This is a genomic window from Thalassovita litoralis (assembly GCF_900182725.1).
GTDB classification, from domain to species: Bacteria; Pseudomonadota; Alphaproteobacteria; order Rhodobacterales; family Rhodobacteraceae; genus Thalassobius; species Thalassobius litoralis.
In genome coordinates, this window is sequence record NZ_FXTO01000001.1 from 1 (window position 1) to 461,373 (window position 461,373).

Genomic DNA, 461,373 nt, shown 5'->3' on the forward strand with positions numbered 1-461,373 from the left:
CCGCCTCGCCGTCCGTCCGACCCACCGTCAAGCGCCTCAGCGCCGCCGGTGAAGGGGGTTCTAAGCATAACTCCCACTACCCGCAAGCAGTTTTTTCAAGATTTTCGATTTTCTTTGAAAATTCTTTATTTGTATTGAAAATCAATACCTTACGAATCTTCACATCGAGATACCTACGCGATACTGCATCTGCAATGCTGCAAAACAGCATTAAGAGAGCCAGCACCCTGAGTTATCCCCAGACTTACCCACAAGATGTAGCGCAAATCACCGGAATCCACCGCGACTCGCCCCGCTGACACTATGGCGTGGAACGGTCAGGCCGAGCGCTTTCGGGCTACGATCCCCGGCAAGCGCAGCCCCAAAAGCAGCACACACCCCGCCGCATACACCAGCGGCTCAATCTGAATCCCCTTGCGTAGCATCACGAAATGCACCGCCGCCAAGAACACAGCCGGATAGGTCAAGCGATGCAATTTACGCCAATTCGGCCCCAACCGCCGAACAGACCGATTGTTCGATGTGGCCGCCAACGGCAACAGCAGCGCCAGCGCGATCATGCCCACCGTGATATAGGGCCGCTTCACAATATCCGCCCAGACACGGGACAACGCCTGCACATCCAACGCAGCCCAAACCAAGACATGACACAAGACAAAGAAAACCGCCGTCAGTCCGATAGCCCGGCGAAATCGCAACAGGTTCAGCCCGGCAAGCCGCCGCAACGGCGTAACCGCCAGCCCCGCAATCAACAGGATCAGCGCCGCCTGCCCATAGTGGTGTTCCAACGCTTTGACCGGGTCCACACCCAACTGGCCAGTGGCACCCTGCCAGAACAGGATTGTCGCCCATGCCAGCCCGCCAAGATACACGATCCATGTCGGCACATGGCGCAACGCCTGATTAATCCCTGGTATCATCGTCAGAAATTCTTCTTCAGGTTCATGCCCGCGTATAGCCCGGCCACTTGATCCGCATATCCGTTGAACATCAGCGTATCCTGCCGACTGGCAAACAAACCGCCGCCGATCCGTCGTTCCGTTGCCTGCGACCAGCGGGGATGGCTGACCTGCGGGTTCACGTTACTGTAGAACCCATATTCCCGCGCATTTGCCTTGTTCCAGCTTGTCGGAGGCTGTTTATCCGTCAGCGTGATCCGAACCACGGACTTGATGGATTTAAATCCATATTTCCACGGCACCACCAAGCGCAGCGGGGCGCCGTTCTGATTGGGCAGCGGTTTGCCATAAATCCCGGTGGCCATGATCGTCAGGGGATGCGTCGCCTCGTCCAGACGCAACCCTTCGACATAGGGCCAATCCAGAACAGGGTATTTCAGCCCCGGCATTTCTTCGGGGCGGTATAGGGTTTCAAAGGCCACATATTTCGCCCCCGATTGCGCCCCGGCCGAATTCAGCAAGTCCGCCAGTTCGAATCCATTCCACGGCACCACCATCGACCACGCTTCGACACAGCGGAACCGATATATCCGCTCTTCGATCGTCATCTTCGACAGGATATCTTCCAGCGCATAGGCACCGGGCCGGTCGACCAGCCCATCAATCGTGACCGACCACGGGGCTGTCGTCAGCCGCTTGGAATTCTGCTTTGGGTCATCCTTGCCCGTGCCGAACTCGTAATAGTTATTGTAACTGGTGATGTCCTCCCAGCTATTCGGGCTTAGCGCTTCGGCATGGGCAGTTTTGGGCAGGGCAACGCCCGCCAGACCGGCCCCAGCCAAACCCGCCATGATTTGACGACGGTTCATATAAATCTTCTCGGGCGTGACGTCCCGCGCGGCCACATCGGATTTCCAGCGATTTGCCATGTGTTCCCCTCTCTTATTGATGAACACAAAGATAAGGCGCACCGGGCCAAACGGCCAAACCACTTCCTCTCACGATGGCGTGGCCGGATTGTAACGTTTGTGGATTTGGGTTGGCCCAGCGGCTTCGCTGTTCCACGCTGGCATCAGCCCTATATCTTTTGATGTAGGTCAAAGAGAGACACAAAGGTAAGTGCGAAATAACACTTTCACCCAAATCCCGATCCGCCGGGATGCGCAGAAACACGGAGGAGGCAATTAAATGAAAGCACTGGTTCTGGCCGCAGGCCTGACAATGGCCGCAAGCGCGGCACTGTCAGACGGCATCGTGACCTACACCACAGATGAATCGTTCGACGATGTGGTGTTCGGGTTGGAAAACGCCATTCTGGATCAGGGGCTGGTGGTCGATGGCACCTCGCATGTCGGTGAAATGCTGGAACGCACCAAGGCAGATGTGGGGTCGGACATAACCGTATTCCTAAAGGCTGACGTTTATTCCTTCTGCTCTGCCAAACTGTCGCGCAAGGTGATGGAAGTCGACCCGATGAATATCCGCTTTTGCCCCTATGATATTTTCGTGGCCCAACTGCCGGATAGCCCCGATCAAACCATCATCGGCTATCGTGAATTTCCCGAAGGCGAAATGAAAGAGGTGCAGGCCCTGTTGGACACCATCGCACGGTCTGCAATCGGAATGGACTGATCCCCGTTTGCCCCCTGAAATGAAAAGGCCCGCCAGTTATCCCGGCGGGCCTTTGTTGTATCAGTGGACCACGGCGTCCTGCGGCGGGGTCTGATTGGAATTCCCAATCCGGTCCCCGATAATCAGCCCCTCGGCCCCTGCGGATACCGGAATGGCATCGCCATCCTTCACCTCTCCGCCCAGCAGCAGTTCGGCCAGCGGATCCTGCAAGGCGCGTTGGATCACCCGTTTCAGCGGACGCGCACCGAACACCGGATCATATCCTTCGTCGGCCAGCCATTTCTTTGCATCCGTATCCAGTTGCAGCGCGATTTTGCGCTGCGCCAGACGTTTGCCCAAACGGGCAAGCTGAATATCCACGATCCCGTCCATATCCTTGCGTCCCAGACGATCGAAAATGATGATCTCGTCCAGACGGTTCAGGAACTCGGGCCGGAAATGTGCGCGCACCGCATCCATCACATCGCGTTTCGCATCCGCGCTGTCGGCCCCGTCGGGCAACTGGCTTAGCGCCTGCGCCCCAAGGTTCGACGTCAGGATGATCAGCGTCTGCTTGAAGTCCACGGTCCGGCCCTGACCATCGGTCAGCACACCGTCATCCAGCACTTGCAGCAGCACGTTGAACACGTCCGGGTGGGCTTTTTCCACCTCGTCGAACAGCACCACCTGATAAGGACGCCGCCGCACCGCTTCGGTCAGAACCCCGCCTTCGTCATATCCAACATATCCCGGAGGCGCACCGATCAGGCGGCTGACCGAATGTTTCTCCATGAACTCGGACATATCAATGCGCACCATCGCGTTGTCGTCGTCGAACAGGAATTCGGCCACGGCCTTGGTCAGTTCGGTTTTCCCCACGCCGGTCGGGCCAAGGAACAGGAACGACCCCAGCGGACGATTTTCATCGTTCAACCCGGCCCGCGCCCGGCGCACGGCATTTGCCACCGCCTTCACTGCCAGGTTCTGACCGATCACCCGCTTGTGCAGGCCGTCTTCCATCGCCAGCAGCTTTTCACGCTCGCCTTCCAGCATCTTCGCGGTCGGGATGCCCGTCCAGCGTTCGACAACCTGGGCAATCTGTTCCGGGCGCACGGCTTCTTCGACCATGACGCCATTATCTTCGGCGGCTTCGGCCTCGGCCAGTTGCTTTTCAAGCTGCGGGATCACGCCATAGGACAGCTCCCCGGCCTTGGCCAGATTGCCCTCGCGTTTAGCGATTTCCAAATCGGCGCGGGCCTTGTCCAACTGTTCTTTCAGATCACGCGCCCCGGCCAGCTTGTCCCGCTCTGCCTGCCATTTGGCTGTCAGCTCGGCGCTGCGGTCTTGCAGGTCGGCCAATTCCTTTTCCAGATTGGCCAGACGATCCTTGGATGCAGCATCGTCTTCCAACTTCAACGCCTCAACCTCGATCTGCATTTGCAGGATATTGCGGTCCAGTTGGTCCAGTTCTTCGGGCTTGCTGTCCACTTCCATCCGCAACCGGCTGGCCGCTTCGTCCACAAGGTCAATCGCCTTATCCGGCAGGAAACGGTCCGTGATATAGCGGTGCGACAGCGTTGCCGCCGCCACAAGGGCCGAGTCGCTGATCCGTACCCCGTGGTGCAGTTCGTACTTTTCCTTGATCCCGCGCAGGATGCTGATCGTGTCTTCGACCGTGGGTTCCTCGACCACGACAGGCTGGAACCGACGGGCCAGCGCCGCGTCTTTTTCAACATACTTGCGGTATTCATCCAGCGTGGTCGCACCGATACAGTGCAGTTCCCCCCGCGCCAGCGCCGGTTTGATCAGGTTCGCGGCATCCATCGCACCATCGGTTTTACCCGCGCCCACCAGCGTGTGCATCTCATCAATAAACAGGATGATTTCGCCCGCAGCGGCCTCGATCTCTTTCAGAATGGCTTTCAGCCGCTCCTCGAACTCGCCCCGATATTTCGCGCCAGCAATCAGCGCGCCCATGTCCAGCGCCAACAGTTTTTTATTGCGCAGGGATTCAGGCACATCACCGTTGATAATGCGCAGGGCCATGCCCTCGGCAATCGCGGTTTTACCCACGCCGGGTTCCCCGATCAGAACCGGGTTGTTCTTGGTCCGGCGGCTTAGCACCTGCATGGAACGGCGGATTTCTTCGTCCCGGCCAATGATCGGGTCGATTTTGCCCTGTTCTGCGGCCTCTGTCAGGTCGCGGGCGTATTTCTTCAGCGCGTCATAACCTTCTTCGGCGGATGCACTGTCAGCAGTCCGCCCCTTGCGGATGTCATTGATCGCAGCGTTCAGCTTTTGTGGCGTCACCGCCCCGGCATCCAAAGCGTCCTTGGCCTTGGATTTCACCATAGCCAGCGCCAACAGGATACGTTCGACCGGAACAAAACTGTCCCCGGCTTTTTTGGCAACCTGCTCTGCCTCGTCCAGCACCTTAGCGGCAGCGGTATCCAGATACACCTGCCCCGCATCGCCCGACACCTTGGGCAGCTTGTCGACGGCAGCATTCACCGCCTCGATCACGGCGGCGGCATTCCCACCGGCGCGATTGATCAGGTTTGCCGACAAACCCTGATCGTCATCCATCAATGCTTTTAGAATGTGTTCGGGCAACAGCCGTTGGTGGCCTTCCCGCATAGCAATCGTTTGGGCAGCCTGAATAAAGCCGCGCGACCGCTCCGTGAACTTGTTCAAGTCCATCGCTCTCTCCTTTGCTAAGCGCCCTGTTTGCCGGATGCCCACCTGTGCGGCACATCCCTTTTCGGGCCTCGGGATATAGGTGGCAATCACTCCGCCCCTGTTCAAGCCCCCGTGATGCTTTTCGTAACCGCGCACAGCTTGACGGACCGGGCCGATCCCGCGAAAAGGGCGCAACCTTATATATAGGAGTCCCCCATGTCCGATGACCGCCTGATTGTTGCCCTTGATGTGCCGAATGTTCTGGATGGCCTTGAACTGGCCAAAACGCTTGGTGATGCGGTGTCCTTCTACAAAATCGGTCTGGGAATGCTGACCGGCGGCGGACTGGCCCTGGCGAATGAACTGAAACAGGAATACGGCAAACGTATCTTTCTGGACATGAAGTTCTTTGACATCGGCGCGACCGTAGAAGCCGCCGTGCGCGGTGTGGCGCAATACGATCTGGATTTTCTGACCGTCCACGGCGACCCCCATGTTGTCCGCGCCGCGAAAGAAGGTGCCGCAGGCAAAGACCTGAAAATTCTGGCCGTCACGATCCTGACGTCGCTGGACCGGGCCGATCTGGATGCCAGCCTAATCAAATCCGGCGATGTCAAAGATCTGGTACTGGAACGCGCCGCCAATGCGCTCGAAGCCGGGGCCGATGGCGTGATCGCCAGCCCGCAAGAAGCCGCGCTGATCCGTGCCCTTCCGCAGGCCGAAGGCCGCCTGATCGTCACCCCCGGCGTGCGCCCCGCAGGTGCAGCACTTGGCGATCAGAAACGCGTTGCCACTCCGGCGCAGGCGCTAACCGATGGGGCCGATCATATCGTGGTGGGCCGTCCGATCTGGGCGCAGCCCGATCCCCGCGCCGCCGCGCTGGCGATTTTGGACAAAATCAAATCCATCTGACACAACAAGGCCCGGACCATTCCGGGCCTTCGCTTTTCCGCTTAGCGCACCACGGCCTGATCCCGTAGGAATATCCCGACCCTATCGGCAAAATGCGGAATGCGGCGCGGGTGCTGCCGGTACACCTCGGGCGGCATCAATTCCCAATACTGCCCTTCGTTACCGAACCGAATATCCGCCTCGCGCCCTGCCTCCAGCATCGCCGCAAAAAACCAAACCGGCTCGCCCGTGCTGGCCGGAAAGACGCGTTTCCAAATCAGGTCGCGCGGATGCAGCAACAGCCCCAGTTCCTCGTGTGTTTCACGTAACACGCAGGTTTCAGGGCTTTCCACCCCTTCCCGCCCGCCGCCCGGCAGGTCCAAATGCCCCGCCCAGACCAATCCGGGCTTTTCATCCCGCATGATCACCGCCAGTTCACCACCAATAAACAGCGCCAGTTTGGCACCCCGAAAATCTGTATCTTCACTCATGCCCGTTATATAATCATGCGCAGACGACTTGCCCATGACAGTCACGAAACTCTGATCGAATGCCCGCCCTGTGCCGTTCCTGCCTGACCGTGTTTGAAAGCGGCAACCGCTGCCCGTCCTGCCGTGGGCCGCGGATCGTTTCGCATCCTGAACTGCTGACGCTGTCCATCGCCCATATGGATTGCGATGCCTTCTATGCCTCGGTTGAAAAGCGCGAAAACCCCGATTTAGCGGACAAACCAGTGATTATCGGCGGTGGGCGGCGTGGCGTGGTGTCCACCGCCTGCTATGTGGCCCGCATCCGGGGGGTGCGTTCCGCCATGCCGATGTTTCAGGCGCTGAAACTATGCCCGGACGCGGTGGTGATCCCGCCCCGCATGGCGCTATATGTTGAAGTCAGCCGCGCCATCCGCGCGATGATGGAGGAACTAACCCCCGCCATCCAACCCCTGTCATTGGACGAAGCATTTCTGGACCTGTCCGGCACCGAACGCCTGCATGGCGCCCCGCCCGCCGTGATGCTAGCCCGCCTGACCAAACGCATGCGGGATGAACTGGGCGTTACCGGGTCCATCGGGCTAAGCCACAATAAGTTTCTGGCCAAGATCGCATCAGATCTGGATAAACCAAACGGGTTTTCCGTCATCGGTCAGGCCGAAACCACCGATTTCCTAAAGGATAAACCCGTGCGCATGATCTGGGGCGTTGGCACCGCCACACAAGCGGCGCTGGAAAAGGCCGGGATTCGCACCTTTACCGATCTGCTACGCTGGGACAAAAATGATCTGCGCATGCGGTTCGGCGCAATGGGGGATCGCCTGTGGCATCTGGCACGAGGGCAGGACAATCGCCCGGTCACGCCGCACGAACCGATCAAATCCATTTCCAATGAAACCACGTTCAACGAAGATACCAGCAACCCCGATATTCTGGACGGCCACCTGTGGCGGCTGGCTGAAAACGTCGCGGACCGCGCCAAGGCACGCGGGTTGGCCGGGCGCGTCATTACCCTGAAACTGAAAAAATCCGATCACCGCATTCTGACCCGCCGCCAAAGCCAGCGCGAACCCGCGCAACTGGCGGACCGGATTTATCGGGTGGCACGGGCGCTATACGATCAGGTGCCGGGCGAAGGTCCGTATCGGCTGATCGGGGTGGGTATTTCCGACCTGTGTCCAGAACACGAAGCCGGACATTCCGGCGACCTGCTGGACCCGCTGGCCGAAACCCGCAGCCGCGCGGAACGCGCCACGGACGAGATTCGCAAACGCTTTGGCAAGGATGCCATCACCAAGGGCCGCTCCCTGCGGTGATTCATTCAGCCGCTAATTGCTGCTGCCCCTCGCCATAGGCGGCGATTTTACCGATGATCCGCGCCATCGCCTCTTGCATGGCGCGAAAGTTATTGTTCGGTCGAATTAACGGCTCGTTCATGTAAAGCGAACGGTCGATTTCCACCTGAATCGTGTGTTGCCTGCGGGATGGGCGGCCATAATGCTGTGTCGTATAAGCCCCGGCAAAGGGAACATTTCGCACCACGCTCAGCCCTTCGTCCAAAAAGGCGCGTTCAACCACATCCATCACAGCGGCGCTGGCCGATGCACCGAATCTGTCCCCCAGAACCACCTCGGGCCGACGCATCCCCGACCGGGCCAAATTATCCAGCGCTTCATGTGGCATGGAATGACAATCAATCAGAATCGCCTGCCCGAACAGCTCGTGCGATTCGTTCAGAAGCGACTGCAATTTTTCATGATAGGGGTGCCAATAGGTATCAATCCGCGCCTGCACCTCCTCCATTGTCAGCTTTCCGCTGTAAATACAGCGCGAATTCGCCACCACACGCGGCACCACCCCCAACCCTGACACGATTCGCGGATTGTAGGTCACGCTGCGCATTCCCTGAATCAGCGCCGGGTCCAATTCATCCGGGCTGCGGTTCATATCCACATAGGCGCGGGGGGCGGTCGCTTCGATAAACGGCGCACCAGAATCGGATGCGCCTGCGAACAATCGGTCCACAAACGCATCTTCGGATGACCGAATCGCATGATCGTCCAGAACTGACTGCTGCAAAAAGCTTTTCGGATAGTCCCGGCTGCTATGCGGGGACGCAAAAATCACGCTGCTTGTGCGCGATTGTGGCATCAATACTCTATACGCAGCCTTGGGCATGTACTCTCCTGTCCTAAGAAATATCATAGACTGAATAATCTTGTGACCAAAAGCCCTTGATCACCCCTGCGACTCCTTTTATAGAGCGCAGACCGGCGCGGATTTCCGCGCCCCTTTCTTTAGGGGTTCGGGCCGTTTCGGGACAAATACGGGCGATTAGCTCAGCGGTAGAGCACTTCGTTGACATCGAAGGGGTCACAAGTTCGATCCTTGTATCGCCCACCATTAACCTCGCCTTTTAGGCGACCCGCAAACCCAGGCGCAAGGCGCCGCGAATGAAGGAGAAGGCCATGAAGGTCAAAAACTCGCTCCGCTCGCTCAAGCAGCGTCACCGCGACTGCCGTGTCGTGCGCCGTAAAGGCCGCGTCTACGTCATCAACAAGACGCAGCGCCGTTTCAAAGCCCGTCAAGGCTAAGAACGGTTAGAGTTCAAGCAAAAGACCGCCCCACGCATTTGCCGGGGCGGTCTTTTTCTTTGTGGTGTTGGCAAAATTTGACCCCAGTCAACAATGTGACATCCTAAATGTGTCATATGGCACGGGAATCGGAACCCGTTCCCAACCCCAAAGGCACCACATGTCCGCAAAACCAAAACCCGCCACTGTCACGCCTTTGCCTATTGCCGCGAAACCCACGCAGCCACCGGCCCCGCGCCCCGCTGCCCCCCAGCACAAATACGAGACATTTGACAAAGCCTTGCGCGCATCAATGGCGCGTATGACCTCGGGGCTGTCGCCCTATGCCGCCGCTGCCGCATGGGCGGACTGGATGGCCCATCTGGCCACCGCCCCCGGACGGCAAATAGAACTGATGGAACAAGCCGGGCAAAACGCGCTGAAACTGACCACTTACCTGACACGGCAGTTCCGCGAAGACGCAGAAGCCCCGTTCAATCCCAAACCCGAAGATCACCGTTTCACCCACGAAGGCTGGACCAAGCCGCCCTTTAACATGATGCAGCAGGGGTTTCTGGCCGTACAGGATTGGTGGGATCACGCCACCTGCTGCATTCCCGGCGCCCTGCCCCAAAACACTGACCGCGTGGATTTCATGGTGCGGCAACTGCTGGACATGATCGCCCCGTCCAACCTGCCACAGCTAAACCCTGAAATTTTGGCGCAGGCCCGTGACACCAAAGGCCAATCGCTGATCGCTGGGCTAAACCTGCTGATGCGGGACATCGAGGACGCCGCCACCGACCGGCCCCACGCCGATTCCGGCGATTTCATCGTGGGCGAAACGCTGGCCTGCACCCCCGGTCAGGTCGTGTTCCGCAACGAAATCATGGAGTTGATCCAATACAGCCCGCAAACCGAAACCGTGCAGGCTGAACCGATCCTGATCGTGCCTGCATGGATCATGAAATACTATATCCTTGACCTTAGCCCACATAATTCGCTGATCAATTATCTTGTCGGTCAGGGCTTTACCGTTTTTGCGATTTCTTGGGTCAATCCAGGCGCGGAATTGCGCGATACCACGCTGGACGATTATCGCACCAAGGGCGTGATGGCTGCTGTCGACGCCGTTGCAACGATTGTGCCGGATCAAAAAATCCACGCCTGCGGCTATTGTCTGGGGGGCACGATCCTGTCCATTACCGCCGCCACAATGGCGCGGGACGGCGATTCCCGTCTTGGTTCTGTCACGCTGCTGGCTGCGCAGACAGATTTCACCGAGGCCGGGGAATTGCTGCTGTTTCTGGATGAAAGTCAGGTCGCCTATCTGGACGATATGATGTGGGATCAGGGCTATCTGGATCAGCGGCAGATGAGCGGTGCTTTTCAGGCGCTCCGCGCCGAGGATCTGATCTGGACCCGCGCCGTGCGCCGCTATCTGATGGGATTGGATGACAAGGCCGCAGATATTTCTGTTTGGAATCAGGATGCCACCCGAATGCCCTATAAAATGCATTCGCAATATCTGCGCAGCCTGTTCATGGAAAACCGCCTGAGCGCCGGGCGCTATGCCGTGGATGGCCGCGTTATCGCGCTCAAGGATATCAAGGTGCCGTTCTTTGTCGTTGGCACCGAAAAAGACCACATCGCACCGTGGCATTCAGTTTACAAAACCGCACTGTTCACGGATGGCGATCTGACCTTTGTGCTGACCAAAGGCGGCCACAACGGCGGCATCGTCAGCGAACCGGGGCACCCCCACCGCCATTACCGCATCGGCCACCGCACGGCCGGGGCGCTGTATACCGATCCTGATACATGGCTGGCCAGCCATGACAAACAGGACGGTTCATGGTGGCCGCAATGGCGGGATTGGCTGATGCAGTCCCAATCCGGCACCACGCCTGTGCAACCACCGCGCATTGGCGCACCGGGCCAAAGACTAGCACCACTTTGCCCGGCACCGGGCACATATGTGTTCCAGAAATAACACCTGAAACAGGCCCGGATCGCATAAACCGATCCGGGCCTGTCTTATTTACTCAGCGCCCGGTTCTGCTCATCAGGCGCACCATCGTGGTTTGTGACACATATCCCGTCACCGGCAATTGGCTGGCTCGCTGGAACTGTCGAATCGCACGGCGGGTCTGCTTGTCGAATTCCCCATCCGCCGGACCCGGATCGAACCCGACATTTTTCAACGTCTTTTCAACCAGCAGTCTGGCAATCGCGTTACCAGCAACCAATGCCTCTTCGGCTTTGTCCTGTTCGGTTTGGTCGCGGTTGCTACGCTCTGCCTCCAGTTCCTCGATCCGATCCCGCGCGGTAGCGGAAAAATCGCTGTTGGGATAATCTGACAGATATTGCCGATACGCCTCGATCGTGTCAGCGGTTCGCGCCTGATCCCATGCAACACGCATCTGGTAATCCGCCTCGCGGCGACGACGCAGGTCGATCTCGTCCAAGCGGGAGCGCGCCTCATCGGCATACAGCCCATCGGGGAAACGTCGCAAATAGGTCCGCAACCCCTCCTCGCTGCCCGGACTGCCGGTCGAGAGCCAGAACTCACGATCCCGGCGTTCCTCCTCGGCCCGGCGCTGTCGTTCTTCCTCTTCCAATTCCCGCGCCCGGCGATCCGCGTCCCGGCGCAATGTGGTCAATTGTTCCGCATTCACGAACCCGGTTTCGATCCAGCCTTTGCTGCTTTGATAGGCTGTAATCGCCGCACGGGTGCCACGCCCGAACACGCCGTCAATGCCGCGCGTATCGAAGCCCAACAAGCTCAACTGCCGTTGAATTTCACGCCGCGCCTCTCGCGACAGGTTCAAGGCCGCCTCGGCGGCTTCGGCTTCGCGGTTCGGCCGCTGCAAGATGTCTTCGATCAGGCGCCGCGCTTCGGATACATGCGTCCCCCGCGGGAAACGGGTCATATAGGCGCGATATGCCTCTATCGTGGCTATATCGCGCACCGCATCCCAATACGCGCCATCCTGATCGACCGAACCAACGCCAGTACCGCCCAACGGCTGCATATCCGGCAGATACCCCGACAGCGAAACCCCCGTTCCCTGTTGCCGCGCCAACTGCCCCAGCGGCATTCCAGCCCCAAGCACCCGATCCCGCAGCACCACCAGCGCCCGATCTGCCGGGCCACGCATCGCCGTTACACCCTGCGGCAAGGTCACATCCACGGCGTCCCCCTGCATCCCCGCGCCCACCTGTGTCGCAGGTCGCAAGGCCGGGGTCATCACCACCAGCGCCTTGCCCGGATGGGCGGCCAGCAGTTGCAGCACAGCATTCACCGACACCCCGTACTGGCCCACATTCAGCGCCGTTACATTGTTGGCATCACGCCCCAACAGCCAGCTTTCGCCGGGGCCTTTGGCCATGCGCCCCGACAGCACCACAACGACCCGATCCACATCAGACCGCGCCAACGCCTGTCGAAAATCTTCGGCGGTCTGGCTCATGCTGCGGGCGATCCAATCCTGTCCGCCATACACCTGAAACCCGGCCCGGCGCAGCGCATCGGAATAATCCCGATATTGCGCCGCATCCGGCGCATTCTGCATCTGGTCATAGCTGCGATTGGTTAAAATCAATGCCAGATCTTCGGCCCAAGACGGCAAGGCCGTGGTCGCCCAAAGCGCCACGGCCCCAAAAATCAAACGATGCGCTTTCATGGCAGACCTCCCTTTGGTTCTGCCAGTCAGCTTAATCGTAAGTGCGTTGATCTTCGATAACTTTCCCGTCATTCGGCAAAGAACCGGGTGCCAGAACTTCGATCTTGCCCTTCAATTTCAACACGTCAGCAACGGATGCGGCATAGGACGCGGCATCGCCGCCCTGTGCCTCGATCTGCACGGTCATCGTATCCATTTCGCCTTCGCGGCCTGCGATCACGCGGGCTTTGACGATCTCGGAATGCTTAGCGACCAGCGTAGCCACCTGTTCGGGGCGCACGAACATGCCCTTGATCTTGGTGGTCTGATCCGCGCGGCCCATCCAGCCCTTGATCCGGGTATTGGTCCGCCCACAAGGGCTGGTCCCTTCCAGAACGGCGCTCAGGTCGCCAGTTGCAAACCGGATCAGCGGGTAATCGGGGTTCAGCGTGGTCACGACCACTTCGCCCACCTGACCGGGGGCAACAGGGTCGCCGGTGCCGGGGGTTACGATTTCCACGATGACATGTTCATCCACGATCATGCCTTCCATCGCGTCAGTTTCATACGCAATGTTGCCCAGATCGGCAGTGGCATAGGATTGCAGACAGGAAATGCCGCGATCCTTGTATTCCTGACGCAAGGACGGGAACAACGCGCCGCCACCGACTGCGGCCTTGGTGATCCCCAGCTTCAGGCCCATTTCTTCGGCCTTGTCCAGAATCACCTTCAGGTAATCGGGTGTCCCGGCATAGGCAGTCACGCCAATATCTGCTGCCGCGCGGGCCTGCAATTCGGTCTGCCCGGTCCCAGCGGGCAATACGGCAGCACCAACGGCGCGCGCCCCGGATTCAAAAATCATCCCCGCAGGTGTCAGATGATAGCCAAAACAGTTCTGCACGATATCGCCCTTGCCAATCCCGGCGGCGTGCAGGAACCGGCCCATCCGCCACCAATCATGTTCCGTGCCGCCCGGTTCGTAGATCGGGCCGGGGGATTGGAAAATATGCGCGAATCCGCTGACGCCCCGCGTTGTCAGCCCGCCAAAGGGGGCGCTGGCGGCTTGGGCCTTGCCCAGATCGGATTTGCGCAAAACCGGCAGTTTCGCCAGATCGGCAATCCCGGTGATCGCCGTTGCCTCGACCCCGGCCAGACTGTCACCATATCCGGGCAGCACCTGTGCGCGGGCAATCTGCCGGGGCAGGTCGCTGGCGATGGCCGCGGCACGGGCATCGGCGCTGCGGGTTTCCAGATCGTCAAAATAACGGGTCATCCTACTGGTCTCCTTGCCGGGCAGGTCAGGCGGGCATCCGGCGGTAGTTCTGGGAAAAAGGGCGGCAAATAACGCCGCCCGGTTGAAATAGGCGCTGGATCAGCTCAGCCAACGCTTGCGGCGGCGATAGGACCGCACATCGCGGAAGCTTTTGCGCCCATCGTCGGACATACCCAGATAGAATTCCTTCACATCCGGGTTTTCCCGCAATTCCTTGGCGGGGCCATCCATCACAACACGGCCCGATTCCAGAATATAGCCGTAATGCGCGAACCGCAGCGCCACGTTGGTATTCTGTTCCGCCAACAGGAAAGTCGCGCCTTCCTTTTCGTTCAGATCCCGCACGATGTTAAAGATTTCTTCAACCAATTGCGGGGCCAGCCCCATCGAAGGTTCATCCAGCAGGATACATTCGGGCCGCGACATGATCGCCCGCCCAATCGCAACCATCTGCTGTTCGCCGCCCGATGTATAACCGGCCTGACTGCGGCGGCGTTCTTTCAGACGTGGGAAATAGTCGTAAACCATGTTCAGATCGGCATCAATGTCACCACGCGATGCGCCGCACGTATACGATCCGGTCAACAGGTTTTCTTCAACGGTCAGGTGTTCAAAACAGTGACGGCCTTCCATCACCTGAATCACGCCCTTTTTCACCAGCTCTGCCGGGTTCAGGTCCTGTACGCGTTCGCCGCGATAGATGATGTTGCCCTTTGTCACCTCGCCGCGTTCGGAATGCAGCAAGTTTGAAATCGCCTTGAGCGTGGTCGTCTTGCCCGCGCCGTTACCCCCCAGCAGGGCGGTAATCCCGCCTTTGGGGACTTTCAGGCTGACACCTTTCAGCACAAGGATCACGTGGTTGTAGATCACCTCGATGTTGTTGACCTCCAGAAGGGTCTCATCGGTGGGTCCAGCGTCCAGCATCTGCGTCTACTTTCTGATAATCGTTCGGGTAGGCCCCGGCCACGCACAAGGCGCAGCCGGGACGGTGATCAAGGACTTAGTTACAGCCCGGCGTGATGCCATTTTCCTTGGCATACGCTTCCGAGTCGCCAGCGATCAGCGGGTTCAGAACCTCTTGATCCGACTGCATGTACTCGGTGATCATGTTCCATTTGCCAGCTTTTGCATCCCACTGGGTCACAGCACCAAAGCCGTCACCACCGTGGTTGGCGCAGGACACCTTGAACGACGGGCCGAAGTTCGGCAGACCCAGAGCGGTCATTTTGTCTTCGGTCATTTCAAGGTTTTCCATCCCGTCACGCATTTGCTGCGGGGTGATGGTGGCAGTGCCGTGCATCGCCTGTGCGGTCTTGGCGGCTTCTGCGGCCAGCATTGCGGCGTACAGACCACGGTTATACAGAACCGTACCCAGTTGATCGCCCGCGCCTGCGGCTTTGCCTGCGTCAACGACATATTTCTTGATGTCGTCATACAGCGGGTAATCCGAACCCACGTTGTGGAAGGTCAGCGCCTTGTAGCCGTTGGCACCTTCACCGGCGGGCAGCACGTCGTTTTCCGAACCCGACCACCAGATACCGATGAAATTTTCCATCGGGTAACGGATGTTTACAGCTTCCTGAATGGCAACCTGGTTCATCACGCCCCAGCCCCACATGATCACATAATCCGGGCGTTCGCGGCGGATTTGCAGCCACTGGGATTTCTGTTCCTGACCGGGGTGGTCAACAGCCAGTTGGGTCAGAGTGTAGCCGTGCTTTTTCGACAGTTCTTCCAGCGTGCGGATCGGTTCCTTACCGTAGGCCGAGTTGTGGTAAACCAGCGCGATTTTCTTGCCCTTCAGATCACCGCCATTGAGGTCCAGCAGGTGCTTGATCGCAACCGAAGCGCCATCCCAGTAGTTTGCGGGATAGTTGAAGATGTTGTTGAACACAGCGCCGTTCTTGGCCGAGGTCCGACCATAGCCCATCGAGTGAACCGGAATACCGTCTGCGGTGGCTTTGGGGATCAGCTGATAGGTGATACCAGTCGACAGCGGTTGATACACCAGCGCGCCCGAACCTTTGGTGGATTCATAGCATTCCACGCCTTTTTCGGTGTTATAGCCGGTTTCGCATTCCACCAGATTGATCTTTTCACCGCCGATGCCGCCATCGCGTTCGTTCAGCAGGGTGAAATAATCCTGATAGCCATCCGCAAAGGGGATGCCGTTCGCGGCATAGGGACCAGTCCGGTAGCTCAGCGCGGAAAAGGTCAGGTCAGCCATTGCCGGGGCTGCGGCCACAATGGCAGCAACAGCGGCAGAGATCAGTTTCAGTTTCATCGGTTTAATTCCTCCCTTTGGTCATATCCGATGGTTTCGGTTTACCGGGGGTTTTGCCCCCCGGTGTTTGGCTGGCCCCGCCTTAGTGCGGGAAGGGCCAAAGCCGTAGTTTTTCCTTGGCGACGCGCCACAGTTGCGCCAGCCCATGTGGTTCGGCGATCAGGAACGTGATGATCAGACCACCCACAATCATGAATTCCAGATGCGCGGCCAGATCGGTGGGCCAGCCCAGACCGGACACCAGTACGTTCTTCAGCAGCACCGGCAACAGCACCAGGAACGCTGCCCCGGCGAAAGAGCCAAAGATCGACCCCAGACCGCCGATGATGATCATGAACAGCACCAGGAACGATTTGTTGATGCCGAAAGCCTCCCCAACTTCGACAGCGCCCAGATACACCGAGAAGAACAGCGCCCCGGAAATCCCGATAAAGAACGAGCTGACAGCAAAGGCGCTCAGCTTCGACCGCAGCGGGTCCACGCCGATGATTTCAGCCGCAATATCCATGTCACGAATGGCCATCCATTTACGGCCAACGGTGCCACGGGTCAGGTTGCGGGCGATCACGGCACACAGCACCACGAACACCAGACAGAACAGATAGGTCGCCCATGCGCTTGTATGCGGGCCGGTCACGGCATAGCCGAACACTGTGCGTTCCGGAGAACTGATCTGTCCCGAAGCCGAGTAGTTGTAGAACCACGGCACTTTGTTGAACAGCCACACCAGAAAGAACTGCGCCGCCAACGTGGCCACCGCCAGATAGAACCCTTTGATCCGAAGCGAGGGCAGGCCGAACAGCACACCAACCACTGCGGTCACGCCACCGGCCAACAGCACATGGAAGAAGATATTCACTTCGGGGAACGCAGTCATCAGCTTGTAGCAGGCATAAGCGCCCACAGCCATGAAGCCCCCGGTCCCCAGCGACACCTGCCCGCAATAGCCCACCAGAATGTTCAGCCCGATTGCCGCGATCGAATAGATCAGGAACGGCATGAATACGGCGTTCACCCAGTAGTCATTGATTACAAACGGCACGACCAAAAAGGCGAACAGCAGAACGAAATAGTAGCGATAGCGATCAAACTTGATCGGAAAGGTTTGGTTGTCATCGACATAGGACGTTTTGAAATCGCCCGCTTCACGATAGAACATATTCCTTACCCCTGTTGCTGGGCGTGGGTATGTCCCAACGCCGAATTATTGATTTTGTGACCCTGCGACAGCTTCAGATAGGCCACCACGCCGGACAAGAAGCCCAAACCAGCCAGAACACAGGCGGTCAGAATTTGCCGTTGGCTTAGCTCTGTTGCGGTCAGGGCGATGTACCCAAAGGCCCAGAACCCCGACCATGCGATAACATTGATAACAGCGATCAGTTTACGCATAGATCAGACCCTTTCGATGATCTTGTCACCGAACAGACCTTGCGGACGGAACACCAGAAAGATCAGCGCCAGCACATAAGCGAACCAGTTTTCAGTCGCGCCGCCCACCATCGGGCCAACGATGAATTCAAACATCTTTTCGCCCACGCCGATGATCAGACCGCCCACAATCGCACCGGGGATCGAGGTAAACCCGCCCAGCATCAGAACCGGCAGCGCCTTCAGCGCGATCAGCGACAGCGAAAACTGCACGCCCGATTTTGCGCCCCACATGATGCCCGCAACCAGCGCCACGAACCCCGCGACCGACCACACCATCACCCAGATGAAGTTCAGCGAAATCCCCACCGACAGCGCGGCCTGGTGATCGTCCGCCACAGCGCGCATGGCGCGGCCTTGCTTGGTGTATTGGCTGAACAGCACCAGCACGATCACCAGAATGGCGGCAATCACGGTGGCTACGATGTCCAGTTGATCCAGAAAGAACCCATAGAAGTTTTCATTCCCGAACCCCAGCCATTGGGTGTTTTCTTCGATCCAGAAGCTACCGCCCTGCGGCAGGCCAACATCCAGTTTCTTGATGTCAGACCCCCACATGATGTCGCCAAAGCCTTCCATGAAATAGGCCAGGCCGATGGTTGCCATGAACAGAATGATAGGTTCCTGGTTGACCAGATGGCGGAAAATGAACTGCTGCACGGCCCAAGCCAGAACAACCATCACCCCCATCGTCAGAATGATTGCCAGAACGGCGGGGACATTCCAGCCAAAGTGGTGAATATCCGTTCCCAGCACCGCGTTGATCAGGTGGCTGAACGGAACCTGCCCGTCCATGATCCCCACCAGCGTCAGCGCCGCGAACAGCGCCATAACGCCTTGAGCGTAGTTAAAGATGCCCGACGCCTTGTAGATCAGAACGAAGCCAAGCGCGACAAGAGCATACAAAACCCCCGCCATCAGGCCGTTCAGAAAGACCTCGGTCCCAAAGAGTAGTTGATCAGGCATTGGTTTTGCCTCCGGTCTGATTGATCTGGAAAGTGGCGAAATCAGTCATGAGCAACCCCCAGATAAGCGTCGATCACGTCTTGATTGTTGCGCACCTCATCAGGCGGGCCGTCCCCGATCTTTTTACCATAGTCCATAACCACCACGCGGTCGGACAGGTCCATCACCACGCCCATATCGTGTTCGATCAGGGCAATCGTGGTGCCGAATTCGTCATTCACATCCAGAATAAAGCGGCTCATGTCCTCTTTTTCTTCGACGTTCATGCCCGCCATCGGTTCATCCAGCAGCAGCAGCTTGGGTTCCGCCGCCAGTGCGCGGGCCAGTTCCACCCGTTTTTTCAGACCATAGGGCAGACGCGCCACCGGGGTTTTGCGGATGGACTGGATTTCCAGAAAGTCGATGATCTTTTCAACGACTTCGCGGTTTTCCACTTCTTCCTTTTCCGCCTTCCCCTTCCAGATTGCCTGCTGGAACATGTTGGTTTTCATGTTGTTCAAGCGTCCGGTCATCACGTTGTCCAGCACAGACATGCCTTCGAACAGCGCAATGTTCTGGAAGGTCCGGGCAATCCCCTGTTGTGCAACCTCATAGGGTTTCATCGGCGGGCGTTTTGCGCCACGGAACCAGACTTCGCCTTCTTGCGGGACATAGAACCCCGAGATCACGTTCAGCATCGAGGACTTCCCGGCGCCGTTCGGGCCGATGATGGCGCGAATTTCGCCTTCCTTGATGTCGAAACTGATATCCGTGATCGCCTTCACACCGCCAAACCGCAGCGTGATATTCTTCATCTCCATCAGAGTGCCGCCGATTTTGCGACCGTCTGCGGTGACGTAGCCTTCTTCTTTTTGAACGGTCATTCCGCAGCCACCTTCTGAGTTTTCACCGGCTGAATCGCCGCATCAATCAGTTTCAGCGTCGCGCTGATCGAGCCTTTGCGACCGTCCTCATAGGTGACTTCGGTCGTGGTAAAGATCTCGTCCTTGCCCGCATAAAGCGCCTGAATCAGGTCGTCGAATTTTTCTTCCACGATCCGGCGGCGTACTTTGCGGGTGCGGGTCATTTCACCGTCATCCGCATCCAGTTCCTTGTGCAGCACAAGGAAACGATGCACCTGACAGCCCGAAAGCATCTCATCCTCGGCAACCGAGCGGTTCACCTCCTCGACGTGATCTTTGATCGCTTCCAGCACACGCGGATGCCCGGCTAGTTCCTGATAGGACGAATAAGCGATGTTGTTCCGCTCGGCCCAGTTGCCCACGGCGCTCATGTCGATGTTGATAAAGGCCATGCACTTGTCGCGGCCATTGCCGAACAGTACCGCTTCGAGAATATTCGGGAAAAACTTCAGTTTGTTTTCCACATATTTCGGCGCGAACAGGCTGCCATCGGCCATTTTGCCAACGTCTTTGGCGCGGTCGATGATACGCAGATGCCCGGTATCCGGTTCGATGAACCCCGCGTCGCCGGTGGCGACCCAGCCTTCGGCGTCCTTGGTCGATGCCGTGCTTTCCGGGTTCTTGTAATAATACTCGAACACGCCCGGACTGCGATAATGCACCTCGCCATTGTCGTCGATCCGCAGTTCCACACCCGGCGACGGTACGCCAACGGTGTCATTGCGCACTTCGCCATCAGGCTGTTGGGTGATGAACACGGTCGCTTCGGTCTGGCCGTACAACTGTTTCAGGTTGATCCCCAGCGAACGGTAAAACTCGAAAATCTCGGGGCCGATAGCTTCGCCAGCGGTATAGCCCACGCGCACGCGGCTCATCCCCATGGTATTTTTCAGCGGGCCATAGATGAACAGATCACCCAAGGCATAGCTGATCCGATCCCCAAGGCTGACCGGCTTGCCGTCCAGAATTTTCGGCCCGACACGTTTCGCAACAGCCATGTACTTGTCGAACAGGGCTTTTTTGAACTTACCCGCGTCTTCCATGCGGATCATCACATTGGTCAACTGGGTTTCAAACACCCGCGGCGGCGCGAAATAATAGGTCGGCCCGATTTCCCGCAGATCCGCGTTCATGGTTTCCGGGCTTTCGGGGCAGTTCACGCAGAACGCACACCAATAGGCCTGCCCGACCGAGAAGATGAAATCCCCCACCCATGCCATCGGCAGGTAGGCAAGGATTTCTTCGTTTCCACCCAGATGATCGAACTCGGACGAATTCTTCGCGCTTTCGATCACGTTGCGGTTCGACAAAACCACGCCTTTGGGTTTGCCCGTCGTCCCCGAGGTATACAGCATCACACATGTGCTGTCGTAATCCAGCTTTGCGCTACGGCGCTGCAATTCAGGGGTAAATTCATCGCGGGCCGCATGACCCTGTTCCTGAATATGGCTGAATTCGTGCAGACGGGAATGATCGTATTTCCGCATCCCGCGCGGGTCCAGATAGATCATGTGTTCAAACTGATGCAGGCGGTCCTGCACGTCGATCACCTTGTCGACCTGTTCCTGATCTTCCGCGATCACGAACCGCGCGCCGCAATGGTCCAGCACATAGGCCATCTCTTCGGCGGCACTGTCCTGATACAGTGGCACGGGCACAGCGCCTACGGCCTGTGCGGCCACCATCGACCAATAGAAATACGGACGGTTGCGCCCGATAATGGCGATAAAATCGCCCTCGTTGACGCCAAGATTGATCAGGCCCAACGCAAGGTTCGTGATTTGAACCTCGGTGTCCTTCCACGTCCAGCTTTGCCAGATGCCAAACTCTTTTTCCCGATATGCGGGCCGCGACCCGAATTCGGTGGCGTTACGGTGCAAAAGCGCCGGGATGGACTGTAGTCCACCGGCCGCCTGTGACGACTGTGCCAATTCTGTTCCTCCCAAATGGCCGTAATTGGTGGCCTGCGACCGCCTGCGGGGGCGATTCTCCTCTCCGCTAGGGTGCGCAGATATGTTTCAGGGTCAACTTTTTCGTGAACATTTCCCAATTCTAACGAATTGTAACAACGCACATTTCCTGCGTATCCCCCCGCTGCACTGCGGCAACATCGCCCGTGCCACACGCTTTCTTTTTGTGCCCTGATGGTGCTAACTCTCTGAAATCCGTGGGGTCCAAGCAGGAGAAAACCCATGAGCCGTGAAACCGACGCCCTGACAATGGCCGGTCTGAACCTGATTCAGCAGGCGCTTTCGATTTATGACAGCAATCTGAATCTGGTGGTTTGTAACCGCCGTTTCCGTGAAATGTTCGACCTGCCAGATACGCTTGTGACGCCCGGCGCCCGGTTTGAAGACACCATTCGCTTCATGGCGGAACGCGGGGAATACGGAAGAATGGAGGACGTTGAAACCGGCGTTACCCTGCGTGTGGCGCAGGCCCGCACCTTTACCCCGCATTATCTGGAACGCATTCGCCCCAACGGGCAACGTATATCGGTCGAGGGAAATCCCCTGCCCCAAGGCGGCTGGGTTGCCGTGTACACCGACATCACCCGCACCAAACAGCAAGAGGAACTGCTGCGCGCCCGATCCGAGGAATTGACGGACAAGGTACTGGCCTATGCCGAAGAGCTGGCCACCACCAACCGCAAGCTGGAATCCACCATCGCGGCGCTGGAAGAAACCAAGCGCATCCTGACGGAAACAGAGGCCCGCACCCGTCTGACAACGGAAATGATGCCTGCCCATATCGCTCATGTCGGGCCGGATCGGTGTTATACTTTTTCCAACCGGCGCCTGTCATCCGTCATGCCCGGCCGCCCCGCCGATATTCTGGGCCAACCGATTGATCAGGTACTTGGCCCCGCGTTCAAAGCCATTGAACCGCATCTGGAACAGGCGTTTGCCGGGCAGCCTTCGGCCTTTGAATTCACGGACGAGGACAGTTCCCGTCGCATCCGCGCCGCCTTTACCCCCGATCTGGCCAAGGATGGCAGCGTGGCCGGGGTCTATATCATGTCGATGGACATCACCGAAGAAACACAGGCCCGCGCCGCCTTGCAACAGACCCGCCGCCGGGAAATGGCCGCACAACTGACCAGCGGGATGGCGCATGATTTTTCAAATCTTCTGACCATCATTCTGGGCAGCCAATCGCGCCTGCAAAAAATCGACCTGCCCGATGCCGCCCGTGAACTGGTCAACGCCACCCTGTCCGCAGCCCATCGGGGCGGATCGCTGCTGAACCGGCTGGCGGACATCACGGGCGCACGGGACTGGAATCCGCAACCCGCCAGCCTGTCCGCCCTACTGAACGATTTGAAAACGCTGGCGTTCCCTGCCCTGCCGGAAACCATCCGGTTGAACATTAACAACCTGATGAAAGAAGACATGCTGATACTGGACACCGGCATGTTACAGGATTCACTGCTGAACCTGATCCTGAATGCCCGCGATGCCTGTGAAGGCACTGGAAAAATCACCATCACAGCATCCCCAATTCAGGGGCTTTGGCTGGAAATCACGGTACGCGACAGCGGCCCCGGATTTTCCGATTCCGCATTGGATCACGCGCTGGAACCCTTTTTTACCACAAAGGGCGGCGAAGGGTCAGGGCTGGGGCTGGCAATGGTTTATGACTACACCAAGCTGGCCGGGGGGCGTGTCCGGCTAAGCAATGCCGAAGATGGCGGCGGGCAGGTCACGCTGCGCCTGCCGCTGCGCCGCCCTGCGCAAATGGCCGCCGAACCCGGTTTGGTCCTGCTGGTCGAAGACAGCCCGGACCTGCGCATTCGCATCCGTGAAATGCTGACCGATATGGGCGAAACCGTCATCGAAGCCGCCAGCGCCGAAGAAGCCTTGGTTCTGTGTTCCGAGCTGCCAGAGATTTCGCGCATCCTGTCGGACATTTCGCTTGCAGGTGATATGACCGGCGTGGATTTCCTGCGTACCCTTCCAAACGGGCACCCGCCCTGCTACCTGATGACCTCGCTGCCACCTGAACACGCGCTGCACCGGGCGGGGGCCGAACTGGCCCCGGTTCTGCGCAAACCGTTTTCAACCGCGCAGCTTTCTGCCCTGTTTCTGATGACGGCCCCGATACAATGACCCAAGCCCCCCTTGTCACCATTCTGGACGATGAACCGGCCATCCGCACCATGCTGGCCGACGCATTGGAAGAAGCCGGATTTCGCACTCTGGGCTTTGCCCGTGCCACGGAATTTGAAGCCGCCCTGAAAACCGCCACCCCCGATGTTTGTCTGGTGGATCTGTCGCTGCCAGACCGGGACGGGCTGACGCTGGTGCATCGGTTGGCGCTGGAACAGGGGGCGACCGTCATCATCATTTCAGGCCGCGCACAGGTGCAGGACCGCGTGACCGGGCTGGAACTGGGGGCGGATGATTACATCATCAAACCCTTTGACCCGGCCGAGGTCGTGGCCCGTATCCGCGCCCGCCTGCGCCGCGAAAAGCCCACCACCCAAACCGGCAACACCGCCCGGTTCAACGGCTGGACCGCGCATTTCGACAGTTACATGCTGGAAGACGAAACCGGCACCCCCACCCCGTTTTCCCATGCCGAGGGCGAGGTGCTGCGCCTGTTTCTGGAACGCCCCAAACGGCTGATTTCCCGCGCTGTGATGCAGGAAACACTGGGCGGTGCAGCAGGTGACAGCTTTGACCGGGCTATGGATGTGCGGATTTCACGCCTGCGCACAAAGCTGAAAGAAGACCCCAAAAACCCCCGCCTGATCAAAACGATCTATGGCGCGGGCTATATTTTTCTGGGTGATGTGAACTGGACCTGACCCAGCAGTTTCACGTTTAGACTCAGCGTTTTGAACCCTCTTGCGCTGATTCGGGGGCCGCGTTACGATTCGGCTATGCTAAGCTGCCTGATGTATCGCACCTGCCCCAAAACCGGCCTTGCGCGTTATTACCGCGTGGAGCTGACCTATAACCTGTTCGAGGAGGTGTCGGTATTGCGTGAATGGGGCCTGAAGGGCGGGCGCGGCGCATCCCGGATCGACATTTACGGCAGCTTGCGCGGGGCATCCGAAGCAGCGGATAAAATCCGCAACCGCACCCTGAAACGCGGCTACCTTCGCGCTGCGGCCTGACGGCACGGGGACCACAGCCCCACGCACCGTTCGCCAGCCTTAGCCCAACGCCGCCACCGCCCGCGCCAAAACCTGCAACCCCGTCACCAGATCGCGTTCATCGGTGTCTTCGGCAAAATCGTGGCTGATCCCGTTGATGGACGGCACGAACAACATCGCCGCAGGCATGTGCCGCGCCACATTCGCCGCGTCATGCAACGCGCCGGACTGCATCTTGCGCCAGCGCCCCGGCGCCTCGGCCTCGGCTGCTTCTGCCAGCGCCGTTTGCAATCGGGCATCCATCAAAACCGGCTCTAGCCCCAGCATCTGACCATAGCTCAGTTCCATCCCCATTTCCTCGGCCACCTCGGCGGCGGTGTCGCGGATAATGCGGTCCATCCGTGCCAGACGATCACTATTGCCATCTCGCCATTGCATCGAAAACACCGCCCGCCCCGGCACGACCGAATGCGCGTTGGGATGCAGGCTGACATGCCCGATTGTCCATACGGTTTGCGGCGTCACCACGTTTCGCATCCGCTGATTCAGCCGCGTGTTGAAAATACTTAGCGCCTGAAACGCGTCCTGCCGCCGGTGCATCGGCGTGGTGCCTGCGTGGTTCTGCTGCCCGTCAAAGGTGATCCGCATATCACGGATACCCACGATATCCGTCACCACCCCCACGGCCTCGTTCGCTTCGTCCAGCCAGGGGCCTTGTTCGATGTGGCATTCGATGAACCCGGTGAAGCGTTTCGGGTCCACGAAATCGTGGGTCAGATGCGCCATACTGGCCCGCGCTTCGGCAAAGGTGATGCCGTCACGGTCCTGCAATTCATCCGCCATTTCCAGCGATAGCACCCCGCCCCAGATCGAACTGCCGGTGGTCACGCCAAACCGGCCTTCTTCGTCCTGAAAATTCACCACGGACACGGGCGGGCCACCAACCTCTTGCGCAGCGCGAGCGATTTCCAACCCCATGATCACCCCCAAGGCCCCGTCCAGCCAGCCGCCTTCGGGTTGGGTATCCGTATGCGACCCCAACAGGATCGACGGCCCGTCCACCAGCCCCCACAGCGACCCCACCGCATCGAAATGCGGCACCAGCCCCGCGTCTTCCATCCGGCCCGCCAGCCATTGTCGGGCGGCAATGTCATCCTTGGAATAGGCCGGACGCACCACGCCCTTCCCCTGCCCGGCGGCCCCGAACTGACGCAGGTTGTGCAAATCCTGCAAAAAGCGGGTCGGGTTGATCTTCATGGTGGCCTCCGTTTCGTTTTCCTTACCCAATACCAGCAGCGCGGCAGGCGCAAGCATCCATGAACGCCGTGGAATACCGGGCTTTTCACAGGTTGCACCCGCCCCCGGCATTGCCTACCCCTGTGAGCGAACAACCAAGAGGCCCCCATGTCTACCATCACACTTGTTCGCCACGGTCAGGCCAACACCACCGCCCAGGACGAAGACAGCTATGACAACCTGTCCGATCTGGGTCAGCAACAGGCCCATTGGCTGGGCGACCATCTGGATGCCACCGGCGAACATTTTGAACGGGTCTTTTGCGGCACGCTGCGCCGCCATGTGCAAACCGCCCAGGGAATGCGCGCAGAAACCCGCGCCGACATCGTGCAGGATGCCCGCCTGAATGAAATGGAATTTTTCACATTGGCCAACCTGCTGCGCGACCAGCAAAACGTGGCAATGCCTGCCTCGCGCGAGGAATTCGTGACCTATATGCCGATGCTTCTGGGCAAATGGCAGGCGGGCGAGATCGACAACGCGCCTGAAACCTTTCAGCATTTCGAATCCCGCGTGGCCGCCGCCATCGACGACATCAACGCCGGGCGCGGCCCCGCGCTGGTCGTGACCTCGGGCGGGTTGATCGGGATGGTCGTTCGGCAGGCAATGGGGCTGGATTTGACCACGTTTTCACGCACCTGCATTGCTATCATGAACACCTCGGTGCATCGTCTACATCGCGTGGGCGGGACGCTGGCTGTCACACAGTTCAACGCCGTTCCGCATCTGGACCACCCCGAACGCCAATTCGCCCAGACCCATCTGTAACCCGGCCCCGTGCCGCACCGACCGCCAGACAAAGGACAAGACCATGACACATCTGTGGGTCCGCGCCGAACAACGCCAAAACGAAGACCGGGTGGGCCTGACCCCCGAAGGCTGCGCCAAACTGATCGCCGCAGGCATCCGCGTCACTGTCGAAGACAGCAGCACCCGTGCCATCCCATTACAGGGTTACATTGATGCCGGGGCCGAAATCGCACCGGAAAACAGTTGGCCCACCGCCCCACATGACGCCATCATCTTTGGCCTAAAAGAACTGCCCGAAGATGGCACACCCCTACCGCATCGCCACATCATGTTCGGTCACGCCTTCAAGGGGCAGCATTCCGGCAAAGCCCTGCTGCAACGGTTCAAAACCGGCGGCGGCACGCTGTACGATCTGGAATATCTGGTCGATGAAAGCGGGCGCCGCGTTGCTGCCTTTGGCTATTGGGCGGGCTATGCCGGGGCCGCTGTCACGCTGAAAACATGGGCGGCGCAACAGCGCGGCGACCTTTGCGGCCCTGTCGGGGTCTATCCCAACAAGGACGCCCTGAATGCCGAACTGAAGGCCGAACTGGACGCGCTGACCACCCCGCGCCCGCGTGCCATTGTGATTGGCGCGCTGGGGCGCGTCGGCACCGGCGCGGCGGACCTGTGTCAGGCGATGGGAGTACATGTGACCAAGTGGGACATGGCCGAAACCGCGCGGGGCGGGCCGTTCCCGGAAATTCTGGAGCATGACATTTTCCTGAACTGTATCTTCGCCCGCCCCGGCACCCCGGTTTTCGTCCCGAAAAAATCGCTGACAGCCCCCCGCAAACTGACTGCCATCGGCGATGTCGCCTGTGACCCCGACAGCGATTACAATCCGGTCCCGGTTTATGACCGCGCGACCACATGGGACGCCCCCGCCCTGCGGGTGGCGGACGATCCCGTGATGGATGTCATGGCGATTGATAACCTGCCCTCAATGCTACCCGTCGAAAGCTCTGACGATTATGCCGCGCAATTGTTACCTTCGCTGATGACACTGACCCAGATTGAAACCGGGGTCTGGGGCCGCGCCAAGGCGACCTTTCAGGACCATGTGGCAAAGGTCTGATCATGGCGATCTATGTCGGCTATCTGGCGGCACTTCTGGGGATGATCTGCTGGATTCCTCAGGCGTTTCAGGTCTGGCGTACACGGGATACGAAATCCCTGTCCCTGTCTGCCAACCTGTTATTTCTGATCACGGTCAGCCTGTGGCTGATCTATGGCTTGATGATTACCGATTGGCCGATCATTCTGGCCAATATCGTATCGGTCACGGCGATGATTGCCATCGTCGCGGCCAAACTGAAATACAAATGACGGAGTAACCCCATGACGATCCACTGGTGCGGCACCGGCCTGTCCGCAATTCCCGGCCTGCGCAGACTGCTGGAAGCAGGACAACCTGTCACCGTCTGGAACCGGACCATCGCCAAAGCCGAACAGGCCGTGGGCGATCTGACCAAGGACATTCGCGCCTTTGACATGCCCGCCATCGCGGCGGTTCTGGAACCCGGCGATGTGGTCGTATCCATGCTACCCGGTGACTGGCATGTTCCGCTGGCCAAACTGTGCCTTGAAAAGGGGGCCAATTTCGTATCCTCGTCCTACATCGCGCCGGAAATGCGCGATCTGGACGATGCCGCCCGTGAAAAGGGCCTGCGCTTCGTGAACGAGGTGGGGCTGGACCCCGGCATTGATCACCTGATGGCCCATGCGTTAGTGGCGGATTACCGGGCGTCGGATGCCTATGATGCGGGAAACCAAATCTCCTTTACCTCTTATTGCGGCGGGGTGCCGAAACACGCCAACCCGTTCCGCTATAAATTCAGCTGGTCGCCGCTGGGTGTGCTAAAGGCGCTGCGCTCCCCGTCCCGCTCGATCCGGGATTTTGCGGAATTGCGGGTGAACCGCCCGTGGGATGCGATCAGCAGCTACACCGCCCCCCTGCCCCAGCCCGAAGCGTTCGAGGTGTACCCGAACCGCGATTCAATTCCCTTCATTGCGGATTACAAATTCGATGCGGATTGGCCCGTCAAAGAATTCGTGCGCGGCACCCTGCGCCTGAATGGCTGGGCTGACGCTTGGGACAGCGTATTCCGCGAAATCGAAACGCTGGAAGGGGCCGCAGGCGATGCCCGTCTACAGGAAATGTCGGCCCAGTTCTGGGACGAAAATGCCTATGACGAAGGCGAACCGGATCGCGTAGTGCTGTGCGTCGGGCTGAAGGCCGAAAAAGACGGGCAGGACGTGTGGCATAAAACCTATGTCATGGACGCCTGGGGCGATGAACGCGGCACGGCAATGGCGCGTCTGGTGTCCATCCCGGTATCATTGGCGGTCGAGGCCGTGCTGAACCGCGCCGTTCCAGTCGGCGTAACCGCCGCCCCGTCCGATCCAAAGCTGGTCAGCGAATGGATGGGCGAGATTGGCAAACTGGCGCAGCATCTGGACATCGTGACCGCCGCCTGATCTGCAAATAGAAACGCCCGCCAAATCTGGCGGGCGTTTTCCGGTTTGTTGCGACCTTAGCGGTAGGTGTAACCACCAGCCGCAGAAGATACCGCACCGCCAAAGTCATAGCTGACCACAGTACCATCCTGCGCCTGCCCCAGTTCCGAGGGGTGCAGTTGGTCGTCAGCTTCCTGAACCACTTTCTGACCAACCGTGACGCGCAGATACCCATCTTGCAGCAGCCCAGCATTACGCGGCCCCAGCACCGACGCTGCCGGAACGTTCCGCGTCATCAGCGTGTCATTGGCAAAGGTGCTGTCGGCGGTCGCAGCCGATGCAAAACCAAGTGCGGCAACGGTCGAAATCAAGACGTATTTCATGGGGTTTCCTTTCCATTTCAATCAGGATCGTCGTTCGATCTGGACCTCAGATGGCCCCGCAAGGGACGGCCTTCAACTGTAACAACCGTATGAAATCCGTGCATAAATTCAGGACAAATCTGCATATCTGCACGACACAACTGCGTGAACACGCATCCCCCGTAAAACAAGGGGAAAGCCCCCGGATGACGCCCCAAAACCTTATCGTGTTCACGAAACTTCACAGCGCACGACGGGCATATGCCTCCCCTTGAAACGAAAAAAGCGGGCCAACTGGCCCGCCCAAATCCGGCAATCGCACGACGCTTCAGCCGCCCCGGATCAAATCATCCTCTTCATCCGCCGCAGACAGGCCCAGTTCATCCAATCCCGATTCCAAATGATCGGACAGGTGCGGCGTCCCAATCAGGTAATCAGGTGTCGGAACGGTGGCTTCGGCAATTGCGGTTTCGCGGGCTTCCTGAAATTCATCCGCATCGAAACTGCCGCGCCCGATCCACATCAAGGCCACCAGATCAACCTGTTCGTCTTCGCTCAGGCGTTCCAGAAACGCCCTCAACTCCCCCTCGGCCCGGCCCAGTTCCCGTGCCATCAGGATCACATTGGCCACTTTGGTCAACGAAATCTCAAGCATTCTGAAGTCCTCCTGTCAGCGCATCTTCGCACGACAAATTCGCTTCCGACAAGCGCGAAGTCCTTGATCTGGGGCAAATGCCTTGCGGTTTAGCTTCCCTTGGGTCTGTCGATACGCACCACCGGGCTTTCAGGCTCGGGGGCCAGTTCCTCGAAATCGAAATTGTCCAGCCGCCGGGCGCGGCGTCCGGCTTTGTCGGCGCTGATCTTGATTTCGGCAATATCCTTGGCCGCCTGCCCGAAATGGCGGTCCAGATTTTCCACCCGCGTCCCCAGCCGGTCCACATCCGCGAACAGCAATCCCAATTCGCGCCGGATCGCCCCCGCCTGTTCCCGCATCCGCGCATCCTTTAGGATTGCGCGCATGGTATTCAGCGTGGCCATACAGGTCGTGGGCGACACGATCCAAACCCGCGCGGCGAAGCCTTCGCGCACCAGTTCGGGGAACCGCGCGTGCAATTCGGCATAGACCGCCTCGGACGGCAGGAACATCAATGCCCCGTCAGCGGTTTCGCCCTCGATCAGATATTTTTCTGAAATCGCCTTGATATGTCCGCGCACCGCCTGCCGCATCAGCGTGGCCGCGCGGTTGAATTGTTCCTGCGTTTCGGCCCGCACCAGCGCCTCATAGGCCTCTAACGGGAATTTGCTGTCGATCACGATCGGCCCCGGCGGATTGGGCAGATGGATCAGACAATCCGCCCGCTTCCCATTGGAAAGCGTCGCCTGCCAAGTATAGCTATCCGATGGCAGCGCCTTTCCCACGATGTCGCGCAATTGGATTTCCCCGAATGCGCCGCGCGTCTGCTTGTTGGACAGAATATCCTGAAGGCTCAGCACATCACCGGACAGTTTGGTGATATTTTCCTGTGCCTTGTCGATGGCTTGCAACCGCTGTTGCAATTCCCCCAGCGAATGCGCGGTGCGGCGGGCGCTGCCTTGCAGGTTTTCGTTCATATGCTGGCTGACCTGCGCCAGCCGCTTTTCCATCAGTTGCAGCATATTCGCCTGCGATGCGGCCTGTGCCTCGGACACATGGGTTAACCCGCCCGCCAATTGCTGCTGCCCATCAGACAGCGATTGCACCCGCTGCCCCAACATCTGAATCTGCTGCGAAATCGGGGCCGCCATCTGCGCCGACCGGCCTGCCGCACGCACCGCCATGATCAACAGGACCACGATCAGCAGCGCCACAACTGCCGCCAGCAAAAGCCCGATCACCACCGGATCGTTCAGATCCACGTTCACCCCGTTTACCGTCAGCATTCCTCAAGTCCGCCCGAAAAGTCGTTCAATATCAGAAAGTTTCAGCTCGACATAGGTCGGGCGGCCGTGATTGCACTGCCCGGAATGGGGCGTTGCTTCCATCTCGCGCAGCAGGGCGTTCATTTCCTCGGCCCGCATCCGGCGGCCCGACCGGATCGACCCGTGACAGGCCACGCGGGACAGGATCGCTTCGATCCGGGATTGCACGGTCTGGCTGTCGCCCAGATCGGCCAGTTCGTCCAGCACATCCAGAACCAGCGCACGAGCGTTGATTTCCCCCAAAATCGCCGGGGTTTCACGCACCGCCAAAGCCCCCCCGCCAAAGGGTTCGATCACCAGCCCCAGCCGATGCAAGTCATCGGCAATATCCATGATCCGGGCGCAATCGCCTTCGGATAGTTCGACAATCTCGGGGATCAGCAACGCCTGCGCAGCAACGCCATTCTGCGCCATTTGCGCCTTTAGCTTTTCATAGACCAGCCGCTCATGCGCAGCGTGCTGGTCCACGATCACCATGCCCGTTTCCGTTTGGGCGATGATATAGTTTTCATGCACCTGCGCCCGTGCCGCGCCCAACGGCAGGCGTTCTTGTGGTATGTCTTGCGGGTCCGGGTCCACCACCCGTTCCACGCGGGCGCTGTAACTATTCCCCAGATCGGCAAAGCCCGGCATGGGCGCTGGCGCAGGGGCCTGCGCCTGATAACTGCGGCTGATCGCACCGGCAGAGGGGCGGTCCATCTGATACACTCGTGCAGGTCCGGCAGGTGCCGGTTCAGGGCGGAACGCCCCCAAAGTCGCCCCTGCCACGGTCGAGGACGCCCGATGCCCCGCATCCGCCAGCGCATGACGCAACGCCGAAACGATCAGACCCCGCACCACGCCGGGATCACGGAACCGAACCTCGGATTTCGCGGGGTGTACGTTCACATCCACCAAATGCGGATCACATTCCACGAACAGCGCCGCAGCGGGATGACGATCCCGGCTTAGGAAATCATGAAACGCCCCGCGCAATGCCCCCACCAACAGCTTGTCCCGCACCGGGCGGCCATTGACGAACAGATATTGTGCAATCGCCGATCCCCGCGAATAGGTGGGCAGGGCGGCATAGCCCGTTAACAGAAAGCCTTCGCGCTCGGCATTGATTTTCAGCGCGTTTTCCGCAAATTCCGCCCCCAGCACGCGGGCTAAACGCCCGTGCAGCGCATCGAATAAATCGCCGGTTTCGGGATCGGCGCGGAACGTCACCCGGCCTTCGCCACCGCCAGACACATCGCGCAACGTGAATCCCACAAAAGGTTCCGCCATCGCCAGACGTTTGATCGTGTCGCTGATGGCCTGCATTTCGGCCCGGTCCGTGCGCAGGAATTTCAGCCGCGCCGGGGTGGCAAAAAATAGATCGCGTAATTCCACCACGGTGCCGCCCGTCAGCGCCGCTGGTTTCACCGGCCCCATTTGCCCGCCGGAAACCGCAATCTGTGCAGCGTCCTGCCCGGATACGCGGCTGGTGATGGTTAACCGCCCCACCGCCCCCAACGAGGGCAGCGCCTCGCCCCGGAAGCCGAAGCTGTGAATATCCAGCAAATCCGACCCGTCGATTTTCGAGGTCGCATGACGCGACAACGCCAGCGGCAACTGATCCGCCCGGATACCGCATCCGTCATCCGCCACGCGGATCAGGGTCTTTCCCCCGTCGGCAATCGCAATATCAATGCGGTTGGCGCCAGCATCCAGCGCGTTTTCGACCAGTTCCTTGACGGCGGATGCAGGGCGTTCAACCACTTCACCCGCGGCGATACGGTTGATTGCGGCGTCATCCAACTGCCGGATAACGGGGGGGGCTGTGGATATCTTGGGGTTTGGCTGCGACATACCGCAATCACTAGCATAGCCCGCGCCGATTCTGCCAACGGGTTTTCGGCAGCACACCCCCACCCAGCCAACGCAAAACGCCCCCAATCAGGGGGCGTTCAGGAACAGCATATCGGATGCAGGTACCTTAGCTTTTGATCGCGTTCCGATACCATGCAACGATTTTGGCCCGTTCTTCGGGTTCAATGAACGACAGGTTCGCCGGGGGCATGGCATGGCTGATCCCCGCCTGAAGATAGATTTCACGCGCATGGCGGGCGATTTGGGATTCGGTTTCCAGCCGGATGCCCTTGGGCGCATGGCGCAGCCCGTCCCAACCCGGCTCAGCGGCATGACACATCGAACAGCGCCCCATCACGATGTCATAGGCATCCTCGAACCCTTCGGCCTGCGCGAACCGCAATTCAGCGCCTCGTGCCTCCTCGGGTTCTTCGGCCTGCCACATCGGGGCCAGCGACAGCGCCATTACGGCAATGAACAGCGCAGCGGTGGCCGCCCATGTCCACCACGGCATCCCCTTGCGGGCGTGCATCGAGTTAAAGAAATGCCGGATCGTCACCCCCATCAGAAACACCAGCGCCGCAATAATCCAGTTGTATTCGGTCGCAAAGGCCAGCGGATAATGGTTGGACAGCATCATGAAAATCACCGGCAGCGTCAGATAGTTGTTATGCGTGCTGCGCTGCTTGGCGATTTTACCGTATTGCGGATCGGGTTTACGGCCATTGATCAGATCATCGACCACGATTTTCTGGTTCGGGATGATGATAAAAAACACGTTGGCCGACATGATTGTGGCCGTAAACGCCCCCAGATGCAGCAACGCCGCCCGCCCGGAAAACACCGAGGTGTAGAAATAGCTCATCCCGACCAGCACCACGAAAAGCGCAATCATCAGGCCAGTTTGGTTGGCGTTCACGAACAGCTTGCACAGGGTATTATAAACGATCCAGCCAAACGCCAGCGAGGCCACGGAAATCGCAATCGCCTGCCATGGCGTCAGGTCCATCACCGCCGGATCGACCAGATAAAATTCGGCACCCATGTAATAAACCACGGCCAGAAGCGCGAAACCGGACAGCCATGTGGAATAGCTTTCCCATTTAAACCAAACCAGCCCGTCAGGCATGTTTGCCGGGGCCACGAGATATTTCTGGATGTGATAGAACCCGCCACCGTGAACCTGCCATTCTTCGCCATCCGCGCCGGTGGTCAGGTTGCGATCCCGGTGCAGCCCCAGATCCAGCGCGATGAAATAAAATGACGACCCGATCCATGCAATCGCGGTGACAACGTGCAGCCAGCGCACGGCAAATTGCAGCCATTCGGTGATGGCAATCCAGTCCAGCATGGGCCTCTCCTGTTTTTGCGTTTTTCGCAGACTATCGCAGCAGTGACTTGTTTGTTAATTCTTCTAATCACAGGAACAGTTTCAAGAGATCGTTGATAATGTCCTATGTGAATAACATTCGCATGTTCGTCCGCGTCTATGAATTGGGCAACATGAGCGCCGCCGCACGCGATCAACGGGTTTCCCCGGCGGTTGCCTCGTCACGCATTGCCGAACTGGAACGCTATCTGGGGGTGCGGCTGTTCAATCGCACCACCCGCGCGCTCAGCCCCACCGAACATGGCGAATTGTTCTATGACGGGGCGTGTCGCATTCTGTTGGCCATAGACGAGGCCGAAGCCGCCGTGATGGAGGCCACACGATCCCCCAAAGGCACCCTGTTCGTATCGGCCCCGCTGGGCGTCGGGCGGCGTTTCATTGCCCCTGCCGTTCCCGCCTTCAAACACCAATACCCCGAAATCGACATTCGCCTGCGCCTGTCCGACCGGGTGATTGATGTCACCGGCGAAGGGCTGGATCTGGCCTTTCATCTGGGGCCGCTGGGGGATAGCGATCTGAAAATCCGGGTCATCGCGGATTGCCCGCGCGTATTGTGCGCCGCCCCATCCTATATTGCGCGGCGCGGTATGCCTGCCGATGGGCAGGCGCTGATTGATGACCGCCACGATTGCCTGAACCTGCGCTTTCCGGGAGCCAAGGAATTTCAATGGACGCTGCAAACCGATCGTGGCCCGCGCCGTTTTGAAATCCGGGGGCCGTTTGAATCGGATGACGGCGACGTGCTGACCGCTTGGGCGCTGGACGGTGCCGGGATTGTGCTGAAACCCGTTTTCGAGGTGGCTGAACATCTGGCGCGGGGTGATCTGGTCCCCGTCGCCACGGCCACCCCACCGCTGCCCACGCAATTGGCTTCGCTGTCCCCCAGCCGCAAATTCCGCGACCCCAAAGTGCGGCTTTTTGCCGATTTCATCGCCGGGCGCTGCAAGGACGCACTAAGCGCCTTACATTCCGGTTACACAATGCGTTCAGACTGAACGCGCCTTACCCAATCAGGAGACCCCGAACATGAAAACCGAAACAGTTGACGGCGCGGTGCTAGAGACATGGACCGTGGACGAGGTTCAATCGGCCTTTGATCGCAACGAAATCGTGCTGATCGACGTGCGCACCCCGCAGGAATACATGTTTGAACATATCGACGGTGCCCTGTTGATGCCGATGGCCTTTTTCAAGGCGGGCAAACTGCCCGGCCAAAGCGAAAAGCGCATTGTATTCCATTGCGGTTCGGGCGTGCGCTCGGAACGGGTGGCCCGCGCAGCAATGGACGCAGGCATTGGCCTGATCGCCCATATGGAAGGCGGAATGGCGGGCTGGAAGGCCGCCCAAAAGCCATACATCGGCACCAATATGGCAACCGGCGCCCCGCAAAAAGTGGAAGCCGCCTGATTGTCCAGTATGGGGCCGCACCGTCCGGGTGCGGCCCCACCTTGGTCAACGCAGGAAAAACAGCACCGACATCCCCAGCCCGACAGCCGTCACGAAATGCCGCAACAAATCGGTGCGGGTGATCTTGCGGCTTTGATGCGCTCCGACATAGCCCCCCAGCGCGGCGCTGGCGGCCATGATCGCGGCTTGTTCCCACGCAATCAGCCCCGCCATGATGAAGGTCAGCGCAGAAACCAGCGATAACATGGCGGACAGAACATTTTTCAACCCGTTCATGCCATGCAGGTTCCGGTAGCCCAGCAACCCGAACGCCGCCAACAGCATAATCCCCAAACCGCCGTTGAAATAACCGCCATAAACGAACACCGCCAGAAGCACCGCCGCCGATACCAACGGTCCCGCAGTCTGCTCCTGTTGCTGCCGCAGGCGGCTTAACAGCCACGGCCCCAGCGCAAACATCCCCGTCGCCAACAACAACAACCACGGCACGATCCACAGAAACATATCCGAAGGCGTCACGATCAGCAAAATCGCCCCCGCGATACTGCCCAGTGCCGCCAGTATCAAAATGGCCCGCAAACGCAGACGCCCCTCAGCCTCCATGTCATGGCGAAAGGCCCACGCACTGCTGATATATCCGGGCAACGCGGTCAGTGTCGCCGTCGCGTTGGCACTTACCGGCGGCACCCCGACATAGATCAGCGCAGGCAGGCTTAGGAATGTGCCGCCCCCGGCGACAGCATTCAGCACCCCCGCCGCAAATCCCGCAACAGCCAGCAACATGATTTCAAACATTACGCCCCCTCCTTTGAGTATTCTGCGCACAAAGGCTGTTGCAGGATCGTCAATTGGTCTGCAAATTGGTCTAAAATCATCAGGATCACGATGCCCCGCCCCTCTGACGATTCCCTATTGGCCCGGTTGCGGCAGGTGCTTGCCACACAGGCCCCCAACATCGGCGACCGCCTGCCTGCCGAACGCGATCTGGCCGCGCAACTGGGCTGTAGCCGCGAAGCCCTGCGCAAACGGCTGACCCTGCTGGAAACAGAAGGCCAGATTTGGCGTCATGTCGGTCAAGGCACGTTTCGCGGCCCACGCCCCCGCAATCTGCCGGTCCGGGATACACTGCAGGTCGAAGGGGCCGCGCCCCCCGATCTGATGCGGGCGCGGTTTCTTTTGGAACCGATCATCGCAGCAGAAGCTGCCCGATCCGCCACCGCCACAGACGTGACGCTGCTACGGGTTCGGGTACAGGCTGGCCGCATCGCGCAAGACACCCAAGCCTGTGAAACCGCCGATGATGCCTTTCACCGGGCGCTGGCCCAAGTGTCCGGTAATCCGGTGCTGATTGGCGTGCTGGCCTACCTGTCAGACGCCCGACGCCGCGCAGCGTGGCAGCACGAATGGGGCCGTACCTATCGGCGGATTGGGGTGAATGAATTCCGGCACCTTCACAGCGATCAACATAGCCGGATCGTCGATGCCGTGGCACGGTCTGATCCCGACGCCGCCGCTTTGGCCATGACCCAACACCTGAATACAATCGGGTTAGCAATGGCCGGGCATGATCCCTCACATGTGCCATAATCCAACCGTTTTTCCCCATATTATTTTTTGTGCTGCGCTTGCAAAAAAACCGCGAAACGCGCGACGGAACAGCAATGGCCGGTCGTAAAATATATGTCTCCTGCCTCGAAGGGGGTCGGACAACTGGAGAGTGCCAGGTTAGTGCGTAAGGTCCGGCTTTCTTGAGCGCAGGGGACCGGGCGTGGGTTTCACCCCGCCCGTCACATTTCCCGGTTTGACCAAAGGTTACACTATGTCCACGTCTACTTTGCGCAAATATGCCACCCCACTGACCATCGGCAGCTTCATCCTGATGGCTGTGACCGGAACGCTGATGTTTTTCCATCTGAACACCACCTTCAACAAGGTCGCGCACGAATATCTGGGCATAGTGATGATCGCGGCGGTGGTGCTGCATCTGGTTCTGAACTGGCGGGCGTTCACCACCTATTTCAAACGCCCGCTGGCGATGTGCATCATGGGCATTTTCATTCTGGCACTGGGCCTGTCATTCATTCCGTCGTCGCAAAAGGGCGGGCGCCCGGAATTCGGGGCCGTGCGTATGGTCATCTCTGCGCCGGTGTCTACGCTGGCCCCGATGCTGGGGACAGATACGCAGGGCGTGATCGACCGTCTGGCCGCGCAGGATGTAGCCGCGACCCCCGATCAAAGCCTTAGCGATCTGACCGGCGGGGAAATGGGCAAGGCCGCCGCCTTGCTGGTCGCCCTAAAACAATAAGACCCACTACGCGCATGAAAACGCCCGCCAGCTCTCAGCTTGCGGGCGTTTTGCCATAGCGAAGCCCCCAAGACAGGGCGCTAACCGGATCAATGCAACGCGCAGCTTTCTTAGCTCTGCGCCAGTTGTTCCAGCAGATCCTTGTTGCGACAATAATCCGGGGTCGTATCAGAATGGGGATGTTCTGCCATCCACCCGGTACATTCGCCGTCATGTTTGCAATGACTGCACCGCATCACCGCCTCGCGGTAGGTGGCCGTCATGTTGGGATCCTGAGTGATCTTCTCGGCGAAATCCACACCCAGCGTTTCGGCCATCTTGCCCATCACGCCTGCGCGCTGGTCGATCTTGTTAAAAAGGCCCATTGGGCAACTCCTTCTGATGTCGGTCTTTTTTGTCTGATCAATGCCTTTGGCGCAGACTGTTCAACACGCCACTATTGGCGCAAATTTCAGGGGCTTCGGCCGCGCCGGGAACCGTATGCGCCAGCCAGTTTTCACATTCGGCGGTAAACGGGCATTTCCGGCAATCCGTCACCATCCGCGCATAACGCTGTGGGGACAGGCGGCCATCGCTCATGGCTTCGGACAGGCTGACGCCCAAGGACCGTGCGACTGAACGCGTCAGCCAGAAATGCCGCGCGGGATCGCCTAAGGACACGAAGATTCCCATATTCCGCCTCCTTTTCCTTACACCGCCTGAAGCGCCGCAAACCGATCACAATTCGGACAGCTTGCCGGTGCATCGCTGGCCTTGGGATTAGTGTGCAGCCATCGCTGACATCCTTCGGACCAATCACATTCCCGGCAGGTCTGAACCAAATTGGCCCAATCCGATTGCGCCAACCGCCCCGAGGCGTGCGCCCCAACGACATCGGCGCCAGTCGCCTTTGCCATTTGTTTCACCAACCAATAATGCTGTTTACGATCTCCTAAGGGTTTCACGAAACAGGCCCTCCGATTAGTTAACATTGTCCATTATTTGCGATCATACCATGATGCGCCTTGACCAAGATCAAATCGAAACCTGACCGCGCAAGTCGTCAAAAAGGCGGGTATTGCGGCAATAGCCCGGCGGATGGTCCGCCGTCCCTTGCTGCGCGTTCAACCAATGCTGGCAGGTGTCAGGGTCCACGCAAGAGGTGCAGCGCAGCACCGCATCGGCCAGTTCCTCGGGGTCCAGATGCCCCATCATCGTCTGCTCTTCCAGATCGACCCCCAGCGCGTCAGCCATATGGCTGATCAAAACGATGTGTTGTTTGATCTTTTCCCGGCTTTGCATGATCGGTTCCCCCTGTCGCAGGCATAAACAGCAATCGGGCAAAGGCTACGCCACATTGAGCGTTTGACATTGACTCAGGTCAATCTGCTGTAAAACCGGGGCAATTCGGCGCGATTACCCGGCGGCCAGCGCATCCAGATAGGCCCGCACACAGGTTTGCACATGGCGGAACCGATCACCGCCCAGATGTTTGCCGCCATACCAACGGGTCACAACCACGATATGATCTGTCAGCCCTTCGCGTTCCAGCATCCGCAGGATCACCATCCCCGCCCCAGATTCCCCGTCATCGTTTTTGACGGGCGTTCCGTCGCTATACAGCACGGCCCATGTGTTATGCGTCGCCTTGGCATAGCGTTTATTACGCTTCAGTTGTTTCAAAAACGCATCAACCTGTTCCGGACTGCTGACAGGTTCACCGGAAACAGCGTATCGCGATCCGCGATCACTCACGACATTTTCCAACTGAAGCATCAAAAGTCCGGGCAGTTTGGGCCACAAAAGCGGCGGTTCAGCGTCCACCCTAGGCATACGCGGCCCTGCCCGAAGGGTCAAACCCGCTGCTATCCGCCCACGGCCTGCCGGATCGCCTGCACCCGCTGCGCATTCGGCGGGTGGGTTCCCAAAAACTGATTCCCCGGATCGGGCATACGCGTAAAATAAACCACCCCGCGCAAGGGATCGAACCCGGCCTTGCGGGCAATCCGTGCGCCCAACTGATCGGCCTCGATTTCGTAATCCTTGGCATAGACGCGCGCGCCCACTGCGGCCCCCACATCCTGCATCTGACGAATTTCCGGCACAGAGGCCCCCGCCGCAGTCGCCAATTCGGTGAACAATTCCGCCCCGATGACCGCATCGACCTGCTGGCGCTCTATATGGCCCAAAATATGATGCGCAGCTTCATGCCCCATCACCAAAGCCAATTCATCGGCATTACCCACCTCTGCGATCAGGGAAACCGTAAACACCAGCACAGGCCGCCCACTGGGGCCTTCAAACTGAAACGCGTTCGGCGGCTGACGCATCCGGTCATCCACCGCGACCAGATAATCACAGTTTCGGGCCGGGGACTGTCGGCGGCATTCCGCTTCGGCCACGGGTTCCACGGCATCGACAACCTGTACAAACCGTTCCACGGCCTGCCGCGCCTGTTGCTGTGCCTCGGCGCGTTCGGCGGGTGCCAGCATAACCGGGGCCATGACCTCGGCACAGCCAGCAAGCCACAGTGCCATGCCCAATAACAGCAAAACCCTCATTTCACGCGGCCTTTCGTTTTCACCCTTTTGCGCTGCCCTGTCGCGTGGCACCATCACACAGGATATTCGCAGGCCGGGGAGAAAAGACAAATGTTTTCAATCGAACATGAATTCGACGCCACAGTGATCACTCTGATCGACGAAGGCGCCACCCATCTGCAAGAGGACATCACAATCAACGCCTTCGAAGATTGCATTGTTCTGGAACAGATGGACCCGCGTACCGAACGCGTAAACCAGATCACCCTGTCGATTTCACAGCTCAACGATCTGGCCGCTGCGCTGAATCTGCCCGAAGGGGTGTATCAGCGAGTTCGCACCGGACAAGACGGTTAGTCGACCCGAAACACCTTATCCCGACTGGTTTGGCCCCGTATCAGTTCCAGCCGCGATTTCGCAACGCCCACCGCCTTTGCCAGCAGTTTTTGAACTGCGGCCGTGGCTTTGCCATCTTCCGGCACCGTAGTAACATAAACACGGATTGCGCCATCCTCGTCTACAACAACCGCATTACGCGACGCTTTGGGGGTCACACGCACAGCAATTTCTGTTCCCGGTTCCGCCAAGCGGCTCAGATCGGTCTTCATGCTGCCCCCTTTTTCATCTTGCCCCAAATACTCTGGCCGAAGGCCTCCAACGGGGCCACCCTGCGCGGGCCTTCCGGGCCTTGCGCATTTACATCCCCCACAAGGCACTGAATAGTTAGCCGGAAAATGCGAGGGAGACCAGAATGACGACAGGGTTTTATTGGGACGAAAAATGTTTCTGGCACGCTGGCGGAAACTATGCGCTGACATTGCCGCTGGGCGATTTTGTGCAACCACTGGCCGCAGGCGGGTTGCCAGAAAGCCCGGAAACCAAGCGCCGCCTGAAAAACCTGATGGAAGTATCCGGCATCACCGAAGATCTGGCGATGCGCCACGCCCCCGCCGCCGCATGGGAAGATATGGCACGGGTCCATCCCGAAACCTACCTGTCCGCGTTCAAGGAAATGTCGGATGCGGGCGGCGGCGAACTGGGGCTACGCACCCCCTTTGCCAAGGGCGGGTTCGAGATTGCGGCCCTGTCTGCCGGGCTGGCCAAAGGGGCGTTATTTGCCGTGTTGCAGGGCGAATTGGACAATGCCTATGCCCTGTCGCGCCCGCCGGGGCATCATTGCCTGCCGGACTGGCCGAACGGGTTTTGCCTACTGAACAACATCGCCATCGCTATTGAGGCCGCCAAAGCCGCCGGATTGGCGCAGCGCTTTGCCGTGGTGGATTGGGACGTGCATCACGGCAACGGGACCGAGGGCATTTTCTATGATCGGGACGATGTGCTGACGATCAGCCTGCACGAGGCATTCAACTATCCGCTGGACAGTGGTGAAACCAGCGACCGGGGCAATGGTGCGGGCGCGGGTTACAACATGAATATCCCGCTGCCATCGGGCGTGGGACATGTCGGGTATCTGGAAGCAATGGACCGGCTGGTTCTGCCCGCGCTGCACCAGTTCAAGCCCGATGTCATCATCATCGCCTGTGGCTTTGACGCGGGTATTTTCGACCCGATCGCGCATCAGCTTTGTACTGCGGAAACCTATCGGTTGATGACACGGCAGGTCAAACAGGCAGCACAGGATCTGTGTGGCGGGAAACTGGTCATGGTTCACGAAGGCGGCTATTCCGAAGCCTATGTGCCATTTTGCGGCCATGCGGTGATGGAAGAACTGTCCGGCAGCACCAAAACCGCACCGGATCCAATGGCCCCCACAGTCGCCAAACGTCAGCCAAACGACCGCATGAACGCGGTGTTCAGCCAGCTTATTTCTGAAATGGTTGGGGAATTCGGGCTGGCGGGTTGACCCGGTGGCTCACAGCCCCGACATAAGGCCTGACCAAGGAAAAGAACACCTATGCCCGAAAAGAACCCCGCCGCGCTGGATTTTCTGCTGAACCGGCGTTCGCGTCCGCAAAAGACGCTAACCACCCCCGTGCCATCGCGGGACGATCTGTTGCCGATCCTGACCGCCGCAGCGCGCACGCCCGATCACGGCAAGCTGGAACCCTGGCGGTTCATCGTGTTGGAAAAACCTGCACTGACCCGGCTGGCAGCGGTTGCCCGCGACCGCGCTGCCGCATTGGGGCTGGATGACGAGAAAACCACCAAGGGCGCGGCCCAGTTCGACACCGGCGCATTGGCCGTGGCCGTGGTGGAAATCCAAAAAGACAGCGACAAAGTGCCGGGACTGGAAATGACCTATTCCGCCGGGGCGGCCTGTCTGGCGTTGCTGAACGCGGCGCTGGCGTCGGGTTGGGGGGCAAACTGGCTGAGCGGTTGGCCATCGCATGACCGCGGCTTTATGGCCGATGGGCTGGGTCTGGCCGATAACGAACGCATCGCGGGCTTTATCCATATCGGAACCGAAACTTCGGCCCCGCCGGATCGGCCCCGACCGGACTTGAACGCAATCGTGACATGGCAATCGGAATGATCTTTAGCGCGTTTCTGAAAACCCTGTCACAGATCGGGGATCGGCGCTTCCGCAAGGTGCTGTTTCTGGGCATCGCCCTGACAGTGGCCTTGCTGGTTGCGGTTTTCGCCGCCTTCTTGTGGTTCTTGCAGATCACCGTGGGGGATCAGGCGGTTATCCCGCTGGTAGGCGAAGTGACCTGGCTGGATGATCTGCTGTCATGGTCCAGCGTCTTTGTGATGATCGTGCTGTCGGTGTTCCTGATGGTGCCAGTGGCATCGGCCATCACCTCTATGTTTCTGGACGAGGTGGCGCAGGCCGTCGAAGACCGCCACTATCCCCACCTGCCCCCGGCCACTAAGGTGCCATTCGGCGAAGCGGTGAAAGATACCATCAACTTTCTGGGTATTCTGCTTGGGGCGAATATTCTGGCGATTATCCTGTATGCCATGTTCCCGCCCGCAGCGCTGTTTATCTTCTGGGGGATGAACGGCTATCTGCTGGGGATGGAATATTTCACGCTGGCCGCAATCCGCCGCGTCGGGCGCGAAGGCGCCAAAGACCTGCGCCGCCGCTACCGTGGCACGATCTGGCTGGCGGGAACCCTGATGGCGATGCCGCTGTCGCTGCCGCTGGTGAACCTTGTGATCCCAATCCTTGGGGCGGCAACATTTACCCATATCTATCATGGCCTGACCGGCGGACGCCGGTAACACCGCCGCAGATTTGAAAACAAAAAAGGGCAGCCCCAAAGCTGCCCTTTTGTACATGTCGCAGGCGCGATTACCGCCCCTGTTCCGTCAACGGCGCTGGCCCCATGCGGTTGAACCAATCAATGTCCCGCACCGAAATCCATCCCGACAGGATGATCCCCGAAATGATACACCACAGCACCACCGAAACGATGGTGGTGATAACCGCCTTTTTCTTTAGCTGGTGATCCTCGGGCGCACCGGCATGGGTGCCGGGGACAACCGTGCCCACATCGCCCTGTGTTTTCAGGCGGATCGGGATGGCGATTAGGAAAGACATGAACCAGATCACCGCAAACAGCACAATGGCCGAGGTAATGGTCATCAGACCTGCTCCAGTTCCACCAGCGTGCCGTTCATATCCTTGGGATGCAGGAACAGAACCGGCTTACCATGTGCGCCGATCTTCGGTTCTCCATTGCCCAGAACACGCAGGCCGCTGGCTTTCAGATGGTCGCGGGCGGCGATGATGTCGTCCACCTCGTAGCAGACATGGTGGATGCCGCCAGCGGGGTTCTTTTCCAGAAAACCCGCGATGGGGGAATTTTCGCCCAGCGGGTACAGCAATTCGATTTTGGTGTTCGGCAATTCGATAAACACCACGGTAACGCCGTGATCGGGTTCATCCTGCGGGGCGTTTACCTTCGCGCCCAATGCGGTGCGATACTGTTCGGATGCAGCTTCCAGATCGGGAACGGCGATAGCAACGTGGTTCAGGCGGCCAATCATGGCGGTCTCCTCTGACTCGGATATTTGCGCTGTTATGAATGTCACCCGCGATCAGCGCAAGCGACAGGGGGTCACATTCGACACAGCGTTAACCGGGGATTCACCGATCTTACCCCATCCTGCACCGGATCATCACGCAGGAGGAACCCCGTATGGACGACGCCCCGCTTTTTCAAAATGCCCGATACCCTACCCCCACCCGTCCGCTTTTGGGGCTGACTGTTTTGGTCGTCGAGGACAGCCGTTTCGCCAGCGAAGCGGTGCGCCTGCTGTCATTGCGATCCGGCGCCCGCATCCGCCGCGCCGACACGATCGAGGCTGCGGAACGGCATTTACAGATTTACCGCCCTTCGGTTTTGATCGTGGATATTGGCCTGCCCGATGGCGATGGCACCGATCTGATCCACACCGCCCACATGATGCGCCCCCGTATTCCCGTCATTCTGGGGACCAGCGGTGATGACATGGCCGGGGATGCCTGCCGCGCGGCAGGGGCGGACGGATTTTTGCCCAAACCCGCCAACGCACTGGCACAGTTTCAGGAACTGATCCTATCGCACCTGCCCGAAGATCAGCGCCCAATGGGGCCGCGTATTGTGAATGATACGATTGTCCACCCGGATCGGGCGGCATTCCGCGATGATCTGGCCCATGCCACGGATTTGCTATGTGATGGGCTGGACGATGAAATGCTGGACTATGTGGCGCAATTCGTCACCGGACTGGCGCACAGCGCCGGGGACACGCCGCTGCGCACCGCAGGCGAAGCACTGACCATCGCGCGTATGCGCGGCCAATCCTGTCAATCCGCCGTGGCCCAACTGGCGGGGTTGATGCAGGCCCGCCTGTCCGCGCCCATCGCCGTGTAGCCACACACTAGAAAACGCCGCGCATTCGGACGCGGCGTTTTCTGATATATCCAACAAATGCGCGACCTATCCGGCCAGCAACGGATCAGATGCCACACGGGCCAATCGGGTCAGATCGGACAGGCTTTCTTTTTGCCGCCCATCGGCCCCGAAATTTTCAGGCGACAACCAAACCGCATAAGCCTCTTTCAGCGCGGGCCAATCCTGGTCCGTTGCCGCAAACCACGCCGTATCCCGGTTATGCCCCTTCACCACCGCCGCCTGACGGAACACCCCTTCGTAGCTTAGCCCCAACCGCTGCGCCGCCCGGCGTGACAGTTTGTTCAGCGCGTCGCATTTCCATTCAAAGCGCCGGTAGCCCTGTGCAAAGCTCCAGTCCATCATCAGATAAAACGCTTCGGTCGCGGCGCAGGTGTGCTGCAGTATCGGTGACAGATTGATATGGCCCAGCTCGATCGTTCCCGCCGCCGGGGTGATCCGCAGGAAACTGGCGACACCGCCGTAACTGCGTTTTTCCTTGTCATAGATCGCATAAAACAACGGGTCCGCGCCTGCGGCGGCCTCTCTCATCCAGCGATGATATTGCGCAGCAGACGAAAACGGCCCGTAAGGCAAATAATCCCACAGCCAGTCATGCCCTTCGACCGCGCGGAACAGCAGCGCAGCGTGGGTATCGGCATCCAACTTTTCCAGCCGGGCATAGCGCCCTTCTAATCCCTGCCCATCCGGGGCGGGGGGCGGCGTCCATCCGGGAACCGGCGCACCGATTGGTCTGCTCTCACTCATTGCGGTTCTCCTGCACTTACAGGGCCAAGGCTAGTGCAGGCGATGCCCCGACAAAAGCCCGGATTTCTACGGAAACCGGGCAGCAGCCGCGCAAACGGACACACCCAAGCATCAAAGGATCAGGTTCGGGCGCGGCCCTAACTCCATCCCCGGAAAAATCGCCCGTTCCAATAGCGCCTTATCCAATCCGAAAAGGCCGCGCATCACCCATCCGACATAGGCACGGACATCGCGGGTCGGCAACAAATCACGCCCTTTGTACAAATCCCCCTGCGCCAGTCCCGGCCAATCGCCATAGACCTGCCCGCCCCGTAATGCCCCACCGGCCAGCACCATTGCGCCCCCGGTGCCATGATCGGTTCCCTTGGTGCCGTTTTCCCGCACGGTGCGGCCAAATTCCGTCACGGCCAACACCGCCGTCTTTGCCCATACATCGCCCAGCGTGGCCTGCAACACCAGCAGCGCATCCGACAGTTGTGCCAACGCACGCGGCAGCGCCGCCCCCTGCCCCCGATGCGTATCCCACCCCCCTATGGAAAAGGCCGCAATCCGGCTGTCCCCCCGCAGCTTTTCCCCGGTAAAGGCGGCGACCTGCCGAATGCCCCCACCTTTGGGGTTCAACCCGGCCATGCCATCCATCATCCCCATGTCAGCCGGGGTCGCGTTCAGCCCGGCGTCCTTGTCACCGCCCAGCAACAAAGCCGCCTCGGCAAAGGCGTCGGAAAACGCGGGGTCATCATGCAGCACCAGTTCAGCCAGTCTACGCCCCTGTGGGGAAAGGGCCAGTTCGACATCCGGGGACCAGTTTGCCACCGGGGCCGCGCCATCCAGCAGCAGCATATTTTCATGCCCAATCGCATAGGCCAGATCGGGCCGCAGCCCCGGCACCGTCTGCAACATCCGGTTCAGCCAGCCATCCCGCCCGGTGGCCGCCCCCAATGCCGGGGTTCCCGCCTCTAACAGATCCTGCCCATCAAAATGGCTGCGTTTGTCCCGATACGGGGTGGATACCGCATGGACGAACCCCAATTCCCCGGCGCGCCACATCGGCATCAATGCCTCTAAACCCGGATGAAGGGCGAAGAAGCCGTTCAAATCCTGTCCGCCCCCAGCTTCCCCACCCTTTAGCGTAGGGCGCGCGCTGGCATAGTTTGCATCCCCATACGGCTGCACCACATCCAACCCGTCCATCGCGCCGCGCAAGATAATGACCACCAGCCGATTATCCCACGGCGCAGCAGCAAAGCTAACCGGGGTCATCAACGGGCTGGCCGCCGCCGAACACCCTATTGCCAAGGATCGGGTCAGCAGCTTGCGGCGGGTCCAGTTTGCAGTCTGGTTCATCACAACGCTTCCTTCCTATCGGCGCTGAAAAGCAGGGGAAATCAACACCAGCGCGATGCCTTCGTGTCGGCTTTCGGCAGCGCGGGCGGCGAATTGTACCGCCTCGGGGACATTTCCCCCAATCGCCTGTTCGACAAACATGCGCGGATCGGGCAGGTCTGGCACCAACACCTGCGGCACCCGTAGCGCCCATTCCATGCGCGTGGCCACGCCTTGAGGGGTAATCCACATTTCATCCTGTTCCGGCCATCCATCTGGGCCTTGCGGCTCCTCCCACGGCTGCCCCATTCGGCGCAGGGGACGGATGAAGTGCTTTTTAATCCGCTGTTCCACATCGTTCGGACGGCCCCGAAACGGGTTTGGCGGCGCATTCAGCGCCCGCAAAGCAGAGGACATGAAGTCAAATGGCAGCTTCACATTGCGCCGCTCTGTCCGCCAGGCCTCGGAATGTCCCAGCATGGCGGCATATACCGCCAGCAGATCACCGCCCGTATCCAGCCACGCGGTTTCCATCGCACGGGTCAGCCCCGGATCAGGGACATCCCCCAGAAAATGTACAGCCAACTTGCCAGACAAATGCCGCGCCGTTGCCGGGTGGCGGGCCAGATCATCCATCACCGCACGAATATCCGCGAATTGTGCCGGATCACCACCATAGCTGCGCCCCAGAACGGTTTCCGCCCCCGGTTCGGCCCATTCAGGTCGAAACACCCGCGCATGATCCGAACCGATTCCCAGCCCTGTCAGCAATTCCGCCAGTTCCCGCACATCCCGCTGCGAATACGGGGCCTCCACGCCCAGCGTATGAAGTTCCATCACCTCGCGCGCCAGATTCTCGTTCAATCCACGATTAGGCGGCATTTTTTCCCGCGCAGGGGCGTTAGGCCCTACGGAAAACTGCTGATCCAGATAATTCACCATCGCCGGGCTGGTCACAGCGGCCAGCAACAAATCGCTGAACTGCCCCGTCAGATAGGGGCGAATGAAACTGTCAGTGGTGGGGCTTGCCACGCGGCGCATCACGCCGCCTTTGCCTATGACGGTGAAATGATCCGCCCAAAACGCGGCCAACCGCTCACGAAACCCATCCGCCGTAGTGCTGCGCCGGGCCAAAGTCTGCATCATCCACACCGATTGAGCGCGCCGCGCCTCTTGCTTCACGTGGTTATAGGCTTTCCGCAATTCTTCGACATTCTGCGCGCCCCGGTTCCGGCGAAATATCTTTCCCTTTTCCTGCGCCTCGGTCATCCGCTGGCGGAACTGATCATAGCTTTCGATCTGAAACTGATCCGCCGCGTGATCCGGCCCGGTCAACCACGCCAGCATGTCCTGTACCGAACGCGGCGCGTCCGCCACCGGCGACAGCCCCGTGCCAAAACGGGTTTCCGCAATCACTGGATCAAAGGACATGTCCGGCCTCTCTTTCGCCCCCAAAACATTTCGAGGAAACGCTTCATGCGGATAAGATAGGGCATATTCCACCCGGTTTCATCTGCGTTCAGGAACCACAAACACAAAACGGCAAAAGGGCGCCCGATTGGACGCCCTTTTAAACATGCTTAGCCCTGTTTGGCTCAATCCTGCGGGATGATCCGCAGCGACAGTTCCATCAACTGATCGCTGGAGGCCTCGGACGGGGCGTTCATCATCAGATCCTCGGCGCGCTGGTTCATCGGGAACATGATGACCTCGCGGATGTTCGACGTGCCAGCCAGCAACATCACGATCCGGTCGATACCAGCCGCGCAACCACCGTGCGGCGGGGCACCATACTGGAACGCCTGATACAGCGCACCGAAACGGTTCTTCACCTCGGCTTCGTCATAGCCCGCGATTTCAAAGGCTTTCAGCATCACCTCGGGCTTGTGGTTACGGATCGCGCCGGACACCAGCTCATAGCCGTTACAGGCCAGATCGTACTGATAGCCCAGCACTTCCAGCGGATCGCCATTCAGCGCCTCCAGCCCACCCTGCGGCATCGAGAACGGGTTGTGTTCAAAATCAATCTCGCCGCTTTCCTCGTCCTGTTCATAGATCGGGAAATCGACGATCCAGGCGAATGCGAAACGGTCCTGATCGGTCAAGCCCAGTTCCTCGCCGATCACATCACGCGCCTTGCCTGCAACCTTCTCAAAGGCTTTCGGCTTACCGCCAAGGAAGAACGCAGCATCGCCCACGCCCAGCCCCAATTGCTGACGGATCGCTTCGGTCCGTTCCGGGCCGATGTTTTTCGCCAGCGGACCAGCGGCTTCCATACCCTGCCCCTGATCACGCCAGAAGATATAGCCCATACCCGGCAGGCCCTCTTTCTGGGCAAAGGCGTTCATGCGGTCGCAGAATTTGCGGCTACCGCCCGTCGGTGCGGGAATGGCGCGGATTTCTGTGCCTTCCTGTTCCAGCAGCTTGGCAAAGATCGCAAAACCGGACCCGGCAAAATGTTCGCTGACCACCTGCATCTTGATCGGGTTGCGCAGGTCGGGCTTGTCGGTGCCATACCACAGCGCCGCGTCTTTATAGGAAATCTGCGGCCACTCGGCGGGATTGTCCACCTTTTTGCCGCCGCCGAATTCCTCGAACACACCGGCCAGAACGGGGCTGATCGTGTCGAAAACGTCCTGTTGTTCAACAAAGGACATTTCTAGGTCAAGCTGATAGAAATCGGTGGGCGAACGGTCCGCGCGCGGGTCTTCATCACGGAAACACGGCGCAATCTGGAAATACTTGTCGAAGCCCGACATCATGATCAACTGCTTGAACTGCTGCGGGGCCTGCGGCAGCGCATAGAACTTGCCCGGATGCAGACGCGACGGCACCAGAAAATCACGCGCGCCTTCGGGGCTGGATGCGGTGATGATCGGGGTCTGGTATTCGCGGAACCCTTTATCCCACATGCGGCGGCGCATCGAGGCCACAACATCCGACCGCAGCGTCATGCTGCGCTGCATGTTTTCGCGGCGCAGGTCCAGATAGCGATACCGCAGGCGGGTTTCCTCGGGGTATTCCTGATCGCCGAACACCATCAGCGGCAATTCCTTGGCCGCGCCCAGCACCTCGATCCCGCGCACGAAAACTTCGATCTCGCCGGTCGGCAGTTTGGGGTTCACCAGATCGTCAGCGCGGGCCTTCACCTCGCCATCGATGCGGATACACCATTCGCTGCGCACTTTCTCGACCTCGGCAAAGGCGGCCGAGTCGGGATCGCACAACACCTGCGTCACGCCGTAATGGTCGCGCAGGTCGATAAACAGGATGCCGCCGTGGTCGCGCACCCGATGGACCCAGCCCGACAGGCGGACGGTCTGGCCGACATTGTCCTTGTTCAGGTCTGCGCAGGTGTGGCTGCGATATGCGTGCATGATATGCTCCCTTTCACGGGCCGGAGGTTCAGCCGGAATTTCAGATTTGCGCCGATACACCTTGCCGCGCCCCGAAAGTCAAGGTGAACCCATCGAATGCCCCTAAAACACCGCTGATTTTGCCCTGACAGCAAGAGCAGAACCGCGCTTTTCATCTTGCTCCAAATACTCGCGCCGCAGGCATCCGGGCCTTCGGCTGGCGTGATCGTCGGTGTCTGACGCAACAGCCAAACCCAGAACTGATGTGGAACTGGTCCGCAAGGGGTTGCGCATGGCCGATCCATGACTATAACCCACGACAATTTGCGCGGGGTGAGTCACACCCCTGCCCGATGCTGCCCAACGCCCAGACACAGAGGTCCGCCATGCCTAAAAGAACCGATATCTCCTCCATCATGATCATCGGCGCGGGGCCAATTGTCATTGGGCAAGCCTGCGAATTCGACTATTCCGGCGCACAAGCCTGTAAGGCGCTGCGCGAGGAAGGGTATCGGGTTATTCTGGTCAACTCGAATCCGGCCACGATCATGACCGATCCGGGACTGGCCGATGCCACCTATATCGAACCGATCACCCCCGAAACCGTAGCCAAGATCATCGAAAAAGAACGCCCCGATGCGCTGCTGCCCACGATGGGCGGCCAGACCGGGCTGAACACCTCGCTGGCGCTGGCCGATATGGGCGTGCTGGAAAAATTCGGCGTGGAACTGATCGGTGCGAACCGCGAAGCCATTGAAATGGCCGAAGACCGGAAACTGTTCCGCGAAGCGATGGATCGCATCGGGCTGGAAAACCCCAAGGCCACCATCGTGTCCTCGCCCAAGGTTGATGGCAAATACGACATCAAGGCCGGTGTCGCGCTGGCAATGGACGCGCTGGAAGAAATCGGCCTGCCCGCCATTATCCGCCCTGCCTTTACGCTGGGTGGCACCGGCGGCGGCGTCGCCTATAACCGGGACGATTACGAACATTTCTGCCGCTCCGGTCTGGAAGCCTCGCCGGTCAGCCAGATTTTGGTGGATGAATCGCTGCTGGGCTGGAAAGAATATGAAATGGAGGTTGTCCGCGACAAAGCCGACAATGCCATTATCGTCTGCTCTATCGAAAACGTGGACCCGATGGGCGTTCACACCGGCGATTCCATCACCGTTGCCCCCGCGCTGACCCTGACCGACAAAGAATACCAGATCATGCGGAACGGCTCGATCGCTGTGCTGCGTGAAATCGGTGTGGAAACCGGCGGGTCCAACGTGCAATGGGCCATCAACCCCGCCGATGGCCGTATGGTCGTGATCGAAATGAACCCCCGCGTTTCGCGGTCGTCGGCGCTGGCGTCGAAAGCCACGGGTTTCCCGATTGCGAAAATCGCGGCCAAACTGGCGGTCGGCTATACGCTGGACGAGCTGGACAACGACATCACCAAAGTCACGCCCGCATCGTTCGAGCCGACCATTGACTATGTCGTCACCAAGATCCCGAAATTCGCGTTCGAAAAATTCCCCGGCTCTGAACCCTACCTGACCACCGCCATGAAATCCGTGGGCGAGGCAATGGCCATTGGCCGGACCATCCATGAATCGCTGCAAAAGGCACTCGCGTCGATGGAATCGGGCCTGACTGGGTTCGACGAGGTGGACATCCCCGGCGCACCGGATAAGGCGGCGGTGATCAAGGCGATCTCGAAAACCACGCCGGACCGGATGCGCACCATCGCGCAGGCCATGCGCCACGGCCTGACGGATGACGAAATCCACGCCACCACCATGTTCGACCCGTGGTTCCTGGCCCGTATCCGGGAAATCGTCGACGCCGAAGAAGACATTCGCAAAAACGGCCTGCCCGTCACCGAGGACGGATTGCGCAAGCTGAAAATGATGGGCTTCACCGATGCCCGTCTGGGCAAGCTGACAGGCCGGACCGAAGCAAACGTGCGCCGCGCCCGTCAGAATTTGGGTGTCACCGCCGTGTTCAAACGCATCGACACCTGCGCCGCCGAATTCGAGGCGCAAACCCCCTATATGTATTCCACCTACGAAGCCCCGATGATGGGCGAGGTCGAATGCGAGGCCCGCCCCAGCGACAAGAAGAAAGTCGTCATTCTGGGCGGTGGTCCAAACCGGATCGGTCAGGGGATCGAATTTGACTATTGCTGCTGTCACGCCTGTTTCGCGCTGACCGACGCTGGTTATGAAACCATCATGGTCAACTGCAACCCCGAAACCGTGTCGACCGACTACGACACCTCGGACCGTCTGTATTTTGAACCGCTGACCTTTGAACACGTCATGGAAATCCTGCGCGTGGAAAAAGAAAACGGCACCTTGCATGGCGTGATCGTACAATTCGGCGGCCAGACCCCGCTGAAGCTGGCGAATGCCCTGTTCGAGGAAGGCATCCCGATCCTTGGCACCACCCCGGACGCAATTGATTTGGCCGAAGACCGCGAGCGTTTCCAGCAGCTTGTCAACAAGCTAGAACTGAAGCAGCCGCATAATGGCATCGCATCCACCGACGCACAGGCCTTGGCGATTGCCGAAGACATCGGGTTCCCGCTGGTGATCCGTCCGTCCTATGTTCTGGGCGGTCGCGCAATGGAAATCGTACGCGACATGGCGCAACTGGAACGCTACATCGCCGAAGCGGTGGTCGTATCCGGTGACAGCCCGGTTCTGCTGGACAGCTATCTGTCCGGTGCAATCGAATGTGATGTGGACGCGCTGTCGGATGGCAAAACCGTTCATGTTGCCGGGATCATGCAGCACATCGAAGAAGCGGGCGTTCACTCGGGTGACTCGGCCTGTTCGCTGCCGCCCTATTCGCTGCCGCAGGACATCATTGACGAAATCAAACGCCAGACCGAAGCCTTGGCGCTTGCGCTGGGTGTTGTGGGCCTGATGAACGTGCAATTCGCGGTCAAAGATGGCGATATTTACCTGATCGAGGTAAACCCCCGCGCATCCCGCACCGTGCCTTTTGTCGCCAAAGCCACCGACAGCGCCATTGCGTCCATCGCGGCGCGCCTGATGGCGGGTGAACCGATGGAAAACTTCCCCTTCCGCGGCGAATATCCCAAAGGCGCAAAACCCGGCACGCAGCCGATGGCAGACCCGATGACGCTGGCCGATCCGAATATGCCTTGGTTCTCGGTCAAAGAAGCGGTTCTGCCCTTCGCCCGTTTCCCCGGCGTCGATACGATCCTTGGCCCGGAAATGCGCTCCACCGGCGAGGTCATGGGCTGGGATGTTTCCTTCCCGATGGCTTTCCTGAAAGCGCAGCTTGGCGCCGGAACCCATCTGCCGACCGAAGGCAAAGTGTTCCTGTCGATCAAGGACGCCGACAAGACCGCCGCGATGGCCGAAGCCGCGCAAACCCTGATCGAACTGGGCTTTGAACTGGTGGCGACCCGTGGCACGGCAACTTGGTTGAAAGAGAACGATCTGGCCTGTGAATTGGTAAACAAGGTCTACGAAGGCCGCCCGAATATCGTGGACATGTTGAAAGATGGCGCAATCAAGCTGGTCCTGAACACCACCGAAGGCGCGCAATCGGTACAGGACAGCCGCGCCATCCGTTCGGTCGCGCTGTATGACAAGATCCCGTATTTCACCACCGCAGCGGGCGCACAGGCCGCCGCGCAAGCGATGAAAGCCCGCGCTCAGGGCGATTTCGGGGTCATGGCGCTGCAAGGCTAATCGCCAAGTGATAAAAAATCCCGGCCAGTCCATGCCTGTGCGCTTGGGCTGGCCGTTTTCATTTTTGGCGAATGCCCTTGGGTGCGAACGCGTACAGAATCGGAACAGCTTTGCCCGCCTTACCGCGAATCATGGGGCAGGCCGAAAAGCATTTAAATTCACTTAAAAAGTGATCCAATAATCAAACATCTCCTAAAAATTGCAATTCCGACTTCACAAACCACCCAATCGGCATTTTTCCGCAACGCAGCGAAGCTTCTCTTCCGCAGGCAAAAAGATAGATTATAGTCTGTTTTCAATCATTTAGGATGCAGGCAAACACCCACACCACCACAGACTGTAAGTATTAACAGGCTCCGAATGCGATGCTTGTCACACATTTGACACGACAAACGATCAAAAGATGAACTATACTTTTGTATATGGGGCCGTACATCGACGTCAGATCCCCAACCGACGTCGATGGGGAGGGTTAAATTTAACCCGCTCTGGCCCCTGACAGGTGAAGTAACGTTGTCCTATGTCCCATACTATATGGGCAACGCTGAATTTCATAAGTCATTTCAGACCAGAACGGGGTCCTCCGCTATGCGGGGGCCCCTTATTTCTTGGAGGGCGTGGTCTGTGCTGACAGGCTTTGCATACGGGTTCCCGCCCCATCCATTTCGATCAGGAAATCAATCGTATCGGGATCGAACTGCGGATCAGGCAGCAACCCGGTACACATCGCCAAAGCTGCAATTTCCGCCCTATTTCTCAGTTCAGCCTTGACCATCAGGCTGTGCATCCTCTGGCGCAGGGCAGAAATGGAAATGCCCAACTCAGCCGCAATCTGTTTGTCCTGCAACCCACGCCCGACCATCTGCAACAATTCGCGCTGCTTCTCGGTGATCTCGTTCCGTTCGTAAAATTCGTCGGTGAAATGGGTCATATAACGTTGATGCGCCACCATTGCGGCGACATTCAGCGTCCAGCCATGTTCTTGTAAAATAGCCATCATATCGGCCCGTGAATGATCCCCCGAAAAGGTGATCAAGGCCGCCTGTGGGGGCGCATGAAGCCGCAACGGCACCGATAAACCCGCCCGAATTCCGCGCTCGGCAGCCATGCGCAGCACATCACGCCGCCGCTGGGGCAGATCATGATAGTCCTCGATAAACTCTTCCCCGATAACGATCGGCGTCAAATGATGCAGGGCATGGCTGCGAAAGTAAGACCACTTCTGAATATCGGGTTCTTTATTCAGTTCATTCAACCAAGTGGAATCGTATGACGTGCGAATAAACTGTGTCCGCCGCCAGTCCGAATAGCTGCTGGCCGCGATGAAGTCGATAAAGGGCAGCCCAACGCTGCGCCCCAATTCGACCAGCCGTTCCCACACTTGAACCGACCGCTCTGTTGTCTCCATATCCAGCAGAAAGCGGTGCAGCAATTTGGGCGTATAGGTTTCTGCCCCCAGCAAGTTCCTGTCTGAACGCTGTTGGGGCATGGGGTCAGGTCGCTTCTTCTTCCAGGTGCAATTTCATTTCGATCAGCACCTTCTGTAATTCCAGCGTTTCCTTCAGCAAGCGCTTGGCCTCGTTGATGGTTATAATACCGTCCTGAATTGACTGGTTATATTCCGCCATCAACATCGCAAAGCGGTGGCTTAACGCGATCACATCCGTATTAACCCCGCCCTTTTCGCCGGGATCATTCCGCCCCTCGTTATAGGACAAGGAAATCCCTTTCAGATCGGCCAGCGCGCTGGTCACGTGCGGAAAGGACGCCACCTTTTCCAAGGCCGCCACAGCATCCAGCGGCATGAAGCGATCCGCATGTTCCGGGTTATCCGAATAGTAGCGCCCCAATGTGGCCTTGGACTTGCCTGTGATCTCACATGCCGCCTCGATCCCGACATCTTTCACCAATGCTTCGGTGTGTTTCTTCAGATATCCGGCGATACCAGCCATTCAACGTCCTTTGCCAACACCCCCGTTCGGGGGGAAAACCCTCTACCCTTTCCCATTACCCACTTTGCCGCCCTATGTCATTGAATAACAAGCGTCCAACAAGTTTCCCGGACGTCACAGTGATTGGAAAGATACAAGTTGCCGGGGATTTTACCGGTGTGTGCAAGTTCCCGCCTTTGTGTGCAGGCAGGAACCAGCCGGGCAACCGGCGAAACTGGCGGGCCTGCCTTTGGCGTGGTACCGATCATCCCCAGGGCTTCGGCCCGTCAGTCCTGCGTGTCGGGCAGGTCCGCCAGACCTACATTTTGCTGACCTCAGATCACGCTTGAAACTGCGCTGGGACAAGGCCAAAACCCACGCATGGCCAAGCTCTATTTCAACTACTCCACCATGAATGCCGGAAAATCGACGGTGCTGTTACAGGCGTCGCATAACTACCGGGAACGCGGGATGGATACCTATCTGCTGACCGCGCAATTCGACAACCGCGCGGGCGACGGACGCATTGCATCGCGCATCGGCATCGGATCGGACGCGGATACATTTGCCCCCGGCGAGGATCTGTTCAGCAAAATTTCCGCCCGTCTGTCACAGGGGCCGGTTGCCTGCATCTTCATGGATGAAGCGCAGTTTTTGGACAAGGAACAGGTTTGGCAACTGGTCCGTGTCGTCGACGACCTGAAAGTGCCCGTCATGTGCTATGGCTTGCGCGTGGATTTTCAGGGTGAGCTCTTTCCCGGTTCTGCCGCCTTGCTGGCTTTGGCCGATGAAATGCGCGAGGTTCGCACGATCTGCCATTGCGGGAAAAAGGCCACGATGGTGGTACGCATGGGACCAGACGGCAAAGCCCTGCGCGAAGGGGCGCAGGTTCAGATTGGTGGGAATGAAACCTATGTCAGCCTGTGCAGACGCCACTGGCGCGAAGCGGTCGGGGACCGCGCTGCACCTTCTGCTTAACCCCAAATATGTTGCCCCCTGCTGCAATCCGCACCAAGGGGCATAGACCGATCAAGCCGCCTTCTGGGCCTGTATCGCAGCCAACAGCGTTTCGCGGCGCTTGCCTGCGGCTTCTGCGTGACGTTCCCGAACATGCCCGTAACCACGGATGTGTTCGGGAAGCTCCAGTAGCTCTGTCAACTTGCCTGCTTTTTCTGCGGACCAGTTGGTCAGGGCAAAGTCGATATCGGCCTCGTAATCCGTCAGCAATTGCCGCGCCAGTTTCGCCTCGTCCGTATTGCGGAACGGGTCCAGCGCCGTGCCGCGCAGGAACCGCAGCCGGTTCAGCACGCCAAAGAACCGCATCGCCGTTTTGCCACGCACCGCGCCTTTGACCATTTTGCCGGTTTTTTCATCCCGCCCGCCATAGGGCCACGCCCCGAAATAGAAGGTCAGGTCCAGATTGCCCTCGAACGCGTCATACAGCGATTTCTGGAAGGCGGGTTTGGAATACAGCCGCGCCACTTCCCATTCGTCCTTGACCGCCATCAGCTTGTACAGCCCCCGTGCCACGGCCTTGGCCGCTGCGTCAGGCAGGCCCGCGCGCTGCACCTGTGCCATCCGGTCGGCGTAGCGCCGGGTCAGGGCAGGTTTGCCGTAGGCCGTCAATTCCGTGGTCCGCTGGTCTATGATCTGAGCCAGACCTTGTTCCCGGTGCTGATCCAGCAAGACCGGCGCATTGCCGCCCATCATCCGCAGCGCCGCATCCGGGTCAGCATAGGCCAGCCGCCCCAGATCAAACGCCGTGCGGTTGCGGGCCACCGCCACACCGTTCAGTTCAATCGCGCGATGGATCGCTTCCAGTGACAGGGGGATGCCGCCCTGCTGCCATGCCGCGCCCATCAAAACCATGTTCGCAAACACCCGGTCGCCCATCACACGTTCGGCCAGCGTTTGGGCGTCCAGCCCCCGCGCCTTGTCACCCAATACGCGGGTCAGGCGCTGCAATTGTTCATCACCGTTCAGTTGCCAATCGGGGTTGGCCGAAAATTCTGATGTCGGCACAATCGTCATATCCGTGACCGCCACGGATTTGCCGGGGATCAGTTTCGAAAGGGCTTCGTCCCCTGCGGCCACCACCAGATCACAACCGATCAGCGCGTCAGCTTCGCCTGCGGCAATCCGGGTGGCCCGCATCTGTTCGGGGCTGGCGGCCAGCTTGATATGCGAATGCACCGCACCGTATTTCTGGGCCAGCCCGGTGATATCAAGGTTCGAGGCATAATACCCATCCGCATGGGCTGCCACGGCCAGCGTTTGGCCCACGGTCACAACCCCGGCCCCACCGATACCGGACACCAGAATGGACCAAGACCCATCGACCGGCGCCAGTTGGGGCATCGACAGGTGATCCACATCCACCCGTGCATCAGCCACCTGCACCTTGCGCGGTTGTGCGCCTGTAACGGTCACAAAGGACGGGCAGAACCCTTCGACACAGGAAAAATCCTTGTTGCAGGACGATTGGTTGATCACACGCTTACGGCCAAAATCCGTTTCCAGCGGTTCAATCGCCATACAGCCCGACACGGTGGAACAATCGCCACAGCCCTCGCAGACCTCGGGGTTGATGAAGGCGCGCTTATCCGGGTCCGCCCATTTGCCGCGCTTGCGCAGACGGCGGCGCTCGGTCGCACAGGGCTGATCATAGATGATCACCGTCACGCCGGGCAGTTGGCGCAGTTCCTTCTGAATCAGTTCCATTTCCGTGCGCGGATGGATCGTGACGCCAAACCCGAAATCCTTACCTTCGTATTTTTCCGGCTCATCCGCGACCAGCGCGATGCGTTCAATCCCTTCGGCCTTTAGCTGTTCCACCATCATCGGCGGCGAGATTTCACCGTCATGCGGTTGCCCACCTGTCATGGATACGAACCCGTTGTGCAGCAGTTTATAGGTCATCGTTGCCTTAGCAGCCACAGCCGCGCGGATCGCCATCAACCCGGAATGGAAATAGGTGCCATCCCCCATATTCGCAAAAACATGCTGTTCGTTGGTAAAGGGGAACTGGCCCAGCCACATCGCCCCTTCGCCGCCCATATGACTGACCGAATTGGTTTTCATCGGATCGCGCATCATTGCCATCGTGTGACACCCGATCCCGGCCAATGCCCGGCTACCATCCACCACCTGCGTTGAACGCCCATGCGGACAGCCCGCACAGAACGACGGCGGGCGGATGACACCACCGCCCAATGCGGGCGGCTGGTCAGACTGGTTCGGCATCGACAGGCCACAATCCGGGTCCGTTTCACGGGCCACGCGGACCAGAACGCTGCTGACCATATTCGGCGTGATTTCCCCAAAGCCGGGGAAGGCGCAATCGCCCGCATTGGCCGCAAAGGCCTGCCCGTCAAAGGTTTTCCCAACGATCCGGGGCGTGTGATCCGATCCGTACAGAATGGCGCGGATTTGATCTTCCAGCAGGGGGCGTTTTTCCTCGACCACCAGAATGACATCCAGCCCCTTGGCAAAGTCGCGGATCGCCACATCGTCCAGCGGCCAGACCATCCCCACCTTCAGGCGGCGTACCGGCATATCGCCAATCCGGCCATCCCGATAGCCCAGCCCGGCCAGCGATTGATTCAGATCCTGCCATGCCTTGCCTGCGGCCACGATCCCGATCCGGGCATTATCCGGGCCATCCATCTGGTTCAGCCCGTTGGCGCGGGCATAGGCCAGCACCTTCCTTAGCTTCAGATCCCACAGCACGCGTTCCTGTTCCATGATCGGAACAAAGGGCTTAATCGCGGTGTCCGGTCCCTTATCCTCGCGCAGGGTGATAACGGGGCTATCGGGGGCGACGTAAACGGACCCGCCGCCTTCCACCACATCTGTCACCAGCTTCATCCCGACAATGGTAGAGCTGTAGCGACTAAGGGCGATCCCGTGCAGGCCGTAATCCAGCACGTCCTGCGCATTAGCCGGGGCCAGCAGCGGCATCCCCAAAGAGGCAAAGTTCAGGTCGGAATAACACGCAAGGGTCGAAGATTTCGCCCCGTGGTCATCCCCCACCAACAAAAGGGTGCCGCCCTTGGCATTGGTTCCCGCCAGATTGGCGTGGCGCAGCGGGTCCATCGACCGATCCATCCCCGGTGCCTTGCCGTACCAGATGGAAAACACGCCTTCGACCGTCGCACCGGGGAATTTGCCCACCAGTTGCGATCCCCATGTGGCGGTTGCGGCCAGATCCTCGTTCACGCCGGGCTGGAAATGAATGTTGTGGGCTTTCAGTTCCTTTTCCGCCTGCCACAGGGACATGTCATATGTCCCCATAGGCGACCCGCGATACCCCGAGATATAGCCCCCCGTATTCAGCCCCGCCGCCGCGTCCCGCTTGCGCTGTTGGATCGGCAAACGCACCAGCGCCTGCATTCCGGTCATATAGACCCAGCCTTCGTCTTGGCTCAGGCGGTCCGCCAAAGTCATCTCTAGCCGCTTGGTCAACTGGTTCATTCCCTTGCTCCTCTGTCGCCCGCACATGGCCCCGATCCGAAACCAGCCGCCACGTCGTTCATTCCCAACCGCAACTGTTCCTGAAACCCGGCGGGAAAACCAGATCACTGACAGCAAAAAATTCTGAAAATTAATCAACGGCAAAACACCGTCTTACGTTGGAACAGGCGACGTCTTTTGATACAATTTCAACTTAAAGGCACCTATACCCCCCCCAAAGGGGCAGGCTATCGCGTCACACCTTGGGCCGAAGCCATCACACAAGGACGAAACCCGCGTTTCTGATGGTGCCTGACAGATACAGCCGCTAGACCTTTGGCCCCCAATGGTCCAATACATTGCAAACCACATCTGGTATCCAGTCTGATATGCGCCCTGACGATCTGAAAATCATTCAATCCTCTTTGCTGTTTTCCGGCCTGCCCGGAAACCTGCAAGAAGACATCGCCCGCTCTGCCAATTCGCGGGAATATGATCGTGGCGCGACCATATTCTTGCAGGGCGAACAAGCCAGCGCGATCTATATCGTCGCCGAAGGCTGGGTAAAACTGTACCGCATTACCCCCAACGGGTCCGAAGCTGTCGTGGGGGTTTTTACACGGGGCCGTAGCTTTGGCGAGGCCGTCGCCTTTCGCCATGATATTTATCCCGTGTCAGCCGAGGCCGCCACGCAGTGCCGCCTGATCCGCATTCAAACCGAAGATTTCCTGCGTGGCATTCGGGAAAACCCGGAAATCGCGGTATCGGTTCTGTCCGCGACCTATGCACATTTGCACAATCTGGTGGCCCAGGTCGAAGCCCTGAAAGCCCGGACCGGGGCGCAGCGCGTTGCAGAATTCCTGCTGGAACTGACCACCTGCGAAACCGGCCCCTGCGAAGTCGTCTTGCCCTATGACAAGGTATTGATTGCGGGCCGTTTGGGGATGAAACCCGAAAGCCTGAGCCGCGCCTTTGCCAAGCTGAAGGACCAAGGAGTCAAAATCGCTCAAAACCGCGCGGAGATTGACGATATTGGCTTGCTTCGTGATTACGCCGAAGAAGACCCCGCAAATTCATGGGCCAGATAATCAGGGAAGCGGACTGACGCCGATCACCGGCTGATGCAGGTGCCACAAAGCCGCCCATGCCAACACCACGATCAAGGACCGGATAACTGGCGGAAACCCTTGTGGTTTCCATCGCCCTGTTAACAGCGCCGCCCCCGGAACCAAAGACGTATGGGCAATCCCCGCCTTCCACTCGGTTTCCCCCATCACCTTGCGCCGCCTGCGTTCGACAATCAGCATTCCCATCACGGAAAACCCGGCAAAGGTGCCAAACAGGATCACATGCGCCAGATCCCCGTTCGCCCACAGATGCACACCAGACCACAGCAACAACGCCCATAACAACGGTTGACGGGTCAGCCCCACAATTCCCGGATGCTGTGGGTCAAACCCGCCTGAACGCCCCTCGAAAGCAAAAGGATTGGGGGCCGCCACGCCGAATGTGGCTAGGGCAATCACCAACGGCATCACCAGATTAACGGCCCATCGGGCGGTTTGGGTTTGGTCCCACAGCGCCACGAAAGGCGCACGCCCTGCGGCCCAGATCACCCAAAACAGCAACAATGTAGATAAGACGCTGAACAGGATCGTATAGCCACGCGCACCCAAAAGCCGCACCAGCCCGTCCTTTACGCCGATAGCGGCGGGAATGCGGTGCGATCCCATGAACAGCGCCATCGCGATTGCGAATTCGATCCAGCCCATTTCTGCCCCCGTCTTAGCCTGCCGCTGCCAGCCCCATCATGCCCAGCATATACAGCCCCAGCACAAGGGCAAAGCCCCGGCTCCAGCTTGGGGCCTGCGCCAGCCCCAGATAGCGGCGCAGGATGATCTGCGCCTTGATCCACGCCAATGCCAGAATGGCCAACGCCGCCCAACCGCCTGCCACGCCAGACCATGCCAAAACGGTGCTGCCCAACGACAGCGCGATCAGAAACAGCCATGCTTGCGTAATGGTCATGCTTACCCCAGCAAATACAGGATCGGGAACAGGATCACCCAAACCAGATCGACCATATGCCAAAAGGCCGTGCCTACCTCGGTATTGCGGGGGGTGGGGGCCAAGGCCACCAGCCCAAGGATGACAATCCCCGCCACCACATGAACCGCGTGGAACCCGGTCAGCAAATAGTAAAAGGTAAAAAACGAATGCGTTTCAAAGCTGATCCCCTGCGCCGCCTTATCCGCGTATTCGATGGCCTTAATCCACAGGAACACCACCCCCAGCAACGCCGCCCCGGCCAGAAACAGCCGCGTGCGGGCGGCGCGCCCGGCCTCGGCCGCCTGCACGGCCAGCGCCGCCAGCCACCCCGAGGTGACAAGCACCACCGTATTGATCCCCGCCGCCGCCCGGTGCAGGTGCGATTGCGCCTCGGCAAACCCTGCCACATCGGTCAGGCGCACCCCCATAAAAGCGGCCAGCCCCGCGCCGAACACCAGCAATTCGGACACGATCAGCAACCACATCATCAGATCACCCGGCAGGGCGTCCAACCCGGTCGCGGTGTCATCCTGCACCGTCATCCGCCAACCCCCACCAATTCGCGGTAGATACGGGGTAAGGCCGGAACCAGCTTGTCCGGGTCGGGGATCAACGCAAAGCCGCCCTGCCCGAAAATCCGTGGGAACCATGACTTGCCGTTGCGGTCCACCGTGATGCCGAACACCGCATGACCGGCGCGGCGGGCTTCTTGGACGGCCATGCGGCTGTCTTCGATCCCGTGGCGGCCTTCGTAATGGTCCAGATCGTTGGGCTTCCCATCGGTGATGACCAGCAGCAACCGCCGTTTACGCGCCTGCCGGGACAGATCGGCGGACACATGGCGCATCGCCGCCCCCAGCCGGGTATAGAACCCCGGACGCAAGGAACCGATCCGCGCCTCGATCCCCGCAGACATGGGTTCTGCAAAACCTTTGACCGACTGCACATAGACACGCTGCCGCTTGAGCGATGAAAACGCGTTGATCGCAAATTCATCCCCACAGGCATCCAGCCCCCACGCAAAGGCCGCCAAGGCCTCGCGTTCAATGTCAATCACCGAACGGCCTTCGTGACCGTGACCGGGAATGGCGGCTTCGGTGGATCGGGACACATCCAACAGAATGGACACGGCCAGATCACGTTTTTCAGACCGGGTTTGCCGCCAGATACGATCGGTTCCCTGTCCTGTCGCCAGAAATTCAACCCGCGCACGGACAGCGCGTTCCGTGTCCAGCTCGTCCCCGTCCGGGTGGCCCGGCGTGGCTATGCGCCCCGGTCGCAGGGCCTCGAACTGACGACGCACAGAACGGATACGCGCCACCGCACGCGGATCGTCCCGAAAGGCAGGCCCGTCTGTAGCTGGCTGCACCGTCGAGGACAGGACGCGAACATGCGACGGCAGATAGCTGGCTGTACGGACATCCCATTCGGGATAGGTGTGAACATCGGACAGGGCCTCTCGGTCCACGTCCTCGGGGGCTAAATCAAGGTGCAGTTTCAGCTTGGTCGCCGGGGCCTTGGAAATCTGCCCCAGCCCGATTTCGTCCTGATCGTCGGCAGCCTTGCGGGCGCTGTCGTCATCGTCATCTTCGACGCGACGGTTCAGGTTCACGAACTCGGCCCAGCTTAGGATCGCCTCGAACTTATGCAGGATAAAGCTGTCGTTGCGTTCGATCTGGTCCGATTTGCGCCGCCGTGCGCGGCGGGCGGGGCCATCGCTGCTTTCTTCGGGGCTGCCTTCGGTTTCTGCTGTTTCCACCGTGGTCGTTTCGGACCGCCCGGTTTCCCGCAGGTCGGGCCACAACGCAACAGGCCGGAACGGGCAATAGCCACGAGGGGCTTTGAAACCCGCCACCTGCCCGCTGCGCACCGCTGCAAACATCTGTTGGGCCATGTCGCCCTGCGGGGCATCCCCGCCCAGCAACGCCAAAATCACCTGCTCCAGCGCCGCTTCGACCGTGGGCAGGGCCGGGGTGCGGCGCAACAGGCGCGTGGCCTCGGACAGATCACGATAGAGCGCGGCAAACCCCGGTGCTTCGTCCAACGCGGCCTGAACCATGCGCTGCGCATCGGCCAGCGCCTTCAGATCGGCCTGCAAGGCATCTTCGGGGATGTCCCCCACGGGCTGCGCCTGCGCAACGGCAGCCGCCAGCCACAGATACAGCGCAGCGTTTGCTTCACGGGCAGGGAACACCGCCAGACTTTCGGGCAGGCGCAGCACGCCCCCGTCATAGCTGGCGCGCGGCACGGTTTCGCGCCATGTTCCCAGCTTGCGCCGCAAGGATAAACGATGGGGGCTAAGCTCGTCCGCGACGGGCTTGATTTCCGCCGACGGATTACCGCCCAGCCCCCGAAATAAGACTGCCAGCCGCCCGCCGACCTGAGACAGGTCGACACGGGCTCCTTCGTAGACGCTTGGCGCGTCCAGACGGCTGGCAAAATTGTGCCACAGTTTCCCGACGGTTTCTTCGGGTTCCCACGGCTCAATGTCGATCTTAACCACCACGCGCCTCACCCAAAAATTGCGGTAGTCAGATCGAGGAGCCCGCGTTTCACATCCGCATCATCGCTAAGCGGTTCGATCATCGCGGCAAGGATCGCGCGATCGACCGGCATTCCCTGCCGGATCAGCGTTGCGGCATAAATCACAAGGCGGGTCGAAACCCCTTCTTCCAAATCCTGTCCCTTCAGGTCGCGCAGCTTGTTCGCCAAACGGACCAGCGGCTTTACCCGATCTTCGGACAGGCCGGATTCCCGCGCGACCACGGTAATTTCAAACTCTTGCGAGGGGAAATCGAACTCCAGCGCCACGAAACGCTGCCGGGTCGACGGTTTCAGAGTTTTCAGGATGTTCTGGTAGCCGGGGTTATAAGAGGCCACCAACATAAAGCCCGGTGCGGCTTCCAGTTCTTCGCCGGTGCGGTCGATGGGCAGAAAGCGCCGGTCATCGGTCAGCGGGTGCAGGACCACGGTCACGTCTTTGCGGGCCTCAACCACCTCATCCAGATAACAGATTGCGCCTTCGCGCACCGCGCGGGTCAATGGGCCATCCACCCAGATCGTTTCCCCGCCTTTCAACAGATAGCGCCCGATCAGGTCCGCCGCCGACAGGTCATCATGGCAGGCCACGGTATACAGCGGACGCCCCAGCCGCGCGGCCATATGCGCCACAAACCGGGTTTTACCGCAGCCTGTCGGACCTTTCAGCAGGACCGGCAGATCGTTTTCGCTGGCCGCAGTAAAGATATCGCATTCATCGCCCTGCGGCAGATAGAAGGGGGCGTCAGCCGCCCCCTTCAGGGTGATATTTCCATCCATCGGTTTCACTCCGCCGGTGTCCGTGCTGCGGCACCGGGTTCAATCACCTCGCGGCGCGGGGCCAGCACGGCATAGATGAACAGGACAGCGCCCAGAACCACAGCCAGACCCGAGCCAAAGCGCATGACGTAGAAGATCCAAAGCTGATCCTGCACATCCATGTACATTTCACCGTTCACCCGTTGCAGGTGCGTCTGAACCGTCCCGGCAAAAGTCAGGGTAAAGGTCATGAAAGTCATCCCGCCCGACATCAGCCAGAAAGACGCCATGTTCAGCACTTGGTTATACGGATCGCGGCCTTTCAGAACCGGCATTGCATAGCTGATGATTGCAAGGTTCAGCGATACATAGGCCCCAAAGAACGCCAGGTGACCGTGTGCAGCGGTGATCTGCGTGCCGTGGGTATAGTAGTTCACCCCATGCAGCGTATGCAGGAAGCCCCAGACGCCCGCGCCAAAGAACGCCAGCGTGGCACACCCCAGCGCCCACAGCAGGGCCGCCTTGTTCGGGTGGTCGCGGCGGCCTTTCCAGACCATGACGAACGCAAAGGCCATCATCGCAAAGAACGGGATCACTTCGAGGCTGGAGAAAATCGAACCGATCCACTGCCAGTAGCCCGGCGTACCGATCCAGTAGTAATGGTGCCCGGTCCCAAGGATGCCCGAGAACAGCGCCAGCGCGGCAATGACATACAGCCATTTTTCCACAACCTCGCGGTCCACGCCCGTCAGTTTCAGCATCAGGAAGGCAAGGATCGACGCCATCACCAGTTCCCAAGTACCTTCCACCCACAGGTGAACAACGTACCACCAGTACATTTTGTCCAGACCCAGGTTATCAGGGTTCACAAAGGCGAACAGGAACAGCAGCGCCAGCCCCCACAGGCCCAGAAGCAGGATGTTGGTGATTGCAGTCTTTTTACCCTTCAGCACCGTCATCGAGATGTTGAACAGGAAGATCAGCGCAGCAACAACAATCCCGGCCTTGACCCATTTGGGTTGTTCAAGGAATTCGCGGCCTTCTTTACCCAGCAGGAAGTTGCCCTCGAACAGGTTAAAGAAATAGGTCAGCACAACGCCCGCCGTACCCAGTACGAAAATGGCCAGTTGCAGATAGGCCAGCGTGGGCGAATGAATCTCGCGTTCGGATTCTTCCGGCACCAGATAGTAGGCCGCGCCAAAGAAACCCAGCAGCAGCCACACGATCAGCGAATTGGTGTGCAGCATCCGGCCAATGTTGAACGGCAGAATTTCAGACAGGAAATTCCCATCTACATAAATCCAGCCAAGGATCAGCCCCATCGTCACCTGTACGGCAAACAGCGCCATAGCGACGACGAAATAGGCGTAAGCGATTTTTTGAGTTTGGTATTTCATCTCACTGTCTCCTTAGCCCGCATCGTTCGGGGGCCAGTCCTGTGCGCGGATCGCATCCGTCCACAGCAAGAAATCCGCCAGTCCGCGGTATTCTTCTTCGGTCAGGTCGAACCGGGGCATCTGACGGCGGCCTTCGATGCCCGTCGGCATGGATTGCATCCAGTTTTTCAGGGCGTCATAGCCCTCGTCCGAGGTTTCAACCCCCCAGCGGGTCATCACGTTTGCCAGTTCCGGGGCGAAATAAGCGCCTTCGCCCAGAATGGTGTGACAGTTGATGCAGGCGTGTTTTTCCCAGACGTGTTTGCCCAGTTTCACGCTTTCCGTCAGCCCAGCGACATCGGTGGATTGTGTAACGATATATCGGTGTGAATGGGCGGTTAAGCCCACGAAGATGAGTATGAAGAACAGGGAACCGCCATAAAAGATATTGCGGGCCATGCTCTTGGTCATGACTTCGCGCATTGCGCTGATCCTTCCCTAGAGTTGTCTGTGCGCTGATTGTCCCGGCTGCGCCCGAGTCGTTCCTTAACGAAAGTCAATCCTGCGTGAATTTCCCCGCTGGTTAGATCAGGGTTTCCAGACGGGCCTGTGGGAACTGTGCCAATGCCGTGTCAATCTGCGGGCGCGTCATCAAGCAGAACGCTGTAGACAGCGCATCCGCGACCGCTGCGCTGTCAGCAGACACCGCCACTGTTTGCCACAACGGTTTGCGCCCATCAGGATGCAGGATATGCGGCACAGCCTGCGGCCCCACCCGCGTTGCCGCTGGCGATGACGTGGCCAGCGCCCGATCCCGCAACCCGACATGTTGCAGCACGCCCCCATCCGGTCCCGCGATCTGCACCGGCCAGTTTTTCTGACCGTCTGGCGCACCAAGGGCCTGGACCTCTCCCATATCAATCAGGACATTGCCAAATCCACGCGCCCGCAGCAGGGCCGCCACCCGATCCGCCGCATATCCCTGCGCGATACCATTGAAGGTTAGCGCCATACCACGCGGCAGGCGCAGGCCATCCGCGTTGTGTTGCAGGTGCTGCCACCCTGTTTGTGCATCCTTCGGGTCCGTGCCTTCAGCGTGGGCCTGCCACAACGCCTGAACCGTGGGGTCGAACGCGCCTTTGGTTGCGCGGTACACCTGATCCGACAGCGTCACCAACTGGCGCATATCCGCACCGGGGTTCACCAATACCCCGGTCGTATTCAAACGTAGCACTTCAGACGCGCGATACAGGGATACTTGCCGCTCAATCGCCTCCAACTGTCGGGTGACCGCCCGCCACAGGGTTTGCGCCGCCGCAAAGGACGCCCCGGACAAACGGATTTCCAGATCCGCCCCAAAGGCCCGCCCCTGCCAATGTTGGATACTGCCCGCATGGGCCGGGGCTGCCAGCATCGCGGCGGATAATGTCAGAAAGCGGCGGCGCGTCAGGGTCATGTCCGGGCCTCCTGTCGGTCAGCTGGGGTGGGGCGTTGACGTTCGCCCCAAAACACCGGCCACAAGGCCGCGACATACAACGTAAAGGCAAAAATCCACAGCCCCCCCGAAATCAGGATGCCGGGAAAATAAAGCTCGGGGAACGCCGAGGCCACAAACCGCAGCACCGTTGCCGCCGGGATCACCGCATAAGCCAGCGCCACCGGGGTCGGCGCCACCAAAGCCCGCCCCGAATGCCCCAACGCCGCGCGTGACATCACCGACATGGTCATTCCGCCCACACCGCCGATACCCAACACATGCAGGGCGGCAATCTCTGATCCATAGCCCAGCAAAGCCGCACCAAACAGCAGCAGCCCCAGCGCATTCAGCCCATAGGACAAATGCAACGTCCACAGGATCGGCTGGCGCACCGTCCATCCCCCGCGCCACAGCGCCAACCGGGCCAGCCCAGCCCCGCCAGCCAGTAACGCAGCTATTGCCGCCACGGGTTCAAGGCCAAAAATCAGACTGAGCGGCACCAGCAATGCCCCGGCAATCGACACAACAGCCAAGGGCATCGGGGTTGCAGGCAACCCATCTTCCCGGCCCGTGCGGATCATGGCGTTACGGGTAAAGGCCGGGGTAACGCGCCCCCCCAGAATGGTAATCAATGCCACGATGGACAACAGCCCCACACGCAGCCCCGCAGCGGCACTGTCATCGGTCCAGCCCATCCATTCCAGATGCACCAGCAGATTGCCAACCCAGATCAATCCAATCACCGCCACGATAATGAACTGACGCGGCTTGAACCGTTTCAGCAGCAGTGCCGCAACAGACCCGCCCACCACCGGCAAAAATGCCAGATCGGCCAAGGCCACCACGGGCGCGGGTAAACTGCCGGACCACCAGATCGCCACCCGCCCCGCCAACCACAGGGCCGACGCAATCGCAAAGAACGGAACCGGCGCGGTGCGGGTGTTCGTCCAGTTGGGCGCAGCGGTCAGCAGGAAGCCCGCGATCGCCGCCGATCCATAGCCAAAGATCATTTCGTGCGCGTGCCACAGGTGCGGCGCGGGGGCAAAAGGCAGATCGTTCACCATGCCCCCGGCGGCATGGATGGCCAGATAGCCTTCCCATACCAGCATGGCCAAAACCGCGAACAGGCCCGCGGCCAGAAAAAACACCCGGTATCCCCCGGTAAACAGGACGGGAAAGCGGCTCATTATTCGGCTCCTTTCGCGGTACGCGCCCGGCGTTTCAGGATCGGGCATTGGGTGCCATCGTTCATGATGACCTGACAGCGCAGGCACAGGACGCATTCGTTGGGGTTGATCCGACCGACGGAATCAATGGCCCCCACGGTGCATTTCGTTTCACACATCCGGCATTCCCGTCCGCATTGCGGGCGGCGGTGCAGCCAGTCGAAGATTTTCAGCTTGGACGGTATCGCCAGACCGGCCCCCAGCGGGCACAGGTAACGGCAATAAAAGCGTTCGATAAACAGCCCTGCAAACAGCAACAGCAGCACGAACAAAACAAAGGGCCACGCCCGCATCATCCGCATGGAAATCGCGGTTTTGAAAGGCTCGACCTCGGCCAGAACCAGCGCATCGTGCATCGAATAGAACGACAGCGCCATAATCGCCATAAAGGCCGAATATTTCAGAATCCACATCCGCTCATGCAGCGCCTGCGGCACCGCGATCTGACGGATGCCCAGCGCCTGTGCGGCATCGTTCAGCAATTCCTGCAACGCCCCGAACGGACACAGCCAACCGCAATAGACACCCCGCCCCCAGAACAGCACGCCCAGCGCCACAAAGGACCACAGCATGAAAATGCCCGGCTCGATCAAAAAGGTTTCCCAGCGGAATCCCGACAGCAGCGAATGCGCAAAGGCCACCACCTGCACGATGGACAATTGACCATTCAGCCCCCAGCCCAGCACCAACAGCGTGACAGACAAAAATCCGATCCGTCCATAGCGCCACAGTTTCGGGCGGCGGGTAATCCATTCCTGCGCCAGAAAGATCACGAACAACACCGCCAGCATCGTTCCGATAATGCCAACCTTCAGGTGGCTACGCTGCCAGACAGATACCCAAAGCGGCGCATCCTCGGGCGGCGGGGCGGTTCGGAACGCCTGCGGCAAGGTATAATCTGCGGCGACAATCGCTGTCAGGTCCGGCCCGTTTGCTGCGGGACGGGTGGCTGTGACCTCGACCCGGAAAGGCTGCAACGGGTCAATCTGCCCCGGCACATGAAACAAGCTGATTTCCTTGACCTCGGGCGCACCGTCGATCCGCAGGCGTTTGACCATGTGATAGCTATCCGCCGCAGGAACCAGCCGGGTTTCGCCCTGGACAATGGCCAGCCGGTCAAATTCCCCCGAACGTTTCCAGTTTGTCCCGCGATGGGAATACAACCCCGAAGAAATCACCACCAAAGCGGTATCATCCGGCCCCAGATTACCGATTGCGCGAGTAAATTCCTGTTGCCCCAACAGGTTTTGCCCAACGGTGGGCGGGTCCACCAGACCGGCCCACAGATGCAGAAAATCACCCGGCCCAGCCGTAAGCGGCACCTTGGCCCCCGCGAATGCCGTGGCCGCTTGATCCATCGTCAGGACCGCTTCAGCCAACCCGCCCATTTCCATCACCTGCGCCCAATCAGCAGGGATATGCTGTAAGCGATCAATCCCCGCCCCCGACGCGATCAGCCCACGCCCGGCGGCCAAGGTGCGCGCTGTGCGCAAAATGCCATCCCGAATAACCCCCGTTGATACGGTGGCGCGGCTTATGACGGGCGGCAGGGTATCTGCCCGCTCGGAAAATGCGGCGCGCAGGTCATGCCCGGCGAAACCGCTGACATAGGCGGCGATGTCCTTGTCCGATATTCCCAACGTCAGCACAGGTTCGTTGTGGCGCACCAACAAAGCCCCTGCGACCACAGCATCGGGGGTGACGGCAACCAGCACTTCCAGCGGACGCCCGGAATAACCAACCGAGGCCGCAATTTCCCAGGTTGAACCGATATACCCAACCACATCGCCAGCCTGACGCACCGTCCAGCCCGGCACGCCCTGTTCCACGCGGTTCAGCACCACGGCATCAGAAACCGACAGCAAGTTTTGGGCCTGCGCAGCGGTTGGAACGGTCGGGCCTTCCCCCTCGTGCGACGCAAGAAGACCCTGCGCGGTCAACTCATCGCCAAGGCAGATCAGACAAAATGACAGTAAAAGCAGTAGTCGCGACATCGCCAAATCCCGGTCATCCGTGATGCAACAACACTCCTTCAGTTTCGCTAGGGCCTCCTTAACGAAAGTCAAGGAACACAAACGCGTGAGATGACAGACTCATAGGTGCCTCACTAGGGAACGGAGACATACCCATGACGATCCGATTCACTCAGGCACGTCGCGTCCTGATGTCCAGCGCAGCAATGGCTTTGACCATGCTGGCGGCCCCCGCGATGGCCGAGAAACCGAAAACCCACGCGGATGGACCTGCGGCGGCTTACCAGCCGTCCATGACGACGCTGGCTGAAATCAATGTTGAAATTCCGGGCCGCAAGGAAGGCGACCCGGTGATGACGCAGGAAGAGTTCCAGCAAGGGACCAAAATCTACTTTGAACGCTGCGCAGGTTGCCACGGCGTTCTGCGCAAAGGGGCCACCGGGAAACCGCTGACCACCGACATCACCCGCGAAAACGGGTATGAGTATCTGCACAGCTTCATCACCTACGGGTCGCCCGCCGGGATGCCGAACTGGGGAACCTCGGGTGAACTGAGCGAAGAACAGATCGACCTGATGGCGCGCTATCTGCTGCTGGAACCGCCGGCACCGCCAGAATTCGGTATGCCCGAAATGCGCAATAGCTGGAAAGTTCTGGTCAAGCCCGAAGATCGCCCGACCCAGAAAATGAACGACATCGACATCGAAAACCTGATGTCTGTCACCCTGCGCGATGCGGGTGAAATCGCCCTGATCGACGGCAACACCTATGAGGTGCGCGCCATCATCAAGACCGGCTACGCTGTACACATCAGCCGTATTTCGGCCTCGGGTCGTTACCTGTTCGTGATTGGCCGCGATGCCAAGGTCAACATGATCGACATGTGGATGGAAACCCCTGCGACCGTGGCCGAAATCAAGGTCGGCATGGAAGCGCGTTCCGTCGAAACGTCGAAAATGGAAGGCTGGGAAGACAAATACGCGATTGCCGGGTCTTACTGGCCGCCGCAATACGTCATCATGGATGGCGACACGCTGGAACCGAAAAAAATCGTGTCCACCCGTGGCAATATCTATGACGAACAGACCTATCACCCCGAACCGCGCGTGGCAGCGATTTTGGCCAGCCACTACCGGCCGGAATTCATCGTGAACGTCAAGGAAACCGGGAAAATTCTGCTGGTCGACTACACCGACCTGAAGAACCTGAAAACCACCGAGATCGAAGCCGAACGCTTCCTTCACGATGGCGGTCTGGACAGCACCCACCGCTATTTCATCACCGCCGCCAACGCGCGGAACAAACTGGTGGTGATCGACACCAAAGAGGGCAAGCTGACCGCGATCACCGACACCGGCGGGGCCACCCCCCACCCGGGCCGTGGCGCGAACTTCACGCACCCCGATCTTGGGCCAGTCTGGGCGACCTCGCACTTGGGTGATGAATCCGTTGCGCTGATCGGTACTGACCCCGAAGGCCATGCCGACAACGCTTGGAAAATCGTTCAAAGCTTCGAGGCACTGGGCGGCGGGTCGCTGTTCATCAAGACACACCCGGAATCGAACCACCTGTATGTCGATGCACCGCTGAACCCGGATGCCGAAACCTCGTCTTCGGTTGCCGTGTTCAAGATCAGCGACATGAAAGCTGGCGAAGCCCCGGAATACACCGTTCTGCCGATTGGCGAATGGGCCGGGATCGCCGACGGTCAACCGCGCGTGGTGCAGCCCGAATTCAACAAACAGGGCACCGAAGTGTGGTTCTCGGTCTGGAACTCGAAAGACAAAGAATCGGCCATTGTTGTCGTCGACGACAAAACGCTGGAGCTGAAAAAGGTCATCAAGGACAAGCGCCTGATCACCCCGACCGGCAAGTTCAACGTCTTTAACACGCGGGGCGACATCTACTGATGCCGCACCTTGGGAAGGGGGACTCCTGCCCCCTTCCCGCCTTTCTGATCCAGCCAGTGAAAGCCAGAGCAATGAAAGATCTGACCAAGGGCAAAGTCTTCCTCATCGGTGCCGGTCCCGGCGACCCCGAGCTTCTGACGCTCAAGGCGCTGCGCGTATTGCAAACCGCCGATGTGGTGGTCTTTGATCGGCTTGTGTCGCCTGAAATCATGGCGCTGGTGCCCGAAGCCACGCGCCGGATTGACGTGGGTAAAATGCCCAAGTTTCACAAAGTACCGCAGGAACAGATCAATGACATTCTGATCAGTGAAGCCCTGAAAGGACGCGCTGTCGCCCGCCTGAAAGGTGGCGATCCGCTGATCTTTGGGCGCGGCAGCGAAGAAGCCGCCGACCTGATGGACGCGGGTGTTTCGGTCGAATATGTCCCCGGCATCACATCTGCCCAAGGGGCGGCCTGTTCGACTGGCGTACCGCTTACCCACCGCGGGCTGGCAACAGGTGTGCGCTATGTCACCGGACACCGCGCAAAAGACGCCACTTTGGATTTGGACTGGGCCAGCCTTGCCAGCGCGGAAACCACGCTGGTCGTTTATATGGGCGCGATGAACATGCCCGAAATCGCCACGCAACTGATGGCGCACGGGCTGCCCGACACCATGCCAGTGATGGCAATCGCTTCGGCCACCACCCCCCGCGAAGCCCGCCTGATTTCAACGCTGGATGCAATTGCCACCGATCTGCAATCCAACACGTTGGAAGCACCCGTGCTGTTTGTGATTGGGCATGTGGTTTCACTATATCCGCAAACCGCCGCCGAAATTGCCGAAACACACAGGTTCGCGGCCTATGCGTGATATCCTTGCGCCCCTGATCCTTGCTGCGCTTTGCCTGCCCCAACCGGCAACGGCAGAGATCGGCAAGGATCGCGCAACGGAACTGGAACATATGGTCATTCAGGATTGCGGCTCGTGCCACGGGCTGACAATGCGCGGCGGATTGGGCAGCCCCCTGACGCCCGCCGCCTTGGACGGTGCCGATCCTGATGCTTTGGCCTCGATCATTCTGGATGGGGTGCCGGACACCGCCATGCCCCCGTGGCGTCCCCTTCTGACCGAAGAAGAGGCGCTGTGGATCGCGATTTATTTGCTGAATAGGGAACAGGACTAATGAAACGATTTCTGGCCGCCGCTGCCCTTGCTTTGTTGCCCGGTTTCGGGTTTTCGGAAACGCCCTGCTGTGCCACGGGTGATCTGGGGCTGATTATCGAACGCGCTACCGGGTCGCTTCTGGTGGTGGACCGTTCGGACCGCGCAGCCATTGGCCGGGTCGAAGGGCTGGGGGATCTGTCCCATGCGTCGATGACCTACAGCCCCGATGAACGCTTTGCCTATGTGTTCGGGCGCGATGGCGGCCTGACCAAGGTGGATATGCTGACGCATGAAATCGTGGCACGGACCATTCAGGCGGGCAATTCCATCGGCGGCGCGATTTCTGACGATGGCAAACTGGTGGCCGTTTCCAACTATACTCCCGGCGGGGTCAAAGTATTCGATGCCGACACGCTGGCGCTGGTCGCGGATATTCCCGCACCGGGCAAAACAATCGGGCTGGCCGATTTACCCGGTCGCCGCTTTATCTGGGCCGTCTGGGATTCGGGCGAGGCCTATCTGGGTGACTTTTCCGGCGCGGAACCCGTGATTACCAATCTGGGCCACATTGGCAAAAACCCGTTTGACGCCGTGGTGACGGATGACGCCCATACCTATCTGATCGGGTTGTTCGGTGAAAAAGGCGTCACCGCAATCGACCTGTGGGATGACACGCCCAAACCCACCCGGTTCCTGAACGACTATGGCAAAGACAAAGAGGATATGCCGGTCTACAAAATGCCCCACCTGCAAGGCTGGGCTTTTACCGAAGGGCAGTTTGTTCTGCCTGCCGTGGGCCAGTACGATCTGCTATGGGTCAACCGTGAAACCCTGGAACAGGTGGCAACCACCCCGGTTCATGGGCAGCCCGTTTTCATTATCGCGCAACCTGCCTCGCCCTATGTTTGGGTGAACTTCGCCACCCCGCGCAACGGCGTTGTGCAAGTCGTGGATTCGCGCACGCATCAGGTGGTCAAAACGCTGGAACCCGGCAAGGCGGTTCTGCATATGGAATTCGCCCCGCGCGGGGCCGAGGTTTGGGTTTCCGTCCGTGATGAAAACAAGATCGTGATCTACGACACCCGCACCTTTGAAAAGAAAGCGGAAATCGCGGCACAGGCACCTTCGGGCATCTTTTTTACGGCCCGCGCGCATCAGCCGGGGCTATAAATCATGCTGTCCGGCCTGCATCATCTTGACCGTCGCCTGTTAGACGATTTTCAGCGGGATTTCCCGCTGATCCCCCACCCTTTTGCGCAGATCGCAACGCAGATCGGCACAACCGAAACCGAGGTTCTGACACGCCTTCAGGCGCTACAGGCAGCGGGCCGGATTGCCCGCGTTGGTGGCACCGTGCGCCCAAACACCGCCGGAGCATCGACCTTGGCGGCGATGTCCATCCCCGAGGACCGTCTGGAACAGGTTGCCGCCCGCGTTGGGCAGGAAAGCGGGGTAAATCATTCCTATCTGCGGGAAAATGACTGGAACCTTTGGTTCGTCAACACCGCCCCCGATCAGACCGCACTGGAAGCATCGCTTCAGGCGATCCGCGACGATACCGGGCTGGCGGTGCTGGACCTGCGGCTTGTCCGCCCGTTCAACATCGACCTCGGGTTTTCACTGTCCGGGGATCACAAAGTCCCCCGCCGCCGTACCGCGCCGGATATGTCCACCCTACAGGAACAGGACCGCCCGATCCTTCATGCACTGGCCCAAGGGTTGCCGCTGACCCCTACCCCGTTTGCCGATCTGGCAACCGATTTGGATATGCCGGAAACCGCCGTTCTGGCGCGTATCCGGGCGCTATCGGATGGCGGTATCCTGACCCGGATTGGCGTGATCGTTCGCCACCGTGCCGTAGGCTGGTCCGCGAATGCGATGGTTGTCTGGCAGGTCCCCGAAGACCGCCTGATCCCCGCAGGCGAGGCATTGGCCGCCCATCCGGGAATCACGCTATGCTATCAGCGACGCACCGTACCGGGGGTTTGGGATTATAACCTGTATTCCATGATCCACGCCCGCAGCCGTCAGGAAGCACAGGACACTCTGGCAGCCGCCGCATCCCTGCCGGAACTGGTGGGCGTTCCACATCAACCCCTGTTTTCGGTCCATTGCTACAAACAAACGGGCGCTGAATTGCACCGTTCAAACAGAAAGGTCGCCTGACATGCGCCGCCAACCGCTTGCCCCCGATACGCTGGATGCCACCGACCGCGCCCTGCTGAATCGGTTGCAGGATGGGTTTCCGCTGACGTCGCACCCGTTTGCGGAAATTGGCGCTGAAATGGACCTGGCCGAAGATGACGTCATCAACCGCGTGTCCCGTCTGCGGGAACTGGGCGCGATCACACGATTTGGCCCGTTTCTGGATGCTGCCGCGATGGGCGGCGCATTTTGCCTGTGCGCCATCGCCGTTCCATCGGATCGTTTCGACGAAGTCATGACTTTGGTCAATGCACACCCCGAGGTGGCGCATAATTATGAACGTGTCCACCGCCTGAACATGTGGTTCGTGCTGGCCTGCGATCAGCCCAGCCAGATCAACAAGGTGGCGGACCGGATCGAGGCAGAAACCGGGCTGACCGTCCTGCGCTTTCCGAAACTCAAGGAATTCTTTATCGGCTTCAGAGTCACAGCATGAGCATCGACGCAACAGATCGGAAAATACTGGCCGCAACGCAAGCGGGACTGCCCTTGGTCGCCGCCCCCTATGCCGAGGTTGCTGGCTGGTTGGGTCTGGACGAAGCCGAAGTGATCAGCCGGTTAGACGCCATGCTATCCCGTGGCGTGATCCGCCGCATTGCGGTTGCGCCCAATCACTACGCCTTGGGGGTTGTTGCCAACGGCATGAGCGTCTGGGACGTGGACGACACCCACGCCGAGACGCTGGGCGCACAGGTTGGGGCGCTGGATTTTGTCAGTCATTGCTATCTGCGTCCCCGCGCCCTGCCCGACTGGCCTTATAACCTGTTTGCCATGCTACATGGCACTGATCGCAACGCGGTGGAAACCCACCGCACCGCCGTGCGTGACCTGCTGGGCGATGCCTGCCGGTCCGATGATATCTTGTATTCTTCCCGCATTCTGAAAAAAACCGGAATGCGCCTGTCCGAAGGAGCCTGACCCATGTTCCGCCTGACCCAATATATGAAAGAGCTGGTCCACCCCACCCCGATCCGCGCCCGACGCGGCAGCGGCCCGGTAAAGCCCGTGGTGATCTGGAACCTGACCCGGCGTTGCAATCTGAAATGCCGCCATTGCTATACCACGTCCGCCGATGTGGATTTTCCGGGGGAACTGAGCCACGAACAGGCAATGGGCGTTCTGGACGATCTGAACGGGTTCGGCATTCCCGCGCTGATCCTGTCGGGGGGCGAACCGCTGTCCCGTTTCGATTTCTTCGATCTGGCCGAACGCGCCCGCGCATTGAATTTTCGCTATCTGGCGCTGTCCACCAACGGCACGAAGCTGGTGGGTGACAACGTAGCCCGCGTGGCCGATCTGAATTTCGACTATGTGGGCATTTCGATCGACGGGCTAAAAGATTTCAACGACTGGTTCCGCGGGCAGGAAGGGGCCTTTGCCGAAGCCATGCAAGGCGTCCGCGAATGCAAAAAACGCGGCATCAAGGTTGGCCTGCGGTTCACCCTGACCGAACAAAACGCACATATGCTAGAGGATATGCTGGACCTGTGCGACGCCGAAGGCGTGGACAAGTTTTACCTGTCGCATCTGGTTTATGCGGGCCGGGGGGATAAAAACCGGGGCGACGACACCCACCATCTTCGAACCCGCAAGGCGATGGATATCCTGATTGATCGTGCATGGATTGCCGTGGCCGAAAACGAACCGCTGGAAATCGTCACCGGCAACAATGATGCCGATGCCGTCTATTTCCTGAAATGGGTGCGCAAGAATTTCGACGCAGATAAAGCCGCCCATGTCGAACGCCATCTGGAAGCATGGGGCGGCAATTCATCCGGGTTGGGTGTGGCGAATATCGGCCCGCTGGGAACCGTCCACCCGGATACCTATTGGTCGTCCTATACCGTCGGCAACGTCAAACAGACACCGTTCACGGACCTGTGGACCGGGGATGACCCGATGCTGGCCACCCTACGCCAACGCCCCCGCCCGCTGAAGGGACGCTGCGGCGACTGCGCTTTCAAACATGTCTGCGGCGGCAATACCCGCATTCGTGCGCTGCAAATTTCCGGCGATCCGTGGGCCGAAGATCCCGCCTGCTACTTCTCGAATGCTGAAATCGGGCTGGAAGATGCCGACCGCCTGACCGTGACCCCATTCCGAGGCAAAAGCCATGACCCCGCGCATCGTTTTTTCTGATCCGACATTCGCGCCTGTGATCGAGGCAAGGCCGGGGCGCTGCCCCGGACCCCGGAGTATTTTTGGCAAGATGAAATGGCTGGCGCCGGTCTTAGGGGCGGCGATAATTGCCGGATCATCCGTGCAGGCCGATCCTGATGGCCAAGAAATCTACATCGACCTTTGCGCGTCCTGCCACAGCGAAACCCGGCTGGGCGGCATTGGCCCGGCCCTGATCCCCGAGGCACTGGGGCGCTTGCGCGGGCAATCGTTAAGCGGGATCATCGCCAATGGCCGGGTCGCCACGCAAATGCCCGCCTTTGGGGCCACCCTGTCCGCCGCCGAGGTCGAGGCTGTTGCCCTCTTTATTTCCAGCCCCCTGCCGAACATCCCGCAATGGACCGCCGAGGAAATCACCGCGACCCGCGTTATGGCCGAGGACTACTTGCCCGCGCCTGCCCCGGTCTTTGATGCCGATCCGATGAATATCACGTTGGTCGTGGAAACTGGCGACCACCATATCAGCGTTCTGAATGGCGATACGTTCGAGGTTCTGGATCGTTTCCCCACCCCATTCGCCGTACATGGCGGGCCAAAGTTCAGCCCCGACGGGCGCTACGTATTTGTCATGTCGCGGGATGGCTGGGTGCAGAAATATGACATCTGGTCCCTGAAAGAAGTGGGGCGCATCCGCGCCGGGATCAACAGCCGCAACATCGCCATGAGCGCAGACGGCAAATGGCTGGCCGTTGCCAATTATCTGCCCCACAGCCTGACGATCCTGTCGACTGACGATCTGAGCGTTGCCGCAATTCGGGACATCACCGCGCGGGATGGCACATCCAGCCGCGTATCTGCGGTGTATCAGGCCCCCCAGCGCGAAAGCTTCATTCTGGCCCTGAAAGACGCGCCGGAGATCTGGGAAATCGGCACCACCGAAGATGCCGGGCCATTTCACGAAGGGTTTGTTCACAGGCACGAATCCGGGATGAAAGAGGCATTGGCCGAAGAACACGGCCTGTTCGCCCGCCGCCGGATCATGATTAACGAACCGCTGGACGATTTCTTCTTCACCTCGGATTACCGCAACCTGATCGGGGCCAGCCGCACCGGGGATAAGGGCGTGGTGGTCAATCTGGACGTAGGGCGCGAGGTCGCGGAACTGCCCCTGCCGGGGATGCCCCATCTGGGGTCTGGCATTTCGTGGCAACGGCGCGGACATACCGTCATGGCGACCCCGCACCTGAAAGAAGGCAAGCTAAGCGTCATCGACACGCGCGACTGGTCTATCGTCAAGGTAATCGACACGCTGGGACCGGGCTTTTTCCTGCGCAGTCACGAAAATACGCCCTATGTCTGGGCCGATGTGTTCTTTGGTCCCAACAAGGACAAGATGCACATCATCGACAAGGACACGCTGGAGATCGTAAAAACGCTGGACCCGGCACCGGGGAAAACCGTGGCCCATATCGAATTCACCAAGACCGGCAAATATGCGCTGGTGTCCATATGGGAAGACGACGGGGCCGTGATCGTCTATGACGCCGAAACGCTGGAGGAGGTTCGCCGCCTGCCAATGCGCAAACCTTCGGGGAAATATAATGTCTGGAACAAAATCACATTCTCGGACGGCACCAGCCACTAAGCGCGCACCGCTGAAATTGCAGCTTTTGCTGTATCCGTTTTCAGCGGCGGCGGTGGCGATCAACCTGTTCCTGCTTTTCCTGATGTTACAGGCCGTAGGGGTGCCAGCAATGCCGCCGCATATCGCCCTGTTGCTGGCAATTCCGCTGGGGGTTCCCGCGAATTGGCTGGCAACCCGCTGGGTACAAGGCCTGATCGACGAGGCCGAAGGCCGGTAAACCCTGCGGCTAGAGGCTGTGTATCTGGCGGTCCCGCAGAATGTCCCAATACAGGATGACCGCCGCGGCAACCGGAACCACCGCGCCCATCATCAACACCCACAGCATTGCGGCCGCCCCATAATGCTGAATCAGCAGCGCCCCCAACAGTGGCGCCACCGCCGACGCAACCAACACCGGCCCCGCCAGTCGCCCCATGATCAGCGCGTAATCCTCGGGCGCAAAGATCGACAAGGGCAAAGCCCCCCGCGCAATCGACCACAATCCGTTCCCCGCGCCATAGGCCACCAAAGCGGCACTGGCTGGAATTTCCAGCACCAACCCCAGAAACCCCAGCAAAACCAGCCCGGTCGAGGCCATCATCGTCCAAATCGGGTGATGCCTGCCCCGCCCCATCATTTCCAAAACACGCGCCCCGACCTGCGCGGGGCCGATCAGCGTTCCCAATGCGACGGCAGCCGCCAGCGCATAGCCCTGTGCCGTCATGATCGTGATCAGATGCACCGACCAGATCGACGACACCATCGCCAGCATTGCCCCTGCAATGGCCAGACACCAAAACCGCAGCCCATATTGGGATGCTGGCACAGGCAGGGCCGGGTCCGGTGTGGCCACCGTCAAAACAGGCGGAACACGCGGCAACACGATCCAGCACAGCGGCAGACAAACACCCAGATTTAGCGCAGCATAGGCGAAACATGTTCCTCGCCAGCCCACCAGTTCCACCAGAAAGGCCGAAACGGGCCAACACACCGTACTGGCAAACCCACCCCACAGGGTCAGCGTCGTGATCGCAGACCGCGCCTCGCGGCCATAGATACGCCCCAACGTGGAAAACGCCGCATCATACAGCGCCCCGGCCATACCCAGCCCGATCACGGCCCATGCAACCAGATAGACCGGCAGCGACCGGGACAGCCCCAGCAAGACCAGACCAGCGGCAATCAACGTGATGCCCCCCGCCAGAACCCGCCGCCCGCCATCACGCTGGATCAGTCGCCCAACCCAACCCGATGCAAGCCCCGACGCCAGCAACGCCAACGACACCCCTGCTGTCACCGCGCCAGCACCCCATCCGGTTTCCAACCGGATCGGTTCCGCCAAAACGGCCAGCAGATAAAAACTGCTGCCCCACGTCAGGATCATCACGATCCCAAGCGCAGAAATCACTTGTGACCGCTGTGACAGGATCATTGCAGACCTACGGTTTTGCCTGTCATTCAGCCACGCAATCGGCGAAATATTGGGCTTCGCCATGTTCCCCGATCTCTTGGACCAGACCGTGAATATCGGTTTCAAACCCCGGACATTCACGGGCAAATTCACGGTTAAACCGCAGGTATTCCACGATCTTGGCGTTAAAGACCTCTCCGGGGATCAGCAACGGAATACCCGGCGGATAGGGCGTGACCAAGCTGGTCGTAATCCGCCCTTCCAGATCATCAATCGGCACCCGTTCCGTTTTGCGCCGCGCGATATGGGAATACGCGTCGCTGGGCGTCATCGCGGGGTGGTGATCGGACAGATAGATTTCCGTCGACAGGCGCGCGACATCGTATTTCGCATACATCATATGCACATGCTGGCACAGATCGCGCAGGCCCATCCGTTCATATCGGGACTGTTTCGCGCTGAATTCCGGCATCACCCGCCACAGCGGTTGGTTTTTGTCGTAATCGTCCTTGAACTGCTGCAAGGCCGCCAACAGCGTATTCCACCGCCCCTTGGTGATCCCGATGGTGAACATGATGAAGAAGCTGTAAAGCCCGGTTTTTTCCACCACGACACCGTGTTCCGTCAGGTATTTCGACACGATCGAGGCAGGAATCCCCGTTTCTTCAAAACGACCGTCTATATTCAGGCCGGGCGTGATGATCGTGGCCTTGATCGGGTCCAGCATGTTGAACCCGCGCGCCATGTCGCCAAAGCCATGCCAAGCGTCCTCGCCCGAGCTTTCGACACCGTCGCGATCGGTCTTTTTCAGTTCCCAATCCTTAGCGCGGCCAATGCCTTCTTCCGCCAGCTCATCCGGTCCCCAGACCTGGAACCACCAGTCGTTGCCAAACTCTTCGTCCACCTTGCGCATGGCACGGCGGAAATCCAATGCCTCCATCAGGCTTTCTTCGACCAGTGCCGTACCGCCCGGCGGTTCCATCATGGCCGCCGCCACATCACAGCTTGCGATGATCGAATATTGCGGGCTGGTCGAGGTGTGCATCAGATACGCCTCGTTGAACAGGTGTCGGTCCAGTTTGGTTTCTTGCGAATCCTGCACCAACACATGACTGGCCTGACTGATCCCGGCCAGCAGTTTGTGAACCGATTGCGTGGCATAAGTCACCGAATGCTGCGTCCGCCCGCGTTTCCGCCCCATCGAGTGATAGGTGCCATAGAACGGGTGGAACGCCGCGTGGGGCAGCCATGCCTCGTCGAAATGCAGATTTTCGACATAGCCATCCAACAGGCATTTGATCTCTTCCGTATTGTACAGCACCCCGTCATATGTCGACTGGGTCAGCGTCATGATGCGCGGCTTAACGGTTTCGGGGTCCACCCCCTCTAGCAGCGGGTTAGCCTTGATCTTGGTCTTGATCATCTCCGGCTCAAACTCGGACCGCTGGATCGGACCGATAATACCCCAATGGTTGCGTGTCGGCTTCAAAAACACCGGAATCGCGCCGGTCATGATGATCGAATGCAAGATTGACTTGTGGCAATTGCGGTCCACCACAACGACATCCCCCGGCGCAACCGTGTGATGCCAGACCATCTTGTTACTGGTCGAGGTGCCATTGGTCACAAAGAAACAGTGATCCGCATTGAAAATCCGCGCCGCGTTGCGTTCGGACGCCCCGATGGCGCCGTTATGGTCCAGCAATTGCCCCAGTTCTTCGACGGCGTTACACACATCCGCCCGCAGCATATTTTCCCCATAGAACTGGTGATACATCTGGCCGATGGGCGATTTCAGGAACGCCACCCCACCAGAATGCCCCGGACAATGCCACGAATATGATCCGTCCTCGGCGTAATCCAGCAGCTCTTTGAAAAACGGCGGCTGGATACCCTCCAGATAGCTTTTCGCCTCGCGGATGATGTGCTTGGCCACAAAGTCCGGTGTATCCTCGAACATGTGGATAAAGCCGTGCAATTCCCGCAAGATGTCATTGGGCAGGTGGCGGCTGGTCTTGGTTTCCCCATAGACATAGATCGGCACATCGGCGTTTTTCCAACGCACTTCTTCGATGAAATTACGCAGATTCACCACTGCCGGGTCCAGATCGGGGCCGGGGCTGAATTCTTCGTCATCAATCGACAGCACAAAGGCCGAGGCCCGGCTTTGTTGCTGCGCGAATTGCGACAGGTCGCCATAGCTGGTGACGCCCAGCACCTCGAACCCCTCCCGCTCTATCGCGCCAGCCAAGGCACGAATCCCCAACCCCGAGGTATTCTCGGACCGGAAATCTTCGTCGATGATTACGATGGGGAACCGAAATTTCATGAATCTCTCCTAATGGCGGCGCAGACGACCTTGCCTATTCTTACGTACCCATCGCCCCCGTCAAGGCCCGGCAAACACACAAGCAACGCCGCGCCAAACCAAGCGCAACATCAAGTGCCCAAGCCAAACCAGACCGGATATAGAGCCAATTTTTGAAGGAAGTGTGACCACTTTTAAGAATAGTGGAATGGTAGCGGAGGAGGGACTTGAACCCCCGACACGCGGATTATGATTCCGCTGCTCTAACCAACTGAGCTACTCCGCCGAAGTGGGAGCGAATTACGAAAGCAGGGCGGCGGCGTCAAGGGAGAAATCGCAGGAAATTGCGGATTTTTCCGAATGGCGCCGAAACCGCTCAGACCGATACGGCCTGAACCAGTTCGTCCCGTGTCAATTCTGCTTTGGTTCCCTGTTTCAGCACCGCCCCCCGGCGCATCACCACGAATTTGTCCGCCAGACCATAGGCAAAGTCGAAATACTGTTCGACCAGCACAATCGCCATATTCCCCTGATCGCGCAGGTATTCGATCACCCGGCCAATCTGCTGAATGATATTGGGCTGGATGCCCTCGGTCGGTTCGTCCAGAAGCAGCAGCTTGGGTTTGGTGATCATGGCCCGCGCAATCGCAAGCTGCTGTTGCTGCCCGCCGGATAGATCGCCGCCGCGCCGGTGCAGGAAATCCTTCAGGATCGGGAACAGCTCGAACACCTCGTCTGGGATGAAATGTTCGGATCGCGGCAGACAGGCAAAGCCGGTTTCCAGATTTTCACGCACGGTCAGCAGCGGAAAAATATCGCGCCCCTGCGGCACATATCCCACCCCCTTGCGGGCAAGCGCATGGGCAGGCAAGCGCCCGATCTGTTCGCCATCCAGTTCGATCCCCCCGCCCGATCGCGGATGGGTGCCGGAAATCGCCTTTAGCAGGCTGGTTTTGCCCACGCCATTCGTTCCCATCACACAGGTGACTTCGCCCACCTGCGCATCCATGCTGATACCGTTCAGAATTTGCGAACTGCCATAATGCAGGGTCAGATTATCAGTTTTCAGCATTGCTTAGCGCCCCAGATATACATCAATCACATCCTGATTGGCCGTCACATGGTCCAATGATCCTTCGGCCAGAACGCTGCCTTCGTGCAACACCGTGACCTTGCAGTTCAGGCGGCGGACGAATTCCATGTCATGTTCCACCACCACCACCGCACGGGTTTTCGCCGCTTCGACCAGAATATCGGTGGTGTGTTCGCGTTCCGCCAGGGTCATCCCAGCAGCGGGTTCATCCACCAGCAACAGACGCGGTTCCTGCGCCAGCAGCATCCCGATTTCCAGCCATTGCTTTTGGCCGTGCGACAGCTCCCCGGCTTTGCGATGAATCTCATCCGACAGGCCGATTTCGCTGGCCAGTTCCTCGGCCTTGCCCAAATCCCTGAATTTCGGCTTGAACATCAACACCCGCCACGGCGAGCGATCATTTTTCAGCGCCATCAGCAGGTTGTCGAATACGGTTTGGTCCTCGAACACGGTCGGGCGCTGGAATTTGCGGCCCACACCCGCGCGGGCAATCTGCGCCTCGCTCATCTTTAGCAGGGACACGGATTTTTCACCCCAGATCACCCGGCCCTGATCGGGGCGGGTCTTTCCGGTGATGATGTCCATGAACGTAGTCTTGCCCGCCCCGTTCGGGCCAATGATGGCCCGCATCTCGGCATTGCCGATCTGAAAGGACAGATTGTTGATCGCCTTGAACCCGTCAAAGCTGACGGACACGCCGGACACTTCCAGAAGGGTGGTCATTCCTGTGCCTCCTTTTCCTGCAATGCGCCCTGACCGGGGCCAAGCGCCTGCCCGTGGCGGCGCGGCGCAACGATCCCCTGCGCCAGATCGAACAGTCCCCCGATGCCCTTGGGCGCGAATAGCGTGACCAGAACGAAGCTGCCCCCCAGCAACACCTGCCACCAATCCACCCATTTGATCGTATAGAACCCCAGCGGCACATCAGGCGCCTGCCCGCCGGTGAACCATGTCGACACCAGCGACACCAGCGCCGCGCCGATCACCGCGCCATACAACCGCCCGCGCCCGCCAATCGCCACCCACACCGCCAGATAGATCGAGGCAATCGGCGCGATTTCCGCCGGATTGATAATGCCCGCCTGCGGGTAATAGAGCGCCCCGGCCACCCCTGCGATCATCGCCGTCAGCACGAAAATGAACAGCTTGTAACCTTCGACCGAATAGCCAAGGAACCTGACCCGCTGTTCATCGTCCCGAATACCACGAATGACCGAACCGAACTTGCCCGACACCACCCACGCCGCCAGAACATAGCCCAGCCCCAGCGCCAGCGCCGATACCCAGAAGAACCAGATCGACACCACGCTTTGCGGCACTTCGTCCAGCCCCGGCAGGTTTTGCAACCCCGACAACCCGTTGTTGCCGCGCAAACCGCTATCATTTTGGAACAGGTACAGCGACAACGCCAGCGTCATCGCCTGCGTCAGGATTGACAGGTAAACCCCCGTCACCCGGCTGCGGAAGGCCAGCCAGCCGAACACCAGCGCCAGCAGACCGGGCACCAGAACCACCAGCGCCAACTGGATCGGCAGGCTGTCGGCAAAGGCCCAGACCAGCGGGAAATCACTGCTGCCGACCACGCCGAATATCTGCGTGCCGATGGCGTCCACCACCTCTTGCGGTGTTGGCGGGATCTGGGCCTGCGCCAACGAGGTTTCGACAATGCCCCGTGTGCGTTCATACATCAGCCACATCCCCACCATGTAGCCACCCAGCCCGAAGAACGCGAAATGCCCCAGCGAAAGGATGCCGCAATAGCCCCACACCAAATCCATCGCGATGGCGATCAGACACAGGCACAGCGTCTTGCCCAGCGTTTTCACGAAAGAGGTGGAAATCAGCGCCGCGCCTGTGGCTTCGGACAGCAACGTGACGGACAGGGTGAATAACGCCAGCACGCCCAGAAAAATCAACACCGAAGGGTTCCGCATAAGGAAGGTGTTTTTCATGTCAATCTCCTGCTGCGCGGCCCTTGAGGGCGATAATCCCACGGGGGCGGAACTGGATGAAAATAATGATGAAGATGATCATATAGGTTTGGGCCGCCAGCGTGTTCGACGGGTTCAGCCATTCGATGCCTTTTTGCAGGAATCCAATCATCGCGGCCCCGGCCAGCGTACCCCAGATATTGCCAACCCCACCCACAACCACGGTCATAAAGGACTGCACGATGTAATCACTGCCCAGTTCCGACGTGACCTTGGCAAACAGGCCGATGGCGACCCCGGCAATCCCGGCAATCCCAGACCCCAGCCCAAAGGTCAGCATGTTCACCCGGTCCTTGTTGATGCCCATGCTGGACGCCATGCGCGGGTTTTGCGTGACGGCGCGGGTTTCCAGACCCAGCCGCGTGCGTTTCATGATAAACAAAAAGACCCCCAGAAAGATCAGCGCCAGCACGAAAATCGCAATGCGGATATAGCTGATCCCGACCACGTCATTCAGCACCCATGCCCCATCCAGCCACGCGGGCGATGTCAGCGGCCGCGCCTGTGTGCCAAAGATGTTCTTGGCAATCTGTTGCAGGGCGATGGAAATCCCAAAGGTGGCCAGCAGCGTTTCCAGCGGTCGGTTGTACAGCCAGCGGATCACCAGCCGCTCCATCGCGACACCAGCGACGAAGGTCACGGCAAAAGCCATCGGGATCGCCACGATGATCGACAGGGTGTAATCGGGGATGATCTGCTGCACGACATAGCCGGTATAGGCGCCCATCATGATGAATTCGCCGTGAGCCATGTTGATCACCCCCATGACGCCGAACGTGATCGCCAGCCCGATCGCCGCCAGAAAATAAATCGAGGCCAGCGACAGCGCATCCAGCCCCAGATCCAGCGCCTGATTCAAGCCAACGCGCAACTGGATCGCGCGCAGCGCCTCTTGCGCGGCATCGGTCACGGCTTTGGCGGGTTCGTCATAGACATCGGCAAAGCTGTGGGATGCCAGTGCAGCATCCACATCGGCATCTGTCACGCTTGGGGGGGCTTTGCCCGCATCGGCCAGCGCAGCATAGGCGCGGGTGCGGGCCGCATCGGTGTTCAACTGTGCCAGCGGAACACCCCCCACCGCACCATCCGCAACATGCGCGGCCAGTGTATTGCGAATTTCAGCGGGTGACACACGCGGCATCGCCAGCCCCGCCGACACCAGCATGTCATAGGCCGCGTCCCTCGACAGCGCCTCGCTGCCCGGTTTCAGCACTGCGGCAATGTTCAGCGCCTTGTCTGGCTCGCCCGCGAACACACGGCGCTGGGTGGACAGCAGCGGGTTCAACGTCGCGCGGACATCTACGCCCAGATCAGTGCGGAACCCGTTAATCGCCACGATCCGCGACGACAGTTCCGGGTCAAAGGCAATGGTCAGCAACCGTTCCAAACGCCGCTTTTTGGCCTGAAGCGCAGCATCCGGTTCATTTGTAACGGCCTTGCGCAGCGGGGCCAGATGATCCGCCGCTGGGGCGCGTTCAATCGCCACCACAGCATCCCAGCGCCGGGCTGGATCCGGGTCTGACAGTTGGAACTGCACCAGCGCCGTGCCGATCAGCGCCCGGATGCCGCTGTTGGGTTTCAACTGGTCCAGATCGCCCTTGTCGGCCTGTCCCACGCTGTCGCCGGTATCGAAATCAATCAGATCATAGGCGCCGTTCCCCGCACTTCTGCCCAGAAAAAACAACCCATCGGATTTGCGCTGCCACATGTCCTTGGCCTGCCACGTTTCCAGCAAGGTCTGCGCCTGCGGCAAGCCGCTGTTGGCCAGCGCATCAATCGCGGGCTGGATCGTCTTGCGCGAGCTTTTCTCGATCAAGGCGCGGTGGGATTGCAGGATGTCCTGCACAGGACCAGCCGCCGCGCCCATCGGCAGGGCAAGCAGGGCCAGTGCAAGCAGGAAAGAAAGGAAATGCCGCATATGGGGAACCGGGATGTTGGATACGTCAGAGGGAGAGAGGCGCGCCCGCCTCTCTCGTCAGGCAGTCAGATCAGTAGTTCGATTTGATCTGCACACAGGTGTTGGTGTCGGTGTTGTACATACCGCAGCCAAGGCTTTCCCAATCCGATTTCAGCACAGCCGATTCCGGCAGGAAATCCGTCCACGCATCACCGGGAACTTCGGTGGTCTGGCTGATGATGTCGAACTGACCATCGGCCTGAATTTCCCCGATCAGCACCGGCTTGGTCAGGTGGTGGTTCGGCAGCATTTTCGCGGTGCCGCCGGTCAGATTTGGCACTTCGATGCCGTACATCTTGGCGCGCACAGCATCCACATCGGTGGTGCCAGCCGCTTCGACCGCTTTGACATACATGTTGAAGCCGATCACATGCGCTTCCATCGGGTCGTTGGTCACGCGGGCGTCACCCATGCGGGCTTTCCACGCTTTCACGAACTCGGCGTTGGTTTCCGATTCCGCCGACTGGAAATAATTCCACGCCGCCAGATGCCCCACCAAATTCGAAGTATCCAGTCCCGCCAGTTCTTCTTCCCCGACCGAGAAGGCCACCACGGGAATATCATCCGCCGACACACCCGCCGCGGCCAGTTCTTTGTAGAACCCGATATTGGCATCGCCGTTGATGGTGCTGATCACGCCCACCTTTTTACCATCCGCGCCCAGTGCCACCACGTCAGCCACGATCTTCGACCAGTCCGAATGCCCGAACGGGGTGTAGTTCACGAAAATGTCGTCCTTGGCGATCCCCTTGGACACCAGATAGCTTTCCAGAATGTTGTTCGTGGTGCGCGGGTACACATAATCCGTTCCCAGCAACGCGAATTTTTCGACCCCCAGTTCCTCCAGAAAATAATCCGTGGCCGGGATTGCCTGCTGGTTCGGGGCCGCGCCGGTGTAGAACACGTTTTTCGACGATTCCTCGCCCTCGTACTGCACCGGATAGAACATCAGCCCGTTCAGTTCTTCGATCACCGGCAGAACCGATTTGCGCGAAACGCTGGTCCAGCAGCCAAAGATCACATCCACGTCCTGCACTGTCAGCAACTCGCGCGCTTTTTCCGCGAACAGCGGCCAGTCCGAGGCCGGGTCAACGACCACCGCTTCCAGTTTCTTGCCCAGTACGCCGCCCTTGGCGTTCTGTTCGTCTATCAGCATCAGCATCGTGTCTTTCAGGGTGGTTTCCGAAATCGCCATCGTGCCGGACAGCGAATGCAGTACGCCCACCTTGATCGTGTCTTCGGCGGCAAAGGCCGGGGCAGTCAGGCTTAGCGACAGCGCGCCCGCCAGAGTGGCTTTGATAAAGTTCATTGTCATCCTCCTGACGCGGTTGCAGGCGTGGCCTTGCAACAGGCGGGGCAAATGCCTACCTGATCCGCGCAACATTGTTTTCGTTGCATCCGTGTGGCGGCTGGCGTGATTTTCTAGGTCTGGCCGGTCGTCCACACACCCCGGCGGTTGGTTGGCTGTCGTTTGGTGCAGACAACGCCACTTGGGCAGCTTCAGCAAAGTCAGGTTCGTGCTGCACCTGCAAACATCCCGTCCAAAGCTGATCCCCACTTCCCTCACTTTGCCCAATTCAAAGGCGAAACTGGCGTGATCTGATTATTTTTCATGCACTCAAGGCGCGAATCCCGTATCGAAGCCCGCTTTTTGAGCATCAAACTTCCTCGTGCTGCCTCTCTGTGCGACTCGTTGCACAACGAATGGAGGGGCCAATTACCGACCTGACACACATAAAGCCCGCCGCTTTGGCCTTTGGGCAGCCCCGTGCGCAGGGCCGCGCCCTGATCCGTGCAAAAGCACGCGATGGGCAATCGGTGCTGTCGGACCTGAAAACCTCGGGCTGTCTGAAAACCCTGTTTCCGCGCGGCGAACGCGACCGCCTGACCGGCGTTTTTCTGAATACTGCCGGGGGGATAACAGGTGGGGACAGTCTGCACTTCCATGCGACGGCCCGTGACGGTGCACGCCTGTGCCTGACCACGCAAGCCGCCGAACGCATCTATCGCGCCCAGCCGGGGGAAATCGGCCACGTTGAAAATCATCTGACGATCGAAACCGGGGCGCGGCTGGATTGGTTGCCACAGGAAACCATCCTGTTTGACCACGGCGCACTGGACCGCACCCTGTCTGTCGATATGGCGGCTGACGCCTGTTTTCTGGCGGTTGAATCGTTGATTCTGGGGCGCAGTGCGATGGGCGAAACTCTGACCCAAACGCATCTGACCGACCGGATTCGCATTCGGCGCGGTGGTCATCTGGTCTTTGCCGACACCCTGCGCCTGACCACGCAAACCCTGCCCCGCCTGACCGCCCCGGCCATGCTGGGCGACAACCGCGCGCTGGCCTCGGTCCTGTTTGTCGCGCCGAATGCTGACGCCCATCTAAGCGCCCTGCGTGATCTGATGCCCGCCACTGGTGGCGTATCCCTGATCCGCCCCGGCGTGTTGTTTGCCCGCCTTCTGGCAATTGACAGCTTTGCCCTGCGTCAATCGCTGATCCCCGTTCTGACCCATCTGAACGGCGCTAATCTTCCCCGAACATGGATGATCTGACATGAACCTGACCCCACGCGAAAAAGACAAACTGCTGATCGCCATGGCGGCCGAGGTCGCCCGCAAGCGGCTGGCCCGTGGCGTGAAACTAAACCACCCCGAAGCCATCGCCCTGATCACCGATACCGTTGTCGAAGGTGCCCGCGACGGGCGCAGCGTAGCCGACATGATGGAAGCCGGGGCGCAGGTGATCACCCGCGAACAGTGCATGGAAGGCATCCCCGAGATGATCCACGAAGTTCAGGTCGAAGCCACCTTTCCCGACGGCACCAAACTTGTGACCGTCCACAACCCGATCCGCTGAAAGGACCATATCATGAAATACTTTATCACTGTTCTTCTGGCCCTGACTGCTGCCCCCGCTTTGGCCCATGACGGGATGCACCTGCATCCCCATGCGGATCATTCCAGTTGGCTGCCCCTGATCGCCGGGTCTGTTGCGGTGGGATTGGTCGCGTTGCTGGCATGGGGCCGCAAATGATCCCCGGCGAATTGTTTCCCGCCGCTGGCACCCTGACGTTGAACGAGGGGCGTGACGCCATCACCCTGATGGTCGCCAATACCGGCGACCGTCCGGTTCAGGTGGGTTCGCACTATCATTTCTTTGAAACCAACCCTGCGCTGGATTTTGACCGCCCCGCCGCGCGCGGAATGCGGCTGGACATCGCCGCAGGCACCGCCGTGCGGTTTGAACCCGGCCAACGCCGAGAGGTCACGCTGGTCCCGATTTCAGGGGCGCGGGTAGTCTATGGCTTCAATCAGGCCGTCATGGGGGCGCTGTGATCTTTTATTTCGATCATCCCCAAGGCGTCCGCCCCGGCGCGTCCCCGCCCCACCTTCGGGTCGGGCGCGAACCGTATTTGAAACATTGAGTAAATAGAAAGCAGTCCCATGCCCACCCAAATCTCTCGTGCTGACTATGCCGCAATGTATGGCCCCACCACCGGCGACCGGCTGCGGCTGGCCGATACCGATCTGATCATTCAGGTCGAACGCGACCTGACCACCTATGGCGAGGAGGTGAAGTTCGGCGGAGGCAAGGTGATCCGCGACGGGATGGGCCAATCGCAGGCGACCCGCGCCGCTGGGGCCGTGGATACCGTGATCACCAACGCGCTGATCGTGGATCATACCGGCATCTACAAGGCTGACGTAGGGCTAAAGAATGGGCGCATTCACACCATTGGCAAGGCGGGCAACCCCGACACCCAGCCCGGCGTGGACATCATCGTTGGACCGGGAACCGAGGTGATCGCGGGCGAGGGGCGCATTCTGACCGCAGGCGGGTTTGACAGCCATATCCACTATATCTGTCCGCAACAGATACAGGACGCGCTGCATTCTGGCCTGACCACCATGTTGGGCGGTGGCACCGGCCCGGCGCATGGCACGCTGGCCACCACCTGCACCCCCGGACCGTGGCACATTGGGCGGATGCTGCAATCCGCCGATGCGTTTCCGATGAATCTGGCCTTTGCGGGGAAGGGCAACGCCAGCCTGCCCGCCGCGCTGGAAGAACAAGTTCGCGCCGGGGCCTGCGCCCTGAAGCTGCACGAGGATTGGGGAACAACCCCCGCCACGATTGATTGCTGCCTTGGCGTGGCCGATGCGATGGATGTGCAGGTGATGATCCACACAGACACGCTGAACGAATCCGGGTTTGTCGAACATACGGTAAAGGCCATGAAGGGCCGCACCATCCACGCGTTTCATACCGAAGGCGCAGGCGGCGGCCACGCCCCGGACATTATCAAAATTTGCGGCGAAAGCTTTGTTTTACCCTCCTCGACCAACCCGACACGGCCCTTCACCGTCAACACGGTAGACGAACATCTGGACATGCTGATGGTCTGTCACCATCTGGACAAATCCATCCCCGAAGACGTGGCATTCGCCGAAAGCCGCATCCGCCGGGAAACCATCGCGGCCGAGGATATCCTGCATGACATGGGTGCCTTTTCCATCATTGCCTCCGACAGTCAGGCGATGGGCCGCGTGGGCGAGGTGCTGATCCGCACATGGCAGACCGCCGACAAAATGAAAAAGCAACGCGGCCGCCTGCCCGAAGAAACCGGCGAGAACGATAATTTCCGCGTCCGCCGCTATATTGCGAAATACACGATCAACCCGGCCATCGCCCACGGTATCGCGCATGAAATCGGCAGCATCGACCCCGGCAAACGCGCCGATCTGGTGCTATGGAACCCGGCCTTTTTCGGGGTGAAGCCGGAAATGGTGCTGATGTCCGGCATGATCGTCATGGCACAAATGGGCGATCCCAATGCGTCAATCCCAACGCCGCAGCCCGTTTACAGCCGTCCGATGTTCGGTGCCTATGGCCGCGCGGTCGAACATTCTGCCGTCACCTTCGTGTCCGAAGCGGCGCAGGCGGACGGCATCCGCGAAAAACTGGGACTGGCAAAGCAAACCGTCGCCGTGCGCAACACCCGCGACATCGGCAAGGCCGACCTGAAACTGAACAACGCCCTGCCCCATATCGAGGTCCACCCCGAAACCTACGAGGTCCGCGCGGATGGCGAATTACTGACCTGTCAGCCCGCCGAAACCCTGCCGATGGCGCAACGCTATTTCATGTTCTAATGGCTGTGCTGCGTTGCCCCCTGTTTTACGCGTTGGATCGGCCAGCCGGGGCGCATCCCCGGCAGGGTGGTCCCATCGCGCGACGGCAGCGCCGCGCGCAACGCCGCTTCGCGGGCTGTCAGCCGCGCAATTTCCGCCCGTACTTTCATCAGTTCCTCTGCAATGCTCAACATCTGCCCCCTTACTGTGAATCATTCCGGTCAGGGGCAGGATCACGCCAAATATTTAAGAAAGCCTGAAGGACAAACCATGCCCCTTCCCACCGCCCACACCATCGCCCGCGCCGGAACCTGGACCGGCACCGCGCTGACCGTCACGCTGACCTATGACGACAGATTCCTGCGCCGCAAACGGCTGATTGCGGATGATGGCACCGCCTTTTTGGTTGACCTAGAACACACCGAAAACCTGAACGAAGGGGATGCGTTTATCTCTGGGCCACAGGGGGAACATAAAATCGCCGTGCGCCCGGCACCTGAAAATCTGCTACAGGTCACAGGGGTCGATCTGCCCCGGCTGGCATGGCATATCGGCAACCGCCACACCCCCTGTCAAATTGAACCGGGGCGTCTGCTGATCCAGCGCGATCATGTGATTATGGCGATGCTATCCCATCTGGGCGCGACCGTGACCGACGTTCACGAACCCTTCACCCCCGAAGGCGGCGCATATGGCCACGGTCGCACCCACGCGCATGAGCACGGCAAAACCTTGCATTCGCATTCGCATGACCATGCGCACGATCACGGCCACCATCATCATGATCACTAACAGCGCCCTTCTGACCTTGGCACAATGGCTGTCGCCTGCCTATCCGGTGGGCGCGTTCAGCTATAGTCACGGGTTGGAATGGGCCATCGAAGCACAACAGGTCACAAATGCCACCACGTTCCGCGATTGGCTTCGGGACATTCTGATCCACGGCACCGGGCGCAACGACGCGATCTTGCTCTGCCACGCGTACAGGGCCAACACACCCGATGACATTGACGAACTGGCCCGCGCGTTTGCCCCATCGGCAGAGCGGCTATTGGAAACAGAACAGCAAGGCGCGGCCTTTTGCCGGACCACTGCGGCGATCTGGGGCAATAGCCTGCCCGCGCTGACTTATCCCGTTGCGCTGGGATATGCGGCGGCCCGCCACGGCATTCCGCTGCCTCAAACAGTGGCGATGTATCTGCACGCCTTTGCCAGCAACCTCACGTCAGCCGCGATCCGTCTGGTGCCGCTGGGCCAGACCGAAGGCCAAACTGTGCTGACCGCGCTGGCCCCGCTGTGTGAAACGCTGGCACAGGACGCACCCCATCTGCCGCTGGATGCGCTTGGCGGCGCGGTCATGCTGGCCGATGTCGCATCCATGAAACACGAAACCCAATACACAAGGCTTTTTCGCTCATGACTTCTCCTCATGGTCCCCTTCGTATCGGCATCGGCGGCCCGGTGGGCGCCGGGAAAACCACGCTAACCGCCAACCTGTGCAAGGCGCTGTCACAGAAATATTCTATCGGCGCGATCACCAATGACATCTACACCCAAGAGGACGCCGAAGCCCTGATGCGGATGCAGGTGCTGCCACAAGACCGGATCATCGGCGTCGAAACCGGCGGCTGCCCGCATACTGCGATCCGCGAGGACGCCTCGATCAACCTTGCGGCGGTGGATGAAATGCGCAAACGCCACCCTGATCTGGAAATCGTCCTGATCGAATCCGGCGGCGATAACCTGTCAGCCACGTTCAGCCCGGAATTGGCGGATGTGACGCTGTATGTAATCGACGTTGCCGCAGGCGAAGAAATCCCCCGCAAGGGCGGCCCGGCGATCACCAAATCCGATCTGTTAATCATCAACAAAACCGATCTGGCCCCCTATGTCGGCGCGTCACTAGACGTCATGGACCGCGACGCCACGAAAATGCGGGCGGGGCGGCCCTTTGTTTTTGCGGCCCTGCGCCACGGCACCGGCGTTGATGACATCATCACCCATATCGAAGACATCGGCGGGTTGGTCCCGGTCGCCTGACTGGAAAAGCCTGAAATTTAACCCCTTTTCGCGGCGCGATGTACCAACCTATCCCGCCGCGAAAATTTCCGGTGAACCGGCGCGGCACCCGGTCCATACTGGGAACCAGACCACAGCAACGGGCATCCAATGGCCATTATCGCAAGCATCCACCACCTGACCCATTACAAATACGACCGCCCCGTGACGCTGGGCCCGCAGATCATCCGCCTGCGCCCGGCCCCGCATGGGCGAACGCGGGTCATTTCCCATTCGCTGAAGGTGGGGCCGCAACCGCATTTCGTGAACCACCAGCAAGACCCCTATGGCAACTGGATGGCCCGGTTCGTATTTCCCGAACCCGTGACGGAATTCAAAATCGAGGTCGACCTGACCGCCGATATGTCGGTCTATAACCCCTTCGATTTCTTTGTCGAAGAAAGCGCCGAACATTGGCCGTTTGAATACCCGTTGGATTTCGATCAGGATTTGACGATCTATCTGAAACCCGAACACACGGGGCAGCATTTCGATCAATTCATGCAGACCGTCCCACGCACGAAGCGGCAGATCGTCGATAAACTGGTCGAACTGAACCAGATGGTCGCCAATCGTGTCGATTACACGATCCGCATGGAACCGGGGGTGCAAACCCCGGATGAAACGCTGGAAAAAGGCAGCGGATCATGCCGCGATTCCAGTTGGCTTCTGGTGCAGGTGTTGCGCCATCTGGGGATCGCGGCGCGGTTTGTTTCCGGCTATCTGATCCAGCTGAAACCCGACCTGAAGGCGCTGGATGGCCCTTCGGGGACCGAGGTGGATTTCACCGACCTGCACGCTTGGGTCGAGGCATATATTCCCGGCGCGGGGTGGATCGGGCTGGACCCGACCAGCGGGCTTTTGGCGGGCGAAAGCCACATTCCGCTGGCCGCCACACCGCATTATCGCAACGCCGCCCCGATCGCGGGCATGGCCAGCTTTGCCGAGGTGGATTTCAATTTTGACATGCAGGTGAAACGTGTGGCCGAACACCCGCGCATCACCAAACCGTTTTCAGACGACGCATGGGATGACCTGCTGAAGCTGGGCCAAAAGGTCGACGACAGCTTGACCGAAGGCGATGTACGCCTGACGATGGGCGGGGAACCCACCTTTGTTTCCATCGACGATTTTGAAAGCGACGAATGGAATACTGCCGCCGTCGGCCCGCAAAAACGCGGGTTGGCCGATACGTTGATCCGCCGCTTGCGGGACCGCTTCGCCCCCGGTGGCTTCCTGCATTATGGGCAGGGCAAATGGTATCCGGGCGAAAGCCTGCCGCGCTGGACCTTCTCGCTATACTGGCGCAAGGACGGGATGCCGGTTTGGAAAAATCCCGATCTGATCGCACGCGAAACCGTGGATCACAAAGCCAGCGCATCAGAAGCCGGGCGCTTCCTGAAAACCTTTGCCGAAAAGCTGGGTGTCGATCCCGAATGCGCCCAGCCCGCCTATGAAGACCCCGGCGAATGGATCCTGCAAGAGGCGCAACTGCCGCCAAACGTGACGCCCGAAAATTCCAAACTGAAAGACCCCGAGGCGCGCGCCCGCTTTGCCCGCGTGTTTTCGCGTGGGTTAACCGAACCTGCGGGCTATATTTTGCCAGTTCAACGCTGGCAAACGCGGGCGTCCTCGCGGTGGTTATCCGAGGTCTGGAAGGCGCGGCGCGGCCATCTGTTCCTGATCCCCGGTGACAGCCCTGTCGGCTTCCGTTTACCTTTGGGGGCATTGCCGTTCATTCCGGCGTCGCAATACCCATACGTCTATGCGCCCGACCCGTCATTGCCGGTTGCTGCACTGCCAGATTTCCATGCGGCCCTGTCCGAAAAGCGGCGCAAAGCAGTGCAAGCGGAAATCGACCGCATTGCCGCCGAAGAGGCCGAAATCGCCCGCATGACCCCGGATGTGTCCAGCGACCATATCCAGCCCGAAACCATGACCGCGCAGGACGACACCGAACGTCAGCAGATAAACCAGCAAGGTGTCGACCCGGCCGACAGCCGCGTCCGCACGGCCATCGCCGTCGAACCCCGCGACGGGCGGTTATGCGTCTTTATGCCCCCCACCGAAACGCTGGAGGATTATCTGGAACTGCTGGCCACTGCCGAAGCAGCCGCCGAAGAAACCCGCCTGCCCGTCCATATCGAAGGGTACGCCCCACCCCATGACAGCCGCCTGAACGTGATACGCGTGGCCCCCGACCCCGGCGTGATCGAAGTGAACATTCATCCCGCAAGCAATTGGGACGATTGCGTTGCCACCACACAGGCCATCTATGAAGAAGCCCGCCAATCCCGGTTGGGCGCGGATAAGTTCATGATCGACGGGCGGCACACCGGCACAGGTGGCGGCAATCATGTGGTTGTGGGCGGCGATACACCGGGGGATTCCCCGTTCCTGCGGCGGCCTGATCTGCTGCGCTCTTTGATCCTGTACTGGCAGCGGCACCCGTGCTTGTCCTACCTGTTTTCGGGTCTGTTCATCGGCCCCACCAGCCAAGCCCCCCGCATTGACGAGGCCCGGCACGACAGCCTGTACGAGTTGGAAATCGCCCTGTCGCAAATCCCGAATCCGGGCGAAGGCACGACCCCGCCACCGTGGCTGGTGGACCGACTGTTGCGCAACATCCTGATTGATGTGACCGGCAACACCCACCGGGCGGAAATCTGTATCGACAAGCTGTATTCGCCAGACGGTCCCACCGGGCGGTTGGGGCTGGTGGAATTCCGCGGCTTCGAGATGCCACCGGATGCCCGCATGTCGCTGGCCCAGCAATTGCTGATCCGCGCCATCATCGCCCGCATGTGGAAATCCCCGCTGCACGGCAAACCCGTGCGCTGGGGGACTGTACTGCACGACCGCTATATGCTGCCACATTTCCTGTGGCAGGATCTGCTGGATGTGCTGCGCGATCTGGGCGACCACGGGTTTGACATGAACCCCGACTGGTTCAAGGCGCAGGCCGAATTCCGGTTCCCGTTCTGCGGCGCAGTCACCTACGAAGGCACGACGCTGGAAATCAAACAGGCGCTGGAACCGTGGCATGTGCTGGGCGAAACCGGGGCCATCGGCGGCACTGTGCGCTATACCGACAGTTCGGTGGAACGGCTTCAGGCCAAGCTGATCACCCCGAACCCGGACCGCTATATCGTCACCTGCAACCAACGCCGCGTTCCGCTGACCGCAACAGAGGAAGCGGGAACATTCGTGGGTGGGGTGCGGTTCAAGGCATGGCAACCCGCATCGGCCCTGCATCCGATTTTGCCAGTCAATGCGCCGCTGACCTTTGATATTTTCGATACATGGTCAAATCGGGCCATTGGTGGGTGTATCTACCATGTCGCCCACCCCGGCGGGCGGAATTACGACACCTTCCCAGTGAACGGAAACGAGGCCGAGGCCCGCAGGCTTGCACGGTTCCAGCCGAACGGGCATACATCGGGTTCGTATATTCCACCCATCGAAACGCCGCACCCCGAGTTCCCGTTAACCTTGGATTTGCGGCGCCCCACAGGGGTTTGACCCATGTCTGACGCATCCGCCGCGCCGGAACAATTGCCCGGCGCGGATATCCTCAGCGATTACACCGTACCCCCCGGCACGGCGGATGAGCTGTTCGATGCGGAAAACCGGATGCGCCCGGTTTGGGAACCGTTTCTATCCCGGCTGGCCGATCTGACACCGGATGAAATCAGCGAACGGATCGCGCGCGGGGATCAATATCTGCGTGACGCCGGGGTGTATTTCCGGCGCTATTCCGATCAGACCCCGGCAGAACGAGATTGGCCGCTTAGCCATATCCCCGTGCTATTCCCGGAACAGGAATGGGACCAGATCGCCGCCGCCCTGACCCAGCGGGCGGATATTCTGGAACGGATCGTGGCCGACATCTATGGCGATCAAACCCTGATCCGGGATGGCTATCTGCCTGCCAGCCTGTTGGCGGACAACCCCGAATGGCTGCGCCCGATGATGGGGGTGCGGCCCACCTCGGGGCATTTTCTGCATCATCTGGCGTTTGAAATCGGGCGCAACCCGGACGGAAGCTGGTTTGTCCTGGGCGACCGCACACAGGCCCCATCCGGCGCCGGATTCGCGCTGGAAAACCGACGCGCCACCAGCCGCGTGTTCCCCGGCCTGTTCGCCAATATCAACATTCACCGACTGGCCGGATTTTTCCGGGCGTTTCAGACGGCATTGGGGGCCGGTGGGCCACAGGGGCGGGACATTCCCGCAATCCTGACCCCCGGCCCCGGCACCGACACCTATTTTGAACATGTCTATATCGCCCGCTATCTGGGCCTGATGCTGCTGGAGGGCGAAGATCTGACCGTGGAAAACGGTCGTGCGATGGTGCGCACGGTGGACGGGTTGAAACCTGTCAGCCTGCTATGGCGGCGCATGGATGCACGTTTTGCCGATCCACTGGAACTGGACGAAGCATCACGGATCGGCACCCCCGGCCTGATCGGGGCAATCCGGGCGGGGCATTTGCGTATGGTGAACGCACTGGGGTCCGGGGTGCTGGAAACCCGCGCCCTGATGGCCTTTGTTCCACGCATCGCCGAAGCGGCGTTTGGCACGCCGCTGATGATGCCCAATATCGCAACATGGTGGTGCGGCACCGCCCCGGAACGTGACTATGTCATTCGCAACGCTGACCGCATGACCATTGGCCCGGCACTGACGACAAACCTGCCGTTTGACGCCAGCACAGTCTACGCCATTGCCGGAAAACTGGGCGATCCGGCGCAGGGTCTGCTGCCGGATTGGATCACCCGGAATGGCCCCCAACTGGTTGCCCAAGAGGCCGTAACGCTGTCCACCACGCCGGTCTATGACCAAGGCAAGCTGTACCCTCGTCCGATGACTGTCCGCGTGTTCATGGCCCGCACAGACCAAGGATGGTCCATCATGCCCGGCGGCTATGCCCGGATCGGGATGTCGGGTGAAAGCACCGCCCTGTCCATGCAGCGGGGCGGATTGGTGTCAGATGTATGGGTGGTCGCGGATGCCCCCGTTGCCAATGAAACCCTGACCCCGACAGAAACCCAGCAACGCCTGCCGGAAAACCCGCTACCCAGCCGCGCGGCGGATAACCTGTATTGGCTGGGCCGTTATGTGGAACGTACCGAAAACAAGATCCGCCTGCTACGGGCTTATCATTTGCGACTGGAAGAAACCGGCACCCCCGAAGATGCCCGCGTTTCCCATATCGCCGCTTATCTGCAAAGCTTTGGCGCGGATGTCGATCCCGCGACCCCGATCCCACCACGGCTGATGCTATTGATCGACACCGCGACAGGCTGCGCCTCGAAGGTGCGGGATCGGTTTTCGGTTGATGGATGGATTGCGCTGCGTGATTTGCGGCGGACCCTGACCACGCTGGAAAAAACCACCAAACCGGGGCAGGATTGCGCCAAGGCGATGGATGTGTTGCTGCGGATGTTGTCTGGCTTTGCCGGTCTGGTACAGGACAACATGTATCGCTCCTCTGGCTGGCGGTTTCTGGAATTCGGGCGGGCGCTGGAACGGGCCAGCAGCACGGCAAACATGTTGCGCAGCTTTACCAGCCCTGACGCCCCCGAGGGCAGCCTGGACATCGCGATTGAACTGGGCGACAGCGTGATCACGCACCAGCGTCACTATCTGGGCGACCCAACCCGGCAAAGCGTGGTGGATTTGCTGGCGCTGGACATCCACAATCCACGGTCAATTCTGTTCCAGTTGGATACGATACGCAATTTGCTGGACGGTCTGCCCCATCCCGACGCGCCCAACCAGATGCCCCCCCTTCAAAAAGAGGCCTTGCGCCTGCACACGGAACTGGCGGTCGCCACGCCCAACCACATGACACCCGATGCCCTGCACAGTCTGGAAAGGGCGCTTTTCGCGCTGTCTGTCGACCTTGGCGCGACCTATTTCAGGTAGACCCCGCGATGCTGTATGATTTGTCCCTGACCCTTGAAAACAACTATGCCAGCAGCACGGATAACGCCCGAAACGTGATCCGCATTTTGCCACCGACCTTGCCGGGACAGCAGCAATTGATCAGTGGTCAGATCGACATCAGCCCATCCCCGGATGAACGCATTGATCGCACTGATTTTTTTGGGAACTTCGTCACAGAAGTTGCGTTTCGCCACCCCCTGACGGCCCTGACCGTAACACTAAAGGCACGGGTCGCACGGGGGGCGCGGGCCTTGGTGATGGATTTATCGCCCCCCCTGAACGGACTGCGGCAAGAGCTGCAAAGCTCGACCGATCTGACCCCGGCATCGCCGCTGCATTACCTGACCGCATCACCCCGCGTCACGCTGGATCGGCCCTTTCGTGATTTTGCCGACGACACAGTGACAGCCACGATGACGGCCCTTCAGGCGGTGCAGGCCGTAGGGCTGCGCCTGCATCGGGAAATGACCTTTGACGCGACGGCCACAGACGTGGACACCCCCCCGGCGCAGGCGTTCAAAAACCGGCATGGGGTCTGTCAGGATTTCAGCCACATCATGATTGCCTGCCTGCGTAGCATGGGGATACCCGCCGGTTACGTCAGCGGCTTCCTGCGCACCACCCCCCCCGAAGGACAAGAGCGACTGGAAGGCGCAGACGCCATGCACGCATGGGTCCGGGCATGGTGCGGCAAAGAGGTGGGATGGGTGGAATACGACCCAACAAATGACCTGCTGGTGGGCGAAGATCATATCGTCGTGGGCTACGGACGGGATTATTCAGATGTGGCCCCGCTCAAAGGGGTGCTTCGCACATCGGGGGGGCAGACGGGAACGCATCGGGTGGATGTCATCCCGGTGAAAGAGCCGAGGGACGAACCGATGCCTCCCGACTGCACGTCAGATATATAAGCCCCCCGACGCTGCCCATATCATCGGGGCGGACATCCCCACAAAAGAAAAGCGCGCCCCGAAGGACGCGCAGGAGGGAGGAGGATGCATGATTGGTAACTTACCAGTCGTTCGGCCCCTTATCCGCGAATTTGTGAACAAGGAAGTCGATGAAAGCCCGAACTTTGGGCTGCGTGAAACGGCCCGGAGGATAGACCGCATAGATACCTTGCGTTTCCGTGGGCAGATCGGGAATGGCATCCAGAACCTGCCCCTTGGCCATCGCATCGGCGTAAAGGAACGAATGAAGATAGGCGATACCCAGCCCCGAAACGGCGGCGTTCAGCAGCGATTGCCCGTCATTCACGCTTAGCCAGCCAGCGGTGCGCACCTGCCGTTTTTCGCCCGATGGCGCGGTCAGTTTCCACATATTGCCCGCCGATTGGTTGGAATAATGCAGCAGCTTGTGGTCATTCAGATCGTCGATCTTCTGCGGGCGGCCATAGCGTTCAAAATAGGCCGGGCTGGCGATCATACGTTTGGTGGTTTCCGTCAGCTTGCGGGCGCGCAGGGTGCTGTCTTCCAGCTCGCCAATGCGGATGGCCATATCGAAGCCTTCGCTGATCAGTTCCACATAACGGTTATTCAGCACCATATTCACCGTAATATCCGGGAATTCAGCCAAAAACTCACCCAGAACCGGGCTAAGATGATTAACGCCGAAATCGGTGGCAACACTGATCCGCAACAGACCCGACGGGGCCGATTGCATGGATGTCACCAGCGCGTCAGCCTCGCCCGCGTCATTCAGAACACGGCGGGCGCGGTCGTAATAGGCCAGCCCGATTTCCGTAGGCGACACCCGCCGCGTGGTGCGATTCAACAGGCGGGCGCCCAGCCGCGCTTCCAGACTGGAAACATGCTTGGACACCGCAGATTTAGAGATACCCATCTTTTTGGCGGCATCGGTAAATCCACCCTGATCCACTACTGTGGCGAATGCTTCCATTTCGGTCAGGCGGTCCATGTTTGATACCCTTCAGTCGTCTTTTTCGTCAGGGTCAGGTATGCAAGCCAATTGGGGCGCGACTGGGGCAGAGGGCGGACAATATCGGGGTTTTATCCGGGATCGTTTGCGGCACAGAAACAGGGAAACAATCACACCGGAATGGGATCAGCGCGGAAACACCAGCTCGGCCAGCGTGATCCAGACCGGCAATGTCACCGTCGCCAGCAGCGTGGTTTGCGCCACCAGCGTCGCGGATAATTCCCGGTCCGCGCCAAACCCCGCCGCCAGAACATGCGCGGCGGATGCCGTGGGCAGGGCCGAAAACAGGATCAGCGTTGCCGCTATGGCGGGGTCCGCGTGAAACAGCAGGCAGGCGGCAAATGTTGCCGCGGGGGTTACGATCAGTTTGGTGGCAACGATGATGCCGCTGAACCTGTCCAGCCGCGCCAATGCCCCCCAGTTCATTGTGGCCCCCACGGAAATCAGCGCCACGGGAATCGCCGCACGGGACAGCATTTCCAGCGGGGCCATCACCGGGCCGGGTATCGTGATCCCCGACAGCCCCACAAGAACACCCGAAGACGAGGCCAAAAGAAACGGGTTGGTTGCCACCTTTTTCATTGTCTGGCGCAGGTCGCCACTGCCACGGGACAGGGCCGTTACAGCAAACACATTGGCCATCGGGATCGCCATGCCCACGGTTACGGCCAGAATGCCCACGGGCTTGCCAGACAGCGTTTCAATCGCCACAAACCCCAGCGCCGTATTGAACCGCCACGCGGTTTGCCATGCCCCGGCAAAATCGGTGAACCGGACAGGGCCGAAGCGCCGCGCCAGATACCCAACAGACAGCGACACCAGCAAAATCCCCCACGCCGCCGGGCCGATGCGCAGGATGTCCGCCACAGCAATCGGGCGGCTGGAGGCAGCAACAAAAATCAGCGTCGGGAACAGGATTTCAAAATTCAGCCGATCCAGCCCTTGCCACGCGCCCGCAGACAGCCTGTTGCGGATCAACCCGCCCAGACAGACCATCAAAAAGCTGGGCAGCAAACCCAGAAGGATCGTCAGAAAGACCATGATATTCCCCTTGCGCAGGCTTTCTTAGGCCCGCGCAAAGGGAAGGTACAAGCGAATTACAACCCCGCCGCCAACCGGGTGCCTTGATTGATGGCGCGTTTGGCATCCAGTTCCGCCGCCACATCCGCGCCGCCGATAACGTGGCAGGATATGCCTGCGGCCTGCAAGTCATCGGCCAGCGTCCGTTCGGGCAATTGACCGGCACACAGGATCACGGTGTCCACCTCGATCAGGGTTGGATTTTCACGTGCTTCGCCAAAGGTGATGTGCAGGCCTTGGTCGTCGATCTTTTCGTAATTCACGCCGCCGATCATTTTCACGTCTTTCATTTTCAGCGCGGCACGGTGAATCCAGCCTGTCGTTTTACCCAACCCTTTGCCCAGTGCGCGGGCTTTGCGTTGCAACAACGTGACCTCCCGCACGGGCGGTTCGGGTTGCGGGCCTTCGGGGGCCAGACCGCCGCGCACGGCTTCGGGATCGGCCACGCCCCATTCGCGCAGCCATTCCGGCAGGTCCAGCGTCGGGCTGTTCCCCGTCACCAGATATTCGGCAACATCAAACCCGATCCCGCCCGCACCAATCACGGCAACCCGCTGACCCACGGGTTTCTGATCGCGCAGCACGTCAATATAGCTCAGAACATTGTCACGATCCTGACCGGGAATACCGGGATCGCGGGGGGTGACGCCGGTGGCGATGATCACATGATCAAACCCTTTCAGCATGTCCACCGTGGCATCCGTCGCCAGTTTAACCGTGATGTCCATGGACGCGACCATGCGTTCGTACCAATCCACCAGCCCGTGAAATTCCTCTTTCCCCGGAATTTGCCGGGCCATGTTCAATTGCCCGCCAATCCGGTCCGCACGATCAAACAGGGTGACGGCAAAGCCACGCTCTGCCGCTGTCAGCGCCGCCGACAGACCCGCAGGCCCAGCCCCCACGACAGCCACAGATTCTGATGCCGCCGCCGGGGTGATCGCCAGTTCCGTTTCATGGCAGGCCAGCGGGTTCACAAGGCACGAGGTCAGCTTGCCGCCGAATGTGTGATCCAGACAGGCCTGATTACAGCCAATACAGGGCGCAATCAGCCCGGCCTGTCCGCGTTCCGCTTTGACCACGAAATCGGGATCAGCCAGAAAGGGCCGCGCCATAGACACCATATCGGCGCAGCCTTCGGCCAGAACCTGTTCGGCCACATCCGGCATATTGATCCGGTTCGAGGTCACAACCGGAATCCCCACCTTGCCCATCAGCTTCTTTGTCACCCATGCAAAGGCGCGGCGCGGCACAGATGTGGCGATAGTCGGCACCCGTGCTTCGTGCCAGCCGATGCCGGTATTGATGATCGTCGCACCGGCTTTTTCCACCTCTTGCGCCAGTTGCACCACTTCGTCAAAGGTGGACCCGTTCGGCACCAGATCAATCATCGACAAACGGTAGATGATGATGAAATCCGTCCCCACGGCCTGCCGGGTCCGGCGGACCACCTCTAGCGGCAGGCGCATCCGGTTTTCATAGGAACCACCCCAGCGATCCGTGCGTTTGTTGGTATGGGTCACAAGGAACTGGTTCAGGAAATACCCTTCGGACCCCATGATTTCCACACCATCATATCCGGCCTTTTGCGCCAGAACGGCAGCGTTCACGATGTCCCCAATTTGCTTTTCAATGCCGTCTTCATCCAGTTCCGCCGGGGCAAAGGGGGAAATGGGCGATTTCACCGGCGATGGGGCCACGCATTTGGGATTATAGGCATAGCGCCCGGCGTGCAGGATTTGCATGGCGATCTTACCGCCCGCGTCATGCACGGCCTTGGTGATGACGGTGTGATTGGCAACGTCCTGATCGTTCATCATACCGGACGCGCCGGGCAGAACGCCGCCTTCGAAATTGGGCGCAATGCCGCCCGTCACCATCAATGCCACCCCCCCACGGGCGCGGGCCGCGTAAAATTCGGCCACGCGGGGCCAGTCTTTGGTTTCTTCCAGCCCCGTGTGCATAGACCCCATAAGGGTACGGTTCTTCAGGGTGGTATGGCCCAGATCCAACGGGGCCAACAGGTGCGTATATGATGTCATTGCGTGCCTCCCAGCTTTGCACCATCTGGGCAAAGCGGCTGGGTTTTGTCACGCTCAACGCAGCGTCAGGCTGCGAAACAACGCCCCTGAAGCATCATGAATTTTCCACGCAATAGCGCCGGAACGCGCGTTTCAGCATATCCAGTTCTTCGCGCAGCAGCGTCACTTCGGCCCGGATGTCATCGGACAGGGCTTCGCCAGCCAGAATGGCGAAACTATCCAGCGCCTCGCCCGTGCGTTTGTCCCGGATCAGGAAGGTTTGCACACCATCCGACAACGCCTGAACCGGCACCGGAACGCGCACGACCCAATGGCCGTTTTCCCGGTCTTCCGTCATTTCCAGCCCCAAAACGGGTTCGTTCAGATGGGTGACTTCCAGTTCTGGCTGAAGATTATCCATCGAGGCCGACGTCAGGAACCCTTCCCATACGCCTTCGAACAGGCGGGTTTTGGTCAGTTTCAGGTCGCTCATCTACGGCTCCTACAATTCGGCGCGGGGGCGGCGGCTAAAGGTCAGATCGCGGATCGTGACCTGATTCATTTCCGGCCCTTCAAAAATCAGATCAATCCACGCCTTTTCGATCCGCTTTTCATTCAGGCGGGAATAGGCCAGATCGAATTCCACGGTCACTTCATCCTCGTGCAGCGGAAGTTCACGCACCAGTTGTTCGGTATTGGGACCGTGGCGAATGTTCAGCCGGGCAAAGATTTCCAGCGGCTTTTCCATTTCCACAATCGTATCCATACGGATCAGGTGACGTTTTTGCAGCCCATCCACAGCCGCCTGAGGCAGATCAACCACCAAGGACAGGAAGGAACCGTCGAATTTGAACACATCCAGCCGCAGCCCATAAGGGGCCAGATCGGATTCGCGGCTGTTGCGCAACTGGCGCAGGGTCAGTTCGGAAAAGCGGCAATCGTGGAACAGCGTCACCTCCTCCCCCAACGTGCTGCCGTTTTGAACCGACGACATGCCCGGCACTGGCAAGGGACCGCGCCACAGTTCCGGCCGCCAGGACCAATCCGATCCGTGTGGTTTACGGAATGCGGTATTGCCAATCAGCGGCAAGGCCAGCCTGTTGTCAGCTTCATGAATCAGCGCGTCCAGATGCAGGCGTAAATCCCGCGCCATGCTGCGTTGCTGCCGCAGGCGTGACAGGCTGGCATTGCCCGCCTCGCGCGCCAGCTTCGCCCAGCGGCTAACGACGCGGCGATGGACGATAGAATTCACAAGGCGACGGTTGATCAAAGGCATCAGGCGCAGTCCGGGCAAAGAATACCCCATCCTAATATGCGGAAAAGGATTAATTAAATAGCCGCTGGAACAGGTTTTTACGATTTTTCGGGGATGCAGCAGGCGTATCCGCTGCTGGACGGGGGGCAGCCACCGCAACGGTTGAGACACGGGCGGCCCTATTTGCGCTGGCGGTGCGGGTAGCAGTGGCCAGCGATTGCAGCAACGATTTACCCCCAGCGTCCGCAATATCGCCATTGCCATAGACAGCCAGCGCCAGAACTGCACCGTTCACGGCCATCGCACCGCGCCAATGCCGGGGGTCGCTGCCTTCGGGGACACGTTTGGCATCGGACACCCGGATCAGGCTAAGCCCATCCGATTGGCCGCGGTCCAGAATTTCACCTTCGCCCAACGCACGGGTAATCGCAGTGGCATCCGCGCCCTGCCCGTCCTGCGGCAGCAATGCCGAAACGGTCAGGATAGCAGGCGGCACCATCGTGCCGCTGGGCAACCCCATCAAGCCATCGCAGCCCGCCATCAAAACGAAACCCGCCTTCGCGTGATCGCGTGTGCTGGCATCATCGACGCAGTAACCTTCGGGCGCTTGCACCACCACAGCACCGCCCAGCAAGACGGCTTGCCGGTTTGGCATCCGGTCTTGCGTCTGGCCACCATCCGCAGGCAGGCATCCCGCCAGCGCCATCAGCGCCGCGCCGCACAGGACCAGCTTTTGTCTGGAACCCGGAATCTTCCCCATCCCCCAATCACTTGCCCGTAAAACCCGGACCAAACCACGTGTTACCGGATCGGGATAACGAAGCCCGCAGGGCCAGACAAGCCCGCGCCGGAACAAAGCAGTGTGACGGCGACGTGATCTGACAGGGGCCATCCCCCCTGTTGCCCCGCCGCAAAGCAGGGTAAAGCTGTTCTCGCGCCCGGTTCGGGTGCCTGATACCACGGACGGCCAGACCATGCCCCCAGCCTACGCCCCGCACGAACGGTTCATCCGCCCAGCCCGCCCGACGGCGGAATTATGGCGTCTGGCGCTGGGAATCGTGATGGGCACGGTCATTTTCGCCGGGCTGCAATGGGCGCTGTTGGCGCTGATGTTCGTGCTGCTTAGTCCCGATCAGATGATGACGCTGCAAACCGAAATCGCGCTGGGACATACCCAGATGGGCGCAGTAATGATGCTGGCCAGTTTCGGGTTGATGCTGATTGCCGTGGCTGCCGTGGTGAACCAATTGCACCGCCGCCCGGTATACAGCCTGTTTGGCAACAGGCGGCTGGTGATCTGGCAATTCGGGCTGTCGCTGGCGGCGCTGGCACTGTTGAATCTGGTGATCTGGATTTTATCCCCCTCCGAATTCCTGACGGCCCCACAGCCGGGTGTCCCGCTGACGGATTGGCTGCGCATCCTGCCGCTGGCCCTGCCTGCGCTGTTGATTCAGGTCAGCGCCGAAGAAGTGCTGTTTCGCGGCTATCTGCAACAACAACTGGCGGCGCGGTTCCAATCTCCGCTGATCTGGATGGTGGTCCCGTCTGTTTTGTTTGGTCTGCTGCATTACCGCCCGGATCTGGGCGGCACCGAATGGCTGCTGATCGGCTGGGCCGTGGTTTTCGGCCTGCTGGCCGCCGACCTGACCGCCCGCAGCGGAACGCTGGGTCCGGCAATTGCCCTACATCTGGCCACCAATGCCAGCGCAATCCTGTTTGTTTCCGCCGATGACATGCTGTCGGGGCTGGCGCTGTACCGGCTGCCGAACGCCTTGAACGACCCCGCGTTGTTGTGGCCCTATTTGTTGATCGACCTTGGGGTGATGCTGACCTCTTGGTTGGCGGTGCGACTGGCGCTGAAATGCTGAACCGCCTGCGCTATGCCCCGCATGATGGTTATGCCGCACCAGCGCGGCCCACAGCGGAACTGCCCCGTCTGGTTCTGGGCGTGATCCTGATCGAAGCGATGTATGCCACACTGCTGCATTTGCTGGATGCCGCGCTGACCCCACTGCCGCTGGATTGGACCGAAGGCTATTATTACGGCACCACGCGGCTGGGCCTGATCGCGCAATTGATCAGCTTCGGGCTGCTGGCCGGGGCGGTGATCCTGACCGCCCGCCTGCTGCATCAACGCGGCCCGCACAGCCTGCTGGGTGGGGGCTGGGGCATTCCGCAGCTTTGGATCACGCTAAAGGCCGTGCTGGGTGTGTTCCTGCTGATCGAACTGATCCCCCCCTATTGGAATGCAGACGGGATGGAAATGAACTCTCCCGTGACATGGCTGCTGCTGTTGCCGGTGTCGCTGTTTGCATTGCTGATGCAAACCGGGGCCGAGGAAATATTCTATCGTGGCTATATCCAGCAACAACTGGCCGCACGGTTCCGATCGCCGTGGATCTGGATGGTGGGGCCGAACCTGTTATTCGCCGCCGCACATTTCGACGACACCCAACCGCTGACCGATGCCATGCAATATGTCATCTGGGCCTTTTGCTTCGGGCTGGCGACATCTGATCTGACAGCGCGCACCGGATCGTTGGGCGCGGCTGTGGGGTTCCATCTGGCCAATAACGTCTATGCCTTTTTGCTGTTTGGGGACATGGACCAGCCCGATAGCGGGCTGGCACTGCTGCTGTTCCCTGCCCCAGAAACCGTGCTGCCCGATCCGACAACACCGCTATTCAGCCTTAGCTTTGGGGTGGAACTGGTGATTGTCGGCCTGATGTGGCTGGCAGCACGGGTTGCGCTGCGCCGCTGATTGCATTTCCCTTGCGTCCGCCTTATCTGACGGGGCAACACTTCTTAACAGGGGCCGTTCCGTATGAACTGGATCAACAACTACGTCCGCCCGCGCATTAACTCGATTTTCTCGCGCCGCGAGGTGCCGGAAAACCTTTGGACGAAATGCGACGAATGCGGAACGATGCTGTTCCACCGCGAACTGTCGGACAACCTGAATGTCTGCACCAACTGCGGGCATCACATGGCGATTTCCCCCCGCGAACGGTTCAAGGCGCTGTTCGACGGCGGCGTTTTCAACGAAATCAAAGTCCCCGAACCCGTCACTGACCCGCTGCATTTCCGCGATCAGAAAAAATACCCTGACCGGATGAAAGCCGCCCAGAAATCCACCGGCGAGCACGAGGCCATGCTGGTTGCGACTGGCGAAATCGGTCGCACGCCCATCGTGGCCGCAGCGCAGGATTTCAGCTTTATGGGCGGGTCGATGGGCATGTATGTCGGCAATGCCATCGTTGCCGCCGCAGAACGCGCGGTCGAACTGAACCGCCCGCTGGTGCTGTTTTCCGCCGCAGGGGGCGCCCGGATGCAAGAAGGCATCCTGTCCCTGATGCAAATGCCCCGCACCACTGTCGCCGTGCAAATGCTGAAAGAAGCGGGCCTGCCCTATATCGTTGTGCTGACCCACCCCACCACCGGCGGCGTCACCGCATCCTATGCGATGCTGGGCGATGTGCAGATCGCGGAACCCAACGCGCTGATCTGTTTTGCCGGGCCGCGCGTGATTGAACAAACGATCCGCGAAAAGCTGCCCGAAGGGTTCCAACGCGCCGAATACCTGCTGGATCACGGGATGCTGGACCGCGTAACCCCGCGCCCGCAAATGCGGGACGAACTGATTTCGATCACCCGGATGTTGCTGGGCCTGCCACAAGCAATTGCCGGTGAGCTACCCGAACCAAGTCCCGAAACCACCCCAGAAACGAAAGCGGCCCAACCCGCCAAGGATGACGCCAAGAAATGACGGCCCAAGGTTCGGACCTTATCCTTGAACGTATGATGGCGCTTCACCCAAAGGTGATAGACCTGACACTGGACCGGATGTGGCGGCTGCTGCACGCGCTGGACGATCCACAAGACCGCCTGCCGCCAGTGATCCATATCGCCGGAACGAATGGCAAAGGATCGACCCAAGCCATGATCCGCGCCGGGCTGGAAAGCGCCCAGAAAACGGTTCACGCCTATACCTCGCCACATCTGGCGCGGTTTCATGAGCGCATCAGGCTGGCCGGGGATTTGATTTCCGAAACTGCGCTGACGCAGATTTTGGACGAATGCTATGCCACCAACGAAGGTGGCAATATCACCTATTTTGAAATCACCACGGCGGCAGCTTTGCTGGCCTTTGCCCGCACCCCGGCGGATTACACCTTGTTAGAGGTGGGGCTGGGCGGGCGGCTGGATGCCACCAATGTGATCGCGCAACCGGCGCTGACGATCATCACCCCCGTTTCCATAGATCACGAGGCATTCCTGGGCGACACGCTGGCCAAGATTGCGGGCGAAAAGGCCGGGATCATCAAACGCGGCGTTCCCTGCATTGTCGGCCCCCAACCAGACGAGGCGCTGGAGGTGATCGAAGCCACCGCCGAACGGCTGGGCGCACCACTGATCGCCCACGGGCAACACTGGCACGTTTGGGAAGAACGCGGGCGGTTGATCTATCAGGATGAAACCGGCCTACTGGACCTGCCGCTGCCCAACCTGCCCGGCGCACATCAGTTGCAAAATGCCGGGGCAGCGCTGGCCGCCCTACGCCATCTGGGGTGCAGCGATACCGCCGCCGAAGCCGCCGTGACCAAGGCCCATTGGCCCGCCCGGATGCAACGCCTGCGCCAAGGCCCGCTGATTGATGCCGCCCCACAGGCCGATCTGTGGCTGGACGGCGGCCACAACCCCGCTGCGGGTCTGGCGCTGGCCGCCCATCTGGCCAGCCTGCCCAAGCGCCCCACCTATCTGATCTGCGGGATGCTGAACACCAAGGACATCACGGGCTACCTGTCCCCGATGGCCCCGCATGTCACGCGCCTGACTGCTGTCTCGATCCCCGGCGAAACCAATACCCTGCCCGCCGACACCACGGCCCAAGCCGCGCAAAAGTCAGGAATGCAGGCCGATACCGCCGCATCGGTGCTGGACGCCGTGCGCCAAATTGCGGCCAGCGACCCCCACGCGCGTATCCTGATTTGTGGCTCTCTTTATCTGGCTGGTGCCATTCTACGCGAAAATAGCTGAAAACACCGCCATCCCGCGCGGTTCGAATCAGATACGGTTGACTGATTCTCTATGATTCGCCTATGGTGTAGGCAGGTTTTCCCCGGTGGTTCACACCATCGGTCCGCCATGCCCTGTGATCGGGGTCGGCACACTCAGTTTGACAGGCAGGCAAAAGAGGGGTCGATTCAACGACCCCCTTTTTTTGGTCGCGGCGTTCCCCTCTGCACTCCGCAACCTGTTTCTTTCTGATCCCAAATACTCACTTGCCCACGTCAAACGGCCCGAAGCGCCCTGTGTGGCGCAACAACGCGCCTAATCGGATTAGCCCTCTGCCGCCCAATCTTCGGATTGCATTTCACGCAGGCGGCTGGCGGTGCGTTCAAATTCAAACACGCCTTCGCCTTCGATATACAGGCTTTCGGGTTCATCCGCGGCGGAACAGATCAGCCGCACCTTGGCTTCGTACAGCGCATCAATCAGGGTCACGAACCGCTTTGCTTCGTTGAAATTGCTGCGTCCCAACCGGGGCACGTTTTCCAGCACCAACACCTTCACCGCTTCGGCAATCGCCAGATAATCCCCCGGCCCCAGCATCTTGCCGCACAGATCGTAAAACGACGCCCGCGCCACCCCGTTGCGGAAGGCGGGCAATTCCACATCGCGGCCCTTGACCTTTAGCACCAGCGGCTCTGCTTCGCCGCCGGACAGATGTTCCCAAACCTCGCGCAGCTTTTGGCGGCTGTCATCGTTGATCGGTGCGAAATACACTGGCGCACCCTTTAGCCGGTCCTGCCGGTAATCGCGCGGGCTGATCATTTCCCAGACCACCATCCGGTCCTTGATGATGTCGATAAAGGGCAGGAAAAGTTGCCGGTTCAGCCCGTTTTTATACAGGTCATCCGGCACCCGGTTCGAGGTCGTGACAACCACCACCCCCTTTTCAAACAAGATCTGGAACAGCCGCCCCACGATCATTGCATCGGTAATGTCGGTGATCTGCATTTCGTCAAAGGCCAGCAGCTTCACCTTGGATGCAACATCATTGGCAACCGGGGCCAGCGCGTCCTCGATCCCCTGTTTGCGAGACTCGTGCATCGCGGCATGGATTTCCTGCATGAAGGCATGGAAATGCACCCGGCGGGCAGGCACGTCCAGATGTTCCACGAACAAATCCATCAGCATGGATTTCCCACGCCCCACACCGCCCCACAGATACAGCCCCTTTGGCGGGGGCGGCGCCTTGCGGAACAAGCCCTTTTTCACCGGCTTTGCCAGTTCTTCACGGATGCGGTCAAATTCGGGCAGGACGGCTTCTTGCGCGTCGTCGGCATGAAGCTCCTGCGTTGCCACACGTTGGCGGTATGTATCCTGAATGCGGGTCATGCCCCCGCATAGCGCGGCCCGCGACCTTAGAAAAGACCCAGCCCGCACCCCAGAACGAAATGTGATGCACATGCGTACAATTCCTGAATTGACGCGCCCCTGAATTGTCTTACATTCCGCCCGGCGTAACAGGAGTTTTCCCATGCAAGCCCGTGCCCCGCTTTTTAACCCAGTACTGATTGTTGGCTGCCTGATCATTCTGGTTGGCTTTTCCGTCCGGGCCAGTTTCGGTGTGTTCCAGATTCCGATCGCGCAGGAATTCAACTGGCCGCGTGCGGAATTTTCGCTGGCCATTGCGATTCAGAATTTAGCCTGGGGGATCGGCCAGCCGATTTTTGGGGCGCTGGCAGAAAAGATCGGGGATCGCAAGGCTATCGTGATGGGCGCGATCACCTATGCGGCGGGTCTGGTCCTGTCGTCCTTTGCTGTCACGCCCGAAGCGCATCAGCTTTATGAAATCCTTGTGGGTTTTGGCATTGCCGGAACCGGGTTTGGCGTCATTCTGGCCGTGGTGGGCCGCGCCGCATCGGATGAAAACCGTTCGATGTCTTTGGCGATCACCACCGCAGCCGGATCCGCCGGTCAGGTCTTCGGCGCGCCGGTGGCGGAATGGATGCTGGGCTTTTTGTCGTGGCAAGAGGTGTTCATGCTGTTCGCCGCCGCGCTGATCCTGATGCTCGCCTTCCTGCCGCTGATGCGCAGCCCCACCGGCCCCGCCAGCAAGGCCGAGCTGGAAGAAAGCATGGGTGCCATTCTGGGCAAGGCATTCCGCGACCCGTCCTATACCTTCATCTTTCTGGGGTTCTTTTCCTGTGGCTACCAACTGGCCTTTGTCACCGCGCATTTCCCGGCCTTCGTGACGGAAATGTGCGGCCCGATTGCGGCTGACGGGGTGCTGTCATCGCTTGGGATCGGATCTACATCGGCGCTGGGGGCGGCTGCGATTTCGCTGATCGGTCTGGCCAATATCGGTGGTTCGCTCATGGCCGGATGGCTGGGCAATCGGTTTTCCAAAAAATACCTGCTGGCCGGGATTTATGGGCTGCGCACGATTATTGCCGCCGCTTTCATCCTGACGCCAATGACCCCTGCCACCGTCATTCTGTTTTCCGTGACGATGGGGGCGCTGTGGCTGGCAACGGTTCCGCTGACCAGCGGGCTGATCGCGCATATCTATGGGCTGCGCTATATGGGAACGCTGTACGGGATCGTTTTCTTTTCGCACCAGTTGGGCAGCTTCTTGGGCGTCTGGCTGGGCGGGCGGATGTATGACGCCTATGGCGATTACACGATGGTGTGGTGGATCGGCGTGGGCGTCGGTGCATTCTCGGCGCTGATCAACCTGCCAATCCGGGAAAACCGGACCGCGCCGCAAACGGCCTAAGCCCCCTGCTGGCAAAGCCGCGCAATTACTGCGCGGCTTTCCACTGATCCAGAATATAGCGGCTGGTCATCAAATCCAGATGCGCCCCGCCACCGTTTTTGAACAGCGTTATGTCATCCGGGCTGTTGCGGGTGAATTTATCCAGCGTGTAATAATCCGACACCAGATCATCCCGCGTAATCACCCCCGATTGCAGCGGAATTTCAATTTCCCCGATATGGCCAATCGTGGTGTCGAAACTATCCACGAACACCCGCGCCCGCGTCAAAGCGGCATCGTCCGCTTCGCGCATATCCGGGCGATAAGCCCCAATCAGGTCGATATGCTGGCCCGGTTGCAGCCACTCGCCCTTGATATTCGGCTGGGTGCTCATGGTGGCACTGGTCACGATGTCCGCCGCCCGCACTGCGGTTTCCAGATCATCGGCCACCTGCATCCCCGGAAACTCTGCCGCCATGAGTTCGGCATTCGTCCGCGTGCGGTTCCAGACGGTAAATTCCGCATTCGGGAAAACCGCGCCATAGGCCTGCCGCAAGGACCGCCCCACGGTTCCCGCCCCAACGATAAGAATTTTACGGCTATCAGGCCGGGCCAGACGTGTCGCCGCCAACAGGCTGTCCCCGGCGGTTTTCCATTTCGTCACCAGATGGAAATCCACCAGCGCCTCTAACATGCCGTCCGTGTGGGCATACAGCGACACACCGCCATTCACCATCGGCTTACCCGCCGCCGGATTGCCGGGAAACACTGTGGCCGATTTCACCGCCAGCCCCAACCCGTCAATCCATGCCGCCCGGTTCAGCAACGTATCTTTGCCCCGGTACAGGAACGTATCCGCGATTTCCGCCTTGGGCCGTTGGTGGCCAGCGGCAAGGGCAGCCACAAACCCCATCCAATCCAGCAGCTTTTCGCCTTCGTCAAAAGAAATCATTGGAATAGTCACTGTGTTTCCTCCTTGGTCAGCAATCCGTGCCGGATCAGGCAATCGGCCCAGCCTGCGGGACCGTCGAACAGATGGGTCTGCCAGCCACGCGCCGCGGCGGCTTCGATATTTTCGGGGCGGTCATCGGTGAACAGCAACCCCTGTGGGTCAAAACCGCTGTCTTGCTCCAGCGCCGCATAAATACCCGCGTCGGGTTTGATCAGTCGCAACTGACCCGACACATAGCGCCGGTCGAACAAATCCAGAAACGGATAAGCCGCGCGGGCAATTTCAAAGGTTTCAACCCCGAAATTCGTCAGCCCCAGCAGCGGCACGCCCTTGGCCTTCAGCGCGGTCAGAATCCGTACCGAACGCGGGATGGCGGGGCTGGCCATGTCAATCCAACGATCATGCCACAGCATGATATCAGCCGCGAAATCAGGATGGGCGCGGGCTGCTGCCTGCCATGTGCCCAAAAACGGCTGACCACGATCCACATCCAGATTAAATTCGTGCAGATCGACCGCCGCGAACAACGCCTTGCGCCGTTCAACCCCAATGGCGCTGTCGTAAAACCGCTCTGGCTCCCATTCGATCAGCACGCGGCCAATATCCCAGACAACTGCCTGAATCATGTCTTTGCCTTTCGCAAGACCCGTTCCAGCGCATCCAGAAACCGGGACCGATCCGCCTTGGAAAATCCCTTGCCGCCGCCCTGCCGGAACGGATCGGCAGCCCGCAGGTCATACATCAGATCCCGCATGGCCAGCGCATTGCCGATATTGGCTTGGGTCAGCGCCTCTCCGTCATGTTTCAGCACCAGCGCCCCGGCTTCGACGCATTTGGCCGCCAGCGGGATGTCGGCGGTAATCACCACATCCCCAACCCCGGCCCGTTCCGCGATCCACATATCGGCCACATCGGGACCTTCGGGAACGATCACGGTTTCCACCAGCGGATTGGCCGATGGCCGCAGCCCGCCATTGCACACCATTTTCAACGGCACACGATGGCGGGTCGCAACGCGCTCGGCCTCGGCCTTGACCGGGCAGGCATCGGCATCCACATACAGCGTGGTCACGAATACAGCGCCTCGGCATGGAAGGCGACGTGATCCTCCATGAAGGTCGAGACAAAGAAATAGCTGTGATCATAGCCCTTTTGCAGGCGCAAATTAGCGGGCAGGCGGCGGGTCATCACGGCCTCGGCCAAGGTTTCAGGCATCAGATAATCCAGAAACTGATCGTTGCTGCCCGTATCCACCAGCAGCGGAATATCCAGCCCCTCGGCCCGCATCATCAGGGTGGCATCATGCGGCACCCACATGTCTTCGTTCTGCCCCAGATAGGCGCCCAGTTGCTTGCGTCCCCAATCCCCGGCAGTGGGATGGCAGATCGGCGCAAAGGCAGACACAGACCGGAACCGCCCCGGCAGCCCCATCGCCAGCGTCAGCGCCCCATGCCCGCCCATCGAATGACCGGTGATGGATTGGCGATCTTCGTCCACGTTGAAATTCCCGGTGATAAGGCGCGGCAATTCTTCGGCCACATAATCCCACATCTGGTAATGCGCGGCCCACGGGGCTTGGGTGGCGTTCACATAGAACCCCGCGCCTTTGCCCAGATCGTAATTCGGATCATCCGCCACATCTTCGCCACGGGGCGAGGTGTCCGGAAACACCAGCGCGATCCCTTGTTCTGCGGCCCACGCCTGCGCCCCGGCCTTGACCATCGCGTTTTCATGGGTGCAGGTCAGCCCCGACAAATACCACAGCACCGGAACCGGGCCTTGTTCGGCTTCTTCGGGCAGGAACAACCCAAAGGTCATATCGCAATTGGTCACATGGGACGGATGCCGATACACCCCTTGTACGCCCCCGAAACAACGGTTTTCTGAAATCACGTCCATCGCGCCCTCCTGACTGGTTTGGCTTATGGCTAACCCAGTCCCCCGGCACGGGCAAGGATCACGGGACGTAGACCCAGGCGATTACTGCGGAAATCGTGAAAATGCTTAATGCCGTGGAAATCAGGATCGAGGCAGACACCCGATGCGGCGCAACCCCATAGTGTTGCGCCAGAATATAGACATTCCCCGCCACCGGCAGCGCTGCCGCCGCGATCATCACGCTCGCCGCGTAGGGTTCCACCGGAAACAGCAGCAATGCCGCCACGGCCACGGCACCGGGATGCAGCACCAGCTTGGCAAAGGACAGCCAGCCCGCCACCGCCAACCGTTCCGCCGATTTGGATGCCAGCGACGCCCCGATGGCAAACAACGCCCCCGGCGTGGCCGCAGCCCCCAGAATGCTGACAAATTCATTCAGCGGCGCCGGGATCGGAATGCGCAGCGCCGACCACGCCAACCCAACGGTGATGGACACGATCATCGGGTTTTTCAGCAGCCCCACCCCCACCGTGCGCAGGATCGCAGGCGACACGCGCCCATCCCGGCTCCCCGTGATCAGGATCACGATCAGACTGCCGAACACGATCAGGTCCACCGCCAGCACCAGCATAACCGGCCCAATGGCCGCCTCGCCCATCAGCAGCACCAGCATCGGAACGCCCAGAAACCCGACATTGCCGATCACAGCGCATTGCGCCTCGACTGCGGCTTCTTCGACCCCACGATGGCGGATCAGCGCCACCACGGTTGCCAGCACATAAATCACCGCCGTGCCGCTTAGATACGCCAGCACAAAGGACAGATCGAACACTTCTCCCAACGACAGGTTGGCGGAAAACCGGAAAAGCATCGCCGACAAGGCAAAGTAGAACACGAACTTGGTCAGCCAAGCCGTCGCCTCATCCGTAAAGAACCGCGTTCTGCCCGCGCCATAGCCCAGCCCGATCAGGGCAAAGAATGGCAAAGTCTTGAAAAATATCTCGATCATGCGTCCTGCCTATCAGCACGGTTTTCCCCGTCAATCAGATTACGACAGACTTAGGCTTCCTTGTGGGCAATGCCTCGTTTCATCTTGCAAAAAATACTCATCACACATCAGACAGGCCCGCCCGACGCAGATCGGACGCACAGCATCAGGTTCTTTCTTGGTACAAATATCCAATTCCGACCGGGCCACGAAATGCCCCGGTCGAAACAGAAACGCCTTAGCCCACCACGTTGAAATCCGGGCCATAGGGGTAGCCGGTGATATTTTCCGCCCCGGTTTCGGTGATCACCAGAATATCGTGTTCCCGATACCCACCCGCGCCGGGCTGCCCCTCTGCGATGGTCAGCATCGGTTCCATCGAAATCACCATGCCCGGTTCCAGCACCGTGTCGATATCCTCGCGCAGTTCCAGCCCCGCCTCGCGGCCATAGTAATGCGACAGCACCCCGAAGGAATGACCATAGCCAAAGGTCCGGTATTGCAGCAGATCGCGTTCCGCAAAGAAGTCGTTGATCTTCAGCGTGACATCGGCGCAGCTTACGCCGGGTTTCAGCAGGCTCATCCCGTATTCATGGGCTGCCACATTCGCCTGCCAGATCGCCAGCGACTCTGCGTCGACCTCTTGCACGAACATTGTGCGTTCCAGTGCGGTGTAATAGCCGCTGATCATCGGAAAGGTGTTCAGCGACAGGATATCGCCCCGTTCCAGAACCCGAGCCGTAACCGGGTTATGCGCCCCGTCCGTGTTCAGCCCCGACTGGAACCAAACCCAGGTGTCACGGTATTCCGCATCGGGGAAGGCGCGGGCGATTTCCGCCTCCATCGCGTCGCGGCCTGCCATTGCCACGTCGATTTCGCGCGCGCCCAGCTTTGCCGCGTCGCGGATCGCATAGCCGCCCACATCGGCCACCCGCGCACCTTCACGGATCAGCGCGATTTCCGCCGGGGATTTGTGCATACGCTGGCGCATGGTCGCATCGAACATATCCACCATACGGGACGGCGACAAAAAGCTTTCCAGCTTGGCCTTTTGCATCAGGGTCAGGTGATCGCCTTCGTAGCCGATCACCCGGCCTTCGCCGGAAACGGACCGAACCGCCCGCCAGAAATTATCCCGCTGCCAGTCGGTATAGGTGATATTGTCCCCATGACAGCGCCGCCACGGCTGCCCCGCGTCAATCCCGGCGCTGATGGTGACATCTGCACTGGCCGTCACCACCAGCCCATAGGGCCGCCCGAAAGAGCAATATAAAAACCCGCTGTAATACGCGATATTGTGCATCGAGGTCAGCACCACCGCGTCAACCCCGGCTTGCGCCATGCTGGCCCGCAAACCAGCCAGCCGCGCCTCATATTCCGCGGATGAAAACGGCAGCTTTGCCTTTTCCCCATTATGGAACCGATACATTTCAGGACGTGAAGTCATTTCGACCCTCCTAAGTGTTAGAAAGGTCCCGGCGTTCAGGACGGAAAGGGGCGCATGATGTCCCGCCTGTTGCGGATCATGTGGCGACGCCATCGCCCCGCCCCTGTGCCACCTTGCCCATACCGCGCAATCTGGCAAGATGGTTTGTGACAGCAAACAGGGAAATCCGACATCATGACCAGCACCCCAACCCCCGGCGCCCGCAATCTGATCACCGATGTAGCAGGGTTCCGCGTTGGCAACGCGCAGGACGACCATATTAAAACGGGCGTTACCGTGTTGCTGGCCGATCAGCCCTTTACTGCCGGTGTGCATGTGATGGGCGGCGCTCCCGGCACCCGCGAAACCGATCTGCTGGCCCCGGACAAAACGGTGGAACAGGTGGATGCGCTGGTATTGTCCGGCGGTTCGGCCTTTGGACTGGATGCGGCTTCGGGTGTAGCGGACGCGCTGCGCCAACAGGGCCGGGGTTTTGCCGTGGGCGATCAACTGGTGCCGATCGTGCCGGGCGCGATCCTGTTTGATCTGATCAATGGCGGGGATAAGAACTGGCCTGAAAACCCCTATAAACGACTGGGGTCCGAGGCGTTACGCAATGCCGCCACCGCATTCGATCTGGGCAGCATCGGGGCAGGCACCGGGGCAACCACCGCGAACTGGAAAGGCGGGTTGGGGTCTGCCTCGATCACCTTGCCATCCGGGCATACGGTTGGGGCGCTGGTGGCGGTGAATGCGCTGGGGTCCGCAACCGTGGGCGAAAGCGCCCATTTCTGGGCCGCACCCTTTGAGCAAAACGACGAATTCGGCAATCGCGGCATCGCCCAGCATTACCCGGACACCCATATTCCACCGACCAAACTGGCCGCCCATGCCAATACCACCATCGGCATCATCGCCACCGATGCGCAGCTAACGCAGGCGCAATGCACCCGGCTGGCGACGGCGGCGCATGATGGCTATGCCCGTGGACTGTTCCCGTCCCATACCCCGATGGATGGCGATCTGATCTTTGCCGCGTCATCCGGGGCAAAACTGCTGAACCATCCGCCCAGCGATACGCTGTATCTGGGCCATGCGGCGGCGACGGTCATGGCGCGGGCCATTGCCCGCGCGATTTTCCACGCCACCCCAGCCCCCGGCGATGCGCAACCCAGCTATCGCCAGCATCACGGCTAAGCTAAGGCTTATAACCCCGCCAGCAGGTGCCGCATCATGCGGCTGTCTGCATCGGTCAGCCCATCAATCACATCAAAGTGATGCCGCCCCGGATCAACCACACAGGCGCAGCCCCAGCTTTCGGCTAGGGCTGTGGCCTGTTCCAGAAACACCGGGCGTTCCTCGGCCCCGACCCAGACTTCGACCGCGATACCGGGTAAGGGGGCCATCAAAACCGGGCTTTCGGCCTCGGCCCCGGCCATGTCCAGCCGGAACGCATCATTCATGGATGTACGCAACATCGGGCGCAGATCGGCCACCGGCGAAATCGGCATGACCCGTGCCACACGGTTCGCCACGGGATCGGGCAACATACCCGGCACGCACATCCGCGCCACCAGATGCCCGCCTGCCGAATGCCCCGCCAACAGGATCGGCCCTGCCACCATATCCGCCGCCACCGGGATCATATGGGCGATCTGACGGGTAATATCGGCAATCCCCACATCGGGACACAGATCATAGGACGGCATTGCCACCGCCCACCCCTGTTCCAGCGCACCAATCGCCAGATGCGACCAATAGGATTTATCGAACCGCAGCCAATAGCCCCCATGCACAAAGACAAACAGCCCCTTTGCCGTTCCTTCGGGGCGGAACAGATCGAACCGTTGGCGCGGGCTATCGCCATAGGGAATATCCAGATCGGCCAACCCTTGTTCCAGCAGCCCTTCTCTTAGCCCGGCGGCCTGCGCGGCCCAGCGGTCAGGATAGGCATCCGACCCCGGAATATAAGCAGCATTGGCATAGGCGTCGTCCAGATTTTCTTGACTCATTTCATTAACACGTTAAGTTTCTGTTTGATCAAACTCTCTGGACAAGCCTAACGCCAAGTGTTTTCCCTGTGCCAGAACAAAAATTTAAAAAGGGGAGCCTCATGCTGGATACCAAAACCGATCTGCGCTCATTGCTGAAAGACCCGACCCTGCTGGCCGAACAGGCCTATGCCGGGGGTGAATGGGTTGATGGCGAAGGCGGCGCAACCTTTGCCGTGACCAACCCGGCGCGGGGGGATGTCATTGCCAATGTCGCGGACATGTCGCGCGCTCAGGTGGCCCACGCCATCGCCACCGCCGAAAAAGCGCAAAAAGAATGGGCACAATGGACCGGCAAGGAACGGGCCGCCGTGCTGCGTAAATGGTTCGATCTGATGATGGAAAATCAGGACGATCTGGGCATCATCCTGACCGCCGAACAGGGCAAACCCCTGCCCGAAGCCAAGGGCGAAATCGCCTATGGTGCGGCCTTCATCGAATTCTTCGGCGAAGAAGCCAAACGCATCTACGGCGAAACCATCCCCGGCCACCAGCGTGACAAGCGCATCACCGTGATCAAACAGCCGATTGGCGTGGCCGCGTCGATCACGCCCTGGAACTTCCCCAACGCGATGATCACCCGCAAAGCAGGCCCGGCATTGGCCGCTGGCTGTGCATTCGTGGCCCGTCCTGCGGCAGAAACCCCGCTGTCGGCAACGGTTCTGGCCGTGCTGGCCGAACGCGCGGGCATCCCCAAGGGCGTGTTCAATGTCGTCACCTCCTCGCGCAGCAGCGAAATCGGCAAGGAATTCTGCGAAAACCCCGCCGTGCGCAAGCTGACCTTCACCGGCTCGACCGAGGTGGGGCGCATCCTGCTGCGTCAGGCCGCCGATCAGGTGATGAAATGTTCGATGGAATTGGGCGGCAACGCGCCGTTCATTGTGTTCGATGATGCCGATCTGGACGCCGCCGTTCAGGGCGCAATCATGTGCAAATTCCGCAACAACGGCCAAACCTGCGTCTGTGCCAACCGGATTTACGTGCAGGAAGGGGTCTATGACGCCTTTGCCGCCAAGCTGAAAGCCGCCGTCGAACAAATGAAGGTGGGCGATGGTCTGGAAGACGGCACCGATCTGGGGCCGCTGATCAACACCGACGCGATTGCCAAGGTGCAGGAACATGTGGCCGACGCCACCGCCAAAGGGGCCAAGGTCATTCTGGGGGGCGGCGACCCACTGCAAGGCCCCGGCAACTTCCTGCCGCCGACCATCGTCACCGGGGCCACGCAGGACATGCAGTTTGCTACGGACGAAACCTTTGGCCCGCTGGCCCCGCTGTTTAGCTTCAAGGACGAAGACGACGTCATCGCGATGGCGAATGACACGATTTTCGGTCTGGCCTCGTATTTCTATGCCAAGGATCTGAGCCGCGTTTACAAAGTGGCCGAGGCGCTGGAATACGGCATCGTCGGCGTGAACACCGGCATCATTTCCACCGAGGTCGCCCCCTTTGGCGGCGTCAAACAATCCGGTCTGGGCCGCGAAGGCAGCCACCACGGGATCGAGGATTATCTGGAAATGAAATATATCTGCATGGCCGTCTGAGCCATCACAGGGCATCAAAAAACGCCCCGGTTCTGGCCGGGGCGTTTTGCATTTCACGGGGGGCGTTGCGCCGTTCAGCCCGGAACCAAGGCCGCCGTCAACACACGACCCAGCCGCGCGATCCCTTCGTCAATCGCCTGCTGCGACGGGCTGGAAAAATTCAGCCGCAGCGTATTCGCCCCGGACCCGTCCGCGAAAAACGCACCGCCCGGCACGAATGCCACCTTTTCCGTTTTCAGTGCTTGCTCCAACAGCTTTGCGCCATCCATCCCCTTGGGCAGCGTCACCCAAACGAACATCCCGCCTTCGGGTTTTGTCCATTCCACACCTGCGGGCATATGGGTTTCCAGCGCCGCCAGCATCCGGTCCCGGCGGGAACGGTACAGCCCCCGCAGCTTTTCCAGATGCTCGTCAAAATCACCATTCGCCACCTCGGCAATCGCCATCTGGTTCAGCGTCGCGGTGTGCAAATCGCCCGCCTGTTTCAGCAGAACCATCTGGTTCACCACCGATTTCGCGGCACAAACCCACCCGATCCGCAGGCCCGGCGACAGGGTTTTGGAAAACGACCCGCAATAGATGGTACGGCACGCGTTGATGTCGCCCTTGCGGGCCACCTCCAGCGCCAGAATGGGCGGGATTGATGCACCGTCATACCGCAGCGATTGATAGGCCGCGTCCTCGATCACCGCGCAATCCAGCCCTTCGGCCAGATCCAGCACCTGTTCGCGTTCTGTCTGGCTGAGCGTCACGCCGGTGGGGTTGGCGAAATCCACGGATAGATAGGCAAATTTCACCCGTCCCGGTGCAGCGGCGGCAGCGTAATCCTGCACCGATCTGTTTCCGCCCGGCTGCAACCTGTCATATCGCGGTTCATAGGCGTTGAACGCGCCCAACGCACCCAGATAGGTCGGCCAGCCCACCAGCGCCGTATCGCCCGGCGACAGGAACAGTTTCCCCAGATAGTCCAGCGCTTGCTGCGACCCGCTGGTGATCAGGATATTTCCCGCCTCGCACGGCACGCCCAGTTTGGCCATTTCCCCAACGATCCACTGACGCAGCGGCAAATACCCTTCGGACGCGGAATATTGCAGCGACAACGCATGATTGCCGCCGCCCAGTGCCTTGGCCATCGCGGCCTGAAACGCATCCACCGGAAACAGCGCAGGATCGGGAATCCCACCGGCAAAGGAAATAATATCCGGCTGATCCAGCAGTTTCAGCAGTTCCCGAATTTCCGAGGCTTTCATCCCCGAAATGCGCGAGGCGAAAAGATTTGGCAAGCTCATGAGGCCGACTCCGTAATTATGTTGCGACCATCACCGGAGTCGCGCAATAAGTCAATGTGTCTGACATAAATTGTGATCTGGCACCGACCTGTTCCCCAACCCCAAAAGAAAACCCGCCCTGTCACAACGGACAAGGCGGGCGCGCATGAAAGGAAGCGGGGGATTACGCGGATGATATTCCCGCGTAACCCGGATCGGTCAGTTGACTGCCTTGGCGTCAACCACGTCCTTTTGGACGCTCTGGCCATTGGCAATTTCAATCCGGCGGGGTTTCAACGTTTCAGGCATTTCCCGGATCAGATCAATATGCAGCATCCCGTCCGCATGGGTCGCGCCGGTGACTTTCACATGATCGGCCAGCGTAAACCGACGTTCAAAGGCGCGGGTGGCAATGCCACGATGCAGATAGGTGCGCGCGTTATCGTCTTCGGCTTTCTTTGCCGATACGACCAGCGCGTTTTCTTTCACTTCGACGGACAGATCGTCAGCCGAAAACCCGGCCACAGCGATCGAAATGCGATAGGCGTTTTCGTCGGTCTTTTCGATATTATACGGCGGATAGCTGGGTTGTGCGACGTCGCTGGCAAAAGCGCGATCCATCAGATCGGCAAGCTGGTCAAAGCCAACGGTGGCACGGTACAGGGGGGCAAGATCAAAGCTGCGCATGGGTAATCCTCCTTCATGAGCGATACCAGATATGGGTGCCTTCCCATTCGGAACAGGCGGTTCTGGGGAACCCGATTGCGGCGTTCCCATATCGCTCAGGTGGGGATGATTTCGGCCCGTTTCAAGGGCCGCGCCATGCGATCAGGGGCGGACGAACTTGGCCCCGCCCGCGTTGCGCGTACTGACCGAGGTTGCCCCCTTGATCCGCGGCATGAAATCCTGCGTCACGCCCACGCCGCTTTGTAACTGCGTTTTCAGCAGTTCCACCGCGCCGTCCAGTTGCGCCCCCAGCGCCACCTGATCTCCATCCAACTGCGCCTTGGCCGAAATGATGGACACAATTTCCGCCTGCCCATCCTGTATGCGAAACACCGGCGCGCCAGACGATCCGAAATTCACGTCACAGCTCATGACCACCACGCCCTTTTGCCGGTGCATCACGGAACAGGCTTCCTGAAACGATGGCGCTTCGGCCCGATCCAGCGCATAGGACACCACGCCCACCTGTTCCCCTGAACGGACGTCCACCCCGGTTTCAAACGGGATAACCGTGGTGTTCTGAATCGGCCGCAACAGTTCCAGCAGCGCCAAATCATTGCGCACCCGGTCCGCAGAAATTGTCCCGTCATAGCGATAGGACGGATGGATCACGACCCGCTTCACCCGGCGATAGGCTTCGGCCCGACCGTTGCGCAGCCCCGCCAGAAATTCGATCTTGCCGAAATCCACGCGGGTCTTTGTGGCCGGATCAAACAGGCAATGCGCCGCTGTCAAAACCAAATTCGGCGCAATCAGCGACCCGGTGCAAAACCCGGTGCCCCCCAATTCCAGCCGCCCCACCGCTTCCCAGCCTTTGGAGTCGTCCCCCGTGTTCAAACGGCGTAGGGGTGCATCATCGGCCCAAACCGTTGATACACTGGACAAAACCAATAGCGCCGCCACGAATGCCCGAAACATCCTGCCTCCGAAACCTGTTTACGCGACAGTAGTCATACCGGGGGGATTTGGCAAAATTGGGGCAAAGTCAGCGCAAGATCGGCACCCCATCATCCCGCCGCGCCTGTCCGTTCAGCGCAGGCGGCACCGGCCCGCCCGTCGCCCAATCCAGCAATTCGACCGTATGCACCACCGGCACCTGTGTCCCGGAACCGATCTGCACCATGCAACCGATGTTACCCGCCGCAATGATATCCGGTTTCACCGCCTCCAGCGTGCGCACCTTGCGTTCTTTCAGCTTGGCGGAAATCTCGGGCTGCATCAGGTTATAGGTGCCTGCACTGCCACAGCACAAATGGCTGTCCGCCGGTTCTGCCACTTTGAACCCAGCCCGTTTCAACAGATCCTTGGGAAAGGTTTTCACCTTCTGCCCGTGTTGCAATGAACAGGCCGCATGATAGCCCACGGTCAGCTTCTTATCCTCGCCCTGTGGCAGGTCCAGCTTCATCAGCAGTTCCGACACATCCATCGCAATCGACGACACCCGCGCCGCATCCGCCGCCAGCGCATCGTTGCGGAACATATGCCCGTAATCTTTCACGGTGGTGCCGCAACCGCTGGTGTTGATCACAATGGCATCCAACCCTGCGCCATCCATTTCCGACACCCAAGCGCGGATATTCTTTGCCGCAGCCGCATGGGATTCATCCTCGCGGCCCATGTGATGCGTCAACGCCCCACAGCATCCCGCGCCCTTAGCGATCACCACCTCGCAACCCAGCCGTTTCAACAGGCGGATCGTGGCATCGTTGATGTCGGTATTCAGCGCCCGCTGCGCACAGCCCGTCATCAGCGCCACACGCATCTTTTTCACGCCTTCCGGCGCAAAACTTTGCGGGTCGTCATTACGGCTGACCGGGGGAATATGCTTCGGTGCCATTTTCAGCATCGCCTTCAGCCGCGCGTCCGGCATCAGAAACGCAAAAGGCCGCCCGATTTTCGCCCCCAGCAACGCCAACCGGAACCGCCCCGGATAGGGCAAAATCCGCGCCAGCACCCAGCGCAAGGCCCGGTCGCTGAACGGGCGTTTATAGTTCTTTTCGATATAAGCGCGGGCATGATCCACCAGATGCATGTAATGCACACCGCTGGGGCAGGTCGTCATACAGGCCAGACAAGACAGGCAGCGGTCAATATGCTTGACCGTCTTTTCATCCGGCACACGCTCGTTTTCCAGCATGTCCTTGATCAGGTAAATCCGCCCCCGCGGGCTGTCCAGCTCATCCCCCAATACCTGATAGGTGGGACAGGTCGCGGTACAAAATCCACAATGCACACAGGCCCGCAGAATTTCATTGGCCCGCTGAATGCCGGGATCTTTCAACTGGTCTTCGGTAAATGTCGTCTGCATCAGCCCATCAGCCCCGGATTAAGAATACCACGCGGATCGAATTTTGCCCGCAGCCCGACGGACAGCGCCGCCAAGGGCGCGGGTTCGGGCTGAAATACAGGCACGGCGCGGCGCAATGCCTCGTTCCCCCGGATCAGCGTTGCATGGCCCCCCAGCGTCGCCATTTGCCCCCGGATCAACGCAGCCCCGGCATCCCCTGCTGCATCCACCAGCAGCCAAATCAACCCGCCGCCCCAATCGAATATCGCCTTGTGATCCAACCCTTGCGCCTTCAGCGCCGCGCTCAGCACCGGCCCGTCCGACGGTTTGACAGACAGTCGCCACACCGCCCCCGGCACCCCGGCAAAGGGAAGCACATCCCGCACCTCTTGCCACAGGGCCGCGCTTTCAGCACCTTCAACCACGTCAAACCCCGGCAACCGCGCCTGCAACTGTGCCACGCGATAGGCCACCGATCCGGCCAGCCCTTCGATCCGCACCTGTGTCCGCGCCGCACCCGCAGCCCCGTCCCCCAGATGCGCCGCACCGCTGACATCAAAGGGCGACCCCAATGCCGCGCTCAGCGCCGCCACACCATCGGCATCGCTGCGCCCCCGCGCGACCAGCGTCGCCTCGGCCTGTGGTATCGCCAAAACCTTAAAGCTCACCTCGGTCAGAACGCCCAATGTCCCCCAGCTTCCGGCCATCAGCTTCACCAGATCATAGCCAGTGACATTCTTCATCACCCGCCCGCCGTTTTTCAGCACACGCCCGGCCCCGTCGATAAACCGCACCCCCAAAAGGAAATCCCGGCACGCCCCGCCTTGTACCCGGCGCGGCCCGCTGACATTGGCCGCCACCATCCCGCCCAGCGTCGGCGTACCCACCGTTCCCAGCAACGCGCGGTGATCCATCGGCTCGAACGGCAGGCGCTGCCCCTCGTCGGCCAGAACCGCCTCAACCTCGGCCACCGGCGTGCCCGCCTGTGCCACCAGCGTCAGCGCACCGGGTTCATGCAGTACCACACCGGACAGGCCGGACATATCCAACACCTGCCCCGTGACAGGCGCCCCAATCGTGCGCGTGCCCCCCCCTTGCACCCGCAACGGCCCATTGGCCCCTGCCACCATCGCGGCCAGTTCTGCCTCTGTCTCGGGTCTCATATCGTCTTCTTTCTGGTTCAAAATACTCTGGGGGTGAATGCGCATCGCGCAGAGGGGGCAACGCCCCCTTAGCCCGCCCGCCGCAGGCGTGATACCTCTAGCGGGAACACTTTCGCCGGGTTCAGCAGCCACTTGGGATCGAACACATCCTTCACCGCCATCTGAATATCCATATCCTCGGGCGCGAACTGATCCACCATCAGATCCCGCTTTTCGATCCCCACGCCATGTTCGCCGGTCAGACAGCCCCCCACCTCGACACACAGGCGCAAGATGTCAGCCCCGAATGCCTCGCACCGTTCCAGATCGCCGGGTTTGTTGGCATTGAACAGGATCAGCGGGTGCATATTACCATCCCCGGCATGGAACACGTTGCCCACGCCCAGCCCGTATTCCTGGCTCATCTCCCCGATGCGGCGCAGCACATAGGGCAGTTGCGACACCGGGATGGTTCCGTCCAGACACATATAATCGTTGATCTGCCCCATCGCGCCAAAGGCGGATTTGCGGCCCAGCCAGATTTTCGCGCTTTCCTCGGCACTGGTGCTTTCGCGCAGTTCCACCGGATTGTGGGATCGGGCGATTTCCAAAATCAGGTCCAACTGCTCCTTGATCTCGGCATCCGATCCCTCAACCTCGACGATCAGCAAGGCCTCGCAATCGGGATATCCCGCCCCGGCAAAGGCTTCGGTCGCGCGGATACAGGGGCGGTCCATGAATTCGATGGCAACCGGCAACACACCCGCCTTGATGATGTCGGACACGCATTGGCCCGCCACCTCGTTACTGTCGAACCCCATCAACACGGGCCGCGCCCCTTCGGGTTTGTGCAGGATGCGCAGGGTGGCTTCGGTCACAACCCCCAACTGCCCCTCGGACCCACAGATCACGCCCAGCAGGTCCAGCCCCCCGGCATCCAGGTGTGCGCCGCCGATTTCCAGCACCGTGCCGTCCATCGTCACCAGCGTCACCCCCAGCAGGTTATTCGTCGTCACGCCATATTTCAGGCAATGCGCCCCGCCGGAATTCATCGCGATATTCCCAGCAATCGCACAGGCCAATTGCGAGGACGGATCGGGCGCATAGAAAAAATCGTCCTGCTCGACCGCGCCGGTCACGCTCAGGTTCGTGCGGCCGGTCTGTACCCGGATGAATCGGTTTTCATAATCGGTTTCCAGAACCGCATTCATCCGCGCCACGCCCAAGATCACCGAATCCGCCGTAGGCAACGCCCCGCCTGCCAGCGACGTTCCTGATCCGCGCGGCACCACAGGCACGCCCATGTCGTGGCAAATTCGCAGCACCGCCGCCACTTCGACGGTCGAGGACGGCAATACCGCGCACAGTGGCGGACAGCGATAGGCCGTCAGCGCATCGCATTCATAGGCGCGGGTTTCTGCTTCCTCGTGGATCACGGCATCGGTCGGCAGCACCTCTTGCAAGCGCTTCACCAGTTGCGGCTTTTTCGCCATCACCTGCGGGTCGGGTTTGGGCATTTCCACGGGGCATACTCCTAAAATTGGTAAAATAATATAACCAAAACCACCGTATGCGCAATTCTTTTTGCCGCGGGCTCATGCGGCATCTTGCGCTTTGCCCCGGACAAAGGCCAGTAAGAGGGCATGGAATGGGTCAAGATCATACATATTCTCTGCGTGATGGGCTGGATGACCAGCATCTTCGCAGTGCCGCGCGCGCTGATCTATTGGAAGCGCGAATATGACCGCTTGGGCGAATTCGGGCCGCTGGGCGACCTGACGGTTCGTTTATATCGGTTTTCCGCCGGTCTGGCCGTGATCGCCATCGCCACTGGGCTGTGGCTGGCGCATGATCTGGGCTGGCCCGCATGGGTTCACCTGAAACTGACGCTGGTCGCGCTGCTGGCGGGGCATTACATCTGGACCGGCAAGCTGGTCATACGCGCCAAACGGGGCGAATTCCGCGATTCGGAACTGTTCTTGCGGATTTTCAACGAAATCAGCGTCTTCGTCGCCATTGCCATTCTGTGGGCCGTGGTCGCCAAACCGTTCTGACGCATGAGCTGGGCCGAACGCCTGACCCTGTTCACCGCGCTGGATTATGTCGCGCTGGCGGGCCTGTTGATTGCATGGCTGGGTATTGGCTGGCTGATCGAACACCCCAGCGCCCGCCGCCCGTCCGTGTCGCGCCTGATGGCCGAATATCGCCGCGAGTGGATGCGCCAGATGGTCACGCGCGAACCGCGCATTTTTGACGCCCAAACCCTTTCGACCCTGCGACAAAGCACATCTTTCTTTGCCTCTGCCGCGATGCTGGCCATCGGTGGGGTGCTGGCGGCGATTGGCAATGCCGAACAGCTGGTCGGCGTGGCACAGGATCTGTCCATTTCCCGTGATCCGAAATTCGTATGGGAAATGAAGCTGCTGGTCATCATGTTCTTTCTGACCAACGCATTTTTGAAATTCGTGTGGTCGCATCGGCTGTTTGGATATTGCGCCGTGCTGATGGGGGCCGTCCCCAATAACCCGGCAGACCCGGTTGCCCTGCCCCGCGCGGCCAAGGCCGGGGAACTGAACATCACCGCCGCCCGCAGCTATAACCAAGGGCTGCGATCCGTCTATTTCGCGCTTGGCTCAACGGCGTGGCTCTTGGGACCATCGGCATTGCTGGCGGCTGTCGCTGTCACGGTCTGGGTATTGTGGCGCCGCGAATTTGCGTCGCGCTCGCGTCAATTCCTGATTGGGAACGCGGATGGGATGGGCCACACGGGAACGTCATCCAACAAGCATTCTAAACCGTGATACGGTAACTTTATGACTCGCACCCTGATTTTTCTTCTTGGCATTCTGGCCGCAACCCCCATCTTTGCCGATCCCCCACAGGTGGAAAACGTCACGACCGAACGGGCCGGTATGGGCTGGCGCATTAATGTCACCCTGTCGCACCCAGACAGGGGATGGAACCATTTTGCCGATGGCTGGGAAGTACTGGATGCTGATGGCCGCAGGCTGGGTTATCGGGAACTGATGCACCCCCATGATCACGAACAACCCTTTACCCGGTCGCTGTTCAACGTGATGATCCCCGATGGCACGCGCACGTTTTTTATCCGCGCCCATTGTTCCCAAAGCGGTTGGGCTGAAACGCTGACCAAGGTCGCGCTGCGCCACTGACCTGTGCCTTATCGGCGGCCTTCGCGCAGCCAACCGATCAGCGTCAACCCCAGCACCAGAACCAGCACCAACCACGCAGGCAACAGCGGCACCTGCGTCACCGCCAGCGTTTCATAGGCCTCGCGCGGGGTCAGCCCGATCCAGCCCCGCCCCGCCGCCGGACGCCCGGCCCGCACATCGCGGATGCTTGGCAACCCATCGCTAAGCCGTAGCACACCGCCCCGCAGCGCATCCACCGCCGGTTCCATCACATCGCCACTGGCAATGGTTGCCTCGAACTCCTTAGGGGCGGACGGGCCAAGACCGATCACCGCATCTTTGTCGCCATTTGCCAGCGTATACAGGCCAATTTCCGGGCCTTCATACTCCGCCTCGAACCGGCCCGGTGAAACTTCGGTCATGGGCAGAACCACCTGTTCACCCGATGGCGTGGTCACGGTCACGGCTCCGACATCCCCCGTCAGCGACCGGCGCACGATCTTCATCCGCTGCCCCACGGGTTCGGCCCACAGCGCCTCTTCTTCCAGCTCGGGTTCTTTCATCATCCAATGGGCCAGACGGCGCAGCAGTTCCAACTGCGGGCCGCCACCTTCGAAACCGCGATCCCACAGCCACGCTTGATCCGAGGCCAGCAACGCCACGCGCCCTTCGCCCACCCGATCCAGAATCAGCAGCGGCTTATCTTCGTACCCGGACATAACCACATTGCCCGCGCTTGGCTCTACCTCGACCTGCCGCAACCAGCGGCCCCAATCACCACCACCCTGCGGGGCCAACCCTGCTGTGACCGGATGGCGCTGCCCCAGGTCCGTCACCGCCGGGCGATACCCCTGTTCGATCACCCGCGCCGATGGCCGCGCCGGAACAATTGCAGACAGCGGGGAACGGTAAATGGAATCCGCGCTAGCAAAATCCGGCCCCGCCGCGATCAGCACCGCGCCACCCTTTTGGACGTAGTTCACCACGTTATCCAAGTAGATCGAGGGCAAAATCCCCCGCCGTTTGTACCGATCAAAAATGATCAGGTCGAAATCGTCGATCTTTTCCAGAAACAGTTCCCGTGTTGGAAAGGCGATCAGCGACAATTCCGCCACCGGCACCCCGTCCTGTTTTTCCGGCGGGCGCAAAATCGTGAAATGCACCAGATCAACGGAACTGTCGGATTTCAGCAGGTTGCGCCATGTCCGCCCCCCCGGATGCGGCTCGCCACTGACCAGCAGCACCCGCAACCGATCCCGCACGCCATTGATCTGCACCACGGCGCTGTTATTGCGATCCGTCAATTCGCCCTCTGCCAAGGGCAGCGAAAACCGGATCACGTTCATCCCGCCATGATCCAGCGTCAGCGGCAATTCGATGGGCCGCCCGACAGGCACCGAAAACGGCCCCATTTCCCGCCCATCCACAGAAACCTCCATCAAGGTTTCCGACACGCCGGGCGGAAAGGCACCCATATCTTCGATCCGCAGTTTCAGCGTGATCGGTTCGCCCAGAATGGCAAAGGCCGGGGCATTTTCCACGATCAGGCGGCGGTCCCAATCCTGTGGCTGGCCCGACAACAGCACATGCAGCGGCGCGGGCAGATCGGGGGCGCGATCCAGATCATGCACCTGCCCATCGGTCAGCGCCACGATCCCGGCAATCCGTCCATTGGGTTCTTCGGCCAATGCCTCGGCCAGTTTGCTGAACAACAAGGTGCCACTGTCGTCGGGACCGTCGCCCACCGCGATCCGGCGCACCTCGGTCCCCGGACGGGCGCGCAATTGCGCCTCCAGCGTATCGGCGGCTGTCGCCACCTGCGCGGGCCGATCTGCCAACCGCTGACTGGCCGATCCATCCACCAGCATCAGCACGATATCAGACAACGCCCCGCGTTCTTCGGTCCGCAGGGATGGGCCGGACAGGGCCGCCAGCACCACCAGCCCGGCCAGACCGCGCCAGACCCAGCCCGCCAAACCGCGCCACAGCGCCAGCCCGGCCATCACCAGAACCAGCCCGGCCAATACCCCCCAGACAACCCAGGGCAAAAGCGGATCAAAGATAACCGAACTCATTGTCCCAACCTGTCCAGCAGCGCAGGCACATGGACCTGATCGGATTTGTAATTGCCGGTCAGCACATGCATCACCAGATTCACCCCAAAGCGATAGGCCAGTTCCCGCTGCCGTTCCCCGGTATAGCCACGCCCCACAGGATACAGCGGATTGCCCCGTTCATCCGTGGCCCATGCCGCCGCCCAGTCATTGCCGCCAATCACCACCGGCGTCACCCCGTCATTCAGATTGCGGAATGGCATCCCATCCACCTTTTCCGCACCGGGCGGTGCCGCTTCGACCCAGACATCGCGGCTGTTGAACCGCCCCGGAAAATCCTGCAACAGGTAAAACGCCCGCGTCACCACATGATCCTGCGGCACGGGTTCCAACGGCGGAATATCCAGCGGGGCCGCCAGTTGCCGCAGTTTCCGCCCATTCGGGCTGGAAGCACCATACCGGGCAATATCAGCGTCCCGCGTGTCAAACAGGATCATCCCCCCCGACCGTAAATAGCGGTTCAAACGGGCATAGGCCGCATCCGACGGCATCGTCTGTGCCGCCGTAATCGGCCAGTAAATCACCGGAAAGAACCCCAATTCATCCCTTTCCAAATCCACGCCGATCGGGGCATCGGGTTCAACCGTCGTGCGAAAAAACAGCACATCCGAAAGCCCCATCAAACCCGCCTGTGAAATCCGGTCCTGTTCGGCGTCACCCGTTTTCACATAGGCCAGCACCACCTCGTGCGTGGCTGTGATTGCGCGGGTATCATCCACGGGCCGATCCTGCGCATATGCCGGATGCGGCTGCGCGGGGATCAGCAGCGCCATCAGAACCAGTGCCGCCGCCCGCGCCCCGATCAACCGCCCCGACAGCGCCAGCGATGCCAGCACATCCGCCAACAGCAGCACAATCGCAGCGGCCAACAGATAGCCTCCCAACGGCATTTCATCTGCGCGGGCCATACCTGTCACCGGAATCCGCGCAGGCCAGTCAAAGGCCCGCAATTCCCGGTCCGCCGCCATCGCGTTCACCGCCAGCCTGCGATCATCGTTCTGATAAACACCGGGGCGCAGATCCGGCCCCAGCCGTGCCTGCGCCAATTCCGCGCCATCCACCCCCGGCAGATTGCCCGCATCGGCCACACGCCCGAACCCGTCCATCACCTGCAAGGGTTTCCAAACCGTTCCGGCCAGATCACCCACTTCGGGCTGCGCCATCGCAGAGGAGACAGAAAGCCGTTCCAACATCTGAACGAACAGGCCGGACAGGGGCAGGCTGCTCCATTCCGCGTTGGCGGTGACGTGGAACAGCACCGCTTGGCCCTGTCCGACTTTCTTGCGCGTCACCAGCGGCGTGCCATCGCTAAGCTGCGCGATCACCCGATCCGCCAATGTGGGATCAGGCTGCGCCATCACCTGCGCCGACACCTGCACGTCCGCCGGGATGGGCAGGCCATAAAACGGGCTGTTTTCAGCAAAAGGCGCCAGCGTCTTGGGTTCGCCCCAACTCATTGCGCCGCCCACTGTGCGCCCGCCTGTGCGCAACCGCACCGGCATCAACGGGTCTTCGTTATCCCGGCTCACCTTGCTGGCGGCCAGTCGCGGCCCAGCGAAACGCACCAGAATGCCGCCCTGTTCAACCCAATCCAGAACGGCCTGTTCCTCGCCCTCGGCTAGGGTGGCGACATCGGCCAGAACGATCACATCGGGATTGGCCGGGATCACATCCATCAACGGCCCGGTCAGCAAATCAGCCGACGGACCCAAGGCCTGCGTCAGGTAATGCAGCGGGGCCAACAGCTCCAACCCTTCGCGGTCGTCCCGCCCCGCAATCAGTGCCACTTCGCGGCGGCGCAAGCTGTCATCGGTCAGCGCCACCGCCCCGGCAGAGCGCACGCCTTCCAGTTCAAACCGCGTGACACGGGCGCGCATTTCCGCAGGCAGGATCAGCGTTCCGCTGGCCTGTTCGGCCCCATCCTCGAACCGCAGCGGCAACCGCGCCAGCACCCGCTGCACCCCATTCGGATCGCGCCCATGCGCCGCAACCGTCACGTCCCGCGCCGGGCCGGGAGCAGACCGCAGCGCCGTCAGCGCAATACCGCCATCCGCGAATTGCGCCGGGCGCAGGCCAATCACCGCCCGCCAGCTTTCATAGACACTGACCGGCCCGTGATCCTCTAGCGCGGCCAAAACATCCGCCTGCCCCGGCCACGCCACGCCATCAGACAGCCACAGCGTTTCAAACGTGTCCCCGCCCAGCGCCGCAATCGCCCGTTCCGCATCGGGTTCCCACGGCAGCGGTCCCATCCCGGTCAGCCGCCCGCGCCATGCCTGTGCAGTCTGGAACTGCACCGGCTGCGGATCGCTCAGCCGCAGCACCGCCACAGGCCGCCCGCTGCGCCCGGCATCCATCAGCAATTGCGCCGCCTGTTCAGACCGCAAGGCCCAGTCCTGCGCCCCGGTCCAGCCGCCATCCATCACGATCAGCATCGGGCCAGTTCCGGCCCCACGATCCGTTTCAGGGTTCAGCACTGGCCCTGCCAATCCCACAATCACCGCCGCTGCCGCCAGCATCCGCAGCAACAGCAACCACCACGGAGTTCGATCCGTGACCGTATCGTCGTCCTTTAGCCCCAACAGCAGCGCCACACCCGGAAAGCGCCGCCGGATCGGTGCAGGCGGCACCGCCCGCAAAATCAGCCATAGCACCGGCAACACGGCCAATGCCCACAATAGCCACGGCGCGGCAAATCCGATCGGCCCCAGCATCATGCCCCTGTCCCCCGGTTCAAGGCCTGCCACAACCACAACAACGCCACCTGTGCGCTGTCATTGGTGTGGTGGGTCTGAAACTGCCAGCCCGTTGCCCGGCACAGGTTGGCCAGCTCATCCTTGCGCACGGCCAACCGACGCAGATACCGATCCCGCAGATCTCCCGCTTTCAGGGTTTCATGCACCACCGTGCCGCCCATGCTTTCAAAAATCGTGCGTCCCGTAAATGGAAACGCTTCTTCGGACGGGTCCAACACCTGCAACAACACGCCCCGCACCCCACGATCCGCCGCCTTGGTCAGCGCCGCTGTCACCGCTGACAGATCGCCCATGAAATCGGACATGAATACCGCCCGCGCATGAGGGATCATCGCACGGGATTCGGGTTCGGCGTAATCTTCGGGGGCGTCTATGCTGAAAAATTCGGCCAGACGCAGAATTTGGTTATTCCCCCGGCGCGGCGGCAGGCTGGTGCCGGTCAACCCCACCCGTTCGCCCCCACGCACCAGCAGGATTGCCACCGCCAGCGCCAAAACACGGGCGCGATCCACTTTTTCCGGCAGGGTTTGCCCAGACGCAAACCGCATCGAAGCGGACTGATCCACCCATAGCATCACGCTTTGGGCAATCTGCCATTCGCGTTCACGCACATATTGCGCATCCCCCCGCGCGGACCGGCGCCAGTCGATCATGCGACGGCTATCGCCCGGCTGCACCGGACGGTATTGCCAAAAATCATCGCCCAGCCCTGCACGGCGGCGGCCATGTTCCCCCAACAGAACAGTCCCCGCCAAATGTTCGGCCCGTGCCAGAAGCGGCGGCAAATGCGCCGCCTGTTCTTCGGCCCGAACACGCAAGGGGGACGGATCGCTCACGCTGCCACCTCGATCCGGGTGACGCGGGCGGCGGTGGTGTCGATCAGATCAGACAGGCTGTCGCCCCGCGCCCGCGCGGCAAAGTTCAGCGCCATCCGGTGACTTAGCACCGGGCGGGCCATCGCCACCACATCTTCGACCGAGGGGGCAAGCCGCCCCTGCAACATCGCCCGCGCCCGCACCGTTAGCATCAACGCCTGTGCCGCTCGTGGCCCCGGTCCCCAGGCCACGGTTTGTTTCACCCGTTCATCGGCGCTGTCATCCTGCGGGCGGAACGCGCGCACCAGATCCAAAATCGCCTCGACCACGCTATCGCCCACGGGCATCCGCCGCAGCAAGGTTTGCGCGGCCAGCAATTCAGCGGCGGTGAATACCTCGTGCGCTTCGTCCTCGCTCACGCCGGTGGTGGCCAACAGAATGTCCCTCTCGGTCTGTCGGTCAGGATAGGCCACGTCGATCTGCACCAGAAAACGGTCCAACTGCGCTTCGGGCAGGGGATAGGTGCCTTCCTGTTCAATCGGGTTCTGTGTTGCCAACACATGAAACGGCACGCCCAACACCCGGTCTTCGCCTGCAACAGTCACGCGCTTTTCCTGCATCGCCTGCAACAGTGCCGATTGGGTGCGCGGGCTGGCGCGGTTGATTTCATCCGCCATCAGCAATTGGCAAAACACCGGCCCCGGCACGAACCGGAACGCCCGCCGCCCGTCCGCATCGGCATCCAGCACCTCGGACCCCAGAATATCCGCTGGCATCAGGTCCGGCGTAAACTGGATGCGGTTGCCATGCAGGCCCATCACGGTGCTTAACGTATCCACCAGCCGGGTTTTACCCAACCCCGGCAAACCGATCAGCAACCCATGTCCACCGCACAGCAGTGCCGACAGGGTCAGGTCCACCACCTGCGCCTGACCGATAAACCTGCGCATGATCGAGGCTTTCGCCTCGGCCAGCTTTTCCTCGACGCTTTCGATCCGGGAAACCAGATCGTCCTGATCGGTCATGGTCAAACTCCTGCTCAAACACTATCTTATGTCAGAGTGTATCGCGCCCGACGCAAATGGCAAAAACAATGAGCGGACAAATGATTGTGAAACCCTCGGCAGATGGCATTGCCGCTGCGGCCCGCGCCGCAGCCAAAGGCAAAGGCCTACCGCCTGTGCATAAATGGAACCCGCCCTTTTGTGGTGATCTGGATATCCGCATCGCGCGGGATGGCATGTGGTATTATCTGGGAACGCCCTTTGGCAGACCCGAACTGGTGCGGCTATTTTCCACGATCCTGCGCAAGGACGGGGATGAATATTTCCTTGTCACCCCGGTGGAAAAAGTCCGCATTCAGGTCGAAGACGCCCCATTTTTGGCGGTCGATTTCGACGTGACCGGCACCGGCCCGGATCAATCCCTGACGTTTCACACCTCTGTCGGGGATCAAACCACCGCCGGGACAAACGCCCCGATCCGCGTGGTGCGTGATCCCGAAACCGGCGAACCGTCGCCCTATGTGCTGGTGCGCGCGAATCTTGAAGCACTGATTGACCGCAAAAGTTTCTATCGGCTGGTCGAGATCGGCGCCCACCATGACGTAGACGGCCAAAGCTGGTTTGGCTTGTGGTCTGGCGGGCAGTTCTTTCCGATCATCCCCTCTGCCGAATTGCCGTAACACCGCCGCCGCCACCCCATCGCCCCCAAGGGCAACAGGGGTGGGCGGGCGTTGCCCTTGGAGCGTTCCACGACCACAGAACCAATATGCCGAAATTCGCCGCCAATCTGACCCTGCTGTTCACCGAATACCCGCTAACGGACCGTTTCGACGCCGCCCGCCGCGCCGGGTTCGGCGGTGTGGAATTGCTGATCCCCTATGACACCCCAGCCCCCGAGCTGGCCCGCGCCCTGCGCGACAGTGGGCTGTCTATGGTGCTGATCAACACCCCCGCCCCGGACTGGGCTGCCGGGGATCGCGGATTGGCCGCCCTACCGGGGCGCGAGGCTGCCTTTCGGGACAGTTTTGAACTGTCGCTGGACTATGCCGCGCATCTGTCCCCCGATCACATTCATATCATGGCCGGGTTGGCCAGCGGAGCAGAGGCCCACGCCACATATCTGCGCAACCTGTCGTGGGCGACCACCCGCGCCCCGCAACAATCCCTGACGATCGAGCCGATCAACTCAATCGACATGCCGGGCTTTTTCCTGAACGATTTTGATCAGGCCGCTGATATTCTGGACCAGTTCAAAGCCCCGAACCTGTCGCTGCAATTCGATGCCTATCACGCCCACCGCATCACGGGCGACATGCCCGCAACATGGGCCAGACATCGCCACCGCACCCGCCACATACAGATTGCCGGAACCGAAGGCCGCCATGAACCCACCGGCGGGGCCATCGACTACCCCACCTTTTTCGCGCTGCTGGACGCGCAGGGCTACACCGGACACGTCAGCGCCGAATACCTGCCCGCCGCCAAAACCGAAGACGGGCTTGGCTGGCTCTGGCCGTATTCCGCGCCTGCAATGCCTTAGGAAAGCGTTACGTTCCGCACCAGACCTTCTTGTGCGGTCGAGGCCACCAACCGCCCGTCCTGCGTGAAAATCTGCCCACGGTTGAACCCGCGCGCACCGCCCGCCCACGGGCTGTCCATCGAGTACAAAAGCCATTCATCCATGCGGAAATCATCATGGAACCAAACCGCATGGTCCAGACTGGCGAATTGCATATCGCGGTCGGAAAACCCTTTGCCAAAGGGCAGCATACACGTTCCCAGAAGCCCGAAATCCGAAGTATAGGCCAGCGCGGCGCGGTGCATTTCCAGGTCATCCCCCAGATTACCGCGTACCCGCATCCACATCGCCTGTGCCGGTTCACGCGGTTCGCGCGAAAACGGCGGACGCACCGAAACCGGACGCATTTCAATCGGGCGCGGCGTCCGCAGCCATTGCAGGAATTCCTCGGGCAGTTCATCCGCCCGCTCCTCGCCCAGTTGTTCTTCGTTCATCAGCCCCTCGGGGCCGGGAACATCGGGCATTTGGTATTGATGCGACAGGCCCGGTTCGGTCACATGGAACGACGCGGCAAGGTTCAGGATCGGCTTGCCCGCCTGCACGGCCACCACGCGCCGGGTGGCAAAACTGCGCCCGTCCCGGTCCCGTTCGACCTGAAACAACACGGGCTGCGTGGCATCACCGGGCCGCATGAAATAGGCGTGCAAAGAATGCACCGGACGTTCCGGCCCCACGGTGCGGATGGCCGACATCAACGCCTGCCCCACCACCTGACCGCCAAACGACCGCCCACGCCCCTGCGGCGTTGCAATCCCGCGGAAATAATCCTGCTCGACCTGTTCCAGATCCAGCACATCATGCAGCCATTGGCCCAAGGCCGTGTCGTCTGTTTCGCTCATCCTACGTCCCACATTTTGTCCTCGCCCGCCTAATCAGGGGCAATCGCGCCCGAAGTGCAAGCGAAAACAGGGGAATATCGCAGCGTCGCAACCGCGTTTCGCAACATCACGGCTTGGGTTTTGCCCCAAACGCTTTAATGCCCGACCACGCGCAGATCGGCACAAACGGCGCCCGGCTCTTCCAGTTCCAGCACCGAATGCGCAATACCGAAACGGTCGCGCAGATGTCCCTTGACCACCTGTTTCACCTGTTCGGCCCTGCCGGAGCCATCCAGCACAACATGGGCTTCCAGCGCAGTTTCGTGTTCCTGCATCCGCCACAGGTGGACGTGGTGAACGCTGTCCACACCGTCCAGCCCGCGCAATGCCTCTAGCACCTCGTCCAGATCGGTATCTTCGGGGCTGCCCAGCATCAGGATACGGATCACCGGAACGATCCCTTGCCATGAATGCCACAGGATATACCCCGAAATCATCAGCGTCACGATCGGGTCCACCAGACGCCAGTCATACAGCAGGATCAGGCTACCCCCGACAATCACCGCCACAGACCCCAAAGCATCCGCCACGTTATGCAAAAACGCTGCCCGCATATTGGCGCTGTCTTTGCTAAGCTGCATGACCAGAAGCGCGGTTATCGTATCAATCACCAGCGCCACACCCGCCACGATGACAACGATCCAGCCTTCTACCTCTTGGGGATTGAACAGGCGTTGTACACCTTCGGCGGCGAGATAAAACGCTACCACGATCAGCGTGGTATAATTGATCAATGCCGCCACCACCTCGGCCCGGCCATAGCCAAAGGTCATGGACGCGTCCGCAGGCCGCTTGCCAATCCGCCGCGCGACAAAGGCAATGACCAGCGACAGCGCGTCAGACAGGTTGTGAATCGCATCTGCGATCAGCGCCAAAGACCCCGAAAAGACCCCCGCCACGATCTGCGCAAAGGTCAACAGGATATTCACCGCCACCGCTGCCGCCACGCGCTTATCGCCGGAATCCAGATCCGGGGGATGGTGATGATGCCCATGATGATGGTCGTGATGATCGTGTGCCATGATGCCCCCTTAGCGGCTGCGGGTCAGTTCAAGGAAAACATCCTGCAAATCGGCTTCTTCCGTCTTTACATCACGAATGCGGATACCTGCATTGCGCACGACCTCCAACACCTGCTCGGCACTGGTTTCCTTGGCGTGATAGCTCAGCGCCAGCGACCCGTCCGGGCGAGTTGACACCTCGATCCCTGCCGCCTGCGGCAAAACCGATCCGGGTGTTTCAGGCTGGATCACCATCGTTTTGGCGTCAATCCGCCCCAACAGGTTCGCCGTGGAATCCCGCGCGACCACTTCGCCCTGATTGATGATGGCGATCTCGTCGCACATTTCCTCGGCTTCTTCCAGATAGTGAGTGGTCAGGATGATCGTCATGCCCTGCTGGTTCAGCATCCGCACGTTTTCCCACAACATCTGGCGCAATTCGATATCCACCCCCGCCGTGGGTTCATCCAGCACCAGAACATGCGGATGATGCACCAGCGCCTTGCCCAGCAATAACCGCCGCCGCATCCCGCCAGACAGGGTGCGAGCATAAGCGTCGGCCTTATCCTCCAGCCCGACCAGACGCAGGATTTCATCACTGCGCCGCTGTGATTTCGGCACGCCATACAGGCCCGCCTGCACCTCCAGCGCGCCGCGCGGGCTGAAAAACGGGTCCAGATTCAATTCCTGCGGCATGACGCCAATGGACGCCCGCGCCTGACGCGGATTTACATCCTGATCGAAGCCCCAGATCGTGACCTTCCCGGCGGTTTTCACCACCAGCCCGGCCAGAATGTTGATTAGCGTGGATTTCCCCGCCCCGTTCGGCCCCAAAAGGCCGAAAACCGACCCGCGCGGAATATCCAGATCAATGCCTTTCAGCGCCTCTTTGCGCGGTTGGCCCTTTGATCCGCCATAAACCTTGCGCAAACCCCGGATTTCGATTGCATTGCCGCTCATGGCCCACTTGCCCCTGCCCGTTTCATCGCTCATAACAGACCTAGTTCTTTTGCAGCCAAAAGGAAACGGCCCGGATGACGACGCAAGCGCCCGAAACCAAGATTGTCGAAAAATCCAAAATCGCCTGTGACGGCGGCGAAGGTGCGTTGGGTCATCCCCGCGTCTGGCTGCACATCTCCGAAGAAGACGGCTATGTCGAATGCCCGTATTGCGACGCGAAATATGTGCTGAAAGGCCGCGAAGCCGCCTGAACGGGATAGGACGGCACCTGTTGCATGTGCCGGAATTGAGTATTTTTTATCAGAAAGAAGCAGCAGGGCGGGACCAAGATACTGGCCGCGCCCTATTTGGCATGGCACAAACGCCATAGATCACGGGATAGAAAAGGGAAGTGTCATGCAATTCGGAAAAGGATGCCACCTGCACCTGATTGACGGCTCGGCCTTTATTTTCCGGGCCTATCACGCCCTGCCGCCGCTGACACGGAAATCCGACGGGCTGCCGATTGGCGCCGTCAGTGGTTTCTGCAACATGCTGTATAAATATGTCGAGGCCAATACAGGCCCGGATGCGCCCACTCATGTCGCCGTGATTTTCGACAAGGGCAGCCACACCTTTCGCAATGACCTGTATGACCTGTACAAGGCCAACCGCGAAGCCATGCCCGAAGACCTGCGCCCGCAAATCCCCCTGACGCGCGAGGCGACCATTGCCTTTAACATCGCGTGCAAGGAACTGGCAGGGTACGAGGCCGATGACATCATCGCCACCCTGTCCGTACAGGCCCGCGATGCAGGAGGGCGCGTCACGATCATTTCATCCGACAAGGATCTGATGCAGCTTGTCGGCGATGGCGTGGAAATGCTGGACGCCATGAAAAACAAGCGGATTGACCGCGACGGTGTGATCGAAAAATTCGGCGTTGGCCCCGAACGGGTGGTGGACGTGCAGGCGCTGGCCGGGGATTCTGTGGATAACGTGCCCGGCGCGCCCGGTATCGGCATCAAAACCGCTGCCCTGCTGATCAACGAATATGGCTCGCTCGAGGAACTTCTGGATCGCGCCGGGGAAATCAAGCAACCCAAGCGCCGCCAGACGTTGATTGAAAAACGCGACCAGATCGAACTGTCCAAGAAACTGGTGCAACTGGACTGCAACACGCCGCTGGATTTCACGCTGGACGATCTGGAGGTCCGCGACCCCGATCCCGAAACCCTGCTGGAGTTCCTGTCGGGAATGGAATTCCGCACCCTAACCAAACGGATTTCCGATCAACTGGGCGTTGACGCCCCCGCGATCAAAGACACGGACCCGCGCGGGGCGGAACCCGAAGCCGCCGATGCGCCTGCCGATCTGCCCTTTGCCCCCGAAACCTACGCGTGCATCCGCGATGCACAGGCCTTGGAGCCGTGGATCGCCCGCGCCCGCGAACGCGGCTATGTGGCAGTGGATACCGAAACCACCGGATTGGATGAAATGCGCGTGGATCTGGTGGGGATTTCCCTGTGCATTGATTCGGGCAAGGCCTGCTATATCCCGCTGGGTCACAAGGATGGCTCGGACGATCTGTTCGGCAGCGACAATCTGGCCGAAGGACAAATGCCGCTGGAACAGGCGCTGGACATGCTGCGCCCCCTGCTGGCCGATCCATCCGTGATGAAAATCGGCCAGAACATGAAATACGATGCCAAGATTTTCGCGCGCTATGGCGTGACCGTCACGCCCTATGACGACACGATGCTGATGTCCTATGCGATGAATGCGGGGCTGCACGGGCATGGCATGGATGCGCTGGCCGAACGCTATCTGTCGCACGCGCCGATCCCGATCAAATCGCTGCTGGGGAGCGGGAAATCCGCGATCACCTTTGACCGGGTGCCGATTGACGATGCCGTGAAATACGCCGCCGAAGACGCGGACATTACCCTGCGCCTGTGGGAGCTGTTCAAGCCGCAACTGCACCAGACCCGCGTGACCACTGTTTATGAAACGCTGGAACGCCCCCTGTCGCCGGTTCTGGCCCGGATGGAAATGCACGGTATCAAGGTGGACCGCGATACCCTGTCGCGCATGTCCAACGCCTTCGCTCAGAAAATGGCTGGATACGAATCCGAACTGTTTGAACTGGCCGGGCATGAATTCAACGTGCAATCCCCCGCGCAGGTTGGCGCCATTCTGTTCGAGGAAATGGGGCTGGACGGCGGCAAAAAAACCAAAACCGGCCAATGGTCCACCCCCGCCGATGTGCTGGAGGATCTGGCGACAGAGCATGATTTCGCCGCCCGCGTGCTGGATTACCGCCAGTTGCAAAAACTGAAATCCACCTACACGGATGCGCTTCAGGACCATATCAATCCCGATACGGGCCGGGTGCATACATCCTATGTACAGACCGGGGCGAATACGGGGCGGCTGGCCTCGACCGACCCGAACCTGCAAAACATCCCCGTCCGCAGCGAGGAAGGTCGCCGCATCCGCGAGGCATTCGTGGCAGAGGAAGGCAAGGTGCTGCTGTCGCTGGACTATAGCCAGATCGAACTGCGCATCCTGGCGGAAATGGCCGATATTCCGGCGCTGAAACAGGCGTTCAAGGACGGGCTGGACATCCACGCCATGACCGCCAGCGAAATGTTCGATGTGCCGCTGGATCAAATGACCCCGGACATCCGCCGCCGCGCCAAGGCAATCAACTTCGGCGTGATCTACGGCATTTCCGGCTTCGGTCTGGCCCGCAACCTGCGCATCCCGCGGGCCGAGGCACAGGGCTTTATCGACCGTTATTTTGAACGCTTCCCCGGTATCCGCAGCTACATGGACGCAACCACGCAGTTCGCCAAAGATCATGGCTATGTGCAAACCATGTTTGGCCGGAAAATCCACACGCCGGAAATCAACGCCAAAGGCCCCGGCGCGGGCTTTGCCAAACGCGCGGCCATCAACGCCCCGATCCAAGGCACCGCCGCCGATGTGATCCGCCGCGCCATGATCCGCATGGAAGACGCCATTGCCGGTCTGCCCGCGAAAATGCTGCTACAAGTCCACGATGAATTGCTGTTCGAGGTCGACGCCGACCGCGCCGATGACGTGATTGCCCGCGCCCGCGACGTGATGGAAACCGCCGCCGCCCCTGCGTTACACCTGAGCGTTCCGCTAACCGTGGACGCAGGCCAAGGCCAGAACTGGGCCGAAGCGCATTAACCCAAATGCCGCGCCGGGACGCCCGGTTCAGCATTGAGTATTTGGCATCAGAAAGAAGCAACAGGCTTCGCCCCGTTCCCCCGCCGTTTCCGGGTTGGGAACGGGGCGGCTTCTTCCTGATACGGTCATCGGCTCTCCAGCCTGTACCGCATTCCGATCGTGTCACGACGGGATGAACAAAACCTTATCGCTTCTTTCTGATCAAAAATACTCAGACCGTGACAGGCGAAACAGGCGCTCAGGTGCCGGGATCGCGCAGCATCCGGCCCAGCAATCGACCACCCAGAATATGCACATGCAGATGCGGCACATCCTGAATCGCCGCCTCGCCGGAATTAGCCACCATACGGTAGCCGCCCCCACCCATGCCGGGCTGAACCTCTGTCATCGCGCAGATTTCGCCCACCATGCGGGTGAAATCCACGATCTCGTCCTCGGACGCCTCCAGTGCGAAATGGTCATAGGTCACATACGGCCCTTTTGGGATCACCAACACATGCACCGGCGCTTGTGGGGCAATGTCATGAAAAGCCAGCGCATGAGTGCTTTCCCTGACCTTCTTGCAAGGAATTTCCCCCCGCAAAATCCGCGCGAAAACATTCTGGTCGTCGTAGCGATACGCCATCATTTCATTCCTTAGTCCGAAAACAGATAGTCGATCCCGCAAATTTCTTCGGCCTGATCCTGCGGGATCGACAGGAACCGGGCCAACGCAACAGCATTTTCAGCAGACCCCGCACCATCGCGGATGCGGTTGTAATTTTCGAACTCCGAATCCCGGATCACGTCCCCTTCGTACACGATATCCTGCCGAATGGTGGGCAACAGACGTTCCCAGGTTTCATCCGAGGTGTGTTCCCCCGCCAACCCGATCCGCATCGCGTGGCCCACAAGGAAATCATCGTCGTACTGGCACTCGACCTCCAGCAACCGCGTGACAGACCGATCTCCGACAAAATCGCGGATCAGGTCGATATTGCCCGGATCGACACAGATGATCAGCCGGTCAGTGGCGAAGTAATCGAACAGCATCCGCATCAGCGCCCGCTGGTGGCGCATCCGTTTCGGCAGACTGGCCTGAATCCCCCCCAGATCGGGCAGCGGCGTGTCCTCCTCGTTGAACAGGTATTCGATTGTCGGGATGTCCGTTTTTTGCTTGATGAAGGCCAGCAACCGTTTTGCGACATGCCATTTCTTGCAGATCACAATCAGCAATTCACGTTCACGCCCCAGCGTGCTTTCGGTTTCCCAGAACCGCATCCCGAACCGCCGCCCGATCCGGCCCCGCCCTGTCAGAAAGCTGTACAGGCTGCGCCCTTCGTTGGACACTTTGAACTGCACCCCCTGCGCCGCGTACAAATCCCCCAGCCGCGCCTTCAGTTCTTGGGCTTCGGGGCTGATTTTACGGGCGAACAGGAAATCCTGACTCAGCAACAAATCATAATGATCATTGTAGAATGTCACCGGCATTCCGTAGTCAGAAAACATCAGAAAGGTCAGCGTCCGGCTGCGGATTTCCGTTTCCGGCACCAAGTGGCGCACTAACGTCTGGAAAAATGTTTCATCGGGAATCCATGTCCTGCGGAAAAACCGCATCACATCGCGGCGCTGGCGCGTGAAATCCAATATCCATTCAATCGTGCGACGACGCAGGCACCACCACTGGCTGCCGATCATGATTTGCAAATCTTCGGGGATGGCGCGTTTCAGACCCAGTTTGCGCTGTGCCTGCAACATGCCATAGAACAGCCGCTTGTGGTTTCGTTCGTTCAGGTAGTGGCGATAAACCAGCCGGTCCTCTTTCATGCCGGTCTTGATCCAGTCGCTTTCAAAGAAATCAAAGCTTTCGATGTAGTCGCAGGATTCGGCATCCAGAAATTCATGCGCGTATTCTGCGGATTTGATCGCCATACAATCGCCCGACACCATCATGAAATGTGTGGCGCGAGGAAAGGCCTGAACCGCGCTTTCCACCGCGTTCAGGGTGGCCTGTACCAAGCTCCATTCCCCCCAGCCGCATTTGATCCGCCTATGTGCGAATGTGACGGCAGAATTGTCCTTGAGCGCTGCGCGGATTTTTTCATAATCTGCGGACGAGGCATTTCCATCGAAATGAATCGACATGTAATCGCCCGCAGCGGTCAGCCGCTGGGCCTGCTGAATAATAGCGTCCGGGTCTTTGTGACACAAAAGGATAAAGGCAATCGTCGCCATGAAACAGGCCAATGCTCCGGGTCAGTCGTAACAGGGGCATACTAGGCCGCATTTGCGAAAGGGGAAACAGGGCAGTCCGTTTTTTAAATCAACCCAAGGATGATTTTGGTCGCCCGAAAGTTGACCAGAGCGCAACAGGCTTTTAACACCGTATCAAGACATATAATACAGGCACGTAGTATGTTAATAGCCTGATATTGGAGGCAGTTTCTATGGGTTTTCCTGGCACCTGGATGACAGAAAGCGAAAGCGTCATCTATCGCGTCGTACCAAAATGCGCCTGTTCGACGATCGGACAGATCATGTATTATTCCGATCATGGCACGTTCTATGATGGCGACATTCACGATGCGCAGGACGGCATGCACAAATGGGCGTTCGAGGCCAGCCAGCCCTTGATCCAGAAAGCTGTGACCGATCACGGGGCTTATGCCTTTACCTGCGTGCGCAACCCTTACAGCCGTGTGCTATCGTCCTTTTTCGACAAAATCTGCGGCATTCAGCGGAACGGAAAACGCTATCGCGGCAATATGGTGCCGCTGCTGATTCAAAAATATGGGATCGAGGTGGGCGGCCCCGACGGCAAGGACGAATTTGACCAAATCCGCAGTTTCCGCCGCTTTCTGCTATTCGTGCGCGATACCATCCGGTTTGGCAAACCGATGGGACCGGACATTCATTGGTCATCGGTGTCGGGACATGTATCGACCTATATCGCCAACGGCGGGACATACGATCACATCGTTTGGACAGAAAAATTCAATGACGGGATGCAGGTCGTGCTGGATCATATCGACACCCGGCATCCGGTTGTGTTGTCCGACATTCCCCGCTTCAATGAATCCGAAGGCCACGGCCCCAAGCGCCTACACCCGGTAGAAGCGTATTTCGACGATCTGTCGATGCATCTGGTCTATGAGATCTACAAATCGGATTTCGATCTGTTCGGCTATGACTTTGAAAATCCGGCCAACAAATTGCCGATCCGGGACATTGATCTGGCCGAGGTCCACGCCAAATTGGGTGACTAACCCCAGACCACGGGGCAAAGGGGGCCAGCCCCTCTTGGCTGCGCCAATTCACCCCGGAGTATTTTTCAATCAGAAAGAAGCAGATTGGTTTCTTTCTGATGGCAAATACTCTGGGGTTTGGGGCAGCGCCCCAAGAAACCGGCAAGCGCAATATTTCAGTTTCTTGGGCACACGGTAAATCAGCCCTTCTGCGCCACGTTCACAGGTTGAGCGCGGGAATTCCAAGTGCGTGACACTTCGCCTTCCATCACCATTGCCTCGCCCATCGGCATGTCATAGCCCCGATCCACAACCCGTTTCATTTCACGCATGATCACCGGGTCATGGGCGGCAAAGCTTTCGGCCAGTTCCATCGCCAGCGGCATCAGGTCGGCCTGCGGCACCACGCGATTGACCAGCCCCCAATCCAGAGCGGTCTGGGCATCAATGCGTTTGCAGCCGAAATGCATTTCCTTGGCCCGTGACGGGCCAACGATCCGTGACAAACGTTGCGACAAACCCCATCCCGGCATCACCCCTACCGCTGCGTGGGTATCCCCAAAACTGGCGTTTTCCGAAGCGATCAAGACATCGCAGGCCATTGCCAGTTCCAGCCCGCCGGTAATAGCAAACCCGTTCACCGCTGCGATGATCGGGCAACGGCAATCCATCAGCGCGTTGGCCGGGTTATCGGCAACCTCTGCGGTACTGGCACCGCGCAATTTGCTGGGATCGCTGGAAATCTCTTTCAGATCCAGCCCGGCGGAAAAGGCCCGGTCCCCCGCCCCGGTCAACACAATGACGCGCACGCTGTCATCTGCCTCGGCGGTGCGCAGGGCGGCGGCCAGTTCGGCCCGCAGTTGCACAGACAACGCATTCATCGCCTGCGGGCGATTCAGCGTGATAACCATCACCCCCCCGGTTTGTTCGCACAAAACGGTGGCTTCTTCTGAATTGGACATGATTTTAACTCCCTCCTCCAATAGCTGTAGTGAACCGCTACGTGACGTCACTGTCAATTTCTTGCGTTGTTCCGGGGCGGGGGCGATCAGTACGGTTAAATCGGGAAAGAGGAGGACTAAGACATGACAAAGACACATCCGTTTGACCTAAGCGGTCGCGTGGTCGTCGTGACCGGGGGAAACGGCGGTTTGGGGCTGGGCATGGCCGATACGCTGGCCGAGCTGGGGGCCAAGGTGGCGATCTGGGGCCGCAATCCAGATAAAAACGCCACGGCACTGGACCGGATCAACCGCCACGGCGGCGATCATATCGCGCTGGCCTGTGACGTCTGCAACTGGGATCAGATCGACGCGGCAATGGCGCAAACGCTGGACCATTATGGCCGGGTCGACGGCATGTTCGCCAATGCCGGCGTGGGCGGCGGGCCGAAGCCCTTTACCGAGCGCAGCGTGCAGGAATGGCGCGACTTGATGGCCGCCAATCTGGATGGGGTCGTGCGCAGCTTTCAGGTGGCGGCGAAGCACATGATCGAACGCGGCGCGAATGGCGATGCCTTTGGGCGGCTGGTCTGCACGTCCTCGGTTGCGTCCATCGACGGGGCGGCCTTCAACGAACATTACGGCGCATCCAAGGGCGCATTAAATTCGCTGGTTCGCGCCACGGCGGTCGAATTGGCACGGCATGGCATCACCGTGAACGCGATCCTGCCCGGCTATGCGGAATCCGACATGACGGCGGGATTGATGGATAACGAAAAATTCGTCCGCAACGTTATGCCCCGTATCCCCGTTCGCCGCTTTGGCACACCGCAGGATTTTGGCGGCATCGCCAGCTACCTGATGAGCGACCTGTCCGCCTATCACACCGGGCAATGTTTCGTCATCGACGGTGGGTATACGATATTCTGACACCCAACAAAAAACGGCGGGCCGCACAGCCCGCCGTTTTCTTTGTCAAATCTGCTTCGATCAATAGATCACAACGGACCGGATGGATTCCCCGGCGTGCATCAGATCGAACGCCTTGTTGATGTCTTCCAGCGGCATGGTGTGGGTGATCATGGGGTCGATCTCGATCTTGCCATCCATGTACCAGTCCACGAATTTCGGCACGTCGGTGCGCCCTTTGGCGCCACCGAATGCCGTACCTTTCCAGACCCGGCCAGTGACCAGTTGGAACGGACGGGTGGAAATTTCCGCACCCGCAGGGGCCACGCCGATCACCACCGACACGCCCCAGCCACGGTGCGAACATTCCAGCGCGTCGCGCATCACTTTTACGTTGCCGGTGGCATCGAACGAGTAATCCACCCCGCCGATCTGATCCGCGCCGCGTTTGGTCAGGTTCACGATTTCTTCGACCACGGTGCCGTCGATTTTGGACGGGTTCACGAAATGGGTCATGCCGAATTTGCGGGCCATTTCGGCCTTGTCGTCGTTCAGGTCCACACCGATGATCATATCGGCACCAGCCATGCGCAGGCCCTGAATGACGTTCAGGCCGATACCGCCCAGACCGAACACCGCAGCGGTTGATCCGATTTCCACGCCCGCCGTGTTGATCACCGCGCCGATCCCGGTGGTGACGCCACAGCCAATGTAGCAAATCTTGTCAAAGGGCGCGTCGTCCCGCACCTTTGCCAGCGCGATTTCGGGCATTACCGTGTGATTGGCAAAGGTCGAACAGCCCATGTAGTGATAGATCGGGGTGCCATCCAGCATTTTGAACCGGGTGGTGCCATCGGGCATCAAGCCCTGCCCTTGCGTGTTGCGGATCGCGGTACACAGGTTGGTTTTGCCCGACAGGCAAGATGGGCATTCACGGCATTCCGGGGTGTATAGCGGAATAACGTGATCGCCGGGTTTCAGCGTGGTCACGCCTTCGCCCACTTCGATCACGACGCCCGCGCCTTCGTGGCCCAGAATGCTGGGAAAAAGCCCCTCGGGGTCGGCACCCGACAGGGTGAATTCATCCGTGTGGCAAATGCCGGTGGCTTTGATTTCAATCAGAACTTCGCCCGCCTTGGGGCCTTCCAGTTCGACTTCCATGATTTGCAGCGGCTTGCCCGCTTCAACGGCGACGGCGGCTTTGGTGCGCATTCCTTATCCTTCCCCGGCTTCTGGCCCCGCATTCAACACAAGGCATTCAGCGCGTTCAATATACATGCAACATGACAGACAGAGCGGCCAAACCGCCGCCCCTTGGTTATTTGTCCATACGATACATTTCGTGGCAAGTACCACAGGTTTGTCCGAAAGACTTGGGCGCAGTTTGCCCCCTGTCAAAGGGCAGACATCTACAGAAACGACACGTTGCGCCACTCCTGCGGCCTATGGGGTGGAATTGCGTTGTTTTCACGATCCCGTGAACGCCCGCCGTTACAGCGCCCGCAATCCACCCAAGGCAAAATCCGTTGCCAAATCGGCATAGGCCGCGCGGTCCATATCCCGCCCCGGACGGTGCCACATATAGAACCAGTTCAGGACGGCAAAAACTGACATCGTGGCTGCCCGCAATCGCGCGCCATCCTGTGCCAGATCGGGCTGCACCAGCAAAACGGCATCCGACATGATCTGCACCAACCGTTTTTGCGTTTCGATCAACGGTTTTTGTCGATCCGCAGGCAAGACGCCCAACGCGTCGATCTGCAACTTATGTTCGGCATCGGCATCTTCGTATTGTGTCAGGATCGCCCGGATCAGTCCCCTGATACCCGCATTTCTGGACGTTTCGACCACATCCAGCAACGCACCCAGATGATCGTCCAGAATGTCGAACAGCAAATCCTCTTTCGAGGACCAGTAGTGATAGATCAGCGCCTTTGACACCCCACAGGATTTTGCCGCCCCTGTCATCGACGCCCGGTCAAACCCATGCGCAGCAAAATAGGTGGCGGCCCCTTTGCGCAGGGCCGCCCGTTTTTCATCGTGATCGCGTGCCAGTCCGCGGGCCATTACTTCTCCTTCGGGCGGTTATCCACGATCCGCACGGCCTTGCCTTCGGATCGGGCCACCTTGCCCGTCCCGGCGACATTCACCCTCACGCTGATGCCCACGTTGGATTTCACCTTGCCCGACAGATCACGGGCCGCCGCCTCTGTCATATCGACAGAAACACCCTCGGCCAACTCTACATGTACGGTCATAACGTCCATCCGGTCAGGCCGGGACAGTTCGATCTGGAAATGCGGCGCAAGGCTGGGGATTTCCATCAACTGTTCTTCAATCTGGGTCGGGAACACGTTCACCCCGCGCAGAATAATCATGTCATCGCTGCGGCCCGTGATCTTTTCCATCCGCCGCATACTGCGCGCCGTTCCCGGCAGCAGGCGGGTCAGGTCGCGGGTGCGATAGCGGATGATCGGGAACCCTTCCTTGGTCAAAGAGGTAAAGACCAGTTCGCCCAATTCGCCATCGGGCAGCACTTCGCCCGTCACCGGATCAATCACCTCTGGGTAAAAATGGTCTTCCCAGATGTGCAGGCCATCCTTGGTTTCCACGCATTCATTGGCCACGCCGGGGCCGATCACTTCGGACAGGCCGTAAATATCAACCGCGTGCATATCGAAAGCATCTTCGATTTCCTTGCGCATGGCGTTGGTCCAAGGCTCGGCCCCGAAAATCCCCACCTTCAACGGCGATTTGCGCGGGTCCAGCCCTTGTTTGGCGTATTCATCCAGAATGGACAGCGCATAGGACGGCGTCACGGTAATCCCATCCGCGCCGAAATCCTCGATCAGGCGTACCTGCCGTTGTGTCATGCCACCGGATACCGGCACCACCGTCAGGCCCAGCTTTTCCGCCCCGCCATGCACACCCAGACCGCCCGTGAACAACCCATAACCATAGGCATTGTGCAACACATCACCGGGTCGCAAACCGGACGCCCGCATACACCGCGCAACCACATCGGCCCACATATCCAGATCGTTTTTCGTATAGCCCACCACCGTCGGCTGCCCGGTCGTCCCCGAGGACGCATGAAGCCGTGCGATCCGTTCACGCGGCACAGCAAACAGGCCAAAGGGGTAATTATCCCGCAAATCCTGTTTGACCGTGAACGGGAATTTTGCCAGATCCGCCAGCGATGTCAGGTCATCCGGGTGAACACCTGCCTCGTCAAATTTCCGTTTGTAGAACGGCACATTGTCATAGGCATGTTTCAGCGACCATTTCATCCGCTGCAATTGCAGCGATGAAATCTCGTCGCGGCTGGCAATCTCGATCGGGTCCAGATCGCCGGGTCTGGGTGACAGGTCTTTCATTGGGTTCCTCCCGTTAATCCTTGCACAAAGGGACGCGGCTCAGGCGTCACCCTCGTCGAAATGCTGGCCCTTGATCTGGCGTGACAGGCCACGGAACAGCGCAACCTTGCGCCCGTCTTCGCCCAGAACCACCACGTCATAGACACCAGACCGCCCGGTCAGCGACATTTCCTCGGCCACGGCGGTCAGCAGCTCGCCCTTTTTGCCGGGGGCCAGAAAGGTGATGGTGTTTTCCTGCGCCACCACCAGATTGTTATGGCTGTTGCAGGCATAGGCGAACGCGGTGTCCGCCAGCGTAAAGATATACCCACCGTGGCACATGGCATGGCCATTCAGCATGTCATCACGCACCGGCATTGTCATTTCCGCCTGACCGGGGGCAATTCTGGTCAAAACCATGCCCGCCGCCTGTGCGGCCACATCCTTGGCCCACATCGTTGCGGCGCTGCGCTCTGCGCGTTCCTGTGGTGTCATTTGGCCCTTCCTCCCTGTCGCCTGCAAAAGCTTGCACAAAACCGACCACACGGTCAATAGTATTGAAACGGGAAATATTTTGCCCCATACTTCGCCCAACCTTTGGAGGAGAGCCAATGCTGAAACCTGAAAGCTTCGTTGCCGGTGCATGGATCGCGCCGGGCGCTACCGCGACCCCTGTGATTGGTCCCGTCACCGACACCGAAATCGCACTGGTCGGGGGCGCGGCGCTGGATACCGATGCCATGCTGGCCCATGCCCGCAAAGTCGGCGGCCCCGCCCTGCGCGCCATGACATTCCATGACCGTGCCAAGATCCTGAAGAAACTGGCGCTTTACATCGACAGCCGCAAGGAAGAGCTTTACGCCATCAACGGCCTGACTGGGGCCACCCGCCGCGATGGGGCCGTTGACATCGAAGGCGGCATTGGCACCATGTTCGTCTATGCCGCCAAGGGCCGCCGCGAAATGCCTGATGCGCAGGTCTATGTCGATGGTGACATTGAACAGCTGGGCCGGTCCGGTGCCTTCCTTGGGCAACATATTGCAACGCCACTACAGGGCGTGGCCGTACATATTAACGCCTTCAACTTCCCGGTCTGGGGCATGTTGGAAAAACTGGCCCCCACACTGCTGGCCGGAGTTCCCGCCATCGTCAAACCCGCCACCCAGACCTGTTACCTGACCGAGGCATGTTTCCGCATGATCGTCGACTCGGGCCTGCTGCCCGATGGCGCGGTGCAACTGATCATTGGCCGCACCGGCGATTTGCTGGATAAAATGGGGCCGCAGGATGTGGTCAGCTTCACCGGGTCCGCCGACACCGCGCAAATGCTGCGTACCACCCCGGCACTGATCCGCAATTCCACCCGGTTTCTGGCGGAACAAGACAGCCTAAACGCTGCCATCCTTGGTCCCGATGCCGACGCTGACAGCCCAGAATTCGCACTGTTTTTAAAAGAGGCCGTGGCCGAAATCACCACCAAAGCGGGGCAAAAATGCACGGCCATGCGCCGCCTGCTGGTCCCGGCCCATCTGGCCGATACTGTGGCCGCCGCCCTGTCTGACCGTCTGGGCCAGATCACGGTGGGCCACCCCGATGCCGATGGTGTCCGCATGGGGGCGCTGGCCTCTTTGGCGCAAAAATCCGACGTGCTGGCAAAGATCGCCCAAATCGGAACCGAGGCGAAAATGATCTGCGGCTCTCTGGACGGGTTTGCCCCGGTTGATGCGGATGCCGATGCGGCCTTTATCCCGCCCACCCTGTTCCAATGCGATGACCCGGACGCGGCACAGATCATCCACTCGGTCGAAGCCTTCGGCCCGGTTTCCACCATCCTGCCCTATCATGATGTGGCCCACGCCGCCGAACTGGCCAATCGCGGCGAAGGTTCGCTTGTCGCCTCGGTCTTTACCCATGACCCGGCTGTGGCCCGCGACATCACCCTGTCATCGGCGGCGTGGCATGGGCGTCTGTACATCAACAACCGCGATACAGGACGCGATGCCACCGGCCACGGTTCCCCCATGCCCCACATGATCCACGGCGGCCCCGGTCGCGCAGGTGGCGGCGAGGAACTGGGCGGTGTGCGCGGTGTCATGCACTACATGCAGCGCACCGCCATTCAGGGCACACCGGAAATCCTGTCCGCCATCACCGGCCAATGGATCAAGGGCGCGCCCATCAGCGAAAACCCGACCCACCCGTTCCAGCGCACCTTCACCGAAATCGCAATTGGCGAAACCATCCACACCGCCCCGCGCACCGTGTCGATGGAGGACATCGAACATTTCGCCCATTTCACCGGCGACACGTTCTATGCCCACATGGATGAAGAGGCCGCAAAGCGGAACCCCTTCTTCCCCGGTCGCGTGGCGCATGGCTACCTGCTGCTGTCCTTTGCCGCCGGGCTGTTCGTAGAACCGAACGAAGGCCCGGTTTTGGCCAACACCGGCCTGAATGGCCTGTCCTTCCAGAAACCCGTCAGCGCAGGTGACAGCATAAAGGTCATCCTGACCTGCAAACGCAAAACCAAACGCACCGACACCTATGGCGAAGTCGCGTGGAACGTCATTCTGACCAATCAGGACGATGAACAGGTTGCGGAATATGAGCTGCTGACGATGGTGGCCTATACCCGCTAAGGCTTCTTTCTGATCGCAAATACTCCTGCCGGAGGCATCCAAGCTTGCCTCTGGCACCCACTTCCCCACGGGCAAAAGCCCGTGTATCAACCGGGTTATGGACCCGTTACAGCCCCTTATCACCGCCCTTCATGACGAAGGCCGCCTGCGCGTCTGGTCGCTGGTTATCACCGTTTTCGGTGACAGCGTACAATATCGCGGCGGGCGGATCTCCAATGTCCGGCTTCAGGCGCTTCTGGGGCGGCTGGGCGTGGAACCCGGCACCATCCGCACCGCCCTGTCCCGGCTAGGCCGCGATGGCTGGCTGACCTCGGAACGCGAGGGGCGTAACAGCTTTTATCAACTGACCCCCGAAGGGCAGGCGCGGTTCACCGATGCCACCAGCCGCATTTATGCGCCACCCCGTCTGGCCCCTGTCGCCGAATGGACATTGGCATTCGGCCCCGGCCTGTCGGGTATTCCGATCGGTCCCGGCATGGTGCTGCGCCCCGCCGATCAGACCGACAAAACCAAACCCGATGCGGCTGTCACCGGCACCCTGTCCGCCTTATCGCCCCACCTGCGGGACACGTTACTGTCCCCGGCCCACCGCGCCGCGCTGACCGCGCTATTTCATGACATCGACGCGCTGAAACCCGCGCAACTGGACCCGCTGGACGCTGCCGCCGCCCGTACCCTGCTGATTCACCGCTGGCGGCGCATCGTGTTGCGCCACCCGGAACCGCCCACCGAATTGCTGCCCCCTGCCCTTGGCAAGCGCAACCCCCGCGCGCTGGTCGCCGCCACCTATGCCGCCCTGTCCCCCGCGACTGAGGCATGGCTGGACAGCCCCCTGAACGACATCGCACCGATGCCCAAAGCCCACGCACTTTTCGCCACGCGCTTTGCCCCAACCACACAGCACGCTTGATTTACACGGCGATTGGCGCAAATCTGACGGTATGAATATGCAAACCCCTACCCCCCTTTCCCGGCCGGGCGTGCCTGAACAGGTCGCTTTTGATCGCAAGGAACTGGGGGTAATCCTTGGGCTGTACGGGCGGATGGTGGCCGCCGGGGAATGGCGTGATTACGGCATATCTCATCTGCGCGATTACGCGGTGTTCGCCGTTTTCCGCCGCACCGCCGAAAACCCGCTTTACCGGATTGAAAAACACCCCAAGCTGCGCAACCGACAAGGCATGTATGCCGTGTTCGGCATAGACGGGCAGGTGTTGAAACGCGGCCATGACCTGCGCACCGTGCTGCGGGTGTTAGAGCGTAAACTGATCCGTCCGGTTGACTAACCGGGGCCAGAACGCCCCTTGCCAGTGTCAGCCCTTACCGCGCGTTTTCGTGTCACCCAGTCGGGCATTTTTTTCGATGAATTCGATGATTTTACCCGCAATGTCGATGCCCGTGGCTTTTTCCACCCCTTCCAACCCTGGCGAGGAGTTCACCTCCATCACCACAGGACCATGATTGGAGCGCAGCATATCCACGCCGCAGACATTCAGACCCAGCGTTTTAGCCGCGCGAACAGCGGTCGAGCGTTCCTCGGGGCTGATTTTCACCGGCTGAGCGGAACCGCCCCGGTGCAGGTTTGAACGGAACTCGCCCTCGGCCCCGTTGCGCTGCATGGCCGCGACGACCTTGCCGCCAATCACCAGCGCGCGAATATCGGTGCCGCCAGCTTCCTTGATGAATTCCTGCACCAGAATGTTCACGTCAGCCCCGCGAAACGCCTCGATCACGGATTTGGCAGAACGGTCGGTGTCGGCCAGAACCACGCCGATGCCTTGGGTGCCTTCCAGCAGCTTGATCACCACCGGCGCACCGCCTGCCATTTTCACCACTTGTTCCGTCTGTTTCGGATCATGGGCAAAGGTCGTCACCGGCAGCCCGATCCCGGCGCGGGCCAGCAATTGCATCGACCGCAGCTTATCTCGCGACCGCCCGATGGCGACGGATTCGTTCAGCGGATAGACTCCCATCATTTCAAACTGCCGCAGCACCGCCAGCCCGTAGAACGTGATGGATGCCCCAATCCGGGGGATGACCGCATCGTAATCCGGCAATTTCCGCGATTCATACCAGATTTCCGGCCTGCGTGATGCAATGTTCATCGTACACCGCAAGGTGTTGATCATATCCAGACTATGACCGCGCTCCTCGGCCGCCTGTTTCAGGCGTTGGTGCGAATACAGGCTGGGGCTACGGGTCAGCATCGCAAGTTTCATTCGGATGAACCTTTCAGAAAGGGCCGGAACAGGGCGTTTGCCATCATTCACACGGCGCGTATGTCAATCGGATGACCAGCCAAAAAGGACCGGCCTGCATCCACCAAAATCCCGTGCCGCCGGATTGCAGTACGGCCCAAAATCAACGGCAGGCTCATGTTGGACCGATCCGCCAGCGATACTTCGACCCGCCAGCGGCGGCGGCCCAGATGCAGGGTGGTTTCAATAATCAGCCGCTCTTCGGGGATGCCGGATGTGTTCTTGATGTCCCGTGCCTCGATCAGTGGCGCTTCGACATCACGGGCTTTCACGCCGGAACAGTGCGGAATGTGAAACCGCACCCACCGGCCCCCGTCCCGGTCGATATGCCGGATGCGTGTCGCATGTAAGGCAGAGGTCCGCGCGCCTGTGTCAATCTTGGCCTGCATCAACGGAATGCCCAGATCCGGCAGGGCCACGCGTTCCCGCCAGCCAATCACCAGAGGCGGACGTTTAACCGGCTGCTTTTGCATAGCGGTGATCCTTTGGACGACAAACAAGATGGGATAGGGCAGGCGATTCGCCCCATCAGGACGGATTGCGCCAGTCTTTAGCTGCCCGTAGCGCCGGAATGCGGACTTGTCTATCTGCAAAAGAAAACCCCCGCAGAAATCTGCGGGGGCAAAAGATATAGGTTTTCAAAACCAATCAGGCGGAATATTTCGCCGTGCGCAGATAGGGCAATTTCACGTCGATTTCGCCGAACTTTTCGCGGGCCTGATCGTCGTTCAGCGACAGGGCCACAATCACGTCTTGCCCTGCGGTCCAGTTGGCCGGGGTGGCGATGGGGGTGCCAAAGGTGGCTTGCAGACCGTCCAGCGCGCGCAGCACTTCGGCAAAGTTGCGGCCCACCGACATCGGATAGGTCATGATCAGTTGTACTTTTTTATCCGGCGAAATGATGAACACCGAACGAACCGAAGCCGAATCGGCAGCGGTGCGGCCATCGGGCAGATAAGCCTCGGCGGGCAGCATATCGAACGCTTTGGACACGGCCAGATCTTCGTCTGCGATGATCGGGAAACCAGCCGGAGCGCCCGAGAACCCTTCGATATCTGCTTTCCATTGTTTGTGTTCGTCCACACCGTCCACGGACAGGCCGATCACCTTGGTGTTGCGCTTTTCCCATTCAGCGGCCAGTTGCGCCACGGCACCGAATTCGGTGGTACAAACCGGGGTGAAATCCTTGGGGTGCGAAAACAGGATCGCCCAGCTATCGCCGATCCAGTCATGAAAGGTGATGGTCCCCTGGTCGGTTTCCGCAGTGAAATTCGGCACAATGTCGTTGATACGCAGTCCCATTCGCTTTTCCTCTGTAAAATGGTCAGGATTACATTCTGAAGTTTAGATACGTTCTAATCCTACTGATTACATCCTCTAATTGGCACAGATTTTACGAAAGTGACAGTGTGTCGCGGTGCCCTGCTTCACCGCACGCCACGGCAATTTGATCAAATTATTTACACGAACCAAGAGTAACCCTTGCAGCGGATTTAAACCCCTGACAAACTGCGCCGCAACGCTGCACCGATAAATTCCGCATAACGGAAACGATGCGCAGGACGGGAAACGCTTTTGGAGGTCTGACAATGATCGAGAAACGTCAATTCTATATCAACGGCGAATGGGTGAACCCCGTTGAGCCACGCGATCACGAAGTGATCGACCCTTCCACCGAAGACGCTTGCGCTATCATTTCGCTGGGCAGTCAGGCAGACGCGGACAAGGCCGTGGCCGCCGCCAAGGCCGCTTTCCCGGCATGGATGGCCACCCCGCCCGAAGACCGCATTGCGCTGGTTGAAAAGCTGCTGGAGGTCTACAAACGCCGCAGCGGTGAAATGGGTGCCGCGATTTCGCTGGAAATGGGTGCGCCCATCGACATGGCGAATACAGCGCAGGTTGGCGCTGGGATCTGGCACATCAGCAATTTCCTGAAAGCGGCGAAGGCATTCAAATTCATCCGCCCGCTGAATGACAAATCCCCCGAGGATCGGATCATCTATGAACCGATCGGCGTTTGCGCACTGATCACGCCTTGGAACTGGCCGATGAATCAGGTCACGCTGAAGGTGGTGGCCGCCGCCATCGCAGGCTGCACCATGGTTCTGAAACCGTCCGAAGAAAGCCCGCTGGACGCGCTTCTGTTCGCTGAAATGATGGACGAGGCCGGGTTCCCCAAAGGCGTCTTTAACCTTGTGAACGGTGATGGCGTGGGCGTTGGCAGCGCACTGTCAGGCCACAAAGATGTGGACATGGTCAGCTTCACCGGCTCGACCCGCGCGGGGATCGCGATTTCGCAAAACGCGGCGCTGACCCTGAAACGCGTGCATCTGGAACTGGGCGGCAAGGGTGCCAACATCATCTTCAACGATGCAGATGAAAAGGCCGTGAAACGCGGCGTGCTGCATATGATGAATAACACCGGCCAGTCCTGCAACGCACCCAGCCGGATGCTGGTGCAAAAAGGCATCTACGAACAGGCAGTCGAAACCGCCGCCGAAGTGGCCAGTGCCGTCACCGTTGGCCCCGCCAGCGAATCCGGCAAACACATCGGCCCGGTGGTGAACGAAGCCCAGTGGAACAAGATTCAAGGCCTGATCCAAAAGGGCATCGACGAAGGCGCGCGGCTGGTTGCTGGCGGTCTGGGTCGCCCAGACGGGTTGAACAAAGGCTTCTTTGTCCGCCCCACCGTGTTCGCCGATGTGAACAACGAAATGACCATCGCCCGCGAAGAAATCTTTGGGCCGGTCCTGTCGATCATCCCGTTTGAAACCGAAGAAGAAGCGGTGCAAATCGCCAATGACACGGTTTATGGTCTAACCAACTATGTTCAGACCACCGATGGCACGCGCGCTAATCGTCTGGCGCAACAACTGCGGTCGGGCATGGTGGAAATGAACGGCAAATCCCGCAGCGCAGGTGCGCCGTTCGGTGGCATGAAGCAATCCGGCAATGGCCGCGAAGGCGGCGTTTGGGGCATCGAAGACTTCCTGGAGGTCAAATCGGTCGCAGGCTGGGCCGCAGAATAAGCCCAATCCCATTGCAAGACAGGTTAATCCGGGGCTATCACGGCCCCGGATTTCTTTTTCTGGGGGCCGCGTGGCAACATACCGATCAATCCAGCGTTTCGTACCGGACACGGTGCTGAAACGTGATGTGTTTTCGGAAACCATCATGGGCCATCTGGCCGATGATCCCGAAACAAAGGTGGTGTTGCGCCGTCTGGATGGTGTGCCTGCGTGGGCGCGTCCACTGTCACAATGGCTGGCCCGCAAAGAAGCCCGTGGCCTGCAAGCTGTTCAGGGCATCGAAGGTGTCCCCGTATTGCTGGAGGCGGACAAGGGCGGCATCCTGCGCGTCTGGTCCGAAGGCACCCCGCTGCATCTGGCTAAGCCGTCCGATCCGGCATGGTTCCGCGATGCCCGCCGCCTGCTGCGCGACATGCGGCGCCGGGGCGTGTGCCACAATGACATCGCCAAACCGCAAAACTGGCTGATGACACCGGATGGACGGGCGGCCGTGATTGATTTCCAACTTGCGTCTGTCCACCGGCGCAAGGGCAAACTGTTCCGCATCGCCGCCCGCGAAGACCTGCGCCACATGCTGAAGCAAAAGCGCAGCTTTGCCCGCGACCTGCTGACTCCGGCGGAAAAAAACATACTGGCACGAAAATCCCTGCCCTCGCGGATTTGGATGGCCACCGGCAAAAAGCTGTATAATTTCGTCACCCGGCGTCTGATGAACTGGTCCGATGGTGAAGGCACCGAAAACCGCATCGCCGAGGACGGCCCTGCCATCCGCGACGCCCTGCTGGCACAGGGGGCGCGGGATGTGGCCTTTGCCGCCTATGCCCTGCCCGCCGGGGGCGTCGGGCTTTATGCCTTTGTCGAGACTGTTTCAGACCCTGACATTGCCGAAAATGGCCCGAAACCGAACCTTCTACAGGTCGTCGCCGCGCTGCCACGCGATGCAGACGGCATGGTGCGCACGGACCTTCTGGACCTGATTGCCACCAACCGGCTGGACGAGCTGGACCAATTGCGCGGTGATGATCCGGCGCTGGCGCAGGTGTTGCACCCTATCGTAGCCGGACGGCTGAACCTAACAGATCGGTCGATGAAATAGCCTAGAACGGGGTCTTGGCGCGGAACCTCATGCCTTCGCCGCTGTCGGGATGATTGATCCGCAACTCTTCGGAATGCAGCATCAGCCGGGGAAATTCCGCAGCGGCCCCGGTGGCATATAGCGGGTCGCCCAAAATCGGATGCCCCAGCGCCAGCATATGCACCCGCAACTGATGGCTGCGCCCGGTCCGGGGCATCAGTCGCACCCGCGTTTCGCTGTCGTCCCCCCGCAACACCCGCCAATCGGTAATCGCGGGTTTACCGTTTTCATGATCGACCATCTGGCGCGGACGGTTCGGCCAATCCACGATCAGCGGCAGGTCTACCGTGCCTGTTTTCGGCTCTAACCTGCCCCAAACCCGCGCGACATAGGTTTTCTTTGTACTGCGTTTCTCAAACTGCATGGACAGGTTGCGCTGCGCGTGGGGCGTCAGGGCAAACACCATCACCCCCGATGTGTCCCGGTCCAGCCGATGCACCAAAAGCACCTCGGGGAACACGGCCTGAATGCGCGACAGCAGGCAATCGGCCAGATGCTCCCCACGCCCCGGCACGGATAGCAATCCAGCCGGTTTATTCACAGCAATGATCTGGTGATCCTGATGCAGAATCTCCAGCGGGTCGGTCGGGGGGGTATAATCACTGCTCAGCGTCATGGCTGCTGATTACGCCCGCGCCCGGCGCTGCGCAACCCAGCGTCATGCTTGCCCAGTTCCCACCACTGGGACAGGCTGCGGGACAGGAGGATCACAAAATGCACCCCACAATCCAACGTATGACCGAAATCGTCGCTTCGGGCGAAGATGAAAAGATAGCTGAAATTCTGGCCCCGGACGTGAAATTCCTGCCGCCAACCTATTGGAAAACATGGACCGGACGCGATGCCGTGGCGGCGGTTTTGGGCCATGTCGGACAGGTGTTTTCCGATTTCCGCTATCGCCGCATCATCGGCGACGGCAACGATTGGGCGCTGGAATTTCAATGCAAGATCGGCGACCGCGATGCCGTGGGGGTGGATTTGATCACCTTGGGCGAAAACGGCCTGATCGACACGTTCGAAGTGGTGATGCGCCCGCATTCGTCCGTCGGCGCGCTACGCGAAGCGATGAACGCCCGCGTTGCCACCGATGCGCGGTTCCTGAAATTCCGCGAAGCACTAAGCTAAAGCTAATGCTGCGCCCCGATTATGGGACGCAGCCACCTGTTGCGCCTGTTCAATAGCCCAATGCGCAACCATCCTTGCGCGGGTCAGACGCGCCCTCTAGCACGCCATCCGCGTGAATGCGGATGGTTTGCGCACCGCCAATCGGACCGTCCGGGATCACGACATTGTGGCCCTTATCGGCCAATGCCTGCCGTACCGCATCGGAATACCCCCGTTCGACCCGCAATTCCCCTGCATCAGCAAAACAGCGCGGGGCGTCGATGGCTGTTTGCGGATCCATTCCGAAATCCACGATATTAGACACAAACCGCGCGTGACCATTGGGCTGATACGCCCCGCCCATCACACCGAACGGCATGGTGACGCGCCCATCCTGTTTCAGCAAACCGGGAATGATCGTGTGCATCGGGCGTTTTCCGCCCCTCATTTCATTGGCATGCCCCTGTTGCAGGCTGAACCCCGCCCCGCGATTCTGGAGCAGCAGGCCAAATTTGGACGTTGCAATGCCAGACCCAAAGCCGTGGAAGATAGAATAAATCAGCGACACCGCCATGCGATCCTTATCCACCACGGTGATATAGATCGTGTCCTTATGCACCGCCTCGGAAACAGGTGCCGCCGCAGCCATAGCGCGGTTCGGATCAATCAGCGCCGCAAGTTTTTGCGCAGTTTCCGGGGCCAGCATGTGATCCAGCCGCGTGGTATAATCGGCATCCGCAATGAAACGGTTTCGGGCATCATAAGCCAGCTTTGCCGCCTCTGCCTCGATATGGGCGCGTTCGGCCCCGAACGGGTCCATCGCGGCAATGTCGAACTGCGCCAGAATATTCAGCATCAGGATCGCAGTCGCGCCCTGACCGTTCGGCGGATGCTCGAACAGGTCCATATGCTTATAGGGGCCACTGACTGGCACGGTCGGACTACAGGCGGTGGCGGCAAAATCCTCCGCCGTGTGAACCCCGCCCAATGCCGTCAGGGCGTTCACCATATCCTCGGCGACTTCGCCTTCGTAAAAACCACTGCGCCCGTCCTTGGCAATCCGGCGCAGGACTTCGGCCTGACCGGGGGCGCGGAACATCTGCCCGACACGAGGCACAGCGCCATTGATCAGATAATGATGACGCCCCTGTTCATTCAGGCATTTCGCCGCTGTCGGCCAGTCAAACGCCACGCGCGGCGCAACCGGAACACCGTTTTCCGCATAGTGAATCGCTGGGGCCAAAAGCGCATCCAATCCCAGTTTTCCGTGCGTTTCAGACAGGTGGCAAAACGCATCGACGGCACCGGGGATCGTTACCGCATCGGGGCCTGTCAGTGGCACCGTTTGCAGCCCGCGCGCGCGCAGATCGGCAGCATCAGCCGCCGCCGGGGCGCGGCCCGACCCGTTCAGGGCCATCACCTCCTCGGACCCGGCAGGCGAATACAGCACGAAACAGTCGCCGCCGATGCCCGTCATCTGCGGTTCGCAGATCCCCAGCAGAACAGCCCCGGCAATTGCCGCATCCATCGCATTGCCGCCCTGTTTCAGTATATCCAAGGCCGCCTGTGCCGCCAGCGGGTGTGACGTGGCACAGACACCATTCGTTGCAAAAACCGCGGATCGCCCCGGTTGATGAAAATCGCGCATTGGAAATCTCCCCTCATTTCACGGCAAACCATGACCGGGGTATTTGCCAAAGTCCATGCCTGACAGGTCTTTGCCTGCCTTAGGGTTTATCATGTGCTGGGAAAATGGCCTCGGTGCCGCGCACTGGGTGGGGGCTGTAAAACACGCGGCACCGAGGGAAGCTCTTGCAGCTACATGTAATGGTATGGCGGCGATTTCGGGCGGGGATATGGGCGGAATGAGGCAATTCTGCGGCTTTTGCATTTTTCACCCGTTCCCCCCGCGCAGCACAGCAAAGCACAGGCAATTTGTCCCCCCAACCCGCTGATAGTGCAGATAACAGGTCATTTTCTGAATCAGCATCCAGCCAAACCCGCCTTCTGGCAGGTCATTCAACGGAACGTCTGTGTCCGGCCCGGTGCGTTGGGCAAAAACATGCGCCGGAACCGGCCCGCCCTGATCCAGAATGGTCATATCAATCTGATCTGACCCGACCCGGCACCGCAGTTCGATCCGCCCCGCCCCGGTATTGCAATAGGCATGTTCCACCACGTTATTCAGCGCCTCTGCCAATACGATTTCAGCCTGACCCGCATCACAATCCGACACGCCCGCCTGCTGCCAGAACTGGCGCACCCGGCTTAGCGCGCGGCGCACGGCTTGTTCGCTTGCATCGAATTGGAATTCTATCGCCTGTGGCGGTGTCATTACGCGGCCCGATCTGGCTATTGCTGTCTGCTCAGGCTCTGTCAGCATGAAGATCAATAACCCCGTCAACCGTATCATGAATGGTAAACACCATATCCATACGCGTCAGACGAAAAACCTTGGCGACATTGGGCATTAGTCCGGCCAGATGCAATTGCCGATCCTTCCCCAGTTGTTTCATGGCCGCGACGATCGCGCCCAATCCGCTGGAATCAATAAAAGATACAGCCCCAAGATCCAGCACAACCGGCCCGGCGCGGCCTTCGGTCAGATTGCGCATCCTGTCCTTAAAGGCGATGGCCACAGCGGCATCAATCCGGTTTTCATCAACCAGAACGATCTGATACCCGCCGCGGTCTGTACTGGACATCTGCATAGAAACTCCTTTCAATTCAGCCAACAGCCGCAAACTATGGGCAATTCGTTACCAATCGGTATGCACGCCCCGGATCAGGAGGAAACCGGATGAAATCAGTCGTTATCGCAGGCGCATCGCGCACCCCTATGGGGGGCTTTCAGGGCGTGTTTGACGGGGTCGAAGCCGCAACGCTGGGCGGTGCAGCAATCCGCGCGGCGCTGGCCGATGCCAAAACCACAACCGTGGACGAGGTCTTGATGGGCTGCGTCCTGCCCGCCGGTCAGGGGCAGGCGCCCGCACGACAGGCGCTATTTGCTGGCGGCTTAGGCGAGGACGTCCCGGCCACCACGTTGAACAAAATGTGCGGATCGGGGATGAAGGCCGCAATGGTGGCCTTTGATCAGATCGCATTGGGACATGCCGAAACGATGATCGCGGGCGGCATGGAAAGCATGACCAACGCCCCGTATTTGCTGCCCAAAATGCGCGGCGGCGCACGGGTCGGCCACCAGCAGGTGCAGGACCACATGTTCCTTGACGGGCTGGAGGACGCCTATGACAAGGGCCGCCTGATGGGCACCTTTGCCGAGGACTGCGCCGAAGCGTTCCAGTTCACCCGCGAAGCACAGGACCAATACGCGCTGGGATCGCTGTCCAACGCGCTGGAAGCCGAGCGCAGTGGGGCATTTGACGGGGAAATCTGCGCCGTAACCCTGCACGCCCGCACGGGCGAAGAAGTCATCACCCGCGACGAACAGCCCGCCAAGGCCCGCCCCGAAAAAATTCCGATGCTGAAGCCCGCTTTCCGCAAGGGCGGCACGGTGACGGCGGCCAATTCCTCGTCTATCTCGGACGGGGCGGCGGCGCTGGTTCTGGCCTCGCAGGATGCGGCAGAGGCCAAAGGATTGAACATCCGCGCCCGCATTCTGGGCCATGCCAGCCACGCACAGGCCCCGTCGCAATTCCCCACCGCCCCCGTCCCTGCCGCCCGCAAGCTGCTGGATCGTTTGGGCTGGTCGGTCAGTGACGTCGACCTGTGGGAAGTGAACGAGGCCTTTGCCGTGGTTCCGATGGCCTTTATGTCTGAAATGGGTATCCCCCGCGACATCATGAACGTGAATGGCGGGGCCTGTGCACTGGGGCATCCCATTGGCGCATCCGGCGCACGAATCATGGTTACGCTGTTGAACGCATTGGAAAAACGGGGGCTGAAACGCGGTATCGCTGCCATTTGCATCGGCGGCGGCGAAGGTACGGCCATCGCCATCGAACGGGTTTAATCCCATCCCCCCGATCTGAGACAGGATCGGGGGTTTTTATTTGCCTTCTCAGTATATCCTTGATTGCATCTCCATAGCCCAAAAGGGGGGGTATCATGTCAAAACTGGGTTTAATCTGGGGGCTGGTCCGTGTGTTTCTGCCCGAACCGCTGGTGCGGTGGATTTATGCCGGGCACCTGACGACCATCGCAGGACGCAGGATAGACCCCAAAGCGCAAGCCGCAACCGATCTGGTCAACCTTCTGCGTGATCCGAACCAACCGCCGAGTGTCGAACTCAGCCGTGCGCAAATTCAAACCCTTGCCGCAAAATTTGAACGGCCCTGCCCTGCATCCGTGCAAAAAACCGACATCACCCTACCCGGTGCAGCTGGCGACCGCCCCGCGCGCCTTTATGTTCCCGCCGGTCGCGATTCGAATGCCGCACAGCCCACATTGTTGTATCTGCATGGCGGCGGCTGGGTCCAAGGCGGGATAGACACCCATGACGGGTTATGCGGTGCATTATGCGAACAGGCAGGCATCCGGGTCATTTCATTTGATTACCGGCTGGCCCCGGAACACCCCTTTCCGGCTGCGCCGAACGATGTATTGGCCTGCTATCGCGGATTGCTGGCAGACGCGGCCAATCTGCATATCCGCCCCGATCAACTGGCCGTGGGTGGCGACAGCGCAGGCGGCAACCTAACCGCCTGTCTGATGCACGATCTGATCGAGGCAAAGCTGCCCCTGCCTGCCGCACAAGTGCTGATCTACCCCGGTGTGGACGGGCGGCTGACCTCGCAATCCATGCGGGATTTACGCGATCAACCCCTGCTGCCCGTCAGTCGGATTGATTGGTATCTGTCGCTGTATCTACCCACCGGGCAAGACCGCAACGATCCACGCGTTTCCCCGCTGCTGTCCCAAAATCTGGCAAGCCAGCCGCCTGCGCTGATCATCGGTGGCGGGCATGATCCGCTATGGGATGATGCCCTGTCCTATGCCCAAGCCCTGCAAGACGCCGGGGTACAAACCGACCTGCTGACCTATCCGGGGCAGGTTCATGCCTTCGTATCCCTGACCAAGGTCATCCCTCAAGGCCGCGACGCAATTCAGAAAACCGCGCGTTGGCTGAAAGCTGCATTGGGTTGACCACACCGGCATTCCCCTGTTTCCTGATCATAGGAGAGAGGAATAAACCATGCTGACCGGAAGCTGCGCTTGCGGGGCTGTGCATTTTGCCACACGCACCCCGCCCCGAAACCCGTCCGTGTGCCATTGCACCCAATGCCGCAAGATGTCGGGACATCAATGGGCTTCGGCGCAGGTGCCGGAACCAGAATTAACCATCACCGGCCCCGTCAGTTGGATCGCCCTGACACATCACGCCAAACGGGGCATTTGCGCGACCTGCGGCGCATTCCTGTTTTGGCAGGGCAATGGCGAAACCGAAATCAGCTTTGCCTTGGGTGCTGTCGATGGTCCGACCGGGCTACAGTTGGAAAAACACATTTTTACGGCGGACCAGGGCGATTACTACAGCATCGCGGACGGTCTGCCCCAGCACCCCTGACGGGACCATAACCGCCACCCCCGCAATCGCACGGTCTTTCACCATACCTTTCACCGGGTTAACAGGAACCGGATCAAAAGGAATCACCCACATGCCCACCCCGCAGCCCGAAAACACCGACAACCCGCGCGGGCTGGCTTTTGCCATCGCGGCCTATCTGATGTGGGGGTTTATGCCGCTTTACATGAAAGCCGTCGCCCATATCCCTGCCGCTGAAATCGTGGCCCATCGGGTGATCTGGGCGATACCTGTGGCTGGGGCGCTGTTGCTGTGGTTGCGGCGCACCCGCGATTTGGTCACGGCGTTGAAATCCCCCAAGACACTGGCAATGGGCTGCGTGACTGCCGCGCTGATTTCCGTCAACTGGGGCATTTATGTCTGGTCCATCGCCACCAACCGTGCGCTGGATGCGGCGCTGGGATATTATATCAACCCGCTGTTCAGTGTGTTGCTGGGGGCAATCCTGCTGCGGGAAAAGCTGGGGCGTGCGCAAATAGCTGCGGTGGTTCTGGCTGCGGGCGCGGTGCTTGTGCTGTGGTATGATGCTGGTTCCCTGCCGTGGCCTGCGATTGGTATGACCGTCAGTTGGGGCTTTTACGCTTTTTTCAAAAAATGGCTCCCCATCGGCCCGAACCAAGGTTTCCTGTTGGAGGTGCTGATCCTGCTGCCCCCGGCGTTGGGGTATCTGGCCTATCTTGCGACGACCGGACAGGGCCATTTCACCGACAGCCCCGGCAATACATGGCTGCTGATCGGGACAGGCGTTATCACCGCGGTGCCGTTGATCACCTATGCCAACGGGGCCAAACTGCTGCGTCTGTCAACGATTGGCATCCTGCAATATATCGCGCCAACGCTGATCTTTCTGGTGGCCGTTTTCGTATTCGACGAACCCTTCGGTCAGGCGCGCATGATCGCCTTCCCGATGATCTGGGCAGCACTTGTGATCTATTCCGTTGCCCTGTGGCGACAGCTACGGCGCCCTAAGCCCTGATCAGGCGGCCAAAATCGCAGGACATTCACCGCAGGAATGCGGATGAACGCGGCACGCTTTAGTTCAACTGAAATTGTAGCGGGTAATGCCCGTCTTCAAAGGGGCCGAACAGGTCTGGAATATCCGGGTGGCTGACGGGTTCCCCCGAATAATCGGCCACAAGGTTCTGTTCCGATACATAAGCCACGTAATAGCTTTGCTCGTTTTCCGCCAGCAGGTGATAAAATGGCTGCTCTCTGGATGGGCGGCTTTCTTCGGGGATGGAGTGATACCATTCCTCGGTATTATTGAAGCGCGGGTCAACGTCAAAGACCACCCCCCGAAAAGGATGCTTCTTGTGCCGGACAACCTGGCCCAGATGATATTTCGCACGCGTCTTCAGCATAATAGTTACAACCCCTTAACGGCAGAAATAGACGCAAACACCCCATCTTGTCCATGAAATCACCGGAAAACATGGGAAACAGTCTGTGAACCTTGGATTTACAGTGCATTTGGCAAAAATCCCGATCTTTCCGTCCGGCAGCCCCAAACTAAAGGAATTGTCATTTCCTCTGGCCGCAAATTTCGCTAAAATGGCACAAAACAAAGAAAGCGAGAGGCAGATGAGCAGAACTCTTCGCGCATTGATCATGTTTGTGCTGCTGGCATCCTGTGGTGGCGGCGATTTCAGTGCGCCCCGAAATCTGGACAACGCATGCTCCATCCTGAGCCAACGACCGAAATACGGCAAAGCCTTCCGTGCCACTGAACGCCGTTGGGGGGTTCCGGTACATGTGCAGATGGCCACGATTTATCAGGAAAGCAAGTTCATCGGAAACGCCCGCACACCATATCGGTTTGTGCTGGGGGTCATCCCGATGGGGCGGCAAAGTTCGGCCTATGGTTACGCACAAGCGATTGATGGCACTTGGGAAGATTACCAACGCGCAACCGGAAGCTGGGGCGCCCGCCGCGACCGTATTCGCGATGCGACAGATTTCATGGGTTGGTATATGAATCAGACCCGTGACAAGACCGGGGTCGAACTCAGCAACGCGCAGCATCAATATCTGGCGTATCACGAAGGGCATACAGGCTATTTGCGGAAAAACTATACCCGCAAAAGCTGGCTGATGCGTATTTCTGCCGAGGTGGACGCCCGCGCCGATATGTATGAACGCCAACTTGCCACATGTCCCCGTCGGCTGCGCTAAAAAGCCCGGCAATCATCTGATTGAATATCGGCGCTGCAACTTCAGCAGCGCCGATTACTTACTTTCCGCCCGGCTGCAAGCGTTCCGAAGTAGCGCGAATATCGAACAGTGAATCGCTCAGCTTTGTCTCGAACTGCATTTGCCCCAGAATCACAGTCGTGGCGCTGCCGGACTGATCGTTGATCACCCATTGCCGCAACTGCACGGGGTTATCAGTGAACACCAGTTGGATATTGCCGTACTCCGGGCTGTCCGGGTCCATCGCAGTCACCGTGGTGGCGGTGCCATCATACACCTTGCCTGCCACCATTTTCGATCCAGCCAGATCCACATCCCGGCGCAGCACGATATTCAGCGGCGTTTGTTTCAACGGATAAGTTTCAGGCCCGGTGTTGCTTTTGGGGTCAAAGATCGCAACCGCCCCCTGCCCCGCCATAACCAACGCCGGATTGGGTGGCCCATATTCAAACCGCGCCCGCCCCGGTCGTTTCAACCAGATTTTCCCGGTCGACATCGAACCATCGTCGTTGATCTGGGTGAAATCGCCCTGCGCCGTGGCAAAGCTGTTCAGATAATCGGAAATCTGGCGCAGGCTGAGTTCCTCAGCCGCGACCGGAACCGCCAGCGCCATGCAAACGGGCGCAAGGATAAAGCGAAGCATTTTCATAGCCCATAAATAACCCTGCAAGGGGCGGGTTACACCTGAATTCCGCCTCACATCTGCGCGAGGGGCGAACTGGTTCCCGTTATTGTTCGGGAACCAGAATTTCGCGTTTGCCGACATGGTTAGCCGGGGACACAATCCCCTGTTCTTCCATCTGCTCGACCAGCCTTGCGGCCTTGTTATAGCCAATGGCCAATTTCCGCTGGATGTAAGAGGTCGAGCATTTACGATCCTTGATCACAATCGCCACCGCCGTATCGTACAGCGCGTCCTCGCCATCCGTGTTGCCGCCAGTATTCAGGCCCAGCACCGCGTCGATGTTGTCGGCTTTATCCTCATCGGGGCCTTCGACCACACCGCCCACATATTCGGGCGGGCCAAAAGATTTCAGATGGGTCACGATTTCCTCGACTTCCTCATCTGAAACAAAGGGGCCATGACAGCGGGTAATCCGGGCGCCGCCAGCCATATACAGCATATCGCCCATACCCAGCAGTTGTTCGGCACCCATTTCACCCAGAATGGTGCGGCTGTCGATTTTCGATGTCACCTGAAACGAAATCCGGGTGGGGAAGTTCGCCTTGATCGTGCCGGTGATCACGTCAACCGAAGGCCGCTGCGTGGCCATGATCAGGTGAATCCCCGACGCCCGCGCCATCTGCGCAAGGCGCTGAATGCAGGCTTCGATCTCTTTACCCGCGACCATCATCAGGTCGGCCATTTCGTCGACGATAACCACGATATAGGGCATCTTCACCGGGGTGATTTCCTCGGTCTCGAAAATGGGATCGCCGGTTTCATCGTCAAACCCGGTCTGCACCGTCCGGCTAAAGGTTTCGCCCTTGGACAGGGCATCCTCGACCCGGCTGTTATAGCCATCAATGTTGCGGACGCCCATTTTGGACATCTTGCGATAGCGATCTTCCATTTCGCCCACGACCCATTTCAGGGCCACAACCGCCTTTTTGGGATCGGTCACAACAGGCGACAGAAGATGGGGAATGCCATCATATACGGACAATTCCAGCATCTTCGGGTCGATCATGATCAGGCGGCATTCATCCGGGGTCAGCCGGTACAAAAGCGACAGAATCATCGTGTTGATTGCCACGGATTTCCCCGAACCCGTGGTCCCCGCAATCAGAAGGTGGGGCATCTTTGCAAGGTTCGCCACAATGGGTTCGCCGCCAATATCCTTGCCCAAGGCCAGCGGCAGTTTCATGTTGGCATCGCCAAAGGACCGCGCGGCCAAGATTTCGCGCAGCACCACCTTTTCGCGGTTTTCGTTCGGCAATTCGATCCCGATCACGCTGCGGCCCGGCACGGTGGACACACGGGCAGACAGTGCAGACATGGACCGTGCGATGTCATCGGCCAGACCGATCACACGGCTGGCCTTCAGGCCCGGTGCCGGTTCCAGTTCGTACATAGTGACAACGGGACCAGGGCGGACGCTGACGATTTCACCCTTCACGCCATAATCATCCAGCACGTTTTCCAGCATCCGGGCGTTTTCTTCCAATGCCTCATCACTCAGATGATGGCGTTGGATATTGGCCGGGTTCGCCAACAGATTAAGCGGCGGTAATTCATAAACGTGCGCGCTCTCCTCGAACGCCAGCGACGGCTGGGCCTCGGTCCGGGCGCGGGTCGAAGGCTGGATCGGTTTCCGGTTCAGTGGCTGCACAACCACCTTGCGCGGGGCCTGTACCGGAATGGCGGGCTGCATCTGCGGCTTTGGCGCGGGGGCCGGGGTGGCGACCTGTGCAACCGGCTTCGGGGCGGCATAGGTTTCAGACGGCACCGCATCATAGGACATATCAAAAATATTCTCGTCCTGATCCTCTGCCAGCGTGTCTGTCAGACTGTTGGGATCATTCCAGAAATCCGGGTTCACATCCGCATAATCCTGCGTGAACTCAGTCTCGAAATGCGCTTCGGGCGCTTCATATGCTGCGGGTTGCGCATATTGTTCCGGCTCTGGCATCGGATCGAAATGGTTCACAGACGCAACGCGCCCGATTTCCACAGGATCAGACGCGGGGCGGATTGCCGTAATCGGCGGCTCAGCCGGAAGGGTCGCACGCGATGCCGTCAGCGGCGGCTCGGGTGGCAAACCTTTTTGCGGCTGCGGCGCGGCAGGGCGGTGTGACGGATCGAACACCAGCGCAGCAGGGCCACGACCACGGCCCTTGGTCAGCGGGGCGGCCACTTCGGGCGCGGCGACGGTACGGTTGCGGATCACATCGGCAATCTTGGCCTTGATACGATCCCCGCCGGGCGCATCATTACAATCCTCCGCCAGTTCAGGCTCTATCAATTCCGGCTCTGGCATTGGATCAGGGCGGCGGATCAAACCCGGCACCCGTTTCAGAAGACCGGGTTTCGGCGCAGGTTCGGCAACAGGGGCGACTGCGGGCGCCGGAACAGGATCTTGCGTCCAATCGTCTTCGGCAAAGACGTTGGCTTCATAGGGCTCCACCCATTCTTCTTGCACGTCCGGCGCATAGTTTTCATAGCTGGCCGCCGTGGCCTGACGCTCTAACCGCGCAGCGCGGCGTTCCCGCTGACGCGCCTGCATCCCCTGAGCCGCCGTAACGGCCCCCGAAGCGCCTCGCCCCAGCAACGTCAGCGACAGCGCATAAACCATCACCACGCCCACCACCATGAAACGGAACAGACGACGCAATTCGTTCATCGAAAAGCCCAGAACATAGGTTCCCATCGCCAGCAGTCCCAACGCAAAAAGCAGCGTCATCAGCTTGATCCCGAAGGCCATGCTGACCGGCAAAATACCCAGCAACACGCCCAAAACAGTATCGCCAAAATGCCCGCCAAGCCCGAATCCCTGCCCCCAATCCGGCCCCGGCACCAAGGTTGAAGCATAGACAGAAATCACAGCCATCCAGATCGGGGTCAGCAGCGCACGGGACAGCGCACGATCTTCGCCCTGATGGAACCCAAAACGGAATCCCCAGACCAGCAGCGAAATCGCCAGCCCCCACGATCCCATCCCCAGAATCATAAACAAAGGCGCTGCAAACGAGGCACCCAAACGCCCAAGCGCATTCTGCACCGGCGCATCGGTGGCCAGCATGAACGACGGATCGTCGGCGCTATATGATGCCATCATCGCCACGGCCGCCAGCCCCACAACAGCCAGCGCGATACCGATCAGTTCCTTGCCGCGTTTTTCGATCGCTGCCTGCATGTCACTGTCGAACAGCGGGTCCCGTCCCCTTGTCTGAAATGCCATTCCTGCCTCGTTCTATTATGATTCTTTGTATTTTTGTTATTCAGCGGTAGATGCAGTCGCGCAGGCGGATCAGCCCTTGCCGCATCTCCTCGGTCGGGGCCACCATTGCGACCCTGATATATCCCTTGCCGGGGTTATCCCCGTTCACATCTTTGCTCAGATACGCGCCCGGCAGCACCCGCACCCCGGTTTCGCGCCACGCTTTCAGCGCCGCTTCTTCGCCATCGTCGACAGGCAGCCACAAAAAGAACCCGGCTTCGGGCGCTTTGTAGCCCTGAATGCTGGCGAACACCTCGTCCGCGGCCACATATTTTTCGCCGTACAGGCGGCGGTTTTCGATGACATGGGCCTCGTCCTCCCACACCATTTGGGAAACATGCTGAATCGGCAACGGTAGCGGTGCCCCTGCATAGGCCCGCAACTGGCGCACATGCTTCAGGGTTTCGACCCCGCCAGCCACAAACCCAGACCGCAACCCCGGCAGGTTTGACCGTTTCGACAGCGAATGAAAAATCACCACCCGTTCCGGATCAGCGCCCAATTCCTGCGCGACCTGCATAGCCCCCACAGGTGCATCCTGCCGATAGATTTCCGAATAACATTCGTCCGCGAAAATCTGGAAATCATATTGTTCCGCCAAACGGATCAGCGCCGCCCAATAGTCGCGGCTGGCAACGGACCCCTGCGGATTGGCAGGCGAACAGATATAGGCCGCGGCGACACGGTTCAGCACCTCGGGCGGCAGGGCAGTATAATCCGGCAGATACCCGTTTGCGCGGGTGGCCGAAACGAACACAGGTTCAGCCCGGACGGAAATCGCCCCAATCATATAGACCTGATAAAACGGGTTCGGGATCAGCACCACGGGGCGCTTTCCGGCTTTTTCCTCGGGGATCAGGGCCATCGCTGCGTTATATAGCCCTTCGCGTGTCCCATTCAGCGGCATGATTTGGGTGTCCGGGTCCACCGTCACACCATACCGGCGGTCCAGAAACCCGGCAATTGCCCCGCGCAATCCGGGCGTTCCGTCATTCGGCGGATACTGCCCAAAGCCTGCGATATTATCGGCCATGATCTGCCCCACCCAATCGGGAAAGGCATGTTTTGGCTCTCCGATTGTCATGTGCATGACGGGACCACCCGCTTCGTGCGCGTCCAACAGGGCGCGCAAACGCGGGAAAGCATAAGCCGGTAGGTTGGCAAACCGCTCGGGAAACATATCACACTGCCTCAAATGTTTCGGGATCATAGCGCCCCGTTTGCGGTCAGAGTACCGAACGGCGCGCCTTTCGTCCAGATAAAGCAGTGTAACGTGTTTGTCCTGTGTCGTTTTTGACAGCCTGTCCCCAGCGATCACCCCGCCCGTAGCGCAGTTTCCGCCGCCGCTGCGATCCGCAAAAGCCGTTCTTCCTGCATTGGCAGCCCATTAAAGGTGATCCCGCAAGACGGCGTTCCCGTCGGCATCGCAATCCCACATCCACCCATCAGATTGCCCACACGGGTATTCTGCAAGGCCAGCAGATTTTCCGAAACATAGTAATCGTCGTCATTCATCAGCCGATCAGCATTCGGCGGCAGAATCGGAGAGGTCGGACACAGCACCGCATCAAACCGCGCGACACGGGCGTTCCATTCGGCCCGGCATTCCTCCAGCTCTTGCCAGGCCTGCACATAATCCGGTGCGCTGAACTTTGCCCCGCCCCGGAACCTGTCCAGAATGCGATCAAACATCAGATGGGGATTTGCCTCGATCACATCGCGCCACAGGCCATAGGCTTCGGTCGGATACAGCGGCCCAGCCAGATCCATCGCGCGGGCCACTTCGGGGGCGTCTATGTCTTCGATCACGGCCCCGGCATCGCGCAGTTTGTCCAGGGCGCTTAGATATGCCGCCAATGGTTCGGGGCGCAGATGATCCATCACCACCGTTTGCAGTGCCGCAAAACGCCGCCCCTTCAGTGTCGCCCCACGCAGATCGGCAGCGGTCCCACCTTCCAGAACCCCCAACATCAAAGCTGCATCTTCAACGGTACGGCACAGCGGGCCAATCGTATCGAATTTCAGGCAAAGCGGCACCACGCCATCCAGCGGTATACGGCCCGACGTGGTTTTCAGCCCCACCAGATCGTTCCATGCCGATGGGATACGCACAGACCCGCCGGTATCCGACCCAATGCCACACGCCGCCAAACCAAACGCCACCGATGCAGCCGCCCCCGAGGACGACCCCCCCGGAACCGCATCGTGATCATTCACACAGGGCGGCGTCGCTGTCACCGGATTCAGCCCCAACCCGGAAAAGGCCAGTTCGCTCATGTGGGTTTTGCCCAGACACACCAACCCCTGTGCTGTCGCATTGCGCAACACCCATGCATCACGGTCCGGCACGCGGTCCTTTAGCAGGGCCGACCCGGCTTCGGTTGCAACACCAGCCGAATCAAACAGGTCTTTCCAACTGATCGGCACCCCATCCAGCAGGGACAACCGATGCCCGGCTTTGGCACGCTCGGCGGCGGCCTTTGCCTCGGCCCGTGCGCGATCTGCGGTCACACGGGCATAAATACGATCCCGAAACGGATTGGCGTCTATCGCTTCCAGATAGGTTTCTGTCAGCGCAACGGGATCAATCGCCCCTTCGCCAATGCCACGCCCCAGATCACCCGCGCTTTTCCATAGCCAGTCCTGCATACCCATCGCTCCTGTCAGATTTTTCTGAACGGTAGCGGCAGTGCGGCACATGGACAATCCCGCATCCACCACCATATTTGCCGCATGAGTAATGAAAGCGATATCCTGATCGTCGGCGGCGGGCTGAATGGCCCCGCGCTGGCGCTGGCCTTGGCGCAGGCAGGGCTACGTTCAACCGTGATCGACGCGTTGCCGCGCGGCGTTCAGACCGACGATAACTTTGACGGACGCGGTTACGCGCTGGCGCTGGCGTCTAAGCGGCTATTGGCGGGTATTGGTGTCTGGTCCGAAGTGGCCCCACAATCGCAGCCCATGCTGGACATCAAAGTGACCGATGGCCGCGCGGGCGAAGGGCCGCTTTCCCCTTTCTTTCTGCATTTCGACCATACCGAAATCGAAGAAGGCCCGATGGGCTTCATGCTGGAGGACCGCTTTCTGCGCCGCGCCCTGTCCGACGCAATGGACAAAACCCCGCTGATTACAGTGCTGGACGGTGAAACCGTCACAGCACAGGCTGCGGATGCAACAGGGGTGACGCTAACGCTGGCCTCTGGGAAAACGCTGCGGGGGAAATTGTTGGTCGGGGCCGATGGCCGCCGGTCCGGCACAGCAGAACGCGCCGGGATCAAACGGTCTGGTTGGGATTACGGCCAAACCGCGCTGGTCTGCGCCATTGAACACGACTTGCCCCACCACGGTATTGCGCATCAGTTCTTCATGCCCCCCGGCCCGTTGGCGATTCTGCCGCTGCCCGGCAATATGTCCTCGGTCGTGTGGTCCGAAACCCACGAAAACGCGGCGGCCTTTCAGGCACTATCGGACGAAGACTATATGCAAGTCCTGCGCCCCCGGTTTGGCGATTTTCTGGGGCAAATCCGGTTGGTCGGCAAACGCTTCACCTATCCGTTGAACCTGACCGTCGCCAACAGCTTTGTCGGGGATCGTCTGGCCCTGATCGGCGATGCCGCCCACGGGATGCACCCCATCGCAGGCCAGGGGCTGAATGCCGGTCTGCGCGATGTGGGCGCATTGGCGCATGTACTGACCCACGCCAAACGCCGGGGCGAAGATATTGCCGCGCCACTGGTGCTGGATCGCTATCAGGAATGGCGTCGGTTTGACACAGCAACACTGGCGCTGACCACGGACCTGACGAACAAGCTATTTTCCAACGACAACCCGCTGCTGCGACTGGGCCGGGATATCGGCATGGGTGTCGTGAGTGCCCTGCCGGGGCTGCGCCGGACGTTCATCCGCGAAGCGGCTGGGCTGAATGGTGAACTGCCCGATTTGATGCGCTAAACGTCACCCAGCGCTACTCTGGCAAGCAAGGTTCTGCCGGGTTCTTTCTTGGCTAAAATATCCCCGCCGGAGGCATCCGTCAGCGCGGCAAGCATCGCCTTTATACGGTAGCATCACCTCTCTACCCTTCCGAAGAGCCTGCGTGCGCGTCAGCGCCCCCCCCAAAAAAACAAAAAAGCCCCGCCAATCTGGCGGGGCTTTCTGTATCATAAAGGCGCTATATCAGGCCTTTTTCGCGGCTTTCTTGACCGGCGCCCAGATGCGTTTGTTGGTCAGGTACAGCAGCACCGACAACAGCGTCAGGAACAGCACAGCTACAAAACCAGCCTGCTGACGTGCCATCATCTTCGGCTCTGCCGTCCACATCAGGAAAGCAGCCACATCCTCGGCCTCGTGGTGCAGTTCGTTCGAATGTTCGTCTGCGAATTCCACATCTTCACCGGACAACGGCGGGGCCATTGCAATCCAACCACCGGGGAACGCGGTGTTTTCATAGAAAGTGGTGCCTGCTTCCTCTTTCTCCTCGCCGGTGTAGCCGGTCAGGATCGAGACGATGTATTCGGGACCACCGATACCGTTGAACAGCTGGCTCATACCCGTGCCATACGGGCCGTGGAAGCCCGAACGAGCCTTCGCCATCAGGGACAGGTCAGGTGCCTTAGGGTCGCCGCCAACAGGGAACTTGTCAGCAGGGGTCCGCGGACGCGTATCATCCAGCTCTGGGTCGAAAATATCCAGTTGGGCTGCATAGGCACGCACCTGATCCTCGGGCAATTGCGGGCCACCTTCATCGGCCAGCGTCCGGATCGGAACGAACTTCAGACCATGACACGCCGAGCAAACTTCGGTGTACACCTGAAGGCCGCGCTGAAGCTGCATCTGGTCGTATTTACCGAACGGCCCTTCAAAGGAGAAGTCGACGTCATGAACGTGGCCGTTTGCTCCGGCCGCCAGCGCGCCACCTGCCGAAAGGGTCAGGGCGGCAACTGCGGAGATCGCGAGTTTCTTAAGCATTATCCCGTTTCCTTACTTATTCGGCAGGTTTGCCGTAATGGTTGTTGAAGTCTTCCTCGATCGTGGCCGGCGCAGCGGTCGGCTTTTCGATCACACCCAGCAGCGGCAGGATGACCAGGAAGTACGCGAACCAATAGGTGGCGCCGATCAGCGAGATGGTCGAGTACGGCGGTTCCGCAGGCATTGCACCGGCCCACATCAGGACCATGAAATCAACGGCCAGCAGCCAGAACCACCATTTGAACATCGGACGATAGCGACCCGAACGCACACGCGAGGTATCCAGCCACGGCACCAGCGCCATGACAGCGATTGCACCGAACATTGCCAACACGCCGAAGAATTTAGCGTCGATAATGCCGCCGGTGATCCAGCTTGCGAACATCACAACCCAAACGTCAGCGGTGAAGGCACGCAGGATCGCGTAGAACGGCAGGAAGTACCATTCAGGAACGATGTGTGCAGGCGTCGCCAGCGGGTTTGCCTCGATATAGTTATCGGGGTGGCCCAGATAGTTCGGCATGAAGCCGACGATGGCAAAGAAGACCAGCAGCACAACGGCCAGCGCGAACACGTCTTTGATCACGAAGTAGGGCCAGAACGGAACGGTGTCTTTTTCTGCTTCGGCTTTCGACCCGCGGCGCACGTCAACACCCGTGGGGTTGTTGTTGCCGGTGGTGTGGAAGGCCCAGATGTGAACCGCGACCAGCGCAGCAATCACGAAAGGCAGCAGATAGTGCAGCGAGAAGAAGCGGTTCAGCGTGGCGTTGTCCACAGCCGGTCCGCCCAGCAGCCATGTCTGGATCGGTTCACCGACGAACGGGATCGCGCCAAACAGGCCGGTGATCACGGTCGCACCCCAGAAGGACATCTGCCCCCAAGGCAGAACGTAACCCATGAATGCGGTGCCCATCATGCACAGGTAGATCAGCATACCGATGATCCATGTGATTTCACGCGGGGCCTTGTACGACCCGTAGTACAGACCACGGAAGATGTGCAGGTAGACAGCAACAAAGAACAGCGAAGCGCCGTTTGCGTGCAGATACCGCAGCATATGGCCGCCGTTCACGTCGCGCATGATGTGTTCAACCGACGCAAAGGCCAGCGAAACATGCGGGGTGTAGTGCATCACAAGAACGATGCCGGTGACGATCTGCAAAGCAAGGCAGAAAGTCAGAATGATGCCCCAGATCCACATCCAGTTCAGGTTCTTGGGCGTGGGGATCATGATGGTGTCATAGAGAAGGCCCACGATGGGAAGGCGCGAATGCAGCCACTTCTCGGCGCCCGTTTTGGGCTCGTAATGATCGTGCGGAATGCCGGACATGTGCGCGTTTCCTTATCCCAGTTTGATCGTGGTTTCGTCTTCGAACGCCGCGACGGGAATGTCGAGGTTCCGAGGGGCGGGGCCTTTGCGGATGCGACCGGCTTCGTCGTAGTGAGAGCCGTGGCAGGGGCAGAACCACCCGCCGAAATCACCCGCGCCGTTGCCGATTGGCACACAGCCCAAGTGTGTACACACACCGATCATCACCAGCCATTCGCCAGCTTCGTCCAGCGTGCGGTTTTCATCCGATGCGTCGGCATCCGGCTTGTTCGCATTTTCCGATTTCGGGTCGATCAGGTCGCCGATGGCGACGGAACGGCCCGCTGTGATTTCTTCCTCGGTCCGGCGACGAATGAAGACCGGCTTGCCCAGCCATTTCACGGTCAGCTGCGTGCCGACCTCGACGCCCGAAACGTCAACGCGAATCGAGGACAACGCCTGCACATCCGCGGAGGGGTTCATCTGATTAACAAGCGGCCAAACTGCGGCACCCGTCGCCACGGCACCTGCGCCGGCGGTGGCGTAATACAGGAAATCCCTGCGGGTGCCTTCGTGATCTTCTGCGTGGGACACGAGGTTTTCTCCATTCTTCGGCCGAAACCGGCCTATACGATGTGGGGCCACGGGTTGCGCAGCCTTTCCGTGGCGCTATTTAGCCGGGGATTTCCGCCCAGTCCAGCAGACAATGCCGCGCAGGGGTGGCGGAAAAGCAACAGGTGCGAATCTGTCGCGCTTGTTCTGGTGTTTTTCGGGCCGTAAACTCGGTACACATTCACGTTTTGAAAAGTGTGACGCGTTCGCGACTCGCTTTTCGCGTATCGCACCGCAAACGGACAGAACCATGTTCAAGAAACTAATCCTCGCACTGGCAGCCTCCACCGCATTGGCTGCCCCGGCTGCCGCCGAAATCGAAATCAACCTGTATATGGGGACAGAAGCCCCCGACAGCAGCCGCATCAGCGGCACAGATGTTACCGCAGGCGCATTCGACACCACAATCGACTGGGAAGGCAAATCTGACGCGATGCCCCCCTATTATGGTGCCCGCGCAACGTGGTGGACCAATTCAAATATCGGTTGGGCTTTTGAATTCAGCCATAACAAGGCCTACGCCCCCGCTGCACAAATGGCCGCAGTCGGCTTTGACCGGATGGAATTCACCGATGGCCACAACATCCTGACGCTGAACGTCATGAAACGTTGGCCCGGCGCATGGGGCAACAAGGTCACGCCCTATATCGGTGCGGGTTATGGTGCCGCGATTCCCCATGTCGATATCCGCCCTGTGGGTGGCGCACATACCTTTGGCTATCAGGTCACTGGCCCCGCCTATCGCCTGCTGGCCGGTGCCAGCTACAAAATCAACGACCGTTGGTCGGTTTACGGTGAATATCAGTTCACCCATTCCGACAACAAAGTTGATCTGGAAGGCAGCGGAACCTTGGAAACCAAGATCACCTCGAATGCCTTCAACTTCGGTGTTGGTATCCACTTCTGATTCGGCAACACCAATGCCGTCCTCAAAAGGGCCAGATCGGAACCCCCGGTCTGGCCCTTTAATTTTGCCCTTCCCCCTCGCTCAGGCGGGGGCGGTCGCTTTCATACTCTCACGCTCGGAAAATACGGCATACCAATCGTCCAGCGCCCCACGGCCCGCACGCCAATTGCGGGCATCATGCCGGAAATCCAGATACCCCAGCGCACAGGCCACGGCGATTTGCCCCATGTTCAGCGGCCCATTCAGGGAATCCATCCAGCGGGTTTCCAAGGCATCCAACGCGCCTGAAACCTTGCCCCATTGCGCTTCGACCCAATCCTCGCTGACCAAATGATCCGGGCGCACCCGTCTTTCGTAGACCATCAGCACAGCCGCATCCATGATCCCGTCAGCCGTCGCTTCCAGTGTCAGAATCTCCCACAGGGTATCGTCCGGGTACAGCCCGCCCTTGCCGCGATCATCCAGATAGCGGCAAATCACCCGGCTATCATACAGCGCCGGACCGTCATCGCGAATCAGGGCTGGTATCTTGCCCATCGGGTTTGCTGCGCGCACCTCGGGCGGGGTGGAAACCGGCGTCGTCATCACCGGCATCAATTCTACCTGATCAACCTGCCCGGTTTCATACATCAGCGCCATCACCTTACGCACAAAGGGCGAGGCCGAGGCGTATACGAGTTTCATGGAAAACCTCCCTATTGCTCCGCCACAAAGCTTAGGAGTGGCGCGTCCGCCTGTCCATCTTTGGTTCTTAATCCTGCATCGGGGGTGTGCGCATCAGATCGGCCAATGCGGTCAGCTCTGCACCGATCCCACCCACAGCCACGGCTTCAGCCGCTGCCAGCCGCGCGGATTCGGGTTTGTTTTGCGCCAGCTTCCATGTTCCCTGCACATCGCTGATCGTCAAAACGCACGGCACGATCTGGCGCATCATACGCTCCAGCAGATCATCCGGCATCTTACCCATCTTCCAGATCGGTTTGGGGGCCAGTTGTTCCTCGAACCTGTCAGACAGTTTGTCTAACACCTCGCGCATCCTGTCCTGCGGCAGCAATTCGGCCATGCCGCTTAGATGAACGGCAACGTAATTCCATGTCGGCACCTGATCTTCGGCCTGATACCAATCCGGCGAGATATAGGAATCCGGTCCAGACACCGCCAGTTTGACTGGCGCAGCCACCCGCAAACGCCGGGCAACTGGATTGCTTCGGACCAGATGGAACAGCGCCCTATCCCCCTCCAGAACAAAGGGGACATGGCTGATCAGGGGCATTCCATCCTCGTCCGCAACGGCCAGCACGCCAAAGCCACGGTTTGCCGCAAAGCGCAGGTTTTGATCTTCGGAAATGTAACGGAATGCGGGGTTCGGGTGCATGGTGATCCTTTCGCGGTTCCCCGCAGATTACACCAGCAAATGCGCCCCGTCCCGCCCGGAAATTACGGCATCCACAATCGCACCTTCGGTTTGATCCGTGCCGAACTGCACCTCGGTGAACTGTTCCGTCCGCCCCATACGCGGATTTTCCATCAAAATCCGGTGGCCCTGCCCCACTTGCCCTGCAAGATGCAGATCAACCCGCCGCGCCCCCGCATCCCGCAGGGCGGCTGCCCGCACCTTGATTGCCCGGCCATCCACCTGCGGCATCCGCGCGGCAGGGGTGCCGGGGCGGGGGCTGTAGGGGAACACATGCAGCCATGTCAGTGGGCATTCTTCGACCAGTTTCAGCGAGTTTTCAAAATGCGCGTCCGTTTCCGTTGGGAATCCGGCAATAATATCCGCGCCAAAGGTCATGTTCGGGCGCAGCTTTAGCGCCTCCTCGCAGAACCGAATCGCATCGTCGCGCAGATGGCGGCGCTTCATCCGCTTCAGGATCAGATTATCGCCGTGCTGAAGCGACAAATGCAAATGCGGCATCAGGCGTGGTTCGGTGGCAATCGCCTGCATCAGGTTTTCGTCCACCTCGATCGAATCGATCGACGAAATCCGCAACCGCGGCAAATCCGGCACCAGCTTCAGGATGCGCATCACCAGATCGCCCAGCTTTGGTTCCCCCGGCAGGTCCGCCCCCCACGAGGTCAGATCAACCCCCGTCAGCACGACCTCGTTAAACCCCTTATCGACCAGCCGCTTGATCTGATCCACCACCACACCGGCAGGCACAGACCGCGAATTGCCCCGGCCATAGGGAATGATGCAGAAGGTACAGCGGTGATCGCATCCATTCTGCACCTGAACATAGGCGCGGCTGCGCGTTCCGAATCCATCAATCAGATGCCCAGCGGTTTCAGTGACCGACATGATGTCATCCACCTGAACACGTTCGGTATCCCCAATGAAATTCGGCCCCATCGCAGCCCATGTTTCCGGCTGCATCTTTTCGGAATTGCCGATCACCACATCCACCTCGGCCATCGCGGCAAAGGTTTCCGGTTCAGTCTGCGCGGCGCAGCCGGTGACAATCAGCTTTGCCGTCGGGTTTTCACGCCGCAGCTTACGAATCTCTTGCCGGGCTTTGCGCACAGCCTCGGAGGTGACAGCGCAGGTATTCACCACCACCGCGCCTTCGATCCCGGCCTGCGCCGCCAGATCGCGCATCGCCTCGGTCTCATATGCGTTCAGACGACAGCCCAGAGTCGCAAAAATCGGTGGTTTCGTTGTCATAGCTGCGCCAGAAATTGCGGGGTCAGTTCCGCCGTAAAGACATGCATGGTTTCCCCGGTCATCCACACGCCATCGTCCCGCCAGTCAACCCACAGCGTTCCACCATCCAGATCAATCCGCACCTTGCGCCCTGTCAGCCCGCGCCGCGCCGCCGCCACCGCCGTCGCACAAGAGGACGAGCCAGACGCCAGCGTGATGCCAACACCGCGTTCCCACACCCGCATCCGCAAATGATCCGGGCCAACAAGCTGGGCAAACTGCACATTGGTCCGTTGCGGGTAAAGCGGGTGATGCTCGATCTCTGCGCCCCGTGCGGCCAGATCCACCGCCCCGACATCCCCCACGAAAAAGGTACAATGCGGATTGCCCATGCCGGTCGCCACAGGCGCCCCGTCAATCGGCAGCTCCAGTGTATCCATTTCATATGCCAGCGGAATTTCATCCCATCGCAATTGCGGCTGCCCCATATTGACCGAGGTCAGCCCGTTCCCCGCATCCACCGCATACAGATCCCCCCGATCCGTGGTCAGATGCAGCCGGTCCTTGCCTGTCTCCTCGAACAGATAGCGGGCAATGCAGCGTGTCGCGTTCCCGCAGGCCGCCGATGTCGACCCATCCGCGTTATAGAACACCAAATGCGCGTCCCCGGTTCCGTTTTCGATCACGGCCAACTGGTCATAACCCACGCCCTTGTGCCGGTCCGCGATGGCGATCACCAGGGCCGAGGGCAGCGGAACAGGATTCGCGCGAGCGTCCACGACCACAAAGTCATTTCCCAACCCGTGCATTTTCATAAACGGCAAAGATGTCTGCGCAATATTTTCCATCGCGCCGATATACGCCCGTTCCGGGGCCGTTTCCAGCCTTTGACCCCAAGTTTATTGGGCTTTACGCCACGCCGCCAACGCCCACCACATGCCATCCTGACAGGCCGTGATGAAAAGAATTTGAAAAACTTTGAAATTCTCTGCTTTTTTGGGTTGACCCTACCCCCGACTATTTCTAGAAGCGCCCCCACAGTGGGCCGTTAGCTCAGTTGGTAGAGCAACTGACTTTTAATCAGTGGGTCGCAGGTTCGAATCCTGCACGGCTCACCACTGAAATCAATGACTTAGACGATTTTCAATCAAAGCCACGTTTCGCGTGGCTACCACCGGGCTACCACCGATTAAGATTTCGCGGTGAATCGGGCGGATAGAGGCGCTGGGCGAAAGGCGTGATCCGGTGGGCGTGTTGGCATCATTCGTGATGTGGCCGCGCCTCAGGCTATCCGGGGCGGCGCTGGGTCTGGGGTGGTCATACATAGAATCTATCCCACCGCGCGCCCTCGGGGCGCAGACGGGGCACCCGTCGCGCAAAATTTGCCATTTTGGGCATTTCCTCGAATTGCGGGGGCGGAGGCGGGCAAAACCCCAAAAACAGCTATGCTTAAAACGCAGGTCATTAAATTTTGCTGTAACTCTGTAACTTTGTTACCAATATATGTAAGTTATTGTTATTACTTACTTATTTACCTCTATTTTGGTAACAGAAAAAGTTACAGAAAAATCGGGCTGTTACACGTAAGTCTTTGATATTATTTAATTCGCACATTTTTTACGCAGAAAATGCAGATCGATAATACCCCAGTTTTTGTGCATTTTCGCACCCAAAGCCAAGAAAAACGGGGCTTGGGCGGCAGTGTGTCAGTTGATCGGCAACCGCGATATTCTCATGGGGCAAGCCCTATGTTTGGTTCATTCTTGCACAGCCTAAACCAACGCCCCTTAGTTTAGGCTTCGCGTTTTGTTAAGTGATTGAAAACCCACACCCTCTGGCGCACCGTATACATTCTAAACCACCAAAGGACCCGCGATTTGTTTAACGCTTGATCAAAGCGCGGCAGCGCGGACGCGCATATGAGAAGGTGGCCAAGCGCCCAAGCCGAACAACGCCATTATGATCACGCTCAGCAATTCATGGGTGTGTGATCATAATGCGGGCGACAAATGCCCATACAAAATGGGGCGTGGGGAAATGAAAAGCCCCGCGCTGGGCGGGGCTGTTGGTGCATCTGGCGGGCCGGAAACGATGGTTTCGTGGCCTTCATATGGCACCCTCAACCAAGGTGCAGGCTTCCACCCAGAAAGACCCGGCTGGGGTTAGTAGCCGGGTCTTTGCGTTGATGTTTGATCTGATTCCCAAGCTATGCAGTGAAGGTGGGAACCCCGGTTTTGCCTGACGCGGCTTTCCATATTGCGCCAATCAGCTTGTTAGGTATGGTCTCACATTGGCTTTGATATTCCTCGTGATCGGGGCGCAATACAGGGCCAGCCTCAGCCCAGAGAACATGGGCTAGCGCGGCAATACCCGCTGTGCTGGCCGGAACTATTTCCAACATTCTTTCCAAGGCTGCGTCTTTGCGATCCCACAGAGATTGCATTGGCTCACCGTCCCAATCATCAAAATCAGCAAGGCGTAGCCATTCCGCGCTGGCGTGATGCCACTCGTGATAAAGCGGCATGATCGGGTCAACGGGTTCTGCCGACACCGGAAAGGCCAGCGCTACGCCAGAGGCGGGCAAGGCGGTTAGAAGGGTGCGGCGGGACAGGGGGCTTGCGGTGTTGCGGGGGCGTTCGTTTGTCATGCTGCCACCCCGTTCGCTGCGTGATTAGCGGCCCGCAATTCACCCCGAAGCATATCAAGGCGGTGCCAGTCCGAACCGGAAAGCCGATCCTTGCATTCAAGCGCCTGAATGTCCGAGCGGACTTCTGTAGCGGGGCGGGCGTTGGCATGGGCCTTGCGCTGGGCGGCACGATACGCGGCACGGCGTTTCAATTCCGCCCACGCATCAGACAGGGCTTCGGGGAACAGGCTGCGCAGGCGGGACGCGGGCAGGCGCAACACCCACAGTTGCTTGCGGGCAAGCTGCCAAGCAAAGCGGAACAGTTCGGCGCGGTCTATGGTCATGTCTGTTGTCCTTTTGGGTATCTTTGTTATACCTAGGGTATATAAAGCAACGCATAGGGCGTTACAATACCTGAGGTATAACAAAGTATCCAATGGGTCTTAAAACTGTCGAACAATTGAGACAGGCAAGGGCGGCGCTGGGCTGGACCCAAGCCAAGGTTGCCGAAGCGGCAGGGGTATCCTTGCCAACAATCAAACGCCTTGAGAATGGAGCGGGCAATTTAGCAATCAGACTGGAAACCCTTACGAACCTTGAAACCGCGCTCAAATCTCAAGGCATCCAATTCCTTGAAAGCGGTGACGTAGCCACGGGGCCGGGGGTAGCGCTGAGGGTGCAGGAATGACGGAACGGGACGCGCTGGCGATTCACAACGAACGAATGAAGCTGTTGGCGGGCTTTGTGAACGCTATCGGGCTGGGGCTTATCGGCTTTGCCATTTTGCGCCCGCTGACCGACAATATCGTAAACGGGGCTTCATGGGCGTTCTGGGGCTGGGCTATCGTCGGACTCGCAATGCACGGGCTTTCGCACTATATTATGGGCAATATCAGAAAGCAGGTGATGCAATGACGGCTTTTGACATACTTGTTCCCCTTGTGGCGATTGTCTTCGCGTTGGGGGCCGCATGGGTGGCACGTCAGGCAACAAAGCGCTTTGACGAAAAGCACGGCCACCACCACCCGGCAGAGTGATACGGCGCGGCCATTGGGCTTTGAGCGCTTCCCGAAAGAGACATAGAGGCAAAGGGGTGGCTAGTCCGCCCCTTTGTTTTGCGCCCCTACCCGTCCAATCCCTTGGCCGCTTCGCGCTGGGCATCCGCGCGGCTCAACCCCCCGTCATATTCTTGGATAGCGGCCCGTTTCTGTATCAGGTCACGGGCCAGCAATTTCGGAACGGGTTTCCCCAGATAGGTCACACAATCACCGCCTGAGGCGCTGGGCGGCGCTGTGGGGACATCTGGTGGCGCTGGTGGGGCGAAGGGGTTGGGCTGGGCGAACAACGCGCCCAGCGCGTCCCAATCGGACTTAGGCGGCGGTTGCAGCGGAACCGGATGGTGGGTCGGTTTGAATTTTACATCAGGCGATTTCGTTCAGCCCACATTTTATTCAAGCGGGATTGGTGCCTCAGGGGTGTTGGGGTTTGTTAGGTATCTGGCCGTGAAATCAGCTTGTATGTCGGGATGTTTGAGCCATTCCATTCGTCCAAGCGTTTTCCGCAAACGCTACAGTCAAAATGATCCTTATCGCGCACAGGCAACTTCATATTGCCTTTCTCGTACACGGCTCCGCAATCGCATGTCACTTTATTTGTCATGCCCCTAAGATAGGTATTGCCTGCGCTGAAGGCAAATGGAACCCCACTTGAAACCGTGTTCGGTTTACCTGTCCAGCCCCTTGGCCGCTTCGCGCTGGGCATCCGCGCGGCTCAAACCCCCGTCATATTCTTGGATAGCAGCCCGTTCCTGTATCAGGTCACGGGCCAGCCATTTCGGAACGGGTTTCCCCAGATAGGTCACGCATTCACCGCCTGAGGCGCTGGGCGGCGCTGTGGGGGCATCTGGTGGCGCAGGTGGGGCGAAGGGGTTGGGCTGGGCGAACAACGCGCCCAGCGCGTCCCAATCGGACTTAGGCGGCATCTTGGCCCCCGCCCACCGTGTCCAGAATGTCCCGGTTGATCTGATACAGGCGGTGTTTGCCGCCCCCGCTGGACACATGGAAGACCTTGTTGGGCTTGCCGCTGTGATCGACAATGACGCCTTCCGCCTGCAACTCAGCGATGACACTACGGAAATCCAAGCCCGCCAAGATTTCCTTGAGCGGTTCCACCATGAAAAAGTAGGTGCTTTCGGTTTCGCCAATGTCCGGGTCGCCCTCGATCTTTACGAAGCCCATCCGATTCGTAATCACCATCCGGTCGGAACTTGACTTGGCCCAGCGCTGGAAACGGCTGGACCCGTGTAATTGTAAGGTTTCGGCAATGCGGCGGCGGGCCTCTGCAACCTCAGAGGACCCCACGCCGCCGCGTTCTGCCAGCCAATCCGCAAAGCAGCGCTGGGCGGCACTCAGGGCCGCGCCCGCAGGCCATCCCGTCAGGTTCAGCGCCGTAGCAATCTCCCCAGCCGCCGCCACAAGGGCGAACCGATCCGCCACCCTGCGCACCTGTCCATCAGCCCCCGGCGGCAAGCTGCCCTCCACAAACCCTTTGCGAAGCCCGGTCAGGCGTTCGCGGTATTCTGCCAAGTCATTCACCAAAGCGGCCACAAAGGCCCGCCCAGCGCTTCCATAGCAGATGTTTGCCGCCTTCTTCAGGCGCTGGGCAAAACTGGCAGGATCAACTGCGCCGTGGGTATCCTCGAAAATACCCATGCCCGCGCCTGCATCGGCCCGCAGATCAATCACGCGCACTTCCATACCCGCAGCAATGCGGCCCCCGCCTTCCTTGATCTTATCAGCCAGGGCGATTTCACCATTCGATAGGAACAGCACCCGCCATTCCAACACCTTGCGGGCCTGCCCTTCGCGCCCAGCGCGGATTTTACCTTTGCCGTTTGCCAGCATGTAGGCGGCTGAGCCAGCGGCCTTAGCATCCACCTGTGACAGTTCATCCAGACACAGCAGGCTATCGCAGGACATGCCCGCCACGCTTTCCAGCGCGTTATCCGTGGCCCGCCACTGGCGCACAAAGCCGCGCGTGCCGCCGCCGCCCCAGACCGATCCGGCCACCGTCAGGGCCGTGGACTTACCCGAGGATGACGCCCCCCGAAAATGAAAGCCGCCACCCTCATCGCCCGCCAGCGCCAGCAGTGGGGCGGCAAACCCAGCAGCGATTGCCAGAACCAAACGGGAATTGCCCAGCGCCGGGGCGGCAACTTCGGTCTGCCAGTCTTGCAAGGTGCCAGACACGCTAAACGCATGGTCCGGCTTCTCAGCCGTTTGCAATATGACCTGTTCGCCGCCTTCTTTGGATCCGATAGGACCGTCTGGAAGTACAAAAGCTTCGCCGTGCCAACCGACACGGGACACGCAGCGGGCGCGGTCTTCGGGGTCCGAGGTAATCAGGTATTCCAGCAGCCAAGCCTTGGCGTCCCGGCGGGGTTCCAATTCAAACCCGAGCCGGAATAGTTCACTGCGCAGCGGATCACCGGACCCGGCCAGCAAGGCGGAAGGCATAGCCCAAGTATGTGTTACGCCATCCCGATCGACAACGCTTAGCAAGCGGCCCCAATCTTCACCCTCATCATTTCGGGTCAGGGCCATCACGTGCAATTCACTGCCGAAGCGCACCCAGCTTTTCTTGACGCCGCCAGCATCATCTTCGCGCTCTACCTGACGATATACCCCAGTTTCATCTACTTTGAACGGAAACGGGCGCTTGGTCTTCCGGCGCTGGGCGTTTCCGTTCGGCCCAGCGCCACCAGTGGCTTTATTCTTGGCGCTTTCCACAGCGCCGCTAACCGCCTGTTCGATTTTTTTCTTACTCATGAGCCGCACCCCGCAGCACGTCATTGAAATCCGCGCCTTCGGATTGAGGAGCAATCACGGAAACCGCGCGGCCCTCAGCCTCAAACCGCGCTGCCGCATCCTCAGCCGCCGCCAATCCTGCCGGGTCATTGTCAGCCGCGATAACAATCACCTCAGCCACCGGGGGCGGGGGCAGGATCAGCCCCTTTAGCCCGCTTGTGCTGAGGGTGGCCCAGACCGTCAGGCGGGACGCAACACCGATGCTGAGGGCTGTTTCAATGCCCTCGGCTAGAGCGATCACAGGCCGATCCGGCCCAAACCGCACGGCCCCGCCACCACACGCGCCCAGCATCATCTTTGCGCCGCCCTGCAAGTTTGCCTTGCCGGAACCATCGGGCCGTAGATAGGTGCGATGTAAGCCCATTGCTTGACCGTGGGGGCCGCGCAGGCGGGCCACCATTGCCGGGTGATATTCGCCCGTTCCTGAGTGCTTAAGGTTCGGATGGAAGCGCAGGGTGTTGCGCAGCTTGCGGCCCTGCACCTTGATACCCCGGCCTTCCAGATAGGTTTCCGCCGGGGTTCCGGTGATTGGCACCGCCCGCGAAAACAGATCGTCACAATAGCGCTGGGTTTTGGCGCGTTTCTGGCGGCGGGTTTCCCGGTCATGTTCGATTTCCGCCGGGGTGCGTTGCAGGTGGACGCCGTGGCCCTGTACGATATTCCGCGCCCGCAATTCCGTGAAGATGTCAGAGGCGGGACACCCAGCCTTGTGACAGGTCAGCAGGGTGCGGCCCCCGGAATCTTTGACAGACAATCCCCTTTGATCCCGCCGCCCTTCGGCTTGGCATATCGGGCAGGGGGTCAGGCCGTAGTTACCACGCCATTCACCGCCCAGCGCTTGCACAATGTCCTTTGCCTCACTCATCACGCGGCCCCCCGAGAGGTAGGCCCGTGGCCTTCTCATATTCGCAGATAAGCCCTTCGGAACGTGCCTTTGCGGCGAACAGGCGAATTATAGAGTGTAGCGCCAACCCAAAGTCAGAAATTGCGGTTTCTCGACCGCACATCTTATCATATTCCGCAAAAATCTCAGGTTGGGTGAGGGCGTATATCAGGCTGGCAATTTGTTCTAAATCATCAGCCCACATGTCCTTTTCAGTCTTCATTGCCCCACCTCCTGCGAAGTGGCCCCATGAGGGGCAGGCGCTGGGCAAGTGCTCAACGTGTCCAGAATATCCCGGTTGATCTGATACAGGAGGTGTTTGCCGCCCCCGCTGGACACATGGAACACCTTGTTCGGCTTGCCGCCGTGATCGACAATGACGCCTTCCGCCTGCAACTCAGTGACCACACTACGGAAATCCAAGCCTGCCAAGATTTCCTTGAGCGGTTCCACCATGAAAAAGTAGGTGCTTTCGGTTTCGCCAATGTCCGGGTCGCCCTCGATCTTTACGAAGCCCATCCGGTTCGTAATCACCATCCGATCAGAACTGGACTTGGCCCAGCGCTGGAAACGGCTGGACCCGTGTAGCTGCAAGGTTTCGGCAATGCGCCGCTTGGCCTCTGCAACCTCACTGGACCCCACGCCGCCGCGTTCTGCCAGCGCTTCAAGCTGCGCTTCCAGATCGTCAACACGTTCTTGCAATTCGGCTATAGCCTGCATGGCATCGCCCGCCGCCGTGGCTGCATCTTCGATATGGGCGCGGAGCGATTGGCCGTCCCATCCTTCTGCACCGCGCATCATTGCCCCACCTCCTGCGAAGTGGAAGCCACCTTGCGGGCTTCAATCCATTCGCGCAAATCGCCCACGCGATAACGGACGGCGCGGCCAAGCTTGACCATCGGCGGGCCGTCACCGCGCACCGCTGCCACCTCAAGGAAACGCTGGGTCAGCCCGAAGTGGATATGAACCTCAGGCCGCGAAAGCAGTCTGTCATTGGGTAAATTCTCTTGCATTGGTGTTGCTCCTGTTTGCTTGGAAACAGCACCAATTGCGCCTATCCAGCGCTGTTTAGGCAATTCATCTAAAAGGCCCAATAATCCCCAACAAAAGCTATACTGGCCTAAACGTATTCTGGGCGGGGCTATGGGGCATCTGGTGGCGCTGGTGGGGCGGAACGGGTTGGGCTGGGCGAACAACGCGCCCAGCGCGTCCAGATCGAACCTATGAAGCGGGGCGACGAAACCGTATCGGTTTACCTGTCCAGCCCTTTGACCGCTTCACGCTGGGCATCTGCGCGGCTCAAATCCCCGTCATATTCTTGGATAGCGTCCCGTTCCTGTATCAGGTCACGGGCCAGCCACTCCGGAACGTCGGAGGCAGGAATTTCAGGAACTCTCCCCCGAACCGCCGCTTGGGCGGCCTCTTGAGAATTCGCCACAATCGACCTTCGCTTTTGATACTGCGACAAGCTGTTGAATTTATCTGCACTAACGATTTCATATTTCATCAGCACCCCCCTAATCGCTGCCTCAAGCACAAATTCTTTGTCACAGGCGCTGGCATCGTGGCGCAGACGGGCAACTTCACATGCAGCTTCCGTGCGTCCATCTTGCCAGCGTTGACGCGGTGGAGCACCCCGTTGGGGAGGCGTACAAAATTCGCATACAGTCAGAAAAAACATTTCCTCATCATGGTTTTTAGGATCACTCACAAGCTGAGGCTCAGGCCCCAGAAGGCGGGAACATTCAGAGTGAAATATTTTCAACAGCAGGCCGGGCAATGGGTCGCTGGCCGCCCTCAATACAATTGGGGTTTCCTGATCCCATTCAATCGGCAGGCCGGGTTTCACAAAGCCAATCAGAGTTTTGAAGTTTAGGTAGTGGTCCCAGCGAAACCAGAAATCTAGCCCGCGCAATTCATCAAGTGGATAGCTTATAGGCGCAACATCAGGATTAAGCCTGCCTGTAAGGTACTTGATTTCACCCAAATGGTGGTAGCTTTCACTGTTGTTCGCCCAGCGCCTTAAACACTCACCAAGTATAGCCACACCATCCTTGTCAAACTCTATCCATCGGCGGGATGTCGAACCAGCACTCATATTCGCCCTCGCGTGGCGGTCGCACAGTGTCATGTGGGCGGCGGGCCGGGTGCGAAATCCGGCATTCAGCCGCTAAGCCTAGCCGCCCGCTGCGACTATACGCCCAGCGCTGGGCGCGAAGCAAGCACACAACATCTTGTGTTTTGAGTTATGCAAAAAACAGCGATTTTTCGGGTTTTTTGGCAGGTTTTGGCGGATTTTCAGGGGCGGCAAAATCAAGGGTGATATTGCTCTGGGGCTGCACTGAATTGCACAGAGGCGCAAATGCAGGCCGAAAAACGTAACAGCCCGAAATTTCTGTTACTCGTTACGTTCCATTTTGTAACCAGAATTATGATTTAAAATCAGTAACTTGCGGCGAAAAGTAACAGAGTTACAAAGTTACAGGAATTTTGGGTATATATAGAGGTGTGAAAGGAACTAAATGTGCCATCAAACGGCACCATATATTGTGTCCTGCATCCTACCTGTTTTTGCGCAAAGTCACCACCTCAGCGCCGCTTTCCGGCCCGCGCATCGCGTCCGAAATCCGGCCTGCGATCTGGTCAGCAGCGGCCCGTTGCGGATCGTCTGAAAGGTGTGCATAGCGCTGCGTGGTTTTGGTTTCCCGGTGGCCCAGTAGCGCCCCAATCATCGGCAAAGAAAACCCGCCAGCTACCGCGATGGAAGCGAAGGCATGGCGCAGGTCATGCAAGCGCAGACCTTCCAGCCCAGCAGCTTGCCGAATTACGCCCCACGGCCCTTTGATATTCACAAGCGGAACCTCTGGGTCAGAACCATTCCCGCCCCGGATCACATATCCCTTGCCGTCCTCGGGGCATTCAGCAGCCGCCAGAATCTCAAGCGCCGGGGCAGGAAGCTGGATCACCTTCTTACCTGTCTTGGAGTCCGGCAGGCTCGCACGGCCATTGCCTGCGTCGATGTATTCCCACCGAAGCCCAAGGATTTCCCCGACCCGTGCACCCGTGAAAATCAGCAGGCGGATTGCGCGGATTGCCTGATGGTTCACCTGCGCCAGACGTTCCTTGCCATCAGCCGCAGCTATGCGCAGCGGTTCCCGTTCGGCCTGCGCCAATATATCGCCCAGCCGTTGGAACTCAGCCCCGGTCAAAAAGCGTTCGCGTGACTGTTCTTTGAAGCGTTCAACATTCTTGCACGGGTTTGAGCCATCCGGGCGCATCCCCCAGACCTCTGCAAGCCCAAAGGCTTTGGAGAGAACCGCAAGCGCCCGATTGGCTTGGTATGGTGTTTTCGCGTTCGCATTGTGAAATCGCGCCACATCGCCAACGGTCACATCTGCAACCTTAATCTTGCCCAGCGCTGGGCGAATGACATTGTTCACCAACAAAGCCGCATTCTTGGCCGTGCTGCCCTTGTTCTTTTTCCCCACGTGGTCAGACAAATACAGGTCTAGCAAATCACCAACCGTAGGCGCGTTGCGTAAGTCAGCTTTTGCGCCCGCCGGATCACCCCCGGCGGCTACGTCAGACGCCCAGCGCCGCGCAGCTTCTCGGGCTTGATCTGGGGTCAGTGTTCCATGAGCGCCGATCACCGCCCAGCGCACCCGGCCCGAACGCCCACCGCCAACGCGGTATTTCAAAACGTAGGTTTTGCGCCCGGAAGGGGCCACGCGAACGCCAAAGCCTGAAATCTCAGCATCCCACACTACAAAGCGATTATCGCGGGGTTTGAGCGCATCCACGGCCCGCTTTGTCAGCTTCACCTTGTCAGTCATAACTTCCCCCATCTTGGCTACCACCGGGCTACCACCGATTGCCGTTTGGCTACCACCGGGCTACCACGCGGGATGCAACCCGGTGCAACCCCATGCAACTCAAATAGCCATTTCACGCTTTAAAAACAAGGTTATATGCAAGCCCATGCAACTCAGTGCAACACCAAGGAAATAGTGAACCCACAGACTTTTAATCAGTGGGTCGCAGGTTCGAATCCTGCACGGCTCACCACTTTATCCTTGAAGTTCAATGGATTACGCACCGCGCCTTCGGGCGCGGTTCGCGTTTGTGCATTTGCCGGAAGCAATACGGAAGCAATGTGACAAGGAAAAATCGGCGGTGGGCATGATGCAAACGCACCACACCCGAATCGACGCATGGTTTTAGCAGCGGCAGTTCAGGCCCAAGTTGTCGTTGCTGCCGCATAGACGGGTATTGCTCGGTCTGGTCAAACCCGCACGGGCGCGAATGCGACGCCAAGGCTTTTGCAGGTTCACCAAGGGCTGGCCCGCAACGTCGCCAAGGATCACGTAGGGGTTCCCCTCTTCGCGGGGCAGGTCCAGCAGAATGTCATAGGCTTCACGGGGCAGAGGAATGCGGCGACGCCCGGTCTTACTGTCGGGTAATTCCAAATGGTGGCTTGTCACATAGCCCCAGCGCAGCGTCAGAATCTCGTTGAGGCGGCATCCCGTGTAAATCAGCAAGAGGATAGCGGAAACCACGTAAAGGCTCTCTGTACCCTCTTCCAGCGATTCTGCGAGGACTTCGCCAAGGCGGATTTGCTCGTCGTTCGAGAGATAGCGTTTCTTCTCTTCCTCGCGGAACTTCTTGATACGGCGCGCCGGGTTCGATCCGGCCTGACGCAATCCCCAATCCTCCGCCAAGTTGAACAACTTCGACAACATGCTAGCCGCACGGTTGGCTTGATAGGGCGTGCTGCGTAACCCGTGGTGAAACGCCACCACATCGGCGCGGGTCACTTCTGCAATCGCGATAGGGCCGAGCTTGGGCCGGATGAAACGGCGAATGATGCTCTGGTAGTCTTTCGCAGTGGTCGGCTTGCAATGTTGATCGACATATTCTTCCAAGAACCGATCACAGAGGCCCCCGACCGTAGGGGCGTGGCGCTTGGCTTGTCTTTGGGCCGAGGGATCGTCACCGCGCGCGACGGAGGCGAGAAGCTGCTTTGCCTCGCGTCGGGCTTCGTCGGTGGTGAGGACGCCATGTTGACCGATGGTAACGCGCCGTGTGCGCCGCCCGGCCCGATACTGCACGAGGTAGGTCTTCTTGCCGGAAGGATAGATTCGCACGCCAAAGCCGCGCACTTCACGATCCCAAATGAGATAGTCCTTCCCTTCGATTTCAAACCCCTCGACGGACCTCTTGGTCAGCTTGAACATTTCCAGAACACCCCTTGCTTCCGTTTTGCTTCCGGAAGCTATACGGAAGCAAATTGCAGTGACTTATGGCGTAACTGATGAAACGCGGGCGCGCATGAATGCAAGACAAATAATTGATTACAATGTATTTTTCGTAATACAGAGAAATTTGGCGAAATGTGTAAAAATCGACCTGACCGTTCTTTTAATCAGTGGGTCGCAGGTTCGAATCCTGCACGGCTCACCACTGTTTCTCTAAAGAGATCAAGATGATGAAGGCCGCCCGACAGGGCGGCCATCGTCTTACTTGATGACTTCCCCAATTCCAATTCACGTCTTGCTTCAGGTATGCGGATGCAGCAGCAACCGCCCGGCACAACCACTATCGTGCAAATCACGCGTAGCCAGTTTCGCCGTTTCATGAATGACATATCAGTGCCGCGGGCAGCCCCGGCATTAGTAGCATAATCCTGCATCGCCTTTGAACAGCGTGACTACCAGACCGCAGCCCTGCCCAATGCCAATTGGAGGCGCATGGATTTTCCCGCGCCCCAACACAGCCATTTCCGCCGCTTTCAAAACCCCGAAAATTCTGCCTGAAAACAACAAAGGCGCCCGAAGGCGCCTTGTTTTATTGGTCGGAGTGAGAGGATTCGAACCTCCGGCCCCTGCCTCCCGAAGACAGTGCTCTACCAGGCTGAGCTACACTCCGACACTGAGGACGCCGATTATACTTCGCGCCGGGTATTTGCAAGGGGATAAAATGGATTTTCCCCGGAAACCCGGCACTTGTTTCCCCGACAGCAAGCGCGCATCTTTCGCGGCGGAGGGATCATGACCACGACAACCGATCTTCTGGCCGCTCTTGGCGGCATTGGCATGTTTCTGTTGGGGATGGAAACCATGACGGCGGCGCTGCGGGCGCTGGCCGGTGGGCAATTGCGCAATCTGCTGGCGCGCGTCACCACCTCGTCCCTGCGCGGGGTGCTGACCGGGGCGGGGGTTACGGCGGTGATACAATCCTCTAGTGCGACCACGGTGATGACCGTGGGGTTTGTCGGGGCCGGGTTATTAAGCCTGCATCAGGCCGTGGGTATCCTGCTGGGCGCAAATATCGGCACCACGGCAACCGGCTGGCTGGTGACGCTGCTGGGGTTCAAGCTGGCCTTGGGCAAAGTCGCCATGATGGCGCTGTTGCCTGCGGCTTTGGCGATGCTGTTAGGACAAGGCACAATCGAACGGGTTGGGCGGTTGCTGGCCGGGTTGTGCCTGCTGCTGATTGGCTTGGAAATGATGCAGGACGGGGTTGGCAACGCCACCGACCTGTTGACCCCGGATATGATCCCGTCGGGCGGCATCTGGGGGAATGTCCTGCTGATCGGAATCGGACTGGCAGTAACCGTGGTGATCCAATCCTCCAGCGCGGCGGTGGCACTGGCGTTGGTTTTTCTGTCGTCGGGGACGATCAGCGTGATGCAGGCCGCGATGATGGTGGTGGGGATGAATATCGGCACCACATTCACGGCCATTCTGGCATCCCTGGGCGGGTCGCGTGTAATGCGGCAGGCGGCGGTGGCAAATCTGGTGTTCAACTTGGGGACTGCTGCGCTGGCGGTTCCGTTGTTGCTGTTTGTGAAAAGTGGCTTGGAACAAATCAGCCTTAGCGCCGGGCCATTAACGGCGCTTTTGCTTTTTCACACCGGGTTCAACATATTTGGGACGGCGCTGTTTTTGCCGATCACACGCCAATTGGTGACATTGGTACGCCGTTGGGTGCCAGACCCGGATGGCGCAGACAGCTTGCGGCCTGATCCTGCGCTGCTCAAAGACAGGGCAATGGCGCTGATGGCGGCACATCAATCCGCCCGACAGATTGCCGAGCATTTGTTTACCGCGTTAGGCAAGGCGTTGGATGATGCACCGGATTATCGCCCAATCTCTACGCTGGCGTTCTCTCTGCCACCGGCCTTGGATGATTTGGGCGATTTTCTGGCCCGCCTTCCGGGCGCAAAAGATGATAAAGCTGACGCTTATTCAGCGCTACTGCATGAAACCGATCACCTGCGGCGCTTGGTCATCCGGGCGCAACAGACATCAGCCATGCCCATTTTGCTGTCTGACAAAGTTTTACGGCGCCCCACGCGATTGCTGGCCGCGCTATTATGCCAAGCCGGGCAGGATGGGTTGAAATCGCTGGACCCGGCGCGCCTGAATCGGCTGGAACGCCTGCTGGAAACGCGCACGAACCGGCACCGGCGCGCAATGCTGCTGGGCGAACATGTGGGTTTGTATTCAGTTCGGGATGTTTTCCAGCACACGGATGCAATGCGGTGGCTGCAACGGGTGCTGCATCATACGCAGCGGATCGGGGATTACGACCGGATAGCCGACCCCGCAAAGCGGGACCGGGCCGCGAAGCCCGATCCCAACGTGTGATTACAGGCTGGCGTCAGCGCTGCGACGATTGCATCGCCCATTTCCGAGGTCGAAACCGGCTGCACGCCTTCTTCGCCCAACAGGTCGGCGGTGCGAACACCATCGGCCAGCACTTTTTCCACGGCCTTTTCCAGACGATCCGCTTCGGCACCCTGATCAAAGGAATAGCGCAGCGCCATTGCAAAGCTCAGCACACAAGCAATCGGGTTTGCCTTGCCCTGACCGGCAATATCCGGGGCGGAACCGTGTACCGGCTCGTACAGGGCTTTGGGGCGACCATTGGACATCGGTGCGCCCAAGCTGGCCGAGGGCAGCATCCCCAGCGATCCGGTCAGCATCGCAGCCGCATCCGACAGCAGGTCGCCAAACAGGTTATCGGTCACGATCACATCAAACTGTTTGGGCCAGCGGCAAAGCTGCATCGCGCCCGCGTCAGCATACATGTGCGACAGTTCCACGTCCGCGTATTCTTCGTCATGCACCTTTTGGACGACTTCGCGCCACAGGATGCCCGATTCCATCACATTGGCCTTCTCCATCGAGCAGACCTTGTTGCCGCGACGACGGGCCAGTTCAAAGGCCGAGCGCGCAACACGTTCGATTTCCGATTCCGTGTAACGCTGGGTGTTGATGCCCACGCGTTCGTTACCTTCTTCGAAAATACCGCGCGGTTCACCGAAATAGATGCCCGAGGTCAGTTCGCGCACGATCATGATATCCAGACCGGCCACCACGTCCTTTTTCAGCGACGAGAAGTCAGCCAGTGCATCAAAGCACTGTGCCGGACGCAAGTTGGCGTACAGGTCCATTTCCTTGCGCAGGCGCAGCAGGCCGCGTTCGGGTTTTACGCTGAAATCCAGATTGTCGTAGGCCGGGCCGCCCACAGCACCCAGCAGAACCGCATCCACCGATTGCGCCTGTTCCATCGTTTCATCGGTCAGCGGGGTGCCATGCGCATCATAGCTGCACCCACCAACCAGCCCCTCGCTGACATCAAAGGTCAGATCGCGCTTTGCACCGTACCAGTCGATGATTTTGCGCACTTCGGCCATGACTTCGGGGCCGATCCCGTCACCGGGCAGAATAAGAAGCGAAGGGTTGGTCATGATGGCTGTCCTTACGTGAAAAAACGTTGACCAATCGCCTATCGTCTGACGCGCGAAGGGTCAAGAAATGAAGGGGGCCAGCCATTGTTCCAGCGCCGTCCAAACCAGCGCCACACGCGGGGTATGCCGGGTTGCGGATGGGGCTGCCAGCCACACTGGCAGCGGCGGTATGTCAAATCCCAAATCCAGCGTCCGGATCATCGGATCGCGCCGGATCAGCATTTCCTGCATGAATCCAATCCCACATCCCGCCCGCACCAGTTCAAGGTAGGTTGGCTGATCGTCGCATCGCGTTGCAAACCATTCCGGGCTGGCGGTCACGCCCAACGCCTGCATACCCTGCAATATCAGATCACTTTGATCGTACCCCACCAGCGCGTGATCCCTCAGATCATCCACAGATTGCGGCACGCCATGCCGATCCAGATAGGACTGCGCGGCGCACACAGCAATCCTGATCCCGCCCAGATGGCGCGTGACAATATCCAACTGCTGGGGCCGGTACATGCGCACGGCGATGTCCGCCTCTCGGAACAGCAGGTTATCGGTGCTGTCGGTGGCAACCAGTTCAATCGCAATCGTCGGATAATCCTGCCGAAGTGCGGCAATCACAGACGGCAGGATATACTGTGCCACGACCTGACTGGCCGTGATCCGCACAGTCCCCGACAGGTCTGCATCCCGCCCCGCCACTGTCAGGTCAATGTCACGCATCGCGGCCTGCATCTTACGCGCGTGTGGTAGAATGGCCTGCCCATGCGCTGACAACGCCAAACCGCGGGCATGACGTGTAAACAGGCTGGCATTCAGGTTTTGCTCTAACTGGCGAATCTGACGCCCCAGCGTGGGCTGGCTTTGCCCGGTCCGGCGTGCCGCAGCAGACAATGACCCACAATCAGCCACAGCCAGAAATGCCTGTATCAATGCCCAGTCAGAAGCAAAAGACTTATCCATTCAAAAATGAATACATAATACTTATTTTTAGGCAATATCCATTCATATCAGTCAGTCATAGCTTGTACCTCACAACACAGGTGAAGGAGGTGGTTATGCCGAAAACAGTTTTGATTCTTGGGGCATCAGGCCGGTTCGGGCGCAACTGTGCCGATGCTTTCGCGGCCTCTGGCTGGCAGGTGCGTCGGTTTGATCGAGCGCGGGACAATTTGATGCAAAAAGCACAAGACGCAGATGTGATCGTGGCCGGGTGGAACCCGGCATATCCCGACTGGGCCGATCAGGTTCCCAAGCTACACGATCAGATCATTCAGGCCGCGCTGACTGCTGATGCCACGGTAATCCTGCCCGGTAATGTTTATGTCTTTGGGGCGGATACCCCCGCACCGTGGGGCGCAGATACCCCACATCAGGCGCATAACCCGCTGGGCATGATCCGCCGCAGGATGGAAGCCGCCTATCGCAAGGCCGGAGTGAAAACCATCCTTCTGCGGGCTGGGGATTATCTGGATACCACCCCGTCAGGCAACTGGTTCGACATGATGATGGCAAAAACCCTGCCCAAAGGGGCGCTGACCTATCCCGGCAATCCCGATCTGGATCATGCTTGGGCTTTTCTGCCAGATCTGGCCCGCGCCGCTGTTGCGCTGTCAGAACAGCGGGATCAGCTTCGCCGGTACGAGGACATTCCATTCCCCGGCTATACGTTGTCCGGGCGGCAAATAACCACGCTGTTGACCGAAACGCTGCAACGCCCGGTGAAAATCCGCAAAATGGCGTGGTTGCCCCTGCATTTTCTGCGGCCCTTCATGCGACTAATTCCGCCCCTGTTCGAGATGCGATACCTATGGAACACCCCGCACAGCCTGACCGGCACACGTTTCAATGAACTGTTGCCCGACTTTCACCCAACCCCACCAAAGCAGGCATTGGCGGCGGCGGTTGCGCATTTGCACCTAACATAAGATCAACCCAGACCAGCCGGTGACGGCTGGCCTGTTCGGCGCGGGGCGTATCGGCCACCCCCGCCCCGGTCACAGCCAAATCACGCGATGGCAGCGCATAATCCACCCGCATCCACCCCAGTCCCAAATCTTGCCAATCCACCGTGGGCCGGTCCGGCAGCGGGTCTGTCAGACGCGGGTGGGTCAACAAGGCACGAATCGCAGCCTTGCGCCCGTCGCCCTTGGCGGGGTCGTTGTTCGCATCCCCCAACAGAACCAGCGGACCCGCCATTTGGGCGATCTTATGCGCCCAGAATAGCAACTGATCCTGATTGCGCAGACCATTCCGATCTTCCGGCCCGTCAAAAACCGGCGGCGCGGCGTGAAACGCCAGTACGGTCAACGGCCCTGCTCCCGTGCGAACCCGCACCCGCCACGCCCCGACAGCGGCCAGACGCAGCCCTGCCACATCACCCCATGCCTGTGTGATCGCAGCCGGGTCCGTCCACGCCATATCCCGCCATAAAAGCGGCGAATAATCCTCTGTTTCCTCGAACGGGTAGCGGGACAGCAAAAGCATCCCCCCTTGCCCGGCAAAACGGCCAAAACCCTGCGCATCGGCTGGTCCCCAACGGCGTCCGTCGGCATTCAAATCATACCCGGTGGGCAACCCGGCATTCGGCGCAAAGGCAAGCATATGCGGAAAGACATGCCCGGCATCCGCAATCAGGGCGCTCAGCGCTTTGGCCGTGGCAAGCCGTCTGTCGTAATCAATGTTTTGCAGCAGCAGAATATCGGGATGCGCTGCGGCAATCACTTGCGCCACGGCCAACGCCTGCGAATCGCCCCGCCGGATGTCACGCAGCAACAAACCGGGACCATCACGCGATAATTCAGTATTGTATGTCGCCACCCGGATCGACCCCGCCCAAACAGGTAGGGCCGCGAACACAAGGACAATCAGGTAGCCTGCAAGCCCTGTTCCTCTGCCTCGGCATAGGCGCGGCGGCGTTTTTCTTCGATCATGTCCGCCACACGCCCAATGGCGATGCCGCGCATGATCATAGAGGCGGGAACCAAGGCCCATGCTGTCATTGTCCAAATCAGCGTTTGCGAATGGGCCAATGAAATCGGATCAACCAGCGTCGATGCCAGTTTGACAATGGCCGGGATCAAGAATGGCAGCAAAAACCCTAATGCAATGTTAACGCGTGCGTCCCGATACAGGCGCGACAGCACATCCCCCCTTGTCGGATCGAACACTGGCAAATTGATCCAGACATTGAACGCCCCGTTCCGGGCAGGCCATCCCAGAAAACGCACATACAAGATAAAGATGAACATCATCACCAAAGACACAAAATAGGCCAATCCAGCGGCACTGCGCACGTCTGAAATCAGTTCCTTGGGGGCATTGACCGGCATCATCAGCACAATCAGACGAACCGGCGAATACGGGAAATCAATCGTATTCCCCAACAGTCGCCCGATTGCAGTCAGACCTTGGCTCAGCTCTGTCGGATGAATCTTGCCACGGGCGATGATCGTCAGGACCATAACCAACAAAAACACAGCCCCGAACCGCAGCCGATTAAATGGCGGCGCATAGCGGAACTCAACCATCGATGGGAATTCGCTGTTGTATTCCAAGAAGGTAAGGATCGCAGCCGCCGATGTCAGGATCATCAGCAGCGCCAACGAATCCGACAGCGTTCCGGGCAGGAACACCGATGGCAAAGCCACCAGAACAGCCACAAGGAACGCGCGAAACACCGCGCCTACAAATCGTTCGATCACTGTCTCGATCCCTTCAAACTGGCCGGTCGCGATACGATGCCGCGCCCTGTGTCCAACTTGATCCCGCTCTTTATGGCGGTATGCCTCAATATTGCCCAAATGTTGCCTTCTTTCGAATCCTGAGACAAGCGATAGAGCAGTAAAAACCAACGATTGAGGCTAAAACGTGGCAAATGTGGTGCGAGTTTGCATCAAGCCCGCGAAGCGCCGCCACAAGGTTTTCGACACACCGCAAGATATTGCGATCTGCCATACCCCCTATACCAGAGCCGCTTTTGCTAATTCATCAGTTTCAGCAACGCCGACAAAGGGTTAGCGCTGTTTTCCAACCCTAAAAACGCAAAAGGCCGCCCAAAAGGCGGCCCCTGCCATAGCAATGGACAAACCCGGATCAGGCCCGGATCAGACCCAGGGACGTTCTGCCGCCATACGATTTTCAAAGGTCGCAATCGACGCCGCTTTTTCCATCGTCAGGCCGATGTCATCCAGACCGTTCAGAAGGCAATGTTTCTTGAACGCGTCGACGTCAAACTTGATCACCTCACCATCCGAAGCGGTGATTTCCTGCGCGTCCAGATCAACGGTCACACGGGCGTTTTCACCCTTTTCCGCGTCCTTCATCAACAGGTCGACCTGTTCTTGCGGCAGCACAATCGGCAACATCCCGTTCTTAAAACAGTTGTTAAAGAAGATGTCCGCGAAAGAGGTCGAGATCACGACCTTGATGCCGAAATCAGCCAGCGCCCAAGGGGCATGTTCACGGGACGACCCGCAACCGAAGTTATCCCCAGCAACCAGAATTTCCGACTTGCGATACGCCGGTTTATTCAGCACGAAATCGGGGTTTTCGCTGCCATCGGTGTTATAGCGCATCTCGTCAAAGGCGTGAACGCCCAGACCCGTCCGCTTGATGGTTTTCAAAAACCCCTTGGGGATGATCATATCGGTGTCGATATTCACCAAAGGCATGGGCGCAGCGATGCCGGTAAACTTGGTAAACTTTTCCATTTTAGTCTCTCCTATCGCACAACACTTGTAGCTTTCGGGGCCTTCGGCGGACAAAGCACCGTATCTGAATGTGGTACAAACACAGCTTTGCGCCAGACAAGCGTTAATAACGATCTTTTACCTTTCGTTCATCAGAACGGGCATAGGGTGGGCAAAACGCCCACCCGTCCCGATCACATCAGATCACGCACGTCGGTCAGATGACCCGTGATCGCGGCAGCGGCGGCCATTGCGGGGCTAACCAAATGGGTCCGCCCCTTGTAGCCCTGACGCCCTTCGAAGTTGCGGTTCGAGGTCGAAGCGCAACGCTCCCCCTCGGACAACTGGTCGGGGTTCATCGCCAGACACATCGAACAGCCCGCCATGCGCCATTCAAACCCAGCCTCTTTGAAGATATCGGCCAAGCCTTCTTCTTCGGCCTGCGCACGGACCAGACCGGACCCCGGCACGACCATTGCACGCATACCGTCCTTGATCTTCTTGCCTTTCAGGATTTCGGCAGCAGCGCGAAGATCCTCAATCCGGCCATTGGTGCAAGACCCGATGAACACGGTGTCAATCTGGATGTCTGTCAGTTTCTGACCTGCGGTCAGACCCATGTATTCGATCGCGCGCTTGGCGGCTTCGACCTTGCCGCCCTTGAACGATTCCGGTGCCGGAACGACGCCCGAAATCGGCAGCACGTCCTCGGGCGAGGTGCCCCAGGTCACAACAGGTTCGATTTCTTCACCCTTCAGGGTCACGACCTTATCGAAATGCGCGCCTTCGTCGGTGAACAGGGTTTTCCACCACTCCATCGCCTGTTCCCATTGACCGGCTTTCGGCGCGTGGGGGCGGCCCTTGATATATTCAAAGGTGGTTTCGTCCGGTGCAATCAGGCCAGCGCGGGCGCCGCCTTCGATGGCCATGTTACAAACGGTCATGCGGCCTTCCATCGACAGATCGCGGATCGCTTCGCCGCAATATTCGATGACATAGCCGGTGCCGCCACCCGTGCCGGTTTCACCGATCACGGCCAGCGTGATGTCCTTGGCAGTCACGCCCGGCTTCAGCTTGCCGGTGATTTCCACCTTCATGTTCTTGGATTTCTTCTGGATCAGCGTTTGGGTCGCCAGAACGTGTTCCACTTCGGACGTGCCGATACCGTGGGCCAGCGCACCGAATGCGCCGTGGGTTGCTGTATGGCTGTCACCACAAACAACGGTCATGCCCGGCAGGGTCCAGCCCTGTTCGGGGCCAACGATGTGAACGATGCCCTGACGCACATCGGACACCGGGTAATAATGCACGCCGAATTCGCGGGCGTTCTTATCCAGCGCCTCGACCTGAATGCGGGATTCCTCGGTCATCTGGCTGGGGTCTTCACGGCCTGCGGTGGTCGGCACGTTATGGTCCGGCACGGCGATGGTTTTTTCCGGCGAATGCACCTTGCGGCCCGCCATGCGCAGCCCCTCAAAGGCCTGCGGGCTGGTCACTTCGTGAACCAGATGGCGGTCGATATACAGAAGGCAGGTGCCGTCTTCGGATTCGTGGGCAACGTGTGCGTCCCAGATTTTATCATAGAGTGTCTTCGGGGCGGTCATGGTCCTCTCCCGTGGATTGTCTGCATTAAGGTAGATTCAGGGTGTGACAGGGATGGGCGCGCCTTATAGGCGGGCCAGTACGGTGTGCGATGCGCCGTAGAACCGCCAAGGCAGCCGCGCGCGATCATCCATGTCGAAAATCCGTGTCATACTTAGCCAGATACTCTTTCGTTGGGATTCTATCAAGAGGGCGTGAAACCCCCACCGCCGCTTGCCCCCACACAGCCCGTCATGCCAAGCTGAACGAAAGAGGAGACACCATTGGACCCATCGACCCTGCCCGCCCTGCTGCAAACCCTGCTGAACGAAGGACAGGATTTACTGAATCAGGCGCTGCGGAAATGGAACGCCTATCAGTTACTGATCGCATTGGGGCTTTGGGGGATTGCCCATCTGGCCGCGTATCTGCTGGCGCCACGGTTTCAGGACTGGATGCGCCACCGCGAAGGCTGGCCCATGTGGCGGATGCGGTTTCTGGTCCTGATCCACCGCCGGATGCGGCTGATCCTGTTTGTGGCCCTGATCTGGCCAACAATCTGGATCATGCGCGAAATGACATGGCCATCGCGGTCCTATCTGCTGGGAATCATCGGCCAGTTAGCGTTTGCGTGGCTGGTGATCGCAATTGTCACCCGTTTGATCACGAACACCGCGCTGCGGCAAACCGTGCGCTATGCCGGGTGGATTTGGGTCACACTGTCGATCCTGAACCTGACCGGCGATACGCAGGCGCTGCTGGACAGCTTCGCACTGCATATCGGGGACACGCGGATTTCGCTGTGGCTGACGGTGCAGGCGGTGGCATGGGTTGCCGTCCTGATGACAGGGGCGCGTTTCCTGTCAGGGTCGGCGTCATCCACGATTCGGAAGAATCAGGACATCAGCCCATCGATGCAAGTTCTGGCGATCAAGTTCCTTCAGGTGATGCTATACGGCGCGGCCTTCTTTATCGGGCTGCGCACGGTAGGCGTGGATCTGACGGGGCTGGCGGTATTATCCGGGGCCATCGGCGTGGGGCTGGGTTTTGGCCTGCAAAAGGTGGTGTCTAATCTGGTTTCGGGCATCATCATCCTGCTGGATAAATCCATCAAACCGGGGGATGTGATCAGCTTGGGCGATACGTTCGGCTGGATCAATTCGCTGGGTGCCCGTTATGTCAGCGTGGTCACACGGGACGGCAAGGAATACCTGATCCCGAACGAAGACCTGATCACCGGGCAGGTGGTCAACTGGTCCCATTCCAACGATTTCGTGCGGCTGGATATCTATTTCGGCACCGCCTATCACGACGATCCCCATAAGGTCCGCGCCATCGCAATCGACGCCGCGAAAAACGTCGAAAGGGTGCTTAGCTTCAAACCGCCCGTCTGCCATATCGTGGGGTTTGGTGACAGTAGCGTTGACTATATCTTGCGGTTTTGGATTCAAGACCCAACCGCAGGTCTGACCAATATTCGCGGCAACGTCTATCTGGCCCTATGGGATGCGTTCCGGGAAAACGACATCTCGATTCCGTTCCCGCAACGCGAAGTCAAAATGCTGCCCGGCTCGGAACTAAAAACCCAAACCGATTGAGCGCCTCGCGGCGCACAGGATACCTCGTCACCGGCCTTTGGCCGCTTCCTCGTGTCTTGGGGCGTTGCCCCAAACCCCAGAGTACTGACCATCAGAAAGAAACCAATTCTCTTCTTTCTGATCTGAAATACTCGGGGGTGAGGGCGCAGCCCGAGGGGGCAAAGCCCCCTGCCCTGCAATCCGCGCAACCAACGGCAAAGCGCAAGGCATCACGCTCACCGCAAGACGCACCATGCCACAGGACGACGGATAGGCACTTGAACCATGCGTTGAGATTTTACATATGCGGTGCTAGCCTGAACACGTCCAGCGCCGGGACATTGGCGGCGCAAGAACCTTAGGAGGACAATGTCCTGTCTTTACCTTCCAGCGCGGCGGATGCCGCGGAAACGGGGGCTGTGATGACCGCAACCCCCAAAGACGTCACCAGCGAAGAGCTTCTGGCGCGTATTCTTGCATCCCTTAATGACGACAAGGCCGAAGACATCGTGCAGATAGACCTGCGCGGGAAATCGTCCATTGGCGACTTCATGGTGGTCTGCTCGGGGCGGTCGTCCCGGCAAGTGGCGGCAATCTCGGAAAAGCTGGTCGAGCGCCTGAAACAGGATTGCGGTCGTCAGTCCCGTGTCGAAGGCAAGGAAACCGGCGATTGGGTATTGATCGACACCGGCGACGTGATCGTTCATGTATTCCGCCCCGAAGTGCGCGAATTCTATCAGATTGAAAAGATGTGGCTGCCTGCGGGGGCCACGCCCGCCAGCGTCTGATGCGCGTTCATATCTGCGCCGTGGGCCGGTTGCGTGCTGGCCCTGAAAAGGCACTGATTGACGATTATGTGACGCGGTTCGACCGAACGGGCCGCGCACTGGGCCTTGGGCCGCTTTCCCTGCACGAGGTTGAGGACAAGAAAGGCGGCGGCATGAGCGCCGAGGCCGCCTTGCTGGACCGCGCCCTGCCCAAGGGGGCGGTTGTTTGCGTCATGGACGAACGCGGCTCTGTTATGACTTCGCCACAGTTCGCGGACAAAATCGCGGGCTGGCGCGATGCCGGGCGGGGCGATCTGGCCTTTGTCATCGGTGGGGCCGATGGGATTGATCCCGCATTACGGGCGCAAGCAGATTTCGCGCTGTCCTTCGGTCAGATGGTCTGGCCGCATATGTTGGCGCGTGCGATGCTGACCGAACAATTGTACCGTGCCGCCTCAATTCTGGCGGGATCGCCGTATCACCGGGTTTAAGCCCTGCCTTTTGGCCGGAAAAATGCCCTGTGGCGGTTTGGGTGGTTCACCCCGCTGAACGAAGCCGTTAGAAGCAGCTCAAATTTCAGGAGCATTTGAGACATGACCACGCCAAAACCTGTTGTTCTGTGCATTCTGGATGGCTGGGGCCTGAGCGCCGACACCAAAGCCAACGCGCCCTATCTGGCGGCGACCCCCACCTTTGACCGGCTGATGTCGGACTGTCCCAATAATACGCTGATCACGCATGGGCGCGATGTGGGCCTGCCCACCGGGCAGATGGGCAATTCCGAAGTGGGTCACACCAATATCGGCGCAGGCCGGGTGGTGGCGATGGATCTGGGCCAGATTGATTTGGCCATCGAAGAAGGCACTTTTCAGCAAAATGCCGCGCTTTTGGCATTCATCGACCGCCTGAAAGCCACGGGTGGCACGGCGCATCTGATGGGTTTGGTATCGGATGGCGGGGTGCATGGGCATCTGACCCATATCATTGCTGCAATCCGGGCGATTGCAGCCGCAGGCGTGCCGGTGGTGTTGCACGCCATCACCGATGGACGGGATGTGGCACCGAAATCGGCCTTTACCTATGTCCGCGAACTGACCGAGGCATTGCCCGAAGGTGCAACCGTTGGCACCGTCACCGGGCGATATTACGCGATGGACCGGGACAACCGTTGGGAACGTGTCCGCGAGGCCTATGACGCGATGATCCATGCCAAGGGAAACAAGGCCATCAGTGCGCACAAGGCAGTGGACAGCGCCTATCAGCGCGAAGAAACCGACGAATTTATCAGCGCCACGGTGATTGGCGATTATGCCGGGGCGCGGAATGGCGATGGATTTTTCTGCCTGAATTTCCGGGCGGACCGGGCGCGTGAAATTCTGCGGGCGATTGGCGAGCCGGGGTTTGACGCGTTTGACACCGGGGTTCGGCCTGAATGGGCAGCCTTGCTGGGGATGGTAGAATATTCCGAAGGGCATAACGCCTATATGAAAACGGTGTTCCCGCCCCGCGACATTCGCAACACGCTGGGCGAATGGGTGGCCAAGCAGGGTAAGACCCAGTTCCATCTGGCCGAAACCGAAAAATACCCGCACGTCACCTTTTTCCTGAATGGCGGCAAGGAAGACCCCGAAGTGGGCGAAGATCGCTATATGGCGGCGTCGCCCAAGGTGGCGACCTATGACCTGCAACCGGAAATGAGCGCGGGCGAGGTGACAGACGCCTTTGTGAAGGCGATCGAGGACGGATATGACCTGATCGTGACCAACTATGCCAACCCGGACATGGTAGGCCATACTGGCGATCTGAAAGCGGCGATGAAAGCGTGCGAAGCAGTGGATCAGGGTTTGACGCGGGTTGTCGCCGCGCTGGAGAGGGTGGGCGGGGCGATGATCGTCACCGCAGACCACGGCAATTGCGAAACTATGGTGGACCCGGTAACGGGCGGACCACACACGGCGCACACCACAAACCCGGTGCCGGTTATTCTGGTGGGTGGCCCTGTGGGGGCGCAGCTTCGCAGCGGCGGGCGGTTGGCCGATCTGGCCCCGACCCTGTTGCAACTGATGAACCTGCCGCAACCCGACGAAATGACCGGGCAAAGCCTGCTGGAATGATCAGGGGGCTGGCTGCATCTTTGGCGTTGTGCCTGTGGCCGCTGATGCTGGCGGCGCAGCCCGTTGACCCTGCGCAGGCGGCGCGGGCAGCGGCCAAAGCGTTAGAGGCGGCGGCGGTTGATCTGTCCAAGGCGGACAGCGCCCGAGACCGGGTGAAGGCGCTGACCATTACGCTAAAGGCCTATGAGGATGGGCTGGAGGCCATGCGCGACGGATTGCGCCGCGTCGCCCTGCGCGAGGCACGACTGACGCAGGATTTACACTCGCGCGAAGCCGAAGTGGCCCGCCTGCTGGGCGTCTTGCAAAGCATCGGCGCGGCGCCTGCCCCGGTGGCAATGCTGCACCCGGATGGCCCGACAGGCACGGCACGGGCCGGAATGCTGCTGGCGGACGTCACCCCGGCGCTGAACACCAAAGCCGCCGAATTGCGGGTAAAGCTGGAAGAGGTGAAAACCCTGCGCACGCTTCAGGAAAGCGCCGCCGACACGCTGCGCCGGGGGCTGGACGGGGTGCAAAAAGCGCGCGCCGACCTAAGTCAGGCATTGGCCGACCGCACGAACCTGCCGAAACGATTCACCGAAGACCCGGTGAAAACCGCGATCCTGATTTCCTCGACCGAGACACTGGAAGGGTTCGCCAGCGGGTTGTACGACATCACCGAGGACGAAGCCGCAGGCAGCCTGCCCGATATTTCCCACCGCAAGGGCGAATTGCCATTGCCGGTGCAGGGGCGTGTTCTGTTGCGGGCGGATGAAAGCGATGCGGCGGGCATTGCGCGGCCCGGCGTCGTGCTGGCGACCCGACCCCGTGCATTGGTGACGACACCCACCGCCGCAACGATCCGCTATCTTGGGCCGCTGCTGGATTACGGCAACGTGATGATCCTTGAACCGCAGGCCGGGTTATTGTTCGTGTTGGCTGGATTAGACACGGTATATGGCCACGCCGGAGAGGTCCTGCCATCGGGCAGCCCGGTGGGGTTGATGGGCGGCGCAGATGCCGGACCGGGAACAATTCTGTCACAGGCGGGTGATGGGGCTGGAACTCAGGCCTCGGAAACGCTTTACATAGAGGTCAGACAGGACAACGCCACCGTAGACCCGGCGGTGTGGTTCAAAATGAAAAAGGAAGAGTGATCCATGAAGAAATTCGTCATGGCTGCGATCAGCGGGACACTGGCGGGTGTGTTGGTGACAACGCAGGTGGCCGGGCCGCTGCTGGCGCAGGAAAGCACACAGAAGAGCAACGTCTATGAGCAGCTTGATCTGTTTGGCGATATCTTCGAACGGATCCGCGCCCAATATGTCGAGGACGTGGACGACAAAAAACTGATCGAGGCCGCAATCAACGGAATGCTGACCTCGCTGGACCCGCATAGCAGCTATTTGCCGCCGCAGGATGCCGCAGACATGCGGATGCAAACGCGGGGCGAATTTGGCGGTCTGGGAATCGAAGTCACGCAAGAAGAAGGTTTCGTCAAGGTTGTGTCCCCGATGGACGGCACCCCGGCGCAGGCCGCTGGCGTGGAAGCGGGCGATTTCATCACCCATGTGAACGGCGAAAGCCTGCTGGGCCTGACGCTGGATCAGGCGGTGGATATGATGCGCGGCCCGGTGGGTAGCGAAATCATCATCACCATCGTCCGCGAAGGCGAGAGCGAGCCGTTCGATGTGTCGATCATTCGTGACACGATCAAGCTGACCGCCGCGCGGACCCGCCGCGAGGGTGACTCTGTCGTGGTTCGGATCACCACCTTTAACGACCAAACCTATGCCAATGTCGAAGACGGCCTGAAAAAGGCAATCGAGGATGCTGGCGGTCTGGACAAGATCAACGGTATCGTCGTGGATCTGCGCAACAACCCCGGCGGTCTGCTGACGCAGGCGATCCGGGTATCAGACGCGTTCCTGGACTCGGGCGAGATCGTTTCGACCCGTGGGCGCAACCCGGACGATGGCGAACGGTTCAATGCGACCCCCGGCGATCTGATCGAAGGCAAGCCTATGGTCGTTCTGATCAATGGCGGCTCGGCCTCGGCTTCTGAAATCGTGTCGGGGGCGTTGAAGGATCACCATCGCGCCATCGTGGTTGGCACCAAAAGCTTTGGCAAAGGATCTGTTCAAACGGTGATGCCATTGCGGGGCGACGGGGCGATGCGCCTGACCACTGCGCGCTATTACACGCCATCGGGACGGTCGATTCAAAATCTGGGCGTATCGCCTGACATCGTGGTGGAACAACCACGCCGCACCCCCACCACCGAGGAGGACGAGGCCAAGTCATCGGCACGCCGCACCCGGTCCGAGGCGGACCTGCGCGGAACGCTGGCCAACGACAGCCTAACCGAGGACGAAATCAAGCAAATCGAGGAAGACCGCGCCAAGGCTGAAGCAGCCGCAAAGCTGCGCGAGGAAGATTTCCAACTGGCTTATGCGCTGGACCTGCTAAAAGGCCTGTCTGCCGTCACACAGAAATAACACGGGGATTATCCCAAATAACAATCGGGGGCCGCAGGCGGGAAACCGCTGCGGCCCCTTTGCTTTGCGGTCCCAAAATGCGGCATTCTTGCGCTTGCACAAGGCGGCTTCTCGGGGCAATCTAAATGTCAGACATTTGAATCGGGTAAACAAAACCCACCCCGGAGGAGAAGACCATGACCGCTCACCCCATCAGCCGCTACCCTGTGCCGGACGTGAATGACCTGCCTGACGATCTGAAGCAAATGATGCTGGGCGTGCAGGAAAAGGCCGGGTTCATCCCCAACGTCTTTCTGACACTGGCCCACCGCCCCGAAGAATTGCGCGCCTTCATCGCCTATCACGATGCGCTGATGGAAAAGGACAGCGGCCTGACCAAGGCGGACCGCGAAATGATCGTGGTTGTGACGTCATCGGACAACAACTGTCAGTATTGCGTCGTGGCGCATGGCGCGATCCTGCGCATCCGCGCCAAGCATTCCACCATCGCAGATCAGGTGGCCGCCAACTATCGCAAGGCGGATATTACCCCCCGGCAAATGGCCATGCTGGATTTCGCCCTGAAGGTTTCGCAGGATGCCAAATCCATCTGTGACGCTGATTTTGAAATCCTGCGCAGCCACGGTTTCAACGACGAAGACATCTGGGATATCGCGGGTGTTACCGCCTTTTTCGGCCTGTCCAATCGCATGGCGAATTTCACCTCGATGCGGCCGAACGACGAATTTTACATGATGGGGCGTAAGTAACCACGGAACGCATTGGGATGTGGACCTTGCCCGGCCCACATCCTAATGTCGCGCAGAACGGAACAAGGGCAATACCAATGACACCCGAGGAAATCGCGAAACTTCCCTATCGCCGCAACGTGGGCGTCATGTTGATGAACGCCGATGGGCATGTCTTTGTGGGCCAGCGTTTGGATAATCCCGGCCCAGCGTGGCAAATGCCCCAAGGCGGGATCGACAAGGGCGAAACCCCACAAGATGCCGCCCTGCGCGAGCTGGAAGAGGAAACCGGCGTTCCCGCCCATCTGGTGACAGTGGCGGCGGAAACGGCGGATTGGCTGCCCTATGATCTGCCGCACGATCTGGTGCCGCGCATCTGGAAAGGCCGCTATCGCGGGCAGGAACAAAAATGGTTCCTGCTGCGGTTCACCGGCACGGATGCGGATGTGAATATCCAAACCGATCACCCCGAATTTTCCGAATGGCGCTGGCTGCCCCCTGCGGATCTGGTGGACAATATCGTGCCGTTCAAACGCGAAGTATATCAGCGGGTGCTAAGCGCCTTTGCCCAACATCTGTAGGGCACGCTTCGTCCACCTGTGACGGAAAGCCGTCGGCGCGGTCAATGTCAGGCTGCTGCGCAATCTGATAGGGCCGCGACCCATCCGGGCGGATCAGCCGAATGCGTGGGTCCATCAGGCACAGGCTATGGGTCCATGCGGATTCAGCGGCAAAATCATGCGGCACCTGCCCTGCCTGCCGCCCCCCGGATAACGAGCGGCTGGCGAAGAAATCGAACCCATAAAGCAACAGGCTGGCATGGGGCATCGCAGCCAGCAACGCCATGACCATGATCCCGGTCGAAGGCCGTGCGCCCAACGTAGCGGACAGCCCCCCGGACAATTCCGGTGGGGTCAGAAAAAACCGGGAATCACGGGCCAGCGCATAGGACAGATTTTTGCGTTTCGGGGTCATCCATAACAACCGCGACGGGGCCGTTCGCGCCAGCGTGGCCGCATCGGGGCGGATCGACATGGCCAGCCAATCGGTACGCGTGCCATGTGTAAACGGCGCAAGCATCGGCGCCCGGTTCAGCCGCACGATCAGATCGGCGCTTTCAATCTCGGCACCGTGATCCGCCAGCGACAGGGACCGGGCATTGCCAACCAGCGCCACGTTTTTCCCGCGTATATCATCGTTCAACCGGGCCAGCGGCGCGGAAAACGCGGCCAGCATGGCTTCGTTCCGGCGCAGTTTCGCGATCAGGAAACTCAGACGATCAAGGGACATTTCCGGGTCAGCCGTTGCCAGATAAAGACGCGGCAGACCTGCACCCGGCAGGCAACAATGAGATGACGACAGCGCGAATTTTTCGTGTCAGGAAGTCCCGCGCAAAGCCGCAAATTCACGCGCCAAAACATCGGCATCGTATTCGGTAGCGATCCAGTCCGTGATGCTGATCGGGCTTTGGGCGTTGCGGGCGGCATACATATCCAGCATGTGATCCAGCACCCCGGCCTTGGACGATTTGACATGCAGATGCCGCAAACCCAATTGTTTGCGGGCCTGTTCCAGCGGCTGCCCCATTTGCGTCATCAGATACAGGACCGAGGCCAGACCAGCCCGATCCGCCCCGGATTTGCAATGCATCAGAAACGGGCGTTCCAACGTGGGAAACAGCGCGATCAGACGCAGCATTTCATCCCGCTCACATGGTTTTTTGGCGTGCAGACTGACAGGGATCAGGGTGATTCCGTGGCGTTTGCAGGCTTCTTCCTCGAACAGGTAATGGGCGCGTTGAGCGGTGCCGCGCAGAGTAACAATGGTTTTGATTCCATCACGGGCATAGCGGGCCACACGGGCCGGTCCCGGTTGGTTGGACCGGAACACCCCCGGCGCGATTTGCGCCTGATTGGTCCACAAATGGCGCAACAGCGCGTGGTCGAACAATTCAAAATGCACCGAGGACAGCAACCGCTGACCGGGCGTATCAATACGATCCCCAAAAGAGGTGCGGAACCGTCGTTCCCAATCTGCGATGCGTTGCGTCAGCTTCATCCTGCGCCCGTTCGTTGGTTGCCTGCCGCGGTGATGCGGCGGGCAACCTGTGCTGTCAACCGTTGGCGCGGGGCAAAATCTGTTCGGCGGGGCGGATCATGCCGGTTTCGATGCCACGCCAGTTACGGATGACCGCATTCATCCGTTTACGGGTTGCCGGGTGTTCCGCATCCAGCAGGCCATGCCTGACCAGCAGCGCCGCAATCGCGCATTCCGCGCCGCGCGTCGTACCGTCCGCCACTTTTAGCGCAATACCCCAGCCTTTTTCAGGGATAATGGCGATAAAGAATGCCTCGGCCCCGGTTTTCAGGGCAACACGTCCGTCCATCGCCCGCATCAGTTCAGTACAAGCGCGGCCTTCACCGGCGACCAATTCGGGATAGGCCACCATTGCATCCCGCAGGCGGGCGGCGGCACTGGCACGAACGCCCTGCCCCTCTTTGGCATTGGCATAAAAGGCCATCGCGCGGGCCATACCCAGCAGCGAGGTGGCAAAATTCGGGGCAGAACAGCCATCAATCCCAAAACCGGGGCTGGCTTCCTGTGTCAAATCCTCGAACCCGTCCAAGACGGCCCTTTGAATGGGGTGGTCGGTTTGCACATATTCGGGATCACCGCCGATATGTTTGTTCAAGGTCAGAAACCCCGAATGTTTGCCCGAACAGTTGTTGTGATACTGGCAAGGCGCATCATGGGCGCAGATCAGCGCATCGCGGGCTTCCTTGTCACCGGGTTCCTGCGGGCCACAGCGGAAATCATCGTCCGTCATGCCGATATGATCCAGCCACGCCCGAACCCGATCCGTATGGATGGCCGCCCCATTATGCGACGCACAGGCCAGCGCCAGTTGTTCCTGCCCCAACCCAAAGGCATCAGCGGCACCACTTTCGATCAACGGCAAAGCCTGAAGCATTTTGGATGAGCTGCGCGGCAGCACAGTCACACTGGGATCGCCCCATGCTTCAACGATCTGGCCGGTGCCGTCCACGATGACCGCATGACCCAAATGGACGCTTTCCAAAAACGGACCACGCCAGATTTCAGCAAGGGGAACAGGCTGCACCATGATCGTTTCCTTCTACTTTCGAGTTCAACTCTGTGCGAAATTCCGCCAATGGCTCTTTCGTCGATGGCGAATTTCGGGCTAATATTGCATTGTCGAGACGAAAATGACGCGTCAGCCAAGAATGTCCATAACAGAAAGCGGCGCGTCGGACAGCATATTGAGGCAATTCACAGCTTGGAGGCTGGAAGAATGGGATCACCTTTTGTTGGCGCATTGGCCGGGGCTGTAATGGCACTGGCGGCAACAGGTGTTTGGGCGCAAGAGTCGAGCGATAACCAAGTGGCCGCGAAAACCGACTGGAGCGTTTTTGAAGACAAAGACCCCAAGGAATGCTGGGCGGTATCGTCGCCCAAGGAAACCGTGAACACCAAGGACGGGCGCGTGGTCGCCGTGCGCCGGGGGGATATTTTGCTGATGGCATTCTATCGCCCGGCAGCCGGGGTAAAGGGGCAACTGACCTTTACCGGCGGCTATCCCTTCGCGCCCAGCGTGCCGGTCACGCTGGATGTGGATGGCGACGTGTTTGAACTGTTCAGCGAAGGGGAATGGGCCTGGCCCGCCTCGGCCGGGGATGATGCCAAAATCATCGCATCCCTGAAACGTGGCACCAAGGCGGTTTTGACCGCCCGTTCGGCACGCGGAACGCAGACCAAGGACACCTTCAGCCTGCTGGGTTTCACCGCGGCTGTGGAAGAGGCGGAAAAGCGCTGTAACTGATCCGATTTCGGTTCGGTGTAGATGCGGCCCCCGCTGTGGGGCCGTTTTTGCATTTGCAACTTATCTTTTGGCTTTCGCCGAAGAATCCTATATGTGGCCTGTTCATCCCGAAAAAGGACATGTGCGATGTCGGCCTCGACCCCGATTACCCAAGACGTAATGACCATTCCCCGCAAGCTGCCCGAAGGGCCAGTGAATCTTGTGGGGTTGACGCGCGACCAGTTGCGGCAGGCGTTGCTGGACATGGGAACACCTGAAAAGCAGGTGAAGATGCGGGTCAATCAGGTCTGGCAATGGATTTACCAGTGGGGCGTGCGCGATTTCGACGCGATGACTAATCTGGCAAAAACCTATCGGGCGCAACTGGCCGAACATTTCGTGGTCGACATCCCGGAAATGGTTTCAAAGCAGGTATCGGCGGACGGGACACGGAAATACCTGGTGCGGATTGCAGGGGGGCACGAGGTTGAGGTCGTGTATATCCCCGAAACCGATCGCGGAACGCTGTGTGTCAGTTCACAGGTGGGTTGCACCCTGACCTGTTCGTTCTGCCATACCGGCACGCAAAAGCTGGTGCGCAACCTGACCGCCGGGGAAATCGTGGGGCAGATCATGATGGCCCGCGACGATCTGGACGAATGGCCCGAACCGGGCGTGGGAACGGGCGACGCAGGTCCGCGCCTGCTGTCCAACGTGGTGCTGATGGGCATGGGCGAACCGCTGTATAATTTCGACAACGTGCGCAATGCGATGAAAATCGCTATGGATGGCGAAGGCATTTCCCTGTCGCGCCGCCGCATCACCCTGTCCACCAGCGGCGTTGTGCCGGAAATCGCCAAATGCGCCGAAGAAATCGGCTGTATGCTGGCGGTATCGTTCCACGCCACCACGGACGAGGTGCGCGATAAACTGGTGCCGATCAACAAACGCTGGAATATCAAGGAACTGCTGGACGCACTGCGGGCCTATCCGAAACTGTCCAACAGCGAACGGATCACGTTTGAATATGTGATGCTGAAAGACGTGAATGACAGCGACGACGATGCCCGCCGTCTGGTGAAACTGATTCAGGGCATTCCGGCCAAGATCAACCTGATCCCGTTCAACGAATGGCCCGGCAGCCCCTATCAGCGGTCGGACTGGGCGCGGATCGAAAAATTCGCCGACATCATTTACAAGGCCGGATATGCCAGCCCGATCCGCACCCCGCGCGGCGAAGATATCATGGCCGCCTGTGGTCAGTTGAAATCGGCCACCGAACGCGCCCGCAAATCCCGCGCCCAGATCGAGGCCGAGGCGGGGCTGTCGCAACAATAACCGTCTTTGGCGGCGACTGTTTCAAATTTCACATAAATGCCCCATTTCGGGGCATTTTGCGCCCGAATCCAGCAACAGACTGTTTCCAGTAACAAGTTCCACTGGAGACAGAACAATGCAGAAAATCGAAACGATCACCCCCGCCATCAGCAACAGCGTGCTGGAATTGGTCCGTCAGGAACGGATGAAATCGGTATCCGTGCGCGAATGGAAATTCCGGCTGATGGGCTACGGCTATCGCGTGATGGACACCGACCACGGCGAAGTGATTGCCAACCTGCGCAAACAGGAAATCTGCGCGGTTCCGGCGGACCTGCTGCACTGAACTGAACACATCACGGTCCCGCGCGGAATCAAGGCCCAAGGCCGCCGCGCGACCCCGTTCCCAGCGGTCAGCGACCGGGAATAACGTCGCGTTTCTGACCAGCGCCTTCCCAGTTGTGCAATGCCTCGAACGCCTCCTCGGCGGTTTCGACATAACGGAACAGGTCCAGATCTTCGGGGCTGATGGTTCCGGCATCGGCCAATGCCTGCCAGTTGATGATGTTGCACCAGAAATCACAGCCAAACAGCAGGAACGGCACCCGCTTCATGCGTCCGGTCTGGATCAGGGTCAGCGCCTCGAACATCTCATCCAAAGTACCGAACCCACCGGGGAACACACAGATCGCATTCGCCCGCATCAGGAAATGCATTTTGCGGATCGCGAAATAGTGGAAATTGAAACACAGGTCCGGCGTCACATGGGCGTTGGGGGCTTGTTCGTGTGGCAGCACGATATTCAACCCGATGGAAATCCCCCCGGCCTGCGCCGCACCTTGGTTCCCGGCCTCCATCACACCGGGGCCGCCGCCGGTGCAAATGATGTTATCATGCTTGCCCGTGGACAAAGATTCCTGCGTGACCATATAGGCGAATTTGCGGGCTTCTTCGTGATATTTGGACAACCCCGCCAACGTTTCGGTTTTCGCCGTATGCTTTTGATCCGGCGCAGGAACACGCGCACCGCCGAACAGGACCACGGTGCTTTCAACCCCGTATTCATCCAGCATCAGTTGCGGTTTCAGCAGTTCCAGTTGCAGCCGCACCGGGCGCAATTCATCGCGGCACATGAAATCGAAATCATCGAACGCCAGCCTGTAGGAAGGCGCGCGCGTCTGCGCGGTGTCCGGCACCTCTCGGGCGGTGGTGCGGTCGATATGAGCATCGCGGAACGGGCTGGTGCGGTCGTCTTTCATCTGGGTTTCCCTGCTTGCGCCTGTCCCTCAGACCTATAGGTTTGGCCCGGACTTTGCCAGTCACGGTTTGGACAGAAGGGGCCTGCGATGGAATGGAAACCGGCAATTGAAACGGCGATGCAACGCATCCGCCCGCATGTCACCCGCACCCCGGTGTTGGCATTCAACGGCTTTGGACTGGGTTATCCGATCCAGATGAAACTGGAACAGATGCAGCATACCGGCAGTTTCAAGGCACGGGGCGCGTTCAACACGCTGCTAAAAGGTGACGTACCGGCGGCCGGTTTGGTGGCGGCATCCGGCGGCAATCACGGTGCGGCGGTGGCCTATGCGGCGGCGCAACTGGGGCATAAGGCGCGGATTTATGTACCGGAAATTGCCGGGCCATCGAAAATTGCGCTGATCCGCGATCAGGGGGCTGATCTGGTGGTGGTGCCGGGGGCCTATGCCAATGCGTTGGAGCAGGCACAGGCCTACGAACGGGACACTGGCGCGATGCAAATCCACGCCTATGACGCCCCCGGCACGCTGGAAGGCCAAGGCACCGTGATGCTGGAATGGGAAGAACAAGGACTGGATGCCGATACGGTGCTGATCGCCGTGGGTGGCGGCGGTTTGATCGGCGGGGCGCTGGCTTGGCTGAACGGACGGCGCAAGGTGGTGGCGGTAGAACCCGAACAGGCAGCGACCCTGCATAACGCGCTGGCGCATGGCCCGGATACCGCAACCGACGTGTCGGGCGTCGCCGCAAATGCGCTGGGGGCGCGGGTGATTGGGCGGATGTGTTACGATCTGGCGCAATCGGTGGGCGTGCAGTCCGTGCTGGTGCCGGATCAGGCCATTGTTACGGCGCAACGCGCCTTGTGGCGCGAGGCCCGGCAATTGGTGGAACCGGCAGGTGCGGCAGCCCTGTCGGCGCTGATCAGCGGGGCGTATCGGCCCGAACCCGGCGAACGCGTGGCAGTGCTGGTGTGCGGTGCCAATATCGCACCCGATCCATTTACCGGATAACGGAACCAGCAAGACAAACGGTGTACCCGTGCATACCCACAGGCGCATTGCGCGGGGGGGCGCGGGGCCTTATAGGCTATGCCAAGTTTGAATTGCCTATTAAGGGAGAGACCCATGTCGAACGCCCAGTTGGAAGCTGCGATCGAAGCCGCGTGGGACGCGCGCGATACCATTACCCCCGCCACCACCGGCGAAACCCGCGATGCCATCGAAGCCACGCTGAACGCGCTGGATTCGGGATCGTTGCGCGTGGCGGAAAAGCAGGCGGACGGCAACTGGCATGTGAACCAGTGGGCGAAAAAGGCCGTGTTGCTGGGCTTCCGGCTGAAGGACATGGAAATCCAATCGGGCGGCCCGCAAGGCGGCGGCTGGTGGGACAAGGTGGACAGCAAGTTCCTGAACTGGGACGAAGCACAGTGGAAATCCGCCGGGTTCCGCGCCGTGCCGAACTGCATTGTTCGCAAATCCGCCTTTATCGCGCCGGGCGTGGTGCTGATGCCGTCCTTTGTGAACCTTGGTGCCTATGTGGACAGCGGCACGATGGTGGACACCTGGGCCACGGTGGGTAGCTGCGCCCAGATCGGTAAAAACGTCCACCTGTCGGGTGGCGTTGGCATTGGCGGCGTGCTGGAACCGATGCAGGCCGGACCGACCATCATCGAAGATAACTGCTTTATCGGGGCACGCTCCGAGGTGGTCGAAGGCGTGATCGTCCGCGAAGGGTCCGTGCTGGGCATGGGCGTGTATATCGGCCAGTCGACCAAGATCGTGGACCGCGAAACCGGCGAAGTGATGTACGGCGAAGTCCCCGCCGGATCGGTTGTGGTATCCGGGTCGATGCCCTCGAAAAACGGTGTGCATCTGTATTGCGCCGTAATCGTGAAACGGGTGGACGCGAAAACGCGCTCGAAAACCTCGATCAACGATTTGCTGCGCGACTGATCCGATTGGTCATGACTGATGATGAAACGCGCCCTAATCGGGGCGCGTTTTTTATTGCGGTTTCACGCGCTGCGCAAAAGCACACGTGTTTCATAAGGGCGCAATGACAAGCGCGCAGCCGGACCATAGCCAACCCCGGATATATCGACCAGCCCCGGCATCAACCGCAGGATTTCACAACGCGTATCTGGATCGAAACTGCCCAGCGTTTCGTTCCCCGGATGATAGCTTTCACTGAACAATCCATTCGCGGTAACGATTTCATGCTGATCAAACAGCAAATGAACATAGGTCACGGGCCGACCATCCTGTCGCCGGGAAACCCCCGGACGCCCCAGCAAATCCTGCGCTTTAATCAGAAGTTCCGTTTCCCCAAACAACAAAGCGGCCCGCGGCCCATGCCACAGAATGCGGTGGTTTGGTGAAAACTCGACATTCCCATGCGGACCCAAAACCCCCGCCGCGAAACGCACGGGCGCATCCACACCAGCAGCAAAGCGTTTACTGGTGCCAATCCAGCGCAGGGGTTGTAGCCCGTTATCACGGGTCCGCACCAGATCACCGGGGCGCAAGGTTTCCACCGGCACCGCCCCGCGCGGCGTATCAATCAGCGTGCCAGCGGTAAAACAGGGCGTCGTTTGCAGCGCCACATAGCCAATATCGGTATTTCCGTCGACGTCTGTTACCTCGTAGGTAAAGGTTGTAGTCCCGATGTCGCTATCTGCCAAAAGCGTAATCGTACCATCGGCATTCAGGGTAATCACTTCCCCGGTCGCAAGCGTGACAGTATCGCCTGCTATCACTGGTTGCCCATTGATCATGGTAATTGTCAGCGATGGCCCAATGACCGATACATCATTTCCCAGAAGATCGAATTCCCCGGCTCCATCCATGGTGATCGTCAGTTCATCATCCCCGGCAATCATCGCGCATTGCACCGAATCTCCGGCGATCATCAGGTTGCTATCATAAAATTCATCACCAGCATCCGCGATGCCGATACGAATGGTATTCACCTCACCAGCAATAACGGGGGCGTCCAGAGACAGGGTGATCGTGAACCCATCCATTTCCGTATTCGCCACTTCGGAATCAGCGGGGTTATCGACATACAGGTTTTCGTTTGAACTATCGTTGATGTTGTCGATGGTAATATCACCTTCGCCCACCCGAAGTTCGGCCTGCACCCCATTCACCCAAATCCCGACGACATCGTTGAACCCTGATCCGACATATTCCAGATATTCCTCGGACGAGAAGGTGATCTGCATCGTCAGCATCGTGCCATCAGGGATGAACGATGCCTCAAATACTGCGGCGTCGAAGGTAGAGGTTCCCGCGATCCCGCTTAGCCCAATATCACCTACAGTATTCATCACACCCGATGTATCCGCAGATATATTGGCGTCACCCGTGCTGTTGGTGATGGATGTGGCGTATCCCGTGGACAGAATAACCCCGGTGTCAGACGGCGTAACACCGGGCGCCACGCTATCGCCATTGCTAAAAATCCCCGAAGAATCTGCCGCGCCGGTATAGCTGGCTGAAACGATCTGCACGCCCGTGCCAAACATTTCTTCGGCCATATCCATCGCCGTGGCAGTGGTATCAATCGGCAATTCTGCGGCTGTGGTCACGCTTGTCCCCTTCCTTACTCTTTGCGCAGGGGATAATGGCAAAGGGTTCACGAACCCTTTCAGCCCAACGGTATTTCCCAACAATTCAAGGCAAATACGAAACGTCTGCTTGACCGGACAGAAGCGGGCGCGTAAGGCGCACAGCATGAGCAAGGAAGCAAAAGTATCGCGCCAGAAGGTTTATACCTTGCTGGTTCAGGTCGGCCGCAAAGACGGCGACGGGCTGCCCAAAGGATCATCCGGGGCGGCGCTGATGTGCTATGCCAGCGGCGTGGACGAGGCAGAAGCGGTGCGCGAAACCGTGGCAATCCTGAAACAGGCCGATCTGGCCCCGCTGGATGTGACCGGCTACGGCACGCTGGACGAACGGCTGGACCAAGGTCATGACGTGGACGAGGACGAACGCACGCTGATGCAGCGGGCGCTGGATGAAAATTCTGTCATCGTGGCCCAGATGACCCCGTTTTTCGGCGATGATGGCGGCGACACGCCGAAACATTAAACCCGGTTCGGATCAGACAACCACATCCATGCGCTGTTGCTGCCCGACATCGAAAACCCGTTTGTAGCGGTCGATTTCGTCTTGTGGCCCCATCGCCTTGTTCGGGTTATCGGACAGTTTCACAGTGGGTCGGCCATTGGCGCTGACGGCCTTGCAAACCAGTGAAAACGGCGCAAGCGCATCATCAGGCGTCAGGCCGCGGAAATCATTCGTCAGCAACGTTCCCCACCCAAAGGACGGACGGCAACGCCCTGCGAACTGCGCCTGTAATTCAGCGATTTTATCCACGTCCAGCCCGTCCGAGAAGATGATCATCTTGCGCGTCGGGTCTTCGCCACGGTCCTGCCACCAACGGATTGCAGCCTCGGCCCCGGCAGCGGGATCGCCGCTATCAATACGGATACCCGTCCAGCCAGCCAGCCAATCGGGCGCGTGCTTCAGGAACCCTTCGGTGCCATAGGTATCAGGCAAAATGATCCGCAGGTTGCCAGAGTGTTCTTCATGCCAATCGGCCAAGACCTGATAGGGGGCCTGCGCCAATTCAGCATCGGTTTCGGCTAACGCAGCATAAACCATTGGCAATTCATGCGCATTGGTGCCGATGGCTTCGATATCGCGCTTCATGGCGATCAGGCAATTCGAGGTGCCAACGAATTTTTCCCCCAGACCTTCGATCATGGCCTGCACACACCAATCCTGCCACAAATAGGAATGCCGCCGCCGGGTGCCGAAATCGGCGATCCGCAGGTTATCAATCTGGCGCAGGGCTTCGACTTTTTGCCACAGCTTTGTCATGGCGCGGGCATACAAAACCTGTAGCTCAAATTTTGCCATATGATTCAGCACTGCCCGCCCCCGCAGTTCCATCAGAACCGCCAGCGCGGGAACTTCCCACATCATCACCTCGGGCCAGCTTCCCTCAAAGGTCAGTTCGTATTGCCCATCGCGTTTTTCCAGATGGTAATCGGGCAGGCGCAACCCCTCGAACCACTCCATGAAATCCGGGCGAAACATCTGGCGCTTACCATAAAAGGTGTTGCCGCGCAGCCAGGTGCTTTCGCCGCGCGTCAGCGACAGGGACCGGATATGATCCAGTTGTTCACGCAATTCGCCTTCGTCGATCAGATCGGCCAACCTGATGGATTTGCTGCGGTTGATCAGGCTGAACGTAACCTGCGTATCCGGCTTATTCCGGAAAACAGACTGACACATCAGCAACTTATAGAAATCCGTGTCAATCAGGGACCGAACAATCGGGTCAATCCGCCACTTGTGGTTCCAGACTCGGGTCGCGATGTCCACGGGTGTATTCCTTTCGTGCTGCCTGTCGTTGATACGTCAGCGCCTCGGTTGCTCCAAGCCCTAGAGGCCGGAAATCTGCACCCCGGCCTGTTGCATCCCCTGAACCGCTGCGGCCAGCGATCCGTCCAGATCAATAGCCCGGCACAGATCGGCCCGGACCTGCACCTGAAACCCCAGCTTTGCCGCATCCACCGCCGAATAATTCACGCAAAAATCCGTGGCCAGCCCCACCATCACCAGACGGTCAACGCCACGGCTGCGCAAATACCCCTCTAACCCGGTTGGGGTGGTGTGATCGTTTTCAAAAAAGGCTGAATAGCTGTCGATCCCACGGCGGAACCCCTTGCGGATGATCAGTTCCGCCCGGTCCACGGCCAGATCAGGATGAAACCCCGCCCCATCCGTGCCCTGAATGCAATGATCCGGCCACAACACCTGTGGGCCATAGGGCATGTCGATCAGCGAAAACGGCGCGGCCCCGTCATGCTGCGACGCAAAGGATGAATGATTTGCCGGGTGCCAATCCTGCGTCAGCACCACGGCATCCGCCTGCGCCATCAGCGCATTGATCCCCGGCACGATCTGATCGCCCCCGGCCACGGCAAGCGCCCCGCCGGGGCAGAAATCAGTTTGGACATCAATCACGATCAGGGCTTCGGACATGGTAATTCTCCTTTACTCAAAGGGGTAGGGCGCGCTTCCGTCCACGTCAATGATCGCACTTGCGACATCGCCCGCACATGCGTAAATCGCGTTATATGTATATCGTCTGCGCTCTGTATCACTTCACCCCGTTCCCGGATCACGCTGCATTGCGCGACCCGCTGCTGAGCCTTGCCAAATCCAACGGCGTGACCGGCACACTGCTATTGGCCAAGGAAGGGATCAATGGCACCATCGCGGGATCGCGTCAGGGGATTGATGCGATGCTGGCCCATATCCGCGCCCTGCCCGGCTGTGCCGATCTGGACTGGAAAGAAAGCACCGCCGCCGATCAGCCCTTTGCCCGGATGAAGGTAAAGCTGAAAAAGGAAATCGTGACGCTGGGCCAGCCCGACGTGGACCCCCGCGCCAAAGTGGGCCATTACGTAGAGCCGCAGGATTGGAACGATCTGATCCGCAGCCCCGATGTGGCGCTGATCGACACCCGCAACGAATATGAAATTGCTATCGGCACATTCGAAGGCGCGATTGATCCCGAAACCACCAGCTTTCGTGAATTCCCCGCATGGTGGGAAGCCAACAAAGAGCGGTTCCACAATAAACGTATCGCCATGTTCTGCACCGGCGGCATCCGTTGTGAAAAATCCACCAACTACCTGTTGGGGCTGGGGGTCGAAGATGTGTACCACCTCAAGGGCGGTATCCTGAAATATCTGGAAGAGGTGCCGCAGGATGACAGCACTTGGCAGGGCGAATGCTTTGTCTTTGACGGGCGTGTATCGGTGGGGCACGGCCTGACCGAAGGCCCCCATATCCTGTGCCACGCCTGCCGCCGCCCGATCCTGCCGGAAGACACCAAACGCCCCGAATACGAAAAGGGCGTATCCTGCCATCATTGCATTACGGAAACCACGGATCAGGACAAAGCGCGCTTTCGCGAACGCGAAAAACAAATCGCATTGGCCAAAACCCGTGGCGAAACCCATCTGGGTGGGGAAACCGGCGTCTAATCCCCCGGCATAAGGGTCATGCGCCGCCCTGCTGGCTCTTTCTTGGTAAAAATATCCACTGCGGGCGCTGTCCACGCAGAAAACGCCGATGGGGTGCGTTAATCCCCGCTGATCCGGCCGCGCAACGCCTTGACCTCGCCGCGCTGTTTCTTGGCTTCGATCCGGCGGCGCTGGCTGGCCTTGGTGGGTTTGGTCGGGATGCGGCGCTTGGGTTTGTGGGTCGCCTGTTCGATCAGCTCGGCCAATCGCTGCCGCACGATTTCCCGGTTGCGAGACTGGCTGCGGGTTTCATCGCATTGCAGGATAATCGCGCCCTCTTTGGTCCAGCGGCGACCGGCCAGACGTTTCAGCCGGGCCTTTACCGGACCGGACAACGATGGGCTGCGCTCCGCCTCGAACCGCAATTCAACGGCGGTGCTGACCTTGTTCACGTTCTGCCCGCCGGGGCCAGAGGCGCGAATGAACTGCTCGGTCAATTCCCAGTCCTGAATGGTGATGTCGTCGGTGATACGCATGGCGGTTGTCTTTGGTCGGCTGGCCCTGTTTGGCACGATACCCCGAACACATCGGGGGCAAAATCCAAAAGGGCCGCCCTTTCGGTGCGGCCCTCAGAGATTTAAGGAGGTGGCCCGGTTAGATGGTCACCAATCAAGAGTTTTCCTGCCCAAGGGCTGCCTCAGGCGGTTATCCTCCGGACTGTCCCAACACCATTCTCCATGATCCCATTAGACACTAGAGCACCTCCTTTCTGATGTTTCGATAGCATCAGGTTTGCACAGAAATGCCGAATGTCAAAACAAAATCATGTGGTGCGCGGGATAAGTGCCCCCACGATGATGCGGAACGGCAAAAGTGCCACCAAAGCGAGCGAAAGTTTCACCAGCCAGTCCGCAAAGCCAAGCGAAACCCAAAGCGGCACCATCGGGCCAGCGCCCAGCAGCGGCAGCGCCTCGGTTGCCCAGGACACATCGTTGGACGGCTCCAGCCCGGTCAGCACGGCAGAAAAAGCGATGGTGAAAAAGATCGCTGTATCCAGCGAGGACCCAACCAAGGTAGAGGCCAGCGGCGCACGCCACCATGATCCATCACGCAGGCGGTCGAACACGGCGATGTCCACCAGTTGCGCGGTCAGGAACGCCAAACCAGAGCCAAGCGCGATGCGCAGCGTGACTGCCGGATAGGTGTAACCGTCGCCTTGCAGCATGATTTGCGTGCCGATCAGCGAACAGATGACGCCAACGACAAAACCAGCCACAACCACCTTGCGGGCGGGGCCAGCGCCATAGACGCGGTTCATCACATCCGTGACCAAAAAGGCGAAGGGATAGGTAAATGCCCCCCATGTCAGCCATTGGCCGAACAGGAACTGGACAAGGATATTAGAGGCCACCACAACAGCGGCCATGGCAATAATGCCGGGTATATGAGTGCGGTTCATTTCTCTTGATCCGTTTTTACATGGTAGCGGCGACATGGTTCCCGACCATCGGGAACGGGCGGCGTTTAGTCCTTTGCGCCCTTGTTGGCAAGGATTTTCGGCACCACGTATTCGACAACCTGATTGGGCAGAACCGGCAGGAAATTGTCGTCAGACACCATCGTCAGCCGGATCGCGCCCTGCCCATCGCGCCAAACGGACAGCCCCTCCAGATTACCGTGACGCCCCTGACGGGTGGTCAGGATGATCAGCGGATCATACAGCGCATCGGGTCCGATAGCATAGGATCGGATGCGACTGGCAAAGCCTAAGCCCTTGAAATGGCGTTCCAGAATATATAGCCGCCGATCGGGACCAACATCCGCCCCAACCGGCAGGAAGCCCCGATTTCGGGCATAACCCGGCAAGGCGGTCCAACCCTGCGCATCCAGCCGATAAACCGGCGTTGGCTGACGCCGCCGCCAGATCCGTTCCGGCAGGGCGTAGAGCGTCCCGGCGGCGTCAATCGCCAATGCCTCCATCCCGCCATTGCTGGGAAAAGAAACAAACAGGTCCGAGGTAAAGCGACGTTGGGCAACGGGTTTCCCCGCCGCATAGCTCAGGATTCTGTTCTGCCCCTCGAAGCTGACGTAAAGCGTACCATCCGGGGCCAGCGCCGCGCCTTCGGCATCGTTGCCTTTGCCGCGCACCGGGGTGCCGCCTGTCGTCAGCAATGGGCGCACCGGGTCTGTTTGCACACCCGCCAGATGCCCGTCAGCACGCAACAACCGCCCGCGCAGAACATACCCACGATCTGAAATCGCCAAAAAGACAGCGCCATTTTCCGAAACCTCGACCCCGGAAAAGCCCCCTGAATTGCTGCGGTTGGCAGGCAGATCAATCGCCCGGTCAAACTGCGCCGGGCCGATTTCATCCAATGGCGCAAACTGTAACCACGCGCCCCCTGCCAGCGCCGCTATTGCGATTGCAAAACGTTGACGCATTGGCCCGGCAGGTCGTTCATTGTCAGCTCGCGGCGCGGTTTCGGCTTGGGCGCGTTTGGATCACGCGGTTTGGGGTGCAGGATGTCATAGACCCATTGTTCCGCATCCGCACAACCATCACCGGGCGGCGGCGCGGGCTGGTTCGTGCAAGTACTGGCCCCAGCCGGACAATTCAGCCGAACATGGAAATGGTAATGATGCCCCCACCAAGGGCGGACCTTGCGCAGCCAGGACCGATCCCCGGTTTCATCCTTGCACATCTGCACCTTTGCGCCGGGAAAGATAAAGATGCGGGACACGCGGGGGTCTTGGGCAGCGGCTTTGATCAGGTCGTGATGCTGGTGGGTCCAGCCATCGTTCACATAAGCCCCATTCGAGCGGCGCAGGGATATGGATGACAGGCTTTCACGTTCCGCGCGGGACAGGTTCAGCCGTTTGGGTGGCAACAGCCAGATATCCGCATCCATACCGATCTGGTGGCTGGCATGTCCGGTCAGCATCGGGCCACCGCGCGGTTGGCTAAGATCACCAACATACAGACCCTTCCACCCTGGCAGGCGGGCAGCCTTGGCAGACAGGTCTGTGACGAAATCCACTGTTTCCGGGTAGGCCCAGTTGCGGTTGCGGCCCAGCCGCATCGCCTGCCATGTAGGGCCGGTTTCCGGCAGTTGCATACCACCTGCCATGCACCCCTTGGCATAGCTGCCAAAAGGTTCCGCTGGTTGTGCGGACCCGCGATCCTGCGCCCCGAACAGGGACTTGGCCGTAACCCCGCGCATCGCTTTGGGAATTTCCTGTTGCGACGACAGCCGCAATTCCTTGGTCGCTGTGGGGGCGGAATCCCCCCCACAAGCAGCCAGCAAGGCAGTAACGAAAATCAGGCAGAACTGTCGGACCATTGCGCGCGGTTCCCTTCGGGTTTGACCCAGCGTAGCAGGATCAGCCCAATAAGGAAAAGCACGATAAGCGGGGTTACGCCCAACTGTTGGCTTTGTGTCACCGCTGTCATCACCCCGATGGACAGGGGGGCGATAAATGATGTCGCCTTGCCCGCCAGCGCATAAAGACCAAAGGCTTCGGTCATTTTTTCGGGGTTGGCCTGACGCACCATCATTGTCCGGCTGGCGGATTGAATGACACCCCCCGCCGCACCGATCAGCGCCCCAAGGATATAGAACGTAATATCCGGCAGCCGAGATTCAGGACCGACCGGGATGCCATACACGCTGTCACGAGCCACGAACACGATAGAAACCGCGACAAAGGCCAATACCAGAATGCAGATGGTAATCACCGGCTTGGGGCCGAATTTTTCATCGGCACGCCCGCCTAACCATGCAAAAATCGCCCCCGAAATGATAGCCAATATGCCGAAAATCCCGGTGTCAACGACGCTCCACCCCAGAACACCGGCGGCGTAGATGCCACCGAACACATACATCCCATTCAGCGCATCGCGATAAAACATCGACGATGCCAGATAGGCGAACAAAGACGGCGTTTTCGGCAGGTTTTTTAGGGTCTTTCCCACCTCTTTCAGGGCTTTGGAAACGGCCCCTTTGGGTGGTTTTGCCGGTTTCGGATCACGCACCCACAGAAAGAAGGGGATCATGAAAACGGCATACCAGATCGCAGTCAACGGCCCCACGAAACGCGTGCCTTCGCGGGCGGCAGGGTCCAGCCCCAGCGCCGGGGATAACCCGACAAAGGTTTTCCCGGTGGTCGCGCTTTCGGCAAAAAACACCAGCATGATCACCAGCGCGAACAACCCACCAACATAGCCAAAGGCCCAGCCATTGCCGGAAATGCGGCCGATCTCTTCCTCGGTCCCCAGATCGGGCAGCATCGAATTGGTGAAAATCGTGGCAAATTCCATCCCGATCATGCCGATGGCGAACAGCAGCAAGGTCAGGGTCAGGTTGAAATGCCCCGGCGCGGCCCACCACAGGCCAAAAGCCCCAACGACATACAGCCCCGAAAACAGCCAAATCCAGCGCAGGCGATTGCCCGAAGTATCCGCCATTGCGCCCAGAATGGGGGCCAGAATGGCAATCACGAACCCGGCGGCCCCGATCCCGAAGCCCCATGCCGATTGCGCCGCCGTGCCATCGCCCAGCAATTCCTTGATATAAGGAGCAAAGATAAAAGTGATCAGCAGTGTGTTATAGGGCTGGCTTGCCCAGTCAAAGAAAAACCAACCCCAAATGCGCTTGCGCATGTTCTGCCTCGTCCAGTACTCATCCCGTTAAGGTGGTTATGACAGGCGAATTGTAACGCTGGCAAGTCAATCCTGCATTGGGGGCCACGGGCGCATGTCTTCACCCTCGATCCATTTGGCGATCCATGCGGGTGTTTCCACCTGCGGCACCTGCCCCATAATATCCAGCACCACGGTATCCGGCGCGACAATCCCGGATTTTCCGGTAACAGCAGTGCGATAGACAATATGGTTGGCGCATTCGCCATCCTTTTTCCACATCGACTGTTCGATATATATAAACCGATTGTCCCAGCACACCGCACGGGACCGCATTTCGATCACTTCAAACACCCGAATGCGACGGCGATACCGCACACAAGCCCCCGCCATCGTCATGCCCCAGCCATTGCGCTTCATCGCGGCCAACAGTCCCGCGCGTTTGGCCAAAATCATGCGGCCCAGATCATACAATGTCAGCGTGCGCCCATTGTTCAGTTCCATCCACAAATCAATATCCCACGGCATACACATATGATGGGACACATGGGTGCCGTTGAAGGGCAGTTTCGGGGCATTGCGGAATTTGGTGAATTCTTTGACGAACCGGGCGATTGGGTACATAAAAAGCTCCTTTCCTATTCGGATGTCGCCCCGGTTAAAAACCGTCAAGGTAAACCACACGTCAAACGCTTGCCCTTTTGGGTTCAGGTGCTTACCTGTGAGGCGATCAAAGGAAAGGCCTTGCTTATGTTGTCGCTGTTTCAAATCCTGATGATGGTGCTGGATGTCGTGTGGTACATCATTCTGGCGCATGTCATCATGAGCTGGTTGATCAATTTTCAGGTGTTGAATCTGCGGCAACAGTTCGTGGCCCAAATCTGGTACGGCCTGAACCGCATTCTGGAACCGCTTTATGGCCCGATCCGCCGTATCCTGCCGCCGATGGGTGGCATGGATCTGGCCCCGCTGGTGGTGATGCTGGGCGTCTTTGCGCTGCGGATCATTCTGGTGAATAATATGGCGATGTTCTATTGATCCTGCCCTTGCCCCACTAGCATTGGTGTGGGAAAACCTCTGACAAAGCAAATGTAGCCAAGCAGAGGCAAATGACAGGCGCCCAGCACTATCTGAAAGAGGTCTTTGGCTTCGATGCCTTCCGTGATGGACAGGCCGAGGTGGTGCAGGCCGTGGCCGAGGGCCAGAACGTGCTGGCCATCATGCCAACGGGCGGCGGCAAATCGCTGTGCTATCAACTGCCCGCGCTGATGCGGGATGGGGTGACGGTGGTGATTTCGCCGCTGATTGCCCTGATGCGCGATCAGGTCCGGGCGCTGCGCGAAGCCGGGGTCGAAGCCGGGGCGCTGACCAGCGGCAACACCCCCGAAGAAACCGAAGCCGTATGGGACGCGCTAGAGGCCGGGCGGCTGAAGATGCTGTATATCGCGCCGGAACGGTTATCCGCCGGGTCCGCGCTGGGAATGTTACGGCGGATCGGCGTCAGCATGATCGCCGTGGACGAGGCCCATTGCGTCAGCCAGTGGGGCCATGATTTCCGGCCCGATTATCTGCGGATCGGGGAATTGCGGCGGGCGCTAAACGTGCCTTTGGCGGCGTTTACCGCAACAGCAGATGCCGAAACCCGCGCTGAAATCGTGGAACGCCTGTTTGACGGGCAAGCACCGCAAACCTTTTTGCGGGGGTTTGATCGGCCCAATATCCATCTGGCCTTTGCCGCGAAAAACGCCCCCCGGCAGCAGATTTTGAACTTTGCCGCCGCCCGCAAGGGGCAATCCGGGATCGTGTATTGCGGCACCCGGTCGAAAACCGAAACGCTGGCGCGGGCGCTGCGCGAGGCGGGGCATTCCGCCTGTCATTACCACGGTGGCATGGACCCGGATGACCGCCGCCACACCGAAACCCGGTTCCAGCAAGAGGACGGGCTGATCGTTGTTGCCACGGTTGCCTTTGGCATGGGGGTGGATAAGCCCGATATTCGTTGGGTGGCCCATGCCGATCTGCCCAAATCCATCGAAGCCTATTATCAGGAAATCGGTCGCGCTGGCCGCGATGGTGCGCCCGCCGAAACACTGACGCTGTTCGGACCCGACGACATCCGCCTGCGCCGCGCCCAGATTGACGAAGGATTGGCCCCGCCTGAACGCCGGATTGCCGATCACGCCCGCCTGAATGCGCTGCTGGGGCTGGCCGAGGCGCTGAAATGCCGCCGGGCCACTTTGCTGCGGTATTTCGGGGAAACCGATGTAACCTGTGGCAACTGTGATCTGTGCGACACCCCGCCCGAGGTTTTCGACGGCACTCAGCCCGTGCGCATGGCGTTGTCTGCGATCCTGCGGACCGACGAATGGTATGGGTCAGGCCATCTGATCGACATTTTACTGGGCAACCTGACGGACCGTATCCGCGAAAAGGGGCATGATACGCTGCCCACCTTTGGCGTTGGGCGCGAGTATGATAAACGTCAATGGCAAGCGATTTTCCGGCAGATGATGGGGCATGACCTGATCCGCCCCAACCCTGATCGGCTTGGTGCGCTGACCATGACAGAAACCGCCCGCCCGATCCTGCGCGGCGAGGAAGAGATTGACCTGCGGCGCGACACCATCCGCGATGCCCCCCGCCGCCCGGCGGTGAAGGCGCTGGTTTCCGACGAAGATGCACCGCTGCTATCGGCGCTAAAAGCCAAACGCCGGGCGCTGGCCGAGGCCGCGAATGTCCCCGCCTATGTGATTTTCAACGACCGCACGCTGATTGAAATGGCGGAAAACCGTCCCGCCACGCTGGACCAGATGGCCGGGATCAGCGGCGTGGGTGCGAAGAAGCTGGAACGCTACGGCGATACATTTCTGGCGGTGATCACTGGCGCGGCCGAGGCCGTTCACCCGATGCGCCGGAAACTAGCCGGGCGCGATGCGGGCGGGGTTTATGATCGCTTGCTAGAGGTGCAGGCCGAATTGTCCCGCGGTCAGGACGGGGTGGAAAAACCGCTGTCGTGTTCCGCGTCGCTACTGGCGAAAGTCGCGCAAATTCGGCCACAGGATCAGGGCGCGATGGCCCGGTTGCTGGGCGACCGGCGGGCGGATCGGTTTGGCGCGGCCTTTCTGGACGTTCTGCGCGAAGCGGGTTAGAAGCATTCTAAACCATAATGTCAGGAGCTGCCCCGATGCTGATCGTCGTTTCCCCGGCCAAGAAGATGGATATGAAACCCGTTGACGGGATCACCCCAACCCAACCGGATTTCGCGGATCGGGCGGCGGAATTGGCGGGCGTGGCGCGGGATTTGTCAGTGGGCGATTTGCAAAAGCTGATGCACATCAGCGAAAATCTGGCGAAGCTGAATTATGACCGTTTCCGTGATTTCGGGGACATGGAAAAAAAGCCCGCCGCGCTGGCCTTTGCCGGGGATACCTATGTCGGGCTAGAGGCGGGAACGCTGGAACCCGAGGAAATGGAATGGGCGCAGCGCCATTTCCGTATCCTGTCCGGGTTGTATGGCCTGCTGCGTCCGCTGGATGAAATTCAGCCCTATCGGCTGGAAATGGGCAGCCGCCTGAAAACACCGCGCGGCAAATCGCTGTATGACTATTGGGGCAGCGATATTGCCAAGGCGCTGAATGCGCAGGGGGACGCGATTGGGGCGAATGTTCTGGTGAATTGCGCCAGTCAGGAATATTTCGGGGCCGTCGATCTGGCCGCGCTGAACCTACGCGTCATCACCCCGGTTTTCATGGAAGAAAAAGCCGGGGAACCGAAAATCGTCAGCTTCTACGCTAAACGGGCGCGGGGGGCGATGGCGCGGTATATCATCCAACGCCGCCTGACTGACCCCGCCAGCCTGACCGAGTTTGACACAGGCGGGTATCGATTCAGCGCCGATCTGTCCGAAGCGGATAAGCTGGTCTTTGTCCGGCCTGCTCAGGTCGCTAACGCGGCCTGATCTTCCGGCGGGAGGTGCGGCGCAAGCGCGCCATCAGGGCGATGATCTGTCAGGGCTTGTAAAATCTCTGCCTTGCGTAGGGGTTTCGTCAGGTAAAAATCCAGCCCCGCCTGCAAGATACCTTCGCTGTCACCATCCATCGCATGTGCTGTCATGGCAAAGATCGGGACATGGTGGCCCGTGGTTTTTTCAAGCTGCCGAATGGCGCGGGTTGCTTCCTTACCATCCATGCCCGGCATGGAAATATCCATGAACACCAGATCGGGGGCAAAATCGCGGTAAAGCGTCACCGCCTCTTCCCCGTTTTCGGCGAACCGCAGGTCAATCTGTGCATCCTTGACCATTTTGCTGAAAACCAGCCGGTTGGTCCGGTTATCTTCGGCGGCCAGAACGCGCATCAAACGGTCATCGGGCAAAACCGTGGGGGTTAGTTCGGCTTCCGGGGCGTCGATATCCGCCCCCAGCGCCTGCAACCGGGCGAAAAGTTCACGCCGGGGGGTGGGTTTTTGCAGGATAGCTTGCAGATATTGTTTACCTGCTTCCATTTCCGCATAGGTGGAATTGGAACTGAACAGCAGGATTGGCACGTCTGATCCGGTTTCACGAATGGCGCAGGCCAGTTCAATCCCATCCATGCCCGGCATGTTATGGTCCGTCAGCACAACGTCAAACGTATCGTCCAATACGCTCAGCGCCTCGGCTCCGCTGGCACAGCATTGGGTTTCAATGCCCAGAATTTCCATCTGTTTTGCCAGAATTTCCCGGTTCACCGACAGGTCATCCACGATCAACGCTTTTTTCAACCGTTCCGGCAGGATCGGGGCGACATCGGAAATCGTTTCCGTTGCGGGCAGGGTGATACGGAACCCAAAGCTGGAACCGACCCCATATTCGGAATCGACCCAGATATTCCCATCCATCAGATTAATCAGGCGCTGGGTGATCGCCAGCCCCAACCCAGTGCCTTCAAATTTGCGGTTTCGTTCATCTTCAACCTGATTGAATTCACCAAAAATATGATCGACCTTGTCCGCAGGAATGCCAATGCCCGTGTCTTCGATCGTGACATGGATATGGGTGTCAGGGCTGTCACCCGGCTGCACCCCGACGACACGCACCAGAACGTGACCCTCTTGGGTGAACTTCACCGCGTTGCCCAAAAGATTGGTCAGCACTTGGCGAATACGGCCCGGATCGCCCACAAACATCGTGGGCAGGAACAGATCATAGTCCACAAGCAGGTCGATTTTTTTATCCCGCGCCAACGGTTGCAACAGCATCACGATTTCATGGATACAGCGTTCCAGATCAAACGGTTCGGGGTGCAGGACCAGCTTTTTCGCCTCGATCTTGGAATAATCCAGCACATCGTTGATGATGACCAGCAGCGCCTCGCCCGAGTTTTTGATGGTGTTGACGAAAAGCTGCTGTTCGCGTGACAGCGGCGTATCGGCCAACAGTTCAGCCATGCCCACCACGCCATTCATCGGGGTGCGGATTTCGTGGCTCATATTCGCCAAAAAGGCAGATTTAGCGCGGCTTGCAGCTTCGGCTTTGGCGCGGGCTTCTTTCAATTCCTTTTCGTAGCGAACGGTTTCCGTGATATCCAGCGCCAGACTGACCACATCACCCCCATGCCCCCGCTGGTCGATCAGCTTGATATAGGTATTGTTCCACAACCGGATCACCACCGCAGGCGGCGACGGCGTTTCCCAGCGTTTCTGCATCATCGCCCGCCAGTTCGCGGGATCGTATTCACCGATATTGATGATCCCCTCCTCGGTCATCAATTGCAGGATACGCGTATAATGAACGCCGGGGGCCACCTCCTCCAGCCCGTCAAAAACAGACAGGTATGCGCGATTGGCAGCAATCATACGGCTGTCCACGTCGAAAAAGGCAAAACCGTCCTGAATGGTTTCGATGGAATGCCACAAACGGCGTTCGGCGATTTCCACCTTCTGATGCGCCACGTTCAGGTCCGATTTGACCTGTTGATTTTCATTGCGGATCGTTTCCACCTGCGCACGGGTGGAAACGATTTCTTCGGACAAGGCACGCGCATGACGCCCCAGCTTTTGATTGGCCGCGAACAGTTCTGCCTGTTTCAGTTCCAGCAACCGTTCAGCGGCCAGTCTGGCGCGTCTTTCTTCGGCCAGCTTTTGCGCAAGGCTCATGGTTCAACCCCAGAGATTCAGAATCGCTTTGCCTCAGATTTGGCGGCAGAGCGTGAACATACGCTTAAAAAACGTGATCGCGCCGTGACGGCTGAATCATTGATTTCACGCGCCCCCCCATGCCACCATCCCCCCATTGTTGAAGGAGAAAATTCATGCGCCGCATTTTTCTGGCCGCTTTGACGGCATTGATTGGCATCGCCCCGGCCTTTGCTGCGGATGAAATGCCGGACAAACGCCTGATTGTCACAAGCAACGTGGATTTCTACGGCGCTGATCTGAATTCGTTGTTCGACACGACCTATCAGGCCTGTGTGAATCTGTGCCTGTCGAACGATCAGTGCCGGGCCTTTACGTTCAACAACCGTTCCAAATCCTGTTTTGCAAAATCCTCGGTCAGCGAAAAGAAACCCTATGATGGCGCATGGTCCGCCGAGGTGGTGCCAGTTTCCGATACGGCCAAGAAACTGGCCGCAAAACGGGCGAAGGATCTGGGGTTCTTCAATGATTATGACATCAAGACCGCCCGCGATCAGGCGCAACAGATCGGCGGCACGCATCCCTCGGGGCAATATACGCCGGACATGTTGATCGACGCCGCCGCATCCAGCAGGGCCGCGCAGGATTGGCTAAACGCGATGCGTTGGACCGGCGCGGCGGTATCCCATCTGGACCGCAGCGATTTGTGGGCGGAATATGCCCGGCTGAATCTGCTGATTGACACAAAAAACAGCTCTGAGCGGCGCAAATACACAGCACGCGCGCGACTGGCATCCATCAACGCCTATCTGCGGGCTGACAGCGTGGCGCAACAGGTCAGTGCCTTGCAGGTGATGGCCGATGCGCTGGAACGCTATGGCGCGGGGCGCGATATGGTGCGTGCGTTGCGATTGGCCGAAGGGCTGCAACCGAACCGACAGGATATTCAGGACGCGCTCGATGCCGCGATTGCCAAATACGGGTTCCGCATCACCGAACATCAGGTAGAAAACGATCTGGCCACGCCGCGCATCTGTGCGGAATTTTCCGAAGATCTGGTCAAAACCGGCGTGGATTACAGCACCTATGTGCGCCTGCCTGCCGCCGATATGGCCGTGCAGGCCAGCGGCACCCGGCTGTGCCTCGAAGGGGTGGAACATGGCAGCCGTTACCGCGTGACCTTCCGCGAGGGACTGCCAGCGCAAAGCGGTGAAAAGCTGATCAAGGATGTAGAGCTGAACCTGTACGTCCGGGATCGCACGCCATCGGTAAAATTCCCCGGTCGCGGCTATGTTCTGCCGCGTAGTGATGACGCGGGCCTGCCGATTGAAACGGTGAACCTGTCCTCGGTCGATCTGAAACTACGCCGCGTCAGCGACCGCAACTTGCTGCGCGCCATTCAGGACAGCTATTTCGGGCGCCCGCTGAGCAGTTGGGAAGAACGCAATTTTTCCGAAGAAATCGCCGAAGATGTATGGCAAGGCACTGGTCAGGTACAGCAAGAGCTGAACCGCGACATGACCACCCGCCTGCCGATGGGTGACATCATTCGCGACCTGCCCGCCGGGATTTACGCACTGTCCGCCGCCGTGCCGGGGGCCGATCCCTATGACAATCCGGGGGCAACACAATGGTTCGTGCTGTCTGATCTGGGTATCAGCAGCCTGTCCGGTGTGGACGGGTTGCATGTGTTTGTCCGGTCGCTGCAATCCGCTGCGGCCAAGGATGGGGTACAGGTGTCGCTGCTGTCCGCAGCCAACCGGGTGTTGGGCACCGTCCAAACCGATGCAGATGGCCACGCTGTATTCGCCGGGGGGCTGACCCGTGGCACGGGCGGGGCCGCACCCGCGCTGTTGGTGGTGGAACAGGGTGATCAGGACATTGCCTTTTTGTCCCTGAAAGACCCGGCTTTTGATTTGTCGGATCGTGGGGTCGAAGGGCGTGAACCCAGCCCGCCGATTGACGTTTTCCTAACCACGGATCGCGGGGCATACCGGGCGGGCGAAACCGTCTATGCCACGGCGCTGGCGCGTGATGGCGTGGCCAAGGCATTGCCGGGCCTGCCGCTGACCGCAATCCTGACCCGCCCCGATGGGGTGGAATATGCCCGCCACCTGTCTGCTCAGGATACCGTTGGGGGCCATGTGTTCCAAATGCCATTAGGCAGCACCGTCCCACGCGGCACATGGAAGCTGGAAGTAAAGGCCGATATCGAAGCCGCTCCGCTGACCACCGCCAAGTTTCTGGTCGAGGATTTCCTGCCCGAGCGGATTGATTTTGACCTGACCCTGCCCGAGGGCACACTGCGCCTGTCGGATGCACCAGATATTCAGGTATCGGCCCGCTATCTGTTCGGTGCCCCCGGCGCGGGGCTAAAGGCCGAAGGGCTGATCACCCTGTCAGAAACCGATACGCTGGACGGGTTCCCCGGCTACCAATTCGGGCGCTATGACACGCGGTTCAGCCCGCGCACGGAATATTCCGACGGTGGCACCACAGACGCGCAGGGCAATACCACGATCCCGATTGCGGTAGGCGATATAACCGGGGCAGACGGCCCCCTGACCGCCCGCATCACCGTGAACATGTACGAAGGATCGGGCCGCCCGGTGCAGCGCAACATCACCCGCACCGTTGCCCCGGACAAACCGCTGATCGGGATCAAGCCGTTGTTTGATGGCGTGATCCCCGAAGGCACCGAAGCTACGCTTCAGGTATTGGCGCTGTCCCCCGCCCTGACCCCAACCGCGATGAATGTCCGCTGGACCGTGAACCGGGTGGAACGCCGTTACCAGTGGTATCAGCAATATGGCAACTGGGACTGGGAACCGATCACGACCCGCAAACGCATTGCCAGCGGCGATGCAACGCTGGGCGCGGAACCGCTGCCGCTAAGCGCCGATGTGGATTGGGGGAACTATGAACTGGTGGTCGAAAGTCTGGACGATCCCAGCGTTTCGGCGTCGGCCAGTTTTTATGCCGGTTGGTATGCCCCTGCCGATGTGACCACCACACCCGACACTCTGGAATTGTCACTGGACCGGCCCGATTACCGTTCGGGCGATACGGCGCAACTGCGGCTGGTGCCACGCTATGCCGGAACCGCGCTAATCACCGTATTGTCCAACCGCGTGATCGCCATGAAAACCGTCGAGGTCAGCGAAGGTGAAAACCTGATCCCGCTGGCGGTAACGGATGAATGGGGGGCGGGGGCTTATGTTACCGCATCTGTCATTCGGCCAATGGATGTGGCGGCGGGGCATAACCCGGCGCGGTCGATGGGACTGTCCTATGCCAAGATCGACCCGGCGGAAAAGCAACTGAACGTCAGCTTTGACGCCCCGGCGGAATCCGATCCGCGCGGCACATTGTCGGCTGCGGTACAGGTGGATGGCATTGCGCCGGGCGAAACCGCTTATGTCACCGTGGCGGCTGTGGATCTGGGCATTCTGAACCTGACCGGGTTCCAATCGCCCGCCCCGTCAGACCACTATTTCGGGCAGCGCCGTCTGGGCGTGGAAATCCGCGATGTTTATGGTCGCCTGATTGATGGCATGAATGGCGCGATGGGACAGGTGCGATCCGGTGGCGACGGATCGTCGGGCGCACGGTTCCAATCGCCCCCCCCGACCGAAGAATTGGTGGCCTTCTTTTCCGGACCTGTGCAAGTCGGCCCGGATGGCCGCGCCAACGTGGTCTTTGAGATGCCCGCCTTTAACGGCACCGTCCGCCTGATGGCCGTAGCATGGAGCAATACCGCCGTCGGACAGGCCGAAGCAGATGTTCTGGTGCGTGATCCGGTTGTGGTTACGGCCAGTCTGCCGCGTTTCCTGTCGCCCGACGACACATCCCGCCTGCTGCTGGAAGTGGTCCACGCCACCGGCCCGGCGGGCCGCATGGGGCTGGATGTTTCGGCTGATGGTGTCACCCTGACAGGGATGGTGCCATCGGGGCTGGATCTGGCGGACAAGGGCAAACAGGTACTAAGCCTGCCCATCACTGCGGGCGCTGTGGGTGATCACACGATCCGCATCGCACTGACCACCCCCGCCGGACGACAGTTGGTCAAAGACCTGATCGTGCCAGTGCGCCAGAACGATCCCGCGATTTCCACCACGCGGCGGTTCGATCTGGCCGCTGGGGATACGTTTACGCTGGATGATAACGTATTCGCCGAATTGCGGGCAGGCACCGGGCAGGCCACCTTTACCGCCGGTCCGCTGGCGGCGCTGAACACACCGGCCCTGCTGGCGGCGTTGAACCGCTATCCCTATGGCTGCACCGAACAAGTCACCAGTCAGGCGATGCCGCTGCTGTATCTGTCCTCGGTCGCGCAGGCGATGGGGCTGGGGAACCGGATCGACATCGACAAACGCGTTGATCAGGCGATCGAACGGGTGCTGACCCGACAATCCTCGGGCGGTGGGTTTGGTCTGTGGTCAGCGGATTCGGGTGATTTATGGCTGGATGCCTATGTGTCGGACTTCCTGTCCCGCGCCCGCGCCGAAGGGCATCCTGTGCCTGATCTGGCTTTCCGTCTGGCGATGGATAACCTGCGGAACCGGATTAACTATGCCTCGGATTTCGATAGCGGCGGACAGGAACTGGCCTATGCGCTGATGGTGCTGGCCCGCGAAGGCGCCGCCTCCATGAGCGATCTGCGCTATTATGCGGATGTGAAGGGCGACGCCTTTGCCACGCCGATGGCAGCGGCACAACTGGGCGCGGCGCTGGCGTTTTATGGCGATCAGACCCGCGCGGATGCGATGTTTACCCGCGCGGCCCGGATGATACAGCCGGATGAACAAACCCCGGTCTGGCGGGCGGATTACGGCACCCACCTGCGTGACGCCGCCGCCGTTCTGTCACTGGCGGTCGAGGCTGGCAGCACCGCCGTAAACCCCGCCGCGCTGGCCGGGCGGATCGGCAGCGCCGGGCGCAACCTGTCCACACAGGAAAGCGTCTGGGCGCTGATGGCCGCTCATGCGATGGTTCAGGACCCCGGTGTGTCCGGGCTGGAAATTGACGGCGAACCCGCCACCGGCCCATTGGTCCGCATGTTTGACGCACAGGTGGGCCAACCCGTTGCCGTGCGCAATACCCGCGCCACCCCGGTTCAGATCACCCTGACCACCACCGGCGTTCCCGACACCCCGACACAGGCGGGCGGGTATGGCTATGCGATCAAGCGGGATTACTATACCCCCGATGGCACGCCGCGCACACTGGATCAGGTGAAAACCGGCGACCGGATCGTGGTTGTTCTGACCGTCACCCCTTTTGAAAAGGCGGGGGCGCGGCTGATGGTCAATGACCCGCTGCCAGCGGGGCTGGAGATTGACAACCCGAACCTGCTACGGTCCGGCGATATTCGGGAAATGGCGTGGCTGGACCCGGCCTATACCGAAACCGCTGAATTCCGGGCGGATCGGTTTATGGCTGCGGTGAACTGGACCTCGGACAAGCCATTCCAACTGGCCTATATCGTGCGGGCGATTTCACCGGGGCAGTTCCACCACCCGGCGGCCACGGTCGAAGATATGTACCGCCCACAATATGCGGCCAATACCGCAGCCGGTCAGGTGGTCATCGCGGAATGAGGCGCTTTGCCCCCTTTGTCATCGTCGCGGTCCTTTTGGTGGGGGCCGCGGCACGGGATGCGCTGGACGATTGGGTGAACCGCACCGATCTGCCCGTTACCGCCGTGGCGCATTCCGCCGAAATCCGGGATCGGAACGGAACACTGCTGCGGGCCTATACGGTGGCGGATGGGTTGTGGCGCTTGCCTGTCACGATGGATCAGGTCGACCCGCAATTCCTGCGGATGCTGGTCGCATACGAGGACGGACGGTTTTATGACCATCCCGGCGTGGATGGCTGGGCCGTAGCGCGGGCGGCGGGGCAGGCAATCCTGAACGGGCGTATCGTTTCGGGGGGATCGACCCTGACGATGCAGGTGGCCCGCCTGCTGGAAAACGGTCCCACTGGGGCATGGTCCGGCAAGCTGCGGCAGCTTCGGCTGGCGCTGGCGCTGGAACGGCGCTTCAGCAAAACCGACATCCTGAACCTGTACCTGTCCCTTGCCCCCTATGGCGGCAATATCGAAGGCATCCGCGCCGCCACGCTAACGTGGTTTGGCAAGGAACCCGCCCGCCTGACCCCGGCGCAATCCGCGCTGTTGGTTGCCTTGCCACAATCCCCCGAAGCCCGCCGCCCGGATCGGCCCGGCAACACGGCGCTTGCCGCGCGGGATCGGGTGCTGGACCGGATGCACCGCGCCGGGGTTTTGACCGATGAAGCCCTGCACACGGCCCGGATGGCCCCCGTGCCGACAGTACGCCGCCCCTTTCCTGCGCTGGCCCCGCATCTGTCAGACCGCGTATTGGCCGACGCCCCGGATCGACAACGCCATGACGTGACACTGGACGCCACGCTTCAGGCGAAACTGGAAAGGCTGGCCAGCGATGCGTTGCGCGGGAAGCAGGCTGAATTATCCATTGGTATTCTGGCGGCTGAAATAGCGACAGGCGATATTCTGGCCTCGGTCGGATCGGGGGGATATGCGCCCGGACAGGGGCAGGGTTTCGTGGATATGACGCGGGCGCTGCGGTCCCCTGGATCGACGCTGAAACCGCTGGTGTATGCGATGGCCTTCGATCAGGGTTTGGCCCATCCTGAAACGCTGATTGACGACCGTCCCGTTAGCTTTGGGGCCTATGCCCCGCAGAATTTCGACGGGCATTTCCGGGGGGAAATCAAGGTTGCCGACGCCCTGCGCCAATCGCTGAACATTCCTGTGGTGCTGCTGACAGACCAGATCGGCCCCTTGCGCCTGATGGCAGCACTGCGACGGTCGGGGGCATCCCCTGCTCTGCCCGGTGGCAAACCGGGGCTGGCGGTGGCCTTGGGCGGTGTTGGTGTCACGCTTGCCGATCTGGTGCAGCTTTATGCTGGTCTGGCAAATAACGGACAGGCCGTCACGCTGCACGCACAGGGCGGCCCTGTTCCCGGCCCGCGAATCGTCAGCCGGTCAGCGGCGTGGCAAGTAGGGCATATCCTGTCTGGCATGACCCCACCGCCCGGCGCCCCGGCGAACCGACTGGCCTATAAAACCGGAACGTCCTATGGGCACCGCGATGCCTGGGCGATTGGGTTTGACGGCAAACATGTGATTGGCGTCTGGATTGGCCGCCCCGATGGCACCCCGGTTCCCGGCGCATTCGGGGGTGATATTGCCGCCCCTGTCCTGTTTGACGCATTCCAGCGGTTGAAACCGCAATTGGATGCGCTGGCCCCGCCGCCGCCTGAAACCTTGCTGGTCAGCGCCGCGCTGCTGCCGCAACCGCTGAAACGGTTCCGGGGGCGGAACGCGGTATTCGCACAGGAACCAGATGCCCCAAAACTGGCCTTTCCCCCCGATGGGGCGCGGCTGCCGTTGAATGATACCGGGCTGGTCGTCAAACTGCGCGATGGTATTCCGCCCTTTACCGTTCTGGCAGATGGCAAGCCCCTGCTGACCGGCAACCGTACCCGAGAGGTCGCCCTGTATGGGATCGGCAAGGGGTTTGTCACCCTGTCCGTGATTGACGCAAAAGGCCGGTCCGACAGGGTGAATATCCGGGTCGATTAAACGGAAAAAGGGCGGGGAAATCCCCGCCCTTTCCGCATATATTACCGTATGGATCAGATACGTTCGATCGCTAGCGCGATACCCTGACCGCCACCGATGCACATGGTGATCAGCGCCTTGGACCCGCCAATCCGTTCCAGTTCGTACAAGGCTTTGACAGTGACCAAAGACCCGGTTGCGCCAATCGGGTGCCCAAGGGCGATTGCGCCGCCGTTCGGGTTTACCTTGGCCACATCCAGACCCAGACCGTTGTTCACGGCAATCGCCTGCGCGGCGAAGGCTTCGTTGGATTCGATCACGTCGAAATCGCTGATGCTCAGGCCGGTTTTCGCCAGCAGTTTTTCCACTGCGGGAACCGGACCAATGCCCATGACCTCGGGGCGGACACCGGCATGGGCGTAGCCCAGAATACGCGCCTTGGGTTTCAGGCCCGCTTTTTCAGCGGCATCGGCTCGCGCCAGAACAATAGCCGACGCCCCGTCATTCAGACCCGAGGCATTCCCTGCCGTCACCAAACCGTCCTTGCGGAAGGCGGGGCGCAGTTTTGCCAGACCTTCGGCTGTGGTGGGCTTGGGGTGTTCGTCCGTGTCAAAGGCAACCATGTCGCGCTTGACCTTCACCTGCACGGGAACGATCTGCGATTTGAAATGCCCGGCGGCAATGGCGGCGGCGGCGCGGTTCTGGCTTTCCAGCGCAAAGGCATCCATCTGGTCGCGGGTCACGTTATGTTCACAGGCCACGTTTTCAGCGGTGACGCCCATGTGACCAGTGCCAAACGGGCAGTGCAGCGCGCCCAGCATCATGTCGATGGTGTTCACGTCGCCCATTTTCTGACCCCAACGCTGGGCCGGAACGATATAGGGGGCGCGGCTCATGCTTTCGGCACCACCGGCAACGGCGAAATCCGCATCACCCAGCATCAGCGATTGTGCCGCCGAAACGATGGCCTGCGCACCGGACCCGCACAGGCGGTTCACGTTCATGGCAGGGGTGCTGTCGGGGATGCCTGCCTCGATGGCGGCAACGCGGGACACATACATGTCACGGGGCTCGGTGTTGATCACATGGCCAAACACCACATGACCAATCTGGCCCGGTTCGACCCCGGCGCGGGACAGCGCCTCTTTGGTGACGATGGCGCCCAGTTCAGTCGGAGCAACGCCAGCCAGCGCCCCCCCGAAGGTTCCGATTGCGGTGCGCACACCGTCCAGAATTACGATATCTGACATAAGTCCTCTCCCTCAGTTAGCGGATTTGCGCGAAGCCTAACCGATGCTGCACTGCAACAACAGAAAAACGTATCGTCACATCGTCTGGCGATCTATTGGTTCCAGCGGCATCCGCCCAAAGGCATCCAGCGTCCAGACCCCGCCATTTTCAAAAACCGCCGCCGTAATCGGGCGATCATAGCCCGCCCCACTGTCCAGATTAACCCGGTTGCCGCGATGTTCAGCGATTTCAACCGCGGAATGACCATGCACCACCAGCCACGGGTACGGGCGCGGGTCTTCCAGAAATTCGCCCCTGATCCACATCATATCATCGCGGTTTTGTTGCTCCAGCGGCAGGCCGGGGCGGATACCCGCGTGAACGAACAACAGATCCCCCAACAGCAGATGGCTGGGCAGCTCGCGCAGAAATTCCACATGTTCGGGTGGCACCGCACGGCGGGCATCGTCCCACAGCGCAGCAGGATCACGATCCAGCCCCCCGATCCCGTAAGACGCCAGCGTGGGCAAGCCACCAATGCGCGGCCCGTGCCACGGAACCCCGGATTTCACGCGCGGGTCATGCACCGCCCCGCTGTCCATGAACCCAACAAACAAATCGTCGTGGTTGCCGGTCAGAACGGTCCAATCCCGGCCTTGTGCCTGACCTTCGATCAGGCATTCAATCACCTGACGGCTGCCTGTCCCACGATCCACCAAATCGCCCAGAAATACGATCTTCGCATCTGTGCCGCCGTCTTTTTCGATCTGCCGAAGCGCCCTTTGCAACATGTCGAACTGGCCGTGAATATCGCCAACGGCGTAAACGGGTGGGGTGGTCATCGGGCGCTCCTTTCCGGGTTTGGCCGCACCCTAGGAGCAGGCGTGACGGATTGTCCATCCCATGTCCGGCATTTCGAATGCCCCACAGGACGCGATCGGTTTTACCCCCAAACAGATTTTCCGAAATTAAAGGGGTCAACAAACACAGATCAATTGATACATTTCGAATATCAAATTTTTAATGAAGCTTCGTCCAACGAAGCCCCGCTTGGTTCGTAACGATTGCAAAGCAGTTTTATCAATCCCCCGTCAGTCGATGGCTGGCGGGACGGTTACACCAACAAGGAGAATAATAAATGAAGGGTATTGCGTTTTACTTCATGGTATTGGCGGTTGTTTCCGTTGTGTTGGGTATGGTCTGGGGTATCCAGATGTCCGCCACCCAAAACCACAGCCTGTCCCCGGCACATGCGCACCTGAACCTGATCGGCTGGGTGTCTATGGCGCTGTTTGCGATTTACTATCATCTGGTCCCCAGCGCGGCCCAAGGTATGTTGCCCAAGCTTCACCTGCTGGTCGCGGTTGTGGGGCTGGGAACAATCGTTCCCGGCATCGTCATGGCCCTGACACAACAGGGCGAGACCCTGGCCAAGATCGGCTCAATCCTGACGCTGGTTTCGATGCTGATGTTTCTGGCGGTTGTTGTCACCAGCCGGGGCCGCGCCTGACACCCGATCAAACGAAAACCCCGCCCGGCAAAACCGGACGGGGTGAAATTCAATCAGATCGAAGGGATCAAACCGCGTCGAATTCCAGCGGTTTGATCTGCTTGAACAGACCAGTGGCCGCCAGTTCCGCCTGAACGTTTTGGTCAAGCGAGCCATCCAGATACAGGATAGCAATCGCTTCACCGCCCGCTTTGGCCCGGCCCAGCGTGAAGTTGGCGATGTTCACGCCATGTTTGCCCAGCACGCCGCCCAGCGTCCCGATGATACCCGGCACGTCTTCGTTCGTGGTGTACAGCATGTGTTCGCCCACTTCGGCGTCAATGTTGATGCCCTTGATCTGGATGAAGCGCGGCTTACCATCGCTGAACACGGTGCCAGCAATGGAACGTTCACGTTTGTCGGTCACAACGGTGACTTTGACATACCCCTCGAACGCGCCCGATTTGTCCTGATTGGTGGTGCTGATCTGGATGCCGCGCTCTTTGGCGACAACCGGGGCCGACACCATGTTCACGTCGGGGTTGGATTTCTTCATGATCCCCGCCACGACCGAACAGTTCAGCGCGGGCAGGTTCATGTCAGCAACAATACCGTCATACAGGATGTTGATGGCTTTGATCGGCTCATCCGTCAACTGACCGATGAAGCTGCCCAGATTGCCCGCCAGTTTCACCCACGGCCCCATGACCTTGGCTTCTTCGGCAGTCATCGACGGCAGGTTCAGCGCGTTTTCAACGGCACCGTCCAGCAGATAGTTCGACATCTGTTCAGCCACTTGCAGGGCCACGTTTTCCTGCGCTTCGGTGGTCGACGCGCCCAAGTGCGGGGTGCAAACCACGTTCGGCAGGTTGAACAGGACGTTTTCGGTGGCGGGTTCCACAGCGAACACATCGAACGCCGCACCGGCGACGTGGCCGGATTTCAGCAGTTCTGCCAAGGCTTCTTCGTCCACCAGACCACCACGGGCGCAGTTGATGATGCGAACACCCTTCTTGGTTTTCAGCAGGTTTTCTTTCGACAGAATGTTGCGGGTGCCATCGGTCAGCGGCACGTGCAGGGTGATGAAATCAGAACGCTTCAGCAGATCGTCCAGTTCTACCTTTTCCACGCCCATCTTGTCGGCCTTTTCTTCCGACAGGAAGGGGTCAAACGCGATGACCTTCATTTTCAGACCCTTGGCGCGGTCGCAAACGATACCGCCAATGTTCCCGGCACCGATCACGCCCAGCGTTTTCGCGGTCAGCTCAACGCCCATGAACTTGGACTTTTCCCACTTGCCCGCATGGGTCGAAGCCGATGCTTCGGGGATCTGGCGGGCCACGGCGAACATCATCGCAATCGCATGTTCTGCGGTGGTGATCATGTTGCCAAACGGTGTGTTCATGACGATCACACCTTTTTTCGACGCGGCTTCCTTGTCCACGTTGTCGGTGCCGATCCCGGCGCGGCCCACCACTTTCAGGCGGGTGGCTTTTTCCAGCAGGCTGGGGGTCACTTTGGTGGCGGAACGGATCGCCAGACCATCATATTCACCGATTGCTTCGGCCAGTGCATCTTTGTCTTTGCCCAGCTCGGGGCGGAAATCCACCTCGATCCCGCGGTCGCGGAAAATCTGAACGGCGGTTTCGGACAGTTTGTCAGAGACGAGAACTTTGGGAGCCATGATTTTGGTCCTTCAAGAATAAAGAGAGGGAAGGAAGGTGCGCCACAACGCGCACCTTTCGCTGTCATTTCCGGGGGAACGGGTGCGCGTTACCACGCACCGCGCGGGCCTTAGGCTTGTTCTTCCAAACAGGCCTCGAACGCCCATTTCAGCCACAGGGTCAGCATTTCCACATCGGCTGCTTCGATGGTGGCACCGCACCACACGCGCAGACCCGCAGGGGCATCACGATAGGCACCGATGTCATATGCAGCGTTGTAGTTTTCCAGCTTCTTCGCCACAGCCTTGGCAAAGGCGGCACCGTCCTTGATCCGGTCGTCCGTGAATTTCAGACAAACCGAAGTATTCGAACGGGTCGCGTCATCTTCGGCCAGATTTGCGATCCAGTCGTGACGGTCGCAGAAATCCCACAGCACCTTGGCGTTGGTGGTCGAGCGTTTGATCAGCGCGTCCAGACCGCCGATTTCGCGCGCCCAGTCCAGCGCAATCAGGTAATCTTCGACCGCCAGCATTGACGGGGTGTTGATGGTTTCACCCTTGAAGATACCGTCGATCAGCTTGCCGCCTTTGGTCATGCGGAAGATTTTCGGCAGCGGCCATGCCGGGGTGTAGCTTTCCAGCCGTTCCACCGCGCGGGGCGACAGGATGATCATGCCGTGAGCCGCTTCGCCACCCATCACCTTCTGCCAAGAGAACGTGGTGACATCCAGTTTATCCCACGGCAGGTCCATCGCAAACGCGGCGCTGGTGGCGTCGCAAATGGTCAGACCTTCGCGGTCCGCCGGGATCGCATCGCCATTGGCAACGCGCACGCCCGAGGTGGTGCCGTTCCAGGTGAACACGACATCATTATTAAAATCGACAGTGGCGAAATCAACGATCTGACCATAGTCAGCGGTTTTCACCGTAGCGTCGATTTTAAGCTGTTTCACAACATCCGTGACCCAGCCAGAGCCAAAGGATTCCCAAGCCAGCATTTCAACGCCACGGGCGCCCAGCATCGACCACAGGGCCATTTCAACCGCGCCAGTATCGGACGCAGGAACGATCCCGATCTTGTAATCGGCGGGAATGCCCAGAATTTCACGCGTGCCTTCGATGGCCGCTTTCAGCTTTTCCTTGCCCACGGCGGCGCGATGCGACCGGCCCAATGCGGCGTCGGACAGTTTGTCCATCGAAAAAGTGGGGATTTTGGCACAGGGGCCAGAAGAAAACCGCGGATTTGCCGGCCGCGATGCCGGATGTGCAATAGCCATGTAGCTACCCTTCCAGATAAGCGCCTCTCGTTGGGGAGAGGTGTCCCACTGACGCAATTAGTGCGCTTCGAATGCTTTCACAACGGTAAAAATGACGCTATAGCGCCGCTTGAGCGCATATTTGCGACCCCTAACAGCTACGATCGGAAACTTTTCCTATGTCCGCGCCTTCTTCCCCTGCTTTTGTCGCCACCCTTTTGACCAACCCCAAGACCCCAAAACTGGATGCTGCGCTGCTTGATTCGCTGCGCAATGCGTGGGGCGGTGGGGATGTGCAGTGGCTGGCTGCGGATGAAGCGGCTGAATTCACGCTGTCCGTGCTGCCGAAAAACCGCTGGGCCGTCTGGGAAGATGTGCAAAAGCTGGGCGTCGATCTGGTGATTCAGCCCACTGCAGGCCGCCGGAAAAAGATGCTGCTGGCCGATATGGACAGCACTATGATCCAGCAGGAATGTATTGACGAACTGGCAGACGAGGCAGGCGTGGGCGCACGCGTTGCCGACATCACCGCCCGCGCCATGAATGGCGAACTGGATTTCGAAGGCGCGTTGCTGGAACGGGTTGGCCTGCTCAAAGGGCTGGACGAAGCGATCATCGCCAAGGTTCTGGCCGAGCGGATCACTTTCATGCCCGGCGGGCGTGAACTGGTGGCGACAATGCGGGCGGGCGGCGGCTATGCCGCGCTGGTGTCCGGCGGATTCACAGCATTTACAGCCAAGGTGGCGGCGGAACTGGGTTTTGATGAAAACCACGCCAACACATTGTTGATCGAAGATAGCAAACTGTCCGGCGATGTGGGCCGTCCGATTCTGGGCCGTCAAGCCAAGGTAGACGCGCTGGAACGCATCACCGCAAAGCTGGGCATCGCGGAAACGGATGTGATTGCCGTGGGCGATGGCGCGAATGATCTGGGGATGCTGGGCCGGGCGGGAACGGGTGTGGCGCTACATGCCAAACCATCGGTCGCCGCCCAATGCGATGTGCGGATCAACCACGGCGATCTGACCGCGCTGTTGTATGTGCAGGGCTATGCCAAGTCCGAGTTCGTCACAGGATAATCTGACCGTGGTGCGGATTGCTCCGGCTGGATTTGAGTATTTTTGGCAAGATGAAACAGGCGGTTTCGCCAAATCGTGACGGGCGATCCTTGGGGAAAGGCCCGTCACAGCGTTAATGGATCAGGCAGCCAGCGCGGCGCGGGTTTTTCCAATCATAAGGGCCGCTTGCGCCGCTTCGCGGCCTTTTTCCACGAAATGCACCCGGTAAATCGCATTATGGTGCGGCGTGTCCTGATAGTGATGCGGCGTCAGGGATACCGACAGGACCGGAATACCGCTGTCCAGACCGGCCCGCATCAGCCCATCCACCACCGCTTGCGCCACGAAATCATGACGATAGATGCCGCCATCCACCACCAGCGCCGCCGCAGCCACGGCGGCGTAACGCCCGGATTGGGCCAGATCGCGGGCCAACAGGGGCATTTCAAATGCGCCCGGCACATCGTAGACATCCACCTGATCGCGCGGGATCAATTCACAAAATCCAGATAGCGCCTGATCGACGATATCTGAATGCCAATTCGCCTTGATAAAGGCATAGCGGGTGTGTGTCATCGGGGTCTCCTTTCCTTGTCCGACACGTCACCCAGAGCGTGCAAACGACAAGAAAAGGGGCGCGGATTGCGCACCTTCCCGGTCGTTCTCTTCCATCCGGACTATGACCGTCGGCTCTGGAGTTGCACCAGATCTGCTGACCCCCGGATTGGCCGGGGCGCTCGCGGGCTTGGGGCGCGTGGCCCCTTACCGCCGGTGGGGAATTTCACCCCGCCCTGAGAACACGCCGACAGTAGGCGCGAAGTATCGGGCGTGGCAATCCCTTATCGGGCCATTATCGCCCCTGATCGCGCAGACGTTGCAGCAATCGCAGCGATGGGTAGCCATCAGGGGCCAAGCCCTGCGCCCGCTGATAATCGCGCACGGCATCAATCGTTAGCGGCCCGATCCGGCCATCCACGCCTTTGGTGTCAAACCCCCGGCGGGTCAGCAGGCGTTGCATTTCCTTGCGTTCGGAAAACGTCAGCGCCCGGTCGCCGCGCGGCCAGTTGGCCTGAATTTTCGGGCCACCTTTCAATCGGTCGCTCAGGTGGCCAACCCCGATCACATAGGCATCCGCCGTATTGTAGCGCTCAATGACCGAGAAGTTTTTGAAGATCAGGAACGCCGCCCCCTGCGCCCCCGCAGGCAACAGCAAGGATGCGCTGCCATAGTTCCGCACCGCACGACCGTTCATATCCGTCACGCCCAGACGCGCCCATTCGGACGGCATTTTCTGAATCTTCCGGTTCGCCAGCGCATAGTTGAATTGGCGCGGCAGCTTCACCTCGACCCCCCAGGGCTGACCTTTGACCCAGCCATGCCGGGCCAGATACGCAGCGGTCGAGGCCAGCGCGTCAGATGGATCATCCGACCAGATATCGCGCCGCCCGTCGCCGGTGAAATCCACGGCAAACGACAGGTACGATGTTGGGATAAATTGCGTATGCCCCATCGCCCCGGCCCATGATCCGGTCATATTGCGCGGGGTCGTGTCACCGTTTTCCAGAATTTTCAGCGCAGCAATCAGTTGTTGTTCAAAGAATTTTCCCCGCCGCCCATCATAGGCCAGCGTTGCCATCGCTTCGATCACATCGGTTTTGCCGCGATAGGTGCCATAGGCGCTTTCCAGCCCCCAGACTGCGGCAACCACCTCTTTGTCCACGCCGTATTTTGCTTCGATCGCGCGCAGGGTGCGGCCATGATCGCGCAGCGCCTGTTTACCGTTGCTTACGCGTGTATCCGAGGCGGCACTGTCCAGATACTCCCACAGCGTCTTGGTGAATTCGGATTGGTTGCGGTCGCGCTGGATCACATCGGCATCATAGCGCACCCCGTCAAAGGCACGGTCAAAGGTCCGGTTGGAAATCCCCGCCGCATTGGCGCGGGCGCGGAACCGTTTAATCCAACGCTGGAACCCCAGATTCGACGAAGAAACGCGCGGTTCTTCCGGCTGGATTGCCGCCTCGCCCCGCGCCTCGATCCGGGCGGGGCGAGGATGAGGGCGCAAGGATCGCCCAACGGCGTGCCGGGTTGGGGTGGAAGACACGGCAGACCCCGAAGCAGGCCGCCCCACAGGCCGCAGGGATTCCCCCACAGCGCGGGCAAAAGCCCCCGCAGGTTCGATCATCAGCAGCGCCATAGCTGCCAAAATTATGGATAGTCGCATTGCCCGGCCTCTTTGATTTTTATGACCTTGGGCACGATGCTATCGCGAAATCGGGCACCGCGAAAGCACCCAAATCAGAAGATCGGAAAATCCGCGCGGTTCCGCCGGATCGCCCCCTACCCGCGCCGTGTGCGTTCGACCTTGCGCTTTGTCTTGGCCGCTTTTGCCTTGGCCTTTGCCAGTTTACGCTTAGGTGGCTTACCCCGTCCCCGGCCCCCCGATGGCCCGCGCGGCATGTCCTTGCCATCCAGACTGATCAGTTCCAGCGCAATGCCGCCCGTAACCGGCAAGGCCTCGGTCAGCTTGACCGTCACGCGCTGCCCGATGCCAATGGTCAGCCCCGTATCGGCCCCCATCAGCGTGTTGCTATCGCGGTCATAATGGAAATATTCGCGCCCCAGCGACCGGATCGGGATCAACCCATCCGCGCCGGTTTCATCCATCCGCACGAATACCCCGAATTTCGCCACGCCGCTGATCCGGCCGGTAAATTCATTCCCCACCCGTTCGGACAGGAACGCCGCCAGATATCGGTCCGTTGTGTCGCGTTCGGCCATCATGGACCGGCGTTCGGTTTCGGAAATATGGGTCGCGGTGTTTTCCAGCCGCTCGATATCCTCGGCGCTCAGCCCGTCCTCGCCCCATTGATGAGAGGAGATCAGCGCCCGATGCACAATCAGGTCCGAATAGCGCCGGATGGGCGAGGTGAAATGCGCATAGTTTTGCAGCGCCAGCCCGAAATGCCCGAAATTCATCGGGCTGTAATAGGCCTGCGTCATCGCCCGCAGCGTGGATATGTTGATCAGTTCGTCCTGATCCGTGCCTTCGGCAGCATTCAACAAGGCATTCAGATGCCGGGTTTGCAACACCTGCCCCTTGGCCAGCCGCAACCCCGCCGATTGCGCGGTTTCGCGCAGCGCCTCCAGCTTTTCGGGGCTGGGTTCTTCGTGGACGCGAAACAGCAATGGGGACCGTTTGGAAACCAAGGTTTCCGCCGCCGCCACATTCGCCAGAATCATGAATTCTTCGATCAGCTTATGCGCGTCCAGCCGATCGCGGAAATTGACGGATTGCACCTGCCCCACATCATCCAGAACGATCTTGCGTTCCGGCAGGTCCAGATCCAGTGGCTGACGTTCGGCCCGCGCCTTTACCAGCGCGGCATAGGCGTCATACAGCGGATGAATCACATCCTGCATCAAAGGTTCGCATTTTTCGTTGATGTCGCCATCACGCGCGGCCTGCACCTCTTCGTAGTTCAGCGACGCAACAGACCGCATCAGCCCCCGCTGGAACCGATGCCCGATTTTACGGCCCTTGGCATCAATCTGCATCCGCACGGCGATACAGGCGCGCGGCACACCTTCGTGCAGGGAACACAAATCACCAGACAGCCGATCCGGCAGCATCGGCACCACCCGATCCGGGAAATAGCTGGAATTGCCACGTTTCTTTGCCTCGCGGTCCAGCGCAGAACCAGAGGGGACGTAATGAGCCACATCCGCAATGGCGACCCAGATAACATGGCCGCCTTCGTTTTTGGGATCGTCGTCTTCATGCGCCCAACAGGCGTCATCGTGATCACGGGCATCCGCCGGGTCGATCGTGACCAGCGGCATATCGCGCATATCCACCCGGCCTTTCAGACCGGCAGGTTTCATACGGTCGGCTTCTTCGATCACCGCATCGGGGAAATCATCGGGAATGCCATGCTGGTGAATGGCAATCAGCGACACCGCTTTGGGTGCGGTGGGATCGCCCAGTCGATTGACAATGCGTGCCCGCGGCAGCCCCATGCGGCCACGCGGACCGCTTTGTTCCGCCTCGACCAGCTCGCCGTCTTTTGCGCCGCCCGTAGCACCATCGGGAACCAGCCATTCCTTGCCGTCGCCCTTGTCGATGGGCAGGATGCGCCCACCTTCGGCGCCTTTGCGGAAAACTCCCAGCACCTTATGCGGATTATGCCCGATGCGACGGATCAGCCGAGCGGTGTAATGGTGATCTGCGGCCTTGACCTCTTGTACGCGGGCCAAAATCCGATCACCCACACCCAGCGCGGGATCACTGTCGCGCGGGATCACCAGAACCGTGGGTTCCACGCCTTCGCCCTGCCATTCCATCGGCTGCGCAAACAGATCCCCATCCGGGCCAATCTCTCGGATGCGCAACACACTGACCGGCGGCAGGCGATCCGGGTCACGATAGGTCTTCCTGCGCTTTTCAAGATGGCCTTCGGCTTCCAGCTCTTTCAGCAGGCGCTTCAGATCAATCCGCGCAGCACCTTTGATGCCAAAAGCCTTGGCAATATCACGTTTCGCGGTAAGGGTCGGGTTATCTTCGATCCACTGAAGGATGTCGGATTTCGAAGGCAATTGGCTCATATCACTGCCGTATCACAGGTCTGATACGCCGTCATGACGAAATCGCAGTATGGCTTGGCGAAAGGCGTGGGATCAGTGACGCGGGTTTCCCCCGCGGGCAATGGCCAGATGATGCGCCTGATGATGCATCCCCGTAGCCATGATGCCGAAGAACCCCAGCGCCTTGATCTTTACCTCGTCCCCTTTGACATCCAGCACTGCGCCATTGGGCTGCACCGCAGCCCGCATATACAGCCCGTCAACGCCATCCATCACCGCCGCATGAGCCAGCACCATCCGCTGAATCGACGCACTAACCGCCTCTTGCTCGGACGACACTAGGAACGTCATTCCGCCCTTGATCGGCTGGTTTTTGACAACCGCCCGCAGCGTGACATTATCCATATCCACCAGATGCTGCCGCAGGGCATCAATATCAACCTTGGACCAATCGGTATCGGGGTCCGCCTGCAATAGCCCGACAATTTCCTGAATGGCGGCAAAGGCGGATTGCCCGGTTTCCTGCGCCTGTTGCTGGGTCTGCTGCTGTGCTGCGTCATGCATCGTATGATTGCCATGCGCGGCATGATCCATCTGCTGCCCGGCCACCGGCCCGGCCAGAACCAGCGCCAACCCAATAAATCCTATACGCATTTTACCCCCCAATTGTACGATTTGCCCCATCTTGCCCGGCCTCTGTACCCCGGCCAAGTTGCTTTTGCGTCAACACGTTCTTTCTTGGGGTAAATATCCCGGGGGTCCGGGGGCAGCGCCCCCGGTCTACCCTCATAAATCCGCCGCCCGATCCACATCAGCCAGCACATCCACGAACGCCACCGAACAGCCCCCCAAACTGGCGACACTGTCGGCCAAGGCGGTTTCCGTGGACCAGCGCACGCCCTGAAACAGCCCCGCCGGAACCGCCCCCACGCGTTTCAGCCCGACCAACCAATAGCCCCCATCGGGGGCGGGGCCAAAAACCGCCTGATGATTGCCCAGCGCCCGAAAGGCCCGCGCGACATGAGCGCGGGTTACGCCGGGAATGTCGCCGCCGATGATACAGACCGGGCCGGGTGGCATGGACCGCAACAAACGCCCCATTCTGTCACCCAGATCACCCGCGCCTTGTGGCACCCGGATAAACCGGATGGGCCATGCGTGGCTGGTCATAGCGCGATCAGGGGCCACAGCCAGCACCACGCGCCAGCGCGGGTCTTCGATCCGGCGCAGCAGGCGCGCGACCTGATGCCGGAACCACCATGCCGCAGGCACCATGCCGATGTCCCGCCCCAGCCGGGTTTTCACCCGACCGGCGCGTGGCTCTTTCAGCATGATCACCAGCGTCGGTGTCACAGGGTCAGTTCCATTTCGTGATGGGGAATGCCCGCATCGTCATATTCGGGACCGCACACCACGAAACCCAGTTTTTCATAGAACCCGGTTGCGTAAACCTGTGCGCCCAGACGGATTGCCGTGATACCGGGACGGGCGGACAGGCGGGCGATGCCGTCGCGCACCAGATCAGCCCCCAGCCCGGTGCCGCGCTGGGGCTTGGCAACGCAAATGCGCCCAATGCGCCCCACTGGCCCGTTCTGCAACAGCCGCGCGGTGCCAACAGGAACCCCATCCAGCGTGGCCAGAACATGCACGGCAACACTGTCCAGATCGTCCCATTCGTCAGCCTCGGATATGCCCTGTTCTTCGATGAACACGGCGCGGCGCAGGGCGTGAACCTGTTCCAGCGTGTCCACCGCAGTAATGACAAGCGTCATGCGAAGTAATCCCGCAAAATCCGGCTGTAGATGGATTTCAGTTGGTGAATCTGATCAATCGGCACGTTTTCATCAACCTGGTGCATGGTTTTGCCAACCAGCCCGAATTCCACCACCGGGCAATGATGCTGCACAAACCGCGCGTCCGAGGTGCCGCCGCTGGTGGACAGAACCGGCGTTACCCCTGTCTCAGCCTGCACTGCCGCCGACACCAGATCAGACAGCGCCCCCGGCGGGGTCAGGAAGCTTTCGCCGGTTACTTTGATCGTCATATCAACGGTCACGCCAAATTCAGTGGCGATCTTATCCGCCTCGGCCCGCAACCAATCCGTCAGGCTGGCGCTGGAATGGGCATCGTTGAACCGGATATTAACCGCAGCCTTGCATTGCGCCGGGATCACGTTGGTGGCGGGGTTTCCAGTGTCAAACGTCACGACCGCTAGCGTCGAAGGGTCGAAATGATCCGTCCCTCGATCCAGTTCATGACTGGACATCCGATCCACCAGACGCGCCAGCGCCGGGATCGGGTTATTCGCGCGATGCGGATAGGCGGAATGCCCCTGAACCCCTTTGACCGTGAAAAACGCGGTCATTGATCCACGCCGCCCGATTTTCATCATCTCGCCCATTTCATTGGGACAGGTGGGTTCGCCCACAAGGCAGACGCTCATCGCTTCGCCCTGTTCGTTCATCCAGTCCAACAAGGCGGTGGTGCCATCCACGGCTTCGGCTTCTTCGTCGCCGGTGATGGCCAGCACCACCGCACCGTCCGGCGGGGTTTGTGTCACGAAATCCACAGCCGCCGCAGCAAAGGCCGCAACACCGGATTTCATATCAGTGGCCCCACGTCCCCACAGGATGCCGTCCTTTATTTCCGCGCCGAACGGGTCCACCGTCCACGCCGCTTCGTCACCGACCGGCACCACATCGGTATGGCCGTTGAACCCAAAGATCCGCGCCGCGCCTTTGGCGCCCCAACGGGCATACAGGTTCGATACCTTGCCCCGGTCCACACGGGTGCAATCGAACCCCGCGCTTTCCAGCAAGTCCTGAAGCAGCACCAAAGCACCGCCTTCGACCGGCGTAACCGAGGGGCAGCGGATCAACCGGGCTGTCAGCTCGGCGGCATCAATCGGGGTTTTAAAAGTATTGGCCATCGTGGTTCCTTTGGTTCGTTGCACAAGGGCTATCGCGGATCGCAGCATTTCGCAAACCCCCTGCGGGGTGCAGCCCGCAAGAGGGATTCACCCCCCGCCCGCATTGTGTTAGAAGGGTCGAAACAAGCGGGCAAACCGCAACCGGGACACCGGACCCCAGAGGCAAAGCAGGACCACCCCATGAGCTGGATCGGCCTGACGGATAAAAATACCGCGCTGTTTCATATGGCGGGGCTGGATAGTAGCGCCGCGCCACACCGCGCCTGTGCGCCTGCACAGCTATTGCCGCGCGGTACGCTGATGCTGGAAACCGGCATTCCCGCGCATGATCGCCCGCAAACGCTACTGCGATTTCACCATCTGCACCCGTGGGAACGTGGGCTAAGCCTGCAATCGTTGCCGGATGGGGCGATGGTTTTGGTGATCACACAGGGCGATACGGTATCCCATACAGTCCTGCATCACGGCCTGATCGGTCAGGGGCATCGGCTGCGCGTGACCTATGTCTGGGATGCCCCAGCACGGGCCGGACATTTATCCATCAAGGCGATTGGCACAGGGCAGCACTATCTCAAAGCGGTCCATATGCCAGTACCGCTTAGTCTGGGGGATCTTCAGGCGGTATTCCAGTCATCACGAAACGTCGAAAATTGGGGGGCGCTAGACCCCGAGGTAACGTTTCTGGCACTATCCGACCGCCCCCAACCTGTTGGCCCCATGCCCACGCTGGCCCCGGACCTGCCGATCCTGACCTCGCAAGGCTACCGCCCATTGGATCACGTAGAACGTGGCGATCTGATCGTGACCCCGACAAGGGAACAGGTGCCTGTTCTGGCAAACCTGCGCTTTCGCGCCCCGGCGCGGGGCAGCTTCCGGCCGGTCCGCCTGCGCGCGCCTTATTTCGGGTTGCAGCGCAATATCACCGTGGCCCCGGATCAGCGGCTTTGCGCATCCGGTTCTGATGTCGAATTTCTGTTTGGCAGCCCTTGTGTACTGGTCCCGGCCCGGCATCTGGTGAATGGCGTATCGGCAAGCTATGCCGATAGCGGGCCGCTGGCGACATGGCATCAACTGTTACTGCCCGGATCGCACGCGATGATCGGGGCGGGCGCAAAACTGCAATCGCTGTATCTGGGCCGGATGCGCCGCCACGCGCCCAAAGTAGCGGTCAGCCTGTTGGCGGGCTATGACAGATCACGCCTGCCGGAACATGCCAGCCCCCCCTATCCGGTGCTTCGCCCGTTCGAGGCTGTGACTCTGGTGCAGCATCGCGCAGCGTAATCCCTGTATTTTTTGGTATTTCTTGACCGTTGCCGTGCTTCTGCCCTATGCGGTGCGAAAGTTGGGGATACTGCATTCATGTCGCGCATAATACTGGCGCTGGTGACAATCATTGCATTGTGGCCGGTCAAATCTATGTCTCAGGATCTGGTCGTGGGGACCGTAACCCGACCACCGTTCTCGATGTCGCTGGCCGGGGCCGATCTGGGGTTTTCCATAGACCTGTGGGATGCGCTGGCCAAGACGATGAACCACAGCTACCGCATTGAACGCTTCGACAGTTTTGCCGGAATGCTGGGGGCTGTGGAAAACGGGCAGGTCGATCTGGCGATTGCGAATATTTCCATCACCGCCGCCCGCGAAGAGGTGCTGGATTTCAGCCAGCCCATTTTTTCCGCCGGGTTGCAGATCATGACCCCCGTGGACAATGACGGGCCGTCTATTTTCGCCACACTGATCAACAAAGAACTGGTGCTGTCCGTGTTGCTGGCCTTTGCCGCGCTGTTGGGGGTCGGAATGCTGATGTGGTGGCTAGAGCGCCGCCATCAGGATTATTTCGACCGCCCGGCCAAACAGGCTATTTTCCCGGCCTTCTGGTGGGCGCTGAATCTGGTGGTCAATGGCGGGTTCGAGGAGCGCGTGCCCCGCACCATCCTGGGCCGCCTGATGGGGGTGGCGCTGGTCATCATATCGCTGTTTTTCGTGTCGGTCTTCGTGGCCTATGTCACATCCGTCATGACGATCGAGGCGATCACATCCAACGTCAATTCCGTGAACGATCTGTATGGCAGACGGGTGGGTACGGTTGCCGGGTCTACCGCTGCGGGCTTCATGGATAACCGCGATCTGGATTACCGGGAATTTGCAGGTCTGGATCAGATGATAACCAGTTTTGAAAATGGCAATCTGGATGCGGTGGTCTTTGACGCGCCTATTCTGGCCTATTACGTCAAGACTCGTGCCGATGGGCAGGCACAAATGAACGGGCCGATTTTTCTGCGGGAAAACTATGGGATTGCGTCCCCCACCGGCAGCCCCCTGACCGAGGAAATCAACCGCGCCCTGCTGGGGCTGCGGGAAAACGGCAAGTATCAGGAAATCTATGAAAGCTGGTTCGGGCTGGAACCGCAGTGATGTGAAAGCGGGCGACTGTCGCCCGCTTTCGGTATCATATGTTACAGACCTTGGGCCGCCGCCTTGATGATGTTGCGGGCGATGATGATCTGCTGAATCTGGCTGGTGCCTTCGTAGATGCGCAGCAAGCGGGCATCGCGGTACAGCCGTTCGATGGGATATTCCGCCATATAGCCCGCGCCGCCATGCACCTGCACCGCACGATCCGCCACACGGCCCGCCATTTCGGTGCAGAAGTATTTCGCGCAGGACGCTTCCAACGCCGCCGCGCCGGTGGCGTCATATTTGCGGGCGGTTTCGCGGACCAACGCGCGACCGGCGGCCAATTCGGCCTGACTGTCGGCCAGCAACCCCTGCACAAGCTGGTGATCACAGATCGGCACACCGAACTGTTTGCGTTCCATCGCATAGCCCAAGGCTTCGTCCAGCATCCGCTGTGCGGTGCCAACCGCCATCGAGGACACGTGAATCCGCCCGCGATCCAACACTTTCATCGCGGTGCGGAATCCCCGGTTCAGGTTCTGCGGGCCGCCGACGATGAATTCTTCGGGGATGCGCACATCTTCCAGAATGACGTCCGAGGTTTTGGTGCCCTTCTGACCCATCTTCTTATCCGGGGTGGCGATGGTGATGCCGGGGGTGTCCGCTGGCAACAAGAAGGCCGAAACCCCACCCGCGCCCGGATCGTCGGGGTTGGTGCGGGCGAACAGGGTAAACACATTCGCGCGGATGGCGTTGGTGATATACCGCTTTGTGCCATTGATCACAAAATCCGACCCATCGCGCCGCGCCGAGGTCCGGATATGCGACGCATCCGAACCGTTATCGGGTTCGGTCAGCGCGAAAGAGGCAATCAGATCACCAGACGCCAAACCGGGCAGATATTGCTGTTTCTGGGCCTCAGTGCCTTCCATCACGATGCCTTGCGCGCCGATGCCAACATTCGTCCCCACCAAGGAACGGAAAGACATGGCGGCATAGCACAGCGATTCCACGACCTGCGATTCCTGAAGGGTCGTCAGCGCCAGACCGCCGTATTCTTCGGGGATCGACAGGCCAAACAGCCCCAGATCACGCATTTCCTGCACGATGTCTTCGGGGATGTCATCCAGTTGTTCAACCTGCGTTTCCGCCGGGATCAGCCGTTCGCGCGCGAAACGACGCACGGTATCCAGCACTTGTTCAAATGTCTGATCGTCCATTCCGATCGCCATGACGTTCTCCCTTATATAGTCAAGTAGCTAACTGTTCATATGCTATCTAAATGTCTGCCCGCACAAAGTACAGCAGAAACACTGGACGCCGGGCCGCCTGCGCTGTTTGATTGGAAATCGCTATCATTCTGCGTGAGATCGAAAGGCAATCATGATCGGAAAGCTGGAAATGCTGATCGCGCTGGCAAAAGAGCGCCATTTTGGACGCGCTGCGGAAACGCTTGGGATCACGCAACCCACGCTGTCCACCGGCATCAAACAGCTAGAGGAACATCTGGGCGTCAAACTGGTGCTGCGGGGATCACGATTCGGCGGACTGACCCCCGAAGGTGAACGGGCGCTGGAACTGGCGCGGGGGATCGTGCGGGAAACCCGGCGCTTGCAGGATGAAATGCGGTTTTCCCGCAAGGGACTGTCTGGACAAATTCGGTTGGCAGTCATCCCGACAGCGCTGACATGGGCATCGGGGCTGGCGACACGTTTCAATGCGGCGCACCCAAATGTGGGTTTTTTAATCCTGTCCCGGACCTCTGCCGAAGTGTTGGAAATGATCGGCAATCTGGAGGTGGACGCAGGCATTTCCTATCTGGACAACGAACCGCTGGGTCGCATGGCGGTTCAGCCATTGTACCGCGAAAAATACACGCTGGTCTGCCACAAAAACCACGCATTAGCCGGGCGGGACAGCGTCCATTGGCGCGATCTGGCCGGGTTGAACCTGTGCCTGCTGTCACCGGACATGCAAAACCGCCGGATCATCAACCGCAACTTTCACGACGCGGGACTAACCCCAAACGCTATGATCGAGTCGAACTCGACAGTGGTGTTGGTGTCCAATGTCGTCAGCGGCGATTGGGTCACTGTTTTGCCAACCGATCTGGCGCGGTTCTTATCCACCGGGCATCCGCTGCGCATGGTGCCACTGGACGGCGGCGTGACCGCGCATTCGGTTGGATTGCTGGCCCCGCATCAGGAACCGCAGACCCCGGTTTTGGCCGCGCTGTATCAGGCGGCACGAGGGCTGGCCGAATGATTGATATTCTCTATCGCCTAACGGTTTTACGATATTGATTGAAAATCAATCGGGGCTTAGCTGGGGGCAGACTCTGTCCACCCGAGGCCACGAATGACACAGACCACGCCAGCGCCAAGCCAAGACGATATTCTTGCGCTGATCGGCAGCCAGCTTCACCTGGAAGGGCCATTGCTGCCCATCTTGCACCTGATCCAACAAAGCTATGGCCATGTGCCGCAAATAGCGGTGCCGTTGATTGCGGACGCGCTGAATATCGGCAAGGCCGAAGTGCACGGGGTTTTGTCCTTCTATCACGATTTTCGTGACATCCCCGCCGGGCGGCATGTGGTGAAAATCTGCCGTGCCGAGGCCTGTCAGGCGATGGGCGGCACGGCGGTAGCGGACCATGCCTTGCAACGGCTGGGCGTAGAATGGCACGGCACCACCGCAAATGGCGCGGTCACGGTGGAACCTGTGTACTGTCTGGGCCTCTGCGCCTGTGCGCCTGCCGCAATGGTAGACGGGCGCGTGGTGGGCCGGGTGGATACCGCCCGGATGGATGACCTTCTATCGGGAGTGGGCGCATGAAGATTTACGTTCCCGGTGACAGCGCGGCCAAGGCGGTTGGCGCGGATGCGGTGGCAGCAGCCCTAACTGCCGAAGCGAAACAGCGCGGGCTGGATGTACAGATCATCCGCAACGGATCGCGCGGCATGATCTGGCTGGAACCGCTGGTCGAGGTGGATCGCGGCAAGGGGCGCGTGGGATATGGCACCGTCAGCACGGCGGATGTTCCAGCGCTGCTGGATGGAACATTGGCCGATCTGGGTCCGGTCGAGGACATCCCGTTTTTCGCACGGCAAACGCGGCTGACCTTTGCCCGCTGCGGCGTGATCGACCCACTGTCATTAACCGATTTCGAGGCACATGGCGGGTTGGTCGGATTGCGCCGCGCACTGACGATGGACGCGGCGGCACTGGTAGACGGGGTGAAAGCATCCGGCCTGCGGGGCCGTGGTGGGGCCGGTTTCCCCACCGGGATCAAATGGGACACCGTGCGGCAGGCACAAGCCGATCAGAAATACATCGTCTGCAACGCGGACGAAGGCGACAGCGGCACCTTTGCCGACCGCATGATCATGGAAGGCGACCCCTTTACCCTGATCGAAGGAATGGCGATTGCCGGGCTGGCCGTGGGCGCAACACGCGGGTTCGTCTATATCCGCAGCGAATACCCGGACGCGATTCATGTGATGGAAAGCGCCGTGCGCATTGCGCGGGATGCCGGGGTTCTGGGGCAGGATGTGCTGGGATCGGGCCGCGCGTTCGACATGGAAACTCGCGTGGGTGCCGGGGCCTATGTCTGCGGCGAGGAAACCAGTTTGCTGAATTCGCTGGAAGGCAAGCGCGGGATCGTGCGGGCCAAGCCGCCCCTGCCCGCGCTGGAAGGTTTCATGGGCAAGCCCACCGTGGTGAACAACGTGCTGTCGCTGGCGACGGTTCCGGTGATCTTTGAAAAAGGGGCGGAACATTACGCGGGCTTTGGATTGGGTCGTTCGCGTGGTACAATGCCAATCCAACTGGCCGGAAATATCCGGCAGGGTGGGCTGTTTGAAACCGCGTTCGGGATGCCTTTGGGCGAACTGGTGAATGACATCGGCGGCGGCACTGCATCGGGGCGGCCTGTGAAGGCCGTGCAGGTGGGTGGACCGCTGGGGGCTTATATGCCGGTCAGCAAATTCGACACGCCATTCGGATACGAGGATTTCGACAGTCAGGGCGGCCTGATCGGCCATGCCGGTGTGGTGGTGTTCGACGACAGCGCGGACATGCTGAAAATGGCGCGGTTCGCAATGGAGTTTTGCGCAGTAGAAAGCTGCGGCAAATGCACCCCCTGCCGGATCGGCGCGGTGCGCGGCGTGGAAACGCTGGACCGGATCGGCGCAGGCGATGCGGCAGCGGTCGAGGTACTGACCGACCTGTGCGAGGTGATGAAAGAGGGATCATTATGCGCCTTGGGCGGCTTCACGCCCTATCCGGTGATGTCGGCGTTAACGGAATTCCCCGAGGATTTCCCCGTGGCACGAGAGGCGGCAGAATGATGGGTTGCGCATTTGGATACAGCGGCGGCGAGGGGCCAGCCCCTCGCGCTCCCCGGAGTATTTTTGGCAAGATGAAAGGGGTTTGGGCATGAAGGATTTTATCATTCCCTGGGATGACCGCGACATGGGCACCCCTGCGAAAACCGGCGCGGCGGTCACGCTGACGATTGACGGGTTTGACATTACAGTCCCCGAAGGCACCAGCGTCATGCGGGCCGCGGCGGAAGCAGGCATTTCCGTACCCAAGCTGTGCGCAACCGACAGCGTGGAGGCATTTGGCTCCTGCCGCTTGTGCGTTGTGGAAATCGAAGGGCGGCGTGGCACGCCTGCGTCCTGTACAACCCCGGTGGCACCGGGAATGGTGGTGCATACCCAATCCAGCAAGGTGCGCAAAATCCGCAAGGGCGTGATGGAGCTGTATATCAGCGATCACCCGCTGGATTGCCTGACCTGTGCGGCCAATGGCGATTGCGAATTACAGGACATGGCCGGGGCGGTGGGGCTGCGGGACGTCCGGTACGAACCGGGCCGCAACCATTTTGAACAGCGTGCCGTGGTGGGGGATAATCCTGAATACATCCCGGCAGATTGCTCCAACCCGTATTTCACCTATGACCCACAGAAATGTATCGTCTGTTCGCGCTGCGTCCGTGCCTGCGAAGAGGTGCAGGGAACTTTTGCCCTGACGATCGAAGGGCGCGGGTTTGACAGCCGCGTGAAGGCGGGGATGGCGGGGGATGATTTCCTGTCTTCGGATTGCGTCAGTTGTGGTGCCTGTGTGCAGGCCTGCCCGACCGCCACCTTGCAGGAAAAATCCGTGATCGAACTGGGGACACCAGACCGATCCGTGGTCACGACCTGCGCTTATTGCGGGGTTGGCTGTTCGTTCAAGGCCGAAATGCAGGGCGATCAACTGGTGCGGATGGTGCCGCATAAACAAGGCAAGGCCAACCGGGGCCATTCCTGCGTGAAGGGACGGTTCGCGTGGGGCTATGCCACCCACAAAGAACGCATCCTGCACCCGATGATCCGCGACAGCATCGAAGAGCCGTGGCGCGAAGTATCGTGGGACGAGGCAATCGGATTTGCCGCCAATCGTATGCGCGGGCTACAGGAAAAATACGGGCGGCGCTCGGTCGGGGTGATTACGTCCAGCCGATGCACGAACGAGGAAACCTTCCTTGTGCAAAAACTGACCCGCGCGGTGTTTGGCAACAACAACACCGACACCTGCGCCCGCGTGTGCCATTCGCCCACCGGATACGGGTTGGGGCAGACATTTGGCACCAGCGCCGGAACGCAGGATTTCGACAGCGTGGAACATACTGATGTGGTGATCATCATCGGGGCCAACCCCACCGATGGGCATCCGGTTTTCGCCAGCCGCCTGAAAAAGCGCCTGCGGGCAGGGGCCAAGCTGATCGTGATCGACCCGCGCCGCACCAACATGGTGAAATCGGCGCACATCAAGGCCGCGCATCATCTGGCGTTGCGTCCCGGCACCAACGTGGCGGTTGTGACCGCGCTGGCCCATGTCATCGTGACCGAGGGGCTGGCGGACGAGCAATATATCCGCGAACGCTGTGACTGGGATGAATTCCGCGAATACGCCGAATTCGTCAGCGACCCGCGCCACGCCCCCGAGGCCGTGGAGGAACTGACCGGGGTTCCTGCGGCAGAGCTGCGGGCGGCGGCCCGGCTATTCGCCACTGGTGGCAACGGTGCAATCTATTACGGGCTGGGCGTGACCGAACATTCCCAAGGGTCTACCACGGTAATCGGCATTGCCAATCTGGCGATGATGACGGGCAACGTGGGCCGCACGGGTGTGGGCGTGAACCCGCTGCGCGGGCAGAACAACGTGCAGGGGTCGTGTGACATGGGCAGTTTCCCGCATGAATTGCCGGGGTATCGCCATGTCAAACTGCCCGAAGTCCGCGCGATTTTTGAAAACGCGTGGGGCGTGGCAATTGACCCGGAACCGGGCCTGCGGATTCCCAACATGCTGGATGCTGCCGTGGATGGCAGCTTCAAGGGGCTGTATTGTCAGGGCGAGGACATCCTGCAATCGGACCCGGACACCAAACATGTTGCCGCTGGTCTGGCCGCGATGGAATGCGTGATCGTGCATGACCTGTTCCTGAACGAAACCGCCAACTACGCGCATGTGTTCCTGCCCGGCAGCACGTTCTTGGAAAAGAACGGCACCTTCACCAACGCCGAGCGCCGCATCAACATGGTGCGCAAGGTGATGGCCCCCATGAATGGCTACGAGGATTGGGAAGTCACCCAAATGCTGGCCAATGCGATGGGCGCGGGGTGGACCTATACCCACCCGTCGCAAATCATGGCGGAAATCGCGGCAACTACGCCGTCCTTTGCCGGTGTGACCTATGACAAGATCGAGGCAATGGGCAGCGTGCAATGGCCCTGCAACGACGCCAACCCTGACGGCACGCCGCTGATGCATGTGGATGGGTTCGTGCGCGGCAAGGGGCGGTTTATCGTCACCGAATATGTGCCAACGCTGGAAAAAACCGGGCCACGGTTCCCGCTGTTGCTGACAACCGGGCGTATCCTGTCACAGTATAACGTCGGGGCGCAGACACGGCGCACGGCGAATGTGGTCTGGCACGATCAGGACGTGCTGGAAATCCACCCGCATGACGCGGAAACCCGTGGTGTGAAGGATGGGGATTTCATCAAACTAGCCTCGCGGTCGGGGGAAATCACCCTGCGAGCGCAGATCACGGACCGGGTGTCCCCCGGCGTGGTTTACACGACCTTCCACCACCCGGATACGCAGGCCAATGTCGTAACCACCGATTTCAGCGACTGGGCCACGAATTGCCCGGAATACAAGGTCACGGCGGTGCAGGTCAGCCCGTCAAACGGACCAACCGACTGGCAAGAGGAATACGCCGAACAGGCGGCCCGCTCGCGTCGGATTCAGGCTGCGGAATGACACGCGCCGCCACATCCCTGCCCGGTCTGTCCGTCCATCTCGACGGGCAGCGCCGGATCCTGCGCACACTGCCAGAGGAGGTGCCGGTTGCGCTGGTGTTTAACGGGGAAACGCAGGCGGTGATGATGGCCAGCCCGCAAGAACTGAGGGATTTTGCCACGGGTTTTGCCTTGGGCGAGGGGATCATCACCCACCCTGACCAGATCGAAAGGCTAGAGATCGTCACGCATGACGCAGGGATCGAGGCGCGGATGGAGCTGAACAGCGCCGCCAGCCGCACCCTGACGCAGCGCCGCCGCGCGATGACCGGGCCGGTGGGGTGCGGGTTGTGCGGGATCGACAGTCTGGAACAGGCGGTGCGCCCCCTGCCCCGCGTGACCGCCGACCTGCGCCTGACCCGCACCGAGGTGGCCCATGCAGGCGATGCCCTGCGCGCCCACCAACCCCTGCATGACCAGACCCATGCCGTTCACGCGGCGGGGTTCCTGATGCCCGGTCAGGGGATCGTTCTGACGCGCGAGGATGTGGGCCGCCACAATGCACTGGATAAGCTGATCGGAGCCTTACACCACGCCGGGATCACTCCAGCGCAAGGCGCCTTTGTCATGACCAGCCGCATCTCGGTAGAATTGGTGCAGAAATCCGCACTGGCAGGCTGTCCAGTCCTGATCGCGGTATCCGCCCCCACCGTCCTTGCCCTGCGCAGCGCCGAAGCGGCGGGCATCACGCTGGTCGCGTTTGCCCGCAGGGGCGGGTTCGATCTTTATTCCCATCCCGACCGTATCGAAACCGGAGCTTCCGATGTCGCCTGAAAAAATGATCATGATGGCCAACCAGATCGCCACATTTTTCCATTCACAGCCGGGGGCGGATCAGGCCCAGCGTGTAGCGGATCACCTGAACGATTTCTGGGATCCCCGGATGCGCCGCCAATTGGCCCGTCTGATGGAAGACGGCAGCACAGGTTTCGATCCGTTGGTGACAGCAGCCTTTCCGTTGGTACGGGTGCCGGTCGAGTAAAATTGCCCGGCCCGGTTTTCCTGCGTGATCAGGACCGTTCTTTGACTGCGTCCCAGGTCAAACCGAATTTCCCAAGGTATTTCTTCAGCCGATCAGCGTCATTCGTGCTGGTTCGCTTTGCCCGAGATGCCGCAAACAAGCTGCGCCCGGCAGCGCTGAGGCTGGGGGATACCCGGCAAACGCGGATGACTTCGGCCAACTGAACCTGATCGAACAGATCAAGGTCCGCCGATGCGTCCCCAAGCACCTTGGCGACCAATCGAAAGTCATCTTCTGACCGTGCGCTTTGCCAATTGTCGCGCAAACGGTCAATTTCTTCGTCCACCATCGTGCGCGTGATCCGTCCGCGCGGCGCAAGGGTGCAAAGACGCCTGATAGAACCGCCCAAATCCCGAAAATTGCCAAGCCACAGCGTCGCCGGGTCCGTGGCAAAGCGCAGGTATTGCTCTCGGGCGTCCGTGTTAAAACCAGTCTGCACACCCAGTTCACGTTCCGCCTGCGCCAGTTCAAAGGCGATATTCGGCGCAAGGTCGCCTGAACGGTTGCGCAAGGGCGGCAAGGTAAAACTCCACATGCTCAGGCACGCCAACAGATCGGGACGAAAGCATCCTTCGGCGCTCAGCCGACGCAGATCGCGCCCTGCCCCCGCGATAACGTGAAAGCGGCAGGATACCTGATGGTCCGACCCAACCGGATAGAATGTGCCGCTCTCGATCGCGTGCAGCAGGACCGCTTGCACGTTCAGATCCAACGAGTCGATTTCATCCAGAAACAAGGTGCCGCCGTCCGCTTCGCGCAGCAATCCGCTGCGCTCGGTCCCCGCAACCCCGGTGTGACTGCGCCGCTGACCAAAAAGCGTAGACAGCGCATCCGGCCCATTCAACGTGGCACAGTTCACATGCACCATCCGCCCCTTCACGCGGCGCCGGTCCAGTTTGAGGTTATGAATCCGCCCTGCCAGTTCGGTCTTGCCTGTTCCTGTCTCTCCCAAAAGCAGGATCGGCGCATCAGACTTGCTGGCCACCAGTTCGATCTGATCAATCAGCCCGTTATAAGCCGGGTTGCGTGTTTCGATACCACCGCGCAGTTGATCGGAATATTCGCGCGAAAGCTGATCAAACCGCTGTTGCAGGGCGTTATAGCGCGACAGGTCCAAGTCGATGACATCAAACTTGCCTTTTCCGCCCTCTTCCTTTGGCGGCCCCGTCTGAATCAGGCGGGCAGGCACATGGCGGCTTTCGGTCAGCAGGAACCAACAAATCTGCGCCACATGAGTGCCGGTGGTCAGGTGAACGTGATATCGCTCTCTGTCCTCATCGAAACCATAGCCACGCGCAAAATCGAACAGCTTGCCGTAGACCTCTTGAAAATCCCACGGATCGTCAAGGTCCAGACGCCGCAACAGAACTTCTGTATCTGGTGACGTGTCACGCAGCTCCGCAGCCACACCATGCGCCAAACGGGCGAATTTGTGATCATAAAGCAGCTCCAGCCGGGCAACATCAAACCCATCCTGCTGCAAAAGCTCGCGGGTTGGCTTCCACCTGCGTTTTTTGCCCACGTCAAGTTGCGTTCCAAGAAAGCCGATAACCACATTTTTCAATGCACTATCCAAACATATAAATCACGATATTTTTGGATCATATCTCTTTGCATCAAAACTTGAAATCACGAAGTTTCAAAAGCAAATTCAACGCCTTAATCCCATCACGCATTTTCGACGGCCTTTCGACTGCGGCATGACATAACAAACGCACCAGAAAGCAGGAAAAGAGCAATGGCAGATAAATCCGCGTTTGCATCCGCAAAAGACCACTTCGCCAAGCCGGACACACTACCCGCAGCAGGCACTCAGATTGTCGTGACCGGCGCGCATCTCAAGGACTGGGGACACCGCCCCGGCAAACAATTCCGGCATCTGTTGGACCGCGCCAATACGTTGCACGCCGCAGGCCATACACTGACGGAAATCCGCACCGTTCTGGAAGGCGAGTTTCCCCCTGCACCGGCCCAGCTTGCGCTGCACGCACCGGGCACAGTGGAATTCCACGAAAACATCCAGATCGGCGACCCCGACGAGGCCCACAATGTCAACATGGTACGCGAAACCATGACCGCGCTGATGCGGACCCCAACCATCGAAGCCGGGGCCATCATGCCCGATGCCTGCCCCTCTGGCCCGGTCGGGACGATCCCGGTGGGGGGCGTGGCAGCAGCCCGCAACGCAATCCATCCCGGAATGCATTCGGCTGATATCTGCTGTTCGGTTATGATCACCGACCTTGGTTTTGTTGATCCAAAGAAAGTGCTGGATGCAGCGCAAAGCATCACACATTTCGGCCCCGGCGGACAGCGAAACGGTCAGCGGTTTACCATGTCGTTAAAACTACTGGACGCATTCCGCGAAAACCCGTTCCTGAACACCCAGAAAAGCCTCCAATTGGCGCAGGAACACATGGGAACACAAGGCGATGGCAACCATTTCCTGTTCGTCGGACGCTCGCGCAAAACGGGGCGGACAGCGATAGTCACGCACCACGGCTCGCGCGGGCCGGGGGCTGTGCTGTACAAGAACGGCATGACAGTGGCAGAGCGGTTCCGCAAAGAGCTGTCGCCAAAAACGCTGAAGCAGAATGCTTGGATTCCAGCCGATACCGACGAAGGTCAAGCCTATTGGCAGGCGTTGCAACTGATCCGTGAATGGACCAAGGACAATCATACGGCCATTCATCAAGCCACGGTGGAGGCCATGAACGCAGAGGTAGGCGACCGCTACTGGAACGAGCATAATTTTGTGTTCAAGCGTGGTGATCTATATTTGCACGGCAAGGGCGCCACGCCAGCCTGGGCAGATTACGCTGCGGATGCAACCGGGCTGACGCTCATTCCCCTGAACATGTCGGAACCCGTGCTAGTGACCCGAGGCAAGGATGCTGCACATGGTCTTGGCTTCAGCCCGCATGGCGCAGGGCGCAACTTCTCGCGTTCCGAACACAAGCGCCGCATGGGCGATGTGACGCCTGAACAGATGCTCAAGGCAGAAACAGAAGGGCTGGATGTGCGCTTTTATGCAGGCGGCATCGACACCACCGAACTCCCCTCGAGCTACAAAAGGGCGGCTAACGTCGTCCGCCAGATCGAAACCTACGGCCTTGCAGAAATCGAGGACTACATCGACCCCTACGGCTGCATCATGGCCGGCGACATCCCACCGTTCTGGAAGAACAAGAAAAAGACCAGACAGGCCTGAACGGCCCGCCTGTCCAACGGAAACCTTTGATCGAAAGCACACCGACCGAAAATTAGCCCCCAACGAACAGAAGACCGTTCACGACACGACAACGGACACGCTCTCGAACCGTTTGGAAAAAATGCTAACGCACACATACTTAAGAAGGTTCTGGTGACCCCGGCAGGATTCGAACCTGCAACCTGCCCCTTAGGAGGGGGCTGCTCTATCCAGTTGAGCCACGGGGCCACGCGCAAGTGTCTTAGCCCGATGCAATCCCTTGAACAAGGGCTGGGGTTCGCGCTAACACTTGGGAACTGGTATTTTTCAGGACCCGCAATTTGAGCCGCAAAGACCACCGCCCCTTAACCCTGCGCGATGTTTCCGAAGCCTCGGGCGTTTCGGAAATGACCGTCAGCCGTGTGCTGCGCAATCGCAGCGATGTCAGTCAGGCAACACGGGAAAAGGTGCTACGTGCAGCCAAGCAACTGGGCTATGTTCCCAATAAGATCGCAGGCGCATTGGCCAGCCAGCGGGTGAATTTGGTGGCGGTCATCATCCCGTCCATGTCGAACATGGTATTTCCCGAAGTGATGGCAGGCATCAGCCGCACATTGGAAGATACCGGCCTGCAACCTGTTGTCGGCGTCACCAATTACAATCCCGAAAAAGAAGAAAAGGTGCTGTACGAGATGCTCTCGTGGCGACCATCGGGGGTGATTATCGCGGGGCTGGAACATTCCGATGCCGCGCGGGCCATGCTGCGGGCTGCGGGTATCCCCGTGGTCGAGATCATGGACGTGGATGGCGACCCCGTGGACACTTGCGTAGGCATTTCACACCGCCGGGCCGGGCGCGAGATTGGCAAGGCCATCGTCGCCGCCGGATATAAACGGATCGGCTTTTTGGGAACCAAAATGCCGATGGACCACAGGGCACGAAAGCGGTTCGAGGGGCTGACGCAAGCCTTGGCCAAAGGTGGGATCGAAGTCGCGGATCAGGCTTTCTATTCGGGTGGATCGGCCTTGGCCAAAGGCCGCGAAATGACCGAAGCCCTGCTCAACCGCACCCCTGATCTGGATTTTCTGTATTACTCCAACGACATGATCGGGGCCGGTGGGCTGCTGTACCTGCTGGAAAAAGGCTATGATATTCCCGGTCAGTTCGGCCTTGCGGGCTTCAATGGCGTCGAATTGCTTCAGGGTTTACCACGCAAACTGGCCACGATGGATGCCTGCCGCGCTGAAATCGGCTGCAAGGCTGCGGAAATCATCCTGACGCGCATATCCAACCCGGATGCAGATTTACCTGATCGCGTGGAACTGACCCCGACCCTTTCGCGCGGTGACACATTGCGGGACGGCTGATGGTCGTTCCCGTCCTGTCCAACACCCCGGCCCGGCGCCTGTTTTTACAAAAACACCTTTTGTCAGGGTTGGAACCGGGGACCGGACGGGGGGATGACCTTCTTTCGGTTATTCAACGGTTGGGGTTCGTACAAATCGACAGCATCAACACCGTCGCGCGGGCGCATGACCTGATCCTGTTTTCCCGCAGGCCCAGCTATCGGCCCCGCGCATTGGAATTGCTGCTGGAACGGGATCGCACGGTGTTTGAACATTGGACACATGACGCCGCCCTTATTCCTGTCGCCTTTCGCCCCTACTGGACGCTGAAATGCACCCATGATGCTGCCCGGCTGCGTGATCAGTGGAAACGATGGCAGCAGCATGAATTTGAACACCTGCTGGATCAGGTCATAACCCGCGTTACGGACGAAGGCCCGCTATGTTCCGCCGATCTGGATGATGGATCACGCCGCAAATCCGAAGGCTGGTGGGATTGGCACCCCGGCAAAACCGCGCTGGAATATCTGTGGCGCAGCGGGCGGCTGGCGGTGGATCGGCGCGTGTCCTTTCAGAAATACTATGACCTGAGCGAACGCATCCTGCCGAAAACCGCCCTGACGCCCCCTGATGCGGATATTATCGACTGGGCCTGTTCCAACGCGCTGGACAGATTAGGCTTTGCCACACCGGGCGAATTGGCCGCGTTCTGGGATATGATCCCTCCCGCCACGGCAAAAACATGGGTGGACCGCGCCTTGCGCGGCGGCACGCTGACCCCCGTAGACATCGAAGGGCATGATGGCCGCCTGCGCCGCGCCTTTGCCCGCCCCGACATTCTGCAAACCGCACAGGATGCCCCCGCCCCACCGGGTAAACTCCGCATCCTCAGCCCGTTTGACCCGGCCCTACGGGATCGGGCGCGAGCGGAACGGCTGTTCGGCTTTCACTACCGGATCGAAATTTTCGTCCCCGCCGCGAAACGCCGTTATGGCTATTACGTCTTTCCCCTACTGGAAGGCGACAGGCTGGTGGGCCGGATCGACATGAAGACCGACCGTGCCAATGCCACGCTGAACGTAACCCGGCTATGGCCCGAGCCTGCCAGCCCCTTTGGCAAGGGACGGATAGCGCGGCTGATCGCAGAACTGGACCGCGTTGCCCGCTTTGCGGGCTGCACAACCATCCAGTTCGCACCGGATTGGCACCACTCCTGAACCCGGTTCTTTCTTGGTCAAAATATCCTCGGGGGGAGCCTGCAAAGGCGGGGGGCAGACAGCCCCCCTTCCCGCTCGCCGCAGGCGCATCAGATCATCTTGATCACGTCCTTATCGACCGCCAGCATATAGCCTTTGCGGGCGATGTTCTTTACCAACAGTTCGGAAATCATCTGGTTGCCTAATGTATCGCGCAACCGTTTGATCCGGGTCGCCCCGGCAGCTTCGTCGCAATCGGCAGCGGACCGGCCAGACACCATCGCTTCGATCTCGGCCCCCGATAGCACATCTTCGTCCATCCGCGCTTCGGCCAGAACGGACAGGGTTTCCATCGCCGCGGCGGTCAGTTTGAACCCCATATTATTCAGATAGACCGTATTTTCATCGCGTGAAATCAGCAGGGACGACACCTGAATCCCGGCGTGTTCAATCTGCGCGATCCGGCGGTTCAGCGTCACCAGCATCACCAGAAACACCAGCGCCGCCACCAACATGGCCGTTGCAAAAATCAGCAACACAAAAATCACCATGCGGTAGCTGGCCAGCGTGTCGGAAAACGCGGTGCCGGATTGGGCCAGAATTTCCAGCAGCTTGATTTCGGCCTGCCCGGTCAGCAGATCGTTTTCAATGAATATCCGTTCCACCCGCGCGTTGAACGCATTGGCATCTGGCAAGGTGACAAACAGCACAACCGCTGCCGCCAGCAAAATACCGACAATGGCGACGATTCCCACCGTCACGATCCGCCCGCCAGATCGGCGCATCTCAGAAGCGGAGGAAATACCGTCCTGCACTGTCTTTCCTTTCTTTCAGCCCGTCCTTGCCGAAAACCGACAGCACATTTAGCAAAACCCATCCTTCGCGCGACAGGCGCGCCGCCACCTCGGACCGGGCCGAGGATGTATCGCACCCCCCGTTCAACTGCATCACACCGTAATGCAGGCGCAGAGGATTATCCTGCTTGGCCTTGTAATCGGCATAGCATTTTTCACTGGCCGCAGCCGGAACAGCAAGGGCCAGAAGGGACGCAGACAGCGTTATGGCAAGGATCTGTTTCATGCCGCTCAGAATGCGCAGAAGCCCCGCGTTATTCAATAACCAAAAGGGGTTGCGCGGATCGTTATCTAATAACAAGGGGGTGTTATTGAGCGACTTTGCCGGGTGGGGTCAGGGTGATCCTACACCGCCCGGCCAACATGGTGCGGGTCCACAGAATCGCAACTCTTGTAAAAGGAGGACACACCATGTCCCGCAAATTTATCGCTTCTGTTCTGGCTGCATCGCTGGCAATCACCTCGGTTTCCGCCATGCCCGCACGGGCGGACGGGGATGATCTGGTAAAATTCCTGGCTGGCGCAACAGCGCTGGTGATCATCGGCAACGCATTGGACAACGACAAGAATCGCAGCCGCCGGGACGACCGCCGCTATGATGATCGGCACGGGCGCCACGATGACCGCAGCGGACGCGTTAGCCGCGATCATGATGACCGCTATCGCCACGGCTATGGCCGGGATGAAAGACCGAATGTCTATTTCGACCGTCGTCACGACGACCGCGCCACCCGCGATGCCGACAAACGGTTCCGTCGCAATGTCCTGCCCAGCCAGTGCAAAGACAGCTTTTGGACCCCGGAAGGAAAGCGCAGCTACATGGAAGGCCGCTGTCTGAACCGGAATTACAGCTACTCTGGCGAACTGCCGAAGCAATGCCGCATTACCGTGCTGGACAAGAACCACAAGAAAGCAGGCTATTCGATCAGCTGTCTGCAAAATCGTGGCTATCGCGTCGCAGGACGCTAACCGCTTGCCTTGTTCCGCCGGTTCAGGTTGAACCAAGGGCATGAGCAAACCGGATTTTACACTAGAGCAGTCCATTCACGCGCAGGGTTTTCTGCGCGTGGCTGGCGTTGATGAAGTGGGGCGCGGGCCTCTGGCAGGCCCAGTAACCGCTGCGGCTGTGATTCTGAATCCCGCCCATATCCCCGAAGGTCTGAACGATTCCAAGAAGCTGACCCCAAAGCGCCGTGCGGCCCTGCTGGATGCGTTACTGGAAACCGCCGAAGTATCGGTCGCCCATGCCTCGGTCGAAGAAATCGACACCCACAACATCTTGCGTGCCAGCCATATCGCGATGCTGCGCGCCATTGAAGGGCTGCCAACGCCGCCGGATTATGCGCTGATTGACGGTAGCATGATTCCCAATGGCATGACGATTCCGGCGCAGGCCGTGGTGAAGGGCGATGCCCTGTCTTTATCCATTGCCGCCGCGTCTATTGCGGCCAAAATCACCCGTGATCTGCTTATGGTGGAGTTAGCGCAACAGTTTCCCGGATATGGATGGGACCGAAACGCCGGTTATCCATCGAAACAACACCGCGAGGCGCTTCAAAATTTGGGGGTTACCCCACATCATAGACGTTCGTTCAAACCAGTACACAATATCTTGTATCAAGATTAAATTGTAACCCACTGATTCAAAAAAGAATTTGACGCGAAGCGGGGTTTGACTCATCTTTGTCGGCAACCAAAGAGCGCAACAATGCGCCGTGGACCTGAGGCAGAGAATGACAATGACCAATCGCAAGGGCGCTTCGGCGCTCCCTTTGAACACGATTCTGGCTGGCGACTGTATCGAGATAATGAACAGTCTGCCCGAGAATTCGATCGACCTGATTTTCGCAGACCCGCCCTATAACCTGCAATTGAAGGGTGAATTGCATCGCCCCGACAATTCGCGCGTGGATGCGGTTGACGATCATTGGGATCAGTTTTCTTCTTTCGCGGCCTATGACAGATTTACCCAAGACTGGCTGGCCGCGGCGCGCCGATTGCTCAAGCCCAATGGGGCAATTTGGGTGATCGGCAGCTATCACAACATCTTTCGGGTGGGCGCGTCCCTTCAGAACCAAGGGTTCTGGATTCTGAACGATGTGATCTGGCGCAAATCGAACCCGATGCCAAATTTCCGTGGCAAGCGGTTCACCAACGCGCATGAAACGATGATCTGGGCCTCGAAATCCGAAGGCGCGAAATACACGTTCAATTATGAGGCGCTAAAAGCCCTGAACGAAGGCATTCAGATGCGTTCGGATTGGGTACTGCCGATCTGCAACGGTGGCGAACGTCTGAAAGACGATAACGGCGACAAGGCCCACCCGACCCAGAAACCCGAAAGCCTGCTGCATCGCGTGCTGGTCGGATCGACCAATCCGGGTGATGTGGTACTGGACCCGTTCTTTGGCACTGGCACCACCGGGGCCGTGGCCAAGATGCTGGGCCGTGATTTCATCGGGATCGAACGCGAAGCGGCATATCGTAAAGTCGCGCAAAAGCGGCTGGATGGCGTGCGTAAATTCGACCGCGAAGCGTTGCAGGTCAGCGCCTCGAAACGGGCAGAACCGCGTATTCCGTTCGGGCAACTGGTGGAACGCGGGATGTTGCGACCGGGCGAAGAACTGTATTCCATGAATGGCCGGTTCAAGGCCAAGGTCCGCGCCGACGGCACGTTGGTGGGCAATGACGTAAAAGGGTCCATCCATCAGGTTGGCGCCGCAATGGAAGGCGCACCCAGCTGCAATGGCTGGACCTACTGGGCCTATAAACAGGGCGACCAGATGGTTCCGATTGACCTGCTGCGCCAAAAGATCCGGGCCGAACTGGCCAACTGATCGGTTTCAAGAAAAATCAAGAACACCGCCGGTGCCTGTGATCTGACACATGGCACCACACCTGCCCCGCCTGCCTTGTGCATTGGCGGGGTTTTTTTATGGGTAGACGCGCCACACAGCGTAGTTATGTTATAGTATAACCAATTCTGACAGAAGCGGATCGCATGACTGAGCGCCGAAATCTGGGGCAAACCACCCTACCCCGCCGTCGGCGGGCTGATCCGATGCGTAGCTATGATGCCCTGCCCGCCCCATTGCGGCAGTGGTTGGCGAATGCGGCGCTGGCATGGTCGCCCGCATCCTGCCTACGTGTCTGGCGCAAAGCGCGGACCAAAGGGGCCACCCCCCAAGAGGCATTGGCCCTACTGGACCGCGTAGAACAAGCAACGCTGGCGCGGGATCGCGTTACAGCCGGGGCAGCGGATTCGTACCCCGCGTATAGGGCTGCCAATCCGTGACCTGCGGATAATAATGCCGCCGCCATTCCCGCACACGCGGGTTCATCCGCCGCCGCCACAACGGCGGGATCGTCGCAATCGCCGCCATCAACGGATAGCCAAAGGGCAATTGCGGGGCCTGATCCTGCCCATAGGTTTGCAGCAGGGGAAACCGCCGGTCAGGTTTGTAATGGTGGTCTGAATGGCGTTGCAAATTGATCAGCAGCCAATTCGTTGCAGTATGCGAGGCATTCCAACTGTGATGGGGTTTGACATGTTCGTATTTGCCATCCCCCAAATGTTCACGGGTCAGCCCGTAATGTTCGACATAATTGGTCAGCTCCAACTGCCAGACCGCGCTAAAGGCCTGCACCACAAACAGCCCCAATCCCAGCCACCCGCCCAGCAGAAACGCCAGCGCCATAGCAGACAGTTGCAGCACGCCATAGCGCCAGAACGGGTTGCGCAGGCTTGTCACCGGCAAATCCCGGCGGGCCAGCATGGCTTTTTCGGCATTCCACGCCGAACGGGGACATTCATGCAGCACCCGGAAAAAGAAGCGGTGGAAATTTTCATTATACCGCGCCGTAACTGCATCGCGCGGCGTGCCGACATGGCGATGATGCACCAGCAAATGTTCCGTGCGGAAATGCGAATACAGCACCGTCGCCAGCAGCAAATCCCCCAACCAGCGTTCTAGCTTGTTTTTTTGGTGCAGCAATTCATGGCTGTAAACGATGCCAATGGTGCCCGTCAGCACCCCCACCCCAAAAAACAGCGCAATCAGTTCCAGCGTCCCCAGATGCTCGGTATGGGTCACATACCAGATCAGCCCGAACAGGGTTATCGCCTGCACCGGAAACCAGATCATCGTAATCAGACGATACCAAAAAAGCTGTGCATCATCCGTTTGTGGGTCCGGGTTTTCAAGGTTCAACCCCAGCGCCGCATCCAGCCCGGTGAAAATCCACCAGCCCGTCAACGGCAGCAACAGCACCGTCCAGCCGCCATAAATCGCACCAATCCACGCCAAAGGCACCAGCCCCAATGACATCCAGAATGGCGCAGCGCGGCGGAACGAGGCGATAGGGACAACAGACATAAGAAGGTTCCGGTTATCTGAGCGCGTTCACGGGGTATTGTCGAACTCGGGCCGGGCAAGGTCAAACGCCTTTCGCATCACCGTTGGCAAATCGGACGGGCGAAATGTCGCGTGGGGCAGGAATGCGCCCTGTTGTGGCTGGGCCTGTGCGCCAACGGTGGCAATCATCACGGTCAGACGCAAATGGAAATGGGTAAAGGTATGCAACGCCTGCGCCGGAAGTTCCCGCCAATCAGCATCCAGCGGTGGGGCGGGCTGCGGAGCGTCGTTCCAATCCGATCCGGGCCAGCCCAGCATTCCCCCCAACAGCCCCTTGTCCGGGCGGCGTTCCAGTAAAAACGCCCCGTCATCGCGCCGCGCCACATAGACGATCCCATGCCGGGTGGGCTTGGGCTTTTTCGGTTCTTTCTTCGGCAAGGTGGCGGCGGTCCCTGCGGTTCGCGCAACGCATGGATCACGCCAAGGGCAAATGCCACAGGCCGGGCTGCGTGGGGTGCAGATCGTGGCCCCCAGATCCATCACCGCCTGCGCATAATCGCCGGGCCGGTTCTGCGGGGTCAGCGCGGCGGCCAATGCGGTCAGTTCCGGCTTGGCGCGGGGCAAGGGCGTGTGAACATCGTAAAGCCGCGCCATGACCCGTTCCACATTGCCATCCACCACGGTTTCAGGCTGGTTAAACGCGATCGAGGCAATGGCAGACGCCGTATATGGCCCGATCCCCGGCAAAGCCATCAACCCATCCCGCGTATCGGGAAACACCCCGCCCAGATCATGCGCCACCACGCGGGCGCATTTCAGCAGGTTCCGGGCGCGGGCGTAATACCCCAGACCGGCCCATTCGCCCATCACATCCGCATCATCGGCCCCGGCCAAATCCGCGACCGTGGGCCAACGCGCGGTGAAACGGTGGAAATAATCGCGCACAGCGGCAACAGTGGTCTGTTGCAGCATCACCTCGGACAACCAGACGCGATAAGGGTCGGGGCGCACGCCCTGCGCACGGTCCTGCGGCCCCACCCGCCACGGCATCACACGCGCGTGCCTGTCATACCAGTTCAGCAAATCGGCGGCCTGTGCCTGTGTCATGTCACGCAATCTTTATTCCCCGTCAGGTCGCAATCTTCTGGTGTCTGTTTGTCGTGTCACTAGAATAGCGCAAAGAAGAAGGATGCAAGTCATGGCCACGCGCTACAGCACGACCAAAGGGTTCGCCCGCACGTCCAGCCTGTTGCAAACGCGAATCCGCAAGGCGGGGGAATCGCGTGGCTTTGCCGTGACCCGGTTGCTGACCCACTGGCCCGAGGTGGTGGGCGACGACATCGCCGCCATCGCCCGCCCCGTCGATGTGAAATACGGACGCCAAGGCGGGTTCGGGGCGACGCTGACGGTGCTGACCACCGGCGCACAGGCCCCGATGCTGGAAATGCAAAAGGAACGCATCCGCGAAAAGGTGAACGGCGTGTATGGCTATAACGCCATTGCACGCATCCGCATCACGCAAACCGCCCCCACCGGATTTTCCGAAGGGCAAGCCACGTTCGCCTATCGCCAAAAACAAACACCGCCCCCGCCGGACCCACAGGTTTTGGCCGAAGCGCAGGGATTGGCGCAGGATGTAGGGGATAGCGGGCTAAGACAGGCGCTTGAAGCGCTGGCCCGGAACGTTTTATCCAAGTCGAAACGCGAAGAAAGGTTTTGAAGATGGACCGCAGATACGCATTGGGCGTGATTGGTGCCGCCGCAGTCATGGGTGGCGCATGGAGCTTGACCCGCCGTAACGATGATTTCCCGCCACTGGCCGCATTTGCCGAAGGCGCGGCGGGGGATACCTCGTCTGTCGTGGAAATGGTGATGGGATCACCAGACGCAAAGGTGGTGCTGAAGGAATACGCCTCTTTCACCTGCCCGCATTGCGCGACCTTCCACAACGGCCCGCTGAAAAAGGTGAAGGTCGAATATGTCGAAACCGGCAAGGTGAAATTCGTCTACCGCGATGTCTATTTCGACCGCCCCGGCCTGTGGGCCGGTTTGGTGGCCCGCTGCGACCCCGCCAAATTCTTTGGCATCTCTGACCTGCTGTATGCCGATCAAAAAGCATGGATCGGATCGGGCGACCCGGCAGGCATCGTGCAAAACCTACGCAAAATCGGCCGTATTGCGGGCCTGACCGAAGACCAGTTGGACACCTGCCTGAGCGATGGCGAACGCGCCCAAACGCTGTACACATGGTATCAGGACAATGCCAAGGCAGACGAGATTGACAGCACGCCGACGCTGTTCATCAATGACGTGAAACATTCCAACATGTCCTATGACGACCTGAAAGCCCTGCTGGACAAAGCGCTGGACGAAGCATGAGCGCACCGCTGGAAGGACTGAAAGTCGTTGAACTGGCACGCATTCTGGCCGGTCCCTGGGCCGGTCAGGCGCTTTCGGATCTGGGCGCCGAAGTGATCAAGGTCGAAAGCCCCGATGGCGATGACACCCGCCAATGGGGACCGCCCTTCATCGAACGCGAAGGTGACAAAACCGCCGCCTATTTCCATTCCTGCAACCGTGGGAAACATTCGATCACCGTGGATTTCCGCACCCCCGAAGGGCAGGAAAAAATCCGCGAACTGGTGCGGGATGCCGACATCCTGATCGAGAATTTCAAACTGGGCGGGCTGAAAAAATATGGGCTGGACTATGACAGCCTGAAACAGGTCAACCCGCGGCTGATCTACTGCTCGATCACCGGGTTCGGGCAGACCGGCCCCTATGCGCACCGGGCCGGGTATGATTACATCATTCAGGGCATGTCCGGGCTGATGTCGATCACCGGCGACCCGGACGGGCAACCACAACGGGCTGGCGTGGCGATCACCGATATTTTCACCGGCATGTATTCCGTCACCGGCATTCTGTCGGCGCTGTATCAGCGGGAACGCACTGGCACGGGCCAACATATCGACATGGCGCTGTTGGATTGCGCCGTGGCTGTCACCGCCAATCAGGCGATGAATTACCTAAGCACCGGAACACCGCCGGGGCGGACCGGGAATTATCACCCGAATCTGGCCCCCTATCAGGTATTCGATTGTGCGGACGGGTTTATCATCATCGCCACCGGCAATGACGCGCAATATCAACGCTTGTGCGGACTGCTGGGGCTGGGCTGGATGACCGAAGCACCCGAATTCCTGAAAAACGCGGATCGTGTGGCCAATCGGGACCGGATGATTGGCCTGCTGATGGAAGAAACCCGCAAATGGACCAAAGCCGATCTGCTGGCCGGGTGCGAGGAACAGGGCATTCCCGCCGGGCCGATCAACGATATGGCCGAGGTATTCGCCGACCCCCACATTCAGGCGCGGGGTATGCGCATAGAACTGGACGGCGTGCCGGGTGTGCGGATGCCCATCGTGTTTTCCGATGCGGAACTGAAACTGAACCGCCCCTCGCCCAAGCTGGGTGAAGACAACTAAGCGGTCAGGGGGGCGTTGCCCCCCGGCCTGCGGCCTTCCCCCCAGAGTATTTTGGGCAAGATGAAATCAGCCGTAATCGCGTGCGCCGAAAATGGCAGACCCAACGCGAACATGCGTCGCGCCTTGGGCGATGGCTTTTTCAAAATCATCCGACATGCCCATTGAAAGCTGATCCAGCCCGTTGCGGGCGGCGATCTTGTTCAGCAGGGCGAAATGCAGACTGGGTTCTTCGTCCACCGGGGGGATGCACATCAGGCCGCGCACCGGCAAATCCAGCCCACGACATTCAGCAATGAAATCATCCGCTTCGGTCGGCAGGATACCGGCCTTTTGCGGTTCCTCGCCTGTGTTGACCTGAACAAACAGATCGGGGCAGGCACCCAGTTCCTGCGCCAGACGGGCCAGCGTATGCGCCAGTTTCGGGCGATCCAGCGAATGAATAGCCTCGAACAGTTGCATGGCCTGACGGGCTTTGTTGGTTTGCAGCGGGCCGATCAGGTGAACCTGTACCCCATCGTATTGCGCACGAAAGTCCGGCCATTTTCCGGCGGCTTCCTGCACCTTGTTTTCCCCGAACAGGCGCTGACCTTCGTCCAGAACCGCCTGTACGCGTTCGTTGGGCTGTACCTTGGATACAGCGATCAATTCGACGCTGCCGGGCGCGCGGCCTGCGGCGGTTTCGGCTTTGGCGATACGGTCTTTGATTTGGGAAAGGGACATGGGCGCTCCTGACTCTGGTCTGGCCCCCATCAACCATGTTTTGCGAACGCAGTCAAAACACCCTGTCGCAGAAAAGAAAAGAGCGGGCGCAAGGCCCGCTCTTCCTTAGACAATTCTTCCGGTTCGATTAGAACGCGAAGAAGAAGCCTGCCGACACCAGAGTGCGGTCCAGGATGTCGTTCTGGGTCACGCCAGCTTCGATCGAAGCGCCGCCCAGGTCGTGGCTGACGCCCAGACCGTATGCTTCGCCCAGATCTTCCGACGAAACGAAGCCGTAGACGTAGGTTGCTGCGCCAACGTTTGCGCCGCCTTTGATGGCCCACTTTTCAACGCCGTCGTTGTCTGCATAGGCCAGAGTGAAGTCAGCTGCGCCCAGTTTGCCGCCAACGGTGACAACGGTTTTGTCGCCCAGGATGGTCGAGTCTTGGCCAGCAACTGCAACGGTGTAGTCACCGAATTTGTACGACACACCCAGAGCGTCCGAGTTATCCGACGACGATGCGTGTACGGTGAAACCGTTTGCCGAGTAGATTACTTCAACGCCGTTGGTGGCGCCAACGCCGCCCGACGAGTATGCGTCCCAGCCGAAGTAGCCAGCGCCCGAGGTGTTGGTGACCAGGCTGTCAAAGCCGTTGCCTTCCAGACCAACACCAGCGGATTTGGTGTTCAGGTACAGGCCGGGCATTGCTTCGATCACACCCAGGATGTTACCGCCAGCAACGGTCAGGCCACCGGTGGTCATGTAGAAGCGAACGCCGTTGCCTGCGCCCATGCCGTTTTCTTCGGTCTGGATGCGCTGACGAGCACCGAATTTCACGCCCGACTGGGTTTCAGCCGATACGTCGATCTGGATACGCAGACGCGAAACGAAGTTGGTGTCGTCGGTTACGTCGTTGTACAGGGCGCCAAAACGGCCATAGCCCGACAGTTTGATATCTGCTGCTGCCATGCCTGCGGTGGCGATCAGGGCAGTCGTAGCGAAGAGAACTTTTTTCATAGTTTTTCCCTCGGTTTTCCAATCATGCGCCCAAGACGGGGAATCCGAATTGGGTATGGCGGTTGTGTCGCTCTTTTGAGGGGCAGTTTGCAAGCATTCGAACAATACGCTGTCACATTGTCCCCTCAGATGGTGCAGCTTTGCCACAGTCCGCCAAACCGGCCCAAACCCGCGCCGGGGAATCGGCCCTATGACTAAGGCCTTGCCCGGAACCGGGCGGTTGGATAGGAAAGGAGCAGTATTCCAAGGAGCTGTGCGCAGGTATGACCTTCACCAATATCAAGATGACAGCGCTCGGTTTGGCACTGGCCACGGCACTGGCCGGTTGCGGCGGCGGTGCGCCGAATGAAGATTCGGAACTCGTCAACCTTGCGCCGGATGAACGCGTTGCGCGTACACAAGGCACAACATTGTGGGATGCGTTCCGCCGCAAGAATTCCGATGTGAACGTGGCCGTGAATCGATTCATCTGGAATGCGTCGCTGGAAGTGCTGAATTTCCTGCCGGTCGAATCCGTTGATCCGTTCACAGGCGTGATCGTCATGGGCTATGGCACCCCGCCGGGTGGCGGCACCGCTTATCGTGCGACGGTCTATGTCAAAGACCCCGCATTGGAAGCCCGGTCGCTGGTTGTGGCCATGCAAACGCGGGGCGGTCGCCCCATCAGCGCCAGCACCCAGCGCGCAGTCGAGGATGCAATCCTGTCGCGGGCGCGGGAACTTAGAATCGCAGACAAGAAATTCTGAGGTCCGGCAAAAGCCAGTCCAAGACCAGATTTCAAAGACCCCCAAGCGCCCGGCGTTTGGGGGGCTTTTTGCAATGCCCCCTTAGGATCAGTCGTGGACGCGCCCCGGCGTGGTGTCGTGCAGGCGCTGAATCCAATCCAGTTGCCGGGGCAGACAGACCGTTTGCAGATCATAATTGCCCCGCACGTATTCCCGCGCCGCGATTCCCAGACGTTCCCGTGCATCGGCATCGTCCAGCAGATCGCAAACCTCGGACACCAGCGCATCCCCATCAAAGAAATCGACCAGCCGCCCGGTTTCATCGTGGCGAATGGCTTCGACCACGGGGGCGGTGGAACTGGCAACGATGGCGGCTTGGGCACTCATTGCCTCGAACAAGGACCAGCTTAGGACAAAGGGATAGGTCAGGTAGACGTGAACGCGGCTGACCTGAAGCAGCGACACGAATTGATCATAGGGAATACGCCCCAGAAAATGCACCCGGTCCCATGACGGTGTGGGGATACGACCGCGCACTTCGTCGATGAATATTTGTTTCCAGCTTTGGCCCTTGGTCTTGGGGGGGCGGGCACCATAGGACACCTCGTCCCCGCCGACGATCAGCACCTTGGCGTTGGGACGTTCCTTTAGCAGCCGTGGCAGCGCCCGCATAAAGATGTGATACCCGCGATAGGGTTCAAGGTTACGATTGACGAAGGTAATCACCTCATCCTCGCGGGTCAGGGTGGACCCATCCGGCAGGGTCAATTGCGCGGCGGGATTGCGGATCAGGTGATCGGTGTCGATTCCATCGTGAATGACGCTGATTTTCTGCCGCCACTCATCCGGAAAGGTGCTGGCCTGAAACTGGGTGGGGCTGATGCCCATATCCGCCACATCGAAATGCACTAGGTTATTCAGGTTCTTCAACCGAATGCGCAGTTTTTCAGCCTCGCCGGTTTTGGACTGAAATTCGGGGTCAAATCCGGTGTGGTCTGCGCCGGACAGGTGATACAATTCACAATACAGGCCAATCCGGGCGGTCGGCCAGACATCGCGCAGGAACATGGTTTCGCCCCAACCGTGATGCCCCACGATAATATCAGGGGTGAATCCCCGGTCACGCAGGGCGCAGGCAGCGACATGGCAGGCTTCGGCGCGGATCACCTTGGTGTCGAAATCCTGCACCCACGGATGGACCCCCTGCCCCTGTTTGCGCTGGATGCCATAGGGAATCACGCGCACGCCTTTCCATGTGGTCGGTTCCTTAACCCGCAATGTCAGCGCCACGCATTGATGCCCCTGCGCAGCCAGCGTTGGGGCCAGATGTTTATACTGTCCGGGGAAATTCTGATGGATAAAGAGGATTTTCATGTTCAAATCTGCCTGTGTTTTTCCCGTTATACCCCGGCTTTTCGCATTGAACAGGGCCGGATTTCATGACTTCCCCCTAGACCACGGGCCTTTGCGGGCCTATCACCCGTTCCGATGTTGAACTGATGCAAGCGAAGGGGCAGCCCGTCATGACGCGCTATTCTGCCGGCGAAATCGAAGCCAAATGGCAAGAGGCCTGGGACACGGCCGAAATCTTCAAGGCCGTGCGCAGCGCGGATAAGCCGAAATATTACGTGCTGGAAATGTTCCCCTATCCGTCGGGCCGTATCCATATCGGCCACGTGCGCAACTACACGATGGGCGACGTGATCGCGCGGTATAAACGGGCAACCGGGCATAATGTGCTACACCCGATGGGGTTTGACGCCTTCGGGATGCCTGCGGAAAACGCGGCGATGGCATCCGGCGGCCACCCTAAGGAATGGACCTATAACAACATCGACACGATGGTCGGCCAGATGAAACCGCTGGGGTTCGCGCTGGACTGGACCCGGATGTTCGCCACCTGCGACCCTGAATATTACGGCCAACAACAATCCATGTTCATCGACTTTATCGAACAGGGCTTGGTGTATCGCAAAAACGCCGTGGTCAACTGGGACCCGGTGGATATGACCGTGCTGGCCAACGAACAGGTGATCGACGGCAAGGGCTGGCGCTCGGGCGCGGATGTGGAACGGCGTGAACTGACGCAATGGTTCTTCAAGATCAGCGACTTTTCCGAGGAATTGCTGGATGCGCTGGACGGGCTGGATGACTGGCCCGCCAAGGTAAAGCTGATGCAGGCCAACTGGATCGGGAAATCGCGCGGCTTGCAGTTTGCGTTCAGCGTGATTGACGGCCCGGTGGACCGGATCGAGGTATACACGACCCGCCCCGACACGCTGATGGGCGCGTCTTTCGTGGGGATTTCCCCCGATCACCCGCTGGCAAAACAGTTGGAACGTGAGCGCGAAGACGTGGCCGCCTTCTGTGCCGAGGCCCGCAAAGGCGGCACCACCGCCGAAGCCATTGAAACCGCTGAAAAGCTGGGCTTTGACACCGGATTGCGCGTGCGCCATCCGTTCGATACGTCGTGGGAGCTGCCCGTCTATATCGCCAACTTCATCCTGATGGATTACGGCACAGGCGCGATTTTCGGCTGCCCGGCGCATGATCAGCGCGATTTCGATTTCGCCACCAAATACAGCCTGCCAATCACCCCGGTTTTCGTGGCCGAAGGCGATGACGAAACCACGCTGACCGAAGCCTATGTGCCGTTGAAAACCGAAAAAGTCCGCTATGTGCGCGGGTTCGCAGGGGACGAGGTGCAAACCGGCGACGACGCTGTGAACACCGCTGTCGATTTCTGCGAATCGAACGGTGTGGGCCAAGGCGTGACCAAATTCCGCCTGCGCGACTGGGGCCTGTCGCGTCAACGCTATTGGGGCTGTCCGATCCCCGTGGTGCATTGCGACACCTGCGGCGTGGTGCCCGAAAAGAAAGAAAACCTGCCGGTTCGCCTGCCTGACGATGTCACCTTTGACGTGCCGGGCAACCCGCTGGACCGTCACCCGACATGGCGCAACTGCACCTGTCCGAAATGCGGCGCCCCGGCGCAGCGCGAAACCGACACGATGGACACGTTCGTGGATTCGTCATGGTATTTCGCCCGCTTCACCGCGCCGCGGGCAGACACGCCCACGGTGATGGAAGATGCGGATTACTGGATGAACGTGGATCAGTATATCGGTGGCATCGAACATGCGATTCTGCACCTGCTGTATTCACGCTTCTTTGCCCGCGCGATGAACATCTGCGGCCACCTGCCCGAGAAATCCAAGGAACCGTTCAACGCCCTGTTCACGCAAGGCATGGTGACTCATGCGATTTACAAAACGACCGGCGAAGATGGCCGCCCGGTCTATCACTACCCCGAGGAGGTAGAGCTGCGCGACGGCAAGGGCTTCCTGAAAGATGGAACCGAAGTAACCATTGTGCCCTCGGCCAAGATGTCCAAATCCAAGAACAACGTGGTGGACCCGGTCCAGATCATCCAGCAATACGGCGCGGATACCGCCCGCTGGTTCGTGCTGTCCGACAGCCCGCCCGAACGGGATGTGGAATGGACCGCCGCCGGGGCCGAAGCAGCCGCGAAACACTTGGCGCGGGTGTACCGGATTGCGGCAGATATTGCCGACAGCCCCATTTCCCCCAACCCGTCCGAGGACGAAGCCCTACTGCGCGCAATGCACAAATGTATCCACGACGTTACAGGCGGCGTGGAAAGCTTTGGCTTCAACGCATCCATCGCAAAGCTGTATGCCTTCACCAACACTTTGGCGAAATCCAAGGCGGGCAAGGACGCCAAAGCGCAAGCCGCCAAGGTGCTGGCCCAACTGATGTCCCCGATGACCCCCCACCTGTCCGAAGAAATCTGGGAAATGCTGGGCGGCGACGGGCTGATCGCCAGCGCCGCATGGCCGCAGGCGGACGAGGCGATGCTGGTCGATGACACCGTCACGCTGCCGATCCAGATCAACGGCAAACGCCGCGCGGAAATCAGCGTACCCAAAGATATGACCAAGGAAGAGGTTGAAAAGCTGGTTCTGGCGCATGATGCTGTGGTGAAGGCCCTGGATGGGGGCCAACCGAAAAAGCTGATTGTCGTGCCGGGGCGTATCGTGAATGTGGTTGTCTGACCGCCGAACCTTTTTGATAGCAATCGCCGCAGCCCTGTCGGGCTGTGGTTTTACCCCTGCCTATGGCCCATCTGGCCCCGCCCGAAAGCTGCTGGGCCAGATCACCGTGGACGCGCCGGAAAACCGGGATGAACAATTGCTGGTTCAAAATCTGGAAACCCGGTTGGGCCGCACGCTGACCGGGCGGTACGAACTGGGCTATACTCTGAGCTTCATCGAAGAACGGATGGCGGTTTCCGGCGATAACATCACCTCGCGGTTCAATATCGTGGGCAGCGTCGCCTATACCCTGCGCGATGTAGCGACGGAAAAGGTGCTGACCAGCGGCAAGGTGAACAGCTTTACCGGATATTCCACCACCTCCAGCACGGTGGCGACACTGGCATCGGAACGGGATGCGCGGGAACGACTGGCGGTGATCCTGTCCGATCAAATTGTCACACGGCTGATCGCGGCCTCTGTGGATTTGCCGGAATGAAACTGGCAGGCCGCGAAGCCGCACGCTATTTCGCCAAGCCCGATCCGGGCAAAGCCGGGTTGCTGATCTACGGCAAGGATACGATGCGCATTGCATTGAAGCGGCAAGAAGTCATCGCCGCCCTGATCGGCCCCGCAGGCGAAGAAGAAATGCGCCTGACCCGCATCGCGGCGGGCGATCTGCGCAAAGACCCGGCGATGCTGCTGGATGCCATCAAGGCAATTTCGTTCTTTCCCGGCCCCCGCGTCGCCTTTGTCGAAGACGCCAACGATACCGTGGCACAGGCGGTTCTGACCGCCTTGGGGGACTGGGCGGCAGGGGATGCACAGATCATCGTGACGGGCGGGGATTTGAAACCCACATCAAAGCTGCGCAAAGCGTTCGAATCCCATCCCGGTGCCTTTGCCGCCGGGCTGTATGACGATCCCCCCACCCGCGAAGAGATCGAGGCCGATCTGGCCAAGGCCGGATTGGGCCAACTGGCAAATGGCGCATTACAAGACCTGCTGGATTTGGGGCGTGACCTGCCGCCCGGCGATTTCCGGCAAACGCTGGAAAAGCTAAGCCTGTACAAACGCGGCGACGATACGCCGGTCACAGCGGCGGATATCACGGCCTGCGCCCCCGCCTCGACCGAGGCCGCGCTGGATGGCCTGATGAATATCGTGGCCGAAGGTCGCGCGGGCGAATTGGACCCGATGCTGAAAAAAATGCAGGCACAGGGGGCCAATGCGGTATCCCTGTGTATCGGGGCCACCCGGCATTTCCGCACATTGTTTGCCGTAGCCGCCAATCCGGGGGGGCGGGTGTTCATCCCCGGTAATTACAAGCAAAAAGAGCGGACCACCCGGCAGGCACAAAACTGGGGACCGGCCAAGCTGGAAACCGCGCTGACAATGTTGACCGATACGGATTTGCTGCTGCGATCCGCCGGGCAAAACGCCCCCGCGATGGCGCTGGTGGAACGGATGCTGATCCGACTGGCCATGCTGAGCCGCAAATAAATTCTCCCTTACGTTCCTCTGGTATTTCCTACGGTCTTGCGGTTTTCTGTCCGCCGGAGACCTGCGCATTTCGCGCAAACAGGGAGTGAGAGAATGTATCAAGTTATCGGCGACACCCAAAGCCGCGCCTTCCGCGTGACATGGATGCTGGAAGAACTGGGCCTGCCCTATGAGCAGATCAAGGTAAAACCCCATACCCCCGAGGCACTGGCCTGCAACCCATCCGGCAAAATCCCCGCACTGAAAGATGGCGACACGATCCTGACCGATTCCACCGCAATCCTGACCTATCTGGCGGATAAGCACGGCGGACTGACCTACCCGGCAGGCACCGTGGAACGCGCCAAACAGGATGGGTTGACGCATATGGTGCTGGATGAACTGGACGCGGTGCTGTGGACCGGCGCGCGGCATACCTTTGCCCTGCCCGAAGACAAGCGCGTTCCCGCCGTGAAGGACAGCCTGAAATGGGAATTCGCCCGCAATTCCGCCCGTCTGGCGAATTGCATCAAAGGGCCGTTCCTGATGGGGGACAAGATGACCATCGCGGACATCATCGCCACGCATTGCCTGAACTGGGCATTTTCCGCCAAATTCCCCATCGAGGACGAACGCCTGCTGGCCTATGCCAAGGAAATGCGCGGACGGGACGCGTTCAAGCGGGCCGTAGCGAATTAATCCCCCTGAATGGGATCGCCTGCGGCGGGCGGGTTGGGGGGCGCTGCCCCCCGTCACCTATCGGTGCCTCCCCCCGAAGTACTTGTAATCAGAAAGAAGCAGGGGTGGTGAGGAAGCGAGACGCGCTTTCGCCAGCCCATTTGCCGGTGGCAAGACAGGCCGTCAGAAGATAGCCGCCTGTGGGCGCTTCCCAATCCAGCATTTCCCCCGCAGCAAAAACGCCGGGGTGGGTTTTCAGCATTAACCCGTCATCCAAAGCCGCAAAGCGCAGCCCCCCGGCGGTCGAGATCGCCTCGTCCAGTGGATAGGGGCTTGTCAGCGGCAGCGGCAACGCCTTCAGCAGCGGGGCGGGATCATCGGGCAGCGGGCGGGCGCATTCCATCACCAGTGCTTGTTTCACCGGATCGCGCAGCACTTTGCGCAGGCGATTGGACAGCGATTGTTTGCGCGGGGCATTGGCCAGACGGCTGCGAATCTGATCCGTGGTCAGGTCCGGCATCAAGTCCACTGTCAGCATAGCCCCATCACGCAGGGCACGGGACACGGCATAGATACCTCCCCCTTCGACGCCGCGATGGGACAGCACGAACTCAGCGCGAATCTGGTCAGGCCCGGCGGACAGGATCACGTTTTTCACCGGCTGTCCGAAATGCGGCTGCATATGTGCCGACCACGCAACATGAAACCCCATATTGGCGGGCTGAAACGGGGCAATCTGATCCGGTGCCATGTAACAGGCCCAGTCCCCATCTGACCCCAGTCTGGCCCAGCTTGCACCGCCACACGCCAACACCACGACATCAGCGGCAGGCATCATTTCACCTTGGGGCGTGGCAAATCGGGGGGACTGCAAGCCCCCGGTCCAACGCCAGCGGGTGCGCATTTCCACCCCTTGCGCGACCAAACGCGCCAACCACGCCCGCAACAACGGAGAGGCCTTCATCGCCACCGGAAACACTCGCCCGGACGATCCCGTGAACATCTGCTGCCCCAGCGCCTCGGCCCAACCCTGCACCTGTTGGGGGCCGAATTGTTCCAACATCGGGCGCAGCATGGGCGCGGCCTCGGCATAGGCGAACAGGAAAACGTCGAACGGTTCGTCCTTGGTCAGGTTCAGGCCGGATTTACCCGCCATCAGGAATTTCCGCGCGACCGATGGTTTCGCATCAGCCAGAAGCACGGCATGACCGGCAGCCGATAACACATCTGCCGCCATCAACCCCGCCGGGCCTGCGCCGATCACCACGGCCCTTGCTTTTGCGCGTTCAGCGGCCATCATGCCCCCTTATGTCCGATCCGATCTGCCCCCTGTGCCTGCGCCCGATCCCGCCAGACGCAAAACAAAGCCTGCACCACCTTGTCCCAAAACTCAAAGGCGGCAAGGGTGGCCCGGCGGTTCTGTTACACCAAATCTGCCATAACGAAATCCACGCCACCCTGACCGAGGCCGAACTGGCCCGCAGCTATCACACGATAGACGCCCTGCGCCACCACCCCCGGCTGGCGAAATTTATTGGCTGGATTGCGAAACGTCCGCCGGGGTTTCAATCCAAAACCCCCGGCCCCCGGCGCAAACGCTGATCGGTTCTTTCTTGGCAAAATATCCTGGGGGAGTCGCCAAAGGCGACGGGGGCAACGCCCCCACCACCCCGAGGCCGTCAAGCCAAGACAGCCTGTATGCGCGACAGCGCACACATTCGGATCAAACCACCCTTGCCGATCAGCGGCACATGTCCTTGATCCCCGCAGCGATTTCGGATTTCGCAGCCAAGGTATCAGCCGCGATTTCCCGTGCCGCGGCCACCACATCGCCCTCGATCACGCGATCCACCAGACCGAAGGACAGCGCTTCCTCGACCGGGATTTTCTGACCGCCCATCAGGATCAGTTTGGTCCGTGACGGGCCAATCAACGCGGCCATGCGAACCGGGTCAGACGGTTGCGGCAGATAGCCCAGCTTCATCACCGGATAAAAGAATTTCGCCCCCGGAACCGCCAGACGGATATCGCAAGCCAGCACCATGCCGTTCGATCCCCCCGCAAGCGTGCCATTCAGCGCCGCGATGGTCAGCCCCGGCAGTGCCGCAACAGCGCTGGACAGACGTTCCCACAGCGGCGATACGGCCAGCCCGGCGCGCGCTTCGTCCAGATCGGCACCGGCGCTGAACACCCGGCCCGTGCCGGTCAGGATCACCGCCCGCGCCTCGGTCGCGCTTTCAAAAATCTCGCACAGGCGCTCCAGCATCCCCGAGGTCAGCGAATTCGCCTTGTCCGGGCGGTTGATGGTGACGATCCACAGGCCGCCATCTTTTTCCAGATCAATCATACCAACCCCACCTGTTTACGAACCTCTTCGTCGCGCAGCGATACCTCTTGCCCGCGCAGGGTGTCCCCGGCGGGGCCGCACATCCACATCAGGCAGCGGGCGGGCCAGTCGGCGGGAATGTGATCTTCCCAGTTCAGGGTCGATACCGGATTGATGCCGCTGGCCTTGATTTCGCGCTGCATCTGGGTGGCGACAGTCCCCGGCGACAGCCCCATGATCCGCAGCCCCGCGCCGCGCAGTTCCAGATCCGCGCAGCGGGTCAGCATCGACGCCCCCGCCTTGCCGCTGCAATAGTGGCTCCAGCCTTCCAGCGGGTTATGCGCGGCACCGGAACTGATGGTGATAATCGTGCCGCCGCCTGCGGCTTTCATCACCGGGGCCGCTGCACGAATGCCGTAAAACGGGCCTTTCAGGTTGATGTCCATCGCTGCACCCCAACCGGCGGGATCGGCGCTGATCAGCGGGGAAATCGGTTCGATCACACCGGCGTTGTTGATCAGAATATCCAGCCCGCCGAAGCTTTGGACACAGGCCTGAACCGCGCGCTCCACATCGCCCCATTTGCTGACGTCGCCGGTGATCGTCATCGCATTGGCCCCGATTTCCGCCGCGATATTGCGAATGCGATCCCCCGAGCGCGCCATCAGCGCCACATTTGCCCCGGCCTTAGCGAACAACCGCGCCGCAGATTCCCCAATCCCCCGGCTGGCGCCGGTGATCAGAACCGTTTTTCCCTGAAACTCTGTCATGTTACCTCCGCTTCCTGCGTCTGTGGTAAACTGCCGGTGCGGCGTGGTCCAGCGGCTTGACCCTTGACCACGGCAGGTAATGGTCAGAAGCTACGGGAAATTTCCAAGGAAGGGTTCATTATGAAACATTGGACTGCATTGAAAACATCCGCCGCGCTGGCGATTTGTATGACGGGATCGGCGGGTTTTGCCGATGTGACGGCCAGCGATGTCTGGACCAACTGGCGGGACCAGATGGTGCAATTCGGCTATCAGATCAGCGCGGACGAAGCTGCGTCGGGCGGGGTGCTGGCGCTGTCGAATATCAAGCTGCATATCGACCTGCCCGAAAACGAAGGCACGGTAGACGTCACGCTGGACGGAATGGAATTCCGGGAAGCTGGCGATGGTACAGTGCAGATTATGATGCCTGCGACAATGCCGGTACGCATTCACGTTGCCCCCAAGGATGAAAAGGTGGTGGATGCCACCGTCAACTATGACACGCAGGGATTGCTGGCGGTGGCGTCTGGCAGCCCCGACAACCTGACCTTTACCTATTCGGCGGACAGCGCGGCGCTGGTTCTGGCCGGGCTGGTGGTGGACGGCAAAGCCATTGATCTGGGCGGGCCGGTTCAGATGACCATGACCAACATCAGCGGCAGCTCCACCGCGCAAAAAGGTGCGGTGATCAATGCCCAACAAAGCTTTGCCACCGGAACGCTGGATTACATTCTGGACGTGAACGACCCCAAGGGAACGGGCGAACACATGTTCATGAAGGGCAGTCTGAAAGATCTGAAAGGTGGCGGTAGCTCTGCCATGCCAGAAGGGGCCGAGATGGCCGATTTGCCCGCCGCGCTGAAGGCGGGAATGTCCTTTGATGGCAATTTCACCTATGCGGGCGGTGCCAACCAGATCGAATTCAAGGGCAAGGACGAACAGTTCACCGCCAACACCAGTTCCACCGGCGGGGCGATCCGCGTTGCCATGTCAGCCGGTCAGTTGATCTATGACGTGATGGCTCAGGGCAGCAGCGTGAACCTGATGGGATCCGATATTCCGCTGCCAGTGTCGTTTGACATGGCACAGGCCGGGTTCAAGCTGATGATGCCGCTGATGTCCGGCGATGATTTGCAGGATTTCCAGGTCTCCGTGACGCTGGGCGATTTCACGATGGCCGATATGCTGTGGGGCATTTTTGACCCGACCGGGCAATTGCCGCGCGATCCGGCCACCGTGGCCTTTGACGTGACGGGGCAGGTGAAGCTGACCAAGGATCTGCTGGACGAAAAACAAATGGCCGAAATAGGCGCAGCGGCACCGGGGGAAATCCACGCCGCCAGCATCAACGGGCTGACCGTCCGGGCAGCGGGTGCGGAACTGACCGGCGCGGGTGCGTTCACCTTTGACAACACCGACCTGACCAGTTTTGACGGAATGCCCCGCCCCCAAGGGGCACTGAACCTGAAACTGGTGGGCGGCAACGGTCTGCTGGATAAACTGGTGGCAATGGGCTTCGTCCCCGAAGATCAGGCAATGGGCGCCCGGATGATGATGGGTCTGTTCGCCATTCCGGGCGAGGGCGAAGACACGCTGAACTCGACCATCGAAGTGAACGAACAGGGGCATGTGCTGGCCAACGGGCAGCGCCTGAAATAAGCGCTTCAAATGCACAGGGCCGCAGGCAGGACAGCTTGCGGCCCTTTTTGCGCCATTCCGGGCCTTGCGCTTGCGCCGGGGCTGTGGCGCGATTACCTGAAAGAAACCCTTTCGGGACAGATGAATAATGAACGGCACCGCATGACACATTCCCTTGACGCCCTGACCCACGCCCTGATTGATGCCGCCCGCAAGGCTGGCGCGGATGCCGCCGACGCCATTGCCGTGACGGGAACATCGGTTTCCATCGACGTGCGTAACGGGGCGCTGGAACAGGCGGAACGGTCCGAAGGCACGGATATTGGCCTGCGGGTATTTGTGGGGCAGCGGCAGGCGAATGTATCGGCCTCGGACACCCGCGCGGATACGTTGCGCGAAATGGCAGAACGCGCGGTGGCGATGGCCCGCGAAGCCCCCGAAGACCCGCATATCGGGCTGGCCGACCCGGCGCAGTACGCGAAAGATTGGGACATTGACGCGCTGCAACTGGCCGACCCTACGGCAGAACCCGACCCTGCCGCGCTGCAACAAGATGCCCAACAGGCCGAGGCAGCCGCCCTGGCCGTGACGGGTGTGACCAACGTCAGCGCCGCCAGCGCGGCCTATGGGCAGCGGGCGATCCATATCGCCACGTCGAACGGGTTTTCCGGCGGCTATGCCCGCACCGACCGCGCCGTAAGCTGCGTTGCCATTGCCGGGGAAGGCACCGGGATGGAACGTGATTACGATGGCGATACGCGGATTTTCCAATCCGATCTGCGCAGCCCGCAGGATGTAGGCCAAAGCGCCGGGGAACGGGCCGTGGCACGGCTGGGCGCCCGCAAACCGAAAACCGGCAGCTATCCGGTGCTGTTCGATGAACGGATTTCGTCGTCTTTGATCGGGCATTTACTGGCAGCAATCAACGGCAGCGCGATAGCGCGCGGATCGTCGTGGTTGCTGGACGGGCTGGGGCAGCAGGTCTTGCCCGACACGCTGTCGCTGATCGAAGACCCGCATCGGGTGCGGGTATCCGCGTCCCGTCCGTTCGATGCCGAAGGGCTGCCAACGCAGCGCCGGGCGATTGTGGACCGGGGCGTGCTGACCGGCTGGACGCTGGATTTGGCAACCGGGCGCAAGCTGGGGATGCCATCGACCGGAAACGCAGCGCGGGGGACATCGGCCCCGCCGTCGCCTACGGTCTGGAACGTAGCACTGACGCAGGGCGCGGCCACACGGGCCGATCTGTTGCGCGACATGGGAACCGGGCTGTTGGTCACATCAATGATCGGGGCCACCATCAACCCCAACACCGGCGATTATTCGCGGGGGGCCGCGGGATTCTGGGTGGAGGATGGCGAAATCCAGTATCCCGTGAATGAATGCACCATCGCGGGAAATCTGCGCGATATGTTGCGCCGGATCATCCCCGCCAACGATGCCCGCACACATTTGTCGCGGGTCGTGCCTTCGCTGCTGATCGAAGGGATGACACTTGCCGGTAACTGATCTGACGCTGTTGACCGAAGCCGCCCGCGAAGCGGGCCGGGTGGCCACGCGCTATTCCGGCAAAACCGCAAAGATGTGGCACAAACCGGGCGACCAAGGCCCGGTGACAGAGGCCGATCTGGCAGTGAACACCATGCTGCATCAGGTGCTGGGGCAGGCCCGGCCCGCCTATGGCTGGCTGTCCGAAGAAACCGAGGATGACCCCGCCCGCCTGCGCCGGGAACGGGTGTTTATCGTGGATCCGATCGACGGCACCCGCAGCTTTATCGAAGGCGCGGATACATGGGCGCATTCGCTGGCGATTGCGGAAAACGGCGTGGTCACGGCAGCGGCGATATATCTGCCGCTAAAGGACAAGCTGTATACAGCAGCAGCAGGCGCGGGCGCGTTCCTGAACGGCGCACGGATCGGGGCATCAGGGCGCACCGATCTGACAGGCGCGACAGTCATCGCTGCCAAGCCGAATTTCGACCCGTCAAATTGGCGGGGCGGTCGGGTGCCGGATGTGAAGCGGACATTCCGGCCATCTTTGGCCTATCGGCTGTCACTGGTTGCCGAAGGGCGCTATGACGCGATGATGACCCTGCGCGACAGTTGGGAATGGGACATCGCAGCAGGCGATCTGATCCTGCGCGAAGCGGGCGCAACCACCAGCGACAAACGCGGCCATCCGCTGCGATTCAACAATGCCCACCCACAAGTCAAAGGCGTGGTCGCAGCGGCCCCCGCGCTGCACGCAGACCTGACCGCGCGCTTAGCACAATGGCCTGATTGACACCCACCCCCTTCCATCCAACCGAAAGCCCCGTTACCCTGCCCTCCGGACGCGAGGGAGGATGCGCATATGGCCTTGGGCTACAAAGATTTGTTGGCGAATGCCGACGCCGAAGTAAAATCATACGAAACCGCCGATGCACCGGCGTTGCAGGATAATCCAAATGTCGTTCTGGTCGATATCCGCGACCCGCGAGAGCTGGAACGCGATGGGATGATCCCCGGCGCACGGCACGCCCCACGCGGGATGCTGGAATTCTGGATCGACCCGGACAGCCCCTATCACAAACCCTATTTCGCCGAGGATAAAGAATTTGTGTTCTACTGTGCCTCGGGGTGGCGGTCTTTGCTGGCGGCACAGGTCGCACAGGTGATGGGCTTGCGCAGCGCCAGCCTGCGGGGTGGGTTTGGCGATTACCGGCGGGCCGGTCATCCGGTCATGCAGCGCGAACAGAAATAAACGCGCCAACACCGGACATGCCAAAATGCAGGGCGGTTCGCCGCCTTGCAGCGTCACCCAGTCGGGCGTAAACTTGGCCCTTGTTGTGACAGGAGCGCCCGCGTGACCCAATTCCCCACGGCCCAGTGCCAGCCAAAAGCAAAACAGGGCTAACCCGCAGATATGGCGCGATCACTTGGCTTGGCCGCCTATCTGGCACTGGCGCGACGCGCCCCACGCAGCCCGGTGCAGTTCCCCTGCGACCGACCACAGGGACATGTGATCTGGGGTCATGCCTCGACCCTGTCCAAGGCGGCGGCGCTGTTGCAACTGGCCCAAAGATTGCAGGCGCAGGGCGTGGAATTTACCTTATTGCTGACCACCCCGCAGGATGTCCCCCGCCCTGATCATATGAAATCCCACGTGATCTGGCAGCACAACCCAGAGGAAGCGATCAGCGATATTCGCCGTTTTCTGTCTCATTGGCGGCCCGACTTGCTGCTGTGGACGGGCGGGCAACTGCAACCGGCGCTGATCCACGGTACATCCCGCGCTGGGGTGCCGATGTTTCTGGTGGATGCCGAAGAAGATGGATTTGACGCAGGCCGCCTGCCGTGGCTGCCCGATGTCAACCGTCAGGTTTTGGCGCTGTTCGATCAGATCATGGCCAGCGATGCCGCCGCCGCGCAACGTATGCGCAAACTGGGGGTGGCCACATCGCGCATTGCCATCACAGGACGGCTGCAAGAGGCGGCAACCGCCCTGCCCTGCGACGAGGAAACCCGCGATGATCTGGCTGAAACGCTGGCGGGGCGCTCTTTGTGGCTGGCAGCGATGGTTCAACCCGAAGAACTGGATACCATCCTGCGGGCGCATCGGGCTTCGCTGCGGTATTCACACCGGCAATTGCTGATTATCGTGCCGGATGACGAAACCCGCGGCCCGAATTTTCAGGCCCGGCTGGAAGACGAAGGCTGGCGCATCGCGGTCTGGTCACATGGCGACACCCCCGAAGAAACCACACAGATTTTGCTAGCGGATACGCGGGGTGAAATGGGGCTGTGGTATCGACTGGCCCCGATCACATTTATGGGGTCATCCCTGACATCCGGGCATGGCGGGCGCGATCCGTGGGAACCGGCGGCGCTGGGATCAGCCATTTTGTATGGTCCGAATGTCAGCCGCTATTTGCCTGCCTATTCGCGGCTGGCCGGGGCCGGGGCCGCGCGGATCGTGCGGGATGCAGAAACGCTGTCTGGGGCGATTACCCGCTTGTCGGCCCCCGATCAGGCCGCCATCATGGCCCATGCCGCGTGGGAGGTATCCTCGGAAGGGGCAGAAGCCACCGACCGGCTGATGACGCTGGTGCAGGATATATTGGACCTGAAGGACGCGATGTAATGCAACCGCCCCGTTTTTGGTACAGAACGCCGGACAGGCCCGGATGGGCGGCGCGGCTATTGGCCCCGCTGGGTGCGCTTTACGCGGCAGCAACGCGGCGGCGGCTGGCTGGCGGGGACGGCTATCGCGCCGGGGTGCCGGTGATTTGCGTGGGCAACCTGAACGCAGGCGGCACCGGGAAAACCCCCACCACGATTGATCTGGTCGCGCGGTTGCAGGGGATGGGCGCAGTGCCCTGCGTGGTCTCGCGCGGCTATGGCGGATCGCTAAACGGCCCGGTCGAGGTAGATCCCCGCAAGCACAGCGCCGCCGATGTTGGCGATGAACCGCTGTTGATGGCGGCGTTTGGCCCGGTGATCGTCGCCAAGGATCGCGCCGCAGGGGCGCGGCTGGCGGAACAGATGGGGGCCAGTGTGATCGTGATGGATGACGGGTTTCAAAATCCGTCTTTGGTCAAAGATCTGTCTGTCATCGTCGTGGATGCCGCCAAGGGGTTTGGCAACGGACGCTGTATGCCCGCCGGACCGCTGCGCGAACCCGTGCCGGTGGGGCTGCAACGGGCCAATCTGGTGCTGTCCATTGGTGATGCCGAAGCACAGGCAAGTTTCGCCGCCATCTGGGGCAAGGCGCTGAACCTGCCGCATCTGACCGGCCATCTGGCACCGCTGGAAACCGGGATGGACTGGACCGACACCCCGTTTCTGGCCTTTGCCGGGATCGGCCACCCCGAGAAATTTTTTCGCACGCTGCGCGGGTTAGGGGCAAACGTAATCCGGGCCGAGGCACTGGACGATCACCAAGACCTGACGCCCGCGCTGCTGAACCGCTTGGAAACCGAGGCCAAACTGCGCGGGGCGCAATTGGTGACAACCGAAAAGGACGCGGTGCGCCTGCCTTCCAGCTTCCAGCAAAAGGTGATCACCCTGCCCGTGCGGTTGCAGGTGGATCAGGCAGACACCCTGAACGCACTGCTGCGGCCACTTGTGCAATAACGTGAACCGTTCGGACGGATGCCGCTTTCTTACAAAGAAAGCGAGCCGAAATCTTTGCAAGATTTCGAAACGCGTTATCGAATGATCAAACGGCTGTGCGGGGTCAGGCGTTCCGCGATAAAGCGCAGATGATCCCGGCGAAAGGCCACGCATCCCGCCGTGGGCCAGCCCGGACGCCGCCATTGATGCACAAAGATCGCCGATCCTTTGCCCGGTGTTGCATCCGGGTAATTCCAATCGGTCACAAGGATCAGATCATACATCGGATCGGCCCGGCGCAGGGTTTCATGGCTTGGGCCATAGGGCGCATGAACCAGATGGTTATATGCAGGATCATCCGGCGCGTCGGACCACAGATCATTCGGGCCGATGGGTCGCGCCCAGTCATTCGGCGGGGTGATCCTGTCCGCGCGATACAGCATACCGACGACACAATGCACCCCGCGCGGGGTGGCACCGTCGCCTTCGCGTTTGGCTGCGGCATCCACGATCCCACCCCGCCCGATGCTGCGGGGAAACCGACGGTTCAGGAACCGCACATGGGTGGGCATCAGGACCAGATCGGCCGCGTTCATAGCAGGTGGCCGGATTTTTTGGCCTTCGTCGCCAGATAGCCGCGATTGTGATGGGTTTCCCCTACTTTCAGCGGCACGCGTTCGGTGACGGTAACACCGTTCTTTTCCATCATGGCAATCTTGCGCGGGTTGTTCGTCAGCAAACGCACCGATTTGAACCCCATAGATTTCAGGATTTGCGCACCCAGTTTGAAATCGCGTTCGTCATCCTCGAACCCCAGACGGTGATTGGCCTCGACCGTGTCGAACCCCTGATCCTGCAAGGAATAGGCTCGCATTTTATTGGCCAACCCGATGCCCCGGCCTTCTTGGTTCAGATACAACAGCACGCCAGCGCCTTCTTCGCCCATCTGGGCTAATGCGCCGCGCAATTGCGGGCCGCAATCGCATTTCAGCGACCCCATGACATCGCCGGTGAAACAGGCGGAATGCAGCCGCGCCAGCACGGGTTTGTCACGCGGGGGCGATCCGATTTCAAAGGCGTAATGTTCTTCGCCGCCGTCTTCGGGGCGGAAGATGTGCAGGCGTCCCTTTTCATGCGCTTCGACCGGCAAGCGGGCGCTGACCACCGGATGCGGAATGGGCGAGGCAGCCAACAACGGCGCAGCCAGCGCGGCATTTACCAATGTCAGCGCGTTTTCCACGGCAAAACCCGCCGGATCAGGCAGGGCCAGAAGTACAGCGGCGGGCAGCAGATGCGCCGATTTCGCCAGATTGATCGCAAGCCGATGCAAATCGGCCCCGCCGTCGCGCTGGCTGTTCAGCGGCCCTTTCATCGGTTTCATCAGATCGTCAGCCGGATCGGCCACGCCCATGATCCAGCCCAGCGCCACATCGGGCGGCAGGATCACGCGGGCGACATCGCCATCATAGGCCCGCGCCTTCAGTGTTTCAGCGCGGCGCGCGGTAATCGCCAAAACGGGTTCACCGCCCAGCGCCCGCAAATCGGCCAATCGCTGCGGTTCCAGCGTTTCGGCTGCCATCACCAGCGCCCCGTTTTGCGGCCCTGACAGCACCACGGGGACACCCATTCGCAGGTCAGCCCGCGCCCGAGCCAGGATTTCTGTTACATCTGGGGCAAAACTCATGTGCCACTATCCGCCTGTTTTCCCGAACATGTACGTCTTTTTCATGTGATTTGAAACATTTCCCCCGCGATAAACACGAGGCCGTGAGAGTTTTCCCCTATAACTTGCGGGAACGAAAGCGTGACCTCATGTTTTTGTCATGAACGAAGGAGGCCCAATCATGGGACAACTCAAGAAAATTCTGCTTGTCGACGATGACGAAGACCTGCGCGAGGCGCTGAGCGAGCAATTGATCATGACCGAGGATTTCGACGTGTTCGAAGCCGGGAACGGGTCCGAGGCGATGAAAAAAGCCAAAGAAGGCCTGTATGATCTGGTCATTCTGGACGTGGGCCTGCCCGACACCGATGGGCGTGAACTGTGCCGCCTGATGCGCAAGCAGGGGGTCAAAAGCCCCATCCTGATGCTGACCGGCCACGACACCGACGCGGATACTATTCTGGGGCTGGATGCTGGCGCGAACGACTATGTAACCAAACCGTTCAAATTCCCGGTTCTGCTGGCCCGCATCCGGGCGCAGTTGCGCCAGCATGAACAATCCGAAGACGCCGTATTCCAGTTGGGGCCGTACAGTTTCCGCCCGGCGATGAAAATGTTGGTGACAGAGGATGAAAAGAAAATCCGCCTGACCGAGAAGGAAACCAACATCCTGAAATTCCTGTATCGGTCGACCGAAGGCGTGGTTCCGCGCGATGTGCTGCTGCACGAGGTATGGGGCTATAACGCCGGGGTCACGACGCATACGCTGGAAACGCATATCTATCGCCTGCGCCAAAAGATCGAACCCGATCCGTCCAATGCGCGCCTGTTGGTGACAGAAAGCGGTGGGTATAAACTGGTTGCCTGAGACTTGAGCCAGATCAAAGAGAGTTCTAAAACGAATCTTTAAGGCTCTTTGTATACCGTCGCATATGCGGTTTATCATATGCACCTCCCTGTTGGACTGACCCAGGTTTTTGCCTGGGTCTTTTTTTGCGTGATACCGCCCATGTGATTCCCCCCGTGTGATTACGATTGTCAGGCAGGCCCGGTTTCAGTAAGTCAAACTCGTTACGTTATAACATAATGATTCGTAAAGGCGCCTCACCCGTGCCACGCGATAAAGGAAGGACAGGCTTATGAAACAATCATCCCTTGTGCTGGGTAAACTGTTGGCGGCAACAATGCTGATGGCGCAGCCCGCACTGGCCGAAGATAAATCCAAGGCCCATGATCACGCGCACCAACACGCAGAACCCAATCAGGCTGAAATCTACAAAGGGTATTTTGAAGATCACCAAATCCAAAACCGCCCCCTGTCGGATTGGGCCGGGGATTGGCAATCGGTCTTTCCATTTCTGATGGATGGCACACTGGACCCGGTGATGGCGGACAAGGCCAAGCACGGCACCCAAAGCGCGGCGGAATACCGGGCGTATTACGAAACCGGATACCGGACCGATGTGGATCAAATCCTGATCCACGGGGACCGCGTTAGCTTTGTCAGCGGCGAAACCACCGTAACCGGGCAATATGCCAGTGATGGATACGAGGTTCTGACCTATAAGAAGGGCAACCGTGGTGTGCGCTTTATCTTTGCCAAGCAAAGCGGCGATGCGGACGCACCGCAATTCATCCAGTTCAGCGACCACAAGATCGCCCCGAAAGTATCGGATCATTATCACCTGTATTGGGGCAATGACCGCGCCGCGCTGTTGCAGGAAGTCACCAATTGGCCCACCTATTACCCTGCCGAACTGACCCCGGCGCAGATTGTTCATGAAATGCTGGCGCATTAACTGAACCTGCACCTTGCCTGATCCTGCTCAAAGGGTCAGGCTTGGGAACGATCCGTGGCGGCGTGATCCAACCATGCCGCCACTTCTGTTTTACGGTGACGGGACAACGGAATTTCGGTTCCATCCTTTAAAATCAGAACGGCATTCCCGTCGCGGCGGCCCAGACGGCTGATTTCGCGGCGACTGACCCAATAGGACCGATGCGGCTGAATCCCATCCTCTGCCCCGGTCTGCGCCACCAGATCGCGCAGGGTGCAACGCTCTGTCAGCACCTCGGTATCCAGCACAAATTCCACATAATGTTCCACGGATTTCATATAACGCAGCGCATTTAGCGGAATGCGCCGACCATTCACAGTCAGATCGCTGATACGCGGCTTTTCCGGTGTGACCGCCAAAGGCGGTTCCGGGGTGTCGGCTGGGGGAAGCGGTGCCGGGGTGTCGTGTGGGCGCAACCTGTCGAACCGGACATATCGGAACCCCGGCAGAACCATCGCCGATATAAAGACATCCATCATCACGGCCATGACCGTATAGCGCAACACTTCGGCCCAGATCACATGGGCCGCAAGCGGTTTGCCAATCCCCAGCCACAGGCCAAACCAATAGGTCAGCCATAGCATCGCCGCTAATCCGCAAAAGCACATAACCCCTGAATGGGCGGGAATCCTGCGGCGAGAGGTAAAGTTCAGCCCTGCAAGCATACGGAATTGCAGCACCCAAAAAAAATTCACCAGATAAAGCGAGCCAAGCCAATATGTGACGCGTGGGACAATAGGCAAAATCACATGATGCAGCGGTTGGCTGAACAGCGATAACATTAGGCTAAACAGCAGCAACGTCAAAAACATAAGGCGGGAACATGCAACTTTTGCAACGCCTTTGAAACTAACGTGAAACGACCTGCCATTCGTGGCAATTATCCGCATTTCATGACTTGCGGCTTTACCGAACAGGGGTGCGAAAACAGAATAAATCACCCGACGAAGATAACGGTCCCCGTGGTGGTCGGCAAGTGCATGTCCCAGATGCGTAGCTGCTGACCGACGTTATTGAGTGCAGTCTGTGTCGGATAGAATACCCGCGGCCCAACGGCAGCGGGTATTCGGCTTTGTGCGGCTTTCAGCTTGCCTTGCCCCGTCGGTGGCCCCAATCTGTGCGCACGCGCAAAATGGGACGGGGGACACGTTGGCTATCGCGATTGTGCTGATTTCAATCGCCTCGGCGGTATTTTTCGCGCTGGGGATCGTGCTAACGCGCTTTGGCCTGCGGGGATTAAGCCCGATCCAAGGGGCATCCATCAGTGTGCCAACCAGTGCGGCCATGTTTCTGCTCATGTCGCCAGTTACGGTGGATTATGGCAACTGGCACCCGCAAAGCGCCCTGTTCTTCTTCGCGGCGGGGCTGATTTACCCGGCGGCGGTGACGTTACTGAATTTCGTGTCCAATCAGCGTTTAGGTCCGAATTTGACGGCGGCGGCGGGCAATTTGACGCCGCTTTTTGCCATCGGACTGGCAATCCTGTTGCTGGGCGATTGGCCCGGACCGATGCAGGCCATCGGTGTAACCACAGTGATCATAGGGCTGTTTCTGGCAACCACGGCGCAGGTCCGTCATTTCCCACGCCATCATTTGTGGCTGCTGCTGATCCCGGTTCTGGCCGCGTTCTTCCGGGGCGCTGCGCAACCGCTGGTGAAAATCGGGCTGGCTGATTGGCCAAACGCCTTTGCGGCCTCCACGCTGGCCTATTGCGGGTCAACCGTGGTGATCTGGGCCGTTCGGCTGATCCTGCGTACCCCCACCGCCCCACCGGACCGCGCCGCCCGGTTCTGGTTCGCTGTCGTCGGCATGTCCAACGGCATGGCCCTGCTGACGTTATACACCGCGCTGACATTGGGATCGGTCACGACAGTGGCCCCTATTGTTGCGGCCTACCCTCTGATTACAATGGGCCTGACATGGCTGCTGCATGGGCGCGAACCAATGCCAATACGGGCGGTTTTAGGTATGGTGATTTCCGTTGTGGGCGTGGTGTTGGTGCTGCGGGGATAACGCCCATCCACCCAAACAGTTGTGATCGGCGTCAGGGCATGGTTCAAAGGACCCGACCAAACCCGGAGACACCTATGCCCTTCACGCTTGCCACATGGAACATCAACTCGGTCCGTTTGCGCGAACCCATCGTTTGCAAGCTGCTAGCGGAAGAAGGCCCCGATGTCCTGTGTTTGCAGGAATGCAAAAGCCCGGTGGACAAAATCCCGATGGAGCAGTTCCGCGAACTGGGATACCACCACATGATTGCACGCGGGCAAAAGGGCTATAACGGCGTGGCGATCCTGTCCAAACTGCCGATCGAAGATATGGGCGATCAGGATTTCGCCAGTCTGGGCCATGCCCGCCATGTAGCGGGGCGGTTGGAAAACGGGGTGACGATCCACAATTTCTATGTCCCTGCCGGTGGGGATGTGCCTGACCGTGATGTAAATGAAAAATTCGGTCAAAAGCTGGATTACCTGACAGAAATGCGCGACTGGTTCCACGCAGAAGCCCCAGAAAAAGCGATCCTTGTCGGCGATCTGAATATCGCCCCGCGCGAAGATGACGTTTGGAACCATAAGCAACTGCTGAAAATCGTGTCACACACCCCGATCGAGGTGGAACACCTGACCGATGTAATGGACGCCGGGAAATGGGTGGACATCACCCGACAGGACATCCCCGAAGGGCTGCTGTATTCGTGGTGGTCCTACCGCGCAAAGGATTGGGACACCGCCGACAAGGGCCGCCGTCTGGATCACGTCTGGGCCACGCCGGATATTTCCAACGCGGGCCACGGCAGCCGCGTTCTGCGCGCTGCCCGCGGATGGGAAAAACCATCCGATCACGCCCCGGTCTTTGCCAGTTTTGATGTGTAAAGCCGGGCAAGACGGGTTGTTCGCCTCTCTTTCACGCTCCATATAAGGGGCAACATATTCTGTTTCCGTAGGGACACACTGACATGCTGGAATTTGGACAAAACACTGCCGCCCCGGCCACCGACCTGATCAAGGACGTAACCGAAGCGAACTTCATGGCCGATGTGATCGACGCCTCGAACGAGGTGCCGGTGATCGTGGATTTCTGGGCCACATGGTGCGGCCCGTGCCGGACGCTTGGCCCGATGCTGGAAGACGCCGTGACCAAGGCCAAGGGTGCCGTGAAAATGGCAAAAATCGACGTGGATCAAAACCAGCGGCTTGCACAAGCGCTGGCACAGCAAGGGCTGCCGCTGCAATCCATCCCCACGGTCGTCGCATTTGTCAAAGGTCGCCCGGTGGACATGTTCCAAGGCGCTGTTCCGGCCTCGGAAATTGATGCGTTCATCAAACGGGCCATCGAACAGGGCGGCGGCGATCCCAGCGGCGGGCTGGACGATGCCATTGCCGCAGCCGAAGAAATGCTGACCGAAGGCAACGCCGCCGATGCCGCACAAGTGTTTGGCGCGGTAATTCAGGAAGACCCCGAAAATGCCGAAGCCTTTGCTGGCATGGCCCGCTGCCATCTGGCGATGGACGATCCCGATCAGGCCGAGGCCGTGCTGAACGGCGTCCCTGCTGCCATCGCCCACGCCGCCCCCATCGAAGCGGTCCGCGCACAGGTGGAACTGGCACGCCAAGCCGCCAATACCGGCCCGCTGGATGAATTGCGCGCCGCACTAGAGGCCGACCCGACCAACCTTCAGGCGCGTTTCGATCTGGCGCAGGCGCTTCATGCTGCCGGGCAGGTACAGGACGCCGTTGACGAATTGCTGAACCTGTTCCGCCGGGATCGCGAATGGAACGACGGCGCAGCCAAGGCGCAGCTTTTCACCATTTTCGATGCGTTGAAGGCGAATGACCCCATTATGCTGAACGGGCGGCGCAAGCTTAGCTCGATGATATTTGCCTGAGCGGCGGGACGGGCTATTTCCCCGATCATGGCACCGAAATTCGACCTACCGCAGATCATTCCGGTTTTCCCGCTGACCGGGGCGCTGTTGTTGCCCCGGTCGCGGTTGCCCCTGCATATTTTTGAACCGCGTTATCTGGCGATGCTGGACGATGCGCTGAAATCCCCGGCGCGGATGATTGGTATGGTTCAGCCATGCCACGATTGCAGCCCATCCGCCAAACAGGGCGACCGGCTGCACCGGATCGGTTGCGCCGGTCGGGTCACGCAGTTTTCAGAAACCGAAGACGGGCGATACATGATCACCCTGACCGGGATTTCCCGGTTCCGGATCGTGGACGAGGTCGAAGGCTTCACCCCCTATCGGCGCTGCCATGTATCATGGGATGGATTTGACCGCGATTTGGGCAATGAAGAACACGACGAAGGATTTGACAGACAGCCTTTCCTGAACGCGCTGTGCCGGTATTTCACCCAACGCGGGCTGGAAACCGATTGGGACACGCTGGAAGGTGCGGATGACGAATTGCTGATCAATTCGCTGTCGATGCTGTTGGATCTGGACCCCGAGGACAAACAGGCCTTGCTGGAAGCGCCCTGCCTGTGTACGCGGCGCGAAACGCTTGTTACCCTGATTGAATACGCCCTGCGCGGGGGCAACGACGGAGAGGAGATCATGCAATGACCGATACGCCCAGTCAAACCGCCCCCACCCCCGAAGCGGCATTTGATCGCCGGATGCTGGAAGCGCTGATTTGCCCGTTGACCCACGGACCGCTGGAATATGATGCTGACGCGCAAGAGCTGATCAGCAAGGGCGCGAAACTGGCCTTTCCGATCCGCAACGGTATCCCCGTCATGCTGGTGGATGAAGCACGCGAACTGGCCTGACGTACCGGGGCACCACTTTCTTCAAAAGAAAGCGGACCGAAATCTTTTAAAGATTTCGGGGCAAATCTACACTATCCCCCAAATACGCCCGCAACGCCGCAGGCGGTGCCGCGAATAAGGCAGCAGTCTGCACCGGGGCTTGCGCCATACCATCCGCCACCAGCATCGTCAGCGGGGCAATGCGCTTTGCATCTTCGGGGTCATGCGTGACCAGCAACAGCGTTGCCCCGGTCCCGTCCAACACTTGCGCCAGCAGATCCAGCATTTCCATTTTCAATGCTGGTCCCAAGGCCGCGAAAGGTTCATCCAGTAGCACCAAGCCACGCCGCTGCACCAACACCCGCGCCAATGCCACCCGGCTTTGCTGCCCCCCGGACAGTTGCGCGGGCTTCCTGTCGCCCATGCCCCCCAACCCAACCTGCACCAACGCGGCCCGAACCTGATCCTGTTGCGTGGTCGTCAGGCGCAGATCAGGCCGCAGCCCCAGCCCGACATTCTGCGCCACGCTCAGATGCGGGAACAGGTTGTTATCCTGAAACAGCATCGACACCCCGCGTTGTCCCGGTGACAGATCGGTAATGTCCTGCCCATTCAGCCAAACCCGACCCGCAGTCAATGGCTGAAACCCGGCAATCACGTTCAACAGGGTGGATTTTCCCGCCCCGGACGGGCCGATCACCGCCACCCGCGCCCCGCGATCTATGGTGAAATCGGCGTTCAGGGTGAAATCGTCCTGCGCCACCTGCACATTTTCAAGCCTTAGCATCTCCGCGCCCCCATCGGTCGAATATCCAGAACAGGGCCAGACTGCCCCCCAGCAGGATCAGCGCCGCACCCGCTGCCGCCTCCATCCGGTAGGCCCCCATCAGGCGGTACATTTGCAAGGGCAATGTCGCCTGATGTGGATCGGCAAACAGCGCGATAACCCCCAGATCGCCCATCGACATCGCCGCCGCAAGTCCCGCCGCAAACCCCAGCCCCCGCCGGGCGCGGGGCAGGATCAGCAGGCGCATCCGCGCCCAGCCGGTCAGCCCCAGAATGTCGGCCTGCCTGCCATAATCCGCCTCGATCGCACGCAGGGCCGGGGCAATCACCCGCAGGGCAAAGGGGATCAGCATCACCGCATTCACCAAAGCCGTCACCGCAAACGCCAGCCGCGCGGGATTGATCCACGGGTTCACCATCAGGAACAACCCCGTTCCCAACACCAGCGGCGACACGGACAAGCCCAGTGTCGCCAATACCTCGGTCCAGCCCCAGCGCAGGGCGGCGATGGCCACCCAAAGCGACACCACGACCGCCAGCACCGTAGAGACCAGCGCCACCGAAACCGACGCCCCGAACGCGCCCCAGACGCTGGGCGGCACATCAGCCAATCCAACCACACCACGCAGCACGACCGCCCCCAGCGGCACCAGCAAAAACAGCGCCGCCAGCACGATCAGCAACGTATCCTGCAACCTTAACCAACGCGAACCCGCCCCCCAGATATGGCGGGGGCGATCCATCCCCGCCCCCTGCCCGTCAAGCCGGGTAAAGCGCAGCGCGATCCAAACGACGCCCCCCACCAAAAGCGCCTGAATGGCCGCCAATGTGGCAGCGCGGCCCAGATCGAAATCGAACCGGAACGCCTGATAAATCGCCAATTCCAGCGTAGTGGATTTCGGCCCACCACCCAGCATCAGCACCACGGCAAAGCTGTTCAGACACATGCCAAACACCGCCAGCAGGGCAGCCGGGGCCGTTGCCCGCAGCATCGGCCATTCCAAAAACCGCTGTATCTGTGCCGGTCCCATGCCCAGCGTTGCCGCCAGCCGGAACCGTTCCGCCGGAATATCCTGCCAGCCCTGCAACAGAATACGCGTGGCCAGCGGCAGGTTCAAAAACACATGGGCCAAAAGCACCCCATGCAGCCCGTAAATGCTCAGCTTCGGCAGGCCCAGCAATGCCAGAAAATCGCTGACGATCCCGCTACGCCCGAACACCGTCAACAGCCCCATCACCGCCACGATCACCGGCAGGATAAACGGCGCGCCTAACAACACGATCAGCGCCCCGCGCAAGGGAAAGCTGCGCCGCGCCAAGGCCCGCGCGACCGGGATCGCCAGGGTCACGCTGAACACAGCCGACAGCCCCGCCTGCATCACGGTAAACCGCAGCGCCGCCCAATCCGCAGCATCCGGCCAACCGCCGCCGCCCGCAAACCACAACACTGCCCCCAGCGCAGACGCAACAAAGGCCGCGACACAGGCCGCGGCCAACGCACCGGGCAGCGCCCGTCTTATTGCGACAGGGCGGTTAGCCATTCTTCCAATGCCTGCGCACGCACCGCATCGGCCATATCCACCGGAACGATCAGCGATTTCGCCGGGTGGATCAGGGTTTCAAACCCCTTCGGCAATCCGTCCGCAGGGATCACAGCCGGATACATCCAGTTCGTCGTGGGAATGATCGACTGAAACGCATCCGACACCATGAAGGCCAGAAACTTATCCGCCAATTCGGGCTGATCGGTTGCAGCAACTTTGCCCGCAACTTCGATCTGCATATAATGACCTTCATCAAAGGCAGCGGCAGCCTTGCTGTCATCCTGTTCGGCAATCAGGTGATACGCCGGGGACGTGGTGTAAGACAGCACCATGTCCGCCTCACCCTCTAGGAACAGGCCATAAGCTTCGGACCAGCCTTTGGTCACGGTCACGATATTGTCGGCCAAGCCCTGCCAAATGGCTGGCGCCTGATCCCCATAGGCGGCTTTCACCCACATCAGCAGCCCCAGACCGGGAGTAGAACTGCGCGGGTCCTGAATCACGATTTTCAACGGGCTGTCGGCCAATTCCCGGAAATTCGACGGCCCATCCTGATCGGCGTTTTTGACAAAGGCGAAATATCCCCAGTCATAAGGCACGAAATAGGCATCATCCCATGTAACCGGCAGGTCATAGCTGGCGCTGACCGAATGAGGCGCAAACAGCCCGGTTGCGATGGCGTCATGGGTCAGGGTGGTGTCCAGCCCCAGTACAATATCCGCCTGCGTCCGCGCGCCTTCCAGTTTCAGGCGTCCCAGCAGCGCCGCACCATCGCCCGCGCCCACGAATTGCAGATCACAGGCACATTCCGCCTCGAACGCCTTTTCCACGGCAGGCCCCGGCCCCCAATCGGAAATAAAGCTGTCATAGGTGTAAATCGTCAGAACGGGCGTATCGGCCACAGCGGCGGTGGCGGCGATCAGTCCCGAAGCAAGTGCAAGATACTTCACGGTATCCTCCTAACTGCGACGGGCGGAGCAGTCGGGAAAACCCCAAACCTTCCCTCCGCCGGTCTTAACCGGATCAGGTTCAACGGGTTCGCAATTTGCATCTCAGCCACGCAGGCACCCCGAGGTGCGATGACACCTAGCGCCCACCCCGACCCCGATCAAGGCAAAACCGCTTGAGAAGCCCCCCGCGCCCCGCTATTCCAACCAGCAAAGGAGCGCCCCAATGAGCATGAACACATTCGGTCATCTTTTCCGCGTCACCACTTGGGGCGAAAGCCACGGTCCCGCGCTTGGGGCTACGGTGGACGGCTGCCCGCCGGGCGTGACGCTGGACCCTGCGATGCTTCAGGAATGGCTGGACCGGCGCAAACCGGGGCAGAACAAATACACCACCCAGCGGCGCGAACCCGACGCGGTAAAAATCCTGTCTGGCGTGTTCGAGGGCGTATCCACCGGCACCCCCATTCAGTTGATGATCGAAAACACCGATCAGCGATCCAAGGATTACGGCGACATCGCCGAAAAATTCCGCCCCGGCCATGCCGATATTACCTATTGGCAGAAATACGGCATCCGTGACTATCGCGGGGGCGGTCGTTCCTCGGCCCGCGAAACAGCGGCACGGGTGGCTGCCGGGGGTGTCGCACGCGAGGCGCTTAAATCGCTGATACCCGGTGTGGAAATCAAGGGCTACATGACCCAGATCGGCCCGCATAAAATTGACCGTGATCGGTTCGACTGGGATCAGATCGAACAGAACCCGTTCTGGTGCCCTGATGCTACGGCGGCGGATGAATGGGCCACTTACATGGATGCGCTACGCAAATCCGGCAATTCCGTCGGGGCCGTGGTCGAGGTTGTGGCCCGTGGCGTTCCCGCCGGGCTGGGCGCTCCGATCTATGGCAAGCTGGACACCGATCTGGCCGCCGCGATGATGTCGATCAACGCCGTGAAGGGCGTGGAAATCGGCGAGGGCATGAACGCCGCCTGCCTGACCGGCGAAGATAACGCTGACGAAATTTTCATGGGCAATGACGGGCAGCCCGTCTATTCGTCAAACCACGCGGGCGGCATTCTGGGCGGCATTTCCACCGGACAGGATCTGGTGGTGCGCTTTGCGGTGAAACCCACCAGTTCCATCCTGAAAACCCGCCAGACCATCACCAAATCCGGTCAGGCCGCCGAAATCATCACCAAGGGCCGCCACGATCCTTGTGTCGGCATCCGCGCCGTCCCGGTGGGCGAGGCGATGATGGCTTGCATTATTCTGGATCATTTGCTGCTACATCGCGGCCAGATCGGGGAAAATCGCGGAAAGATCGGGTAATGCACACTTTGCGCCACGCCCTGCGCCAGATTGCGCAACGGGACATGGCGCAGGATGCCGCCCATGATCTGCCGCATCTGGATCGGGTTTGGGAAAACTGCCGGATCATTGCGGCGGATATGGGTGGCACATCCCGCCCGCTATTGGCCGCCGCCTATCTGCACGATCTGGTCAACCTGCCCAAAAACGCACCGAACCGTGCGCAGGCCTCGGCCCTGTCCGCACAGGCTGCCGTGTCGCATTTGCAGGCGCTGGGTTTTCCTGAAAATGAAATCGCAGAAACCACCCACGCCATTGCCGCACACAGCTTTTCCGCTGGAATAGAGCCTGAAACAGACACGGCCCGCATTCTGCGCGATGCGGATCGACTGGATGCGCTGGGGGCAATCGGGATCGCCCGTGCCTTTGCCGTATCTGGCGCGCTGAACCGTCCGCTTTATGATGCCGACGATCCCTTTGCCCGGACGCGAGACGCGAATGACACCCAATTCGCGTTGGATCACTGGCCGCGGAAACTGCTGCGCCTGCCCGATGACATGCAAACCGAAACAGGCCGCCGGATCGCACAGAAAAGGCTGGCAACCATGCACCGTTTTCTGACCGATCTGGCCGATGAAATCGGCACCCAAGCCCCGACCCACTGGATTTGATATGCTGGATATTCTGACCATCACCTTTCCGATTTTCGCAGCCATCGCCCTTGGCTACGGCACCACCCGCGCCGGGGTTTTTGCGGCATCGGATATGCGTGTTCTTGGGAAATACGTCCTGAACATCGCCCTGCCCGCACTGCTGTTTTCCGCCGTGGGCAAGCGTGATCTGTCCGAGGTGCTGAATATCGGCTACATGTCCGCCTTTCTGGCAGGCGGGCTGGCGACCATTGCCATCAGCTATCTGGTCTTTGCCGCGCAGGGGATTGGCCCCGCCCGCCGCGCGATTGGCGCAATGGGATCAAGCTGCCCCAATTCCGGCTATGTCGGTTTTCCGGTGATGCTGCTGCTGTTTCAGGACAAGGCAGGCGTTATCCTTGCCCTGAATTTCGTGATCGAAAATTTCTTTCTGATCCCGGTCTGCCTGGTCCTGCTGGAACTGTCCCGCAAGGAAGACCACCATTCAATCGGCAAAATGCTACGCGGCCTGTTCCTGTCCGTTCTGAAACGCCCGATGGTCATCGGACTAATCGCAGGATTTGCACTGATGCTGTCCGGGCTGGAATTGCCCGATGCGGCCAACCGGCTGCTGGATATGCTGGCGGCGTCATCATCGGCCTTGGCCCTGTTTGTGATCGGTGGGTCGCTGGTCGGCCTGCCGATGAAGGGCAATACAGGACTGGCCACTCAAATCACACTGGGCAAGCTGGTGCTGCACCCCGCGCTGGTTTTCGGCGCAGCGATCCTGCTGCCGATGCTGGGCCTGCCCGCCGTAACGGGTGATATGCACACTGCATTGATCCTGTCCGCCGCGATGCCAATGTTTGGCATCTACACGGTGCTGGCCCAGGAATACGGACACGAAGGCTTGGCCTCTATCGCGCTGCTAAGCGCCACAACAGCCGCATTCTTCACCCTGTCCGCCTTGCTGGGTTGGCTGACCTGATACAAACGGGCTTCTTTCTGATCCCAAATACTCCTGCCGGAGGCCCGGAAAATTGCAAATTTTCCGGTCAAAATTCTTTCCAAGAATTTTGCGGCACCCTCAGCCCTTCGGCGTTTGCCGAGACAGTTGCACCGCCAGAATCCCTGCCGCAATGATCACCACACCGACAACATCCAATACCCCCAAGGTTTCCCCCAGCAACACCGCCGCAATGGCAACACCGAAAAACGGGTTCAGAAAGTGGAAGGTTGCCGCCTTGATCGCGCCAATGTGGTTCACCAGCGTGAACCAAACCCATGTCGCAGCCAAACCCGGCACCAGCGTGGTGTACAGGAACGCCACCACCAACTGCCAGTTCCAGGTCACATGTATCGTTTCAAACACCGCCGAAGCCAGAGCCAGACAGACAGCGCCGACCATCATCTGCAAACCCACGATCATCATCACGTTCCCGCCCGAAGATGCCCCGCGCACCGATAGCGTGGCGACAGTCAGCGCCGCCGCGCCCATGAAGCACAGCGCCAATCCGGTGCGGTCAACGCCACCTTCCAGACGAGCCCCCATGATCAGCACAACGCCGATAATGCCCAACCCCAAACCGATCACACCCATCAGGGGCAGTTTATCCCGGAACACCACCCAACCGGCCAGCGCCACCATCAGCGGCATGGTCGACGCCACGATAGAAGCCAACCCTGCCTCGACCGTTTGCATGGCAATGAAATTCAGGCCCAGATACAACGCGTTCTGGCATACCCCAAAAATAATCGTGGCCCGCCATTGCGCCCGTGTCAGCCGAAACGTCTGACCCAAGGCCAACGCAATCGCCACGCCCAATATCCCTGACACCAAAAACCGCAACGACAGGGATGCCATCGGTGGCGCATAGGCCACGATCACCCGAGCCGAGGTAAAGGCCGAAGACCACATCAGGGCAAAGGCCAGCCCCATACCGATCGCGCGAATATCCACCCATAACCTCCGAATGCAAAAAGGGCCGCCTGTTCGGGGCGACCCTTTCGTAAACTCACGTCAGATGCAAGCTTAGCCGTTCACGCTGTCTTTCAGCGCTTTTGCGATCGTCATTTTCACGACCTTGTCGGCTTCTTTCTTGATCTGTTCGTTGGTGGCGGGGTTGCGCACCATACGCTCGGGGCGTTCGCGGCAATAGATTTTACCAATGCCCGGCAGGGTCACGGCACCGCCACCGGCGACTTCGCGGGTGATGATCGCAGTGATTGCATCCAGCGCAGCCGAAGCCGCTTTCTTCTCGCTGCCCATTTCCTCGGCCAGAGCAGCAACCAGCTGAGTCTTGGTCATCGGTTTGGTCATTTTTTTATTCTCCTTACATTGCCCGATTTCTTGGGCCTCATTGGCGCGTATTTAACTGTATGTCGTGGGGGAACACAACGAATTGTGGTCCGAAACCCCATAAAAACATGCCCTATGGGCGGATTGACGCGAAGTCACAGAAACGCTGTCTCGTCGAAGCTACGCAGTTTCCGACTGTGAATACGTTCCAGCGGCATGTCTCTTAACCGCTCCATCGACCGAATGCCAATCAGCAAATGCCGCGATACCTGTGTTTTATAAAAATCGCTGGCCATACCGGGCAGTTTCAGTTCGCCATGCAGCGGCTTATCGCTGACACATAGCAACGTGCCGTATGGAACCCGGAACCGGAATCCATTGGCGGCGATGGTGGCGCTTTCCATGTCCAGCGCCACGGCGCGACTTTGGCTTAGGCGTTGCACCGGGCCGGTATGGTCCCGCAATTCCCAGTTGCGATTGTCCAGACTGGCCACGGTGCCAGTACGCATGACCCGTTTCAGGTCATACCCTTCCAGCGCGGTTTCTTCAGCTACGGCAGTTTCCAGCGCGATCTGAATTTCCGCCAGCGCCGGAACAGGCACCCACACCGGAAGATCGTCATCCAGCACCTTGTCCTCGCGCAGATAGGCATGGGCGAGCACGAAATCCCCCAGCGATTGCGATGCCCGCAACCCGGCGCAATGCCCCACCATAATCCACGCATGGGGCCGCAACACCGCAATATGATCCGTCGCGGTTTTCGCGTTGGACGGACCCACCCCGATATTCACCAGCGTGATTCCGGCCCCATGCCGACGTTTCAGGTGATAGGCTGGCATTTGCGGCATCTTTTCCGACGGCGGCAGCGGATCATCCGGTCCTGTGATCTGGGCATTTCCAGTGGACACAAACGCCGTATACCCGCTGTCCGGGTCCGCCAGCATCCGCCGGGCATAGGCCTCGAATTCAGACACATAGAACTGGTAATTGGTGAACAGAACATGGTTCTGGAAATGCTTTGGGTCGGTCGCGGTGTAATGCGCCAGACGGGCCAGAGAATAATCCACCCGTTGCGCGGTAAACGGGGCCAAGGGCCGGGTGCCGTCGGCAGGCACCTGATAGGTGCCATTCACGATGTCATCGTTTGTTGTGGTCAGGTCTGGCACATCGAACACATCGCGCAGGGTAAAGGACGCGGCACCTTCCTGTGGCACGGTCGCCGCCTCGTTCGCCATGGCGAAATGAACCGGCATTGGCGTATCGGACACGCCCACGATCACAGGAACCCCATGATTATGAATCAACAGACCAATCTGCTGTTCCAGATAATAGCGAAACAAATCCGGGCGCGTGACGGTCGTGGCATAGGTGCCGGGTTCAGCGACATGGCCAAAGCTAAGCCGGGAATCGACCTTGGCAAAGCTGGTCGTGGTAATCCGCACCTCGGGGTAATAGGCGCGGTATCGGGCATCGGCATCCCCCGCCGCCATCGCCGCATTAAAACGGTCCGACAAAAAGGCCACTGCGCCGTTATACAGCGCCTCCAGACGATCCACGGCAGCCTTGGCATCGGTAAAGGCTTCGGGTGCGGGCAAATCCGGTGTTTCGATCCGGGGATTTTGCAGGCAGGGCGTCATCAAGGCTGTCCTTTTTTATCAGACGTTGGCACGGGTTCGGGCCGGGTTCAACCATGACCGGCACCGCACCACAAATGGATGAAGAAACCGTGTCTGGCAATCAGCCCATTCTATATGCAAAGCGACATCCACCACTCATAAAGCCGCCGCAAACTGTGGCCCGATGGTTCGCCCTGTGCCACAGTGCGCCAAACCCCAACAGAAAGGCCAGACCATGAGCGTGACCCAACTTCAGCCCAATATCGAAAACTGGCAGGAACGGGTGGATCTGGCTGCGGCGTTCCGCTGGACCGCCCGCCTGAACATGCACGAGTCGGTGGCAAACCATTTCAGCCTTGCCATCAATGACGACGGCACCCGGTTCCTGATGAACCCCAACCAAATGCATTTTGCCCGCATCCGGGCCAGTGACCTGATCGTGGTGGATGCCAACGACCCAGACACGCTGAAAGGTCCGAATGCCCCCGATCCAACCGCTTGGGGGCTGCATGGCGGGTTGCATCGGCTATGTTCCCATGCCCGCTGCGCCATGCACGTGCATTCGATCCACGCCACGGTTTTGGCATCACTGGCCGACAGCCGCCTGCCCCCGATTGATCAGAACTGTGCGACCTTCTTTAACCGCTATGTGATTGATGACAATTACGGCGGTCTGGCGTTCGAGGACGAAGGCGCGCGTTGTGCGACCCTGCTGGCGGACCCAAAGAAAAAAGTGCTGATCATGGGCAATCACGGCGTCATGGTGATCGGCGATACTGTGGCCGAAACCTTTAACCGGCTGTATTATTTTGAGCGGGCGGCAGAAACCTATATCCGCGCCCTGCAAACCGGCCAGCCCCTGCGGGTTTTGTCGGATGATGTGGCCGAAAAAACCGCGCAAGAACTGGAAACCTATCCAGAACAGGACATCCGCCATCTGGCCGAACTAAAAGCTATCCTTGACGAAGAAGGATCGAACTACGCCACATGAGCCTGCCAGCCCCAGACGACCTGCATCGGTTTATACTGGCGCAGTCCCGCAACTATGCAGATGCCGAGCGTGAAATTCGGCAGGGCAAGAAAACAAGCCATTGGATGTGGTATGTTTTTCCGCAACTGCGTGGGCTGGGCCAGTCGAATTTTGCTCAGCTTTACGGGTTGGACGGTATCGGGGAAGCAGCGGCCTATCTGGCTGATCCGGTTCTGGGGCCGCGACTGATCCATATGTGTGATCTGATGCTGACCCATACGGGTATTCCGGCCCAGAACATCCTTGGGCCGATTGACGCCAGAAAGCTGCGCAGTTGCGCCACGCTATTCGCCCGGCTGCCTGATGCCCCCTTGGTTTTCGCGCAGGTGTTGGACCAGTTTTATGATGGTCAGCCCTGCCCGAAAACACTGGCGCTTCTGGATCAGGGCTTGCACGGCTGACGGGGGCGGTCCACTCTGCCCGGCAAGAGCAGACTGCGGAGACCCCGATGGATTACATGAACCTGATCTGGCTGTTTATCCTGTTCACCGCACTGCAACCGGCACTGATGAAGCGGCTTCAGGAAACCCTGCGCCAGCGCAAGATCGAAGAAATCCAGAAAAAACGCGGCAGCCGTGTGATCGTGCTGGTTCACCGGCAGGAAACCATGAGCCTGCTGGGCTTTCCGCTGGTCCGCTATATCGACGTGCAGGACAGCGAACAAATCCTGCGGGTGATCGACAACACCGATGATAGCACCCCGATTGATCTGGTGCTGCACACCCCCGGCGGGATGGTTCTGGCCGCCACGCAAATCAGCCGCGCCCTGCGCAAACACAAATCCGATGTACGCGTTCTGGTCCCGCATTACGCCATGTCCGGCGGTACGCTGATGGCGCTGGCGGCGGATCAGATCATCATGAACCGCCACGCCGTTCTTGGCCCGATTGACCCACAATTAGGGGACCGCCCCGCCGCGTCGATCCTGTCCGTCGTGGTGCAAAAATCCCCTGAAAAGGTCGAGGATGAAACCCTGCTGATGGCCGATATGGCACAAAAGGCGCTGAATCAGGTCTGGGACGAGGCGGTTTCGCTGCTGACCAGCCATATGCCCAAGGACAAGGCCGAAAAGGTGGCCGAACAATTATCGTCAGGGCAATGGACCCATGATTACCCAATTTCCGCCGAGGAAGCGCAGGACATGGGCCTGCCTGTCAGCACGGATATGCCTGTCGAAGTGATGGACCTGATGAAATTATATCCGCAACCCGCCAACAAACAGGGCGGCGTGGAATATCTACCACGAAAATAAAGGGGGGCTGTCTGCCCCCCTCGGCCTTCGGCCTCTCCCCCCGAGGATATTTTCCCCAAGAAAGAGCCTGTTTGTATCGCAACAGGCTCAGGCCGCGTCGAAATCCAGAACCAGCTTTTCACTGGTCGGTCGTGCCTGACAGCCAAGGGTAAAACCTGCCTCCAGCTCCCACGGTTCCAGCGAATAGTTCACCGCCATTTCGGCGCTGCCTTCTTCGACTTTGCAGCGGCAGGTGCAGCACATACCGCCCTTGCAGGAATAAGGAAGCTCCAAGCCATGACGCGCCGCAGCATCCAGAACCGTGTCATCCTGTGCATCGAATTCAAACACGCGGCGGGTGCCGTCCAGAATAACCTCGACCGTGACGCCATTTTCAGCGGCGGCTTCGGCAGCGGCGGATTTGGGCGCACGCGGTTGTTCACCGTCTTGGAAGAACCGTTCAAAATGGATCGCCTCTTTCGCGACGCCTTCGGCTTCCAATGTTGCGGCCACGTCGTCGATCATGTCGCCCGGCCCACACAGATACACCCCGTTCGCACCCGCCAGATCAATCGCGCCGGCACGGCCCAAAGCCGCCACCTTTTCCCCGGTGATCCGCCCGTTCAGCAGGTCCACATCCTGCGGTTCACGGCTTAGGATATGGATCAGCGTAAACCGATCTGTGTAGCGGTCTTTGAACGCATCCAACGCATCGCGGAACATGATACTGCCAGTGGCGCGATTGCCATAGACCAGCGTGACCTCGTGTCCCTGCTCCAGCGCGTTCGCCGCAATCGACACCATCGGCGTGATGCCCGATCCCGCGGCGATCAACACCAGTTGCGCCTCGTCACGCGGGCAAAACCGGCCTTCGGGTGGCATGACCTGAATAACATCGCCAGCCTTCAATCCCTGGGCAAAGGTGGAAAACACCCCATCGTCGACCTTCTTCACCCCTACGCTCAGCGGTTTACCCGGCAAGCTGGCGATAGAATAGGATCGGCGCAAATCTTCGCCCCCGATTTCTGTACGCAGGGTCAGGTATTGCCCCGGCTTCCAGTCAAACGCCCCGTTCAATTCGCCCGGCACGTCAAAGGTGATCGCCACGGAATCCGGCGTTTCCTGCCGCACGTCTTGGATGGTCAACTGATGAAACATTTCGCCAGTCCTCTCAGATACATTTGAAATAGTCGAAGGGTTCGGCGCAGGCGCGGCAACGATAGTGTGCCTTGCACGCGGTCGAGCCGAACTCGCTTAGTTTTTCGGTGTCATCCGACCCGCAGCGCGGGCAGGTAACGCTGGTTTCCCCAAACAGGGCCAGCGCTTTGCCGCTTTGGCCTTGGGGTGGGGCAATACCATAGTCGCGCAGCTTGGCCCGGCCTTCGTCGGTGATCCAATCCGTCGTCCACGCCGGGGAAAGCACCCGTTCGATCTGAACCCCCTGCACCCCGGCCCCCAGAATTGCCGTTTCAATCGCCAATTCAATCGCCAGCGTTGCCGGACACCCCGAATAGGTCGGCGTCACCCCCACCCGGCAGACCCCGTTTTCGACCCGAACCCAGCGCAAAATGCCCAGATCAGCCACCGTGACACAGGGAACTTCGGGATCGGGAACCTGCGCGGCAGCGGCCCAAGCGCGCGCCTCCTCCTGCGCGGCAAGGGACATTACCAGCGCGCCCCCGGATGCGCCCGATACAGCGATTGCATTTCAGCCAGCATATGCCCCAGACCTTCGCCATGACGCCCGTCGCGCCCGCCGGTTTGCGGGTAGTCCACGCTGGGCGCTTCCAGCAAGGCTTCGGTGAACACCTGCGCAATCACCGCATCAAAGGCCGGGCGCATGTCCGCCCGTTTGGGCAACACGCCTGCGGCCTCGGCCTCTGCCGCAGCGGCGGAGCTTTCGAACAGTTCATCCACATAGATCGACAGGGCAAATACCGCATCCCGCATCCGCGCGGCGCTTTCATCGGTCCCATCGCCCAGACGGATCACCCATTCCCCGGCGTGGCGAATGTGATAGGCCATTTCCTTTGCCGCCTTGCCCGCAACCCCGCGCACCACCTCGTCCGTGCCGTTCAGCGCCGCATCCCAAAACGGTTTCATGAAAGCCGCGAAATACAGTTGCCGCAGCATGGTCTGGGCGAAATCCTCGTTCGGGCGTTCGACCAGCAGACAATTGCGGTATTCCCGTTCGCCGCGCAGGAATGCCATGTCATCTTCGGACTGGCCCTTGCCTTCCAGCGCGGCTGCCCGATCATACAGCACCCGTGCCGTCCCGATCAGATCCAGCGCCATGTTCGGCATAGCCAGGTCTTCCTCCAACATCGGGGCATGGCCGCACCATTCCGATAACCGATGCCCCAGCACCAGATTATCGTCGGCCAGTTCCAGCAAAGCCTGATAAACAGCCATTACATATGCCCCACTTCTTCGGGGATGTCATAGAATGTCGGGTGGCGATAAATCTTGTCTGCGGTCGGCTCGAAATTCTCGGCTGCCTGATCGGGATCGCTGGCCACGATATCGGCAGAACGCACCACCCAGATCGAGGTGCCTTCGCCCCGGCGGGTATACACGTCCCGCGCCGCTTGCAGCGCCAGAACCTCGTCCGCGGCGTGGATCGAACCCACATGTTTATGCGACAGCCCGTTGCGGGGCCGAATGAACACTTCCCAAAGCGGGGTCGTCGTGACCATCTCGCTCTCCTCTTTCATCTTGCAAAAAATACTCCGGGGGGTCCGGGGGGCTGGCCCCCCGGTGCTACGGGAAACCCGCCCGCTTTATTCCGCCGCCATTTTCCGGGCGCGGCGCTTTTCGGCATGGGCCAGCGCGGCCTCGCGCACCCAAGCGCCGTTATCCCACGCCGCCTTGCGGTCCTTGATCCGATCCCGCGCCATCGGGCCGTGGCCTTTGACAACGCGCCAGAATTCGGACCAATCAATCGGCCCGTGATCGTAGCCGCCTTTTTCCTCGTTCCATTTCAGATCGGGATCGGGGATTTTCAGACCCAGATATTCCGCTTGCGGCACGGTTGCGTCGATGAATTTTTGACGCAGTTCATCGTTGCTGAAGCGTTTGATTTTCCACGCCATCGACTGATCCGAATGCTGGCTGTCTGCATCATGCGGGCCAAACATCATGATCGAGGGCCACCACCAGCGGTTCAGACTGTCCTGCGCCATTTCCTTTTGTTCCGGTGTCCCCTGCGCCAGCGTCATCACGATTTCATACCCTTGGCGCTGGTGGAACGACTCTTCCTTGCAGACGCGGATCATCGCGCGGGCATAGGGGCCGAACGAACAACGGCACAGCGGAATCTGGTTCATGATCGCCGCACCATCCACCAGCCAGCCGATAGTGCCGATATCGGCCCAGCTTAGCGTGGGATAGTTGAAGATCGACGAATACTTGGCCTTACCCGAAAGCAGTTCTTCGGTCATTTCCTCGCGGCTGACGCCCAGCGTTTCGGCGGCTGAATACAGATACAGCCCATGCCCGCCTTCGTCCTGTACCTTGGCCAGCAGCGCGGCCTTGCGGCGCAACGTGGGCGCACGGGTGATCCAGTTCCCTTCGGGCAGCATCCCCACGATTTCCGAATGCGCGTGCTGGCCGATCTGGCGGACCAGCGTCCGGCGATAGCCTTCGGGCATGGCGTCGGTCGGTTCAATCTTCTGCTCGGCATCAATCCGCGCCTGAAACCGATCCAGGAATTCCTGTGTTTCGTGGGTCGATCCATCGGCCCCAATCAAACCTTGCGAATACATTGGCTAGGTCTCCTCCTGTCGCTTAACCTGTTATATGTTACGAAAATTACAAAATAAAGAATTTTCGTAACACTTGCTGTTGAATTTCTTTCAGCGCACAACTGGCGCATGGCTAAGACATTGATCTCTTTCGGACATGGATATTCAGCTTCGGCGCTTGCAAAGCTGCTGATTCCGCTGGGTTGGACGGTTTACGGCACCACACGCAGCGCGGACCGCGCAGAATCACTCGCCCGGACCGGCGTCATTCCTGTCCTTTGGGAACAGGATAACATGGACAGCGTTTTTGCGCAGGCCAGTCATCTGTTGATTGCGGCAGGCCCGGATGCCGAAGGCGACCCCACATTGCGCCTGTATCGCGACCAGATCACCACGCTGGCGCCGCAACTGGAATGGGCGGGCTATCTGTCTACCACCGGCGTATACGGCGATCATCAGGGCGGCTGGGTGGATGAAAACACGCCGCTGACCCCCTCAACCCGCCGGGGGCAATGGCGTGTGGCGGCGGAATCTGAATGGCGCTCCATTCCCAATCTACCGCTGCATATTTTCCGGCTTGCTGGTATTTATGGCCCCGGTCGTGGCCCCTTTGCCAAGGTTCGCAACGGAACAGCCCGCCGCATTATCAAGGAAAATCAGGTGTTTTCCCGCATCCATGTGGACGACATCGCTCAGATCTTACTGGCATCCATCACCCGGCCCAATCCCGGCGCGGTTTATAATGTCTGCGATGATCTGGCTGCCCCGCCCGAGGATGTCATCGCACATGCCGCCGATTTGCTGGGCCTGCCGATCCCCCTGGCAGAACCGTTCGAGTCAGCGGACATGACGCCGATGGCCCGCAGTTTCTATGCGGAATCCAAACGGGTACGGAATGACCGGATCAAACAAGATTTGGGTGTGACGCTGAAATACCCCGACTATCGCGCGGGGCTGGCGGCACTATTGGGCGCGGAATAATTCACGCCCATCCATGCGGAACAGCAGCGCCCCAACCGGGGCGCCTGTCAAAAATCAATCTGCGGCAATCAAAATTGCAATAAGCAGACCCAGCCCCATCACGGACCCACCCGAGCTGGACGAGGATGCTTCGTCAGCGACCACAACAGGTTCCATAACAGCCGGTTCAGGCGAACCGGCAAAGGCGGGGGCTGCGGCCAACAACAACGCGGCGGGCAGGACGATCAGCGATTTCATGCTGTTTTCTCTCCAATTTGGGCGATTCCCAGAACTGCCAAAACCTTTGCGCGGATATCCGCCGCATTCAAGCCAGCCACAGCATACATGTCATGCTGTGTTGCCTGATCGACAAAAATATCGGGCAAAACCATCGACCGGAACTTCAATCCGTGATCGAACGCGCCCTCATCTGCCAGCAATTGCGCCACATGGCTGCCGAATCCGCCTACGGCCCCTTCTTCGATGGTGATCAGCGCCTCGTGATCTGCTGCCAGCTTGAGAAGCAAATCACGGTCCAACGGCTTTGCGAAACGCGCATCTGCGACGGTCGGGGTAATGCCCTGCGCTGCCAAAGCCTCGCAGGCGGTCAGAACCTCGCTCAACCGGGTGCCAAAGGACAGGATCGCCACGCGTTTGCCCTGTTGGATCATGCGGCCCTTGCCGATTTCCAGCACCTCGCCACGCTCGGGCATGTCGACGCCCACACCTTCGCCACGCGGATAACGGAAGGCAATCGGCCCCTCGTCATGCGCGGCGGCGGTGGCCACCATATGCACCAGTTCCGCCTCGTCAGCCGGGGCCATCACCACCATACCCGGAAGGTTCGCCAGATACGCAATGTCATAACTGCCCGCATGGGTGGCCCCATCGGCCCCCACCAGCCCGGCCCGGTCAATCGCAAACCGCACCGGCAAGCGCTGGATTGCCACGTCATGCACAACCTGATCGTAGCCGCGCTGCAAGAACGTGGAATACATCGCGCAGAACGGTTTCAGCCCCCCCGCCGCCAAACCGGCGCTGAAGGTCACACCATGCTGTTCCGCGATCCCCACATCGAAACACCGGCTGGGATAGCGTTCGGCAAACAGGTTCAGCCCAGTTCCATCCGGCATGGCCGCCGTGACCGCGCAAATCTTATCGTCCTGCGCGGCATGGGCCAGCAACGCATCGGCAAACACCTTGGTATAGGACGGGGCATTGCTAGGGGCTTTTTTCTGCTCGCCCGTTACCACATCGAATTTCGCAGTCGCATGACCCCGGTCGCGGGCGCGTTCGGCGGGGGCATAGCCCTTGCCCTTTTTCGTCAGGACATGAATCAGGATTGGCCCCGTTGCCCGTGCTTTGATCGTGCGCAACACCGGCAGCAATTGCCCCATGTCATGCCCATCAATCGGCCCGACATAGGAAAAGCCCAATTCCTCGAACAGGGTGCCGCCAACGGCCATACCTTTTAGCATTTCCTTGGCGCGTTTTGCACCTTCGCGGAACGGTTCCGGCAGCAGTGAAACCGCACCCTTGGCAGCGGCCTTGAATTCCTGAAATGGTTCCCCGGCATATAGCCGCGACAGATAGGACGACAGCGCCCCAACCGGCGGCGCGATGCTCATTTCGTTGTCGTTCAGAATGACGATCAGCCGCTTTTTCAAATGACCGGCGTTGTTCATGGCCTCGAACGCCATACCCGCGCTCATGGAACCGTCCCCGATCACGGCGATCGCGTCACCCAATCCTTCGGGGGTGACGCCGCCCAGATCACGCGCCACGGCAAACCCCAAAGCCGCAGAAATCGAGGTCGAAGAATGCGCCGCGCCAAACGGATCATAGGGCGATTCCGACCGTTTGGTGAAACCGCTAAGCCCATCCTTCTGACGCAGGGTACGAATCCGATCCCGCCGCCCGGTGATGATCTTGTGCGGATAGCACTGGTGCGACACATCCCAGATCAATTTGTCCTTGGGCGCATCGAAAACCGCGTGCAGCGCCACGGTCAATTCCACCACGCCCAACCCGGCCCCCAAATGGCCGCCCGTGACGGAAACCGCACTGATCGTTTCCGCACGCAATTCATCAGCGACCTGCCGCAATTGCGCATCGCTGAACCGTTTCAAATCTGCCGGAACATGTACCTGATCCAGCAGCGGGGTCTTGGGTCGGTCTGGCATCGCCGCCTCCGGGAATTAGCTTTGACGCGAGATAACGAACCGCGCCGCCTCCCGCAAGGTTTGGGCCTGATCACCATAGGGGCCAAGCGCCGCATGGGCCTGTTCAATCAGTTCAGCCGCCCGCGCTTTGGCGCCATCCAGCCCCAGCAGGGATACAAAAGTGGCTTTTCCGGCATCGGCATCCTTGCCCACGGCCTTGCCCACTGTGGCGGCATCGCCTTCTACGTCCAAAATGTCATCTGCGATCTGAAAAGCAAGCCCCAGCGCCCGCGCATAATCGCGCAACGGCGCAGGATCGGCCCCGGCCATGACCGGGCCAGCCGTTGCCGCCCATTCAATCAAAGCCCCGGTCTTTCCGGCCTGCAAATGGGTGATCTGATCCAATGTCAGCGGCTGCGGTGCCGTTTCGGCGGCAATATCCAACGCCTGCCCCAAAACCATGCCCTGCGCCCCCACGGCCCGCGCCATGCCCAGCACCAGATCGGCCCGCACCTGCGCACCGCCACATTCCGGGTGCGCCAACAGCTCGAACGCCAATGACTGCAAGGCGTCCCCAGCCAAAACAGCGGTCGCCTGATCCCATTTCACATGAACCGTGGGCAAACCTCGGCGCATATCGTCATCGTCCATGCACGGCAAATCGTCATGCACCAGCGAATAGGCATGTAATGCCTCCACCGCCGCAGCGGCCCAAATCGCCCGATCCACTGGGACACCATGCAGCCGCGCCGATTCCAGGACCAGAAAGGCCCGCAATCGCTTGCCACCGGCGCTGGCATAGCGCATCGCCTGAACCACCGGCAAATCACCCATCGGGGTCATCACCGTATCCAGATGCGCCTGCACCCGGTCTGCAGCATCCTTTAAACGGTTCGGAAACACTTACAGCCCATCCACCGGCTTCAGGCCTGCGGCATTGCCATCACCATCCAGCGTGATCGCGGCCACTTTTTCTTCGGCCTCTTTCAGCTTGGCTTCGCAGCGTTTTTTCAATTCGGCCCCGCGTTCATACAGCTTGATCGAATCCTCCAGCGCGACATCGCCGCGTTCCAATGCCCCCACGACCTTTTCCAGTTCGGTCATGGCTTCTTCGAACGACATTTCAGATACGGGGCGGTCTGTCATCTGACACTCCTTGGGTCGGTTGCCGCGCCACCATATCCGCGCCCGCAGGCAGGTTCAATTCAGTTGACGCCCGCCCCGCCCTGCCGGATGCTGCCCCTGACATGAGCATTGTAACAACCGACAACACCCAAGCCTTTCCCGAACAAGCCGCCGCCGCCCGCACCCGCGCCGAACAGGCCGCGCAAGCGGCGGGGCTGGTGGTGACGTTGGACGATATTTTGCGCTTTGTTCCCGGCAACCGGGTCATCCTGCGCGGTCGGCTTGCAGACAGCCCTGCTGTGTTTCGCCTGCCCCTAAACCCCGAAAGCCACGAACATATCGCCCGCGAATGGGCCGAACTGACCCGCAGTTATGCCTATATGGCCACCGGCCCCAATCGCGTCGCCAAGCCGTTGTGTTTCGACGAAACAAGCGGCCTGATGGCGATGTCTCTGATCGACGGCACGCCGCTGATGCGCCACCTGTGGTCATTGGATATGGAACAGCGCAACGCGCCCTATGCACATGCAGGGGCGTGGCTATCCGCCTATACCGCCCCCAGCCAAACCACCCGCCCCGCCAACAACCGCCACTGGCTGCGCCGCGCCAAAGAGGCGGTCGCCCAGCAACCCCACCCCGCACTGGCAGAAATCGAACGGCGGATTTTCCGCAATATGCGCCATCTGGCGAAACACATAGAACCTCAGGAATGGCGTGTGGCCATTACGCATGGCGATTTTCACCCCAACAATCTGATCCTGTCCGGTGATGTTCTGACAGGGATTGATACAGGTGGGTCATCCATCGCCCCGATCTACAAGGATATTGCCCGGTCGCTGACACATATGGCCCGCCGCGGGTTGTATTTTGGCCCCAAGCGGCACTTTGGCATGGATGCGCTGGCCTTTGGCGCGATGGCCGATGCCATGCACCTGAATGAAACAGAGCGCACCCTGTTCCTGCCCTATCTGATTTGTTTTGAAACCTTGTTCCGCGTGGAACACCCAGAGATGCCGCCCCACCGTGTTCAACACGCAATAGACATGGCGCAAAACCTGCTGCGCGACCTGCGCCAGATCACTTGACCGCCGCACAGGCGGAAAGGTCGGTTTTTGAGTATTTTTGGCAAGATGAAAGGCGCGTGAACACCCTTAATCCGGTGCCAGCATATACCCGGCGCCGCGCACCGTTTGCAGATAACGGGGTTGCTTCGGGTCTGCCTCGATCTTTCGGCGCAGGCGGGTGATTTGCACATCTACCGCGCGTTCCTGCGCCTGCCCACGGTCACGCCCCAGATCTTCGACCAGTTTTGTGCGACTGATCGCTTCATTCGGGCGGGCCGCGAAAATTTTCATCAACTGGCTTTCCGTGGCGGTCAGGCGGATCAGGTGATCGCCCTCCCACATCTCGCCCCGGTCAATATCATAGCGAATTGGACCAAGCATCAGAACCTTTGGCCCGGTATCCAAGGACACGACTTCGGGCATACGGCGCAGAATGGCATTGATCCGCAGCAGCAATTCCTTTGGCTCGAACGGTTTTGCCAGATAATCATCTGCCCCGGCTTCCAACCCTGCGATCCGATCTTCGGTTTCGCCGCGTGCGGTCAGCAACAGAATCGGCGTGGTCAGTTCAGATCGCAGGCTGCGCGTCAGCGTTACGCCATCTTCGCCCGGCATCATCACGTCCATCACGATCAGGTCAAATTCCAGCCCGGACAGCAACCGCCGCGCATGGGCCGCGTCCCGCGCCGCCGATACCAGAAACCCGTTCCGCATCAGGTATTTTTGCAACAACCCGCGAATCCGCTCGTCATCATCGACAATCAGAAGATGGGGGGCGACGTCGCTCATGCCCCGTTCTCCCGCAGGGCATGATATTTGCGGCGCATTTCCGGGTCCATCATCGCCTCTAGCACCTGTCGGAACCCAGCCACCGCCTGCGGCCCTGCCGCGCGATAGGCCGCCCGCATACGCGCACGCTGCGCATCCGACAGTTTACGTTCCAATGCCTCGCCGTCTTCGGTCAAATACAGGTGGCGTTCCCGCTTATCCGTTTGCCCCACGCGGCTTTCGACCAAACCATCCTCGATCAGCGTCCGCAGCACCCGGTTCAGGGATTGCTTAGTCACGCCCAGCAACACCAGCAGGTTATTCACCGTCGTTCCCGGCGCACGGTTGATAAAGTGAATCGCCCGGTGATGCGCCCGACCATAGGCCATCCCGGCCAAGATCCGATCCGGGTCTGCCGTGAAACCGCGGTATGCAAAGAACATCGCCTCGATTCCCTGACGCAGTTGTTCGTCCGTCAGGAACAGAAGACTTTCGCCGGTGGTAACGTCAGACATGGCGGCCCCTTTGTTTGAAAGTTTATAAAATGTCCGCTTTTCCAGCAGCTTAAGTCAGTCTTATTGACATTCCAAGTCCGAACTGTTAGCGAATCGCAGCTTTGACGCAAGAAAATGTCCACTACGGACCAATACCACGCAACTTTCGCAAAGCTTCACGGTGCAGGAGGGATAGATGGCTGGATATGATGATCGCGACGGAAAAATCTGGATGGATGGGGAAATGGTGGACTGGCGCGACGCCAAGGTTCACATTCTGACCCACGCGCTGCATTACGCGTCTTCCGTGTTCGAGGGCGAGCGGTGCTATAACGGTAAGATTTTCCTAAGCCGGAAACATTCCGAACGTCTGCTGAATTCTGGCAAGATGATGGACATGCCGATCCCCTATACTGTCGACGAAATCGAAGCAGCCAAGAAAGCTGTGCTGGAAGCCAACGGTTTCACCGATGCCTATGTGCGCGTGGTCGCATGGCGCGGCGCAGGCGAAGATATGGGCGTATCTGCGGCCCGTAACCCGGTGCGTATGGCCGTGACTGCGTGGGAATGGGGCAGCTACTATGGCGACGCCAAATTCAAGGGCGCCAAACTGGACGTGGCCAAGTGGAAACGCCCCAGCCCCGACACCATCCCGACCGCAGCCAAGGCCGCTGGCCTGTATATGATCTGCACCATGTCCAAACACGCCGCCGAAGCCAAAGGCTGTTCGGACGCGATGTTCATGGATTATCGCGGTTATGTGGCCGAAGCGACCGGCGCGAATATCTTCTTTGTCAAAGATGGCGAAGTCCACACCCCGCTGCCCGATGCCATCCTGAATGGCCTGACCCGCCAAACCGTGATTGGCCTGCTGAAAGATCGCGGCATCACCGTCCATGAACGCCACATCCTGCCGAAAGAGCTGGACGGGTTTGAACAGTGCTGGCTGACAGGCTCCGCCGCCGAAGTCACCCCCGTGGGCCAAATCGGTGACTGGACATTCGAGGTGGGCGACCTGACCCGTGAAATCTCGGACGCGTATGAAAAACTGGTCCGCAGCTAAGACAGCCCTGAAATCACACAAGCGCCGGTCATCGACCGGCGCTTTTTTGTTTGTGGCTCAGAAATCGACCCCACGCTGCGCTTTAATGCCCGCCTTATAGGGGTGCTTCACCTCGGTCATTTCCGTCACCAAATCGGCATAATCACACAGCAACGCGGGCGCATCCCGGCCCGTCAGAATCACGCTGGTGCGATCGGAACGGCGCTTCAGCCCGTCCAGAACCTGCTCTGGGCTTAGATATTCATACCGCAGCGCAATGTTGATTTCGTCCAGCACAATCAGATCGTAATCGCCGCTTTCCATCATTTCACAGGCACGATCAAACGCCGCCACCGCGGCCGCAATATCGCGTTCCCGGTCTTGGGTGTCCCATGTGAAACCTTCGCCCATCGTGTGCCAGTCAATCCCACCAAGCCGCTGGAAAAACTGGCGTTCGCCCGTGATCCAGCTTCCCTTGATGAATTGGACCACCCCCACGGTTTTCTTCCATCCCAGCGCCCGGACAATCACCCCAAAGGCCGAAGACGACTTGCCCTTACCGTTGCCGGTGTGGATCAGAACCAGACCCCGCCCCGGATCCTGTGCTTCGGCCACTTTTTCACGGTGGGCCTTTTGCATCGCCTGCATTTTCGTCTTGTGATCGTCAGTCATGTCGCGCCTCCTGTTTGCTGACGCTGCATACAAGAAAGGCCAGAGTTTTCCACCCCGGCCTTTCATCAATAATCACGGATCAACGCGTCACCCCGGACTCATTCCGCGTAGGCGTTCTGACCGACGGCGCAGCAGTTCAACAGTCGTCAACAGCGCGATGGAAATCAGAACAAGGATGGTTGCCACCGACAGGATCGCCGGGCTGATCTGTTCCCGGATACCGTTCCACATCTGGCGCGGGATCGTTTGTTCATCCAAACCACCGACAAACAGCACCACCACCACTTCGTCGAATGAGGTCACAAAGGCGAACAACGCACCCGAAATCACCCCCGGCAAGATCAGCGGCATCTGCACCCGGCGGAAGGTGGTGATCGGGTCAGCCCCCATATTCGCCGCCGCGCGGGTCAGCGAATGATCGAAGCCCACCAACGTGGCTGTCACGGTGATGATGACAAAGGGAATGCCCAAAGTCGCGTGCGCCAAAATGACCCCCAGATAGGGAATCCCCCAATTCTGGATCGAAATGGCCGAGTAGAAGAAGAACAACCCTGTGGCCACGATGATGATCGGCACGATCATCGGGGAAATCAGGATCGCCATAATCACCCGGCGGGCGGGCATTTCAGGGCGCGACAGACCCAGCGCTGCCACGGTTCCCAACCCGGTTGCCAGAATGGTGGAAAAGAAACCGATGATAACCGAATTCTTTGCCGCATTGATCCACGCCGCATTCGTCCAGGCGTCTGCCCACCAGCTTGTATCGCGGGGGGCATCGGGGGCCAACATCCCAAAGGTCAGCAGCATATCGTACCACCGCGTTGAATACCCCGTGGGATCGAAGTTCAGCATCTTGTCGGTAAAGGTGAAATACGGCTCTGCGTTAAAGCTTAGCGGCATCACCACAAGGATCGGCGCGATCAGGAACAGGAAGATCAGCGTACAGATCACCAGGTAAGTATAATGCCAGGCTTTTTCTAACGGATCAGCATAGGACGGAAGTGCCATGTTCGTATCTCCCCTTAGCCCAATTTCAGATTGTCGATGCCGATCAGGCGGTCATACAGCCAGTACAGGATCATGACCCCGCCCAGCAGCAGCGCGGCCAATGCGGCAGCCAGCGACCAGTTCAGCGATTTTTGCATATGGAACGCAATCAGGTTGGAAATCAGCTGACCATCAGCTCCCCCCACCAGCGCCGGGGTGATGTAGTAGCCAACTGCCAGAATGAACACCAGCAGCGCACCAGCACCGATCCCCGGCACGGTTTGCGGGAAATAAATCCGGCGGAACGCGGTCCAGCTTGTTGCGCCCAATGAACGTGCGGCACGTACATAAGACGGGTTAATCGGGCGCATCACGGAATACAGCGGCAACACCATAAAGGGCAGCAGGATATGCGTCATCGCAATGACCGTACCCAGTTGGTTGTACATCATTTGTAGCCGGTTTTCATCGCCCAGCAGCCCCATACCCACAAGCGAGTCATTGATAACCCCCTGCGATTGCAGCAACACCATCCAGCTTGTCGTCCGCACCAGAAGCGAAGTCCAGAATGGCAGCAGCACAAGGATCATCAACAGGTTGGAATGGCGCAGCGGCAACGTGGCCAGCAAATGCGCAATCGGATAGGCCAGCACAAAGGTCAGGAACGTGATCAACAGCGACAGGAACAACGTGCGCTGGAACAGCTTCACATAGACCTGACGGTTTTCATCGACCATCACCACATTGCCATTCACGTCTTTGGTGCGATCCACCGCCGCCAGATAGAAATTGCCAGTATAAGAAGAGCTTGCATCGCGCATCACGCGCCACAATTCCGGGTCTGCCCAATCCTTATCCAGATCCAGAATGGCCTCTTTGAACGGGGGTTCCAGCTTGTCGGCCTTCCGCGCGGCTTTGGTAAACATCGACCGCGAACCGGATTTTTCATAGTTAATCCGCGTACCAGCCTGACCGGCGGCGCGCAGATCTTTCAGAACCACCAAATCCGCCGCCAACGCAGCATAGGCCGTTTCATTCGGTTCTGTTCCCAGCGGGTTTTCATCAAACCACGCCGCCAAATTTGTCATGATCGGGGTGCGCACACCGGAACCGATTTCTTCGTGAACGGTAAAACCTTCGTTATAGAAAGATTTGTGAAGCATCTGGCCAATCGGAATCACAAACGTGATCAAAATAAAGGCCAGCAACGGCAGCACCAGAAAAAACGCTTTGCGTTTTGCCCGCGACTGTGCCCGTGCCAACGCCTGTTTCAGCGGTTTACCATCCGCTGTTGTCAGTTGCCCGGTCTGTCCGTTCGCTGTTGCGTCGGTCATGTGGATTGCACCTTTTCCCCGTGGTGGGTCGGGCCTTTTGCGGCCCGTACCCGTTAGTTCAGGAAACGCCCCCGTTCCGCACGGGGGCGCCGAAGCGAATGCTTAGTTCGCCAACCAAGCGTTGAAACGCTCGTTCAGCTCGGCATCTTTATCGACCCAGAACTCAAAGTTGTTGACCAACGCGTTTTCCAGATTGGCGGCAGCGGTGGGCATATGCGGTGCCATCTGGGTTTTGCCGTCCGAGTACAGGCCAACCAATGCGCCCGAAGATTTACGCGCCGGGCCGTAGGAAATCCACGATGCCTGATCTGCCAGCGGCTTGGTGCCGGTCGAGAACGCGATGAATTTCTTCGCGTTTTCCAGATTCGGTGCGCCTTTGGGGATCACAAACAGGTCGAAGTCCAGAATTTGGCCGTCCCACATAACCACCAGCGGCTGATTTTCTGCGACTGCCGCGTTGAAGATACGGCCGTTATATGCGGTCGACATTACAACTTCGCCATCTGCCAACAATTGCGGCGGCTGTGCGCCAGCTTCCCACCAGACGATATCGCCTTTGATGCGGTCCAGAACGGCGAATGCGCGGTCTACGCCTTCGTCAGTATCCAGCATGTCATACACTTCGCCAGCCGGAACGCCATCGCCCATCAGAGCCATTTCCAGCGTTGCCTTGGCCGACTTACGCAGGCCACGTTTGCCAGGGAATTTTGCGGTGTCAAAGAAATCGGCGATCGTGGTCGGCGTACCCGAAACGTTTTTCGAGTTATACGACACAACGGTCGACCACACGATGTTGGCCACCGCGCAATCCTGCAATGCGCCTTCGATGAAATCATCGGCGGCCGGGGTACCATCGGGGGCAGCGGGTAGCATCGACTGGTCGATGGGTTCCAGCAGACCTTCGTCACACAGGCGCACAGCATCCGAGAATTCAACGTCAGCCACATCCACCGATACGTTACCGGCTTCGACCTGCGCCTTGATCGGGGTTGCGGGGTTATCCGCGTCGATCGAATTCACCTTGATGCCGAATTCAGCGGTGAAGGGCTTGTGATACGCTTCGACCTGGCTTTTGGCATACGAGCCGCCCCAGGACATCACGTTGACTTCTTGTGCCTGAGCCGCGAACGCTGCGCTGGTCAGGACCGAAGCCAGAAGTGCTGTTTTGAGTTTCATTATCCATAACTCCCATTGATGCCCGTTATTTTGAGGGTTCAGAGGCGGGGAACGGGCATACAGTCCACCCCTCCTTGGCCATCGAAGGTCCGGCCCGTAAGCCGGGCCTCCGAGAATTTAGTTAAGCATCCAATGCGCGGCAATCGCCGGGCAACCACCCGATTTCGATTTGCTGGCCGGGGGTCAGGCGCACCTGATCGGGGGCATTCCGCGTCTTTACCACGAAGTCTTCATTGCCAGCGACGCGCAGACGGGTGCGGAAAATATCGCCCATGTAGATGAACTCCAGCACCTCTGCTTTCAGCAGATGCGCACCGGGTTGCAGGCGCTCCTTGTTGAATTCCACCCGCTCGGGGCGGATCGAAACGCGGGTACGTTCGCCCGCTTTGGACACGTTCACCGGCTTGGCGTCGATCAGTTCGCCGTCGTCCAATTGGACGACGCACAGATCGCTGCCTTTCATTTCTTTTACCACGCCTTCCAGCGTGTTGTTTTCACCAATGAACTGCGCAACAAAGCTGTTCTGCGGCTCTTCGTACAGAACATCTGGCGGCGCAAGCTGCTGAATACGCCCATCGTCAAACACCGCCACGCGGTCCGACATGGTCAGCGCTTCGGTCTGGTCGTGGGTCACGTAAACCGTGGTAATCCCCAGCTCATGTGCCAAGCGCGTGATTTCAAACTGCATATGTTCGCGCAATTGTTTGTCCAGCGCGCCCAGCGGTTCGTCCATCAGCACCAGTTCCGGTTCAAACACCAGCGCCCGCGACAATGCGATACGCTGCTGCTGACCACCAGAAAGCTGCGCAGGGCGGCGCCCGCCGAATTGCCCCATCTGCACCATATCCAAGGCGCGTTTGATTTTTTCTTCCCGCTCGGATTTGCCGATCCCGCGCACTTCCAGCGGGAAGGACAGGTTTTCGGCCACAGTCATATGCGGAAACAGCGCGTAGTTCTGGAACACCATGCCAATCCCGCGCTTATGCGGCGGAATGTTGTTGATTGGCCTTCCATCCAAAAGAATTTCGCCGTGGGTGGCGGTTTCAAACCCCGCCAACATCATCAGGCAGGTGGTTTTCCCGGAACCAGACGGCCCCAGCATCGTCAGGAACTCGCCCTTAGGCATGCTCAGGTTCAGGTCTTTGACGACAAGAGTTTCACCGTCATAGCTTTTTTGCACCCGGTCAAACTTGACGAATGCGTCTTTGGTCTGTGTTTCAGCCAAAATCTGGTTCCCCGTTATTTTCCGTGCGGTTTACCCCGCGTCTTGTTTCCAAACTAAAACGCGGGATGCGCTGGGTTGCAACCGGAACACGGCATTTTTTGAGCAAATTACGACATTCGCCACCGGAATATGCACATATTCATACGAATTCGGGCATCAGAACGGGCAATAGCCTTCGTGCTGCGCATTCGCCTTCTGGAAAATCGCCCAAGAAACAGGCAGCCGCTTGCCGTGGCCAGCACAGGGCAGTCGCAAACATTTGTTATATATACAACTTATGCCTCGTGCGCCTTTGCCGGATAATATATCAGTGCAAGCGCGAAGGGCGTGACCCAATGGCATTGGGCGCCCGTCATCCGCTCGTCAAACAGCCCAGACATGCCGATCTGACCATTTTTTACACGCCCAAAGCTTTGGCACGATTCGCCCCCTGCAAATTGGCTGTTTCGCAGGAATTTCCACCGTCTGCCCCCTTGTTCACTCCCTTGGCTGTATACATCAGCGCATAAATTCACGCCTTTCAGGGGCCGATAATTCTGAAATCTTGGCTATTTATTTCAAAAACGACCCGTTTGTTCGTTTTTGGAATGGACCAGTTGTACACAAATTTGCCCCCCTGAGCAGAAACACCAACATCGCGGAGACTGCCATGCCCCCTGTTTCTGTTCCTTTCTCGGCTTCGGAATATGATCGTCGGCTTGCCCTGACCCGTGCGGAAATGATCCGCCGTGGTTTGGATGTGCTGTTTATCGAAGACCCATCAAACATGTCTTGGCTTACCGGCTACGATGGCTGGTCCTTCTATGTCCACCAAGGCGTGATCGTAACCTTAGAAGGCGATCCCGTTTGGTGGGGCCGCAACATGGACGCCAACGGCGCACGCCGGACATCGTGGCTGCAAGAGGATCACCTGCGCCCCTATGGCGACGAATATGTGCAATCCACCGAACGCCACCCGATGCAGCACCTTTCCGCCCTGCTAAAAGAGCTGGGCTTTGAAAAGGCCCGCATCGGCGTTGAAATGGAAAACTACTATTTCTCGGCCAAGGCCTATATCACCATGTTGGCCGAACTGCCCGATGCACAGATCATGGACGCGACCGCGCTGGTGAACTGGCAACGCGCCGTCAAATCCCCCGAAGAAATCCAATTCATGCGCCGCGCCGCCCGTATTGCGGAAAAAATGGTGGACGGGGCCATTGAACGGGCCGAACCGGGCCTGCGGAAAAACGATCTTGTCGCGGCGATCTATCACGATGCCCTAACCGGCGTGGACGAAGATTGGGGCGATTACCCCGCCATCGTGCCGATGTGCCCGTCGGGTGCCGATGCCTCGGCCCCGCATCTGACATGGGACGGATCGGAACTGTTTCAGGGGCAATGTACCTTCTTTGAACTGGCGGGCGTCTATCGCCGCTATCACACCCCGTTTTGCCGCACCGTATTTTTGGGAACGCCCCCGGATGACATGCTGCGCGCCGAAGGGGCGCTGGTCGAGGGGCTAGAGGCCGGGCTAAACGCCGCCCGCGCCGGGAACCGTGCCTGTGACATCGCCAACGCGCTGGCGGTCCCGCTGGAAAAGGCCGGGATCGAACGTGGCGCACGCTGCGGCTATCCCATCGGCCTGTCTTATCCGCCGGATTGGGGCGAACGCACCATCAGCCTGCGCCCCGAGGATGAAACCATTCTGGAACCCGGCATGACCTTTCACTTCATGCCCGGTCTATGGATGCCGGACTGGGGGCTGGAAATCACCGAATCCATCCTGATCACCGCCGACGGCCCGGCTGAAACCTTCTGCGACCGCCCCCGAAAACTGTTCGTAAAGAAATGACCCTGCTGGAGCGCACCCAACAAATCCTGGCGGACCTGATCGCCTTTCCCACCGTGTCGGCAGACAGCAATCTGGCGATGATCGTGCATATGGCGCAAATCCTGTCCGAAGCCGGGGCGCGGGTGGATTTGTTACATGACGAAACCGGAACCAAAGCGAACCTGTTCGCCACCATCGGCCCGGACCGGGACGGCGGGATTGTCCTGTCCGGCCATTCCGATGTGGTTCCCGTCACCGATCAGGATTGGGCAACCGATCCGTTCAAAATGGTGCAGCGCGACGGCAAACTATACGGGCGCGGCACCTGTGACATGAAAGGCTTCATCGCCTGCGCACTGGCTTTGGCACAGGACTACGCCAACCGCGACCTGATCCGCCCCATCCATTTCGCCTTCACCCATGACGAAGAAGTGGGGTGCCTTGGGGCGCGGGCCTTGGTGCCGGAACTGGCGGCGCGGGGGATTAAACCCGCGATGGCGCTGATCGGGGAACCCACCGAAATGCGCATCATCGAAGGACACAAAGGCTGCTGCGAATACACAGTGGAATTCACCGGCCTGCCCGGCCACGGTTCCGATCCGGCGCGGGGGGTGAATGCGGTAGAATATGCCACGCGCTACGTGTCACGCCTGCTGGACCTGCGCGACACGCTACACCACCGCGCCCCCGCTGGCAGCCGCTTTGAACCACCGTGGACCACCATCAACATCGGGCGGCTGTCCGGTGGAACGGTGCATAATGTCATCGCCTCGCGGGCGGAACTGGATTGGGAAATGCGGCCCGTACAGCAATCGGACATGGATTTCGTCAAGCAGCAGATCACCAGCTATTGCAACGATGTGCTGATCCCGCAAATGCAGGCAGTCCACCCCAATGCAGGCATATCCACCTATGTGGTCGGCGAAGTGGACGGGCTGCACCCCATGCCGGAAAACGAAATCCGCGATCTGGTGGCCGAACTGACCGGAGCCAACGGTGCCGATCTGGTGGCCTTCAGCACCGAAGCCGGGCTGTTTCAGCAATTGGGCCTGTCTGCCGTGGTCTGCGGGCCGGGCAGCATTGAGCAGGCGCATAAGGCAGACGAATATATCGAAATCAGCCAACTTACCGCCTGTCTGGATATGCTGCAACGGTTGGGCGATCGGATAACCCGACATGTCTGACACCCCGCGCGACCGGCTGAACCGCCTGCATCAGGTGTTACGCGAACGCATTTGCCTGCTGGATTATCCCCCCGGCACCCGCCTGTCCGAGGAAGCTTTGGCCGCTGAATTCGGCACATCCCGCACCCCGCTGCGCCGCGCCCTTGCCCGGTTAGAGGACGAAGGGCTGGTTTCTTCAGTCCACGGTGTTGGTACGCTGGTCACGGATGTAGACATCGGCGAAATGACCCGCACCTATGAGTTTCGCCGCGAATTGGCCGGGCTGGTGGGGCGGCTGACCCCTGCGCCGATCACACCCGATATTATCGCGCAGGCCCGCCATTTTGAACAATGCGCAACGCAGCTTCGCCACGCCCCCGATGCCCGCGAATTTGCCCGCCTGAATATGGAGTTTTTCCATTTCGGCACATCGCTGACCGAAAACGAGGCCCTGCGCGATACCTCGGAACGGCTGTATTATAAAACGGCCCGTATCTGGCTGAAATCCATCCCTCGCATGGACCTGTCCGCCGAGGTTGCCATTTTCGCCGATGAAATCCGCGACATCCGCGCGGCATTGGAATCTGGCGACACGATGGGCGCGGCATTGATCCGACAGGCCCATATTTCGATGTGCTTTGCCCGCCTGCACGCGCAGGCTTAACCCATTCAGGGCCGCAGCACACCAAGCCGCGTTTCGGTCAACGATGACACAAACACGCTGCCGTCCTGTGCCGTCACCGCGCCTGTCGTCAACGCATAGGACCCGCTGGGGTCTTGCAGCGTTTCCAGCACCTTACCTTGTGCATCCATCCGCAACACAAACCCATAGCGCGTGGGTGCGGGTTTCATCGAGGCGGGCAAGCGCAATACCGCGCGGCGCAATGCAGGGCTATCCGACAGCTTGTCCATAATCGCATTGCGCGGGCTGACCAGCCCCACCCAGAACGTGCCGTCCGGCCCCTTGTTAATATTGTCCGGGAAACCCGGCAGGTTCGCCAAAATCACCTGCCCCGGCCCGCCATCCGCCGGAAACCGCCAAACCGCATAATCGCCAGTTTCTACGACATAAACCGCCCCATCCGGCCCCACGGCAACCCCGTTGGGAAAACTAAGCCCATCCGCGAAAACCGTGGTCTTCCGTGTGATGGGATCGTATTTCAGCACGCGGCCATTGTCGGAATGTTCGATCAGGTCCAGAACCGAGGCTGGCAACGTGCCGCCGCTGGCTTCGGCCCCGAACCGGGTAGAGGCATCGGTGAAATAAACCATACCATCCACCCCGACATCCACATCATCAGCGTACAGGATCGGCACCCCAGCCGCGTGATCGGCAAGCAAAACCACACCGCCGTCAGGGTCAACAGACACCAAACCGCGATAGGCATCCGCGACATACAGCATTCCGTCAGGGCCAAATTCTATGCCTAGCGGACGCCCCCCTGTTTGGGCAAACACCTGCGCCTTGCCCCCTGATTGGGGCAAACGCATAATTTCACCGTCATGCGTGGCGACGTAAACCATCCCGTCAGGACCGATAGCCACATCTTCGGGGCCGGAACGCCCGGCAAGATCCAGAAATTCCAACCTTTGCAATCGCGCATTCGGGGCAAAAATCCCGGTATATCCGGGGTTTTCCGGGGCGTCCCAGGCTTTGGGTGTTACAGGCACCGGCCAAAGGGCCATATACCCAACACAGACAACCGCAATAATGGCCCAAAGACCCAAGACAGACCGCATAACCACTCCCTCAAATCGGGGTGGCGCATAAAATCAAGAGGCAGCCACCCAAAGACCCGCATCCTTGGCGCGAGCCATACCTTCATCGAGCGACCTTACCGCGCGTTCGATCAGGATATCAACCTCCTCGCGGGAAATCACCAATGGCGGGCTGATAATCATGCGGTCCCCCACATGACGCATGATCAAATCATTGGCAAAACACCGTTCGCGGCACAAATACCCCACCGTTCCCGCATCCGCAGCAAAGGCCGCGCGGCTTTCCTTGTGCGGGGTCAGCGCAATGGACCCCATCATGCCAACGATCTTGGCTTCACCCACCATCGGGTGATCCACCAACGCTTCCCATTTCTGCTTCAGATAGGGGGCAATATCATCGCGGACATAGTCCACGATCTTTTCTTCCTGCATGATGTTGATGTTTTCCAACGCCACCGCAGCAGCCACCGGATGCGCGTTGTAGGTATAGCCGTGGTTGAATTCACAGGCACCGATCACGCTGGCCACTTCGTCGCTCACGATCGACCCACCAATCGGCTGATAGCCCGACGACAAGCCCTTGGCGATGGTCATGATATCCGGGGTCCAGCCCACGGTTTCGCTGCCGAACCAGTTCCCGGTGCGGCCGAAACCACAGATCACCTCGTCCGCGATCAGCAGAATTTCGTATTTATCGCAGATGCGCTTAATTTCCGGCCAATAGGTTTCCGGCGGCACGATCACCCCGCCAGCGCCCTGCACGGGTTCCGCGATAAAGGCGGCTACGTTATCTTCGCCCAGATCGTGAATTGCCTGCTCCAACTGCCGCGCACGTTCCAGACCGAATTCTTCGGGGGACATGTCGCCGCCTTCGGCCCACCAGTTCGGCTGGTCGATATGGTGAATATCCGGGATCGGCAGGCCACCCTGCGCGTGCATCCCACCCATTCCACCCAGACTGGCACCGCCCATCGTGGACCCGTGATAGGCATTTTTACGGCTGATGATGATCCGCTTGGACGGTTTGCCCTTTTCCGCCCAATAGGTGCGCACCATGCGGATATTAGTATCGTTCGCTTCAGACCCGGACCCGGCATAGAACACATGGTTCAGATCCCCCGGCGCCACTTCGGCCAGTTTCTGACTCAGGGCAATCGCAGGCACGTGGGTCGTCATGAAAAACGTGTTGTAATAGGGCAGTTCCGCCATCTGACGCGCGGCCACTTCGGCCAAACGGTCCCGGCCATAGCCGACATTCACGCACCACAACCCGGCCATGCCGTCGATAATCCGGTTGCCTTCGCTGTCGCGAATCCAAACCCCATCGGCGCTGGTGATCACCCGCGCACCTTTGGCCGCCAGTTCGGTCTGGGTCGAAAACGGGTGGATATGATGCGCCGCATCCAGCGCCTGCAACTCTGCCGTGGGCATGTGGTTGGTGATTTTCGTCATCATCGGGCCTCGTCTGTTCGGAAAAGCGAATCCGGCACGATCCCGGCCGATTCGTCACGCCCCTCTCAAAATATGATCAAATTAATCAGTGTCAATCGAATCAGTTTGCAGCCCCCGGCGGGTCTAACATGTCCCGCACCTGCTCCATCCCTTGCAGCATATCCTCGCGGCAGGCACGCGCGGCCCCTTCGGCGTCACCCGTTCGCATGGCGTGCAGCAGATCCTTGTGACGGTCGGGCAAATTCTGGGTTCCAATGCGCCCACAAACCACCCGCAGCGACGGGCCAAAGCGCAGCCACAACCCTTCGGCCATAGCGGCTAGAATGGGGGCTTGTGCCAGCTCATAAATCTTAGCGTGGAAACGGTAGTTATATTCCAGATAGCCCTGCAAATCCCCACGTGCGATTGCCTTGTCCAGCGCATCATCCAAACGGGTCAGTTCCGTCAAATCCGCAGGTTCTGCACGTTCTGTCGCACGCAACCCCAAATGGGACTCAAGCCATTGTCGTGCATAAATAATCTCTGCAATATTTTCGGCGGTCAGTTGCGGCACAATCACCCGGCGGTTGCCCTGAAACTCCAGCGCCCCTTCCGAAGTCAGACGCCGGATTGCCTCGCGCACGGGGGTCATCCCGGCATTCAGCCTGTCGGTCAGGCCTTGAATCGTTACCGGCTGGCCCGGTGCGATCTCTCCGAACAGGATTTGTTCGCGCAGTTTCCGATAGATCGTTTCATGCGCCGGAAGCTGCGCTTTTGCGGCCTCCTTGCCGGTCACTTTTTGGGCGTTTCCGTCCATGCTGCCACTTTTCTCCGCATCTGTGCCAAACCACTCCTTGCGAGTTTAATTGACCCGTGGAAACATTACCATATTGCCTTGACGGGCAATTTTTGATCAAATTTGGATAAACGGGTAAAACAAGCCCGGCATCCAAGGGGAGATATGACATGAAGAAACGCCTGCTGACCATGACGGCCATCGCTGCGCTGTGCGCCGGGGCCGCCACCGCCGAGGAAGTGCGTGTCTACAACTGGTCCGATTACATCGACGAAGAGCTGCTGACCAAATTCGAAGCCGAAACCGGGATCAAGCTGATCTACGACGTGTTCGACAGCAACGAAGTGCTGGAAACCAAAATGCTGGCTGGCAGCTCTGGCTATGACGTGGTGGTGCCAACCGGCACCTTCCTGCAACGCCAAATTACTGCGGGTGCGTTCCAAAAGCTGGACAAAACCAAGCTGTCCAACATGGGTAACATGTGGGACGTGGTTGAAAAGCGGACCGCGAAATACGACCCCGACAACGCCTATTCGATCAACTACATGTGGGGCACCACCGGGATCGGTGTGAACGTCGGCAAGGTCAAAGAAGTGCTGGGCGAAGACGCCCCCATTGATAGCTGGGATCTGGTATTCAAACCGGAAAATATGGAAAAACTGGCGTCCTGCGGCGTGTTCTTCCTGGACGCCCCTGCGGAAATGATCCCCGCGGCGCTGAAATACATCGGCGAAGACCCGGACAGCCACGATCCTGACGTGATTGCCAAGGCCGAACCGATCTATATGGCGATCCGCCCCTATATCCAGAAATTCAACAGCTCGGAATATATCAACGCGCTGGCCAACGGCGACATCTGTGTGGCTGTGGGCTGGTCCGGTGACATCCTGCAATCGCGCGACCGCGCAGCCGAGGCCGATAATGGTGTCGAAATCGCCTATAACGCGCCCAAGGAAGGCGCACAGATGTGGTTTGACCAGATGGCCATTCCGGTCGATGCGCCGAACCCCGATGCCGCGCATAAGTTCCTGAACTTCATCATGGACGCGCAGAACATGGCCGCAGCATCGAACTATGTCTACTACGCCAACGGCAACAAAGCGTCACAGGAATTCCTGGTCGAGGATGTGATCGGCGATCCGGCGATCTACCCCTCGGCGGCAGCGCTGGACAACCTGTTCACCACCACGCCGTACAACGCCAAGGTACAGCGTGTCGTGACCCGCATGTGGACCAAAATCAAATCGGGCACATAAGACCCGAAACCACGATCAGCCCGCGCATGACCTGCGCGGGCTTCTTTATTGACAGGGACAGGTATGGCACAGACAGTATTCGCACCCTGGGAAGACCCGAACGAAAAACCGCTTATCCAGTTCAAGAACGTCACCAAGCGGTTCGGCGACTTCACCGCGATCGACAACCTTTCGCAAGACATCTACACACGCGAATTTTTCGCCCTTTTGGGGCCGTCCGGCTGTGGCAAAACCACGATGATGCGGATGCTTGCCGGATTTGAAAACCCGACCGAGGGGCAAATCCTGATTGCAGGGCAAGACATGGCGCATGTTCCGCCCAACGAACGCGCCGTGAACATGATGTTCCAGTCCTACGCTTTGTTCCCGCATCTGTCTGTCTGGGAAAATATCGCCTTTGGTCTGAAGCGGATGAAAATGCCCACCGACCAGTTGACCAATCGGGTCGAGGAAATGCTGCGCCTGACCCGGCTGACCAAATTCGCCAAGCGCAAACCGCACCAGATTTCCGGCGGGCAACGTCAGCGTGTTGCGCTGGCCCGGTCACTGGCCCGTGCGCCGAAACTGCTGCTGCTGGACGAACCGCTGGGTGCGCTGGACAAAAAGCTACGCGAAGAAACCCAGTTTGAGCTGATGGATATTCAGGAAAAAACCGGCACCACCTTTGTGATCGTCACCCACGATCAGGAAGAAGCGATGACCGTCGCCAGCCGCGTTGCCGTGATGGACGAAGGCCGCATTATGCAGGTCGCCACCCCAGCCAAAATCTACGAAGAACCCAATTCCGTTTATGTCGCGGATTTCATCGGGGACGTGAACATCATTCAGGGCAAGGCCCAGAAAACCAGCGCCGATGGGTATGACATCCATTGGGCCGATGGACATGAACCGTTCCACGCAAAAACCTCTTTGGGACTGGCAGATGGCCAAACCGGGTTCATTGCGATCCGCCCCGAAAAAATCACGGTATCAGCGGACAAACCCGAAGGCGCGATGAACGCCGTCAAAGGGCAGATCGTGGATATTGCTTATTTGGGCAATATGTCGACCTATCACGTCAAAATCCCCGGCGGGCTGGTGATCAAGGCACAGGCCGCCAACACCCGCCGATTGTCACGCCGCGCATTCACATGGGAGGACGAGGTTTGGCTTAGCTGGACGCTGACCGCTGGCTCGGTCCTGAGTGAATAAGATGCGGCGTCTGTTCCTGATCTCTGTCCCTTATCTGTGGCTTCTGGCGCTGTTTGTGGTGCCGTTCCTGATCGTTTTGAAAATCTCATTGTCGGACACGGCACTGGCGATCCCCCCCTATATGCCCACGCTGGGTTTCTCCGAAGGCTGGGCCGGGATCAAACAGTTCTTTGCCGATCTGGATTTTGAAAACTTCGTCTTCCTGACCGAAGACGATCTGTATTGGAAAGCCTACCTGTCCAGCCTGCAAATCGCAGCGATTTCCACATTGCTGACGCTGCTGGTCGGGTATCCCGTTGCCTATGGCATGGCGATGGCCCCGGACGAATGGCGTCCGACGCTGATGATGCTGGTGATCCTGCCATTCTGGACCAGCTTCCTGATCCGGGTCTATTCGTGGATCGGCATCCTGTCACAAGAGGGTTTCCTGAACCAATTCCTGCTGTGGACCGGGCTGATTTCCGAACCCCTGATGATCCTGAACACCAAAATCGCGGTCTATATCGGGATTATCTACACCTACCTGCCCTTCATGATCCTGCCGATCTATGCCGCGCTGGAAAAGCTGGATGGATCACTTCTGGAAGCCGCCGAGGATTTGGGATGTTCCCGCCTGTCCGCCTTCTGGCTGGTCACGATCCCACTGTCCAAAAGCGGTATCATCGCCGGGTCGTTTCTGGTGTTCATCCCCGCGCTGGGGGAATTTGTGATCCCGTCGCTACTGGGTGGATCGGGCACGTTGATGATTGGCAAGGTGCTGTGGGAAGAATTCTTTAGCAACCGGGACTGGCCCGTGGCGTCCGCCGTGGCTGTTGTCCTGCTGCTGATCCTGATTATCCCCATCATCCTGTTCCAACGCAACGAACAGAAAGAGCGGGAGAAAGACCAATGAGACGCTTCACTTGGTTTAATGCCACCGCGCTGACGCTGGGCTTTGCGTTTCTGTACCTGCCGATGCTGATCCTTGTGATCTACAGCTTCAACGCGTCCAAGCTGGTGACGGTCTGGGCTGGGTTCAGTACCAAATGGTATGGAGAGCTGATCAACAATGACGCGTTCCTTGATGCCGCTTGGGTGACGGTTCAGGTGGGGGTCGTCAGTTCCACCTTTGCCACGGTTCTGGGGACGATGGCCGCCTATGTGCTGGTGCGCGTCGGGCGTTTCCCCGGCCGCACGCTGTTTTCCGGCATGATCTATGCCCCGCTGGTCATGCCCGAGGTGATCACCGGCCTGTCCCTGCTGCTGCTGTTCATCGGCATCGGGCTGGACCGTGGGATTTTCACCATCATTCTGGCACATACCACGTTTTCCATGTGCTACGTGTCGGTCGTGGTATCTTCGCGCCTCGTCAGCTTTGACAAATCACTGGAAGAAGCCGCACTGGATCTGGGCTGTTCCCCTTTCACGGCCTTCCGGTTGGTGACGCTGCCCATTATCGCGCCTGCGGTGATTTCGGGCTGGTTGCTGGCCTTTACCCTGTCACTGGATGATCTGGTCATTGCGTCGTTCACCGCTGGCCCATCGGCCACCACCCTGCCGATCAAAATCTTTTCGGCGGTGCGGTTGGGGGTCAGTCCGGAAATCAACGCGCTGTCCACCATCATGATCGGGATCGTTGCGGTTGGGGTTATCACGGCATCCATCGTGTCCAAACGCGCCGCCGTCAAACAACAGCAGGACGAACAGGCAGCAGCCCGCGCAACATGAAACGTATCCTGAACGATTTTGCCTATGGCAGCGGTCCCAATGCCGCCTGCTATTGGGGGCCAACAACCTTGGCCACCGAACAAACCCCTGCGGCCAGCGGCCCTGTGCGCACCCGCATTGCCGTTGTCGGGGCCGGGTTCACTGGCCTGTCTGCGGCCCTGCATCTGGCCGAACAAGGCGAAGATGTCACCGTATTCGACGCCGAAAGCCCCGGTTGGGGGGCATCGGCCCGAAACGGCGGCTTCTGCTGTCTGGGGGGCACCGCCCTGCCCGGCAGCATGATCCGCAAACGCCACGGCGATGATGGGCTGCGCCACTGGCGGCAAACCGAAATCGCCGCGATTGAATTGGTGCGCAATCTGCTGATCCGCCACGGGATCGACGCGGAAACCCATTCACAGGGCGAAACCATTATGGCCCACAGCCCCCGCGCCATGCGATCCCTGCGCCACGAACAGGTGGAAATGGATGCGGACTATGGCTTTGCCACCACCCTGCATGAACCCGAAGACCTGACTGCCCTTGGGATGCGTGGCGCGTATCATGGTGCGCTGACCATGCCGCACGGGTTCGGCGTTAACCCACGTCGCCTGTCCGATGGTCTGGCCCGTGCCGCGCTGTCTGCCGGGGCGCGTATTCATGCCCACAGCCCGGTTTTGTCGGTGACGCGCAGCGGTAACGGGTATCACCTGACCACACCCAAGGCGCAGATCACTGCGGATCGCGTGATTTTCGCCACCAATGGCTATTCTTCCGAGGACGTGCCGGATTGGATGCGCGCCCGGTTCATGCCGCTGCAATCCAACGTCATCGTCACCCGCCCGCTGACCGATCAGGAAATCGCTGACGGGTGGAGCAGCGACCAGATGGCCTATACTCATCAAACGCTGTTGCACTATTTTCGGCTGATGCCGAACGGCCAATTCCTGTTCGGAATGCGCGGCGGGCTGATGTCCGGGCCGGGGGCTTTTGCCAGCCTGCAAAAACGTATCCGCAAACAGTTTGAGCGCGCCTTTCCGTTCTGGAAACATGTGGAAACACCCCATAGCTGGAACGGTGCGCTGGCCTTTAACGCCAAATTGGCCCCCTACGTCGGGCCTGTGCCGGAAATGCCGGGGGCTTTCACCGGGTTTGCCTATCACGGCAACGGCGTGGCGATGGGAACACATGCAGGGGCGGTGCTGGCGCGTCTGGTGCTGGATCAGGACGCCGGGCCGCATTACCCGGCCCTGATGCAAAGCACACCCAAACGGTTCCCGCTGGGCCGCTATCGCCGTTTGCTGATGACACCGGCCTATATCGCCGCCGCCATCAGCGGGCAGTAAACAGTCACCCCTGCGGGGTCATCCCCGACCGGGCCTTGGACCGTTTCAGTCCCAAACGGCTTTCGCGCCAGATGATCAGCACCCCCGCCAAAATCACAATGGCCGACCCCAGCAACATCCGCCCTGTTGGCACTTCGGAAAACACGAAATAGCCGATCAAAATGGCAAAAATCATCGAAGCATAATCGAATGGTGCCACCACAGACGCCCCGGCAAACCGATAGGCCGAAGTCAGGAAAATCTGCCCCGCACCGCCCAATAACCCAGCCGCGACCAGCAACAGCGCCTCTTGCCCGTTCGGCACCACCCAGCCAAACGGCAGCGTCAGCAGCGAAAGCAAGGTCGAGGTCAGCGAAAAATAAAACACGATGGCCGAGGTCTGTTCGGTCTGTACCAGCTTGCGCACATAAATCTGCGCCAGCGCCGCACAAACCGCCCCCATCAGCACCAGAATGGCCCCCACGGCCTCGGTTGTTTGGACGGTTTCACCGGATAGCACCGTCAGGCGCGGGGCCAGAATGATCAGCACCCCCATCAGCCCCAGCGCAACAGATGACAGGCGGAACACCCCCACCTGTTCGCCCAGAAACATCGCCGCAAAAATCACCACCAGCAGCGGCGCGGCATAGCCGATCGCCGTCACCTCGGGCAGGGGCAGCAAGCCAAGACCGGCAAACATCAACCCCATGGCCCCGGTTCCCACGAACCCGCGCCAGAAATGCGACAGGCGCGATTCCACCTTTAGCCCGGTCGACAGATCACCGCGTAATGCCAGCCATGTGAAAATCACGGGGATTGCAAACAAAGACCGGAAAAACACCGCCTGCCCCGGCGGGACATGCGGGGCCGTGGCCTTGATCAGCGATGACATGATGATGAACAACAGCACTGAACACAGTTTCAGTGCAATCCCTTTGACCGGCTGCATTGGGTTTCCTTTCGCGCGTGACCGGATGCTGCGCTGCCCCGCCGCCAAGGTCAATCCGGCCATTCCCCTTGATCTTGGGAAAATCCATGCCAAAACGGACTGGCCGCTTTGCAGGCCATGCAACCCGGACAAAACCGCACCACCAGATCAGACCGAAAGGGCCGCCCATGTATCCGACGAACTATCTTGTCAGCCGCCTGTCCCATGCCGCCGATTCCACCCCGGACAAGGTATTTGCCACGCGCCCCGGCCTGTCAGATGTGACCTATGCGCAATTGTTTGCAGGGGCGCAGCAGATTGCCCAGAAACTTCTGTCATCTGGCCTACAACCCGGCGACCGCGTTGCCGTTCAGGTGGAAAAAACGCTGGAGGCCGTTCAGCTTTATCTTGGCACCGTGCTGGCGGGCGGGATTTTCCTGCCGCTGAACACCGCCTACACCGGGGCCGAGGTGGGCTATTTCCTGTCAGATGCTACCCCGCGCGTTCTGGTCTGCGATCCGACCCGCCACGCCGAACTGACCCCGCTGGCAGGCAACGCCACCGTGTTCACGCTGGACAAGAACGGCGCGGGTTCGCTGACCGATGACCTACCCCCGCTGGACCCCGCATTCCAGCCTGTCACGCGCGGCGCCGATGATCTGGCCGCGATCCTATACACCTCGGGAACGACGGGCCGATCCAAGGGCGCGATGCTGTCGCATAAAAACCTTGCCTCCAACTCGGAAAGCCTGCGTGATCTGTGGCGCTTTACGGCAGATGACGTGCTGATCCATGCCTTGCCCATCTTCCACACCCACGGCCTGTTCGTGGCCACCAATGTTTCGCTGCTGGCCGGTGGATCGGTGGTGTTCCTGCCGAAATTCGACGCACAGGCCATTCTGGACGCCATGCCCGCCGCCACCGCGCTGATGGGGGTTCCCACGTTCTATACCCGCCTGCTGGACGACCCGCGCCTGACGCTGGAACAGGCGAAAAACATGCGCCTGTTCATTTCCGGTTCCGCCCCCCTGCTGGTGGATACGCATGAAAAATGGGAACAGCGCACCGGCCACCGCATTCTGGAACGGTACGGGATGACAGAAACCAACATGTCCACGTCAAACCCCTATGACGGCGAACGCCGCGCTGGCACCGTGGGTTTCCCACTACCCGGCGTGGAACTGCGCATCATGGACGATGGTGCCAAAGTGGCACAGGGCGACATCGGCGTGATCGAAGTGCGCGGCGACAACGTGTTTCAGGGCTATTGGCAAATGCCAGAAAAAACCGCCGAGGAACTGCGCCCCGATGGCTGGTTCATCACCGGCGATCTGGCCACCCGCGACGCCGATGGCTATGTCACCATCGTTGGCCGCGCCAAGGATCTGATCATCACCGGCGGGTTCAACGTCTACCCCAAAGAGCTGGAATCGCTGATTGACGACATCCCCGGCGTGTTGGAAAGCGCCGTCATCGGCGTGCCGCACAAAGATTTCGGTGAAGCCGTCGTTGCCGTCGTAGTCCCCGAAACGCCCGATCTGACATTGGACCAGATCGAAGCCATCACCACGACCCAGTTGGCGAAATTCAAGCAACCGAAACAGATCATCCTGTTGCCCGAACTGCCCCGCAACACGATGGGCAAAGTCCAGAAAAAAGCCCTGCGCGAAGAATACGCCACCCTGTTCGCCTGATCGCTCACGCGTATGTGACGGCCCGCGCCCGGCGTGACGCCGGGTGATAAGCTAATCCTTGCCACCCTTCCTATGGGTCATCGGCAACCCCATGCCGATCCCTTTGGCCTGCCTTGTTTCCGGCAACGGAACTCCAATCTTTTGCGTTGGAATAACAACGGGGCGCATATCGCGACCCCGGAGGCAGAAAGAAAGGAAACAATATGTCCATCAAAACCCTGATGCTGGGAACCCTTGGTGCAACACTGATCGCCGCCCCCGTGCTGGCTGGTTCCCCCACACCGGCAGCCGTTGAACCCGCCGTTCAGGTTCCCGTAGCAGTACCGCTGACCGGCGACTGGACCGGCGGCTATGTCGGTGGCCAGATCGGTTTCGGCAAGGTTGACGGCGACATCTCGGGCGACGATGTGATCGGCGGCCTGACGATGGGCTATGACTATGATTTCGGGCAGTGGGTGCTGGGTGCCGGTCTGGACTATGACTGGGCCAATATCGACGCTGGCGGCAACACGCTGGAAAATGTCGCCCGCCTGAAGCTGCGCGCAGGCTATGATATGGGTCCGGGCCTGATCTATGCCACCGCTGGGGCCGCCCGCGCGGATATCGACACGCTGGGCAGCGACGACGGCTATTTTGCCGGTATCGGTTATGAACACATGGTATCTGGCAACATGTCGATTGGCGGCGAAGTGCTGTATCACGACTTCGGCGATTTCAACGGATCGGGCATCAATGTGGATGCAACAACGGCACAGGTCCGCGCGACCTTCCGCTTCTGATCTCAAGCCTTGGAAGCGCCCTATCACTGGGGCGCTTCCCTTTCATCCGGCGCACGCTTTCTTGAAAAGAAAGCGGTCCGAAATCTTTTCAAGATTTCGGCACCCTACATATCCGGCAGGTCCAATGCGGATAGGAATTTCCCAGCATCCAGCCGAAAATCGTTATAGATCACTTCGCCTTCGGGGCTGATCACAATGAACCACGGCGTCCCCGCCGTATGATAATCCGCCATCACCGTCGGCTGATCCTCCCCATCCGGCACAGGATCGTACCCGAACGGAATGTTCAGCCGATACATGGCCTGATTTTTCGCGGTTTGATCGCCAACATCCTTTTTGGCGCTGGACCGGAACGCCGTCTGGATTGCGGCAAATCCCGCGCCTTGCCCGACCAGCCGATCCACCAGCACCCGCAACGTGGGAAACCCGCGACTGTGACACCCCGGACACCAGTCCTGAAAACAAAACAGGATTCTCATCCCGTCGCCCAGATCATTCAGGCGCAACGGTGAAACCGGCCCGCCATCCGCACCGATCCAGACAGGCACCCGCAATTCGGGGGCCTGTTCGTGGTTGATCCCGATTTTCATCCGCGTTTCGGCAGCACCCAATCCGGGCGCGGGAAATGGCAGGTATAGCCGTTGGGCAGCCGTTGCAGATAATCCTGATGTTCCGGCTCGGCCTGCCAGAAATCGCCCACGGGTTCGATCTCTGTCACCACTTTGCCGGGCCACAGCCCTGACGCCTCGACATCCTTGATCGTATCCAGTGCGCAGTCTTTTTGCGCCGCATCCACGTAATAGATCGCACTGCGATAGCTCATCCCCAGATCGTTGCCCTGCCGGTTCACCGTGGTCGGATCATGGATTTGAAAGAAAAACTCCAGCAGCGCCCGATAACTTGTCTTGGCGGGATCAAACCAAATCTCGATCCCTTCGGCATGGGTGCCGTGGTTGCGATAGGTCGCATTGGGAACATCCCCGCCAGTATAGCCCACCCGTGTGCGCAAAACACCGGGCAGCTGCCGGATCAATTCCTGCATCCCCCAGAAACAGCCTCCCGCCAGAACCGCGCGTTCTTCGGTCATCATAGGTCCTCCACCTGATTCAGATAGTCGCCATAGCCTTCGGCCTCCATGTCGTCACGATGGACAAACCGCAAACTGGCCGAATTGATGCAATACCGCAGCCCACCCCGATCCAGCGGCCCATCCGGGAACACATGGCCCAAATGGCTGTCCCCAAAGGTGCTGCGCACCTCGACACGCACCATGCCGTGACTCAGGTCGCGTTTTTCGGCAACATGCGCGGGCTCGATTGGCTTCGTAAAACTGGGCCAACCACAGCCCGATTCATATTTATCGGACGAGGCAAACAACGGCTCGCCGCTGACCACATCCACATAAATCCCCGGCTCCTTGTTATACAACAATTGCCCGCTTCCGGGGCGTTCAGTCCCGTTTTCCTGCGTCACCCAATGCTGTTCGGGCGTCAACGCAGCAATCACATCCGGGTTGCGCTCATATTTCGGCATGGCGTTCCTCTTTCCTGTTCTGCGCTATTAAATGCGCTTTTATGCGCCCAAGGAAAGGGGGAACGCCTCACCTTTGCGTGGCAGACAACTGCCCCACGGCCCAACGCGCCGCGTCGGCCACGGTGACATCCTCGTCCTCGCACAAACCTTGCGCGATGGCCAAAAGCGCCACATCGCCACTGTTTCCAATCGCGTACAACACGTTGCGCACGAATCTGTTGCGCCCAATCCGCTTGATCGGTGATCCACTGAAAAACGCCCGGAACCCTGCATCGTCCAGCACGGCCAATTCGGCCAGTTTCGGGGCCACCAGTTCCGGGCGCGCATGATACCGGATTTCCCGCGCCTCGACCGCGAATTTGTTCCACGGGCAGGCCGCCAGACAATCGTCGCAGCCATAAATCCGGTTGCCCAGCAACCCGCGCAATTCCACATCAACCGGGCCATGATGCTCGATCGTCAAATAGGAAATGCACCGCCGCGCATCCAATTGATACGGCGCGGGAAAGGCCGCAGTCGGACAAGCCACCTGACAGGCCGTACATGATCCGCAATGGTCCCGTTCAGTCGCATCCACCGGCAAGTCCAGCGTTGTGAACACCGATCCGATGAAAAACCAGCTTCCCAATTCCCGGCTGACCAGATTGGTATGCTTCCCCTGCCATCCCAGCCCTGCCGCCTGCCCCAGCGGTTTTTCAGCCACCGGCGCGGTATCCACGAACACCTTTACCTCGCCGCCACCTTCGGCAATCAGCCATCGCGCCAGACGTTTCAGCCGCTTTTTCACCAGATCATGATAATCGCGGTTCTGCGCATAAACCGAAATCGCCCCGCAGTCGGGTTGCCCCAAAACCGCCAGCGGATCATGTGCCGGTGTATAGCTTTCGCCCAGCATGATCACCGAGCGCGCCTCGGGCCACAACGCCGCGGGGTTCCCCCGCCAGCCTGCGCGCTCTTCCATCCAACGCATCTGCCCGTGCCGCCCGGCATCCAAAAACGCCGTCAACCGATCCGGCACCTGCCCGATTGCATCCGGCGCACAAATCCGACAGGCATCGAACCCCTCGGCCCGTGCCTGTGCCAGCAGCTTATCCTTCAGCGCCTGTTCCATTTCATCTTGCCCAAAATACTCTGGGGGAGTCGCGCAGCGACGGGGGCAACGCCCCCCATATCCGCTGCCGATCAGAAATCCAGATCAGCATAATGCGGCGGCTGCGGAAAGCCGGGGATTTGATCCGCCAGAATAGACCGGAACGCCGGGCGGGATTTGATTTTCGCGTACCAGTCTTTCACCACCTCGGACCGGTTCCAATCCACATCGCTGATATAATCCAGCGCGGACAGATGTGCAGCAGCAGCGAAATCCGCCAGCGTCATCACATCCCCGGCCAGCCAGCGCCGCTGATCCAGCAGCCATGCCATGTAGTCCAGATGGTATTTGATCGCCCGCGCCCCGGCCTTCACATTACCGCTGTCGGGGAAACCGCGCCCCATCACCTTTTTGTTGACCCGCTCATACAATAGCTTCGAGGTCACTTCGCTGTGGAACTTGTCATCGAACCAACTGACCAGCCGCCGCACCTCGTACCGCCCTTCGGGATCGCGTGGCATCAGGGACGGTTCGGGATAAATCTCTTCCAGATATTCGCAAATTGCGGCGCTTTCGGTCAGCAGTTTGCCGTCAATCCGCAGAACCGGCACCTTGCCCGCCGGATTGCGTCGCAGGAATTCGGGATCTTGTTCCCAATACCGTTCTTCTTCCAGCTTCACCTCGATCCGCTTCTCGGCCAGACTCAGCCGAACCTTGCGGCAAAAAGGGGATAACGGGAAATGATAGAGTTGCGCCATGATGCCAGACTGCTCGGGTTTATTGGGGGTTTCCCCCTGAATGCCTGCTTAGAAGCGGATTTTCAATCCTCGAAACAGGCTGACCGCCCATCCGCGCCAATCGTTGCCGCCCCGTCCATGATGGCTGCTGTCCGCCGCCGCATCAATTCATTGGGGCGCGACGCTGACCGGACCTTGGGCGATGGCAGCACAGCCGCCAAGCGGGCCGCCTGTAATGCGCTCAACTCCTCGGGGCCGACATCGAAATAATGCCGTGCTGCGGCCTCTACTCCGAACACGCCATCATCGAATTCGGCCACGTTCAGGTAAACTTCCAGTATCCGCTCTTTGGACCAGACCAGTTCAACCATCGGCGTCATCATCGCTTCCAGCGCCTTACGCAGCCAACTGCGGCCATGCCACAGGAACACGTTTTTCACGACCTGCTGCGTCAGGGTCGATGCGCCCCGGTTCGCCCCGGATTCGATGGCTGCACGAATCGCGGCAATGTCAAACCCACCATGACGGCAAAAATTCGCATCCTCTGCCGCGACAACAGACCGTTTCATGACCGGGACAATGCCGGACATCGGCACCCATTGCTGATCCACTTCGCCCAGACGCGCGCGTTCACGCCAGATGTAAAAGGTGCTGGGCGGGTTCAATATGGAATACACCACGACCCACAGAAACATTGCCACCAGCATCATCAAAAACCCCCGCGCCAACCACCGCAGCAGGCGCAGGGCCGGGCGTACCGGCAGCACCTCGCGCGGGGGGGATGCCGGTTTCTTTTCCGCTTTTTTCGCGGGGGCCTTTCGGGCCGGGGGGGATTTCTTTTTCTGCGCCACGGATCAGCTATAGGCCCGCCATGCGCTTCGGAAAACCCCTAACCATACGCCTCTCTCTGCTGCGAAAAAGAAAAGGCACCCGCGAAGGTGCCTTTCCTAAATCGTTCTGACGAAACCCGCTTATTCCGCAGGAACCGCCTTTTCTTCGATGCTCAGCGGATGCGCGATGTGGATCAGCATTTCTTTCGGGCAAACCTGCACGAAATTCGCTTTCTCGACGTCCCAATGTTGCAGGATATCCGCGGCCTTGCGGCTTCCGGTTTCGCGCGCGTGGCGTTCGATCAGGTCTTTCAACTGGGTTTCCCAATGTTCGACCGTCACGGGGCAAGTCACCAGCGTTTCCATGTTCATCATGTCAGCCGCCAACCCTTCGGGATCGTACAGATAGGCCATACCGCCCGTCATGCCCGCACCAAAGTTCGCACCGATAGACCCAAGGATCACAGCAATACCGCCGGTCATGTATTCACAACCGTTGGAACCGCAGCCCTCGATCACCACTTTCGCGCCCGAGTTACGCACAGCGAAACGTTCGCCCGCGCGACCAGCCGCAAACAGGTAGCCATCGGTCGCGCCGTACAGCACAGTGTTGCCGATGATGGTGTTTTCCGAGGCCGTCAGCGGGCTGGCCATCGGCGGGCGCACCACCACGGTGCCGCCCGACAGACCCTTGCCGACATAGTCGTTCGCGTCGCCCGAAACTTCGATCTTCAGGCCCGGCGCGGCAAAGGCACCCAGCGACTGCCCGGCGCTGCCGGTAAGTTTGACATGCAGGTGATCCGGTTGCAGCGCGTTGCGCATCCCGAAATTCTTCACGATATGCGAAGACGTCCGGGTACCAACCGTCCGGTGCGTGTTTTGCACGGCATAGGACAGTTGCATCTTCTCGCCGTCCTCTAGGAAGCGATGCGCATCCCGCACGATTTCCGCGTCCAGCGTATCCGGCACCACGTTCCGATCCTTGTAACGGTCGTAAACGATGTCTTTTGCGCCATCCACAGTCAGCAGCAGCGGGTTCAGGTCCAGATCGTCCAAATGCGCGTTACCACGGCTGACCTGGCTCAGCAGGTCGGCACGCCCGATCACGTCATCCAGCGACCGTGCGCCGATGCTTGCCAGAATTTCCCGCACTTCCTGCGCGTAGAAGGTGATCAGGTTCACCACCTTTTCCGCGCTGCCCGAGAACTTGTCACGCAGGCTTTGGTCCTGCGTACACACGCCCACGGGGCAGGTGTTAGACTGGCACTGACGCACCATGATACAGCCCATTGCGATCAGCGCGGCGGTGCCGATGCCGTATTCTTCGGCACCCATCATGGCAGCCATCACGATATCGCGACCCGTGCGCAAACCACCATCGGTCCGCAGGGTGACGCGATCACGCAGGTTGTTCATCGACAACACCTGATGCGCTTCGGTCAGGCCCATTTCCCACGGCAGACCCGCATATTTGATCGAGGTCGCAGGCGATGCCCCGGTGCCACCATTGTGACCCGAAATCAGGATAATGTCGGCCTTTGCCTTGGCCACACCGGCCGCGATAGTGCCAACACCGGACGATGCCACCAGCTTCACCGTGACCTTGGCGCGTGGGTTGATCTGTTTCAGGTCATAGATGAGCTGCGCCAGATCCTCGATCGAGTAAATATCGTGGTGCGGCGGCGGCGAAATCAGCGTCACGCCTTTGGTCGAATGGCGCAGTTTGGCAATCAGGTCCGTAACCTTCATGCCGGGCAACTGACCACCCTCGCCGGGCTTGGCGCCTTGGGCGACTTTGATTTCCAGCTCTTCGCAATGCAGCAGATATTCTGCGGTCACGCCGAAACGCCCCGAAGCCACCTGCTTGATCTTGGCGCTGGCGTTGTCGCCATTGGGTTCCGGCGTGAAATCATCGGGGCTTTCGCCACCTTCACCGGAATCCGATTTTGCGCCGATACGGTTCATCGCGATGGACAGCGTGCGGTGTGCCTCGGGCGACAATGCCCCCAGCGACATGCCCGGCGTCACGAACCGTTTGCGGATTGCGGTGATGCTTTCCACGTCCTCGATCGGGATCGCCTTGCCCAGCGGTTTGATGGCCAGCAAGTCACGCAAATGGATCGGCGGGTTCGATTGCATCTTCTTCGAGTACTGCTTCCACAGCTCGAACGACGCCCGGTTACACGCCTGCTGCATCAGGTGCATGGTCTGCGCTTCCCACGCGTGGGTTTCCCCGGATTTCCGCGCTTTGTAGAAGCCACCAATCGGCATCACATCTCGGCCACCCAGCCAACCCTGCTGGTGAACCTCTTCTACCTTTTTCTGGATACCGTGGACACCGATCCCGGAAATCCGGCTGGTCATGCCGGGGAAATATTCGGCGCACATTGCACGGGACAGGCCCACCGCCTCGAAGTTCAGACCGCCGCGATAGGACGAGATCACAGAGATCCCCATCTTCGCCATGATCTTCAACAAGCCCTGATCAATCGCTTCGCGGTAGCGCTTCACGTTTTCCGTCAGCGTCCCGTCCAGCAGACCACGGTCGATACGGTCAGACAGCGAATCTTCGGCCAGATAGGCGTTCACCACAGTGGCACCACAGCCGATCAGAACCGCGAAATAATGCGGGTCGATACATTCCGCCGACCGCACGTTCAGCGAACAGAAGGTGCGCAATCCCTTGCGAGTCAGATGCGAATGCACGGCACTGGTTGCCAGAATCATCGGCATTGCCACCTTGGCGTCGCCCTGATGCTCGTCCGTCAGCACGATATGCCCGGCCCCCGAACGCACAGCATCTTCGGCTTCGGCGCGGATACGCTCCAGCCCGATGCGCAGTGCCTCGTCATCGGCATTCGCCGGGAAGGTACAGTCGATCTCGACCAGTTCGGCGTTAAACTGGCGGGTCAGTTCGTCCCACATCGCGTTGCCCACGAACGGGCTGTCCAGAACCAAAATCTCGGTCTGGGCGCTGCTTTCATCCAGCACGTTCTTCAGGTTGCCGAACCGGGTCTTCAGGCTCATCACGCGATATTCGCGCAGACTGTCGATGGGCGGGTTCGTCACCTGGCTAAAGTTCTGCCGGAAGAAATGGCTGAGCGGGCGATATTTGGACGACAGAACCGCCGCCGGGGTATCATCTCCCATCGAGGCAATCGCCTCTTTCCCATCTTCGGCCATCGGAGCCAGAATCTGTTCCAGTTCTTCAATGGTATAGCCCGCCGCAATCTGCCGCTTACGCAGTTCTGCGCCGCTGAACATCGGCTTTTCGGTCAGACCTTCCAGCGCCTCGTCCAGATCATTGATCTTGCCGACCCATTCACCAAAGGGCTGGCTGGAAGCCATTTTATCTTTGATTTCAGTGTCGTGATACAGTTTGCCTTCGGCCATATCCACGGCCAGCAATTGCCCCGGCCCCAAGGCGCCTTTTTCTTTTACCGTGGCTTCGTTGGTGGGCACCATGCCCGCCTCGGACCCGGCAATCAGCAACCCTTCGCCAGTCACGACATACCGCATCGGGCGCAGGCCGTTCCGGTCCAGACCGGCACAGACCCAGCGGCCATCGGTCATGGCCAGCGCGGCGGGGCCGTCCCACGGTTCCATTACGCTGTTGCAATAGCTGTACATGTCGCGCCATGCCTCGGGCAGTTCTACCGCTTGCTTGGACCACGATTCAGGCACCAGCATGGTTTTCGCCATCGGCGCGTTACGGCCTGCGCGAACCAGCACCTCGAACACCGAATCCAGCGCCGCCGAATCCGACGAACCCGGCTGAATGATCGGCTTGATATCCTCGGCCAGATCGCCAAACGCGCTCGAAGCCATACGGATTTCGTGCGACTTCATCCAGTTGACGTTGCCCTTCAGCGTGTTGATTTCGCCGTTATGCGCCAACATGCGGAACGGTTGCGCCAGCCACCACTGCGGGAAGGTGTTGGTCGAATACCGCTGGTGATAGATCGCAAAGGCGCTTTCGAAGCGTTCGTCTTGCAGATCCGGGTAAAATTCCGAAACCTGCTCGGCCAGCATCATGCCCTTGTAGATGATCGAACGGCACGATAGCGACGCGATATACAACTGCCCCACACCAGCGGCGGCAGCGGCTTTTTCGATCCGGCGGCGGATCACATACAATTCGCGCTCGAACGCTTCTTCGTCGATATCCTTGGCGTTGGAAATCAGGATTTGTTCGATCTCGGGGCGAGTCGCGTTTGCTTTTTCACCCAGGCATCCGATTTCCACCGGAACGTGGCGCCAGCCATAAATGTAGTGGCCCATCCGCAGCACTTCGGTTTCCACGATGGTCCGGCAGGTTTCCTGCGCCCCAAAATTGGTACGCGGCAGGAACACCTGACCCACGGCCATCAGCCTGTCCTGATGCGGTTCGTGGCCCGTGCGCTTGATCTGGTCATAGAAGAAGGGAACCGGAATCTGCACATGGATGCCCGCACCGTCGCCGGTTTTTCCGTCGGCATCCACGGCACCGCGGTGCCAGATCGCTTTCAGCGCGGTGATCCCGCTTTCAACAACCTTGCGGCTGGGTTTGCCGTCCAGTGACACCACCAGACCCACCCCACACGAGGAATGCTCTTCCTCGTGTGAATACATGCCGTTTTCGGCCAGCCATTGACGCTTGGCTTCTTCGGCGGCTACCCAGTTTTCGTCGTAGACAGTCATTGTCTTCTCCTTACTCAAGACCTGCGCCGCGCCGGGGTCGCTGTCGAAAGATTCCTTCCCGGTCGGGGAACCCACAAATCGGGCGGTCATCTTTTCTGTGCTTCAGCGAAACTGGATCAGGCGATCCGGGCGGTCAGGTCAGCATCCTTGCCCTTGTCCGATCTGTATTGCGGCGCGGGCTGGGTTCATCAGTCAAAAGGGGTGATGGGGGCATTTGCCCCCGAAACTCCGGTTATTCGGCGGCGACGGCGCGGGCTTCGTTCAGATAGGTCAGAACCGCATCTGCACAGTCCCGCCCGTCCTTGATCGCCCAGACCACCAAGGACGCGCCGCGCACGATGTCACCCACCGCGAACACGCCATCCAAGCTGGTTTTGCCGGTCTTGAATTCGGCCTTTACGGTGCCCCAGCGGGTCACTTCCAGCCCGTCAACACCCCAAAGTTTCGGCAAATCTTCCGGCTCGAAGCCCAGCGCCTTGATCACCAGATCGGCGGCTTCGTTATAATCCGCACCTTCGATCACCTCGGGGCTTTGACGGCCCGACGCATCCGGCGCGCCCAACCGCATTTTTTGCACCTGAACCGCGTTCACCGGATCACCGGCAAACCCTTTGGGGGCGGCCAGCCATTCAAAGATCACGCCTTCTTCTTCGGCATTCTGCACTTCGCGCTGGCTGCCCGGCATATTCGCACGGTCACGGCGATACAGGCATTTCACCGATTCAGCGCCTTGGCGGATTGCAGTCCGCACGCAGTCCATCGCGGTATCACCGCCACCGATCACGACGACCTTCTTACCCTTGGCGTTCAGGCTGCCGTCTTCGTATTCCGGCACTTCGTCACCAAAGCTCAGCTTGTTGGAAACGGTCAGATAGTCGATGGCGCGCACGATCCCGTCCGCATCGGCCCCCGGCCCTTCCAAATCCCGCGTTTTGTAGACACCCGTAGCGATAACCACAGCGTCGTGCTTGCCGCGGATTGCGTCAAAAGACAAATCTTCGCCCACGTTGCAATTCATCACAAACTCGACGCCCGACTGTTCCAACTGGTCGATCCGGCGCATAACCACATCTTTTTCCAGTTTGAAACCGGGGATACCATAGGTCAGCAATCCGCCTGCGCGGTCATAACGATCATAAACCGTCACCTGCAAACCGGCCCGGCGCAGCATATCCGCCGCGGCCAAACCGCCAGGACCGGCACCGATCACACCAACCGACTGATCACGCTCTGCCATCACGGAAATCGGTTTGACCCAACCATTTTCCCAAGCGGTATCAGTGATGTATTTTTCGACCGAGCCAATCGTCACGGTGCCGTGGCCCGACTGTTCAATCACACAGTTGCCTTCGCACAGGCGATCCTGAGGACAGATCCGGCCACAGATTTCCGGGAAAGTATTGGTTGCCTGACTGATGGCATATGCTTCTTCCAGACGGCCCATCGCGGTCATGCGCAGCCAGTCGGGAATATTGTTATGCAGCGGGCAATGCGCCTGACAATAAGGCACACCGCACTGGCTGCACCGGCTGGCCTGTTCCTTGGCCTTTGCGTCAGCATATTCGGCGTAGATTTCGTTGAAATCCTTATTGCGCAGGTTCGCATCCCGCTTCGAGGGCATGTCGCGCTCGATATTCACGAATTTCAGCATCGGTTGCTTAGCCACGTCGCTGCCTTTCTGCTAGGTATAAACGGTTGGGGCTTCTTTAATTCAGGTCTGAAACAAATAAAAGTCAGAACAGTTGACCTTTATTGATAAATTCGCCTCTGAAATTTGAGCGTGGCACTGCAAATGCGCAAAATTTAGGTCCGAAACGGATTTAAATCCGATCTTTCCTTTTATTCTCAATCATTTATACCTACACATAAAATTCCAACGGACGACAGACTATGACCCTCCTGCATCTGTTTATTATCGCCGTTATTCAGGGCATTACCGAGTTTCTTCCCATTTCTTCCTCGGGACACCTGATTCTCTTGCCGAATCTTACAGGCATGGCGGATCAAGGTCAGGTGATTGACGTCGCCGTTCACATTGGAACCTTGGCCGCTGTGGTTCTGTATTTCTGGTCAGACGTCCGCGAAGGACTGGCCGGAACCCCGCGCATGCTGACCGGAAAGATTGATACCCCCGGATCAAAGCTGGCCTTCCTGCTGATGATGGCAACGATCCCGGTAATTGTGGTGGGGCTGATCCTGAAGCTGACGGGGCTGGACGACGCAATGCGTGGCATCACCGTCATTGGCTGGACCATGCTGCTTTTTGGGTTGCTGCTATACTGGGTCGACCAACGCGGCCCGGTAGATCGGACTGAAAAGGACTGGTCATTATCCCACGCACTGATCATGGGGCTATGGCAAGCGGTGGCGCTGATTCCCGGCACCTCACGTTCCGGCATCACCATCACCGCCGCGCGGCAATTGGGCTATACCCGCCATGACGCGGCAAAGCTGTCCATGCTGATGTCCATCCCGACGATTTTCGCCAGCGGTGTATTGCTATCCGCGCAGGTGATCCGTGACGCAGACGTTACCGCCGCCAAGGATGGTGCAATCGCAGCGGGCTTCGCGTTTCTGTCCGCCCTACTGGCGCTGAGCCTGATGATGCGGCTTCTGCGTTCGGTCAGCTTTACCCCGTATGTGATTTATCGCGTCATTCTGGGCGTCATTCTGCTGGCAATCGCCTATACGTAAAAGGGCGAGCCAAAGGCCCGCCCCCTAAATTCAATCTGTATCGGCGGATTAACTGACGCGCAGGTTTTTCGCCGATTCCTTGATCGCCGCGTACTGACCCGACGGGCGGAAACGCCACAGGTAATCCGGCAAAACAACTTCGGGCGCGACGGGTTTGATCCCCAGATCCGCGAACCCCTTGGCCCCTTCGGACACCACATTATCCGACTTCAGCAGCTTCACCTGATCGCGGGTCAGCATACTTTTGAACAGGCCGCCGGTCAGCTTCTGGCCCAGATCAAAGAAAAACGCCATGAAGGACGCTGCGAAATACGGCAGGTTTACAATCGCCTTACGGCGACGGATCACGGTCAGCATATCCTGCATCAGTTCGCGGAAGGTCCGGGTTTCCGGCCCACCCAATTCATAGATGCCTGCAGGAACTTTGCCTTCGACAGCCATGACAGCCGCCTGCGCCACATCATCCACATAAACCGGCTGGAATTTCACATCAGCGCCAACGACCGGCAGAACCGGCCCCATCATCCCGGCGAAGCGGTTAAAGAAATCGTCCTCGGGACCAAAGATCACCGAAGGGCGCAGGATCACAGCACCGGGCATGGCGGCAAGCACGGCTTCTTCGCCCTGCGCTTTGGTGCGGGCGTAATCGCTTGCGCTGTCCTTATCCGCACCGATGGCCGAGATATGGACCATCGAACCGATTCCCTGCTCTGCCGCGATACGCGCGATACGGCCAGCGCCTTCGGCCTGCACGGCATCAAAGGTATTCTTACCCTGCTGGTTCATCAGACCAACGCAGTTCACAACAGCATCCGCCCCCTGCATCACCGAACGCACGCTGGCGTCATCGCGGATATTACACAGGACGGGTTCAACCTGACCCGGAACACCATAGGGTTTGACGTGCATGGCTGCGTTCGGGTGACGTACCGCGACACGAACCCGCCAGCCGTCCTTGGCCAACCGCCGCGCGATGTAACGGCCAACAAAGCCTGCCCCGCCGTAGATGGTCACGAGTTTCGACATGAGATGACTCCGGCTTGAAAAATCTATCCCGTTCCTACTGCTACAAGGGGTTTTCCACAAGAAGATATGCCGTCGCAGAAAAAAGTTGAAAAACGTCGTTGACACCACCCGATAGCATCTGTAAATCGCCCCTCACGACACCTGCCCAGGTGGCGGAATTGGTAGACGCGCTAGCTTCAGGTGCTAGTTTCCGTATGGAAGTGGAGGTTCGAGTCCTCTCCTGGGCACCATTCCCTCCGCAAGGGGAATGACATGACTAACTTCTTATATAAGAACGATATTCCGGCAGATTTGGACCTTGGTCCAATCGTCGCAATTGACTGTGAAACGATGGGGTTGAATCCCCATCGGGATCGTTTGTGCGTGATCCAGATGTCTGGTGGCGACGGCAATGCACATATCCTGCAAATTGCCCAAGGCCAGACCGAAGCCCCCAATCTGTGCGCGATGCTGGAAAACCCCGAAGTGCTGAAATTGTTTCATTTCGGGCGATTCGACGTTGCTGCAATGTACAATGCCTTTGGCGCTCTGGCCGCACCGGTTTATTGCACCAAAATCGCCTCCAAGCTGGTGCGGACCTATACGGACCGGCACGGGCTGAAAAACCTGCTTCAGGAATTGCTGAACACCGACATTTCCAAACAACAACAAAGCAGCGACTGGGGCGCGCCGGAACTTACCAAGGCGCAATTGGATTATGCTGCCTCGGACGTGCTGTACCTACATCGGCTGAAATCTGAACTTGATCGGATGCTGAATCGCGAAGGTCGCGCAGACCTCGCACAAGCGTGTTTTGATTTTTTGCCCACCCGCGCCAAATTGGATCTGGCTGGCTGGCCGGAAATTGACATCTTCGCCCACTAAAGCAACGCCCGACTGCAAGGATCGTCATGGCTTGGCGCGAAACCCTTTATTCCCGGATCATAAGCTGGCTGAAAGTTATCTTTCCGCTGGCTGCGTTGGCGATTCTATCCACACTGTTCCTGTTGTCGCGCGGACGGGATTCGACCAATGCCATTCCGTATTCGCGCGTCGACCTGCAAGAGCGGATGAAAGAAGGCATGGTAAACAAGCCGCATTTTTCAGGCGCCACTTCGGGCGGGGATCTGATCACGTTTACCGCCGAAACGGCCAAGCCCGACCCGCAGGATGACAGCAAGGCGCTGGCAGAAAAGCTGTCGGCACAGATTGATCTGACCAGCGGGACGAAAATCACCTTTGCCTCTGATACCGCTTTACTGGATACCAAGCAGGAAACCGCACGATTGACGGGGGGCGTGGTTGTGGTCAGTTCCACCGGGTATGACGTGCGGACAGATTCAATAACCACCTCGATGCGTGAAGTCGCGGCTGAAACCGATGGCCCCGTATCTGGTACCGGCCCCGCGGGGACTATCGACGCGGGAAAGATGGTCCTAAGTACCGATCCAGAAACGAAAGACGCCCATTTGCTTTTCACAAATCGGGTGAAGCTGATATACCATCCGCAAAATTAGGGATTTTTCTGTGTCTAAGCTGCGTATCTTTCTGATTTCCTTGGCCTTGGGTGTTGCAGCGCACGCCCTGCCCGTTTCAGCGGCTAATCTGGCTTTTGGCAATTCACGTGACACCTCGAACCTGCCGGTTCAGGTCGAGGCGGATCAACTGGACGTGAATCAGAAAGACGGGACCGCCACTTTTTCAGGGAACGTGCAGATCGCACAGGGCGAAATGCTGCTGTCCGCCCCGACCGTTTTGGTCGTCTATGCCGAAGACAGCAAAAAAATCGTGCGGCTGACAGCATCCGGCGGGGTGACGGTGGTCAATGGACCCGACGCTGCCGAAGCCCAGAATGCAGATTACGATATTGATGCCGGAACCGTCCTATTGACCGGCAATGTGTTGGTGACACAGGGCAAAAATGTGATGTCCGGTGATCGCGTGGTCCTGAACCTGGATGCCGGAACCGCGCAAGTGGGTGGCCGCGTGCGTACCACGCTGGAGACACAAGAGTAATGGCCCCGCCCGAATTGAACGTGACCGAGGGAACCTCGGGGCTGCATGTCGACCACCTGCGTAAAAGCTATAAAAAACGCGTCGTGATCCGCGATTTCAGCATGGAACTGAACCGGGGCGAGGTTGTTGCGCTGCTGGGGCCGAACGGCTGTGGGAAATCCACCACTTTCTATATGATTGCCGGGCTTGTGTACCCCGAAGGCGGACAGGTCACTGTGGACGGACGCAACATCACCAACCTGCCCATGTATCGCCGCGCCAAGATGGGAATTGGGTATCTGCCACAGGAAATGTCGATTTTCCGGGGGCTGAACGTCGAAGACAACATCAGTGCCATTCTGGATATTTCCGAAAAAGACCGTCACAAGCGCCGCGAACGTCTGGAAGAGCTGCTCAGCGAGTTTTCCATCGAACACCTGCGTCGCGCACCCGCCCTTGCCTTGTCCGGCGGGGAACGGCGGCGGGTGGAAATTGCCCGCTGTCTGGCTGCTAATCCAAAATATCTGCTGCTGGACGAACCTTTTGCCGGGGTTGATCCGATCAGCGTGGGCGACATTCGCCATCTTGTTGCCGATTTGAAAAAGCGGGGCATCGGCGTGTTGATCACCGATCACAATGTCCGCGAAACGCTGGAGATCGTCGACCGCGCCTATATCCTGCATGACGGCAAAGTTCTGATGTCAGGCACACCCGCCGATGTGGTGGAAAACGAAAATGTCCGCCGCGTCTATCTGGGTGATAACTTCCGCATCTCCTAAGGGGTGTACGCGCCCCCCGGCAAATACCGCACAAATATTTTCCAAAGGTCGATTGACAGACACCCCAAGACTCGCCTCAAATAGGGGTATGACAGTCTTGGATCTTGCACCGCTTCTGCTTCTGGTCTTCTTGCCTAGGCCGGGTTGTGATCTGGCCCAAGCCTGTCGAATTTCAGCATTCGGGCATAAATAAACCGGGCGTAAACCGCGCACTGGATAAATCCCGATTTGTCACGCAAAGGAGACAAGATGCGCTACCAAATCAGTGGAAAGCAGATTGATATCGGTGAGGCACTGCAAACCCACGTGAAGGAAGAACTGGGCGCCGCCGTCCAGAAATACGCAGAGCGACCAACCGACGCCAATATCGTTTTTTCCAAATCGGCCAACGAATTCGTCTGCGAAGCGACTGTGCATCTTTCCACGGGCCTGACCGCGCAAGCAAAAGCCCACGCCCACGAAATCTATGCCGCATTTGATAATTGCTGCGAGAAAATGGAAAAACAGTTGCGCCGCTACAAGCGCCGCCTGAAGGACCATCACCGCGACCGTTCAGAGCCTGTTGAACTTCTTGGGGCTGCATCATATATCCTCGCCTCTGAAGAAGCGGATTCGGAACCGGAAAGCCTCCAGCCGATCATCGTTGCAGAGATGGAAACCAAGATCCCGTCCCTGTCTGTCGGTGAAGCCGTGATGCAAATGGAATTGGCAGGCGCCCCGGTTCTTGTCTTCCGCAATGAGACAAAAAAGGGGTTGAATGTCGTGTATCGCCGTGAAGACGGCAATGTCGGCTGGATCGACCCGCAGCAATGAGGTGACCGGGGGCTTGCCCCCGATTTATCGGAGCAAAGAACCCAAATATGAACCTGTCTAACATCCTCAAGCCCGAGGCCGTGAAAGTTGTTTCTTCGGCCTCTAGCAAGAAGCGTCTTTTACAGGATCTTGGGGACCTTGCCTTTGCTGCTTATGGCCTCAGCGCCCCGGCCACGGTCGAGGCGCTGATGGAACGCGAAAGCCTTGGCCCGACTGGTGTGGGCCAGGGGGTTGCCCTGCCCCATGCCCGTATGTCTGGACTGGAAAGCGTTGTTGGTGCGTTCCTGTTGCTGGAAAAACCAGTGGATTTCGATTCCGTTGATCGACAGCCGGTCGATATCGTGTTTTCCCTGTTCGCGCCCGAAGACGCCGGCGTGGAACATCTGAAAGCACTGGCATTGGTGTCACGGACGCTTCGTGAATCCGCGCTTTGTGCGAAGCTTCGGGCCAATGCCGACCCGGCGACGCTGTATACCATCCTGACCGAAAATCACACGGTTCAGGCCGCCTGATCACCCCAAGCGCCAAACCCGAACTGCATGTAATCGCGCTGATAGATTTGCGCGGCCTTCGCTTCAATGTCGGCGTCGTAAATCTGTTCCAACCCAACGGGTAGATCAGCCACTATGGCGGTTGGAACAGGGGCTTCGGCATATCCAACATTTGCGGCAATCAGCGGCAGCATATGGGTTAACTCATCCTCGCGGATTACGAAATCAGGTTGCGCCACCGGGGCAAACCCCTTCAGCACCTCTGATTGGCTGGCCCAATTCGGATCAATGCGAATGCTGGTCTGTCCCAGAATATTGATCTGCACAAAATCCAAAAACGCCATGAATGCCGCCCGATGTGCCGCGGCATCATAGCCTTCGGGCAGACCAGATTTTGGCAGCGGCAAATCATACACCTGACACAGCGTTTTCCGTATCCGTGAAAAAGCCCCCGGCCCATCCGCCAAAATGCGCCGACAAAAGGTAGAATGCGCCCGCTCTAATGGATGGCGCAGCACCGTAAAGCTGCGGAATCCGGTATTGGCTGCACGCCATTGACGCAGGGTTTTCTGTGAAAACCCTGACTGCAACGCATCCGTTTCCACACCATCCAGCGCGGCCATCCATGCGGTCACATCCTCGTCAGGGCCACCGGGAATGGGCATATACAGCAGCCGCGCCTTAGCTGCCGCCACATATCCCGGCACGCCGCCGCCCCGACGTGGTTCAAAATTCGGGGTTCGGGTCAGGTTAAACCGATCCAGACCAGACAGGGCCTTCCCCATATCCTCGAAATTTTCCACCTTCGCAGACAGCGGTTCCGGGTTTTGTTTTTTTAGCTTGCCGTCCAATTCTGTTAACGGGGCAGCCACCCCCAGCCAGCGCCCCAAGCCGTTGATCACATCAAGATTCTGTAAATCTTCGTAATCAATATAAAACGCAGTTTGCCCCGACACTTGCAGCGCATTCAGAAGCCGCACCTGAAATTCCTGCAAGGCGGCCAGATGGACCTCGAATTCCTGATCGGAAAACTGCGCGGTCCCCCCCTTGCGGCGCTTCATGTTGGTCAGCTTCCACTGCCCCGTCGATTGCGCGATTTTCCAACTGACATAGCTTTCCGCCGGATTGCGGGTCAGCACGATCTTGGCGCAACGAGGATCGTCCAGCATCGCCTGTAGCACGCGTGGATCATGGTCATGGAAATAGCGAAACCCACCCAACCCATCCGTTTTATCCCGGATCGTCGCCAACAACCGCAATGGATCTTGTTCGCGTTCGCCCTGCGTCACATCCAGAATGGTATCCTTGTTCGGATACCCGATAAAATGCGGATTAAACGCTTCCCCGTGACAGGTGACGCCCTCAAAGGCGTTCAAATTCGCTTCCAGGAAATTCGATCCGGTGCGCATCTCGGCGAACACAACGAAATAATCAAAATTGCTCATGATGCCTCAACGCACAAGATAGGGTTTTCGTTTCTTTGGCTTGGGTTCTTCCGGGTCTTGCCCAACCGGAAAGTCGCCCATCAAATAAGGGTGCATCCCCTGATTTTTCAGATTTTGCAAAAATTGCCCAAACCCCTGCAAATCCGCCATCCTCGGCGCTTCGGTCAACCGCGTCATTCGGTGAGAGCCAATTTCATCAATGATGGTTTGCAGCGGCTCCATCGGGGCTTCGATGAATTCCGCCATCGTCCAAATTCGTATCCGCGCCTTCGTATAAGGGGATCGCAGAATATCCAGAAATTCCGCCTCGATCTTCTGAAGGGCGGCCGCCTCTTTACGCAGCGCCTTGAAATTCCGGTTCATCTTGAACAAGGGCACGGCCCACGCTCCGCTGATCACGGAAATCTGGGCGTTCGGATCTTTGGCCATAAACCACGCCGGGGTCTGATTATCCCCCGGCCCGAATTGGAAACATTGCCGTTCGCCGCGCGTGTTCCAAATCAAATTCCGCATAAACCCATGCGTATCGTAATCCCGAATTTTCGCACTGCCGGACAATGCTCCGTTCATCACGGTTTGACCGTCCGCATATTCCGCCCGCTCGGGCGCAAACAAATGGCCGTGTACCCGGCTATCGGTCGCTTTGGCTAACCACGGCTCGAAATCTTCGAACAGATCGGAAAACCCTTGAAAAACTGAATATTTTCCCGAAGTCACACCATTTTCCCAACCTTCGCGAGGCATCCGGCTTTGCATGGTCAAACCGGGACGTCCACGGGTCCGGCGATCTACGGCCTCGGCGAAAATGCGGTCAATCTTACCGGGTTGCGGTTCCGCCATTTTCCCACGGCCATCACCATCCGTCAGAAAAGCTTCGTATAATCGGTCGGCATGGGGCCAGATTTTACGGGCAACAAAACAATCGGAACGCCGTAGAAGCTGCAAATGATCGTCATAGAAAATATGCGGCTTGCCCTGAAAATCGAACTTCGACAGCGTCAAGGAGCGGCTTTCGATATGCGTTGAATACAGCCGCACCAATGTCTGAAAATAGCTTTCGTCGGGAATCCAGACCTTTTCAAAATAGGCGTCGTATTCCTCGCGTTCGGGGTCTTCCAGTATCGCTGACAGCGTTTGCCGCGTCAGGCACCACCACTGGCTTCCCATATGCGGTGTGATCCCTTTGGGGATGCGTCGTTTCATCCGCAATTTGCGCTGCACTGTCACATAGGCATCAAACAACACCCGATGCCGTTTCCATGAAAACGGAAACCGCAGCGTAAACCGTTCATGATCCAGCCCACCCACGGTCCACGGCACATCAGCCGTGGTTGCGCTTTCGATGAAATCTATGCGCGGGCGGGCATCCAGATAGCTGACCAGTTCCTTGACCGGGCGCAGCGGCAGACACGACCCCGAAGACAGATAGACATGCCGAACCTCGGGAAAATACCCCAGCATCATTTCCGCAGCAGATTGCGAAGCCGCCACAATCCCCCATGTTCCCCATTCACAGGCATGGCGCGGGGAAAACCTTACATCCGGCAAATCGGACAAGGACTTCACAAAGGCATTATAGGTATGTCGTTTTACCTTGCTATCGACATGGATCACCACCGGGCAGCCCCCGGCAGCCCAGTTCCGCGCCACCTGTTCGGCCCGCCCCAGCGCCGTATGCACCAACATGACAATCCCGACAGTACTCATGCCCAGTTGCCTTTCGACATCAGGCCCAAGATCTCTAGCTGCCGCCAGTTGATGTATTTTTCAGACCAGCGGCACCACAAATCAGGGTTTTCCTGTAGTTGCGCGGCATAGGCCTTGTATTCCACGCTTGCCGAATAATGCTGTTTCCGGCTCAGCTCCTCGGCTGCCTTGACGGTAAAGGTATCCAGAAACTTGGTGTGCAGCAGCACACCGCTGGCCTTTTCCCCGCCCCATTCATCATAGACCTGATTTAAACCGCGCGGCAGCAGCATATGGGTTGAACTAACATAGGCGAATTTCCGATCCCATTTCACCAGCGGGATCTTGTTCAGCGCCGGGGCTTTTTCTGGTGTATCGGGGAAAAATACGCGTGTGCGCGGCCCGCCCTGAATCCACAGGTTTCCAAAATAAGGGTTCTTTTTGAACGTATAGTTCCCGGAATCAAACCAGCCTGCAATGTCCAGCGGGTTCTGCCCTTCCTGATAGGGCTGCGCGTCTATCCGGCCCTTCGGGTACATATCCAACAACATTGCGCTGAATGACTTGATCGAGGACGCATCCAACCAATCCGTCAACGCCCGCAATGGACGGGTATCGCAAAACGGATAGACCAGAAATTCATCGGGATCGACAACCAGCGTCCAATGCCCATTTGCATATTTGAACTGCAACCAGTTCAGCCAATCCACGCCAAACCGGGACCGTTTATAACTGGCCTTACTGCGCCACACGGAAACGTCGTGCTGATCTGCCAGATAATCGGCTGACCCGTCTGTGCTGTCGTTATCCACGATCAGGAAGTGGTTCACACCCAGATCGCGATAGTATTTCAGAAAATACGGAAGGCGGATTTTTTCGTTCCGCTGGGTCGAAAATAACAAAATATCGCCTGGCTTGATCATATGGGCGCGATTGGCCACGACCTTCAGTTCCCGCCGCTTGCGAAAGGCACGGATCAGCAACCGCTTTCGTTTCAACCGCCGCTGATATGTTTCCTTCCAGCTCAATCGCTACTCCTGCCCTACTGGTATCATTCACCGAGCCTCGCAGCTATCACACCCGTCTTAACACCGTATTGAAATGCTGCTGCCAGCCCGGTGGTGTGAATGCTACCTGCCTATTTGCGTTATTGGGAGGCATAAACCCCCTGACCTTATTTATCCAAAGATACCGATCCTCGATTCCTGCGTAAACGGGAATATCGCCCAGAATCTCGTGATAGACAGGTAGATCAGCACAAATCACCGGAACACCCAGCGCCGCAGCCTCGATCGGGGGCAAACCGTAACCTTCGGTGATCGACGGGAACAACATGCCACTTGCTGTTTGCAACAGCCCTGCGATCTGCCCATCGCTAAACCCTGCGCATTCAAACACCAGACGCCCCACCATAGGGTGACTGTCCAGCCACCTAAAAACCGCTTCATTTTCCCACCCCCGTGCCCCGCAGATCACCAACTGCGGACAATCCGGCGATTGGGACATCTCTTCCCAGATATCCAGTAAAAGCGCATGATTTTTGCGCGGCTCAATGGTGCCAACCGTTACGAAATACGGACGATCCCAAAGAAACCCAGCGGGCATATCCGGAGTTTCAGGGGCGGACAGGTCCGCCCCCAATGGCGCAATCATGCAGGTCGGCACTGCCCCACGGGCCGCCATATGCCGCGTCACATCCCGCCGGGTCTGGCCCGAATTACAAATCACCAGATCGGCCAACACCTGCACCCGTTTCAGCATCGCCCGAAAGGCGGGAAGCGTTTCAGGACGCTGAAATTGCGGGTAATCTAACGGGATCGTGTCGTGGATCATCACAGCAATCCGCGCACCCAACACGTGTTTGATCGTCGAAAGCACCCGGTCGGTCAGGTTTGAATGCCCAACATTCAGATAGGACACCCCATCAGGCAGGTGCTGCCGCAACATCCGGCCCAACCGTTGCGGCAAACACCGCGCCAAGGCCAACCGGCGCAAATCGGATTCCGCCTGCTTCTGTATGGTGGAAAGCTGCCGCATCACACGGGACAAACGATCAGCCCGGCCCCATGCGGCGCGTCCCTCGATACGGGCCAAGAACGCCGCCATCCCCGTATGATCCAACAAGACATAACCCAAGCGCGTCCGCGCCAAGCCGAACAATGGCACGGGGTCGTCCAGCAAGGCCCGCAAATATGCCAGCTCCACCCGGTCCACGCCGGTCGGAACCCGCCCGGCCCGGCGTGTCAGGCGCGTAACATCCAATATCCGCGCCTTTGGCTGAATTTCGGCGGCAATCGCATCGGTCAACTGGACTTACTCTCCCCGCCTTCACCTGATTGTTTGATGAATGGGTCGAAAAACCGCATCCGCGCGACCCGTTCCTGTTCTTGCATGGCACGTCTGGAACGGGTTGCCCACCGAAGCAACGGGGCAGAGCGGATACTCCTCCCGTAGAGGCCGCCGCGCTGATACCAAACCCCATCTGGCGTGAAGGCAACTGTGTGGAATACCGCCGTTTTTGAAAAAACATACAGCGAAACGGTATCGCCCTGAGCTGCATGGTCCCGCGCTTTTGCCACCAAAGCCGACCGTTTCAATGGCCCACCGTACAGCACAACCGAACGCCCGCTTGCCAAGGTCGGGAACGATCTGAACGCATCCCCCCGGCGGGCAATCGGGGCTTGGGGATTTGGCGTGACTGCCCCACCGTCTTGCAATCCGGCCTGAAGCGTCCGAAACGCCCGCCGCGCCTCGGACGGTTCCAAAAACCCGTCCCGCATCTGCGCCATCACCCGGCGGCGCTGCTCTTCGATCAGGTGGCATTTCGCCAATGAATGAGCACCCCGCGGCAAATGCTTACGCCAGAAATACGCACTGCTGCGCCCAATATCGTGCAGGTTCAGCACCGCCCGATCCGCGCGACGGCGGGAACTGGGCGCATAGGTGTGATGCACCACAGCCAGCGGCACAATCGCGGTTGCATATCCTTCGGCGGCCAACCGCAGGTTCAAATCAGTTTCATCCATGTAAAACTGAAAAGTTTCATCAAACCCGCCCAGTTTTTTCAAAACCCAGCGCCGCACCGCCATATTGGTGCCTTCGGTTTTAACCGCCCGCCCCTGCCGTTGGGTCAGGACGGTGGTGCGATCCTGATCCACCTGCAATGGCTGCGCAATTCCATCCGGCCCCACGCTACGGGCTGTCCATTGCCACGAAATCCCATTGCGCCCGATCACAAAGCCCCCGGCCGCCGCGACCTGCGGATCATGAAACGCAGCCTCCAGATGACCCAGCCATGCAGGTTCCGGTACGGCGTCATCGTCGATAAATGCCACGATGTCCCCACCCGCCACGGAAATCCCAACATTGCGCGCCTCAGAAATATTGGCGCAATCAAACGGAACCAGCCGCAAATGCGGGGCAAAGGGCAATCGTTCGGCAGCGGCAATCCCTTCGGGGTCCGCCACGACGATCACTTCGTAATTCCGATGATGTAGCCGCGCCAATCCGATCAGGCACAATCGCAAACTGTCTGGCCTGCCCCGGCTGACCACAACCACGCTGACGGGCAGTTGCTTCATGATCTTCCCCAACAAATTGCTGGAATATTCAGCCTCATGCCATCGTCCAAAGCAGGTTTTATTGATTATTCAGATGCTTCCTTTTATGATCACCCGCTAACGGAACAGCAAGAATTCCGTGCATAGTTTCCCCATTGAGCGGCAGATTGGTAAGGTCATGTTCCAACAGCGCAGGCGTACATCTCATGTCGGATCGGCACTGACGATTGCCGAGTTGATCTATCATTCCGTAGCGCGGAAAATCCGCAAAACGCACGGCAATGCTTTCATGTCGCTGTTCATGAACATGTTGCAGGTCATCATTTTCGTGATGGCCTTCTATGTCATGTTTTCCGTGCTGGGCCTGCGTAAAACCGCAATCCGTGGGGATTTCCTGCTGTATCTGATGTCAGGCGTGTTCCTATATATGACGCAGATTAAAACCATCGGTGCAGTTGTAGGATCCGAAGGGCCGACATCGCCGATGATGCTGCACGCCCCCATGAATACAGTGATCGCAATTGCCTCGGCGGCGCTTAGTGCGTTGTATATTCAGGTTCTTTCCTTGGCTGTGATCTTGTTTGTTTACTATGTGGGCTTCCAGCATTTCACCATTGAACAACCAGTAAATGCCTTTGGGATGGTACTTCTGGCGTGGTTTTCCGGGCTTGGAATCGGGATGGTTTTGCTGGCGGCGAAACCGTGGTTTCCAACGCCGGTTCGCATTATTACGATGGTGTATCAGCGCGCGAATATGATCGCATCCGGCAAGATGTTCGTGGCGAATTCCTTACCCACTTTCATGTTGAATATGTTTAGCTGGAACCCACTGTTCCACTGCATCGACCAATCCCGCGGCTACGTCTTTATCAACTATGTGCCGCGCTATACGTCCACTATGTACCCGTTTTATTTCGGGCTTGTGTTCCTGATGATTGGCCTGATGGGTGAATTCTATACCCGCAAACATTCTTCTGTAAGCTGGAGCGCACGGCGCTGATTCGCACAGCCGCAGCGGATCAGTCCCGGATTGTGCATCAAAGTTTCCAAATCACGGATACCGTCCGGGGATAAAATCAGCCATCAGTCAACAACCCGGCAGGTCAGATTAATCCTCCCGCCCTTGGGCAGCAGGCTGGACGATCCAAAACGGATACGATCCACCCCGTGATAGGTCAGCCGGGCAGCGCCGCCCATCACCACCACATCCCCCGACTGCAACCAGATGCTTTCTGTTGTGCCGCCGCGCGTGGCATTCCCCATCCGAAACAGCCCATCATCGCCCAGTGACACAGACAGAACCGGCCATGTAAAATCCGCCTCGTCCCGGTCCTGATGCATCCCCATTCTGGCGCCTTCCCCATAAAAATTGATCAGGCAGCAATCCGGGCCACGTTCCTGACTGACCAATTGCCGCCACAGGCTCAGAACCGTGGATGGGATGGGGGGCCATGCACCGCCCGCCGGGTGGTGCGTTTCATAACGATAGCCCCGGCGATCCGCATACCAGCCGTATTTCCCGGCCGAGGTCATGCGCACCGTCATGGGTTTTCCATAAGGTGTCAAAGGTGAAAACAATGGCGCTGCGCGGATCACCTGCCGCAAGCCATCAACCAGCGCGGTCTGCGCATCCGGAGCCAACAATCCGCGCAGAATTTTGAAACCCCTAACCGATATTTCCTGCATAATCGCCCCTCTTTCCCGCAAATTCAGCCGTTTCGCAGCAATTTAAATCGGAATCCTGATATACGTCGCGTTGCGGTGCTTGCAGGGTTTAAAACCCCTCCTTATATACGCCGGGAAGCGCGGTGAACCCAAGCCGGAACGCCGCTAACAGATCGGGACGGGATGCCAAAACGGGTCTAAGTCTCGTGTCATCGCCTTGAATAAGAAGGGATCGAAAACATGGGTAAAGTCATTGGTATTGACCTTGGTACCACCAACAGCTGCGTCGCCATCATGGACGGTTCGCAGCCCAAGGTAATCGAAAACTCGGAAGGGGCGCGCACGACCCCTTCGATCGTGGCGTTCACAGATGACGAACGTCTGGTCGGTCAGGCCGCGAAACGTCAGGCCGTGACCAACGCCACCAACACCGTGTTCGGTGTAAAACGTCTGATTGGCCGCCGCGCAGATGATGAATATCTGGCCAAAGACAAGAAAAACATGCCGTTCAACGTGATCGCTGGCGGCAACGGCGACGCATGGGTCGAAGCCCGTGGCGAAAAATACAGCCCGTCGCAAATCTCGGCCTTTATTCTGGGCAAGATGAAAGAAACCGCTGAATCCTATCTGGGCGAAGAAGTGACCCAGGCGGTGATTACGGTTCCTGCCTATTTCAACGACGCCCAGCGTCAGGCCACCAAAGACGCCGGTAAAATCGCCGGTCTGGAAGTGCTGCGGATCATCAACGAACCGACCGCTGCGGCGCTGGCCTATGGCTTGGACAAAGAAGACACCCACACCATCGCGGTTTATGACCTTGGTGGCGGTACGTTCGACGTGACCATTCTGGAAATCGACGACGGCCTGTTCGAAGTGAAATCGACCAACGGCGACACCTTCTTGGGTGGTGAAGATTTCGACATGCGCATCGTCAACTATCTGGCGGATGAGTTCAAAAAAGAACACGGCGTCGATCTGACCAAAGACAAAATGGCCCTTCAGCGTCTGAAAGAAGCTGCTGAAAAAGCCAAGATCGAACTGTCGTCCAGCCAGCAGACCGAAATCAACCAGCCGTTCATCGCGATGGACCCGAAATCGGGTGCGCCGCTGCACATGGTTCTGAAACTGACCCGTGCGAAGCTGGAATCGCTGGTGGGCGACCTGATCAAAGCATCGCTGAAGCCCTGTCAGGCAGCTCTGAAAGACGCTGGTCTGACCACTGGCGACATTGACGAGGTTGTTCTGGTCGGCGGTATGACCCGGATGCCCAAAGTGATCGCGGAAGTCACCAAATTCTTCGGGAAAGAGCCGCACAAAGGTGTGAACCCGGACGAAGTGGTTGCGATGGGTGCCGCCATTCAGGCCGGTGTTCTGCAAGGCGACGTGAAAGACGTGGTTCTGCTGGACGTAACGCCGCTGTCGCTGGGTATTGAAACGCTGGGTGGCGTGTTCACCCGCCTGATCGACCGCAACACCACGATCCCGACCAAGAAATCGCAGGTCTTCTCGACCGCCGAGGACAACCAGTCGGCCGTGACCATCCGTGTGTTCCAAGGCGAACGTGAAATGGCAGCCGATAACAAGCTGCTGGGCCAGTTCAATCTGGAAAACATCCCGCCAGCCCCGCGCGGTATGCCCCAGATCGAAGTGACCTTTGACATTGACGCCAACGGCATCGTGTCTGTCGGCGCCAAGGACAAAGGCACCGGCAAGGAACAGCAGATCACCATTCAGGCCTCGGGCGGGTTGTCGGATGATGACATCGAAAAGATGGTCAAAGACGCCGAAGACAATGCCGAAGCCGATAAGGCGCGCCGCGAACTGATCGAATCGAAGAACCAAGCCGAAAGCCTGATCCATTCGACCGAGAAGTCGATGGAAGAACATGGTGATAAGGTTGACCCGACCACCATCGAAGCCATCGAACTGGCCATTGCCGCACTGAAGGACGATCTGGAAAAAGACGGTGTAACCGCCGACAAGATCAAGTCGGGTATCCAGAACGTCACCGAAGCCGCAATGAAGCTGGGCGAAGCGATCTATAAGGCCAGCCAGGACGGCGACGACGAACCCGTAGCGGCAGACGAAGCCGGACGTGGCGATGACGACATCGTGGACGCCGATTTCGAGGACCTCGGCGAAGACAAGCGCAACTAAGCGCCCGTCGGAACCAGATAGGGGCCGGTCCTGACCGGACCGGCCCTTTTTTTCGTTCCTGAAAGGGGAATACCCAATGTCAAAACGTGATTATTACGATGTGCTTGGCACATCAAAGGGTGCCTCTGCCGACGAGATCAAGAAGGCCTATCGCAAGAAGGCCAAGGAACTGCACCCAGACCGGAACGCCGACAACCCCGATGCCGAATCCCAGTTCAAGGAAGTCAACGAAGCCTATGACTGCCTGAAAGATCCCGACAAGAAGGCCGCTTATGACCGCTACGGTCACGCAGCATTCGAAGGGGGCATGGGCGGCGGTCATCCCGGCGGTGGCTTCCGCGGCGGCCAAGGCGATTTTTCCAGCGCGTTTTCGGATGTGTTCGACGACCTGTTCGGCGACTTCATGGGCGGGCGCGGCGGCGGTGGCCGCCAACGGGCCACCCGTGGGGCAGACCTGCGGTATAATCTGCGCGTCACGCTGGAAGAGGCATTTTCTGGCATCCAGAAAACCATCAACGTGCCAAGTTCCGTCGCCTGTACGGCCTGTGACGGGTCTGGCGCAGAAGGCGGCGGCGAACCAACAACATGCCCGACCTGTTCAGGCATGGGCAAGGTACGCGCGCAGCAGGGTTTCTTTACGGTGGAACGCACCTGTCCGACCTGTTCGGGCATGGGCCAGATCATCAAGAACCCCTGCAAGGCCTGCGGTGGTCATGGTCGCGTGCAGAAGGATCGTGCGCTTAGCGTGAACATCCCGGCAGGCGTGGAAACCGGCACCCGCATTCGCCTGTCCGGCGAGGGCGAAGCTGGGCTGCGCGGCGGTCCGTCCGGCGATCTGTACATCTTTATCGAAGTGGCCCGGCACGAGCTGTTCGAGCGCGAAGAAACCAACCTGTTCTGCCGCGTCCCGGTCAGCATGACCACCGCAGCGCTTGGGGGGGATATCGAAGTTCCCACCATCGACGGTGGCCGGTCGCGCGTGAAAATCCCATCCGGCAGCCAATCGGGCCGTCAGATGCGCCTGCGCGGCAAAGGGATGCCCGCCCTGCGTGGTGGTGGCAGCGGCGATATGTTCATCGAATTGGCGGTGGAAACACCCGTAAACCTGAGTTCAAAGCAGAAGGAATTGCTGCGCGAATTCGAGAAGCTGAGCGATGACAACAACCCGGAAAGTTCCACCTTTTTCCGCAAGGTCAAAGGGTTCTGGGACAGCATGAAAAGCTGACGCCAGACGCGCGTTAACCATTTCTAAAGCGAATCGGCGGAGCCTTGGCACATGTCACGGCTCCGCTCTTCATTTCAGGAAATGCCCACACTGTTTTCCATTGATCCCGCCCCGGACGAGGTGGCGGCGACAGATGGGCAGCAACCGTCCTATATCCGCGACCACCGGAAACGGTTGCGGGATCGGTTCATGGCGGGCGGGGCGCAGGCACTGCCGGATTACGAACTACTGGAATTGGTGTTATTCCGCGCCATTCCGCGTCGCGATGTCAAACCGCTGGCCCGCGCCCTGCTGGACAGGTTCGGGGATTTCAACGGCGTAATTTCCGCCCCCGCCGCCCGCCTGTCCGAAGTCGCGGGAATTGGCGACGCGGTGATCTGCGAATTGAAAGTGGTCGAAGCCGCAGCTCACCGTCTGGCCCGCGCCCGTGTGCTGCGGCGACACGTCATTTCCAGTTGGGATTCGCTGCTGGATTATTGCCACACGTCGATGGCACATCGGGAAACCGAACAATTCCGCATTCTGTTTCTGGATCGCAAAAACACGCTGATCGCGGACGAAGAACAGGCCCAGGGCACGGTGGATCACGTTCCCGTCTACCCGCGCGAGGTGATCAAACGGGCGCTTGAACTGAACGCATCGGCGCTGATTCTGGTGCATAACCATCCGTCAGGCGACCCCACGCCATCCGAGTCAGACATTTCCATGACAGAACAAATCCATCTGGCGTGCCAGACGATGAATATCACCCTGCACGATCACCTGATTATCGGTCGATCCCGCGAAATTAGTTTTCGGTCGCAGGGGCTACTCTGAATGCTGCACCCATACTTCGACCCGGCGATTCACCTGCCGCCCCCACGCGCTGTCATCGCAGGCCATCGGCATCGCTTCGCCAAAAGCATCGACATCCAGTTTCAGCCGTTCAAAGTTTGCAGTCTCAGCTGCGGCAATCACCGCCTCGCGGACGGCTTCGGCCCGCCGCTGCGCAATCGCCAGATTAGCCTTGGCCGGGCCTTCGCCATCGCTGAACCCCACGAAAACCAACCGATGCGTATCATATTGCCCTGCCTCCAGCGACAGGGCCAGTTGTTCGACATTGGATCGCGATTGCGCATCCAACCGCGCCGACCCAACCTCGAACCGGAAGGTGGTCGTCAGGCGCTTCATTGGCATCAACACGGACGCCATGCGCTGCAAATCGTCCAGCGTCACCTCTTCGCCCGCTTGCGCAATCGCATTGGCAAAACGATTGCCCTGCACATCAATTGGCACCAGTTCCGGCGCCTGATCGGTATACCCCGCACGACGGATCACCAACTGCGCCTGCGTCCCACGCGTGAAGGTCAGGAAATCCCGCGCCAGCTTCGGCAATCGCCGTGCGGGCAGATACAGGAAAATAGGGGCGGTCAGCGGGTAATCTTCGGTTTTCACCGTCTTGCGTTCTGCGGACAGAATAAAACCGCAATTTCCGCTCAGCGGCACCGCGCGCGCATCGCCAGTTTCCGATTCGTTGGACAGGCCAATGCCAAACGGATCGCCCTGCACCGCCGTCGCCAGATCGCGGTTATTGCGATAGGTTTTCGCCCCCGGCACCAGATTGGCCCCCACTGGCGCCAGCAACCGATCCACCGCCGCCTGCCCCAAGCCCGATTTTCCATCACGCAAATGCACAGTGATTGGCGCATCCGGCCCGCCAAGGTCGCTCCAATTGCGCAATTTTCCGGCAAAAATTCGGGACAATTGCGATGTCGTGATACTGCGCAACGGGTTGTCCTGCGCCACGATTGGCACAAACGCATCCAGCGCCAGAACTCGGCTGCGGCCCGAACCTTTCAGATCGCCCAAACCGGCCTCTTGCGCCAGTCGCGCTTCATTTTCACGGACTTCGCGCAGGGACATGACAATGTCAGCCTCGTTCGCCAAAAGATCGGCAAAGCCTTCGTCTGTATTGGTAGCGCGAACCGTGAACAGGCCCGTCACCTTACCGCTGCTACGCTGCGACAGTTCGAACCGTGTTTCGGTCATCGACAGTTCTTCGCGCCGCACCCGCAACCCCGCGCGTTGGGCAAAGGATTCGATCAGCGCGGGCAACAGAACAGCCCCGACCGAGGCTTCGCCGGAAATGGCCAGTTCTGCGACGAAATCTTCCAAATTGGGACACGCCGGACCTTCGCAGCGTACCCCAGAGCCATCCACCGTCAATTCGCCATAAATCGTATCGACGCGGTAAAATTCGCCGTCAAACCCCAACAGGGTGCCGTTGATTTCCACCTGATTGTCCGGCGAAATCAAAGTCACATCCTGCGCGTTAGCGCTGGAAATAAATCCCAAAAGAAAAAGTGCGGCGAAGATCACCGCACGGGCCGGTTTCATGAAATATATCCTGACCTGTCATCAAATCACTTGGATGCGATTTTCAGGTCTTCCAGCACGTTTTTCAACACAAGAAACTCTCCAACAGCGTCACAATCGGGCATGGAAAGCTGTAATTCTTGCACATGTGGCTGCCCTGCTTCGGAAACCTGCATGGACTGCGCGCTGATGTCGCGGCCGCAATTGGCTGTCGTCACTTCGGCGTCAATTTCCAACCGAATGTCACCGCTGCGCGATGCTGTACCAGACGGGAAGGTATAGACCTGCGCCTGTAGGCTTTCGGACAGATCAGGATCGCCCATTTGGGTCATAAAACCGCCTTCGCCCCGCACCGTTTTTTCCAGTGAACCAATCTGTTCCGCCCAGATGTGCCCATCTTCGCCAAAGCCTGCACCAAATTCCAGCGCGTGCAGATTGATCCCGGCATCCCCCTGCCATTGCACCACCGCCCGATCATAGAATTGCAACGATGGCACATCGACAATTGCGGTTGCGCCTTTGCCACGCCCCAGATCGGCAATGAACACCGCCTTTTCCGTCAGCGCGGGCATGGTCACGAATAATTCGCCCCGTGCGTCAGTGACTTCGGAAATCATCACCCCGTTATGGTGCAACGTGACCCGCGTATCGGGCAGGCAACTGGCATGTAGTTCGATATTCACCATCGCGGCCACGCTGACCTGCGCCGTCATATCAACCGCGCAATCGAAGCCGCCTTTTGACGGAACGGCTTCAGGGACGCGAATTTCCTGCTCTGTCACAGCGGCACGGGTCGCGCCATGTGCAGGCATGTTCAATTCCTGAAAAATATCCGCGGGAATTTCCGGCAAGGGAGAGGCGGTGAATTCAAGCTTGGCCAATCCCATATCCTGTGCCGCAGACCCCGCCGGGATTTCCGCCACCTGAATAGGCGCTGGTTTCACGTGGCGCGACATGGTGGGCGCACTGTTTTCCATGAAATAGCCCGAGCCAAGCGCAAGACCGACGGTGCCTACCATCAATGCGATACTGGATGCTCTTTTGCTGATCATGATTGCCTCCGACCCGTTCAGGTTACAGGCAATCTGTCAGTCAAACATGGCGCACTTGTGGCGCATCAGGGGAACCATTCGGACCATTCTGCGCCCGAATAGGTTCCCCGTCAGATCAGGCCAGACGACCGTGGCAGTGTTTGAACTTCTTACCAGACCCGCAGGGGCAGGCCTCGTTCCGGGCAGGATTACCCCAGGTCGAGGGATCGTTTTCGTCGAACCCTTCCTTGGCTTCGCCTTGCGGGGCTTCGGGGGCGGCAGCCTGCTGAACCGCAGCTTGTTGGGCCGCCATCTGGGCGATCATCTGCTGTTGTTCTTCGTCCGTCAGCGGACGGATCTGGCCCAGCTTCTGACTGACATCCTCGCGCAGGCTGTTCAGCATGTTTTCAAACAGTTGGAACGCTTCGGTTTTGTATTCGTTCAGCGGATCGCGCTGCGCATAGCCACGGAACCCAACGACAGACCGCAGGTGTTCCAGCGTCAGCAAATGTTCCCGCCATTTTGCATCAATCGTCTGAAGCAAAAGCTGCTTTTCGATCATCCGCATGTTTTCCGCGCCAAAAGCTTCGGCCTTTTCGGTCATCTGCTCGTCCGCGGCATCGGCAATGCGTTCGATGATTTCTTCACCGTCCACACCTTCTTCGGCGGCCCAGTCGATCACCGGCACATCCAGATTCAGCTTTTCCAACAGCGCAGCATAAAGCCCCTGCACGTTCCACTGATCGGCATAGCTTTTTGGTGGCATGAATTCGTCCACCAGATCGCCAATGACCTCGTGCCGCATATCGCCAATGATTTCGGACAAATCAGCGGCTTCCATGATTTCCAAGCGCTGCTTGAAGATCACCTTGCGCTGTTCGTTCATCACATCGTCGAATTTCAGCAGGTGTTTCCGAATGTCAAAGTTGCGGCCTTCTACCTTACCTTGGGCGCGTTCCAGCGATTTGTTGACCCACGGGTGAACGATGGCTTCGCCTTCTTTCATACCCAAGGTCGACAGCACCTTGTCCAGCTTTTCGGACCCGAAAATGCGCATCAGGTCATCTTCCAGCGACAAGAAGAAAGACGAACGCCCCGGATCGCCCTGACGGCCCGAACGGCCCCGAAGCTGGTTATCAATCCGGCGCGATTCATGGCGTTCGGTCGCCAGAACGAACAGGCCGCCAGCGGCTTTGACCGCTTCTTCATCGGCTTTGTGCTGTTCGTCGATGTCGGCGCGAATCTGGTCGGGGTGGGTTTCAGGGTTCGCGGCGATGGCTTCCATCACCTTGAATTCCACATTGCCGCCCAGTTTGATGTCCGTCCCACGGCCCGCCATATTGGTGGCGATGGTCACGGCCCCCAGCTTCCCGGCATCGGCCACGATCTGCGCTTCTTGCTCGTGCTGGCGGGCATTCAGAACATTGTGCTTCACCCCAGCCTGCGTCAGCAGATGGCTAAGGAATTCAGATTTTTCGATCGAGGTTGTCCCCACCAGAATCGGCTGCCCTTTGGCATTCGCTTCCTTGATGGTTTCAACAATCGCCTCGTATTTTTCTTTTGCAGTGCGATACACGGCGTCATCGTCATCAACCCGTGCAATCGGGCGGTTGGTCGGCACTTCGACCACACCCAAGCTGTAGATTTCCTGAAATTCGTCCGCTTCGGTCGCGGCGGTGCCGGTCATGCCGCCCAGTTTTTCGTACAGGCGGAAATAGTTCTGGAACGTCACCTGCGCCAGCGTCACGTTTTCCGGCTGGATGTTGCAACCTTCTTTGGCCTCGATCGCCTGATGCAGACCGTCGGACAGACGGCGGCCCGCCATCATCCGGCCCGTAAATTCATCAATCAGCACGATTTCGCCATCGCGGACGATGTAATCCTTGTCGCGGGTGAACAGCTTATGCGCGCGCAAGCCCTGATTGACATGGTGAACGATGGTGGTGCTTTCCGGGTCATACAGCGTCTGGCCTTCGGGCAGCAGGTCCATTTCGTGCAGGCGCTGTTCCAGAAATTCGTTCCCTTCGTCGGTATAGGTCACGTTCCGGGTTTTTTCGTCCAGCGCATAATGCGACTCGGTCAGTTCGGGGATCAGCTTGTCCAGCGCCACATACAGTTCGGAACGGTCCTGTGCCGGGCCGGAAATGATCAGCGGGGTTCGCGCTTCGTCAATCAGGATCGAGTCAACCTCGTCCACGATTGCGTAATGGTGTCCGCGCTGGTTCATGTCGGACAGTTCCATTTTCATGTTATCACGCAGATAATCGAAGCCCAGTTCGTTGTTCGTGGCATAGGTCACATCACAGCGATAAGCCTGTTTCTTTTCAGGTTCGGGTTGCTGCGGATAGACAACGCCGGTGGTCATGCCCAAGGCGGCGTAAACTTTGCTCATCCATTCGGCGTCACGGCGGGCCAGATAATCGTTCACGGTAACGATATGCACGCCCTTGCCGGTCAATGCGTTCAGATAGGCGGGGAACGTGGCCACCAGCGTTTTACCTTCGCCGGTTTTCATTTCCGCAATGTTGCCCTGATGCAGGAAGATGCCGCCCATAAGCTGCGTATCAAACGCCCGCAGCCCCAGCGCCCGTTTCGCGGCCTCGCGGCAGTTGGCGAATGCTTCGGGCAAAAGCGCATCCAGATTTTCGCCATCGGCCACGCGTTTTCTGAATTCTTCGGTCTTGGCGATCAGGCCGTCATCGGAAAGCTGTTCAAATTGCGGTTCCAGTGCGTTGATCTTTTCCACCAACGGGCGCGTCGCCTTTACCTTGCGGTCGTTCGGCGTTCCGAAGACCTTCTTGGCGATAGTTCCCAAACCCAGCATATTTTTTCCGATCCGGTCGTTGACATCATCGTGCATGGCATCTGCTTGCCCGCCGAAACCACAGCGCCTACAACGTCATGGAAACCTAGCACTCCAGAGGCCTCAAGGCGATGTAAGGGGCGGCTGGTGCAGTGTCAACGTTGGCGCCCTTGGCGCAGCAAGCAAAGGACAAAACTTATGTCAAAACGTCTCACTTTTCTGTATGGCGCGGCTCTTTCCCTGTGTCTGTCGCTGCCCGCTATCGCAGATGAGACCCCCAACGCCGATACCGTTGTGGCCACCGTCAACGGTACAAACATCACGCTGGGCCACATGATCCTTGTGCAACAGAACCTGCCGCAACAGTATCAGACCCTGCCGCCTGAAATGTTGTTCACCGGCATTCTGGACCAGATCATTCAGCAAACCCTACTGATGCAAGCCGGGCCACAGGAAGATTCCGCACTGGTGCGCCTGTCGCTGGAAAACGAACGCCGCGCCTTGAAAGCGGGCGAAGTGTTGCAGCTTGCCGCCGATGCCGCCGTGACCGAAGAGGCCGTGAAAGCCGCCTTTGACGCGAAATACGCCGATGTCAGCGCAGGCAAGGAATATAACGCCTCGCATATTCTGGTGGAAACCGAGGATGAGGCGAAAGCCCTGATCGAAGAACTGAAGAACGGTGCCGATTTCGCGGAACTGGCCAAGGCAAAATCCACCGGCCCGTCCGGTCCGAACGGCGGTGAACTGGGATGGTTCGGCGCGGGTCAGATGGTAAAGCCCTTTGAAGATGCCGTAATGGCGATGGAGGTCGGCGCAGTTTCCGAACCTGTGCAAACTCAATTCGGCTGGCATGTGATCAAGCTGAACGAAAGCCGCGACAAGGCCGCCCCGACGCTGGACGAAGTGCGCGCCGACATAGAAGCCGAAGTAGAACGCGATGCCATCACCGTTCGGATCGAGGAACTGACTGCAAACGCCAAGATTGATAAAGCTGGCGCAGAAGGCCTGGACCCGGCATTGATCAAGAATATCGACATCCTTCTGGAGAACTGATCATGGGCAAATCCCTTGCCGTTTCGCCTTTGGCCCCTGCGGCCTTTCCTGATCTTCCGGTGATTGAGGGCGTGCAATTCGCCGCCACGCAGGCCGGTGTCCGATATGCCGGGCGCACCGATGTGATGCTGGCTCTGCTGAGTGCTGGAACTGCAATGGCCGGGGTGTTCACCCGGTCGGCAACCCGGTCAGCCGCGGTTCTGGATTGTCAGGACAAAATCGGCCAAGCCGCCGATGGCCCTGCCGCGATCATCGTGAATTCGGGCAATTCCAATGCCTTTACCGGCAAAAACGGCGCTGAATCGGTTCATGCCATCACCGCAGCCGTGGCCCAAACGCTGGAGATTGAGGAAAACCGTGTGTTTTCATCCTCGACCGGGGTAATCGGTGAACCGCTGCCGCATGACCGGATCACCGCCAAACTGGCAGAGCTGAAAACCAACCTGCACGCGGATGGCATCGAAGAAGCCGCCCGCGCCATCATGACCACGGACACCTTTGCCAAAGGGTCCAGTGCCGAAATTCAGGTGGACGGGAAAACGGTGAAAATCGCCGGGATCGCCAAAGGTTCGGGCATGATCGCGCCCGATATGGCGACGATGCTGGTCTATATCTTTACCGATGCGCAGGCGGATCAGGCGAAGCTTCAAAAACTGCTGAGCAAGCTGACCGATGTGACCTTTAACAGCATCACGGTGGACAGCGACACGTCGACCTCGGACACCTTGCTGCTGGCAGCCACGGGTGCATCCGGGGCCAATGTTGATGGCAATACCGAATTTGAACACGCCCTGCATGGCGTCATGCTGGATCTGGCGCATCAGGTAGTACGCGACGGCGAAGGCGCGACCAAATTCGTCGAAGTAAACGTGACTGGCGCGGCCAATGACGCAGACGCCCGCACACATGCGATGGCGATTGCCAATTCCCCCCTGATCAAGACCGCCATTGCAGGCGAAGATCCCAACTGGGGCCGGGTTGTCATGGCGATTGGCAAATCCGGGGCAGCCGCGGATCGTGACCTGCTGAGCATCAGCTTTGGCGATATTCTGGTGGCCGAAAAAGGCTGGGTTTCCCCCACCTACAAGGAAGAGCAGGGCGCGGCCTATATGAAAGGCCAATATCTGACCATCAACGTTGATATTGGTTTGGGCGATGGCGCATCCACAGTTTGGACCTGCGACCTGACCCACGGCTATATCGCAATCAACGCTGACTATCGGTCCTAAGGAGCAGCACATGAAAATGGTACTCGTATCAGCCGTGGCGTTGATCGACGTGGATGGGCGGGTGCTGTTGGCCCAACGCCCCGCTGGCAAATCACTGGCGGGGCTTTGGGAATTTCCGGGCGGCAAGGTTGAACCGGGGGAAACCCCGGAACACGCCCTGATCCGGGAATTGCAAGAAGAACTCGGCATCAACACATGGTCAAGCTGTCTGGCGCCGCTCAGCTTTGCCTCGCACAGCTATGACGATTTCCACCTGTTGATGCCGCTGTTCGCCTGCCGCAAATGGGAAGGAATCCCAGCCCCCCGCGAAGGCCAAACCCTGAAATGGGTACATGCGCGGGATTTATCAAGCTACCCGATGCCGCCCGCTGACATTCCATTAATCCCCATATTAAGGGAACTGCTCTGACCAAAAGCCTAAATATTGGTCAAATGTGAAAAACTTCTGATACCGACACCATCTTTGGTTTTTTTGTCATATCATTGGTATATTTTCCGTGTCAGATTTCATTTTTTTGTAGGTTTTGTTAACCGCGCTACGCTAAACTTTAAGCATGTCAACATCGCTTGGGGAGGATTTGACTTGCTTAGAACGATCGTGATCGGAAGCTGTGTTTCCGTCCAAGGTACGTTCGTCCGTGGGCTTCCTGATGGAAGAATCCTGGTTCGTGTCGGTGACCGCGAATTTGCTGGTATGCCGGTCCCGAATAAGGCGGCGTAACCCTTCAAGACCATCACAAAAAGAAAAAAGGGACGGTGCAAACCGTCCCTTTTTCTGTTTCAGGCTGTTGGCGAACGTCAGGTAAGCTGACGTTCCACCTCTTCGCGCTCGAAAATCTCGATGACATCGCCCTGACGGACATCATCGTAATTCTCAAAGGCCATACCGCATTCCTGACCGGACTGGACTTCTTTCACTTCGTCTTTGAAGCGTTTCAGCGTTTTCAGGGTGCCTTCGTGGATCACCACGTTGTCACGCAGCAGACGCACCCCAGCCGAACGGCGTGCAACGCCTTCGGTGACGATACAGCCCGCAACCTTGCCAACGCCGGAAACCTTGAACACTTCTTTGATTTCGGCATAACCGATGAAGTTTTCGCGGATTTCGTTCGACAGCAGGCCCGACGCCGCAGCTTTCACATCGTCCACCAGATCGTAGATCACCGAATAGTAACGGATTTCCACGCCTTTCTGGTTGGCCGTGTTCCGGGCCGAGGCATTGGCACGAACGTTGAAGCCCATGATCGGCGCACCGGATGCTTCGGCCAGCCCCACATCGGTATCGGTAATCGCACCCACACCATAGTGCAGGACGCGCACGCGCACTTCGTCGTTGCCGATCTTTTCCATCGCCTGAACGATGGCTTCGGCAGACCCTTGCACATCCGCTTTGACCAGAATGGGCAGTTCGGCCACGTTCTTGTCGTCTTTGGCCTTCTGCATCAACTGTTCCAGCGTGGTCGCTGCACCAGCCGCCGCGCGTTTTTCTTTCGCCAGATTCGAGCGATACTCGGCGATCTCGCGGGCTTGCGCTTCGGTTTCCACAACGTTCAGAACATCGCCCGCTTCGGGGGTTCCGTTCAGGCCCAGCACCTCGACCGGGACGGACGGGCCAGCTTCGGCAACGCGTTCACCCTTGTCATCAACCAATGCGCGGACTTTACCCCACTGTTCACCGACAACGAAAATATCGCCCTGACGCAACGTGCCTTTCTGAACCAGAACCGTCGCAACCGGACCGCGGCCAACGTCAAGCTGGGCTTCGATCACGGCACCTTCGGCGGCACGGTCAGGGTTGGCTTTCAGTTCCAGAATTTCGGCTTGCAGCGCGATGGCTTCCAGCAGTTCATCCAGACCTTTGCCCGTCTTGGCAGACACTTCGACATCCTGCACTTCGCCCGACATGGCTTCGACGACCACTTCATGCTGAAGCAGTTCAGTCCGCACCTTCATCGGATCGGCGGCAGGTTTATCGCATTTGTTGATCGCCACAATCATCGGCACGCCAGCGGCCTTGGAGTGGTTGATCGCCTCGATCGTCTGCGGCATCACGGAATCGTCCGCAGCCACAACCAGAACCACGATGTCCGTAACCTGCGCACCGCGCGACCGCATCGAAGTAAAGGCCGCGTGACCCGGCGTATCCAAGAAGGTCAGCACAGCGCCGCTTTCGGTTTTCACCTGATAGGCGCCGATATGCTGTGTGATCCCGCCCGCTTCGCCAGCGGTTACGTTCGCGTTACGGATCGAATCCAACAACGAGGTTTTCCCGTGGTCAACGTGGCCCATGATGGTGATCACAGGCGGGCGCGATTGCAGGTCAGCTTCGCTGTCTTCAACACCTGCGATCACGTCCTCCACGTCCGCGTCGGAAACGCGCTGGATGCGGTGGCCGAATTCTTCCACGATCAGCTCGGCGGTGTCGGCATCAATGGGCTGGTTTTGCGTGACCATCATGCCCATTTTCATCAGGGCCTTGACCACATCCGCCACACGTTCGGCCATACGGTTTGCCAGTTCCGAAACCACGATAGTTTCAGGCACCTGCACATCACGCACGATCTTTTCGCGTTCTTGCGATCCCATGGCTTTCTGACGGGCGCGTTCCTGTTTGCGCTTCATCGCCGCCATGGATTTCTGACGCCCGCCTTCGCCGCCCGAAAGCGCCTGATTCAGGGTCAGTTTACCGGACCGGCGACCATCGTCGCGGCCTTTGCCACGCCCACTGCGATCCTGTTCGGCTTCGCGTTCTTTGCCGCGCGGTCCACGCGCAACGGGGGCCGGGGCCTCTTTTTCCTTAGGCTTGCGGGCTGCCTTGTCTTCCGCAGCAGGGGCGCTGGCAGCGGCGGCCGCTTCGGCAGCCGCGCGTTTTGCGGCTTCCTCGGCTTCGCGTGCTTTGCGCTCTTCTTCTTCCTGCTTGGCTTTCAGCGCCTCTTCGCGTTCGCGTTCTTCGCGTTCCTTGGCTTCAGCCTCGGCGCGGCGGCGTTCGCGTTCTTCCTCGCGGGCTTTTTCTTCGGCAGCACGCTGCGCGGCCTCTTCGACCTCGCGGGCTTTTGCAGCCTGAAGCGCCTTCAGGCGGCGTTCCATTTCCGCATCGGAAATCCCCGCCGGACGTTTCGAGGGGTCACCAAGCGCCGGGTTGCCGCTGCCGCCGGATTTGGCCGCACCAGGCTTGGGCACCACAACGCGTTTGCGTTTGGTTTCCACCACGACGTTTTTGGTCCGGCCATGGCTGAAGCTTTGCTTCACATTGCCCGCACGGGGGCCTCCACGGACACCCAAAGTCTTTTTACCGTCGTTATCGCTCATGTGGCTCTTCTATCCTTTCCGGCGGTCGGATCCGCCGTCCGAAGCACGCAAACCTTTAAGTCTTGCGGCTTCCTCTACAACACGTCGCGTCAAACCACCAGCGCCTAGCGCAACGTGGATTACAGTTTGTCGCCCAAATGCCTGTCCCAGCTCATCCGCGGTCAGCCAACCGATGAACGACCCGCCATAGGGTGTACTCAGCTTTGACTTACCCCGGCCAGAACCGTCGCTGGCCTGTACCAGCACTTCGGCATAGTCCTTCATCAGCCAGTCTTTGACCTTTTCGTAACCCGCCACGGCACCGCCGCCTTTGCGGGCCAGGCTGATCAGATCGACAATGCGACGCACCAACATCTGTTCTACCTGAGCAGACAAATCCGCAGGTACCTGCACCGGCTGTTTGGCCGAACGCGAGAACAGGTTCTTCGCAACAGCTTTGTCCAGCGCGGCCCGGTCGGCAGAAACCCAGATGCCCCGGCCCGGCAGCTTTTCTGCCAGATCAGGAACAATCTGACCATCCGGCCCAACGACGAAACGGATCAGCCCAAACTTGGGCTGAACCTCGCCAGTGGCGATGCATTTACGCTCGGGCCCATCGTCCCGAAGCTTTGTTTTACCGCCGCGCGTCATGCGTCAAGCCCTTCCAAAGCCCTGATAAATCAGGCTTCGCCTTCCTCTTCTTCGGTTTCGCTGTCGTCTTCAGCTTCCAGCTCGGACGGGTCGACCCAGCCCAACGCAATCCGCGCGGTCATGATCATGCCCTGTGCCTCTTCCAGAGAAACGTCGAATTTCTCCAGCAGGCCTTCGTCCTTGGTGCGTTCGCCGTTGACGGTGGTCCAGCCACCAGCCAATTCCCAATCCGCACAGGTTGCGAAATCTTCCAGCGTTTTCACGCCATCTTCGGCCAAAGCTTCCAGCATTTGGGGTGTCAGGCCTTCGAAATCAACCAGGCTGTCTTCGACCCCCAATTCGCGGGCACGTTCCATAGCAGCGGTGGCGGCTGCCTCCAGCACATCGCGGGCGCGGGCCTGCAATTCGTTGGCGGTATCTTCGTCCACACCGTCGATGGTCAGCAGTTCGTCCAGCTCGACATACCCGACTTCTTCCAGATTGGTGAAGCCTTCGGCCACCAGAAGCTGAGCAAAGAATTCGTCCACGTCCAGCGCGTCCATGAACAGCTTGGTGCGCTCTTCAAATTCTTTCTGACGCTTCGCGCTGTCCTCGGATTCGGTCATGATGTCGATATCCAGGTTGGTCAACTGGCTGGCCAGACGCACGTTCTGACCACGGCGACCGATGGCCAGCGAAAGCTGTTCGTCAGGAACCACAACCTCGATCCGCTCCGCGTCTTCGTCCAGAACCACCTTGCTGACTTCGGCAGGCTGCAACGCGTTCACGAGGAAGGTCGGCATATCCTCGTTCCACGGGATAATGTCGATCTTTTCACCCTGCAATTCGTTCACAACAGCCTGAACACGGCTGCCGCGCATACCCACACAGGCACCGACCGGGTCAATCGACCCGTCATAGGAAATCACGGCAATCTTTGCACGCGAACCGGGATCACGGGCCACAGCCTTGATCTCGATGATGCCGTCATAAATTTCCGGCACTTCCATTTTGAACAGTTCCGCCATGAATTCCGGCGCGGTCCGCGACAGGAAAATCTGCGGGCCACGGGCTTCGCGGCGCACATCCTTGATGTAGCAGCGGATACGGTCGTTCGGGCGATACGCCTCGCGGCCGATTTTTTCGTTCCGACGCAGGATCGCTTCGCCACGGCCCACATCCACGATCACGTTGCCATATTCTTCGCGCTTCACGGTGCCGTTGATGATCGTCCCCTGACGATCCTGGAATTCGGCATACTGACGATCGCGTTCAGCCTCGCGCACTTTTTGCAGAATCACCTGCTTCGCGGATTGAGCGGCAATCCGGCCCAGTTCCACCGGCGGGATTTCTTCGACAAACGTGTCGCCCACTTGCGGGTCCGACATGTATTGCTTGGCCTGCTTAACGGTCAGCTCTGCCTGATAGTTTTCCAGCTCTTCGTCTTCGACCACGGTGCGCACACGGGTAAAGGTGGCGCGGCCTGTCTTACGGTCGATGGACACGCGAATGTCCATTTCGCTGCCGTAACGGGATTTCGCGGCGCGGGCCAGCGACTCTTCCATCGCTTCGACCACCAAACCGGGGTCGATCATCTTCTCGCGCGCGACGGCTTCGGCGGTTTGCAACAGCTCAAGCTGGTTTGCAGAGGTGATTGCCATAAGTTCAGTCCTCCTGAGAACCGGTATCGGTTTCGATCTCGTCAAAATTGTCTTCGTTCAGGGTGCCTGCCGCCTTTCGCTGGCGCAGCATCTCCTTGATCAGGTCATCGGTCAGCACCAGCTTGGCATCGGCCAGCCAGTCAAAGTTCAGGCCCACGGTGACGGTTTCGCCACCTTCTTCGATGTTGATCAGAACCTCGTCGCCTTCGATCCCGGCCAGTTCGCCCTTAAAGCGCTTGCGCCCGGCCACCATATCGGCGGTTTCAAGCTTGGCTTCGTAGCCCTCGAACGTCTCGAAATCCTTCATCCGGGTCAGAGGCCGGTCAATACCGGGGCTGGACACCTCAAGGATATACTGATCGGTCAGCGGGTCTTCGACATCCAGAACAGCCGAAACAGCGGTGCTGATTTCAGCGCATTCATCAACTTCGATCCCGCCTTCGGGACGTTCGGCCATGATCTGAAGGGTGTTGGTCTTCCCCCCCATCAGGCGCACGCGCACCAGTTCGAACCCCATATCTTCAATCACGGGGCCGACGATCTCGGCCAGGCGACGGTCAATCGCGGTTTTGGCTATCAGGTCGTTGGTCATATTGGTCCAGACACAAAAAAACGGGCCAGCGGCCCGTCGAATTTTCCGATGGAGCGTCAGGATTTTCACCCCAGCGCACCGCTGTTGAGCAGGGATATAGGGCTTTCATCCCGAGTCTGCAAGTAAAAGCTGACTCAGCCCAATCCGCCCTGCTCTGCGATCCGGTCCATGATCCGCACCAATTCGGCGCTGATGCCCGGTTCGCTTAGGGCATGGCCCGCATTTCGGATCATCCTCAGTTCGGCATTCGGCCACAGCCGCGCCAGTTTCCATGCACCTTCGGGGGGGCAGATCATGTCATAGCGCCCCTGCACGATCACACCGGGAATATGGGCAATCCGGTCCATCCGGTTCAGGATATGCCCATCTTCTTTCAGAAAAGCGCCGTGGGTGAAGTAATGATTTTCCAGCCGCGAAAACGCCCGCGCATATTCACCCGGCGCTTCACCGCCATGCCCCGTGGAACTGATCGAAGCCAGCGCATTTTCCCACGATGCCCACGCACGGGCATATTTGATCTCCGTCGGCATATCCCCGCTGAACAACCGTTTGTGATAGGCAGCAATGAAATCACCCTGTTCCTCTGACGGGATCAAATCAGCAAATCGCGCCCATGTTTCCGGCCAGAATTTGCCAGCCCCACCGCCATAGAACCAATCCAGTTCCGCCTGAGTCGCCAAAAACACCCCGCGCAGAATCAGCGCCCTAACCCGGTCGGGATGCTCCTGCGCATAGATCAGCGCCAGCGTTGCCCCCCAGCTTCCGCCGAAAACGATCCAATCCTCGATCTCCAACGTGTCGCGGATCAGTTCGATGTCCCGCACCAGATGCCATGTCGTATTATCAACCACGCTGGCATGGGGGCGTGATCGGCCACAGCCGCGCTGATCGAACAGAACGATCCGGTAAACATTCGGATCGAAATAGCGCCGCATCGCCGGGCTGCATCCGCCCCCCGGCCCGCCATGAAACACCACCACCGGCACGCCCTGCGGATTGCCGGATTGTTCCAGATAAATCTTGTGTCCGTCGCCAACATCCAGCATCCGCTGATCGAACGGGTCGATCGGCGGGTGCAGATAGTGAACTGCGCTTTTTTGGCCCGAGTATTTATCCATGATTGTCCTATATAGGGATGCAAACACAAAAGAGCATATGGAGAGCAGAATGCAAACCGCTCAGACCACGGTTGACCCCTCGGAAGTCGCAAAATTCGAAGCGATGGCGGCGGAATGGTGGGATCCCAAGGGCAAGTTCAAACCTCTGCACCTGATGAACCCCTGTCGGCTGGATTATATCACCCGGCAAATCGCCGGACAGTACGGGCGTGATCTGACTCAACCCGAACCGTTCACGGGATTGCGCCTGCTGGATATCGGCTGTGGCGGCGGGCTTTTGTCTGAGCCGATGGCCCGGCTGGGCGCCACGGTGATTGGCGCCGATGCGGCGGCGGGCAACATTCCCGTGGCGCAGGTTCACGCCGAACAATCCGGGTTGCAGATCGACTATCGCAACATCACCGCCGAAGAACTGGCCGCCAATGGCGAACAGTTCGACGTGGTGCTGAACATGGAAGTGGTGGAACATGTGGCCGACCCGCTGGCCTATCTCACGGCCTGCCATGATCTGTTGAAACCCGGCGGGCTGATGATCTGCTCCACGATCAACAGGAACCCAAAATCCTTTGCTATGGCGATTGTCGGCGCGGAATATGTGATGCGCTGGCTGCCCAAGGGAACACATGAATGGAATAAATTCATCACGCCCGATGAACTGTATGCCCTTATCGCCAATGCTGGCCTGACCCCGGTGGATCGCAAAGGCTTCGTGTTCAATCCGATCTCATGGCAATGGTCCGTGTCCGACCGTGACCTGTCCGTGAATTATGTCACTGCAAGCACCCGACCGGAGTAACCCATGAGCATCATCCCAGAAGGCTGGTCCATCTTCGTCGTGGATATTGAATATACCGTTCCCTTTGAACAGATTCAGCCCGTGTTAGAGCCGCATATGGAATTTGTCCGCCGCGCCTATGACGAAGGGCGCTTCCTGACCTCGGGCGCGAAAGTACCGCGTACCGGGGGCGTGGTGATCATGATGGCCCCCTCACTAGAGGACGCACAGAATTACCTGTCAGACGATCCCTTCGTGACGGAAAACGTGGCCAGCTATTCCTATACCGCGTTCAAACCCTCGAACGTTCATGCGGCGCTGAAATAGGCACCTTATTGGCCGCACGCCCGGCCGCCGATCTGTTTGGATTTGAGTATTTTTGGCAAGATGAAAACAGGGGGCTGCGCACCTGCCCAGCCAACACCGCGTTAAGGTTAGCGTGTGCCCTTTGGTTCTTTCTTGGTAAAAATATCCAATGCCTGACAGCGCGCCCGGACGCGCCGCAAAGGGGGGTTTAATCCTCTAGCCGGGTGCGCAATTCGCGCAGGATCGGCAGAACAGCGCGGACTTTTTCGTCGCCCAATTCGCCCACCAATTCGATGATCATCGGGGAAATGGCCGCCAGCGCCGCATCCCGCGCCTGACGTCCGGCGGGGCTGATTGCCACCATTTTACGGCGGGCATCGTCCCAATCCGGGCGGATATGCACATAGCCCGCCCATTCCAGTTTATTCAGCGTGTTGGTCATCGCCCCACGCGTAACGTGAAAGCTTTTGGCCAATTGCGCCGGGGTGCGTTCATCCGATGCCCGCGCCAGATGATTCAGCACTGAAAAATGCGAGATTTCCATCCCTTTCGGCAACACCCTGCTCAGACGGTTACGGATCAACTGATCCGCCGTCAGCAATTCGCTGAACATAGCGATAGCAAGGGCAGTACTGGGATCGGTCATCACGGTCCGTCAAACTTTCGGTCATGGGTCAGCGCAGGCACCCGCGCCCTTGCTTTTGACACGTCCGACAGATCAAGATCAACGAATGCAATCCCCGGATCGGTCCCGGCATCAGCCAGCACCTCGCCCCAGGGCGCGACAACCATGCTGTGACCATAGGTCTGGCGCGGCTTTCCCTGCGTGGCGGCATGGGTGCCGGTTTGCGCCGGGGCCAGAACGAAACAGCCGGTTTCGATGGCGCGGGCGCGTAGCAACACCTCCCAATGAGCGGCACCTGTCACCGGGGAAAATGCCGCGGGAATGGTCAGGATATTGGCCCCGGCCTGCGCCAAAGCGCGATACAGATAGGCAAAGCGCACATCGTAACAGATGCTCATCCCCAAGCGGACCGCGCCCATATCAACCACGCTGGCATGATTGCCGGGGCGATAGCCTGCGGATTCGCGATAGGTTTCGGTTTCAGAAACCTGCACATCGAACATGTGGATTTTATCGTACCACGCTGCGATTTCCCCATCCGGCGAAATCAGGAAAGACCGATTGGCAAACCGCCCGTCCGCATCCCCGGTTTTCAACGCCAGCGATCCGATCAGCACCCACACGCCCAACGCCTGCGCATCCTGACGCAAGGCCGCAAGCGTGATGTCCTGATCCTGCTGTTGCAACACCTGTTCCTGCCGGGCGCGGCTGGGGGACAGGCAATTCGTTACCTCGGGCGTCAGAACAAATTCCGCGCCACCGGCCACCGCATCACGCAGCATGGCGCGGGTGACGGGCAGGTTGGCCGCCGGATCATCGGAAACGTTCAATTGAAGCAGGGCAACGCGCATATCAGATCACGCCAGCAAGGCGTCCAGTTTGCCCGCCTGTTCCAGCGCATACAGATCATCGCACCCGCCGACATGGGTTTCCCCGATAAAAATCTGCGGCACGGTCCGGCCACCGTTGGCACGCTGGATCATTTCCGGTTTACGGTCCGGGGCAGCCCAGACATCAATTTCCGTGTATTCCACGCCCTTTTGATTCAGCAACCGCTTGGCCGCATGGCAAAAGCCACACATGGGCGAGGTATAAATTTCGACAGGTTTCATTCGGACAGTTCCTTTGCTTCGTGGCATTTGTCCGACATTTAGGGGCCATTGGCAACGCGTGCCAGTACCAGAACCGAAACATCGCTGGCCCCAGCCGCCAGACAGGCATCGGTAGCGGCGCTGAAAGTGGCACCTGTGGTCATCACATCATCCACCAGCACAACATGCCGCCCTGCCATCTGGCCCTTTCGTTTTGGGTGAGCGGCAATCGCCCCCTGAAGCTGGGCAAACCGCGCCTCGCGTCCCTTGCCACGTGTGCTGGCTGTGCGCACAGGGCGGATCAGCAAATCCGGGCAATGGGGCAATCCTGTTGTCCGTGCCACCGCCTGCGACAACAACGCTGATTGATTGAAGCGCCGCGCCAACAGCCGCGTCCAATGTAGCGGGATCGGGGCCAGCAGAACATTCGTCCCCCATAAATCCCGCCCCGCATTGGCCAGCCACGGGCCTGCGCCCCGCGCAATATCCTGTCTGTCGCCATGTTTCAGGTCTTTGACCAACCGGCGGGCGTTGCCGTCATACTGAAACACCGCCCTGCCCCGCGACCACGGGCGCGGCGTGGTCATGCAATCATCGCATATTTCCGGGCCAGTTCCCGCCTGCCCCATCATCGGCGCACCGCAGGCATCGCAGGCCAAACCAGTGACAAAGGGCGTGTCCCGCCAACATGGACCACACAGGGCGAAATCGCTTTCCACCATTTCCCCGCAACACAAGCACCGTGCCGGATAAATCATGCGTAACGCCGTTTGAAACTTTGCCTTCATCGCTTTATCTACGCGCCTATGAGTAACATGCCCCAACTGACCGACCGCGCGGCCCTGACGCGCAATCGCGCCCGCGCCCTGCGCAACCCGGCGCTGTTCCTGCATGAAACCGCAGCCGAGGAATTTCAGGATCGCCTGTCTTTGGTTAACAGGACGTTTACCAAACCGGCGATTGTGACCGGGTTTCCCGATTTCTGGGCATCCGTCTTTCCGCAGGCGAAAATCGTTGCGGATACCGATGTGCTGGATTTGGAACCCGAAGCCTATGATCTGGTGATCCACGCGCTGTCCCTGCATTGGGCCAGCGATCCGGTTGGGCAATTGATCCAGTCGCGCCGCGCCCTGCAACCGGACGGGTTGTTTCTGGCCGGAATGTTCGGCGGGCAAACCCTGCATCAATTACGCACCGCGCTGGCCGAGGCCGAATCGCGTGTGACGGGCGGCCTGTCCCCCCGCGTGGCACCAATGGCTGAAATACGCGATCTGGGTGGGTTGTTACAGCGGGCAGGGCTCGCGCTGCCGGTGGCTGATGCGCTGCCGCTGACTGTCAGTTACCAATCTGCATGGCATTTGATGCGCGATCTGCGGGCCATGGGCGAAGGCAATGCGCTGTCGGCCCGCTTGCGTCACCCCACCCGGCGCAGCGTTATCCAGACTGCCGCCGATATTTACGCCGACAGCTTTGGTGAAGATGGGCGTATCCCAGCCACGTTCGAGATGATTTTCCTGCTGGGATGGGCACCGGATGACAGCCAACCCAAACCGCTGCGCCCCGGTTCAGCCGTATCCCGGCTGGCGGATGCGCTTGGCACCAAGGAAATCAAGCTACCGGATTGACCTGTGGGGGGATGCCCTTATGTCGGTTCTCAATACGCAGAAACGGAATATGACACGATGACGGACCACGCGACTTGCCCGGCACATGCCCCGGCGGATCACCCGAAAATCCCGGCGGAAAAGGTTGGCGTTCTGATTGCCAATCTGGGAACACCGGATGACACCGACTATTGGTCGATGCGGCGTTATCTAAGCGAATTTCTGTCGGATAAGCGGGTGATCGACTATCCGTCATGGAAATGGCAACCGCTTCTGCAACTGATCATTCTGTCCAAACGCCCCTTTGCCAGCGGCGCGGCGTACAGGTCCATCTGGAACACGGAAAAGAACGAAAGCCCGCTGATGACCATCACGCGGGACCAGACGCAGGCATTGGCTGCAACGCTGGCTGATCGGTACGGCGATACCGTCATGGTGGATTTCTGTATGCGCTACGGCAACCCATCAACCGATTCTAAAGTTCAGAAAATGGTCGCCGCAGGATGCACCAAAATCCTGTTTTTCCCGCTGTATCCGCAATATGCCGGGGCCACGTCGGCCACCGCAAACGATCAATTTTTCCGCGCCCTGATGAAGGAAAAATGGCAGCCTGCGGTTCGCACTGTTCCTGCCTATTTTGACGATCCCGCTTATGTGGATGCGTTGGCCCAATCTGTCGAACGCGCCTATGCCAATGCGGAAAAACGCCCCGATATTCTGGTTGTATCCTATCATGGGATGCCAAAACGGTATCTGATGGAAGGCGACCCTTATCATTGCCAATGCCAGAAATCGACGCGACTGCTAAAGGAGCGTCTGGGCTGGGATGACACGCAGATCACCACCACATTCCAATCCGTGTTCGGCCCCGAAGAATGGCTACGCCCCTACACCGTGGATCATGTGGCCGATCTGGCCCGGCAGGGGAAAAAGAACATCGCGGTCATTGCCCCGGCGTTTTCCGCCGATTGCATCGAAACGCTGGAAGAGATCAACGAAGAAATCCGCGAAAGTTTTGAACATGCGGGCGGGGAAAGCTTTACCTATATCCCCTGCCTGAACGACGAACCCGCCCATATCGCAGCACTGGCCGGTGTGGTGGAACGCAACCTGAAGGGCTGGCTGGATTAATCCAGCCCCCTGCCCGGCAAATGTTCTGAAATAAAAAAAAGGCGGTGGATTGCTCCACCGCCTTTTCCTGTTTCAAACCAAACTAATGGAATTAGTCGGCTGCAACGGCTGCGATCACGGCCAGGATGATCAGCGGAACCAGAACACCACCAGCAGACGAGCTGGAAGCTTCTTCCACGATCACCGGAGCTTCGATTACCGGCTCGGCCATGTTGCCAGCGAAAGCGGTCGAAGCAGCGGCGGTCAGAGCAGCAGCGAGAACGAGTTTTTTCATAGTATCCTCCAGATATTCGCCCACCGCGCACAAAACACGGCAAGCACCCAAGACTTACCTCGTAGCTTTTTCTAATCAGCAAACCGAGTCAAATGCAAACGCAAGTTCTCCATGCCCCTGCGTTCACAGCCAAAATGTCGTCAAATTAGCAACACTTGCGTGCCTACTTTGGTCAGCCCGAAAAGTTCGGCGATATGTTCATTGTAAAGACCAATGCAGCCATTGGATGATCTCCGGCCAATCTTGCGCGTGTCGTGAGTGCCGTGAATCCTGTAATAGGTCCAGCTTAGATACAAAGCATGAGTTCCCAGCGGATTGTTTGGCCCCGGCGGCACGTAATCCGGCCATTCAGGGTTTCTTTCTTTCATCGACGGCGTAGGCCGCCAATCCGGCCCTTCCACCTTGCGCACCACATGGGTACGCCCCCGGCGGGTCAGATCATCCGTCAGCGGCACAGAAGACGGATACAGTTTATAAACCGACTCGTCCTCGGACCAGAAATGCAGCGCCCGCGAATCGATATCCACCAGAACGGCACCGTTTTTCAGGTTGCTGAAGTAGGGTTTCCAATCCAAAGACCGGAAACTGGAAATATTCCGCCGAACGGCCTGACTCAGGTCGCGTTCCACTTCGACGGTATGCGCCCCGTCGACATCCAACGCCAGCGCAGGCGTGCCAAACAGTGCCGCGCCCCCAGCCAAAAAATGTCTGCGTTTCATATGTATCGCTCCTCGACTAACGCCCAGACGATAACAAGGCGTCACCGTTTACCCGGTTTTTCTGTCATATTATGGCGCGAAAGCCTCAGTCGCAAATCAAACCCGTGTCAACATCGCAGCTCACGTGGATGTGGGTTTGAATGGCAACGCTACACAGGCTAGACCGGACAGGCACTACTGCGGAAGGTCATAATGCTGCGTCTAACGGTTTTACTACTTATCGGCTCTTTGGGTTTGTCTGGCTGTGTGTCAACCAGCCCGCACACGCTTGGCCCGGATGGGAAACCCCTGCCGCGCATGTATCGGATTTCGCAAAACGATGTGGGCAAAATTCAGTATCGGATGCTGGATTCTGTCAACGCACTGCGGCAGGCGTCCAGCGCATCGCCGCTGGTGTTGGATGGCAAACTGAATGCCGCCGCTGCCACCCATGCACGGGATATGTCGGTGCAGAACCGCCCGTGGCATTTCGGGTCTGACGGCTCCTCCCCCTTGGATCGCGTCCGCCGCGTCGGATACGAGGGGATGCTGATCGGCGAAAACATTTCGGAAACCTATGAAACCGAACTGGAAACACTGTCCGCATGGATGGAACAGGAAGATACCCGCCGCGTGATCCTTGACCCCGCCGCAACCAAATTGGGCTTTTCGTGGTTTCAGGAAAAAAGCGGCAAGATCTGGTGGACGATGGTCACGGGCAACTAAGCCCGTCCCACCTTAGGGATAGATGGAAATCGGTGTGCCGTTACGCACCATTGCATAGATATCTTCAATTTCCTTATCGGATACGGCAATACATCCCGCCGTCCAATCACGCCCGCCATCGCGGTATTTGCCGGGGCGGCCGTGGATGAAAATATCACCACCGGGGCTTTTTCCAGCAGCCTGCGCACGGGTGCGATCCGCAGTATTCGGATAAGAAATCCCGACAGACAAATGGAATTCACTGTTAGGGTTGCGCCTGTCGATCCGGTAATGCCCTTCGGGGGTTTTTCCGTCCCCTTCAAAATTCTTATGCCCCACCGGCGCAAAACCCAGCCCGATGTCATAAGATTTCAGCGCCTTGTCATGGTGCAGCAGGTGCATCTTGCGTTCGCCCTTGAACACCACGACCCGCGTTACCTCGGGGCCGTGATAGGATTTGAACTTGGACGAACACCCGGCCAGCCCCACCAGAACCAGCCCGATCAACAGGAATTTAACGAAACGCATCTGCACTGCCCCAACGGTTTTTCCGTTGGATACCGTTTTTTGGGATTCGGCGGTAGCCCCGCCAAACACCTCACGCGGATTTGAGTGTGAACTTGCCCACCAATTCAACATGTGACGACCAGCGGAACTGATCCACCACCTGCACCCAGTCCAGCGCGTACCCTGCCGCAATCAATAGCTTGGCATCCCGCGCGAATGTCACCGGATTACACGACACAAAAGCGATCACCGGCACACCGGATTGCGCCAGTTCCGTCACCTGTGCTTCGGCCCCGGCGCGGGGCGGGTCAATCACTGCCGCCCCGAATTTACGCAGCTCATCCGGCAGCAGCGGGCGACGGAACAAATCGCGGGCTTCGTGTGTGACCCGCTTCAATCCCGGTGTTTCGCGCCATCCCCGGTCCAGCGCGGCCATCATGTCCTTGGATCCTTCGACGGCGTGAACCTCGGCCCCGCGCGCAATGGGCAGGGCAAAGGTGCCGCATCCGGCGAACAGGTCCACCACCGCATCGCAGCCTTTCACAATTTCTGACACGGCGTCGCGCAGTGCGGTTTCCCCGTCCTTTGTGGCCTGCAAAAACGCACCCGAAGGCGGCACAACACGAACCCCGCCCAAATTTTGCACCGGGGGATGTCGCATGGCGACGACTTCATCCTCCCACGCCAGCCGCGCTAATCCGTGTTTTTCCGTCAGCGCCGCCAGATCAATCCGCAGTTGCCCGTCCAGCGGTTTGCCGCCTGTCACCGACAGGTCCAACCCTGCTTCGGACAGTGTGGCCAGAACCGACAATTCACCTTTTCGGCTGCCGCCTGTTACGGCCAAATCTTCGGCCACCGGAATCGCCCTTAGCAATGCGGGGTCAAGCAGTTGGCAATCGGGAATCGCCACAATCGTATCCGAGGCCCGCGCGTGAAACCCGGCCATCGCCCCCTTTTTGGTACGCCGCGCCGAAATGCTGGCCCGCCGCCGCGTCTGCGGGGCCGAGGTTTGGATGGGACGAAACTCTGCCTCGATCCCTTGCGCGCGCAAGGCCTGCCGCACGACCCCGGTTTTCCAATCTGCCACAAACGCATCCCGCGCGTGCTGTAGCTGACAGCCACCACAGGCTTTGTAATGTTTACACGGCGCAGCCACCCGATCATCGGACGGGGTGATGATCCGCATATCGACCAGCTTTTGCCCCTCAAGGGTGCCTGTCACCACTTCGCCCGGCAGGGCCAACGGCACGAATACCGGGCCTTCGGCGATCCCATCGCCCTGATGCCCCAACCGTGTGATCGTGTATTCAGCCATCCCGTTTCCCTTATCGCCGTGCCAATAGCGCAGCCCGATCCAGGGCAAAGCCTGACTCGATCCACGCCCGTTCCAGTTCTTTCAATTTCGCGCCCAGTGCTGGGCCAGCGTAATCCGGCATCAAATCCTTGCCGGTCAGCGGAAATTGCACCGCTGCGGCCTGCGCCAGTTCATCCCGGTTCAGGACCAGCGGCATTTCGAACGCCACGGCGCGCAACAGTGCCACATTCACCGCCATGTCCATTCCCTGACGATAAGCAATTTCAGGCAGGCTTAGGGTCGTTTCCAGACCTTCGCGCAAATGCGCCAATTCCCGTGCCTGCGCATTGGACAATCGCAAATGTGTGGCCGCCTGAGCATCCCCCAGACAGGCCAGACGCCGCATAGGCGCGGGGGGTATTCCGCCTTCCAAATGTACCAAAACCGCCAGTTGGGTCGCGTCTGCCCCCGGTAAAATCCGGGTCAGCACCCCACAGGCCTGCATCGCCGCCAAGGCCGGGGCCGGATCGGGCGCGGACAGCAATTTGCGCATTTCCGCCCCGATACGTTCCACAGACAGTTGCGCCAGACCTTCGGTATTTTCCGCAACAGCGGCCAGCCCCTCGCTGTCCAGCCCTTCGTCCGGGTCGCCATACCATGCGTAAAATCGGAAAAACCGCAGAATGCGCAGGTAATCCTCGCGGATGCGCTGTTCGGGGTCTTCGATGAAACGCACATGGCGGCGCTGCAAATCCGCCACCCCCTGCCCCAGCGGGTCCACCACAGTTCCATCAGCCCGTGAATACAGGGCATTCATGGTGAAGTCGCGCCGCTTCGCGTCCTCTTGTATGTCGTCGGAAAAGGCCACGACCGCACGCCGCCCATCGGTTTCCACATCCCGGCGGAATGTCGTGACCTCGTGCGGGATACCGCCCGACACTACGGTAATCGTACCGTGATCAATCCCGGTTGGCACGGGCTTCAGCCCCGCCGCTGCCGCCAGTTCCATCACCCGGTCCGGGTGCGCATCGGTGCAGATGTCGATATCCGCCACCCCGGTGCCGATCAGCGCATTGCGCACGCACCCGCCCACGAAAAAGGCCTGATGCCCGCCTGCCTGAAGCATCGCGCAAACCTTTTGCGTGGCCGGGTCTGTGATCCAGTCGCCGGTGATCCGCATTCAATCCGCCATCCTGTCCGCCAGTCCGCGCAGAACCCGCGCCGTCGCCCCCCAGATGTAATAAGGACCATAAGGCACCGTGAAATAATGCCGCCGCATTCCACGCCAGCGCCGCCCCTGCACGGAAAACCGCCCCAAATCCGCGATATGGGACAACGGGACGTAAAACACCTCGTCCACCTCTCCGGGTTCGGGGATGGGGGTGAAATCCCCGGTGACGCGGGCCAGAACCGGGGTCATGGTAAACCCGGTCACGGTTTCATGGCTGGGCAGGGTTCCCAGAACCTGCACCATCGCGGGGTCCAGCCCCACCTCTTCGCGGGCTTCGCGCAGGGCGGCGGCAATCACATCAGCATCGCCTTCGTCCTGCTTTCCACCCGGAAAGGCAATCTGCCCCGGATGGTGCTTCAGGTGCGAGGCACGTTTGGTCAGGATCACATGCGGTTCGCCGTTGCGCTGGACAAAGGCCACCAACACCCCAGCCGGGCGCAGCTTGCGCCCTTCTGGAAGTTGTACATCCGGGTTCAGATCGAAATCAGAGGATGACGAACTGGGCCGGGTCAGAGCCTGAATCACACGCGCCAGCGGATCATTCATCGTCGTCTGCCGCCTTCGTTGCCTCGAACCCCAGCGTCGCCGGATCCAGATCGTAATGCGCGCCACAGAACTGGCAATCCGCCGTCACGCGACCCACGTCATTCGTCATCTTCGAGATGTCTTTTTGCGAATAGATCGACATGGTTTGGCGCACCCGGTCTGCCGAACAGGTACAGCCGAACCGGACGGGCTGTGCATCGAATACGCGCGGGGCTTCTTCGTGGAACAGACGAACCAACAGATCGGTCGGCGATACCATCGGCCCGATCAGTTCCAGCTCCTCGACTGAATTCAGCAGGATATTCACCCGGTTCCAGTTTTCGGAATCGTCCCCATCCACCAGATCACGGGCGTGCAGCAAACCGCTTTCGCCGGTCGCTTCGTTGCCTTTGGCAAAGGGCGAAGCTTTGGGCATGTGCTGCAACATTACGCCGCCCGCACGCCAATATTCACCAACGCCCGGTTCCCGCGATTTGCCGAAGCTTAGCGCGAAACGGGTGGGCAGTTGTTCAGACTGGGCGAAATACGCTTCGGCACAGGCAGCCAGCGATCCGCCCACCAGCGGGGTCAATCCTTGATACGGGGCCATGCCTTTGCCTTGGTCGATCATAATCGCGAAATAGCCCTTGCCTACCTGATCAAACGGCGCGCCATTGGTCAGACGATCGACGTCATAGCTGGCATAGGCACGAATACGCGCGGGTTGGCCATCCTCGGTTGGGCCATAATAATCCGTTGCGATCATCCGCACCGGCCCATCCGATTGCACCTGAAGCGACAGCTTCCAGCGCAGTTTGATCGTTTGGCCGATCAATGCGGTCAGCAGCGCCATTTCAGCGACCAGCGCTTCGACAATGGGGGGGTAATCGTGTTGACGCAACACGCCATCCAACACGCCATCCAGCCGCGCAACGCGACCGCGAATATCTGAATTGTCCAGCTGGAACGGCAACACAGTGTCGTCCCAAGCAAGCTTATTTCCAACAGTCATGGGGTTTCCTTACAGGCCTTGCCTTGGCATACCGCGTCAATATAGGCGTCGCAAGGCATAGACCAAGAGCAACCCAAGAGGCATCCCATGATCAGACGGTTCGGACAGCCGCCCAAACGCGGGCAAAAATACAAGCTGCGGGCCGGGGCTTATGCGCTGTTGCCCTATCGCGGGGATCTGCTGGTCACGCATCAGGCGCATCCTTGGCCGGAATATCAGCTACCCGGTGGCGGGATTGATGCAGGGGAATCCCCCACGTCGGCCCTGCACCGCGAAGTGATCGAAGAAACCGGCTGGACGATTTCACGCCCCCGCCGTGTTGGCGCGTTCCGGCGTTTCACCTTTATGCCGGAATATGAGATTTGGGCGGAAAAGCTGTGTACCATTTACATCGCCCATCCCGTGCGCCAAATCGCCGATCCGACCGAACCGGGGCATACTGCTGTCTGGATGCCACTGGAACAGGCTGTCGATGTTCTGGGAAATTCTGGGGATCGTCATTTTGCCCAGATGTTACAGGGCGGGTGGGTCTGATCCCCTGCTTTCGCCGCGATATTCCAATAAGATAGCGGACACATCATCAGGGAATTCATCCTGCCCCGCATGATCGGCCAATCGCCAGATCAACGCCTCCATCAGGGCGGTGCCACGTATGTCTTTCAGGTCTTGCAGCAGAAGGATCAGCCCCTCTTCCTCTAGCAGGGTTTCATCCGGGGTTGGGCATTCTGTGACCCCGTCCGACTGTATCAACAACCTTTCACCGGGGCGAAGCACGAATTCCACCTGCTCGAATACGACACCGGGCAACAGGCCAACGGGCATCCCACCTTCGCCCATGATGCTGCACGACCCGTCCCCGTGTTGCACCACGGGATGCGGATGCCCGGCCTGCACCATCTGCACCCGGCCCAGCGCCATATCCACATCCGCCAATAGCAGGGTAAAGTAATGTTCGGTTTCCATTTCCTCCAGCACGATAGAGTTCAGCCGCTCCACCACCTGCGACGGCGGTAACGCTGCGTAACTGCCATCCGCCTGCTTTGCCAAAGCGATATTCTGATCCGGCACAGCCGAAGACAGATAACCAGCCAATCGTGCCGTCATCAGTGCAGAACTGATGCCATGCCCGGACACGTCAATTGCAAACAACCCGATTCGCGACTCGGAAATCGGGTACATCCCCACCAAGTCACCCCCGACATGCCCGCTGGGCCGCAGCAGCAGCGACACCTGCGCCATCCCGAAATCACGATAGCGTTCCCGTACCAGCGATTGTTGCAGTTTTTTGGCTTCGATCAAATCGCTGTCCAGCGCATCATACATCACCTGCAATTGCGCCAGCGTTTCACCGACCAGTTTGTTCTTTTCGGTTAGTTCCCGTTCCATCCGCAGGATACGTTCACCTGCGTTGATCCGCGCCCGCAATTCCGCAGCATTCACAGGTTTGGTCAGAAAATCATCCGCCCCACAATCCAGCCCCCGCGCCACCGCCTCTTTTTCTGTTTTCGAGGTCAGAAGGATAAAATAGCCATAGCTGTCACGCGGCAACCGCCGAAAGGTCTGGCAAAATTCCAGCCCATCCATTCCCGGCATCATCCAATCGCTTAACACCAGATCGGGCGGTGTAGCCAAACAATGATCCAACGCTTGTTCGGCTGAGAATCCGCTTCGGTCACAGCAAACCCCCACCGCTGCAACGACGCCGCCAGAATCCGCCGCTGCAATCTGCTGTCATCCACAATCAGCACGTTGCGAATGGCAGATGGGCTGCTGTCTTCTGCTATATACGATTCGGGGGCTGTCACCCTTTGCTCCTGCCGGTTGGGGTCGTTTTTCGATCCCTTACCCCCCAAGAGTTTAACAGCGGATGAAACCGATAATTTTCAAAGAATTAGCGCATCAACCTCTTGGTAATATTTCCAAGGCACCCTGCCGCAAATCAATGGGAGCATCGCAATGATTGACTGGGACAGGATAGCAGAACTGCGCGAACAGATCGGCCCCGATGACTTTGACGAAGTCGTGGACCTGTTTCTGGACGAAGTCGCGGAAGGTATCAGCAAATTGCGCCATTCCCCCGAAAAACAAGATTTGGAAGCCCAGCTTCATTTCCTGAAAGGCAGCGCATTGAATCTGGGATTTGCCGATTTTTCCGAAAAATGCCATGCGGGTGAACGACAGGCCGCGAACGGACATTCCGACCAAATCGACCTGCCTGCCATATTGTCCAGCTTCGACGCTTCGCGCCATCTGTTCCTGGAAGAACTGCCCAACCGCTTTGTGGCATAATCTTAGATCAGGAATTCGGCCAAAATCTGATCGTTTGTAATATCCCGATAGGTAAATCCAGCCGCATCCAGCCGTGCGAACAGCGTGCGGAAATTGCTGGCGTGACTGGTTTCAATCCCGATCAGCACAGACCCAAAGTTTCGGGCTGTTTTTTTCAAATACTCGAACCGGGCAATATCATCCTCGGGGCCAAGGATTTTCAGGAAATCCTTCAACGCGCCGGGACGTTGCGGCAGACGCAGGATAAAGTACTTTTTCACCCCGGAATAGCGTTGCGCCCTTTCCTTGACCTCGGGCAGGCGTTCAAAATCGAAATTCCCCCCCGAAGTGACACAAACCACGGTTTTGCCACGTATCTGATCCGCCACATCAACCAACGCATCAACCGCCAAAGCCCCCGCAGGTTCCAATACGATGCCTTCGACGTTCAGCATGTCCAGAATCGTCGTGCAAATCCGATCTTCGGGCGCCAGCACCACATCGGACAGATCAATATCGCTGAGCCGTGCAAAGGTTTTCTGCCCGATACAGGCCACTGCCGCACCGTCCACGAAGCTGTCCACCTTCTCCAGCGTCACGGGTCGCCCGGCCACAACCGCCGCCAACAAGCTGCCGCCTCCCAAAGGTTCGACAAAGGTGTAATGCGGCCCCGCCCCCAAATAGGATCGAACCCCAGCAGACAGACCGCCGCCGCCCACGGGCAACAGAATGTGATCGGGCGCTTTGCCCAGTTGCTCCAGAACCTCTACCGCGACCGTAGCTTGCCCTTCGATCACGTTTTCATCGTCAAAAGGGGACAGGAAACAGGCACCTTCGGCGGTGCAATATTCCTTTGCGGCGGCAAGGGTGTCATCGAAATAGTCCCCAACCATGCGGATTTCGATGTTTTCGCCACCAAATATCCGCGTCTTGGCAATCTTCTGCTGCGGGGTCGTCACCGGCATGAAAATCACGCCCCTTACCCCGTAATGCTTGCACATAAAGGCCACGCCCTGCGCATGGTTCCCCGCACTGGCACAAACAAACAGGTTTTGATCAGGGTCCGTCGCCAACACCTTGCGCATCGCATTTAGCGCACCGCGGATTTTATAGGACCGCACCGGCGACAGATCTTCGCGTTTCAGCCAGATGTCGGCCCCGAAACGTTCGGACAGGTGAACATTCCGCAACAGCGGAGTAGCGGGAAATACCTCGCGCATGGCGCGTTCGGCGGCTTGGGCATTGGTTTGAAAATCGCTCATATCCAAATCTGTGACGCAGCTTTGCCGCCTCTGCAAGCCCCTGACCTTGCTTACCCTTGCAAAACCCGATAATCGCCTGTGAGCAAGCGAATTAAGGGGAAAACGATGTCCGCGCCCAAGAAAGTCGTCCTGGCCTATTCCGGTGGCCTTGACACCTCGATCATCCTGAAATGGCTGCAAACCGAATACGGTTGCGAAGTTGTCACCTTCACCGCTGACTTGGGTCAGGGCGAAGAACTTGATCCCGCCCGCAAAAAGGCCGAGCTGCTGGGGATCAAACCCGAAAACATCTATATCGAAGACATCCGCGAAGAATTCGTTCGCGATTTCGTTTTCCCGATGTTCCGCGCCAATGCCGTATACGAAGGCCTGTACCTGCTGGGCACATCCATTGCACGCCCGCTGATTTCCAAGCGTCTGGTGGAAATCGCCGCCGAAACCGGCGCGGATGCTGTCGCGCATGGTGCGACCGGCAAAGGGAACGATCAGGTTCGTTTTGAACTGGCCTGCTATGCGCTGAACCCCGATATCAAGGTCATTGCACCGTGGCGGCTGTGGGATCTGACCTCGCGCACGAAACTGATCGACTTTGCCGAACAGAACCAGATTCCGATCGCCAAGGACAAGCGCGGCGAAGCACCATTCAGCGTGGACGCGAACCTGCTGCACACCTCGTCCGAGGGCAAGGTTCTGGAAGACCCGGCCGAAACCGCACCGGATTATGTGTTCCAGCGCACGGACGATCCGCGCACCGCGCCGGACGAACCCGAATATATCGAAATCACCTTTGAACAGGGTGATGCTGTGGCGATCAACGGCGAAGCCATGAGCCCCGCCACGATCCTGACCAAGCTGAACGAATACGGCAAACGTCACGGGATTGGCCGTTTGGATTTCGTGGAAAACCGCTTCGTCGGTATGAAATCGCGCGGCATCTACGAAACCCCCGGCGGCACCATCCTGTTGGAAGCGCACCGCGGCATCGAACAAATCACGCTGGACAGCGGCGCGGGCCACCTGAAGGATTCGATCATGCCGCGTTATGCGGAACTGATCTATAACGGCTTCTGGTTCAGCCCCGAGCGGGAAATGCTACAAGCGCTCATCGACAAATCGCAGGAACATGTGACCGGCACCGTGCGCGTGCGCCTGTACAAAGGTGCAGCATTTACCGTGGGCCGCTGGTCGGATCACAGCCTGTATTCCGAAGCCCACGTCACGTTCGAGGACGACGCAGGAGCCTATGATCAGAAAGACGCCGCTGGCTTCATCCAGTTGAACGCGCTGCGCCTGAAACTGCTGGCGGCCCGGAACCGTCGGCTGAAAGGCTGACCAAACGGCACCTGCCCCAAGGTCAGAATTGTTGAACATGAAACGCCCCTCTACCGTCAGAGGGGCGTTTTTTATGGGGATAACAATGACGCTTTCCGAAATAGCAGAGATGATCCGCAGCGGTGTGGCCAGCAGTCATTTTACCGACAGTCTGAAATTCGACTGCGGCGATGCGGGCGTTCTGGTGATCGCGGATCGCACGGTTTCACTGGAAGATCAGGACACGGACGTGACCCTGAAAATGACTGCCGAGAATGTAGAGAAGCTGATCAAAGGCAAGCTGAATCCCATGACCGCCGTCATGACCGGCAAAATCAAACTGTCCGGCAACCCGGCAATCGCGATGAAGCTAAAAGAGCTGCTGTAAGAAACGGTCGTTTTCTGTGGCGACGTGCGCGGGCCATGCTGATCCGTGGCTAAATCTTTACCCGCTCCAACCGTTCGTAATGCGGCAAGGCCTGTTCCAGCAACGCCGCTGCATTGCCTGTCAGTACGGGCAAATCCCCTTCAGCGGCGGCAAAGCCGGTAGAGTTGTGGACCGCCCCATACCAATGCGACGCCCAAACCCCATCTGCCGGATGCCCGCCCTTTGACCAGTGCAGCATCGCCGGATCGAAGGGCAAGCCAATCGCATCGCATAATTTGCTCAGCATCCCTTTGGGGTCACGACGAATGTCGGCACTGTCCACCACAACCGGCGTCTGGCCCAATGCCTGCACATATTCAAACAGTTCCGTTTGCTGGCTGAACCCAATGTCAGCCAAGCCGAAGCCGTCCCATTTTGCGCCAAAGCTGGCAATCACACGCGCGGGATGGCGGATCAGGAACACATTCACCATCTGCCCCATCCAATCGCGCGGCATTCCGGGGATCATGTGCTGGGTCATGTGTTTTTGATAAAAATGTGGCTTTTGCCCCGGAACAGGGCCAGTCAGGGACGCGGCCACATCATCGGCGCTTTCGGGGCGCGCGGCCAGAATTTCAGCCCGCATCGGGTGATCCAGCCCGGTCATGCGCAGATACGGCCCATAAAACGGTTCATCCACCACGGCACAATCAAACCGGGCACCAAAGGAATACATCATTGCCGTCGACAGGTTGCGCGGCCCGGACCACATGGCAATTCGCATCAGGCGCATTCCTTTTGGGTCATGGTTTTGTAAAGCTCGCGAATGCGCTGCGTGATCGGCCCCATTTGCCCGGTGCCAATCTGCCGCCCATCAATGGACCCCACCGGGGTTTGCGCGCCGAATGTGCCGGTCAGAAAAGCCTCGTCCGCGCCATAGGTATCGACCAACGAATAGTTCCGTTCAAAAACCGGGATGTCATTGGCGCGGCACAGATCAATCACCTTTTGCCGGGTGATACCGTTCATGCAGTAATCCCCGGTGCTGGTCCAAACCTGCCCTTTGCGCACGATGAAAAAGTTGCAGGCGTTCGTTGTATTCACGAACCCGTTCACATCCAGCATCAGGGCTTCGTCTGCGCCTGCCTTTTCCGCCGCGATACAGGCCAGAATACAATTCAGTTTGGAATGCGAATTCAATTTGGGATCCTGCGTCATCGGCAGCCCGCGAATATGCGGCACGGTCGCCAGACTGATCGGGCGCGGGATCGAAGGCCGTGAATGTTCCATGATAATCGTAACAGTCGGCCCCGATTGCGACAGCGACGGATGCTGAAACGGGCGGGTTTTCACCCCGCGCGTTACCATCAGCCGGGCATGGGCATCGGTTTGCATATCGTTGGCTTTTTGTGTCTCTAACAAGGCAGAAATCACCTGTTCACGGGTCATCCCGATGTCCAGATCAATCGCTTTGGCGGCCTCGAACAGGCGATCCATGTGATCGTCCAGAAAGGCCCATGTGCCATTATACAGCCGCAGCCCTTCCCATATACCATCGCCCAGCATGAAACCGCTGTCATAGACTGAAACGCGGGCCTGATCCTTTGGGACGATCTGACCGTTCAGATAGATCAGAATGTGGTCGTTTCTGGCGTCTTCTTCGGCCTGATGGGTCGTCACATGTTCGGTCATTTGCATCTCCTTTTCAGAAGCTTAGACGGGTATTTCCGCGATGCAAGACCCCTCACGCGCTGTCACCCTTGCGTGACATTCGATTGCAGGGGATTGGCGCAATAGCAAGCGACAGGGCATTCTGTTGTCAAAGGGGACACAGCCATGACCAGACCATTCGACACGTTGAAACCCATTGCCCTGACCATTGCCATTATTTTTGGCACGCTCCTGCAATGTTCCGGGGCCAAGGCCGCACCAACCGAAACGCTGATCGTGGCGGGGGGCTGTTTTTGGTGCGTTGAATCCGATTTTGAACAGGTAAAAGGCGTCAGCTCCGCCGTGTCGGGCTATACCGGCGGCAAGTTGGCCAATCCGACTTATAAGCAAGTATCCCGTGGTGGCACTGGCCATTTTGAGGCGGTGGAAATCCGGTTCGATCCCGCCGTTGTTTCGCGTGAAACGCTGCTGAACATGTTCTTCCGGTCCGTAGACCCCACAGATGCGGGCGGTCAGTTCTGTGACCGGGGGGACAGCTATCGCACGGCGATTTTCGTATCTAACCCAGCCGAAAAGACCATTGCCGAAGCTGCAAAAGCCAATGCCCAAAAGGCGCTGGGACAAAAGATCGTGACCCCGATCCTGCCTGCGGCGCGGTTCTACAAGTCCGAAGACTATCATCAGGATTATTACAAAGGCGACAATCTGGTGATCACGCGCTTTGGCCCGATCAAGCAATCCAAGGCATATAAGAAATACCGGAACGCCTGTGGTCGGGATAAGCGGGTGAAACAGCTTTGGGGGAACGCGGCACCCTTCGCGAAATAGGCTCTAAAACGCCTGAACCTCGCGTAAATCGGGGATCACATCGGCGGTTCCCTTGCGCATGACCATCAGGGCCGCGGCGCGGGTCGCCAGATCAATTGCCTGTGCCATCGGCATCCCCCGATCCAGCCCGGCCAGCACATAGCCGGTGAAGGTATCCCCTGCGCCGGTTGTGTCTATCGGCGTGACCTTGCGGGCGGGGAAATGCTGTGGATCATGGCCATTGTCGCCGTCGAACAGAACACAGCCTTCGGCGCCCCGTGTCACCAGAACGGTTTTCACACCCATTTCCGGCCCCGGCACAAGCCCGGTGGCAGAATGAAGCTGTTCCATTTCCACGGCATTCAGGATCAGCATGTCCAGATGCGGCATGATTGCCGTAATCGCGGCCACGGAAAACGGCGCGGCGGCATAGGCGATTTTCAGCCCCAATTGCGCACCGATCCCTGCGGCATAGCGCTGTTTGTTGGTTTCGTTCTGCATCAGCAGCGTATCGCCGGGATGTGCCTCGGCCAGGGCAAGGCCGACGATGGATTCGGGAATGTCCCGGTTTGCGCCCGGATAAATGGTGATGGAATTTTCGCCTTCGTCATCCACATTGATGATCGCATGGCCGGTGGGTTCAGCAACCTGACGAATCCAGCGCGTATCCACACCGTATTCTGTCAGCCGATCAACAGCCCAGCGCCCGTCTGCGCCAACAGCCCCGATGTGGCCCACATGCGTTCCAGCGCGGGCAGCGGCCACGGACATGTTGGCCCCCTTGCCGCCCAGCCCCCGTTCCAGAGATGCGGCAGCGATGGTTTCACCGGGCCCCGGCAGATGCGGCACCCGGTAAACGTAATCGGCGTTAATAGACCCGAGATTCCAAATGGTCATTCGGGCCTCCTGACTTAACCCACCTTACAGGCCGCCAGAACGGCCATGTTCAGAATGTCATTCGCGGTCGAGTTCGTCGAGCAAATCTGAATGGATTTATCCACACCTGTCAGGATCGGGCCAATGACCGTGGCCCCTGCCATTTCCTGCATCAGCTTTACGCTGATCGAAGCAGAGTGCCGCGCCGGAACCACAAGGATATTTGCCGGACCAGACAGGCGTTGGAACGGATAGGTTTCCGCGACTTTCGAATTCAAGGCCACATCCACGGTCATTTCGCCCTCGAATTCAAAATCCACCCCGCGCTTTTCCAGAACTTTTGGCGCGATGTGCATCTTTTCGGCGCGTTCCGACACCGGATACCCAAAGGTCGAGAAGGACACGAAAGCCACGCGCGGTTCCAACCCCAAATGCCGCGCCACCCCGGCCGAGCGTTCCGCGATATTGGCCAGATCTTCCTCGTTCGGCCACTCATGAACCAACGTGTCAGAAATCAAAACGATTTTACCGTTGTGCAGAATAGCCGTTACGCCCGCTGCACCGTGCTTGGCATCCGCATCGAACACATGATTGATCAGTTCCATCACATGCGCGGATTTACGGGTAGCCCCGGTGATCAGACCATCGCCATGTCCATGCGCCAACATCAAGGCGCTGAAAACGTGGCGATCCCGCGCGGCAAGCCGATGCACATCATGCCGGTCGAACCCTTTGCGTTGCAGGCGCGCGTACAGGAAATCCTTGTAAGTGTGCAAATGACGGCTGTTGGCGGCGTTCACCACCTCCAGTTCCCGCACGGCATCGCCCATGCCAGCGGCTTCCAGCTTGGCCTTCACATCGTTTTCACGGCCCACAACCAGCGCCTTGCCCAGACCCGAACGCTGATATTGCACCGCTGCCCGCAACACGCGCGGATCGTCGCCTTCGGCAAAAATCACACGCGCCTGTGCATTCCGCGCCCGCGCATGAATACCGCGCAGAATGCTGGCGGTCGGGTCCATCCGGGTTTTCAGCGACAGTTCGTAAGCATCCATATCAATGATGGGACGCCGCGCCGCGCCGGTATCCATACCAGCCTTCGCCACTGCGGGCGGGATCGTGTAGATCAGGCGCGGATCGAACGGCGTGGGAATGATATAATCGCGGCCAAAGCTGAGCGTCTTGCCATAGGCCATTGCCACTTCGTCTGGCACATCTTCGCGGGCCAGTTGGGCCAGCGCCTCGGCGCAGGCGATTTTCATTTCGTCATTGATGGCACGCGCGTGAATATCCAGCGCACCACGGAACAGATAGGGGAAGCCCAGGACGTTGTTCACCTGGTTCGGGTAATCCGACCGGCCCGTCGCCACAATCGCATCGGGGCGAACGGCGTGCGCCTCTTCCGGGGTGATTTCGGGGTCTGGGTTCGCCATTGCGAAAATCACCGGGTTATCGGCCATCGCTTCAACCATTTCGGGCGTTACTGCCCCCTTGGCCGACACGCCAAGGAACACATCTGCGCCTTTCATGGCTTCTTCCAGCGTGCGCAGGTCAGTTTTTGCCGCATGAGCCGATTTCCACTGGTTCATGCCTTCGGTGCGACCTTGATAAATCACGCCCTTGGTATCGCACATGATGCAGTTATCGTGCTTCGCGCCCATCGTTTTCAGCAGTTCAAGACAGGCAATCCCTGCCGCACCCGCACCATTCAAAACAATACGACACTCTTCGATCTTCTTACCCGAAATATGCAGCGCGTTGATCAGACCCGCCGCACAAATCACCGCCGTACCATGCTGATCGTCATGGAAAACGGGAATATCCATTTCCTCTTTCAGGCGCTGTTCGATGATAAAACATTCCGGCGCCTTGATGTCTTCGAGGTTGATGCCACCAAAAGTTGGCCCCATCAGCTTCACCGCTTTGATGATTTCCTCGGGGTCTTCGGTATCCAGTTCAAGGTCGATCGAGTTCACATCGGCAAAGCGTTTGAACAGGACGGATTTTCCTTCCATCACCGGCTTGGACGCCAACGCGCCAAGATTACCCAAACCCAGAACCGCGGTTCCGTTCGACACCACAGCCACAAGGTTCCCCTTGTTGGTATAGTCATACGCGGTTTCAGGCACTTCAGCGATGGCTTCGCAGGGAACCGCCACACCCGGCGAATACGCCAGCGACAGGTCACGTTGCGTTGTCATGGGAACGCTGGGCGTGATGTCAAATTTACCGGGCCGGGGTTCCAAATGGAAGGCCAGCGCCTCTTCGGGGGTGATGCGATTTTTCGTCATGTGATCGGGCCTGTGAATAATGGGGCTTTCGCCTCTTACAAGGCTTGGGCCGCAGTCTCAACAGAAAGACGTTTTCGCCTTTCGCCGCAGGGCACAGATTTGTAAGGTCCGCCAGAACGAAAAAGGGGAAAACCGTGAGCAACGTCACGCCGATGATGGCCCAGTATCTGGAGATCAAAGAAGCCCACAAAGATGCGCTTCTGTTCTATCGGATGGGCGATTTCTACGAGATGTTTTTTGACGATGCCATTGCCGCCGCCGAAGCGCTGGATATTGCATTGACCAAACGCGGCAAACATCTGGGCGAAGATATTCCCATGTGCGGCGTCCCGGTTCACGCCGCCGAAGGCTATTTTCTGACCCTGATCCGCAAAGGGTTCCGCGTTGCGGTCTGTGAACAGATGGAAGACCCGTCCGAAGCCAAGAAACGCGGGTCCAAATCCGTTGTCCGGCGCGAGGTTGTGCGGCTTGTCACCCCCGGCACACTGACCGAGGAATCCCTGCTAGAGGCGCGGCGGCATAATTTCCTGTGCGCCTGGGCCGAAGTGCGTGACCAAGGCGCATTGGCGTGGGTCGATATTTCCACGGGGGAATTCCATATCATGCCGCTGGCCCCACTGCGGTTGGGGCCGGAATTGGCACGGCTGCGCCCGTCCGAGGTGCTGATTGCCGATAACGACAACGCCGTTGATTACGGGGTGGAAGGTACGGTGCAAATCATCAGGGAAACCGGCGCATCCGTCACCCCGTTGGGCCGCGCGGCCTTTGACAGCGCATCGGCGGAAAAGCGGCTGTGCGCCTTGTTCGATGTGGGATCGCTGGAAGCCTTCGGCCAATTCAGCCGCCCCGAAATATCCGCGATGGGCGCTGTCGTGGAATATCTGGAAATCACCCAAAAGGGAAAGCTGCCGCTGCTGCGCCGCCCCCTGCGCGAGGCCGAAGCCCGTGTGGTCCAGATTGATGCCGCGACACGCCGGAACCTCGAGCTGACCCATGCCATGAGCGGTGGGCGCGCGGGGTCTTTGCTGGCCGCAATTGACCGCACGGTGACGGCGGCGGGTGCGCGACTTCTGGAACGCCGCCTGTCCAGCCCGTCACGGGTTTTGGATGTGGTACATGATCGCCTGCAAGCCATTGATTTTTCATTTGATCACAGCCGCTTATCTGATGATCTGCGCAATGCATTGCGCAAGGTGCCGGATCTGGATCGCGCCCTGTCCCGGTTAGGACTGGACCGGGGCGGCCCGCGTGATCTGGCGGCAATCCGCAATGGTCTGGATCAGGCAGGACAAATTGCCGATCTGCTACGAGACCACGATATGCCGCGTCTTTTGGCAACATCAGCACAATATCTGGTAGGACACGAGGACGTTCTGGACCTTCTGGATCAGGCCTTGGTGGCTGAACCGCCCCTGCTGGCCCGCGATGGCGGGTTCATCGCCCCCGGTTTTGACGACGAACTGGACGAGATGCGCCAGCTTCGTGACGAAGGCCGGGGCGTGATTGCCCGGATGCAGCAGGACTATGTTCAGCAAACTGGCATTACATCGCTGAAAATCAAGCACAATAACGTGCTGGGCTATTTCGTCGAAGTCACCGCGACCCATGCGGATAAAATGCTGTCTGACCCCCTGTCTGATACGTTCAAACACCGCCAAACCACGGCCAATCAGGTGCGGTTTACCACGGTTCCGCTGTCGGAGATGGAAACCAAGATCCTGAACGCCGGGGGCCGTGCGCTAGAGATTGAAAAACGGATATTTGAAACCCTGCGCCGCGCAATTCTGGACCGGGCGGACCGGATCGGCGGGGCGTCTGGCGCGTTAGCGGAAATTGATCTGGCGACATCGCTGGCCGATCTGGCACATGGCGAAAACTGGTGCCGCCCGCAGGTCGACAACAGCCGTGCCCTGAAAATCGCGGGCGGGCGTCATCCTGTTGTAGAACAAGCCCTGCGCAAACAAGGAAATACCCCGTTTATCGCCAATGATTGCAATCTGACAGCACAGGACGATGCCGCCGCGATCTGGCTTTTGACCGGGCCGAACATGGCCGGTAAATCGACATTCCTGCGCCAGAACGCGCTAATTGCCCTGTTGGCGCAAATGGGCAGCTATGTGCCAGCCACGCAGGCGCATATTGGCATGATCAGCCAGCTTTTCAGCCGCGTCGGGGCATCCGACGATCTGGCGCGAGGGCGGTCGACCTTTATGGTGGAAATGGTGGAAACCGCCGCGATCCTGAATCAGGCGGATGACCGGGCGCTGGTTATTCTGGATGAAATCGGGCGCGGAACGGCCACCTATGACGGGTTGTCTATCGCGTGGGCAACGCTGGAACATTTGCACGATGCAAATAAATCTCGCGCCCTGTTTGCCACGCATTACCACGAACTAACCACGCTGGCCGGGAAACTGCCGGGGGTCGAAAACGCCACGGTCGCCGTAAAGGAATTCGAAGGCGACGTGATTTTCCTGCACGAGGTACGCAAAGGCGCGGCGGACCGATCATATGGTGTGCAGGTAGCAAAACTGGCCGGGCTGCCCGATGCGGTGGTCGCCCGCGCCCGCGTGGTTCTGGATGCGCTGGAAAAAGGCGAACGCGAAGGCGGCAACAAGAAAAAAGCCATCATTGACGACCTGCCGCTATTTTCTGCCGTTGCCGCTGCCCCGCCCCCTGCCCCGAAACAGGAAAGCAAAGTAGAAAAACGCCTGTCAGAAATTCACCCGGACGAGTTGACCCCCCGACAGGCGCTTGACCTGCTGTACGAATTGAAAGAGGCGGCCCACAAATAGGACCGCCCCTTCATTCATCTTGCAAAAAATACTCAGATTCCTGCGCTCTCCTCGGGCGCTGGACTTAGCCGGGGTTTGACGACACACCCACTTGCGCCGGACGCAGCAGACGTTCGCCCAGCATGAAGCCTTCGGCGGAAACCTGAATAATCTCGCCGGATTTGGTGCCGGGTACGGGGGCTTCAAACATGGCTTCGTGCATCTGCGGATCGAATTTATCCCCGACCTGCGGCGCGATCAGTTCAATGCCGTGTTTTTTGAACACGTTCAGCAATTCGCGCATGGTCAGTTCCACGCCTTCCAGAACGGCACCGAATTGGGCACGGTGTTCATCCGTTACCGCATCCAGCGCCCGTTTCATGTTGTCGTAAACCGGCAGCACATCGCGCGCCAGTTTTGACCCACCGTATTGTTCGGCTTCGCGGCGCTGTTTATCCGCCCGTTTGCGCGAATTTTCCGCGTCGGCCAGTGCGCGCATGAATTTATCTTTGAAATCGTCCCGCTCGGCGCGCAGTGCGTCCACCTCTGCCTCCGCATCCGAGATTTCTTCCATCTCATCTGCGAATGCTTCGGCCTCGGCGGCTTCGATGTCGTCAAGGAAATCGTTGTTCTTTGGCTCTGCCATAGTCCACCTCTAGCTCCGGTCGGAAATCATCTTGCCGACCAGTTGTGCCGTGTAATCCACAATCGGCACGATCCGTCCATAGTTCAGGCGCGTTGGGCCAATAACGCCCACCGCACCGATAATCTTACGATCAGCGTTCATATATGGAGACACGACCAAAGAGGAACCCGAAAGTGAGAAAAGTTTGTTCTCGGACCCGATAAAAATGCGCACACCTTCGCCCTGTTCGGTCAGTTGCAGGAATTCTTCGATGTCGCGCTTGCGTTCCAGATCGTCGAACAGCACGCGGATGCGTTCCAGATCCTCTTCGTTGTCGTCGGCGTTCAGCAAATTGGCCCGCCCGCGCACGATCAGACGCTCGTAACGTTCGCCTTCGTTTTCCCAGACCGCCAAGCCGCTGTTCACTAACTCATGGGCCAGCGAATCAATTTCCTGACGGCGGTTGCTGATTTCCGTGCGGATCTGGGTTTGCAGGTCGGACAGGGTTTTGCCCTCGATCAGGGCATTCAGGAAATTCGCCGCTTCGCGCATGGACGATGGGGTTTGTCCCGGTGGGGGCGTGAACAGGCGGTTTTCCACATGTCCATCGGCAAACACCATCACCACCAGCGCCCGGTCCACCCCAAGCGATACAAATTCCAGATGTTTGATCGGCGCTTCGTGTTTCGGGGCCAACACGATCGACGCCCCCTGTGTAACGCCGGACAATGCTGTGCTGACACGATCCAACAGCCCGCCCACATCGCGGGCGTTGGTGCTAAGCGTTTCATCCAGCTTTTGCCGGTCCAGTTGATCCATTTCGCGGACTTCCAGAAACCCATCCACGAACATGCGCAGGCCCATCTGCGTTGGCACCCGCCCCGCAGAAATATGCGGGCTGCCCAGAAGCCCCATATATTCCAGATCTTGCATCACGTTACGAATGGTCGCGGCGCTGACCTTTTCGCTAAGCGTGCGGGTCAGGCTGCGCGACCCGACCGGGTCGCCGCTGGCAAGATAGCCTTCGACCACGCGGCGAAACACCTCGCGCGAGCGGTCGTTCAGTTCAGACAGGATATTTTCGCCTTGTTTCATGATCCACACCTTGACCCATCCGCCATTAAAGAGCCAGAGCGCCAAAGGTCAATCGGGCTTGCCTTCGGGGCGGTCAGGCCTGTATCCCACGGTCAACAGAAGGGGAAAACTCATGCGTCCATCTGGTCGAGATTTAAGCGAAATGCGCCCGATTTCAATTGAAACGGGTGTAACGAAACATGCCGAAGGGTCCTGTATGATCCGGGTCGGCGATACCCATGTGCTGTGTACAGCCACGATCGAAGATCGCGTTCCGCCCTTTATCAAAGGGTCCGGGCTGGGCTGGGTGACAGCGGAATACGGTATGCTGCCGCGTTCCACCACCAGCCGTATGCGGCGCGAGGCTGCATCGGGCAAGCAAGGTGGAAGAACCGTTGAAATTCAACGGCTTATTGGTCGTTCTTTGCGGGCGGGCGTGGATCGCGTTGCGCTGGGTGAACGTCAGATCACCGTGGATTGCGATGTGATTCAGGCCGATGGCGGCACGCGCTGCGCATCAATCACCGGCGGCTGGGTTGCACTGCGTCTGGCCGTGGACAAGCTGATGAAGGCCGGGCTGGTGAAAACCGATCCGCTGATCGAACCTGTGGCCGCCGTGTCCTGTGGGATTTACGCCGGACAGCCCGTGCTGGATCTGGATTACCCCGAAGACAGCGAAGCTGGCGTTGATGGGAATTTCATCATGCTGGAAAGCCGCCGCCTGATCGAAGTTCAAATGTCTGCCGAAGGCGCGACCTATTCGCGCGACCAGATGAATCAGCTTCTGGATCTGGCGGAAAAAGGCGTCGCCGAACTGGTTTCCGCACAACGGGCTGCGGTCAATGCGTAAGTTCACCGGCGATCAACTGGTTCTGGCCAGCCACAACAAGGGCAAGCTGCGCGAAATTTCCGCGCTGCTGGCCCCGTTCGGGATCACGGTCAGTTCTGCCGCGGATCATGGGCTGGAAGAACCGGAAGAAACCGAAGACAGCTTTGCCGGAAATGCGCGGATCAAGGCGCATTTCGCGGCAAAAGCCACGGGATTGCCCGCCCTGTCGGATGACAGCGGCATTTCCGTGGACGCGTTGGACGGTGCGCCGGGGGTTTATACCGCCGATTGGGCCGAAACGCCGAACGGGCGCGATTTCAACATGGCAATGGAAAAAACCTGGACCCTGTTGGAGGAAAAAAACGCCCCTCCCCCCCGCACTGCGGCATTCAATTGTACCCTGTGTCTGGCTTGGCCTGACGGGCATGACGAATTGTTCGTGGGCAAGGTCGAAGGACAGGTCGTGTGGCCGATGCGCGGGGCGCATGGGTTTGGCTATGATCCGATTTTCGTACCAAACGGATTCGACGAAACCTTTGGCGAAATGGACCCCGCACAAAAACACGCAATGAGTCACCGCGCCGTGGCCTTTGCCAAACTGGTGGCGGATTGCTTTGACTGAAGATTGGCAGAACGGCGGCTTCGGGATTTATGTCCACTGGCCGTTCTGTCAGGCCAAATGCCCCTATTGCGATTTCAACAGCCATGTTTCACGTGAAATCGACCAATCCCAGTGGCTTCGGGCCTATTTACGCGAAATCGACCGCTACGCCGAACAGGTGCCGGGCCGTGCGCTGACATCAGTTTTTTTTGGCGGTGGAACGCCCAGCTTAATGAACCCCGACGTGGTCCATGGGATTCTGGATCGTATCCGATCCCACTGGGCTATTTCCAACGACATCGAAATCACGCTAGAGGCCAATCCCGGATCGGTCGAGGCTGGCCGCTTTGCTGGATACGCACAGGCCGGGGTGAACCGGATTTCTATGGGTATTCAGGCCCTAAATAACCGCGATTTACAACGATTGGGGCGTATTCACAGCGTCGAAGAAGCACGTGCCGCGTTTGACATTGCCCGCGCACAGTTTGACCGTGTCAGTTTCGATCTAATCTATGCACGGCAGGATCAAACACTGGCCGATTGGCAGGCTGAATTGCGCGAAGCCCTGTCGATGGCGATTGACCACCTGTCGCTGTATCAATTGACGATCGAACAAGGCACGGCCTTTGGCGACCGCTACAATCGCGGCAAGCTGCGTGGCCTGCCCGAGGAAGATCTGGCCGCGCAGATGTACGAGGTGACACAGGACATTTGCGGCGAAGCCGGGATGCTGGCCTACGAGGTATCAAACCACGCCCGTCCCGGCGCAGAATCCCGGCATAACAGTGTCTATTGGCGCTATGGTGACTATATTGGGATTGGTCCCGGCGCACATGGCCGACTGACGATTAACGGCCAAAGATACGGGACCGAGGCATTTTCCAACCCTACAAAATGGCTGACGCTGGCCGATACAGGCACAACCGAGCGCGAACGCGAACGGATCAGCCTTGAGGATCAGGGCAGCGAGTTTCTTTTGATGGGGTTGCGCCTGTCAGAAGGGATTTCCCTGCGTCGGTATGAGACCCTGACAGGCCATGTATTGTCCCCCGAACGGCTCTGCTATTTGCAAGACATCGGAATGATTGCGATCAATGGCGACACTGTGTCAACAACGCCGGATGGGCGGATGGTGCTAAACTCGATCCTACGGGAACTTTTGGCAGGGTAATCATGCGGTATATCTGGGCGACTTTGGGCTTAATTAGTCTTGCAATCGGGCTTGTGGGGATCGTCTTGCCGCTGGTTCCAACCGTTCCCTTGATGATCTTGGCGGCGTTCTTTTTTGCCCGGTCCAGTGAAAAACTACACAACTGGCTGATTACACACCCCACCTTTGGCCCATCTATTCTGGACTGGCAGGAACGGGGCGCGATCCATCCCAAGGGGAAACGGATCTCGACCCTGTCTATTGTCGTGGTTTTCCTGATTTCAGTGATACTGGGCCTTCGCCCAATGATCCTGATTATTCAGGGCGTAACCCTGTCTGCCGTATTGGTGTTTATCTGGTCACGACCTAATTCATAACCGACAGCAAACGGCAGATTTCATCAAGCTGTTCCAGATTGTTGTAATTGATCGTGATCTTGCCGGATTCTTGCCCTGCAGTGTGATCAATCGACACTTTCATTCCCAGATTGGCCGACAAGTCCCCTTCCAGGGCGCGGGTGTCGGCGTCTTTTTCCATCTTCCGGCTGGGTGCTTTTGGCGCTGTTGGTGCGGCAGCATCTACGCTGGGCCTTTTTGCCAGCTTTTCAGTTTCCCGCACGGATAGATTTCCGTTGATCACCCGATGCGCCAAGGCAATCGGATCATTCGCCGTAATCAGCGCACGCGCGTGGCCAGCGGACAGCTTACCTTCGCGAACATACTCCTGAACCTCGACAGGAAGATTCAGAAGCCGAACCAAGTTGGCAATATAGCTGCGGCTTTTCCCCAGAACTTCGGACAGCTTTTCCTGTGTATGCCCGAATTTTTCCATCAACTGACGATAACCCGCCGCTTCTTCCACGGCGTTCAGGTCTGCGCGCTGGATATTCTCGATAATCGCGACTTCCAAAACCTCGGTATCGTTGAACTGACGAACCAGAACCGGAATCACGTGTAGCTGCGCCATCTGGGCCGCGCGCCACCGGCGTTCCCCAGCCACGATTTCATAATCCCCGGCATGTCCCGGCCGTTCGCGCACGATCAGCGGCTGAATAATCCCCTTTTCCTTGATCGAGGCAGACAATTCTTCCAATTGCTCCGGGGTAAAGGTCCGCCGGGGCTGATCAGGGTTCGGGTGGATTTTTTCAATCGGAACGGACAAATCCGGGCGGCGTGTGCCTGTACCCGCTTCAATCTGCGGTTCATTCGGCGTTACATCAGCCATCAGGGCAGACAGGCCACGGCCCAAACCACGGGGTTTCATTTTTTTATCGCTCATTTTTTGCCTCCGGGGGATTGATTATGCCGCTTATGCCGCAACACGGACATTTTTATTCAGCAACTCACGCGCCAGTTCAAGATAGGCCTGCGCCCCTTTTGAACTTGGATCGTATTGCAAAACCGGGATCGCATAGGATGGTGCCTCGCTCACCCGAACATTCCGCGGAATTACGGTAGAAAACACCAATTCCCCCAGATTATCGCGCGCATCAGCCTCGACCTGCTGGGACAGATTGTTGCGGGCGTCATACATCGTCAACACCACGCCTTCGATCCGCAGGTTAGGATTGGCGGTTTGGCGCACCTCTCGGATCGTCAGCATCAGTTGCGACAGACCTTCAAGCGCGAAAAATTCCGATTGCAACGGAACCAAAACGGAATGCGCAGCAACCATTGCGTTCACCGTCAACAAGTTCAGCGAAGGCGGACAGTCGATCAGGATGAAATCATAGGCGAAAGCATCCATCGCATGTTGGCGCAGGGCATCATGCAGAAGAAAGCTACGCTTTTCGTTTGAAAACAGCTCGATATCGGCAGATGACAGATCAACCGTGGCCGGGATGATGTGCAACCCATCGGTGCCGGTTTCCTGAATTACATCCTCTAGCGCCAGATCCTCTAGCAGCAATTCATAGGTTGTGAATTCCCGATCTTCGGTTTCAATCCCCAACCCGGTAGAGGCATTGCCCTGTGGGTCCAGATCAACGATCAAAACACGCGATCCTTCGGCTACCAATGCTGCGCCCAGATTGATCGTGGTGGTGGTCTTCCCTACCCCGCCTTTCTGGTTAGCAATCGCGATGATTTTCGGTCCGGGGGGACGGGTCGGGTCAGACACGGGAAATACCTCCGATTCTCAGAATGACGGCACCTGATTCCGTTTCACTTTTAATCGCCTCATCATGGAAAAACCACGACTGGCGGGCGGTCTGCACTTCTTTTTCCCAATTGACGCCTTTGGGAAACAAAGCAATGCCCGATTCTTGTAAATGGCGTTGCGCAAATCCCAGCAAGATATTCAAATCAGCAAGGGCACGCGCGGACAGGACATCAGCGTTCAGCGGGGCGATTTTTTCAATGCGATCCGCGATCACCTGCGCATGCAGCCCGGTTTCTCGAATGACCGTGCGCAAAAATACCGATTTTCGGGTATCGCTTTCCACCAAGGTAAATTTTGCATCCGGGGCCTTTTCCGCGCCAATGATGGCGCAAACCAGTCCGGGAAACCCACCGCCGCTGCCCAAATCCACCCAATGCGAAAACCCCTGCGGCGCAAGGGTATAAACCTGAGCAGAATCTACAAAATGACGCGTCCACAAATCAGCCAAGGTATTCCGCGACACCAGATTGATGCGTGGGTTCCACTTTTCCAGCAAGGCGGCGTAGGTTTCCAGCCGATCCATTGTTTCACGTGAAACACCAATGGGCAGAGTATTCACGCCGATTTTTCCCGCTTATCCTGCCGCAACTTTGCCAGAAGCAAGGTTAAAGCGGCAGGCGTCATACCTTCCACCCGACCTGCCTGCGCCAGATTTCCGGGTTGTACAGCCGACAGTTTTTTCTTTAGCTCATTCGACAGACCTTCAATGTGGTCATACGAAAACCCATTGGGAATGATCTGATTTTCATCGCGCTTCATTGCGTCAACATCGCGCTGCTGGCGTTCAATGTAATTCGCGTAAAGCGCATCCTTGGAAAGCTGATCCTGAATTTCGCTGTCAATTTCGGACAGGGACGGATCAAGCCCTTGCAGCGTATCAAACCCGACATCAGGAAAGGCCAATACCTGAAACAGGCTGCGGCGGGCACCGTCCTGATTAACGGTCATCCCAACCGCAGACAATTCGCGCGGCGTAAAGCATTGGGATTCCAGACGCCCACGGCCAGACTCGAGCCGTTGCATTTTATCGAGAAAGATTTCTTTGCGCGCCTCACCCACACAGCCCAGATCAATCCCCTTCTGGGTCAGGCGCTGATCAGCGTTATCTGCCCGCAGTGACAGCCGAAATTCTGCACGGGATGTAAACATCCGATACGGTTCAGACACCCCGCGCGTGATCAGATCGTCGATCATCACCCCGATATAGCTGTCCCGCCGACTAAATAGAACAGGATCGCGGCCCATAGCATCCGCTGCGGCGTTCAGACCTGCCACCATACCCTGCGCTGCGGCCTCTTCATACCCGGTTGTACCATTGATCTGACCGGCCAGATATAAGCCCGGAACAGATTTCACCGCCAAACGATCATCCAAAGCCCGCGGATCGACATAATCATATTCAATTGCGTAACCCGGTTGCAGAATGACGGCATCTTCCAGGCCATAAATCGAATGAACGTAATCGTGCTGCACATCTTCGGGCAAGGATGTGGAAATCCCGTTCGGATAAACCGTGTGATCCTCCAGCCCCTCTGGCTCCAGAAAAATCTGATGCGAGGTTTTATCGGCAAAGCGGACGATCTTATCCTCGATCGACGGGCAATAGCGCGGCCCTACCCCTTCGATATGACCACCGTACATGGCAGAGCGGCCCAGATTGTCGCGGATAATGTCGTGTGTTTTTTCATTCGTATGGGTAATCCCGCAGGAAATCTGCCGAACCGATGGCCCCTTGGATAAGAACGAAAACATCACCGGATCATCATCACCCGGTTGTGTATCCAGAAGATCCCATTTGATCGTCCGCCCATCCAAACGCGGCGGCGTGCCGGTTTTCAGGCGACCAAGCGGTAATCCGAAATCGTCAATTCGTTCCGCCAAGCGCACCGAAGGACGATCCCCCATTCGGCCACCGGGGCGTTTGACATCACCGATATGAATGATACCACGCAGGAATGTTCCGGTTGTCAGCACCACGTTGCGGGCGGTCAGGCGTGTATCATCCTCCATCACGACACCAGAAACGCGGCCATGATCCATGATCAGATCCGTGGCTTCGCCTTCGACAATCGTCAGGTTTGGTTGCGTTGCCATTTCGCGCAACATCGCTTCGCGATACAGTTTGCGATCCGATTGGGTACGCGGCCCCTGCACTGCCGGACCTTTACGGCGGTTCAGCAGGCGAAACTGGATGCCGGACACATCCGCAACACGCCCCATCACGCCGTCCATCGCGTCAACTTCGCGGACCAAATGACCCTTACCCAATCCACCAATTGCAGGGTTACAGGACATAACACCAATTCCGGCGCGTGTCAGTGTGACCAATGCAGTGCGCGCCCCCATGCGCGCAGACGCGTGGGCCGCATCACAACCCGCGTGACCGCCGCCAATCACCACAACATCGAAGTCGAATTGTTTCACGTGAAACACCCCTTACTTCCCAAGACAAAAGCTGGCAAAAATTTCGTCCAGCACATTTTCCACATCAATCCGCCCAACCAAAGAATCCAAGGCGCGGATCGCCGTGCGCAATTCTTCGGCAGCCAGATCGGTCATATCTTCACCGGCCAAGGTAAACCGTTCCGCGGCTTGTAGTGCATCAACCGCACGCAGCATGGCAATTCTATGCCGCTCCCGCGTCGCAATACCAATCGAAGCCGCCCGATCAGACAGAACCCGAGTGATTTGTTCTATCAGATTCGAAACGCCCTCACCACTGGCACCAGAGATTGCGCCGGATTTATCTTCCAACAGATCTGCCTTGGCCCGCAGGACGATGTCAGATGTTTCGGGTTCAAAATCGGGCTTATCGTCACCTTCGATCAAAAACACCCGCAGATCCGCCAAAGCCGCCCGTTGCCGCGCACGGGCGATTCCGATTTCTTCGACTTTATCTTCGGTTTCCCGCAGTCCGGCCGTGTCCAGCAATGTCACCGGCAAACCGCCCAGATCCATGCGTACCTCGATCACGTCTCGGGTCGTTCCTGCATATTCCGAGGTAATTGCTGCATCCCGGCCCGCCAGCGCATTCAGAAGTGTGGATTTCCCCACGTTTGGCGCGCCAACAATGGCCACCTCGAATCCCGTGCGGACGCGTTCGGCTGATTTGACGCCTTCGATTTCGGACTGTAACGATCCCATCGTTTTCTGCATCAAGGCAGAAACTTCGGGGGATACATCTGTGGGAATCTCTTCGTCTGCGAAATCAATCGTTGCTTCCAACAAAGCGGCGGCGCGGATCAAATCGCGGCGCCAATCTTCGGCGCGTTGACCCAAATCACCGGACAGAACGCGCAGAGCTTGACGGCGTTGAGCTTCCGTTTCTGCCTCGATCAGGTCTGCCAGACCTTCGACCTGCGCCAAATCCAAACGCCCGTTTTCCAAGGCACGGCGCGTAAATTCACCCGGTTCCGCCTGACGTAATCCACCAATTTCACTCAGGACGCGTAACACAGCCGCAACAACGGCGGTGCTGCCATGAAGCTGGAATTCGACAACGGGTTCGCCGGTGAAACTTTGCTTATCCGGAAAAACCAGAACCAAGGCTTCGTCCAGCCGAACCCCCTGCCCGTCCTTCAAGACCCGCAATCCCGTGATGCGCGGCGCAGGCAATGATCCGGTCAATATCTGCCCGGCATGATGCGCCAAAGGACCGGAAACGCGGATCACCGCGACCCCGGCCTTGCCGTGTGCTGTGGCAAGGGCGAAAATCGTGTCCATCTGTCCGGTCCTTTTGACGCCAGATCAGGCGTTCATAGAATCGAAAAACTCGCCGTTTGTCTTGGTCTGTTTCAGTTTCGAGATCAGGAATTCGATGGCATCCGTGGTTCCCATCGGGTTCAGGATACGGCGTAGAACAAAGGTTTTTTGCAAATCTTTGGAATCGACCAGCAAATCCTCTTTCCGGGTGCCGGATTTCAGGATGTCCATCGCCGGGAAAACCCGTTTATCCGCAACCTTACGATCCAGAACGATTTCGCTGTTCCCCGTGCCTTTGAATTCTTCAAAGATCACTTCGTCCATCCGCGATCCCGTGTCGATCAGTGCAGTGGCGATAATCGTCAGCGAACCGCCTTCTTCGATATTCCGCGCCGCGCCAAAGAACCGCTTGGGCCGTTGTAGCGCGTTTGCATCCACACCACCCGTCAGAACCTTACCCGACGACGGAACGACAGTGTTAAATGCCCTACCAAGTCTTGTGATCGAGTCGAGAAGAATAACAACATCTCGTTTATGTTCGACCAAACGCTTGGCTTTTTCGATCACCATTTCCGAAACCGCAACGTGACGGGTGGCCGGTTCGTCGAAGGTCGAAGAAACAACTTCGCCCTTCACGGACCGCTGCATATCCGTCACCTCTTCCGGGCGTTCGTCGATCAGCAGAACAATCAAATAGCATTCCGGGTGGTTGGTTTCGATGGAATGCGCGATGTTTTGCAGCAAAACCGTCTTACCTGTCCGTGGCGGTGCCACGATCAGCGCACGCTGACCTTTCCCAATGGGCGAAACCAGATCAATGATCCGGGCCGAGCGATCTTTGATCGTCGGGTCTTCGATCTCCATCTTCAGACGCTCATCAGGATACAGCGGCGTCAGGTTATCGAACGCAATCTTGTGACGGGCTTTTTCCGGGTTTTCAAAGTTGATCGAGGTCACTTCGATCAGGGCAAAATAACGCTCGTTTTCTTCGGGCGCTTTCATCACGCCTTCGATGGTGTCCCCCGTGCGCAGCGAATGCTGGCGGATCATATCAGGGGACACATAAATATCATCAGGACCGGGCAAATAGTTCGCTTCGGGGGACCGTAGGAACCCAAACCCGTCTTGCAGAACCTCCAACACGCCGTCGCCGCCAATGATCCAACCTTCGTCAGCCATTTCACGCAGGATTTGGAACATCATTTCGCCCTTGCGCATGGTCGAGGCGTTTTCGATTTCCAGCTCTTCGGCCATGGCCAAAAGATCCTTGGGGCTTTTCGCCTTCAGATCGGACAGGTTCAAACGTTGTTCGGTCATGGAATACACCTTGATCGGCCTTATAGGGCGCGCGATCTTTCTTCTATGTGGAAGCCAGTCCCCCGGACGGGGGCTTGGCGGGCTACATACGGATCAATCCCTTCTGAGTCAATTCCAGTGTTTAAAACCGGGTGGGTTTGGATATGGGGCGCGATCCGTGGAAACTCATCCCAATAAATAAATATTAAGAAAAGAAAGATTGATGATGATTTAGGAAGCCAGTTTTCCGTGGATTATTCGCTTATCCCCCGAGTCCCCCTTGCGATTCATGGGATAAGCAAAACAATGTGCGTATCTGTATGATTGGTTCCGTCGTTCAGGAAAAATTTGATAAATATCATTATGTTGCATGAGTTTTTGTCAAATATTTTCTGTGGATAGTTTCGGTATTTTGGGTGAAGAACCCTGTTTATCCACGGATGCCAAGTTATCCTTGTCCCCACGGGAAAACCCAATGCGAACGGGCATGAAATCTGGCCGAGTTTTCCACGATCCCCAATCGACGGTGACTTGTCCATAAACCTTCCTTAAGAAGTCCTTAATGTCTTCCACGGGGTTATCCACATGGCTCAAAAACTGATCCTGGCATCGGGGTCCGAAATTCGGCAGCAGTTGTTGCGCAACGCGGGCGTTCCGTTCGAGGTTCAAAAGGCCCGAATCGACGAGGAAATGATCCGCGCCGCATTGGAAGCAGAGCAGGCCAAGCCCCGCGACATCGCGGATACGCTGGCGGAAATGAAGGCGCTGAAAGTTAGTGAAAAACACCCTGATGCGTTGGTTTTGGGTTGCGATCAGGTATTGGATTTGAACGGCGCGGTTCTGTCAAAGCCCAAAGACTTAGATGATGCCCGGCACCATCTGAAATCCTTGCGTGGTCAGCAGCATATGCTGTTGTCTGCCGCAGTGATCTGCGAGGCTGGCAAACCGATCTGGCGGCATATCGGTCAGGTTCGCCTGAGGATGCGCGATTTTTCAGATGATTATCTGGAATCGTATCTGAACCGCAACTGGCCGGGAATTTCCTACTGTGTTGGGGCATATAAGCTGGAAGAGGAAGGCATCCGCTTGTTTTCCCGCGTCGATGGCGATTACTTTAACGTGCTGGGGCTGCCCCTGCTGGAATTGTTAAATTATCTGACGGTGCGTGGAGACCTGCAAGCATGAGTGCCCAACGTATTCCCTTGGCTGGTGTGATCGGTTCACCGATCGGGCATTCAAAATCGCCCAAACTGCATGGGCATTGGTTAAAAAAATACGGTTTGCCCGGTTTCTATATCCCGATGGAGGTTGCGCCGGATAACCTGGAAACGGTGCTGCGCACCTTGCCCAAGGCCGGGTTTGTAGGGGCAAATATCACGGTCCCCCATAAAGAGGCTGCGCTGGAAATCGCTGATCTGGTGACAGATCGCGCCACGCTGATCGGTGCGGCGAATACGTTGATTTTCCGGGAAGATGGCAAAATCCACGCAGACAACACTGATGGCTATGGGTTTATCGAGAACCTGCGGCAGGGTGCGCCTGAATGGAACCCCAAGGCCGGGCCTGCTGTTGTACTGGGCGCGGGCGGCGCGGCGCGGGCGATTTTGGCGTCTTTACTGAACGCGGGCGTGCCGGAAATCCTGCTGTCCAATCGCACGCGCCTGCGGGCCGAAGCCTTGCAGCAAGAGTTTGGCACACGTATCCGGGTGGTGGACTGGGTGCAGGCCGGTAATGCGCTGGAAGACGCGGCGCTGGTGGTGAATACCACGTCGCTTGGCATGACCGGAAAGCCCGAGCTGCGGATTCCGTTAGATGGGCTGCAAAAACAGGCGGTTGTGACCGACATTGTATATAGCCCGCTGAAAACACGGCTTTTGCAAGTCGCGGAAGAGGTTGGTTGTCATACAGTCGACGGGCTGGGGATGCTGATCTATCAGGCTGTACCCGGATTCGAGCGTTGGTTTGGCCAGCGCCCCGAGGTGGACGAAGATGTGCGCAAGGTGATTTTGGAATGAGCTTCAAGCTAGGTCTGACTGGGTCGATTGGGATGGGGAAATCGACCACGGCAAAACTGTTGGCCGAAGAAGGCTGCGCGATTTGGGACGCGGATGCCGCTGTTCACCGACTATACGCGCCGGGGGGCAAGGCCGTGGCGCCGATGCAGGCCGTGTTTCCCGATGCCATTGTGGATGGGGCTGTGTCGCGTGACCGGCTGAAGCAGATCATTTTGGCTGATTCCACGGCGTTGAAAAGCATTGAAACCATCGTGCATCCCTTGGTGGGCGCAGATAGGGCGGATTTTATTACGCAGGCACAGGCCGATATTCTGGTTTTTGACGTGCCGCTGATGTTTGAAACGGGTGGAAATGCAGCGATGGATGCGGTTTTGGTGGTATCCGCCCCCGAAGATATTCAGCGCGAACGGGTTTTGGCCCGTGGCACCATGACCGAAGAACAGTTTTTGGCGATTAAATCCAAGCAGATGCCGGACGCCGAAAAACGGGAAAAAGCGGATTTCGTGGTGATTACCGACACGTTGGACCATGCCAAATCACAGGTTCAGGCGATTTTAGCGACGATCCGCAAAGGGCTGTCCCATGCGTGAAATCGTTCTGGATACAGAAACCACCGGGTTTGATCCGTTTAAGGGCGACCGGATCGTTGAAATCGGCTGCGTGGAACTGTTGAACCACATGCCTACGGGCAACACGTTCCATGTGTATATCAACCCGGAACGCGGGATGCCGGACGAAGCATTTGGCGTTCATGGGATTGGACCTGATTTGCTGTCATCCCCCCGCGATGCAAAAGCGGGTGAAGTGACGCTGCTGGATAAGCCGGTTTTTGCAAAGGTGGGTCGTGATTTTCACGAATTTATCGGGACTGCCAAACTGGTCATCCATAACGCATCCTTTGACATGAAGTTCCTGAATGCCGAATTGAAATGGATGGGTTTGCCGGAAATCCCGTGGGACCGCGCGATTGATACGTTGGCGATGGCCCGGCAGAAATTTCCCGGTGCCCCTGCTACGCTGGACGCGCTTTGTCGCCGGTTTGCGATTGATAACTCGAACCGGACGCTGCACGGGGCGCTTTTGGACTCGGAAATTCTGGCCGAGGTCTATCTGGAACTGATTGGTGGGCGGCAGCCGGATTTTGCGCTTGGCATGTCAGGTACGGATGGGTCCGGTGATGGCGCGGACAGCAATTGGCGCCCATATCCGCGCCCGGTTCCCCTGCCCTCGCGGTTAACAGAAGAAGAAACCGCCGCCCATCAGTCCTTTGTGGACAAATTGGGCGACGGCGCGTTGTGGAAAAAGCTAAAAGCTTAGGACAGTTGGGTGCCTTCGGGGGCTTGTTCAGCCTGACGGCGCGCCAGCTCGTTGCGGTACAGTGCAACAAAGTCGATGGTTTCCAGATTCAGCGGCGGGAAACCACCGTCGCGGGTGACGTCGCTGACGACACGGCGCAGGAACGGGAACAACAGACGCGGGCATTCAATCAACAGGAAGGGGTGCATTTGTTCGTCCGGCACGCCTTCGATGTGGAACAGGCCAACATAATCAACTTCCAGCAGGAACAGTTTGTCGTTGGTGTCTTTTGCGGTTGAATCCACGGTCAGCTTGATCGCGACCTCAAATTGATGCTCGGTCGAACGTTTTTTGGCATCCAGATTGACCTGGACGTTAATGGCCGGGACCACCTCGCCGTTGGCACCTTTTTGGGCCAGAATATTTTCGAACGACAGATCGCGGACGAACTGGTTCAGAACGTTCAGTTTGATTTGCGGCGCGCCTGCGCCTGCTGCTTCGGCATTTTCGGCCATTTGGGACTCCCAGAGGTTATGTTTGCCAGATGTGTAGCAGGATGAATTTCAGCGCTCAATGCTTGGTCCAACCCGAAGGCCGATGTGTTGCGCGGTTTTCGGGGTCAATTTCATAGAATTCGCCGTCAATCGTATTCGGATCGGTGGGGCGGCTGTGCATTTGGGTGTTCCCCATCGTAAAGCTTTGAACCCGAATACGTTGACGCAGGTAACGGAATACAGCGGTGCGGATACCGGGAACCAGCAGGGCAAAGCCCATCGCATCCGTAAAAAATCCGGGTGTCAGCAGCAGAACGCCGGAAATCAGGATCATTGCACCGTGGGCCAGCGGCTCGGTTGGATCATCCAGTTCGGAAAAGCTGCGTTGCAGGTTGGCCATGGCCATACGCCCCTGCGCGCGCATCAAAGATGTTCCCAAAATCGCCGTAAGCACTACAATCGCCAGCGTTGGCCACATGCCGATCAGACCGCCAACCTGAATGAACAGGGCGATTTCGATGATTGGAACTGCGACAAATGCGATTAACAGCCACATGGCTTACTCTCCTTTCGTGCGGGTGCGGTGGACTTGGCCGCCGGTAGCACCTACATAAGGTCCAATATTACAGGTTTAAATGACCCCCCGATCAAGAGGATCTTATGAACTCGCCTATTTTGCAGCTTCTGGTACTGGCCGGTATCGCGGTTTTCCTTATTCTGCGGCTGAAAAACGTGCTGGGAACACGCGAGGGATTTGAAAAGCCCGCCGTGCCGCGTCAGGCGGATGTATCCCAACGTCGCCCCGATCTTTCTGTGATCGAAGGCGGTCCAGATCGGGATATCACCGATCATGTCGATGAAGGCAGCGAAAGCGCACAGGCTTTGGCCGCGATGAAACGGTTGGAACCTCACTTTAGCGTGAGCGAATTCATTCAAGGCGCACGCGGTGCGTATGAGATGATCCTGCTGGGATTTGAGCGGGGCGAACTGGCAGATATCAAACCCTTCCTTTCGGAAGAAGTGTATGAAACCTTTGCCCATGTCGTTGAAGCACGCCATCGGCAGGGGCTTTCGGTCGAAGCCGAATTTATGGGGGTCCGTGAAACGGCCTTGGTCGAGGCTGAATTGCTGCCCGGCAACATCGCGGAAATCACGGTTCGGTTTGTTGGCGAACTGGTTTCCGTTGTCCGTGACAGCGCGGGCGAGATTGTCGAAGGTACGCCCAACACCCCCAAGAAACAGCGCGATGTCTGGACCTTTGCCCGCACGATGGGCACGGACGATCCGAACTGGCAACTTGTTGCCACGGGCGGATGATCCGGGCGCTTGCGGTAGCGGCGCTGGGGCTTTTCATGGCGGGATCGGCGCATTCGCAGGAAACCACCTATCGGATTTTGGATTTCCGGGATCTTGATAGGTGGGAACAGGATGATCATGCCGCCGCGTTGCAGGTGTTTTTAAACACTTGCCCCGATCTGGACGAACCAGATTGGGCATCGTTATGTGCGGTGGCGCAAAACATCAGCAATGCCAAATCGTTTTTTGAATTGTTTTTCCGCCCCGTCCTGATCGAGGATGGGGCAAAGCCATTGTTTACCGGCTATTTTGAACCGGAACTGGATGGTGCAACCGCGCCGGACGATCGGTATCGCTTTCCAATCTATCGTCTTCCGCCAGAGGCAAAAGGCGCCAGCGTTTGGCTGTCGCGCCGGGAGATCGAAACCACGGATGTCATGGCGGGGCGTGGTCTGGAAATCGCGTGGGTCGATGATCCGGTGGAATTGTTTTTCCTACAAGTACAGGGATCAGGCCGCATTCGTCTGCCAGATGGGCGGCATATTCGTGTCGGCTATGGAGGAGCAAACGGGCATCCGTATCGTTCCATCGGGGTGGAGCTGATCCGACGCGGGGTTTACAGCCCGCATCAGGTTTCAGCGCAGGTGATAAAAAACTGGGTGCGGCGCAATCCTGTGGATGGGTTGGAATTGCTACGCCACAATCCGTCTTATGTGTTTTTTCGCACGGTAAACCGGGTATCACCGGAAAAGGGGCCGCTGGGGGCGATGAACCGATCCGTCACGGAAATGCGATCCCTGGCTGTTGATCCGGCCTTTACCCCGTTGGGGGCGCCGGTCTGGCTGGAAAAGGACGGGGCCAACCCGATCCGGCGTTTGATGATTGCGCAGGATACCGGGTCAGCCATCAAAGGCGCGCAACGGGCCGATATTTTCTTTGGCACGGGGGACGAGGCTGGCCGTGCCGCAGGTCGATTGAAAGACCCCGGTCGGATGGTGGTTTTGCTGCCCATTCAACGTGCCTATGCCCTGCTACCGGAGGCCGAACAGTGAGCCGCCGGAAACTGACCGAGGACGAGGTAGAGCTTTGGCGCAAAGTCGCGGAAAGCACCGCGCGAATGCACCCAGAACGGAAACCGGGTGCATTGCCCAAGCCCAAGCCCCATAAAGTACCAAAGCCGCGCTTGCCGATGCCGGATTTTACCGTTGGGCAAACCGCGTCGATCCGTAATACCCCGCATGATTTGCAGCCGGGTATTGCCGACAGTCTGAATGCCGCGCCGTTGCGGATGGATAAAAAATCCTTTGGCCGGATGAAGCGCGGAAAACTGGTGCCCGAAGACCGGATTGATTTGCATGGCATGACGCTGGATCGCGCCCATCCTGTGTTGACCCGGTTTATCCTGCGGACCCACGCCCAAGGGATGCGTCTGGTGCTGGTTATCACAGGCAAGGGTAAAACCAAGGAAGATGACGGCCCTATCCCCGTGCGTCGCGGTGTGTTGAAACATAACGTGCCGCAATGGCTGGCAATGCCGCCGCTGAGCGGGCTGGTGCTACAGGTGACGCAGGCCCATATCAGCCACGGCGGCACCGGGGCGTATTACGTTTACCTGCGCAGGCAGCGTTAATTCTGTAATCCCAGCGGATTTTGCAGCAGCAGGGGCGACAGGATCAGCTTTGTCGCACTTTGCACGGTCAGCGCGGTTCCCGGCAACAGCCCAACATGCCCGCCCGCATCGCGGTTAAAGGTGGTGCTGACGGCTTCGCTGTTGCGCAGCAGTTCAATCAACAGGGGCGACGTTCCCAGCGTGAAATGGCCACTTCCGGTTTTCGCGGCGAATTCGGATACATCCACCACCGTCACGGGTAGTTCTGCGATTTCGGTCGGGTCCGTCAGGATACCCAGCCGCTTTTTATCGCCATTGATCCGGGATGACAGTTGCAGCGCACGATCTTTGGTCGATACGAAAATCACAAAGGGTTCGGGCAATTCCCGGAACCGTTTGGATTGCTGTTTGAACACTTCGACATCCAGATCAGGGGATACCAGAACCACGCCGCCCAAATTCCGGTCTGTCCAGTGCGGTGTAGCGATTTCAATCTGGCGCATGGTTTCCATCACCAGCATGGACCCCAGCGAATGCCCGATTACGATAATCCGGTCTGGCCCTGCGGCGCTGATCTGGCGCAGCAGTTCCTCTAATCCGTCGCGGGCATACAGCACGCTGTCCCGGTCATAGGTATAGCCCAAGGGATGCGCGGCACTGGGCCATGAATAATGCACCGCCACGCCGGGCAGTTTGAAATCGTGCATCAACTGAACCGTGCGAAACACCCCGTCGGCAAAGCTGTTGTTATAGCCATGTACATATAGCAGCACATCGCGCGATCCGGGTTTCTGCCGGTGAATTTCGCGGCTTAATTCGCGGGAAAAGGCGCGTTTATCGGGGAAATCTGTTCGGTCGGTGAAGGTAAAGAATTTTTCAGGTGCCACGATGGCCGGTTTGAACCGGATCGGCCCGCCGTGATGGTTTGGGGGAACGGAAACCCCGACTTCGACAAAATCCAGATTTTGCGCCCGGTCTGTACCGAACCAGCCGCTGGGGGTTCGTTTGCGTAATGTGGCTACAAAAGCCCGATAAGGTGTTCCAACCTTTGCCGCCTCGGGTGCCATACGGACCAAGGCCCGGTCGCTGCATCCCGCCACCAGTACAAATACAAAAACAAATCGCCAGATCAAAAACACGGTTCACACGCCCCCGCAGGTTACGGGGACGTTATCCGCGAAGCTGGTTTGACGCTAGAGCACATAGCGGCTGACATCGGCGGATTTTGTCAGTTCACCAAGGTTCTGTTGCACGAAATCCGCGTTCACCGTTACCGATTGTCCGGCCCGATCCGGCGCAGCAAAGGACAGTTCCTCGAACACGCGTTCCATGACCGTGTACAGCCGCCGTGCGCCGATATTTTCGATTGTCTGGTTCACGTCCGCGGCGATTTTCGCCAATACGGCAATGCCATCGTCAGTGAAATCAACGGTCACTTCTTCGGTTGCCATCAGGGCGGTGTATTGCCGGGTCAGCGCGTTATCCGTTTCGGTCAGGATGCGCACGAAATCCCCTTCGGTCAGGGCTTTCAGTTCCACCCGGATCGGCAAACGTCCCTGCAATTCCGGCAGAAGATCCGACGGTTTGGCAATGTGAAACGCCCCCGAAGCAATAAACAGAATATGATCCGTTTTCACCGGGCCGTATTTGGTGGACACGGTTGTGCCTTCGATCAGGGGCAGCAAATCGCGCTGCACACCTTCGCGGCTGACATCGGCTCCCCGCGCATCGGACCGGGCACAAACCTTGTCAATTTCATCCAGAAACACGATACCGTTCTGTTCCACGGCCGCGACAGCCGCGCGGGTTACGGTTTCGTCGTCCAGCAGCTTGTCTGCTTCGTCCGCGATCAGGATTTCATAGCTTTCTGCCACGGTCATTTTACGGCGCACAGTACGCCCGCCAAAGGCTTTGCCGAATATATCGCCCAGATTCATCATGCCCATCTGGCTGCCGGGCTGACCGGGAATATCAAACATCGGCATCGGGCCGGAGGTATCGGCCACATCCAGTTCGATCACGGTATTGTCCAGCTCACCCGCCTGCAATTTCTTGCGGAACATTTCGCGGGTGGCGTCGCGGGCGTCTTTGCCTGCGATGGCTTCGATCACGCGTTCTTCGGCGGATTCATAGGCTTTCGCCTTCACATCTTCGCGCATGTGGTCGCGCGTCATTGCGATGGAGGAATCCACAAGATCGCGGATGATCTGTTCCACATCGCGCCCGACATAGCCGACTTCGGTAAACTTGGTGGCTTCAACCTTGATAAAGGGCGCACGTGCCAGTTTGGCCAGTCGGCGGCTGATTTCAGTTTTCCCAACGCCGGTGGGACCGATCATCAGGATGTTTTTGGGATAGACCTCTTCGCGCAGATCGTCGGAAAGTTGCTTACGCCGCCAGCGATTGCGCAGGGCTACGGCCACGGCACGCTTTGCATCTTTCTGGCCGATAATGAATCGATCCAGTTCGCTGACGATTTCACGGGGGGTCAGGTCGGTCATGCTTTGGCTCCTTTGTCCTGCCAACACGTAAGCGGTACGTGCATGTCCTTCAACCCGCCATGAAATAGCTTCTGACAAATGCCGCGATGTGCTATCTATCGGGCATGAAATTGCTACGATTTATTCAAGATTTTTTTGCCAATCGACGTAAGAACGCGGACCCGCCTGCGGGGTCCGGCCTGTCGCGTCGGCAGTTTGCTGGGGCTGCGCTTGGGATGGCGGCCCTGCCGGGGGCAGCATCAGGCGCGGCGTTGGATTTACCGGCGCTTGCGGCGCTGCCACGGGGGCAGTTGGCGTTGATCATCCGCAATTTGGCCGGGTTAAACGCGGGAACCGATCCTGTTTTGAAGCAGGATTGCCAAAGAATGATTGCGGATATCGGCCAAATTCTGCCCGAAGCAGAAAAGCTGTTGGAACTGCATCAGCTTTATCGCCCAATGCGGCAGTACCACACATCAGAAGCCGAGGATGCGCGGGGCCTGTCGGTTTTGCACGATGCTTGCCTGTTTTCGCGCCCGGTATCGTTTGATTATACGGACCTGAAGGGGCAAAAAACATCGCGCCGGGTGCTTCCCATCGAAATCGTGCATCCCGCGACTGGGATTCAGCTTTTGGCATGGTGTGAAAAGCGGCAGGCCCACAGGAAATTCTTTGTCAAAGAAATTCACGGCCTGCGTGTTCACGCCGGTGATTTCAGCGCCCGGCGGGCGGATCTGATCCAGGGGGCCATTGAGGAAAGGCAAGACTGGGAAGATTCGTATTAACCCCTAGCTTTTGCGGATGGTTTCCACGGTCAGATTGCCGTTGGTGTAAACGCAGATGTCAGCGGCGATGCCCATTGCCTTGCGGGCGATTTGTTCGGCGCTTTGGTCGCTGTCCATCAATGCCCGCGCGGCGGCCAGCGCATAGTTGCCACCCGATCCGATCGCCGTCACATCATGTTCGGGTTCCAGAACGTCGCCCGCGCCGGTGATCACGAAAATATCCGCGCCGTCGGACACGATCAGCATCGCTTCCAGCTTTTGCAGGTATTTATCGGTGCGCCAGTCCTTTGCCAGTTCTACGCTGGCACGGGCCAGTTGGCCGGGCGTAGCTTCCAGTTTTGCCTCTAGCCGTTCCAGCAGGGTAAAGGCATCGGCGGTTGATCCGGCGAACCCGGCCACCACGTCATATCCGCCGGGCGACAGGCGGCGCACCTTGCGGGCGGTTCCCTTGATCACTGTTTGACCCAGCGATACCTGCCCGTCGCCTGCAATCACGACTTCGCCGTCTTTTTTCACACCGATGATTGTGGTGCCGTGCCATCCGGGGAATTTATCGTCCGCCATCGCGCCCTCCGTTTGCTTGTTGGCCTATATGGAACCTGTACGCCGGACGCACAAGGGTTGCCGCCTGTTACTGGCGCTTGCCCGCCCCCGATCCCGGCGCTAGCCTACGGTCATGAGCGAGCAGAAAACCCTGCGTTTCTATCTTGAGGATGGGCTGCGAGACAGCGCCCAAAAGGGAACGCATAACTTCATTGGAAAACTAGTTTCGGTGGTGCAATCCGCCGGGTTTTCCGTGGCGTTTCATTCCAATTCCGATCTGGAACGCGCGGCCAGCAGGGCGCGAGGCGGATACGCATTGTTTCACATGGAACAACCGACCACGGACAGGGGGCTGACGTTTCGGCGGGTTTATCATTATCCGTTCTGGGCGATTGAACCCACGAACGAACGCTGGAACTGGCGGGTGGCGCAAACACGGTTTGATCCTGACAAAACAGACCCTAAAAAGGCGAAAACATTCTATCGGCGTTGGCAAAACCACTTGTTTGGTGACGCAGCAACACAGACCAGCCGCGATGGATTTATCTATGTTCCGCTTCAGGGCCGGTTGCTGGAACGGCGGTCATTCCAGCTTGTCAGTCCGGTTGAAATGATTGCATCGGTGTTGCAGCACGATCCGAAAAAGCGCGTGATCGCAACGCTACACCCATCAGAAACATATTCACGCGAAGAACAGAAACGACTGGAGCAACTGGAACAGCGGTTTTCCAATCTGTCCTTGCGGCAAGGGGGGATGAACGATCTGCTGCAACGCTGTGATTATGTTGTGACACAGAATTCATCGGTGGCGTTCAACGGATATTTCTTTGGCAAGCCCTGCGTGTTGTTTGCCCAAAGTGATTTCCATCACATCGCGGCCAGCGTGGCCCATATGGGGGTGGCGAACGCGTTTGATACCGTGCGGGATATGCAGCCGGATTATGCGCGTTACATCCACTGGTTCTGGCAGGACATGTCCATCAACGCGGGCCGCGCCGGGGCCGAAGAAAAAATCGCCGCCGCTTTGCGCCGCGCAGGGTGGCCGATTGAATGAAAAAACCCCGGCAAAAACCGGGGCTTTTGAAATTCTGGCTTTCGGATGGATCAGATCGAATCCTGAATCCATGCTTGCAGCGAAGCTTTGGGTGCTGCGCCTGCGCGGTTGGACACGACCTGACCATCCTTGAAGATGAACAGCGCGGGGATGCCACGCACGCCCATTGCAGCAGCCGAATTCGGGTTCTGGTCCACATCGACCTTGGCGATTTTGACCTTGCCTTCCATTTCGGCGGCCAGTTCTTCCAATGCCGGGCCGATCTGTTTGCAGGGGCCGCACCATTCAGCCCAGAAATCCACCACAACGGGGATATCGGAATTTTTCACTTCGGCGTCGAAGGTCGCATCGGTTACGGCAACAGTGGCCATGAGTCTTCTCCTGAAAGAGTGGGTTTGAACAGGAACCTAGAAAGCCAACCCCCCACCGTCAAGGGAGCGCGGCAGACCTAAGTGCCGCAGTAACTAATTCGTGGGGCAGGTGCATCAGGGTTGCGGTGCGGGTCCACAGGATAGCGGTTTCAATGGGGCGATCCGGGTAAATTTGTTGCAGAACATAGGCATAGGCCCCCATCTGGCGCAGCAGACCATCGGGAACGCGGTCCACCGATTGCGGCACAACCGCGTTGGATTTGAAATCCACGGCAATAATCCGGTCCGGTAAAATAATCAGCCGGTCGATGACACCATGAATGCGCTGCCCCTTCAGGATTGCCAAATCCGCGGTTACGGGAACTTCGGCCAGCGCATCGGGGCTAAAGATCGGGGTCAGATCAGGGGCGGTGACAACGGCGCTGGCTTCGGCCAGCAGTTCTGCGGTTTCCGGCGCGTTGTCGCAGATTGTTGCGGCCATGCGCGGCCAATGGGCCGGGTCCGCGCCGGGGAAATGTTCCAGCATCAGGTGAAGCCGTGTGCCGCGCAGTTTTGCGGTTTCCTCATCCACCCCCGCTTCGCCGGGTAGCGCCTTGGCCCCACCCAAATCCGAGGGGCTAAGCGTTCCGACAGGTTTGACCGGCGGTGCTACAGGATTGGTGAAAATCGCATCCAAAACAGGCTCTGATACAGGGGTTTTTGCGGTTTCCGTATCGACGGTGCCAGACCAATCCCCATGCGTCAGGCACAACCCTTCGCCGGTTGGCATTTGCGCGGTTTGCGCCCCCTTTTTCAGCGCTGCGATTTTGATCTTGTCGTACCAACTGCCATCACCGTCTTTTACGTCCCCGGCCCCGGCAACGATCAGCCATTTTTCCGCGCGTGTCATGGCCACATATAACAGGCGGTCGCGCTCGGCCTCTTCCCGTGCGGTTTCAGCGGCCTTGGCCTGTTCCAGCAGCGGGGGTGTGTCGGCGGATGCAGTGCGCCATGCGGCAACGCCGTCCGCTACCTGTAATTCACCTTTGGGTGGGGGACGGCGGTTCAGCGTATCGGGCATAATGACAATCGGCGCTTCCAGACCTTTGGCGCCGTGAACCGTCATCACACGAATCTGATCTTCGGCGCTGTCCATCTGGCGTTTGATTTCCAGATTGTCCGTCACCATCCATTCCAGAAACCCCTTCAGGCTGGGGATAGAGTTTTGTTCAAAGGCCAACGCCTGTGACAGAAAGGCGTTTATGCCGTCCTCGGCTTCGATCCCCAGACGCGCCAACAGGTTTTTCCGCCCATTGTGGCGGGTCAAAATGCGTTCGATCAGATCATAGGGCCGCAGGAAATCGGTATTGTCGCGCAGATCGTCCAGAACGGCCATTTCATCCGGGAATTCATCGCGCCGGGCGCGCATGGCTTCCCATAACAGGGGTTGTTTGCGGCCATGTGCCAGTTGGAATAGCTGCTTTTCGGTCCAGCCAAACAGCGGTGATTTCAGCGCCACAGCCAGATTAAAGCTGTCCTCGGGTGTCGACAGGAAAGACAGCAACGCCGCCAGATCCTTGACCGCCAGTTCAGCGCCAACCTTTAGCCGGTCGGCCCCGGCGACGTCCAGTTTACGATCCTTGCAGGCGCGGATGATTTCGGCAAACAGATCAGAACGCCGCCGCACAAGGATCAGAAAATCGCCGGGGCGCACCGCACGCATCCGATAGGTGCCGCTGCGTCCGATTTCTTCGGGGATCGGGTGGCGCTGGTCGATCAGGGCTTTGATGGCGTCGGTCACCTGTTCGCCCAGTTGCAGCGCGTGGTGTTTTTGGCCCAACCTGTCGACGGGTTCAAACCAATCTTCGGTTTCGTCATCCTTGCTGGGGGTGATCACGGGCCAGATGTCCACCCGTCCCGGCATCTGGTCCTTGAACGCGCGGTGTTCGCCATCCGCAGGAAAGCCCGAGTCCTCGTGATCCTGAAACACCTGATCGACCAAGCCCAAAATCGCCGCCGAAGACCGGAAGGAATACTTTAGCTCCAACCGCGCCAATGGGCGGTCTGTGCGGTTCAGACGGTCGCTGAAATCCCGTTGCATCCGGTCAAATTCGCCGGGATCGGCACCTTGGAAGGAATAGATGGATTGCTTCTTGTCCCCGACCACGAAAATCGTGCGCGGAATGCCGGGGCGGGCACCTTCGCCGCTGGTGAATTCCTGCGCCAGCAGTTCGATCACCTGCCATTGCGCGGGGCTGGTGTCCTGTGCCTCGTCCACCAAAATGTGATCAATCCCGCCATCCAGACGGTACAAAACCCACGCGGCCACTGCCGGATCGGTCAACAAATCCCGCGCCCGCAGGATCAGATCGTCAAAATCCAACCAGCTTCGTTCCTGTTTGCGCTGTTCATAGGCGGGTAAAAACACGCTGGCAAAATCATGCAGTGCGGCGGTTTTTCGGGCCGCTGCCAGTGCCAGCCGACGGGTACGGGCGTCTTCAACCCGTAACATCAACGCTTCGAGCTGCGGCATCATATCAGCGATGTCACCGCGCAAATCTTTGGTCGGGAAAGAGCCTATCTTAGCTGAAAACGGTGATTTTGCGCTGCCACCCGTCAGGAAAACGCCTTCCATATCGGACAGTGCAGACAAATTGCGCCCGGTGATCCGCAACAGTTTTTCTGCCGCCCCCTGATCCGAGGATTTTCCCCCTTGCAGCTTGGTAATCAGTTTTGCAATCAGCTCGTCCTCGCCCCCCAGAAAGACTTGATCCAAAAGCGCGGCTTCCGAATAATCACTGGGCAGGTCGAAGAATTCCAAGCACTGCGCCCAATTCAGAAACCGGGAAAATTCGGATCGGCGCGAAACGATATCCCGCGTCAGGTTGGAAAAGTCGTTTGCCGTGACATAGGTTGCGATACCGGCGACCTTGGCCTGATCTGGGCCGTCTGACAGATCACGCAGCACATCTTCGCGCAGTAACGCGGCGGCGCGGTCTTCCGTTTCCTTGAATTGCGGGCTGACCCGCGCCTCTAGCGGAAAACGCCGCAACAGGGACGAACAGAAAGAGTGGATGGTTTGGATTTTCAACCCGCCGGGCGTTTCGATGGCGCGGGCAAACAGCGTACGGGCGTTGCGCAGCGCGGCATCGTCAATCGCGCCTTCGATGCCCAGTTCATCCAGTTCCTTGCGCAGATCGGCATCGGGCAGCATGGCCCATTCGCCCAACCGTTTGAACAGGCGGTTCTGCATTTCGCTGGCGGCGGCCTTGGTGTAGGTCAGGCACAAAATATGCTGGGGCTGGACTTTTAGCAGCAAGAGCCGCGCCACGCGATCTGTCAGCACCCGCGTTTTGCCCGATCCGGCGTTCGCGGATAACCACGTGGACCAATCGGGCCGAGCGGCGTGAACCTGGGCTTGGGTTGCTTCATCCCGCATTGCTCAGATCCTCTTTTGTCGGGTTTACCGTTAAATCCCATTCGCCAAATCGGGACAGCGGATCATAGTCAGATATGTCTTTTTCGCTGAACATGGCGCGGCGGGCGGTGAAGCCTGTTTCAGGCTCTAAATAGGCTGAAATCAGCTTCTCAAACCGCGCCCAGACGACGGGAACAGGTTCGTCGCCCAATGGGGCGGCTTCCTCTTTGGGGGTGGCACCTAACCCGATATAGACCGCTTGCGCCACCTTCAGCGGCCCCATCGGATCAAAACCCCCCTTTTCGACCATCGCGGCTTCTAGCAGCAATTGTTTGTCAAATTCGGTTTGCTGTTTCTTCGATGGCGGGGTCGAGGTTTTGTAATCGTACAAATAGGCCTGTCCGGTTTCATCCAGATCAATCCGGTCCGCCTTGGCCTTCAGGGTAAACCCTAGATGGGGGATTGTGGCCTTGCCTGAAATTTCCAACTGCGCGGGATGCGTTACCTTGCGCCGGGTTTGTTCATTCAGAACAAACCAATCGGCAACCCGATTGACCCGCGCGGCCCACAGGTTGCGAATATCCGGCCACGGGACGATTTCCGCCAATGTATCGGCGGCGATCTGCGTCAGGCGTTGGGCGGTCAGATTTTCGGGGGTGTCACGCGTGTCGCGGATGAAGGTTTCAAAAACTTCATGCACCACGGTGCCGCGCAGCAGTGCATCGGGGGCTTTCATCAGCGGGTCCAGCGGGCGCAGCCGCAACACGCGCTTGGCATAGATTGCATAAGGGTCGCGGATCAGGTTGCGAATATCCGTAACAGACATTTCCCGTGGCCGCGCATCGACCGGCGGCATGGGGGACGGGCGCGGGGCGGGGTCTGTTTTGCCCGGCTCTTCCAGCTTGCGGACTTTGCGCAACCAATCAGATCCGCGTGATTTTGCATCAGCCAGTGCTGTGGCGCCACCCTGATTGGGCAGCCCGTTCAGCAGGTTCATGATCCGGTTCAGCCAGCGGGACGGCACGGTTTCCGCATCATCCGATCGGATTGAACGGGTCAGCCAGACCTGCGGCGCAGCGATGGCTTGCTGGAAATCATGGGCCGACAGACCAATGCGCCGCTCGGGCAATAACAGACCCGAATCCAGCCGCATACGGCGGTTTAACCACGGATCGGGCGACGGGGCTTCGGGCCAGCTTCCTTCGTTCAGCCCGGCCAGAACAAGCAGATCGGCCCCCTGAACGCGGGCTTCCAGCGTTCCCCAGATTAGGAGGTTCGGATGCGGCAGATCGGGATTGCGTACCTCTTGGCGGGACAGGATTGCACCAAACAGATCGGCATAATCACGGGCGGACATGTCACCGCCATAGCTTGCTTCGGCTTCTAATTCTGCAACGGTGCTGCGTGCGGTGCGCCCGGCGTCTTCTTTCCACAATTCGGATTGCTGGGCGGGCACCGATCCATCTGCGATGGCTTCGGCCAGCGCCATATGCCGTTCCAGCCAATCGGTCAGCGATGATATTTCACCATCTTGCCCCACAAAGCAGGAAATCACCCATTCCGCCCATTGGGCGGCAAGGTCGAATTTTTGCCCCGCCGCAAAGCCGCGCAAATGATCCGCATCCGGGAAAGGAATGCCGTTGCGCCGAATATGCAGCTCCAGTTCACGGGTCAGCAGCAAATGCGTTCCCCGTTCGCCCCCCGAATGGGTCAGCGGGTGGGATAGTAGGGTTAACAATGCCTCGGCAGTTAGTTTTTGGTGAAACAGGGCTGCAACATGGCGCAAGAACCGCCCCGGAGGGCTGAGTTGCAGGGGCGTTCCGGCACTGTCATCGGGCAGGATATTCCAGCGGGACAAGGCGGCTGAAACCTGCCGCGTCAGCATACGATCCGGGGTAATCAGCGCGGCTGTGGTGCCGTCTTCGGCAGCTTGGCGCAGGCGCATGGCGATGGCCAGCGCCTCGTCCCGCGCGGATGGGGCTTCGACCAGCGTCACCTGTTGCATGGCGTCCGGCAGGTTTTTGAGTGCCGGACCTTCGGCCAGCCATTGATCCGTAACGGGCGCCGGACGCAGAGCCAGGGAAACAAGCGCATTGCGCGGTGCAGATGCAGGCGTGTCACTGCCCCATTGTTGCACATCTTGCGGCGTGATCCCTAATTCCGTCATCAATTTGCGGAACCGATATTGCGGGTGGTCTTCTGCGGTCAGGGCGTCATCCAGATCCTGCCAACCGCTGTCTGGCATGTCAAAATCATAGCCGGGCAGAATGATCGCGCCTTGCGGCAGCTTTGCCACCGCTTTCATCAACAACATGGTTGTGCCGCGCGACCCGGTAGACCCCGCGATAATGATCGGGTTTTGCGGTGGCGCATCCTGCCAAAGCGCGGCCAAGGCCTCGATCACCATGCGCTGACGGCTTTCTTTGTCCGGGGCGTTTTGCGCATCCGCAAAATAGTGCTGTACGATTTCCAAAAACCGCAACGACCGTTTCCAATGGCCGGATTCATCGCTGACATCCAAGGACTGTATCGTGGCGGGAGGCACGCCTTCGCCGTGCATTTCATCCAGCAGCGCGGCCAGACTGTCGGCCAGATCATAAAGCGACGACCGGGGCGCCAGCTCGGGTTCGCGTTCCAGCAGGATTGAAACCAGTTGCGTAATTTCCAACCGCCGCCGCAGTGCGGGTACGGCGGTTGGTATTTGCGGCAACCCCGCCCCAAGCGCCAGATCGGTCACAAGCTGTAGTCGCGGCAACAGCAGCGCGGGGCCAGTATCGAACAATTCGCGGACTCGGCGCTGCATTCGTCTGGTGTTGAGGATCAACTGAACACGGGCCAAGCGATCCGGGGCCGCCCCGGTAAATTTGTC

The 461,373-nt window shown here is 59.1% G+C and carries 442 protein-coding genes, 6 tRNA genes, 2 pseudogenes and 2 riboswitches (1 of these 452 only partly in view); of the genes and pseudogenes, 199 read left to right on the forward strand and 251 right to left on the reverse strand.

Annotation, left to right across the window (positions count from 1 at the left end):
- On the forward strand, positions 1-299 hold a 299-nt coding region (locus tag FN828_RS20730), incomplete at its 5' end, for a hypothetical protein (RefSeq protein ID WP_221930515.1).
- Positions 300-317: 18 nt separating this feature from the next.
- On the opposite strand, the gene msrQ is transcribed toward FN828_RS20730, so the two are convergent.
- Both msrQ and msrP read right to left on the reverse strand, forming a co-directional pair.
- The gene (msrQ, locus tag FN828_RS00005) at positions 318-920 is read right to left on the reverse strand and encodes a protein-methionine-sulfoxide reductase heme-binding subunit MsrQ (RefSeq protein WP_142491332.1); all 603 of its coding nucleotides are present in this window, start codon (positions 918-920) and stop codon (positions 318-320) included.
- 2 nt (positions 921-922) lie between these two features.
- Positions 923-1,828 carry a protein-methionine-sulfoxide reductase catalytic subunit MsrP gene (gene msrP, locus FN828_RS00010; RefSeq protein ID WP_142491333.1) on the reverse strand — a complete coding sequence of 302 codons (906 nt, stop codon included), beginning with the start codon at positions 1,826-1,828 and terminating at the stop codon, positions 923-925.
- Between the two features lie 259 nt (positions 1,829-2,087).
- Between msrP and FN828_RS00015 the strand changes: the two genes are divergently transcribed.
- On the forward strand, positions 2,088-2,531 hold the full coding sequence (locus tag FN828_RS00015) for a DUF302 domain-containing protein (RefSeq protein ID WP_142491334.1): 444 nt from the start codon (positions 2,088-2,090) through the stop codon (positions 2,529-2,531).
- Between the two features lie 60 nt (positions 2,532-2,591).
- On the opposite strand, the gene clpB is transcribed toward FN828_RS00015, so the two are convergent.
- Positions 2,592-5,210, reverse strand: a complete 2,619-nt coding sequence (gene clpB / locus FN828_RS00020) for an ATP-dependent chaperone ClpB (RefSeq protein ID WP_142491335.1) — start codon at positions 5,208-5,210, stop codon at positions 2,592-2,594.
- Between the two features lie 195 nt (positions 5,211-5,405).
- Between clpB and pyrF the strand changes: the two genes are divergently transcribed.
- The gene (gene pyrF / locus FN828_RS00025; protein ID WP_142491336.1) at positions 5,406-6,101 is read left to right on the forward strand and encodes an orotidine-5'-phosphate decarboxylase; all 696 of its coding nucleotides are present in this window, start codon (positions 5,406-5,408) and stop codon (positions 6,099-6,101) included.
- Positions 6,102-6,142: 41 nt separating this feature from the next.
- On the opposite strand, the gene FN828_RS00030 is transcribed toward pyrF, so the two are convergent.
- Positions 6,143-6,571 (reverse strand): NUDIX hydrolase, encoded by a 429-nt coding sequence (locus FN828_RS00030; protein WP_142491337.1) that lies wholly within the window; start codon positions 6,569-6,571, stop codon positions 6,143-6,145.
- 59 nt (positions 6,572-6,630) lie between these two features.
- On the opposite strand from FN828_RS00030, the gene FN828_RS00035 reads away from it, so the two are divergent.
- Positions 6,631-7,884, forward strand: a complete 1,254-nt coding sequence (locus FN828_RS00035) for a DNA polymerase IV (RefSeq protein WP_142491338.1) — start codon at positions 6,631-6,633, stop codon at positions 7,882-7,884.
- A gap of 1 nt (position 7,885) precedes the next feature.
- Here the strand turns inward: FN828_RS00035 and FN828_RS00040 are convergent, their stop codons facing one another.
- Positions 7,886-8,746: an N-formylglutamate amidohydrolase gene (locus FN828_RS00040; protein ID WP_142491339.1), complete on the reverse strand. Its 861-nt coding sequence runs from the start codon at positions 8,744-8,746 to the stop codon at positions 7,886-7,888.
- Positions 8,747-8,896: 150 nt separating this feature from the next.
- Here FN828_RS00040 and FN828_RS00045 point away from each other — a divergent pair.
- From FN828_RS00045 to FN828_RS00055, 3 genes are all read left to right on the forward strand, one after another.
- A tRNA-Val gene (locus tag FN828_RS00045) sits at positions 8,897-8,971 on the forward strand.
- Positions 8,972-9,036: 65 nt separating this feature from the next.
- The gene (ykgO, locus tag FN828_RS00050) at positions 9,037-9,162 is read left to right on the forward strand and encodes a type B 50S ribosomal protein L36 (protein WP_012177066.1); all 126 of its coding nucleotides are present in this window, start codon (positions 9,037-9,039) and stop codon (positions 9,160-9,162) included.
- Positions 9,163-9,322: 160 nt separating this feature from the next.
- The gene (locus FN828_RS00055) at positions 9,323-11,134 is read left to right on the forward strand and encodes a PHA/PHB synthase family protein (RefSeq protein ID WP_142491340.1); all 1,812 of its coding nucleotides are present in this window, start codon (positions 9,323-9,325) and stop codon (positions 11,132-11,134) included.
- Positions 11,135-11,186: 52 nt separating this feature from the next.
- Here FN828_RS00055 and FN828_RS00060 read toward each other — a convergent pair whose 3' ends face one another.
- The 9 genes from FN828_RS00060 to FN828_RS00100 all read right to left on the reverse strand — a co-directional run bounded on the left by FN828_RS00060 (position 11,187) and on the right by FN828_RS00100 (position 21,593).
- Positions 11,187-12,827, reverse strand: coding sequence for a peptidoglycan-binding domain-containing protein (locus FN828_RS00060; protein ID WP_185958891.1), 1,641 nt, complete (start codon positions 12,825-12,827; stop codon positions 11,187-11,189).
- Positions 12,828-12,858: 31 nt separating this feature from the next.
- A complete protein-coding gene (locus FN828_RS00065; RefSeq protein WP_142491342.1) occupies positions 12,859-14,079 on the reverse strand; it encodes a phenylacetate--CoA ligase family protein in 1,221 nt (406 codons plus the stop codon).
- A 99-nt stretch (positions 14,080-14,178) separates the two neighbouring features.
- Positions 14,179-15,003: an ABC transporter ATP-binding protein gene (locus tag FN828_RS00070; protein WP_142491343.1), complete on the reverse strand. Its 825-nt coding sequence runs from the start codon at positions 15,001-15,003 to the stop codon at positions 14,179-14,181.
- A gap of 76 nt (positions 15,004-15,079) precedes the next feature.
- Positions 15,080-16,363, reverse strand: coding sequence for an ABC transporter substrate-binding protein (locus FN828_RS00075; RefSeq protein WP_136339320.1), 1,284 nt, complete (start codon positions 16,361-16,363; stop codon positions 15,080-15,082).
- 82 nt (positions 16,364-16,445) lie between these two features.
- Positions 16,446-17,522 (reverse strand): branched-chain amino acid ABC transporter permease, encoded by a 1,077-nt coding sequence (locus tag FN828_RS00080; RefSeq protein WP_142491344.1) that lies wholly within the window; start codon positions 17,520-17,522, stop codon positions 16,446-16,448.
- Between the two features lie 5 nt (positions 17,523-17,527).
- Complete coding sequence (locus FN828_RS00085; protein ID WP_142491345.1) at positions 17,528-17,755, reverse strand: hypothetical protein; 228 nt, start codon at positions 17,753-17,755, stop codon at positions 17,528-17,530.
- A gap of 3 nt (positions 17,756-17,758) precedes the next feature.
- Positions 17,759-18,760, reverse strand: a complete 1,002-nt coding sequence (locus FN828_RS00090; RefSeq protein ID WP_142491346.1) for a branched-chain amino acid ABC transporter permease — start codon at positions 18,758-18,760, stop codon at positions 17,759-17,761.
- A 41-nt stretch (positions 18,761-18,801) separates the two neighbouring features.
- Positions 18,802-19,623, reverse strand: a complete 822-nt coding sequence (locus FN828_RS00095; protein WP_142491347.1) for an ABC transporter ATP-binding protein — start codon at positions 19,621-19,623, stop codon at positions 18,802-18,804.
- Complete coding sequence (locus tag FN828_RS00100; protein ID WP_142491348.1) at positions 19,620-21,593, reverse strand: AMP-binding protein; 1,974 nt, start codon at positions 21,591-21,593, stop codon at positions 19,620-19,622. Before FN828_RS00100 ends, FN828_RS00095 begins: the two co-directional genes overlap by 4 nt.
- Positions 21,594-21,854: 261 nt before the next feature.
- On the opposite strand from FN828_RS00100, the gene FN828_RS00105 reads away from it, so the two are divergent.
- The 3 genes from FN828_RS00105 (at position 21,855) to FN828_RS00115 (ending at position 24,784) form a co-directional block, all read left to right on the forward strand.
- Positions 21,855-23,771, forward strand: coding sequence for a hybrid sensor histidine kinase/response regulator (locus FN828_RS00105; RefSeq protein WP_142491349.1), 1,917 nt, complete (start codon positions 21,855-21,857; stop codon positions 23,769-23,771).
- The gene (locus tag FN828_RS00110; RefSeq protein WP_142491350.1) at positions 23,768-24,472 is read left to right on the forward strand and encodes a response regulator transcription factor; all 705 of its coding nucleotides are present in this window, start codon (positions 23,768-23,770) and stop codon (positions 24,470-24,472) included. Before FN828_RS00105 ends, FN828_RS00110 begins: the two co-directional genes overlap by 4 nt.
- 75 nt (positions 24,473-24,547) lie before the next feature.
- Complete coding sequence (locus FN828_RS00115; RefSeq protein WP_142491351.1) at positions 24,548-24,784, forward strand: WGR domain-containing protein; 237 nt, start codon at positions 24,548-24,550, stop codon at positions 24,782-24,784.
- A 39-nt stretch (positions 24,785-24,823) separates the two neighbouring features.
- Here the strand turns inward: FN828_RS00115 and FN828_RS00120 are convergent, their stop codons facing one another.
- Positions 24,824-26,020: a hydantoinase/carbamoylase family amidase gene (locus FN828_RS00120; protein ID WP_142491756.1), complete on the reverse strand. Its 1,197-nt coding sequence runs from the start codon at positions 26,018-26,020 to the stop codon at positions 24,824-24,826.
- A gap of 147 nt (positions 26,021-26,167) precedes the next feature.
- On the opposite strand from FN828_RS00120, the gene FN828_RS00125 reads away from it, so the two are divergent.
- From FN828_RS00125 to FN828_RS00140, 4 genes are read left to right on the forward strand one after another with little or no spacing between them, the layout of a single operon-like run.
- Positions 26,168-26,827, forward strand: coding sequence for a histidine phosphatase family protein (locus tag FN828_RS00125; RefSeq protein ID WP_142491352.1), 660 nt, complete (start codon positions 26,168-26,170; stop codon positions 26,825-26,827).
- A 43-nt stretch (positions 26,828-26,870) separates the two neighbouring features.
- A complete protein-coding gene (locus FN828_RS00130; RefSeq protein WP_142491353.1) occupies positions 26,871-27,926 on the forward strand; it encodes a saccharopine dehydrogenase in 1,056 nt (351 codons plus the stop codon).
- 2 nt (positions 27,927-27,928) lie between these two features.
- A complete protein-coding gene (locus FN828_RS00135; RefSeq protein ID WP_142491354.1) occupies positions 27,929-28,177 on the forward strand; it encodes a SemiSWEET family sugar transporter in 249 nt (82 codons plus the stop codon).
- A 12-nt stretch (positions 28,178-28,189) separates the two neighbouring features.
- Entirely contained in the window at positions 28,190-29,329 is a 1,140-nt protein-coding gene (locus FN828_RS00140) for a saccharopine dehydrogenase family protein (protein ID WP_142491355.1), read from the forward strand.
- A 56-nt stretch (positions 29,330-29,385) separates the two neighbouring features.
- Here the strand turns inward: FN828_RS00140 and FN828_RS00145 are convergent, their stop codons facing one another.
- From FN828_RS00145 to FN828_RS00165, 5 genes are all read right to left on the reverse strand, one after another.
- Complete coding sequence (locus FN828_RS00145; RefSeq protein ID WP_142491356.1) at positions 29,386-29,691, reverse strand: hypothetical protein; 306 nt, start codon at positions 29,689-29,691, stop codon at positions 29,386-29,388.
- A gap of 307 nt (positions 29,692-29,998) precedes the next feature.
- The gene (locus FN828_RS00150) at positions 29,999-30,325 is read right to left on the reverse strand and encodes a DUF3775 domain-containing protein (protein WP_142491357.1); all 327 of its coding nucleotides are present in this window, start codon (positions 30,323-30,325) and stop codon (positions 29,999-30,001) included.
- Positions 30,326-30,414: 89 nt separating this feature from the next.
- Positions 30,415-31,590, reverse strand: a complete 1,176-nt coding sequence (locus FN828_RS00155) for a DNA recombination protein RmuC (RefSeq protein ID WP_142491358.1) — start codon at positions 31,588-31,590, stop codon at positions 30,415-30,417.
- 3 nt (positions 31,591-31,593) lie between these two features.
- A complete protein-coding gene (gene mutL, locus FN828_RS00160; RefSeq protein WP_142491359.1) occupies positions 31,594-33,462 on the reverse strand; it encodes a DNA mismatch repair endonuclease MutL in 1,869 nt (622 codons plus the stop codon).
- A gap of 127 nt (positions 33,463-33,589) precedes the next feature.
- A complete protein-coding gene (locus FN828_RS00165) occupies positions 33,590-34,813 on the reverse strand; it encodes a urate hydroxylase PuuD (RefSeq protein ID WP_142491360.1) in 1,224 nt (407 codons plus the stop codon).
- A gap of 98 nt (positions 34,814-34,911) precedes the next feature.
- On the opposite strand from FN828_RS00165, the gene FN828_RS00170 reads away from it, so the two are divergent.
- Positions 34,912-35,847, forward strand: coding sequence for a LysR family transcriptional regulator (locus FN828_RS00170; RefSeq protein WP_142491361.1), 936 nt, complete (start codon positions 34,912-34,914; stop codon positions 35,845-35,847).
- Between the two features lie 31 nt (positions 35,848-35,878).
- The gene (locus FN828_RS00175; RefSeq protein ID WP_142491362.1) at positions 35,879-36,259 is read left to right on the forward strand and encodes a rhodanese-like domain-containing protein; all 381 of its coding nucleotides are present in this window, start codon (positions 35,879-35,881) and stop codon (positions 36,257-36,259) included.
- A 45-nt stretch (positions 36,260-36,304) separates the two neighbouring features.
- Here the strand turns inward: FN828_RS00175 and FN828_RS00180 are convergent, their stop codons facing one another.
- Positions 36,305-37,054, reverse strand: coding sequence for a sulfite exporter TauE/SafE family protein (locus FN828_RS00180; RefSeq protein ID WP_142491363.1), 750 nt, complete (start codon positions 37,052-37,054; stop codon positions 36,305-36,307).
- A gap of 90 nt (positions 37,055-37,144) precedes the next feature.
- Between FN828_RS00180 and FN828_RS00185 the strand changes: the two genes are divergently transcribed.
- Together FN828_RS00185 and FN828_RS00190 are read left to right on the forward strand one after the other, a co-directional pair.
- Positions 37,145-37,846, forward strand: a complete 702-nt coding sequence (locus FN828_RS00185) for a FadR/GntR family transcriptional regulator (protein ID WP_142491364.1) — start codon at positions 37,145-37,147, stop codon at positions 37,844-37,846.
- A 232-nt stretch (positions 37,847-38,078) separates the two neighbouring features.
- Positions 38,079-38,564: a DUF4405 domain-containing protein gene (locus tag FN828_RS00190; protein ID WP_142491365.1), complete on the forward strand. Its 486-nt coding sequence runs from the start codon at positions 38,079-38,081 to the stop codon at positions 38,562-38,564.
- A gap of 110 nt (positions 38,565-38,674) precedes the next feature.
- On the opposite strand, the gene FN828_RS00195 is transcribed toward FN828_RS00190, so the two are convergent.
- The 6 genes from FN828_RS00195 to FN828_RS00220 form a co-directional block, all read right to left on the reverse strand.
- On the reverse strand, positions 38,675-38,929 hold the full coding sequence (locus FN828_RS00195; RefSeq protein ID WP_142491366.1) for a DUF6455 family protein: 255 nt from the start codon (positions 38,927-38,929) through the stop codon (positions 38,675-38,677).
- A 37-nt stretch (positions 38,930-38,966) separates the two neighbouring features.
- Complete coding sequence (locus tag FN828_RS00200) at positions 38,967-39,236, reverse strand: DUF6455 family protein (protein ID WP_142491367.1); 270 nt, start codon at positions 39,234-39,236, stop codon at positions 38,967-38,969.
- A 17-nt stretch (positions 39,237-39,253) separates the two neighbouring features.
- Positions 39,254-39,508 carry a DUF6455 family protein gene (locus FN828_RS00205; RefSeq protein WP_142491368.1) on the reverse strand — a complete coding sequence of 85 codons (255 nt, stop codon included), beginning with the start codon at positions 39,506-39,508 and terminating at the stop codon, positions 39,254-39,256.
- Between the two features lie 70 nt (positions 39,509-39,578).
- Positions 39,579-39,845, reverse strand: a complete 267-nt coding sequence (locus FN828_RS00210) for a DUF6455 family protein (RefSeq protein ID WP_221930516.1) — start codon at positions 39,843-39,845, stop codon at positions 39,579-39,581.
- A 114-nt stretch (positions 39,846-39,959) separates the two neighbouring features.
- Positions 39,960-40,319: a YigZ family protein gene (locus FN828_RS00215; protein ID WP_142491369.1), complete on the reverse strand. Its 360-nt coding sequence runs from the start codon at positions 40,317-40,319 to the stop codon at positions 39,960-39,962.
- An 89-nt stretch (positions 40,320-40,408) separates the two neighbouring features.
- On the reverse strand, positions 40,409-41,104 hold the full coding sequence (locus FN828_RS00220) for a M48 family metalloprotease (RefSeq protein WP_142491370.1): 696 nt from the start codon (positions 41,102-41,104) through the stop codon (positions 40,409-40,411).
- Positions 41,105-41,194: 90 nt separating this feature from the next.
- Between FN828_RS00220 and FN828_RS00225 the strand changes: the two genes are divergently transcribed.
- Positions 41,195-41,440 carry a hypothetical protein gene (locus FN828_RS00225; RefSeq protein ID WP_142491371.1) on the forward strand — a complete coding sequence of 82 codons (246 nt, stop codon included), beginning with the start codon at positions 41,195-41,197 and terminating at the stop codon, positions 41,438-41,440.
- On the opposite strand, the gene FN828_RS00230 is transcribed toward FN828_RS00225, so the two are convergent.
- Positions 41,437-41,691: a DUF167 domain-containing protein gene (locus FN828_RS00230; RefSeq protein WP_142491372.1), complete on the reverse strand. Its 255-nt coding sequence runs from the start codon at positions 41,689-41,691 to the stop codon at positions 41,437-41,439. The two genes, FN828_RS00225 and FN828_RS00230, sit on opposite strands and share 4 nt — an antisense overlap.
- Positions 41,692-41,834: 143 nt before the next feature.
- Between FN828_RS00230 and FN828_RS00235 the strand changes: the two genes are divergently transcribed.
- The 3 genes from FN828_RS00235 to FN828_RS00245 are packed head-to-tail and all read left to right on the forward strand — an operon-like array spanning position 41,835 to position 44,269.
- On the forward strand, positions 41,835-42,947 hold the full coding sequence (locus FN828_RS00235; RefSeq protein ID WP_142491373.1) for a class II histone deacetylase: 1,113 nt from the start codon (positions 41,835-41,837) through the stop codon (positions 42,945-42,947).
- A gap of 51 nt (positions 42,948-42,998) precedes the next feature.
- Positions 42,999-43,577: a nitroreductase family protein gene (locus tag FN828_RS00240; RefSeq protein ID WP_142491374.1), complete on the forward strand. Its 579-nt coding sequence runs from the start codon at positions 42,999-43,001 to the stop codon at positions 43,575-43,577.
- On the forward strand, positions 43,574-44,269 hold the full coding sequence (locus tag FN828_RS00245) for an EI24 domain-containing protein (RefSeq protein WP_142491758.1): 696 nt from the start codon (positions 43,574-43,576) through the stop codon (positions 44,267-44,269). Before FN828_RS00240 ends, FN828_RS00245 begins: the two co-directional genes overlap by 4 nt.
- Positions 44,270-44,339: 70 nt before the next feature.
- On the opposite strand, the gene FN828_RS00250 is transcribed toward FN828_RS00245, so the two are convergent.
- Positions 44,340-44,633: a DUF1467 family protein gene (locus FN828_RS00250; protein ID WP_142491375.1), complete on the reverse strand. Its 294-nt coding sequence runs from the start codon at positions 44,631-44,633 to the stop codon at positions 44,340-44,342.
- Complete coding sequence (mce, locus tag FN828_RS00255) at positions 44,633-45,037, reverse strand: methylmalonyl-CoA epimerase (protein WP_142491376.1); 405 nt, start codon at positions 45,035-45,037, stop codon at positions 44,633-44,635. The genes FN828_RS00250 and mce overlap by 1 nt, the downstream gene beginning before the upstream one ends.
- 152 nt (positions 45,038-45,189) lie before the next feature.
- On the opposite strand from mce, the gene FN828_RS00260 reads away from it, so the two are divergent.
- Positions 45,190-45,906: a response regulator gene (locus FN828_RS00260; protein ID WP_142491377.1), complete on the forward strand. Its 717-nt coding sequence runs from the start codon at positions 45,190-45,192 to the stop codon at positions 45,904-45,906.
- A gap of 66 nt (positions 45,907-45,972) precedes the next feature.
- Here the strand turns inward: FN828_RS00260 and FN828_RS00265 are convergent, their stop codons facing one another.
- The 4 genes from FN828_RS00265 to aspS all read right to left on the reverse strand — a co-directional run bounded on the left by FN828_RS00265 (position 45,973) and on the right by aspS (position 51,392).
- Entirely contained in the window at positions 45,973-46,692 is a 720-nt protein-coding gene (locus FN828_RS00265; protein ID WP_142491378.1) for a GNAT family N-acetyltransferase, read from the reverse strand.
- A 111-nt stretch (positions 46,693-46,803) separates the two neighbouring features.
- A complete protein-coding gene (locus tag FN828_RS00270; RefSeq protein ID WP_142491379.1) occupies positions 46,804-48,036 on the reverse strand; it encodes a DUF1501 domain-containing protein in 1,233 nt (410 codons plus the stop codon).
- Positions 48,037-48,051: 15 nt separating this feature from the next.
- Positions 48,052-49,446, reverse strand: a complete 1,395-nt coding sequence (locus tag FN828_RS00275; protein WP_142491380.1) for a DUF1800 domain-containing protein — start codon at positions 49,444-49,446, stop codon at positions 48,052-48,054.
- A gap of 164 nt (positions 49,447-49,610) precedes the next feature.
- Positions 49,611-51,392 carry an aspartate--tRNA ligase gene (gene aspS, locus FN828_RS00280; RefSeq protein ID WP_142491381.1) on the reverse strand — a complete coding sequence of 594 codons (1,782 nt, stop codon included), beginning with the start codon at positions 51,390-51,392 and terminating at the stop codon, positions 49,611-49,613.
- A 365-nt stretch (positions 51,393-51,757) separates the two neighbouring features.
- On the opposite strand from aspS, the gene carB reads away from it, so the two are divergent.
- Positions 51,758-55,084 (forward strand): carbamoyl-phosphate synthase large subunit, encoded by a 3,327-nt coding sequence (gene carB / locus FN828_RS00285; RefSeq protein ID WP_142491382.1) that lies wholly within the window; start codon positions 51,758-51,760, stop codon positions 55,082-55,084.
- A gap of 601 nt (positions 55,085-55,685) precedes the next feature.
- Here carB and FN828_RS00290 read toward each other — a convergent pair.
- Together FN828_RS00290 and FN828_RS00295 are read right to left on the reverse strand one after the other, a co-directional pair.
- On the reverse strand, positions 55,686-56,573 hold the full coding sequence (locus FN828_RS00290) for a helix-turn-helix transcriptional regulator (RefSeq protein ID WP_142491383.1): 888 nt from the start codon (positions 56,571-56,573) through the stop codon (positions 55,686-55,688).
- 4 nt (positions 56,574-56,577) lie between these two features.
- On the reverse strand, positions 56,578-57,036 hold the full coding sequence (locus tag FN828_RS00295; RefSeq protein ID WP_142491384.1) for a hypothetical protein: 459 nt from the start codon (positions 57,034-57,036) through the stop codon (positions 56,578-56,580).
- Between the two features lie 360 nt (positions 57,037-57,396).
- On the opposite strand from FN828_RS00295, the gene FN828_RS00300 reads away from it, so the two are divergent.
- Positions 57,397-57,993, forward strand: coding sequence for a thymidine kinase (locus tag FN828_RS00300; protein WP_142491385.1), 597 nt, complete (start codon positions 57,397-57,399; stop codon positions 57,991-57,993).
- A gap of 51 nt (positions 57,994-58,044) precedes the next feature.
- Here FN828_RS00300 and FN828_RS00305 read toward each other — a convergent pair whose 3' ends face one another.
- The gene (locus FN828_RS00305; protein ID WP_142491386.1) at positions 58,045-61,488 is read right to left on the reverse strand and encodes an indolepyruvate ferredoxin oxidoreductase family protein; all 3,444 of its coding nucleotides are present in this window, start codon (positions 61,486-61,488) and stop codon (positions 58,045-58,047) included.
- A 368-nt stretch (positions 61,489-61,856) separates the two neighbouring features.
- Here FN828_RS00305 and FN828_RS00310 point away from each other — a divergent pair, with 368 nt between their 5' ends.
- Positions 61,857-62,555, forward strand: coding sequence for a Crp/Fnr family transcriptional regulator (locus FN828_RS00310; protein ID WP_142491759.1), 699 nt, complete (start codon positions 61,857-61,859; stop codon positions 62,553-62,555).
- On the opposite strand, the gene FN828_RS00315 is transcribed toward FN828_RS00310, so the two are convergent.
- The 10 genes from FN828_RS00315 to FN828_RS00360 all read right to left on the reverse strand — a co-directional run bounded on the left by FN828_RS00315 (position 62,556) and on the right by FN828_RS00360 (position 72,886).
- Positions 62,556-63,239, reverse strand: a complete 684-nt coding sequence (locus FN828_RS00315; protein ID WP_142491387.1) for an NnrU family protein — start codon at positions 63,237-63,239, stop codon at positions 62,556-62,558.
- Between the two features lie 13 nt (positions 63,240-63,252).
- A complete protein-coding gene (locus FN828_RS00320; RefSeq protein WP_142491388.1) occupies positions 63,253-63,495 on the reverse strand; it encodes a cytochrome C oxidase subunit IV family protein in 243 nt (80 codons plus the stop codon).
- A gap of 2 nt (positions 63,496-63,497) precedes the next feature.
- Positions 63,498-64,058, reverse strand: coding sequence for a cytochrome c oxidase subunit 3 (locus tag FN828_RS00325; protein WP_235891363.1), 561 nt, complete (start codon positions 64,056-64,058; stop codon positions 63,498-63,500).
- Complete coding sequence (locus tag FN828_RS00330) at positions 64,055-66,019, reverse strand: nitric oxide reductase activation protein NorD (RefSeq protein ID WP_142491761.1); 1,965 nt, start codon at positions 66,017-66,019, stop codon at positions 64,055-64,057. Before FN828_RS00330 ends, FN828_RS00325 begins: the two co-directional genes overlap by 4 nt.
- 8 nt (positions 66,020-66,027) lie before the next feature.
- Positions 66,028-66,834, reverse strand: coding sequence for a CbbQ/NirQ/NorQ/GpvN family protein (locus FN828_RS00335; protein ID WP_142491389.1), 807 nt, complete (start codon positions 66,832-66,834; stop codon positions 66,028-66,030).
- A gap of 5 nt (positions 66,835-66,839) precedes the next feature.
- Positions 66,840-68,210 carry a cbb3-type cytochrome c oxidase subunit I gene (locus FN828_RS00340; RefSeq protein ID WP_142491390.1) on the reverse strand — a complete coding sequence of 457 codons (1,371 nt, stop codon included), beginning with the start codon at positions 68,208-68,210 and terminating at the stop codon, positions 66,840-66,842.
- A 12-nt stretch (positions 68,211-68,222) separates the two neighbouring features.
- The gene (locus tag FN828_RS00345; RefSeq protein ID WP_142491391.1) at positions 68,223-68,672 is read right to left on the reverse strand and encodes a c-type cytochrome; all 450 of its coding nucleotides are present in this window, start codon (positions 68,670-68,672) and stop codon (positions 68,223-68,225) included.
- A gap of 100 nt (positions 68,673-68,772) precedes the next feature.
- Complete coding sequence (locus FN828_RS00350) at positions 68,773-69,645, reverse strand: FAD:protein FMN transferase (protein ID WP_142491392.1); 873 nt, start codon at positions 69,643-69,645, stop codon at positions 68,773-68,775.
- Positions 69,642-70,853 carry an NnrS family protein gene (locus FN828_RS00355; RefSeq protein WP_142491393.1) on the reverse strand — a complete coding sequence of 404 codons (1,212 nt, stop codon included), beginning with the start codon at positions 70,851-70,853 and terminating at the stop codon, positions 69,642-69,644. The genes FN828_RS00350 and FN828_RS00355 overlap by 4 nt, the downstream gene beginning before the upstream one ends.
- The gene (locus FN828_RS00360; protein WP_142491394.1) at positions 70,853-72,886 is read right to left on the reverse strand and encodes a 4Fe-4S binding protein; all 2,034 of its coding nucleotides are present in this window, start codon (positions 72,884-72,886) and stop codon (positions 70,853-70,855) included. Before FN828_RS00360 ends, FN828_RS00355 begins: the two co-directional genes overlap by 1 nt.
- Before the next feature lie 134 nt (positions 72,887-73,020).
- Here FN828_RS00360 and FN828_RS00365 point away from each other — a divergent pair, with 134 nt between their 5' ends.
- From FN828_RS00365 to FN828_RS00410, 10 genes are all read left to right on the forward strand, one after another.
- Positions 73,021-74,775, forward strand: coding sequence for a nitrite reductase (locus FN828_RS00365; protein ID WP_142491395.1), 1,755 nt, complete (start codon positions 73,021-73,023; stop codon positions 74,773-74,775).
- A gap of 71 nt (positions 74,776-74,846) precedes the next feature.
- The gene (gene cobA, locus FN828_RS00370) at positions 74,847-75,629 is read left to right on the forward strand and encodes a uroporphyrinogen-III C-methyltransferase (protein WP_142491396.1); all 783 of its coding nucleotides are present in this window, start codon (positions 74,847-74,849) and stop codon (positions 75,627-75,629) included.
- Positions 75,622-75,942: a c-type cytochrome gene (locus FN828_RS00375; protein ID WP_142491397.1), complete on the forward strand. Its 321-nt coding sequence runs from the start codon at positions 75,622-75,624 to the stop codon at positions 75,940-75,942. The genes cobA and FN828_RS00375 overlap by 8 nt, the downstream gene beginning before the upstream one ends.
- A complete protein-coding gene (locus FN828_RS00380; protein WP_142491398.1) occupies positions 75,942-77,093 on the forward strand; it encodes a cytochrome D1 domain-containing protein in 1,152 nt (383 codons plus the stop codon). Before FN828_RS00375 ends, FN828_RS00380 begins: the two co-directional genes overlap by 1 nt.
- A 3-nt stretch (positions 77,094-77,096) precedes the next feature.
- Entirely contained in the window at positions 77,097-78,089 is a 993-nt protein-coding gene (ahbB, locus tag FN828_RS00385) for a siroheme decarboxylase subunit beta (RefSeq protein ID WP_142491399.1), read from the forward strand.
- A gap of 1 nt (position 78,090) precedes the next feature.
- On the forward strand, positions 78,091-78,564 hold the full coding sequence (locus FN828_RS00390; RefSeq protein ID WP_142491400.1) for an Lrp/AsnC family transcriptional regulator: 474 nt from the start codon (positions 78,091-78,093) through the stop codon (positions 78,562-78,564).
- Entirely contained in the window at positions 78,561-79,046 is a 486-nt protein-coding gene (gene ahbB, locus FN828_RS00395) for a siroheme decarboxylase subunit beta (RefSeq protein ID WP_142491401.1), read from the forward strand. The genes FN828_RS00390 and ahbB (FN828_RS00395) overlap by 4 nt, the downstream gene beginning before the upstream one ends.
- A 3-nt stretch (positions 79,047-79,049) precedes the next feature.
- On the forward strand, positions 79,050-80,267 hold the full coding sequence (nirJ, locus tag FN828_RS00400; RefSeq protein ID WP_142491402.1) for a heme d1 biosynthesis radical SAM protein NirJ: 1,218 nt from the start codon (positions 79,050-79,052) through the stop codon (positions 80,265-80,267).
- 70 nt (positions 80,268-80,337) lie between these two features.
- Positions 80,338-81,891 (forward strand): cytochrome D1 domain-containing protein, encoded by a 1,554-nt coding sequence (locus FN828_RS00405; RefSeq protein ID WP_142491403.1) that lies wholly within the window; start codon positions 80,338-80,340, stop codon positions 81,889-81,891.
- Positions 81,848-82,108 carry a GtrA domain-containing protein gene (locus FN828_RS00410; protein ID WP_142491404.1) on the forward strand — a complete coding sequence of 87 codons (261 nt, stop codon included), beginning with the start codon at positions 81,848-81,850 and terminating at the stop codon, positions 82,106-82,108. The genes FN828_RS00405 and FN828_RS00410 overlap by 44 nt, the downstream gene beginning before the upstream one ends.
- A 9-nt stretch (positions 82,109-82,117) precedes the next feature.
- Here the strand turns inward: FN828_RS00410 and FN828_RS00415 are convergent, their stop codons facing one another.
- From FN828_RS00415 to urtA, 8 genes are all read right to left on the reverse strand, one after another.
- Positions 82,118-83,365: an MFS transporter gene (locus FN828_RS00415; protein ID WP_221930517.1), complete on the reverse strand. Its 1,248-nt coding sequence runs from the start codon at positions 83,363-83,365 to the stop codon at positions 82,118-82,120.
- Positions 83,325-85,610, reverse strand: a complete 2,286-nt coding sequence (locus tag FN828_RS00420) for an arginine/lysine/ornithine decarboxylase (RefSeq protein WP_142491405.1) — start codon at positions 85,608-85,610, stop codon at positions 83,325-83,327. Before FN828_RS00420 ends, FN828_RS00415 begins: the two co-directional genes overlap by 41 nt.
- A gap of 188 nt (positions 85,611-85,798) precedes the next feature.
- Positions 85,799-85,875, reverse strand: a tRNA-Met gene (locus tag FN828_RS00425).
- A 90-nt stretch (positions 85,876-85,965) separates the two neighbouring features.
- Positions 85,966-86,661 (reverse strand): urea ABC transporter ATP-binding subunit UrtE, encoded by a 696-nt coding sequence (gene urtE, locus FN828_RS00430; protein WP_142491406.1) that lies wholly within the window; start codon positions 86,659-86,661, stop codon positions 85,966-85,968.
- Between the two features lie 3 nt (positions 86,662-86,664).
- Complete coding sequence (gene urtD, locus FN828_RS00435) at positions 86,665-87,405, reverse strand: urea ABC transporter ATP-binding protein UrtD (RefSeq protein ID WP_142491407.1); 741 nt, start codon at positions 87,403-87,405, stop codon at positions 86,665-86,667.
- Positions 87,402-88,634, reverse strand: a complete 1,233-nt coding sequence (gene urtC, locus FN828_RS00440) for an urea ABC transporter permease subunit UrtC (protein ID WP_142491408.1) — start codon at positions 88,632-88,634, stop codon at positions 87,402-87,404. The genes urtD and urtC overlap by 4 nt, the downstream gene beginning before the upstream one ends.
- Position 88,635: 1 nt before the next feature.
- Positions 88,636-90,591 carry an urea ABC transporter permease subunit UrtB gene (gene urtB / locus FN828_RS00445; protein ID WP_142491409.1) on the reverse strand — a complete coding sequence of 652 codons (1,956 nt, stop codon included), beginning with the start codon at positions 90,589-90,591 and terminating at the stop codon, positions 88,636-88,638.
- Between the two features lie 70 nt (positions 90,592-90,661).
- The gene (urtA, locus tag FN828_RS00450; RefSeq protein ID WP_142491410.1) at positions 90,662-91,939 is read right to left on the reverse strand and encodes an urea ABC transporter substrate-binding protein; all 1,278 of its coding nucleotides are present in this window, start codon (positions 91,937-91,939) and stop codon (positions 90,662-90,664) included.
- 395 nt (positions 91,940-92,334) lie between these two features.
- On the opposite strand from urtA, the gene FN828_RS00455 reads away from it, so the two are divergent.
- The 5 genes from FN828_RS00455 to ureC all read left to right on the forward strand — a co-directional run bounded on the left by FN828_RS00455 (position 92,335) and on the right by ureC (position 95,787).
- The gene (locus tag FN828_RS00455; RefSeq protein ID WP_142491411.1) at positions 92,335-93,186 is read left to right on the forward strand and encodes an urease accessory protein UreD; all 852 of its coding nucleotides are present in this window, start codon (positions 92,335-92,337) and stop codon (positions 93,184-93,186) included.
- A 1-nt stretch (position 93,187) separates the two neighbouring features.
- Positions 93,188-93,490 carry an urease subunit gamma gene (locus FN828_RS00460; protein ID WP_142491412.1) on the forward strand — a complete coding sequence of 101 codons (303 nt, stop codon included), beginning with the start codon at positions 93,188-93,190 and terminating at the stop codon, positions 93,488-93,490.
- Positions 93,491-93,502: 12 nt separating this feature from the next.
- The gene (locus FN828_RS00465) at positions 93,503-93,667 is read left to right on the forward strand and encodes a peptidase M23 (protein WP_142491413.1); all 165 of its coding nucleotides are present in this window, start codon (positions 93,503-93,505) and stop codon (positions 93,665-93,667) included.
- Positions 93,664-93,969 (forward strand): urease subunit beta, encoded by a 306-nt coding sequence (locus tag FN828_RS00470; protein WP_142491414.1) that lies wholly within the window; start codon positions 93,664-93,666, stop codon positions 93,967-93,969. The genes FN828_RS00465 and FN828_RS00470 overlap by 4 nt, the downstream gene beginning before the upstream one ends.
- A gap of 108 nt (positions 93,970-94,077) precedes the next feature.
- Positions 94,078-95,787, forward strand: coding sequence for an urease subunit alpha (gene ureC / locus FN828_RS00475; protein WP_142491415.1), 1,710 nt, complete (start codon positions 94,078-94,080; stop codon positions 95,785-95,787).
- Here the strand turns inward: ureC and FN828_RS20430 are convergent.
- The gene (locus FN828_RS20430; protein WP_185958892.1) at positions 95,784-95,957 is read right to left on the reverse strand and encodes a hypothetical protein; all 174 of its coding nucleotides are present in this window, start codon (positions 95,955-95,957) and stop codon (positions 95,784-95,786) included. The genes ureC and FN828_RS20430 overlap by 4 nt on opposite strands.
- A gap of 79 nt (positions 95,958-96,036) precedes the next feature.
- Between FN828_RS20430 and FN828_RS00480 the strand changes: the two genes are divergently transcribed.
- From FN828_RS00480 to FN828_RS00505, 6 genes are all read left to right on the forward strand, one after another.
- Positions 96,037-96,558 carry an urease accessory protein UreE gene (locus FN828_RS00480; RefSeq protein WP_142491416.1) on the forward strand — a complete coding sequence of 174 codons (522 nt, stop codon included), beginning with the start codon at positions 96,037-96,039 and terminating at the stop codon, positions 96,556-96,558.
- On the forward strand, positions 96,548-97,186 hold the full coding sequence (locus FN828_RS00485; protein WP_142491763.1) for an urease accessory protein UreF: 639 nt from the start codon (positions 96,548-96,550) through the stop codon (positions 97,184-97,186). Before FN828_RS00480 ends, FN828_RS00485 begins: the two co-directional genes overlap by 11 nt.
- Positions 97,183-97,806, forward strand: coding sequence for an urease accessory protein UreG (gene ureG / locus FN828_RS00490; RefSeq protein ID WP_142491417.1), 624 nt, complete (start codon positions 97,183-97,185; stop codon positions 97,804-97,806). Before FN828_RS00485 ends, ureG begins: the two co-directional genes overlap by 4 nt.
- A gap of 129 nt (positions 97,807-97,935) precedes the next feature.
- Positions 97,936-101,346 (forward strand): transglutaminase family protein, encoded by a 3,411-nt coding sequence (locus tag FN828_RS00495; RefSeq protein ID WP_142491418.1) that lies wholly within the window; start codon positions 97,936-97,938, stop codon positions 101,344-101,346.
- 3 nt (positions 101,347-101,349) lie between these two features.
- The gene (locus tag FN828_RS00500; protein WP_142491419.1) at positions 101,350-103,755 is read left to right on the forward strand and encodes a circularly permuted type 2 ATP-grasp protein; all 2,406 of its coding nucleotides are present in this window, start codon (positions 101,350-101,352) and stop codon (positions 103,753-103,755) included.
- A gap of 8 nt (positions 103,756-103,763) precedes the next feature.
- Positions 103,764-104,687: a transglutaminase family protein gene (locus FN828_RS00505; protein WP_142491420.1), complete on the forward strand. Its 924-nt coding sequence runs from the start codon at positions 103,764-103,766 to the stop codon at positions 104,685-104,687.
- 100 nt (positions 104,688-104,787) lie between these two features.
- Here the strand turns inward: FN828_RS00505 and FN828_RS00510 are convergent, their stop codons facing one another.
- The 6 genes from FN828_RS00510 to FN828_RS00535 form a co-directional block, all read right to left on the reverse strand.
- Positions 104,788-105,693 (reverse strand): LysR family transcriptional regulator, encoded by a 906-nt coding sequence (locus FN828_RS00510; RefSeq protein WP_142491421.1) that lies wholly within the window; start codon positions 105,691-105,693, stop codon positions 104,788-104,790.
- Between the two features lie 147 nt (positions 105,694-105,840).
- Complete coding sequence (locus FN828_RS00515) at positions 105,841-106,755, reverse strand: AEC family transporter (RefSeq protein WP_142491422.1); 915 nt, start codon at positions 106,753-106,755, stop codon at positions 105,841-105,843.
- 56 nt (positions 106,756-106,811) lie between these two features.
- Positions 106,812-108,836, reverse strand: a complete 2,025-nt coding sequence (locus tag FN828_RS00520) for an NADPH-dependent 2,4-dienoyl-CoA reductase (protein WP_142491423.1) — start codon at positions 108,834-108,836, stop codon at positions 106,812-106,814.
- A gap of 94 nt (positions 108,837-108,930) precedes the next feature.
- Positions 108,931-109,308: a hypothetical protein gene (locus FN828_RS00525; RefSeq protein WP_142491424.1), complete on the reverse strand. Its 378-nt coding sequence runs from the start codon at positions 109,306-109,308 to the stop codon at positions 108,931-108,933.
- Positions 109,309-109,317: 9 nt separating this feature from the next.
- Positions 109,318-110,091, reverse strand: coding sequence for a DUF6478 family protein (locus tag FN828_RS00530; protein WP_142491425.1), 774 nt, complete (start codon positions 110,089-110,091; stop codon positions 109,318-109,320).
- A gap of 49 nt (positions 110,092-110,140) precedes the next feature.
- Positions 110,141-110,830, reverse strand: a complete 690-nt coding sequence (locus tag FN828_RS00535; protein WP_142491426.1) for a hypothetical protein — start codon at positions 110,828-110,830, stop codon at positions 110,141-110,143.
- Between the two features lie 214 nt (positions 110,831-111,044).
- Here FN828_RS00535 and FN828_RS00540 point away from each other — a divergent pair, with 214 nt between their 5' ends.
- From FN828_RS00540 to FN828_RS00555, 4 genes are all read left to right on the forward strand, one after another.
- Positions 111,045-111,938: a CPBP family intramembrane glutamic endopeptidase gene (locus FN828_RS00540; protein ID WP_142491427.1), complete on the forward strand. Its 894-nt coding sequence runs from the start codon at positions 111,045-111,047 to the stop codon at positions 111,936-111,938.
- A complete protein-coding gene (locus tag FN828_RS00545) occupies positions 111,932-112,831 on the forward strand; it encodes a CPBP family intramembrane glutamic endopeptidase (RefSeq protein WP_142491428.1) in 900 nt (299 codons plus the stop codon). Before FN828_RS00540 ends, FN828_RS00545 begins: the two co-directional genes overlap by 7 nt.
- Before the next feature lie 63 nt (positions 112,832-112,894).
- Positions 112,895-113,836, forward strand: a complete 942-nt coding sequence (gene accD / locus FN828_RS00550; protein WP_142491429.1) for an acetyl-CoA carboxylase, carboxyltransferase subunit beta — start codon at positions 112,895-112,897, stop codon at positions 113,834-113,836.
- The gene (locus FN828_RS00555) at positions 113,833-115,107 is read left to right on the forward strand and encodes a bifunctional folylpolyglutamate synthase/dihydrofolate synthase (RefSeq protein WP_142491430.1); all 1,275 of its coding nucleotides are present in this window, start codon (positions 113,833-113,835) and stop codon (positions 115,105-115,107) included. The genes accD and FN828_RS00555 overlap by 4 nt, the downstream gene beginning before the upstream one ends.
- A 303-nt stretch (positions 115,108-115,410) precedes the next feature.
- Here the strand turns inward: FN828_RS00555 and zapE are convergent, their stop codons facing one another.
- Complete coding sequence (zapE, locus tag FN828_RS00560; RefSeq protein ID WP_142491431.1) at positions 115,411-116,472, reverse strand: cell division protein ZapE; 1,062 nt, start codon at positions 116,470-116,472, stop codon at positions 115,411-115,413.
- 142 nt (positions 116,473-116,614) lie between these two features.
- Between zapE and FN828_RS00565 the strand changes: the two genes are divergently transcribed.
- Entirely contained in the window at positions 116,615-117,856 is a 1,242-nt protein-coding gene (locus tag FN828_RS00565; protein ID WP_142491432.1) for an MFS transporter, read from the forward strand.
- Between the two features lie 25 nt (positions 117,857-117,881).
- On the opposite strand, the gene FN828_RS00570 is transcribed toward FN828_RS00565, so the two are convergent.
- The 6 genes from FN828_RS00570 to FN828_RS00595 all read right to left on the reverse strand — a co-directional run bounded on the left by FN828_RS00570 (position 117,882) and on the right by FN828_RS00595 (position 123,100).
- On the reverse strand, positions 117,882-118,787 hold the full coding sequence (locus FN828_RS00570; protein WP_142491764.1) for an ornithine cyclodeaminase family protein: 906 nt from the start codon (positions 118,785-118,787) through the stop codon (positions 117,882-117,884).
- 8 nt (positions 118,788-118,795) lie between these two features.
- Positions 118,796-119,413, reverse strand: coding sequence for an HAD family hydrolase (locus tag FN828_RS00575; RefSeq protein ID WP_142491433.1), 618 nt, complete (start codon positions 119,411-119,413; stop codon positions 118,796-118,798).
- Positions 119,410-119,859: a YaiI/YqxD family protein gene (locus FN828_RS00580; protein ID WP_142491434.1), complete on the reverse strand. Its 450-nt coding sequence runs from the start codon at positions 119,857-119,859 to the stop codon at positions 119,410-119,412. Before FN828_RS00580 ends, FN828_RS00575 begins: the two co-directional genes overlap by 4 nt.
- Positions 119,856-120,686 (reverse strand): S-formylglutathione hydrolase, encoded by an 831-nt coding sequence (fghA, locus tag FN828_RS00585; protein ID WP_142491435.1) that lies wholly within the window; start codon positions 120,684-120,686, stop codon positions 119,856-119,858. Before fghA ends, FN828_RS00580 begins: the two co-directional genes overlap by 4 nt.
- A gap of 58 nt (positions 120,687-120,744) precedes the next feature.
- Positions 120,745-121,674 (reverse strand): AEC family transporter, encoded by a 930-nt coding sequence (locus FN828_RS00590; protein ID WP_142491436.1) that lies wholly within the window; start codon positions 121,672-121,674, stop codon positions 120,745-120,747.
- A 217-nt stretch (positions 121,675-121,891) separates the two neighbouring features.
- Positions 121,892-123,100 (reverse strand): aminopeptidase P family protein, encoded by a 1,209-nt coding sequence (locus FN828_RS00595; protein WP_142491437.1) that lies wholly within the window; start codon positions 123,098-123,100, stop codon positions 121,892-121,894.
- A 174-nt stretch (positions 123,101-123,274) separates the two neighbouring features.
- Between FN828_RS00595 and FN828_RS00600 the strand changes: the two genes are divergently transcribed.
- Complete coding sequence (locus FN828_RS00600) at positions 123,275-124,276, forward strand: P1 family peptidase (RefSeq protein WP_142491438.1); 1,002 nt, start codon at positions 123,275-123,277, stop codon at positions 124,274-124,276.
- Between the two features lie 8 nt (positions 124,277-124,284).
- Here FN828_RS00600 and FN828_RS00605 read toward each other — a convergent pair whose 3' ends face one another.
- On the reverse strand, positions 124,285-125,091 hold the full coding sequence (locus FN828_RS00605; protein ID WP_142491439.1) for an alpha/beta hydrolase: 807 nt from the start codon (positions 125,089-125,091) through the stop codon (positions 124,285-124,287).
- A 101-nt stretch (positions 125,092-125,192) separates the two neighbouring features.
- Between FN828_RS00605 and FN828_RS00610 the strand changes: the two genes are divergently transcribed.
- The gene (locus FN828_RS00610) at positions 125,193-126,674 is read left to right on the forward strand and encodes an NAD-dependent succinate-semialdehyde dehydrogenase (protein WP_142491440.1); all 1,482 of its coding nucleotides are present in this window, start codon (positions 125,193-125,195) and stop codon (positions 126,672-126,674) included.
- Between the two features lie 74 nt (positions 126,675-126,748).
- Here the strand turns inward: FN828_RS00610 and FN828_RS00615 are convergent, their stop codons facing one another.
- The 6 genes from FN828_RS00615 to FN828_RS00640 form a co-directional block, all read right to left on the reverse strand.
- On the reverse strand, positions 126,749-127,963 hold the full coding sequence (locus tag FN828_RS00615) for an aminotransferase-like domain-containing protein (protein ID WP_142491441.1): 1,215 nt from the start codon (positions 127,961-127,963) through the stop codon (positions 126,749-126,751).
- Between the two features lie 198 nt (positions 127,964-128,161).
- Positions 128,162-128,629 (reverse strand): Hsp20 family protein, encoded by a 468-nt coding sequence (locus tag FN828_RS00620; protein WP_142491442.1) that lies wholly within the window; start codon positions 128,627-128,629, stop codon positions 128,162-128,164.
- A gap of 141 nt (positions 128,630-128,770) precedes the next feature.
- Positions 128,771-129,586, reverse strand: a complete 816-nt coding sequence (locus FN828_RS00625) for a trypsin-like serine peptidase (RefSeq protein ID WP_142491443.1) — start codon at positions 129,584-129,586, stop codon at positions 128,771-128,773.
- A 67-nt stretch (positions 129,587-129,653) separates the two neighbouring features.
- Positions 129,654-130,976, reverse strand: coding sequence for a glycolate oxidase subunit GlcF (glcF, locus tag FN828_RS00630; RefSeq protein ID WP_142491444.1), 1,323 nt, complete (start codon positions 130,974-130,976; stop codon positions 129,654-129,656).
- Positions 130,976-132,118 (reverse strand): glycolate oxidase subunit GlcE, encoded by a 1,143-nt coding sequence (glcE, locus tag FN828_RS00635; protein ID WP_142491445.1) that lies wholly within the window; start codon positions 132,116-132,118, stop codon positions 130,976-130,978. Before glcE ends, glcF begins: the two co-directional genes overlap by 1 nt.
- A 68-nt stretch (positions 132,119-132,186) precedes the next feature.
- On the reverse strand, positions 132,187-133,620 hold the full coding sequence (locus tag FN828_RS00640) for an FAD-linked oxidase C-terminal domain-containing protein (RefSeq protein WP_142491446.1): 1,434 nt from the start codon (positions 133,618-133,620) through the stop codon (positions 132,187-132,189).
- 120 nt (positions 133,621-133,740) lie between these two features.
- Between FN828_RS00640 and FN828_RS00645 the strand changes: the two genes are divergently transcribed.
- Genes FN828_RS00645 through FN828_RS00655 form a run of 3 tightly spaced genes read left to right on the forward strand, consistent with a single transcriptional unit; the run spans position 133,741 to position 135,270 of the window.
- Positions 133,741-134,151 carry a CopD family protein gene (locus FN828_RS00645; RefSeq protein ID WP_142491447.1) on the forward strand — a complete coding sequence of 137 codons (411 nt, stop codon included), beginning with the start codon at positions 133,741-133,743 and terminating at the stop codon, positions 134,149-134,151.
- A gap of 3 nt (positions 134,152-134,154) precedes the next feature.
- Positions 134,155-134,898, forward strand: a complete 744-nt coding sequence (locus FN828_RS00650; RefSeq protein WP_142491448.1) for a DUF599 domain-containing protein — start codon at positions 134,155-134,157, stop codon at positions 134,896-134,898.
- Positions 134,899-134,910: 12 nt separating this feature from the next.
- Entirely contained in the window at positions 134,911-135,270 is a 360-nt protein-coding gene (locus FN828_RS00655) for a hypothetical protein (RefSeq protein WP_142491449.1), read from the forward strand.
- 8 nt (positions 135,271-135,278) lie between these two features.
- Here the strand turns inward: FN828_RS00655 and FN828_RS00660 are convergent, their stop codons facing one another.
- From FN828_RS00660 to FN828_RS00675, 4 genes are read right to left on the reverse strand one after another with little or no spacing between them, the layout of a single operon-like run.
- Positions 135,279-137,324, reverse strand: a complete 2,046-nt coding sequence (locus tag FN828_RS00660) for a hypothetical protein (RefSeq protein WP_142491450.1) — start codon at positions 137,322-137,324, stop codon at positions 135,279-135,281.
- On the reverse strand, positions 137,321-140,080 hold the full coding sequence (locus tag FN828_RS00665) for a DUF4159 domain-containing protein (protein ID WP_142491451.1): 2,760 nt from the start codon (positions 140,078-140,080) through the stop codon (positions 137,321-137,323). Before FN828_RS00665 ends, FN828_RS00660 begins: the two co-directional genes overlap by 4 nt.
- The gene (locus FN828_RS00670) at positions 140,077-140,955 is read right to left on the reverse strand and encodes a DUF58 domain-containing protein (RefSeq protein ID WP_142491452.1); all 879 of its coding nucleotides are present in this window, start codon (positions 140,953-140,955) and stop codon (positions 140,077-140,079) included. Before FN828_RS00670 ends, FN828_RS00665 begins: the two co-directional genes overlap by 4 nt.
- Complete coding sequence (locus FN828_RS00675; protein WP_142491453.1) at positions 140,952-141,959, reverse strand: AAA family ATPase; 1,008 nt, start codon at positions 141,957-141,959, stop codon at positions 140,952-140,954. Before FN828_RS00675 ends, FN828_RS00670 begins: the two co-directional genes overlap by 4 nt.
- 68 nt (positions 141,960-142,027) lie before the next feature.
- On the opposite strand from FN828_RS00675, the gene FN828_RS00680 reads away from it, so the two are divergent.
- Together FN828_RS00680 and FN828_RS00685 are read left to right on the forward strand one after the other, a co-directional pair.
- Entirely contained in the window at positions 142,028-142,618 is a 591-nt protein-coding gene (locus tag FN828_RS00680) for a DUF1285 domain-containing protein (protein ID WP_142491454.1), read from the forward strand.
- Positions 142,619-142,704: 86 nt separating this feature from the next.
- Positions 142,705-143,478 carry a hydroxypyruvate isomerase family protein gene (locus FN828_RS00685; RefSeq protein ID WP_142491455.1) on the forward strand — a complete coding sequence of 258 codons (774 nt, stop codon included), beginning with the start codon at positions 142,705-142,707 and terminating at the stop codon, positions 143,476-143,478.
- Here FN828_RS00685 and FN828_RS00690 read toward each other — a convergent pair.
- The 3 genes from FN828_RS00690 to FN828_RS00700 all read right to left on the reverse strand — a co-directional run bounded on the left by FN828_RS00690 (position 143,475) and on the right by FN828_RS00700 (position 146,356).
- On the reverse strand, positions 143,475-144,356 hold the full coding sequence (locus tag FN828_RS00690; RefSeq protein WP_142491456.1) for an acyl-CoA thioesterase: 882 nt from the start codon (positions 144,354-144,356) through the stop codon (positions 143,475-143,477). The genes FN828_RS00685 and FN828_RS00690 overlap by 4 nt on opposite strands.
- A gap of 134 nt (positions 144,357-144,490) precedes the next feature.
- Complete coding sequence (locus tag FN828_RS00695; RefSeq protein ID WP_142491457.1) at positions 144,491-145,417, reverse strand: cation diffusion facilitator family transporter; 927 nt, start codon at positions 145,415-145,417, stop codon at positions 144,491-144,493.
- Between the two features lie 9 nt (positions 145,418-145,426).
- Positions 145,427-146,356 carry an ABC transporter ATP-binding protein gene (locus FN828_RS00700; protein WP_142491458.1) on the reverse strand — a complete coding sequence of 310 codons (930 nt, stop codon included), beginning with the start codon at positions 146,354-146,356 and terminating at the stop codon, positions 145,427-145,429.
- Positions 146,357-146,430: 74 nt separating this feature from the next.
- Here FN828_RS00700 and FN828_RS00705 point away from each other — a divergent pair, with 74 nt between their 5' ends.
- Both FN828_RS00705 and polA read left to right on the forward strand, forming a co-directional pair.
- Complete coding sequence (locus tag FN828_RS00705; protein WP_142491459.1) at positions 146,431-146,607, forward strand: zinc-finger domain-containing protein; 177 nt, start codon at positions 146,431-146,433, stop codon at positions 146,605-146,607.
- Positions 146,608-146,752: 145 nt separating this feature from the next.
- Entirely contained in the window at positions 146,753-149,554 is a 2,802-nt protein-coding gene (polA, locus tag FN828_RS00710) for a DNA polymerase I (protein WP_142491460.1), read from the forward strand.
- A gap of 238 nt (positions 149,555-149,792) precedes the next feature.
- Here the strand turns inward: polA and FN828_RS00715 are convergent, their stop codons facing one another.
- Positions 149,793-150,179 carry an HIT domain-containing protein gene (locus FN828_RS00715; RefSeq protein ID WP_142491461.1) on the reverse strand — a complete coding sequence of 129 codons (387 nt, stop codon included), beginning with the start codon at positions 150,177-150,179 and terminating at the stop codon, positions 149,793-149,795.
- Between the two features lie 11 nt (positions 150,180-150,190).
- On the reverse strand, positions 150,191-151,768 hold the full coding sequence (locus tag FN828_RS00720) for a DUF5928 domain-containing protein (protein WP_142491462.1): 1,578 nt from the start codon (positions 151,766-151,768) through the stop codon (positions 150,191-150,193).
- A 212-nt stretch (positions 151,769-151,980) separates the two neighbouring features.
- Here FN828_RS00720 and FN828_RS00725 point away from each other — a divergent pair, with 212 nt between their 5' ends.
- A complete protein-coding gene (locus FN828_RS00725) occupies positions 151,981-152,799 on the forward strand; it encodes a sulfotransferase family protein (RefSeq protein ID WP_142491463.1) in 819 nt (272 codons plus the stop codon).
- Between the two features lie 179 nt (positions 152,800-152,978).
- On the opposite strand, the gene FN828_RS00730 is transcribed toward FN828_RS00725, so the two are convergent.
- Positions 152,979-153,740 (reverse strand): enoyl-CoA hydratase, encoded by a 762-nt coding sequence (locus tag FN828_RS00730; protein WP_185958893.1) that lies wholly within the window; start codon positions 153,738-153,740, stop codon positions 152,979-152,981.
- A gap of 123 nt (positions 153,741-153,863) precedes the next feature.
- On the opposite strand from FN828_RS00730, the gene FN828_RS00735 reads away from it, so the two are divergent.
- A complete protein-coding gene (locus tag FN828_RS00735; RefSeq protein WP_142491465.1) occupies positions 153,864-154,649 on the forward strand; it encodes an SDR family NAD(P)-dependent oxidoreductase in 786 nt (261 codons plus the stop codon).
- Between the two features lie 60 nt (positions 154,650-154,709).
- Here FN828_RS00735 and FN828_RS00740 read toward each other — a convergent pair whose 3' ends face one another.
- From FN828_RS00740 to paaI, 4 genes are all read right to left on the reverse strand, one after another.
- The gene (locus FN828_RS00740) at positions 154,710-155,840 is read right to left on the reverse strand and encodes an S-(hydroxymethyl)glutathione dehydrogenase/class III alcohol dehydrogenase (protein WP_142491466.1); all 1,131 of its coding nucleotides are present in this window, start codon (positions 155,838-155,840) and stop codon (positions 154,710-154,712) included.
- A gap of 279 nt (positions 155,841-156,119) precedes the next feature.
- On the reverse strand, positions 156,120-156,695 hold the full coding sequence (locus tag FN828_RS00745) for a TetR/AcrR family transcriptional regulator (RefSeq protein WP_142491467.1): 576 nt from the start codon (positions 156,693-156,695) through the stop codon (positions 156,120-156,122).
- Entirely contained in the window at positions 156,695-158,005 is a 1,311-nt protein-coding gene (gene paaK / locus FN828_RS00750) for a phenylacetate--CoA ligase PaaK (RefSeq protein ID WP_142491468.1), read from the reverse strand. The genes FN828_RS00745 and paaK overlap by 1 nt, the downstream gene beginning before the upstream one ends.
- A gap of 39 nt (positions 158,006-158,044) precedes the next feature.
- Positions 158,045-158,479 carry a hydroxyphenylacetyl-CoA thioesterase PaaI gene (gene paaI, locus FN828_RS00755; protein ID WP_142491469.1) on the reverse strand — a complete coding sequence of 145 codons (435 nt, stop codon included), beginning with the start codon at positions 158,477-158,479 and terminating at the stop codon, positions 158,045-158,047.
- 116 nt (positions 158,480-158,595) lie between these two features.
- On the opposite strand from paaI, the gene paaZ reads away from it, so the two are divergent.
- From paaZ to FN828_RS00770, 3 genes are all read left to right on the forward strand, one after another.
- Positions 158,596-160,623 (forward strand): phenylacetic acid degradation bifunctional protein PaaZ, encoded by a 2,028-nt coding sequence (gene paaZ / locus FN828_RS00760; RefSeq protein ID WP_142491470.1) that lies wholly within the window; start codon positions 158,596-158,598, stop codon positions 160,621-160,623.
- Positions 160,624-160,720: 97 nt separating this feature from the next.
- Complete coding sequence (locus FN828_RS00765) at positions 160,721-161,533, forward strand: PaaX family transcriptional regulator C-terminal domain-containing protein (protein WP_142491471.1); 813 nt, start codon at positions 160,721-160,723, stop codon at positions 161,531-161,533.
- 31 nt (positions 161,534-161,564) lie between these two features.
- Positions 161,565-161,909 carry a DUF2794 domain-containing protein gene (locus FN828_RS00770; protein WP_142491472.1) on the forward strand — a complete coding sequence of 115 codons (345 nt, stop codon included), beginning with the start codon at positions 161,565-161,567 and terminating at the stop codon, positions 161,907-161,909.
- Between the two features lie 27 nt (positions 161,910-161,936).
- On the opposite strand, the gene rimK is transcribed toward FN828_RS00770, so the two are convergent.
- The 3 genes from rimK to FN828_RS00785 all read right to left on the reverse strand — a co-directional run bounded on the left by rimK (position 161,937) and on the right by FN828_RS00785 (position 164,183).
- Positions 161,937-162,842: a 30S ribosomal protein S6--L-glutamate ligase gene (gene rimK, locus FN828_RS00775; RefSeq protein WP_142491473.1), complete on the reverse strand. Its 906-nt coding sequence runs from the start codon at positions 162,840-162,842 to the stop codon at positions 161,937-161,939.
- Between the two features lie 47 nt (positions 162,843-162,889).
- Positions 162,890-163,354, reverse strand: coding sequence for an ATP-dependent zinc protease family protein (locus tag FN828_RS00780; RefSeq protein ID WP_142491474.1), 465 nt, complete (start codon positions 163,352-163,354; stop codon positions 162,890-162,892).
- A 175-nt stretch (positions 163,355-163,529) separates the two neighbouring features.
- Positions 163,530-164,183 (reverse strand): peroxiredoxin, encoded by a 654-nt coding sequence (locus FN828_RS00785; RefSeq protein ID WP_142491475.1) that lies wholly within the window; start codon positions 164,181-164,183, stop codon positions 163,530-163,532.
- A gap of 287 nt (positions 164,184-164,470) precedes the next feature.
- Here FN828_RS00785 and FN828_RS00790 point away from each other — a divergent pair, with 287 nt between their 5' ends.
- Entirely contained in the window at positions 164,471-165,910 is a 1,440-nt protein-coding gene (locus FN828_RS00790; RefSeq protein WP_142491476.1) for an aldehyde dehydrogenase family protein, read from the forward strand.
- Between the two features lie 70 nt (positions 165,911-165,980).
- Positions 165,981-167,006: a phosphotransferase gene (locus tag FN828_RS00795; protein ID WP_142491477.1), complete on the forward strand. Its 1,026-nt coding sequence runs from the start codon at positions 165,981-165,983 to the stop codon at positions 167,004-167,006.
- Between the two features lies 1 nt (position 167,007).
- Here FN828_RS00795 and FN828_RS00800 read toward each other — a convergent pair whose 3' ends face one another.
- Positions 167,008-167,661, reverse strand: coding sequence for an RluA family pseudouridine synthase (locus FN828_RS00800; protein ID WP_142491478.1), 654 nt, complete (start codon positions 167,659-167,661; stop codon positions 167,008-167,010).
- A gap of 98 nt (positions 167,662-167,759) precedes the next feature.
- Between FN828_RS00800 and FN828_RS00805 the strand changes: the two genes are divergently transcribed.
- Positions 167,760-168,170, forward strand: a complete 411-nt coding sequence (locus FN828_RS00805; RefSeq protein WP_142491479.1) for a nuclear transport factor 2 family protein — start codon at positions 167,760-167,762, stop codon at positions 168,168-168,170.
- 49 nt (positions 168,171-168,219) lie between these two features.
- Here FN828_RS00805 and FN828_RS00810 read toward each other — a convergent pair whose 3' ends face one another.
- The 3 genes from FN828_RS00810 to FN828_RS00820 form a co-directional block, all read right to left on the reverse strand.
- Complete coding sequence (locus FN828_RS00810; RefSeq protein WP_142491480.1) at positions 168,220-169,797, reverse strand: gamma-glutamyltransferase family protein; 1,578 nt, start codon at positions 169,795-169,797, stop codon at positions 168,220-168,222.
- Between the two features lie 246 nt (positions 169,798-170,043).
- Positions 170,044-170,484, reverse strand: a complete 441-nt coding sequence (locus FN828_RS00815; RefSeq protein ID WP_185958894.1) for an ATP-binding protein — start codon at positions 170,482-170,484, stop codon at positions 170,044-170,046.
- Between the two features lie 31 nt (positions 170,485-170,515).
- Positions 170,516-170,860, reverse strand: coding sequence for an STAS domain-containing protein (locus tag FN828_RS00820; RefSeq protein ID WP_142491482.1), 345 nt, complete (start codon positions 170,858-170,860; stop codon positions 170,516-170,518).
- 89 nt (positions 170,861-170,949) lie between these two features.
- Here FN828_RS00820 and FN828_RS00825 point away from each other — a divergent pair, with 89 nt between their 5' ends.
- The 4 genes from FN828_RS00825 (at position 170,950) to rarD (ending at position 174,670) form a co-directional block, all read left to right on the forward strand.
- Positions 170,950-172,122 (forward strand): thiolase family protein, encoded by a 1,173-nt coding sequence (locus tag FN828_RS00825; protein ID WP_142491483.1) that lies wholly within the window; start codon positions 170,950-170,952, stop codon positions 172,120-172,122.
- Positions 172,123-172,217: 95 nt separating this feature from the next.
- Positions 172,218-173,255, forward strand: coding sequence for an alpha/beta hydrolase (locus tag FN828_RS00830; RefSeq protein WP_142491484.1), 1,038 nt, complete (start codon positions 172,218-172,220; stop codon positions 173,253-173,255).
- 49 nt (positions 173,256-173,304) lie between these two features.
- Positions 173,305-173,676, forward strand: a complete 372-nt coding sequence (locus FN828_RS00835) for a GFA family protein (RefSeq protein WP_142491485.1) — start codon at positions 173,305-173,307, stop codon at positions 173,674-173,676.
- A 91-nt stretch (positions 173,677-173,767) separates the two neighbouring features.
- Positions 173,768-174,670: an EamA family transporter RarD gene (gene rarD, locus FN828_RS00840; RefSeq protein WP_142491486.1), complete on the forward strand. Its 903-nt coding sequence runs from the start codon at positions 173,768-173,770 to the stop codon at positions 174,668-174,670.
- 58 nt (positions 174,671-174,728) lie between these two features.
- On the opposite strand, the gene hspQ is transcribed toward rarD, so the two are convergent.
- Positions 174,729-175,055: a heat shock protein HspQ gene (gene hspQ, locus FN828_RS00845; protein WP_142491487.1), complete on the reverse strand. Its 327-nt coding sequence runs from the start codon at positions 175,053-175,055 to the stop codon at positions 174,729-174,731.
- A 220-nt stretch (positions 175,056-175,275) separates the two neighbouring features.
- On the opposite strand from hspQ, the gene FN828_RS00850 reads away from it, so the two are divergent.
- The gene (locus tag FN828_RS00850) at positions 175,276-175,866 is read left to right on the forward strand and encodes a transglycosylase SLT domain-containing protein (protein WP_142491488.1); all 591 of its coding nucleotides are present in this window, start codon (positions 175,276-175,278) and stop codon (positions 175,864-175,866) included.
- A gap of 58 nt (positions 175,867-175,924) precedes the next feature.
- Here FN828_RS00850 and FN828_RS00855 read toward each other — a convergent pair whose 3' ends face one another.
- The 4 genes from FN828_RS00855 to FN828_RS00870 all read right to left on the reverse strand — a co-directional run bounded on the left by FN828_RS00855 (position 175,925) and on the right by FN828_RS00870 (position 182,474).
- Positions 175,925-176,527, reverse strand: coding sequence for a LolA family protein (locus FN828_RS00855; protein WP_328592195.1), 603 nt, complete (start codon positions 176,525-176,527; stop codon positions 175,925-175,927).
- 85 nt (positions 176,528-176,612) lie between these two features.
- Positions 176,613-179,786, reverse strand: a complete 3,174-nt coding sequence (locus tag FN828_RS00860; RefSeq protein WP_142491490.1) for a DNA translocase FtsK — start codon at positions 179,784-179,786, stop codon at positions 176,613-176,615.
- 40 nt (positions 179,787-179,826) lie between these two features.
- The gene (locus FN828_RS00865; RefSeq protein ID WP_142491491.1) at positions 179,827-181,005 is read right to left on the reverse strand and encodes an aminotransferase class I/II-fold pyridoxal phosphate-dependent enzyme; all 1,179 of its coding nucleotides are present in this window, start codon (positions 181,003-181,005) and stop codon (positions 179,827-179,829) included.
- Between the two features lie 134 nt (positions 181,006-181,139).
- Positions 181,140-182,474, reverse strand: a complete 1,335-nt coding sequence (locus FN828_RS00870) for an amidase (RefSeq protein ID WP_142491492.1) — start codon at positions 182,472-182,474, stop codon at positions 181,140-181,142.
- 84 nt (positions 182,475-182,558) lie between these two features.
- Between FN828_RS00870 and FN828_RS00875 the strand changes: the two genes are divergently transcribed.
- The gene (locus tag FN828_RS00875; protein WP_142491493.1) at positions 182,559-183,776 is read left to right on the forward strand and encodes an FAD-dependent monooxygenase; all 1,218 of its coding nucleotides are present in this window, start codon (positions 182,559-182,561) and stop codon (positions 183,774-183,776) included.
- Between the two features lie 222 nt (positions 183,777-183,998).
- Here FN828_RS00875 and FN828_RS00880 read toward each other — a convergent pair whose 3' ends face one another.
- From FN828_RS00880 to petA, 3 genes are read right to left on the reverse strand one after another with little or no spacing between them, the layout of a single operon-like run.
- Positions 183,999-184,790: a cytochrome c1 gene (locus FN828_RS00880; RefSeq protein ID WP_142491494.1), complete on the reverse strand. Its 792-nt coding sequence runs from the start codon at positions 184,788-184,790 to the stop codon at positions 183,999-184,001.
- A gap of 16 nt (positions 184,791-184,806) precedes the next feature.
- The gene (gene petB / locus FN828_RS00885; RefSeq protein ID WP_142491495.1) at positions 184,807-186,120 is read right to left on the reverse strand and encodes a cytochrome b; all 1,314 of its coding nucleotides are present in this window, start codon (positions 186,118-186,120) and stop codon (positions 184,807-184,809) included.
- A 12-nt stretch (positions 186,121-186,132) separates the two neighbouring features.
- On the reverse strand, positions 186,133-186,693 hold the full coding sequence (gene petA, locus FN828_RS00890) for a ubiquinol-cytochrome c reductase iron-sulfur subunit (RefSeq protein ID WP_142491496.1): 561 nt from the start codon (positions 186,691-186,693) through the stop codon (positions 186,133-186,135).
- A 268-nt stretch (positions 186,694-186,961) separates the two neighbouring features.
- Between petA and FN828_RS00895 the strand changes: the two genes are divergently transcribed.
- Positions 186,962-187,618, forward strand: coding sequence for an outer membrane protein (locus tag FN828_RS00895; RefSeq protein WP_142491497.1), 657 nt, complete (start codon positions 186,962-186,964; stop codon positions 187,616-187,618).
- A gap of 81 nt (positions 187,619-187,699) precedes the next feature.
- Here the strand turns inward: FN828_RS00895 and FN828_RS00900 are convergent, their stop codons facing one another.
- The 4 genes from FN828_RS00900 to dapF form a co-directional block, all read right to left on the reverse strand.
- Positions 187,700-188,302, reverse strand: a complete 603-nt coding sequence (locus tag FN828_RS00900; protein WP_142491498.1) for a glutathione S-transferase — start codon at positions 188,300-188,302, stop codon at positions 187,700-187,702.
- Positions 188,303-188,369: 67 nt separating this feature from the next.
- Positions 188,370-188,993 (reverse strand): FMN-binding negative transcriptional regulator, encoded by a 624-nt coding sequence (locus tag FN828_RS00905; protein WP_142491499.1) that lies wholly within the window; start codon positions 188,991-188,993, stop codon positions 188,370-188,372.
- 27 nt (positions 188,994-189,020) lie between these two features.
- Positions 189,021-190,280, reverse strand: coding sequence for a tRNA (N(6)-L-threonylcarbamoyladenosine(37)-C(2))-methylthiotransferase MtaB (mtaB, locus tag FN828_RS00910; RefSeq protein ID WP_142491500.1), 1,260 nt, complete (start codon positions 190,278-190,280; stop codon positions 189,021-189,023).
- Complete coding sequence (gene dapF, locus FN828_RS00915) at positions 190,277-191,107, reverse strand: diaminopimelate epimerase (RefSeq protein WP_142491501.1); 831 nt, start codon at positions 191,105-191,107, stop codon at positions 190,277-190,279. Before dapF ends, mtaB begins: the two co-directional genes overlap by 4 nt.
- Before the next feature lie 194 nt (positions 191,108-191,301).
- On the opposite strand from dapF, the gene FN828_RS00920 reads away from it, so the two are divergent.
- Positions 191,302-191,377 (forward strand) — tRNA-Lys (locus FN828_RS00920).
- A gap of 1,088 nt (positions 191,378-192,465) precedes the next feature.
- Here FN828_RS00920 and FN828_RS00925 read toward each other — a convergent pair.
- Positions 192,466-192,906 (reverse strand): hypothetical protein, encoded by a 441-nt coding sequence (locus FN828_RS00925; RefSeq protein ID WP_142491502.1) that lies wholly within the window; start codon positions 192,904-192,906, stop codon positions 192,466-192,468.
- Complete coding sequence (locus FN828_RS00930) at positions 192,903-193,229, reverse strand: hypothetical protein (RefSeq protein ID WP_142491503.1); 327 nt, start codon at positions 193,227-193,229, stop codon at positions 192,903-192,905. Before FN828_RS00930 ends, FN828_RS00925 begins: the two co-directional genes overlap by 4 nt.
- Positions 193,230-193,321: 92 nt before the next feature.
- On the opposite strand from FN828_RS00930, the gene FN828_RS00935 reads away from it, so the two are divergent.
- From FN828_RS00935 to FN828_RS20945, 3 genes are read left to right on the forward strand one after another with little or no spacing between them, the layout of a single operon-like run.
- Entirely contained in the window at positions 193,322-193,573 is a 252-nt protein-coding gene (locus tag FN828_RS00935) for a helix-turn-helix transcriptional regulator (RefSeq protein ID WP_142491504.1), read from the forward strand.
- Entirely contained in the window at positions 193,570-193,800 is a 231-nt protein-coding gene (locus FN828_RS00940) for a hypothetical protein (protein ID WP_142491505.1), read from the forward strand. The genes FN828_RS00935 and FN828_RS00940 overlap by 4 nt, the downstream gene beginning before the upstream one ends.
- Positions 193,797-193,922 (forward strand): hypothetical protein, encoded by a 126-nt coding sequence (locus FN828_RS20945; RefSeq protein ID WP_268987192.1) that lies wholly within the window; start codon positions 193,797-193,799, stop codon positions 193,920-193,922. Before FN828_RS00940 ends, FN828_RS20945 begins: the two co-directional genes overlap by 4 nt.
- Before the next feature lie 86 nt (positions 193,923-194,008).
- Here FN828_RS20945 and FN828_RS20435 read toward each other — a convergent pair whose 3' ends face one another.
- The 11 genes from FN828_RS20435 to FN828_RS00990 form a co-directional block, all read right to left on the reverse strand.
- Positions 194,009-194,146, reverse strand: a complete 138-nt coding sequence (locus FN828_RS20435; protein ID WP_185958895.1) for a hypothetical protein — start codon at positions 194,144-194,146, stop codon at positions 194,009-194,011.
- Between the two features lie 462 nt (positions 194,147-194,608).
- On the reverse strand, positions 194,609-194,866 hold the full coding sequence (locus tag FN828_RS00945; RefSeq protein ID WP_142491506.1) for a hypothetical protein: 258 nt from the start codon (positions 194,864-194,866) through the stop codon (positions 194,609-194,611).
- Positions 194,856-196,712, reverse strand: a complete 1,857-nt coding sequence (locus FN828_RS00950; protein ID WP_185958896.1) for a DUF927 domain-containing protein — start codon at positions 196,710-196,712, stop codon at positions 194,856-194,858. Before FN828_RS00950 ends, FN828_RS00945 begins: the two co-directional genes overlap by 11 nt.
- On the reverse strand, positions 196,705-197,616 hold the full coding sequence (locus FN828_RS00955) for a DUF7146 domain-containing protein (RefSeq protein WP_185958897.1): 912 nt from the start codon (positions 197,614-197,616) through the stop codon (positions 196,705-196,707). Before FN828_RS00955 ends, FN828_RS00950 begins: the two co-directional genes overlap by 8 nt.
- A complete protein-coding gene (locus FN828_RS00960; RefSeq protein WP_142491509.1) occupies positions 197,609-197,857 on the reverse strand; it encodes a hypothetical protein in 249 nt (82 codons plus the stop codon). Before FN828_RS00960 ends, FN828_RS00955 begins: the two co-directional genes overlap by 8 nt.
- Entirely contained in the window at positions 197,854-198,435 is a 582-nt protein-coding gene (locus FN828_RS00965; RefSeq protein ID WP_142491510.1) for a hypothetical protein, read from the reverse strand. Before FN828_RS00965 ends, FN828_RS00960 begins: the two co-directional genes overlap by 4 nt.
- Complete coding sequence (locus tag FN828_RS00970; RefSeq protein ID WP_142491511.1) at positions 198,432-198,647, reverse strand: helix-turn-helix transcriptional regulator; 216 nt, start codon at positions 198,645-198,647, stop codon at positions 198,432-198,434. The genes FN828_RS00965 and FN828_RS00970 overlap by 4 nt, the downstream gene beginning before the upstream one ends.
- Before the next feature lie 239 nt (positions 198,648-198,886).
- The gene (locus tag FN828_RS00975) at positions 198,887-199,732 is read right to left on the reverse strand and encodes a hypothetical protein (RefSeq protein WP_142491512.1); all 846 of its coding nucleotides are present in this window, start codon (positions 199,730-199,732) and stop codon (positions 198,887-198,889) included.
- A 463-nt stretch (positions 199,733-200,195) separates the two neighbouring features.
- On the reverse strand, positions 200,196-201,467 hold the full coding sequence (locus FN828_RS00980; RefSeq protein WP_185958898.1) for a site-specific integrase: 1,272 nt from the start codon (positions 201,465-201,467) through the stop codon (positions 200,196-200,198).
- Between the two features lie 384 nt (positions 201,468-201,851).
- The gene (locus FN828_RS00985; protein ID WP_142491514.1) at positions 201,852-202,868 is read right to left on the reverse strand and encodes a tyrosine-type recombinase/integrase; all 1,017 of its coding nucleotides are present in this window, start codon (positions 202,866-202,868) and stop codon (positions 201,852-201,854) included.
- A gap of 614 nt (positions 202,869-203,482) precedes the next feature.
- Positions 203,483-203,559, reverse strand: a tRNA-Pro gene (locus FN828_RS00990).
- Positions 203,560-203,681: 122 nt separating this feature from the next.
- Between FN828_RS00990 and FN828_RS00995 the strand changes: the two genes are divergently transcribed.
- Positions 203,682-205,283, forward strand: a complete 1,602-nt coding sequence (locus tag FN828_RS00995; RefSeq protein ID WP_142491515.1) for a Na/Pi cotransporter family protein — start codon at positions 203,682-203,684, stop codon at positions 205,281-205,283.
- Between the two features lie 14 nt (positions 205,284-205,297).
- Here the strand turns inward: FN828_RS00995 and leuB are convergent.
- Both leuB and FN828_RS01005 read right to left on the reverse strand, forming a co-directional pair.
- Positions 205,298-206,389, reverse strand: a pseudogene (leuB, locus tag FN828_RS01000) (3-isopropylmalate dehydrogenase); the annotation flags it as partial.
- Between the two features lie 60 nt (positions 206,390-206,449).
- Entirely contained in the window at positions 206,450-207,343 is an 894-nt protein-coding gene (locus FN828_RS01005; RefSeq protein ID WP_142491516.1) for a LysR family transcriptional regulator, read from the reverse strand.
- Positions 207,344-207,438: 95 nt separating this feature from the next.
- On the opposite strand from FN828_RS01005, the gene FN828_RS01010 reads away from it, so the two are divergent.
- Entirely contained in the window at positions 207,439-208,308 is an 870-nt protein-coding gene (locus tag FN828_RS01010; RefSeq protein WP_142491517.1) for a Rossmann-fold NAD(P)-binding domain-containing protein, read from the forward strand.
- Here FN828_RS01010 and FN828_RS01015 read toward each other — a convergent pair.
- The 4 genes from FN828_RS01015 to leuC form a co-directional block, all read right to left on the reverse strand.
- Entirely contained in the window at positions 208,226-209,200 is a 975-nt protein-coding gene (locus FN828_RS01015) for an endonuclease/exonuclease/phosphatase family protein (RefSeq protein WP_235891365.1), read from the reverse strand. The genes FN828_RS01010 and FN828_RS01015 overlap by 83 nt on opposite strands.
- Before the next feature lie 47 nt (positions 209,201-209,247).
- Positions 209,248-210,084, reverse strand: coding sequence for a hypothetical protein (locus FN828_RS01020; protein WP_235891366.1), 837 nt, complete (start codon positions 210,082-210,084; stop codon positions 209,248-209,250).
- A gap of 402 nt (positions 210,085-210,486) precedes the next feature.
- Positions 210,487-211,092 (reverse strand): 3-isopropylmalate dehydratase small subunit, encoded by a 606-nt coding sequence (gene leuD, locus FN828_RS01025; protein ID WP_142491519.1) that lies wholly within the window; start codon positions 211,090-211,092, stop codon positions 210,487-210,489.
- Positions 211,093-211,265: 173 nt separating this feature from the next.
- Positions 211,266-212,675 carry a 3-isopropylmalate dehydratase large subunit gene (gene leuC / locus FN828_RS01030; RefSeq protein WP_142491520.1) on the reverse strand — a complete coding sequence of 470 codons (1,410 nt, stop codon included), beginning with the start codon at positions 212,673-212,675 and terminating at the stop codon, positions 211,266-211,268.
- A gap of 261 nt (positions 212,676-212,936) precedes the next feature.
- Here leuC and FN828_RS01040 point away from each other — a divergent pair, with 261 nt between their 5' ends.
- From FN828_RS01040 to FN828_RS01075, 8 genes are all read left to right on the forward strand, one after another.
- Entirely contained in the window at positions 212,937-214,250 is a 1,314-nt protein-coding gene (locus FN828_RS01040; protein WP_142491521.1) for a mechanosensitive ion channel family protein, read from the forward strand.
- A gap of 401 nt (positions 214,251-214,651) precedes the next feature.
- Positions 214,652-215,017 (forward strand): ribosome silencing factor, encoded by a 366-nt coding sequence (gene rsfS, locus FN828_RS01045; protein ID WP_142491522.1) that lies wholly within the window; start codon positions 214,652-214,654, stop codon positions 215,015-215,017.
- Positions 215,017-215,487: a 23S rRNA (pseudouridine(1915)-N(3))-methyltransferase RlmH gene (gene rlmH, locus FN828_RS01050; protein WP_142491523.1), complete on the forward strand. Its 471-nt coding sequence runs from the start codon at positions 215,017-215,019 to the stop codon at positions 215,485-215,487. Before rsfS ends, rlmH begins: the two co-directional genes overlap by 1 nt.
- 102 nt (positions 215,488-215,589) lie before the next feature.
- Positions 215,590-217,110, forward strand: a complete 1,521-nt coding sequence (gene gpmI, locus FN828_RS01055) for a 2,3-bisphosphoglycerate-independent phosphoglycerate mutase (protein ID WP_142491524.1) — start codon at positions 215,590-215,592, stop codon at positions 217,108-217,110.
- Positions 217,107-218,246 (forward strand): murein hydrolase activator EnvC family protein, encoded by a 1,140-nt coding sequence (locus tag FN828_RS01060; protein ID WP_142491525.1) that lies wholly within the window; start codon positions 217,107-217,109, stop codon positions 218,244-218,246. The genes gpmI and FN828_RS01060 overlap by 4 nt, the downstream gene beginning before the upstream one ends.
- A 3-nt stretch (positions 218,247-218,249) precedes the next feature.
- Positions 218,250-219,587 carry a S41 family peptidase gene (locus FN828_RS01065; protein WP_142491526.1) on the forward strand — a complete coding sequence of 446 codons (1,338 nt, stop codon included), beginning with the start codon at positions 218,250-218,252 and terminating at the stop codon, positions 219,585-219,587.
- Between the two features lie 176 nt (positions 219,588-219,763).
- Positions 219,764-220,336: a peroxidase-related enzyme gene (locus FN828_RS01070; RefSeq protein ID WP_142491527.1), complete on the forward strand. Its 573-nt coding sequence runs from the start codon at positions 219,764-219,766 to the stop codon at positions 220,334-220,336.
- 77 nt (positions 220,337-220,413) lie between these two features.
- Positions 220,414-220,896 (forward strand): RNA pyrophosphohydrolase, encoded by a 483-nt coding sequence (locus FN828_RS01075; RefSeq protein ID WP_142491528.1) that lies wholly within the window; start codon positions 220,414-220,416, stop codon positions 220,894-220,896.
- On the opposite strand, the gene FN828_RS01080 is transcribed toward FN828_RS01075, so the two are convergent.
- The 3 genes from FN828_RS01080 to FN828_RS01090 form a co-directional block, all read right to left on the reverse strand.
- Positions 220,844-221,605 (reverse strand): glycosyltransferase family 29 protein, encoded by a 762-nt coding sequence (locus tag FN828_RS01080; protein ID WP_142491529.1) that lies wholly within the window; start codon positions 221,603-221,605, stop codon positions 220,844-220,846. The genes FN828_RS01075 and FN828_RS01080 overlap by 53 nt on opposite strands.
- An 87-nt stretch (positions 221,606-221,692) precedes the next feature.
- Entirely contained in the window at positions 221,693-222,373 is a 681-nt protein-coding gene (locus tag FN828_RS01085) for a protein-tyrosine phosphatase family protein (protein ID WP_142491530.1), read from the reverse strand.
- A 55-nt stretch (positions 222,374-222,428) separates the two neighbouring features.
- A complete protein-coding gene (locus FN828_RS01090; protein WP_142491531.1) occupies positions 222,429-223,439 on the reverse strand; it encodes an asparaginase in 1,011 nt (336 codons plus the stop codon).
- A 189-nt stretch (positions 223,440-223,628) separates the two neighbouring features.
- Between FN828_RS01090 and FN828_RS01095 the strand changes: the two genes are divergently transcribed.
- The 3 genes from FN828_RS01095 to FN828_RS01105 all read left to right on the forward strand — a co-directional run bounded on the left by FN828_RS01095 (position 223,629) and on the right by FN828_RS01105 (position 225,798).
- Positions 223,629-224,156, forward strand: a complete 528-nt coding sequence (locus tag FN828_RS01095; protein ID WP_185958899.1) for an invasion associated locus B family protein — start codon at positions 223,629-223,631, stop codon at positions 224,154-224,156.
- A 126-nt stretch (positions 224,157-224,282) separates the two neighbouring features.
- The gene (gene rlmN, locus FN828_RS01100; RefSeq protein WP_142491532.1) at positions 224,283-225,473 is read left to right on the forward strand and encodes a 23S rRNA (adenine(2503)-C(2))-methyltransferase RlmN; all 1,191 of its coding nucleotides are present in this window, start codon (positions 224,283-224,285) and stop codon (positions 225,471-225,473) included.
- Between the two features lie 115 nt (positions 225,474-225,588).
- Positions 225,589-225,798: a hypothetical protein gene (locus tag FN828_RS01105; protein WP_142491533.1), complete on the forward strand. Its 210-nt coding sequence runs from the start codon at positions 225,589-225,591 to the stop codon at positions 225,796-225,798.
- 67 nt (positions 225,799-225,865) lie between these two features.
- On the opposite strand, the gene FN828_RS01110 is transcribed toward FN828_RS01105, so the two are convergent.
- Positions 225,866-226,711 carry an LOG family protein gene (locus tag FN828_RS01110; RefSeq protein WP_142491534.1) on the reverse strand — a complete coding sequence of 282 codons (846 nt, stop codon included), beginning with the start codon at positions 226,709-226,711 and terminating at the stop codon, positions 225,866-225,868.
- Between the two features lie 87 nt (positions 226,712-226,798).
- On the opposite strand from FN828_RS01110, the gene FN828_RS01115 reads away from it, so the two are divergent.
- The gene (locus FN828_RS01115; RefSeq protein WP_142491535.1) at positions 226,799-227,722 is read left to right on the forward strand and encodes a threonine/serine dehydratase; all 924 of its coding nucleotides are present in this window, start codon (positions 226,799-226,801) and stop codon (positions 227,720-227,722) included.
- A 114-nt stretch (positions 227,723-227,836) separates the two neighbouring features.
- Positions 227,837-228,664, forward strand: a complete 828-nt coding sequence (gene dapD, locus FN828_RS01120) for a 2,3,4,5-tetrahydropyridine-2,6-dicarboxylate N-succinyltransferase (protein ID WP_142491536.1) — start codon at positions 227,837-227,839, stop codon at positions 228,662-228,664.
- 62 nt (positions 228,665-228,726) lie between these two features.
- On the opposite strand, the gene FN828_RS01125 is transcribed toward dapD, so the two are convergent.
- Complete coding sequence (locus tag FN828_RS01125; RefSeq protein ID WP_142491537.1) at positions 228,727-230,301, reverse strand: choice-of-anchor L domain-containing protein; 1,575 nt, start codon at positions 230,299-230,301, stop codon at positions 228,727-228,729.
- 145 nt (positions 230,302-230,446) lie between these two features.
- Here FN828_RS01125 and FN828_RS01130 point away from each other — a divergent pair, with 145 nt between their 5' ends.
- Positions 230,447-230,803: a hypothetical protein gene (locus FN828_RS01130; RefSeq protein ID WP_142491538.1), complete on the forward strand. Its 357-nt coding sequence runs from the start codon at positions 230,447-230,449 to the stop codon at positions 230,801-230,803.
- Positions 230,804-230,815: 12 nt separating this feature from the next.
- Here FN828_RS01130 and pncB read toward each other — a convergent pair whose 3' ends face one another.
- On the reverse strand, positions 230,816-232,105 hold the full coding sequence (pncB, locus tag FN828_RS01135) for a nicotinate phosphoribosyltransferase (protein ID WP_142491539.1): 1,290 nt from the start codon (positions 232,103-232,105) through the stop codon (positions 230,816-230,818).
- A 60-nt stretch (positions 232,106-232,165) separates the two neighbouring features.
- Entirely contained in the window at positions 232,166-232,768 is a 603-nt protein-coding gene (pncA, locus tag FN828_RS01140; protein WP_142491540.1) for a bifunctional nicotinamidase/pyrazinamidase, read from the reverse strand.
- A gap of 95 nt (positions 232,769-232,863) precedes the next feature.
- Between pncA and trhO the strand changes: the two genes are divergently transcribed.
- On the forward strand, positions 232,864-233,778 hold the full coding sequence (gene trhO / locus FN828_RS01145; RefSeq protein ID WP_142491767.1) for an oxygen-dependent tRNA uridine(34) hydroxylase TrhO: 915 nt from the start codon (positions 232,864-232,866) through the stop codon (positions 233,776-233,778).
- A gap of 98 nt (positions 233,779-233,876) precedes the next feature.
- Here trhO and arfB read toward each other — a convergent pair whose 3' ends face one another.
- The 6 genes from arfB to FN828_RS01175 form a co-directional block, all read right to left on the reverse strand.
- Positions 233,877-234,293, reverse strand: coding sequence for an alternative ribosome rescue aminoacyl-tRNA hydrolase ArfB (gene arfB, locus FN828_RS01150; protein WP_142491541.1), 417 nt, complete (start codon positions 234,291-234,293; stop codon positions 233,877-233,879).
- 287 nt (positions 234,294-234,580) lie between these two features.
- Positions 234,581-235,216, reverse strand: a complete 636-nt coding sequence (locus tag FN828_RS01155) for a queuosine precursor transporter (protein WP_142491542.1) — start codon at positions 235,214-235,216, stop codon at positions 234,581-234,583.
- A gap of 65 nt (positions 235,217-235,281) precedes the next feature.
- Positions 235,282-236,199, reverse strand: a complete 918-nt coding sequence (locus tag FN828_RS01160) for an esterase-like activity of phytase family protein (RefSeq protein ID WP_142491543.1) — start codon at positions 236,197-236,199, stop codon at positions 235,282-235,284.
- Complete coding sequence (gene mepA, locus FN828_RS01165; RefSeq protein ID WP_142491544.1) at positions 236,172-237,098, reverse strand: penicillin-insensitive murein endopeptidase; 927 nt, start codon at positions 237,096-237,098, stop codon at positions 236,172-236,174. Before mepA ends, FN828_RS01160 begins: the two co-directional genes overlap by 28 nt.
- Positions 237,077-238,417 carry an MFS transporter gene (locus FN828_RS01170; protein WP_142491545.1) on the reverse strand — a complete coding sequence of 447 codons (1,341 nt, stop codon included), beginning with the start codon at positions 238,415-238,417 and terminating at the stop codon, positions 237,077-237,079. Before FN828_RS01170 ends, mepA begins: the two co-directional genes overlap by 22 nt.
- A gap of 66 nt (positions 238,418-238,483) precedes the next feature.
- Positions 238,484-239,020 carry an acyl-CoA thioesterase gene (locus tag FN828_RS01175; protein ID WP_142491546.1) on the reverse strand — a complete coding sequence of 179 codons (537 nt, stop codon included), beginning with the start codon at positions 239,018-239,020 and terminating at the stop codon, positions 238,484-238,486.
- A gap of 126 nt (positions 239,021-239,146) precedes the next feature.
- On the opposite strand from FN828_RS01175, the gene FN828_RS01180 reads away from it, so the two are divergent.
- From FN828_RS01180 to yaaA, 3 genes are all read left to right on the forward strand, one after another.
- Complete coding sequence (locus FN828_RS01180) at positions 239,147-239,434, forward strand: YggT family protein (protein ID WP_142491547.1); 288 nt, start codon at positions 239,147-239,149, stop codon at positions 239,432-239,434.
- A 71-nt stretch (positions 239,435-239,505) separates the two neighbouring features.
- A complete protein-coding gene (gene recQ, locus FN828_RS01185) occupies positions 239,506-241,545 on the forward strand; it encodes a DNA helicase RecQ (protein WP_142491548.1) in 2,040 nt (679 codons plus the stop codon).
- Between the two features lie 35 nt (positions 241,546-241,580).
- Positions 241,581-242,354: a peroxide stress protein YaaA gene (yaaA, locus tag FN828_RS01190; RefSeq protein WP_142491549.1), complete on the forward strand. Its 774-nt coding sequence runs from the start codon at positions 241,581-241,583 to the stop codon at positions 242,352-242,354.
- Here yaaA and FN828_RS01195 read toward each other — a convergent pair.
- A complete protein-coding gene (locus tag FN828_RS01195; protein ID WP_142491550.1) occupies positions 242,333-244,531 on the reverse strand; it encodes a response regulator in 2,199 nt (732 codons plus the stop codon). The two genes, yaaA and FN828_RS01195, sit on opposite strands and share 22 nt — an antisense overlap.
- A gap of 155 nt (positions 244,532-244,686) precedes the next feature.
- On the opposite strand from FN828_RS01195, the gene FN828_RS01200 reads away from it, so the two are divergent.
- Complete coding sequence (locus FN828_RS01200; RefSeq protein ID WP_142491551.1) at positions 244,687-250,110, forward strand: alpha-2-macroglobulin family protein; 5,424 nt, start codon at positions 244,687-244,689, stop codon at positions 250,108-250,110.
- The gene (pbpC, locus tag FN828_RS01205; RefSeq protein ID WP_142491552.1) at positions 250,107-252,140 is read left to right on the forward strand and encodes a penicillin-binding protein 1C; all 2,034 of its coding nucleotides are present in this window, start codon (positions 250,107-250,109) and stop codon (positions 252,138-252,140) included. Before FN828_RS01200 ends, pbpC begins: the two co-directional genes overlap by 4 nt.
- A gap of 53 nt (positions 252,141-252,193) precedes the next feature.
- Here pbpC and FN828_RS01210 read toward each other — a convergent pair whose 3' ends face one another.
- Complete coding sequence (locus FN828_RS01210; protein ID WP_142491553.1) at positions 252,194-253,369, reverse strand: acetyl-CoA C-acyltransferase family protein; 1,176 nt, start codon at positions 253,367-253,369, stop codon at positions 252,194-252,196.
- A gap of 75 nt (positions 253,370-253,444) precedes the next feature.
- Positions 253,445-254,191 carry a metallophosphoesterase family protein gene (locus FN828_RS01215; protein WP_142491554.1) on the reverse strand — a complete coding sequence of 249 codons (747 nt, stop codon included), beginning with the start codon at positions 254,189-254,191 and terminating at the stop codon, positions 253,445-253,447.
- Between the two features lie 296 nt (positions 254,192-254,487).
- On the opposite strand from FN828_RS01215, the gene FN828_RS01220 reads away from it, so the two are divergent.
- Positions 254,488-254,859, forward strand: a complete 372-nt coding sequence (locus FN828_RS01220) for a hypothetical protein (RefSeq protein WP_142491555.1) — start codon at positions 254,488-254,490, stop codon at positions 254,857-254,859.
- A gap of 67 nt (positions 254,860-254,926) precedes the next feature.
- On the opposite strand, the gene serA is transcribed toward FN828_RS01220, so the two are convergent.
- Both serA and FN828_RS01230 read right to left on the reverse strand, forming a co-directional pair.
- A complete protein-coding gene (gene serA, locus FN828_RS01225; protein ID WP_142491556.1) occupies positions 254,927-256,522 on the reverse strand; it encodes a phosphoglycerate dehydrogenase in 1,596 nt (531 codons plus the stop codon).
- A 110-nt stretch (positions 256,523-256,632) separates the two neighbouring features.
- Positions 256,633-257,778, reverse strand: a complete 1,146-nt coding sequence (locus FN828_RS01230) for a phosphoserine transaminase (protein WP_142491557.1) — start codon at positions 257,776-257,778, stop codon at positions 256,633-256,635.
- A gap of 158 nt (positions 257,779-257,936) precedes the next feature.
- On the opposite strand from FN828_RS01230, the gene serB reads away from it, so the two are divergent.
- Entirely contained in the window at positions 257,937-258,836 is a 900-nt protein-coding gene (gene serB / locus FN828_RS01235; RefSeq protein WP_142491558.1) for a phosphoserine phosphatase SerB, read from the forward strand.
- Positions 258,837-258,956: 120 nt separating this feature from the next.
- Here the strand turns inward: serB and FN828_RS01240 are convergent, their stop codons facing one another.
- The 7 genes from FN828_RS01240 to dapE form a co-directional block, all read right to left on the reverse strand.
- The gene (locus FN828_RS01240) at positions 258,957-259,391 is read right to left on the reverse strand and encodes a 6,7-dimethyl-8-ribityllumazine synthase (RefSeq protein ID WP_142491559.1); all 435 of its coding nucleotides are present in this window, start codon (positions 259,389-259,391) and stop codon (positions 258,957-258,959) included.
- A gap of 80 nt (positions 259,392-259,471) precedes the next feature.
- A riboswitch (FMN riboswitch) is annotated at positions 259,472-259,618 on the reverse strand.
- A gap of 47 nt (positions 259,619-259,665) precedes the next feature.
- The gene (locus FN828_RS01245) at positions 259,666-261,039 is read right to left on the reverse strand and encodes a lytic murein transglycosylase (RefSeq protein WP_142491560.1); all 1,374 of its coding nucleotides are present in this window, start codon (positions 261,037-261,039) and stop codon (positions 259,666-259,668) included.
- 116 nt (positions 261,040-261,155) lie between these two features.
- Complete coding sequence (gene rnr, locus FN828_RS01250; RefSeq protein WP_142491561.1) at positions 261,156-263,420, reverse strand: ribonuclease R; 2,265 nt, start codon at positions 263,418-263,420, stop codon at positions 261,156-261,158.
- A gap of 72 nt (positions 263,421-263,492) precedes the next feature.
- Positions 263,493-264,053, reverse strand: a complete 561-nt coding sequence (locus tag FN828_RS01255) for a hypothetical protein (protein ID WP_142491562.1) — start codon at positions 264,051-264,053, stop codon at positions 263,493-263,495.
- 132 nt (positions 264,054-264,185) lie between these two features.
- Positions 264,186-264,752, reverse strand: coding sequence for a TIGR04282 family arsenosugar biosynthesis glycosyltransferase (locus FN828_RS01260; RefSeq protein ID WP_142491563.1), 567 nt, complete (start codon positions 264,750-264,752; stop codon positions 264,186-264,188).
- A complete protein-coding gene (locus tag FN828_RS01265) occupies positions 264,749-265,171 on the reverse strand; it encodes a GNAT family N-acetyltransferase (RefSeq protein ID WP_142491564.1) in 423 nt (140 codons plus the stop codon). Before FN828_RS01265 ends, FN828_RS01260 begins: the two co-directional genes overlap by 4 nt.
- Positions 265,168-266,328, reverse strand: coding sequence for a succinyl-diaminopimelate desuccinylase (dapE, locus tag FN828_RS01270; protein ID WP_142491565.1), 1,161 nt, complete (start codon positions 266,326-266,328; stop codon positions 265,168-265,170). The genes FN828_RS01265 and dapE overlap by 4 nt, the downstream gene beginning before the upstream one ends.
- Before the next feature lie 180 nt (positions 266,329-266,508).
- Between dapE and FN828_RS01275 the strand changes: the two genes are divergently transcribed.
- Both FN828_RS01275 and FN828_RS01280 read left to right on the forward strand, forming a co-directional pair.
- Positions 266,509-267,609, forward strand: coding sequence for a Hint domain-containing protein (locus FN828_RS01275; protein WP_142491566.1), 1,101 nt, complete (start codon positions 266,509-266,511; stop codon positions 267,607-267,609).
- A 78-nt stretch (positions 267,610-267,687) separates the two neighbouring features.
- Positions 267,688-268,743, forward strand: coding sequence for a transporter substrate-binding domain-containing protein (locus FN828_RS01280; RefSeq protein WP_142491567.1), 1,056 nt, complete (start codon positions 267,688-267,690; stop codon positions 268,741-268,743).
- Positions 268,744-268,784: 41 nt separating this feature from the next.
- Here FN828_RS01280 and FN828_RS01285 read toward each other — a convergent pair whose 3' ends face one another.
- Entirely contained in the window at positions 268,785-269,957 is a 1,173-nt protein-coding gene (locus FN828_RS01285; RefSeq protein WP_235891367.1) for an acyl-CoA dehydrogenase family protein, read from the reverse strand.
- Positions 269,958-270,108: 151 nt separating this feature from the next.
- Between FN828_RS01285 and FN828_RS01290 the strand changes: the two genes are divergently transcribed.
- The 6 genes from FN828_RS01290 (at position 270,109) to FN828_RS01315 (ending at position 277,059) form a co-directional block, all read left to right on the forward strand.
- The gene (locus FN828_RS01290) at positions 270,109-270,990 is read left to right on the forward strand and encodes a LysR family transcriptional regulator (protein WP_142491568.1); all 882 of its coding nucleotides are present in this window, start codon (positions 270,109-270,111) and stop codon (positions 270,988-270,990) included.
- Between the two features lie 93 nt (positions 270,991-271,083).
- Positions 271,084-271,560: a formate dehydrogenase subunit gamma gene (locus tag FN828_RS01295; RefSeq protein WP_142491569.1), complete on the forward strand. Its 477-nt coding sequence runs from the start codon at positions 271,084-271,086 to the stop codon at positions 271,558-271,560.
- On the forward strand, positions 271,557-273,074 hold the full coding sequence (locus FN828_RS01300) for an NADH-ubiquinone oxidoreductase-F iron-sulfur binding region domain-containing protein (RefSeq protein WP_142491570.1): 1,518 nt from the start codon (positions 271,557-271,559) through the stop codon (positions 273,072-273,074). Before FN828_RS01295 ends, FN828_RS01300 begins: the two co-directional genes overlap by 4 nt.
- 88 nt (positions 273,075-273,162) lie before the next feature.
- Positions 273,163-276,039, forward strand: a complete 2,877-nt coding sequence (gene fdhF, locus FN828_RS01305) for a formate dehydrogenase subunit alpha (protein ID WP_142491571.1) — start codon at positions 273,163-273,165, stop codon at positions 276,037-276,039.
- A complete protein-coding gene (gene fdhD / locus FN828_RS01310) occupies positions 276,036-276,851 on the forward strand; it encodes a formate dehydrogenase accessory sulfurtransferase FdhD (protein WP_142491572.1) in 816 nt (271 codons plus the stop codon). The genes fdhF and fdhD overlap by 4 nt, the downstream gene beginning before the upstream one ends.
- Entirely contained in the window at positions 276,841-277,059 is a 219-nt protein-coding gene (locus FN828_RS01315) for a formate dehydrogenase subunit delta (protein WP_142491573.1), read from the forward strand. Before fdhD ends, FN828_RS01315 begins: the two co-directional genes overlap by 11 nt.
- 28 nt (positions 277,060-277,087) lie before the next feature.
- Here FN828_RS01315 and rtcR read toward each other — a convergent pair whose 3' ends face one another.
- The gene (gene rtcR, locus FN828_RS01320; RefSeq protein WP_235891373.1) at positions 277,088-278,653 is read right to left on the reverse strand and encodes an RNA repair transcriptional activator RtcR; all 1,566 of its coding nucleotides are present in this window, start codon (positions 278,651-278,653) and stop codon (positions 277,088-277,090) included.
- Positions 278,654-278,836: 183 nt separating this feature from the next.
- Between rtcR and FN828_RS01325 the strand changes: the two genes are divergently transcribed.
- Positions 278,837-280,309, forward strand: coding sequence for an RtcB family protein (locus FN828_RS01325; protein WP_142491575.1), 1,473 nt, complete (start codon positions 278,837-278,839; stop codon positions 280,307-280,309).
- Positions 280,310-280,460: 151 nt separating this feature from the next.
- Here the strand turns inward: FN828_RS01325 and FN828_RS01330 are convergent.
- A tRNA-Arg gene (locus tag FN828_RS01330) sits at positions 280,461-280,537 on the reverse strand.
- A 92-nt stretch (positions 280,538-280,629) separates the two neighbouring features.
- Here FN828_RS01330 and FN828_RS01335 point away from each other — a divergent pair.
- Both FN828_RS01335 and FN828_RS01340 read left to right on the forward strand, forming a co-directional pair.
- Entirely contained in the window at positions 280,630-281,655 is a 1,026-nt protein-coding gene (locus tag FN828_RS01335) for a LacI family DNA-binding transcriptional regulator (RefSeq protein WP_142491576.1), read from the forward strand.
- On the forward strand, positions 281,655-282,851 hold the full coding sequence (locus FN828_RS01340; protein WP_142491577.1) for a winged helix-turn-helix domain-containing protein: 1,197 nt from the start codon (positions 281,655-281,657) through the stop codon (positions 282,849-282,851). Before FN828_RS01335 ends, FN828_RS01340 begins: the two co-directional genes overlap by 1 nt.
- Positions 282,852-282,940: 89 nt before the next feature.
- Here FN828_RS01340 and FN828_RS01345 read toward each other — a convergent pair whose 3' ends face one another.
- Both FN828_RS01345 and FN828_RS01350 read right to left on the reverse strand, forming a co-directional pair.
- Positions 282,941-283,615: a winged helix-turn-helix domain-containing protein gene (locus tag FN828_RS01345; RefSeq protein WP_142491769.1), complete on the reverse strand. Its 675-nt coding sequence runs from the start codon at positions 283,613-283,615 to the stop codon at positions 282,941-282,943.
- Position 283,616: 1 nt separating this feature from the next.
- Positions 283,617-283,910: a hypothetical protein gene (locus FN828_RS01350; protein WP_142491578.1), complete on the reverse strand. Its 294-nt coding sequence runs from the start codon at positions 283,908-283,910 to the stop codon at positions 283,617-283,619.
- Positions 283,911-284,095: 185 nt separating this feature from the next.
- On the opposite strand from FN828_RS01350, the gene FN828_RS01355 reads away from it, so the two are divergent.
- The 4 genes from FN828_RS01355 to FN828_RS01370 all read left to right on the forward strand — a co-directional run bounded on the left by FN828_RS01355 (position 284,096) and on the right by FN828_RS01370 (position 286,979).
- Complete coding sequence (locus tag FN828_RS01355; protein ID WP_142491579.1) at positions 284,096-284,653, forward strand: hypothetical protein; 558 nt, start codon at positions 284,096-284,098, stop codon at positions 284,651-284,653.
- A 40-nt stretch (positions 284,654-284,693) separates the two neighbouring features.
- On the forward strand, positions 284,694-285,311 hold the full coding sequence (locus FN828_RS01360; RefSeq protein WP_142491580.1) for a ribonuclease HII: 618 nt from the start codon (positions 284,694-284,696) through the stop codon (positions 285,309-285,311).
- Between the two features lie 106 nt (positions 285,312-285,417).
- Complete coding sequence (locus tag FN828_RS01365) at positions 285,418-286,521, forward strand: site-specific DNA-methyltransferase (protein ID WP_142491581.1); 1,104 nt, start codon at positions 285,418-285,420, stop codon at positions 286,519-286,521.
- Between the two features lie 164 nt (positions 286,522-286,685).
- A complete protein-coding gene (locus FN828_RS01370) occupies positions 286,686-286,979 on the forward strand; it encodes a DUF6525 family protein (RefSeq protein ID WP_142491582.1) in 294 nt (97 codons plus the stop codon).
- On the opposite strand, the gene FN828_RS01375 is transcribed toward FN828_RS01370, so the two are convergent.
- Complete coding sequence (locus FN828_RS01375; protein WP_142491583.1) at positions 286,927-288,060, reverse strand: alkane 1-monooxygenase; 1,134 nt, start codon at positions 288,058-288,060, stop codon at positions 286,927-286,929. The genes FN828_RS01370 and FN828_RS01375 overlap by 53 nt on opposite strands.
- A gap of 27 nt (positions 288,061-288,087) precedes the next feature.
- Positions 288,088-289,146 carry an A/G-specific adenine glycosylase gene (gene mutY, locus FN828_RS01380; protein WP_142491584.1) on the reverse strand — a complete coding sequence of 353 codons (1,059 nt, stop codon included), beginning with the start codon at positions 289,144-289,146 and terminating at the stop codon, positions 288,088-288,090.
- A gap of 91 nt (positions 289,147-289,237) precedes the next feature.
- Here mutY and FN828_RS01385 point away from each other — a divergent pair, with 91 nt between their 5' ends.
- Genes FN828_RS01385 through FN828_RS01395 form a run of 3 tightly spaced genes read left to right on the forward strand, consistent with a single transcriptional unit; the run spans position 289,238 to position 291,527 of the window.
- Positions 289,238-289,759, forward strand: a complete 522-nt coding sequence (locus FN828_RS01385) for a DUF721 domain-containing protein (protein ID WP_142491585.1) — start codon at positions 289,238-289,240, stop codon at positions 289,757-289,759.
- Positions 289,760-289,761: 2 nt separating this feature from the next.
- Entirely contained in the window at positions 289,762-290,418 is a 657-nt protein-coding gene (locus FN828_RS01390; protein ID WP_142491586.1) for a DsbA family protein, read from the forward strand.
- Positions 290,415-291,527: a CaiB/BaiF CoA transferase family protein gene (locus FN828_RS01395; RefSeq protein WP_142491587.1), complete on the forward strand. Its 1,113-nt coding sequence runs from the start codon at positions 290,415-290,417 to the stop codon at positions 291,525-291,527. The genes FN828_RS01390 and FN828_RS01395 overlap by 4 nt, the downstream gene beginning before the upstream one ends.
- 66 nt (positions 291,528-291,593) lie before the next feature.
- Here the strand turns inward: FN828_RS01395 and FN828_RS01400 are convergent, their stop codons facing one another.
- On the reverse strand, positions 291,594-292,247 hold the full coding sequence (locus tag FN828_RS01400; protein WP_142491588.1) for a YggS family pyridoxal phosphate-dependent enzyme: 654 nt from the start codon (positions 292,245-292,247) through the stop codon (positions 291,594-291,596).
- 127 nt (positions 292,248-292,374) lie between these two features.
- Positions 292,375-293,244 (reverse strand): porin, encoded by an 870-nt coding sequence (locus FN828_RS01405; protein WP_142491589.1) that lies wholly within the window; start codon positions 293,242-293,244, stop codon positions 292,375-292,377.
- Positions 293,245-293,507: 263 nt separating this feature from the next.
- Between FN828_RS01405 and FN828_RS01410 the strand changes: the two genes are divergently transcribed.
- The gene (locus FN828_RS01410; RefSeq protein ID WP_142491590.1) at positions 293,508-293,990 is read left to right on the forward strand and encodes a DUF3576 domain-containing protein; all 483 of its coding nucleotides are present in this window, start codon (positions 293,508-293,510) and stop codon (positions 293,988-293,990) included.
- Between the two features lie 87 nt (positions 293,991-294,077).
- Here the strand turns inward: FN828_RS01410 and FN828_RS01415 are convergent, their stop codons facing one another.
- Positions 294,078-295,343 (reverse strand): glycosyltransferase family 4 protein, encoded by a 1,266-nt coding sequence (locus tag FN828_RS01415; RefSeq protein ID WP_142491591.1) that lies wholly within the window; start codon positions 295,341-295,343, stop codon positions 294,078-294,080.
- A gap of 149 nt (positions 295,344-295,492) precedes the next feature.
- On the opposite strand from FN828_RS01415, the gene leuS reads away from it, so the two are divergent.
- The 4 genes from leuS (at position 295,493) to FN828_RS01435 (ending at position 300,205) form a co-directional block, all read left to right on the forward strand.
- Positions 295,493-298,045, forward strand: a complete 2,553-nt coding sequence (leuS, locus tag FN828_RS01420) for a leucine--tRNA ligase (RefSeq protein WP_142491592.1) — start codon at positions 295,493-295,495, stop codon at positions 298,043-298,045.
- A complete protein-coding gene (lptE, locus tag FN828_RS01425) occupies positions 298,032-298,523 on the forward strand; it encodes an LPS assembly lipoprotein LptE (RefSeq protein WP_142491593.1) in 492 nt (163 codons plus the stop codon). Before leuS ends, lptE begins: the two co-directional genes overlap by 14 nt.
- Positions 298,520-299,527, forward strand: a complete 1,008-nt coding sequence (holA, locus tag FN828_RS01430; protein WP_142491594.1) for a DNA polymerase III subunit delta — start codon at positions 298,520-298,522, stop codon at positions 299,525-299,527. Before lptE ends, holA begins: the two co-directional genes overlap by 4 nt.
- A 93-nt stretch (positions 299,528-299,620) precedes the next feature.
- Positions 299,621-300,205 (forward strand): glutathione S-transferase family protein, encoded by a 585-nt coding sequence (locus FN828_RS01435; protein ID WP_142491595.1) that lies wholly within the window; start codon positions 299,621-299,623, stop codon positions 300,203-300,205.
- An 88-nt stretch (positions 300,206-300,293) separates the two neighbouring features.
- Here FN828_RS01435 and FN828_RS01440 read toward each other — a convergent pair whose 3' ends face one another.
- The gene (locus FN828_RS01440; protein ID WP_142491596.1) at positions 300,294-301,481 is read right to left on the reverse strand and encodes a TIGR03862 family flavoprotein; all 1,188 of its coding nucleotides are present in this window, start codon (positions 301,479-301,481) and stop codon (positions 300,294-300,296) included.
- Between the two features lie 11 nt (positions 301,482-301,492).
- Between FN828_RS01440 and FN828_RS01445 the strand changes: the two genes are divergently transcribed.
- Complete coding sequence (locus FN828_RS01445; RefSeq protein ID WP_142491597.1) at positions 301,493-301,786, forward strand: HNH endonuclease family protein; 294 nt, start codon at positions 301,493-301,495, stop codon at positions 301,784-301,786.
- Between the two features lie 139 nt (positions 301,787-301,925).
- On the opposite strand, the gene FN828_RS01450 is transcribed toward FN828_RS01445, so the two are convergent.
- Complete coding sequence (locus FN828_RS01450) at positions 301,926-302,531, reverse strand: enoyl-CoA hydratase/isomerase family protein (protein ID WP_142491598.1); 606 nt, start codon at positions 302,529-302,531, stop codon at positions 301,926-301,928.
- A complete protein-coding gene (locus FN828_RS01455; RefSeq protein WP_142491599.1) occupies positions 302,528-303,280 on the reverse strand; it encodes an SDR family oxidoreductase in 753 nt (250 codons plus the stop codon). Before FN828_RS01455 ends, FN828_RS01450 begins: the two co-directional genes overlap by 4 nt.
- A gap of 120 nt (positions 303,281-303,400) precedes the next feature.
- Between FN828_RS01455 and FN828_RS01460 the strand changes: the two genes are divergently transcribed.
- The 6 genes from FN828_RS01460 (at position 303,401) to lpxK (ending at position 310,015) form a co-directional block, all read left to right on the forward strand.
- Complete coding sequence (locus FN828_RS01460; RefSeq protein WP_142491600.1) at positions 303,401-304,921, forward strand: DUF2125 domain-containing protein; 1,521 nt, start codon at positions 303,401-303,403, stop codon at positions 304,919-304,921.
- Between the two features lie 141 nt (positions 304,922-305,062).
- Positions 305,063-306,409 carry a TldD/PmbA family protein gene (locus FN828_RS01465; protein WP_142491601.1) on the forward strand — a complete coding sequence of 449 codons (1,347 nt, stop codon included), beginning with the start codon at positions 305,063-305,065 and terminating at the stop codon, positions 306,407-306,409.
- Positions 306,396-307,184, forward strand: a complete 789-nt coding sequence (locus FN828_RS01470; protein WP_142491602.1) for an inositol monophosphatase family protein — start codon at positions 306,396-306,398, stop codon at positions 307,182-307,184. Before FN828_RS01465 ends, FN828_RS01470 begins: the two co-directional genes overlap by 14 nt.
- Positions 307,185-307,253: 69 nt before the next feature.
- A complete protein-coding gene (locus FN828_RS01475) occupies positions 307,254-307,643 on the forward strand; it encodes a rhodanese-like domain-containing protein (protein WP_142491603.1) in 390 nt (129 codons plus the stop codon).
- A gap of 162 nt (positions 307,644-307,805) precedes the next feature.
- Positions 307,806-309,023: a 3-deoxy-D-manno-octulosonic acid transferase gene (locus tag FN828_RS01480; protein WP_142491604.1), complete on the forward strand. Its 1,218-nt coding sequence runs from the start codon at positions 307,806-307,808 to the stop codon at positions 309,021-309,023.
- Positions 309,023-310,015, forward strand: coding sequence for a tetraacyldisaccharide 4'-kinase (gene lpxK / locus FN828_RS01485; protein WP_142491605.1), 993 nt, complete (start codon positions 309,023-309,025; stop codon positions 310,013-310,015). The genes FN828_RS01480 and lpxK overlap by 1 nt, the downstream gene beginning before the upstream one ends.
- 74 nt (positions 310,016-310,089) lie before the next feature.
- Here lpxK and FN828_RS01490 read toward each other — a convergent pair whose 3' ends face one another.
- Both FN828_RS01490 and ribA read right to left on the reverse strand, forming a co-directional pair.
- Positions 310,090-310,590, reverse strand: coding sequence for a L,D-transpeptidase family protein (locus FN828_RS01490; RefSeq protein ID WP_142491606.1), 501 nt, complete (start codon positions 310,588-310,590; stop codon positions 310,090-310,092).
- Positions 310,587-311,678, reverse strand: a complete 1,092-nt coding sequence (gene ribA / locus FN828_RS01495) for a GTP cyclohydrolase II (protein WP_142491607.1) — start codon at positions 311,676-311,678, stop codon at positions 310,587-310,589. The genes FN828_RS01490 and ribA overlap by 4 nt, the downstream gene beginning before the upstream one ends.
- 160 nt (positions 311,679-311,838) lie before the next feature.
- Here ribA and FN828_RS01500 point away from each other — a divergent pair, with 160 nt between their 5' ends.
- Positions 311,839-312,525 carry a response regulator transcription factor gene (locus FN828_RS01500; protein WP_142491608.1) on the forward strand — a complete coding sequence of 229 codons (687 nt, stop codon included), beginning with the start codon at positions 311,839-311,841 and terminating at the stop codon, positions 312,523-312,525.
- Positions 312,526-312,796: 271 nt separating this feature from the next.
- Positions 312,797-313,456: a ZinT family metal-binding protein gene (locus FN828_RS01505; protein ID WP_142491609.1), complete on the forward strand. Its 660-nt coding sequence runs from the start codon at positions 312,797-312,799 to the stop codon at positions 313,454-313,456.
- Positions 313,457-313,491: 35 nt separating this feature from the next.
- Here FN828_RS01505 and FN828_RS01510 read toward each other — a convergent pair whose 3' ends face one another.
- Positions 313,492-314,079, reverse strand: a complete 588-nt coding sequence (locus FN828_RS01510) for a LytTR family DNA-binding domain-containing protein (RefSeq protein WP_185958900.1) — start codon at positions 314,077-314,079, stop codon at positions 313,492-313,494.
- Positions 314,080-314,644: 565 nt separating this feature from the next.
- Between FN828_RS01510 and FN828_RS01515 the strand changes: the two genes are divergently transcribed.
- The 5 genes from FN828_RS01515 (at position 314,645) to FN828_RS01535 (ending at position 318,274) form a co-directional block, all read left to right on the forward strand.
- Positions 314,645-315,508 (forward strand): DMT family transporter, encoded by an 864-nt coding sequence (locus tag FN828_RS01515; protein WP_185958901.1) that lies wholly within the window; start codon positions 314,645-314,647, stop codon positions 315,506-315,508.
- Positions 315,509-315,582: 74 nt separating this feature from the next.
- Positions 315,583-316,371 carry an exodeoxyribonuclease III gene (locus tag FN828_RS01520; protein WP_142491612.1) on the forward strand — a complete coding sequence of 263 codons (789 nt, stop codon included), beginning with the start codon at positions 315,583-315,585 and terminating at the stop codon, positions 316,369-316,371.
- Between the two features lie 83 nt (positions 316,372-316,454).
- Positions 316,455-317,384 (forward strand): thioredoxin family protein, encoded by a 930-nt coding sequence (locus tag FN828_RS01525; protein WP_142491613.1) that lies wholly within the window; start codon positions 316,455-316,457, stop codon positions 317,382-317,384.
- Between the two features lie 27 nt (positions 317,385-317,411).
- On the forward strand, positions 317,412-318,068 hold the full coding sequence (locus FN828_RS01530; RefSeq protein WP_142491614.1) for an LON peptidase substrate-binding domain-containing protein: 657 nt from the start codon (positions 317,412-317,414) through the stop codon (positions 318,066-318,068).
- On the forward strand, positions 318,065-318,274 hold the full coding sequence (locus FN828_RS01535; RefSeq protein WP_142491615.1) for a Trm112 family protein: 210 nt from the start codon (positions 318,065-318,067) through the stop codon (positions 318,272-318,274). Before FN828_RS01530 ends, FN828_RS01535 begins: the two co-directional genes overlap by 4 nt.
- 46 nt (positions 318,275-318,320) lie before the next feature.
- Here FN828_RS01535 and FN828_RS01540 read toward each other — a convergent pair whose 3' ends face one another.
- From FN828_RS01540 to thiB, 3 genes are read right to left on the reverse strand one after another with little or no spacing between them, the layout of a single operon-like run.
- The gene (locus tag FN828_RS01540) at positions 318,321-319,040 is read right to left on the reverse strand and encodes a thiamine ABC transporter ATP-binding protein (protein WP_142491616.1); all 720 of its coding nucleotides are present in this window, start codon (positions 319,038-319,040) and stop codon (positions 318,321-318,323) included.
- The gene (locus tag FN828_RS01545) at positions 319,027-320,580 is read right to left on the reverse strand and encodes a thiamine/thiamine pyrophosphate ABC transporter permease ThiP (RefSeq protein ID WP_142491617.1); all 1,554 of its coding nucleotides are present in this window, start codon (positions 320,578-320,580) and stop codon (positions 319,027-319,029) included. The genes FN828_RS01540 and FN828_RS01545 overlap by 14 nt, the downstream gene beginning before the upstream one ends.
- Complete coding sequence (thiB, locus tag FN828_RS01550) at positions 320,556-321,533, reverse strand: thiamine ABC transporter substrate binding subunit (protein ID WP_142491618.1); 978 nt, start codon at positions 321,531-321,533, stop codon at positions 320,556-320,558. Before thiB ends, FN828_RS01545 begins: the two co-directional genes overlap by 25 nt.
- 33 nt (positions 321,534-321,566) lie before the next feature.
- A riboswitch (TPP riboswitch) is annotated at positions 321,567-321,665 on the reverse strand.
- Positions 321,666-321,756: 91 nt separating this feature from the next.
- Between thiB and aroC the strand changes: the two genes are divergently transcribed.
- From aroC to FN828_RS01565, 3 genes are read left to right on the forward strand one after another with little or no spacing between them, the layout of a single operon-like run.
- Positions 321,757-322,860: a chorismate synthase gene (gene aroC, locus FN828_RS01555; protein ID WP_142491619.1), complete on the forward strand. Its 1,104-nt coding sequence runs from the start codon at positions 321,757-321,759 to the stop codon at positions 322,858-322,860.
- Positions 322,860-323,510 carry an HD domain-containing protein gene (locus FN828_RS01560; RefSeq protein ID WP_142491620.1) on the forward strand — a complete coding sequence of 217 codons (651 nt, stop codon included), beginning with the start codon at positions 322,860-322,862 and terminating at the stop codon, positions 323,508-323,510. Before aroC ends, FN828_RS01560 begins: the two co-directional genes overlap by 1 nt.
- Before the next feature lies 1 nt (position 323,511).
- On the forward strand, positions 323,512-324,456 hold the full coding sequence (locus FN828_RS01565; protein ID WP_142491621.1) for an AEC family transporter: 945 nt from the start codon (positions 323,512-323,514) through the stop codon (positions 324,454-324,456).
- A 99-nt stretch (positions 324,457-324,555) separates the two neighbouring features.
- On the opposite strand, the gene FN828_RS01570 is transcribed toward FN828_RS01565, so the two are convergent.
- The 3 genes from FN828_RS01570 to FN828_RS01580 all read right to left on the reverse strand — a co-directional run bounded on the left by FN828_RS01570 (position 324,556) and on the right by FN828_RS01580 (position 327,404).
- Positions 324,556-325,428, reverse strand: coding sequence for a DMT family transporter (locus FN828_RS01570; RefSeq protein ID WP_142491622.1), 873 nt, complete (start codon positions 325,426-325,428; stop codon positions 324,556-324,558).
- Positions 325,429-325,500: 72 nt separating this feature from the next.
- Positions 325,501-325,788: an HU family DNA-binding protein gene (locus FN828_RS01575; RefSeq protein WP_142491623.1), complete on the reverse strand. Its 288-nt coding sequence runs from the start codon at positions 325,786-325,788 to the stop codon at positions 325,501-325,503.
- Positions 325,789-325,922: 134 nt separating this feature from the next.
- Positions 325,923-327,404, reverse strand: a complete 1,482-nt coding sequence (locus tag FN828_RS01580) for an AMP nucleosidase (RefSeq protein ID WP_142491624.1) — start codon at positions 327,402-327,404, stop codon at positions 325,923-325,925.
- 214 nt (positions 327,405-327,618) lie between these two features.
- On the opposite strand from FN828_RS01580, the gene FN828_RS01585 reads away from it, so the two are divergent.
- The 3 genes from FN828_RS01585 to FN828_RS01595 are packed head-to-tail and all read left to right on the forward strand — an operon-like array spanning position 327,619 to position 329,665.
- Positions 327,619-328,374, forward strand: coding sequence for a class II aldolase and adducin N-terminal domain-containing protein (locus FN828_RS01585; protein WP_142491625.1), 756 nt, complete (start codon positions 327,619-327,621; stop codon positions 328,372-328,374).
- On the forward strand, positions 328,371-328,814 hold the full coding sequence (locus tag FN828_RS01590) for a DUF1810 domain-containing protein (RefSeq protein ID WP_142491626.1): 444 nt from the start codon (positions 328,371-328,373) through the stop codon (positions 328,812-328,814). Before FN828_RS01585 ends, FN828_RS01590 begins: the two co-directional genes overlap by 4 nt.
- 47 nt (positions 328,815-328,861) lie before the next feature.
- Positions 328,862-329,665 carry an SDH family Clp fold serine proteinase gene (locus tag FN828_RS01595; RefSeq protein WP_142491627.1) on the forward strand — a complete coding sequence of 268 codons (804 nt, stop codon included), beginning with the start codon at positions 328,862-328,864 and terminating at the stop codon, positions 329,663-329,665.
- An 87-nt stretch (positions 329,666-329,752) separates the two neighbouring features.
- On the opposite strand, the gene FN828_RS01600 is transcribed toward FN828_RS01595, so the two are convergent.
- The 5 genes from FN828_RS01600 to paaA all read right to left on the reverse strand — a co-directional run bounded on the left by FN828_RS01600 (position 329,753) and on the right by paaA (position 333,408).
- Positions 329,753-330,802, reverse strand: a complete 1,050-nt coding sequence (locus tag FN828_RS01600) for a 2Fe-2S iron-sulfur cluster-binding protein (protein WP_142491628.1) — start codon at positions 330,800-330,802, stop codon at positions 329,753-329,755.
- Positions 330,803-330,815: 13 nt separating this feature from the next.
- Positions 330,816-331,310 (reverse strand): 1,2-phenylacetyl-CoA epoxidase subunit PaaD, encoded by a 495-nt coding sequence (gene paaD, locus FN828_RS01605; protein WP_142491629.1) that lies wholly within the window; start codon positions 331,308-331,310, stop codon positions 330,816-330,818.
- A complete protein-coding gene (paaC, locus tag FN828_RS01610) occupies positions 331,310-332,056 on the reverse strand; it encodes a 1,2-phenylacetyl-CoA epoxidase subunit PaaC (RefSeq protein ID WP_142491630.1) in 747 nt (248 codons plus the stop codon). Before paaC ends, paaD begins: the two co-directional genes overlap by 1 nt.
- On the reverse strand, positions 332,056-332,340 hold the full coding sequence (paaB, locus tag FN828_RS01615) for a 1,2-phenylacetyl-CoA epoxidase subunit PaaB (RefSeq protein ID WP_221930518.1): 285 nt from the start codon (positions 332,338-332,340) through the stop codon (positions 332,056-332,058). Before paaB ends, paaC begins: the two co-directional genes overlap by 1 nt.
- Positions 332,341-332,424: 84 nt before the next feature.
- Entirely contained in the window at positions 332,425-333,408 is a 984-nt protein-coding gene (paaA, locus tag FN828_RS01620) for a 1,2-phenylacetyl-CoA epoxidase subunit PaaA (protein ID WP_142491632.1), read from the reverse strand.
- Between the two features lie 108 nt (positions 333,409-333,516).
- Between paaA and FN828_RS01625 the strand changes: the two genes are divergently transcribed.
- Positions 333,517-334,368, forward strand: a complete 852-nt coding sequence (locus FN828_RS01625) for an SDR family oxidoreductase (RefSeq protein WP_142491633.1) — start codon at positions 333,517-333,519, stop codon at positions 334,366-334,368.
- Between the two features lie 54 nt (positions 334,369-334,422).
- Here FN828_RS01625 and FN828_RS01630 read toward each other — a convergent pair whose 3' ends face one another.
- The 4 genes from FN828_RS01630 to FN828_RS01645 are packed head-to-tail and all read right to left on the reverse strand — an operon-like array spanning position 334,423 to position 337,655.
- Entirely contained in the window at positions 334,423-334,605 is a 183-nt protein-coding gene (locus FN828_RS01630) for a hypothetical protein (RefSeq protein WP_142491634.1), read from the reverse strand.
- A complete protein-coding gene (gene dxs / locus FN828_RS01635; protein WP_142491635.1) occupies positions 334,602-336,530 on the reverse strand; it encodes a 1-deoxy-D-xylulose-5-phosphate synthase in 1,929 nt (642 codons plus the stop codon). Before dxs ends, FN828_RS01630 begins: the two co-directional genes overlap by 4 nt.
- A 15-nt stretch (positions 336,531-336,545) precedes the next feature.
- Positions 336,546-337,412 (reverse strand): polyprenyl synthetase family protein, encoded by an 867-nt coding sequence (locus FN828_RS01640; protein WP_328592197.1) that lies wholly within the window; start codon positions 337,410-337,412, stop codon positions 336,546-336,548.
- Positions 337,413-337,655, reverse strand: a complete 243-nt coding sequence (locus FN828_RS01645) for an exodeoxyribonuclease VII small subunit (protein ID WP_142491636.1) — start codon at positions 337,653-337,655, stop codon at positions 337,413-337,415. It abuts the gene before it with no gap.
- 101 nt (positions 337,656-337,756) lie between these two features.
- Between FN828_RS01645 and FN828_RS01650 the strand changes: the two genes are divergently transcribed.
- Positions 337,757-338,719, forward strand: coding sequence for an aminoglycoside phosphotransferase family protein (locus FN828_RS01650; protein WP_185958902.1), 963 nt, complete (start codon positions 337,757-337,759; stop codon positions 338,717-338,719).
- 66 nt (positions 338,720-338,785) lie between these two features.
- Here the strand turns inward: FN828_RS01650 and FN828_RS01655 are convergent, their stop codons facing one another.
- Positions 338,786-339,487 carry a response regulator gene (locus FN828_RS01655; RefSeq protein WP_142491638.1) on the reverse strand — a complete coding sequence of 234 codons (702 nt, stop codon included), beginning with the start codon at positions 339,485-339,487 and terminating at the stop codon, positions 338,786-338,788.
- On the reverse strand, positions 339,484-339,981 hold the full coding sequence (locus FN828_RS01660) for a MarR family winged helix-turn-helix transcriptional regulator (protein WP_142491639.1): 498 nt from the start codon (positions 339,979-339,981) through the stop codon (positions 339,484-339,486). Before FN828_RS01660 ends, FN828_RS01655 begins: the two co-directional genes overlap by 4 nt.
- A gap of 175 nt (positions 339,982-340,156) precedes the next feature.
- Here FN828_RS01660 and FN828_RS01665 point away from each other — a divergent pair, with 175 nt between their 5' ends.
- Positions 340,157-341,023, forward strand: coding sequence for a branched-chain amino acid aminotransferase (locus FN828_RS01665; protein WP_142491640.1), 867 nt, complete (start codon positions 340,157-340,159; stop codon positions 341,021-341,023).
- A gap of 57 nt (positions 341,024-341,080) precedes the next feature.
- Here the strand turns inward: FN828_RS01665 and cobO are convergent, their stop codons facing one another.
- From cobO to FN828_RS01690, 5 genes are all read right to left on the reverse strand, one after another.
- The gene (cobO, locus tag FN828_RS01670) at positions 341,081-341,674 is read right to left on the reverse strand and encodes a cob(I)yrinic acid a,c-diamide adenosyltransferase (protein WP_142491641.1); all 594 of its coding nucleotides are present in this window, start codon (positions 341,672-341,674) and stop codon (positions 341,081-341,083) included.
- 87 nt (positions 341,675-341,761) lie between these two features.
- A complete protein-coding gene (locus tag FN828_RS01675) occupies positions 341,762-342,682 on the reverse strand; it encodes an ABC transporter permease (RefSeq protein ID WP_142491642.1) in 921 nt (306 codons plus the stop codon).
- A 14-nt stretch (positions 342,683-342,696) separates the two neighbouring features.
- Entirely contained in the window at positions 342,697-343,995 is a 1,299-nt protein-coding gene (locus tag FN828_RS01680; protein WP_142491643.1) for an ABC transporter permease, read from the reverse strand.
- A 102-nt stretch (positions 343,996-344,097) separates the two neighbouring features.
- Positions 344,098-345,171 carry an ABC transporter substrate-binding protein gene (locus tag FN828_RS01685; protein WP_142491644.1) on the reverse strand — a complete coding sequence of 358 codons (1,074 nt, stop codon included), beginning with the start codon at positions 345,169-345,171 and terminating at the stop codon, positions 344,098-344,100.
- A gap of 121 nt (positions 345,172-345,292) precedes the next feature.
- A complete protein-coding gene (locus FN828_RS01690; protein WP_408033790.1) occupies positions 345,293-346,351 on the reverse strand; it encodes an ABC transporter ATP-binding protein in 1,059 nt (352 codons plus the stop codon).
- A gap of 694 nt (positions 346,352-347,045) precedes the next feature.
- Between FN828_RS01690 and FN828_RS01695 the strand changes: the two genes are divergently transcribed.
- From FN828_RS01695 to FN828_RS01705, 3 genes are read left to right on the forward strand one after another with little or no spacing between them, the layout of a single operon-like run.
- Entirely contained in the window at positions 347,046-348,230 is a 1,185-nt protein-coding gene (locus tag FN828_RS01695; RefSeq protein WP_142491646.1) for a M24 family metallopeptidase, read from the forward strand.
- On the forward strand, positions 348,227-349,393 hold the full coding sequence (gene argE, locus FN828_RS01700) for an acetylornithine deacetylase (protein ID WP_185958903.1): 1,167 nt from the start codon (positions 348,227-348,229) through the stop codon (positions 349,391-349,393). The genes FN828_RS01695 and argE overlap by 4 nt, the downstream gene beginning before the upstream one ends.
- Positions 349,386-350,036, forward strand: coding sequence for a GntR family transcriptional regulator (locus tag FN828_RS01705; protein ID WP_142491647.1), 651 nt, complete (start codon positions 349,386-349,388; stop codon positions 350,034-350,036). Before argE ends, FN828_RS01705 begins: the two co-directional genes overlap by 8 nt.
- Positions 350,037-350,041: 5 nt before the next feature.
- Here the strand turns inward: FN828_RS01705 and FN828_RS01710 are convergent, their stop codons facing one another.
- The 3 genes from FN828_RS01710 to FN828_RS01720 all read right to left on the reverse strand — a co-directional run bounded on the left by FN828_RS01710 (position 350,042) and on the right by FN828_RS01720 (position 353,339).
- Entirely contained in the window at positions 350,042-351,112 is a 1,071-nt protein-coding gene (locus tag FN828_RS01710) for an SMP-30/gluconolactonase/LRE family protein (protein WP_142491648.1), read from the reverse strand.
- 33 nt (positions 351,113-351,145) lie between these two features.
- Positions 351,146-352,543 carry an aspartate aminotransferase family protein gene (locus FN828_RS01715; protein ID WP_142491772.1) on the reverse strand — a complete coding sequence of 466 codons (1,398 nt, stop codon included), beginning with the start codon at positions 352,541-352,543 and terminating at the stop codon, positions 351,146-351,148.
- Positions 352,544-352,643: 100 nt separating this feature from the next.
- Positions 352,644-353,339 (reverse strand): GntR family transcriptional regulator, encoded by a 696-nt coding sequence (locus FN828_RS01720; protein WP_142491649.1) that lies wholly within the window; start codon positions 353,337-353,339, stop codon positions 352,644-352,646.
- 149 nt (positions 353,340-353,488) lie between these two features.
- Here FN828_RS01720 and FN828_RS01725 point away from each other — a divergent pair, with 149 nt between their 5' ends.
- The 5 genes from FN828_RS01725 (at position 353,489) to FN828_RS01745 (ending at position 358,797) form a co-directional block, all read left to right on the forward strand.
- Positions 353,489-354,574: a polyamine ABC transporter substrate-binding protein gene (locus FN828_RS01725; protein ID WP_142491650.1), complete on the forward strand. Its 1,086-nt coding sequence runs from the start codon at positions 353,489-353,491 to the stop codon at positions 354,572-354,574.
- Positions 354,575-354,637: 63 nt separating this feature from the next.
- Positions 354,638-355,765 (forward strand): ABC transporter ATP-binding protein, encoded by a 1,128-nt coding sequence (locus FN828_RS01730; protein ID WP_142491651.1) that lies wholly within the window; start codon positions 354,638-354,640, stop codon positions 355,763-355,765.
- A gap of 1 nt (position 355,766) precedes the next feature.
- Positions 355,767-356,657, forward strand: coding sequence for an ABC transporter permease subunit (locus FN828_RS01735; RefSeq protein WP_142491652.1), 891 nt, complete (start codon positions 355,767-355,769; stop codon positions 356,655-356,657).
- Positions 356,654-357,472, forward strand: a complete 819-nt coding sequence (locus FN828_RS01740) for an ABC transporter permease (RefSeq protein WP_142491653.1) — start codon at positions 356,654-356,656, stop codon at positions 357,470-357,472. Before FN828_RS01735 ends, FN828_RS01740 begins: the two co-directional genes overlap by 4 nt.
- The gene (locus FN828_RS01745; RefSeq protein WP_142491654.1) at positions 357,469-358,797 is read left to right on the forward strand and encodes an NAD(P)/FAD-dependent oxidoreductase; all 1,329 of its coding nucleotides are present in this window, start codon (positions 357,469-357,471) and stop codon (positions 358,795-358,797) included. Before FN828_RS01740 ends, FN828_RS01745 begins: the two co-directional genes overlap by 4 nt.
- A 4-nt stretch (positions 358,798-358,801) precedes the next feature.
- Here FN828_RS01745 and FN828_RS01750 read toward each other — a convergent pair whose 3' ends face one another.
- Positions 358,802-359,725: a DMT family transporter gene (locus tag FN828_RS01750; RefSeq protein ID WP_142491773.1), complete on the reverse strand. Its 924-nt coding sequence runs from the start codon at positions 359,723-359,725 to the stop codon at positions 358,802-358,804.
- Between the two features lie 167 nt (positions 359,726-359,892).
- Between FN828_RS01750 and FN828_RS01755 the strand changes: the two genes are divergently transcribed.
- The gene (locus tag FN828_RS01755; protein ID WP_142491655.1) at positions 359,893-361,398 is read left to right on the forward strand and encodes a malonate--CoA ligase; all 1,506 of its coding nucleotides are present in this window, start codon (positions 359,893-359,895) and stop codon (positions 361,396-361,398) included.
- A gap of 209 nt (positions 361,399-361,607) precedes the next feature.
- Entirely contained in the window at positions 361,608-362,177 is a 570-nt protein-coding gene (locus FN828_RS01760; protein ID WP_235891374.1) for an outer membrane protein, read from the forward strand.
- 104 nt (positions 362,178-362,281) lie between these two features.
- Here the strand turns inward: FN828_RS01760 and FN828_RS01765 are convergent, their stop codons facing one another.
- From FN828_RS01765 to FN828_RS01800, 8 genes are all read right to left on the reverse strand, one after another.
- On the reverse strand, positions 362,282-362,767 hold the full coding sequence (locus tag FN828_RS01765; RefSeq protein ID WP_142491656.1) for a peroxiredoxin family protein: 486 nt from the start codon (positions 362,765-362,767) through the stop codon (positions 362,282-362,284).
- Positions 362,764-363,267: a peptide-methionine (S)-S-oxide reductase MsrA gene (gene msrA, locus FN828_RS01770; RefSeq protein WP_408033788.1), complete on the reverse strand. Its 504-nt coding sequence runs from the start codon at positions 363,265-363,267 to the stop codon at positions 362,764-362,766. The genes FN828_RS01765 and msrA (FN828_RS01770) overlap by 4 nt, the downstream gene beginning before the upstream one ends.
- Entirely contained in the window at positions 363,264-363,710 is a 447-nt protein-coding gene (gene msrB, locus FN828_RS01775) for a peptide-methionine (R)-S-oxide reductase MsrB (RefSeq protein ID WP_142491658.1), read from the reverse strand. Before msrB ends, msrA (FN828_RS01770) begins: the two co-directional genes overlap by 4 nt.
- 67 nt (positions 363,711-363,777) lie before the next feature.
- Positions 363,778-364,821 carry a tRNA epoxyqueuosine(34) reductase QueG gene (gene queG, locus FN828_RS01780; RefSeq protein ID WP_142491659.1) on the reverse strand — a complete coding sequence of 348 codons (1,044 nt, stop codon included), beginning with the start codon at positions 364,819-364,821 and terminating at the stop codon, positions 363,778-363,780.
- Positions 364,822-364,892: 71 nt separating this feature from the next.
- On the reverse strand, positions 364,893-365,558 hold the full coding sequence (fzlA, locus tag FN828_RS01785) for an FtsZ-binding protein FzlA (protein WP_142491660.1): 666 nt from the start codon (positions 365,556-365,558) through the stop codon (positions 364,893-364,895).
- Positions 365,559-365,620: 62 nt separating this feature from the next.
- Complete coding sequence (mtgA, locus tag FN828_RS01790; protein WP_142491661.1) at positions 365,621-366,388, reverse strand: monofunctional biosynthetic peptidoglycan transglycosylase; 768 nt, start codon at positions 366,386-366,388, stop codon at positions 365,621-365,623.
- A 120-nt stretch (positions 366,389-366,508) separates the two neighbouring features.
- Positions 366,509-371,047: a glutamate synthase large subunit gene (gene gltB, locus FN828_RS01795; protein WP_142491662.1), complete on the reverse strand. Its 4,539-nt coding sequence runs from the start codon at positions 371,045-371,047 to the stop codon at positions 366,509-366,511.
- Between the two features lie 232 nt (positions 371,048-371,279).
- On the reverse strand, positions 371,280-372,713 hold the full coding sequence (locus tag FN828_RS01800; protein WP_142491663.1) for an NAD(P)-dependent oxidoreductase: 1,434 nt from the start codon (positions 372,711-372,713) through the stop codon (positions 371,280-371,282).
- A 224-nt stretch (positions 372,714-372,937) separates the two neighbouring features.
- Between FN828_RS01800 and FN828_RS01805 the strand changes: the two genes are divergently transcribed.
- On the forward strand, positions 372,938-373,741 hold the full coding sequence (locus tag FN828_RS01805) for an undecaprenyl-diphosphate phosphatase (RefSeq protein ID WP_142491664.1): 804 nt from the start codon (positions 372,938-372,940) through the stop codon (positions 373,739-373,741).
- A gap of 48 nt (positions 373,742-373,789) precedes the next feature.
- Here FN828_RS01805 and FN828_RS01810 read toward each other — a convergent pair whose 3' ends face one another.
- Positions 373,790-374,767, reverse strand: a complete 978-nt coding sequence (locus FN828_RS01810; RefSeq protein WP_142491665.1) for a complex I NDUFA9 subunit family protein — start codon at positions 374,765-374,767, stop codon at positions 373,790-373,792.
- Between the two features lie 143 nt (positions 374,768-374,910).
- On the opposite strand from FN828_RS01810, the gene FN828_RS01815 reads away from it, so the two are divergent.
- The 7 genes from FN828_RS01815 (at position 374,911) to FN828_RS01845 (ending at position 378,845) form a co-directional block, all read left to right on the forward strand.
- A tRNA-Leu gene (locus FN828_RS01815) sits at positions 374,911-374,997 on the forward strand.
- A 22-nt stretch (positions 374,998-375,019) separates the two neighbouring features.
- Complete coding sequence (locus FN828_RS01820; RefSeq protein WP_142491666.1) at positions 375,020-375,631, forward strand: ribonuclease D; 612 nt, start codon at positions 375,020-375,022, stop codon at positions 375,629-375,631.
- A 26-nt stretch (positions 375,632-375,657) separates the two neighbouring features.
- On the forward strand, positions 375,658-376,263 hold the full coding sequence (gene lptC / locus FN828_RS01825; RefSeq protein ID WP_142491667.1) for an LPS export ABC transporter periplasmic protein LptC: 606 nt from the start codon (positions 375,658-375,660) through the stop codon (positions 376,261-376,263).
- Positions 376,264-376,273: 10 nt separating this feature from the next.
- Positions 376,274-376,762, forward strand: a complete 489-nt coding sequence (gene lptA / locus FN828_RS01830; RefSeq protein ID WP_142491668.1) for a lipopolysaccharide transport periplasmic protein LptA — start codon at positions 376,274-376,276, stop codon at positions 376,760-376,762.
- Positions 376,762-377,520, forward strand: a complete 759-nt coding sequence (gene lptB, locus FN828_RS01835) for an LPS export ABC transporter ATP-binding protein (protein WP_142491669.1) — start codon at positions 376,762-376,764, stop codon at positions 377,518-377,520. Before lptA ends, lptB begins: the two co-directional genes overlap by 1 nt.
- Positions 377,521-377,769: 249 nt before the next feature.
- The gene (gene hpf, locus FN828_RS01840; RefSeq protein WP_142491670.1) at positions 377,770-378,333 is read left to right on the forward strand and encodes a ribosome hibernation-promoting factor, HPF/YfiA family; all 564 of its coding nucleotides are present in this window, start codon (positions 377,770-377,772) and stop codon (positions 378,331-378,333) included.
- A 47-nt stretch (positions 378,334-378,380) separates the two neighbouring features.
- Positions 378,381-378,845 (forward strand): PTS sugar transporter subunit IIA, encoded by a 465-nt coding sequence (locus FN828_RS01845; protein WP_142491671.1) that lies wholly within the window; start codon positions 378,381-378,383, stop codon positions 378,843-378,845.
- On the opposite strand, the gene FN828_RS01850 is transcribed toward FN828_RS01845, so the two are convergent.
- The 5 genes from FN828_RS01850 to FN828_RS01870 are packed head-to-tail and all read right to left on the reverse strand — an operon-like array spanning position 378,833 to position 385,536.
- Positions 378,833-380,272, reverse strand: coding sequence for a nodulation protein NodH (locus tag FN828_RS01850; RefSeq protein ID WP_142491672.1), 1,440 nt, complete (start codon positions 380,270-380,272; stop codon positions 378,833-378,835). The genes FN828_RS01845 and FN828_RS01850 overlap by 13 nt on opposite strands.
- Positions 380,273-380,275: 3 nt before the next feature.
- Positions 380,276-381,976, reverse strand: coding sequence for a DUF5927 domain-containing protein (locus FN828_RS01855; protein WP_142491673.1), 1,701 nt, complete (start codon positions 381,974-381,976; stop codon positions 380,276-380,278).
- On the reverse strand, positions 381,973-382,983 hold the full coding sequence (locus FN828_RS01860) for a glycosyltransferase family 2 protein (RefSeq protein ID WP_142491674.1): 1,011 nt from the start codon (positions 382,981-382,983) through the stop codon (positions 381,973-381,975). Before FN828_RS01860 ends, FN828_RS01855 begins: the two co-directional genes overlap by 4 nt.
- 46 nt (positions 382,984-383,029) lie before the next feature.
- Positions 383,030-384,262 carry a glycosyltransferase family 4 protein gene (locus FN828_RS01865; protein WP_235891368.1) on the reverse strand — a complete coding sequence of 411 codons (1,233 nt, stop codon included), beginning with the start codon at positions 384,260-384,262 and terminating at the stop codon, positions 383,030-383,032.
- Positions 384,259-385,536 carry a glycosyltransferase family 2 protein gene (locus FN828_RS01870; protein WP_142491675.1) on the reverse strand — a complete coding sequence of 426 codons (1,278 nt, stop codon included), beginning with the start codon at positions 385,534-385,536 and terminating at the stop codon, positions 384,259-384,261. The genes FN828_RS01865 and FN828_RS01870 overlap by 4 nt, the downstream gene beginning before the upstream one ends.
- 157 nt (positions 385,537-385,693) lie before the next feature.
- On the opposite strand from FN828_RS01870, the gene FN828_RS01875 reads away from it, so the two are divergent.
- Positions 385,694-386,515, forward strand: a complete 822-nt coding sequence (locus FN828_RS01875; RefSeq protein WP_142491776.1) for an ABC transporter permease — start codon at positions 385,694-385,696, stop codon at positions 386,513-386,515.
- A gap of 83 nt (positions 386,516-386,598) precedes the next feature.
- Here the strand turns inward: FN828_RS01875 and FN828_RS01880 are convergent, their stop codons facing one another.
- Entirely contained in the window at positions 386,599-387,201 is a 603-nt protein-coding gene (locus tag FN828_RS01880; protein WP_142491676.1) for an alpha-ketoglutarate-dependent dioxygenase AlkB family protein, read from the reverse strand.
- A gap of 219 nt (positions 387,202-387,420) precedes the next feature.
- Between FN828_RS01880 and dnaK the strand changes: the two genes are divergently transcribed.
- From dnaK to radC, 3 genes are all read left to right on the forward strand, one after another.
- Positions 387,421-389,337 (forward strand): molecular chaperone DnaK, encoded by a 1,917-nt coding sequence (dnaK, locus tag FN828_RS01885; protein WP_142491677.1) that lies wholly within the window; start codon positions 387,421-387,423, stop codon positions 389,335-389,337.
- 76 nt (positions 389,338-389,413) lie between these two features.
- Positions 389,414-390,562 (forward strand): molecular chaperone DnaJ, encoded by a 1,149-nt coding sequence (gene dnaJ / locus FN828_RS01890; RefSeq protein ID WP_142491678.1) that lies wholly within the window; start codon positions 389,414-389,416, stop codon positions 390,560-390,562.
- A gap of 81 nt (positions 390,563-390,643) precedes the next feature.
- Positions 390,644-391,378, forward strand: coding sequence for a RadC family protein (gene radC / locus FN828_RS01895; protein WP_235891377.1), 735 nt, complete (start codon positions 390,644-390,646; stop codon positions 391,376-391,378).
- Here the strand turns inward: radC and FN828_RS01900 are convergent.
- The 3 genes from FN828_RS01900 to secA all read right to left on the reverse strand — a co-directional run bounded on the left by FN828_RS01900 (position 391,370) and on the right by secA (position 396,772).
- Entirely contained in the window at positions 391,370-392,938 is a 1,569-nt protein-coding gene (locus tag FN828_RS01900; protein ID WP_142491680.1) for a substrate-binding domain-containing protein, read from the reverse strand. The genes radC and FN828_RS01900 overlap by 9 nt on opposite strands.
- 26 nt (positions 392,939-392,964) lie before the next feature.
- Positions 392,965-393,969, reverse strand: a complete 1,005-nt coding sequence (locus tag FN828_RS01905; RefSeq protein ID WP_142491681.1) for a hypothetical protein — start codon at positions 393,967-393,969, stop codon at positions 392,965-392,967.
- 115 nt (positions 393,970-394,084) lie between these two features.
- Positions 394,085-396,772, reverse strand: coding sequence for a preprotein translocase subunit SecA (secA, locus tag FN828_RS01910; RefSeq protein ID WP_142491777.1), 2,688 nt, complete (start codon positions 396,770-396,772; stop codon positions 394,085-394,087).
- Between the two features lie 177 nt (positions 396,773-396,949).
- On the opposite strand from secA, the gene FN828_RS01915 reads away from it, so the two are divergent.
- From FN828_RS01915 to mutT, 3 genes are read left to right on the forward strand one after another with little or no spacing between them, the layout of a single operon-like run.
- Positions 396,950-397,804 (forward strand): peptidylprolyl isomerase, encoded by an 855-nt coding sequence (locus tag FN828_RS01915; protein WP_142491682.1) that lies wholly within the window; start codon positions 396,950-396,952, stop codon positions 397,802-397,804.
- Between the two features lie 2 nt (positions 397,805-397,806).
- Positions 397,807-399,033: a bifunctional glutamate N-acetyltransferase/amino-acid acetyltransferase ArgJ gene (argJ, locus tag FN828_RS01920; RefSeq protein WP_142491683.1), complete on the forward strand. Its 1,227-nt coding sequence runs from the start codon at positions 397,807-397,809 to the stop codon at positions 399,031-399,033.
- A 10-nt stretch (positions 399,034-399,043) separates the two neighbouring features.
- Entirely contained in the window at positions 399,044-399,442 is a 399-nt protein-coding gene (gene mutT, locus FN828_RS01925) for an 8-oxo-dGTP diphosphatase MutT (protein WP_142491684.1), read from the forward strand.
- A 389-nt stretch (positions 399,443-399,831) separates the two neighbouring features.
- Here the strand turns inward: mutT and infB are convergent, their stop codons facing one another.
- From infB to pip, 5 genes are all read right to left on the reverse strand, one after another.
- Entirely contained in the window at positions 399,832-402,342 is a 2,511-nt protein-coding gene (gene infB / locus FN828_RS01935) for a translation initiation factor IF-2 (protein WP_142491686.1), read from the reverse strand.
- Positions 402,343-402,351: 9 nt separating this feature from the next.
- Positions 402,352-402,972 (reverse strand): RNA-binding protein, encoded by a 621-nt coding sequence (locus FN828_RS01940; protein ID WP_142491687.1) that lies wholly within the window; start codon positions 402,970-402,972, stop codon positions 402,352-402,354.
- A 29-nt stretch (positions 402,973-403,001) separates the two neighbouring features.
- A complete protein-coding gene (gene nusA / locus FN828_RS01945) occupies positions 403,002-404,612 on the reverse strand; it encodes a transcription termination factor NusA (RefSeq protein ID WP_142491688.1) in 1,611 nt (536 codons plus the stop codon).
- A gap of 4 nt (positions 404,613-404,616) precedes the next feature.
- Positions 404,617-405,204 (reverse strand): ribosome maturation factor RimP, encoded by a 588-nt coding sequence (gene rimP, locus FN828_RS01950; RefSeq protein WP_142491689.1) that lies wholly within the window; start codon positions 405,202-405,204, stop codon positions 404,617-404,619.
- 134 nt (positions 405,205-405,338) lie between these two features.
- Entirely contained in the window at positions 405,339-406,322 is a 984-nt protein-coding gene (pip, locus tag FN828_RS01955; protein WP_142491690.1) for a prolyl aminopeptidase, read from the reverse strand.
- Between the two features lie 49 nt (positions 406,323-406,371).
- On the opposite strand from pip, the gene ubiG reads away from it, so the two are divergent.
- Positions 406,372-407,118, forward strand: a complete 747-nt coding sequence (gene ubiG, locus FN828_RS01960; RefSeq protein WP_235891369.1) for a bifunctional 2-polyprenyl-6-hydroxyphenol methylase/3-demethylubiquinol 3-O-methyltransferase UbiG — start codon at positions 406,372-406,374, stop codon at positions 407,116-407,118.
- Positions 407,119-407,121: 3 nt separating this feature from the next.
- Positions 407,122-407,424, forward strand: a complete 303-nt coding sequence (locus FN828_RS01965) for a YciI family protein (protein ID WP_142491692.1) — start codon at positions 407,122-407,124, stop codon at positions 407,422-407,424.
- 187 nt (positions 407,425-407,611) lie between these two features.
- Here FN828_RS01965 and FN828_RS01970 read toward each other — a convergent pair whose 3' ends face one another.
- The 4 genes from FN828_RS01970 to FN828_RS01985 are packed head-to-tail and all read right to left on the reverse strand — an operon-like array spanning position 407,612 to position 409,877.
- Complete coding sequence (locus FN828_RS01970) at positions 407,612-408,049, reverse strand: MarR family winged helix-turn-helix transcriptional regulator (protein WP_142491693.1); 438 nt, start codon at positions 408,047-408,049, stop codon at positions 407,612-407,614.
- Entirely contained in the window at positions 408,049-408,879 is an 831-nt protein-coding gene (locus FN828_RS01975) for a carbon-nitrogen hydrolase family protein (RefSeq protein WP_142491694.1), read from the reverse strand. The genes FN828_RS01970 and FN828_RS01975 overlap by 1 nt, the downstream gene beginning before the upstream one ends.
- A gap of 6 nt (positions 408,880-408,885) precedes the next feature.
- Entirely contained in the window at positions 408,886-409,140 is a 255-nt protein-coding gene (gene grxC / locus FN828_RS01980; RefSeq protein WP_142491695.1) for a glutaredoxin 3, read from the reverse strand.
- Positions 409,141-409,178: 38 nt separating this feature from the next.
- Positions 409,179-409,877 (reverse strand): ComF family protein, encoded by a 699-nt coding sequence (locus FN828_RS01985; RefSeq protein ID WP_142491778.1) that lies wholly within the window; start codon positions 409,875-409,877, stop codon positions 409,179-409,181.
- 48 nt (positions 409,878-409,925) lie between these two features.
- On the opposite strand from FN828_RS01985, the gene FN828_RS01990 reads away from it, so the two are divergent.
- Complete coding sequence (locus tag FN828_RS01990) at positions 409,926-410,744, forward strand: class I SAM-dependent methyltransferase (RefSeq protein WP_142491696.1); 819 nt, start codon at positions 409,926-409,928, stop codon at positions 410,742-410,744.
- A gap of 57 nt (positions 410,745-410,801) precedes the next feature.
- On the forward strand, positions 410,802-411,854 hold the full coding sequence (hemH, locus tag FN828_RS01995) for a ferrochelatase (protein WP_142491697.1): 1,053 nt from the start codon (positions 410,802-410,804) through the stop codon (positions 411,852-411,854).
- A gap of 91 nt (positions 411,855-411,945) precedes the next feature.
- On the opposite strand, the gene FN828_RS02000 is transcribed toward hemH, so the two are convergent.
- Both FN828_RS02000 and FN828_RS02005 read right to left on the reverse strand, forming a co-directional pair.
- Positions 411,946-412,128, reverse strand: coding sequence for a hypothetical protein (locus tag FN828_RS02000; protein WP_142491698.1), 183 nt, complete (start codon positions 412,126-412,128; stop codon positions 411,946-411,948).
- Positions 412,129-412,268: 140 nt separating this feature from the next.
- Entirely contained in the window at positions 412,269-412,847 is a 579-nt protein-coding gene (locus FN828_RS02005; RefSeq protein WP_142491699.1) for a L,D-transpeptidase, read from the reverse strand.
- 192 nt (positions 412,848-413,039) lie between these two features.
- Between FN828_RS02005 and dalA the strand changes: the two genes are divergently transcribed.
- Positions 413,040-413,552: a divisome-associated lipoprotein DalA gene (gene dalA, locus FN828_RS02010; protein ID WP_142491700.1), complete on the forward strand. Its 513-nt coding sequence runs from the start codon at positions 413,040-413,042 to the stop codon at positions 413,550-413,552.
- Positions 413,553-413,564: 12 nt separating this feature from the next.
- Here dalA and FN828_RS02015 read toward each other — a convergent pair whose 3' ends face one another.
- From FN828_RS02015 to hslO, 5 genes are all read right to left on the reverse strand, one after another.
- On the reverse strand, positions 413,565-414,059 hold the full coding sequence (locus FN828_RS02015) for a L,D-transpeptidase family protein (protein WP_142491701.1): 495 nt from the start codon (positions 414,057-414,059) through the stop codon (positions 413,565-413,567).
- 70 nt (positions 414,060-414,129) lie between these two features.
- Positions 414,130-415,353 (reverse strand): class I SAM-dependent RNA methyltransferase, encoded by a 1,224-nt coding sequence (locus FN828_RS02020; protein WP_142491702.1) that lies wholly within the window; start codon positions 415,351-415,353, stop codon positions 414,130-414,132.
- 10 nt (positions 415,354-415,363) lie between these two features.
- The gene (locus FN828_RS02025; RefSeq protein ID WP_142491703.1) at positions 415,364-416,512 is read right to left on the reverse strand and encodes a CCA tRNA nucleotidyltransferase; all 1,149 of its coding nucleotides are present in this window, start codon (positions 416,510-416,512) and stop codon (positions 415,364-415,366) included.
- Complete coding sequence (locus tag FN828_RS02030; RefSeq protein ID WP_142491704.1) at positions 416,513-417,109, reverse strand: CoA pyrophosphatase; 597 nt, start codon at positions 417,107-417,109, stop codon at positions 416,513-416,515.
- Positions 417,102-418,100 (reverse strand): Hsp33 family molecular chaperone HslO, encoded by a 999-nt coding sequence (hslO, locus tag FN828_RS02035; protein WP_142491705.1) that lies wholly within the window; start codon positions 418,098-418,100, stop codon positions 417,102-417,104. The genes FN828_RS02030 and hslO overlap by 8 nt, the downstream gene beginning before the upstream one ends.
- An 87-nt stretch (positions 418,101-418,187) precedes the next feature.
- Between hslO and FN828_RS02040 the strand changes: the two genes are divergently transcribed.
- A complete protein-coding gene (locus tag FN828_RS02040; protein WP_142491706.1) occupies positions 418,188-418,634 on the forward strand; it encodes an NUDIX hydrolase in 447 nt (148 codons plus the stop codon).
- Here FN828_RS02040 and FN828_RS02045 read toward each other — a convergent pair.
- Positions 418,614-419,884, reverse strand: a pseudogene (locus FN828_RS02045) (PP2C family protein-serine/threonine phosphatase). The gene FN828_RS02040 and the pseudogene FN828_RS02045 overlap by 21 nt on opposite strands.
- Before the next feature lie 172 nt (positions 419,885-420,056).
- Between FN828_RS02045 and FN828_RS02050 the strand changes: the two are divergent.
- Positions 420,057-420,389 (forward strand): Hpt domain-containing protein, encoded by a 333-nt coding sequence (locus tag FN828_RS02050; protein WP_142491707.1) that lies wholly within the window; start codon positions 420,057-420,059, stop codon positions 420,387-420,389.
- Positions 420,390-420,391: 2 nt separating this feature from the next.
- On the opposite strand, the gene ilvA is transcribed toward FN828_RS02050, so the two are convergent.
- Positions 420,392-421,630, reverse strand: a complete 1,239-nt coding sequence (gene ilvA / locus FN828_RS02055; protein ID WP_142491708.1) for a threonine ammonia-lyase IlvA — start codon at positions 421,628-421,630, stop codon at positions 420,392-420,394.
- Between the two features lie 105 nt (positions 421,631-421,735).
- Between ilvA and FN828_RS02060 the strand changes: the two genes are divergently transcribed.
- Both FN828_RS02060 and FN828_RS02065 read left to right on the forward strand, forming a co-directional pair.
- Positions 421,736-422,962, forward strand: a complete 1,227-nt coding sequence (locus tag FN828_RS02060; protein ID WP_142491709.1) for an argininosuccinate synthase — start codon at positions 421,736-421,738, stop codon at positions 422,960-422,962.
- 85 nt (positions 422,963-423,047) lie between these two features.
- Complete coding sequence (locus FN828_RS02065; protein ID WP_142491710.1) at positions 423,048-423,329, forward strand: SCP2 sterol-binding domain-containing protein; 282 nt, start codon at positions 423,048-423,050, stop codon at positions 423,327-423,329.
- A 49-nt stretch (positions 423,330-423,378) separates the two neighbouring features.
- Here FN828_RS02065 and FN828_RS02070 read toward each other — a convergent pair whose 3' ends face one another.
- Positions 423,379-424,092 (reverse strand): sulfotransferase-like domain-containing protein, encoded by a 714-nt coding sequence (locus FN828_RS02070; RefSeq protein ID WP_142491711.1) that lies wholly within the window; start codon positions 424,090-424,092, stop codon positions 423,379-423,381.
- A complete protein-coding gene (locus tag FN828_RS02075) occupies positions 424,092-425,000 on the reverse strand; it encodes a D-amino acid aminotransferase (protein WP_142491712.1) in 909 nt (302 codons plus the stop codon). Before FN828_RS02075 ends, FN828_RS02070 begins: the two co-directional genes overlap by 1 nt.
- 144 nt (positions 425,001-425,144) lie before the next feature.
- On the opposite strand from FN828_RS02075, the gene msrA (FN828_RS02080) reads away from it, so the two are divergent.
- Positions 425,145-425,807, forward strand: a complete 663-nt coding sequence (gene msrA / locus FN828_RS02080) for a peptide-methionine (S)-S-oxide reductase MsrA (RefSeq protein WP_142491713.1) — start codon at positions 425,145-425,147, stop codon at positions 425,805-425,807.
- Between the two features lie 3 nt (positions 425,808-425,810).
- On the opposite strand, the gene FN828_RS02085 is transcribed toward msrA (FN828_RS02080), so the two are convergent.
- Both FN828_RS02085 and FN828_RS02090 read right to left on the reverse strand, forming a co-directional pair.
- Positions 425,811-426,683 carry a ribokinase gene (locus FN828_RS02085; RefSeq protein ID WP_142491714.1) on the reverse strand — a complete coding sequence of 291 codons (873 nt, stop codon included), beginning with the start codon at positions 426,681-426,683 and terminating at the stop codon, positions 425,811-425,813.
- 14 nt (positions 426,684-426,697) lie between these two features.
- Positions 426,698-428,953, reverse strand: a complete 2,256-nt coding sequence (locus tag FN828_RS02090) for an NADP-dependent malic enzyme (RefSeq protein ID WP_142491715.1) — start codon at positions 428,951-428,953, stop codon at positions 426,698-426,700.
- 152 nt (positions 428,954-429,105) lie between these two features.
- Here FN828_RS02090 and mutS point away from each other — a divergent pair, with 152 nt between their 5' ends.
- The gene (gene mutS / locus FN828_RS02095; protein ID WP_142491779.1) at positions 429,106-431,748 is read left to right on the forward strand and encodes a DNA mismatch repair protein MutS; all 2,643 of its coding nucleotides are present in this window, start codon (positions 429,106-429,108) and stop codon (positions 431,746-431,748) included.
- A 64-nt stretch (positions 431,749-431,812) separates the two neighbouring features.
- On the opposite strand, the gene FN828_RS02100 is transcribed toward mutS, so the two are convergent.
- Together FN828_RS02100 and hrcA are read right to left on the reverse strand one after the other, a co-directional pair.
- Positions 431,813-432,373, reverse strand: coding sequence for a nucleotide exchange factor GrpE (locus FN828_RS02100; protein WP_142491716.1), 561 nt, complete (start codon positions 432,371-432,373; stop codon positions 431,813-431,815).
- A gap of 9 nt (positions 432,374-432,382) precedes the next feature.
- Positions 432,383-433,447: a heat-inducible transcriptional repressor HrcA gene (gene hrcA / locus FN828_RS02105; RefSeq protein ID WP_142491717.1), complete on the reverse strand. Its 1,065-nt coding sequence runs from the start codon at positions 433,445-433,447 to the stop codon at positions 432,383-432,385.
- Between the two features lie 112 nt (positions 433,448-433,559).
- On the opposite strand from hrcA, the gene rph reads away from it, so the two are divergent.
- The 4 genes from rph to FN828_RS02125 are packed head-to-tail and all read left to right on the forward strand — an operon-like array spanning position 433,560 to position 436,383.
- Complete coding sequence (gene rph, locus FN828_RS02110) at positions 433,560-434,276, forward strand: ribonuclease PH (protein ID WP_142491718.1); 717 nt, start codon at positions 433,560-433,562, stop codon at positions 434,274-434,276.
- Complete coding sequence (gene rdgB, locus FN828_RS02115; RefSeq protein WP_142491719.1) at positions 434,269-434,877, forward strand: RdgB/HAM1 family non-canonical purine NTP pyrophosphatase; 609 nt, start codon at positions 434,269-434,271, stop codon at positions 434,875-434,877. The genes rph and rdgB overlap by 8 nt, the downstream gene beginning before the upstream one ends.
- The gene (gene hemW, locus FN828_RS02120; RefSeq protein ID WP_142491720.1) at positions 434,870-436,027 is read left to right on the forward strand and encodes a radical SAM family heme chaperone HemW; all 1,158 of its coding nucleotides are present in this window, start codon (positions 434,870-434,872) and stop codon (positions 436,025-436,027) included. The genes rdgB and hemW overlap by 8 nt, the downstream gene beginning before the upstream one ends.
- Positions 436,028-436,029: 2 nt before the next feature.
- Positions 436,030-436,383, forward strand: coding sequence for a YbaN family protein (locus FN828_RS02125; RefSeq protein ID WP_142491721.1), 354 nt, complete (start codon positions 436,030-436,032; stop codon positions 436,381-436,383).
- On the opposite strand, the gene FN828_RS02130 is transcribed toward FN828_RS02125, so the two are convergent.
- The 6 genes from FN828_RS02130 to rho are packed head-to-tail and all read right to left on the reverse strand — an operon-like array spanning position 436,373 to position 443,185.
- Positions 436,373-437,284, reverse strand: coding sequence for a ParB/RepB/Spo0J family partition protein (locus FN828_RS02130; RefSeq protein ID WP_142491722.1), 912 nt, complete (start codon positions 437,282-437,284; stop codon positions 436,373-436,375). The genes FN828_RS02125 and FN828_RS02130 overlap by 11 nt on opposite strands.
- A gap of 30 nt (positions 437,285-437,314) precedes the next feature.
- Positions 437,315-438,124, reverse strand: coding sequence for a ParA family protein (locus FN828_RS02135; RefSeq protein ID WP_142491723.1), 810 nt, complete (start codon positions 438,122-438,124; stop codon positions 437,315-437,317).
- The gene (gene rsmG, locus FN828_RS02140; RefSeq protein ID WP_142491724.1) at positions 438,117-438,689 is read right to left on the reverse strand and encodes a 16S rRNA (guanine(527)-N(7))-methyltransferase RsmG; all 573 of its coding nucleotides are present in this window, start codon (positions 438,687-438,689) and stop codon (positions 438,117-438,119) included. The genes FN828_RS02135 and rsmG overlap by 8 nt, the downstream gene beginning before the upstream one ends.
- A gap of 32 nt (positions 438,690-438,721) precedes the next feature.
- Complete coding sequence (mnmG, locus tag FN828_RS02145) at positions 438,722-440,590, reverse strand: tRNA uridine-5-carboxymethylaminomethyl(34) synthesis enzyme MnmG (RefSeq protein ID WP_142491725.1); 1,869 nt, start codon at positions 440,588-440,590, stop codon at positions 438,722-438,724.
- A gap of 12 nt (positions 440,591-440,602) precedes the next feature.
- On the reverse strand, positions 440,603-441,889 hold the full coding sequence (gene mnmE / locus FN828_RS02150) for a tRNA uridine-5-carboxymethylaminomethyl(34) synthesis GTPase MnmE (RefSeq protein WP_142491726.1): 1,287 nt from the start codon (positions 441,887-441,889) through the stop codon (positions 440,603-440,605).
- 24 nt (positions 441,890-441,913) lie between these two features.
- Complete coding sequence (rho, locus tag FN828_RS02155; RefSeq protein ID WP_142491727.1) at positions 441,914-443,185, reverse strand: transcription termination factor Rho; 1,272 nt, start codon at positions 443,183-443,185, stop codon at positions 441,914-441,916.
- Between the two features lie 564 nt (positions 443,186-443,749).
- Here rho and FN828_RS02160 point away from each other — a divergent pair.
- From FN828_RS02160 to dnaQ, 4 genes are read left to right on the forward strand one after another with little or no spacing between them, the layout of a single operon-like run.
- Positions 443,750-444,349, forward strand: a complete 600-nt coding sequence (locus tag FN828_RS02160; RefSeq protein WP_142491728.1) for a Maf family protein — start codon at positions 443,750-443,752, stop codon at positions 444,347-444,349.
- Positions 444,346-445,179: a shikimate dehydrogenase gene (locus FN828_RS02165; RefSeq protein WP_142491729.1), complete on the forward strand. Its 834-nt coding sequence runs from the start codon at positions 444,346-444,348 to the stop codon at positions 445,177-445,179. The genes FN828_RS02160 and FN828_RS02165 overlap by 4 nt, the downstream gene beginning before the upstream one ends.
- Positions 445,176-445,769: a dephospho-CoA kinase gene (gene coaE, locus FN828_RS02170; RefSeq protein ID WP_142491730.1), complete on the forward strand. Its 594-nt coding sequence runs from the start codon at positions 445,176-445,178 to the stop codon at positions 445,767-445,769. Before FN828_RS02165 ends, coaE begins: the two co-directional genes overlap by 4 nt.
- Positions 445,762-446,496: a DNA polymerase III subunit epsilon gene (dnaQ, locus tag FN828_RS02175; protein WP_142491731.1), complete on the forward strand. Its 735-nt coding sequence runs from the start codon at positions 445,762-445,764 to the stop codon at positions 446,494-446,496. The genes coaE and dnaQ overlap by 8 nt, the downstream gene beginning before the upstream one ends.
- Here the strand turns inward: dnaQ and secB are convergent.
- Together secB and FN828_RS02185 are read right to left on the reverse strand one after the other, a co-directional pair.
- Entirely contained in the window at positions 446,493-446,990 is a 498-nt protein-coding gene (secB, locus tag FN828_RS02180) for a protein-export chaperone SecB (protein WP_142491732.1), read from the reverse strand. The two genes, dnaQ and secB, sit on opposite strands and share 4 nt — an antisense overlap.
- 55 nt (positions 446,991-447,045) lie before the next feature.
- Positions 447,046-447,525, reverse strand: a complete 480-nt coding sequence (locus FN828_RS02185) for an FxsA family protein (RefSeq protein WP_142491733.1) — start codon at positions 447,523-447,525, stop codon at positions 447,046-447,048.
- 104 nt (positions 447,526-447,629) lie between these two features.
- Between FN828_RS02185 and FN828_RS02190 the strand changes: the two genes are divergently transcribed.
- The 3 genes from FN828_RS02190 to FN828_RS02200 are packed head-to-tail and all read left to right on the forward strand — an operon-like array spanning position 447,630 to position 449,895.
- A complete protein-coding gene (locus FN828_RS02190) occupies positions 447,630-448,286 on the forward strand; it encodes a Tim44/TimA family putative adaptor protein (RefSeq protein WP_142491734.1) in 657 nt (218 codons plus the stop codon).
- The gene (gene mltA, locus FN828_RS02195; protein WP_142491735.1) at positions 448,283-449,317 is read left to right on the forward strand and encodes a murein transglycosylase A; all 1,035 of its coding nucleotides are present in this window, start codon (positions 448,283-448,285) and stop codon (positions 449,315-449,317) included. The genes FN828_RS02190 and mltA overlap by 4 nt, the downstream gene beginning before the upstream one ends.
- A complete protein-coding gene (locus FN828_RS02200) occupies positions 449,314-449,895 on the forward strand; it encodes a Smr/MutS family protein (protein ID WP_142491736.1) in 582 nt (193 codons plus the stop codon). Before mltA ends, FN828_RS02200 begins: the two co-directional genes overlap by 4 nt.
- Here the strand turns inward: FN828_RS02200 and FN828_RS02205 are convergent.
- Both FN828_RS02205 and hslU read right to left on the reverse strand, forming a co-directional pair.
- Positions 449,892-451,013 carry an alpha/beta hydrolase gene (locus FN828_RS02205; protein ID WP_142491737.1) on the reverse strand — a complete coding sequence of 374 codons (1,122 nt, stop codon included), beginning with the start codon at positions 451,011-451,013 and terminating at the stop codon, positions 449,892-449,894. The genes FN828_RS02200 and FN828_RS02205 overlap by 4 nt on opposite strands.
- Before the next feature lie 54 nt (positions 451,014-451,067).
- Entirely contained in the window at positions 451,068-452,375 is a 1,308-nt protein-coding gene (hslU, locus tag FN828_RS02210) for an ATP-dependent protease ATPase subunit HslU (protein WP_142491738.1), read from the reverse strand.
- 110 nt (positions 452,376-452,485) lie between these two features.
- Between hslU and FN828_RS02215 the strand changes: the two genes are divergently transcribed.
- Positions 452,486-453,139 (forward strand): helix-turn-helix transcriptional regulator, encoded by a 654-nt coding sequence (locus FN828_RS02215; RefSeq protein WP_185958905.1) that lies wholly within the window; start codon positions 452,486-452,488, stop codon positions 453,137-453,139.
- Positions 453,140-453,142: 3 nt separating this feature from the next.
- Here the strand turns inward: FN828_RS02215 and hslV are convergent, their stop codons facing one another.
- A complete protein-coding gene (gene hslV / locus FN828_RS02220; protein ID WP_142491740.1) occupies positions 453,143-453,703 on the reverse strand; it encodes an ATP-dependent protease subunit HslV in 561 nt (186 codons plus the stop codon).
- 112 nt (positions 453,704-453,815) lie between these two features.
- Between hslV and FN828_RS02225 the strand changes: the two genes are divergently transcribed.
- Positions 453,816-454,736: a UDP-N-acetyl glucosamine 2-epimerase gene (locus tag FN828_RS02225; RefSeq protein ID WP_142491741.1), complete on the forward strand. Its 921-nt coding sequence runs from the start codon at positions 453,816-453,818 to the stop codon at positions 454,734-454,736.
- Positions 454,737-454,786: 50 nt separating this feature from the next.
- Here FN828_RS02225 and trxA read toward each other — a convergent pair whose 3' ends face one another.
- The 3 genes in view from trxA to addB are tightly spaced (at most 58 nt apart) and all read right to left on the reverse strand, a layout consistent with a single transcriptional unit that may run on beyond the window.
- A complete protein-coding gene (trxA, locus tag FN828_RS02230) occupies positions 454,787-455,107 on the reverse strand; it encodes a thioredoxin (protein ID WP_142491742.1) in 321 nt (106 codons plus the stop codon).
- Positions 455,108-455,165: 58 nt separating this feature from the next.
- A complete protein-coding gene (addA, locus tag FN828_RS02235; RefSeq protein WP_142491743.1) occupies positions 455,166-458,525 on the reverse strand; it encodes a double-strand break repair helicase AddA in 3,360 nt (1,119 codons plus the stop codon).
- Positions 458,515-461,373 carry the 3' portion of a double-strand break repair protein AddB gene (gene addB, locus FN828_RS02240; RefSeq protein WP_142491744.1) on the reverse strand. Its footprint extends 84 nt past the window's final position, so 2,859 of the gene's 2,943 nt are visible here — the last part of the coding sequence; the start codon falls outside the window, past its right edge — the gene reads right to left on this strand; its stop codon occupies positions 458,515-458,517. Before addB ends, addA begins: the two co-directional genes overlap by 11 nt.

Bases quoted from the DNA above. Each gene is read 5' to 3' on its own strand.
- msrQ (WP_142491332.1), bottom strand. From the start codon at position 920: ATGATACCAGGGATTAATCAGGCGTTGCGCCATGTGCCGACATGGATC.
- msrP (WP_142491333.1), bottom strand. From the start codon at position 1,828: ATGGCAAATCGCTGGAAATCCGATGTGGCCGCGCGGGACGTCACGCCC.
- FN828_RS00015 (WP_142491334.1), top strand. From the start codon at position 2,088: ATGAAAGCACTGGTTCTGGCCGCAGGCCTGACAATGGCCGCAAGCGCG.
- clpB (WP_142491335.1), bottom strand. From the start codon at position 5,210: ATGGACTTGAACAAGTTCACGGAGCGGTCGCGCGGCTTTATTCAGGCT.
- pyrF (WP_142491336.1), top strand. From the start codon at position 5,406: ATGTCCGATGACCGCCTGATTGTTGCCCTTGATGTGCCGAATGTTCTG.
- FN828_RS00030 (WP_142491337.1), bottom strand. From the start codon at position 6,571: ATGAGTGAAGATACAGATTTTCGGGGTGCCAAACTGGCGCTGTTTATT.
- FN828_RS00035 (WP_142491338.1), top strand. From the start codon at position 6,631: ATGCCCGCCCTGTGCCGTTCCTGCCTGACCGTGTTTGAAAGCGGCAAC.
- FN828_RS00040 (WP_142491339.1), bottom strand. From the start codon at position 8,746: ATGCCCAAGGCTGCGTATAGAGTATTGATGCCACAATCGCGCACAAGC.
- ykgO (WP_012177066.1), top strand. From the start codon at position 9,037: ATGAAGGTCAAAAACTCGCTCCGCTCGCTCAAGCAGCGTCACCGCGAC.
- FN828_RS00055 (WP_142491340.1), top strand. From the start codon at position 9,323: ATGTCCGCAAAACCAAAACCCGCCACTGTCACGCCTTTGCCTATTGCC.
- FN828_RS00060 (WP_185958891.1), bottom strand. From the start codon at position 12,827: ATGAAAGCGCATCGTTTGATTTTTGGGGCCGTGGCGCTTTGGGCGACC.
- FN828_RS00065 (WP_142491342.1), bottom strand. From the start codon at position 14,079: ATGACCCGTTATTTTGACGATCTGGAAACCCGCAGCGCCGATGCCCGT.
- FN828_RS00070 (WP_142491343.1), bottom strand. From the start codon at position 15,003: ATGCTGGACGCTGGACCCACCGATGAGACCCTTCTGGAGGTCAACAAC.
- FN828_RS00075 (WP_136339320.1), bottom strand. From the start codon at position 16,363: ATGAAACTGAAACTGATCTCTGCCGCTGTTGCTGCCATTGTGGCCGCA.
- FN828_RS00080 (WP_142491344.1), bottom strand. From the start codon at position 17,522: ATGTTCTATCGTGAAGCGGGCGATTTCAAAACGTCCTATGTCGATGAC.
- FN828_RS00085 (WP_142491345.1), bottom strand. From the start codon at position 17,755: ATGCGTAAACTGATCGCTGTTATCAATGTTATCGCATGGTCGGGGTTC.
- FN828_RS00090 (WP_142491346.1), bottom strand. From the start codon at position 18,760: ATGCCTGATCAACTACTCTTTGGGACCGAGGTCTTTCTGAACGGCCTG.
- FN828_RS00095 (WP_142491347.1), bottom strand. From the start codon at position 19,623: ATGACCGTTCAAAAAGAAGAAGGCTACGTCACCGCAGACGGTCGCAAA.
- FN828_RS00105 (WP_142491349.1), top strand. From the start codon at position 21,855: ATGAGCCGTGAAACCGACGCCCTGACAATGGCCGGTCTGAACCTGATT.
- FN828_RS00110 (WP_142491350.1), top strand. From the start codon at position 23,768: ATGACCCAAGCCCCCCTTGTCACCATTCTGGACGATGAACCGGCCATC.
- FN828_RS00115 (WP_142491351.1), top strand. From the start codon at position 24,548: ATGCTAAGCTGCCTGATGTATCGCACCTGCCCCAAAACCGGCCTTGCG.
- FN828_RS00120 (WP_142491756.1), bottom strand. From the start codon at position 26,020: ATGAAGATCAACCCGACCCGCTTTTTGCAGGATTTGCACAACCTGCGT.
- FN828_RS00125 (WP_142491352.1), top strand. From the start codon at position 26,168: ATGTCTACCATCACACTTGTTCGCCACGGTCAGGCCAACACCACCGCC.
- FN828_RS00130 (WP_142491353.1), top strand. From the start codon at position 26,871: ATGACACATCTGTGGGTCCGCGCCGAACAACGCCAAAACGAAGACCGG.
- FN828_RS00135 (WP_142491354.1), top strand. From the start codon at position 27,929: ATGGCGATCTATGTCGGCTATCTGGCGGCACTTCTGGGGATGATCTGC.
- FN828_RS00140 (WP_142491355.1), top strand. From the start codon at position 28,190: ATGACGATCCACTGGTGCGGCACCGGCCTGTCCGCAATTCCCGGCCTG.
- FN828_RS00145 (WP_142491356.1), bottom strand. From the start codon at position 29,691: ATGAAATACGTCTTGATTTCGACCGTTGCCGCACTTGGTTTTGCATCG.
- FN828_RS00150 (WP_142491357.1), bottom strand. From the start codon at position 30,325: ATGCTTGAGATTTCGTTGACCAAAGTGGCCAATGTGATCCTGATGGCA.
- FN828_RS00155 (WP_142491358.1), bottom strand. From the start codon at position 31,590: ATGCTGACGGTAAACGGGGTGAACGTGGATCTGAACGATCCGGTGGTG.
- mutL (WP_142491359.1), bottom strand. From the start codon at position 33,462: ATGTCGCAGCCAAACCCCAAGATATCCACAGCCCCCCCCGTTATCCGG.
- FN828_RS00165 (WP_142491360.1), bottom strand. From the start codon at position 34,813: ATGCTGGACTGGATTGCCATCACCGAATGGCTGCAATTTGCCGTGCGC.
- FN828_RS00170 (WP_142491361.1), top strand. From the start codon at position 34,912: ATGTCCTATGTGAATAACATTCGCATGTTCGTCCGCGTCTATGAATTG.
- FN828_RS00175 (WP_142491362.1), top strand. From the start codon at position 35,879: ATGAAAACCGAAACAGTTGACGGCGCGGTGCTAGAGACATGGACCGTG.
- FN828_RS00180 (WP_142491363.1), bottom strand. From the start codon at position 37,054: ATGTTTGAAATCATGTTGCTGGCTGTTGCGGGATTTGCGGCGGGGGTG.
- FN828_RS00185 (WP_142491364.1), top strand. From the start codon at position 37,145: ATGCCCCGCCCCTCTGACGATTCCCTATTGGCCCGGTTGCGGCAGGTG.
- FN828_RS00190 (WP_142491365.1), top strand. From the start codon at position 38,079: ATGTCCACGTCTACTTTGCGCAAATATGCCACCCCACTGACCATCGGC.
- FN828_RS00195 (WP_142491366.1), bottom strand. From the start codon at position 38,929: ATGGGCCTTTTTAACAAGATCGACCAGCGCGCAGGCGTGATGGGCAAG.
- FN828_RS00200 (WP_142491367.1), bottom strand. From the start codon at position 39,236: ATGGGAATCTTCGTGTCCTTAGGCGATCCCGCGCGGCATTTCTGGCTG.
- FN828_RS00210 (WP_221930516.1), bottom strand. From the start codon at position 39,845: ATGCAAAGCCGGGAAAAGATCAAACAACACATCGTTTTGATCAGCCAT.
- FN828_RS00215 (WP_142491369.1), bottom strand. From the start codon at position 40,319: ATGCTTCAGTTGGAAAATGTCGTGAGTGATCGCGGATCGCGATACGCT.
- FN828_RS00220 (WP_142491370.1), bottom strand. From the start codon at position 41,104: ATGAGGGTTTTGCTGTTATTGGGCATGGCACTGTGGCTTGCTGGCTGT.
- FN828_RS00225 (WP_142491371.1), top strand. From the start codon at position 41,195: ATGTTTTCAATCGAACATGAATTCGACGCCACAGTGATCACTCTGATC.
- FN828_RS00230 (WP_142491372.1), bottom strand. From the start codon at position 41,691: ATGAAGACCGATCTGAGCCGCTTGGCGGAACCGGGAACAGAAATTGCT.
- FN828_RS00235 (WP_142491373.1), top strand. From the start codon at position 41,835: ATGACGACAGGGTTTTATTGGGACGAAAAATGTTTCTGGCACGCTGGC.
- FN828_RS00240 (WP_142491374.1), top strand. From the start codon at position 42,999: ATGCCCGAAAAGAACCCCGCCGCGCTGGATTTTCTGCTGAACCGGCGT.
- FN828_RS00245 (WP_142491758.1), top strand. From the start codon at position 43,574: ATGATCTTTAGCGCGTTTCTGAAAACCCTGTCACAGATCGGGGATCGG.
- FN828_RS00250 (WP_142491375.1), bottom strand. From the start codon at position 44,633: ATGACCATTACCTCGGCCATTGTGCTGTTTGCGGTGATCTGGTTCATG.
- mce (WP_142491376.1), bottom strand. From the start codon at position 45,037: ATGATTGGCCGCCTGAACCACGTTGCTATCGCCGTTCCCGATCTGGAA.
- FN828_RS00260 (WP_142491377.1), top strand. From the start codon at position 45,190: ATGGACGACGCCCCGCTTTTTCAAAATGCCCGATACCCTACCCCCACC.
- FN828_RS00265 (WP_142491378.1), bottom strand. From the start codon at position 46,692: ATGAGTGAGAGCAGACCAATCGGTGCGCCGGTTCCCGGATGGACGCCG.
- FN828_RS00270 (WP_142491379.1), bottom strand. From the start codon at position 48,036: ATGAACCAGACTGCAAACTGGACCCGCCGCAAGCTGCTGACCCGATCC.
- FN828_RS00275 (WP_142491380.1), bottom strand. From the start codon at position 49,446: ATGTCCTTTGATCCAGTGATTGCGGAAACCCGTTTTGGCACGGGGCTG.
- aspS (WP_142491381.1), bottom strand. From the start codon at position 51,392: ATGCACGCATATCGCAGCCACACCTGCGCAGACCTGAACAAGGACAAT.
- carB (WP_142491382.1), top strand. From the start codon at position 51,758: ATGCCTAAAAGAACCGATATCTCCTCCATCATGATCATCGGCGCGGGG.
- FN828_RS00290 (WP_142491383.1), bottom strand. From the start codon at position 56,573: ATGCCCCAACAGCGTTCAGACAGGAACTTGCTGGGGGCAGAAACCTAT.
- FN828_RS00295 (WP_142491384.1), bottom strand. From the start codon at position 57,036: ATGGCTGGTATCGCCGGATATCTGAAGAAACACACCGAAGCATTGGTG.
- FN828_RS00300 (WP_142491385.1), top strand. From the start codon at position 57,397: ATGGCCAAGCTCTATTTCAACTACTCCACCATGAATGCCGGAAAATCG.
- FN828_RS00305 (WP_142491386.1), bottom strand. From the start codon at position 61,488: ATGAACCAGTTGACCAAGCGGCTAGAGATGACTTTGGCGGACCGCCTG.
- FN828_RS00310 (WP_142491759.1), top strand. From the start codon at position 61,857: ATGCGCCCTGACGATCTGAAAATCATTCAATCCTCTTTGCTGTTTTCC.
- FN828_RS00315 (WP_142491387.1), bottom strand. From the start codon at position 63,239: ATGGGCTGGATCGAATTCGCAATCGCGATGGCGCTGTTCATGGGATCG.
- FN828_RS00320 (WP_142491388.1), bottom strand. From the start codon at position 63,495: ATGACCATTACGCAAGCATGGCTGTTTCTGATCGCGCTGTCGTTGGGC.
- FN828_RS00325 (WP_235891363.1), bottom strand. From the start codon at position 64,058: ATGACGGTGCAGGATGACACCGCGACCGGGTTGGACGCCCTGCCGGGT.
- FN828_RS00335 (WP_142491389.1), bottom strand. From the start codon at position 66,834: ATGGATGGAAATATCACCCTGAAGGGGGCGGCTGACGCCCCCTTCTAT.
- FN828_RS00340 (WP_142491390.1), bottom strand. From the start codon at position 68,210: ATGAAATACCAAACTCAAAAAATCGCTTACGCCTATTTCGTCGTCGCT.
- FN828_RS00345 (WP_142491391.1), bottom strand. From the start codon at position 68,672: ATGCGCGAAGTCATGACCAAGAGCATGGCCCGCAATATCTTTTATGGC.
- FN828_RS00350 (WP_142491392.1), bottom strand. From the start codon at position 69,645: ATGACCCTGACGCGCCGCCGCTTTCTGACATTATCCGCCGCGATGCTG.
- FN828_RS00355 (WP_142491393.1), bottom strand. From the start codon at position 70,853: ATGAGCCGCTTTCCCGTCCTGTTTACCGGGGGATACCGGGTGTTTTTT.
- FN828_RS00360 (WP_142491394.1), bottom strand. From the start codon at position 72,886: ATGTCGCGACTACTGCTTTTACTGTCATTTTGTCTGATCTGCCTTGGC.
- FN828_RS00365 (WP_142491395.1), top strand. From the start codon at position 73,021: ATGACGATCCGATTCACTCAGGCACGTCGCGTCCTGATGTCCAGCGCA.
- cobA (WP_142491396.1), top strand. From the start codon at position 74,847: ATGAAAGATCTGACCAAGGGCAAAGTCTTCCTCATCGGTGCCGGTCCC.
- FN828_RS00375 (WP_142491397.1), top strand. From the start codon at position 75,622: ATGCGTGATATCCTTGCGCCCCTGATCCTTGCTGCGCTTTGCCTGCCC.
- FN828_RS00380 (WP_142491398.1), top strand. From the start codon at position 75,942: ATGAAACGATTTCTGGCCGCCGCTGCCCTTGCTTTGTTGCCCGGTTTC.
- ahbB (WP_142491399.1), top strand. From the start codon at position 77,097: ATGCTGTCCGGCCTGCATCATCTTGACCGTCGCCTGTTAGACGATTTT.
- FN828_RS00390 (WP_142491400.1), top strand. From the start codon at position 78,091: ATGCGCCGCCAACCGCTTGCCCCCGATACGCTGGATGCCACCGACCGC.
- ahbB (WP_142491401.1), top strand. From the start codon at position 78,561: ATGAGCATCGACGCAACAGATCGGAAAATACTGGCCGCAACGCAAGCG.
- nirJ (WP_142491402.1), top strand. From the start codon at position 79,050: ATGTTCCGCCTGACCCAATATATGAAAGAGCTGGTCCACCCCACCCCG.
- FN828_RS00405 (WP_142491403.1), top strand. From the start codon at position 80,338: ATGAAATGGCTGGCGCCGGTCTTAGGGGCGGCGATAATTGCCGGATCA.
- FN828_RS00410 (WP_142491404.1), top strand. From the start codon at position 81,848: ATGTCTGGAACAAAATCACATTCTCGGACGGCACCAGCCACTAAGCGC.
- FN828_RS00415 (WP_221930517.1), bottom strand. From the start codon at position 83,365: ATGGCGAAGCCCAATATTTCGCCGATTGCGTGGCTGAATGACAGGCAA.
- FN828_RS00420 (WP_142491405.1), bottom strand. From the start codon at position 85,610: ATGAAATTTCGGTTCCCCATCGTAATCATCGACGAAGATTTCCGGTCC.
- urtE (WP_142491406.1), bottom strand. From the start codon at position 86,661: ATGCTGAAAACTGATAATCTGACCCTGCATTATGGCAGTTCGCAAATT.
- urtD (WP_142491407.1), bottom strand. From the start codon at position 87,405: ATGACCACCCTTCTGGAAGTGTCCGGCGTGTCCGTCAGCTTTGACGGG.
- urtC (WP_142491408.1), bottom strand. From the start codon at position 88,634: ATGAAAAACACCTTCCTTATGCGGAACCCTTCGGTGTTGATTTTTCTG.
- urtB (WP_142491409.1), bottom strand. From the start codon at position 90,591: ATGCGGCATTTCCTTTCTTTCCTGCTTGCACTGGCCCTGCTTGCCCTG.
- urtA (WP_142491410.1), bottom strand. From the start codon at position 91,939: ATGAACTTTATCAAAGCCACTCTGGCGGGCGCGCTGTCGCTAAGCCTG.
- FN828_RS00455 (WP_142491411.1), top strand. From the start codon at position 92,335: ATGGAGGGGCCAATTACCGACCTGACACACATAAAGCCCGCCGCTTTG.
- FN828_RS00460 (WP_142491412.1), top strand. From the start codon at position 93,188: ATGAACCTGACCCCACGCGAAAAAGACAAACTGCTGATCGCCATGGCG.
- FN828_RS00465 (WP_142491413.1), top strand. From the start codon at position 93,503: ATGAAATACTTTATCACTGTTCTTCTGGCCCTGACTGCTGCCCCCGCT.
- FN828_RS00470 (WP_142491414.1), top strand. From the start codon at position 93,664: ATGATCCCCGGCGAATTGTTTCCCGCCGCTGGCACCCTGACGTTGAAC.
- ureC (WP_142491415.1), top strand. From the start codon at position 94,078: ATGCCCACCCAAATCTCTCGTGCTGACTATGCCGCAATGTATGGCCCC.
- FN828_RS00480 (WP_142491416.1), top strand. From the start codon at position 96,037: ATGCCCCTTCCCACCGCCCACACCATCGCCCGCGCCGGAACCTGGACC.
- FN828_RS00485 (WP_142491763.1), top strand. From the start codon at position 96,548: ATGATCACTAACAGCGCCCTTCTGACCTTGGCACAATGGCTGTCGCCT.
- ureG (WP_142491417.1), top strand. From the start codon at position 97,183: ATGACTTCTCCTCATGGTCCCCTTCGTATCGGCATCGGCGGCCCGGTG.
- FN828_RS00495 (WP_142491418.1), top strand. From the start codon at position 97,936: ATGGCCATTATCGCAAGCATCCACCACCTGACCCATTACAAATACGAC.
- FN828_RS00500 (WP_142491419.1), top strand. From the start codon at position 101,350: ATGTCTGACGCATCCGCCGCGCCGGAACAATTGCCCGGCGCGGATATC.
- FN828_RS00505 (WP_142491420.1), top strand. From the start codon at position 103,764: ATGCTGTATGATTTGTCCCTGACCCTTGAAAACAACTATGCCAGCAGC.
- FN828_RS00510 (WP_142491421.1), bottom strand. From the start codon at position 105,693: ATGGACCGCCTGACCGAAATGGAAGCATTCGCCACAGTAGTGGATCAG.
- FN828_RS00515 (WP_142491422.1), bottom strand. From the start codon at position 106,755: ATGGTCTTTCTGACGATCCTTCTGGGTTTGCTGCCCAGCTTTTTGATG.
- FN828_RS00520 (WP_142491423.1), bottom strand. From the start codon at position 108,836: ATGACATCATATACGCACCTGTTGGCCCCGTTGGATCTGGGCCATACC.
- FN828_RS00525 (WP_142491424.1), bottom strand. From the start codon at position 109,308: ATGAGCGACCTGAAACTGACCAAAACCCGCCTGTTCGAAGGCGTATGG.
- FN828_RS00530 (WP_142491425.1), bottom strand. From the start codon at position 110,091: ATGCCTTTGATCAACCGTCGCCTTGTGAATTCTATCGTCCATCGCCGC.
- FN828_RS00535 (WP_142491426.1), bottom strand. From the start codon at position 110,830: ATGGGGAAGATTCCGGGTTCCAGACAAAAGCTGGTCCTGTGCGGCGCG.
- FN828_RS00540 (WP_142491427.1), top strand. From the start codon at position 111,045: ATGCCCCCAGCCTACGCCCCGCACGAACGGTTCATCCGCCCAGCCCGC.
- FN828_RS00545 (WP_142491428.1), top strand. From the start codon at position 111,932: ATGCTGAACCGCCTGCGCTATGCCCCGCATGATGGTTATGCCGCACCA.
- accD (WP_142491429.1), top strand. From the start codon at position 112,895: ATGAACTGGATCAACAACTACGTCCGCCCGCGCATTAACTCGATTTTC.
- FN828_RS00555 (WP_142491430.1), top strand. From the start codon at position 113,833: ATGACGGCCCAAGGTTCGGACCTTATCCTTGAACGTATGATGGCGCTT.
- zapE (WP_142491431.1), bottom strand. From the start codon at position 116,472: ATGACCCGCATTCAGGATACATACCGCCAACGTGTGGCAACGCAGGAG.
- FN828_RS00565 (WP_142491432.1), top strand. From the start codon at position 116,615: ATGCAAGCCCGTGCCCCGCTTTTTAACCCAGTACTGATTGTTGGCTGC.
- FN828_RS00570 (WP_142491764.1), bottom strand. From the start codon at position 118,787: ATGATTTCTTTTGACGAAGGCGAAAAGCTGCTGGATTGGATGGGGTTT.
- FN828_RS00575 (WP_142491433.1), bottom strand. From the start codon at position 119,413: ATGATTCAGGCAGTTGTCTGGGATATTGGCCGCGTGCTGATCGAATGG.
- fghA (WP_142491435.1), bottom strand. From the start codon at position 120,686: ATGGACGTGATTTCAGAAAACCGTTGTTTCGGGGGCGTACAAGGGGTG.
- FN828_RS00590 (WP_142491436.1), bottom strand. From the start codon at position 121,674: ATGATCGAGATATTTTTCAAGACTTTGCCATTCTTTGCCCTGATCGGG.
- FN828_RS00595 (WP_142491437.1), bottom strand. From the start codon at position 123,100: ATGACTTCACGTCCTGAAATGTATCGGTTCCATAATGGGGAAAAGGCA.
- FN828_RS00600 (WP_142491438.1), top strand. From the start codon at position 123,275: ATGACCAGCACCCCAACCCCCGGCGCCCGCAATCTGATCACCGATGTA.
- FN828_RS00605 (WP_142491439.1), bottom strand. From the start codon at position 125,091: ATGAGTCAAGAAAATCTGGACGACGCCTATGCCAATGCTGCTTATATT.
- FN828_RS00610 (WP_142491440.1), top strand. From the start codon at position 125,193: ATGCTGGATACCAAAACCGATCTGCGCTCATTGCTGAAAGACCCGACC.
- FN828_RS00615 (WP_142491441.1), bottom strand. From the start codon at position 127,963: ATGAGCTTGCCAAATCTTTTCGCCTCGCGCATTTCGGGGATGAAAGCC.
- FN828_RS00620 (WP_142491442.1), bottom strand. From the start codon at position 128,629: ATGCGCAGCTTTGATCTTGCCCCCCTGTACCGTGCCACCGTTGGCTTT.
- FN828_RS00625 (WP_142491443.1), bottom strand. From the start codon at position 129,586: ATGTTTCGGGCATTCGTGGCGGCGCTATTGGTTTTGTCCAGTGTATCA.
- glcF (WP_142491444.1), bottom strand. From the start codon at position 130,976: ATGCAGACGACATTTACCGAAGACCAGTTGAAAGATCCCGGCATTCAG.
- glcE (WP_142491445.1), bottom strand. From the start codon at position 132,118: ATGAGACCCGAGACAGAGGCAGAACTGGCCGCGATGGTGGCAGGGGCC.
- FN828_RS00645 (WP_142491447.1), top strand. From the start codon at position 133,741: ATGGAATGGGTCAAGATCATACATATTCTCTGCGTGATGGGCTGGATG.
- FN828_RS00650 (WP_142491448.1), top strand. From the start codon at position 134,155: ATGAGCTGGGCCGAACGCCTGACCCTGTTCACCGCGCTGGATTATGTC.
- FN828_RS00655 (WP_142491449.1), top strand. From the start codon at position 134,911: ATGACTCGCACCCTGATTTTTCTTCTTGGCATTCTGGCCGCAACCCCC.
- FN828_RS00660 (WP_142491450.1), bottom strand. From the start codon at position 137,324: ATGAGTTCGGTTATCTTTGATCCGCTTTTGCCCTGGGTTGTCTGGGGG.
- FN828_RS00665 (WP_142491451.1), bottom strand. From the start codon at position 140,080: ATGATGCTGGGGCCGATCGGATTTGCCGCGCCGTGGCTATTGTGGGCA.
- FN828_RS00675 (WP_142491453.1), bottom strand. From the start codon at position 141,959: ATGACCGATCAGGACGATCTGGTTTCCCGGATCGAAAGCGTCGAGGAA.
- FN828_RS00680 (WP_142491454.1), top strand. From the start codon at position 142,028: ATGAGCGGACAAATGATTGTGAAACCCTCGGCAGATGGCATTGCCGCT.
- FN828_RS00685 (WP_142491455.1), top strand. From the start codon at position 142,705: ATGCCGAAATTCGCCGCCAATCTGACCCTGCTGTTCACCGAATACCCG.
- FN828_RS00690 (WP_142491456.1), bottom strand. From the start codon at position 144,356: ATGAGCGAAACAGACGACACGGCCTTGGGCCAATGGCTGCATGATGTG.
- FN828_RS00695 (WP_142491457.1), bottom strand. From the start codon at position 145,417: ATGGCACACGATCATCACGACCATCATCATGGGCATCATCACCATCCC.
- FN828_RS00700 (WP_142491458.1), bottom strand. From the start codon at position 146,356: ATGAGCGGCAATGCAATCGAAATCCGGGGTTTGCGCAAGGTTTATGGC.
- FN828_RS00705 (WP_142491459.1), top strand. From the start codon at position 146,431: ATGACGACGCAAGCGCCCGAAACCAAGATTGTCGAAAAATCCAAAATC.
- polA (WP_142491460.1), top strand. From the start codon at position 146,753: ATGCAATTCGGAAAAGGATGCCACCTGCACCTGATTGACGGCTCGGCC.
- FN828_RS00715 (WP_142491461.1), bottom strand. From the start codon at position 150,179: ATGGCGTATCGCTACGACGACCAGAATGTTTTCGCGCGGATTTTGCGG.
- FN828_RS00720 (WP_142491462.1), bottom strand. From the start codon at position 151,768: ATGGCGACGATTGCCTTTATCCTTTTGTGTCACAAAGACCCGGACGCT.
- FN828_RS00725 (WP_142491463.1), top strand. From the start codon at position 151,981: ATGGGTTTTCCTGGCACCTGGATGACAGAAAGCGAAAGCGTCATCTAT.
- FN828_RS00730 (WP_185958893.1), bottom strand. From the start codon at position 153,740: ATGTCCAATTCAGAAGAAGCCACCGTTTTGTGCGAACAAACCGGGGGG.
- FN828_RS00735 (WP_142491465.1), top strand. From the start codon at position 153,864: ATGACAAAGACACATCCGTTTGACCTAAGCGGTCGCGTGGTCGTCGTG.
- FN828_RS00740 (WP_142491466.1), bottom strand. From the start codon at position 155,840: ATGCGCACCAAAGCCGCCGTCGCCGTTGAAGCGGGCAAGCCGCTGCAA.
- FN828_RS00745 (WP_142491467.1), bottom strand. From the start codon at position 156,695: ATGGCCCGCGGACTGGCACGCGATCACGATGAAAAACGGGCGGCCCTG.
- paaK (WP_142491468.1), bottom strand. From the start codon at position 158,005: ATGAAAGACCTGTCACCCAGACCCGGCGATCTGGACCCGATCGAGATT.
- paaI (WP_142491469.1), bottom strand. From the start codon at position 158,479: ATGACACCACAGGAACGCGCAGAGCGCAGCGCCGCAACGATGTGGGCC.
- paaZ (WP_142491470.1), top strand. From the start codon at position 158,596: ATGCTGAAACCTGAAAGCTTCGTTGCCGGTGCATGGATCGCGCCGGGC.
- FN828_RS00765 (WP_142491471.1), top strand. From the start codon at position 160,721: ATGGACCCGTTACAGCCCCTTATCACCGCCCTTCATGACGAAGGCCGC.
- FN828_RS00770 (WP_142491472.1), top strand. From the start codon at position 161,565: ATGAATATGCAAACCCCTACCCCCCTTTCCCGGCCGGGCGTGCCTGAA.
- rimK (WP_142491473.1), bottom strand. From the start codon at position 162,842: ATGAAACTTGCGATGCTGACCCGTAGCCCCAGCCTGTATTCGCACCAA.
- FN828_RS00780 (WP_142491474.1), bottom strand. From the start codon at position 163,354: ATGCAAAAGCAGCCGGTTAAACGTCCGCCTCTGGTGATTGGCTGGCGG.
- FN828_RS00785 (WP_142491475.1), bottom strand. From the start codon at position 164,183: ATGGGACTGCGTATCAACGACATTGTGCCGAATTTCACTGCGGAAACC.
- FN828_RS00790 (WP_142491476.1), top strand. From the start codon at position 164,471: ATGATCGAGAAACGTCAATTCTATATCAACGGCGAATGGGTGAACCCC.
- FN828_RS00800 (WP_142491478.1), bottom strand. From the start codon at position 167,661: ATGACGCTGAGCAGTGATTATACCCCCCCGACCGACCCGCTGGAGATT.
- FN828_RS00805 (WP_142491479.1), top strand. From the start codon at position 167,760: ATGCACCCCACAATCCAACGTATGACCGAAATCGTCGCTTCGGGCGAA.
- FN828_RS00810 (WP_142491480.1), bottom strand. From the start codon at position 169,797: ATGCGCGATTTTCATCAACCGGGGCGATCCGCGGTTTTTGCAACGAAT.
- FN828_RS00815 (WP_185958894.1), bottom strand. From the start codon at position 170,484: ATGACACCGCCACAGGCGATAGAATTCCAATTCGATGCAAGCGAACAA.
- FN828_RS00820 (WP_142491482.1), bottom strand. From the start codon at position 170,860: ATGCAGATGTCCAGTACAGACCGCGGCGGGTATCAGATCGTTCTGGTT.
- FN828_RS00825 (WP_142491483.1), top strand. From the start codon at position 170,950: ATGAAATCAGTCGTTATCGCAGGCGCATCGCGCACCCCTATGGGGGGC.
- FN828_RS00830 (WP_142491484.1), top strand. From the start codon at position 172,218: ATGTCAAAACTGGGTTTAATCTGGGGGCTGGTCCGTGTGTTTCTGCCC.
- FN828_RS00835 (WP_142491485.1), top strand. From the start codon at position 173,305: ATGCTGACCGGAAGCTGCGCTTGCGGGGCTGTGCATTTTGCCACACGC.
- rarD (WP_142491486.1), top strand. From the start codon at position 173,768: ATGCCCACCCCGCAGCCCGAAAACACCGACAACCCGCGCGGGCTGGCT.
- hspQ (WP_142491487.1), bottom strand. From the start codon at position 175,055: ATGCTGAAGACGCGTGCGAAATATCATCTGGGCCAGGTTGTCCGGCAC.
- FN828_RS00850 (WP_142491488.1), top strand. From the start codon at position 175,276: ATGAGCAGAACTCTTCGCGCATTGATCATGTTTGTGCTGCTGGCATCC.
- FN828_RS00855 (WP_328592195.1), bottom strand. From the start codon at position 176,527: ATGCTTCGCTTTATCCTTGCGCCCGTTTGCATGGCGCTGGCGGTTCCG.
- FN828_RS00860 (WP_142491490.1), bottom strand. From the start codon at position 179,786: ATGGCATTTCAGACAAGGGGACGGGACCCGCTGTTCGACAGTGACATG.
- FN828_RS00865 (WP_142491491.1), bottom strand. From the start codon at position 181,005: ATGTTTCCCGAGCGGTTTGCCAACCTACCGGCTTATGCTTTCCCGCGT.
- FN828_RS00870 (WP_142491492.1), bottom strand. From the start codon at position 182,474: ATGCAGGACTGGCTATGGAAAAGCGCGGGTGATCTGGGGCGTGGCATT.
- FN828_RS00875 (WP_142491493.1), top strand. From the start codon at position 182,559: ATGAGTAATGAAAGCGATATCCTGATCGTCGGCGGCGGGCTGAATGGC.
- FN828_RS00880 (WP_142491494.1), bottom strand. From the start codon at position 184,790: ATGCTTAAGAAACTCGCGATCTCCGCAGTTGCCGCCCTGACCCTTTCG.
- petB (WP_142491495.1), bottom strand. From the start codon at position 186,120: ATGTCCGGCATTCCGCACGATCATTACGAGCCCAAAACGGGCGCCGAG.
- FN828_RS00895 (WP_142491497.1), top strand. From the start codon at position 186,962: ATGTTCAAGAAACTAATCCTCGCACTGGCAGCCTCCACCGCATTGGCT.
- FN828_RS00900 (WP_142491498.1), bottom strand. From the start codon at position 188,302: ATGAAACTCGTATACGCCTCGGCCTCGCCCTTTGTGCGTAAGGTGATG.
- FN828_RS00905 (WP_142491499.1), bottom strand. From the start codon at position 188,993: ATGCACCCGAACCCCGCATTCCGTTACATTTCCGAAGATCAAAACCTG.
- mtaB (WP_142491500.1), bottom strand. From the start codon at position 190,280: ATGACAACGAAACCACCGATTTTTGCGACTCTGGGCTGTCGTCTGAAC.
- dapF (WP_142491501.1), bottom strand. From the start codon at position 191,107: ATGGAAAATATTGCGCAGACATCTTTGCCGTTTATGAAAATGCACGGG.
- FN828_RS00925 (WP_142491502.1), bottom strand. From the start codon at position 192,906: ATGACAAACGAACGCCCCCGCAACACCGCAAGCCCCCTGTCCCGCCGC.
- FN828_RS00930 (WP_142491503.1), bottom strand. From the start codon at position 193,229: ATGACCATAGACCGCGCCGAACTGTTCCGCTTTGCTTGGCAGCTTGCC.
- FN828_RS00935 (WP_142491504.1), top strand. From the start codon at position 193,322: ATGGGTCTTAAAACTGTCGAACAATTGAGACAGGCAAGGGCGGCGCTG.
- FN828_RS00940 (WP_142491505.1), top strand. From the start codon at position 193,570: ATGACGGAACGGGACGCGCTGGCGATTCACAACGAACGAATGAAGCTG.
- FN828_RS20945 (WP_268987192.1), top strand. From the start codon at position 193,797: ATGACGGCTTTTGACATACTTGTTCCCCTTGTGGCGATTGTCTTCGCG.
- FN828_RS00945 (WP_142491506.1), bottom strand. From the start codon at position 194,866: ATGCCGCCTAAGTCCGATTGGGACGCGCTGGGCGCGTTGTTCGCCCAG.
- FN828_RS00950 (WP_185958896.1), bottom strand. From the start codon at position 196,712: ATGAGTAAGAAAAAAATCGAACAGGCGGTTAGCGGCGCTGTGGAAAGC.
- FN828_RS00955 (WP_185958897.1), bottom strand. From the start codon at position 197,616: ATGAGTGAGGCAAAGGACATTGTGCAAGCGCTGGGCGGTGAATGGCGT.
- FN828_RS00960 (WP_142491509.1), bottom strand. From the start codon at position 197,857: ATGAAGACTGAAAAGGACATGTGGGCTGATGATTTAGAACAAATTGCC.
- FN828_RS00965 (WP_142491510.1), bottom strand. From the start codon at position 198,435: ATGATGCGCGGTGCAGAAGGATGGGACGGCCAATCGCTCCGCGCCCAT.
- FN828_RS00970 (WP_142491511.1), bottom strand. From the start codon at position 198,647: ATGCAAGAGAATTTACCCAATGACAGACTGCTTTCGCGGCCTGAGGTT.
- FN828_RS00975 (WP_142491512.1), bottom strand. From the start codon at position 199,732: ATGAGTGCTGGTTCGACATCCCGCCGATGGATAGAGTTTGACAAGGAT.
- FN828_RS00980 (WP_185958898.1), bottom strand. From the start codon at position 201,467: ATGACTGACAAGGTGAAGCTGACAAAGCGGGCCGTGGATGCGCTCAAA.
- FN828_RS00985 (WP_142491514.1), bottom strand. From the start codon at position 202,868: ATGTTCAAGCTGACCAAGAGGTCCGTCGAGGGGTTTGAAATCGAAGGG.
- FN828_RS00995 (WP_142491515.1), top strand. From the start codon at position 203,682: ATGACCACGACAACCGATCTTCTGGCCGCTCTTGGCGGCATTGGCATG.
- FN828_RS01005 (WP_142491516.1), bottom strand. From the start codon at position 207,343: ATGGATAAGTCTTTTGCTTCTGACTGGGCATTGATACAGGCATTTCTG.
- FN828_RS01010 (WP_142491517.1), top strand. From the start codon at position 207,439: ATGCCGAAAACAGTTTTGATTCTTGGGGCATCAGGCCGGTTCGGGCGC.
- leuD (WP_142491519.1), bottom strand. From the start codon at position 211,092: ATGGAAAAGTTTACCAAGTTTACCGGCATCGCTGCGCCCATGCCTTTG.
- leuC (WP_142491520.1), bottom strand. From the start codon at position 212,675: ATGACCGCCCCGAAGACACTCTATGATAAAATCTGGGACGCACACGTT.
- rsfS (WP_142491522.1), top strand. From the start codon at position 214,652: ATGACCGCAACCCCCAAAGACGTCACCAGCGAAGAGCTTCTGGCGCGT.
- rlmH (WP_142491523.1), top strand. From the start codon at position 215,017: ATGCGCGTTCATATCTGCGCCGTGGGCCGGTTGCGTGCTGGCCCTGAA.
- gpmI (WP_142491524.1), top strand. From the start codon at position 215,590: ATGACCACGCCAAAACCTGTTGTTCTGTGCATTCTGGATGGCTGGGGC.
- FN828_RS01060 (WP_142491525.1), top strand. From the start codon at position 217,107: ATGATCAGGGGGCTGGCTGCATCTTTGGCGTTGTGCCTGTGGCCGCTG.
- FN828_RS01065 (WP_142491526.1), top strand. From the start codon at position 218,250: ATGAAGAAATTCGTCATGGCTGCGATCAGCGGGACACTGGCGGGTGTG.
- FN828_RS01070 (WP_142491527.1), top strand. From the start codon at position 219,764: ATGACCGCTCACCCCATCAGCCGCTACCCTGTGCCGGACGTGAATGAC.
- FN828_RS01075 (WP_142491528.1), top strand. From the start codon at position 220,414: ATGACACCCGAGGAAATCGCGAAACTTCCCTATCGCCGCAACGTGGGC.
- FN828_RS01080 (WP_142491529.1), bottom strand. From the start codon at position 221,605: ATGTCCCTTGATCGTCTGAGTTTCCTGATCGCGAAACTGCGCCGGAAC.
- FN828_RS01085 (WP_142491530.1), bottom strand. From the start codon at position 222,373: ATGAAGCTGACGCAACGCATCGCAGATTGGGAACGACGGTTCCGCACC.
- FN828_RS01090 (WP_142491531.1), bottom strand. From the start codon at position 223,439: ATGGTGCAGCCTGTTCCCCTTGCTGAAATCTGGCGTGGTCCGTTTTTG.
- FN828_RS01095 (WP_185958899.1), top strand. From the start codon at position 223,629: ATGGGATCACCTTTTGTTGGCGCATTGGCCGGGGCTGTAATGGCACTG.
- rlmN (WP_142491532.1), top strand. From the start codon at position 224,283: ATGTCGGCCTCGACCCCGATTACCCAAGACGTAATGACCATTCCCCGC.
- FN828_RS01105 (WP_142491533.1), top strand. From the start codon at position 225,589: ATGCAGAAAATCGAAACGATCACCCCCGCCATCAGCAACAGCGTGCTG.
- FN828_RS01110 (WP_142491534.1), bottom strand. From the start codon at position 226,711: ATGAAAGACGACCGCACCAGCCCGTTCCGCGATGCTCATATCGACCGC.
- FN828_RS01115 (WP_142491535.1), top strand. From the start codon at position 226,799: ATGGAATGGAAACCGGCAATTGAAACGGCGATGCAACGCATCCGCCCG.
- dapD (WP_142491536.1), top strand. From the start codon at position 227,837: ATGTCGAACGCCCAGTTGGAAGCTGCGATCGAAGCCGCGTGGGACGCG.
- FN828_RS01130 (WP_142491538.1), top strand. From the start codon at position 230,447: ATGAGCAAGGAAGCAAAAGTATCGCGCCAGAAGGTTTATACCTTGCTG.
- pncA (WP_142491540.1), bottom strand. From the start codon at position 232,768: ATGTCCGAAGCCCTGATCGTGATTGATGTCCAAACTGATTTCTGCCCC.
- trhO (WP_142491767.1), top strand. From the start codon at position 232,864: ATGTATATCGTCTGCGCTCTGTATCACTTCACCCCGTTCCCGGATCAC.
- arfB (WP_142491541.1), bottom strand. From the start codon at position 234,293: ATGCGTATCACCGACGACATCACCATTCAGGACTGGGAATTGACCGAG.
- FN828_RS01155 (WP_142491542.1), bottom strand. From the start codon at position 235,216: ATGAACCGCACTCATATACCCGGCATTATTGCCATGGCCGCTGTTGTG.
- FN828_RS01160 (WP_142491543.1), bottom strand. From the start codon at position 236,199: ATGCGTCAACGTTTTGCAATCGCAATAGCGGCGCTGGCAGGGGGCGCG.
- mepA (WP_142491544.1), bottom strand. From the start codon at position 237,098: ATGGTCCGACAGTTCTGCCTGATTTTCGTTACTGCCTTGCTGGCTGCT.
- FN828_RS01170 (WP_142491545.1), bottom strand. From the start codon at position 238,417: ATGCGCAAGCGCATTTGGGGTTGGTTTTTCTTTGACTGGGCAAGCCAG.
- FN828_RS01175 (WP_142491546.1), bottom strand. From the start codon at position 239,020: ATGTACCCAATCGCCCGGTTCGTCAAAGAATTCACCAAATTCCGCAAT.
- FN828_RS01180 (WP_142491547.1), top strand. From the start codon at position 239,147: ATGTTGTCGCTGTTTCAAATCCTGATGATGGTGCTGGATGTCGTGTGG.
- recQ (WP_142491548.1), top strand. From the start codon at position 239,506: ATGACAGGCGCCCAGCACTATCTGAAAGAGGTCTTTGGCTTCGATGCC.
- yaaA (WP_142491549.1), top strand. From the start codon at position 241,581: ATGCTGATCGTCGTTTCCCCGGCCAAGAAGATGGATATGAAACCCGTT.
- FN828_RS01195 (WP_142491550.1), bottom strand. From the start codon at position 244,531: ATGAGCCTTGCGCAAAAGCTGGCCGAAGAAAGACGCGCCAGACTGGCC.
- FN828_RS01200 (WP_142491551.1), top strand. From the start codon at position 244,687: ATGCGCCGCATTTTTCTGGCCGCTTTGACGGCATTGATTGGCATCGCC.
- pbpC (WP_142491552.1), top strand. From the start codon at position 250,107: ATGAGGCGCTTTGCCCCCTTTGTCATCGTCGCGGTCCTTTTGGTGGGG.
- FN828_RS01210 (WP_142491553.1), bottom strand. From the start codon at position 253,369: ATGTCAGATATCGTAATTCTGGACGGTGTGCGCACCGCAATCGGAACC.
- FN828_RS01215 (WP_142491554.1), bottom strand. From the start codon at position 254,191: ATGACCACCCCACCCGTTTACGCCGTTGGCGATATTCACGGCCAGTTC.
- FN828_RS01220 (WP_142491555.1), top strand. From the start codon at position 254,488: ATGAAGGGTATTGCGTTTTACTTCATGGTATTGGCGGTTGTTTCCGTT.
- serA (WP_142491556.1), bottom strand. From the start codon at position 256,522: ATGGCTCCCAAAGTTCTCGTCTCTGACAAACTGTCCGAAACCGCCGTT.
- FN828_RS01230 (WP_142491557.1), bottom strand. From the start codon at position 257,778: ATGGCTATTGCACATCCGGCATCGCGGCCGGCAAATCCGCGGTTTTCT.
- serB (WP_142491558.1), top strand. From the start codon at position 257,937: ATGTCCGCGCCTTCTTCCCCTGCTTTTGTCGCCACCCTTTTGACCAAC.
- FN828_RS01240 (WP_142491559.1), bottom strand. From the start codon at position 259,391: ATGACACACACCCGCTATGCCTTTATCAAGGCGAATTGGCATTCAGAT.
- FN828_RS01245 (WP_142491560.1), bottom strand. From the start codon at position 261,039: ATGCGACTATCCATAATTTTGGCAGCTATGGCGCTGCTGATGATCGAA.
- rnr (WP_142491561.1), bottom strand. From the start codon at position 263,420: ATGAGCCAATTGCCTTCGAAATCCGACATCCTTCAGTGGATCGAAGAT.
- FN828_RS01255 (WP_142491562.1), bottom strand. From the start codon at position 264,053: ATGCGTATAGGATTTATTGGGTTGGCGCTGGTTCTGGCCGGGCCGGTG.
- FN828_RS01265 (WP_142491564.1), bottom strand. From the start codon at position 265,171: ATGACGCTTGTCATTACTGCGGTGGACACGCTGGAACAGGTTCACGCC.
- dapE (WP_142491565.1), bottom strand. From the start codon at position 266,328: ATGGCCAATACTTTTAAAACCCCGATTGATGCCGCCGAGCTGACAGCC.
- FN828_RS01275 (WP_142491566.1), top strand. From the start codon at position 266,509: ATGAGCTGGATCGGCCTGACGGATAAAAATACCGCGCTGTTTCATATG.
- FN828_RS01280 (WP_142491567.1), top strand. From the start codon at position 267,688: ATGTCGCGCATAATACTGGCGCTGGTGACAATCATTGCATTGTGGCCG.
- FN828_RS01285 (WP_235891367.1), bottom strand. From the start codon at position 269,957: ATGGCGATCGGAATGGACGATCAGACATTTGAACAAGTGCTGGATACC.
- FN828_RS01290 (WP_142491568.1), top strand. From the start codon at position 270,109: ATGATCGGAAAGCTGGAAATGCTGATCGCGCTGGCAAAAGAGCGCCAT.
- FN828_RS01295 (WP_142491569.1), top strand. From the start codon at position 271,084: ATGACACAGACCACGCCAGCGCCAAGCCAAGACGATATTCTTGCGCTG.
- FN828_RS01300 (WP_142491570.1), top strand. From the start codon at position 271,557: ATGAAGATTTACGTTCCCGGTGACAGCGCGGCCAAGGCGGTTGGCGCG.
- fdhF (WP_142491571.1), top strand. From the start codon at position 273,163: ATGAAGGATTTTATCATTCCCTGGGATGACCGCGACATGGGCACCCCT.
- fdhD (WP_142491572.1), top strand. From the start codon at position 276,036: ATGACACGCGCCGCCACATCCCTGCCCGGTCTGTCCGTCCATCTCGAC.
- FN828_RS01315 (WP_142491573.1), top strand. From the start codon at position 276,841: ATGTCGCCTGAAAAAATGATCATGATGGCCAACCAGATCGCCACATTT.
- FN828_RS01325 (WP_142491575.1), top strand. From the start codon at position 278,837: ATGGCAGATAAATCCGCGTTTGCATCCGCAAAAGACCACTTCGCCAAG.
- FN828_RS01340 (WP_142491577.1), top strand. From the start codon at position 281,655: ATGGTCGTTCCCGTCCTGTCCAACACCCCGGCCCGGCGCCTGTTTTTA.
- FN828_RS01345 (WP_142491769.1), bottom strand. From the start codon at position 283,615: ATGCGCCGATCTGGCGGGCGGATCGTGACGGTGGGAATCGTCGCCATT.
- FN828_RS01350 (WP_142491578.1), bottom strand. From the start codon at position 283,910: ATGAAACAGATCCTTGCCATAACGCTGTCTGCGTCCCTTCTGGCCCTT.
- FN828_RS01355 (WP_142491579.1), top strand. From the start codon at position 284,096: ATGTCCCGCAAATTTATCGCTTCTGTTCTGGCTGCATCGCTGGCAATC.
- FN828_RS01360 (WP_142491580.1), top strand. From the start codon at position 284,694: ATGAGCAAACCGGATTTTACACTAGAGCAGTCCATTCACGCGCAGGGT.
- FN828_RS01365 (WP_142491581.1), top strand. From the start codon at position 285,418: ATGACAATGACCAATCGCAAGGGCGCTTCGGCGCTCCCTTTGAACACG.
- FN828_RS01370 (WP_142491582.1), top strand. From the start codon at position 286,686: ATGACTGAGCGCCGAAATCTGGGGCAAACCACCCTACCCCGCCGTCGG.
- FN828_RS01375 (WP_142491583.1), bottom strand. From the start codon at position 288,060: ATGTCTGTTGTCCCTATCGCCTCGTTCCGCCGCGCTGCGCCATTCTGG.
- mutY (WP_142491584.1), bottom strand. From the start codon at position 289,146: ATGACACAGGCACAGGCCGCCGATTTGCTGAACTGGTATGACAGGCAC.
- FN828_RS01385 (WP_142491585.1), top strand. From the start codon at position 289,238: ATGGCCACGCGCTACAGCACGACCAAAGGGTTCGCCCGCACGTCCAGC.
- FN828_RS01390 (WP_142491586.1), top strand. From the start codon at position 289,762: ATGGACCGCAGATACGCATTGGGCGTGATTGGTGCCGCCGCAGTCATG.
- FN828_RS01395 (WP_142491587.1), top strand. From the start codon at position 290,415: ATGAGCGCACCGCTGGAAGGACTGAAAGTCGTTGAACTGGCACGCATT.
- FN828_RS01400 (WP_142491588.1), bottom strand. From the start codon at position 292,247: ATGTCCCTTTCCCAAATCAAAGACCGTATCGCCAAAGCCGAAACCGCC.
- FN828_RS01405 (WP_142491589.1), bottom strand. From the start codon at position 293,244: ATGAAAAAAGTTCTCTTCGCTACGACTGCCCTGATCGCCACCGCAGGC.
- FN828_RS01410 (WP_142491590.1), top strand. From the start codon at position 293,508: ATGACCTTCACCAATATCAAGATGACAGCGCTCGGTTTGGCACTGGCC.
- FN828_RS01415 (WP_142491591.1), bottom strand. From the start codon at position 295,343: ATGAAAATCCTCTTTATCCATCAGAATTTCCCCGGACAGTATAAACAT.
- leuS (WP_142491592.1), top strand. From the start codon at position 295,493: ATGACGCGCTATTCTGCCGGCGAAATCGAAGCCAAATGGCAAGAGGCC.
- lptE (WP_142491593.1), top strand. From the start codon at position 298,032: ATGTGGTTGTCTGACCGCCGAACCTTTTTGATAGCAATCGCCGCAGCC.
- holA (WP_142491594.1), top strand. From the start codon at position 298,520: ATGAAACTGGCAGGCCGCGAAGCCGCACGCTATTTCGCCAAGCCCGAT.
- FN828_RS01435 (WP_142491595.1), top strand. From the start codon at position 299,621: ATGTATCAAGTTATCGGCGACACCCAAAGCCGCGCCTTCCGCGTGACA.
- FN828_RS01440 (WP_142491596.1), bottom strand. From the start codon at position 301,481: ATGGCCGCTGAACGCGCAAAAGCAAGGGCCGTGGTGATCGGCGCAGGC.
- FN828_RS01445 (WP_142491597.1), top strand. From the start codon at position 301,493: ATGTCCGATCCGATCTGCCCCCTGTGCCTGCGCCCGATCCCGCCAGAC.
- FN828_RS01450 (WP_142491598.1), bottom strand. From the start codon at position 302,531: ATGATTGATCTGGAAAAAGATGGCGGCCTGTGGATCGTCACCATCAAC.
- FN828_RS01455 (WP_142491599.1), bottom strand. From the start codon at position 303,280: ATGACAGAGTTTCAGGGAAAAACGGTTCTGATCACCGGCGCCAGCCGG.
- FN828_RS01460 (WP_142491600.1), top strand. From the start codon at position 303,401: ATGAAACATTGGACTGCATTGAAAACATCCGCCGCGCTGGCGATTTGT.
- FN828_RS01465 (WP_142491601.1), top strand. From the start codon at position 305,063: ATGACACATTCCCTTGACGCCCTGACCCACGCCCTGATTGATGCCGCC.
- FN828_RS01475 (WP_142491603.1), top strand. From the start codon at position 307,254: ATGGCCTTGGGCTACAAAGATTTGTTGGCGAATGCCGACGCCGAAGTA.
- FN828_RS01480 (WP_142491604.1), top strand. From the start codon at position 307,806: ATGGCGCGATCACTTGGCTTGGCCGCCTATCTGGCACTGGCGCGACGC.
- lpxK (WP_142491605.1), top strand. From the start codon at position 309,023: ATGCAACCGCCCCGTTTTTGGTACAGAACGCCGGACAGGCCCGGATGG.
- FN828_RS01490 (WP_142491606.1), bottom strand. From the start codon at position 310,590: ATGAACGCGGCCGATCTGGTCCTGATGCCCACCCATGTGCGGTTCCTG.
- ribA (WP_142491607.1), bottom strand. From the start codon at position 311,678: ATGAGTTTTGCCCCAGATGTAACAGAAATCCTGGCTCGGGCGCGGGCT.
- FN828_RS01500 (WP_142491608.1), top strand. From the start codon at position 311,839: ATGGGACAACTCAAGAAAATTCTGCTTGTCGACGATGACGAAGACCTG.
- FN828_RS01505 (WP_142491609.1), top strand. From the start codon at position 312,797: ATGAAACAATCATCCCTTGTGCTGGGTAAACTGTTGGCGGCAACAATG.
- FN828_RS01510 (WP_185958900.1), bottom strand. From the start codon at position 314,079: ATGCTATGGCTGACCTATTGGTTTGGCCTGTGGCTGGGGATTGGCAAA.
- FN828_RS01520 (WP_142491612.1), top strand. From the start codon at position 315,583: ATGCCCTTCACGCTTGCCACATGGAACATCAACTCGGTCCGTTTGCGC.
- FN828_RS01525 (WP_142491613.1), top strand. From the start codon at position 316,455: ATGCTGGAATTTGGACAAAACACTGCCGCCCCGGCCACCGACCTGATC.
- FN828_RS01530 (WP_142491614.1), top strand. From the start codon at position 317,412: ATGGCACCGAAATTCGACCTACCGCAGATCATTCCGGTTTTCCCGCTG.
- FN828_RS01535 (WP_142491615.1), top strand. From the start codon at position 318,065: ATGACCGATACGCCCAGTCAAACCGCCCCCACCCCCGAAGCGGCATTT.
- FN828_RS01540 (WP_142491616.1), bottom strand. From the start codon at position 319,040: ATGCTAAGGCTTGAAAATGTGCAGGTGGCGCAGGACGATTTCACCCTG.
- FN828_RS01545 (WP_142491617.1), bottom strand. From the start codon at position 320,580: ATGGCTAACCGCCCTGTCGCAATAAGACGGGCGCTGCCCGGTGCGTTG.
- aroC (WP_142491619.1), top strand. From the start codon at position 321,757: ATGAGCATGAACACATTCGGTCATCTTTTCCGCGTCACCACTTGGGGC.
- FN828_RS01560 (WP_142491620.1), top strand. From the start codon at position 322,860: ATGCACACTTTGCGCCACGCCCTGCGCCAGATTGCGCAACGGGACATG.
- FN828_RS01565 (WP_142491621.1), top strand. From the start codon at position 323,512: ATGCTGGATATTCTGACCATCACCTTTCCGATTTTCGCAGCCATCGCC.
- FN828_RS01575 (WP_142491623.1), bottom strand. From the start codon at position 325,788: ATGACCAAACCGATGACCAAGACTCAGCTGGTTGCTGCTCTGGCCGAG.
- FN828_RS01580 (WP_142491624.1), bottom strand. From the start codon at position 327,404: ATGACGCCCTGCCTGCAAAATCCCCGGATCGAAACACCGGATTTGCCC.
- FN828_RS01585 (WP_142491625.1), top strand. From the start codon at position 327,619: ATGAGCGTGACCCAACTTCAGCCCAATATCGAAAACTGGCAGGAACGG.
- FN828_RS01590 (WP_142491626.1), top strand. From the start codon at position 328,371: ATGAGCCTGCCAGCCCCAGACGACCTGCATCGGTTTATACTGGCGCAG.
- FN828_RS01595 (WP_142491627.1), top strand. From the start codon at position 328,862: ATGGATTACATGAACCTGATCTGGCTGTTTATCCTGTTCACCGCACTG.
- FN828_RS01600 (WP_142491628.1), bottom strand. From the start codon at position 330,802: ATGTTTCATCAGTTGACCATCCAAGACGTGCGGCAGGAAACGCCGGAT.
- paaD (WP_142491629.1), bottom strand. From the start codon at position 331,310: ATGTCCCTTGCCGCGCAGGAGGAGGCGCGCGCTTGGGCCGCTGCCGCG.
- paaC (WP_142491630.1), bottom strand. From the start codon at position 332,056: ATGGCTGTTTATCAGGCTTTGCTGGAACTGGCCGACGATAATCTGGTG.
- paaB (WP_221930518.1), bottom strand. From the start codon at position 332,340: ATGGTCACGACGACCCCGCTTTGGGAAGTGTTCATTCGGCCCCGCAAC.
- paaA (WP_142491632.1), bottom strand. From the start codon at position 333,408: ATGTATTCGCAAGGTTTGATTGGGGCCGATGGATCGACCCACGAAACA.
- FN828_RS01625 (WP_142491633.1), top strand. From the start codon at position 333,517: ATGGCTAAGACATTGATCTCTTTCGGACATGGATATTCAGCTTCGGCG.
- FN828_RS01630 (WP_142491634.1), bottom strand. From the start codon at position 334,605: ATGAAATCGCTGATCGTCCTGCCCGCCGCGTTGTTGTTGGCCGCAGCC.
- dxs (WP_142491635.1), bottom strand. From the start codon at position 336,530: ATGCCAGACCGACCCAAGACCCCGCTGCTGGATCAGGTACATGTTCCG.
- FN828_RS01645 (WP_142491636.1), bottom strand. From the start codon at position 337,655: ATGACAGACCGCCCCGTATCTGAAATGTCGTTCGAAGAAGCCATGACC.
- FN828_RS01650 (WP_185958902.1), top strand. From the start codon at position 337,757: ATGAGCATTGTAACAACCGACAACACCCAAGCCTTTCCCGAACAAGCC.
- FN828_RS01655 (WP_142491638.1), bottom strand. From the start codon at position 339,487: ATGAGCGACGTCGCCCCCCATCTTCTGATTGTCGATGATGACGAGCGG.
- FN828_RS01660 (WP_142491639.1), bottom strand. From the start codon at position 339,981: ATGTCTGACGTTACCACCGGCGAAAGTCTTCTGTTCCTGACGGACGAA.
- FN828_RS01665 (WP_142491640.1), top strand. From the start codon at position 340,157: ATGGCTGGATATGATGATCGCGACGGAAAAATCTGGATGGATGGGGAA.
- cobO (WP_142491641.1), bottom strand. From the start codon at position 341,674: ATGACTGACGATCACAAGACGAAAATGCAGGCGATGCAAAAGGCCCAC.
- FN828_RS01675 (WP_142491642.1), bottom strand. From the start codon at position 342,682: ATGGCACTTCCGTCCTATGCTGATCCGTTAGAAAAAGCCTGGCATTAT.
- FN828_RS01680 (WP_142491643.1), bottom strand. From the start codon at position 343,995: ATGACCGACGCAACAGCGAACGGACAGACCGGGCAACTGACAACAGCG.
- FN828_RS01685 (WP_142491644.1), bottom strand. From the start codon at position 345,171: ATGAAACTCAAAACAGCACTTCTGGCTTCGGTCCTGACCAGCGCAGCG.
- FN828_RS01695 (WP_142491646.1), top strand. From the start codon at position 347,046: ATGCCCCCTGTTTCTGTTCCTTTCTCGGCTTCGGAATATGATCGTCGG.
- argE (WP_185958903.1), top strand. From the start codon at position 348,227: ATGACCCTGCTGGAGCGCACCCAACAAATCCTGGCGGACCTGATCGCC.
- FN828_RS01705 (WP_142491647.1), top strand. From the start codon at position 349,386: ATGTCTGACACCCCGCGCGACCGGCTGAACCGCCTGCATCAGGTGTTA.
- FN828_RS01710 (WP_142491648.1), bottom strand. From the start codon at position 351,112: ATGCGGTCTGTCTTGGGTCTTTGGGCCATTATTGCGGTTGTCTGTGTT.
- FN828_RS01715 (WP_142491772.1), bottom strand. From the start codon at position 352,543: ATGACGAAAATCACCAACCACATGCCCACGGCAGAGTTGCAGGCGCTG.
- FN828_RS01720 (WP_142491649.1), bottom strand. From the start codon at position 353,339: ATGGACGGAAACGCCCAAAAAGTGACCGGCAAGGAGGCCGCAAAAGCG.
- FN828_RS01725 (WP_142491650.1), top strand. From the start codon at position 353,489: ATGAAGAAACGCCTGCTGACCATGACGGCCATCGCTGCGCTGTGCGCC.
- FN828_RS01730 (WP_142491651.1), top strand. From the start codon at position 354,638: ATGGCACAGACAGTATTCGCACCCTGGGAAGACCCGAACGAAAAACCG.
- FN828_RS01735 (WP_142491652.1), top strand. From the start codon at position 355,767: ATGCGGCGTCTGTTCCTGATCTCTGTCCCTTATCTGTGGCTTCTGGCG.
- FN828_RS01740 (WP_142491653.1), top strand. From the start codon at position 356,654: ATGAGACGCTTCACTTGGTTTAATGCCACCGCGCTGACGCTGGGCTTT.
- FN828_RS01745 (WP_142491654.1), top strand. From the start codon at position 357,469: ATGAAACGTATCCTGAACGATTTTGCCTATGGCAGCGGTCCCAATGCC.
- FN828_RS01750 (WP_142491773.1), bottom strand. From the start codon at position 359,725: ATGCAGCCGGTCAAAGGGATTGCACTGAAACTGTGTTCAGTGCTGTTG.
- FN828_RS01755 (WP_142491655.1), top strand. From the start codon at position 359,893: ATGTATCCGACGAACTATCTTGTCAGCCGCCTGTCCCATGCCGCCGAT.
- FN828_RS01765 (WP_142491656.1), bottom strand. From the start codon at position 362,767: ATGAAAATCGGGATCAACCACGAACAGGCCCCCGAATTGCGGGTGCCT.
- msrA (WP_408033788.1), bottom strand. From the start codon at position 363,267: ATGATGACCGAAGAACGCGCGGTTCTGGCGGGAGGCTGTTTCTGGGGG.
- msrB (WP_142491658.1), bottom strand. From the start codon at position 363,710: ATGCCGAAATATGAGCGCAACCCGGATGTGATTGCTGCGTTGACGCCC.
- queG (WP_142491659.1), bottom strand. From the start codon at position 364,821: ATGGAACAGGCGCTGAAGGATAAGCTGCTGGCACAGGCACGGGCCGAG.
- fzlA (WP_142491660.1), bottom strand. From the start codon at position 365,558: ATGGCGCAACTCTATCATTTCCCGTTATCCCCTTTTTGCCGCAAGGTT.
- gltB (WP_142491662.1), bottom strand. From the start codon at position 371,047: ATGACTGTCTACGACGAAAACTGGGTAGCCGCCGAAGAAGCCAAGCGT.
- FN828_RS01805 (WP_142491664.1), top strand. From the start codon at position 372,938: ATGACCCTCCTGCATCTGTTTATTATCGCCGTTATTCAGGGCATTACC.
- FN828_RS01810 (WP_142491665.1), bottom strand. From the start codon at position 374,767: ATGTCGAAACTCGTGACCATCTACGGCGGGGCAGGCTTTGTTGGCCGT.
- FN828_RS01820 (WP_142491666.1), top strand. From the start codon at position 375,020: ATGACTAACTTCTTATATAAGAACGATATTCCGGCAGATTTGGACCTT.
- lptC (WP_142491667.1), top strand. From the start codon at position 375,658: ATGGCTTGGCGCGAAACCCTTTATTCCCGGATCATAAGCTGGCTGAAA.
- lptB (WP_142491669.1), top strand. From the start codon at position 376,762: ATGGCCCCGCCCGAATTGAACGTGACCGAGGGAACCTCGGGGCTGCAT.
- hpf (WP_142491670.1), top strand. From the start codon at position 377,770: ATGCGCTACCAAATCAGTGGAAAGCAGATTGATATCGGTGAGGCACTG.
- FN828_RS01845 (WP_142491671.1), top strand. From the start codon at position 378,381: ATGAACCTGTCTAACATCCTCAAGCCCGAGGCCGTGAAAGTTGTTTCT.
- FN828_RS01855 (WP_142491673.1), bottom strand. From the start codon at position 381,976: ATGAGTACTGTCGGGATTGTCATGTTGGTGCATACGGCGCTGGGGCGG.
- FN828_RS01870 (WP_142491675.1), bottom strand. From the start codon at position 385,536: ATGAAGCAACTGCCCGTCAGCGTGGTTGTGGTCAGCCGGGGCAGGCCA.
- FN828_RS01875 (WP_142491776.1), top strand. From the start codon at position 385,694: ATGTTCCAACAGCGCAGGCGTACATCTCATGTCGGATCGGCACTGACG.
- FN828_RS01880 (WP_142491676.1), bottom strand. From the start codon at position 387,201: ATGCAGGAAATATCGGTTAGGGGTTTCAAAATTCTGCGCGGATTGTTG.
- dnaK (WP_142491677.1), top strand. From the start codon at position 387,421: ATGGGTAAAGTCATTGGTATTGACCTTGGTACCACCAACAGCTGCGTC.
- dnaJ (WP_142491678.1), top strand. From the start codon at position 389,414: ATGTCAAAACGTGATTATTACGATGTGCTTGGCACATCAAAGGGTGCC.
- radC (WP_235891377.1), top strand. From the start codon at position 390,644: ATGCCCACACTGTTTTCCATTGATCCCGCCCCGGACGAGGTGGCGGCG.
- FN828_RS01900 (WP_142491680.1), bottom strand. From the start codon at position 392,938: ATGAAACCGGCCCGTGCGGTGATCTTCGCCGCACTTTTTCTTTTGGGA.
- FN828_RS01905 (WP_142491681.1), bottom strand. From the start codon at position 393,969: ATGATCAGCAAAAGAGCATCCAGTATCGCATTGATGGTAGGCACCGTC.
- secA (WP_142491777.1), bottom strand. From the start codon at position 396,772: ATGCTGGGTTTGGGAACTATCGCCAAGAAGGTCTTCGGAACGCCGAAC.
- FN828_RS01915 (WP_142491682.1), top strand. From the start codon at position 396,950: ATGTCAAAACGTCTCACTTTTCTGTATGGCGCGGCTCTTTCCCTGTGT.
- argJ (WP_142491683.1), top strand. From the start codon at position 397,807: ATGGGCAAATCCCTTGCCGTTTCGCCTTTGGCCCCTGCGGCCTTTCCT.
- mutT (WP_142491684.1), top strand. From the start codon at position 399,044: ATGAAAATGGTACTCGTATCAGCCGTGGCGTTGATCGACGTGGATGGG.
- infB (WP_142491686.1), bottom strand. From the start codon at position 402,342: ATGAGCGATAACGACGGTAAAAAGACTTTGGGTGTCCGTGGAGGCCCC.
- FN828_RS01940 (WP_142491687.1), bottom strand. From the start codon at position 402,972: ATGACGCGCGGCGGTAAAACAAAGCTTCGGGACGATGGGCCCGAGCGT.
- nusA (WP_142491688.1), bottom strand. From the start codon at position 404,612: ATGGCAATCACCTCTGCAAACCAGCTTGAGCTGTTGCAAACCGCCGAA.
- rimP (WP_142491689.1), bottom strand. From the start codon at position 405,204: ATGACCAACGACCTGATAGCCAAAACCGCGATTGACCGTCGCCTGGCC.
- pip (WP_142491690.1), bottom strand. From the start codon at position 406,322: ATGGATAAATACTCGGGCCAAAAAAGCGCAGTTCACTATCTGCACCCG.
- ubiG (WP_235891369.1), top strand. From the start codon at position 406,372: ATGCAAACCGCTCAGACCACGGTTGACCCCTCGGAAGTCGCAAAATTC.
- FN828_RS01965 (WP_142491692.1), top strand. From the start codon at position 407,122: ATGAGCATCATCCCAGAAGGCTGGTCCATCTTCGTCGTGGATATTGAA.
- FN828_RS01970 (WP_142491693.1), bottom strand. From the start codon at position 408,049: ATGACCGATCCCAGTACTGCCCTTGCTATCGCTATGTTCAGCGAATTG.
- FN828_RS01975 (WP_142491694.1), bottom strand. From the start codon at position 408,879: ATGCGCGTTGCCCTGCTTCAATTGAACGTTTCCGATGATCCGGCGGCC.
- grxC (WP_142491695.1), bottom strand. From the start codon at position 409,140: ATGAAACCTGTCGAAATTTATACCTCGCCCATGTGTGGCTTTTGCCAT.
- FN828_RS01985 (WP_142491778.1), bottom strand. From the start codon at position 409,877: ATGATTTATCCGGCACGGTGCTTGTGTTGCGGGGAAATGGTGGAAAGC.
- FN828_RS01990 (WP_142491696.1), top strand. From the start codon at position 409,926: ATGAGTAACATGCCCCAACTGACCGACCGCGCGGCCCTGACGCGCAAT.
- hemH (WP_142491697.1), top strand. From the start codon at position 410,802: ATGACGGACCACGCGACTTGCCCGGCACATGCCCCGGCGGATCACCCG.
- FN828_RS02000 (WP_142491698.1), bottom strand. From the start codon at position 412,128: ATGAAAAAACTCGTTCTCGCTGCTGCTCTGACCGCCGCTGCTTCGACC.
- FN828_RS02005 (WP_142491699.1), bottom strand. From the start codon at position 412,847: ATGAAACGCAGACATTTTTTGGCTGGGGGCGCGGCACTGTTTGGCACG.
- dalA (WP_142491700.1), top strand. From the start codon at position 413,040: ATGCTGCGTCTAACGGTTTTACTACTTATCGGCTCTTTGGGTTTGTCT.
- FN828_RS02015 (WP_142491701.1), bottom strand. From the start codon at position 414,059: ATGCGTTTCGTTAAATTCCTGTTGATCGGGCTGGTTCTGGTGGGGCTG.
- FN828_RS02020 (WP_142491702.1), bottom strand. From the start codon at position 415,353: ATGGCTGAATACACGATCACACGGTTGGGGCATCAGGGCGATGGGATC.
- FN828_RS02025 (WP_142491703.1), bottom strand. From the start codon at position 416,512: ATGCGGATCACCGGCGACTGGATCACAGACCCGGCCACGCAAAAGGTT.
- FN828_RS02030 (WP_142491704.1), bottom strand. From the start codon at position 417,109: ATGAATGATCCGCTGGCGCGTGTGATTCAGGCTCTGACCCGGCCCAGT.
- hslO (WP_142491705.1), bottom strand. From the start codon at position 418,100: ATGACTGTTGGAAATAAGCTTGCTTGGGACGACACTGTGTTGCCGTTC.
- FN828_RS02040 (WP_142491706.1), top strand. From the start codon at position 418,188: ATGATCAGACGGTTCGGACAGCCGCCCAAACGCGGGCAAAAATACAAG.
- FN828_RS02050 (WP_142491707.1), top strand. From the start codon at position 420,057: ATGATTGACTGGGACAGGATAGCAGAACTGCGCGAACAGATCGGCCCC.
- ilvA (WP_142491708.1), bottom strand. From the start codon at position 421,630: ATGAGCGATTTTCAAACCAATGCCCAAGCCGCCGAACGCGCCATGCGC.
- FN828_RS02060 (WP_142491709.1), top strand. From the start codon at position 421,736: ATGTCCGCGCCCAAGAAAGTCGTCCTGGCCTATTCCGGTGGCCTTGAC.
- FN828_RS02065 (WP_142491710.1), top strand. From the start codon at position 423,048: ATGACGCTTTCCGAAATAGCAGAGATGATCCGCAGCGGTGTGGCCAGC.
- FN828_RS02070 (WP_142491711.1), bottom strand. From the start codon at position 424,092: ATGCGAATTGCCATGTGGTCCGGGCCGCGCAACCTGTCGACGGCAATG.
- FN828_RS02075 (WP_142491712.1), bottom strand. From the start codon at position 425,000: ATGACCGAACATGTGACGACCCATCAGGCCGAAGAAGACGCCAGAAAC.
- msrA (WP_142491713.1), top strand. From the start codon at position 425,145: ATGACCAGACCATTCGACACGTTGAAACCCATTGCCCTGACCATTGCC.
- FN828_RS02085 (WP_142491714.1), bottom strand. From the start codon at position 426,683: ATGACCATTTGGAATCTCGGGTCTATTAACGCCGATTACGTTTACCGG.
- FN828_RS02090 (WP_142491715.1), bottom strand. From the start codon at position 428,953: ATGACGAAAAATCGCATCACCCCCGAAGAGGCGCTGGCCTTCCATTTG.
- mutS (WP_142491779.1), top strand. From the start codon at position 429,106: ATGATGGCCCAGTATCTGGAGATCAAAGAAGCCCACAAAGATGCGCTT.
- FN828_RS02100 (WP_142491716.1), bottom strand. From the start codon at position 432,373: ATGGCAGAGCCAAAGAACAACGATTTCCTTGACGACATCGAAGCCGCC.
- hrcA (WP_142491717.1), bottom strand. From the start codon at position 433,447: ATGAAACAAGGCGAAAATATCCTGTCTGAACTGAACGACCGCTCGCGC.
- rph (WP_142491718.1), top strand. From the start codon at position 433,560: ATGCGTCCATCTGGTCGAGATTTAAGCGAAATGCGCCCGATTTCAATT.
- rdgB (WP_142491719.1), top strand. From the start codon at position 434,269: ATGCGTAAGTTCACCGGCGATCAACTGGTTCTGGCCAGCCACAACAAG.
- FN828_RS02125 (WP_142491721.1), top strand. From the start codon at position 436,030: ATGCGGTATATCTGGGCGACTTTGGGCTTAATTAGTCTTGCAATCGGG.
- FN828_RS02130 (WP_142491722.1), bottom strand. From the start codon at position 437,284: ATGAGCGATAAAAAAATGAAACCCCGTGGTTTGGGCCGTGGCCTGTCT.
- rsmG (WP_142491724.1), bottom strand. From the start codon at position 438,689: ATGGATCGGCTGGAAACCTACGCCGCCTTGCTGGAAAAGTGGAACCCA.
- mnmE (WP_142491726.1), bottom strand. From the start codon at position 441,889: ATGGACACGATTTTCGCCCTTGCCACAGCACACGGCAAGGCCGGGGTC.
- rho (WP_142491727.1), bottom strand. From the start codon at position 443,185: ATGACCGAACAACGTTTGAACCTGTCCGATCTGAAGGCGAAAAGCCCC.
- FN828_RS02160 (WP_142491728.1), top strand. From the start codon at position 443,750: ATGGCTCAAAAACTGATCCTGGCATCGGGGTCCGAAATTCGGCAGCAG.
- FN828_RS02165 (WP_142491729.1), top strand. From the start codon at position 444,346: ATGAGTGCCCAACGTATTCCCTTGGCTGGTGTGATCGGTTCACCGATC.
- coaE (WP_142491730.1), top strand. From the start codon at position 445,176: ATGAGCTTCAAGCTAGGTCTGACTGGGTCGATTGGGATGGGGAAATCG.
- dnaQ (WP_142491731.1), top strand. From the start codon at position 445,762: ATGCGTGAAATCGTTCTGGATACAGAAACCACCGGGTTTGATCCGTTT.
- secB (WP_142491732.1), bottom strand. From the start codon at position 446,990: ATGGCCGAAAATGCCGAAGCAGCAGGCGCAGGCGCGCCGCAAATCAAA.
- FN828_RS02185 (WP_142491733.1), bottom strand. From the start codon at position 447,525: ATGTGGCTGTTAATCGCATTTGTCGCAGTTCCAATCATCGAAATCGCC.
- FN828_RS02190 (WP_142491734.1), top strand. From the start codon at position 447,630: ATGAACTCGCCTATTTTGCAGCTTCTGGTACTGGCCGGTATCGCGGTT.
- mltA (WP_142491735.1), top strand. From the start codon at position 448,283: ATGATCCGGGCGCTTGCGGTAGCGGCGCTGGGGCTTTTCATGGCGGGA.
- hslU (WP_142491738.1), bottom strand. From the start codon at position 452,375: ATGACCGACCTGACCCCCCGTGAAATCGTCAGCGAACTGGATCGATTC.
- hslV (WP_142491740.1), bottom strand. From the start codon at position 453,703: ATGGCGGACGATAAATTCCCCGGATGGCACGGCACCACAATCATCGGT.
- FN828_RS02225 (WP_142491741.1), top strand. From the start codon at position 453,816: ATGAGCGAGCAGAAAACCCTGCGTTTCTATCTTGAGGATGGGCTGCGA.
- trxA (WP_142491742.1), bottom strand. From the start codon at position 455,107: ATGGCCACTGTTGCCGTAACCGATGCGACCTTCGACGCCGAAGTGAAA.
- addA (WP_142491743.1), bottom strand. From the start codon at position 458,525: ATGCGGGATGAAGCAACCCAAGCCCAGGTTCACGCCGCTCGGCCCGAT.